Source organism: Achromobacter sp. (genome assembly GCF_050285565.1).
Lineage (GTDB): Bacteria > Pseudomonadota > Gammaproteobacteria > Burkholderiales > Burkholderiaceae_B > Achromobacter.
The window spans coordinates 134,537-563,676 of record NZ_JBLZXG010000004.1 but is presented as its reverse complement, the minus strand read 5'-3'; the positions used below and the strand labels follow the sequence as shown (position 1 = coordinate 563,676).

Below are 429,140 nucleotides of genomic sequence, written 5' to 3'. Positions count from 1 at the left end.
GTTGTCGGCGTTCTGCTTGACGGTCGAAGCCAGTTCTTCCATCGACGCTGCGGTCTCTTCCAGCGACGCGGCCTGCTGTTCGGTGCGGCTGGACAGGTCGGTGTTGCCGGCCGCGATCTCGCGCGAACCGACGTTGATTTCGTCCACGCCGCGACGCACCGTGGCTACCGTGCGCGTCAGGCTTTCCTGCATGCGCTTGACGGCGGCGAACAACTGTCCGATTTCGTTGGTGCTGCGCACCTCGATCCGGCCCGTGAAGTCGCCAGCGGCGATCTTTTCGAAGTGATCACCCGCCTCATGCAAGGGACGCAGCACCGTGCGGTTGATGAAGATCCAACAGCCGATCGCCAGCAGCGCCGCAATCACCAGCAACGCGATCGTCACGCTGCGCGAGATGTTGTGGTCCACCTGTGCCTGAGCCGCGAACTCGTCGGTGCGCTTGTCGACGAAGTCCAGGTAATTGTCGACCGCTTCGCGGAACTTGGTGTTGACGTTGCTGGCGGCATCGTTCAGGTTCAGGTAATCCTGGATCGCCATGTTCGACAGGGCCTTGGCCTGGCCCTTGAGCACCGTGTCGTACTCCTTGAGCGCGGCCTCGACGGCCTGACCCAGCGCTTCCGCGCCCGCCAGTGGCGGCGCCTTGCGGAAAGCGTCCATCATCTTGAAGGCATCCTGCACCAGACCTTCGGAACGCTTGGCCTGCGCTGCCGCCTGCTCGGTCTTGCCTTGCTGCAAGTCCATCAGCGAAGTCGACAGCAGCAGCCGCGCGCGCAGGAACACGGTGTAGGCACGGTTCAGCGGCACCGCCTGGTCGGTGTAGGCGGCGTTGATCTGATCCAGCTTCTCATTGCTGGAATTCAGTCCTATCCACGCCACGCCGTTGGATACGAACATGGCGCCCGTGAAGAGCAAAAGCACCAGAATGATGCAGGTGCGAACTTTCAAATTGACAAGCATGAAATATCCGAGCGTTATTGAAACGACAAAATTCCTACCCTGTACGCACACACGGACGCTCCGGCATAGCACCGGAAACGTCCGTAAGAGCGCGACATGCCGTGCCCGTCCCGGACACGGTTTTTGAACTCACCGCATTACTTGCGGCTGAAAAGACTGGATCCCTGGATGGTCATGAACGCCGCCGACGCCGCCTGCAGGGCCACCTGGCGCAACGCCAACTGGCTGGCGCCCGAGTAGTAGTCGAGGTCTTCGAGATCCGACAAGGACTTGGCATAGCCCAGGCCCTTCTGGGTACCGGTGGCGTCCAGCGCCTCCAGTTCGTTCATGCGGGCACCCACCGAGGCCGCGACCGTCTGCACGTTGTCGTAGTTGGTCGCCAGCTTCTTGTTGGCGGTCGCCAACTCGTTGTTGAGCTTGGCCAGCGCCACCGGATCGCCGGCGATCGGCGAATCGAGCGTCTTGATGAGGCTGTCCAGCGTATTGAAAATGTCGACGTTGGCGGACTGCACGCTTTCCACGTCGATCACGTCACCGTTCTGGGGCGTGCCCTTGACGACCACCGACACGCCGCCGAAATCAATCGCGGCATCGGGCGTATAGACCGAGGGCGCCGCGGGCGGCGCCGGATTGATGACAGGCGGTACCGGCGGGTTGGCGTTGGGGTCGGTCGTGATGACGCGATAACCCATATTGCCGGTGGCGGGGTCGGATTCGAATTGCAGCTTGAAGTTCTTGCCGATGTTGGGGCTGCCCGGCGTCACCGAGACCGTGCTGAACTCGGCCGTGCCGGTGTTGGCCTGGGCGGCGGTGCTGACATAAGCCTGGGAACCCGGGTTGGCACGGTTGAAGATGTCGCTGCCGATGTCGCTGGTGGACATCTGGCGCGACTGGTCGACCTGCACCGTGCGATCGCCGGTGGCGCCGCTGTAGACGATCTTGCCGTTGGCGTCCTGCGCGTAAGGCACCACGCCGCCCTGATAGCCCGAGAACAGGTACTGACCATTGCCGTCGGTGCTGTTGGCCAGGCCGAGCAACGCGTCGCGGGCGTTCTTGAGCGCCGTCGACAGGGCCTGGCGGTCGCTGTCGGCGAACGTGCCGTTACCGGCCTGCACCACGCGGGTACGCACGTCGGCCAGCGCCGTGGTGATGGAGTCGAGAACGTTGCTTTCCTGGCCCAGGTTGGTCCTGGCGGTATTGCGGTTGAGCAGGTACGTGGCGTTCATGCTCTGGGTCTGCGCCACGTTGATCGCCAGCGACGCCGACAGCGGATCATCGGCCGGCGTCAGGAACTTCTTGCCGCTGCCCACCTGTTCCACCAGGCGGTTCATGTCGGATTCCTGAGAGAGAACGCCCTTCAGGCCGTTCGAATACATCATCGAGGTGCTCAGGCGCATGGGGAAGCTCCAAATAGATCTTGATAGGTCACGATTTCAGCGGTCCGGATCAGCCGCGCAGGCCCAGCAGGGTATCGAACAGCGTGCTGGCGACGTCGATGATGCGGGCGCTGGCCTGGTATTGCTCTTGATAGAGCGACAGGCTCACGTATTCTTCGTTCAGGTTCACGCCCGACACCGATTGCTGGGCAGCGGTCTTCTGGGCGACGAGATTCTTCTGGGCGGTGTTGGCCGAACTGATCTGCGCGGTCTGCACGCCGACGGTGTTGACCACCTGGCCGAACATCTCGGTGATGCTCATCGTGCCATGGCCCAGCACCTTGCGGGTCTGCAGTTGCGCCAGCAGCAGCGCGTTCTTGCCGTTGGCGTCGCCGCCATCGGCGTCGGCCGCGGCGACCTTTTCCGGATCGGAGATCAGCACGTTGATGTCGCGGGCCGCGTCGCGCGTGGGCGACAGCGACCACTTATCGCCGGCCTGCGGCGGCGCATCGATCGTCAGCGACACGCCCATCTCGTCGGTCAGGTCCAGCGTGGCGGTGGGCGGCGTGCCGGTGGCCGGGCCGTTGTACACCTGGGTGCCTTCCGGCAGGCGCGTCACGCGGTAATTGGCGCCATCGAAACTGATTTCGTAGTCCTTGGCGTTGATGTTGTTCACGTCGGTGAACGTACCGCTGAGCTGGGCGCCGCTCTTGTTGTTGGCGTTCGGCACGCCCTGCGGGCTGCCGATGCTGAAGAAGTCGGTGCCGGGGTTGCCGGCGGTGTCCAGGCCCTGGCGGTGCTGTTCGTTGAACGTCATGGCCAGGCCGACGGCCATCTGGCCCAACTGGGCCTGCATGAAGTCCAGCGAGCTGGCGCGGAACTGCAACAGGCCACCCAGCTTGCCGCCGCTGACTTCGGCGTCGTTCAGCTCGACCGCCACGGTCTTGCCGCCGGAACCGGCCGGCAAGGTGTAGGCGATGACGGTGCGGCTGACGTCCTTGGCGGACGCCACGGCCTGCAACGGGTAGACGGTTTCGCCGGACAGCAGCGCCTGGCCGCCCGAGGCCAGCGAGATGTTGAGCTTGTCGCCCTGCTCGTAGGTGGTGATGCCGATCAGCTGGTTCAGTTCGGAGACGGCCTGGTCACGCTGATCCAGCAGATCGTTGGGCGGATTGCCGCCGCCCTTGCCGCGGGCGATGGAAATCTGGCTGTTCAGGTCGTTGATGCGGGACAGATAGCTATTGACCTGTTCCACCGTGGTGGTGACCTGCGTGTTCAGGCCCAGGCGCTGGTTCTGCATTTCCTGGTAGGCCGAGCGGATCTGGGTGGTCAGGCTGTTGGCCTTGCCCAGCAGGTCCTGGCGCGCGGCGGGATCCGCCGGCTTGCTGGCCACGGTGTTCATGCTGGTGAAGAAATTGGTCAGGCCCGGGGCGATGCCCACGGTGCGGTCAGCGAACAGGTTGTTGATCTGCGAGACCTGATCCAACTGGGTTTGCAGCTGGGCGCTGCTGCCCTGCGCGCCAACCAACTGCTTGTACAGGAAGCTGTCGTAGCTGCGCACGACGGTATCGACCTGCACCCCGCGACCGATGAAACCGTTACTGGTGGCCTGGGCGCCGGCGGTCGAGATCATGACGCGCTGGCGGTTGTAACCGACCGTGGTGGCATTGTTGATGTTGTGGCCGGTGGTGGCCAGGCCCGCCTGCGATGAGTTCAGCCCACCCAATGCCAATTTGTACAGATTCATGCTGACAATGCCCCGTATGTAACCGCGACTGATATTTCTGGATACCCTTTTAACGGCAGCAGGTAATCCAAATTTAGAGCCCTTCCAACATCTGGCGCGAAATATCCACCTTGGCGGCGGCCCCGCGCAGCTGGCTCATGACGCCGATGAGTTTTTGCGCATACTGCGGATCGGTGGCGTAACCGGCGCTCTGGATGCGACGGGCCGCCTCGATCTCGTTGCGCGCCTGGGTGACGGCCTCGTAGCGCGGACTGTTGCCGATCAGGCGGGCGTAATCGGCGAACGATTCCTCGTACGACGAATAGGCCCGGAAGGGTTGCGTCACCTTTTTCGCCACGCCGTCTTCGTATTCGGTGGTCAGCACATTGACGACCTTGCCCTTCCAGCTGGCGCCAGCCTTGATGCCGAACAGGTTGTAGCTGGTGCGGCCGTCCTCGTGCTTGATCTCGCGCTGGCCCCAGCCGGATTCCAGGGCCGCCTGGCCCATGATCAGGCGCGCCGGCACGCCGCTTTGCTGCGAGGCCAGCATGGCCGCGCGCGACATCTTGGACACGAAGTTGATGACGTGCTCGGGCGCCCCTTCGGCCGCCGCCAGGGCGCGGTCGCTGGCGCGGTTGTTGCGCATCACGTCCATCAGCGCCGACACCTGGCGCGAGCCACCGGTCTGGAAATCCAGGTCGGTGCCCTGCCCCAGGCGCTGCACGGCCTCGGCCGGCAGGTCGCCCGGCTTGCCCTGCTGCATCTGCGCCAGGATCGACTGCGACAGGCCGATGCCGGGCGTGGCCAGGTGCAGCGCGAGTTGTTCGTCGGCCATGGATTGCAGCATCTGGGTCTGCTGCGAGTCGAACAGGCCCTCTTTGGGCGTGGCCTCGCGCATGCGCTTGAGCATCATCTGCAGGAACAGCGCCTCGAACTGCTTGGCCACCTGCTTTTGCTGCTCGGTGCCCGGATTGGCCGGATCCTTGGTGACATCGCGCTTCAGGTCGGACAGCCGCCCCATGTCGAACACGGAGTCCTGGCGGCTGCCCAGGCGCGCGGCGGGATTGGTGTAGGCCATGGCGGTCAGATGATTTCCAGCTCGGCGCGCAACGCGCCGGCGCTCTTCATGGCCTGCAGGATCGCCAGCAGGTCCTGCGGCGTGGCGCCCAGGGCGTTCAGGCCCTTGACCACGTCGGCCAGGTTGGCGCTGGTGGTCACGCGCTGCAGCGAGCCGTTGTCCTGGCGCACTTCGATCTGGGTATTCGGCACCACCACGGTCTGCCCTTCGGTGAACGGCGTATCCGGCTGCGACACCTGGTTCTGGCGGTTGATGATGACCGACAGGTTGCCGTGCGCCACGGCGGCCTCTTCGATCATGACCGTGCGGTTCATGACCACCGAGCCGGTGCGGGCGTTGATGATGACCTTGGCCACGGTGGGCGCGCGCGTGACCTGCAGGTCCTCGACCTGCGACAGGAAGCGCGCCTGCGCCGACTGTTCCATCGGACTGCGCACCTGCACCACCCGGCCGTCCAGCGCGGTGGCGGTGCCCTGCCCGAACTTGCGGTTCAGCGCCGCCACCACATTCTGGGCGGTGCCGAAGTCGGTGTTGTTCATTTCCAGGTAGATGTAGCCGTCGCGCGCGAAGGTGGTCGGCACGCCGCGCTCGACGATCGCGCCGCCGCTGATGCGGCCGCCGTTGAGCTGGTTGATCTGCACGCTGGAACCGCCGGCCGAGGCGCCCGCGCCGCCGACCAGGATGTTGCCCTGCGCGATCGCGTACACCTGGCTGTCGGCGCCCTTGAGCGGGGTCATCAGCAGCGTGCCGCCGCGCAGGCTCTTGGCGTTGCCCATCGAGGACACCACCACATCCAGCGTCTGGCCGGGACGGGCGAAGGCCGGCAGGGTCGTCGTCACCATGACCGCCGCCACGTTCTTGAGCTGCATGTTGCTGCCAGCGGGCACGGTGATGCCCAGCTGCGACAGCATGTTGGTCAGGCTCTGCTGCGTGAACGGCGTCTGGCGCACCTGGTCGCCGCTGCCATCCAGGCCCACCACCAGACCGTAACCGATCAGCTGGTTGCCGCGCACGCCCTGGATGGACGCCAGATCCTTGAGCCGTTCGGCCTGCGCCGCCGAGGCGCCGGCCAGCAACCCGGCCGCGATGCAGACGCGCGCCAGCAGGGACAGCAAGGCGGAAATCGGAGTGGGTTGTTTCATGGTCAGAACGGCGAAGCGATCAGGAAGAAGCGTTGCAGCCAGCCCATGGTCTGGACTTCGTCCATGACGCCCTTGCTGCGATACTCGATGCGGGCGTCGGCCACCTGGGTCGACGACACGGTGTTCGTCCCGGTAATGGAACGTGGGTCGACCACGCCGGAGAAGCGCACGTATTCGCTGCCGCGGTTGATGGCGATCTGCTTCTCGCCGGCCACCTGCAAATTGCCGTTGGACATCACCCCCACCACCGTGGTGGTGATGGTGCCGGTGAAAGCGTTGTTGGCGGTGCTGTCACCCTTGCCCTGCGACACGTTGCCGCCCTTGGCATCGGTGTTCAGGTTGGCGTTGGCCCAGCTGTCCATGAAGGACGGGGCCGCGGCGATGCCCAGGCTGGCATTGCCACTGCGATTGGTGTTGGTGGCGACGTTCTTCGAGGCGTTCGTCTTTTCGTTGAGCACGATGGTGACGATATCGCCGACGTTGCGCGGCCGGCGATCCTCGAACAACGGATAGTTGCCGTAAGTCGTGGGCTGGTAGATCGAGCCCGTGGGCTGCGCCGCCGGCATCGGCGGCGGCGGCGGGATCGCCGTCGTCGGCCCGGTCACGATGGGCTCGGGCGGAATCATGGCGCAACCGGCCACCAGCAACGCCAGGGCCGCACTCGAAACCAGACGCAAGACAGGCATGGGCATCACAGTTGGGTCAGGCGGGCCAGCATTTCGTCCGAGGTCTTGACGGCTTTGCTGTTCATTTCGTAGGCGCGCTGGGTCGTGATCATGTTGACCAGTTCCTCGGCGACGTTCACGTTGGAAGTCTCGACGTAGTTCTGCATGAACGTGCCGGCGCCATCCACGCCCGGCTGCAACAGATTGGCCGGACCCGAGGCATCGGTTTCCAGATAGAGGTTCTCACCCACGCTCTGCAGACCAGTGGGGTTGATGAAGGTGGCGATCTGCAACTGGCCGATCTGCACGTTGACACCGGCGGCGCCAGGCTGGGTGACCGAGACGATGCCGTCCTTGCCGATGGAGATCGACAGCGCGTTGTCGGGCACGTTCATGGGCGGCTGGATCACATAGCCGCTGACCGTGGTCAACTGGCCGTTCTGGTCGCGTTGCAGCGCGCCGTCGCGGGTGTAGGCCTGGGTGCCGTCGGGCAGTTCGACCTGCAGGAAGCCGCGGCCATTGATCGCCACGTCCAGTTCGCCGCCAGTGTTGTTCAGGCCGCCCGTGGTGTGGATGCGCTCGGTGGCGGCAACGCGGGCGCCGGTGCCCAGCTGCAGGCCCGAAGGCAACTGCGTCGCGTCGCCCACCTGGGCGCCAGGCTGGCGCAGGGTCTGGTACATCAGATCCTGGAACACGGCGCGGCCGCGTTTGAAGCCGTTGGTCGAAACGTTGGCCAAGTTGTTGGAAATCACGTCCATCGAGGTCTGTTGACCTTCCAGGCCCGTCTTGGCAATCCACAGCGAACGCATCATGATGAAGTACTCCTGGTGCGGCGGCCCGGCCGCGCGCGAAAATTATTGTCCGGATCGACTGAACCGATCAGCCGACCGACAGAATGCCGTTGGCGCGCTCGGCGTTGCGGTCCGCCTGCTGCACCACCTGCATCTGCTGCTCGAAGCGGCGGGCGTTTTCGATCATGCCCACCATCGCCGCCATCGGGTTGGTATTGCTGCCTTCCAGCACGCCCGACAGCACCCGCAGGCTGGGGTCGGCCGGCACCGGCGGCGCCGGCTGGCCGTTGACCGGCGCCAGGCGGAAGACGCCGTCGTCGCCGTGCACCAGTTGCGCCTCTGGCGGGTTGACCAGCTTGATGCGGCCCAGGTTGAGGATGTTGTTGGGCGCGTCGCCGGCGCCGATGGCGGTGATGGTGCCGTCCGACGTGATGGTCAGCGCGGCCTGGTCGGGCACGTCGATGATGCCGTTCTGGTCGGACATCACCGGCTGGCCCAGGGAGGTCTGCAGCAGGCCGTTCACGCCCACCTGCAGGCTGCCGGCCCGGGTGTAGGCCTCGCCTTGCGGCGTCTGCACCGCGATCCAGCCGTTGGAGCTGGCCAGGGCCACGTCCAGGTCGCGGCCCGTGGTCTGCATGTTGCCCATTTCGAAGTTGTTGCGCGGCGTCGACGCCACCGTCGAGACACGCGTCGGCAGGCTCACGCCGTCGTTCACCGGAACCGACCGGTACAACGCGATCTGCTCGCGAAAGCCCGGGGTGTTCACGTTGGCCATGTTGTTCGAGAGCGCGGCCTGATGCTCCGTGATCCGCGCCGCGCCATTCATGGCGGTGTAGATGATTCGATCCATTGCCTATTCCGTCGGTGTCGTCGCGTGCGCGTCCGCCATTACTTCAGGTTCATCAGGACTTGCATGATCTCGTCCTGGGTCTTGATGGTCTGCGAGTTGGCCTGGTAGGTGCGCTGGGCGATGATCATGTTGACCAGCTCCTTGCTCATGTCGACGTTGGACGACTCGGTCGCCTGGCCCACTACCTTGGACAGGCCGTTGTTGCCCGGCTGGCCGAGGATCGGCTGGCCCGACGAGGCGGTTTCCTTCCAGGCGTTGTTGCCCACCGGCTGCAGGCCTTGCAGGTTGGCGAAGTCGGCCAGCACGATGGTGCCGACGATCGAGGTTTGGCCGTTGGTGTACTGGGCCACCAGGCTGCCGTCGGCGCCGACGTTGATGCCGCTGAATTCGCCCGAGGTATAGCCGTCCGGCTGGTTCTTGAGCGCATAGGCGCTGCCGTACTGCGTGGTGCCGGTGTAGTTGATGGCAATGGCCAGGGGATCGGCCGGGGTGGTGTTGCCGCCGGGCGTGGCGAACGTCAGGTTGACCGTGTTGGCGCTGGTCATCGCGCCGGCCTTGTTGAACGTGAACTGCGTCGGGTTGCCCCACACGCCGGCCGCTTCGGTGGTCGGCGCCATGGCCTGGCCGTCGATCGTGTAGTAGACGTCGTAGACGCTGTTGCCGGCCGCGTCGGCGGCGCGCTTGACGAAGTACTGCATCACCTGGTGCGAGTTGCCCAGCGAGTCGTACACCGTCATGGGCGAAGCGTTGGTGTAGCTGGTGGTGACCTTGGGATCGAACGGCTTGCCGACTTCGGTCACGGCGGCGGTGAAGTCGACGAAACCGGGAATCACGTTGAGGTTGCCAGCAGTGACCTGGCCCGTGGCGTCGATGGTCACGGTGTCGGGCGCGGTGCCGTAGACACCGGCCGGCGGGTTGCCCGGGGCCCAGGTCAGCGCGCCACCGGCGGCCTTGGTGAAGGTGTAGGCGACGCCGCCGAGGGTCACCGAGCCAGGCACCGCCGGCGAGGTCACCGTATCGACCTGATAGATGACCTTGGCGTTGGCGTCCAGGTTGGCGACCGTCGTGGCCGAGGTGGTGGCCTTGGGCGCGACGTTGGCGGTGGGCAGTTGCAGCTCGACCGGATTGGCGCCAATGCCGCCGGCGGGGTAGCCCGTCAGGCGATAGCCCTGCGCGTTGACGATGAAGTTGTTCTTATCGACCAGGAATTCGCCGTTGCGCGTGTACATGACCGCGCCGCTCTGGTCGGTGACGCGGAACATGCCCTTGGCGCCGTCGATGGCGATGTCGTACTCACCGCCGCCGCCGTTGACCGTGCCCACGGTGAAACGCTGGGTGATGGCCGACACCTTGGTGCCCAGGCCGACGCGCGAACTGGCGTAGACGTCGGCGAACGAGGCGGTCGACGACTTGAAGCCGACGGTGCCCGAGTTGGCGATGTTGTTGCCGATGACGTCCAGGTTCTGCGCCGCGGCGTTCAAGCCGCTCAATCCTTGTCCGAAGCCCATGTTTTCTCTCGCTAATCTCTAAATTTGGAAACCGCCGCCGTGGCGCCGGATGATCATCAAACCGGCTGGCCTCAGCCGATCACCTTGCGCACGTCCAGCATGCTGGTCTGGCCGTCCAGGCCCATGTCCAGACGCAGGCCGTTGGTGGAGTAAGCCACGCTCTTGACCTTGCCATACTTCAGCGCTTCGGCGGCCACCTTCTTGCCGTCGCCGTCGGTGGCCAGCACGGACACCGTGTACGCGCCCGCATCCAGCGCCACGCCGGCGTCGTTCTTGCCGTCCCAATCCAGCGTGTACACGCCGGCCTTCTGCTGACCCAGCTCGATGGTGCGAACCACCGCGCCGTTGCTATCGGAAATGCGCACCTGAACCTTGGCCGCGTCCTGCTGCAGATCCAGACCGTAGGGCGTGACCACGCGCTCGGCGGGATTCTCGGCATCCACGCCGACCTTGACGCCGGTGCCCGGCACCAGCACGCCCTTGCCGATCATCGCCACCGCGTTCATCGACTGCGACACGTCGATCTGGCCGCTGATGGCCAGCATGGTGTTCTTCAGGTTGGTGATGCCTTCCACCGTGGAAATCTGCGCCAGTTGCGAGGTCAGCTCGGCGTTCTGCATCGGGTTCAGCGGATCCTGGTTCTTGAGCTGCGTCACCAGCAGCTTCAGGAACTGATCCTGCAGGCCCTGCGCGGTGCTCGAGCCGTTGGCGCCGACTTGCGCCAGGCCCAGGCCGGTCTTGCTTGTGGTTTGATCGACGGTGGTCATGGGTTCACTTCTTCAAAAACTTCCGCGCGGGCGGCGCGGCGCGCGGAATCAGGAGGATCAGGATTGGCCGATGGTGAGGGTCTTCTGCATCAGGCTCTTGGCGGTGTTCAGCACCTCGACGTTGGCCTGGTACGAACGCGACGCCGCGATCATGTTGACGGTCTCGGCGATCGGATCGACGTTGGGCATGCTGACGTAGCCCTGGGCGTCGGCCAGCGGATGCTTGGGGTCGTAGACCTGCTTGAGGGGCGACTGGTCCACCACCACGCCCGCCACCCGCACGCCGCCGATCTCGCGGCCCTGGGCCTGGCCGGCCGGCGGGTTGACCTGGAACACTACCTGGCGGGCCCGGTACGGCTGGCCATCGGGGCCGACCACGCTGTCGGCGTTGGCCATGTTGCTGGCCGCCACGTTCATGCGCTGCGACTGCGCGCTCAGCGCCGAACCGGCGATATCGAAAATGCTCAACAAGGACATTGCCTGCGGTTCCCTTTGAAAATCAATCCTGGATGGCGGCCATCATGGTGCGGATCCGGCCCGTCAGCAGTTGCATCGTGCTCTGGTAATGCAGCGTGTTGTCGGCGAACTGCACGCGCTCGATGTCCATGTCGACCGTGTTGCCGTCCAGGCTGGGCTGGTATGGCAGGCGGTACAGCATCTGGATCGGCCCTTCGGACACGGCCTTGGCCGGGATGTGGCGCGCCGAGGTCAGGCTCAGCGAGGTGTCGGGCAAGCGCATGGAGCCTTCCATCGCGTTCTGCATCGCCGCCTTGAAGTCGAAGTCGCGCGCCTTGTAATTGGGCGTATCGGCGTTGGCGATGTTGGAGGACAGCACTTCCTGGCGCTGCGCGCGCAGCGACAGGGACTGCTGGAAGAAGCGGAAATCTTCATTAAGCCGGTCTAACATCGGATCGCCTTCAATACGGATGAAACCCGGGACGGCGGACACACCGCTATCCCATTGGATGACGGCATCATAGGGTTCGGCGGCACAACACAATCAACCAAATAACCCATCATTTCTCATCCAATTCACGTATTGCCTGAAGGCACGGGCTTCTACAATTCAGACATCATGAAATTCCCCGCAACCCTCCGCGCGCGCACGGCCTGGCTGGCCGCCCTGCTGCTGGCCCCCGCCATCGCGGCCCGGGCGCAGGACGCCCCGGCCCAGGCGCCCGAGGCGATCGTCATCGCCGCGCAGGCGTATTTGCTGGAACAATTGGCCGCCCTGCCCGGCCAGCCCTCGGTGGCGATCGACCCGCCCCGGGTCGAACGGCTGGCGCCCTGCGACGCAATGTCCCCATTTATGCCGTCGGGCATGAAGCTGCGTTCGCGGATGACGGTCGGCGTGCGTTGCAACGCGCCCAAGGCCTGGACCACCTACGTGCAGGCCACTGTCAGCGTGCCGGGCCACTATTACGTCGCGTCCCGCATGATCGCGGCCGGCCAGGCCCTCACGCCGGCCGACCTGGCGCCGCGCGACGGCGACCTGGTCGCCCTGCCGCCCGGCGTCATCACGCGCCCCGAGACCGTGATCGGCATGACGGCGGCCTACCGTATCAACGCCGGCCAGCCGGTCAAGGGCGCGGCGCTGCGCAACGCCCAGTCGGTGGTGCGCGGCTCGAACGTGCGCATCAACGCCCGCGGCAACGGCTTCGTGGTCAGCAGCGAGGGCCAGGCCCTGGACAACGCGGCGCCCGGCGCCACCGTGCAGGTCCGCACCGCCAGCGGCCAGGTGGTCAGCGGCGTGGTGCGCAACGCCGGGCTGGTCGAAATACAACTTTAGGCAATGTTACATATCGCGTTGCGGCAATGGCCCGTATACCCTAAAGTTCCTTCCGGCCCTGTCGTTACAGAGGCATAAGTAGGCGGACCCGTCGCAAACCGACCCAGGACGCCCCGCGGAGAAAACCTTGAAAGTCAATTCGACCACCAACCGGCCCATCTCGCCCGACGCCGTCAGCCCTCGCGCCGAATCCGCGGTCGCCCAGGCCTACGGCGCCGGCGGCAGCAGCGGCGCCAGCAGCTCGCAAGTCGCGCTGAGCTCGGCCTCGCGCAAAATGCTCGCCCTGCAGGACGGCTCGAACGACATCAACGTCGAACGTGTCGCCGCCATCCGGGCCGCCATCGCCTCGGGCCAGCTCAAGATCGACACCAGCCGTATCGCCGATGGCCTGATCGCCAGCGCCCGCGACCTGCTGAAGTAAAGCCTCGTTGTAAGGCGCCGTTGTAAAGCGCCGTTTTTGCACCCTTCCGACCCGTCCGCCAGCCCGAGCATGACCATGAGCCCTGTCGAGTCCCTGCAAGCCTGCCTGAAGCAGGAAGATGCCCTGATCGCCGAATTCTCTTCGATCCTCGAAGAAGAAACCAAGGTGTTGGTCGGGCCGGGCAACGTCGACGCGCTGCACGACATCACCGAGCGCAAGGGCAACGTCGCCCAGCAGTTGGTCGAGCTGAGCAACACCCGCGACGCCCTGCTGGCCGAGATCGGCCTGCCGGCCGGCCACGCCGGCACCGAGCAGGCGGCCGTGCTGCATCCGCAACTGTCCGGCGTCTGGCAGACGCTGCTGGCCAAATCGGCCTCGGCCAACGAAATCAACGTGCGCAACGGCGCCCTGATCGACGTGCACCTGCGCTATACCCAGCAGTCGCTGGACGCCCTGCGCCAGATCGGCGGCCTGGGTGGCACCTCCACCTACGACGCCCAGGGTCGCGGCGCCCGCAGCGCGCCGGGCCGCAAACCCATCGTCGCCGGCTAGCCGGCGGCCCGCGCCCTGCTCCACCAAAACAAACAGCCCGCACGCAGCGGGCTGTTTGTTTTGGCAGGCATGCACCAGGTATGGCGCGGGTTAGACCCCGCCGGCCATCTCCAGCATGGCGAACATCTTGAGCAGCGCCACCGGCAGCAGGCGCCCCGACAGCTTCCGTTCCGGACTGACCACGCCGGCCAGCGTCGCCCGCACGCCATCGGCCGCGGACGCGTGGGCCAGTTGCCAGCAAGCCGCGCCCAGTTGGCCGGCCATGAGCGATTGGCGCGCCAGCGTGTGCGCGCCATCGACCGCGGGCAGCGCCTGCCAGGCATTCGCCATATAGCGAAAACCGGCGCGCGCCTCGTCCTGCAGCACCAGCCAGCGCGCCACCGTGGCGGCATCGGCTTGCGTCGCGCTCAGGTTGGTCAGCCCGAACAACTGGCCCGCGACCTGGCCGCTGGCCGTGTCGATCAGGCGCGCGCACACCAGCCGCAAGCGCGCGGCGTCGCCACGGCCGGGCAGGCCGACTTCGGTACCGGAGGCCCACAGCGCCAGCGGCGCCGGCCGGGTACCCGGCACCGCGCGCAAGCCGGGCATGTCACCGGGTTGGCCGACCGGCAGATAGCCCACGCTCTTGCCGACCGCGTTCAGGTTGGTCGGGCATTCGTCCTGGATCACGCGCATGCCGCCCGGGCTGCGCGCCACCCACGATATGTCCTGCTCGCTCAGGCTCTGCCACAACGCCGACGTGCCGGCTTCCAGCATGTGCACCAGCGGCAAGCGAGCCAGTTGCTCGCCGAGCCAACGCACCCGGGCTTCGAGCGCCAGGGCCGTATCCGGCTGCGCCGCGGCGGCTGGCGCGAACGACGACAGCATGCCATGCGGCAACACCAGTTGCTGCGCCGGCGCCGCCAGCGCCGCGCCGCGGTCGCTCATCAGCACCGCGCTGAGCAGCGTGCCGCCGGGCAGGCCGTCGCCCTTCATGCTGGTCTTGCCGTGCATGGCCAGCAAATGACGACTGCAGGCGGTGGAAAATTCGCGCCGCACCATCGCCAGCGGCGTCTCGCCCAGGGCCGCCAGGCTCGACCCGGCGCCGTCGCTGACGTATTCGCGCCACGCGTCGCGGGCCTGCACGCAGGCAGGATCGGTGTCGAGCCAGCCCAGGGTGTCATCCAGATTCTGCGCCGCCTCGATCGAGCCCGCGCCGCCTTGCGGACGCAGAATCGCCGAGGCCAGCAATTGGCGGCGACGGACGGGATCGACGGTTTCGGTTTCGCGCGGCGTCGACCACAGCGACGCCATATCGGCCTCGCTGGGGGCATACAGGGCGCGGGCACGCTCCACCATGTCGAAGGCGCGATCGATCAAGGCATCGGCGCGCGCCAGTTCCAGATGCTCCGGCACCTTCTGACCGACCGACGAATAATGGATCGGCAGGCGGTGGCGGATGGCCGTATCCAGCGCCGCGCCCAGGCGCGAGGCCTCGTCGAGCTTGGTGATGATGCAGCCGGCCACGTCCTCGCCGACGCCGTTGCGGTAGGCGTGCGCCACTTCATCGAGCGTGTCGCCCTGGCTGGCGGCATTGAGCACCAGCAGCCGGCGCACGGGCTTGCCGGCGTTGCAGAGCATCGCGGCCTGTTCGGCCACCTGACGGTCGCGCTGGCTGATGCCGGTGGTGTCGATCAGCACGATCTTGCGGTTGCCCAGCTCGGCCAGAATGCGGCGCAACTCGCCGGCATCGCGCACCGAGTGCGCCGGCACGCCCATGAGGCGGCCGTAGATCTGCAGCTGTTCGAGCGCGCCGATCCGGAAATTGTCGGTGGTCAGCATGGCCACCTGCTCGCGGCCCTCGCGCGCGACGCAGCGCGCCGCCAGCTTGGCCAGGGTGGTGGTCTTGCCGACGCCGGTCGGGCCCACCAGCGCATACACACCGCCGCCCAGGAATTCATCTTCCGAACCCAGCACCGGCAGGTGCGTGACGAGTTCATTGCGCGCCCAGGCCAGGGCCGCCTCGGCGTTCATGCCCTGCGGCATGCGCTCGACCAACGTGCGCACCAGCTTGGTGCTGAAGCCCGCATCCAGCAGGCTGCGGAACAAGGCGGCGCCCGTCGGTTCGCGGCCCGGCCCCTGGCGGCCGCCCCACAGCAGGCCGTCCATGCGGCTTTCGAGCGCGCCGCGCAAGGCGCTGATGGCATCCTGCAACCCCGCCGCGGCGTCGCCAGGCAACGCGGCCGGCGGCATCGCCGGGCCATTACGCAGCGGCGCATCGGGCGTGCGCGCCATCGCCGGCGCGGCCGGCGGCAGTTCACGCGCCGGCGGCAAAGCCGGCATTTCCATGCGCACGGGCGCGGCGGCCACGGCGGGCGCGGGCATCGCCGCCGGCGCGGGCGGCGTCACCGGCGGCGCCTGGCGCGCGACGGGCTCGGCCAGCACCTCGTGCTCCGGCACGGCCGGCGTCGCATAAGCGGATTGATAGGCGGCGATGGAACGCGACGGCACCGCGTAGGCAGGCGGCGGCACCTGGGCCGGAGGCACTGCGGCGGGCGCGCCGTAGCCCGGCGGCTGGCTCATACCGGCGGGCGCGGCGTGAGCGTACGGCGCGGGCGGCATCTGCGGCGCGCGGGCCGCCGGCGCGTGGCCGTCGGCGTAGGCGCGCGGCGCGTGGTCCTGCGCCTGCCCGGGGGCGTCGTCAAACGCGCCATCGACCGTGGCCAGCACCTCGATGCCGCCATCCACGCTGCGATTCGACACGATCAACGCGTCGGGACCGAGCACCTGGCGCACCTGGCGCATGACCTCGCGGCTGTTGGCGCCAAAGAAACGGCTTATTTTCATTGACCATTACCTCCGCCGATGAGCGCGGTCACGCGAACCATGCGCTCATCCGGAATTTCCGTATTCGACAACACGCCCAGCTGCGGCAGATGGTGGCGCAGGAAGCGCGACAGCGGCGCGCGCAGCACCGGCGACACCAGCAACACCGGCGCGTTGCCTTGCGACTCCTGGCGCTCGACCGCCGCCTGGGTTTCGCGCAGCAAGGTGTCGGCCAGCCCCGGCTCCAGGCCGCCACTGGTGGTCAGCGCCTGCGACAGCACGCGCTCAAGCTTGACGTCCAGCCCGATCACGCGCAACTCGCCCTCGCCCGGGAACCACTGCTGGGTGATGGCGCGGCCGAGCGAACGGCGCGTCAGCGCGATCAGCTCGTTGATATCGGGTTGGCCGCCGGTGCCGGCCGCCAGCGCCGCCAGGCGCGGACCGTGCTCGGACAACGTATCGATGATGGTGCGCATGTCGCGGATCGGCACTTCCTCGGCCAGCAGGCCTTGCAGCACCTTCTGCAGCGCCGTGAGCGATAGCGTCTTGGGCACCAGATCCTCGACCAGCTTGGGTGCGTCGCGGCCGATGCGGTCCAGCAGTTGCTGCACTTCCTGGCGGCCCAGCAGGTTGGATCCGTGCCGGTGCATCAGGTGATTCAGGTGCGTCGCCACCACCGTGCCGGCGTCCACCACCGTGTAACCGACCACCTGGGCCTGGTCGCGCAGGCTGCCGTCGATCCACAGCGCCGGCAGGCCGAAGGCCGGGTCGGTGGTGGGCGTGCCCTTGATCTGCATGGTCACGCCGCCCGGATCGATCGCCAGCCACTGGCCCGGCATGGCCACGCCGTGGCCGATCTCGACGCCCGACAACAGGATGCGGTAGTCGTTGGGCTTGAGTTCCAGGTTGTCGCGGATGTGCACCACCGGCGGCAGAAAGCCGACGTCCTGGGCGAATTTCTTGCGCAGGCTGCGGATGCGGTGCAGCAGTTCGCCGTTCTGGGCGTGGTCGACCAGCGGAATCAGGCGGTAGCCGACCTCCAGCCCGAGCTGATCCACCATCGAGACGTCGTCCCAACTGGCCTCGGCCGCGGCGGCCTGAGCCTGCGTCACCGCCTGCTGCGGCGCCTCGGCCGCCGCGACGGCGGCCGCCTTGTGACGCTTGTGCATGGCCCAGCCGCCCCAGGCCAACGCGCCGGCCAGGGTCAGGAAGGCGATGTGCGGCATGTTGGGGATCAGGCCCATGATGCCGATGATGCCGGCCGTCAGGAACATCACGCTGGGGTTGGAGAACAACTGGCTGATGATCTGCTGGCCGATGTCCTGGTCGGTCGACACGCGCGACACCACCACGCCGGCGGCGGTCGAGATCACCAGCGCCGGGATCTGCGCCACCAGGCCGTCGCCGATGGTCAGCAGCGTGTAGACGCGGGCCGAGTCGCTCATCGACATGTCGTGCTGGGCCACGCCCACGATCAGGCCGCCGATGATGTTGATGGCCATGATCAGCAGCCCGGCGATGGCGTCGCCGCGCACGAACTTGCTGGCACCGTCCATCGAGCCGAAGAAGTCGGATTCCTGCGAGACCTCGGCGCGGCGCTTGCGGGCCTCGTCCTCGCCGATCAGGCCGGCGTTCAGGTCGGCGTCGATGGCCATCTGCTTGCCGGGCATCGCGTCCAGGGTGAAGCGCGCGCCGACTTCGGCGATGCGGCCCGCACCCTTGGTGATGACGATGAAGTTGATGATGGTCAGGATGATGAAGACGATGATGCCGACGGCGAAGTTGCCGCCCACCAGGAAGTGGCCGAAGGCCTCGATCACCTTGCCCGCCGCGTCCGGACCGGTGTGGCCGTGCAGCAGCACCACCCGGGTCGAGGCAACGTTCAACGACAGGCGCAGCAGCGTGGCGAACAGCAGCACGGCCGGGAACGCGGCGAAATCCAGCGGCTTGCGCGTGAACATGGCCACCAGCAGGATCATCACCGACAGCGCGATGTTGAAGGTGAACAGCAGATCCAGCAGGAACGTGGGCAGCGGCAGCACCATCATGCCCAGCACCATCACGATCAGGATGGGGCCGGCCAGAAGCCGCGCGTGCGTGGCTCCGTTGCTTTTCAACATGGTGAGCAGAGCGCTCATTCCTTAAGCTCCTTGTGCTGCGGTTTTGGCCTGCGGGTCCAGCGCGGCCGGCACGGCCAGGGACGTCGGCGCCGTCGGTTCGGCCCCCCATCCCGAGCGCCACGAGCGCAACTGGAATACCCACGCCAGCACTTCCGCGACAGCGGTATATAGCTCGGCCGGGATTTCATGCCCCAGCTCGACGTGTTGATACAAAGCGCGCGCCAGCGGCGGCGCTTCCAATGTGGGGATGCGATGCTCGGCGGCCAGTTCGCGGATCTTGGCGGCCACCAGCCCGGTGCCCTTGGCCAGCACGCGCGGCGCGCCGTTCTTGTCTTCCTCGTACTTCAGCGCCACGGCATAGTGGGTCGGGTTGGTCACGACCACGTCCGCCTTGGGCACCTCGGACATCATGCGGCGGCGCGCCGCCTGGCGCTGCTGCTGGCGGATGCGGGCCTTGGTGTGCGGGTCGCCTTCGCTTTCCTTGTGTTCCTGGCGCACGTCTTCCTTGGACATGCGCAGCTTCTTCAGGTGGCTCCAGATCTGCCAGGGCACGTCCAACATCACGATCACCAGCAGCGACGCGACGATGAAGGCGCAGCACATCGCCACCAGGCTCAGCGCCTTGGTCAGGGCGGCGGCCGGCGCCACGTGCATCAGGCCGAGCATGTCGTCGTGGTAGCGCCAGATGATCCACACCGCCACGCCGCCCACCAGCATGGCCTTGGCCAGCGCCTTGATCAGTTCCACCACCGTCTGCGCGGAGAACATCCGCTTGAGTCCGGCGAACAGGCTCAGCTTGGAGAAATTCGGCGACAGCGGCTTGCCCGAGATGACGATGCCTCCCAGCAGCACGCTGGACAGCACCGCGATCACCGCCAGCAGGCCGAAGATCGGCAGGATCACCATCAGGGCCTGGCCGAAGCCGTTGACGGCCTGCTCGACCATCACCCCGGGGTCGGCCACCACGCGCTGGTCGAACGCCAGCCCGTTGCGCAGCACACCGTTCAGTCCCTTATAAATTACGCCGCCGCCCGCCCAGATCGCCGCGACGCCGGTGGCCAGCATCATGAACGTCCCCAGCTCTCGGGAACGCGCGATCTGCCCCTCCTCGCGCGCCTTTTCCAGGCGCCTGGGAGAGGCGGCTTCGGATTTCTCGAGGTCGCTTTCTTCGGCCATGCTCTGCGGTGTCGTTGCGGCTCGCGGATTTTCGGATTACGAGCTGCCCGCCGAGATTCTAGGAGGCCTGACTCCCGGGCGATAAGCCAAGAAACGGGGGGAAAGCGGCGCTATTCCCGGATGCGCGCGGATGCGGCGCGGCGCCGGCGGCCGCGAACCGGCTCCCCTGCCCGCCGACACAGGCCGGCGGCCGGGCTCAACCGGCCGCGGCGACCGGTTGGCGGCCCGGGCCGGCGCCGTCGAGGACGGCCTGAAAGCGGACGTAATCCAGCCCGATGCGCACCGCGCCCCAGTGCTCACCCTCCAGAAACAGCGGCAGCGAGATGTCGTTGACGATCTCGCCCGTGTCGCGGGAATAGGTTTGAAACAGCAAGGTTTCCGTGTTCGCGGCCAGGCGCGCTCCGACCGGGTCATCGAAAATCCGCTTGTGCCGCACGCGCGCAATGTCCTGGGCCGGATCGCCGCTGGGCGGATGCGAGTAGCGGCTGTTGTGCGCCGGCGCATAGCCGCGCGCGTCCACCAACAGCGCGTAGCTGCCGCCGGGCACCGCCTCCAGCACGCTGTCCAGCAGGCGCGTCAGGGCCTCGTCGATGGCGCGGTCATAGACGGTGTGGTAGCGCGGCGGCGCGCTGCCCGCGATGCGCTGGTAATGGCGATCGAACACGTCCAGCCCCCGCTCGCGGGCATGCCCGAGCAATCGCGCCGCAGCCCCCCGGAAGGCTTCCAGCGTTTCGGAGAGGCGGTCGAACGCGGTATTGCCGGTGCGCATGTCCGACAACACTTCCTGCACGCTCTCGGTCTGGCGCCGGATGCGGTCGATCTCGCCCGACATGCTGGCCACCCGCTCGCGCACGTCCGCGCTGAGCGCCGCGATGCGGCTGACGTCCTCGCTCATGCCATGGTTGGTGGCATCGACCTCGCCGATGGCCTGCACCACTTCGCCCACCTGGCGGTTCATGCTGTCGAAATCGCGCACGAAATGCTGGAAGTCCTGGCGGGTCTTGTCCAGCACCGCGCCGCAGGCATCGACGTCTTCGCGCAGCGTGCCGGTCTGGCGCTGGGTCGAATCAACCAGCGCCAGCATCTCGCCGGTGTGGCGGCCGATGTCGCTGGTGGCGGCATTGACGCGCTCGGCCAGACGGCCGACCTCGCTGGCGACCACCGCGAAGCCGCGTCCGGCCTCGCCGGCGCGGGCCGCCTCGACCCCCGCGTTCAACGCCAGCAGCTGGGTCTGCAGGGCGATGTCCTTGATCAACTTGCTGATATCGCCGACCGAACGCGCGCGATCGGTCAGCTGCTCCACCACGTCGGTGAAGGCCGCCATCTCGCGGGTCATGCGGTCAACCCGCTCCTTGACCTCGGACAGCTCGGCCAGGGCCTGGTCGGCCGCCCGCAGGTTCTGGCCCGAGACGGCGGCGATCTCGCGCGCATGGGTCGACGTGGATGCCGACAGCGCCGCGATCTGCGCGCCGCTGGCCGCCAGCGCCTCGGCCGCGCGCGCCTGCTCCTGCGCCAATTGCGCGCAGCGGCCGGCCTGGAACTGGGTGCGGGCGGTGTTCAGCGCAATCTCGATGCTGGACTGCCGCACCGTGGCGATGCGGCTGCGGATGCCAGCCAGGAAACGGTATAGCGGCCAGGCGGCCGGGCTGAGGGAAAGCGGGCGTTCGGACAGCGTGGCGCGGCCACGATTGAGCCGGCGCAACAAACCCCAGATGCCCCCGAATCGGAATACGGATCTGGCCAAGATGGCACCTCCTTTTGCGGCCCGGATCGCCTTCTATGGGCATCCGTTGCCTGGGCGCGTGGCGCGCCCTGTCCGCTGCTGGCCCCGATTCTTATTGTTGTGCAGTCTACCCAAGGGTGCGGCTTCGCACCCTTAGGGAATACGACCATGCCGGGTCAAAAGCCCAGGCTGGCGAGCAGGTCGTCGACCTGATCCTGGCTGGTGACCACATCGGCTTTGCCCTGCGGGCTCACCTGCGGGCCGTTGAGCAGGCTGTTGGCTTCGTCGCGGCGCTCCTGCGGCACGTTGTCCAGCAGCACCTGCAGCAGCTCGCGCTCGATCGCGCCGACCACGTCCATCATGCGCATGATGACCTGGCCGGTCAGATCCTGGAAGTCCTGCGCCATGATGATTTCCATCAGCTTGGACTGGGTCTGCTGCGTCTGCTTGGGCACGTCTTGCAGGAACGCGCGGGTGTCCTTGACCAGTTCACGCGCCTCGGGCAATTCCAGCGGCTGGTCGTACCATTGCTGCCAGCGGCCATCCAGGGCCTGAGCCGAACGCGACAGGCTATCCTGGATCGGGCCGGCGGCCTCGGTGGCGTTCAGCACGCGGTTGGCGGCCTGCTCGGTCATCTGCGCCACGTAGCGCAGGCGGTCACGGGCATCGGGGATGGCATTGGCCGCGTCCTTGATCGCCTGGTCCAGGCCCAGCTCGCGCATGCTGTCGCGCAGCATGCGGGTCAGCGAGGCGATGCGGTGAATCAGATCCGGGGATTCCGTCGAGTCAACATTCTGCGTCGTGCTCATTGCACACCTCAGCCGCCAATTTTCTCGAAGATCTTGACCAGCTTCTCTTCCAGCGTCGCCGCGGTGAAAGGCTTGACCACGTAACCGTTGGCGCCGGCCTGGGCCGCCGCGACGATGTTTTCCTTCTTGGCCTCGGCCGTCACCATCAGCACCGGCAGCGAAGCCAGGCTGGCATCGGCGCGGATCTGCTTGAGCATTTCCAGGCCGTCCAGGTTGGGCATGTTCCAGTCGGAGACGACGAACTGGAAGCCGCCGTTGCGCAGCTTCTCCAGCCCGATCGCGCCGTCTTCGGCCTCATCCACGTTCTCGAAACCCAGCTCTTTGAGCAAGTTGCGGATAATCCGCCGCATGGTGGGGAAGTCATCCACCACCAGAATCTTGATGCCCTTGTCTACCATCTTTTACTCCAGAAGAAATTTGCTTGAGATCGATCGGGACGACATCCGCGTCAAACGCGGTGTCCCCGGTCGCCCAGGCGAGTCAGAATGCGCTCACTCATTGCCGACAGCGGCACCACTTCGTCAGCCGCACCGATTGCAATGGCCTCCCGGGGCATGCCGAAGACCACGCAACTGGCTTCATCCTGCGCGATGGTATGGGCGCCGGCGCGGTGCATCGCCAGCATGCCGGCCGCCCCATCCTTGCCCATCCCGGTCAGGATGACGCCGATCGCGTTCTTGCCCGCCGCCACCGCGGCGGAATTGAACAGCACGTCCACCGACGGGCGGTGGCGATTGACCGGCTCGCTGGCCTCCAGCTCGATCACGTAGTTGGCGCCGCTGCGCCCCAGGCGCATGTGCATTTCGCCGCCCGGCGCCAGGTACACGTGACCCGGCAGCACGCGCTCGCCATGCACGGCCTCGCGCACCGTCACCGCGCACAGCGCGTCCAGGCGCTGCGCGAACGAGCGCGTGAAGCCGGCCGGCATGTGCTGGGTGATCAGGATCGCCGGACTGTCCGGCGGCAGGGGCTGCAGCACCTCGCGGATGGCCTCCGTGCCGCCGGTGGACGCGCCCACGATCACCAGCTTCTCCGAGCTCGACAAGGGCCGACGCAGCATCGGCGCCGCCGCCGCCGCCGGTGCGTGCGGGCTGGGCGCGCGCAGCTTGGCGCGCGCGGCGGCGCGGATCTTGTCGGCGATGATTTCGGTGTATTCCAGCAAGCCGTCGCGGATGCCCAGCTTGGGCTTGGTGACGAAGTCGATGGCGCCCAGTTCCAGGGCGCGCAGCGTGATTTCGCCGCCGCGCTCGGTCAGCGACGACACCATCACCACCGGCATCGGCCGCAGGCGCATCAGCTTTTCGAGGAAATCCAGCCCGTCCATGCGGGGCATTTCCACGTCCAGCGTCAACACATCGGGATTGTGTTTCTTGATCAGCTCGCGCGCCACCAGTGGATCGGGCGCGGTCGCAACCACTTCCATATCCGGCTGGCTGTTGATGATCTCGGTCATCAGTCCGCGCACGAGCGCGGAATCATCCACACATAAGACTCTGATTTTCTGCATTGTTTACCGCCTCAGTCTGACCCGGGACGCGCCGCGAGGACGCGCCTAGGCCTTACCTGCGCATTCGTAGACTGTCTGCCCGCGCAGACGGAAATCCCGACTGATGTAGGTGAAGTTCTCGGAATGGCCCGCAAACAGCAGGCCACCCGGTTTGAGCAGCGGCACGAACCGCTCGAGGATCTTCGCCTGGGTCGGCTTGTCGAAATAAATCATGACGTTGCGGCAGAAGATCACGTCGAACTTTTCGCTGATCGGCCATGACGGCGCCAGCAGGTTCAACGTTTCATACCGCACCATGTCGGCGATCTCGGGGCGCACCCTGACCTGCCCGGCATTGGCGCCGCGTCCTTTAAGGAAGAAGCGCTTGAGCCGGCTTTCCTCCATCTTGGCCACGCGCTCGGCCGGATAGACCGCCGTGCGCGCCCGGTTCAGCACATTGGTGTCGATGTCGGTCGCCAGCACGGTGCAGGCGCTGGCGCGCGGCCCCAGGGCCTCGGCCAGGGTGATGGCGATGGAGTAAGGCTCTTCGCCGGTGGACGCCGCACAGCACCATACCGACACCGGACCGCCCCGCTTCTGGGCGAAGTCCGCCAGGATCGGAAAATGGTGCGACTCGCGGAAGAACGCCGTCAGGTTGGTCGTCAGGGCGTTGACGAAATCCTCCCATTCGGCCGAGTCCGGCTCGTTCTCGAGCTGGTCCAGGTAACTGCCGAAATCCTGCCGGCCCAGTGCCCGCAGGCGCCGCGCCAAGCGGCTGTAGACCATTTCACGCTTGTGCGCGCCGAGCGAAATGCCGGCGCGCGCATGGATCATCTTGCGGACGCGAGTGAAGTCCGCGTCCCTGAAATCGAATTGGCGGTCCACCGGAATGGACGGCGCCATGTTTGCCGCTGTTGCCACTCGCGCCCTCAATGTCCAAGTGCAAGCGCATCAGGCGCTTGCAGTCGTGTGTCGTCGGCCGCCGAAGGTCGGCCCGAGGACAGGCGTTGCGCCGGCACCTCGATCACTTCGCCGGCATTGATCTTGAACACCGCCACCGCTTCGGCCAGGCGCTGCGCCTGTTCCTGCAGCGAACCGGCCGCGGCCGCCGCTTCCTCGACCAGCGCCGCGTTCTGCTGCGTCACCTCGTCCATCTGCGACACCGCGCGGTTGACCTGGTCGATGCCGCTGGACTGCTCTTCCGAGGCCGCCGAGATCTCGCCCATGATGTCCGTCACCCGCTTGACCGACGCCACGATCTCCTGCATCGTCGCGCCCGCCCGCTCCACCTGCTGCGAACCCGCGCCAACCTTGCTCACCGAGTCCTCGATCAGGCCCTTGATCTCCTTGGCCGCCTGCGCGCTGCGCTGCGCCAGCGAGCGCACCTCGCCAGCCACCACCGCGAAACCCTTGCCCTGCTCGCCCGCGCGCGCCGCTTCCACCGCCGCGTTCAGCGCCAGGATGTTGGTCTGGAACGCGATGCCGTCGATCACCGACACGATTTCCGAGATCTTGCGCGAGCTGGCCGAAATGCCATGCATCGTGTTGACCACCTCGGCCACCGCCGAACCGCCACGCTCGGCCACGTCCGAGGCGCTGGCCGCCAGCTGGTTGGCCTGGCGCGCGTTGTCGGCGTTCTGCTTGACGGTCGAAGCCAGTTCTTCCATCGAGGCGGCGGTCTCTTCCAGCGACGCGGCCTGCTGTTCGGTGCGGCTGGACAGGTCGGTGTTGCCGGCCGCGATCTCATGCGACCCGGTATTGATCTCGTCGACGCCGCGACGCACCGTGGCCACCGTGCGCGTCAGGCTTTCCTGCATGCGCTTGAGGGCGGCGAACAGTTGGCCGATCTCATTGGTGTTGCGGACCTCGACCCGGGCGGTCAGGTCGCCACCGGCGATGCGGTCGAAGTGGTGGCCCGCGTCCTTGAGCGGCTGCAGCACGCGACGGCGCAGGAACACATAAGTGGCGAACACCAGCAACGCGGCCATCACGCCACCGGCCGACACCGCCATCAGCACGAACTGATAGCGCACCTGGGCCACGTCGAAGGCGTCCAGCATCTTGCTGGCGCGCCAGAAATCGAACCCTTCGACGGCGCGGGCGAAGCGCCCTTCCAGCGCGTCCTGCACCTTCTGCACCTGCGTCTGGTAGGCCGGCATGTCGGCCTTCTCGAGCGCGGCGGTCAGCGGCAACACCCCCTGCTGGATCAGCGCGCCGTAGGATGCCTCGACTTCCTTGAGCGATTCGGCCGCTTCGGCCGGCCGCGGCAGCGTCTTGAAATACTCGTACTCGGCCTGCCCCTTGTTCTGCGCCGCCTTGGCGCGTTCGAGCAGGCCGGTGGCCTCGCCCGACAGTCCCTGCGTCAGCAACGTCGGCTGGCCGACATTGCGCACGATTTCGGCATAATTGGCCGAAGCGGCGCGCCCCAGCCCGTTCAGGGTGTCTTTATAGCTGGAGACGACGCGGCCAAGCGCATCGTTCAGTTCTTGCGATTGCTTGATTTCCGCCAGGGTCGCGTTGCTGATACGCAACGACAGCACGCCCAGCGCCGCTCCAATCACCAACATGAATGAAAAGAACGCCAGCACCCACAACAGGCTGCTGCGTATCGTCATGTTCGCGAAAAAATTGCGCATCACAAGCACCACTCCTGACTGCAATCGTTAAGGAAAAGCGCCATATCGATTCCACAATATGGCGCGCCCATCTCCCTGGGAGGTCGCCACCGCCGGGGCCCTGCCCCGCCGGTCGCGCATCCGGGTCCAGCCCTTCCGATCAGGAAGCGACCTTCTCCACCAGGGCCATTTCATCACTGGTCATCATCTTTTCGATGTCGACCAGGATCAGCATGCGTTCGTCGACCGTGCCCAGGCCCGTCAGGTACTCCGTCGACAGGGTGGCGCCGAATTCCGGCGCCGGGCGGATCTGGCCGGCGTTGAGCATCAGCACGTCCGAGACGCCATCGACCACGATGCCGACCACGCGGCGGTCGAGGTTCAGGATAATGACGACGGTCTGCTCGTTGTATTCGACGCTGCCCAGGTTGAACTTGATGCGCAGGTCGACGATCGGCACGATGATGCCGCGCAGGTTGGTCACGCCCTTGATGAACGGCGGGACATTGGCGATGCGGGTCACCGTATCGGCGTCGTAGCCGCGGATTTCCTGCACCTTCAGGATGTCGATGCCGTATTCTTCATCGCCCAGCGTGAAGACCAGGAACTCGTTGCCGACATCTTCATTGCGCGCGGCTTGCGCTTGCGGTTTGGCTGCCATGGGGCTATTTCTCCATCAATTCAGAATGGCTTCGGGCTGCGACCAACGCTCACGGTTGGCGCGCGCAAGCGCAAATACGTCGACGATCAACGCCACGCTGCCATCGCCCAGGATGGTGGCGGCGGAGATGCCGGGGACCTTGCGGTAATTCGACTCGAGATTCTTGACCACCACCTGGTGTTGACCGATCAGGTGATCCACCAACAGTGCGAAGCGGCGATCCTCGGCCTGCATGATGACCGCGATGGCCTGCGTCGGATCGGTCTGCGCGTCGCTGACCGAGAACACCCGATGCATCTCCACCAGCGGCAGGTACTCGCCGCGCACGTGCATGACACGCTCGTTGCCCGCCACCGAGTAGATCTGGTCGTTGGTTGGCTGCAGCGACTCGGTCACGTGGTTCAGCGGCAGAATGAAGGTTTCTTCGCCCACCCGCACCGACATGCCGTCCAGGATTGCCAGCGTCAGCGGCAGCACGATGCGCGTGGTGGTGCCATTGCCCGGCTCGCACGACAGTTGCACGTGGCCGCCCATGTCCTGGATGTTCCGGCGCACCACGTCCATGCCGACGCCGCGGCCGGAAATGTCGGTGACTTTCTCGGCCGTGGAGAACCCCGGCGCGAAGATCAGTTGCCAGATTTCGTCGTCGGGCGAATTCTCGTTGACCGGCAGACCCTGGGCCATGGCCTTCTTGAGGATCTTCTCGCGGTTCAGGCCGGCGCCGTCGTCGCTGACCTCGATCACGATGTTGCCGCCGTTGTGCTGGGCCGACAGCACCAGTTGGCCGACCGGATCCTTGCCCGCGGCGATGCGCTTTTCGGGGGTCTCGATGCCGTGGTCCAGGCTGTTGCGCACCAAGTGCGTCAGCGGGTCGATGATGCGTTCGATCAGGCTCTTGTCGAGCTCGGTGGCGCGGCCGTAGGTTTGCAGTTCGATCTGCTTGCCCATCTTGCCGGCGATGTCGCGCACCAGACGCGGGAAGCGGCTGAAGACGTAGTCCATCGGCATCATGCGGATCGACATGACGGCTTCCTGCAGATCGCGCGCGTTGCGCTCGAGCTGTTCCATGCCGTTGAGCAGGCGGTCGTGCAGCACCGGATCCAGTGTCGACGCGGTCTGCGCCAGCATGGCCTGGGTGATGACCAGTTCGCCCACCAGATTGATGACCTGGTCGACCTTCTCCACCCCCACGCGGATCGAGGTGGATTCCTTGTCAACATGGGCCGGCGCGGCGGCGCGGCTGGTGCGCGACGCTTGCGAGATGGCCTCGGCGGCGGCGGCGGACTCGGCCACCGCGGGCGCGGCGGCGGGAGCCGGCGCGGCGGCAGGGGCCGCGGCGACCGGCGCGGGTGCTTCGACAGGGGCCGGCGCGGCGGCGGCGGCCGTGGCCGGCGCCGCCTCGCGGGCGATGTTCAGTTGGTCGGCATCGACGATGAAGCAGCAGACGGCTTCGATGTCGTCCGGCGTGCAGGTGCTGTCGACCCAGACGGTCAGGACGCCATTGGCGCGCTCACTGGCCTTGACCTGGCCGAGGTTGCCCATTTCCTCGAGCAGCGATTCGGCGTCCTTGTCCGACACCTTGGTGATGCGCACGCGCAGCGGCAGGCCGGCGGCAGGCTCGGCCGCCGGCGCCGCCTCGACCACGGGCGCGGGAGCGGGAGCCGGTGCAGGAGCGGCCTGTGCCACCGGAGCGGGCGCGGGCGCGGCGGTGGTGGCGCCGGGATCCTTGTGCTCCAGGGCGAGCTGCCGCAACACCGCGCAGATACGCTCAAACACGGCTTCATCGGGCTCTTCGGAGGCCCGGTAGGCATCCAGTTGGCTTTTGAGCACGTCTTTCGTTTCCAAGAAAATATCAATCATGTCCGTGCGCAGCGCCATTTCGCCGCGACGGATCGCGTCCAGAAGGTTTTCGAGCAAGTGGGTGGTGCCCGCCAGCTGATTGAAACAGCCGAACGTCGCCGCGCCCCCCTTGATGGAATGCGCCGCGCGAAAGATGGCATTGAGCTGCTCGATGTCGGGCGCGCCCACGTCGAGCTCGAGCAGCAACTGCTCCATTTGCGCGAGCAGTTCGTCCGCCTCGTCGAAAAAGGTCTCGTAAAACTGACTGAGATCCAAACCAGAACTCATGACCCGTACGCCTTCATAAATGAACCTGCCTACGCGCCGGACTGCTCGTTGAGCAGTTCGGACGCCAATTCCACCAGCACGTCGGGATCGACCGGCTTGGACAGCCAGCCGCACACACCCAGATCGCGCGCGGCCATCTTGCTGTCCACGTCATCCTCGGTGGTCAGCACCAGCACCGGCACGTCCAGGTACTGCTCCTGTTCGCGCAGGCCCTGGATCAACTGCAGGCCACCCATCACGGGCATGTTCCAGTCGCTCACCACCAGGTCCACCGGATGGCTTTTGGCCACCTCCAGCGCTTCCTGGCCGTTGCCGGCCGTCAATACCTTCCATCCCGCGCCCGTCAGCGTCGCCTGGACGATCATTCTCATCGTCGCCGAATCGTCCGCCACCAGAATCGTTGCCGCCATTGCTATCGAGCCCCTTCGGCGGGCGGCGTTGCGGCCGCGTCGCCTTGCTTAGTTGCCTTCGTGGCCTGGACGGCGGCATTCACCGCCTCCACGGCCGTCCCAACCTCGCGGGCATCCTTGGCGCTGACGTCCGCAGCCGCGGCGTTCTCGTTTTCGATGCGCCGCTGGGTGCTCTGGTTGAGCACCACGAGGCTGATACGTCTATTAACGGCCGCATACGGATCATCTTTAACCAGGCTCATGCTCGATGACAGACCCTGGATGCGCATGACCTTGCTTTCGTTCATGCCGCCGGCCACCAGTTCCTGGCGCGAGGCGTTGGCACGATCGGCCGATAGTTCCCAGTTGCTGTAGGCCCGCTCGCCGCGCGCATACTGCGATGCGTCGGTGTGGCCCGAGATGCTGACCTTGTTGGGCAGCTCGTTCAGAACCGGCCCCAATTCCCGCAGGATGTCGCGCATGTACGGCTGCACCTCGGCGCGGCCGGTGGCGAACATGGGGCGGTTCTGGTTGTCGATGATCTGGATCCGCAGGCCCTCGGTGGTCATGTCGATCAGCAATTGGGGCCGGAAGCTCTTGAGCACCGGGCTGTTCTCGATGACGTTCTCGAGCCGCTTCTTGAGGTTTTCCAGACGATGCTGATCGCGCCGCTCGGCGTCGGCCATGGGCTGGGCCTCGACCCGGTTGCCCTGGGCGCGGCGTTCGTCGCCATCGCTGCGCAGCGGATCACGCCCGCCACCCGGCACCGCGCTGGTCTCGGCCGAACTGCTGGGACCGCCGGTGAGCGCCACGCGCAGAGGCATGCGGAAGTACTCGGCGATGCCCTTCAATTCCTCGCGTGGCACGATGCTGATCAGCCACATGACCAGGAAGAACGCCATCATCGCCGTGATGAAGTCGGCGTAGGCGATCTTCCAGCTGCCGCCGTGGTGCCCGCCGCCGTGGACCTTCTTGCGGCGGATCACCACACGGTGGTTGTTTACCGTGCTCATGGCCCGCTCCGTCAGGCCTTGGCGGTGGACTTGGCCTGCCGGACGTGCTCTTCCAGCTCACCGAAGGTCGGACGCACCGACGAATACAGCACCTTGCGGCCGAATTCCACCGCCAACTGCGGCGGATAGCCGTTCATGCTGGCCAGCAGCGTGGTTTTGATGCATTCCAGCACCTTCATCGCCTCGTCGGTGCGGCGCTCGATGCGCGAGGCCAGCGGGCCGACGAAACCGTACGCCAGCAAGATACCCAGAAAGGTGCCGACCATGGCCTTGGAGATCAGGTCGCCGAGGATGGCGGGCGGCTGGTCCACGGCGGCCAGCGCCTTGATCACGCCCAGCACCGCGGCCACGATACCGAACGCGGGCAGGCCGTCGGCCATTTGCCGGATCATGCTGGCGGGGACTTCGCGCTCGTGACGGTAGGTTTCGATTTCTTCGTCCATGAGCGTCTCGATCTCGAACGAGCTCATGTTGCCGCTGATCATGATGCGCAGGTAGTCCGTGATGAACTCCATGAGCTTTTCGTCTTTGGCGATGCGCGGGTACTCGCTGAAGATCGGACTGGAGGCCGGATCCTCGATGTGCGATTCGATGGCCATCAGACCTTCGCGGCGCGCCTTGTTCAGCAGCACGTACAGGAGCGCCATGAGCTCCATGTAGACGTCTTTGCCATAGCGCGAGCTTTTCAGCGTGTCGGGCAGTGCCTTCTTGACGAGCATCAGCGACTTCTTGCTGTTGCCGGCCAGGAACGCGCCGAAGGCCGCGCCGAAGATCAGCGTCAGCTCGAACGGCTGGTAAAGCGCGCCCAGATGGCCGCCCAGCGCTACGAAGCTGCCGACGACCGACACGATCACCACTAGAAAACCGATAACAATCAACACATCAGGCCCCTGCCAACGAAGTCTAAAACCGGCGTCAATGATCCCCTGTTCCCCCCGTCCCAAAAAGGCGGGTTACGGGGAGTTTTCCAGGGCTTTTGATGTATTTGGACGCGCCGCTCAGGAACGGGCGGCGTCCACGGCAGGCGCGCAGCGGCTGCCCGCGCGCGCCTTGGCGGCGGCGCGGGTCTTGCCGGCGCGGGGTGGCGGGCGGCAGATCGCACACACAAAATCCGACTGCGGATCATGCGCATGGGCGATGAAATGCCCGCCGCACTGGCGGCAGGCGGAAAGCTGCAGCATGCCGCTGTCGAAAAACCGCACCAGCATCCAGGCGCGGGTGAAGCTCAGCACGGGTTCGGTGGATTCGGCGTTGTCGACGCCGGCGTTTTCGAGATACAGGCGGTACGCGTCGATGATGGCGCGAATACCCTTGCTGCTGGTACGCGCATTCAGGAACGAATACACGTTGTAGAAAAGCGAGGAATGGATGTTCGGCAGCCAGGTCATGAACCAGTCGACCGAAAACGGCAGCATGCCCTTCGGTGGCGAGCAGCCGCGGATTTCGCGGTACAGGCGTGCCAGGCGGTCGTGGCTGAGGCTGGTTTCAGCCTCCAACACCTGCAGCCGCGCGCCCAGTGTGATCATGGAGCTGGCAAGCAGGATGTCATCCGCTTCCTGCGAAACGCTCTTGGTGGCCATTACACGTGTCCGAGTGGGAGTCGACAGGCCCTCAGGCCAGTTCTTCAACAGGTTGCTTGGCCAGCAGGATCGTCGCGTGCGCTTGCTGCAGCGCGCCACCCAGCACGTCGTGCGTCAGGGCGGACAACAGACTGTAGTCGTCGAAACGGAAACGGCACAGGAGCGAACTGGAACTGGCCAGTTTCACCAGCTGAGCCGGAGAAAGACGCATCAGGATGTCGGCAACCTCGTTGCTGAAACCCAGGCGGAACATCGATGCGGCATAGTCATCGCGCAGCATGCGCTGGGCGAGAAGTAGATATGACAGATTCACCTCGCGAATATCTGCCAGCAAAGAATTTTCGACTTGTTGCACGCCCGACTCCCTATTCCCTATCCCACCGAGGGGCTTGATAACCAAGAGCATTTAGCAACATTTGTTGCACCCTGCCCGCTGCATCCTGTTTTAATGCGAAATGTATCATTTGTTCGCAATTTAAGTAAAATTTACCACAGGTCATGTCATTTTCTATGACTTATATGACAAATCTTTGTTGATATTGCGCAACTTGAGACTTTGGATACACCTTGACATAGAAGGCCGCGACAAATGTACGTCAATTTGGCAAATAAGCATTCAAAACATTGCGTGCTTTAGCGAATGAAATGCCGTCTTTTGCCGACAATGGCACCTTGCCGATCTCAGAATCTTGCTAGCTTTAGCGTAGCCGCGCGTTTGTCGACAATGTCGCAAATTGACAACAACCGACAATGCGTCACGATGGACACCGCCCGACATTTCCGCAATGCCCCACGCAGATGACAGCTTGGTCGAATATGCCCCGCTAGTGCGGAAGCTGGCCCTGCAATTGCTCGCCCGGCTGCCGGCCAGCGTCGAGCTCGACGACCTGATCCAGGCCGGCATGATCGGGTTGCTCGACGCCGTGCGGCGCTACCAGGAAACCGCCGACGCGCAGTTCGAGACTTACGCCACCACCCGCATCCGCGGCGCCATGCTGGACGAGCTGCGGGGCCAGGACTGGCTGCCGCGCAGCGTGCGTGCCAAGGCGCGCAAGATCGAACAGGCCATCCAGCAGTTGGAGCAGCGCCTGATGCGCGCGCCCTCCGAGGCCGAGATCGCCCAGCAGATGGAAATGCCGCTGGCCGAGTATCAGACGCTGTTACATGACGCCCAAGGCGTGCAGATCGTCCATTACGAAGATTTCGCCACCGAACCCGATGCCGGGTCGGGCCAGTCCGACTGGACCGCGACGCTCAATCACGGCACCGCCGGCGGCAATCCGCTGGATTCGCTGCTGGCCGGCGATTTCCGCCAGGCGCTAATCCACGCCATCGACACCCTGCCCGACCGCGAAAAGCTGCTGCTGTCGCTGTGCTACGAACAGGGCCTGAACCTGAAGGAAATCGGCGCGATCATGAACGTGACCGAGGCCCGCGTCTGCCAACTGCGCTCGCAGGCCACCGCCCGCATCCGCGCCAAGCTGCGCGAGCAGGCCTGGCAGCACCTGCCCCAGGAGGGGCAGATCGCGCAGATCATCTGAGGCCTGGCGCGCCGCGCCGGCCCGCCAGGTCCGCGGCGGCGCAAGTGCGCGCGACGGCACGCGCCATCGCGCGGGGAATTCCAGGAAAACCCAACGTTATTCGCGCCATTGCCCAGGAGCCATCCTTGCTAGCCTAGCAAGCTGACTCAATGAGGCGCGCGGGGCAAGCCGCGCGCCGCGACCCCTGGAATTTCGCCATGAGCGCACCCGACCTCCTGACGCAGGCCATATCCGACGCCTACGACGAAACCCCGTACATTTCCCTGCCGTTTTCCTACACGTCACCCAGCCACCTGCGCGCGGTGGCCCATCTCTACCGGCTGGAAGCGCCCGCGCTGGAGCAGGCCCGGGTATTGGAACTGGGTTGCGCCGCGGGGGGCAATCTGCTGCCCTTTGCGCTGGCCCATCCGGCGGCCCAGGTCGTCGGCATCGATCTGTCGCCCGAGCAGATCCAGGCGGGCCGGCAGGTCGCCGAAGCGGTCGGCGCGCGCAACCTGGATCTGCGCGCCATGAGCCTGACGGATATCACGGCCGCGTTCGGCACCTTCGACTACATCATTTGCCATGGCGTGTTCAGCTGGGTGCCGCCCGAGGTGCGCGACGCCATCCTGCGCATCTGCCGCGAGAACCTGGCGCCGCAAGGCATCGCTTACGTCAGCTACAACACCTATCCGGGCTGGAAGGCGTCGGACGTGATCCGCGACGCCATGATACTCAACAGCTTCGGCGCCGAGACCCCGCAGGAGAAGATCGCTCGCGCCAAGGACATGCTGACCTTGATCGAAGGCGGCCTGTGGCAGAACAATCCGCTGCGCACGGCGCTGCAGCCGGCGGCGCAGAAACTGCGCGGCCAGACTGACCACTACCTGCTGCACGAGTACCTGGAAGCCATCAACACGCCCTGCTATTTCCTGGAGTTCGCGGCGGCCGCGCAGCAGGCCGGACTGGCCTACGTCACGGACGCCGAACCCCAGCACACGTTTCCATCGACTTACGGCAGCGCCGTGGCGCTGGGCCTGAACGGCCTGTCGGTCAATGCCAACCGCGAAATGCGCGAGCAGTATCTGGACTTCGCGGTCGGCCGCCAGTTCCGCAAGAGCCTGCTGGTGCATGCCGAGCGGGCCGGCGAGATTCTCGAGCAGCCCGAAGGCGAGGCCCTGACCGCCATGCACTTTGCCGCCGACCTCGCGCCCCTCGCGCCGGCGCCGGGTGCACCCGCGGGCCAGCGCCAGTTCCGCACCCCCGCCAATACCGCCATCACCACCCAGGATCCGGCGATGGCCGCCCTGATGGAAGCGCTGTTGCAGGCCTGGCCGCAATCACTTGCCTTCGACGCCCTGCTCGACAGCGTGCGCCAGCACGCACCCGACACCCCCGCGGAGAACCTGTCCCAAACCCTGATCGGGCATCTGGTCACGCTGCTACAGGCGGGCGCCCTGCACTACCGGCGCGAGCCCGCGCTGTATGAAGCGCCGCAGTCGCGGCCGCAATTGCTGCCTGGCACAACCCAATTGCTACAAGAAGTAACCAAAGCGGATTGCCAGGTCGGGATGCACAATGCCTGGCATCACCCCGTCACGCCGCCGACTGCCCCGCTACACCGCTACCTCATGAGCCAGATCGACGGCCAGCGCAGCCTCAGCGACCTGCGCATCCTGGTGCGCGACGCACTGACTGCCGGACGCTTCCCGCACCCTGACGGCACTTCTTACAAGGGCGCCCGCAATCTCGATCCGGTGGCGCAGGAAATCGTCAACGGTCTGCTGGCCGGCCTGCGCCGCGCCGGGCTGCTGCTACGCTGACCGGCCCGGCGGCCTGGCGCAGCCACCAGCGCCGCCGGACGTTCGTAAAAAAAACAAATACTCAAAAAAACTCCTAAAGATTGTTTTTGGCCTGCCGTAATCCTGGCAACGGAGAAATTCGACGACGCAAGAAATCGAATTCTTCCCGTTACAAAGATGGGCGGCCCAGCTGCCCGGTTTGAAGAAGCCTTTCTCTCTTGGGAGCCTAAACATGGCTGCAGTTATCAACACCAACTACTTGTCGCTGGTTGCTCAGAACAACCTGAACAAGTCGCAATCCGCCCTGGGTACCGCCATCGAGCGTCTGTCGTCCGGCCTGCGCATCAACAGCGCCAAGGATGACGCCGCCGGTATGGCCATTGCCAACCGCTTCACCGCGAACGTCAAGGGTCTGACCCAAGCCGCCCGCAACGCCAACGACGGCATCTCGCTGGCCCAGACGACGGAAGGCGCCGCCTCCGAAATCAATACCCACCTGCAGCGCGTTCGCGAACTGTCGGTGCAAGCCGGTAACGGCAGCTACTCGCAAGAGCAGCTGAACTCGATGCAAGACGAAATCAACCAGCGTCTGTCCGACATCGACCGCATCTCGCAACAAACCGACTTCAACGGCGTGAAGGTTCTGTCCTCCAACGCCAAGCCCCTGACGCTGCAAGTCGGCGCCAACGACGGCGAAACCATCACCCTGAACCTGTCGGAAATCAGCGTCAAGACGCTGGGTCTGGATGGCTTCAACGTCAACGGCTCGGGCGTGACCCAGAACCGTTCGGCCACCGTGTCCGACCTGCAAGCCGCTGGTGGCGTCAACACCGCCGGCACGAACGACTGGGTCGTCACCACGAACCACGCTTCGGCCACCGCCGAACAAACGTTCGCCAAGCTGCAGAACGGCAACACGGTGACGGTCGGTACCACTGCCTACACCTACGACGCCACCAACAAGAACTTCACGTTCAACGACACGTCGGCCAGCGATGCCGCCAGCATCACCGCCCTGGCCAACAAGCTGCGTCCTGCCACCGGCACCGTGACCGGCACGTTCGCCAACTCCGGTTCGGCCACGACGTCGTTTGAAGTCGACGCGACGGGCAAGGTCACCGTCGGCGGCCAGGCTGCCTACCTGGATGCCAACGGCAACCTGACCACCAACAACGCCAGCGCCACCGCCGCCACCCTGAACACGGTGCTGTCCGCTGCCGCCGCCGGCACCGGCGCTGGTGGTACGTCCTCCGTCTCGATCCAAGGCAAGACGTACTCGAACACCGCCGCGGGTTCGGGTGCTCTGCAGTTCACCAACACCATCGCTTCCGATGCGCTGCTGGCAAACGTCAAGGGTGCCGCCACCTCGTCGATCCAACTGGGTTCGGGCATCACCAGCGCCACGGTCACCTTGGCCAACGGCGTCTCGGGCAACACCTACGTCGATGACAAGGGCGAGTTCACGACCACCAAGAACTTCACGACGACGTACTCGGTCGACCCCAACACGGGCAAGACCACCGTCAAGAGCGGCACCGGCACGGGCGACTACGCCCCCAAGATTGACGCCGAAGCCAAGGTCAGCAGCTCGGGCAAGCTGACCACGGACACCACCAGCAAGGGCACGCTGACGACCGATCCGCTGAAGACGCTGGACGCCGCCTTCACCAAGCTGGACAAGCTGACCGGTGAACTGGGCGCTGTGCAGAACCGTCTGGAATCGACCATCGCCAACCTGAACAACGTGGTCAACAACCTGTCCAACGCCCGTTCGCGTATCCAGGACGCCGACTACGCCACGGAAGTGTCGAACATGTCGAAGGCCCAGATCCTGCAACAGGCTGGCACCTCGGTTCTGGCGCAAGCCAACCAAGTGCCGCAAACCGTGCTGTCGCTGCTGCGTTAATTCACAGCCAGCCACGGACGGTCGGGGAAACTCTGGTTTCCCCACCCGGCCAGCCGGCCACGGCCCTTCGCGCCGCGGCCGGCACCCCATAACCCGCCTTCTGGCGGGTTTTTTCATGGGCGAAGCTTGTTTCAAGGTTTCATCCAAACTGGCGGCGAATTGGCACGCTGATTCGACGAATGAGCGCGCCCGGGCGTTCATAGAATTAGCGCACTGCATCCCTGGGTTCGTCCCACTCTTTCTCGCCCCATGTCTTATCCGGCCCATACCCAACGACAAGCCGCCGCCGACCCCGGACGCCTGGCCTCCAGCCATTCTCCGGCGCGGCTTCGCGCCACCGCCCATCTCTACGGCGTCGAAACCGTCCCCCTGGAAAAAGCGCGCGTGCTGGCCATCGGCTGCGGCGACGGCGCCGGGCTGCTGCCGTTCGCGCTGGCCTATCCGCAAGCACAGGCCGTGGGCATCGACAACGCCGAGACACAGGTGGCGCAAGGCATCGCGGCCGCCCAGCGCCTGGGCGCGGCCAACCTGACGTTGTACGTGGGCGAGGCCGCCGACATCGGCACCCAGCTCGGCCAGTTCGACTACGTGATCGTGACCGGCCTTTATAGTTACCTGCCGGGGCCGGCCCAACAGGCGCTGTTGCAGACCTGTGGCCAACTGCTGTCGCCGTGCGGCCTGCTATACCTGGACAGCCATGTATATCCCGGCGCCAAGTCGCTGGAAGTCGTCCGCGACGCGATCCTGCTGCACGGCCACGCCGCGCAGGACGAGGCCGAATTGCGCCAGAGCGCGACGGCGGCCCTGTCGCTGTTCAAGGACGGCATGGCGGCGACCAATCCGCACGCCGCCACGCTGGCGGCCGCGGCGGCCCTGTTCGAACGCGCGTTGGGCGATACCACCGCGACGCCGGCGCCGCTGGCATGCAACCCCAGCTATTTCGTCGAGTTGGCCGGCCAGGCGGCGGCCGCCGGCCTGGCCTACCTGGGAGACGCGCAACCCCTGAGCGAACTGCCGCTGTCATTCGGCCAGGGCGTTTCGCTCAAGCACAGCCTGCTGACCATGGGCCAACCGGCCACGGTGCGCCAGCAGTACCTGGACTTCGCCACGGGCCGCGCCTTCCGCCAATGTCTGTGGGTGGGCCAGCAACGCGCCGACGCCGTCCAGCGTCTCGACCTGGCCCGCCTGAAAGACCTGCGCTTTGCCTGCGGACCGGTCCGGCTCGCGGCCAATGGCCAGGAGCAAGGCGCCACTTATGTGGACCATCTGGGCCGCGCGTTGGTCGCGCAGGACGCCGATGCGGTGACCGTGGTGGAGACCTTGACGCACGCCTGGCCCGCCTCGCTGCCCTACGGCACGCTGCAAGCCGTGCTGATCTACCGCAACAACATCGACAACGACGCGGCGGTGCGGATCCTGAACCGCGTGTTGCAGACACTGCTGGAAAGCGACCTGGCGCAGTACTGCCTGGATCGGGGGCCCTACGACGTCGAGGGCGACGCGACGTTCGGCCTGATGCCGTTCCTGCTGGAGCCGGCGCCCGCCGAGGGGGAAGCGCCGCTGCCGCGCTTTAACCTGTGGCACGAAACCGTCAACTACATGCCACCGCCCGCCCAGGCCGCCGTGCTGGCCAACCTGGCCGCCGGCCGGTTGCCAAGCCAGCCGGCCGAGGGCCAGCCCGCGCCCGAACCGGCGGACGTGGCGGAAACCTTGACCGTCCTGAAACGCTACGGACTGGTGCTCGGCGGCCCCAAGCCCTGGAGCGACCTGCTGCGGCGCACGCTCAAGGCCGCGGACAGCAAATACATGCCGCTGGTGGGCATGTACGCCAGCGCCCAGGCCTGCCTGAGCCTGAACGCACGTGTGCTGCACGAGAACGGCTACCAGTCCAACCCGCCGGCCGCCATCGCAGCGCAGGTCAAGCGCATGCGCGACGCGATGCTGCAAAAAGCCTATGCGGAAGGCGAGCTGATCGCACGGCGCCTGACCAAATTGGCACCCCGCCTCTGGGAGGCATGGGAATCGCTGACGGTCGCCCTGTTCAGCAACTTCCGCGGCAGCGAGGCCCTGGAGCCCGGATTGACCATGGTGGATCTGTTGCCCGCCGAGCCGCAGAACTACATCGTGCTGGCCGCGGTGTTGACGCAGCTCGGCCGCACGTCCGAAGCGATCGGCGTGGGCCGCCGCGCGGTCGAACTGGCGCCGCGCAGTGCGGAAGCGCACTCGGCGCTTGCCGACGCCCTGGCCGCCGAAAGGCGCTACAAGGAAGCCGAGGCCTGCAACCAGGCGGCGCTTGCCCTGGAACCGACCCATCGCAAGGCGCTCATCAACCTCAGCAAGATCTATATCGATGCGGGTGACGTCACGCTGGCCGAGCAGATGACGCGCCGGGTCTTGGCCCACCACCCCACCGCGACGGTAGCGCGCAACAACCTGCTGTTCGCGATGAACTACTCCGACGACCGCACGCCCGAAGAGGTGTTCCAGGTTTACCGCGACTACGACACCGACCTCTGCGTGCCGCTGCGCTCGACCTGGAAGCCCCATGCCAACGGTCGCCAGCCCGGGCGCAAGCTCAAGATCGGCTATGTCTCGCCGGATTTCCGCCAGCACTCCGGCAATTACTTCATCGAACCGCTGTTCGCGCACCATGACCGCGAGCAGTTCGAGCTGACCGCCTATGCCGAGCTGGTCACCGAAGACGCCACCACGCCACGTCTGAAGGCCTATTTCGACCATTGGGTCCCCACGGCGACGCTGTCCGACAACCAACTGGCCGAACGCATCCGCGCCGACGGCATCGACATCCTGATCGACGTGGCCGGCCACACCGCCGGCAACCGCCTCGGCACGTTCGCGCGCAAGCCCGCGCCGGTGTCGCTGACCTGGCTGGGCTTTGGCTACACCACCGGACTGTCGGCCATCGACTACATCATGACGGACGCCGTCATGCTGCCCGAGGGCTACGAACACCTGTTCTCCGAAAAGCCCTGGCGCCTGGAGCAGAGCAACTTCATCTATCGCCCCGGTGGCGGCATGGGCGACCCCGGCCCGCTTCCCGCCCTGACCAACGGCTACGTGACGCTCGGCACGCTGACCCGCGCCATCCGCATGAACGACCGCACCGTGCGGGTCTGGTCAGAAATCCTGCGCCGCCTGCCGCAGGCCCATCTGGTGGTCAACAGCACCAGCTACCGCGACGGCCCCATGCGCGAGCAGTTGATCCGCCGTTTCGAGGCGCATGGCATCGAGCGGCAACGGCTGGAGATCGGCTGCACCAGCCCCGCCTGGGACGTGCTGCGCGGCATGGACATCGGGCTGGACTGCTTCCCGCACAATTCCGGCGTGACGCTGGTCGAGACACTCTACATGGGCGTGCCCTACGTGACGCTGGCCGACCGTCCCAGCATGGGCCGCATCGGCGCCTCGGTGCTGCATGGCATTGGCCGCGCCGAATGGATCGCGCAGGACGAAGAGGCCTATATCAACAAGGTCGTGGCGCTGGCCAGCGACCTGCCGGCGCTGCAAACCATACGCAATACGCTGCGCGACGAAATGCGCGCCAGCCCCCTGATGGACGAGCCGGCGTTTGCCCGCAAGTTCGAAGCCGCCCTGCGCGGCATGTTCACCAAGTGGTGCGAGAACCAAGCATGAAAGCAATCATCCTGGCCGGTGGGCTGGGCACCCGCATATCCGAAGAGACCCACACCCGGCCCAAGCCGATGATCGAAATCGGCGGGCGGCCCATCCTGTGGCACATCATGAAAACCTATTCCGCCCACGGCGTGAACGACTTCGTGATCTGCTGCGGCTACAAGGGCTACATGATCAAGGAGTACTTCGCCAACTACTTCCTGCACATGTCCGATGTCACTTTCGACATGGCCGACAATCGCATGGAAGTGCACCAGCGCAAGGCCGAACCGTGGCGCGTGACACTGGTTGACACCGGCGAGAACACCATGACGGGCGGCCGTCTCAAGCGCGTGGCCGACTACGTCAAGGAAGAAGAGGCGTTCTGCTTTACCTACGGCGACGGGGTGGCGGATGTCGACATCAGCGCACTCCTCGCCTTCCATCGCCGCCATGGCGGCAAGGCGACGGTCACCGCGGTGCAGCCGCCGGGACGCTATGGCGCCTTGCGCCGGGAAGGCGAACGCGTCACCGGCTTCACCGAGAAGCCGCGCGGCGACGGCGGGCTGATCAACGGCGGCTTTTTCGTGCTGTCACCCAGCGTGCTGCCCCTGATCGACGGAGACGACACCAGTTGGGAAGCCGAACCGCTGGAAACCCTCAGCCGCGACGGGCAGTTGCATGCCTACGAGCATCTGGGCTTCTGGCAACCCATGGACACACTGCGCGAAAAGAACCTGCTCGAATCGCTGTGGAACACGGGCAAGGCGCCCTGGAAGGTCTGGTGACGCCAACCCGGCGCCCGTATCGTCGCGCGCCGTTCCTGACGGCGCGCCCCGGGGCGCGCGGGCGTCTCATTTGATCAACAGGCCCTGCCCGGTGGGCAGTTCCAGTACCCGATAACCGCGCTGCGCGAACCAGGGGTCCTCGGCGTCTTTCTGGGCGCGATACCCTAGCCAGCCATAATCATCCAGGATCAGCACCGCGCCCGGCACCATGCGGTCGAACAGTGTTTCCAGTGCGCCGACTTCCGCATCCGCGTTGTTCAGGTCGAGATGCATGAAGGCAATCTTGCCGGGCGCGGCCTCCCGCAGCACTTCCGGAACCCGGCCTTGGGTGACGGTGACATTGGGCAGATCGGAAAACCGCTGTTTCACCTGGGCGAACAGATGCTTGCCGTGCTCCGGCATGGCGTGATGCGGCTGGGAGGCATCGTGCTCGAAAAGGTCGTAAAGATAGTAGTGGCGATCGGGATGGGCGCCGAAGTCGACCGCATCGCAAACGATCCGCGCCGTCGTCCCCTTGTAACACGCGCACTCGACGAAATCGCCTTGCAGGCGCAAGCCATGGCGCACGCCCCACAGAATGACCGACACCCGCCACAGCAAGGCCTGTTCGATCTCGGTGCTCGCGTGTTTGCCGAACGCCTGCATCAGGGCCGGATCATCGAGGAAGCCCAGATTGCGGCCATAAGTGAACAGATTGTCGCCCGCGTAGGCGCCCATGGCTCCCCCGATTCCATCCAACGCGGTCTGCAGCCCCTCGTAGAACATCGTGGGGTTGCGCAGTCCGAAAAACACGGTTTTCAGATGATTTTTGCTCATTTTCGATAGGCTCCAGACGAACATGAAAGGCGATAGCGCGATCATCCGTGAGTCCAAGCGGCCGGACGCCGCTCCCTCTGCCAACAGATATTGCAAAAATGGCTTCGATCTTGGACGAAAACTAGGGGTCGATGTCTGGACTGATCCCGCTATTGCGACGCGCGCATATCTTTAGAATTCCCCGTGTCACGGACATTCGCCCGCCCCCCGAAACGCAGCCTGCGCCGCCCACACTCGATCCCCATTTGGCATTCATGACCGGGTCCTCCCTGCCCTCTCCCGCCTTCTGGCGCCACAAACGTGTCTTGTTGACCGGTCATACCGGTTTCAAAGGCGGCTGGTTGGCACTGTGGCTGCACCGCATGGGCGCGCACGTCACCGGCATCTCCCTGCCGGCAGGCACCACGCCCGCCCTGCACCAGGCGGCCCGCATCGATGACCTGGTCGAGGGACGCCACTGCGATATCCGAGATGCCGCCGCGTTGCGGCAGCACGTCGTCGCGGCGCGGCCCGAGATTGTCCTGCACCTGGCGGCCCAGGCCCTGGTTCGTCCCAGCTACGCCGAGCCGGTCGGCACCTTTGCCACCAACATCATGGGCACCGCGCATCTGCTGGACGCCCTGCGGTCGGCGCCGGACGCCCGGGTGGCGGTGATGGTCACGACCGACAAGGTCTATCGCAATAATGAATGGCCTTATCCGTACCGCGAGAACGACGCGCTCGGCGGCCATGACCCCTACAGCGCCAGCAAGGCGGCCAGTGAACTGGTCATCGCCTCGTATCGGGACGCCTTCCTGAAGGCACAGGGCCTGGCGGTCGCCAGCGCGCGCGCCGGCAACGTGATCGGTGGCGGCGACTGGTCGGTCGATCGCCTGCTGCCCGACGCCGTGCGCGCCTGGCGGGCTGGCCGCGAGCTGCAGGTACGGCGGCCGCAATCGGTGCGCCCCTGGCAGCACGTGCTGGAACCGCTGGCCGGTTATCTGGCGCTGGCGCAGGCGCTGTGGCACAACCCCGCTCTGGCGGATGCCTACAACTTCGGACCGGACGCCGCCGAGGCCGCCCCGGTGCGCAGCGTAATCGACCTGGCGCAAACGGCCTACGGCCGCGGCCGGGTCGCCTACGCCGGGCAACCCGAGGGCCCGCACGAAGCGGGCCTGCTGATGCTGGACACGGCCAAGACACGCGCGGTGCTCGGCACCACGCCGCGCTGGCCGTTGGCCACCGCGGTCACCCGCAGCATGGACTGGTACCGCCGCTTCGACGCGGGCGAAGACGCGCGGGCGCTATGCGATGCCGATATCGACCACTATACGGGGCCGCAATGAGCCTGGAGATCCACGACACGCCACTGACCGGCCTGAAGCGGATACGCCGGCACCCGCGCGGCGACGCGCGCGGCTTCCTGGCGCGCCTGTTCGACGCCGACGCCCTGCGGGCCGCGGGCTGGGAAGGCGCCGTCGCACAGGTCAACCACACCCATACGGCCACGGGCGGCACGGTGCGCGGCATGCACTACCAGTTACCGCCTCACGCCGAGATGAAACTGGTCAGTTGCATCCGCGGCGAAGTCTGGGATGTCGCGGTGGACCTGCGTCGCGGTTCGCCCACTTTCCTGCAATGGCACGCCGAGCGGCTGTCCGCCGACAACGGCTGCGCCCTGTTGATCCCGCAAGGCTTCGCGCATGGCTTCCAGACCCTGTGCGACGAGGTCCAGATGCTCTATTGCCATTCCGCGGCCTACGCCCCGCAGGCCGAGGCCGGCCTGCATTTCCAGGATGCCCGACTGGGCATTTCCTGGCCCCTGCCCCCCACCCTGGTATCCGAGCGCGACCTGAACCATCCGCGCCTGGACGCCGCTTTCCCCGGAGTCGCGCTGTGAAGTGCCGTCATTGCCAGGCCGACCTGCGCCTGCCGTTCCTCGACCTGGGCCACGCCCCGCCCTCGAATGCCTACCTCAGCGCCGACGCGCTGCGCGGACCCGAGACCTGGTTCCCGCTGCGCCTGCTGGTCTGCGAGTCGTGCTGGCTGGTCCAGACCGAGGACCACGCCGGCCGCGAAGCGCTGTTCACCGACGATTACGCCTACTTCAGCTCGTTCTCTTCGTCGTGGTTGGCGCATTCGCGCCGCTACGTCGATGCCATGGCCGCCCGCTTCGGACTCGGCCCCCATAGCATGGTGTGCGAAATCGCCGCCAACGACGGCTATCTGCTGCAGTACGTCAAAGCCGCGGGCATCCCGTGCTATGGCGTGGAGCCCACCGCCAGCACCGCCCAGGCCGCGCGCGAGCGCGGCATCGAGATCGTGCAGCGCTTTTTCGGCGTGGCATTGGGCGACGAACTGGCCAGCACCGGCCGCGCCGCCGACCTGGTCGCCGCCAACAACGTGCTGGCGCACGTGCCGGACATCAACGATTTCGTCTCGGGCTTTGCCGCCCTGCTCAAGCCGCAGGGCGTGGCGACCTTCGAATTCCCGCACCTGCTGCGCATGGTGCGCGAAAACCAGTTCGACACTGCGTATCACGAACACTATTCCTACCTGTCGCTGACCGCCGTGTCGCGCATCTTCGAGGCCAACGGCCTGAAGGTGTTCGACGTCGAGCACCTGCCCACCCATGGCGGCAGCCTGCGCGTGTATGCCCAGCGGCTCGATACCGGCCTGCGCGACCTGACGGCGGAAGTCGCGCGCACCCTGGACGAGGAACGTCAGGCAGGCATGTCCGGCGCGGCGTTCTACGCCCGCTTCCAGGAACAGGCCGAGCGCATCAAGAACGACCTGCTGGCGCTGTTGGTGGAGCTGCGCCGCAACGGCAAGCGCGTGGCGGCGTATGGCGCCGCCGCCAAGGGCAATACGCTGTTGAACTTCGCCGGCGTGCGGCCCGATCTGCTGCCCTACGTGGTGGACCTGAACCCCGCCAAGCAGGGCAAGTACCTGCCCGGCAGCCATATTCCCATCGTCGCCGAGGACGTGCTGCGCCAGGACCAGCCCGAGTACATCGTGGTGCTGCCCTGGAATCTCAAGGCCGAAGTGGCGCAGCAGCTGGCCTACGCGCGCGACGGCTGGCACGCCAAGCTGGTCACTGCCGTGCCCCGTCTGGCGGTCGACGGCGGCCACGACGCATGACGCCCACGCCGGTCACCGTTCTCGGCGCCACGGGCTTCGTCGGCCGCCACCTGCTGGCGCGCCTGCGCGCCGACGGTGCGGCCTGCGCCGCACCGGCACGCGATGACCCCACCCTGCTGCGGCGTCCCCTGGGCCACGTGATCTATGCGATCGGCCTGACCTCGGACTTTCGCAGCCGGCCGCTCGACACGGTGCAGGCGCACGTCTGCCTGTTGCGCGACCTGATCGCGGCCGGCAATTTCGACAGCCTGACCTATCTGTCCAGCACCCGCGTCTACGCCGGCTCGGACGATACCCGCGAGCAGGCGACGCTGGCGGTCAACCCGAACGCACCCGGCGATCTCTACAACCTGTCCAAGCTGATGGGCGAATCGCTATGCCTGCATGGCGGCCATCCGCTGGCGCGGGTGGCTCGCCTGTCCAACGTGGTGGGCCTGCGCGATTCGCCCGACAGCTTCATCGACCAGTTGCTGGAAGAAGGCGCCCGCACCGGCCGCATCGTCTTGCAGACCACGCTGTGCTCGCGCAAGGATTATCTGTATATCGACGACGCGGTGGCGCAGATCCTGGCGATCGCCCGTTCCGACGCCACCGGCATCTTCAATGTGGCACACGGCCAGGGCGTGGCCAACCGCGAGATCGCCGAGTGCCTGCGAAGCGCGCTGGGCTATGCCGTCACCGAAGCGCCCACGGCGCAAGCCTGGGCCTTCGCCGATATCGATACGCAACGCATGCGCGAGCGCTTCGGCCTCGTGCCGCGCCCGTTCGACGATTATTTTCCGCATTTTCTGGCGCAGTTCCGCCAACGCAAAGGAATCTGAATGTCCTACCTCGAAACCACTCCCGACGCTCATCCCGAGTACCGCCAGGAAAAGGCCGCGCGCATCGCCTCGTTCGCCACCGACCAGGAATTCCGCGAACTGTCGATCGCCTGGCGCCAGATGGCGCTGGAGCGCAAATACATGAACAACTTCTCGTGGGCGGGCCGGCCGTTGATCCAGCTGCCCATGGACGCCATGGCGATGCAGGAGCTGATCTGGGCGGTCAAGCCCGACCTGATCATCGAGACCGGCATCGCCCACGGCGGTTCGCTGATGCTGTCGGCCTCCATGCTGCAATTGCTGGGCGCGGGCGAAGTGGTCGGCGTGGACATCGAGATCCGCGAGCACAACCGCCGCGCCATCGAAGCCCATCCGCTGGCCGACCGCATCCACCTGATCGAGGGGTCGAGCATCGACCCGGCCACCATCGCCCGGGTCCGCGCCCATGCCGAAGGCAAGAAGAACATCCTGGTGTGCCTGGATTCGAATCACACGCACGACCACGTGCTGGCCGAACTGAACGCCTACGCCGACCTGGTCAGCGTGGGCAGTTACTGCGTGGTGTTCGACACCTTCGTTGAAGACATGCCGGCCGACTACGAATGGCCGGGCCGCCACTGGGGCAAGGGCAACAATCCCAAGACCGCCGTCTGGGAATGGATCAAGAGCCACCCCGAATTCGAGATCGACCGCTCCGTCGAAGACCGCCTGCTGGTGACGTCGGCCCCCGACGGCTTCCTGCGCCGCAAGGCCTGACACCGCAGCGGACCGCGCCATGATCCAGATCGACCCGACCGCCCGCGTCTCGCCCCTTGCCGACATCGAGGATTCCACCCGCGGCACGCGGATCCTGGTCGGCCCGCGCGCCGTGGTCGATTCCTTCGTCAAGATCAAACCGGCCGGCGGCAATGGCGACGTAGTCATCGGCCCGGACTGCGTCATCAATTCCGGCTGCGTGCTCTATACCGGCCACGGCATCCGCATGGGCGCGCGGGTGGCGGTCGCGGCCAATTGCACCTTCGCCCCCGCCAACCATGAATTCCGGCGGCGCGACCTGCCGATCCGGCAGCAGGGTTTCCGCCCCAGCAAGGGCGGCATCGTCATCGAGGACGACGTCTGGATCGGCGCCAACTGCGTGCTGCTGGACGGCGCCATCCTGCGCGAGGGCAGCGTCATCGCGGCGGGCACCATCGTGCGCGGCGAAGTCGCCGCCTTTTCGATCCAGGGCGGCAACCCCATGAAAGTGCTGGGCTGGCGCGAAGAAACCGGCGACTGACCCCGCCGTCGCAGGCTCCCCCACCGAACAAACTGCAATAAAAAAAGCAACGGACTCATATGCGCGAAAGATTCGAAGCCGAGGGCTATCTGGTCTTGAAGGACTTCTGGAAGCACGGCGAACTCGATGAGCTCGAAGATCAATTGACGGAATTGGGACGGCGTATCGTCGGGCCACAGTTCGACGTGCACGATTTCAGCCGCTACGAACTCGAACCCGCCACGCAGTCGCTGCTGTATGACCGGCTGAAGTACCTGCCGGCCCTGTCCCGCATGTCGGGCAGCGCGGCGGTCGACCAGCTTTGCCGCGAACTCGGCCTGGCGCACCCGGGGCTGATGGGGTGCTGCAACATGCGCCTGGACAAGCCGGCCGATTCCCGCCACCTGTTCGCCTGGCACCAGGACACGCTGTATCTGCTCGGCTCCGAGAACGCGGTGACCCTGTGGATACCATTCCAGGACGTCAACCTCGAGGCTGGCACCATCCAGGTGATTCCGGGCAGCCATAAGCGCGGCCTGTATCCTTTCAAGCGCATCAGCGACAAGGTGATCGCGCCCTACGTCCCGTTCCTGCAACGGGATTTGAGCCTGGACTACGAGGTGACCGAGACCCCCGTCACCGTGACGGCGCAACGTGGGGACGTGGTCATATTCAAGCAACTGCTGCTGCATCGCAGTACCCCCAACCTCGGCAAGCAGATCCGCTGGACCACGCAACTGCGCATCACGGATCTGGCCGATCCCGAATACCGGCGCCAACGCTACCCCACCGGCGACCGCAGCAATATCTTCTATGTCGATTATCCTGGGCACGACGCTCAGCGCCGTCGCCTCCAGGAATGCCACAGGACCGCAACATGAACGACACCCTCGACCCCTCGCGCTTTCGCCAGGACGGACGCAGCACGACGCGCGAGGTTGGCTATCGCGCCGAACTCGGTGAGCTCTTTGCCAACGCCGCCGGCAGTACGGTCGAAAAGCTCGAGAACTTCGCCAATTTCGTGCCGCGCCAAAGCCTGGCGCGCTTCCTGTGCCTGACCGAGCTGTTCAAGATGGCCTTGCACGTGCAAGGCGACATCATGGAATGCGGCGTCAACTGGGGCGGCGGTCTCATGACCTTCGCCCAGCTCAGCGCCACACTGGAGCCGGTCAACCTGCAGCGCCGCATCGTTGGCTTCGATACATTTTCCGGCTTCACCGGCATCGCCGACCAGGATCGCCACGCCGTGATCCAGACCACCGAACGCCGCGAGCACGGCTACCAGGCCGACAGCTACGCCGATCTGCAACGGGCCATCGCGCTGTTCGACGCCAATCGCTTCATCGGCCACATCCAGAAGGTGGAACTGGTCAAGGGCGACGTGGCGCAGAGCGTGCCCGCATATCTGGCGCGCGAGCCGCAAACCGTGGTGTCGTTGCTGCACCTGGACCTCGATCTGTACGAGCCGACCAGGATCTGCCTGGAACACTTCGTGCCGCGCATGCCCAAGGGCGGCGTCATCGTATTCGACGAACTGAACAATCGCACCTGGCCGGGCGAGACCCTCGCCGTGATGGAACAGTTGGGACTGAACCGGTTGCGGATCCAGCGCTTCACTTACGAACCGCACATCAGCTACGCCATTCTCGATTAGCGCCGGCACGCCGCGTGCCGTAGAGACTGCCTGGAAGCCGGCACTTTTGCCGGCTTATTCCTTTTTTGCCCGCCCCGCCGCCCGGTCATAATTGCGTTCGTACGATTTTGTATCTATATTTTTCGCAACATGACCACCACGCCTCCCGATCCACTCGCTAAGCGGCATGACGGCACCCCGGATCCGGACGACCAGGCGCCGGTGGATCCGCACACTCAGCGCCTGCGCGAAGAAAACCGCGCCTTGCGCGAGCTGCTGGCCGCGCACGTGCAGGCGTCGATCCCGCGCCCCGGGCCGCTCAAGCGGTTGGGCTGGTGGCTGATCAGCGCGCCAGGCGCCGCGCTGGTGGGCTGGCGCAGCCTGGTGGGACGCGAAGGCGCCGCCCCGATCACGGGCAAACGGGTCGGTTACGCCACCTTGACCGTGCTCTACACCCTGGCGATCTATGGCGCCCTGGTGTTGTTGGTGGTGTCCTGGAGCACGCCCGACGCCGCGCGCTCGGGCGCCTCCGCCGCCGGACCGGTGCGCGTGCCGCTGGCCGCCCCGCCCGGCGCTGGCGCGGCAACCGCCGCTGGCCCGGCCACGGCCCCCACCGCGACACCGGCTCGGGAGGGGGCCGCCCCGCCCCCGGCCGCCCCCGCCCTGCCCAAGCCCACGCTACGCATCACCGAAATCCCCGCCGAGCATCCCCACGCCTGGGTGGATGCCCTGAAAACCGAGCTGGCGCGCTGCGCGACGTTGGGTTTTTTCGAGCGTCCCGACTGTGCCTGGGCCGCGCGCAAGCAGTACTGCGATCCGAACCAGGGTTGGGGCGCCGTCAAGGAATGCCCCGCCCAGCCCTGAAAGGGGGGCCAGCGTTCGTCCGGCAATTGCACCGCGACCCGATGAAGTGCGCGATAATCCGCGATAATCCTTTTGTTTCGGACACCCGTCCGGCAAGCCTCACAGGACTCTCCCCGCCATGGATCTTTCCGTCAGCAACACCGTGAACACCGGCCTGGCCATGCGCGACGCGCAACTGATGCAGGAAGTTCAGGCGCGCGTCACCAAGAAAGCCATCAACGCCCAGGCCGACACGGTCGCCACCTTGATGCAATCGTTGCCGGTGGTTGCCATTGACGGCAAGATCGGCACGCGCATCAACACCCAGGCGTGATTTCCAGGCGTCGCACCGCGACGCCATCGCGTTTCATGCGCGCGATGCCCGCGCATCCATTCCTCGACCCACTCCAGCAACACCGCCAGCCGGCGTGAGCGCTGCCGCCCGTGCGGGCACGTCGATGTTGAGCCGCCCCGACACCTGGTGCTGGCCTTGCGAGCCGCAATGAAAACAGCCCGAAGGCCGGGAGGCGCTTCGGGCTGCGATGCCTGCGTCCGGATGCGTACATCCGGGCAGCCAGGGCGATTTACTTCTTCTTCATCGGCGGCAGGTCGGTGCAGACGCCCTCGGCCACTTCGGCCGCCATGCCCACCGATTCACCCAGGGTCGGGTGCGGGTGGATGGTCTTGGCGATGTCAATGACGTCCGCGCCCATTTCCACGGCCAGCGCCACTTCGCTGATCAGGTCGCCGGCATGGGTGCCGACGATGCCGCCGCCCAGGATGCGGTGCGACTCGGCATCGAACAGCAGCTTGGTGAAGCCTTCGTCGCGGCCGTTGGCGATGGCGCGGCCAGAGGCCGCCCACGGGAACACGCCTTTCTCGACCTTGATGCCCTGCTTCTTGGCTTCGTCCTCGGTCAGGCCGACCCACGCCACTTCCGGATCCGTGTAGGCCACCGACGGGATCACGCGGGCGTCGAAGAACGACTTCTGGCCGGCGGCGGCTTCGGCCGCCACGTGGCCTTCATGCACCGCCTTGTGCGCCAGCATCGGCTGGCCGACGATGTCGCCGATGGCGAAGATGTGCGGCACGTTGGTGCGCATCTGGCGATCGACCTCGATGAAACCGCGGTCGGTCACCGCGACGCCCGCCTTGTCGGCGCCGATCTTCTTGCCGTTGGGGCTGCGGCCCACGGCCTGCAGCACCAGGTCGTAGCGTTGCGGCTCCTTCGGCGCGCCCTCGCCCTCGAAGGTGACGTAGATGCCGTCCTTCCTGGCCTCGGCGCCGACCGTCTTGGTCTTGAGCATGATGTTATCGAAGCGGCCGGCGTTCTTCTTCTGCCAGACCTTGACCAGGTCGCGGTCGGCGCCCTGCATCAGGCCGTCCAGCATTTCCACCACGTCCAGGCGCGCGCCCAGCGTGGAGTACACCGTGCCCATTTCCAGGCCGATGATGCCGCCGCCGATGATCAGCATCTTCTTGGGGATTTCACGCAGCAGCAAGGCGCCGGTGGAATCGACGATGCGCTCGTCCTGCGGCAGGAACGGCAGCTTCACCGACTGGCTGCCGGCGGCGATGATGGCCTGCTTGAAGCGCAGCGTCTGGGTCTTGCCGTCGGCGCCCTTGACCGTCAGGTGGTTGGCGTCGGCGAACTCGCCCACGCCCGTCACCACGGTGACCTTGCGGGCCTTGGCCATGCCGGCCAGGCCGCCGGTCAGCTTGGCGACCACGCTGTCCTTGTAGCCGCGCAGCTTGTCCAGGTCGATCTTGGGCTCGCCGAAGCTGATGCCGTGGGCAGCCAGTTCGCGCGCTTCGTCGATGATGGCGGCGTTGTGCAGCAGCGCCTTGGACGGGATGCAGCCCACGTTCAGGCAGACGCCGCCCAGCGTGGCGTAGCGTTCGACCAGCACCACGGACAGGCCGAGGTCGGCGGCGCGGAAGGCGGCCGAATAGCCGCCGGGGCCCGCACCCAGCACCAGCATGTCGTATTCGGCGTCGGCCGAACCCTTGAAGGTCGCGGCGGCGGGCGCCGCGGCGGCCGGCTTGGCCTCGGCTTTGGGGGCTTCGGCCTTGGGCGCTTCCTTGGCGGCCGGGGCAGCGGCCGCCTCGACTTCCAGCACCACCGAGCCTTCGGCGACCTTGTCGCCGACCTTGACGCTGATGGATTTGACCACGCCGCCCGTGGAGGCGGGGATTTCCATCGAAGCCTTGTCGGACTCGACCGTGATCAGGCTCTGTTCGGCCTTGATGGTATCGCCCACGGCGACCAGCACCTCGATGACTTCGACTTCCTTGAAGTCACCGATGTCCGGCACTTTGATTTGAACGGTATTGCTCATAGGGCTCCCCGTTTACAGCGCGATGCGGCGGAAGTCGGCCAGCAAGGCGCCCAGATAGGCGTTGAAGCGGGCAGCGGCGGCGCCGTCGATGACGCGGTGGTCATAGGACAGCGACAGCGGCACGATCAGGCGCGGCACGAACTGCTTGCCATCCCAGACCGGCTTGTGCGAGGAACGCGACACGCCCAGGATGGCCACTTCGGGGGCGTTGATGATGGGCGTGAACGAGGTGCCGCCGATGCCGCCCAGCGACGAGATCGAGAAGCAGCCGCCCTGCATGTCGGCGGGCGAGATCTTGCCTTCGCGCGCCTTCTTGGACAGGTCGGTCATTTCCTGGGCGATCTGCAGGATGCCCTTCTTGTCGGCATCGCGGATCACCGGCACCACCAGCCCGTTGGGCGTGTCGGCCGCAAAACCGATGTGGTAGTACTGCTTGAGCACCAGGTTGTCGCCGTCCAGCGAGGCGTTGAACTCGGGGAACTTCTTCAGGGCCGCGACCACGGCCTTGATCAGGAAGGCCAGCATCGTGACCTTGATGCCCGACTTCTCGTTTTCCTTGTTCAGCGTGACGCGCAGCGCTTCCAGGTCGGTGATGTCCGCTTCGTCGTTGTTGGTGACGTGCGGGATCATGACCCAGTTGCGGTGCAGGTTCGCGCCGGAGATCTTCTTGATGCGCGACAGCGGCTTGGCTTCGACCGGGCCGAACTTGGTGAAGTCGACCTTGGGCCACGGCAGCAGGCCGAGCGCGGCGCCATCGGCCGAACCGCCGGCGACGGCGGCCACGGGGCCGGCGGCCAGCGCCTGCTTGACGAAGGCGCGCACGTCATCGGCGGTGATGCGATCCTTGGGGCCGGTGCCCTTGACCTTGCTCAGGTTCACGCCCAGTTCGCGGGCGAACTTGCGCACCGACGGCGAGGCGTGCGGCAGTTGGCCGGGCTTGAGGTTGGCGTCTTCCAGCGCGGCGGTCGGGGCCGGGCGCGAGCCGACGGCGGGCGCGGCCGGCGCCGCGGGCGCTTGCGCCTTGGCGGCCGGCGCTTCCGACCTGGCCGGCGCGGCTTCGGCCTTGGCGGGCGCGGCGGCCGGCGCGCTGCCTTCCACCACGACCACGACCGAGCCCTTGGCGACCTTGTCGCCGACCTTGACCTTCACTTCCTTGACCACGCCGCCCTGCGAGGCCGGGATCTCCATCGAGGCCTTGTCGGACTCGACGGTGATCAGGCTCTGCTCGGCCTTGATGGTGTCGCCCACGGCGACCATGACTTCGATGACTTCCACTTCCTTGAAGTCGCCGATGTCGGGCACTTCGATCTCGACCGGACCGCTGGCGGCGGCCGGCGCGGCGGCTTCGGCCTTGGCGGCGGGCGCGGCGGCGGCGGCCTGCTTGGGCGCTTCGGCCTTGGGTTCTTCCTTGGCGGCGGCCGGGGTGGCGGCGGCGTCGGCCGCTTCGACTTCCAGCACCACCGAGCCTTCGGCGACCTTGTCGCCGACCTTGACGCTGATGGACTTGACCACCCCGCCGGTGGAAGCGGGAATTTCCATCGAGGCCTTGTCGGATTCGACGGTAATCAGGCTCTGCTCGGCCTTGATCGTGTCGCCCACCGCCACCAGCACTTCAATGACTTCCACTTCCTTGAAGTCGCCGATGTCGGGAACCTTGATTTGCACGACGTTGCTCATGTCTCTTTACCCTCAGGCGTATTGCGGGTTGGCTTTGTTCGGGTTGATGCCGTACTTCTTGATGGCCTCGGCCACCTTGGCCACCGGCACCTTGCCTTCATCGGCCAGCGCGCGCAGCGCGGCGAGCACGACGAAGTGGCGGTCCACTTCGAAATGCTCGCGCAGCTTGGCGCGGAAATCCGAACGGCCGAAACCGTCGGTGCCCAGCACCTTGTATTCGCGGCCCTTGGGCACGAACGGACGGATCTGGTCCGCAAACAACTTCATGTAGTCGGTCGAGGCGATGATCGGGCCTTCCGTCTTGGCCAGTTGTTCCGTGACGTAAGCGACCTGCGGCGTCTTTTCTTCGGGATGCAGCATGTTGTGGCGCTCGACGTCCAGGCCGTTGCGGCGCAGTTCGGTGAAGCTGGTGACGCTCCACAGATCCGAGGCCACGCCCCAGTCGGCTTCCAGCAGTTCCTGGGCCGCCATGACTTCGCGCAGAATCGTGCCCGAGCCCATCAACTGCACGCGGTTCTTGCCCTTGCCGTGCGACTTGAGCTTGTACATGCCCTTGATGATGCCTTCCTCGTCGCCGGCGGTCAGGCCAGGCTGCGGGTAGTTTTCGTTCATCACCGTCAGGTAGTAGTAGACGTTTTCCTGGTCTTCCACCATGCGCTTGAGGCCATGCTGGATGATCACGGCCAGTTCGTGGCCGAAGGTGGGGTCGTACGAGACGCAGTTGGGGATGGTCGAGGCCAGGATGTGGCTGTGGCCGTCCTCGTGCTGCAGGCCTTCGCCGTTGAGCGTGGTGCGCCCGGCGGTGCCGCCCAGCAGGAAGCCGCGCGCCTGCATGTCGCCGGCCGCCCAGGCCAGGTCGCCGATGCGCTGGAACCCGAACATCGAGTAGTAGATGAAGAACGGGATCATGATGCGGTTGTTCGAGGAGTACGACGTGGCCGCCGCAATCCACGAGCTCATCGCGCCCGCTTCGTTGATGCCTTCCTGCAGGAGCTGGCCGTCGGCCGATTCCTTGTAGTACATGACCTGGTCCTTGTCGACCGGGGTGTACTTCTGGCCTTCCGGCGCGTAGATGCCGATCTGGCGGAACAGGCCTTCCATGCCGAAGGTGCGCGATTCGTCGGCCAGGATCGGCACGACGCGCGGGCCCAGTTCCTTGTCGCGCAGCACCTGGTTCAGGATGCGCACGAAGGCCTGGGTGGTGGAGATTTCACGGCCCTCGGCGGTGGGTTCGAGCACGGCCTTGAAGGCGTCCAGCGCCGGGGCCTTGAGCTGCTCGTCGGCCTTGGCGCGGCGGCGCGGCAGGTAGCCGCCCAGCGCGGCGCGGCGCTCGTGCAGGTACTTCATTTCGGGCGAATCTTCCGCCGGCTTGAAGTACGGCAGGTCGGCTAGCTTGTCGTCCGGGATGGGGATGCCGAAGCGGTCGCGGAATTCGCGGATCGAGTCCAGCTCCAGCTTTTTCTGCTGGTGGGTCGGGTTCTTGGCCTGGCCCACGTGGCCCATGCCGTAGCCCTTGATGGTCTTGGCCAGGATCACGGTCGGCTGGCCTTCATGCTTGGAGGCGGCGTCGAACGCGGCATAGACCTTGTGCGGATCATGGCCGCCACGGTTCAGGCGCCAGATGTCCTCGTCGCTCATGCGCGACACGGCTTCCAGCAGCTTGGGGTGCTTGCCGAAGAAGTGCTCGCGCACGAACTTGCCGTCGTTGGCCTTGTACGCCTGGTACTCGCCGTCGACGGTTTCTTCCATGATCTTGCGCAGGATGCCTTCCTTGTCGTGCGCCAGCAGCGGATCCCAGTAGCCGCCCCAGATCAGCTTGATCACGTTCCAGCCCGAACCGCGGAAGTCGCCTTCCAGTTCCTGGATGATCTTGCCGTTGCCGCGCACCGGGCCGTCCAGGCGCTGCAGGTTGCAGTTGATGACGAAGATCAGGTTGTCGAGCTTTTCGCGGGCCGCCAGGGCGATGGCGCCCAGCGACTCGGGTTCGTCCATTTCGCCGTCGCCGCAGAACACCCAGACCTTGCGGTTGCTGGTGTCGGCGATGCCGCGGGCGTGCAGGTACTTCAGGAAACGGGCCTGGTAGATGGCCATCAGCGGGCCCAGGCCCATCGACACCGTCGGGAACTGCCAGAAGTCCGGCATCAGCTTCGGATGCGGGTACGAGGACAGGCCCTTGCCGTCCACTTCCTGGCGGAAATGGTTCAGCTGGTCTTCGGTCAGGCGGCCTTCAAGGTAGGCGCGGCCATACATGCCGGGCGAGGTGTGGCCCTGGAAGTAGACCAGGTCGCCGCCGTGGCCTTCGTCTTCAGCGTGCCAGAAGTGGTTCTGGCCGCAGCCGATCATGGTGGCCAGCGAGGCGAACGACGCGATGTGGCCGCCCAGGTCGCCGCCATCGGGCGGGTTGTGCTTGTTGGCCTTGACCACCATGGCCATGGCGTTCCAGCGCACGTACGAGCGGATGCGCGATTCCAGTTCCAGGTTGCCCGGGTGCGCCGGCTCCAGGCCGGGCGGAATCGTGTTGACGTAAGCGGTGTTGGGCGAGAACGGGATGTGGGCGCCGGAACGACGGGCTTCGTCGATCAGGCGTTCCAGCAGGTAGTGCGCGCGCTGCGGTCCTTCGCGATCAAGGACGGCCGCCAGGGCTTCGAGCCACTCCTGGGTCTCTAGGGTGTCTTCGTCGTTGGCAGCCTGCGCGGCGCCAGCCTGGGCGAAAGAGGACATCGTGTGTCTCCTGTTGGGGTTCGTTCGTGACCACACCCGCTTATTCGTATGCTCGCGGACACGCCATGGTAGTCGGGATCATCCGGGCTACCATGCCATGCATGGGTCGGGGTGTTGTGCTGGATGGCGGGGGGGGGCCCCCTGTCAGCCGGCATTCTAAAAAGGAAGATTAACCGCTCGCAAGGAAAATTTCATGTTGCGGTACGGCATTTCATAATGCGAAAATATGAATGGAAGCTGAAAAGAATATCGACCACTTTTTTAGCCGATCTCCCTGCCCGCGGGCTCGATTGCCGGCAATTCCGTTCCGACACGCACTAAAATGCCCCCCACGCCGCGCCTTCGGCTTGCTACCCCCGAGGGGGCGTTTTCATCTTGAGGCGGCTCGGCGATGAAAAATGCCCGGCCTATCCCGCCCGAATTCCATGTCCAGCGCGCCCAAGTCAAATATACCCACGCCGTTCCATGACCACGCCCGCACGCGCCGACGCGGGGTGTACTGGGTCACGCCCGCGATGGTGCTGATCCTCTATATCTGTGTGATGGCGGTGTTCTTCTGGTTGCAGCGCATCCATGACGACAGCGTCATGTTCGTGACCATCGACCAGGAAATGCGGCAACAGCGCCTGATCTGGGTGGTGCTGGCGCTGTCGTGCGTGATCGTCATCAGCCTGCTGATGCTGTGGCGCTATACCCGTTTCCGCTCGGCCGCCGAGGCCGCCCTGATCGCCGAGACGGGTTTTCGCCGCGCCATGGAGAACTCCATGTCCACCGGCATGCGCGTGCTGGATATGGAAGGCCGCATCGCCTACGTCAACCCGGCCTTCTGCCGCATGATTGGCTGGAACGAGGCCGACCTGATCGGCCGCAGCCCGCCCTTCCCCTACTGGGTGCCGGGGCGCCATGAGCAGCACCAGCACACCCTGGACGTGCTGATGTCCGGCAAGACGCCCAGCAGCGGCCTGGAAGTCGAGGCCCAGCGCCGCGACGGCTCGCGCTTCACGGCGCGCATGTATGTGTCGCCGCTGCTGGACCCGAACGGCAACCAGATCGGCTGGATGACGTCGATGACCGACATCACCGAGCCCAAGCGCATCCGCGAGGCCCTGACCGCCGCGCACGAGCGCTTCATGACGGTGCTGGAAGGCCTGGACGACGCCATTTCGGTCACCGCCGACACCCACGACGGCCTGGAACTGCTGTTCGCCAACCGCACCTACCGGCGCGTGTTCGGCGCCCAGACCGGCGGCCACGACGAACTGCTGGCCGGCCGCCGCGGCCGCTTCACCGACGAATCGGTGGAAGTGTTCGCGCCCTCGGTGCAGCGCTGGTTCGAAGTGCACCACCGCATGCTGGCCTGGACCGACGGCCGCCGCGTGCGCATGCAGGTGGCGCGCGACATCACCGAGCGCCGCACCCATGAAGAAGCCTCGCGCGTGCAGCAGGAAAAGATCCAGCTCACCAGCCGCCTGACCACCATGGGCGAGATGGCCTCGTCGCTGGCGCACGAACTGAACCAGCCGCTGACCGCCATCGCCAACTACAGCATGGGCGCGGTGGCCCTGGTCAAGGCCGGCCACACCAGCCCCAACATGCTGCTGCCGGCCCTGGAAAAGGCCGCCTCGCAGGCCGAGCGCGCCGGCAAGATCATCAGCCGCATCCGCGAATTCGTGAAGCGCAGCGAGCCGCGCCGCCAGCGCGTGGCCATCGGCCGCATCGTCGACAACGCCATCGGCTTCGCCGAGATCGACGCGCGCAAGCGCCGCATCCGCATCGACAGCTTCGTGCCGTCGAACGCGCCGGACGTGCTGGCCGACCCGATCCTGATCGAACAGGTGCTGCTGAACCTGCTCAAGAACGGCCTGGAGGCCATGGAAAACAGCGAGTCCGACGAACTCAAGGTGGCGGTGATCCTGCATGAGCAGCACATCGAGGTGGCGGTGGTCGACCGCGGCCATGGCCTGGCCGAACCGGAACGGCTGTTCGAACCCTTCTTCAGCACCAAGACCCAGGGCCTGGGCATGGGGCTGAATATCTGCCGTACCATTATCGAATCGCACCACGGCCGCCTCTGGGCGGACCCCAATCCCGCCGGCGGTACTATTTTCCGCTTTACCCTGCCTTGCGCTGCGTCTCAGACGCAGGCTCAGAATGATCAGTCCGAGGAGTTGCACGCATGAACACGCCCCACCTGTCGAGCACGGTATTCATTGTTGACGACGACGAAGCGGTCCGCGATTCGCTGCGCTGGCTGCTTGAGGCCAACGGCTACCGCGTTCGCGCCTACGCCAGCGGCGAGTCCTTCCTGGAAGATTACGACCCCAGCCAGATCGGCGTGCTGATCGCCGACGTGCGCATGCCCGGCATGAGCGGCCTGGAACTGCAGGAACAACTGATCGCCCGCAACGCCCCCCTGCCCATCGTCTTCATCACCGGCCACGGCGACGTGCCGATGGCCGTGTCGACCATGAAGAAGGGCGCGGTCGACTTCCTGGAAAAACCGTTCAACGAATCCGATCTGCGCGAAATCGTGGCGCGCATGCTGGAGCAGGCCACGCAACGCGTGAGCAAGCACCAGGCCCAGAAAGACCACGAAGCCATGCTGGCGCGCCTGACCGCGCGCGAGCAGCAGGTGCTCGAGCGCATCGTTGCCGGCCGCTTGAACAAGCAGATCGCCGACGACCTCGGCATCAGCATCAAGACCGTCGAGGCGCACCGCGCCAACATCATGGAAAAACTTGAAGTGACCACCGTTGCCGATCTGATGAAAGTGGCCTTGGCCAAACCCGAGGCGCATGCATGACAGCAAGAATTATTGACGGCGCCGCCCTGTCGCAGCGCATCCGCGAAGAAGTCGCCCAACGCGTCGCCGCTCTGGCGGCCAAGGGTACCCGCCCCGGCCTGGCCGTGGTGCTGGTGGGGGAAGACCCCGCCTCCCAGGTGTACGTGCGCAACAAGGTCGCGGCCTGCGAAAAGGCCGGCCTGCATTCCGTCAAGGAGCAGTATCCCGCCGACATGACCGAGGCCGAACTGCTGGCCCGCATCGACAAGCTGAACCGCGATCCGTCCATCCACGGCATCCTGGTGCAGTTGCCGCTGCCCAAGCACATGGACGCGCACAAGGTCATCGAGGCCATCGCCGCCGAGAAGGACGTGGACGGCTTCCATGTCAGCAACGCCGGCCTCTTGATGACCGGCCAGCCGCTGTTCCGCCCCTGCACGCCCTATGGCGTCATGAAGATGCTGGAAGCGGAAGGCGTGGCCCTGCGCGGCGCCGAGGCCGTGATCGTCGGCGCCAGCAACATCGTCGGCAAGCCCATGGCCATGCTGCTGCTGGCCGCCGGCGCCACCATCACCATCTGCAACTCCAAGACGCGCGATCTGGCGGCCCAGACCCGCCGCGCCGACGTGCTGGTGGTGGCCACCGGCAAGCCCGGCATGATCGACGGCTCGATGATCAAGCCCGGCGCCGTCGTCATCGACGTGGGCATCAACCGCGGCGCCGACGGCAAGCTGTGCGGCGACGTCGACTTCGCCTCCGCCAGCCAGGTGGCCGGCGCCATCACGCCCGTGCCGGGCGGGGTCGGCCCCATGACCATCGCCATGCTGCTGGTCAACACCGTCGAAGCGGCGGAACGGGCCGCGGCCTGAAGCCGGCCGTCCGACCCGCCGCGGCGCCCCTGTGGGTTTGCTCCGCGCCCCTTCCAGGGACGCAGGGCAAACCCACAGTCGTCTGCGGACGCGCCCCACGGCCCCTGGCCGGCGCCGCCGCCCTTGCATTTGCGCGCGCCGCCCCAACCTGATCCTTATGCCTGGTGGCGCGCTCGCGTGCCGCCCGCCCCTTTCACGCACTTGGTAACACCATGACCCAGAATCCCCTGCTCGCCCCCGTCTCAGAACTGGTCGATTACCAGGCGGTCAAACCCGCCCACGTGGTGCCCGCCATCGAGGAGCTGCTGGGCATCGCCCGCCAGGCCGTCGACCGCGCCGCCGATCCGGCGCTGGCGCCCACCTGGGAAGCCGTGGTCGAGCCGCTGGATACCGCGTCCGAACGGCTGTGGCGCGCCTGGTCGGTGGCCGGCCACCTGAACGCCGTGGTCAACACGCCCGAATTGCGCGAGGCCTACAACGCCGCCCTGCCGCGGGTGACCGAGTTCTCGACCTGGGTCGGCCTGCACGAAGGCCTGTACCAGCAGTACCAGCGCCTGGCCGCCGCGCCCGATTTCGCGTCGTGGTCGCCGGTGCGCCGCCGCATCGTCGAGATGGCCCTGCGCGACTTCCGCCTGAGCGGCGTCGAGCTGCGCGGCGCCGACCGCGAACGCTACGCCGCGATTTCCGACCGCGAGGCGCAGGCCTCGCAGAAGTTCTCCGAAAACGTACTGGACGCCATCGACGCCTGGTCGCTGCGGATCGAGGACGAGGCCCGCCTGGCCGGCATTCCCGCCGACGTGCGGGCCGCCGCCCGCGCCGCCGCCGAGGAGGACGGCCAACCGGGCTGGAAGCTGACGCTGAAGATGCCGTGCTACCTGCCCGTCATGCAGTACGCGCAGGATCGCGCGCTGCGCGAGGCGCTGTACCGCGGCTATGGCACGGTGGCGTCGGAACAGGGCGACGCCCAGTTCGACAATTCGCCCCTGATCGAGGAACTGCTGGCGCTGCGCGCCGAGGAATCGACCCTGCTGGGCCTGGGCACCTTCGCCGCGCTGCGCCTGCAGACGCGCATGGCGCGCGATGCCAAGGAGGTCACCACCTTCCTGCGCGACCTGGCCGCGCGCGCCAAGCCCTACGCCGAGCGCGACCTGGCCGAACTGCGCGCCTACGCCGCCGCCGAACTCGGCCTGGCCGAGCTGCAGCCCTGGGACGTGGCCTATGCCTCCGAGCGCCTGCGCGAGTCGCGCTACGCCTACTCGGAAGACGAGGTCAAGCAGTACTTCACCGAGCCGCGCGTGCTGTCGGGCCTGTTCGAGGTCATCGAGACCCTGTTCGACGTGCGCCTGGCGGAAACGCCGGTGTCGTCGTGGCACGCCGACGTGCGCGGCGTGCGGGTCGAGAGCCCCCAGGGCGAGCTGATCGGCTACCTCTACCTGGACCTGTACGCCCGCGCCGGCAAGCAGAGCGGCGCCTGGGTCGACAGCGAGCGCACCCGCCGCGTCGTCGGCGGCCGGGTGCAGACGCCGATCGCCTACCTGACCTGCAATTTCTCGCGTCCCAACGGCGACCGCCCCGCCGTGCTGACGCATGACGACGTCATCACGCTGTTCCACGAAACCGGCCACGCCCTGCACGCGCTGCTGTCGGAAGTGGACGAACCCGGCGCCGCCGCCTTCGCCAGCGTTGAATGGGACGCCATCGAACTGCCCTCGCAGTTCATGGAGAACTTCTGCTGGGAATGGGCCGTGGTGCAGAAGCTGTCGGCTCACGTCGACAGCGGCGAACCGCTGCCGCGCGCGCTCTACGACCGCTTGGTGGCGGCCCGCAACTACCAGAGCGGCATGCAGACCGTGCGCCAGATCGAGTTCGCGCTGTTCGACATGCTGATGCACGACCGCGCCCAGGGCGCCAGCATCACGGAAGTGCTGGCGCTGCTGCAGGAAGTGCGGGCCGAGGTCGCGGTGCTGTTCCCGCCGGCCTGGCACCGCCTGCCGCACGCCTTCTCGCACCTGTTCGCCGGCGGCTACGGCGCCGGCTACTACAGCTACAAGTGGGCCGAAGTGCTGTCGGCCGACGCCTACGAGGCGTTCGAAGAAGCGGCGGCCCGGCAGGCCGGCAATGCCCTGGGCACGCTCGACCCGGCCACCGGCGCGCGTTTCCGGCGCGAGGTGCTGGCCGTCGGCGGCGCGCGTCCCGCCGCCGAGTCCTTCGCCGCGTTCCGGGGCCGCGCCCCGCGCATCGACGCGCTGCTGCGCCACAGCGGCATGAGCGCGACCTGAGCGCCGCGCCCGGCGCGGCAGGCCCGCGCCAGCCACCGAGACGGCCCGCCTCGCGCGGGCCTTTTTCCGCCCCGGGACGCGGCCGGCATCCGCGCCGGCCTTGCGCCAGGACAAACCGGCCGGCGCGAAGCATCGCGGCGCCCTCCCCGCCAGCAGGTAGAATCGTTGGGTTTACCCTCCAACCGGCGATGGAACCATGCGACACCTGCTTACCGGACGCGCCTGGCGCGGTCTCTTCCTGGCCCTGTGCATGCTGCTGGCCGCCTGCGGCGAACGCAATGTCGATTGGACGCTGTACAACGTCAAGGGCCACCTGCCCGACCTGAAATTCGCGCTGCCGGGCGCCGGCGGCAAGACCATCAGCAGCGACGACCTCAAGGGCAAGACCGTGCTGCTGTTCTTCGGCTACGCCAGTTGCCCCGACATCTGCCCCACCACCATGGCGCAGTTGACCGCCGTGCTGCAGAACCTGGGCGAGAAGGCGCGCGACGTGCGCATCGTGTTCGTCAGCGTCGACCCGCACCGCGATACGCCGGATATCCTGCAAGCCTACGTCAACGCCTTCAACAACCAGGCCATCGGCGTCACCGGCAACGAAAAGCAGGTGGCCGACCTGGCGCGCCGCTACCGCGTGGCCTACCAGATCGAAAAGCCCCGGCCCGGCGACGCCGCCGACCAGTACGAAGTGACGCACAGCCGCGGCGTGTACATTTTCGACAATCAGGGCCGCGCGCGCCTGCTGGCCTCGGACACCGACAGCATCGAAGCGATGACCAAGGACCTGCGCCAACTGATCGACCTGACTTCCTGAGGCGCCGGCGCAACATTGCTGCGCCGGCGGCACGAGGCGGCCTGTTGCGTCCGCGCCCTACACACCAGTTGTTACAGCCCGGGGGCCGCGCGCGTGGGTAATATCAGGGCACATCGCCCTTCACCCTCGCAAGGAGTATGCGCATGAGCATCATCATCATGATCATCGTCGGCTTCATCGTTGGGCTGATCGCCCGCGCGATCATGCCGGGAGACCAGAACATGGGGATCATCATGACCACCATCCTGGGCATCATCGGCTCGGTCGTGGCCGGGTTCCTGGGCCAGAACCTGGGCTGGTACGCGCCGGGCGAACCGGCCGGCTGGATCGGCTCGGTGGTCGGCGCGATCATCGTGCTGTTCGTGGTCGGGCTGATCGCCAAGAAGCGTGGCTGACGCAGGGCGTGCATCACGCAAAATGGGCCGATCTTTCGATCGGCCCATTTTTTTTACCTGCTCAAGGACACGGTTCAGCCCGGCTGGCCGTCCGTGGCCGGTGGCGCATCCGGCGCCGGCTGCGCCGCCGTGACGGTACGCTCGGTCCAGCCGCCGCCCAGCACCTTGTACAAGGTGACCAGGTTGGACAGGCGCGACAGACGGGTATCGACCAGCGCCTGCTGCGCGCTGTAGAGCGAGCGCTGCGAATCGAGCACCGTCAGGTAGTCGTCGATGCCCTGGCGGAAACGCTGTTCGGACAGGTCATAGGCGCGCTGGTTGGCGGCCACCAGCAGTTGCTGCGCCTGGATCTGTTCATCCAGCGTGCCGCGGCCGGCGAGCGCGTCGGCGACTTCGCGGAAACCGGTCTGGATGGTTTTCTCGTACTGCGCGACCTGGATGTTCTTCTGCACCTTGGCCAGATCCAGGCCCGCCAGCAGCGAGCCGCCAGCGAAGATCGGCACCGTGATCTGCGGCACGAAGCTCCAGGCGCCCGAGCCGGCGTTGAACAGCCCCCCCAGGCTGGCGCTGGCGGTGCCGGCGCTGCCCGTCAGGCTGATGGTCGGGAAGAACGCGGCGCGCGCCGCGCCGATGTTGGCATTGGCGCCCTTGAGCTGATGCTCAGCCGCGCGGATGTCGGGGCGGCGCGCCAGCAGTTCGGACGGCAGACCGGCCGGCAGCGCGGTCGGCAGCATGCCATCGTCCAGCTTGACGGCGTTGTCCAGCGCCGCCGAGAGCGCCGGCGACAGCGGTTGCCCCACCAGCAGCACCAGGGCATTGCGATCCTGCGCGGCCTGGCGCGTGTATTGCGACAGATTGCGCTGCGCGGTGCGCAGCGACACTTCGGCCTGGCTCAGGTCGAGCGCGGTCGCCAGGCCCTGGTCGAAGCTCTGCTTGGTGAGCTGGTATGAGTCTTCCTGACTTTTGAGCGTATCGCGCGTCAGGTTCAGCAGCTCCTGGTCGGCGCGCAGCGTCAGGTAGGCATTGGCCACCTCGGCGATCAGGGTGAGCTGGGTCGCGGTGCGGGTTTCGTCCAGCGCCAGGTAGGATTCCAGCGCCTTGTCGCTCAGGCTGCGGATGCGGCCGAACAGATCCAGTTCCCACGAGGACAGCGCGGCGCCGACCTGGTAGTTGTGGCTGGTGGTGGCCTGGCCGCTGGGCGACAGGTCGGCCGGCGTGCGTTGCGCGGTTTCCTTGCCGGCGATACCGATGCTGGGCATCAGGTCGGCGCGCTGGATGCGGTACTGGGCGCGCGCGGCCTCGACGTTCAGCGCCGCCACGCGCAGGTCGCGGTTGTTGGCCAGCGACAGTTCGATCAGCTGTTGCAGCAGCGGGTCGGTGAAGAAGTCGCGCCAGCCGATGTCGGCCGTGGCCACGGCGCCGGCGGTGTCGGCCTTGTAGGCTGGGCCGGTCGGATAGGCCGACGCGACCGGCGCGTCGGGCCGTTGGTAGGTCGGGGCCAGCGAGCAGCCCGCCAGGGCCGCCACCAGGGAAAGGGAAACCAGGGTTCTCATCTGCAGTTTCATTGCGGTTTTCCTTCGGCGGACACGTCCTGCGCGTCATTGGCGCTGGGGTCGTGCTTGTCGCGTCGCGCGCTCATGCGTTCCACCTTGAACAGGCGCAGCATGATCACGAAGAACGCGGGGACGAAGAAGATGGCCAGGAAGGTCGCGGTCAGCATGCCGCCGATCACGCCCGTGCCGATGGCGTTCTGGCTGCCCGAACCGGCGCCCGACGAGATGGCGAGCGGCACCACGCCCAGGATGAACGCCAGCGACGTCATCAGGATCGGGCGCAGGCGCTGGCGGGCGGCGTGGATCGCCGATTCCGTCAGGCTGGCGCCGGCCTCGTAGTGCTCCTTGGCGAACTCCACGATCAGAATGGCGTTCTTGGCCGCCAGGCCGATGGTGGTGAGCAGGCCCACCTGGAAGTACACGTCGTTGGACAGGCCGCGCAGCATGGTCGCGCCCAGCGCGCCGATGATACCCAACGGCACCACCAGCATGACCGCGGACGGGATCGTCCAGCTTTCATACAGCGCCGCCAGGCACAGGAACACCACGATCAGCGAAATCGCGTACAGCGCCGGCGCCTGGGCGCCCGACAGGCGTTCTTCGTACGACATGCCAGTCCATTCGAAGCCCACGCCCACCGGCAGCTTGCTGGCGATGCGCTCCATCTCTTGCATGGCCGCGCCCGAGCTGTAGCCCGGCGCCGCCTGGCCCTGGATGTTGTACGACGGCACGCCGTTGTAGCGGTTCAGCTTCTGCGGACCGAAGCTCCAGGTGGCCTTGGCGAACGCCGAGAACGGCACCATCTCGCCATCCTTGTTGCGCACGTACCATTTGTCCAGGTCTTCGGGCAGCATGCGCGCCGAGGCCTCGCCCTGCGCGAACACCTTCTTGACGCGGCCGCGGTCGATGAAGTCGTTGACGTACGACGAGCCCCAGGCGGTCGACAGCGTGCTGTTGATGTCCGACACCGCCACGCCGAGCGCGCGCGCCTTTTCGCGGTCGATGTCGAGCTGGTACTGCGGCGCGTCCTCGATGCCGTTGGGGCGCACGCCCTGCAGGATCTTGCTTTGCGCCGCCTCGCCCAACAACTGGTTGCGCGCCGCCAGCAGCTTTTCGTGGCCCACGCCGGCGCGATCCATCAGCTGGAAGTCGAAACCGTCGACGTTGCCCAGTTCCATCACCGAGGGCGGCGGCACCACGAACAGCATGGCGTCGCGCTCGGTCTTCCTGAAATGGGCGTTGGCGCGCGCCGCCACGGCCGCCGCCTTGAGCCGGGCGTCGCCGCGGTCTTCCCAGTCGCGCAGCTTGATGAACAGGATCGAGGCGTTCTGGCCGCGGCCGCCGAAGTTAAAGCCGTTGACCGCGAACACCGAGGTGACCGCGTCCTTCTCTTCGGTCAGCAGGTAGTGGGTGGCCTCGTCGATGACGGCCTTGGTGCGCTCGGCGGTGGCGCCGGCGGGCGTCTGAATCTGGGCGAACAGGATGCCCTGGTCCTCGGCCGGCAGGAACGCGGTCGGGATGCGGGTGAACATCCAGCCCATGGCGATGACGATGGCCAGGTACACCAGCATCAGGCGCTTGGTGCGGCCCAGACCGCGCGCCACGGTATTGGCGTAGCCGTGGCTGCTGCGGTCGAAGGCGCGGTTGAACCAGCCGAAGAAGCCGCGCTTGGTGCCGTGGTGGCCCTTGGGGATCGGCTTGAGCAGCGTGGCGCACAGCGCCGGCGTGAAGACGATGGCGACGATCACCGACAACACCATCGAGGACACGATGGTGATGGAGAACTGGCGATAGATCACGCCGGTCGAGCCGCCGAAGAAGGCCATCGGGATGAACACCGCCGCCAGCACCATGGCGATGCCGATCAGCGCGCCGGTGATCTGGCTCATGGACTTGCGCGTGGCCTGTTTGGGCGTCAGGCCCTCCTCGGCCATCACCCGCTCGACGTTTTCCACCACCACGATGGCGTCGTCCACCAGCAGGCCGATGGCCAGCACCATGCCGAACATGGTCAAGGTGTTGATGGAGTAGCCGAACGCCGCCAGCACGCCGAAGGTGCCCAGCAGCACCACCGGCACCGCCAGCGTCGGGATCAGCGTGGCGCGGAAGTTCTGCAGGAACAGATACATCACCAGGAACACCAGGATGATGGCTTCCACCAGCGTCTTGAACACTTCCTCGATCGACAGGCTGACGAACGGCGTGGTGTCGTACGGATAGACCACGTCCATGCCCGGCGGGAAATACGGCTTGAGGTTGTTGATGGTGTCGCGCACCGCCTGCGCCGTGTCGAGCGCGTTGGCGCCCGGGGCCAGCTTGATCGCCAGGCCCGAGGCGGGCTTGCCGTTGAAGTAGCTGTCGATGGCGTAGGTCTGCCCGCCCAGCTCGATGCGGGCGACGTTGGCCAGGCGCACCTGCGACCCGTCGGCATTGACCTTGAGCAGGATGCGGCCGAAATCTTCCGGCTTTTCCAGCCGCGACGGGCCGATGATGGTGGCGTTGAGCTGCTGGCCGCGCACGGCGGGCAGCCCGCCCAGTTGGCCGGACGAAACCTGGACGTTCTGTTCCTTGATGGCGTTGACCACGTCGACCGTGGTCAGGCCGTAGTTCACCAGCTTGGCCGGATCCAGCCAGATGCGCATGGCGTACTGCGAGCCGAACAACTGGAAGTCGCCCACGCCCTGCGTGCGGCTGATGGGATCCTGCACGTACGAGGCGACGTAGTCGGCCAGGTCGTCCTTGGTCATCGTGCCATCGGTGGACACGAAGCCGGCCACGATCAGGAAGTTCTTGGTGGCCTTGGTGACGCGGATGCCCTGCTGCTGCACTTCCTGCGGCAAGAGCGGCTGCGCCAGCGACAGCTTGTTCTGCACCTGCACCTGGGCGGTGTCGGGGTTGGTGCCCTGGCGGAACGTCAGCGTGATGGACATGCTGCCGTCGGAGTTGCTTTCCGAGGAAATGTACTCCAGGCCGTCAAGGCCGTTCATCTGCTGTTCGATCACCTGCACCACGGTGTCCTGCACCGTCTGCGCCGAAGCGCCCGGGTAGGTCACCGCGATGCCGATGGCCGGCGGCGCGATGTTCGGATACTGCGACACCGGCAGCTTCAGGATGGACAGCGCGCCGGCCATCATCAGCACGATCGCGATCACCCACGCGAAAACCGGTCTATCGATAAAAAACTTTGCCATGCAAGGCTCCCTGACTACTGCTTGGCCGCCGCGGCGCCCGCTTGCGGTTGCTGCGCCGGCTTGGCGCTGGCTTCGGTGGCCACCACCTCGACGCCCGGGCGCACCATCTGCACGCCTTCGACGATGACCTTGTCACCGGCCTTCAGGCCGTCGGTGACCAGCCACTGGTCGCCAATGGCGCGGTCGGTCTTGAGTTCGCGCAGTTCGACTTTGTTCTCGGCGTTGACCACCAGCGCCGTCGGCAGGCCGCGCTGGTTGCGCGTGACGCCGCGCTGCGGCACCAGCAGGCCGTCGGTGGCCACGCCGTCGACCAGGCGGGCGCGCACGAACATGCCCGGCAACAGGCGCCGGTCGGGGTTGGGGAACACCGCCCGCAGCGTGACCGAGCCCGTGCCGGGATCGACCGTGACTTCGGAGAACTGCAGCTTGCCCTGCTGGGCGTATTGCGAACCGTCTTCCAGCGTCAGCGATACCAACGCGGCCTGCTCGCCCTCGGCCTTCTGCAACTGGCCGCTGGCCAGCGCGTTCTGCAGGCGCAGCAACTGCACGCTGGATTGCGTCACGTCGACGTAGATCGGGTCGATCTGCTGCACGGCGGCCAGGGCCGAGGTCTGGTTGGCCGTGACCAGGGCGCCCTCGGTGACCGAGGAACGGCCGATGATGCCGCTGATCGGCGACAGCACCTTGGTGTAGACCAGGTTGATGCGCGCGGTGTCGAGCGCGGCCTTGGCCGACAACACGTCGGCGGCGGCCTGGTCGCGCGCGGCCACGGCGTTGTCGTAGGTCTGCTGGCTGACGGCGCGCGTGGCCACCAGCGGCTTGTAGCGTTCGGCCAGCAGCGCGGCGGTCTTCTGCTGCGCCTGGGCGCGGGCCAGCGCGGCTTTCTGGCTGTCGAAGCTGGCCTGGTAGAGCGCGGGGTCGATCTGATAGAGCTGCTCGCCGGCCTTGACCTCGCCGCCTTCGGTGAACAGGCGCTTCTGCACGATGCCGTTGACCTGCGGCCGCACTTCGGCGACGCGGAACGGCGAGGTGCGGCCCGGCAATTCAGTGGTCAGGGAAACCGGCTTGGTGGTCAGGGTGACGACCGTCACCTGCGGCTTGCCCGCCTGGGGAGCTTCCTGTTTCTTGCCGCAAGCGGCCAACGTCAGGGCCGATGCCGTCAGCGTGAGTACCGCCGCACCGCGCCACATCGCGCTTTTCTTGTTCATAGATTGCATTCCCGATTTCCAACTAAAAAGGTAGCCCTCACGCCCACCGCGGCCCCCGCCCGCCGGGATTCCGGCGGCAACGACGGCGCGAACCCAACCATGCATCGGTTCGGCTCGTGAGGATTGACTGGGGTGGTTTCGCCTCAGACATTCAGGCAGGGCTTCGACGCTTTGCTGCATTGCAGAATCGGCATTTTGCGTTATCCCGCCCGAGAAACAAAGAGGCATATTGAGAAAACATCATTCCAGATATGGGACAATAAAATACCCCATCGTGTGACAGAATCGCTTCCATGAAACGCTTACAAGGCATGGAACTCTTCGTGGAGGTGGCCAAGACGCACAGTTTCAGCCGTGCGGCGGCCGCCCTGGGAGTGCCCAAATCGACATTGTCCCGCCAGGTGGCCGAACTGGAGCGATCCGTCGGCCTGCGCCTGCTCAGCCGCACCACCCGCAAGGTCGAGCTGACCGACGCCGGCCGGCTGTACTTCGAACGCTGCCAGCGCATCGTCGCCGAGGCCCAGATCGCCCACGAGGAACTGCAGAAGCTGGTGGAAACGCCGTCGGGGCCGCTGCGGGTGAACATGCCGGCGGACTTCGGCACGGACTTCCTGGCTGAATCGTTCATGGAATTCTCGCGCCGCTATCCCGACGTCACCTTTTTCCTCGATCTTGCCAATCCTGACCACGCGCAACGCGTGTTCCAGACCTGCGATATTTCCATCGAGATCGGCGAACTGCCCGACTCGACGCAGATTGCGAGGCTGCTGGGCATGCTGCCGGCCCACCTGTACGCCTCGCGCGAATACTTGGAAAAACACGGGGAACCCAGGCACCCCAGCGACCTGACCCGCCACGAGTGCATCGAGTTCCGCGCCGAAGGCGCCGGGCGCGTGACCCGCTGGCCACTCAACAGCGGCGACCAGCACATCGAGTTCACGCCCGGCAACCGCTTTTCCGTCAATGGCGTGGCGATGGCCCGGCGCCTGGCGATGCTGGGCGCGGGAATCACCGTGCTGGTCGGCGGCCAGACCGCCGAGCAGAAATCGGGCCAGTTGCGCCGCGTCCTGCCGGACTGGCAACTGGGCCCGTTCCCGGTCTACGCCGTCACGGAAACCCGGCTGCTGCCCGCCAAGACCCGGATCTTCATCGAGTTCCTGATGGAGCGTCTGGGCGGCGACGGGCAGGCGAAGGATACCGCGCCCTTCATGAAATGAAGGGCCGCCGGAAACAGACTGAAAAATTTGTGTAGGGCCGGCGGCCGCCGCCCCCCAGGAAAGGCGGCGCATCGCGCCCGCCCCGGTCAGAAGCGTTCGTCGTCGCGCAGGTAGCGCCACTGGCCCAGCGGCAGATCGCCCAGGGCCACGCGGCCGATGCGCACGCGCTTGAGGCCCACCACTTTCAGGCCCACCAGTTCGCACATGCGGCGGATCTGGCGTTTCTTGCCCTCGCGCAGCACGAAGCGCAACTGGTCGTGGTTCTGCCAGCGCACCTGGGCCGGCTTGAGCGCCTTGCCGTCCAGCGACAGGCCGTGGTTGAGCAGCGCCAGGCCGTTCTCGGACAGCTCGCCCTGCACCCGCACCAGGTATTCCTTGTCGATGCTGGAGTCTTCGCCGATCAGCTGCTTGGCCACGCGCCCGTCCTGCGTCAGCACCAGCAGACCCTGCGAATCGATGTCGAGCCGCCCGGCCACGGCCAGGCCGTCCAGGTGACCGCGCTCGAAGCGCTGCGGGCTGCGGTCGCCGGCAAAGCGCGAACGCGCGTCGATCAACGCGACCGCCGGAGTGTAGCCCTTTTCGGCCTGGCCCGAGACATAGCCCACCGGTTTGTTGATGAGGATGGTGACACGCGAGGTCTGGCGCGCCTGCGCGGCGCGTTCCAGCGTGATGACCTGGTTCGGGAAGGCGCGCGCGCCCAGTTCGGACACCACTTCGCCGTCGACCCGCACCCAGCCGCGCTCGATATAGCTGTCGGCCTCGCGGCGCGAACAGAGTCCACGCTCGGACATGAGCTTGGAGATTCGTACTTTTTCCATGGCCGGTATTGTATGCGCAGGCTCCGCCCGCGCCGCCGCCCCGCAGCGACAGACGCGCCTGCGGCAATTGGCCACAGGGCGCGAAGGCCAGGCCGCGCGCCGGCCTTGGCATAATACGCAGCCATGATGACCTCAGCAGCAGCACATCGCCCTCCCCTGGCCGCCGGCTGGCTGGCCAGCGCCCCGCCCGTCCTGACGCTTGCCCAGCGCCATTGGCTGTTTCGCCCCGGCGCCCTGACCGCCGGCTTGCGCCAGGTCGGCCAGGTGCGCCTGCGGGTGCTGGCCGAATACGCCGCCGGCGTCCCCGCCGACGAGGCGCGGGCCATGCGCATCGCGCCCGGCGCGCCCGTCTGGGTGCGCGAGGTGCTGATGTCGGTGAACGGCATCGACAGCGTGCCGGCGCGCAGCCTGACGCCGCTGCGCGCCTCGCACGGCGCCTGGCAGGGCATGCGGCGACTGCGGACGCGGCCGCTGGCGGACATGCTGTATCACGACAGCACCGTGCTGCGCTCGCCGTTCGCCTGCCGCCGGCTGGCCTGGCCCGTCCCCTTTCACGCCACCGCGCGCGGCGCGCTGGCCGCCCACGGCCGGCCGGCCGACGCCGACCGCGTCTGGGCGCGGCGTTCCGTTTTCTGGCGGCAGGGCCAGCCGCTGCTGGTGGCGGAGTGCTTCCTGCCGGATTTCTGGCGTCTGGTGGCCGGGCGCGCGGCGCCGCCACTGGTGCCGCACCAGCGCACGCCACGCTGACGGCGCCGCGCCGCCGGCATAGCGGGGGGCCGCGCCTGCCGCATTGCCGCGATCAGCCGCCGGCACGCGGCGGCCCTCAGGCATGGGCGGGGCGCGGCCGGGTATCGACCGCCAGGCACAGCAGGCCGGTCAGCAGCGCCAGGCCGACATGGGCGGTGTACACCGGATCAAAGTCCGCGTGGGTCAGCGTCCCCTTGCCCAGCAGCAACACCGTTAACGCCACGCCCAGCACCGCGCCGATCTGGCGCGTGGCCTGGTTGACCGCGCTGCCCACCGCGTAGTGTTGCGGCGGCAGGCGGTTGACCGCGGCGCCGGCCAGCGATGGCAGCACCATGCCCACGCCCAGCCCGCTCAGCAGCAGGCCCGGCAGCCAATGCGCCAGATAGGCGGGCTCGGCGCCCGGCACCAGCAGGAACCACAGACCGCTGGCGGCGTAGACCAGCGCGCCGCCCACCAGAAACGGCCGGTGCCCGCGGCGCGCGGCCAGCTTGCCGGTGATGATCGCGGTCGGCATCACCAGCAGCGGTCCGGGGGTGACGGCCAGGCCGGCGCGCGGCAGGCTGTAGTGCCAGACGCCGGTCATGTAGAAGAAAAAGGCGAAGAACATCATCGCGAAGGCAATGCCGAAGCTGAGCGTGGCCAGGTTCACGTAGCGATAGGTGCGGTGTTTGAACAACGCCAGGTCCACCAGCGCATGCGGCGTGCTGCGGGCCCAGCCGACGAAGGCCGCCAGCGACACCAGTCCCAAGGCCGCCACCATCCATAGCTCGCCACGGCTCCAGTGCGGCGATTCCGATTGCACGATGGCCAGCGCCACCGCGCCCACGCCCGCCATCAGCAGCGCCATGCCGACGCCATCGACGCGCCGCCGCGCTTCGGGGCGCACCGATTCCTTGAGGCGGCCGGCGCCGGACCACAGCGACAGCGCGCCCAGCGGCAGGTTGATGTAGAACGCCCACGGCCAGCCGGCCGCATCGACCACGAACGCGCCCAGACTGGGGCCGACCGCCGCCGCCAGCGCGGCCACCGCGCCCCACAGGCTGACCGCCACCGAGCGCTGCGAAGCCGGGAACGCCGCCAGCACGATCGACAGCGAGGCCGGCGTCAGCAGCGCCGCGCCGACCGCCTGCGCCACGCGCGCCGCGATCAGCCAGCCGACGCTGTCCGCCAGGCCGCAGGCGGCCGAGGCCGCCAGGAACAGCAGCACGCCGATCATGAACATGCGCTTGCGCCCATGCGTGTCGGCCAGCCCGCCGGACGGGATCAGCATGGCGGCGTAGACCACCGTGTAGGCGTTCAGCACCCACGACATATCGGCGGCCGAGGCCTCGGGAAAACCGGCGCGCATGGCGCCGAACGCGGCGTACAGCATGGTCGCGTCCAGCGAGACCAGGAACACGGCGATGCTGGCGATCCAGAAAATCGGCCAGGGAGATGCGGCCGCGGCAGGCGCGGCGGCGGCCGGGGCCGCGGGGGTGGCATTGGAATGCATGTCGATCAGACTCGAAGATGGCGTCGGGAAGCGGACAAGGAGGCGGCGGTCAAGCCCGCAGGTAGACGGCCGGCTCGGCCGCCAGGCCCTGTTTGACCTGGCGCGTGGCGTCGTCGGCCAGCACTTCTTCGGCGCCGGCCTCAAGGGCATCGAAGGCCTGGCGCACCACCGATTCGGGAGTGCTCTTGGGCGCGTCCAGGCCGCGCGTCAGGTCGGTATCGACAAAGCCCATGTGCAGGCCCAGCACCAGCGTGCCCTGCTCGCGCAGTTCGTGGCGCAGGCCGTTGGTCAGGGCCCAGGCGGCCGACTTGCTCATGCCGTACACGCCCAGCAGCGGCCGGTTGATCCAACTGGCGATCGACAGCACATTCAGCAGCGCGCCGCCGCCGTTGGCCGCCAGCACCGGCGCGAACCCCTGCGCCACGCGCAGCGGGCCCAGCAAGTTGGTTTCCAGGTGACGGCGGGCCGACTCGATGCTGCCGCCGGCCAGGAAGCCGCCGGTCGCGGCGATGCCGGCGTTGTTGATGACCAGCGTCACGTCCTTGGCCAGCGCGGCCGCGGCGGCCACGTCCTGATCCCGAGTGACGTCGAGCTTGATGGCCTGCACGCCGGGCAGCGTGACACTGGCCGGATCGCGCGCGCCGGCATAGACCTTGCGGGCGCCGCGGGCCAGTGCCTCGCGGGCGAAGGCCAGGCCGATGCCGCGGTTGGCGCCGGTGATGAGGACGGTGGCGTTGTTCAGTTGCATGATGTCTTTCCTTGGGATGCTGCGTTATGACGGTGGCCGGCAATGCCTGCCGGCGTTACTAAAATATGATGATCATCATATTTTTGGGGTGAAAAAAGGCCGCGCACAGCGGCCCGAAAAGCGTTGCTCAGTGGGCGGCGCGGCCCTGGCTGTCGTATTGCTCCAGGATGGATTGGCGCGCGGCCGCCAGCATGGCCCGGCCCTGCGCGTTGTCGCCGAGCGCGCGGGCCAGTTGCATGGCGCCCACCAGGTTGCTGGTGATCGCCATCGCGGCGTGCGGATCGGCGCCGGCCGGCAGCGCTTGCTGCACCATGCCCACCAGACCCGTTACCCGCCTGGCCGCCATGTCCCGGACTTCGGGCGACTGGCGCGGCATCTCCGAGGCCAGCGCCGAGATCGGGCAGCCGCCTTCGCAATTGAGCAGGTGGGGCTCGGACAGATAGCTTTCGATCAGGGCACGCAAGGCACTGGCGCCCTCGGCTTGGCGACGCGCCACGGCCTGCGCCAAGCGCGCCGCGCCATCCCGGCCGGCGCGTTCCATCGCCGCCACCAGCATGGCGTCGCGCGACGGGAAATGCGCGTAGAAGCCGCCGTGCGTGAGCCCGGCTTCCTTCATGACATCGGCCACGCCGACGCCCGCATAACCGACCCGCCGGATCGCGCGCGCGGCCGCTTCCACGATACGGTCGTGGGAGATTTCTTTACGCGAAGCGGGGCCGGCCATGGTCGGGACTCCTGAATATGATAACCATAATATAAATGCGGCGGACCGGCTTTGCACGCTTTTTTTGTTGCGGCGCACGATTCGTCCCTGAGGTGCCCGCCGGCGAACGCATGCATGCGGTTCGTGGCGGGCGCCTCGGCCCGCACCACGGCCCCGCGCAGTGAAGACATCATCAGCGGCAATGCCGCCCACGCCACTGCTCGCATCTTTCTCATGCCTACGCCTGCGGGCAGTGGCCTGGCGGCATCAGCGCCAGACTTCGGGTTCGATGCTGACCTCGCCCTTGTCGGCCGAGAAATACACCACCCCGTCCGAAATATTGGCGTTCAGCTGCATGCTGCGTTCGGCCAGGCCGGCCAACGCGCGGGTCTGCTCGGACGGCAAGTTGATGACCTTGAGGTTGCGGGTGCGCTCGAGCTTGTTGCGCACGCCGTCCCACCAGATCTTGCTGGCCGAACCGCCGTAGCAGTAGACGATGACCTGCTCGGCGCGGCCGCAGGCGCGCAGGATGCGGCGCTCTTCAGGCTGGCCGACCTCGATCCACAGGGTGATGGCGCCGGTCAGATCCTTGACCCACAGGTCCGGTTCGTCGGTGTCGCTCAGGCCCTTGGTGAAGGCCAGTTCTTCCTGCGCCTGCAGCGCGTAGGCGACCAGGCGCACCATCAGGCGCTCGTCGGTCTCGGAAGGATGGCGGGCGACGGTCAGCGAGTGGCTGCCGTAGTAGTGGCGGTCGGTGTCGGCAACGTTGAGCTCGGCCTTGTAGATAGTGGCGCGCAGGGCCATGGCGAAAAATCCGTTGAATGGGGCAAATGACTGAAGCCCGCCATGATACCGCCTGCGGCATGGCGCCGGCGCGGCGCGGGAATGCCGCCCACGGCGCGCCCCGGCCGTTCGCGCGACGCGGCACGCGGGCGCCAGGCGCGCGCGGCGGCGCTCAGTACACGCCGATGGAATGGCGCGCCACGTAGTGCCCGTCCCCGACCCGCACCAACGGCTCGACCAGCGGCTCGTCGCCCAGTTTGCGCATCGGGCTGGGGATTTCGTCGACCAGCAGCGAGCGCTCGCGGTGGCGGCGCCGCGGATCGGCGATCGGCACCGCCGCCATCAGCTTCTTGGTATAGGGATGCTGCGGGTTCTCGAAGATGGCGCGGCGCGGGCCGATCTCGACGATCTGCCCGAGGTACATCACCGCCACGCGGTGGCTGACGCGCTCGACCACCGCCATGTCGTGCGAGATGAACAGGAACGCCACGCCCAGCTCGCGTTGCAGGTCCAGCAGCAGGTTGACGATCTGCGCCTGGATCGACACGTCCAGGGCCGACACCGATTCGTCGGCGATCACCACCTTGGGGTTCAGCGCCAGGGCCCGCGCGATGCAGATGCGCTGGCGCTGGCCGCCCGAGAATTCGTGCGGATAGCGGTCGATCATCTCGGGCGCCAGGCCGCACTTGTCCATCAGCCAGCGCACCCGTTCCTGCGCCTGGGCGCCGCTGGCCACGCGGTGGATCAGCAGCGGCTCCATGATGGAATAGCCCACCGTCATGCGCGGGTCGAGCGAGGCGAACGGATCCTGGAAGATGAACTGAATGTGCCGGCGCAGCGTCTGCATGGCGCTGCCGCGCAGCGCGCCGATGTTCTGGCCGTCGAACTCGATGGTGCCGCTCTTGCTCTTGACCAGTTGCAGCAGCGAGCGGCCGGTGGTGGTCTTGCCGCAGCCGGATTCGCCCACCAGCGACAGCGTTTCGCCGGGGTAAAGGTCGAAGCTGACCTTCTCGACGGCGTGCACGCGCTTTTGCACCCGGCCGAAGATGCCGCCGGTGATGTCGAAGCTGGTGGTCAGGTCACGCACCTTCAGCACCGGGCCATTGTCGCGGCGCACGGTGGACGCCAGCGCCAGCGGCGCGGGCACCGCGTCCGGCTGGCGCGCGGCCTCCTCGACCTTGAGCAGCGGGAACGGCGCCGGCTCGTCGGTGCCGTGCATCGCGCCCAGGCGCGGCACGGCCGACAGCAATGCGCGAGTGTAGGCATGTTGCGGACGGGCGAAGACCTCGTCGGAACCGCCCTCCTCGACCTTGTCGCCGCGGTACATCACCAGCACGCGGTCGGCCACTTCGGCCACCACGCCCATGTCGTGGGTGATGAAGATCACGCCCATGTCCATTTCTTCCTGCAGTTGGCGGATCAGTTGCAGGATCTGGGCCTGGATGGTGACGTCCAGGGCCGTGGTGGGCTCGTCGGCGATCAGCAGTTGCGGCTTGCAGGACAGCGCCATCGCGATCATGACGCGCTGGCGCATGCCGCCGGACAACTGGTGCGGATAGCGATCCAGGATGGCGCGGGCCTCGGGGATGCGCACGCGTTCGAGCATGCGCAGCGTCTCGGCGCGCGCCGCGGCCGCATCCAGCCCCTGATGCAGTTGCAGCGCCTCGGCGATCTGGTTGCCGGCGGTGAAGCTGGGGTTGAGCGAGGTCATCGGCTCCTGGAAGATCATGGCCACGTCGGCGCCGCGCACGCGTTGCAGCGTGCTGTCGGGCGCGTTGACCAGGTCCAGCACCTCGCCGTTGCGCCGGCGCAGCAGCATGCCACCGTTGACGATGCGGCCGCCGCCATACTCCACCAGCCGCATCAGCGCCAGCGAGGTGACGGATTTGCCAGAGCCGGACTCGCCCACGATCGCCAGGGTTTCGCCGCGGTCGACGTGGAACGACACATTGCGCACCGCTTCGACGACGCGCTCGGGGGTTTTGAAGCGCACGGTCAGGTCGTTGACCTGGACGACGCGTTTGGAATCCATGGTTGCCATGATGATTACTTGTCCTGACGGGGATCCAGCGCGTCGCGCAGCCCGTCGCCCAGCAGATTGAAGCCCAGCACCACCAGGAAAATGGCCGATCCGGGGAAGATCGACATCCAGGGCGCCTGGGTCATGAAGTTCTTGGCGGTGTTCAGCATCGAGCCCCACGACGGGTTCGGCGGCTGCAGCCCCAGGCCCAGGAACGACAGGCTGGCCTCGGCGATGATGGCCGTGGCGATGGTGATAGTGGCCTGCACGATCAAGGGCGGCATCACGTTCGGAAACACGTGGCGGCAGATGATGCGCAGGTCGGAGGCGCCGAGCGCGCGGGCGCTCTGCACGTAGTCCTCGTTCTTGACCGCCAGCACCTGTCCGCGCGTGAGCCGGATGAACTTGGGCGCGGCCGACACGCCGATGGCGATCATGGCGTTGGTCAGGCTCGGCCCGAGGAAGGCCGCCAGCGCGATCGCCAGGATCAGGAACGGGATCGCCAGCAGCGCCTCGGTGGCGCGCGAGATGCAACTGTCGGTCCAGCCGCCGAAATAGCCGGCGGCCAGGCCGAACGGCACGCCCACCACCAGTGCGATCAGCACCGACACCAGGCCGGCCATGAGCGAGGCGCGCGCGCCGTAGACCATGCGGCTGAAGATATCGCGGCCGAGTTCATCGGTGCCCAGCCAGTAGGATGCCGACGGTGCCTTGCGGATGGTGGTGAAGCTGGTCTGGAACGGGTCGTGGTTGGCGATCAGCGGCGCCACCAGTGCCACCAGCACGAAGAACAGCACGATGCCCAGGCCCAGCATGGCGACGTGGTTGCGTTTGAATTTGGCCCAGGCGCGGTTGCGGACGCGGGGCGGCGTGACGGCGGCGGCCGTTGCGGGAAGTGCGCTCATGCGTGCCTCAGACGGGGATTGACCAGGATGTAGAGGATGTCGGCCAGCAGGTTCATCAGGATGAAGCCCACCGCGACGCAGAGCACCACGCCCTGCACCACCGCATAGTCGCGCGTGAAGACGGCGTCAACCACCAGCTTGCCGAAGCCCGGGATGGTGAAGACTTGCTCGGTCAGCACGGCGCCGGCCATCAGCTCGCCGAACAGCAGCGTCACCAGCGTGACGATCGGCATCAGGGCATTGCGCAGCGCATGCCGCAGCACCACGCGGCGCGGCGACACGCCCTTGGCGCGCGCGGTGCGCACGTAGTCGGCCGACAGGGCTTCGAGCATGGCCGAACGGGTGTGGCGCATCAGGTAGGCGGCGATCGCCGTGGACAGCACCAGCGCCGGCATCAGCATGGTCTTGATCGACAGCCAGAAATCCTCGCTCGGCGAGACGTAGCCGGAGGCCGGCAAGAGCTTCCACTGCACCGACACCACCATGATCAGGATGATGCCGAGCCAGAAATTGGGAATCGACATGCCGGACAGCGCCGCGATGTTGGCGCCCATCTCGACCGGCTTGCCCTTGCGCACCGCCGCGAGGATACCCATGGGAATGCCGATCAGCAGCGCGAAGAACATCGCCATGGCGGCCAATTGCAAGGTCACGGGCAGCTTCTGGCCGATCAGCGTGGTCACCGGCACGTCGGTGCGCAGCGACTTGCCCAGGTCGCCCTGCACCACCTGGGTGGCCCAGGCGACGTACTGCACCGGCAGCGGGTCGTTGAGGCGGTATTTTTCGCGCAGGTAGTCCAGCACGGCTGGATCGCGTTCTTCGCCGGCCATGGTCAGCACCGCGTCGCCGGGCAGGATTTTCTGCAGCATGAAGACGATCATCGACACCAGTATCAGGGTCGGTATCGCGACGATCACGCGGCGCAAGATGAGTTTAAGCATGAGGGAAAACCGTAGAACGAAAGCGGCGGACGGAGCCGGCCCGTCAGGGCACGGCGCGCGACCGCCTCGGGAAACGACCGGCCGCGTTCAAGCGGCCGGCGGACGCGGCGGCGGACCGCCGCGCCCGGATCACTTCTGCGCGAACGTCACGCCCTTCAGGCGGATCATGCCGTCCGGGTACGGCACGAAGCCCTTGACCTTCTTGGCCAGCGCGAACGGCCACGGCTGGTAGTAGTTGTACACGCCCGGCAGCTCGTCCTGGATGATCGCCTGCGCCTGGTCGTAGATGGCGCGGCGCTTGGTCTCGTCAGGCACCGTGCGGGCCTCGTTGAGCAGCTTGTCGACTTCCGGGTTGCAATAGTGGCCGTCGTTCAGCGCCCCCTTGCAGGTCACGAAGCTGTGGATGTTGCCATCCGGATCGACCCGGCCGGACCAGCCCAGCATCACCACCTGGAAGTTGCCGCCGGCCGATTCCTTCTGCAGCGCGGCGTATTCGGTGGGCCGCAGCGACAGGTCGAAGCCGGCCTCGGAGGCCATGGCCTGCACCATCTCGGCCACCGACGAGGTGGTGGTGTTGTTGCCGAACATGACCTCGGCCTTGACGCGGTCAAAGCCCGCCTGCTTGAGCAACGCGCGGGCCTTGGCCACGTCGCGCTTGGTCACCGGGAACTTGTCGCTGTGGTAGGGGCTGGCGGGCGGGAACGGCTGCTGCGCCGGCTCGAAGATGCCGCCGCCGGCCACTTCGTTGATGGCGTCGCGGTCGATGGCAAGCTGGAAGGCCTGGCGCACCAGCTTGTTCTTGAACGGGTTGTCCTCGGCGCGCTTGCCGTTGGCGACGTTGAACATGAACTGCTGAAAGCCCAGGCCGGCCACCGGCGCGAAAGTCAGGCTGGCGTCGCCCTTGACCTGGGCGGCGTCCGACGGATTCAGGCGCTCGAGCAGATCCAGGTCGCCGGCGCGCAGGTTCGACAGGCGCACGGTGGTGTCCGGGATCGGCAGGAAGGTGATGCGCTTGAAGGCGTAGTCCTTGGCGTCGTAGTACTGGTCGAATTTTTCCAGCACGACGCGGTCGTTCTGGATGCGCTCGACGAACTTGTACGGGCCCGAGCAGATCGGCTTGCGCCCGACCGAGGCCACGTCGGCGTCGGCGAACGACTTGGGCGACAGCATCATGCCGGCGCGGTCGGACAGTTGCGCCAGCAGCGTGGCGTCGGGCTGCTTGAGCGTCAGCACCAGCGTGCCGGCGTCGGGCGCCTCGACCTTTTCGACCGAGGCCAGTTCGCCCTTGCGCAGGCTGTCGGGCAGCGTCATGGCGCGTTCCAGGTTGGCCTTGGCGGCGGCGGCGTCGAACTTGCTGCCGTCATGGAACAGCGCGTCTTGGCGCAGTTTGAAGGTCAGCACCTTGTTGTCCGGGCTGAACGACCACGCGGTGGCCAGTTGCGGCACGAAGTGCAGCTTGGGATCGATGTCCACCAGCTTGTCGCACAGCGAGGTGAAGACGATGCGGCCGACGTAGGTGCGGGCGCGGTGCGGGTCCAGCACGTCCGGATCTTCCTGCAGGCCGATGCGCAGGTTCTGGGCGCAGGCGGCGCCGGCGGCCAGCGCCAGCACGCTGGCGCCGAAGGTCATGGTCAAGCGTTTCATTGTGTTTGTTCCCCTTGTGGCTGCGAATGCGCAGGTCAGAAACCCACGGCCTGGCCGTCGCGCCGGCTGTCGCTGGCGGCGACGTAGCCCAGCTCGTTGTCGCTTTCCGACATGCGCCAGATGAACTGGCCGGCGCCGAAATCCATGTACGGGTCGTCCACGGATTTCAAAGCATGCCCGAGGTCTTTCAGGCCCGCAATAGTGGAAGCCTTCATATTGGTCTCGATGTCCAGCGAGAAATCGCGGTTGACCTTCCAGCGCGGCGCGCAGCAAGCGGCCTGCGGATTCTGGTGGTAGTCGATCATGCGGATCACGGTCTGCAGGTGGCCCTGCGGCTGCATATCACCGCCCATCACGCCGAAACTCATGACCGGCTTGCCGCCGCGCGTCAGGAAGCCCGGGATGATGGTGTGGAACGGCCGCTTGCCGCCCTCGACCACGTTGGCCGACTTGGGATCCATCGAGAAGCCGACGCCACGGTTCTGCAGGCTGATGCCGGTGCCCGGCACCACCACGCCCGAGCCGAAGCCCATGTAGTTGGACTGGATGAACGAGATCATCATGCCGTTCTCGTCGGCGGCGGTCAGGTAGATGGTGCCGCCGGCGGCCGGACGGCCGGCGCTGAAGTGGGTGGCGCCGTCCAGGCGGATCAGCTTGGCGCGGCTGTCCAGGTAGTCGTCCGACAGCATCTGCTCGGGCGTGACTGCCATCGAGCGCGGGTCGGCCACGTACTTGTAGAGGTCGGCGAAGGCCAGCTTCATGGCCTCGATCTGCACATGCTGTGACTGCACCGAATCGACCGGCATGTCGGCGAGGTTGAAGCGTTCGACGATGCCCAGCGCGATCAGCGCGGCGATGCCCTGCCCGTTCGGCGGGATCTCGTGCAGCTCGTAGCCGCGATAGGACTTGGAGATCGGCTTGACCCATTGCGGACGGTAGCCGCGCAGGTCTTCCAGCGTCATGGCGCCGCCGCATTCCTGGCTGAAAGCGGCGATGCGCTCGGCCAGTTCGCCTTCGTAGAAGTCGCGGCCCTTGGAGGCGGCGATGCGGCGCAGGGTGTGGGCGGCGTCGGGGAAGCGGAAGTGCTCGCCGACCTTGGGCGCGCGGCCCTCGGGCATGAAGGCCTGGGCGTAGCCCGGCTGGCTGCTCAGCTCGTTGGCGGCGGCGGCCCACTTGTGCGCCACCACCGGCGGCACCGCGTAGCCGCGTTCGGCGATCTCGATGGCCGGCTCGAACAGTTGCTCGAACGGCAGCTTGCCGAGCTTTTCGTGCAGCGCGGCCCAGCCGGCCACCACGCCCGGCACCGTGACCGCGTCCCAGCCGCGCTTGGGCTGGATCGCCAGGCCGTCGGCGCCGACGCCGTACTTGCGCTTGAAGTATTCGACATTCCAGGCGGCTGGCGCCACGCCGGAGGAATTCAGGCCATGCAGTTCCTTGCCATCCCAGACGATGGCGAAGCAGTCGCCGCCCAGGCCGCAGGAGACCGGCTCGACCAGCACGATGGTGGCGGCCGCGGCGATGGCGGCATCGACCGCGTTGCCGCCCTTGAGCAGCATGCGCAGGCCGGCCTGGGCCGCCAGCGGATGCGACGTGGACACCACGTTGCGCGCGAACAGCGGGATACGGATGGAGGGATACGGGTTGACCCAGTCGAAGGATTTCATGGCGCCAGTCTCACTATAGGTAAGCAGGCGAAGGTACTCCCGTGATCTAATTAAATCAATTTGATTTTTTGTTCAGTCATAAAAGAAATTTTTGTGAATTGACCCATGAGCACGCTCCGTTTTCTGCGCACCTTTCTGGCCGTCGCCCACCATGGTTCGTTTTCCGAGGCCGCCGAGCAAGTGGCCCTGACGCAGGCCGCCGTCAGCTTTCAGATGCGCGCGCTGGAGGCGGAACTGGGGCGCGAACTGTTCGACCGCAGCGGGCGCCTGGCCATCCTGAATGCGGCTGGGAGGGAATTGCTTCCGGAAATCAAGCACTTGCTGGATACCTACGACCGCATGCGGCTGCCGCGCACGGTGCCGGGAGAGCTGGCGGGATCGGTCTCGGTGGGCAGCATCGTGTCCTGCATGGGCACCCTGTCCAAGGTGGTGTCGGGCATGAAGAAGGCGCATCCCCGGCTGGACGTGCGCATCCTGTCGGGCAAAGCCAGCGAGCTGGCCGGCAAGGTCGAGGAAGGCGAGCTGGACGCGGCCTTCCTGGTGGAGGCCGGCCGCAAGATGGCCAGCACGCGCTGGACCCCGCTGTATGAGGAACCGCTGGTGGTGATCGCCCCGCCCTCGGCGGCCGGCCGCGATGCCCGCCAGGTGCTGGCGAGCAATCCCTTCCTGCGTTTTGACCGCACCCAGCGCACCGGACTGCAGATCGACCGGCTGCTGCGGCGCCTGGCGGTGCCGCTGGACGAATTCCTGGAACTGAACGCCATTGAGACGTTGATCGAACTGGTGCGCCAGGAGGTGGGCGTGACGCTGCTGCCGCTGATCAACGGCTCGAACTGGCGCACCAGCACGCGGCTGCGCATCCTGCCGCTGCCGGGCGACCTGGGCCCGGCAGCGCGCGCGATCGGCATGCTGGAACGGCGCGAACACGCGCGCCAGGGCATCACCACCGCCATCTGCGAGGCCTGCGCGGCGGTGTTCCGCTCGCGCGATGCGCTGGCGGTGTCTTGAGCATGCATGCGCGGGCGGCAACGCCCCGCCTTGCCTGCCGCGCGGGAGCGGCGCGGGCCGTTATGCCGGGCGCGGCGGTGGCCGACCGCGCCCGGGGCGAGGCACCTTACTGGCCCATCGCCGGATCGGTGACCGAGGCCTTGCCCGTCTCCACCCGGCCGGCAAAGCGGCGGATGTAGGCCGGGTCCTCGTTCAGGCGCGCGGTGAAGTCGTACCAGGCGCCGCTGGCCTTGAGCGACCACGACTGCTCGACCTGGCTGCCCGCCGGCACCGTGATCGTCCACTTCTCATTATTGGTGTAGTAGGCGTTCGGGGTGATGACGAAGGTGCAGGGCTTGGCGCCGCTGTTGATGAAGCTGGTGTAGACGTCGCCGTTGGCAATGTCGTAGCAGACACGGATTTCCGCGCCCAGGTTCTCGGTGCGGGCCAGCGCCAGATCGCCGGCGAAATGGCGCAGGTAGCCGTTCGGGCCCATCACCCACAGGTCGTACTTGCCGCCGTCGGCGGCCACGTCCCAACTGCCTTCCAGTTGCTTGTCGGGCTCGACCGCGTAGCGGCGCGGCAAGCGGTCCAGGTGCAGGCGGTCGTACACATGGAACACGCCGGCGGCGCTGCCGGTGTTGGCGAACACCAGCCACATGGCGCTGCTGCCGGGCTGGGCGCGGCCGCTGGTGTGCAGCTCGTACGGCAGCGCGCGCGAGGCGCGCACACCGGTTTCCTGTTTCGGTACGGCCTGGACGGTGGTGTCGGGCAGCGGCACCTGGGCCAGGGCCTGCTGGTCGGCGCGGGTCTGATCGGCGGCGGACTTGGTCCACATGGTCAGGTCCGGCAACTGCTCGTTGTTGGGCGTGGCGAAGTTGAAGGCCGAGGTCAGGTCGCCCAGCACCGCGCGGCGGTAGGCGCTGATGTTGGGTTCCTTGACGCCGAAGCGCGCTTCCAGGAAGCGCAGCACCGAGGTGTGGTCGAAGGCCTGCGAGTTGACCCAGCCGCCCCGGCTCCAGGGCGAGACGATGTACATCGGCACGCGCGGGCCGGGGCCATAGACGCGGTTGTCGGCGGCGTCCTGCAGCGACGGCTTGATGTGGCGTTCGAGGTCGGTGTTGATGGTGGACGCGCCGGCCATCGAACCGTCCGGGTTGATCGAGGGTGCGGCCGGCGACGGCACGTGGTCGAAAAAGCCGTCGTTCTCGTCGAAGTTGATCAGCAGCACGGTCTTGCTCCAGACGTCCGGATTGGCCGTCAGGGCGTTGAGCGTTTCCTGGATGTACCAGGCGCCCTGCACCGGGCTCGACGGGCCGGGGTGCTCAGAGTAGTTGGCGGGCGCCACGATCCACGACACCTGCGGCAGCGCGCCGTTGAGCACGTCGTCGCGGAACGATTGCAGCAGGCCGCCGTCACCGGCCATGGTGTTGGCCACGCCCTTGTACAGCGGGTTGCCGCTGTCGGCCGCGGGCGTCCAGGCCGGCGGATTGGGGCTGCCGGCGGTGGGGTCGTTGCCGGACTGCTCGTAGGCCTTGCGGAACTGGCGGAAACCGGCCAGCGGATTATCGGTGAAGTTGTCGGGCAGGTTCTGATAGACCTTCCAGCTCACGCCGTTTTCCTGCAGGCGCTCGGGATAGGTCTTCCAGGTCCAGCCGGTGGTGGAGGCGCCCAGGCCGTCCCACTGGTTGCGGGTCGACGGGCCATTGCCCTGCGCCAGCGGATCGTTGGTGCCCGTCCAGTGGAACAGGCGGTTGGTGTTGGTGCCGCCGTGCGTCGAACAGTGGTAGGCGTCGCACAGCGTGAAGGCCTCGGCCAACGCGAACTGGAACGGCAGTTCCTGACGGGTGTAGTAGCCCATCGACTGGTTCTGCTTGTAGCGCGGCCACTGATACAGGCGGCCGCCGTCCCAGGCGTTCTGCGCGTCGGGATAATCGTGCGGCGTGCCGGACACGCGCTGGGCGTTGCCCTTGGTGCTGTCCAGGTGGTACGGCAGCACCACGCGGGTGCCGTTGGACTGTTCCCACACCGAGCGGTTCTGCGGCAGCGGCACGGTGATGCGGTCGCCGAAGCCGCGCACGCCCTTGAACGTGCCGAAGTACATGTCGAACGAGCGGTTTTCCTGCATCAGGATGACCACGTGCTCGACGTCGTTGATGGTGCCGGTGCGGTTGTTGGCGGGGATGGCCAGCGCGCGGCGGATGGCCGGCGGGAACATCGACAAGGCGGTCAGGCCGGCGGTCGAGGCGGCGGCGTTGCGCAGGAAGCGGCGCTTGCCGGCGTGGATCGGGTCTTTAGCGGACGTCACGGATGCGATTCCTTGGATTCTGAAAAAGGCGCGGCGTCAGGGCGCGCAACGCAATTGGGGCTTGGCCGGCTGGGTCGGCGTCTCGGGTTGGGTGCCGGGGGTGCCGGCCTGGTCGTCACCGTTGTCGCCGCCGCAGGCGGTCAGGACGGCGGCCACCATCAGCGCGGCGCCCAGGCGCAGGAAGGCGCGCAGGATCGGGGAAGCAGTGTTCATGTCGTATCTATCCTCGGGACATCAGGGAAGCAATTCGGAAACGGACTTGCCGGACATGGCCAGCGACTTGACCTCGGCTTCGGTCAGGGCGCGCGACCAGAAGGCCAGGTCGTCGAAGTACATGGTGTAGGGGCCACGGGTGCCGGCGCAGCACACGCCGTAGGTGCCCTTGCCGTCCTCATTCAGGCCCAGGTGCGGGCCGAACAGGCCGGCGATCTGGGCGAAGTTGACGCTGCCGGTGGCAATGCTGCGGCTGAACCAGCCCATTTCGGTGTCGTAGACGTAGGCGGCCATGGTCTTGGCGGTCTTGTCGATGACCATCGCCACATAGACCGGCTTGTTGGGCGTGAACCTGACGCCATTGATGTCGACGCGGCTGCCGCCGGCCAGGTTGAAGCGCAGCTCGGGGCCGGCCCACTGGGCGATGGTGATGCCGGGGTTGCCGCCGGAGTTGTAGTCCTTGTTGCCCAGAATCGAACGGTCGTTGGCGGTGCCGTCGGACTGGTACCAGAAGCCGATGGTGAAGGCCTGGACGCCATCGAGCAGACCCGCGGGATAATCCAGCTTGAAGGCCCCGGTGGGATCGCCGCTGCGCTCGTTCTGGAACATCTTGCCGAACACGCCGTTGTCGGCGAACACCGGCGCCTGCACGCCGTCATAGGGCGTAATGACGCCGCCGCCGGCGGCCTTGTCGGTCAGGTTGCCTTCGAACGGGAACAACATCGTCAGGCCGGTACTCAGCGACGGCAGCAGCGGCACCGGCGCGGTGTAGACCACGGTGGCGCGCACCGCCGTCACCGCGTTGCCGACCGCGATGGCGTAGTTCAGCTCATGCACGCCTTCGGTGGTGAAGGTGAAGCCGGTGTCGACATAGTCGGTGGCGGTGCCCGGCAGGCGCGCGATTTCCTTGCCGTCGCGGCTGATCACGATGTCGCCGGTGGGCGTGCCCACGCGGCTCCAGCTCAGCGACACACTCTTGTTGTCCATGGACGTGCGGCTGGCGCCACGGCGCAGCGCCACCGCTTCGGACAAGGCGGTGCCGGCCATGTCGTACTGCCCGGGGGCCGGCAGCGCGCCCAGATGCGCCAACAGCGTCGGCGCAACGTCGGCCGCGCTGGGCAGGCCGTACCAGGCGTTGTTCCAGGCGCCGTCGACGGCGGCATCGTCGGCGCTGCCGCCGAGCAGCGGTGAACGGTTCATCGCCAGCAGCGTGGTCTTGTTCAGCGACAACGGCAGGCCGTCGCTGCCGCCGGTGCGGTCCAGGCCGTGGCTGGAGGCCACCACCACCAGCCAGTTCTCGTCCGGATGGGCGGCGCGGCGCTCCGCGATCTGCTTGAGCAGCGCGCCGATGGCGTTGTCGGTCTGGCGCAAGGTGGCGCGGTAGCCATCGCCGAAGCCGGCGGCGGCGGCGGCGCGCTCGGCCGCGCCGAACTGCGCCACCACCACGTCATAGCCCTCGGTGATGCGGTCGCGCGCCTGGCTGGCGACGCAATCGTCGCCCCCGGCGCAGTCCGTCAGGCTTTGCAGATAGCCGGCGTCGCGGTCGCCGCCGACCAGGCTGGCCAGCAGCGACGAGTTGAAGGCCGCCGCGGCGCGCGCTGCCGGCCGGACGCCCTTGACGCGCTGGAACAGCGTCGCCGTCTTGGGCGCCTGGCCCTGCGCGTTGCTGCGCACGCCATGCTGGTCGGCCCACTGGCCGGTCAACAAGGTGGCCCAGCCCGGCACCAGCAGCGTCGGCTGCTGCGTCACGGCGCCGGTGACGCCGCCGGTCCAGGAGCGGGACGCCGTCAACTGCGCCAGGTTGGGCAGCGACTTGTCCGCCACGCTCTGGCGGTAGGCGTCGTAGGTCAGGCCGTCCATGCCGATGAACAGAACCTTGGCGGTCGCGCCCTGCCCCGGCTGCACGGCCGGCGGCGGCGCCGTGCCACTCTCATTGCTGTCGTCGCCGCCGCAGCCGGCCAGCGCGCCCAGGGCCGCCAACGCCGCGCCCCAGCGCTTCCATTTCAATACCTGCATGTTCTTTCCCTTTCGAAACCCGCTTTGTGGGTGGCCCACATAGTGGCGTCGCAAGGTGAAAGACCCATGAAGCAAAGAAGGAAATCGTTGATCGATGGATCAGCTTTTTTTCTGCAGCGACACAGACCGCAACAAAAACGCGGTCTTGTTCTTGACATTGACGGTGGCGTCTTCCCGCTTGGCGAAGCCCGGCGAGCCGCCGACCCGCGCGGCGTAGCGGTGCGTCTGCGGCAACGCGGCGGATTGGCAGGGCTCGCCCGGCGGCGGTTGCGTGTGTCGTGTCTTGCATCGTGGTGCCCCGTGGAAAGGGATCAGTGCCGCGGCGCCCGGCCGCGCGCGATCGCGCGATTGTCATGATCGGCTGCTAGAGTCGGGCGCATCCGCCGTTCCGCTGTCCGCATCGCCGCCATGTCTCTGTCCCTGCGCCTGTCCCCGCCTACGGTTCCCGCCGCGTTCCGTACCCTTGCCATCCTGGCGCTGGCCGCCGGCCTGGGGGTGTGGGGCGCGGTGCTGCTGGCGCCCGCGCCGCCCGCCCTGCCCGCCGCCATCGCCGCGCCCGCGCCGCGCGCCGCCGACAACACGCCGGTGGCGTTGTGGTTCGGCCGCGACGAGGTATTGCGCACGCAGATCAGCGTGCTCGGCGTGATCGCGGCCGGTGCCGACGGCGCCGCCGTCGTCAGCGTCGATGGCGGCCCGCCGCTGGCCTGGCGCGCCGGCGACGAGGTCGCCCCCGGCATCGTGCTCAAGGACATCGGCGCCGATGCCGTCACGGTCGAGCAAGGCGGCCGCGCCAGCCGCATCGCCGCGCCGGCTGCGCCCGCCCCCGAGGGCGGCATCGCGCGCGCCGCGCCCTGAGCCGCGCGACGCATATTGCTGTCATATTTCATGTCCACAATCGCACGCTTCTCACTGAAACACCGGAGTCGTGAAGTGCGCCAGTCATCGCGCGGGCTCGCCCGCCAGCAAGGTTTCACCCTGATCGAGATCATGGTGGTCATCGTGATCATGGGGATTCTTGCCGCCCTGATCGTGCCGCGCGTGCTGGACCGTCCCGACCAGGCGCGCCAGGTCGCGGCGCGCCAGGACATCGGCGGCATCATGCAGGCGCTCAAGCTCTACCGCCTGGACAACGGCCGCTATCCGACCACCGCGCAGGGCCTGCGCGCGCTGGTGGAAAAGCCCGAAGGCGCATCCAACTGGCGCGGCTACCTGGACAAGCTGCCCAACGATCCCTGGGGCCATCCCTACCAATACCTGAGCCCTGGCGTCAAAGGCGACATCGACGTGTTCTCGTTCGGCGCCGACAACAAGCCCGGGGGAGAAGGCGGCGATGCCGACATCGGTTCGTGGGAACGCTGAGCGCGGCTTCACGCTAGTCGAAGTCCTGGTGGTGCTAGTGATCGTCGCCATCGCCGCCAGCATGGTCAGCCTGTCCATCGGCAAGGGCGCCGATCCGCTGCGCGAGGACGCGCGGCGCCTGCTCGACGCCTTCACCGTGGCCGAGGGCGAGGCGCGCAGCGACGGCCGTCCGCTGCGCTGGCTGCCCGCCAGCGGCGGCTGGTCGTTCGAACGCCAGGGCCGCTCGGCCGCGCCCACCGCGCAGAACGACGCGACCCTGCCCGTGGACACCCTGGAACGCGACGAGATGCTGCGGCCGCAAGCCTGGCGCGCCGGACCGGTGCAATGGCGCCTGGCGCCCGAGCGCCCGCTGGTGTTCAACACCGAATGGGTGGCCGCCCCTTTCAGCGTGCAGTTGCGCTCGGGCGACTCGCGGGTGACCTTGACGCGCGACGCCGCCGGACACTATGACATCCACTGATTGCACGCCCGCCTGCCGGCCCCAGCGCCAGCACGGCTTCACCTTGATCGAGGTGCTGGTGGCCCTGGCGATCATCGCCGTGGCGATGGCTGCCGCGCTGCGCGCCACCGGCGTCATGGCGGCCAACAACCGCGCCCTGCAGGACAAGACCCTGGCGCTGCTGGCGGCGCAGAACGCACTGACGCAGTTGCGCCTGGAACAGACCCTGCCGCGCGCCGGCTCGCAGACCGTGCCCTGTCCGCAGGGCGGGCTGGCGCTGCAATGCGAACTGGTGTTCACCCCGTCGCTGAACCGCAGCTTCCGCCAGGTCTCGGTCAAGGTGCGCGACAGCGCCAACGGCGCGTCCCTGCTGCAGTTGGACGGCCTGCTGTCGAGCCTGCGATGACATCGCGCCGCGCCCTCGCCCGTGCCCAGGCGGGCTTCACCCTGATCGAAGTGCTGGTGGCGCTGGCCCTGATGGCGCTCGTCAGCCTGATGGCCTGGCGCGGCCTGGACAGCGTCTCCAGCGCGCGCGAGTGGATCGCGCGGCAGGCCGACGACACCGACGCCATCGTCCGTGCCCTAGGGCAGATGGGCCGCGACGTGGAAATGGCGTACAACGGCCCGTCGTTCGCCGCCCCCGGCATCGACGCCCAGGTCTTCACCTCGGGCGTGCGGCTGCTGCGCGGCGCGGCCGGCGCGCAAACCCTGGAGATCCTGCGCCCCGACCCGGACGGCGACGGCCGCTGGCAGCGGGTGCAATGGTCGGTGCGCAAGGACGGCCTGTGGCGCGCCAGCGGCCTGTCGGCCGACCAGGGGCCGCTGCCGCCGGTCGACGGCGGCGTGCTGCTGCTGCCCGGCGTGCGCGCGCTGGCGCTGCGCGGCTGGGTGACGGGCGTGGGCTGGATGGACACGCGCGCGCCCTTCTCCGCCACGCCCGCCGGCATCGAAATCACACTCGAACGCGGCGCCGCCGGCGACGCGCGGCGCTACAGCCGCGTGCTGGAGCTGCCATGACGCCGCCCCTGCCGCGCCAACGCGGCGCCGCCGTCGTCAGCGCGCTGATCGTCGTCGCCATCGTCGCCGCCTTGACCACCAGCCTGTTCCAGCGCCAGACCGCCAGCACCCGCCGCATCGAGAACGAGATGGCGCGGGTGCAGGCGCGCATGCTGCTGGCCGGCGGCATCGACTGGGCGCGCCTGGTGATACGCGATCACGGCCGGCGCGAGGCCACCACCCGCGGCGACCAGATCTGGGCCACGCCAGTGCTCGACACCCGCATCGAACGGCCCGGCGACGAGCGCGTGGCGGTGTTCTCCGGCCAGGTGCAGGACGAACAGGGCAAGTACAACCTCGGCAACCTGGCCAACCATGGCGTGCCGCAGCCCGAACAGGAACGGGTGCTGCGGCGCCTGCTGGGCATCCAGCGCCTGCCGGACACGCTGGCGGCGCGCCTCATCGAAATCATCGCCGCCAGCCAGCCCCCGGCCCCGGCCGCTGGCGCCCCGACGCCGGCACAAGGCGGCCAGACGCCGGACGCGCGCGCGCCGCTGCCGCGCGGCATCGACGACGTCAGCGCGCTGCTGGGCTTGGAGCCGGCCGTGCGCAACGAACTGCGGCGCACCATGACGGTGCTGCCGGTTGCCACCAGCGTCAACGTCAATACGGCGCCGCCGGAAGTCATCGCGGCGCTGGTGCCCGGCCTGTCGCTCGGCCAGGCGCGCGCGCTGACCGGCGAACGCGACCGCGGCAACTGGTTCAACAACAGCGGCGACTTCGCCAACCGCCTGGCCGCCACCGGCGTCAAGACACCGGCGCCGGCCGTGACCACCGCCAGCGGCTGGTTCATGGCCAGCGGCGCGGTCGTGTACGAACGGGCCCGCGTCGCGATGCAGGCGCTGATACGCAGCGCCCCGCCGGCCGCCCCCGACACCATCTGGACGAGAGAGAACCCTTGAAGAACGCCTTGCGCATCGCGCTGCCCCCCCTGGCCGAACTCGGCCCAGGATCAGTGCTGCCCTACGCCTGGTTCGACCGCCGCGGCCGCTGCGCGCGCCAGGGCGAACTGACGCTGCCTGCCCTGGGCCAGGCCTATCCGCAAGCGGCCTGCGAGGCCGTGCTGCATCCCGCCGACGTGATCGCCGCCACCGTGCAGGTGCCCGCCGTGGCCAAGGCCCGCTTCGCCGCCGCCGTGCGCGGCGCGCTCGAGCCGCTGGTGCTGAGCGACCTGGACGACCTGGCCATCGGCCACGGCCCACGCGCCGCGGACGGCCAGGTGCCCCTGGCGTGGGCGCCGCGCGAGCCGGTCCGCCGCGCCTGGAGCCTGCTCCATGCGCAAGGCTTGCGCGCCCACGCCCTGATCGCGCCGCAGACGCTGGCGCCCGGCGCCGCCGCGCCGCTGCGCGATCCGGCCGACCCGCGCTGGCTCGCGCCGTCGCCGCCGTGGTCGCTGGCCATGCCGCAACTGGCGCCGGCAAGCGTCTCGCGCTGGCGGCCGGTGTGGCGCTGGAGCGCCGTCGCGGCGCTGGTCTGGATCGGCGGCTTGAACCTGCATGCCGCGCAATTGCGCGGCGAGGCCCAGGCCTTGCGCGAAGACATGCGGCGCCAGGTGTTGGCGGCCTTTCCCGACGTCCCCGTGGTGCTGGACCCGGCGCGCCAGGCGCAGCAGGGACTGGACGCGTTACGGAACCGGCGCGGCGCCGCCAATGCCGGCGACTTCCTGCCGCTGGCGCGCGCCGCCGCCCGGACCCTGCCGTTCGCCGCCGACAACGTCGCGCGCCTGGCATACGGCGACCAGACCCTGACCTTGCAACTGGCCGATGCCGGCGCCCAGGCCCAGCGCGTGGCCGAAACCCCGGCGCTGATCCAACAGGCCGCCGCCCAGGGCCTGAAACTGGAACGCGGCGACACCGACAACACCTGGCGCATCACGCGCAGCCAACCATGACAGCCATCGAACGCCTGCGCGCCGCCTGGCGCGCCGCCCTCCAACCGTTGGCGCCGGCTGCCGGCCGCGCGCGCCAGCGCTATCAAACGCTGGCGCCGCGCGAACGGCGGCTGGTCAATGGCGCCGGTGCCGTGCTGGCCCTGGCGCTGGTCTTCACCCTGCTGGTCGAGCCGGCGCTCGACACGGTGCGCACACTGCGCGAGCAACTGCCGCGACTGCGCGGCCAGGCCGCCGCCGTGGCCGACCTGACGCGGCAGGCCGCCACGCTGCGCGGCCAGGCCGCCGCGCCCGCCGCCACGCTGCCGGCCACGGCCGAGATCGGCGCCAGCCTGGCGCGCGCCGGGCTGCCCGCCGATCACTGGCAACTGGCCGCCCCTGGCCAGGGCGACAGCGTCACGCTGGCGCTGACCGAGGTCCCCGCGTCGGCGCTGCTGCGATGGCTGGAGAACGTCGGCGCCGACTGGGGCCTGGCGGTCACCAAGGTCGAACTGACGCGCGCCGCCAATCCCAATGGCCGGCCGCTGCCCGGTCTGGTCAATGGCAGCGTGACGCTGGCCTTGCCGGACCCGCGGGCGCGCTCCTGATGCGCCTGCCCCAGGGTGCCGGCCTGGCGCTGGCCGCCGCCGCCAGCGCCGCCATCGCCGCGGCCGCCGTGCTGCCGGCGCGCTGGCTGCTGGCCGGCCTGCCGCACGACACCCCGGTGACGCTGGCCGACGCCAGCGGCACGATCTGGAACGGCCGCGCCTGGATCGCGCTCGGCCCCCCCGGCGCGCGCCGTGTGCTGGCGCAGCCCCTGCGCTGGCAATGGCACTGGTCTTCGCTGACCCTGGAGCTGTCGCATCCCTGGTTGCAGGGCCCCCTGCGCGCCGCCCCGGGCTGGAACGGTGTCAGCCTGTCGGCGCAGTCGCTACGCCTGCCGGCCGCGGTGCTGTCGGCGCTGGGCGCGCCCTGGAACACGCTGGCGCCCGAGGGCCAGCTCGATATCTCCTGGCAGGCGCTGCGGCTGGGCGGCGCCCTGCCCGATGCGCCGCTGGCCGAACTGCGCTGGCGCGATGCCGCCACCGCCTTGTCGCCGCTGACGCCGATCGGCGCCTACGTGCTGCGGGTGCGCGGCAACGGCCGCGCGGGCGCCACGCTCACGCTCGGCACCGAAAGCGGCCCGCTGGCGGTCAGCGGCCAGGGCAGCATCACGGCCCGCGGCGTGCGCTTCCAGGGCCAGGCCAGCTTCGCCGCCAACGCCAGCGAGGCCGACCGCGGCGCGCTCGACGGCCTCATGGCGGCGCTGGGCCGGCGCAACGACGATACGGTGATCTTCGGCACCGGCAAGTAGACACGCCCCGGCGCCGCGTTGCAGGCGCGCCACGTCCCCGCCATTGCCAGACCTATTCACGTGCCACGCGGCGCCGCCCCCAGCCCCGCCCGCCTGGCGCGCGCGCGGTCTTCCCTTCCGCTACGGCCAAACCGACGACGGCGCGGCGCGCTTCGCGCACACGTCGCCGGCAATCTCGGACTGCCTCACGATTGACGCAAAAATTCATAAAACCGAACATTTTGAATTGATTTTTGCCGCTCTCGTTTCGCGCCTTTTCTCCATGCCGTCCCCCGCCACGCGCCCCGCGCGCGCCCCTGCCGCCACGGCCCCCCGCCCCCATGCGCCCTGCCCGCCGCGCCGCGGCCGGGCGCGCGGCCTCGCGCCGGCCGGCGCCTGTACCCCCTGAACCCGCCATGGCCGGGGCCCGGCGCCCTGGCCATGGCGGTGCCCTTCTCGAACCCTTCCACCCGGTGCCCTTCGCCATGACCTCCGTCTTTCCTCCCTGCACGCCCCTACGACGCGCCGCGCTGGCCGCGGCCCTGACCGCCGCCTGGGCCGCCCCGGCGCAGAGCTGGGCGGCCGCCGACGCCGCGGCCCCCACCCTGGCACCGATCACCGTCATCGACCGCTCCAACCAGGGTTCGATGCGGCCCGGCGCCCTGCGCGACGAACTCGTCAAGACCGAATCCATCAGCGAAAGCGCCATCGCCAAGGCCGGCGCCACCAACGTCAACGAGGCGCTGGACAAGAATCCCGGCATCGCGGTTCAGGTCGAATGCTCGATCTGCAACGTGCGCAACATCCTGCTCAACAACCTGCCCGGCCGCTACACCACGCTGATGATTGATGGCGTGCCGATCTTCTCGTCGGTGTCGTCGGCCTACGGGCTGGACAGCGTCAGCGTCTACGGCGTCGAGCGCATCGACGTGGCGCGCGGCGCCGGCGCCAGCCTGATCGCGCCCGAGGCCCTGTCCGGTTCGGTCAACATCGTCACCAAACGCCCCACCGAGGCCGAGAACCGCGCCCGCGCCCAGATCGGCAACTACGGCTCGCGCCAGGGCGACGCCTACCTGGCGCGGCCGTTCGACGGCGGCGCCATCACCGCGACGCTGAACTACAACACGCACGATTCCGTCGACGCCGACCACAACGGCGTCTCCGAATACACCGGCTACGACCGCCGCCTGGGCGGCATCGGCTTCTTCCTGGACGACGCCGGCGGCTTCAAGCTGCGCGGGCGGCTCGACGTGGTCAACGAAAAGCGCGGCGGCGGCGCATTGGGCACCGACTACTCCGCCATCAAGCACAGCACCACCGGCAACCCCTTCGACTGGCGCGGCGGCGTGCATGGCTCGCCCGACCGCGACGGCTGGGTCAATCCCGCGGACGGCGGCATCGTGGCCTACGACAAGGGCCCCGGCGGCGATCGCGGCGGCCGGGGCGGCATGTCCGAGATCATCTTCACCGACCGCGTGCAGTTCATCTCCACGGGCGAAAAGCGCATTGGCGACAGCCTGCTGCGACTGGCCGTGGGCGCGGCCGAGCACAAGCAGGACAGCTTCTACGAGCTGGCCACCTACGTCGCCCGCCAGAAGCAGTACTACGCCGAGGCCAGTTGGCAGACGCCCATCGCGGGCTGGCTGACCACCCTGGGCACCAACTTCCGCTACGAAGACCTGCGAAGCCACGGCAGCATGGAAGACGGCACCCCGGTAAGCGGCGTCGACGACTACACCTACCGCACCCCGGCCCTGTTCGTGCAGGCCTACCGCTCCCTGCTCGACGACGCGCTCGAAATCAACGGCTCGGTGCGCTATGACCGCCACAACGTCTTCGGCGGCATCACCTCGCCGCGCCTGAATGCGCTCTATCACCACAACGACCGGGTGTCGAGCCGTTTCAGCGTCGGCAAGGGGTTCCGCGCGCCCACCAGCTTCTTCGAGCAGGAACACGGCATCCTCAACACCATCCGCATCGACCGCCAGATCAGCAAGCCCGAGGAATCGCTCAACGCCAGCTATGCGCTCAACTACGCCGACGACCGCCTCGCCGTGACCGGCTCGTACAACTACAACCGCATCAAGAATTTCGCCATGCTCGATCCCGACCAGCACGACGCGGCCGGCAACGACATCACGCTGTTCTCCAGCGCGCGTGAACCGGTCATCGTGCAGGGCGTGGACGTGACGATGTCCTACCTGCTGACGCCGGCCCTGAGCGTGATGGCGGCGGCCGAGGCGTTCAACTACCGCTTCCCCGCCAAGACGCTGATCTTCGCCCGCCCCAACGCCAAGGCCTACCTGGGCCTGGACTACGACCGCGGCGATTTCGACTTCAACGCCAAGCTGGTCTGGACCGGCCCCATGAACCTGCGCAAGTTCCACGACGACGGCTCGGGCCAGCAGAACCGCTACAACCTGGATGGCACGCCCAAGCGGGAAAAGAGCCCGGGCTTCTTCACCCTCGACCTGCGCGGCGAATACGCGGTCAACAAGCACTTCACGCTCTACGCCGGGGTCGACAACCTGTTCGATTACAAGCAGTCGGACAAGGAAAGCCCGCTGTTCGTCGACGGCAACGGCGAGCTCGACGTCACCCAATTGTGGGGGCCGAGCCGCGGGCGCTACCTGTACGCCGGCACCAAGCTGAGCTTCTGATGCGCCGCGTTCTGTCGCGGGCCTGCCTGGCGCTGTGCGCGGCGCCCGTGATCGGCGGCGCCCAGCCCTGGCCGGCGGCGCGGCCGCCGGTGGGGCAGGCGTGGGACTTTTCGCTACCCGCGCTGGACGGCGGCCGCTTCGTGCGGCTGGCGGCCCTGCACGGGCCGGTGCTGGTGAATTTCTGGAGCCGCGATTGCCCGCCGTGCGTCACCGAGTTGCCGCGGCTGCAGCGATTCGCCGACGCCCATCCGGGGTGGACGGTGCTGCTCGTCAGCACCGACAGCCCCGCCGCCGCCACCGAGTTCGTGCAACGCCATGGCCTGCGCCTGCCGGTGCTGCGCCCGGGCGCCAACGTCCTGGCCCTGATGCGCGCCGCCGGCAACCGCGGCGGCGCCCTGCCCTTCACCGTGGCGACCCGGATCGGCCGCATCTGCGCGGGGCAGCTCGGCGCCCTGTCCGGCGCGGACCTCAAACGCATCGCCAGCGGCTGCGCGGCGGCGCCGGCCACGCCGGGCGCCGCGACGCCCTGAACCGGCCCTCACCGGCCCCCGCGCCTACGCGTCGCGTGTCACGCGCAGGATTTCCTCGGGCGAGGTCTCGCCGCTTTCCACCCAGCGCGCGCCATCCTCGCGCATGCTGTGCATGCCGGCGGCACTGGCGGCGCGGCGCAGCGCGCGTTCGTCGCTGCCCTCATGGATCAAGCGGCGGGCCTCGTCATCGACCGTGAACAGTTCATGGATGCCGGAACGGCCGGCGTAGCCGGTGTGGTTACAGGCCGCGCAGCCCACCGGCTGGTACACCCGCACGCCCCCCTGCGTCACCGGCCTCTTGCAGGCCGGGCACAGCTTGCGCACCAACCGCTGGGCCAGCACGCCCAGCAGCGACGAGGACAGCAGGAAGGGCTCCACGCCCATGTCGGTCAGGCGCGTCACCGCCGACACCGCATCGTTGGTGTGCAGCGTGGCCAGCACCAGGTGGCCGGTCAGCGAGGCCTGCACCGCGATCTGGGCGGTCTCCAGGTCGCGGATCTCGCCAATCATGATGACGTCCGGATCCTGGCGCAGGATGGCCCGCAGCGCCAGCGCGAAACTCATGTCGATCTTGGCGTTGACCTGGGTCTGGCTGATGCCCGGCAGGTCGTACTCGATCGGGTCCTCCACGGTCAGGATGTTGCTGGTGGCGGCGTCGAGCCGGCTCAGCGCCGCGTACAGCGTGGTGGTCTTGCCGCTGCCGGTGGGGCCGGTCACCAGCACGATGCCGTGCGGCTGGCGGATCAGGCGGTCGAGCTGGCGCAGGACGCCGGGCGCCATGCCCAGCTTCTCCAGTTGCAGCCGGCCGGCCTCCTTGTCCAGCAGGCGCAGCACGGCGCGCTCGCCATGGCCGGTGGGCAGCGTCGATACCCGCACGTCGATCGGCCGGCCGCCCACGCGCAGCGTGATGCGGCCGTCCTGCGGCAGGCGCTTTTCGGCGATGTCCAGATGCGCCATGATCTTGATGCGCGAGATCAGCGCCGCGTGCAGCGCCTTGCGCGGCGAGACCACGTCGCGCAGCGTGCCGTCGACGCGGTAGCGCACCACCGAATGGGTCTCGAACGGCTCGATATGGATATCGCTGGCGCCATCGCGCGCCGCCTGCGCGAACAGCGCGTTGATCATGCGGATCACCGGCGCGTCGTCCTGCGCGTCCAGCAGGTCGGCCACCTCCGGCATGTCCTGCAACAGCCGGTCCAGGTCGATCTCGTTTTCGGCCACGCCCATCACCGAAGCGGCGTCCTCGGCGTGGCTGTAGGCCGCCGCCAGCAGGGTTTCCAAGGCCTCGTCGTCGACCTGCGCCACGGCGATGTCGCCGTGGCAGCGGCGGATCTCGCGCACCGCCCACTCGGGTGTGCGCGGGCTCACGGTCAGTTGCGCATGGCCGGCGCGCAGCGACAGCACCGCGCGCTGCGCCCGCGCCCACGCGTACGGCAAGGGATGCGCGCTCATAGATGCGAAACCAGTTCGCCCTTGAAGCCCAGTTCGCGCAAGAGCGCCGTGGCCGTGGAGATGGTGCCGGGGTCCTTGGAAACCTGGCTGCGCACCACATAGCCCATGCCGCCCGGGCCGGTCTGCACATAGGCCTGCAGGCCGCTGGCCTGGACCCGCTGGGCGATGCGGTCGGCCTCGCCGCGCGTCTTGACCGAGGCGAACTGCAGCGTCGCGCTGGTCTTGTCGACCTCGCCGTAGAGCGAGGCCGGATCGCGCGCCACGCTCACGCCCAGCGGCAGGTTGGCGCGGATCGGCAGCGACGGATCGCTGGTCTGGCGCGCCGCCGGATACTGGCGCACCGCGAACGATTCCACCGTGGTCGGCGGCGGACGCCGCATGGTTTCAGCCAACTGGTCGGGCCGCATGTCGTAGACGTTGTTGGACACCGACGGCGCCGCGCCCGGCGGCGGCAGCATCGGCGCCTGCATGTTGGGCAGCAGCCAGTGGTCGCCCGGCTGCGCGGCGCCCTGGGCGCGGCGCATGTAGTCGTAGCGGTCCATCGTCACGCCGGCGCTCTGGCGCGCATCGCGCACCACGTAGGGCCGCAGGAACACCATCAGGTTGGTCTTGGTGCGCTTGCGGCTGTCGTACTTGAACAGCGAGCCCAGCACCGGGATCGCGCTCAGGCCCGGCACGTTGTTGGAGGTCAACGTCACGTTGTCTTCCAGCAGGCCGCCCAGCACGATGATCTGGCCATCGTCGATCAGCACGCTGGTGTCGATGGCGCGCTTGTTGGTGACGATGCCAGTGGTGGCCGTCGAACGGCTTTCGTCGATGCTGCTGACTTCCTGGTAGATGTCGAGCTTGACCGCGCCGCCTTCGGATATCTGCGGCCGGATGTTCAGCTTCAGGCCGACGTCCTCGCGCTGGATGGTCTGGAACGGGTTGGAGCTGCCGTTGCTGCCGGACGTGACATATTGGCCGGTCACGAACGGCACCGTCTTGCCCACCAGGATGCTGGCCGATTGATTGTCCAGCGTCAGCAGGTTCGGCGTGGACAGGATGTTGGCCTCGCCACTGTTCTGCATCGCGCGCGCCAGCACCCCCAGGTTGATGACCTTGTTGCCCAGCACGTCGACCGTGCCCTTGACCACGCCCAGGCTCAGGCCGCTGCCAAGCGCGTCGATCGAGGTCGGGCCATTGCCGGACAGGCCGCTGCCGCCCAGGTTGGTGCCGCCGATGAAGCTGGTGCCGCCGCTGTTGATGTTGCCGGCGCCCGTCATCCACTGGATGCCGAACTCGGCCGCCGCCTGTTCGCTGACTTCGACGATCAGACTTTCCACCAGCACCTGCGCGCGGCGCTGGTCGAGCTGGTCGATCACCTCGCGCAGGCTGCGGTACAGCGGCTCGGGCGCGGCGATGATCAGCGAATTGGTGGCCGGGTCCGCCTGGATGGTGGCACCGCCGGCGGAGTAAGACACGGCCTGGTTGCCGGAATCGTCGCGCGCGATACGGTCCTGGTCGCCCGACAGACCACCCTTGCCGTTGCCGGAGCCATTCGTCGAGCTGGACATGCCCAGACCGGCATTGGTCGCGCCCGGGGAGGACTGCGGCGACCGGCTGCCGCCATTCTGGCCGCCGGCGCCAGCCGCGCCGCCTGCGGAGCCGGCTCCCGGCGCCGCGTTGGCCTGGCCGGCCAACAGACCGCCCAGCACTTCGGCAATGCGGGTGGCCTGCGCATTGCGCATGTAGACCACGTGCAGATTCCCGGCGCGGTTCTGCTGCGCGTCCAGCTTTACGATCAGGTCGCGCGCCAGCCGCGTGCGCGCCGGGCTGCCCGCGCGGATCAGCACGCTATTGCTGCGCGGATCCGCCACCACGGCGATGCGCTGGGTCGGATCACTGCTCTGCGTGTCCAGCAATTGCGAAGCCAGGATGGCGATGTCCGAGGCGATGCCCGACCGCACCGGCACCACATCGGTGTCGATCGCGCTGGGCACGTCGATGCGGGCGATCACCGCCGCGATGCGGTCAAGATTGTCGGCGTAGTCGGTCACCACCAGCGTGTTGTTGCCGGGATACGCATTGATGGGATTGTTGGGCGGCACCATCGGCCGCAGCACCGGCACCAGGTTGGCCGCGTTCTCGTACTTGAGCGGGAACACCCGCGTCAGCATCTCGCCGCTGTTGCCCGAGCCGCCGCGCGCGAAGGCCGCCACCGACACCGGCGCCTTGGCCGCTCCGCCCGCGGCCGGCGCCGGCCGCGGATCGCCCACCACCGCGCTGCCCTGCAGCTTGGCGTCGGCCTCCGGCACCACCCGCGTCACGCCGTCCACCTCGACGATCGCGAAGCCCTGCAGCCGCAGCGCGCCAGTCAGCATCGACAGCGCCTGGCCGCTGTCGACCGGCCGGTCCGACACCAGCGTGAGCTTGCCCTTCACGCGGGGATCCACCAGGAAATTGCGCTTGGTGAACAGCGACAGCGCACGCAGCACGGCGGGGATGTCCGTGTCGACGAAGTTCAGGCTGACGCGATTGTCCGCCTGTTGAGCATGGGCCTGGCCGGCCGCGGGTCCGAGTTGGCTTGCCGCGAGCAAGACCGCAAGGCTGAGTTGCGCGATATGACGCATGACGAGATGTGCCTGAGACGTGAAGTCGTGTGAAAAAACGTGAAAGCGCGTCGGAGTATACGGGGTGACACTGCAACACTACGGTCATAATCCAGAGGCAAGGTGACGGCCTGCAAAGCCTTGATTTACGGGCCTTTCCGCCCATCGGCGGCGGGACCCGAGACCCCCAATCCACCATGCCATCCTTTCGTTACGAAGCGACTGACGCGCTTGGCAAGATCGTGCACGGCACGATCGATGCCGACAGCGAACGCGGCGCGCGCAATCAGTTGCGCGGGCGCGGCCTGCTGCCGCTTTCCACCTCGCCGGCGGCACGCGCCGAAGGCCTGGGCGCCGCGTTGCGCACGCGCCTGTCCGATGCCGACCTGGCCTGGCTCACGCGCCAGCTCGCCAGCCTGCTGGCCGCCCGCCTGCCGCTGGACGCCGCGCTCGGCGCCACGCTCGAACAGGCCGAGAAAAAACACATCGCCGCCACGCTCGAAGGCGTGCGCGATGACGTGCGCGCCGGCCATCGCCTGTCCACCGCGCTGGCCTCGCGTCCGCGCGACTTCCCCGAGATCTATCGCGCCTTGATCGGCGCCGGCGAAGAATCCGGCGACCTGGCGCAGGTCATGGAAAAACTGGCGGACTACATCGAAGAGCGCAACACCCTGCGCAGCAAGGTCATGACGGCGTTCATCTACCCCGCCGTGGTGGCCTGCGTCTCCGTCATCATCGTGATCTTCCTGCTGGGCTACGTCGTGCCGCAGGTGGTGTCCGCCTTCAACCACGCCAAGCAGCAATTGCCGCTGCTGACCCGCATCATGCTGGCGCTGTCCGACTACGTGCGCGACTGGGGCCTGGCCACCGGCGCCGCCCTCGCGCTGGCCCTCGTGCTGTGGCGCTATAGCCTGCGCGTGCCTGCCGCCCGCCATGCCTGGCACGCCCGCATGCTGCGCCTGCCGCTGGCCGGCCGCTTCGTGCTTGGCGTCAACGCCGCGCGCTTCGCCTCGACTCTGGCGATACTCTGCGGCAGCGGCGTGGCGCTGCTCACCGCCCTGGACGCCGCGCGCCGCACCCTCGGCAACGACGTGCTGCGCGGCGCCGTCGACGAAGCCGCCGCCCGCGTGCGCGAAGGCGCCTCGCTTTCGGCCTCGCTGGCCGCGCAGAAAGCCTTCCCCTCGCTGCTCATCCACCTCATCGCCAGCGGCGAAAAGACCGGCCAATTGCCCGAACTGCTGGACCGCGGCGCCCAGAACCTGTCGCGCGACCTGGAACGCCGCGCCATGGCCATGACCGCCCTGCTCGAACCCGCGCTGATCCTGCTGATGGGCGGCTTCGTGCTGTTGATCGTGCTGGCCGTGATGATGCCAATCCTGGAGATGAACCAGTTGATCCGCTAAACCCGCAGAAAGAACAAGGCCCGCGTCCACCCCGCGGGCCTCAAAGAGTCGATGGCAAACGCCAAAAAGCGACGCCCCAAGAACACAATCACCCGCCCAAAAAACATCGGGGAGACCCTTACGGTCCCCCCGACAGTCAACCCAAGCGATTCCAGCGCGATTTCAAAGCGCCTCTTCGTCGCTCTCCCCCGTCCGGATGCGGATGGCCTGCTCCACAGGCGTGACGAAGATCTTGCCGTCGCCGATCTTGCCGGTGCGGGCCGCCTTCACCACCGCCTCGATCGCCGCCTCGACCTGATCGTCCGGCAGCACCACTTCGACGCGGATCTTCGGCAGGAAATCCACCACGTATTCCGCCCCGCGGTAGAGTTCGGTATGCCCTTTCTGGCGCCCGAAGCCCTTCACTTCGGTCACGGTCAGCCCGCTGACGCCGACCTCGGCCAGCGCTTCGCGGACTTCGTCGAGCTTGAAGGGTTTGATGATGGCGGTGACTTGTTTCACGTTGGTCGTCCTGATTGTTCGATCTGTTGCGGCGCCCGGGACGCTTGTCGGACCAGGGCGCGATGAATGAGAGAATACCACCGGCGCCCGGCCCGCCAAGCCCGGCCCCGCGCGTGCCGGGAAAACCCGCAGGCGCGGTCAGGCCGGCGGCGCCTGGTCCGGAATGCGGTCGGCATCGCGCAGCCACACCACCGATTCGGAATCGCTGGGCGCGCGCCAGTCGCCGCGCGGCGACAGCGAGCCGCCCGAGCCCACCTTGGGCGCGTTCGGCACGCAGGTGCGCTTGAACTGGCTGAGGCGGAAAAAGCGATCCAGGAAGATCTTCAGGTTGCGCTTGATGGCCGCCAGGTCGTACTGATTGCGCGCCACGTGGCCGCCCTCCGGCCAGGCGCCGGCGTCGCGGTCGCGCCAGGCCGCCAGCGCCAGGAACGCCACCTTGGTCGGCGCGAAGCCGTAGCGCAGCGTGTAGTACAGGTTGAAGTCCTGCAGTTCGTAGGGGCCGATGGTGTCTTCGCTTTTCTGCGTCGGCTTGCCATCGTCGCCCCCCGGCACCAGTTCCGGGCTGACGTCCGTGCCCAGCACGTCCAGCAACACCGCCGCGCCGGCTTCGCCCAGGCGGCCGGACTCGGCCACCCAGCGCACCAGGTGCGTGATCAACGTCTTGGGCACGCTGGCGTTGACGCTGTAGTGCGACATGTGATCGCCCACGCCATAGGTGCACCAGCCCAGCGCCAGCTCGCTCAGGTCGCCCGTGCCGATGACGATGGCGTTGTTGAAATTGGCGATGCGGAACAGATGGTTGGTGCGCTCGCCGGCCTGCACGTTCTCGAAGGTGATGTCGTACACCGGCTGGCCGGCGGCATAAGGATGGCCGAGATCCTTGAGCATCTGCAGGCAACTGGGCCGGATGTCGACCTCGGACGCCGTGCAGCCCACCACCGCCATCAACTGGCGCGCCTGCTGCAGCGTGCGCGTGCTGGTGGCAAAGCCCGGCATCGTCACGGCCAGGATGTTGGCGCGCGGCAGCCCCAGCGTATCCATGGCCTGCGCGCAGACCAGCAACGCGTGGGTCGAATCCAGCCCGCCCGAAATGCCAATGACCACCTTGGACATGCCGCTGGCCGACAGCCGCTGCGCCAGCGCCTGCACCTGGATGTTGTAGACCTCCTGGCAGCGCGCGTCGCGGCGCCGGGCGTCGGCCGGCACGTAGGGGAAGCGCGGCACGCGCCGCTCCAGCGGCAACTCGGCGTCTTCCAGCGGCGCCGCGACCGGCACCGGCACCAGGCGGAACTTGCGCACTTCGTCGCGATGGCGCCGCGCCGACTGGCCAAAGGTGGTCTGGTGCATGCGCTCGCGCGACAGGCGCTCCAGGTCGACGTCGGCAAACAGCAGGTGCGATGCGTTCAGGAAACGCTCGGACTCGCCCAGCAGCTCGCCGTTTTCGTAGATCAGCGCCTGGCCGTCCCAGGCCAGGTCGGTGGACGATTCGCCGCGGCCGGCCGAGGTATACATGTAGGCCGCCAGGCAGCGCGCCGACTGCTGCGCCACCAACTGATGGCGGTAGGCCGACTTGCCGACCACGATGTTCGAGGCCGACAGGTTCACCAGCACCGTGGCGCCGGCCAGCGCCGCGAACGAGGACGGCGGGATCGGCACCCAGACGTCTTCGCAGATCTCGACGTGGAACTGGAACAGCGGCAGCTTTTCCATCTGGAACAGCAGCTCGGCGCCAAACGGCACGGTCTGGTCCAACAGGCGGATCTCGGTGGCCAGCGCGCAATCGGCGGCGCTGAACTGGCGCGCTTCGTAGAACTCGCCGTAGTTGGGCAGGTAGCTCTTGGGCACCACGCCCAGGATGCGGCCGCCGGCGATGACCACGGCGCAGTTGTACAGTTGGTGCGCCACCCGCAGCGGCGCGCCGACGATGACGGCGATGTCCAGCTCGGCCGTGGCCCGCGCCACCTCGCCCAGCGCCGCCTCGCAGGCGTCCAGCAGGGCCTGCTGGTGGAACAGGTCGTCGCAGGTGTAGGCCGACAGGCCCAGCTCGGGGAACGCCACCAGCACGGCGCCGCCCTGGGCCGCCTGCTGCGCCAGCGCGATGGTCTGGGCGGCGTTGAAGGCCGGATCGGCGACCCGGCATTCGGGCACGCCCACGGCGACCCGGGCGAAGCCGTGGGAATACAGGTTGAAGAACGGGTTCGACATCGGATCCATCGCCTGGGGCGCCTTGATACGGAACTGCACGGAACGGGCCTGTTTCAGGCCGGGACATCCAACCCGGCCATTATCTCACGGCGTCATGGGCCGGACGGCGGCGCCAGGCGCTCTGGATCGGGCCGCTGATGGCCGCCTTGCGCGGCCAGCGCGGCCTGGATGGCGCCCTCGCGCAGGTAGCTGCCCATGGCGCCGATATCCGCGCCGGACGGCTGCTGGTACAGCCGCAGGCCCAGTTCCGGCAGGATCGCCAGCAGATGGTCGAAGATGTCGCCCTGGATGCGCTCGTACTCGACCCAGGCGGTGACGGCGGTGAAGCAATAGACCTCGACCGGGATGCCGTCGGCGGTGGGCTCCATCATGCGCACCATCATCGCCATGTCCTGGCGCACCTCGGGGTTCTGCTTCAGGTAGGCCAGGCCGTAAGCGCGGAAGGTGCCGATGTTGGTCAGGCGGCGGCGGTTGGCCGGCACGCTGGCCAGTTCGCCCATGGTCTGGTTGGCCTGGGCGATGTCCTGGGTCTTGACCCGCAGGTAGTCGTGCAGCAGCCGGAAGCGCATCAACTGCTGGGCCTCGTCATCGGTCAAAAAGCGCACGCTGCTGGCGTCGATGCGCAGGGTGCGCTTGATGCGCCGGCCGCCCGACTCGAACATGTGGCGGTAGTTGCGGTAGCTTTCCGAGAACAGCTTGTAGGTCGGCACCGTGGTGACGGTGTTGTCCCAGTTCTGCACCTTGACCGTGTGCAGGGCGATGTCCTTGACGAAACCGTCGGCGTTGGACTGCGGCATCTCGATCCAGTCGCCGATGCGCAGCATGTCGTTGCTGGTGAGCTGGGTGCTGGCCACCAGCGACAGCAGCGTGTCCTTGAACACCAGCAGCAACACCGCCGACAGCGCGCCCAGGCCGGAGATCATCCACAGCGGCGAGCGGTCGATCAGAATGGAAAGCACCAGCACGGTGCACACCGCCATCAGGATCAGTTTGCTGATCTGGATATAGCCCTTGATCGAGCGCGTCTGCGCCCGGGTGGTGGCCGAATAGGTGTCCTGCCAGGCGCTCAGCACCCCGGAAAACGCCACGAACACGCAGATCCAGGCGCCGGCGTGGGCCAGCCGCCCGACCAGCGTGGCGGCCTTCTCGACGTGCGGCACCAGCTCGATGCCCACCGACACCACCGCGAACGGCACTGCGTACCACAGGTTCTGGTAGGCGCGGCGGCGTTGCAGCGCCTTGTCCCAGTCCTCGTGGCCGCTGACCACCAGCAGCCGGTGCGCCAGCAGCAACACCACCCGCGCGACCACCCACTGGACGAACAGGGCGGTCAGGATCAGCACGCCGATGCCGACCAGCGTCTGCGCCCAAGGCTGGTGCGGCATATAGGTATCGAGTTCGGTGGCCAGTTCTTCCCATTCCATGGGCATAGGTCGTGTGCTCTCTTCTGATGTGCGGCGGGCGGCGGGGTTGCCCGGCTTGCCGGGGCCGCGGGATATGACCCTGAATTATCCGACAACTCGCGCCCGCGCAGGTTTCCAGCGGCAACAGCGCGGCCCCCGGGCTCGCCGCGATTCGTCAGCCGCCCGGGGCAGGCCCTATAATCCCCGCCATCATGGCAAACACTCCCTCTCCCGATCAAAACCAGTTCGCCAACAAGGCGCAGGCCTGGTCCGCCCGGTTCTCGGAACCGGTTTCCGAACTCGTCAAACGCTACACGGCGTCCGTGGATTTCGACAAGCGCCTGGCGCGCTACGACATCCAGGGTTCGCTCGCGCACGCGGACATGCTGGCCGCCCAGGGCATCATCGGCGCCCAGGACCTGGCCGACATCCAGCGCGGCATGACGCAGATCCTGTCCGAAATCGACGCCGGCAGCTTCCAGTGGCTGCTCGACCTCGAAGACGTGCACCTGAACATCGAAAAGCGCCTGGTCGAGCTGGTCGGCGATGCCGGCAAGCGCCTGCACACCGGCCGTTCGCGCAACGACCAGGTGGCCACCGACATCCGCCTGTGGCTGCGCGGTGAAATCGACACCCTGATCGACCTGCTGCGCCAGTTGCGCCACGGCCTGGCCACGGTGGCGCTGGACAACGCCGCCACCATCATGCCGGGCTTCACCCACCTGCAGGTGGCCCAGCCCGTCACCTTCGGCCACCACCTGCTGGCCTACGCCGAGATGTTCGGCCGCGACGCCGAGCGCCTGGCCGACTGCCGCCGCCGCGTCAACCGCCTGCCGCTGGGCGCCGCCGCCCTGGCCGGCACCTCGTTCCCGATCGACCGCGAACGCGTCGCCAAGACCCTGGGCTTTGACGGCGTCTGCCGCAACTCGCTCGACGCCGTCTCCGACCGCGACTTCGCCATCGAGTTCTGCGCCGCCGGCGCGCTGATCATGACGCACGTCTCGCGCCTGTCCGAAGAACTGGTGCTGTGGATGAGCCCGCGCGTCGGCTTCATCGACCTGGCCGACCGCTTCTGCACCGGCAGCTCGATCATGCCGCAGAAGAAGAACCCCGACGTGCCCGAGCTGGCGCGTGGCAAGACCGGCCGCGTCAACGGCAACCTGGTCGCCCTGCTGACCCTGATGAAGGGCCAGCCCCTGGCCTACAACAAGGACAACCAGGAAGACAAGGAAGGCCTGTTCGACACGGCGGACACGCTGCGCGACACGCTCACCATCTTCGCGGACATGGCCGGCGGCATCAAGGTCAAGGCCGACAACATGCGCGCCGCCGCCCTGCAGGGCTTCGCCACCGCCACCGACCTGGCCGACTACCTGGTCAAGCGGGGCGTGCCGTTCCGCGACGCCCACGAAGTGGTGGCCCACGCCGTGCGCGACTGCGAACAGCGCGGCTGCGACCTGGCAGACCTGTCGCTCGATGAGCTCAAGGCCTACCACCCGACCATCGGCGACGACGTGCACCAGGTGCTGACGCTGGAGGGCTCGGTTGCCGCGCGCAAGCACGTGGGCGGCACCGCCCCCGAGCGCGTGGCCGAGGAAGCCCGCCGCGTGCTGCAGGAAACGGCGGCGTAACACGCCGGCGATTCCCTGGCAGCAAAACAGGCGGCCCCGGATTTTTCCGGGGCCTTTTTTCATGGCTATGATGGGCGCTTTCCACTCGCCCCCTCCCCCATGCCAGCCCTGCGCGCGTCCTGGTTCCCTTCCCCCCTGTCCTGTCCGGCCATCCTGACGGCCGCCTGCCTGCTGGCGCTTGCCGCCCATCCCGCCGCCCTGGCGCAGACGGCGCGCAAGCCGTCGCCGTACGAAAACAACGTCATCGAGCCCTTCAAGGCCCCCCGGCCGCTGAGCCCGGAGGAAATCGCGGCGCGCCAGGCCGAAGATGCGCGCCGTGGTGGCCCCGCCTTCATGGCCCGAGTGGAAAGCGACGCCGCCTTCGGCCAGTTGGCGCGGGTCTACAACGCCGGCACGCCGCTGGAAATCCCGCACGTGCTGTTCGTGATCGACCGCCAGCGCGGCAACCGCATCTATTACCTGGACACGCCGCGCTACGGGCTGCACGAGACCTTCGCGCGCGAGCGGCGCCTGCTGCCCGGCAAGGACAAGGCGGCGCTGACCGCGCAGTACAAGGATCCCAACCGCCGCCTGCTGTTCGGCACCCTGAGCTGGCAGCGCGACCTGCCGGGCTACACCTACGAATTCTGGGAGGGCGACCGCCTCACGCCCGAGCTGCTGAAGCTGGCCGACGAGGTGGTCGCCAAGAGCTTCCATGCCCCGATCCGCTTCAAGACCAACTCGACCCTGCACGAACAGGCCGCCACCACGGCCGGCCTGCGCTTCGTGACGCAGGAGGCGCTGCTGCGCGAACAGGCCTTCCTGCCGCTGAACCCCGGCAGCGCGCGGGGCCGGCTGCGCATCGTCGCCTCGGTCGAAGCCACGCCCGACCTCAAGCGCGACGACATCGTGGTGCTGGACGAAGTGCCGATCGCCATCCCGCCCGTGGCCGGCCTGATCACGCAGCGCCCGTCCACGCTGCTGTCGCACGTCAACCTGCTGGCCAAGGGCTGGGGCATCCCCAACGCCTACGTGCGCGACGCCACCACGGCGCTGCGCCAGTACGACGGCCAATGGGTCACCTTGACCGTCAGCGGCAACGACTACCAGGTGCGGCCCGGCGACAAGCCCGCCGCCCAACCGCCGGCGACACCACCCAAGCCGCGCGCGCAACTGCCCAAGCCCGACCTGAGCGTGCAGGCGCTCAAGCCGCTGGATGCCCTGGCCGTGCGCGACAGCCGCCATTGCGGCGTCAAGGCCGCCAACCTGGGCGCGCTGCGCTCCGCCCTGCCGCCGGCCGCCAGCGTGCCCGACGGCTTCTGCATCCCGTTCGCGCAGTACGCCGCCTTCATGCGGCGGTTGAATGTGGCCCAGCGCCTGGCCGCGCTGGAGCAGCGCCCCGACTTCATCGCCGATGCCGAGGTGCGCCGCAAGGAACTGGCCGCCCTGCGCCAGGACATCATGCAGGCCGCCGTCGACCCGGCACAGGCCGAATCCTGGCGCGCGCTGTGGCAATCGCGCCTGAAGGGCGCGGGCGTGTTCGTGCGCAGTTCTTCCAATTCCGAGGACCTGCCCGGCTTCAGCGGCGCCGGGCTGTACACCACGGTACCCAACGTCACGCAGCCCGAAGCGCTGGCCAAGGCGGTGCAGACGGTGTGGGCCTCGGTCTACAACTTCGACGCCTACGAGGCGCGGCGCGCGGCCGGCATCCCCCAAGACGCGGTGGTGATGGCCGTGCTGGTGCAGCTGGCGGCGCCATCCGACAGTTCCGGCGTCATGATCACGCGCGACCCGTTCGACGCCAGCCGCCGTTACGTGACCTACATCTCGGCCAAGCGCGGCCTGGGCATCAAGGTGGTGGAAGGCAAGCGCCAGGCCGAGCAGGTGATGTATTCGAGCTGGTCCAAGGCGGTGCAGGTGCTGAGCCGCTCGGCCGAGGACACGCAATTGGTGGTGGACGCCAGCGGCGGCTTGCGCGAAGTGCCGATCGCGCCGGATGCGCGCCAGGTGCTGAACGACGCGCTGGTCGCGCGCCTGGCCGCCGTGGGCCGGCAGGTCAAGCAGCGCCTGGGCAAGGTCGACCAGGACATCGAATGGGCGGTGGTCGGCGACCAGATCATCATCCTGCAGGCGCGGCCCTACATCGACGCGCGCCGCTAGCGGGCGCACAGGAAAAAACCGCGGCGGCGGGCAAGACGCCCGCCCACCGCGGCCTTGGATTCGCCGTCCCGGCTCAGACGTGCAGCGCGTGCCCCAGCGCCTTGAGCGCGGCTTCCTGCACCGCCTCGCCCAGGGTCGGGTGGGCATGAATCGTGCCCGCCACGTCCTCCAGCGTCGCGCCCATTTCGAGCGACTGGCCGAAGGCCGTCGACAGTTCCGACACGCCCCGGCCCACCGCCTGCCAGCCCACGATCAGGTGGTTGTCGCGGCGCGCCACCACCCGCACGAAACCGTCGGTGGATTCCAGCGTCATGGCGCGGCCGTTGGCGGCGAACGGGAACGACGCCGCCAGGCAGTCCAGCCCGGCCGCCTCGGCCTCGGCCGGCGACAGCCCGGCCACCACCACTTCGGGGTCGGTGAAGCACACCGCCGGAATCGCGGCCGGCTGGAAGTGGCGGCGCTTGCCGGCCACCAGCTCGGCCACCATCTCGCCCTGCGCCATGGCGCGGTGCGCCAGCATCGGCTCGCCGGCGATGTCGCCAATGGCCCAGACGTCGCGCATGGAGGTGCGGCATTGGTCGTCGATGCGCAGCGCGTTGCCCTTGCGGTCCAGTTGCAGGTTTTCCAGGCCCCAGCCTTGCGTGCGCGGACGCCGGCCGACGGCGATCAGCACCCGGTCGGCGGGCAGCGCGGTCTCGGCGCCGCTGGCGTCCTGGATCCGCACCGCCGTGCCGGCGCCATTGAGCCCCAGCACCTTGCGGCCCAGGTGCAGCGCGACGCCCAGCCGGGCCAGCGCGGCCGCCACCGGCTTGGTCAGTTCGGCGTCGTAGGTCGGCAGGATGCGATCCTGCGCCTCGACCAGGGCCACCTCGGCGCCCAGCTTGCGGTACACCGTGCCCAGTTCCAGGCCGATGTAGCCGCCACCCACCACCACCAGCTTCTTCGGAATGTCGATGGGCGACAGCGCCTCGGTCGAGGACACCACCATGCCGCCGAACGGCACCGACGGCAACGGCGTCGGCTCGGAGCCGGCCGCCAGCAGCAGGTGCTCGCACTGGATGCGCAGGCGGGCGCCGTCGGCGCTCTCGACCTCGACGGTCTTGCCGTCCAGCAGTCTGGCCCAGCCCTGCACCACCTGCACGCCGTTCTTCTTGAGCAGCGCGCCCACACCGCCGGTCAGCTTGCCGACGATGCCGTCCTTCCAGGCCACCGTGCGGCCGATGTCGATGGCGGGCGCCGACACCGAGATGCCCAGCGCCGACTGGCCGGCGTAATGGCGCGCCTTGTCGAATTCCTCGGCCGCGTGGATCAGCGCCTTGGACGGAATGCAGCCGATGTTCAGGCAGGTGCCGCCCAGCCGGTCGCCTTCGACCAGGAGGGTGGGCACGCCCAGTTGCCCGGCGCGGATCGCGGCCACATAGCCGCCAGGCCCGCCGCCGATCACCAGCAGGGTTGTCGTCTTGGTAGTCTGGCTCATGCTTACTCCACGAAAAGCAGCGCGGGTTGTTCCAGCAGCGCGCGCACGGCCTGGATGAAGCGGGCCGCGTCCATGCCGTCGACCACGCGGTGGTCGAACGAGGACGACAGGTTCATCAGTTTGCGCGCCACCACGGCGCCATTGCGGAAGGCGGGCCGCTCGACGATGCGGTTCACGCCGACGATGCCGACCTCGGGATGGTTGATGACCGGCGTCGTGACGATGCCGCCCAGCGGCCCCAGGCTGGTGATGGTGATGGTCGAGCCGGACAATTCATCGCGCCCGGCGCTGCCGGACCGCACCGCCTGCGCCAGCCGGCCGATCTCGGCCGCCATCGACCACAGGTCGCGGGTCTCGGCGTGGCGCATCACCGGCACCATCAGGCCGGCGTCGCTCTGCGTGGCGATGCCGATGTGCACCGCGCCATAGCGCGTCACCTGGCCGGCCTCGTCGTCATAGCGGGCGTTGATCTGCGGGAAGTCACGCAACGCGATCACCATGGCGCGCGCCAAGAGCGGCAGCAGCGTCAGCTTGCCGCGCGATTCGCCGAACTTCGCGTTCAGGCTGACGCGCAGGTCTTCGAGGTCGGTGACATCGATTTCCTCCACGTAGCTGAAATGCGGAATGCGGCGCTTGGACTCGGCCATCTTCTGCGCGATCTTGCGGCGCAGGCCGATTACCGGCACCTGCTCTTCGTCGTTGCGCTCGGCGTAGGCCGGGCCGCGCGCGGGGGTGGCCGCGCCCTGCCCTTGCAGGTAGGCGTCCAGGTCCTCGTGCAGGACGCGGCCGGCCGGGCCGCTGCCGTGCACGAAGCGCAGTTCGATCCCAAGATCCCAGGCGCGCTTGCGCACGGCCGGCGAAGCCAGCGGCTTCTCGCCCGGCTGGCGCGTGGCGGCGGCGGCCTGGCGCGTGGCGGCGGGACGGCCCGGCTGCGCGGATGGCGCTTGCGGCGCGGCGGCGGACGATTGCAGCGATGCGGCGATCTGGCCCGCAACGCCGCCAGCCGGAGCCTTGCCGGCCTGGGCTGGCGCCGATGCGGCGGCCGGCGCGCTTGCCGCGGGCGCGGCAGCGGCCTGCGGCGGCTGCGCCGCCGCGTCGCCCTTCACATTGCCCTCGCCCTCGACTTCCAGGCGGATCAGTTCGCCGCCCACCGCCATGACCTGGCCGACTTCGCCGCCCAGCGCGACCACGCGGCCGACCACGGGCGACGGGATCTCGACCGTGGCCTTGTCGGTCATGACGTCGGCCAGCGGCTGGTCCTCGGCGACGGTGTCGCCCACCTTGACGTGCCAGCCCACCAGTTCGACCTCGGCGATGCCTTCGCCGATGTCGGGCATCTTGATGACATGAATCCCCATCTCACACCTCCATCGCGCGTTTGAACGCTTCGCCGACCCGGCGCGGGCCGGGGAAGTAGGCCCATTCCTGCGCGTGCGGATAGGGAGTGTCCCAGCCGGTCACGCGCTCGACGGGCGCTTCGAGGTGATGAAAACAGTGTTCCTGCACCAGCGCGATCAGCTCCGCGCCAAAGCCGCAGGTGCGCGTGGCTTCGTGCACCACCACGCAGCGGCCGGTCTTCTTGACCGAGTTGACAATGGCTTCCAGGTCCAGCGGCCACAGGCTGCGCAGGTCGATGACCTCGGCGTCGATGCCGGTTTCCTCGGCCGCGGTCAGCGACACGTGCACCGTGGTGCCGTAGGTCAGCACCGTCAGCGCGTTGCCGGGCCGCACGATGGCGGCGGTGTCCAGCGGCACGGTGTAGTAGCCGGTCGGCACCACGCTGCCCGGGCGGCCGGTCCACGGCGTCACGGGACGGTCGTGGTGGCCGTCGAACGGCCCGTTGTACAGCCGCTTGGGCTCCAGGAAGATGACCGGATCGTCGTTCTCGATGGACGCGATCAGCAGCCCCTTGGCGTCGTACGGGTTGGACGGCATCACCGTGCGCAGCCCGCAGACCTGGGTGAACATCGCCTCGGGGCTCTGGCTGTGCGTCTGGCCGCCGTAGATGCCGCCGCCGCAGGGCATGCGGATGGTCATGGGGGCGATGAACTCGCCCACCGAGCGATAGCGCAGGCGCGCCGCCTCCGACACGATCTGGTCGGAGGCCGGATAGAAATAATCGGCGAACTGGATCTCGCACACCGGCCGCAGGCCGTAGGCGCCCATGCCCACCGCCACGCCGACGATGCCGCCCTCGGAGATCGGCGTGTCGAACACGCGCGAGCTGCCGTACTTGGCCTGCAGGCCCTCGGTGCAGCGGAACACGCCGCCGAAATAGCCCACGTCCTGGCCGAACACCACCACGTTGCCGTCACGCTCCAGCATCACATCCATGGCCGAGCGCAAAGCCTGGATCATGGTCATCGGCGCGGACGCCGGACCCCCATTGTTATCGATAGCCATGACTCACACTCCGAGCTGCTGACGTTGCCGGCGCAGATGCTCCGGCATGTCCTTGTAGACGTCTTCAAAGATGCTGGCGGCGCTGGGGACGTGGCCGTCCACCAGGGTGCCGTAGCTTTCCGCTTCCTTCTGCGCCGCCTGGATCTCGGCGTCGAGCTCGGCGCGCGCCGCGTCGTGCTCGGCCTCGGACCAGAGGCCGCGCTGGATCAGGTGCTTCTTGAAGCGCTCGATCGGGTCGCCCAGCGGGAAGTGGCTCCAGTCGTCGCCGGGGCGGTACTTGGAGGGGTCGTCGGAGGTGGAGTGCGGGCCCGCGCGGTAGGTCACCCATTCGATCAGGGTGGGGCCGAGGTTGCGGCGGGCGCGCTCGGCGGCCCAGCGCGAGGCGGAATACACCGCCAGGAAATCATTGCCGTCCACCCGCAGCGAGGCGATGCCGCAGCCCACGCCGCGGCCGGCGAAGGTGGCGCCCTCGCCCCCGGCGATGGCCTGGAAGGTCGAGATGGCCCACTGGTTGTTGACCACGTTCAGGATCACCGGCGCGCGGTACACGTGGGCGAAGGTCAGCGCAGTGTGAAAGTCCGCTTCGGCGGTGGCGCCGTCGCCGATCCAGCCCGACGCGATGCGCGTGTCGCCCTTGATGGCCGAGGCCATGCCCCAGCCCACGGCCTGGATGAACTGCGTGGCCAGGTTGCCCGAGATGCTGAAAAAGCCGTTCTCGCGGTCGGAATACATCACCGGCAACTGGCGGCCCTTGAGCGGGTCGCGCTCGTTGGACATGAGCTGGCACATCATGGTCACCAGCGACACGTCGCGCGCCAGCAGGATGCTCTGCTGGCGGTACGTCGGAAAGCACATGTCGCCCTGCTCCAGCGCCAGCGCGTGGGCCGAGCCGATGGCCTCTTCGCCCAGGCTCTGCATGTAGAAGGAGATCTTCTTCTTGCGCTGGGCGGTCAGCATGCGGCCATCGAAGATGCGCGTCTTGAGCATGGTGCGCATGCCCCGGCGCAGCAGCTCGTCGCTGATCTGCGGCGCCCACGGGCCGACCGCGCGGCCGTCGTCGTCGATGACCCGCACCAGGCTGTAGGCCAGGCTGCCGGTATCGATCGCGGCGACATCAATGGGGGGTTTGGGCACCTCGCCGGGCGGCGACAGGCGCAGGTAGGAAAAGTCGGTCTTGCAACCCGGACGCCCGGTAGGCTCGGGGACGTGCAACTTCAGCGGCCCGTATTGGCTCATGAATTGTCTCCACGCTTGATCGTGTCATGCGCATTCTTCTTTCCAAGACACTGCCCAAGGGGGTGACCTCGGACATTGCCATCGCCGGCCGCTGCAAAGGGGTAAACATGCACGGCCGGCAGCCAGAGTAGCACAGGGCGCGGCCTCGAGACAGGGGCCGCGCCGGGCCAGGCTGGCGGCGGTGGCGCAGGGCCGCGCGGCGTGTGCGCGGGGCGTTGCGCGCCCCGCCGGACCGGCGTTACCAGCGGTAGGTCGCCGTGCCGATCACCCGGCGCGGCTCGCCGTAGAAGCACCCGTAGGTGCAACTGCCGATATAGGTCTTGTCGGCCAGATTGGTGGCGTTGAGCGCGAACCGCCATGGCCCGGTGGTGTAGCTGACCATGGCGTCGAACAGCGTGAAGGCCGGCACCTCGACCGCCGTGCCATGCGCCATGCCGCGCGTGCTGCCGACGTAGCGCACGCCCGCGCCGACCCGCAGCCCCGGCAGGCCGAAAGCGCCGAAGCCGTAGTCGCCCCAGACCGAGAACTGGTTGAACGGCACCGAATTCAGGCGCTTGCCGACCTCGTCCGGCTGCAGCGGGCTGGCCTTGAGCGTGCGCGCATCGGTGTAGGCGTAGGCGGCGATCAGGTTGGCGTGGCGGCCGATGCGGGTACGCGCCTCCAGTTCCAGCCCGCGGGTGCGCGCCTGGCCGGCCTGGATTTCGTAGTTGGTATCGAACGGATCGGCCACGTTCACGTTCTTGCGCGTCAGTTGATACACCGCCGCCGACAGCATGGTGTCCGACCCGGCCGGCTGATAGCGCAGGCCCGCTTCGTATTGCTGGCCGATGGTGGGCTTGAAGCGGCTGCCCTGGCGGTCCTGGCCGCTGGTCGGCTCGAACGATTCGCTGTAGCTCAGGAACGGCGCCAGGCCGTTGTCGGCCAGGTAGACCAGGCCGGCGCGACCGGTGAAGGCCTGGCTTTTCTCGTTGTCCGCGATCTTTTCGCCGGTGAAGAAATTGCGCTCGTTGACCGTGACCCAGTCGTGCCGTCCGCCCAGCAGCACGACCCATCTGTCGGCGATCTTCATCTGGTCCTGCAGGTACACCCCCAGGCGCGTCATGTCGGTTTTCGAGGACGACCACGGGAACGGCGTGGCCGGTCCCAGGGGGACGCCGTAGACCGGGTCATAGAGATCGATGTTGGTGTTGCCGCGCAGGTAGCGCTCGGTCTCGTGCTTGGGCAGCGAGTAGTCCAGGCCCGCCAGCAGCGTGTGGCGCAACGGGCCGGTGGCGACGTCGTACTGCAACGACGTGTCGGCCACCACCGCCGACGACCGGTCCCAGCGCGGCATCGCGCCGCGATCGGCGGTGTGGCGCTGGTCGGCCTGCAACTGCCAGATGTCGGTGGAGAAATAGGTGCTGTCCGCGTGGAAGTAGCGCACGCTGTTGCGCAGCTTGAGCTGTTCCGTGAACGCGTGTTCGAACAGGTAACCGATCGAATAGCGCTTCATGATGAACTTGTCGAAGCCCGGTTCGCCCGTGAAGCGATTGCGGGCAATCCTGCCATTGGGGTTGGGCAGCACCGTGCCCTGGGCCGGCAGGCCGTAGACGTAGACCGTGCGATCCTCCTGGTATTCCGCCAGCAGGGTCAACGAGGTGGCGTCGCTGGGTTGCCACTTGAGGGCCGGGGCCACGTAGGTGCGGTCGTCCGGCACGTGATCGATGAAGGTATCGCTGTCGCGCTTGAGGGCGGTCAGGCGGTACGACCATTGGCCCTCGTCATCGAGCGCGCCGCCGAAGTCGCCGGAGATCTGCTTGCGGCGGAAGTTGCCCGCCTCGACGTTCAGTTCGTGCAATGGCTCGGTCGTGGGCCGCTTGCTGACCGTGTTGATGACACCGCCCGGCGGCGCCGCGCCGTAGAGCACCGAGGCGGCGCCCTTGAGGAACTCGACCCGTTCCAGCCCGTACAGTTCCTGCCGTCCGTCGTAGATGTTCACGGTGTACAGCGTGCCATCGCGATAGTAGCTGCCCTGGGTGCCTCGAAAGCCGCGCAGGAACAGGCTGTCGGAGGTGCGATCCTGGCCTTCCGCGCGGCTCACGCCCGCCACGTAGCCCAGCGCGTCCTGCAGGCTCTGCGCCTTGAGCGTCTCGATTTCCTCGGCGCCGACCACCGTGATCGACTGCGGCGTCTCGATGATGGGCGTGTCGGTCTTGGTGCCGGTGGCGCTGACACGGGCGGCGTAGCCATGCAGCGGGCCGGAGGACGATTCCGCCGCGCCGGTCACGCGCACCGGCTCCAGCAGGGTCGCCCCGCCCGCCTGCGGCAGGGGTCGCGCGCTGAAGGTGCCATTGGCGGTGATGCGCAATTCCAGGCCGCTGCCCGCCAGCGCCCGCCGCAGGGCCTGCTCGGGCGTGTAGGTGCCGGCCACCGCCGGCGCCTGGCGGCCGGCCACCAGCGCCGGATCGACCGACACCGCGTGGCCGCTCTGGCGCGCGATACGGGTCAGGGTCTCGGCCAGCGGCGCGGCGGGCAGATCGTAGCGCTGCGCCATGGCCGCCCCCGATGGGGCGCCGGCCTGGGCCTGGGCGCTACCGGCTGGCGCGGCCAGGGCAATGAGGAACGCGGCCGCCAACTGCGGCGCGGGACGAACGGGGAACATGGAATCTCCTGCGACAAGGGGGTGCTTCAGGAGGTATGTCCAGCGAGCCCGCCGCAAGCGATCATTTTTTTCCGGCGGCATCGGCGCGCAGGTCAATGCTGACGAGCCAGCCGCCCAGCCCGCCGACCTCGATCGGCAGGGTCTGGCGCAGGGATTCCAGCACGCGATCGGTATCGTCCAGCGGGAAGGCGCCCAGCACCCGCAACCGCGCGGCCTCGGGGGAAATGCGCAGGAAGCCGCGCCGGTACGGCCGCAACGCCGCCACCACCGCGCCCAGCGGCTGGTCGCGCACCACCAGCATGCCGTCGTGCCAGGCGGCGGCCTCGGCCAGCGCGGCATCCGGCGCGCCGATGCCGGCCGCGCCGAAGCGCGCGCCCTCGCCCGCCAGCAGGACGCGCCGCTGCCCCCCCGCCCGGACTTCGACGCTGTGCTCGATCACACAGGCGACACTGCCCTGCTCGTCGCGCGCCACGCCGAACACCGTGCCCAGCGCCTGCACCGCGCCATCGGGGCTGGCCACGACGAACGGGCGCGTGGCGTCCGCCGCCACCCGCACGTGGACCGCGCCTGCGCGCAATCGCAGCACGCGGGCGCGGCCATCGAACTGCAGGTCGACGGCGGAGCGCGCGTTCAGCGTGACCACGCTGCCGTCCGGCAGCGGATAGGCGTGGCGTTCGCCCGTCCCCGTGCGCAGGTCGGCGGCCAGGGTCCGCAACGGCGTCTGGCGGTCGGCCAGCGCGGCCAGCCCGCCGGCCGCCAACGCCAGCATCAGGGCATTGCGCAGCGCCCGGCGGCGCGAGACCGGCGCCAGCAGGGCCGCGCCGGCGGCCTGGGGCGAAGCGCCATCGTCCAGCGGGGCAAAGATGCTTTTCAAGGCGCCGCCGACCATCTCCCAGGCGGCGGCGTGGCGGGGATCCGTCTGGCGCCAGGCCTCGAACCGGGCGCGGTCGGCGGCGCTCACGTCCCCCGACGACAGCAGCACCATCCAGTCGACCGCCGCCTCGACGGCGGCCGGCAGCGCGGGCGCGCTCATGCCGCCAGGCGCGCCGCCACGCACAGCGTGATGGCCTGCTTCATGCTGCGCCGGACGGTGATGGCCGACACGCCGAGCCGTTCGGCGATCTGCGGGTAGGTCAGTTCGTGCAACTGGCTCAGGAGGAATACCTGGCGGGTGCGCGCCGGCAGGCGTTGCAGGGCGCGGTCGATCTGCATCAGGGCCTCGACCACCAGCGCGCGCTGTTCCTCGCTGGGCGCGCAGGCTTGCGGCAGGGATTCGAGGCTGTCGAGATAGGCGCGCTCGAGTTCGCGGCGGCGCCAGAAGGTGTACAGCGCGCGCTGCGCCAGCGTGGTCAGGAACGCGCGGGGTTCGAGGATCGGCTCGGTCTGGCGGCCAGCCAGCACCCGCACGAAAGTGTCGTGCGCCAGGTCGGCGGCGTCGTGGCGGCAGCCCAGCCGGCGCCGCAACCATTGCAGCAGCCACGGATGATGGGCCTCGTACAGCTGGGCGGCGGTCCGCGGCATCGGCGGCGCAGGATGGGGCATGGAGGAACCGGGCATCTGTCGAATCAACAATAAGAATTATTGTCATTTATATCCTGGCGCGCAAGCGGCGCGAAGGGCGCGAACAACGGCTCCGCCGCGCCAGGGATCGCGCCCTCTATACTTGCGATCCCTGCTTGCCTGGAAACCGATGTGGCCCGACCGACGACTTCGAAGTGGTTCAGCTGGACTGGCGTGGTCTTTGCCGCGCTGTATCTCGCCATCGTCATCCTCTGCATCGGCGGCGCGCTGTCGGCCGGCGGCGACGACAAGGGCCGCTTCGTGCTGCTGCAATTGCCATTGGCCCTGCAGCTTGCCCTGCTGCACGAGCTGAACCTGGACCGGCTGCTCGGCGAGCTGTCCTGGGTCGGCGGCTACCTGCTGATCGGGCTGCCGACGCTGGCCCTCTTCTATATCGCGGGCTGGGGCCTGGAAAAACTCGTGCGCATGGCCTTCCGGCCCATTGCGTCGCAACGGTAGGCGAGGCGCGTCACAAAAAAACCGGCCAGCGGCCGGTCTTTTCGTCGAACCATGACGTGCCTCAGACCGGACCGGTCCACTCGGTGACGAACTCGCGGTAGTCCGGGCGCTTGGCCGGCGGCACCGCGCACGCCGGGGTGCCGATGGCCAGGAAGCCGAGGAAGCGGTAGTCCAGCGAATCCAGGCCCAGCGTCGCCTGCACGTCCTCGACGTAGGTGCCGATGCCGGTGCTCCAGAAGGCGCCGTAGCCCAGCATGTGGGCGGCGTTCAGGATGTTCATGGTGGCGCAGCCGGTGGCCAGCAATTGCTCGGTCTCGGGGATCTTGGTGTTGTCGTGGGCGATCTTCTGCGCCACGGCGATGAACAGCGGCACGCCCGCCATCCATTCGCGCACCGACTTTTCCTTTTCCGGCGTCATGCGCGGGTCGCCGCTGCGCTTGACGGCTTCCAGCGCCACGTCGGCCAGCTTGCCGATGGCCTCGCCTTTGATCACCACGAAACGCCACGGACGCAGCGCGCCGTGGTCGGGGGCCGACATGGCGGCCTGCAGGATCTGTTCGAGTTCATCGGGCTTGGGCGCCGGGGCCCGCAGGAACTTGACGGAACGGCGCGAGGTGATGGCGTGCAGGGGCGTGGCGGTGGCGGTCTGGGTCATGGAGTGAGGCACAGGTAACAGGATTCTGGCGGCTTTCCAAATGGGAAAGAGAAGGGTTCTCATATTACGCCATCGCCGCGCCGGGGACGGCTATCCCCCTGCCCGGCGCATGGCGACTAGGGCGTTCAACCCAGGTGGGTATGGCGCTCCTGGCGTTCCTCGACCTGCATTTCCGACAGGCCGTGCAGGATGCCGCAGTCTTCCGTGTCGGGCCGCGCCGACAGGCAGCGCTGGCGCAGATCGGTCAATTGCGTCTTCAACTGGGTCAGCTCGGCGATGCGCTCGTCCACGTGCGAGATGTGCTCGTCGAACAGTTCATTGATGGGGCCGCATCCGGCCTGGTGATTGTCGGCCAGCGACAGGATGGCGCGGATCTCATCCTGCGTCATATCCAGCGCGCGGCAGTTGCGGATCAGCCGCAGGCGCTCCAGGTGGGGCTGGCCGTAGCTGCGGTAGTTGTTCAGTCCCCGTTCCGGGGCGGGCAGCAGCCCTTCCTTCTCGTAATACCTGACGGTTTCGACCGTGGTGCCGGCCGCCGTGGCCAATTCGCCGATACGCATCGCGCCTCCCGGACGCATCCGATGGATTAAGGGGGTTGACCCTATAGTAACTCCAAGGTGTGCAATGCGGTCAATGGCTTACGAAAAGGCAATCAGCATGTCTTCAACATCGACCCGACACCCCGAACACACCGCCGCGACACAGGCCGGCGGCGGCTGCGCGCACAGGCCCGCCGCTGGGCGCGATCACGCGCCTGGCCACACGCCGGGCCAGGGACACGATCACGGACATGACCACAACCATGGCCACGATCACGATCACGACCATGCCGCCGCCAGCTGCTGCGGCCATGGCGCCGCCGCCATCCGCGTATCGGCCGCCGGCACGGCCGCGTTGCAGGCCGGGCCCGGCCAGTTGCTGGCCCGCCTGCGCATTGGCCAGATGGACTGCCCCACCGAGGAAACGCTGATCCGCAAGAAGCTCGACAACGTCGACGGCGTGCACGCGCTGGACTTCAACCTGATGCAGCGCATCCTGACGGTGGTCCATGCAGAGGGCGCGCTGGACCGCATCACCGCGGCCATCCAGTCGCTGGGCATGACGCCCGAACCCCTGGCCGAGGACACGCCGCGCGCCCCGGCCCCGGCCACCGCGCCCGTGAACTGGTGGGCCATCGGCGGCGCCGGCGTGCTCGCCGCCCTGTCCGAGGCCTCGCATTTCGCCGGCATGCACTGGGCCGTCACCGCCGCGCTGGCGCTGGCGGCCATCCTGGCCTGCGGCATCAACACCTACCGCAAGGGCTGGATCGCCGTGCGCAACGGCAACCTGAACATCAACGCCCTGATGAGCATCGCCGTCACCGGCGCGGTGCTGATCGGCCAGTGGCCGGAAGCGGCCATGGTGATGTTCCTGTTCAACGTGGCCGAACTGATCGAGGCGCGTTCGCTGGACCGCGCCCGCAACGCCATCCGCGGCTTGCTCGACCTGGCGCCCGAGACCGCCACCGTGCGCCAGGCCGATGGCGCCTGGAAACAGGTGCCGGCGGCGCAATTGCAGGTCGACGACGTGGTTCGCGTACGCCCGGGCGAACGCATCGCCGCCGACGGCATCCTCGTCGGCGGGCGCTCGGCGGTGGACCAGTCCCCCATCACCGGCGAAAGCCTGCCGGTCGAAAAAACCGAAGGCGACCCGGTGTACGCGGCCACCGTCAACGCGTCCGGCTCGTTCGACTACCGCGTAACGGCGGCGGCGGGCAACACCACGCTGGCGCGCATCATCCACGCCGTCGAACAGGCCCAGGGCGCGCGCGCCCCGACCCAGCGCTTCATCGACCGCTTCTCCCGTATCTACACGCCGGCGGTGGTCGGCGTGGCCGTGCTGGTGGCGCTGCTGCCGCCGCTGCTGTGGGGCCACCCCTGGTTCGACGCAATCTACCGCGCGCTGGCGCTGCTGATCATCGCCTGCCCCTGCGCCCTGGTGATCTCCACGCCGGTCAGCATCGTCAGCGGCCTGACGGCGGCCTCGCGCCGCGGCATCCTGGTCAAGGGCGGCGTGTACCTGGAAGAAGGCCGCAACCTGAAGTGGCTGGCGCTGGACAAGACCGGCACGCTGACGCACGGCAAGCCGGTGCAGACCGACCTGCAGGACTGGGATGTCTGCGACCTGACGCGCGAGCCCGCGGCGCGCATCGCCGCCAGCCTGGCGGCGCGCTCCGACCACCCGGTCTCGCTGGCCGTGGCCAATGCCGCGCGCGAGGCCGGCCAGGCCCTGCTGGACGTGGACGACTTCACCGCCCTGCCCGGCCGCGGCGTCAGCGGCAAGATCGACGGCGTGGCGTTCCAGCTTGGCAACCGCCGCCTGATGCGCGAACTGGGCGTGTCCGACGCCCGGCTGGAAGCCCGCGTCGACGAACTGGAACAACAGGGCAAGAGCGTCATCGCGCTCAGCGACGGCCAGCGCGTGCTGGCGCTGGCGGCGGTGGCCGACACGGTCAAGCCCACCAGCGCGGCCGCCATCGCCGACCTGCATGCGCTGGGCGTGCGCACCCTGATGCTGACGGGCGACAACAGCCCCACCGCGCAGGCCATCGCGCGCCAGGTCGGCATCGACGAAGCGCGCGGCGACCAACTGCCGGAAGACAAGCTGGCCGCCATCGAAAGCAAGCTGGCGCCGGCGGGCAAGGTCGGCATGGTGGGCGACGGCATCAACGACGCCCCGGCCCTGGCCCGCGCGGACATTGGCTTTGCCATGGGCGCGGCCGGCACCGGCACCGCCATCGAGACGGCCGATGTGGCGCTGATGGACGACGACCTGCGCAAGATCGGCACCTTCCTGCGCCTGTCGCGCGCCACCCATCGCGTGCTGGTGCAGAACATCGCGCTGGCGCTCGGCATCAAGGTGGTGTTCCTGGCGCTGGCGATGACCGGCAACGCCACGCTGTGGATGGCGGTGTTCGCCGATGTCGGCGCCAGCCTGCTGGTGGTGGCCAATGGCCTGCGCCTGCTGCGGGCCGCGCCGGCCGTGATCGCGTAGGCGTCAGCCGGTCTGCTCTTCCTGCGGCCAGTCGCGCAGCACCGGCGCGTCCGGCGCGCCCGGGCCGACCTCGCGCAGGTGGTCGTGCTGCAGCAGCGCCATGCGGTAGGCGTCGCGATAGGCGCCGTTGGAAAAGAACTCTTCCTTGAGCAGCCCTTCGATCTGGAAGCCGCAGCGCTCGTAGATGTGGACGGCGGCGCGGTTGTCCTTGTCCACCACCAGGTAGACCTTGTGCAGGTTCAGCACGCGGAAGGCGTAGCCCACCGCGATGCGGGTGGCGGCCTTGGCGTAGCCGCGCCCCTGGTAGCTGGGCGCGATGATGATCTGGAATTCGGCGCGGCGGTGGATGTAGTCGATTTCCACCAGCTCCACCAGGCCAGCCGGCTGGCCGGTGTCGTGCTCGATGATGAAGCGCCGCTCGTTCTGGTCGTGCAGGTGGCGGTCATAGAGAGCGACCAGTTCGTCGTAGGCCTCATAGGGCTCTTCGAACCAGTAACGCATGATGACGTCGTTGTTGTTGAGCTTGTGCACGAAGTGCAGGTCGCCGCGCTCCAGGGGGCGTATTTTGATATCGGATATTACCGACATAGAAACCTCCGAAAGTGCGGCCATTGTAGCTTACATAACGCTGAAAAGCCCGTTGCATGGTGATTTCGAAAAGAAAATGGCTTGTTTACTGGCCTGCGAAACAAAAATGCCTGGAATAGCGCATGAATGCTCGATTCCATTTATCTCCGCTTCCCGTATCGGTAACGAAATGCGCCCCGGCGTCAGGCGGCCGCGAACGCCGGCAGCCGCTGTTCGATGCGCCGCACCACCTCGTTGGCGGCCGATGAAAGCGGCCTCCCGAGCCGCAGCAGCATCTGGCATTCGGGCGCGCTGAGGATCGGATGCGCGATCGGCAGCGCCACCAGTTCGCCGCTGGCCAATTCGTGGTGCACCCCCAGGTTCGGCATCAGCGTCACGCCGGCGCCGCTGATCGCGTACTGCTTGAGTACGCGCAGCGAATTGGTGGTCAGGCTGGGCGTCAGGTGGATGCGTTCGGTGAACTCCAGCAGATCGACCGCCTGGCGCAAGCCATATGGCGCCGACATCAGCGCGAACGGATACGGCAGGATGTCGGCGATGGTGAGCGGCGCGCGGCGCCGGGCCAGCGCATGGTCGCGCGCCGCCAGCAGGCAGACCGGGTGCTTGCGGCTGGCGCGACAGCGCAACCGCGGGTCCACCGGCGGGTTGTAGGCCAGGCCGATATGCGCGGCATCGCTGGCCACGGCCTCGACCACCTCGTTGACCGAGCCGACATTGACGCTGATGTTGATGCGCGGGTGCTCGATGCAGAACGGCCCCACCACGTGCTCCATCAGACTGTCGATGAAGCCTTCGCTGATCATCAGATGGACGTGGCCGCGCCGCATGCCGCGCAATTCCTGCAGCCGCGCGTTCAGGTGTTCCTGCTGGGCGCGGCAGGCGCGATGGTATTCCAGCAGCATGTCGGCGGCCTCGGTCGGGGTCAGGCCGCGCGCGCGGCGCTCGAACAACGCCACGCCCAGCTCCTTCTCCAATAGCTGGATCTGGCGGCTGATGACCGACGGCGCGGTGCCGAGCTTGTCGGCCGCGCCCCGGATCGAGCCGCAGGCCACGACCTCATTGAAGTACTTCAGCCGCACCTGGCTGATCTCAAGCATGCTTTCCCCCGTGTCCGTTCGCCATGGACGTCCGCGCGATCGGCTCGCGGTGCGTTCCATGGTTGTCGCGCGGGCCCCGCTCGCACGCCGGGGCGCCGCTTTTTCTGTTGCCTTGAAGGCAACGATAATTTATCACTCAGGTCATTGTTTCGAACACTGTGCACTCGCAATATGGACGCCGCGCGGACCCGCCCCGGGAACCGCCGCCATCCCAACCACCGCGGCGGGCGCAGACCCGCCCGCCAGGAGACACGCAATGCCCCATCAGGCCACGCCAGGCGCCGATCCGCGCCTGGCTCCGCTCTACCGCAAGATCACCTGGCGGCTGCTGCCGTTCCTGCTGCTCTGTTATGTGTTCGCCTACCTGGACCGCATCAACATCGGCTTCGCCAAGCTGCAGATGCAGCAGGACATCGGCATTTCCGACGCCGTCTACGGCCTGGGCGCCGGCATCTTCTTTCTCGGCTACGTGATGTTCGAGGTGCCCAGCAACCTGCTGCTCACGCGCATCGGCGCGCGCCGCACCCTCAGCCGCATCATGGTGCTGTGGGGCCTGACCTCGGCCTCGATGCTGTTCGTGCAGGGCGAATGGAGCTTCTACATCCTGCGCTTCATGCTGGGCGTGTTCGAGGCCGGCTTCGCCCCCGGCATGATCTTCTACCTGACCTACTGGTACTCGCAGTCGCGCATGGCGGGCGTGATGGCGGTGGTGATGCTGGCCGGCCCCATCGGCGGCATTGTCGGCGGCCCGGTCTCGGCCTGGATCATGACGGCCTTCTCCGGCGCGCATGGCCTGGACGGCTGGCAATGGATGTTCCTGCTCGAAGGCCTGCCCTGTGTGCTGCTGGGCGTCATCGCCTTCCGCTACCTGGACGACAAGCCGGCCCAGGCGCGCTGGCTGACCGCCGAGGAAAAGGCATTGCTGGCCGCCGACCTGGACAGCCGCGGCGCGCACAAGAAGCACGCCTTCGCCCAGGTGCTGCGCGACCCCGCCATCTACGGCATGGCGCTGACCTACTTCTGCCTGATCTGCGGCATCTACGCCGTCAGCTTCTGGCTACCGACGCTGCTGAAGCTGGCGGGGGTGCAGGACACCATGCAGATCGGCCTGTACTCGGCGATCCCCTACCTGGCCGCAGCGGTCTTCATGCTGTGGTTCGCGCGCAGTTCCGACCGCATGCGCGAACGCCGCTGGCACACGCTGGTGCCCGCGCTGCTGGCCGGCGTGGCGCTGTGCATCGCCACCGCGGCGCCGACGCAATTCGCGCTATCCCTGACGGCGATCACGCTGGCCACCGGCTTCATGTGGGCCGCCTACACGGTATTCTGGGCGATTCCGTCGCAGTACCTGCAAGGGCAAGCCGCGGCGGGCGGCATCGCACTGATCAACAGCATCGGCTTGCTGGGCGGCTTTCTCAGCCCGTCCATCATCGGCTGGGTCAAGCAATCCACCGGCAGCCTGGCCGGCGGCCTGTACGCGATCTCCGCCCTGCTGGTGGCCGGCGCCCTGCTGCTGCTGGTGAACCGTCCCGCCCAATCCGCGCCCGCGCGCGCCTGATGCTCCAAGGAATCGATCATGCATATTCTGGTGGCTGGCTTCCAGCACGAGACCAATACCTTCGCGCCGTCCAAGGCGTCCTACGAGAACTTCGTGCGCGGCGAAGGCTTTCCCGCCATGGTGCGCGGCGAGGACATGCTAGCGCTGCGCGAGGTCAACATCCCCGCCGGCGGCTTCATCAACGCCGCGCTGGCGCAGGGCCACACCGTGCGCACGGTGATCTGGGCCGGCGCCAGCCCGTCGGCCCACGTCACCCGCGACGCCTATGAACGCATCGCCGGCGAGATCGTCGACGCGGCGCGCGCCGGCGGCTTTGATGCCATCTACCTGGACCTGCACGGCGCCATGGTGGCCGAGCACCTGGACGACGGCGAAGGCGAACTGCTGGCGCGGGTGCGCGCGCTGGTCGGCCCAGGCGTACCGGTGGTCGGCAGCCTCGACCTGCACGCCAACGTCACCGCGCAAATGCTGCGCGAGGCCGATGGCCTGGCCGCCTTCCGCACCTATCCGCACGTGGACATGGCGGTGACCGGCGAGCACGCCGCGCGCCTGCTGGCCGCGCGCATCGCCGCCGGCGACAAGTGGGTGCGCGCCGAGCGCCGCCTGCCCTTCCTGATCCCGATCAACGGCATGTGCACGATGCTGCAGCCGTCGCAGGGCGTGTATGAAGAACTGGCGCGCCTGGAGCAGACGCCGGGCGTGGCCTCGATCTCGTTCGCGCCGGGCTTTCCGGCGGCCGACTTCCCCGAATGCGGGCCGGTGGTGTGGGCCTACGGCACCGACGCCGACGCGGTCGAGCGCGTGACCGAGGCGCTGTACCAGCGCGTGCTGGAACTCGAACCGCAATGGTCGCCCGACTTCCTGGCGCCGGCCGACGCCGTCAAGCGCGCCCAGGCGCTGGCGGCCGGCGCCGCGCGCCCCGTGGTCATCGCCGACACCCAGGACAATCCCGGCGCGGGCGGCGACGCCAACACCACCGGCATGCTGCGCGCGCTGGTCGAGGCCGACGCGCAGAACGCCGCGCTGGGCCTGTTCTACGACCCCGATGCGGTGCGCCAGGCCACCGCCGCCGGCGTGGGCAACAAGGTCAGGTTACGCCTGGGCGGCCAGTCCGGCGTGGCCGGCGACGCGCCGTTCGAGGGCGAGTTCCTGGTGGAGACGCTGTCGCCCGGCAAGTTGCGTTTCGACGGCCCGATGATGCACGGCATGGAGGTGGATCTGGAGGCCGTGGCCGGCCTGCGGCTGGGCGGCGTGCGGGTGGTGGTCAGCGCCACCAAATCGCAGATGCTGGACCGCAACCTGTTCCGCGTCGGCGGCGTGCAGCCCGAGGAGATGGCGATCCTGGTGGTGAAAAGCTCGGTGCATTTCCGCGCCGACTTCCAGCCGATCGCGCATGAGGTGCTGGTGGCCAAGGCTCCCGGCCCGATGCAGGCCGATCCCGCCGACCTGCCCTGGACCCGGCTGCAAGCGGGCATGCGCATCAAGCCGCTAGGCCCGGCGTTCGCCGGCTGACCGGCAGGCGGCGGCCGTGCGCGCGGGCAGCGGCGCCGCCGGCCTCAAGGCCTGGGCGCCAACCGCCCGCAACCTTATTTGAGCTTGCCCTGCGGGCTGACGAAATCCTCCAGCGTCAGCCCTTTTTCCTTGAGGATGGCTTCCAGCAGCGGTTGCAGCTTGCCCAGGCTTTCCTGGACGGTTTCGCGCACCGTGTCCACCACCACCTGGGTGCCGCGCTCGATCTCGATATTGACGTGGTCGCCCACCTGCTTGTCCTCGAACACCGTCATGCGGCGGGTCTCGGGAATCAGCCAGACCTCGAACCAGCCTTCGGCGCGGTTCACTTCGGACACGGTCAGGCTGGCGCCGTTGATGGCGATATAGCCCTTGGCGAACACATACTTGCGGAACGCCTCGGGGATGCTGAAGCGCATCAGGCGATTGGTATCCGAGGACTTCACCATGATCACTTCCGAGGTGAAATCGACGTGGCCGGACAGCGGATGGCCGCCGATCTCGGCGCCATCCTTGGCGGCGCGCTCGACGTTGGCGCGGTCGCCTTCCTGATAGCTGCCCAGCGTGGTAATGGCCAGGCTTTGCAGCATGACGTCGAAGGTGGCGTGGTTGGGGTCGAGGATTTCCGTGACCGTCAGGCAGACGCCGTCGGTCGAGACGCTGGCGCCGATCGCCAGGTCCTGGCAGAAGCCCTCGGGAAACGCCAGCGTAAACGTGCGCAGGCCTTCGCGATCCGCGATTTTCGCGATCTTCGCGGTGCCTTGAACAATACCGGTGAACATGCTGATCCTGGATACGGGGCGTGGCGCCCCTGGCAAAACATCAAAGGTAACCGATATTTTGCCACCGGGCGCCCGCCCCCATCGGGGCCTGGCGCCCGGCCGCCGCCGGATCAGTGGCGGATGGCGATGGTCTTCAGGGTGGTGAAGCCGTACAGCGCCTCGAAGCCCTTTTCGCGGCCGTAGCCCGACTGGCGCGAACCGCCGAACGGCAGCTCCACGCCGCCGCCGGCGCCGTAGTTGTTGACGAACACCTGGCCGGCGCGCAGCTTGCGCGCCAGGCGCAACTGGCGGCCGCCGTCGCGGGTCCAGACGCCGGCCACCAGGCCGTAGAGCGTGCCGTTGGCGATTTCCAGCGCTTGCTCCTCGGTGTCGAACACCATGGCGGCCAGCACCGGGCCGAACACTTCTTCCTGCGCCAGGCGGCTCTTGGGCGGCACATCGCGGAACAGCACCGGCGGCTGATAGAAGCCGGCCTCGGGCGCGCCGTCCTTGAGCTTGCCGCGCGCCGCGACCGTCAGGCCCTCGGCTTCGGCCTCGGCCAGGAAGCCGCGCACGCGGTCGTGCTGGCGGGCGCTGATCAGCGGGCCGACGTCCAGATCCTGCGCGGCCGGGCCGGTGACGGTGGCCGAGAATGCCTCGCCCAGGCGCGCCAGCACTTGCTCGTAGACGCCGCGCTGGATCAGCACGCGGCTGCCGGCCGAGCAGGTCTGGCCGGCGTTCTGGATGATGGCGGCCAGCAGCACCGGCATGGCCGCGTCCAGGTCGGCGTCGTCGAACACGATCTGCGGCGACTTGCCGCCCAGTTCCAGCGTCACCGGCACGTGGTTCTCGGCGGCGGCGTGCGCCACCATCTTGCCGGTCTGCGGCGACCCAGTGAACGAGATGTGGTCGATGCCGGGGTGCGCCGACAGCGCCGCGCCGGCCTCGTGGCCGTAGCCGGTGCAGATGTTCAGCGCGCCGGCGGGCAGGCCGACTTCGGCGGCGATCTCGGCCACCTTGAGCAGCGACAGGCAGGCATCCTCGGCCGGCTTGACCACGCAGGCGTTGCCCGTGGCCAGCGCCGCGCCGACGCTGCGGCCGAAGATCTGCAGCGGATAGTTCCACGGCACGATGTGGCCGGTCACGCCATGGGCCTCGCGCACGGTCAGCACGGTGAAGCCGGGGGTATAGGGGATGGTCTCGCCGTGCAGCTTGTCGACCGCGCCGGCGTAGAACTCGAAGTAGCGCGCCACGGCGGCGGCGTCGGCGCGGGCCTGCTTGATCGGCTTGCCGGTGTCGGCCGATTCCAGTTGCGCCAGTTCTTCCTGGCGCTCGAGCAGCGCGAAGGCGATGCGCATCAACAGGCGGCTGCGGGCGGCCGGGGCCATCTGGCCCCACTCGCCCTCGAAGGCCGCGCGCGCGGCGGCCACGGCACGATCCACGTCCTGCTCGCCCGAGCGCGCGATGGCGTCGAACGCCTTGCCATCGGACGGGTTCAGCACGGGGATGGTTTCGCCGCTGACGGCGGGCACCCATTGATTGGCGATAAAGTTCTTCTGAGTCACGGTGTGCGGAGTAAAGTAGCGGCCGGTTGGCCGGTTGCGGAACGCGCGCGGATGCTGGGTCTCCTGGCGCGGCCGGAGGAATCGGCGCGCCGCCCGGCGTCGAAGGCGCACGGTGTGGTTATGGGGTGTCGCGGATTCGGCCAAGTTAAGGGAGCGCTCCATAACTTGTCAATTGAATTGACAGCTTTCGTCCCAAGCTTCAGGAAATTTTTCGCCGGATTCGGGTTATCCCTAGGATTTCACGCCAACACGGCGCGTTTGCTCGCGCGGGATTCCCGGTTCAATTTGTCATGACAGAGAACAAACCCGGCGTGCGCGCCACAGGAGCAAGGCCATGAGCAAACTGCGCGACCCGCAACTGGACAAGCTGCTGAGCGCGGCCAGCCGGCCACGGCCCGAACTGGACGTGCTGGCCGAGGTGGCCTCGGGCCTGGGCTACGTGCGCGCCGAACGCTTCGCCGAACGCGTCTACGAAAGCCTGTTTTACGCCATCGCCACCGGCAAGATCGCGCCGGGCGCCAAGCTGCCCACCGAGCTGGAGCTGGCCGCGCTGTTCGAGGTGTCGCGGCCAGTGGTGCGCCAGGCGCTGGATCGGCTGCGCGAAGACCAGTTGGTCGAATCGAAACGCGGTTCGGGCAGCTATGTGCGCGCCAAGCCCGACCTGATGGGCGGCATGCCCGCGGTTGACCCGGCACGCCGGGTCGGCCACATCCTGGAGGGCCTGGAACTGCGCAGGGTGATCGAGCCGGAATGCGCCTACCTGGCCGCCCTGCGCCGCACCGATGACGACCTGCGCGAAATGGACCGCATGCTGGCCGGCTACGAGGCCGCGGACGCGGCCGGCGCCATCGCCCACCATCACGACTACGGATTCCACCGCGCCATCGCGGCGGCCACCGGCAACCAGCGCTTCGTGCAAGTGCTCAAATCGCTGGAGTACGACGTCAGCCACGCCGTCAATGTGATGCGCCACCTGGTCCACAGCGAACCCTGGAAGCGCACCCGCGCCGCCATCGACGAACACCGCCAGATCTACCGCCTGATCCGCGAACAGGACGCCGAAGGCGCGCGCCACATCATGCGCGCCCATATCGAAAAAGCCCGCAGCCGCATGCTCAACAGCGGGTCGGAACACTGAGCCGGGGCTGCGCCGCGCGCCGGCTGGCGGGCCAGGCCCGACCTCATCATTTCCCGTTTACTCTTGCACCATGCCTAGCGCTTGCCTCCCCCTGAACCAGCAACTCGTCATCGTCACCGGCGCCAGCCGCGGCCTGGGCGCGGCCATCGCCCGCGCCTTCCTGCGCGAAGGCGCGCGGGTGATCGTCAACTACCTGAACAGCGAGGCCGTGGCGCATGAACTGGCCGCCAGCGCGCCGGACCGCGCGCTGGCGGTGCAGGCCGACGTGCGCGACGCCAACGCGGTCGCCGCCATGGTGGCGCGCGCCAGCGAACACTTCGGCCGGCCGGTCAGCACCGTGGTCAACAACGCCCTGCCCGCCTTCCAGTTCGACGGCGACGCCCGCCCCCGTGCCGACACGCTCGACTGGGCACGCATGCACGCGCAACTGGAAGGCAGCGTGCGCGCCGCCCTCAACACCACCCAGGCCGTGCTGCCGTCGATGCGCACGGCCGGCGGCGGCCGCATCATCAATGTCGGCACCAACCTGGTTCAGAACCCGGTGGTGCCGTACCACGACTACACCGCCGCCAAGGCCGCCTTGCTGGCCTTCACGCGCACGCTGTCGCATGAATTGGGCGCCGACGGCATCACCGTCAACATGGTGTCCGGCGGCCTGCTGCGCACCACCGATGCCTCGGCCGCCACGCCGGCGGCGGTGTTCGACCTGATCGCCGCCGGCACGCCGCTGCGCGAAGTGACCACGCCCGAACAGTTCGCCGACGCGGTGCTGTTCTTCGCCAGCCCGTGGTCGCGCGCGGTGACGGGGCAGAACCTGATCGTGGACGGCGGGTTGGTGAAGGGGTGAGGCGGCGCCTTCGCGCCGGCCGATGCGGTCAACGCGAGCACGCCTCGCCGTCAACACCAAGGCGCTGGTCGAGAACGCGGAAATAAGGGCGTTGGCCCCAAGCTGCACGATCGCCGATTACATACAGCCGCGCCTTGGCCCGGCTGACCGCCACATTGAGCAGGTTGGGACTTTGCGCGGCCCAATCCTTGGCCCCCGGGCGCTGTGGATTGCCACCCAGCACCAGGATAACGACTTCGGCCTCCTTGCCCTGGGTCGTGTGCACCGTCCCGGTCTTGGCGGGATCGAGCCCAAGCGTCCTCGCCATCGCGCGCAGTTGCGTCGCCGCATCCTTGAACGGCGAGATCAGGAAAATGTCGTTGGGTGCGACCTGGTACTCGGCCTGTAACGACCGCAGCAACTTCCTGGCGGCCTCGCCTTCCTCGGGCACCCAATTGCCCACACTGGTTTGCGCGCGTACGTCGATCCAATGGCAATGCGGCCACGAATGGGCGGACGGTGATTTCCCTTGCACCATCAGCCCGTCATAAGCAATCTCGTTGCTGATGGAGAACATCGGATCATCGCAGCGGCGGTGTACACGCAGGGGCGAACCGACCCAGACTTTCCCGTTTTCCTTGCCCGGAAGCCAAGTACCCATCGACATGCTCTGATCCGACAGGCGTTGCGTGGACGTGAAGCTGGGCCACCAATCCCGAGGCACGCCATAGTGCCGAGCCAGAGCCCCCTCGACCGCTGCGGGCATGCCCAATACAGGTTCAAGCTGGTTGGGATCGCCCACCACGACGGTGCGCGCCGCGCGCCAAATGGCGCCGGCAGCCTGTTGAGGCAATGCCTGGCCGGCTTCGTCGATCAAAAGCCAGCCGATCGACTCCCGCCCGAGCGAATGGAACATGCGAGGAATCGAGGCGAAGGTCGTGGAAATCACCGGGACCACCAGTGCGAGGCTGCCAAGCGCCATGCGCGCCATGTCTTCGGGCATGCCCTTACCTTGGAGCCAGTTCGAGGCCAAGCCAAGGTTGTCGATGATTTCCTGGGGATGGGACTCGATGAAAGCACGGTGCACGTCCAGCCCGGCCAGAAACAGTGCTTGCCGCGCGCGGCGCCAAGCCGGCGTCGACCAGGGCGCGGACAGTTCGCGGGCGGCGTCATCGGCGCTGGATTGCGGCCAGGACGCCCCCAGCTGCTGCATCGCCTGCCGGCACGCGTGACGGGCCGCTTCAAGCCGGTCCAATGCCTGCTGATGGGCGGCCTGCTTTTTCCTCAGGGCTTCTTTCAGTTTCTCGTCCCCACGGGCCGCTTCCTTCTGGTCGGCCTTGGCCTGCGTGCACTCGGTGGCCAGGGAATCAAGCTCGATCCTGGATTGCCTGGCTTGAGCGTCGAGCTGGGTGCGCCTATTCCACCATTCGCGGTGCGAACGCCCCCAGGTCGAAAGCCAGGTCAGCAAGCCAGGCCTGGCCCGGTCGTGGCCGGCCAGTTCGGCTTGTGCCGCGGCGCATCGTTTCTGCGCGTCGTCCATCCGCGCTTGCAGGTTGTCGACACGCTCCAGCAGCGTCGGCAGCGCGGCTTGTCGCGTCGTGAGTTCGACCTGGATATCTTGCGCGACGCGCGCCAGCTCCTCGGCCTGGGCGCGCGCCTTGTCGACGGCCTGCGGGAGTTTCGCGCTCGCCTCCAAGACGCTTCGGCAGCGACGCTCGGCCTCCTGCGCCTCTTGGAACCGGGTCACCGCCTGTGTCCAACCGATCGCTGGCTTGCGCTTGCCCTCGATGATCCGGGCCAAATGATAGCGGAGCCCCTCCTCGCCCTCGATAAAAGGATTGGCGTCCAGCCTGGCCAGGAAAGCGGCTTGCGTGGCATCGTCTTGCGCATCTGCCTGATTTTTCCGGGAATGGACGCCAGGTGGATTTTTCCACCAGAAGCTGTTCATGAACGCGCCACGATTGGCCTTCGATCCCATGCGCGCGGCCAGGAGCCCCCAGGCGGCATTGCCCAGAACGTTGCCGGCCAAGCGCCTGTAATAACCATCCGGATGCGCGCTGCGCCCGGTGGCATCGGCAGGTACGGCCTTGATGCCAGGCAGTTCCAGCGAAATGTTCTCCACCGCGCCATTGTTGGCAGAGGCCACGACAATGGCGAACTCGCTCAGGTCAGCGTGCAACGGCCGATAGTGGCACCAGAACTCACCCAGCTTCTTTTTCGTCCGCCCGGCAAAGGCCTGTCCTCCCAGCCGCGCGAGGAGTGCCGCGCGCGCGGTGACGACCGCCGCCACCACATCGCGCAACAAGGTGGTCTTGCCCGTGCCCGGCGGTCCGTTGATCGCAAAAATTCCGGGTTTGGCTTCGAGCTGGCGCCACAGTTCATTGACGGCCAGTTGCTGGCTGAATGCGAGCGGATGATCCGAAGGCCAACTACCCGCGGGGAAAGCCGCCGGATCCAGCGCCGCGAAGGCAGTCGCCACCCCCGTTGCCTCGCGCAGATCCAAGCGCGCGGGATCCACCCTTGCCACCGCCTGGATATACTCGGCCAGCCCTTTTCCGACATCGCCATTGACCCAGGCACGGCTCAGCGCGTTGAGATCGCCCACAAAGAAGCTGTTCAGCAGATCATCGCCCGGCAGGGGATCGGGCGCGCCCTGAGCGCCCGCAGCTTCGACTCTCTTGACCTGGAAACACTTGGCGGCATGGGTGGCGGAGATCACCCCCTCGGGCAGTAGGCACAGGGCGGCGATGCGCCCGGTCAACGTATCGAGCCAGGCCCGGGTGGGTGGCGTTTTTCTCTCGCGCGCCGCGGCCGTGGCATCGACGAGCCACTGGATCAGCCGGCGGACCAGCGTGTCGAAGCCCGTATAGCCGCTGTTCGGACTCGGGATCTCCGGGTTGGCCTCTGGCAAGCCGGTCGTGACGATCCTGCCGCCGTCCTCCAGCGCCGCGATACCGTCCGGGTAGTGCAAGATCTGCCCCGCGGCCCAACACGCCAAGGACAGCACGAAATTCTGCGGCAGAGGATAGCCGTCTTCGTCGAAAGCCAGATCAAAGAGGCGGGCTTGGCCGCTGGGGCGGCGCTCGTCGAACACATCCTCGTGCGAACCGAGCTTGACTTCCAGCAATGCCGCAAATCGCTCGATATCGTAGAGCCCCGCCTGCAACGTGTAGCGCCAGGCAAGGCGCGGCGCGATGCGCCTGGCCAGGTGGTCCGGATCGAACCAGGGCATGGACTCGCCCGCGCGTAACCGGTAGACGGGCTCGGTGACATGGGTGGGGTTGGCTTTCTCGGCCTTTTGCGGGACGCACGCCTCGACGGCGCGCCAGAACCGCAGTATTCGCGGTGCGTGGGATAGCGCAGGCTGCCGGCCCTGCTGTTGTTCTGCCATTAATTTGTTCTCGTTCAGGACTGCCGAACTGCCGATCAGAGTCGAATATTGACACGCTGGAAAATTATACGAATTGATAATGATTGGTACGGATGCGGTCGCTTTCCGGATCGGACTGAACACGCTTTTGGTTCACGCAGATTGCAGAAAGGAGTGAACCATGCGTGAAGCGCCGCCCCATCGACCTGCCCTGCGGTTTCGGACGCAAGGAAGGTTCGACCCGGCGGGCCGGCCTCCCTCGCTAGACTGCTGGCGCGACACGAATCGCCTGAAGGTTCAATGCCGCGGGCGGCTCGCGCATCCGCCGCGCCATCTTGCGCGCGGCCGCCGCAATCGGGAAGGCGTTTGGCACACGCAGCCCAACACCAAGCACCGGTCGCGGCGACCTGGAGCAAGTCCGGATCGGCGATGCCACGCGCATCACGGTCGAGCGCGTGCGGGCGCTGATCGAGCGCAGCCAGCAGAAGAAGGCAGCATGAACGGGTATCATCTGGCCTTGTCCCTGGCGCCAGGCCAACCACGCCCCGGATGAGTAGCCAGAGCGGGATTTTGGCAGGCAGAACCGCCGAAAGCCGCATGAATAAACGGTCTATGAAAATCATGAAATTAGCCACCTGGAACGTCAACTCCCTCAACGTGCGCCTGCCCCAGGTGCTGGACTGGCTGGCCGCCAATCCCGTCGACACGCTGTGCATCCAGGAACTGAAGCTGACCGACGACAAGTTCCCCGAGGCCGCCTTCAAAGAGGCCGGCTATCACGCGGCCTGGGCCGGCCAGAAGACCTACAACGGCGTGGCCATCCTGTCGCGCGTGCCGGGTACGTCGATGGTGCGCAACCTCCCCAACTACGAGGATCCGCAGCAGCGCGTGCTGGCCCTGACCTTGCCGAGCGCGGATGGCGACGTGCGCGTGGTCTGCGCCTATTGCCCCAACGGCCAGGCGGTCGGCTCCGACAAGTACGCCTACAAGCTCGAATGGTTCGCCGCCATGCGCGCCTGGCTGGCCGACGAGATCAAGCAGTATCCGCGCCTGGCGGTGCTGGGCGACTACAACGTCGCGCCGGCCGATGAAGACGTGCACAACCCCGAGAAATGGGAAGGCCAGGTGCTGGTGTCCGAACCCGAGCGCCAGGCGCTGCGCGACCTGATGGAATTGGGGCTGACCGATTCCTTCCGCCTGTTCGAGCAGCCCGAAAAGTCGTTTTCGTGGTGGGACTACCGCCAGTTCGCGTTCCGCCGCAACGCCGGCCTGCGCATCGACCACATCCTGCTGTCGGCGCCGCTGGCCAAGCGCTGCACCGCTTGCGTCATCGACAAGGAACCGCGCCGCAACGAGCAACCGTCCGACCATGCGCCGGTGGTGGCCACGCTGACGTTCGACTGAGCAAAAAATCTTGCGCGCGCAGCTTGCGCGACGCGCAAGAATTCCTGTATAGTTGCGCTCTTGCTTGATTTGGGGCGGTAGCTCAGCTGGGAGAGCGTCGCGTTCGCAATGCGAAGGTCGGGAGTTCGATCCTCCTCCGCTCCACCAAATTCCAGACGGAAAAGCCTTGGAACCACCATGTGGTCCAAGGCTTTTTTGTTGGCCGGGCGGACGCGGGCCCGTTCTTACCCCGGCTGACGCGCCTGGCCGGCGCGGCGCGCCACGGCTTTGCCTGCCTGGCGCGGGCCGGCCGGCGGCGGGGTGGCGCGCCGGCCGCGCAGACGATGGGCGATGGCGTCATAGAGCCACACGCCCGGCGCGCGCATCACCAGGAACAGCAACACGCCCAACAGCAGGGCCAGCCATACGGCGCGCGGCCCGATCACGGCGTGGCTCCCGCCGGTTCGGCGCGCAGGTGGCGCCGGATCGTGCGCGAAAAGCCGATCGAATCCTCGCCCAGGATCGGCGGAATCCCGACGAAGCCGCGTTCGCGCAACGTCTGCAGCGGCACCTGGGTGTCGAGTCCGCCCTGCTCGTAGAGATACTCCGGCAGGTAGCCCGACAGCAGGATGCGGTAATCCAGCGGCAGGCCGGGCACGATGGCGCGCACCATGCGGTACACCAGCGTGGTGCAGTTGGCGGTGACGGTGTGATAGAAGCGCGGCGTGTCGGCCAGTTCGTTGGCGGTGCGCACGTACGACAGGAACAGCGCGCGCATGGCGTCCACCGGCATCCGCACCGGATAAAGATAGACGTTTTCGGCGCGCGGACCGGCGCGCACGTACAACACGTCGCGCTCGTCGGCGGCCACCACGCTCAATTCGAACTTCTTGAAAAAGCCGCCCAGCTCGGAGAACTGCTCGCCGCGTTCCTTGCGGATCTCGACCGAGAACACCACATGGCGGCCGTCGGCGAAACCGAACGAGACTAGCGTGTGGGCAATGGCGGGGCCGTCCCAGTACGACAGCGCCATGTCCACCGAGCGCAGGTCGTTCAGGTCGTAGACCCGGGTTTCCCAGCGCGGCGTGTAGTCGCTGTCCGAGCGCCATTTGAAGTCGCGCACATTGTCCAGCGTGACGACACTGCCTGCCACGCTGCCCCGCAGGGTGCGGGCGACGTCGTCGGCCCAGACCCGATTGTTGGAGGGGGCGATGCCTTGCCACCACGCCGCCAGCGCGATCACGGCCAGCAGGTAGGCCCACAAGGCGGGGCGGCGCCGCAAGCGGCCGGTGCCATGCCACAGGCGCAGCAGCGCATACAACCCCAGCGCGACCCAGGCCAGCATCAGCACACCCTTGCCCCAGGCGGCCTCCGGTCCCTGGTACCAGAACGCCAGGCAGGCCCAGGCGCTTGAGAACAGCATCAGCAGGCTGAGCACAAGCCGGCCCAACACCCGCAGGCAGCGTCCGACCCGCGAAACGTCAGACCGCGGCGCCATGTTGGCTCACGATTTCCAGCACGCCGTTGATGACGAACTGCACGCCCATGCACACCAACAGGAAACCCATGATGCGCGAAATGGCCTCGACTCCGCTGTTGCCGATGAGGGCGACGATACGGCCGGCCGAGCGCAGGCAGATCCAGAACAACAGGCCCAGCAGCGAGAAGACGATGAGCGGCGTGACGGCGATGGCCCAGGCCGGATACTCGCTGGCCGCCTGGCCGCCGACGGTGGAGGCCGCGCTGATGATCATGGCGATGGTGCCGGGCCCCGCCGTGCCCGGCAACGCCAGCGGCACGAAGGCGATGTTGGGCACCTGGCGATGAACCGCCACATTGGCGGCCACGTCGGCTTCGCGGTCATCGCTGGCAGCGCTGGTGACCGAAGGGAACAGCATGCTGAAGCCGATGCTGACGACGATCATGCCGCCGGCGATGCGCAGCCCCGGGATCGAGATGCCGAACGTGGCCATGATCCAGGCGCCGGCGTAGTACGTGACCAGCATGATGCCCACGACGTAGCAGGCGGCCTGCCGGATCTGACGTTCGCGCTCTTTGTAGGGAATGTGCTGCCCCAGCGACAGCAGCATGGTCATGGAGGTCAGGGGATTGGCCAACGGCAGCATCAGCGCCAGGCCCAGGCTGACCAGCTTGCCCAGTTGAACCAGATCATCAATCATCACGGTGGAGGAAAAAACGGCGGATCGGGATGGCTGCGCGGCGCGCTCGCTCGACCGGATCGCCTGCGCTACACCGCACAGTGTAATGTAAGCAAAGGCAAAGCTCCGTGCTTACCCGGGGCCGCGGGCCGGGCGGCTTCGGGCCGGGCCGCTACCGCTACCGCCACCAGAGGGTCGCCGATGTCACGGCGCGGCAAGACCCGCGCCGTGGGGGCGGCCCCGGCGTCGGCCAGGCGCCACGACCACGGCGCCTCGCCGGCCGTCAGGCCCCGGGCCGGCGCCAATGGCGCGCCGCCAGCGCCAGCAGGCGCGCGTCGGCGCCGTCTGCCGCCACCAGTTGCAGCGCCACCGGCATGCCGTCGACGAAGCCGGCCGGCAGGGCGATGGCCGGCAGCCCCAGCAGATTCCACGGATTGGTCAGGCCCAGCAGCGTGTCGCGCACGGCGGCGCTGCCGGGGCCGGCCACGCTGCGCTGTTGCAGCGCCGGCGCGGTGATCGCCACCGCCGGCAAGGCCAGTACATCGACCCGCTCGAAAATCCCGGCGAACACACCGCGCAACCGTTCACGGGCGTTGCGCGCACGAACGTATTCCCAGCCCTGCACCGGGCGCGAGGCGCGCAGGCGCTCCAGCACTTCGGGATCGAACTTGCCGGGTTCGTCCTCGACCCGCTCGGCATGCACTTCATAGGCCTCCGAGCGCTGGATGGCGCCCAGGGCCGCCTGCAGCGCGCGGGCGTGGCGCGTGACCTCGGCGCCGTCCACCAGCGCGCCGCCGAAGCCCTCGGCGGCAGCGCGCACGCAAGCCGTGACGGCGGCATCGTCGATGGCGAAGGGCGCGTTCGGCACCCACATCATGCGCGGCGCGGCCAGGCCGGGATCGGCCGCGTCGGCATACGCGCCGATCGCGCCGCCGGACAGCGCCCGCATGAAGACCTGCGCATCCTCGACGCTGTTGGCCAGCACGCCGGCATCCTCGATGCTGGGCGCCAGCGGGAACACGCCGCGGGCCGACACGCGGCCGTGGGTCGGCTTGAAACCGACCACGCCGCACAACGCGGCGGGCACGCGCACCGAGCCGCCGGTGTCGGTGCCCAGCGCCAGCGGCACCATGCCGGCGGCCACCGCGGCGCCGCTGCCGGCGCTGGAGCCGCCCGTGATCTGGCTGGTGCGCCAGGGATTGCGCGCCGCGCCCTGCGCGCTGCGGTCGCCGGTGGGCCCGTAGGCGAATTCATGCGTGAGGGTCTTGCCGATGACGATGGCGCCGGCCGCGCGCAGCAGCGCCACGCAGTCGGCGTCCGCCGCGGGCCGGTGGCCCAGGAAATGCGCCGCGCCCATGGTGGTGGGCATGTCGCCGGTATCGACGTTGTCCTTGATCGCGACCGGAATGCCATGCAGCGGCCCGCGCACCTGGCCGCGGGCGCGCTCGGCGTCCAGCGCGCGGGCGGCGGCCAGGGCGGCGTCGACATCCACGTGCACGAAGGCGTTGAGCTGCGGGTTCAGGCGCTCGATGGCGGCCGCCGCGTGGCGCACCAGCGTCTCGGCGTCGAGCGCGCCCTGGCGCATGGCGTCCTGCAACTGGGCGACGCTGCGGCCGGCGAAGAAGCCGGGTTCGACGGCCAGCGCCGGGACGGGGTTCGATTGCGGATTCATCGCGTGGCTCCTTGGGGGTGGGCGGGCAGGCGCGGGCCGACGCCCGGACGCACCTGCAACATGGCGATCATGCCGACCGCGGTGGCGACCGAAGCGGCCACGAACATGACCGAATAGCCGTGGCGCGCCGCCAGGTAGCCGGTCAGGGTCGGTGCCAGGATCGAGGCGATGTTGGCGAAAAAGTGCATCAGGCCGCTGAAGGTGCCCACGCGGCTGGCGGGCGCGGTGTCGATCACCACCGCCCAGTAGACCGAATTCGGCATGGCGTTCAGGGCGTTGGCCAGCGTCATCAGCGCGATCACGGCGAACACCGACTGCGCCTGCGACACCAGCAGGAAGCACAGCGTGGTGGCCAGCAGGCAGCCGGCCGCGAACCAGCTGCGGGCGATCTTCAGGTTACCGGTGCGACGCGCCAGCATGTCGGAAATGCGGCCGCCCAGCAGCACGGTGACGCAGGCGCCGGCCCAGGGAATCATGCCCATGTACCAGAGCGAGGACAGGCTGTAGCCGAAGGTATCCTGCAGGTACTTGGGGGTCCAGGTCAGCAGCAGGAAGTTGACGTAGTTGAACGAGAAATAGCCCAGGGTGTTCAGCACCAGGGTCTTGCTGCGAAAAAAGCTCCACCACGGCAGCGCCGGTGCCTCGCCGCCCTGCCCGGCGGCCTGCTCGGCGCGGGCGGCCTGGATCTCGCGCAGTTCGGCCGGCGAGACGCGCGGGTTGGTGTCGGGCCGGTCGGTGAAGATGCGCATGAACAGCACCAGCACGATCAGGCCGGCCACGCCCAGGATGTAGAACATGGCGCGCCAGCTACCGGTCAGGCTCAGCAGGCCCACCGCCACCGGCGCCGTCAGCAGCGCGCCCAGCGGCGTGCTGAGCAGGCCGAAGCCGACCACGAAGCCGCGCTCGCGCGGCGTGGCCCAGTTGGCGATGGTCTTGTTGATGATGGAGTACGCCGGCCCCTCGGCCGCGCCGAACAGGATGCGGATGGTGGCAAAGCCCGCCAGCGCCGAACCGCCCAGGAAGGCCAGGCCGAAGTCGCCGGCCCAGGCGGTGGCGATCTCGAAGATCGACCAGGTCACGCCGGCCACGATCCAGACCTTGCGCGGGCCGAAACGGTCGGCCAGCATGCCGCCGAACAGCGCCCCGACCATGTAGCCATAGCCGAAGTAGCCCAGCACGGCGCCCCAGTCGCCACGATCCAGGCCGTATTCGCCGGTGATGTGGGCGGCGGCATAGGACATGGCGCCACGGTCGATGTAGTTGATCAGTGCCAGCAGCACGACCATGGTGAAAATTCGGTAGCGGAACCGCGAGGCCCGGGATTCAAGTGTCATTGCAGTCAATCCAGTCGTGTTACCCAAACGTTTGGGTTGCGCAATACTAAGGGGTCGGAAAACAAAAATCGACACCGTGTAAACCCTAGGTTGCCGCCAAAGACCCTGAGGCGGTGTTCCGGCGTGTATCCTCCAGCCCCATGAACAAATCCCGCCCTGTCACGCTGCAAAGCCTGGCGCGGCAACTCGGTCTGAACGTCTCGACCGTGTCCCGCGTCCTCAACGGTACCGAGGACGACGCGCGCGCCGCCGCCGCGCCCGACACGGTCAAACGGATCCGGGCGCTGGCCGCCGAGTTGCAGTATCAGACCAATCCGCACGCGGCCAGCCTCAAGACGCGCCGCAGCCGCACCATCGGCGTGCTGGTGCCGCGGCTGTCGGACATGGTGTTGGCCACCATCTACGAAGGCATCGACGAGGCCGCGGCCGAACACGGCTACCTGACCTTCGTCTCCAATACGCAGGACGTGCCCGACAAGCAGCGCAAGCTGATCGACATGGCGCTGGCGCGGCGCGTGGATGGCCTGATCCTGGGCGACGCGCACAGCCACGAAGGCGCGGCGCCCAATCCGCTGCTGGCCGAGCTGGCGCGACGCGATGTGCCCTTCGTGCTGGTCAGCCGCCACGCCGACGACCACTGCGCGGTGACCTGCGACGATATCGAAGGCGGCCGCCTGGCCGCCGAGCACCTGCTGGCGATGGGCCATCGGCGCATCGCGGTGATGGTGGGCGAGCCCTACACCAGCACCGGCCGCGACCGCTCGGCGGGCTTCTTCGCGGCCTGTGCGCGGCATGGCGTCGACGTGCCGCAGGCGTGGCGCATCGAGAGCCCGTTCGACACCGACGCCGGTCGCCACGTGGGCGCGCGCCTGCTGGCCGGCCCGGACCGCCCCACCGCCATCTTCGCGGTCAACGACTTCCTGGCGGTGGGCGTGATGGGCGCGGCGCGCGAGCAGGGCCTGGAGGCCGGCCGCGACGTGGCCGTGGTGGGCTACAACGACACGCCGCTGGCGGGCGCCCTGCCCATCGGCCTGACCACCATCCATTCGCCCATGCACCAGATGGGGCGGCTGGGGCTGGAACTGCTATTGCGGAAGATCGCCGGCGGCCAGCCGGGCAGCGTGCGGCTGACGCCGTCGCTGGTGGTGCGCGGCAGCAGCGACCGGCCGATCCCGGGCTGAACCTGCGCCGCGGCAAGCCCGGTGCCAGGCCACCCGGCCCGGGCGCGCATCGCCCTGGCCACGCTTGCGCCGAGCGCCGGCGCGCGGCGCGGCCGGGCGCAACTTGAATCAGCTATCATGATGATCAGCATCGTTTATCACGATGCAAACGTCTGCGTCCGGCAGCCTGCCTAGCATAGCGCGGCGCTGAGCCGGCCTTCTCGCCGCGCCTGCCTGACCCGCCTTACCCCCGGAGTTTTTCTTGAGCGACATCTATCACTTCAGCCGCGGCACCGCGCCGCTGCTGATTTCCATTCCGCACCTGGGCAGCCAGTTGCCCGACGCGCAACGCGCCCGCATGACCGCCGCCGGCCTGCAGTCCGGGGACACCGACTGGCACCTGGACACGCTTTACCGGTTCGCCGACGCGCTCGGCGCGTCCGTGCTGGGCGCGCGCTATTCGCGCTACGTGGTCGACCTGAACCGCCCGCCCAACGACGCAAGCCTGTACCCCGGCCAGACCAAGACCGGCCTGTGCCCGACCCATACCTTCCGCGGCGAGGCGCTGTACCTCAACCACGCGGCGCTGACCGACGACGAGCGCGAGCATCGCCTGCAGACCTATTGGCAGCCGTACCACGCCAAGCTGCGCGAGGAACTCGACCGCATCCGCGCCGAGCATGGCACGGTGCTGCTGTGGGAAGCCCACTCCATCGCCAGCGTTCTGCCACGCCTGTTCGACGGCAAGCTGCCGGACCTGAACCTGGGCACCGCCGACGGCGCCAGCTGTGCGCCCGACATCCTGGACGCGATCACCGAACGCCTGCCGGGCTGCGGCTTCACCAGCGCCGTGAATGGCCGCTTCAAGGGCGGCTACATCACGCGCCACTACGGTTCGCCGGCCGAGGACATCCATGCGGTGCAACTGGAGATGTGCCAGTCCACGTACATGGACGAGTCATACCCCTACGGCTACCGTCCGGAGACGGCCGCCAAGGTGATTCCGGTGGTCGAAGGCATGGTGCGCGCCGCGCTGGCGCGGACGCTGGCCCGCAAGCGCTGACCCGGCCGCCGGCCCGCACCGCCCATGAATCCCCTGCCCGGCCGCGACGCGGATGCCTACCCCGAGTGGAGCCTGCTGCTGACCTGGGTGGCGGTGGTGCAGGCCGCGTCGGTGTCCGGCGCGGCCCGCCTGCTGGGGCTGTCGCAGGCGGCGGTGTCGCAGCGGATCAAGCAGCTGGAAGCGGCGCTGTCGACCGAGCTGCTCGATCGCAGCACCCGCCCGGCACGCCCCACGCCAGCGGGCGACCTGCTGTTCGACCATGCGTCGCGCCTCTTGGCGCAGGCCGGCGACATGACCGAAAGCGTGCGCAACCTGAGCCGCGCGCGGCGCAACATCGTGCGTTTCGGCTGCGTCGACTCGTTCGCCGGCACGCTCGGGCCGACGCTGATCCGCGGCCTGTCGGGCGCCTCGCGCCAGATCCGGCTGTGGTCCGGCATCACGCCTGTGCTGGACAAGCAGTTGGAAGAACGGCAACTGGATCTGGTGATCAGCACCAGCGCCGCCGCCGACTCCGCCGCCATCCGCAAGCTTGGCCTGTTCAGCGAGCCCTACCTGCTGGTGCTGCCGCGCGCGACGGCGCCGCGGGATGCCGGCTCGCTGGCGGAACTGGCGCGCCGCAGCCCGTTCATCCGCTACAGCGCCCGCTCGCACATCGGCGCGGCGATCGACCGGTTGCTGGAGTCGCGCGGCATCGTCATCGAACGCACCTTCGAATTCGACAACACCGATCCGCTGCTCAGCCTGGTCACCGCCGGCCTGGGATTCGCGATCAGTACGCCGCTGTGCATCTGGCAATCACGCCATTTCGTCGACCAGTTGCGGGTGCTGCCCCTGGCGCCATGCCTGGACAAGACGCGCGCCGACGCGCCCGATCTGGCGCGCAGCTTCTACCTGGCGGCGCGCCCGCACGAAGCCGGCAGGCTGCCGGCCGAGGCCCGCAACGTGATCCTGGTGGCAGTCGAGCGGCTGATGCAGCACGATGTCGCGCCCGCGCTCGGCCTGCCGCCGGCCATGCTGTGGCGCAGCCTGCGGCGCTAGGCCAGGCGGGCCGGCGCGCGGACCGCGGCACGGGCGCCCCGCTTCACGACACCGCGCCGCGGCCGTATCGGCCCGTCAGCAACGTCCCGCGCGCAAAGCGCTCCAGCGCGTAAGGCGCCAGCGCCACGTCGGTCGCCAGCCCCAGCGCTTCCTGCGCCAGCACCCGTCCCACCGCTGGCGACAGCTTGAAGCCGTGTCCGGAAAAGCCGAATCCCGCCACCAGCCCCTCCACCCCCGCGATGCGCCCCAGCACCGGATTCCAGTCGGGTGTGACGTCGTACACGCCCGTCCACGACGCGGCCAGGCCGGCCTCGGCGTAGGCCGGGAACCGCGCGGCCACCTGGCCGCCGACGCCGGCCACGTAGTCCAGCGGCACGTCGCCCTGCTCCACCTCGCCGGGGGCCAGCCTTTCGCCCTGAATGCCTTCGCTGACCAGCATCTGGTTGCCGCCATAGCTGCGGCAATAGAGCATGCCGGGCGAGGACAGATCCTTGTACACCGGCATCGTGTAGGCGTAAGGCGCGGCGGCGCATTCCAGCGCCAGCACGGCGTGGCGCTCCGGCGCCAGCGGCATCGCCACGCCGGTCCAGGCCGCCAGTTCAGCGGTCCAGATGTTCTGGGTGCTGATGACCATCGCGCTGGCGTAGTCGCCTTCCGAGGTGGCCACGCCGGTCACGCGTCCGTCCCGCAGCAGCAGGCCGCGCACGGCGACATTCTCGCGGATCGTCACGCCGCGCCGGCGCGCGGCGCGCGCAAAACTGGTGGCGACCAGGTAGGCGTCGGCGAAACCGGCCTCGGGCTCGAAGCCGATCAGCGCGGCGTCGCCGAAGTCGGCGATCGGCAGCAGTGCGCGCGCCTGCGCCGCGTCCAGCTCATGCACCGGAATGCCCAGCGCGCGCTGCTGCGCCAGCGCATCGGCCAGCGGCGCGCGCTTGTCGTCGTCGGCCGCCGCTATCAGGTAGCCGCAACGCACCAGGCCGCTGGCGGCGTCGTCATCGCCGACATAGGCGGCGAAATCGGTGAACGCGCCCCACGAGCGCCGCGCCAGTTCGACGTTCTCGCGCACCGAGTAGTGGGTGCGCAGGATGCCCGACGATTGCGCCGTGGTGCCGGCGCCGATGCTGGCGCGGTCCAGCACCAGCACGTCGCGGGCGCCCAGGGCGGCCAGGTGGAAGGCGACCGAGGCGCCGACCACGCCGGCGCCGATCACGATTACGTCATAACTTTTCACGGCCATGCTCCAGGAGGCAATGGCGGCAGTGTGGCGTGGACCGGCCGCGGCGCGCGCTATATCAGCGCGGCGAATACTGAATAAAAGCGATTCGGCGCAAGCGAGTACATGGCGGCGGCGCGGGCATGGCCGCCGCCAGGCGGGCGGCGATCCCGGATGAGCTGGCGGAGCGCGGATCGCGCTAGGGTTGCGCCGCGCCCGGCGGGCGCCACGACAGCGTCGCGCCGCGCCCCTCTTCCGCCAGGAACTCCACCAGCGCCGGCAGCGACGCGTCCATCGGCCGGTTGGCGTGGACGCGCATCACGTAGCCCCAGGAGCCCGGCATGCGCAGGCCCGGCGTCAGCGTCACCAGCCGGCCGCTGGCCAGTTCTTCGTCGATCAGCGGCGCGCGCCCCAGCGCGATGCCGACGCCGGCCGCGGCCGCCGCCACCACCGTGCTCAGGCCGCTCAGCACCAGCGGATCCTGGCCGGCGCTTTCCGGCAAACCAAGACGCGGGCGCCAGGTGCGCCAGTCGGTCTCGGGGCTGTCGATGTGCTTTTCCTCCAGCCAGCGATGGCGCGCGAAGACGGCCGGGTCGTCGCGTTCATCGGGCGCGACCAGCGCCGGGCTGCACACCGGCACCACCGTTTCCGTCATCAGCGGGATATCGCCCGGCGCGGCCAGATGCGGCCCCAGGGCGCGCACGTGCAGAAAGGCCAGGTCGATGTCCTGCGCCTTCCAGGCCGGATCCTGGCTGGCATGCAGGAACACCTGGATGTCGATGTCCGGGTGCAATTCGATGAAGCGGCCAATGCGCGGCGCCAGCCACAGCGCCGCCAGCGAGGGATTGGCCGAGACGTTCAGGTTGTAGCGCCGCTTGCCGCGCGCGCTGGCCCGGGCGTTGCGGCAGGCGGTTTCCAACAGGGTCAAGGCCTGTTGTACCGAAGCCAGCAACGCGGCGCCGGCCTCGGTGGTTTCCGCGCGGCGCACCGTGCCGCCCCGGCGCAGCAGGCTCACCCCCAGATCGGCCTCCAGCGCGCGCAATTGATGGCTGACGGCGCTCTTGGTGACATTGAGCTCGGCCGCGGCGCGGCTGAGGCTGCCCAGGCGGGCGACGGCCTCGAAGGCGCGCAGCGCCGCCAGCGGCGGCATATGGGTGGGCAGGGTCGGCATGGGTTGAGTTTATCTCAACCCATGATTGAATAACTATCGCTATCGCCCGCGCGCCGGATGCGTGACCATGCAGGCTCTGGAGGGAGCATTGATATGTATTTCGATTCGAGGCTTTGGCAACTGACCGCGGGGCTGCGCGCCGGCATGGCGGGCGGCATTTTCCTTGGCCTGCTGGCGCTGGCGGCGGGTATCGCCCGCTATGTCTTCCTGGGCCAGTTGCTGGCGCGGGTGTTCGAGGGCGCGCCCTGGCGGGACTGGCTCGTGCCGGCGCTGTGCGCCGGCGCCATGGTGCTGCTGCGCGCCCTGCTCGACCACCTGCGCACGGTGCAGGCCAACCGCTGCTCGGCGCAGGTGCAGCAGACGCTGCGGGCGCGGCTGTACGACCGTATCGTGGCGCTGGGCCCGGCCTGGTTCGCCAACCAGCGCACCGGCGGCGTGATGTTGACGGTGGTCGACGGCGTCGAGCAGTTGCAGACCTTTTTCGGCCAGTACCTGCCGCAGGTCGCCATCGCCGCGGCCGCGCCGTTCGCCATCTTCGCCGTCATCGCCTTCTGGGACGTGCCGACCGCGCTGGTGTTCCTGGCGGCCGCGCTGTTCGCGTTGTTCGGGCCGATGGCCGTGCACATGCTGGACCGCCGCGCCAGTCTGGCGCGCACCCGCGCGCTGAACGAATTCGGCGAGGAATTCCTCGACGCCGTCCAAGGCCTGCCGACGCTCAAGTCGTACGGCCAGGGCAGGACGTTTGGGCAGCGCCTGGCCGCGCGCGCCCGGGCGCTATCCGACAACACCTTCTGGGTGCTGTCGGTGAGCCTGCTGACGCGCGGCATCAGCGACCTGGGCGTGGCGCTGGGCGCCGCGCTGGCGCTGACGGTGGGCGCCTGGCGCGTGGCCGCCGGCGACATGAGCGTGGAAGCGCTGCTGATCGTGCTGATGGCCGGCACCGAAATCTTCCGCCCGCTGCGCGACCTGCGCGCGGTGCTGCACCGGGGCATGCTGGGCCAGTCGGCCGCCGCGAGCATACACGCGCTGATGGACGCGCGGCCGCTGACGGCCGCGCCCGCTGCGCAAGCCGCGGCCACGCCGGCGCGGCTCGATCCGACCATTGAATTCGACGCGGTGGCGTTCTCGTATTCGCCGCAGCGGCCCGCGCACCAGGGCCTGTCGTTCCGCATCGCCGCCGGCGAGCGGGTCGGCATCGTCGGCCCCAGCGGCGCCGGCAAGTCCACCATCGTGCGCCTGCTGCTGCGCGAATGCGTGCCGCAGGCCGGCGCCATCCGTGTCGGCGGCCACGACGTCAACCAGCTCGATACGCAGACGCTGCTGGGCCAGATGGCGCTGGTCAGCCAGGACATCACGCTGTTTCACGGCACCCTCGACGACAACCTGCGGCTGGGCCGGCCCGACGCCAGCCACGAACAGGTGCGCGCCGCCGCCCGCGCCGCCAACATCGACGACTTCATCATGGCGCTGCCGCAGGGCTACGCCACCCGCATCGGCGAGCGCGGCCTGCAACTGTCCGGCGGCCAGCGCCAGCGCGTGGCGATCGCCCGCGCGCTGCTGCGCGATGCGCCCATCCTGATCCTGGACGAAGCGCTGTCGTCGGTCGACACCGAGAACGAGGCCCTGATCCAGCAGGCGCTGGACCGCCTCATGGCTGGCCGCACCACGCTGATCCTGGCGCACCGCCTGGCCAGCGTGATCGGCGCCGACCGCTGCCTGGTGCTGGACCAGGGCCGCGTGGTCGAGCAAGGACCGCATGACGCGCTGATGCGCCAGCGCGGCCTGTACTACCGCCTGATGCACGAACAGGCCGTGGCGCTGGCCGCCGCCCCCGTGGCGGACGCCGCGCCGGACGCCGCATCGCGCGCCACGGCCCGCGACGGCGAGGATCGCGCCGGCCAAGGCCCGGCGCTGCGCCCGCTGGACGCCGACGCCGAACAGGTCGGCTGGCGCGCCACGCTGGCCACGCTGCTGTCGGTGGTGCAACCCTGGCGCGGCACCCTGATCGCCACCATCCTGCTGGGCGTGGCGCGCGTGGCCGCCTTCATCGGCGTCGGCGTGCTGAGCGCGCTGGTGGTGGCCGCCATCCGCGACGGCCGCGACACCTCCGCGCTGATCATCGGCCTGTTGATCGCCGCGCCGCTGGCCGCGCTGTTCCACTGGCTCGAATCGTGGCTGGCGCACGCCATGGCCTACCAGTTGCTGGCCGACATGCGCGTCAAGCTCTACGACAAGCTGGAACGGCTGGCCCCCGCCTACCTGCTGCAACGCCGCTCGGGCGATCTGGTGGCGCTGGCGACGCAGGACGTGGAGATGGTCGAATACTTCTACGCCCACACCATCGCCCCGGCCATCGTCTCGGTGCTGGTGCCGCTGTCGGTGCTGGGCTTCCTGGCCTTCTACAGTTGGCCGGTGGCGCTGGCGCTGCTGCCGTTCCTGGCCTATGCGCTGGTGTCGCCGGTGCGCGGCCGCCGCAAGGTCGACGCGCTGGGCGACCGCGCCCGCCACGCCCTGGGCGAGATGAGCGCGCACACCACCGACACCATCCAGGGCCTGGCCGACCTGACCGCGTTCCAGGCCACCGGCCGCCGCCGCGAGCAATTCCTCAAGGTGGCCGACCAGTACCGCGCGCGCCGCCTGGACATCCTGCGCGACCTGTCGCGCCAGACCGCCTGGTTCGAGACCGCCATGGGCCTGGGCGGGCTGGCCGTGGCCGTGGTCGGCGCGCTGCAAGTCTCGGCCGGCGCCCTGTCGGCCGGCATGCTGCCGCTCTTGGTGCTGATCGCGCTGGCGACCTTCCTGCCGGTGTCGGAGATTTCGCAGGTCAGCCGCCAGTTGGCCGACACCATCGCCGCCACCCGCCGCCTGCACGTGGTCAACAACGAGCCCGAGCCGGTCACCGACGGCCCGCTGCCGCCGCCGGTGGCGCCGCACGGCCTGTCGCTGGCGTTCGATCATGTGTATTTCGCCTATCCCGGCAAGCGCCAGGACACGCTGCGCGACCTGAGCTTCACCGTGCCGGCCGGCGCCACCGTGGCGGTGGTCGGCGCCTCGGGCGCGGGCAAGAGCACCGTGGCCAGCCTGCTGCTGCGCTTCTGGGACCCGCGCCAGGGCGCGGTCCGGCTCGACGGCGTGGACGTGCGCCAGTTGCAACTGGACGGCCTGCGCGAACGCGTCGCCCTGGTGACGCAGGACACCTACCTGTTCAACGACACGCTGGAAGGCAACATCCGACTGGCCCGCCCCGACGCCAGCCGCGAGGATCTGGAACAGGCGCTGGAGCAGGCCGCGCTCGGCGACTTCGTGCGCAGCCTGCCCGACGGCCTGGCCACGCGCGTCGGCGAACGCGGCATGCAGTTGTCCGGCGGCCAGCGCCAGCGCATCTCGATCGCGCGCGCCTTCCTGAAGAACGCGCCGGTGCTGATCCTGGACGAGGCCACCTCGCACCTGGACACCCTGTCGGAGATGCAGGTGCGCGGCGCGCTGGACGTGCTGATGCGGCACCGGACCACGCTGGTGATCGCGCACCGCCTGGCCACTATCCGCGACGCCGACCTGATCCTGGTGCTGGACCACGGCACCCTGGCCGAGGCCGGCACCCACGAGCAACTGCTGCGCAAGCAAGGCGTATACGCCAAGCTTGCCAGCCACCAGGGCGCGCGCGAGCCTACCGCCGGTAGCGCAACGTCTCTTCGGACGTAGCGTTGCGCCGCACCTCGTCGGCCGTGAACCACACCCGCTTGCTGCCGAAGGTGTTGTACAGGTCGAACTGGTCGCGGGTGTGCGGCGACGGCGTGCCGTCCGGGGCGACAAAGCCGCTCTGCCCCGGCGCCACCACGTCCACCGCGCGCACCGCCTTGCCGTCGAACACCGTCATGTTGTTCTCGGTGCCGCGGTTCTGCGTGGCCGGGTAGCTCAAGACCGCCTTGGCGTCGGCCTGCGGCACGCCCAGGAAGTTCTTGGGCGCGAACACCATCGGCGGCGCCGGAATCTTCCAGGCGGCCGGGTCCTGGCCATAGGCCTGGCGCAGCGCCGCCAGCGCGTCGTCCAGCGCCGCCAGGATGACATCATCGGCGCGCGCGCCATTGAAGAAGTCATAGCGCTGCGGCACGCCGGCCGCGGGGCCGGCCAGGGCGTTGAACAGCACCTTGACGCCGGTGGTCAGGTTGAGCGAGCCGGTGGCCGGCGCCTGCGGCGTCGGATAGCCGGTGGCGCTGTACCACTTGAAGAAGTCGGCCGGCATCTCGTCGGCCAGGGTGCGCCGCAGCATGGCGCGCAGCCACGCGTCCATCACCGCCGGGCCGGCGTTGTCGAAGTAACCCGGTTCGCGCTCGCTGGTCATCATGCCATCCCAGGCCGTCAGCCCCGCCACCAGCCGCGCGCGCGGATCATCGGCCGGCAGCCCTTGCACCGCGCGTTGCAGGAACGGCAGGAAGTGGCGGCGGTTGACGTCGGCATAGCTGGTGGTGCGGATCAGGTCCCACATCTGCTGCGCGCTGACCTTGCCGCCGTTGGCCGTCATGGCCTTCAGGCGCGTCTCGATCTCGGCGTAGCGGTCGGCCTGGCCCCAGACGATGGCGAACAGGTCGGTGGACGGGTAGCCGCGCATCGGCTGGTTGTTCCAGTTGGCGATGAAGCCCTGGCGCGGGTTGTAGACCTGCGGATTGGTGGAGAACGGCAGCAGGCCCTGCCAGTCCATCTCGCCCGTGCCGGGCACCGGCAGGCGCGGATCGTGGCCCGGACGGCGCCTGGGATAGAAGCCCGTGTGCGCGTAGCCGATGTTGCCGCGGTCGTCGGCGTAGTACCAGTTGATGGTCAGCGCGTGGCGCGCCGCCTGCGCCTTCCACTGCGCCCAGTTGGCCGACTGCGTCTTGCGGGTCCAGGCCATCAGCGATTGCAGCTCGTAGCCCTCCCAGGCGCGCGCCTTGGCGTAGGCCACGTGCTGCGCGTCGTCGAACTTGACGATCAGGCCATGCACGCTGCGGTACACGTCCAGCGTCACCGGCGCCGCGTCTTTCACCAGGATCAGGTCGGTGCGCTTTTCCAGCGTCTTCCATTGGCCGTCGTGGAAATAGCGCGTGCGGTCGGCCGGATCGAGCTTTTCGGCGAAGATGTCGACGTCGTCGCCGAAGCCCGCGGTCGAGCCCCACGTCACGTGTGCATTGTGGCCGAACAGAATGCTGGGATAGGCGAACGGCGTATTGCCCACCACGTCAAAACCCGCGCCGTGCAAGCCGATGCCGTAGGTGTAGGCGGGGTTCCACCAGCCGAACTGCGGGCCGTTCAGCAGGATCGAGCGGGCATCCTTGGCGTGGTCGCGGCCCACGATCCACATGTTGCTGGTGGTGGGAAAACCGGCGATGCCCGGCTGACCCGATTGCGCATATTGTTCGGCCAATTGCGCCCGCAGCGTCGCCGGCGCGCCGTCAACCACGCCGCGCGTGGCCGGGTCGCGCACCACCCGCTCCAGCATCGGCGGCGTGCCGTCGTAACGCGGCAGCGCGTAGGCCAGCTTGTCGGCGCCGTCCGGCTGGAACACGGCCGGCTGGTAGCTGCCCGCTTCGGCCGGCACCGTGGTCGGCGCGCGGCTGTCGGTCAGCCAGCGCAACTGGTTGAAGATGCGCATGGCGTCGGCCTGGCCATGCCTGTCCTTCAACGCCGTCAGCAGCGCCAGGTTGTCGATCTCGCTGTTGGCGTCCGAGAAGCGGTTGGCCATGGTGCCGATGAAGACCATCGCCACGTCGTAGGCGGTCCAGTCGGCCGGCGCGAAGCCCAGGTCATTGAATTCCTTGGGCATCAACTGCCCCGGCTGCGCCCGCACCCGCGTCAGCCAGGCGTTCATGCCGGCCGCGTAGCCGTCCAGCACCTGCCGGTCCGCGGCCGGCAGCGCCGCCAACTGGCGCTGGATGCGCTCGGGCGAGAAGTTGCCGCGGATCGACTTGTCGAACGCCACCATTGACGCGCCCAGCACCTCGGCCACCCGGCCCTGGGTGCTGCGGCGCGCCATCTCCATCTGGAACAGCCGGTCCTGCGCCACCGCATAACCGTAGCCGTAGAAAATGCCGTACACCGTGTCCGCGTAGACATGCGGCATGCCATAGGCGTCGCGCCGGATCGTGACCTGGCCGTCGGCGCCTTGCGGCCGTGCCGCGACGGCCTCGGACGTTTGCCCGGCGGCGGACGCCACCGGCTGGGCCGCCATCGCGGGCAGGCACGAACTGGCCGCCAACAGGGCGGCCGACAACCATTGCTGCTTCATTGAATCTGTCTCCGTATCGAATGGGACCGCGCCGCACGCCTGCCGCGGGCACTGGCGGCGCCTCTGCCGGGCGCCGTCCGCAAGCCATGATACGAAGCCGTCAACTATAATTCCAATGCATTTGATTCATATGATTCATGCATTTGGAACATGGACTTCCAGAAACTCAAGCACCTGCTCGCCGTGGTCGAACACGGCACCTTTTCGCGCGCGGCCGACAAGGTCAACCTGTCCCAGCCCGCGCTCAGCCGCAGCATCCAGGCGCTGGAGGCCGAATTGGGCCTGCCGCTGCTGGACCGCGGCACCCGCCAGGTGCGCCTGACGCCCTACGGCGCCTGCGTGGCCGAGCGCGCCCGCCGCATGCGCTACGAGGAAGCCGAACTGCGCCGCGAGCTCAAGACCCTGGCCGGCGGCGAATCCGGCACCCTGTCCATCGGCCTGAGCCCCACCCCCGCTTCGCTGTTGCTCGCGCCCTTCCTGGCCCACATGGCCAGTCACCATCCGCAGGTGCGCGTGGCCGCCGAACTCGGCGCCACCGCCGCCCTGGTCGACCTGCTGCGCGCCGAACGCATCGATGCCATGGTCTGCGACGCTCGCATGCTCTATGGCGCCGCCGACATCGAAACCCGCCCCCTGGCCGCCCTGCGCGCCGGCATGGTCTGCCGCAAGCGCCATCCCATCCTGGCCCACCGCCGCCCCACCATCGACCACATCCGCCAGTACCCCGTGGCCTCCAGCACCCTCAGCCCCGAAGTGGCGCTGCGCCTGGCCGAAACCCTCGGCCCCGCCGGCGCTCCCGAGCAGATGGTGACGGTGCGCTGCGAAAACCTCGAGCCGCTGGTGCGCCTGGCCCTGACCACCGACACCCTGCTGCTGGGCGTCATCTGCGTCACCCGCGCTGAACAGCGCGCCGGCCACCTCGTCGAAGTCCCGCTGCCTCCCGATCCGCAGCGCCAGGGCCATTACGTCCTCGCCCGCCTGGCCGGCCGCAGCCCATTGAAGGCGCAGGACGCGCTCTACACCTTCACCCAACAATGCTGGAACGATTTCGCCGCCTTTCGCCCCCGGCAGCCGCGCCCCGCCCCGGCCACGCGCCGCCCGCCCGGATCGCCCGCGCGGCGCGCGTGATGCCGCCTGGCGCCCCGGGGCGTGGAAAAAAACCCACACGCGGGCAAGGCCGCGCCGCGCGCGGTTGATAGGCCTACACCACTTCGATAGAATCTTCAACTCGGGCCTGTGCCCATTCTTTTTCCCTTCACCTACACCTGGGAGGCGCAAGATGATGAATCCGCATACCGCCATCCCGCGCGTATCTCCGCGACGCCGTTAAGTCGTCGCCCGCGCGGCCCCAGCGCCAGGCTCTCTGGCGACTGGCCCGCCGTGCCCGCTCCCAACCCCTGAACGCAATGCCGGCGCCGTGAGGCGCGGGTCGTATCACCTTCTTCCCACAAGGAATCCGGCGCCTTAGCGTTGCCGGGCGATCGCAATGAATCGAACAAAAATCGATCTGCGAGGACAAGCCTTCAAGGATGTCCTCGGCTTTACCTTCCGTTATTGGCGCGCCCAGCCCTGGCGCACCACTTTCATCATCGCGCTGGCCTTGCTGTCGGCCGTGGCCGACGTGCTGACCCCGCTGTACGCGGGCCGGCTGGTCGACGCCGTGGCCTCCGGCGCCTCGTCCGACGCGCAGGTCTGGGGCGCGGCCGTCACCGCGTTCTGGCTGCTGATCGCGTTGGGCATCGGCAGCACGTTGCTGCGCCAGGGCGTGTTCCAGAACATCATCGTCTTCACCCTGAAGATGATGAACGGCATGGTGTCCAACGCCTTCTACCGGGTGCAGCGCTTTTCCACCGACTGGCACGCCAATAGCTTCGCCGGTTCGACGGTGCGCAAGATCACGCGCGGCATGTGGGCGGTGGACGTGCTCAACGACACGCTGCTGGTGGCGCTGCTGCCGTCGGTGGTGATGCTGGTCGGCGCCACCGTGCTGCTGGGCGTGTACTGGCCGGTGATGGGCCTGGTGGTGGGCCTGGGGTCGGTGCTGTACATCGCGGTGACGGCGGCGTTGTCGCTGGGCTATGTGGCGCCGGCCGCGCGCCTGAGCAACGCCTGGGACACCCGCATGGGCGGCGCGCTGGCCGACGCCATCAGTTGCAACCCCGTGGTCAAGGCATTCGGCGCGGAAATGCGCGAGGAAGCACGCCTGGAACGCGTGGTCGACAAGTGGCGCCGCCGCACCCGCCGCACCTGGATCCGCGCGACCTTGAACGGCGGCATCCAGGGCGCGATGCTGGTGGCGATGCAGGCCGGCATCCTGGGCGCGTCGCTGCTGCTGTGGGCGCGCAACCAGGCCAGTGTCGGCGACATCACCTTCGCGCTGACGATGTTCTTCATGCTGCAGGGCCACCTGCGCGACGTGGGCATGCACATCCGCAACCTGCAGCGCTCGGTCAACGACATGGAAGAACTGGTGGCGCTGGAAAAGCAGCCGCTGGGGGTGGACGACCGCGCCGGCGCGGGCCCGATCCGCGTCACGGCCGGCGAGATCCGCTTCGAGGACGTGACCTTCCGCTATGGCCGGCACGACACGCCGTTGTACGACCGCTTCTCGGCACGCATCGCGCCGGGCGAGCGCGTCGGCCTGGTCGGGCATTCGGGCTCGGGCAAGACCACGTTCATCAAACTGATCCAGCGCCTGTATGACGTCAACGGCGGCCGCATTACCATCGACGGGCAGGACATCGCCCAGGTGAAGCAGGCGTCGCTGCGCGGCCAGATCGCGATCGTGCAGCAGGAACCGGTGCTGTTCCACCGCACGCTGGCCGAGAACATCGCCTACGCCCGCCCCGGCGCCTCGCAGGCCGAGATCGAGCAGGCGGCGCGGCTGGCCAGCGCGCATGACTTCATCATGGCCCTGCCCAAGGGCTACGAGACGCTGGTGGGCGAGCGTGGCGTGAAGCTGTCGGGCGGTGAACGCCAGCGCGTGGCCATCGCCCGGGCCTTCCTGGCGGACGCGCCGATCCTGATCCTGGACGAGGCCACCTCGAGCCTGGACAGCGAAAGCGAGGTGCTGATCCAGCAGGCCATGGAGCGCCTGATGGTGGGCCGCAGCACGCTGGTGGTGGCGCACCGCCTGTCGACGGTGCGCGCCCTGGACCGCCTGCTGGTGATGGATCGCGGCCGCATCATCGAGGAAGGCAGCCACGACCAGTTGATCCGCCTGAAGGGCGGCCTGTACCGGCGCCTGTTCGAGCGTCAGGCCCTGGAATTGACCCAGGGCCTGACGCAGTCGGAGATGCTGGCCGATGGCGCCCGTGCGCGGCCGGCGCGGGCCGATGAGGAGGACGAGACCTCTCTCGCCTTCGGCAAGTAAGACCGGGGCCTGACGCGAGTCAGGCCCTTTTCACATGACGCCGAGCCCTTCGGCGGCCTGGCGCGCGGCGGCGCTGCGCCGCTCGCAACGCGCCTGCGACTGCGACTGCGCCGGGTAGCGTTGCACGATAGCCGGCGCGTGAAGGCTACCCAGTCCGCGGCGAGAATGGCATCATCCGTGCCCGGCCCGCCCGGCGCCACCAGCAGATCGCGGGACGGCGCCGTCGCCAGGGTCTGGGCCGGCACGAAACGCAGGCCGCGATCGCCGCGTACCGGATCCGGTGATTTTGCGACAAAATCGACGCTGAACCCGGGCGCGGCGGCGAGCACCTCGTACGGCCCGGTCATATCGAGCTGGGTCAGCCCTTCGAACAAGAGAATATTGACATGCACGACGATGCTCCTTCGCTGAACGGAAGCGCCAGCGTAGACCGCCGCGTGGGCGCGCAGGCGCCACATGCCGGCACGATCGCGCCAAAACGCATTGTCTTCCTGCTGTATGACGGTTTTCAGCCGCTCGACCTGGCCGGCCCGTGGCAGGCCTTCAGCGGTGCCAACGACGAAGGCGGCGCCGGCTACCAGTTGAGCACCGTGGCCGCCACGCCGGTGGTCGGCACCTGGGATCAGGGCCTGCGCATGCAGGTCAACGCCACCTTCGCCAACGACGACGACGCGCCGATCGACATGCTGTTCGTGCCGGGCGGCCCCGGCATCGACCAGGCGAGCGCGCACGGCGAGACCCTGGCCTGGCTGCGCCGCCGCGGTCCGCAGGCGCGCCGCACCTGCAGCGTCTGCACCGGCGCCTTCCTGCTGGCCGCGGCCGGCCTGCTCGACGGGCGCCGCGTCACCACCCACTGGCGTTCGGCCGACCGCCTGCGCCACCTGCACCCCGGGCTCAAGGTGGAAGACGACCGCATCTACATCGAAAGCGGCGCCATCTGGACCTCGGCGGGCGTGAACGCTGGCATCGACCTGGCGCTGGCGCTGATCGAGCGCGACGTGGGCGCGCGCGTGTCGCACGACGTGGCGCGGCGCCTGATGGTCTTCATGCGCCGCAACGGCGACCAGCGCCAGTACAGCCAATCCTTGCGCCTGCAGAACCGGCTGGCCGCGCCGTTGCGCGACCTGGTCGAGAAGATCGAAGCGAGCCTGTCGGCGCGCTGGTCGGTCGACGACATGGCCGATGCCTGCCATATGTCGCGGCGCACCTTCCAGCGCAAGTTCGCGGCGCATTTCGGCGTGACGCCGAGCGAAGTGCTGCGCCGCTTGCGGTTCGAGCGCGCCGCCGCCTCGCGCGCCTCGGGCAAGCTGTCCGAAAAAGCCGTGCGGCACGTCATGGAGGCCGGCGGCCGGCCGCTGTAGGCAGCGGCCGGGGCCGCAAGCCGCCCGCATCGGGGCACCGCGGCGCCTGCGCCGCGGCAAGCCTCCTTGGCCGCGGCGTTAGCGCTTGATCCAGTTGCGCCCGTCGCTGGAACGATAGCGCCCGCCACTGCTGCAACAGCCGCCCGCGCCCATGGCCTGCCGGCCGACGAATGCCTCGACGGCATCGCCCTCGCGGCTCAGGCTCTGGCGCACGCAGGACATGAACGAGGGGTAGAACTCCGGCTCCAGCACCTTGACCCAGCGGCGCGCGCCGGAGGCCGGATCGGCCTCGTTCAGATAGACCACGCAGTCGCTCGCGACCAGGTGCACCGGTTGGCCGTTCAACGTCCCCTTGAATTCCCGTTCGGGCGTCAGGTCGCGCAGCAATTGCCGTTCGAAGTCCGGCTGCGTCGACGGATCGCCACAGCCGGCCAACAGCGGCAACGCCACCAGCGCGGCCAGCGCCCAGCGGTTGGGAGCGGCCAGGGGCCGCGCGCAACGGGATCGGAGTGAGTCTCGCGGGCTCGAAGGCAACATCGCATCCTGGATACGGGAAGATGCCAAGCTTACCCGCAACCCGGGGGAGTGTGTCGATCCGCGCCGCGGCGCCCAGGCAGGCGCCCGGCGCGGCGCTCCTATGCCGCCAGCCCCACCGACATGCCGCCGCACACATACAGCAACTGGCCGGTCATGAAGCCGGCGCGCCGGTCCAGGAACAGGGACACCGCGTGCGCCACGTCTTCGGGCCGGCCGACGCGCCCGACCGGGATGGACGCCTCCAGCGCCACCGTCCGGGGATCGCCCGGCGGGTTCGATTGCTCGAACAGTTCGGTGGCGATGGGCCCGGGCGCCACGGTGTTGACCGTGATGCCGTCCTTGCCCAGCTCCAGCGCCCAGGTGCGCGTCATGCCGGCCAGGCCGGACTTGGTGGCGCCATAGACCGACCGCCCCGGCTTGCCCAACCCTGCGCGGCTGCCGATGTTGACCACGCGCCCGTAACCGGCCTGGCGCATGCCGGGCAGCAACGCCTGCATCAGCAGCAAGGGCGCGGTCAGGTTCAGCGCCACGGTGCGCGCCAGGTCTTCCTGGGTGACGGCGGCGATGTCGGCGACCTGGATCATGCCGGCGTTATTGACCAGGTGCAGCACCGGCCGCGCCGCCGCCAGGGCCGCCGCGGCCGCCATGGTGGCCGCCGCGTCACCCAGGTCCACGGACTGGAAGGTCTCGCCAGGCAACGCCGTGTCCGGCGGCCGGCGGCTGAAGTTGACGACCTCGAAGCCGTCCTGCAACAGCCGCGCGACGATGGCGCGGCCGATGCCCCGGCTGCCGCCGGTGACCAATGCGATGGGACTTGTCATTGCGCGGTGATTCCCTTGTCCTTGATCAAGCCGCCCCACTTGGCGCGCTCCTGGCGCTCGAAGGCGGCCAAGTCCGCGCCGAACAGCGCGCCCGGCCGGGCGCCCATGGTGGCGAAATTGGCGGCAATGGCGGGCGTGCCCAAGCCGCTGCGCGCGGCCTCGATCAATTGCCGCAGCACCGGCTCCGGGGTGCCACGCGGCGCGTACAGCGCGAACCAGGCCGTCACGTCAAAACCCGGCAGGCCGGACTCGGCCACGGTGGGCAGGTCGGGCAGCGCGGGATCGCGCGCCGCCGAGGTCACCGCCACGCCACGCACCAGGTTGCCGTCCTTGATCTGCGCCAGCGCGCCCGGCAGGTTGTCGAACAGCAGGTCGACCTGGCCGCCGGCCACCGCCGGCAGCGACGCCGAGGTGCCCTTGAACGGCACATGCAGCATCGTCACCCCGGCCATGGCCTCGAAATAGGCGCCCGTCAGGTGCACCGACGAGCCCACGCCGGGCGAGGCGTAGGTCAGCTTCTTGTCCTTGGATTGCCTGGCGGCCCGGATCACGTCGGCCACGGTCTTGTAGGGCGACTTGGCGCTGACGGCGATGACGTTGGGCGTGGTCGACACCAGCGCGATCGGCACCAGGTCGCGCTCGGGGTCGAACGTCATGTTGCCGTAGAGGAACGGGTTGATGGTCTGGGTGCCGATGGTGCCCAGGCCCAGCGTGTAGCCATCGGCCTTGGCGCGCGCCACGTAGGCCATGCCGATGTTGCCGCCCGCGCCCGGCTTGTTCTCGACCAGCACGGTCTGCTTCAGGCCCGGCTGCAGGGCGTTGGCGATGGCGCGGCCGAAGATGTCGGCGCCGCCTCCGGGCGGATACGGCACGACCACGGTGATGGGATGCTCCGGGTAGCCCGCCGCCTGGGCCGCGGACACCGCCAGCATGGCCACGGCGGCCACGGCCAGTGCGTGCCGCCCGGCGCGCCCGTACAGGAAATGTGTCATGGATCTGTCTCCTCGCGAATCCGCTTGTGCGGATTTCTTCTGGCTCCGCCTCGGGGCGGATGCTGTCGTTGGGCGTCCGCGGGATGCGGACGCTTCCTATAGTACGTAAATACGTACTATATTCACAAGAACGCGAAACACATACGGAGACAGACCATGAAACGCTGGACGCGCCGCCCCGAGGGATCGACCTGGGGCGACTTCGGGCCGGACGACGAACTCGGCCGCCTGAACCTGCTGACCGAAGAGAAAGTGCTGCAAGCGGTGCGCGAGGTGCGGGCCGGCAAGGTCTTCTGCCTGTCGCTGCCGCTGGACCTGCCCGGCGGCAATGTGCTCAATCCGCGCCGGCATCCGCCCCAACTCAAGCCCACCTTCCGCGACGGCACGCCCTACCTGAATTTCGCCATGGCGCGCCTGCAACCCGAGGCCGTCGATGTGCTGTCGGACGACCAGGTCACGCTCAGCCTGCAGTACTCGACCCAATGGGACGGCCTGTGCCACGTCGGCGCCCAGTTCGACATCCAGGGCGACGGCCAGGCCCGCCGCGTCTATTACAACGGCTATGCCGCCGGCGTCGACGTGTTCGGTGGCGATGACGCCGGCCCCGACGCCTGCTGCCCGCCGGGCGGCTCGTACGCGCGCAAGCTCGGCATCAACCGCTATGCCGAGAAGGGCATGCAGGGCCGCGGGGTGCTGGTCGACCTGGCGCGCGCCTTCGGCCCCGGCCGCACGCTGGTGGGCCATACCCAGTTGCAGGCGGCGATGCGCGAACAGCGCGTGGTGGTGGAGCCGGGCGACATGCTGGTGCTGCGCACCGGTTTCGCCGAAGCGCTGGTGGAGATGGATGGCCAGCCCGACCCGCACCGGCTGGAACAGACCGGCGCGGTGCTGGACGGCGCCGACCCGGCGCTGCTGGGCTGGATCACCGACAGCGGCATCGCGGCCCTGTGCGCCGACAACTATGCGGTCGAAGCCTATCCGGGGCGCGCCCGCGGCCCCGGCCATTCGATCCTGCCGCTGCATCACCACTGCCTGTTCAAGCTGGGCGTGCCACTGGCCGAGCTGTGGTACCTGAAGGCGCTGGCCGACTGGTTGCACACGCAGGGCCGCAACCGCTTCCTGCTGACCGCGCCGCCGCTGCGCCTGCCGGGCGCGGTGGGTTCGCCGGTGACGCCGATCGCGACGGTGTAGGCCATGACCCAGCTCTTTGCGCACCACCTCGACGCGCTCGCCGCGCGCCACCCCGGCCGCGCGGCCCTGATCGACCGCGACCACGCCCTCAGCCACGCCGACTTGCGCGCGCGCAGCCGCGCCCTGGCCGCCGGCCTGGCGCGCCTGGGCGTGCAGCCCGGCCAGCGCGTGGCCGTGTGGCTGCCCAATTGCGCCGCCTGGGTCGAGACCTTCCTGGCCTGCGCCCACCTGGGCGCGCTGGTGCTGGCCGTCAACACGCGCTTTCGCGCGCTGGAACTGGCCGACATCCTGGGCCGCGGCCGCGCCGATTGGCTGGTGTACTGGCCCGGCTTCAAGGGCATCGACTTCGCCGCCATCCTGGACGACGTCGCGCCCGCGGCGCTGGCTCGGCTGCAAGGCATCGTGGCCCTGTCGGAGACGGACGAACCGCTGGCGCCATCGCTGCGCGGCAAGCCGGTGCACCGCTACACCGATCTGCGCGCCTGCGGCGACGCGCCCCCGCCGCCTCAGGCCGACGCCGGCGTGTTGTGCTTCACCACGTCCGGCACCACCTCGCAACCCAAGTTCGTGCTGCATGACCAGCGCACCCTGCTGCGCCACGGCGCCGCCGTGGCGCGGGCCTTCGACTACGACGAGCACAGCCGGGTGCTGGCCAGCGCGCCGTTCTGCGGCGCCTTCGGCTTCGCCACGCTGGTGGGCGGGCTGGCGCAGGGCGTGCCGGTGGTGTGCGCACCGGTATTCGACGCGGCCGCCTCGGCAGCCGCCGTTCAACGCCACCGTATCACCCACACCTATGCCAACAACGAGGCGCTGGTCGCCATGATGCGCGCCGCCGCGCCGGGCGCCTTCGCCTCGGTCCGCCTGTTCGGCTTCGCCAGCTTCACGCCGGCGCTGGATCACATGCTGGATCTGGCGCGCGCGGCCGGGGTGGCGCTGACCGGGCTGTATGGCTCCAGCGAACTGATCGCGCTGGTGGCCGGCCAGCCGCGCGACCCGGCCGAGGGCGAGGTGGCCGCGCGCCACCAGCCCGGCGGCACCCTGATCTATCCCGAGGCGCGGGTGCGGGCGCGCGACCCGGCCAGCGGCCGGATCCTGCCGCACGGCGAATCGGGCGAGCTGGAAATCCTGTCGCCCAGCCTGATGCGCGGCTACCTGGACAACCCCGAGGCCACCGACCGCGCCTGTACCGACGATGGCTACTTCCGCACCGGCGACCTCGGCTATACCCTGACCCCGCGCCAGTTCGTGTTCCAGACCCGCATGGGCGATTCGTTGCGCCTGTCCGGCTTCCTGGTCAACCCGGTGGAAATCGAGCAGTTGGTCGAAACCTTGCCGGGCGTGCGCGCCTGCCAGGTGGTTGGCGCCAGCCGCGACGGCAAGACCGTGCCCTATGCCTTCGTGCTGCTGCATGACGGCGCCCGCGCCGACGTTGCCGGCTGGACGGCCGCCTGCAAGCAGGCCATGGCCGGCTTCAAGGTGCCGGCCGGCTTCACGGTCTTGACGGCGTTCCCCTCGGTGGAAAGCGCCAATTCGGTCAAAATCCAGAAACACCGGCTGCGCGAGATGGCCGACGCCCTGCTCGCCGCCCCCGCCACCTCCTGACCGATCCGACCATGCCCGCGCGCCCGCTTTTCTCGCACAGCCCCCAACCGCTCTATCTGCAAGCGGCGGCGCTGTTTCGCAGCCACATCCAGAACCGCACCTGGCGGCCGGGGCAGCAAATTCCGCCGCTGGAAGCGCTGGCGCAGACCTATGGCATTTCGCGCGCCACCATCCGCCAGGCCCTGGGCCAGTTGGAGCAGGACGGCCTGATCCGGCGCTCGCGCGGCTCGGGCACCTTCGTTAACGCCGACCTGCCCGAGACACCAACGCTGCTGATTCCCAAGACCTGGGCCGAGACCGTCGAACTGAGCAACCAGCTCGGCACCGTGTCGCTGGTGGAATCGAGCGCCGATTCGCCGCTGCCCGACACGCTTGGCATGCCGTGCGCGGCGGACCGCGGCGGCCGTTTCCAGTACCTGCGGCGCGTGCACACCACCGAGGCCGGGCCGTTCTGCTACAGCGAGGTGTTCCTGGAAAGCAGCCTGTTCCGCAAGCACCGCGCCCGCATCCAGAAGAGCACCGTGGCGCCGGTGCTGGATCAGTTCTATGGCGCCCGCATCAGCGAGGCGCGCCAGGTGCTCAACGTGATCGAAGCCGGCCAGGAGTCGGCCGAATCGCTGCGCATCCCGGTGTCCTCGCCGGTGGCGGAGCTGCGCCGCTTTGCCTGCATCGACGGCCGCGTGGTGTATTTCGCGCGGCTGGAATTTCCCTTCCGCAAGGTGCGCATGGAGTTCGACCTGTTGAGTCAGCGCTAGCGCATGCACGGCGGGCCGCCGGCCGGCGGTTCGCCCCTTGCCCCGATTTCCCATCATAAAAGCGCGGCCATCCGGCCAAAGCGCCGCAGTGCCCGAAGCGTCCGGCATAACCAAAAATGGAGACAACCATGACCCCCATGCCCCGGATTCCGCAGCAACGCAGTACCTTCACACGGCGCTTGCCGCGCGCCGTCGCCACGGCCGCCTGCGGCGCCAGCCTGTTCCTCGGCGCCGTCAGCCTGGCGCAGACCGCCCCCGCCATTTCCGACGACATCGTCCGCCTCGGCCTGATCCTGGACATGAGCGGCGTCTACGCCGACGTGACCGGCAAGGGCAGCGCCACCGCCGCGCAGATGGCCATCGACGACTTCGGCGGCACGGTGCTGGGCAAGAAGATCGACCTGATGGTGGTTGACCACCAGAACAAGGCCGATATCGCCGCCGCCCGCGCCCGCGAGTGGTACGACACGCAGAAGGTCGACGCCATCCTGGACGTGGCCGGCTCGGCGCCCGCCCTGGCGGTGCTGGAGGTGGCGCGCGAGAAAAAGAAGATCGTGGTGTTCAGCGGCCCCGGCACCGAGCGCATCACCAACGACCTGTGCTCGCCCTATTCGGTGCACTACACCTACGATACCTGGTCGCTGGCCAACACCACGGCCCGCGCCACGGTCGACCGCGGCGGCAAGAGCTGGTACTTCCTGACCGCCGACTACGCCTTCGGCCACACCCTGCAAGCCTCGGCCACCGAGGTGGTGAAGGCGCGTGGCGGCACGGTGCTGGGCGCGGCGCGCCATCCGCTCGGCTCCAGCGACTTCGCCTCGTACCTGTTGCAGGCGCAGGCCAGCCGCGCCCAGATCGTCGGGCTGGCCAACGCTGGCGGCGATACCGTCAACGCCATCAAGGCGGCGCGCGAATTCGGCCTGACGCAGAGCGGCCAGAAGATGGCCGGGCTGCTGCTGTACATCAACGACATCCACGCCATCGGCCTGGACGCGGCCGCCGGCCTGATGCTGACCGAGGCCTTCTACTGGGACATGAACGACCAGACCCGCGCATGGTCGCGGCGCTACTTCGACAAGCTCAAGAAAATGCCCAACATGAGCCAGGCCGGCACCTATTCGTCGGTGATGCACTATCTGAAGGCGGTGCAGGCGGCCGGCACCGACGCGCCCGAGGCGGTGATGCGGCAGATGAAGGCCATGCCGATCAATGACTTCTTCGCCACCAATGGCCGCATCCGCGAGGACGGCCGCATGGTGCACGACATGTACCTGTTCGAGGTCAAGACGCCGGCCGAATCCAAGGGGCCGTGGGACTACTACAAGCTGGTGGCGACGCTGCCGGGCGACGAGGCCTTCATGCCGCTGTCCAAGTCGACCTGCCCGCTGGTGAAGACGGCGGCGAAGTAAGCAGGAGGCCGCCGCCGTCGCGGCGGCGGCCACGGCGCATATCGACCCGGCGACCGCCTCCCATTGCGTTATTCTCGCGGCTGGCCCAGCGCCCGCATTGCTGCCCGCCCGTCCAAGGAAACCCGATGTCCAGCCCCGCCTCGCGCCCCATTGCCGCCACCATCGCCGCCGTGGTGCGCGACAGCCATGTGCTGCTGGTGCGGCGCGCCAACCCGCCCGACCAGGGCCGCTGGGCCTTTCCGGGCGGCAAGATCGAGGCCGGCGAACGGATCGAGGACGCCGCCGCGCGTGAACTGTTCGAGGAATGCGGGGTGCGCGCGCAGCCGTTGCGGGTGTTCGACGCCGTCGACGTGTTCGACCATGACGACGGCGGCGCACTGCGGCGCCACTACATCCTGATCGCGGTGCTATGCCGCTGGCAGGCCGGCGAGCCGGTGGCCGGCGACGACGCGCTGGAGGCGCGCTGGGTGGCCCTGGCCGAACTGGACGGCCAGGCGCTGGCCACGAGCTTCGGGGTGGCGGCGCTGGCACGCCGGGCCGCCGCCGTCTCCCCGTCCGACAACGCGCCGGAAGACGCCCGGATGGTGAACGGCCGGCGGGATTGATCGGTTAAGGTGTAGCCCCACACCCCTTAACCCTTCATTCCTGGAGTAATGAATGACCGGATTGATTATCGTGGTGGCGGCGCTGGCGTTCCTGATGCTGGCGGCGTATCGAGGCTACAGCGTCATCCTGTGCGCGCCCCTCGCGGCCATGGGCGCGGTGCTGCTGACCGACCCGTCGGCGCTGGCGCCGGTGTTCTCGGGCATCTTCATGGAGCGCATGGCGGGCTTCGCCAAGCTCTACTTTCCCGTGTTCCTGCTGGGCGCGGTGTTCGGCAAGCTGATCGAACTGTCGGGTTTCTCGCGCGCCATCGTGCAGGCGGTGCTGCGGTTGATCGGCGCCGAGCGCGCCATCGTCGCCATCGTGCTGGTGTGCGCGGTGCTGACCTACGGCGGCGTGTCGCTGTTCGTGGTGGTGTTCGCGGTCTATCCGTTCGCGGCCGAGATGTTCCGCCAGGGCGGCATCCCCAAGCGGCTGATGCCGGGCGCGATCGCGCTGGGCGCGTTCACCTTCACCATGACGGCGCTGCCGGGCACGCCGCAGATCCAGAACATCATCCCCACCACCTTCTTCGAAACCACCACCTGGGCCGCGCCCTGGCTGGGGCTGATCGGCGCGGCCTTCACGCTGACGGTCGGGGTGGCCTACCTGGAATGGCGCCGCAAGCGCGCCGCGCTGGCCGGAGAAGGCTACGGCACCGACCTGCGCAACGAGCCGCAAACGCCAGCCGGCGGGCGCGAACACCACCCGCTGGTCGCGCTGCTGCCGCTGGTGGTGGTGGGCGTGGCCAACTACCTGCTGACGCGCTGGATTCCGGGCTGGTACCCGGCCGGTTCGCAGGTGGACCTGCCCGGCCTGGCCCGGCCCATGCCGGTCAACGCCCAGGACCAGGTGGCGCTGTGGGCGGTGATGGGCGCGCTGATCGCGGGCATCGCCACCATCCTGCTGTTCTCGTTCTCGCACATCAAGGCCCACTTCGCCGAGGGCAGCAAGAGCGCGGTCTCGGGCGCGTTGCTGGCATCCATGAACACCGCGGCCGAGTACGGCTTCGGCGGCGTGATCGCGGCGCTGCCCGGGTTCCTGATGGTGGCCAGCGCGCTCAAGGCGATTCCCGACCCGTTGGTGGGCGAGGCAGTGGCGGTGACGTCGCTGGCCGGCATCACCGGCTCGGCCTCGGGCGGCATGAGCATCGCGCTGGCGGCCATGGCGCAGACCTTCATCGACAGCGCCCAGGCGGCCGGCATTCCCATGGAAGTGCTGCACCGGATCGCCGCCATGGCCAGCGGCGGCATGGATACGCTGCCGCACAATGGCGCCGTCATCACGCTGCTGGCCGTCACCGGCCTGACCCACCGCCAGTCGTACGGCGACATCTTCGCCATCACCCTGATCTCGACGCTGTCGGTGTTCCTGGCGATCGCGGTGTACTACCTGACCGGCATCGTCTGACCGTCCTGGCCGAAGGCGCGGGCGCCGCGCTGGTGTGGCGCTCGGCGCCATTGACGCCGATGGCCAAAGCTGGCCGCGCCGGCACATTGCGCCCGTTCACCATGAAATTATGTTTGCAAAACAAAGATAATTATCTTTTCTTTGGAATCGTTCATGATGCGTCTGCGCGCATGAACCGCCCCCCATCCCTCCAGGAGTCAGGATGAATTCCCAAGCTTGCCAACGCATCGCCCTGGTCACCGGCGCCTCGCGCGGCATCGGCGCCGCGATCGCCCGCCGCCTGGCCGCCGACGGTTGCGCCGTCGCCATCAACTACGCCGCCAGCGCCGCCGAGGCCGAGGCCCTGGCCGGCGCGATCCGCGATGCGGGCGGCCGGGCGCTGGCGGTGCGCGCCGACGTCTCCAAGGCCGCCGAGGTGCGCGCCATGTTCGACCAGGTCGAAGCCGGCCTGGGCCGCCTCGACGTGCTGGTCAACAGCGCCGGCGTGCTCAAGCTGCAGGCGCTGGCCGAGGCCACCGACGCGCTCTACGACCAGACCTTCGACATCAACACCCGCGGCACTTTCAATACCCTGCGCGAGGCCGGCACGCGGCTGGCCGACGGCGGCCGCATCATCAACATCTCCAGCACCACGCTGGCGCTGAACCTGCCCACCTACGGCCTCTATATCGCCAGCAAAGCGGCGGTCGAGGGCTTCACCCGCGTGTTCGCCAAGGAACTGCGCGGCCGCCACATCACGGTCAACGCCGTGGCGCCCGGCCCGGTCGCCACCGACCTGTTCAAGCAGGGCAAGAGCCCCGAACTGATCGAGCACTACGCCAAGATGCCGCCGCTGGAACGCCTGGGCGAACCCGAGGACATTGCCGGCATCGTGTCGTTCCTGGCCGGCGCCGACGGCGGCTGGATCAACGGCCAGGTACTGCGCGCCAACGGCGGCATCGCCTGAAGCGCGATGGCGGCGCGGATGCTACTGTTGCGCCCATGCAAGCAGACAACGCCATGAACCCGCCCGCCCCGCGCCGGACCCGCCCCGCGCCCCTGCCGGATCAGGCCGCGCGCCACGGGCCGGGCCGCGCCTGGGCGTGTGCCCTGGCGCTGGCCGCGCTGTGTCTGGCCGCGCGGGCCGCCGGGGCCGAGCCGCGGGTGCAGACCGGCGACCTGGTGTTCCAGCAATCCCGCTCCGCCCAGAGCCTGGCCATTCAGCAGGCCACCCATTCGCCCTACAGCCACATGGGCATGATCGTGCTGCGCCAGGGCACGCCCTACGTGCTGGAGGCCGCCGCCACGGTCAGCTACACGCCGCTGGCCCAATGGGCGGCGCAGGGCGAAGACGGAAAATACGTCGTCAAGCGCCTGCGCGACGCCTCGCGGCTCACGCCCGAGACGCGCGAACAGCTAGCCAGCACCGGCGCGCGCTATCTCGGCAAGCCCTACGACGCGGCCTTCGGCTGGTCGGACGAGCGGATCTACTGCTCCGAGCTGGTGTGGAAAATCTACCAGCGCGCGCTGGGCGTGCAGATCGGCGCGCTGCAACCGCTCAAGCAGTTCGACCTGAGTTCGCCCGCCGTGCGCGCCAAGATGCGGGAGCGCTACGGCAAGGACATTCCGTGGGAAGAACCCATCATCTCGCCCGCCGCGATGTTCGCCTCGCCGCTGCTGACCACGGTTCCGAACCGGTAACGCGACCGCCAGCGCCACGGTGGATCCGCCGCCCACCGACCGCCCCAAGCCCCCCCTGCCCGGATCGATACGCCGACCTGGCCCGCCGCGCCATCGTCGTGGCCCCGCCCCGCGCGATTTATTCCACCTTGGACTCATTCCATGAAAATTACTTGTTTGTCGAGATCAACCGGCGGGCCTAGCATGACCGGCATCGCCCACGATTCCAATGGAGACAGCAAGCCCATGAGCGCCCCGATTCCCGCCTTCCCCCACAGCCACATCGAGCGCGACGCGCGCGGCCTCTACACGCTGCGGATCGACGACGCCAAAAGCATGAACATCCTGGCCTCGCCGGTCACGCTGGGCCTGACCGAAGCGGTGCGCTGGATCGCGGCGCAACCGGACGCCCGCGCGCTGGTGCTGCGCGGCAGCGGCGACAAGGCTTTTGTCGGCGGCGCCAACATCTATGAAATGGCGGAACTCGATCCGGACGGCGGCCGCGCCTTCATCACCCGCCTGCGCGACCTGTGCGAAGCGGTGCGCGCGGTGCCGGTGCCGACCATCGCCCGCCTGCCCGGCTTCTGCCTGGGCGCCGGCATGGAACTGGCCGCGGCCTGCGACATCCGCCTGGGCTCGCGCGACGGCGTCTTCGGCATGCCCGAGGTGCAGGTCGGCATTCCGTCGGTGATCCACGCCGTGCTGCTGCCGGCGCTGATCGGCCCGGGCGCCACCCGCTGGCTGCTGCTGACGGGCGCCACGGTCGACGCCGAGCAGGCGCTGCGCTGGGGCTTTCTGCAATTCCTGTGCGAGGCCGGCGAACTGGACGCGCTGGTCGAACGCACCGTCGCCCCCATCGCCCGTAGCGGGCCGCGGGCCGTGCGCTCGCAGAAGGCGCTGCTGCGCTATTGGGAAACATCGACCATCGCGGCCGGCCTGGATCGCAGCGTCGACGCCTTCGGCGCGGCCTTCGCCAGCGACGAACCGCGCCAGTACATGGCGCCGTTCCTGGCCCGCAAGCGCGCGCGGGAGGCGCAATGACGGCGGCGGCCAGCGGCCCGCTGGCCGGCGTGCGGGTGGTCGACATGACCGCGGTCGGCATGGGCCCCTACGCCACCCAGATCCTGGGCGACATGGGCGCCGAAATCATCAAGGTCGAAGCCCCCGAGGGCGACGTGTTCCGCGCCTCGGCGCCGGCCGCCTCGCCCGGCATGGGCGCGGTCTACCTGAACCTGAACCGCAACAAGCACAGCGTCACCCTGAACGCCAAGGAGCCGGACGACCGCCAACGCCTGCTGCGGCTGGTCGACGGCGCCGACGTCTTCATCTCCAACGTGCGGCCGCGCGCGCTGGCGCGGATCGGCCTGGACGCCGCCAGCCTGCGGGCGCGCAATCCGCGCCTGATCTATTGCTCGGCGGTGGGCTTCGGTCAGGACGGCCCCTACGCCGCCCAGCCGGCGTTCGACGACATCATCCAGGCCATGAGCGGCCTGGCCGACCTGCAGGGCCGCAACAGCGGCGCGCCGGCCTACATCAACACCATCATGGCCGACAAGGTGGCCGGGCTGACGCTGGCCTACGCCATCCCGATGGCGCTGTACGAACGCGAAAAATCCGGCCAGGGCCAGGCGATCGAGGTGCCCATGTTCGAGACGCTGGTGTCCTTCACCCTGATCGAGCACTTGGGCGGGCGCACCTTCGAGCCGCCGCGCGGCGCCATGGGCTACCGCCGGGTGCTGTCGCCCGAGCGCCGGCCCTACCGCACCCGCGACGGCTTCCTGGCGCTGCTGCCGTATACCGACGCCCAATGGCAGCGCTTCTTCGCCCTGGCCGAATGCGCCGACCTGGCCGCCGACCCGCGCTATACCAGCCCCCAGGCCCGCGCCCGCAACTTCGACGCGCTCTACGCCGACCTGGCGGCCATCGTCGCGCTGCGCGGCACCGAAGACTGGCTGGCGCTGCTGGCCGACGCCGACATCCCGCACGCGCGCGTCAACCCGCCCGAGGCCCTGTTCGACGACCCGCACCTGGCCGCCACCGGGTTTTTCCAGCGGGTCGAGCACCCCACTGAAGGCACGTTGACGACCACCGCGATCCCGGTGCGTTTCTCGCGCACGCCCGGATCGATCCGCTGCCTGGCCCCGCGCCAGGATGCGGATCGCGATATGCTCGATCCGGATTGATTCTCCGGGACGCGCGGGACGCGTGCTTGCGCGGCCCGGGGCGCCCGCCCCCTTTCCGCCCCGACCATGAACATCACCCTCAAGCAGTTGCGCGTGTTCTGCGCGCTCTACGAGTTGCGCAGCTTCACCGCCGCCGCCCGCGCCGCCTTCGTCACGCAATCGGCCGTCAGCAAACTGTGCGCCGAACTCGAAGCAGAGGTCGGCCAGCCGCTGTTCGAACGCTCGACCCGCAGCGTCACGCCATGCGAGGGCGCGGCGGACTTCTATGCCTACGCCCAGGAGATCCTGGGCACGGTGCGCGCGGCCGAACGCAGCATGTCCAGCCTGCGCTCGCTGGAACGCGGCGTGGTCGGCGTGGCCTGCTCGCCGATGATGATGGTCGGCCTGCTGGGCGGCATGATCGCGCGCTACCACCGCCGCCATCCGGGCGTGAAGCTGGAGCTGTTCGAGCTGAACACCGACGAGACCATCGAGCACGTGCGCCACGGCCGCGCCGACTTCGGCATCGTCTCCACCGCCATTGACGGCGACGAACTGGCCGCGCGCGTGATCTACCGCGACACCATGCATGTGGTCCACGCGCCCGGCCACCCCTTGGCACGCCGCCAGCAGGTGCGCTGGGCCGACCTGGCCGCGCACGAGCACATCACGCTGCGCAACGTCTACAGCGTGCGCCGCGCCGTCGACCGCATCAGCGGCGAACTCGACCTGCAATTCCAGTCCGGCATCGAGGCCGGCATGCTGACTTCGGTGCTGAACCTGGTGCGCGCCGGGCTCGGCATCACGGTGGTGCCGGGCTACGTCTGCGCCTTCGCGCGCCAGCTTGGCCTGGTCACCGCGCCCATCGGCGGCGGCGGCCAGCGCGGCCATGCGCTGTGGCTGATCCAGCGCCACAGCGCGCGCCTGTCACTGGCGGCGGACGCGTTCCTGACCGGCCTGGAGCAGACCTTGCGGGCGCGCGAGGCCGCGCCCGACCCGACCCGCTACGACGAAGACGACGCCGACGCCCGCCAGACTTATCCAGATACGGAATAGGTCTATGAAAATTAGTCCCTTGTTGGGATAAGCCAAGCGGCCGCATCATGGCATCGGCCCTGACGCCCGCATGCCGCCGCGGGGCCGCAGAACAACACAGGAGACTTTCATGACCCGATTCCCGCAACGCAGCGGCGCGCGCCGGTTCGCGGCGGCCTGCGCCCTGGCCCTGGCCGCCGCCAGCGGCGCCGCGCAGGCCGACGACGCCTACCCCAGCAAGCCCATCACCATCGTGGTGCCGTTCTCGCCCGGCAGCGCCACCGACACCAGCGCCCGCATCCTGACGGAAAAGCTGGGCCCGCGCCTGGGCGTGCCGATCGTGATCGAGAACAAGCCCGGCGCGTCGGGCACCATTGGTTCGTCCACCGCCGCGCGCGCCGCGCCCGATGGCTACACCCTGATCCTGACCAGCAGCTCGACGCACTCGGCCACGCCGGCCCTGTTCCGCAAGCCGCCCTTCGACCCCACCGGCGATTTCACCCACGTCATCCGCATCGCCACCATTCCCATGATGCTGGTGGTGCGCGCCGACTCGCCCTACGACGCGGTGCCCAAGCTGGTGCAGGCCACCCGCGCCAAGCCGCTGAACTACGCCTACGGCTCGCCCACCAGCCAGATCGCCGGCGCCACCTTCAACCGCGTCGCCGGCGCCGCCGCCAACGCCGTGCCCTACAAGAGCCAGCCGCCCGCCGTCACCGACCTGCTGGGCGGCCACGTCGACTACCTGTTCGCCGACCTGTCGGTGGTGACGGCGTTCATGCACAGCGGCAAGCTCCAGGGCATCGCCTTCACCGGCCAGGCGCGTTCCAAGGACTTCCCCGACGTGCCGACGCTGGCCGAGCTGGGCTACGGGAATTTCGACCTGGTGGTCTGGGTGGGCGTGGCCGCGCCCAAGGACACGCCGGCGCCGGTGGTCGAACGCCTGAACCGCGAGATCGCCCGCATCCTGCGCGAGCCCGACAGCATCGCGAAATTCGAGGCGCTGGGCATGCAGGTCGCCCCCAACACGCTGGCCGAGCACCGGGCCTTCGCCCAGTCGCAGCGCCAGATCTGGACCCAGCGCGCGATCGACGCGAAGATCGAGCCGCAATAAGCGCGGGACGCGGCCTCAGCCCATCCGGACCGGGGCCGCCGCATCGGCCCGCGGCATCACGGCCAGCCGCAGGCCCATCGCCTTGAGAATGGCCAGCAGGCTGGCCAGCGATGGGTTGCCCTTGGGCGACAGCGTGCGGTAGAGCTGCTTAAGTGGCCTTTTGATCTCTCTATCCAGACGTTTTTGCGCCTGCAAAACAAAACGGGCGCCAAAGCGCCCGTCTCTCGTACCGCGATCCCGCCTACCCGTCAGAACCGGTACTGCGCCGTGGCGATCACCGTGCGCGGCTCGCCCACGCGGATCTGGCCGGCGCTGGTGGCCGAGGCGTAGTAGGTCTTGTCGGCGAGGTTGCGCACCGCCAGGCGCCAGTCCCACTGGCCGGTGCGATAGCCGACCAGCGCGTCCCAGGTGGCGTAGCCGGGCAGCACCGCCGTGTTGGCGTTGTCGGCGTAGCGCTGGCCGACGAAGGTCAGGCCGGTCTCGCCGTACAGCCCCTCGGCCGGTTTGTAGGTCAGGAACACGCTGCCGTTGCGCCGCGCCACATTGCTGACGCGGTTGCCGGCCAGGCCGTTGTTGTCTTGGACGATGGAGGCGTTCTGCAGGCCGATGCCGCCGCGCAGGTACCAGTTGCCCGTCAGGCGCCCGGCGGCCGTCAGCTCGATGCCGCGCGAGCGCTGCTTGCCAGTCAGCAACACAAGGGTCGGATCGACCGGATCGGTGGTGCGGCGGTTGTAGAGTTCGAGCTGGTACAGCGCCAGGGTGGTGCTCAGTTGCCCGTCGAGCCAGTCGCTCTTGACGCCCACTTCGTATTGGCGCGTCTGTTCCGGATCGACGTCGTTGGTGTTGCCGCGCGCGTTCGGGGTGATGCCGATGAGGCTGCCGCCCACCGGCGAGAAGGTCTTGCTGTACGAGGCGTAGAAGGAATGGTCGCGCAGCGGCGTCCACACCACGCCGGCGCGCGGGCTCAGGCCGCGGTTGTCGCGGCGGGCCGAGAGATCCAGGATGCGGTTGGTAGAATCGACGTGGAAGCGATCCATGCGCAGCCCCAGCAGCACCTGCCAGGCATCGTCCAGCTTGATCTGGTCCTGCACGTAGTAGCCCTGGCTGCGGGTCTTGTGGCGGGCCGAACTGCTGAGCGTCATGGCGCCGTTGTGCTGTTGGGACAGGTCCGGGTCGTACAAGTCCAGCGTCGGCACCGGCTGCGCGCCCGGCCCGCGCGCCAGCGTGGTGTAGAGGTCGGGCGTGCGTTCCTGGTTCGCCACTTCCACGCCGAACAGCATGCGGTGTTCGATGGCGCCGGTATGGAACAGGCCTTCGGCTTCCAGATTGTTGTTGATGCTGCGGGTGGTCAGATCCTGCTGCCAGCGGCTGCGGGCGACCCTGCCGGTGGCGGCGTTGTAGCCGGTCAGGTAGGTGTTGTCGAACTTGCTGTTCAACGCAAACACGCCCAGCGTGTAGCGCAGCTGCCAGCCCGGCGCCAGCGCATAGGCCAGGCGCGAGCGGAACGATTGCGCGCGGTCGTCGATGTAGTCGCGGTCGGGATCGCCATAGACGGTGGCGCGTCCGACGTCGGCGGGGCGGCCGTTGACGCTGGGCATGCCGCGGTCCGGGGTGCGGTCGTAGCGGCTGTACTCGTACTGCAGCAGCCAGTCCAGGTCGGGCGTGATGCGCCAGTTCAGCGACGGCGCCACCAACTGGCGGGTGCCGCCGATCTTGTGGCGGAAGGTGTTGCTGTCTTCCTGGCCGACGTTCAGGCGCACGCTGACATGCTCGCCGGGGTCGGCGCTCAGGTCGCCATAGAAACTGCGCAGGTCCCAACTGCCGGCCTGGGCTTCGAGCGTGGATTCGCGGCCCGGTTGCGGCGCCTTGCTGACGCGGTTGACGATGCCGCCCTGGCTGCCGCGGCCATACAGCACCGCGGCCGGGCCCTTGAGCACCTCGATGCGCTCGATGTTGTGCAGGTCGCGCACGTACTGGCTGTCGTCGCGGATGCCGTCCAGGTAGAAGTCGTTGCTGGCGTCAAAGCCACGGATGCGCAGCGAATCGAAGCGGGTGTCGGAGGCGTTGCTGACGTTGGGGATGCCGGACAGCGCCTCGCCCAGCGTGCTGATGCCGTAGTTCTGCAGGCTCTCGACCTTGACGCTGTCGATGGCCTGCGGCACGTAGCGCGCGGGGGTCTGGGTGCGGGTGGCGGTGGTGACCTCGGGCACGCGCGGATCGTCGGCATTGGCGCCTTCGACACTGATGGCGGGCAAGTGCGCGGGTTCGGCAAGGACGGACAGGTGGGGAGCCATCGCGGCCAGCGCGACGGCCAGGGTCAGGGCGCGCGGAACAGGAAAAACGGGCATCGCAAGCATTCTGTAAGTTCTATCGAGCCGCGATGATATCGACAATGAATCTCATTTGTATATGAGATTCTTCTCATTTGAAGCGCGCGTGCGCGCGTGTGTTGCGGCGTCACAACGAGCGCACCACGCCGGCCCGTGGCCAGCGCTCCCGCCCTTTCCGCCCTCCCCCCCCCCGCCATTTGCATGACACCGCCGCCCCGCGCGGGCCGCTTGCGTTCGCCGCGAATGGGCGCGGTGCCTCGTTCATGTCGGCGAGGCCGGCCTCATCCAACGGCACGACGGCGCGGCGGCCGATGCCCTGTTTTTGCCGTCGAACACTCCGATGTTTGCACTACGGACAAGTCTGGCCGGACGGACGAGGTTCGCATGAGGCAGACAGGCGGCCCGCTGTATTAGGCTGGCCCGGCAGTACTCCGACTCACCTTGATCGATTGGACGAAAGCAAATGAATCAACTCATTCATCCGGACTGCCATCCCTTTACCGCCGCAGGCAACCTGAAGCAAGTCTCCGCGTTCTATGAGGAAGGAAGACGTGTCATGTGGATGATGCTACGCGCGCAGCCGCGCCCCTGCTTTAACCATGAACTGATCGACGAAATCATGACCCTGGCGCGCGCCGCCAAGGATTCCGGCCTGCCCATCGACTTCTGGGTCACGGGCTCGCTGGTGCCGCAGATCTATAACGTCGGCGGCGACCTCAACTTCTTCGCCGAGGCCATCCGCACCGGCCGGCGCGAGGCGCTGCGCGCCTACGCCCGCGCCTGCGTCGATTGCGTGCACGCCGCCACCCGCGGCTTCGATACCGGCGCGGTGTCGCTGGCCATGATCGAAGGCACCGCGCTGGGCGGGGGCTTCGAGGCGGCGCTGGCGCACCACTTCGTGCTGGCGCAGAACAACGCCCGCATGGGCTTTCCCGAGATGGCCTTCAACCTGTTCCCGGGCATGGGCGGCTATTCGCTGGTGGCGCGGCGCGCGGGCATGAAGCTGGCCGAGGAACTGATCGGCACCGGCGAATCGCACACCGCCGAATGGTTCCAGGCGCGCGGCCTGGTGGACGTGCTGTTCGAGCCGGGCGAGGCCTACAAGGCCACCCGCACCTTCATTGACGTGATGCGGCCCAAGCTCAACGGCATGCGGGCCATGCTGCGGGCGCGCCAGCGCGTGCTGCAACTGACCCGCTCCGAGTTGATGGACATCACCGAGGATTGGGTCGAGGCCGCCTTCAGCATCGACCCGAAGGACCGCGCCTACATGGAACGGCTGGTGATGGCGCAGAACCGCCGTTCGCCCGCCGGCTCCGAGGGGCTGATGGACGCCACCATGCATTGAAGCCGGCGCGCGCCGGCCGCGTCAGGCGATCAGATGCAGCCGGCGCCGTTGCGCCAGCCAGGTGCTCAACTCGGCGGCGGGCATGGGCTTGGCGTACAGGTAGCCCTGCTTGGCGTCCACTCCCAGCGTATCCAGGAAGGCGGTTTCTTCCTGGGTCTCGACGCCTTCGGCGATCACCTTCAGTTCGAGCGTGCGGGCCACCGCCACGATGGCCCGCGCCAGCGCCTGCGACACCGGATTCTCGTTGACGCCGCGCACGAAGCTGGCGTCCAGCTTGATCGCGTCCAGCGGGATGCGGGCCAGTTGCGACAGCGACGAATAGCCGGTGCCGAAGTCGTCCAGGTGAACCCGCGCGCCCAACTGGCGGAATTGCTTCATCAACTCGATCGCGGCGACCTCGTCCTCGATCAGGCAGCTCTCGGTCAGTTCGATATCGAGCAGGCAGGGATCCAGGCCGGCATCGTTGACCGCCCGCATGAATTCGCTGACCACGCCCTTGTCATCCAGTTGACGCGCCGACATGTTCACCGCCACGCGCAGGTTCAGCCCGTCGCGCTTCCAGGCCGCGGCCTGGCGCGCGGCCTCGCGCATCACCCACACCCCCAGTTGCGAGATCAGGCCGGATTCTTCGGCATAGGGAATGAAGACACTGGGACAGATCATGCCGCGCTCGGGCGAGCGCCAGCGCAGCAGGGCCTCGACGCCATCGACCTCGCCCCCGCGCCCGGCCAGCTTGGGCTGGTAGTACAGCATCAGGTGGCCCTCGGCCAGCGCCTTGCGCAGGTTGGTGTCGAGCCAGACATAGTCGGCATTGCGGCGGTCCATCTCGGGCTGGAACACGCGGTAGGTATGGCGCCCGGCTTCCTTGGCCACGTACATGGCGATGTCGGCGCTGCGCACCACGCTGTCCAGGTCGTCGCCGTGCTCGGGATACATGGCGATGCCGATGGAGCAACTGGTGTAGACCTCGATCAGCTCCTGGCGGAACGGTTCGCGCAGGCGTTCGATGATGCGGCCGGCGGTGGCTTCCAGTTGCCAGGCCTCGGCGTTTTCCTGCAACACCAGGAATTCGTCGCCGCCCAGCCGCGCCAGCGTCTGGCCGGGCGCCAGGCAGCTGGAAATGGCCACCGCCACCGACTTGAGCAGGCGATCGCCGAAGCCATGGCCGTAGTGGTCGTTGATGCGCTTGAAGTTGTCCAGATCCAGGAACAGCACCCCGCCCCGGGCGCCCTCGCCTTCGGCCAGCGCGGCCTTCAGGCGCGTGGTGATGGCGTGGCGGTTGGGCAGATTGGTCAACATGTCCGTATTGGCCAGCACCCGCAGACGTTCCTGCGCCTGGCGTTCCTCGGTGATGTCGGTGCCCGAGCAGATCAGGTAGACACGCTTTTCGCCGCTGCCGCTGGTGACGAACTTGTTGCGGAACAGAAACAGCCGCGGGCCCTTGACCGTGTTGATCAGGCGCTCGACCTCGTACGACTGCCCGCGCTTGTAGAACTCGGCGATGTTGCGGCGCGAGGCGGCGGCCTCTTCGCGCGTCATGAACATGTCGAACACGCTGCGCCCGACGATGTCCTGCTCGCGCTTGCCGGTGTATTCCTCGCTGACCTTGTTAAAGCGCTGCACCCGGCCGTGCTGGTCGACGATGACGATGACCGAATTGGCTTCGGACACCACGGTTTCGGCGAACGACAGGCCTTCGACCAGGTCGCGCGCCACCGAATCGGTGTCGGTGTGGGCCGAGGCCGTGCCGGCCCATTCATTGGGATTGATCTTGCGTCCGACCAGCCGCAGTTGTATCGGATCGCCGTACAGCACGATGTCGATGCGCAGGCTGGCCGTGATGCCGGTCAGGGCGCGGATGGCCTGCGCCTGCTCGGGCTTGAGCGCCAGCGCGATATTGGTGGCGCCCTTGACCGCGGATAGTTCGATCGCGTCGCTGTCCGCCGCCAGCCTCCAATAGGGGCTCGGTGTACCGAAATGCAGGTACAGGATCGATTTTTCGTCCTGAGTCTCAGTCATTGGTGTCCCCCGCCGTCCGTGGAAGGCCTGCGAGAAACATACGGCCTAGGCAGTTCGGGGTCAACCACCCGCATGAACAGCGTTCGGCCCGTATTGCAGATTATTTCATCAACACGGACAACCATGGCGCGACACCCCAGGTGCGCGCCATGAATAATTCGCGGAAGTCGGCAAGACTTCACACGCATTGCGCGGCCAGGCGCTTGCCATGCAAACAATAACGTCGGAAATTTTTGACTATTTGCCGCGCGTGACGCAAATGAAACACCGGGCGGGCGCGCCGGCGGCGGCGCCCCCGCCCGAAAGGCTTACTCGGGCTTGACCCCGGCCTCGTCGATGACCTTGGTCCAGCGCGCCAGTTCGGCCGAAACGCGGGCGCCGGCGTCGGCCGGGGTAGTCCACTCGGCGATGGCGCCCTGATTCAGCAGCGAGGCTTTCACCGCCGGCTTGGCCAGGATCTTCTTGAGCTCGCCGTTCAGACGCTCGATGACCGGCGCCGGCGTGCCGGCCGGCGCGACGATGCCGAACATGGAGCTGACCTCGAAGCCCGGCAGGCCGGCCTCGGCCGCTGTCGGCACGTCCGGCAGCGCCTCGACCCGCTGCGCCGAGGTCACCGCCAGCGCGCGCAGCTTGCCGGCCTTGATGCTGGCCTGCGAAGCCGGCACGGTTTCGATCATGCTGAGCACCTGGCCGCCCATCAGGTCGGTCATGGCCGGGCCGCTGCCCTTGTACGGCACGTGCAGGATATCCACGCCCGCGGTGCGCTTGAACATCTCGCCGGCCAGGTGCTGCGGCGAACCGTTGCCGGCGGAAGCCATGGTGACGTAGCCCGGGCGCGACTTGGCCAGCGCGATCAGCTGCTTCAGGTCGTTGGCCTGCACCGACGGGTTGACCACGAACACCAGCGGCACGGTGCCGACGATGGCCACCGGCGCGAAGCTCTTTTCCACGTCATACGTGACCCGGCCGCGGTACAGCGCGGCGTTGATCGAGTGGCTGGTGAGCGCGCCCATCAGCAGCGTGTAGCCGTCGGGCTGCGCCTTGGCGACCTGGTCGGCGCCGATATTGCCGGCGGCGCCGGCGCGGTTCTCGACGATCACCGACTGGCCCAGCGCGCCCGTCAGCTCCTGCGCCAGCACGCGGCCGATCACGTCGGTGGCGCCCCCGGGCGGGTACGGCACGATCAGGCGGATCGGTTTGTCGGGATAGGCGTCGGCGGCCAGGGCCGGCGTCGCCACGCCGGTACACAAGGCCAACAAGGAAAGCAGCAGGGCGCGGCGGGGCCGCAGACGCAGGTCTGACATGTAGGTCTCCTGCCGGGATGAGTATAGGAATGGAACGGACGCCCGGCTCGTCAACGGCGCCAGTGTAGGAGCCGAATCTTGATTGATGAATCAGAATTTTTCTATCGACTGATCTTTTTTCAAGATCAATAAAATTTCCCGTACAAAAGGCTTGCGGGCTTTTCCCAAGGGTGGATATGATCCCCGCCTTGGATTATCAATAATATTATCGGGAACAAAAATGACGAACGAGACCAAGGGCGGCGAGCCCGGCAAGGGCCCCTTCGACAGCGACGGCGCCCGCAGCACCGGCGTGGCGCGCGGCCTCACCAACTACGGCGACACCGGCTTTTCGCTGTTCCTGCGCAAGGCCTTCATCAAGGGCGCCGGCCTGTCCGACGACGCGCTGGCCCGTCCCATCATCGGCATCGTCAATACCGGCAGCAGCTACAACCCGTGCCACGGCAACGCGCCGCAACTGATCGAGGCGGTCAAGCGCGGCGTGATGCTGGCCGGCGGCCTGCCGATGGACTTTCCCACCATCTCGGTGCACGAGAGCTTCTCGCAGCCCACCAGCATGTACCTGCGCAACCTCATGTCGATGGACACCGAGGAAATGATCCGCGCCCAACCGATGGACGCGGTGGTACTGATCGGCGGCTGCGACAAGACCGTGCCGGCGCAGTTGATGGGCGCCTCCTCGGCCGGCGTGCCCGCGATCCAACTGGTGACCGGCTCGATGCTGACCGGCTCGCACCGCGGCGAACGGGTCGGCGCCTGCACCGACTGCCGCCGCTATTGGGGCCGCTACCGCGCCGAGGAAATCGACGCGGCCGAAATCGCCGCCGTCAACAACCAGTTGGTGGCCAGCGTCGGCACCTGTTCGGTGATGGGCACCGCCAGCACCATGGCCTGCCTGACCGAGGCGATGGGCATGATGGTGGCCGGCGGCGCCTCCGCCCCGGCCGTCACCGCCGACCGCGTGCGGGTGGCCGAGCGCACTGGCGCCACCGCCGTCGCCATGGCGGCCGCGCGCCTGACGCCCGACCGCATCATCACCGGCAAGTCCATCGAAAACGCGCTGCGCGTGCTGCTGGCCATCGGCGGCTCGACCAACGGCATCGTGCACCTGACCGCCATCGCCGGCCGCCTGGGCATCGACATCGACCTGGCCGGGCTCGACCGCATGAGCCGCGAGACCCCGGTGCTGGTGGATCTGAAGCCCTCGGGCCAGCACTACATGGAAGACTTCCACCACGCCGGCGGCATGCCGGCGCTGCTGCGCGAGCTGCGCCCGCTGCTGCACCTGGACGCGCTGACGGTGTCGGGCCGCACCCTGGGCGAGGAACTGGACGACGCCCCCGCGCCGTTCACCCAGGACGTGATCCGCAGCGTCGCCGCGCCCATCTACCCGGTGGGCGGCCTGGCCGTGCTGCGCGGCAACCTGGCGCCCGGCGGCGCCATCATCAAGCAGTCGGCCGCCAACCCCAGGCTGATGGAGCACGAAGGCCGCGCGGTGGTGTTCGAGGACGCCGAGGACATGGCCCGCCGCATCGACGACGAGGCGCTGGACGTGACCGCCGACGACGTGCTGGTGCTCAAGCGCATCGGCCCGACCGGCGCGCCCGGCATGCCCGAGGCCGGCTACATGCCGATCCCCAGGAAGCTGGCGCGCGCCGGCGTCAAGGACATGGTGCGCATCTCCGACGGCCGCATGAGCGGCACGGCGGCCGGCACCATCGTGCTGCACGTCACGCCCGAGGCCGCGATTGGCGGGCCGCTCGCCTACGTGCAAAATGGCGACCGCATCCGCCTGTCGGTGGCGCGGCGCGAGATCGCCCTGCTGGTCGACGACGCCGAGCTGGCGCGCCGCATAGCGGCCGGCCCGGTCGAACGCCCGGCGGCCGAGCGCGGCTACCGCAAGCTGTTCCTGCAGACGGTGACGCAGGCCGACCAGGGGGTGGACTTCGACTTCCTGCGCGCCAGCGCCACCCGCGACACCGTGCCCAAGCAATAACGCCCTTGCCTTCGCCCATGAACGCCATCCCCCCCGCCGCCCTCGAACCGCAAGCGCCCGACGCCCTGGCGGCGGCGGTGGCCGCGCTGGAAGAAGACATCGTTTTCGGCCGGCTGCATCCGCGCGAGCGGCTGACCGAAGACGAGCTGATGGCGCGCTTCGACATGAAGCGCCATGCGGTGCGCCAGGTGCTGGTGGAGCTGGAGCTGCTGGGGGTGGTCGAGCGCAAGCGCAACGTCGGCGCGGTGGTGCGGGCTTTTACGGCGCGCGAGGTGATGGAACTGTACGCGCTGCGCGAAGTGCTGGAGGTGCACGCCGCCAGTCTGATGCCGCTGCCGGTGCCGCCGGCGCGGCTGGCGGCCTTGACCGCGGTGCAACGCGAGCATGACGCCGCGGTGGCCGACGGCGATGCGCGCCGCGTGTTCCGCAGCAACCAGCGCTTTCACCGCGAATTGTTCGGACTGCTCGACAACGCGGTGCTGGGCCAGGCCATCGAGGAATATGCGCGCCGCACCCACCCGATCCGCTTCGGCTCGCTGGCCGCCGCCCATTACCGCGAGCGCGCCCGCCAGGAGCACTGGGCCATGATCCACGCCCTACGCGACGGCGACCGCGCCGCGCTGATGACGCTCTGCCGCGAGCACCTGCTGCCCTCGCGCGACGCCTATCTGGCGTCGGAACAGGCGCGCCGCGGCGGCTGAGCGCCGCCCCCGCGCCCGCCGGAAAATTCAACGCGCCTGCTCGGCAAGGTATTGCCGCAGCGTCGCCACCAGCGCCGCGGCCGCCGGCGGCAGGCTGCGGTTGCGCGCCGTCACCAGGCCGATCGAGCGTTCGGCCACCGGGCCGCTCAGCGGCCGCTGCACGATGCCGTTCTGCGCCACCGCGCCGGCCGCGATCTCGGGCAGCGCCGCCACGCCGAATCCGCACTCCACCATGGCCACGATGGTGGTCAGATGCTCGGCCTCGAAGGCCGGCGTGAAGCGGATGCGGTTCTGCAGGAAGGCCCATTCGGTGTATTGGCGCACGCTGCTGGGATGCACCATCGACACATGCGCCGCGCCGGCCGTATCGGCCCAGCGCAACGGCCCCTTGGCGCGCGCCAGCGGGTGACCTTCGGGGATCAGCAGCAGGAAGCTGTCGGACATCAGCGGCTGGTAATGCAGATCGGCGTGCTGCGGGTCGGCGGCGGTCAGGGCAAAGTCCACGTCGCCCGCGCGCACCAGGTCGAAGGCCGGCCCCGACAGCGTATCGCGCACTTTGAGCGCGACCTGCGGATGCGCCTGGCGATAGGCCATCAGCACGCGCGGCAGGAGCCGCGCGGCCAGCGACGGCAGCGCCGCCACCGACACCTGGCCGTGCTCGGCGCTGGCGATGCCGCTGACGGCGGCGATGGCTTCGCGGAACGCCACCTGCAGGGCCGCCGCCTGCTGCATGAAGACCTCGCCCGCCGCCGTCAAGCGCACCGTGCGGGTGGTGCGGTCGAACAACCGCACGCCGAGCGCGTCCTCGATGCGCTGCATCTGCGTCGACAAGGCCGACTGCGACAGGTGCAACTGCGCCGCCGCCTGGCGGAAGTTGAGGGTGCGCCCCAGCACCAGCGTGGTGTCGATATCGCGCATCGAGAGATTGATCTGCATGCCGCCGGACGCCTGTTTCATTGATCCGAATTGTCGATCATTCTATCCAAAAAATCTGATTCATCAATCAAACAAGCTTCTCTACACTCGGCGCCCAATACAGACACAGCCGCAGACGCAACCGCGGTTTCAGAACAAGGAGCAAACCATGCAGACGGACGCAAAGGCCCTGCCCAACCCGGGCGCGGCGCATGCGGTGGTGGTGGGCGGCGGCACCATGGGCGCCGACGTGGCGGTGGTGCTGACACGCGCCGCCTGCCGCACGACGGTGATCGAGCCGGACGCGGCGCGCGCGGCCGCGCTGCCGGCGCGGGTGGCCGACAACCTCAAGACCATCGGCCGCGAGGCGCTGGTGTCGCAACTGGCCACGGCCGCCAGCCTGGACCAGGTGGACTGGGCCAGCGTCGACCTGGTGATCGAGTGCGTGCCGGAGCGGCTGGACATCAAGCAGGCGCTGTTCGCCGAGCTGGTGCGGCGCGCCCGGCCCGACGCGATCCTGGCGAGCAACAGTTCCAGCTTCCCGATCAGCGCCATCGGCCAGGGGCTAGCCACGCGCGAGCGCATGCTGGGCCTGCACTTCTTCATGCCGGCGCACCTGGTGCCGCTGGTCGAGGTGGTGATGGCCGAGCGCAGCGACGAGGCCCGCGCCGATGCGCTGATCGCCTTCATGCGCCGCTGCGGCAGCGTGCCGGTCAAGGTGCGCCAGGACCTGCCGGGCTTTCTCGCCAACCGCCTGCAGCATGCGCTGTCGCGCGAGGCGTTCAACCTGATCGACCGCGGCATCGCCTCGCCGGAGGACGTGGACGCGGCGGTGCGCTTCGGCTTCGGCTTCCGCTTCCTGGCGGCCGGCCCGGTGATGCAGCGCGACCACGCCGGCATCGACGTGCACGCGGCGGCCGGCGCGACCATGTACCCGACCTTCTGCAATGACGACCATCCGGCGCGCTGCCTGACCGAGCGCGCCGCCGACGGCCGCCACGGCATGAAGGCCGGCGAAGGCTTCTACGCCTGGACGCCCGAGACCATCGCCGCCGAGCGCGCCCGCTATGACCGTCTGCTGCGCGCGGGCCTGGACCTGATCGCGCCCGAACTGCCGGAGATCCAGCCATGAACGCCGCGCAATATCCCCGCCCGGCCCTGGCCGAATCGCCCGTCATCGTGACGGTGGCGCCCAACGGCGCCTACAAGAAGGCCGCCGACCATCCGGCCGTGCCGCTCACGCCCGAGGCGCTGGCGCGGGAGGCCCGCGCCTGCCTGGACGCGGGCGCGGCGATGATGCACATGCATGTGCGCAAGCCGGACGGCGGCCACCTGCTGGACGCGCAGGCCTACCGCGAGGCGCTGGCGGCGGTGCAACGGGCGGTGGGCGACGAGCTGCTGGTGCAGGTGACCAGCGAGGCGGCCGGCGTGTACAAGGCGGCCGAACAGATGGCGCTGGTGCGCGAATTGCAGCCCGAGGCGGTGTCGATCGGGCTACGCGAGATCGCGGTGCCGGAGATTTCCGAGGGCGAGCTGGCGGCCTTCCTGGCCTGGCTGGCCGAGCGCCGCATCATGACGCAGATCATTCTGTACGACGCGGACGATGTGCGGCGCTGGCTGTCGTTGCGGGCGCGCGGGCTGGTGCCGCCGGGCGCGTGGTCGGTGCTGTTCGTGCTGGGACGCTACAGCGTGGGGCAGACGTCTTCGGCCTATGATTTGCTGCCGTTTTTGGCGGCGTATGACCACTCGCTGCCGTGGGCGGTGTGCGCGTTCGGGGCGCAGGAAAATGCCTGCGTGACGACGGCGGCGGCGTTCGGCGGGCATATGCGGGTGGGATTCGAGAACAATCTGAAGCTGCGCGATGGGCGGGTGGCGGCGGGCAATGCCGAACTGGTGCGCCAGGCGGTGGAAGGGGCGCGCGCGTTGGGGCGCCCGCTCGCGGATGCCGCCCAGGCGCGGCGGATTTACGGAGCGATCGCCTAAAGCGCGGCGAGGCCGGCGCCGCAGCACCCGCCTCGCGCCATTTGCCGGCGCCGCCTCAAGCGCGCTCGATGCGCGCCGGCAGCCCCTGCCGCACCGCCGCGCCCGAGACCCAGTCGATCCAGACGTTGGCATGCGCGCCGCGCGTCGCATCGCCGAATCCCAGATCGTTCAGGTTCACGCCCGCGGCCAGCGCCGGATCGTGCGGCATCGGTTTGCCGTCGATCACGTGGGCGCGCGCGCCCAGCTCGGTATGGCCATAGCCGTGCTCGATGCCGACCGCGCCCGGCTGGATGCCGTCGCGCAGCAAGGCCAGGCCGGTCACCGCGCCGCCCGGGGTGACGATGCGCACCGGATCGCCGTTGCGCAACCCCAGCCGCTCGCCGTCCTGCCGGTTGATTGCCACCGGATTGTGCGGATGCACCTGGCGCAGCCGGTCCACGCCGATCGACATCGAGCTCATCAGGTTGGACTTGAACGAAGTCAGCAGGAACGGCCAGTCCGCGCGCGGATATTGCTCGCGCACGTCGCGCCCGTCGGCCAGCCGCGCCGGATACCAGGTGGGGCAGCCGCTGTAGCGTTCGCCCGTCATGGCATGGCGGAAACCCGCCAGCTCCTCGCTCCACACCTGCAAGGGCTTGGCCCAGGCCTGGCGGGTCTGGCCGGCCTCGGTCCAGGCGTCGCGCATGCGGTCAAAGCGCCCGCCGCGGCTCATCACCATGGCCACGCGGCGCCATTCATCGGGCTTGAGCTTGCCTTGCAGCACGTCGCGGTAGCGCGCCACGCCGGTCAGCGCCAGGTCGTCATCGCTGGCCTCGGGCACCGGCCGCCCGGCGCCGAAGGCGATGTTGGCGATGCCGCGCAGGAAGAAGTCCTCGGCCGTGTCCAGCGGGTAGCGGTTGCCGTCCGCGTCGGCGATGGCGTTGGCGCCGAAGCCCGGCATGCCGATGCGCTTGGCGCACGCGATCAGGAACGACTCCAGGCACACCGGCGCGCCGTCGGCACTGCGCGCCACGCGCGGCTCGACCGCCGGCCAGCGCACCGTGGACGCCTTGGCCACCACGTCGGCCCACGGCGCCGACACGCCCCAGCTTTCGTAGGTCACGGTGTCGGGCACGATGTAATCGGCCAGCGCATTGGTCTCGTTGATGAACGGATTGATCGATACCGACAGCGGCAGGATCTTCGGGTCCTTCAGCTTGTCCAACAGCACGTTCTTGAATCCGGCAATGCCGTAGACCGGGTTGCTCATGTGGTTGAACCAGACCTTGGCGCGGTACGGATAGCCCGCCAGCGCCGAGGCCAGCATTTCGGAGCTCAGCCCGCCGGTGGCCGGATACCAGGGCGCGGCGGCCGGATAGACCGGTTGGCCGGCCGCCTGCTTGCGCTTGAACTCGTTCGATTTCTCGTACGGGAAGCGGTTGCGCGACAGGGCCACGCCCTTGGGCGTGGCGCGGTTGGCGAAGCCCGCGATGTTGTAGCGCGGCCCGGCGCCATAGGGCGGGAACGGCCCGGCGTCCAGCACCAGGCCGCCTTCGACGTTCAGGTTGCCCACCAGCGTGTTGAGCATGGCGATGGCATAAGCGGTGTAGAAACCCGCGCCGCTCATGGTGCCGCCATGCGCATCGGCCACCGCGCGCTTGCCGTGGCTGGTGAAACGCCCGGCCAGCTCGGCGATCTTGGCCGCCGGCACGCCGCACAGCGCGGCATATTCGTCCAGCGACTTGCGCCGCGCCTGGTCGCGCAGCAGCGCCAGCGCGCTGCGCACCCGCAGCGCGGCAGGCGCGCCCGCCAGGCCCGGCGCGGCCACCGTCTCGTCGACGAACAGCGTGGCGGGCGCGGCGACCGTATGCGGCGCCAGCGTGCCGTCCGCCAGCCGCACCACATACACGTCTTCCCATTTTTCGCCGGCATCGGCGGGCCTGGCCCAGCCCAGGTCGGCGCCGCGCAGGAAGCTGCCCTGGCGCGGGTGCCCGGGTTCGGCGATCACCAGATGCGTGGCATTGGTCCACGCCGCCTCGCCCGCCGCCTGCATGGCCGCCGGGCCGGGCTGCGCCAGCGCGCGCGCATCGAAACGCTCATGATCGAGAATCCAGCGGATCAAGCCCATTGTCAGCGCCAGGTCGCTGGCGGGGTTGACCGGCACCCACTCGTTGCCCGAGCCGGCCGACAGGCTGGACGACGCCGGCAGCACGGGTGACACCACCACATAGGTGAAGCCCTTGTCTTCGGGCCGGGTGCGGGCCTCGGCCAGTTGGCGCGCCTGGCGCTGGAACGGGTTGCCCGCCTGCGCCGGCGCCGCGCCGATGAACAGGCCGAAGCGGGCGTTATCCCAATCGGGCTTGCCATGCGGCATGCCCTTCAGATCGCCCAGCGCCGCGCCCGCGCCGACGCGGAAGCTCTGCCCGCAGTACGAGCCGTGGTTGCTAACGTTGACGGTGCCGAACGACTGGCCGGCAAAGCGCTGGATCAACGGCGTGCGGCCTTCGTTGGAGGCATCGGTGAACAGGAACTGGTTGACCTTGGCGCCGTACTCCGGGTTGGCCGGATCCAGCGGCGTGTCGCGGTCGAAAATCGCCCGCAGGCCGTCCACGTGGCCTTCGCCGAACAGGTCGCCGCCCTCGCACACCTCCTGCACCAGTTGCTCGAAGGAAATCGTCTGCCACTTGCCCTCGCCACGGCCGCCGACACGCTTGAGCGGTTGCAGCACACGGTACGGGCTGTGCATCTGCTCCAGCATGGCCGAACCGCGCGCACAGGAGGTGGCGCGGCCTTCCAGGCCGTTGTCGCCGCCCAGTTGCGCGTAGGTCTCGCGCACCGGCGTGTCCATCGCCGCCGGCCGCGTGGTCGCCAGCGGGTGGTAGGGATTGCCGGCCACCCGCAGGATGCGGTTGGCCTTGGTATCGACGCGCAGCCGCACGCCGCATTGGGTCCAGCAGCCCAGGCAACTGGAGGGGCTGACGGTCTGGCCCGGCTGGGTCGACAACAGGCCGCTGACCGGATCGATGCGGAATTCCGGCGTCAGCGAATTGCCGCGCACGGCGTGTGCGGTGGGCACGCCGGCCGTGCCTTGCGCCAGGCCCTTGACGGCCTTGCCGACGGTCTCGCCGTAGCCGGCCGCGAACGCGGCCAGGCCGCCGGCAACCACGCCACCGCGCGCGATCAGCCTGCGGCGCGCGGCGTTGTCGGGTTGGTCGGGCCCGTCGGCGTTGGCGTCGGGCGTGTCGTCTTGATGTAGCTTGTCCATGGTCTTCTCGATGCGGATTCGTGTCGGGCCGGCGGCATCAGGCCGCCTGGCCGCGGGTGCGGGCCGGGAACAGTTCCAGCGCGCCGGTCACGGCGGCGACCAGCGCGGCGCACAGGCCCAATACGCCGATCATGCCAAGCAGGCCGTCGCTGCCCCAGGGCATGTCGTACAGGTACAGGCCGGCGCCATACTTGGGCACGCCCTGCACGCTCATGAACACCACCCAGCGGAAGATCCAGGCGGCCGCCAGCATGGTCAGCGCCAGCGCGGCCGAGGGCAGCGGCGCGGCCAGGGTGCGCGGCGCGCGCTGCAACAGCGCGATCATGCAGAACGCGGTGGCCACGGCGCCGGCCAGGCTGACGCGCCACACCGGGAACTCGCCGAACAGACGCAACGCCGCGCTAAAGGAAGCATCCTCGCCCAGCAATCCCAACAGAACCCAGGCGCCCGCGCCGATCGCCATCATCACCACCGCCGTCACGCTCAGGCGGCGCAGCAGCTCGACCGGCAAGGCCTTCAGCCCGCCGGGCAGCCAGCGGCCCACCAGGAACATGGCCCCCAGCGCGCCCAGCCAGGCCGTCAACGCGAAATTCAGCGGCAGGAACGGCGTATGCCACAACGGGCGGGCGCGCAGCACCATCACTTCGGCGCCGGTATAGACCAGGATCGACACGGCCGACAGCGCCAACGCCAGCGCCAGCAGGCGCACCCACAGCATGCGCCCCCACCACCAGGCGGCGCAGAACAGGACCGCCAGCCCGGTGAAGACCGGCAACAGCAGCGCCCCCAGCCACATCCACGACCACGGCGTCAGCCGGGTATAGAAGTGCCAGAAGCGGCCGGGCTGGTGCAGGTCGGCCAGCAGCGACACGGGCGCGGCGATGGCGCACACCAGCAGCACGGTCACGGCCGCCGGCAACAGCCGGCGCGCCGGCGAGCCGGCCTCGCCAAAGGCGACGCCGGCGGCCGTCAGCGCCGCGGTGGCGGCGATGCCGATAAGAAAGAAGTACTGCACCGCCCAGGGCAGCCAGGCGGCGTCGTAGACCGGGGTCAGCAATTCGGTGATCTGCATGAAAGTCCCCTGCTCAGTGGCTGCCGGCCAGGCGCACGCCGGCCTGGCCGTCGATGTGGTGCACGAAGGCGTCAGGCAGGCCGATGTAATAGACGTGGGGATCGGTCTTCATCTCGGGCTTGAGCACCTTGATGTCGGCGCGATGCTCGGCCATCAGCCGCGAAATGGCGCTGTCGGGATCGTTCAGGTCGCCGATGATGCGGGCGCCGCCCACGCAGCTTTCGACACAGGCCGGCAGCAGGCCGGCTTCGAGCCGGTGCTCGCAGAAGGTGCACTTGTCGGCGGTCTGGGTGTCGTGGTTGATGAAACGGGCGTCGTAAGGACAGGCCTGCACGCAATAGCCGCAGCCGACGCAACGTTCGTTATCGACCAGCACGATGCCGTCCTCGCGCTGGAACGTGGCCTGCACCGGGCAGACCGGCACACAGGGCGGGTTGTCGCAGTGGTTGCACAGGCGCGGCAGCATCACCATGGCACAGGGGCCGCCACGGTCGGGCTGGACCTCGTATTGCAGCACGGTGGTGCGGAACTGGCCGACGGGCGGCAGATTTTCGAGCGAACAACTGACCGTACAGGACTGGCAGCCGATGCATTTGCGCAGGTCGACCAGCATGCCGTAGCGCTTGCCGGGGATGCCGGGACGGCGGGGAGGTTGCTGGTTGATGCCGGTGCCGGCTTCGGCACGGATGGGGATGATGGTGGCCGCGGCGCTCAGGCCGAGCAGGTTCTTCAGGAAACCGCGTTTGCCCGGGAGAGGGACTTCGGGTGGGGGGTGAGGCACAGACTTCTCCGCGAATTATGTCGTTGTGCCATTAACTTATCGCTTTTAGTTATATAGAGAGTTGATGCCGATCAATGGGGGACGGGGTTATTTCAGACTTTTCTTATTCCCCTTCCGCGCAGGCTTGCAGATATTCCCGATCCACATGCAGAAACGCGACCAGCAGCGCCGCGACCGCCGGGTAGTAGCGGAAGGCCAGGGTGTCCACGGCGTCCATCCGCGCCTGCCATTGCTCGACCCAGGGCATCAGCGCGGCATCCAGATAGGCCTCCTGCTGCGCCGCGCAGGCCGCGACATCGCCCACCCGGCCGCAGTCCCGGCTCCATTGCGCCAGCACCCCGAGGATGACGGCAAGGTGGTCTTCCGGCTCCTTGAAGCGTTCATCGAGCCGCCACGGGCTGGACGCGAGGAACGCGCGCATCGCCCGCGCCGGCGCGCCGTACAACGGCCCGCCCCCATCCAGGTAGTGCGAGGCATAGGGAAGCGGGGCCGCCCGCCCTTCCAGCAGGAACAGCGCGGCGAAGTCGGCCGCGTTCTCCAGCGGCGCCTCGGGATGCGCGGCCCACGCCTTGAACACCGCCGCCACGGCCTCGGCCTGCCGGCCCAGGCCCAGCGCCGTGAACACCGCCCACAGGTGATCGGCGCCGCCCTCCTGGCACGATGCCATGGCGGCGGGCGCCATTTCGCCGGCAAAGACGGTGGAGAACCACCCATAAATCTGCGACCGCATCTGGCAGGCCGCGCCCCATTCCGGGTCGAACCGCGCGCTGTTCATCATTGGCTCCATGAAACCTAAAAGGCCCGCACCGGCGTCAATGCCGCGCCAGCACCTTGCCATCGATGTCCACCTCCGTCGGGCCGCCGAACGCGGTCACGGCCGGCGCCGCGCCCTGGTAGGGTTCGATTTCCACCAGGCAGGTATTGGCGCTCGGCCCCTGCGCCAGGTCGGAGGTGCCGATGTCCAGCGTCAGCGTGTTGGGATCGCCGTAGGTATCCAGCGCGCCGATCTCCGGCCCGGTGGGCCCGTACCACGCCCCTTCCTGGATGCGCGCCACCCCGGGCGGGAAATTGGCCGAAAGGAACGCGCCGGCCAGCAACTGGCCACGGTCGTTGAACACCCGCACCAGGTCGCCATGCCTGATACCGCGCCGGCGGGCGTCATCCGGGTTGAGGAAGACCGGCTCGCGCCCCTGGATGGTGTAGGTGGCGCGCCGCGTGGGCGATTCGCACGTTTGCGAGTGCAGGCGGGTATCCGGATGCGCCGACTGCAACCAGAGCGGATACTTGTCCGAGCGCGGGCCGTTGTGGGAACGTTCGGCCTTTTCCATCCAGACCGGGTGCCCCTTGCAATCGCGGTAGCCGAAGCCGGCGATCTTGCGGCTGTAGATCTCGATGAACCCCGACGGCGTGCCCAGCGCGTTGACTTCGGGATCCTCGCGGAAGTCCGCATGGCGCACCCAGGGCTTGCCCTCGGGAAACAGCACGTAGCCCTGCTCCCAGAATTGCGCGAACGGCGGCATGGCGAAGCCCTTGGCGGCATTCTCCTTGCGGCATTCCTCGTACAGTGATTCGACCCACTGCATCTCGTCCATGTTGCGGGTGTATTCCACGGCGCGATCCATGCGCTTGCAGAAGTCCGTCCAGATATCGAAATCCGAGCGCGAGTGATAGAGCGGGTCGACCAGCTTGTGCATGGCGATCACGCCCCGGTTCGAATACGAACCATAGGCATCGATGTCGTTGCGCTCGTAGGGTGTGCAGGCCGGCAGCACGATGTCGGCGAAACGGCAGGTCGCGGTCCAGTTGTAGTCGATGGCCACCACCGTTTCCAGCGCCTGGTAGGCCCGCTTCATGCGATTGCGGTCCTGCTGCCGGTGCCACTGGTTGCAGCCCGAGAAGATTGCCACCTTGTAGGGCGGCAGCTTGACCTTGTGGCCGTTGAAGTTGATTTCCTTGCCCGGCTCCAGCAGCGCGTCGATGACGCGCGAGACCGGCACGACGGCGCTGTATCCCTGGTAGTCGTCGTTCTGGTGGCGCGGCTTGCGGCCGGTGTCCAGGTTCAGCGGAAACGCCCCCGGCATCGAGGCGCCCGAGGCCGACACCCCCACCGAGCTGTAGTGGTGCGAATAACTGATGCCGCCGCCGGGCAGACCGATCTGCCCCAGCATCGCGGCCAGGATCGCCCCCATCCAGTAAGGCTGCTCGCCGTGCTGCTGGCGCTGGATCGACCAGCCGAACATCAGTTGCGTGCGATTGGCCGCCATCAGGCGCGCCAGCTCGCGGATGCGCGGCGCCGGCACGCCGCAGATCGACGCGGCCCATTCCGGCGTGCGTTCGATCTTGTCCTCGGTTTTGCCTTCGACGTAGGCGATGAATTCATCGAAGCCGACCGCGTAGGTCTCGAGGAAGTGGGCGTCGTACAGTTTCTCTTTCCACAAGACGTGGGCGATCCCCAGCATGAAGGCCACGTCCGTCATCGGATTGACGTACTGGTGTTCGCAGTCCAGGTAATTGCGCGTCTTGCTCTTGACCGGATCGACGCAGATCACCGTGATTTCCCGGTTCGCCACCTTCTGCCTGAGCTGCTCGAAGTACGCGTAGGCCTCGTGCGTTTCGGTGTTCCAGCCGACCTGCAGGTTCTTGATGGGATCGCTGGCCCAGAACACCAGCACCCGCGTTTCCTTGAGGATGATGTCCCAGGACGTGCCTTGCGAATACACCTCGGTCGAACCCAGCACATAGGGCAGGATGGTCTGGCCGGCGCCGGTCGAATAGTCGCCCGCCGTGCCGACGCTGTAGCCGTGCATGCCCATGGCGCGCAACATGTGGTTGCCGCAGCTGTGCATCAATCCCACCGAGCGCCAGCCGACGTTGCCCACGTGCAGCGCCCAGGGGCCGTAGTCGCGTTGCACCCGCTCGAACTCGCCGTAGACCAGATCCAGCGCCTCATCCCAGCCGACCCGGATGAAACGGTTGTCGCCGCGCAGCGCATTGCCGGCCGCGCCGCGCTTGCGGTACCAGTCCAACCGCACCATCGGATAGCGCACCCGCGAAGCGCTGTACAGCACGTCCAGCGTGCCGTCGAGAATCGGCGTCGGATGCTTGTCGAACTCGAAGGGCTTGATTTCCACGACGTGGCCGCCCACGACGCGGGCGCGGAATGCGCCCCAGTGCGCGCCGGAGAACCGCCAGCGGCCCGGCCCGGCGGGCGCCTCGGCAAGCGTGGCGGCCCGCAGCACTTGGCCATTGCGCAGCAGCGGCGGCACCACCACGCTACCGAGCGAGGCGGCGACACCGCCCAGGAAACGACGACGCGAGAGCTTCATATCTTTCTCAGTGGGCCAAGGCCACACCGTCCTTTGCAGCGAAATCGGAGGAATGCAGTTGCAGGTATTTCAGGACCAGCTTGGCGGTCTGGTCGTCCATGTTGGTGAAGCCGACCATGCCGCCGAACAGCCCGGGCCATTGGTTGGCGTCGTGCGCGGCCTCGTTCGGCTGGCGGTGGCAGACGCTGCAACTTTGCGAATAGCTTTTCCTGGCCACCACCCAGATCGGCTCGACGTCGTCCACCAGCCCGCCGCCGCGCAGCCAGACCGTCGCGGCGATCTTCTGCCATTGCAGGCCGGTGACGTCGTCGATGCGGCTTTCGATCACGTGAACCACGCCCTCGTCGCGCGACACGTCCTTGCTCAGCACGGCGCTGGTGATGTTCAAGCCGAAGCGGCCGTACAGCACACGGGCATAGCCCTTGTTCTTTCTCCAGAGCTGCAATTCGACCTGCACCGCGTCGTTTTTCTTCTGCAGCACCTTCACGCCGGTGGCGATCTCGATGGCGCCGATTTCCCGGCTCAAGGCTTCGTCCGCGTAGATCGGCTGGGGCATCACGCTGTAGTAGTCGCGGCCCGCGTCGATGGCCGCGCCGCGGGCCTCAGCCGTGAGCGCCGCCAGCGCCGGATTGCCTTGCGACTTGACCTCGGGCAGCCGGTGCGCGATGCCCTTGTGGCAATCGACGCAACTGGCATTGCGATCGGCCGCGCCATGCATGGTGGTTTGCGAGGTCACGCGCATCTTGTCGAAGTCCATGCTGGCGTAATCATGGCAATTGCGGCATTCCTTGGAGTTGTTGGCCTTGAACCGGGCCCACTCGCGCGTGGCCAGCACGATGCGGTGTTCCTGGAACTTCTCGGGCGTGCCGATCGTGCCCAGCAGGTGCCCCAGCACTTCGCGCGAGGCCTGCATCTTGCGCGCGACCTTGGACGTGAAGTCATGCGGCACGTGACAATCCGGACAGTGGGCGCGCACCCCGGAGCGGTTTTTCCAGTGCACGGTCTGCTGCAACTCCGGCAGCACGGTATCGCGCATCGAGTGGCAGGAAATACAGAAGGCCTCGCTGTTGGTGGCGTTCATGCCGGTGTTGAACAGCGCCAGGAACGTGACGCCGCCCAGGAACCCGCCGATGACCAGCACGCCCAGGCCGATGCGGGTGGCGGGGCGCAGCAACAGCGCGCCTGCCCATCGGATTGCGCAGGCGACGATCTTGAAGGGATTTTTCATGCCGGCGGCCCCCAGAACAGGATCTGCCCGAACCAGACGATGAATCCGTACACGCAGATCATCAGGAACGCCACGGCGGGACACGCCACAAAGGCCAGCGACAGGAACTTCGCCCACTCGGCCCCACCACCACTACTGCTGCTGTGCTTGGGTTTGCTTTTCACGGAAATACAACGAATTGGATAAGGATGACGCTTCGAACCGCGCCGCGGCAAGCCGCGAAACCGTGGTCCCCGAGAGGGCCCCAGGCGGTTCGATGCCTTTTCATGATCGGCGCGCGAACCCGGCTCGCAGGTTGATATCTATCAAACGCCGACCGCGGCGCGCGCCTTGGCGTCGATTACTCAGACCGATCCGAAGACATGGGCACGCCGCGCGCGCAAACCGCGGCGGGGAGGCGGCCATCGGCGCGGTAAAGACGCGGCGACGCGCGCGCAAAGGTGAATCAGTCCGACATAAATCAAAATGCGCCGCCGCCGCGCAACAGCCCGCCCCGGATTCATTACTATCCCACTCCGTTATCGGCTTCGCGCCGCCCTTGATGCAGCGGGGATTGTTGTCATGAGTATCCGGAAGGGCACCGACCATGCTTGAGGCGGAAGGGCTCACCTGCTCGAAAGGCACCCGCCTGCTGTTCGAAGCGGTATCGTTCCAACTGCACGCGGGGCAACTGCTGCGCGTGGCCGCGCCGAACGGCCAGGGCAAGACCAGCCTGCTGCGCATCCTGTGCGGCCTGGCGCGCGCCGACAGCGGCACGGTACGCTGGCGCGGCGTCGACATCCACCGCCTGGGGCCGGCCTTCCGCCAGCACCTGCTTTACCTGGGCCATGCCGATGCGCTCGCCGATTCCCTCACCCCGCTCGAAAACCTGCGCTTCCTGTGCCAGGCCCAGGCCGACGCCGTGACCCTGGCCACCTGTCGCGAGGCACTCGGCCGGATGAACCTGGCGGCCATGCGCGATCTGCCCGTGCGCGTGCTGTCGCGCGGCCAGCGGCGCCGTGTGATGCTGGCGCGGCTGTCGCTGCGGCCGGCGCGGCCGCTCTGGATCCTGGATGAACCCTTCAACCTGCTCGACGCGGCCACGGTGGCGGCGCTGACGCGGACGCTGGCCAGCCATTGCGACCACGGCGGGCTGGTCATCCTCACCACGCACCAGGAGGTTGCCTTCGACCGCCCGGTGCGCACCCTCGATCTCGGCCCGGACTCGCCATGACACGCCAGGCCAGCCCCTTCTTCGCCGTCCTGCGGCGCGACCTGCTGTTGCTGGGCCGCGGCCGCGCCGACGTCATCGTCTCGCTGCTTTTCTTCGTGCTGGTCGCCTGCCTGTTTCCGCTGGGCGTGGGTACCGATGCGCCGCTCTTGCGCACGCTGGCTCCGGGCGTCCTGTGGGTCGCGGCGCTGCTCGCCGCCCTGCTGTCGCAGCACCGGCTGTTCGCCCAGGACCACGCCGACGGCACGCTCGAACAGTTGCTGCTGTCGCCCGGCGCCGCGTCGCTCTGGGTGCTGGCCAAGATCACCGCCCACTGGATCGGAACCGGTCTGCCTTTGGTGGCCGTGGCGCCCCTGATGGGCCTGCTGTTTGACCTGGGTCAGTGTTCGCGCCTGACCCTGTCGCTATCTTTCGCGCTCGGAACGCCGGTACTGGCCCTGGTGGGCGCGATCGGCGCCGCGCTGGCCCTCGGGGTGCGCGGCGGCGGCGTGCTGCAGGCCCTGTTGCTGCTGCCCTGGTTCGTGCCGGTGCTGGTCTTCGGCGCGGGCTCCGTGGCCTCCTGCGACAGCGGCCAGCCGCCGACGACCCCGTTTCTGCTGCTTGGCGGCGCGCTGCTGGCGGCGCTGGCGTTGGCCCCGCCCGCCTGTGTCCTGGCGCTGCGCTTCGCCGTCGACGAATGAGGATGCCTGCCATGCCGCCTGCCCCGCCCCCCGCGCGCCGCGCCGCCCGCCTGCTGCGCTTCGCCGCGCCGCAAGTCTTCTATCCCTTGGCCGGCCGGCTGATTCCCTGGTGCGCGGCGTTCGCCATCGTGCTGGGCGCCTGCGGCCTGGCGATCGGCTTTTTCGTGGCGCCCACCGACGCCACCCAGGGCGAGGTCTACCGCATCATTTTCATCCACGTCGCCGCCGCCTGGATGTCGCTGTTCATCTATCTGCTGATGGCGTTCTGGTCCGCGCTCGGCCTGATCCTGCGCACGCGCCTGTCATTCATCATGGCGCGCGCGCTGGCGCCCACCGGCGCGCTGTTCTGCTTCGTCGCGCTCTGGAGCGGCGCGTTGTGGGGCCGGCCCACCTGGGGCGCCTATTGGGTCTGGGACGCGCGGCTGACCTCGCAACTGCTGCTGGGGTTCCTGTATCTGGGCTACCTGGCGTTGACCGCCCTGACCGTCGATCCCCAGCGCGGCGACCGCGCCGGAGCGCTGGTGGCGCTGGTGGGCGCCGTCAACGTGCCCATCATCTATTTCTCGGTGACGTGGTGGAGCACGCTGCACCAGGGCGCGTCGGTCAGCCTGACCCGCGCGCCGTCGATGGCGGCGACCATGCTGGCCGCCATGTTGCTGATGGCGCTGGCGGCCTGGGCCTATACCGCCGCCGTCGCGCTGGCGCGCGCGCGCGTGCTGGTGCTGGAGCGGGAATGGCCGGCCGGCTGGGTGCGCGACCTGGCCCGCGGCGCGGCGGCGTCCCGCAAGGAGCAGGCATGATGCATTGGGAATCCTGGGCGGCGTTCTGGCACATGGGCGGCCGCGCCGGCTTCGTCTGGGGCAGCTATGGCGCGCTGGCCCTGCTGGTGCTGGCCGAATGCCGGGCGCTGGCGCGACGGCGGCGCCGCACGCTGCGACGCCTGGGCGCGCTCGATCGGGCCGCCCCGGCGGCCACGGCGCGGGGAGGCTCGGCATGAAGAGCGCGCGCCGCCGGCGCCTGCTGCTGCTGCTCTGTGCCTTCGCGTTGCTGTGCGCGGCGGCGGCCCTGATCCTGACGGCCATGCGCCAGAACCTGGTGTTCTTCCACACGCCCAGCGAGATCGCGGCGGGCCAGGCGCCGCGCCACCGGCTGCTGCGCATCGGCGGAATGGTGCGGACCGGATCGCTGCAACGCCAGGCGGACGGGCTGGGCGTGCGCTTCATCGTCACCGACACCGTCCATGACGTGGCGGTGGTGTACCACGGCGCCCTGCCCGACCTGTTCCGCGAAGGCACGGGCGTGGTGGCGCAGGGCACGCTGGATGCCGGCGGCGTGTTCACCGCGACCAGCGTGCTCGCCAAGCACGACGAGAACTACACCCCGATCGAGGCCCGCGAGGCCATCGACCGCGCCCACGAAGCCGGCAGGACGGTACAACCATGATTGCCGAGGTGGGCCACTTTTCCCTGATGCTCGGTTTCGCCCTGGCGCTGGTGCAGGCGGTGGTGCCGCTGTATGGCGCCTGGCGCGGCCGCGCGGCGCTGATGGCGGTCGGCCGCAGCGCCGCGCGCGGGCAACTGCTGTTCGTGCTGCTGTCCTATGCCTGCCTGCACTTGCTGTTCATCGCCAATGACTTCTCCGTGCGGTTGGTGGCGGACAACAGCCACAGCCGCACGCCGCTGATCTACCGGATCACCGCGGTCTGGGGCAACCACGAAGGCTCCATGCTGCTGTGGATCGTCTCGCTGTCGCTGTGGACGGCGGCGGTGACGCGCTGGCGCGGCGGGCTGCCCGCAGCCTTCATGGCGCGGGTCCTGGGCGTGCTGGGCGCGGTCAGCGCGGGGTTCACGGCCTTCACGCTGCTGACCTCCAACCCCTTCACCCGCTTGCTGCCCGCGGCGCGCGAGGGCCGCGACCTCAACCCGCTGTTGCAGGACCCCGGCATGATCATCCACCCGCCCTTGTTGTACCTGGGCTACGTGGGTTTCAGCATCGCCTTCGCCTTCGCCATCGCGGCCCTGCTCACCGGCCGTTTCGATGCCGCCTGGGCACGCTGGTCCCGGCCCTGGACCGTGGCCGCCTGGGTGCTGCTCACCGCCGGGATCGCGGTGGGCTCGAGCTGGGCCTATTACGAGCTGGGCTGGGGCGGCTGGTGGTTCTGGGATCCGGTCGAGAACGCCTCGTTCATGCCGTGGCTGCTGGGCACGGCGCTGATCCATTCGCTGGCCGTGACGGAAAAGCGCGGCGCGTTCCGCGGCTGGACCGTGCTGCTGGCGATCGGCACCTTCTCGCTGTCGCTGCTGGGTACGTTCCTGGTGCGCTCCGGCGTGGTGACCTCGGTGCATGCCTTTGCCACCGACCCGGCGCGCGGCCTGTTCATCCTGTGCCTGCTGGTGGCGGTGGTGGGCATCTCGCTGCTGCTATATGCCTGGCGCGCCCCGCGCTTGCAAGGCGGCGGCAGCTTCCAACTGGTGTCGCGCGATGCCGCCTTGCTGGCCAACAACGCGCTGCTGTCCGTGGCCTGCGCGGCGGTGCTGCTGGGCACCCTGTACCCGCTGTTGCTCGACGCCCTGGGCCTGGGCAAGATTTCGGTGGGTCCCCCCTACTTCGACACCACTTTCGTGCCGTTGATGACGCCGGTGCTCGTGCTGCTGGTGCCCGGCGCCGTGGCGCGCTGGAAAGGCGACACCTGGCAACGGCTGGCGCGGCGCCTGGGGCCTGCCGTTCTGGCCAGCGCGGTGTCGGGCCCGGCGCTGGGCTACGGGCTCGGGCACTTCACCTGGCGCACCTGCCTGGGCCTGTCGCTGGCGGCCTGGATCGCGCTGGGCAGCGTACAACTGCTGGGCGAGCGCGTGCGCGGCGGCGGCCTCGCCGTCCGGCTGCGCGGCATTCCCGCCGGCTGGTGGGGCATGTGGCTGGCTCATCTGGGCCTGGGTGTGTTCATCGTCGGCGTCACCATGGTCAACAGCTTCGAGTCCAATCTGGACGTGCGCATGCTGCCCGGCCAGACAGCCCATCTGGCCGGCTACACCTTCACCTTCGGCGGCGTGCAACAGGTCGCCGGCCCCAACTGGGTCGCCGCGCGCGCCACCCTCGATGTCGCCCGCGACGGCCGGCATGTCGCCACCCTGCGCCCCGAGACCCGTCGCTACGTGGCGCAAGCGATGCCGATGACGCAGTCCGCCATCGACGTCGGGCCCTTTCGCGACCTCTACACCGCGCTGGGCGAAGCCCTGCCCGACGGCAGCTGGATCGTGAACGTGTTCCACAAGCCGTTCATCAGTTGGATCTGGGCCGGCTGCGGGCTGATGATCCTGGGCGGCCTGGCCGCCGCCGGCGACCGCCGCTATCGCAAACCGGCCGGCGGGCGCGACGCGGTGCCCCAGGCGCGCGCCGCGCAGGGCGGACGGCCATGAAGCTGCGCGCCCTGGTGCCCTTGCTGCTGTTCCTCGGCCTGGCGGCCATGCTCGCCGTCGGCCTGGGACGGGATCCGCGCGAGTTGCCCTCCCCCCTGGTGCGCCAGCCCGCGCCGCCGTTCACGCTGGCAAGGCTGGACGCGCCCGGCCGCCAATTCGGGCTGGACGACATGCGCGGCCAGGTCTGGCTGTTCAATGTCTGGGCAAGCTGGTGCGTCGCCTGCCGCGCCGAACACCCCGTGCTGCTGCGCGCCGCCCGCGAGGGCCGGATCGCCATCGTCGGAATGGACTACAAGGACGACGCCGGCGCCGCCCAGGCATGGCTGGCGCGCCTGGGCGATCCCTACACGGTCACGGTGGTCGACCCGGGCGGCCGGCTCGGCATCGATTACGGCGTCTACGGCGTGCCCGAGACCTTCCTCATCGATGCCCGTGGCGTCATCCGCTACAAACACATCGGCCCAGTGACGCAGGACGTGCTCGACAACATCCTGATGCCGCGCGCGCGGGAGGCGCTGAATGAACCTTGAGATCCCCTGCAAGCCCCGCCCCACGGCGGGCCGCAACGCCTTGGCCGGCGGCTTGCGCCACGCCTGCCGCGGCGTCGCGCTGGCGCTGGCCATCGCGGCCCGGGCCGGGGCCGGCGAGGCTCCCGCCGCCGCGCCCGACCCCGCCCTGCAAGCGCAGGTCCAGGCCTTCACGCGCGACCTGCGCTGCCTGGTGTGTCAGAACGAGTCCCTGGCGGACTCGCGCGCGCCGTTGGCGCAGGACCTGCGCGACGAAGTGCGCCGCCTGTTCGCCTCGGGCCGGAACGAGGCCCAGGTGCGCCAGTTCCTGGTGTCGCGTTACGGCGACTATGTACTCTACCGGCCCCCGCTACAGGCCCGCACCGCGCTGCTGTGGCTCGGGCCCGGGTTGCTGCTCGCCGGCGCCATGGGCGGGCTGCTGTGGCGTCTGCGGCGCCATGCGCGCGCGCCGGAGCCGCCCTTGCCGGCCTCGGCCGCGGCCGCCGCTCGCGCCTTGCTGGCCACGCCCCCGCCGCACGCCGGCCCGTTGCCGCCTGGCGAGGAGCGCGCCCCATGACCCTGTTCTGGCTTCTCGCGGCCGGCATGGTCGCCGTGGCCCTGCTGTTCGTGCTGCCGCCGCTGCTGGCGCCGGACGCCCAAGACCGTCACGATGGCCCGCCCCAGGCCCAGGCGGCGCTGACGGTGCTGCGCGAGCAATGGGCCCAATTGCAGGCCGACCGCGACCACGGGCGCCTGGCCCCGGCGCAGTATGCCGCGGCCTGCGCCGAGATCGAACGGCGCGCGCTGCGCGAAGCGCGCTGCGCGCCCGACACCCTCGATACCCGCGCCGCGCCGCGCTGGGCACTGGCCGTGGCGCTGGGCCTGAGCGGGGTCAGCCTTGGCCTGTATGCCGCGCTTGGCACGCCAGCGGCCCTTGGCCCCGGCGCCACCGTCCCGGACGCGGCGATCGCCGCCAGCGCCGGCCACGACGCCGGCGAGCCCATGGCCGAACGGCTGGCCGGCCTGATCCAGCGCCTGCAAACCGAGCCGCCAGACCCGGCCGGCTGGACGACACTGGCCCACACATACACGACGCTGGGCGATTTTGCCGGCGGCGCGGCGGCCTGGGCCCGCATCGGCGCCCGTGCGCCCCAAGACCCCGAGGTGCTGGGAGAGTGGGCCGACCTGTTGGCGACCGCGGCCGACGGTGATTTTTCCGGCGAACCCGACCGCTTGATCGGCCGGCTGCTGGCGCTCGCGCCCGATGACGTGAAAGGCCTGGCCCTGGCTGGCACCAGCGCCTTTTCCCGGGGTGACTACCGCGTGGCCGTGGATTACTGGGAGCGCCTGCTGCCCCTGGTCGACCCCGATGGCCCCGTCCATGAGCAGATCGAGGCCGGCCTGGCGCAGGCCCGGCAGGCGCTGGATTCCGCCGGGCCTGCGGCCGCCGGCCCGGCGCCGGCGGCGGGCTCCCTCCCCCCCGGGCCCGGCGCGGCCGACGGGCGCCCACCGCCTTGATGCCGCGGCTCGCGGCCCGCGTGCGCCAGCGCGCGGACCCTCCGGCCGCGCCCGCCCGGCCTGATTTTCGCGGCCGCCGCCCGGCCGCCGCCGGCCGGTCGCGCGCCCGATCAGGCCGGTGCGGTCAAGGCCTCGCGCCAGACGGCCAGCTTTTTCTCGAATGACGCGGCCGCGTGGGCCGGACTGGTCGAAGGCAGATCGACATACTGCAAGGACCGCTGCGGCAGGCGCGGCAGGACGTGGCGGCGGTAGAGGCTGGCCGCCTTGGCGCCGTTGAAGCAGACGCGCACCAGGCGCGGATGGGCCGCGAAAAAGGCAATGAAATCATTGGGCACCAGAGCGTCGACGCGGATGTCCGCATCGAGGCTGCCCGGGCGTTCGCAGGCCCACAACACGTCCCACAGCGCCACGCCCCCATCTTGCAGGGCTTGCAGGCGCCGCGCGTAATCGGCGGCGGGGTCGAAGCCGAGCACCTGGGCGGCGATGGGCCAGAAGGCGTTGCGGGGATGGGCGTAATAGCGCGCCTGCCGCAGCGAGGCAACGCCGGGCATGGAGCCCAGCACCAGGATGCGGGCGTCGCGGGCTGCGACCGGGGCAAAACCCTGAACCCGGGTCGATGGCCCGGCCCCGGTGGAATCGGCTTGGGGTTGCATGGCGCAAGGTTGCATGGCGCAAGCATACCCCGGCTGCACCAAGCGCACGCGCCGCGGGCAATGTCCTATTCCTGGAACAGTGCTTATCAATGGCGGGGACTACCGCGCGCGCCGTCCCGCCCTTATCTTGACAGGTATGTCGAACGGCCCCGCAGGGGCCGCGCAACAGGAATGACGATCATGAAGAAGATTCTGGGTGTGCATGCCAGTCCCCGTCCCCACTGGGTAGGCGACGGCTTTCCGGTGCGCTCGATGTTCTCGTACAACGACAAGGGCAAGGACGTCAGCCCGTTCCTGCTGCTGGACTACGCCGGCCCGGCGCAATTCGCGCCGGCCACGCAACCGCGCGGCGTCGGCCAGCATCCGCACCGCGGCTTCGAGACCGTGACCATCGTCTACCGCGGCGAGGTCGAGCACCGCGACTCCACCGGCAACGGCGGCATCATCGGGCCCGGCGACGTCCAGTGGATGACGGCCGCCTCGGGCATCCTGCATGAAGAGTTCCACTCCCCCGCGTTCACCCGCCAGGGCGGCGAGCTGGAGATGGTGCAGTTGTGGGTCAACCTGCCGGCCAAGGACAAGAAGGCGCCGGCCGGCTACCAGAGTCTGCTGAATGCGGATATCCCGGTCGTGTCGCTGCCGGACGCTGCCGGCTCGCTGCGCGTCATCGCCGGCAGCTACGGCGGGCAGACCGGCCCGGCGCGCACCTTCACGCCGATCGACGTGTGGGACGTGCGGCTGACGGCCGGCAAGAGCGCGACCTTCGCGATCCCGGCGGGCCGCAACAGCATGCTGGTGATGCTGCGCGGCACGGTGCTGGTCAATGGCGAAACCGTGGCGCGCGACGCGCAATTGGCGCTGTTCTCGCGGGACGGCGAGGCGATCACGGTCGAAGCCAACAACGACGCCGTGTTCCTGGTGCTGAGCGGCGAGCCGATCGATGAGCCGGTGGTTGGGTATGGGCCGTTTGTGATGAACTCGCAGGCGGAGATCGTTGCAGCGATCCAGGACTTCAATGCCGGCAAGTATGGGCAGATGCACTGAGGGGCGGGATCGGCGTTGACACGCCGGTCCTGGTGAAATGAAGCCGCGTTTCCCGTTGGGGCAGACGCGGTTTTTTCACGATGACTCCAGCACCGCAATTCGCTGGACTGCGCCAAGGCTCGATACAGCAGGTTGATCGATCACTCAGGCCAGTTCAGCATAGGCCGGGGCTTGCCGCAACCTGACCCGGCTTTCCCTCGCGAGGCGCCCGCCGAGAAATCCCAGACAATGTCTGGGAAATTGCGCCGCGATCGGGACGTCCCCTTTAGCAACGCGGTGCGCTACGTCGCTTTCATCTCCTTCTCCTTCTTTTCCTTCTCCTTATCCTTTTTTTCTCCATCGTAATGGGACTTGATGGCGAGAAACATGCCCGTGCCCAATACGAGGATCTTGAACGTGCCGAAGATTACAGGGACCCAAAAATTCATCATTTCCTCAAAATCTAGGGGTTGCTTAAAAAAGCAACGCTGAAAGCGGTCGGGAGGGAGAGAGGGCGCGCCAGACTCCCTGTAGGCCGTCAAATTCTACCGCCAACATCCCTACTAATTGTTGAATTGTACGGTTTTTATCGCATGCAATAGCTAAATAAAATCCATACATAAAGGCAGGACATGCCCCACATGCCGTCTTAAAAAAGCATACAAACCTCGGGGTTAAATGCCCTGGCACGCAGCGGCCCGGCCGGGCGTATAACCAAGGCTATGCCATCCGCGACGCCAAGACAGGGGGGCTCGAAACCGCGCGCTACGCCAGTCCGGATACCAGTGGCTTTCGCCCGAAGGCCGCAATCTCGGGCAACGCCGCCACGCTCAGGTTGCGCGGCGCTGGCACCTGCCGCGCCGATCTCGGCGTCGGGCAGGAAATGGCCCGGCGGACCGCGTCGGCGTCGCGCTGCCTCAGGCGCTGGGCAACGGCACGGCGCGCCGGATCCCGCCGAACCACGCGCGCGTCAGCGCGCGCCCTTGTGATCCTTCTGACCGACATTCTTGTGCCGGCCCATCACCTCGGCCTGCTCGGCCTTCTCCTTTTTGCGCGTCTCGTCGACTTTTTGATCGGGAACAGTCTTGTTCCGCCTGGGCACGGGGCCCTTGGTTGAAGGTTCCATCTGACTCTCCGCAAAGGGGCAATTGGCGCGGTGGCTCGGTGACCCTGCACGCCGTGGGCCACCGACGCCACGCCCTGCCATCTTGCATCGGCACGGCGGCCGGGGCTTGACCAAGGTCAAGCTCCGCTGCGGTCGCCCGCCGGGAACCTGCCCCCTTCCCGCCCCCCCTTCCCGCCCCCGGCAATCCGCCGGCCGCCTCGCTGACGCGTGCCCGTGCCGGGTTGCCATTCCTTGACTACGATCAAGGGGCCGCCCGCCAGACGCGTTAAACAGGACATTTGGCACTTAATGGAGAACGTCATGACCACCACGATGAAAGCCACCGTTTTTGTCGCGCCGGGTCGTCTCGAAATTCGGGAAAAGCCCATTCCCCAGGTGGGCCCGAATGACGCCTTGCTGCGGATCACCACCACCACCATCTGCGGCACCGACGTCCACATCCTCAAGGGCGAGTATCCGGTGGCCTCTGGCCTGACGATCGGCCACGAACCCGTCGGGATCATCGAAAAGCTCGGCAGCGCCGTCAGGGGTTATGCCGAAGGCCAGCGTGTCATCGCCGGGGCCATCTGCCCCAACTTCAATTCCTACGCCGCCCAGGACGGAGCACCGTCGCAGGACGGCAGCTATCTCGCCGCGTCCGGGCGCTGCGGCTGCTACGACCACCAGGCCACCGCGGGCTGGCGCTTTGGCAACAAGATCGATGGCGCGCAGGCGGAGTATCTGCTGGTGCCCGACGCGCAAGCCAATCTGGCCCCCATCCCGGATGGGCTGTCCGACGAGCAGGTTCTGATGTGCCCCGATATCATGTCCACGGGCTTCAAAGGCGCCGAGAACGCCAACATTCGCATTGGCGATACCGTGGCGGTCTTCGCGCAAGGCCCGATCGGGCTGTGCGCAACGGCGGGGGCCCGCCTGATGGGCGCCACCACCGTCATCGGCGTGGACGCGAATCCGCACCGGCTGGAAATGGCGCGCCAATGGGGCGCCGACATCGTGCTCGATGCCAACAACAGCGACGTCGTGGCGGAGATCATGCGCCTGACCAAGGGCCGGGGCGTGGATGCCGCCATCGAAGCCCTGGGCCGGCAGAGCACCTTCGAATCGGCGCTGCGCGTGCTCAAGCCGGGCGGCACGTTGTCGAGCCTGGGAGTCTACTCGACCGACCTGAAGATCCCGCTGGCGGCGTTCGCGGCCGGGCTGGGCGACCACCGGATCAACACCGCGCTCTGCCCCGGCGGCAAGGAACGCATGCGCCGGCTCATGAACGTGCTGGAATCGGGACGGCTGGATCTGACCCGGATGGTCACGCACCGCTTCAACCTCGATCAAATCATCCAGGCCTATGACCTGTTCGCCAACCAGCGCGACAACGTGCTCAAGGTCGCCATCCGCCCCGCCTGAGCGCCCCCCCATGAAAACGGCACTCGGAGCCTGACTCATGCCGACCTTCGCACACGAAACACGCCCCATCGCCGTCATCGCCGTGGCGCCGGACGGCAAGACCTACCGGATCGAGCGGCGCAGGCAGCTCAGGGCCGACGAGGCCGCGCCCGGCACGGTGCTTTACTGCTGCCTGCCGGACGGCCAGGTCGTGGACCACATCGGTTACGGGACATACCAACTGCCGGACGGCACGATCGTGCGCACCCGCACATCCCACCGGCTTTGACCGGCGGCGCCCCCGTCGGCGCGCTTTTGCGCATTTTCCGGACAGGCGCCGCGCAAAACGGCTAGTCCCCCGGGGCGCGGGACGGGTTTTCCAGCAGTCCTGCCCGGGGCGTGGCGCTTTATGATGAAAATCATCATAAAGACTGGCCGCAGACGCGACAGCCAGGGGAACCGGCGGCCGCTGCCCGCCGGACATCAGGACCAGAGCAAGGAATCCCGGCCATGCTGAACACAACGCAGTCCGATGCCGAGACACCATGGCAGCCCGCCGGGCCCGGCCCGGCCGCGCCGGCACAGGCCGGCGCGGGATGGCGCGCCGACACCATCCTGGCCACGCCCGCGCGGCAACTATTCGCCTCGGGCGACCTGGACGAAGCGCGCGCGATGGTGGGCCGGGTGATGCGGCCGCACCACCTGGGCGTGGTGGGATCGACGCAGCGCCTGAACGCGCGCATGCACCATCTGCCGCTGGGCGAGGTGTCGCTGAACCGGCTGCGCTACGGGGCCCACGTCGAGATCCGTCCGGGGCCGCTGGAGGACTTCTTCCTAGTGCAGATGCCGCTGGCGGGCACCGCCTTGATCGAGAGCGGGCCGCAGCGGGTCGATTCGACGCCGGACGTGGCCTCGGTGGTCAGTCCGGACGACAATCTGGCGATGCATTGGGCCGACGACAACGACCAGTTCATGCTGCGCGTGGGCCGCTCGCTGCTGGAACGCACGCTGGTGGGCCACCTGGGCTGTACGCTGGCGCGGCCGCTGCGCTTCCAGCTGGGGTTCCGCTGGCGCGAGTGTCCAGCCTGGCGCTGCCTGATGGCGTATCTGCTGGACTGCTCATCGCAACACGCCGACCTGGCCGGGCACAAGCTGATCGTGCACCAGATGGAGCAACTGGTGGCCGCGACGCTGCTGTCCACCCTGCCCCACAACTACAGCGCCACGCCGGCGGGCCGCCGTGGCGCCGTGCTGCCGCGCCATGTGCGCTGCGTGCAGGATTATCTGCAGGCGCATGCGCACGAGCCGGCCAGCGCCGAGCAACTGGCGCGCATCGCCGGGGTCAGCGTGCGCAGCCTGTATGCCGGCTTCAAGGAATTCCTGGGGATCAGCCCGATGCACTATCTGCGCGACCTGCGCATGGAGCGGGCGCGCGCCGAGCTGGTGTCGGGCGAGTGCCAGAACATCGCCGGGGTGGCGTTGCGCTGGGGCTTTGCCCACCTGGGGCGCTTTAGCGCCAGCTACAAGGCGCGCTACGGCGAAAGCCCGAGCCAGAGTCTGCGGCGGCACGGCTGACGCGCGCCAGGCCGCCGCGCTCAGGGCGCGTCGGTGATGCCCGCCTGCTGGATGATGCGGATCCAGCGCGCTTCCTCCTGTGTCACGTATTCGCCTAGCGCCTGCGGCGTGCCGACGCTGGCGACCAGCCCTTCCAGCGCCAGCGCGGCCTGGAAGTCCCGCTTGCCGGACACTTTGCGGATCGCCGCGTTCAATTGGTCAATGACGGGCTGAGGCGTGCCTTGTGGCACGAAAATGCCATACCAACTGTCGACGAAGTAGTCCGGCTCGCCGGACTCCGCCACCGTCGGCACCCCCGGATAGGCTGGCGAGCGCGCCTGCGTGGTCACCGCCAGGGCGCGCAGTTGCCCGTTCTTGATCTGGCCGCTGACGCTGGCCGAGGTCGAGAAGATCATGTCGATCTGCCCGCCCATCAGGTCGTTGATGGCAGGCCCCGCGCCCTTGTAGGGCACATGCAGGATGTCAACCTTGCCCAGGCTCTTGAACAACTCGCCGGCCAGGTGTGCCGAGGTGCCGTTGCCGTAAGAGCCGAACGTCAGCTTGCCCGGGTGGGCGCGGGCATAGGCCAGCAGGTCCTGCACGCTGTGAAAGCGCGACTGGGCCGGCACCACCAGCACGTTGGGCGACTTGCCGATCATCGCCACCGGGGCGAAGGCCTTTGCGGTGTCATAGGGCAGCTTCTTGTGGATGGCCGGGTTGACGGCATGGGCGAAGGTCGCCATCAGCATCGAATAGCCGTCTGGCGCGCTTTTGGCGACGTTCTCGGTGCCGATGATGGTGCTGCCGCCGGGCCGGTTCTCGACGATGACGGTCTGGCCCAGTTCCTCGGTCAGGCCCTTGGCCAACTGACGCGCGACGATGTCGGTGCCGCCGCCCGGCGTGAACGGCACCACGATACGCGGCGCCCGCTCGGGAAAACCGGCCTGCGCCACAGGTGCGCCGAGCATGCCCAGCGCCAGCATGGCGGCGGCGAAGCGGGCGGCGCAACGGGAGGGGATAGCAAAGGTCTTCATGGATTGTCTCCGGATGTTCTGAGCGCCTGTCTGATCGCGGCGCATGGGAAAAAATGGTCAGGGGCGCACGCCTCAGCAGGGCCGATCGCCGCCCCCTGGGCAGCGCTAGCCGGGCGGCCCGCCCAGCACCGCGACGCCATCGGCCGCGCACACGCCCTGGCCGAGCGGCCTGACGAACAGCGGATTGATCTCCGCTTCGACAAGCTGGTCGCCCAGGGCCTGGGCCATGCGCGCGAAGGCCAGCACCGCCTCGATCAATGCCGGCACATCGGCGCGGTCACGGCCGCGGTAGCCGTCCAACAGCGGCCAGGTCTTCAGGCGCCGCAAGGCCGCCTCGACCTGCTCCGGCGTCAGCGCCGCGCCGTCCTGCGGCAACAGCAGCAAGGTGGTGTCGCGCACCAGTTCGGCCACGACCCCGCCCATGCCCAGCAGGATGGCGGTGCCCAGTGGATCCTTGTGCACGCCCAGGATTACCTCGGCCGCGCCGCTGACCATTTCCTGTACCAGAAAGGAGGCCGGCGCCACGCCGGTGTGTCGCTGTACATCGCGCGCCATCTGCCGCATTCGCGGGCCGACCTCCTCGCAGGCGATGTTGACCGCGACACCGCCGACATCGCTCTTGTGCGTGATCGCGCCCGACAGCAGCTTCAGGACCACGCGCGGCCCCAGCCGGCGCGCGGCCTCGCCGGCCTCGGCATCCGACCGCACAACGATCTCCCGCACCGCCGCAATGCCGAAACGGGCGAACAACGCCTTGGCGCGGGCCTCGTCGAGCGAGCCCGTTTCATCGCTCCGTGCCATCACGCGCGCCACCACGGGCGCCGCTTCGGCTACGCCCAGGGCGTCGCGCTGGCGCACCCGCCACATAGCCGCCAGGGCGGCGCCGACGCTTTCGGGCGCAAGGAAGGCGGGCACGCCATGACGGCTGAGCACTTCCGCGGCGCGCGGCGCATGCGGGCTGATGTAGGCCAGCAACGGTTTGCCGCCGGGCCCGAGCGAGTCCTTGAGCGCACCGGCCATCAGCTCAGGCTGCGCCACGCCGGAGGAGCCGACCACGACGACCAGGGCGTCATAGCTCTCGCTTTCGAGCACGATGCGGATCGCGCTGCGCAGCAGGTCCGGCCGCAGCCCGGCCAGGGTCACGTCGATCGGGTTGCGGTCGAGCGCGGCCAAGTCGCCGCTTTGCAGCGCGCGCAGGGCCTGGCCGGTGCGCGCGTCGGGCGCGGCCAGTTCGAAGCCCGCCAGGCCAAGGGCATCCGCCACCAGCGTCCCGGCGCCACCAGTCGAGGTCAGCACCGCCACGCGGCGGCCCGCGAGTTGGCGCGCGCTGGCCAGCGCCGCCGGAATGTCGAGCAGATCCGAGAAGGTCTGCGCGCGGACAATGCCGCTCTCGTCGAACAGGGCGTCGTACATGCGGTCGGTGCCCGCCAGCGCGCCGGTATGCGAGGCCGCCGCGCGCGCGCCGGACTCGGATCGCCCGACCTTGAACGCCACGATCGGCTTGCCCATGCGGGCCGCCTTGCGCGCCGCCGCGCGGAACGCGCGCGGGTTGCGGATGCTCTCGACATAGAGCGCGATCACGCGGGTCGCCGGATCATCGGCCAAGGCGTCGATGAAATCCGCCAGATCCAGGTCGACTTCGTTGCTGGTGGAGATCAACTTCGAAAAGCCAATGCCGCGCGCCGCGCCGCGCGACAGCAAGGCGCCCAGGATGCCGCCGCTTTGCGACACCAGCCCGACCGGGCCGCTCACCAGGTGGTCCGCTTCCAGGGCGCCGCTGGCCGACAGCGTGATGCCGTCCGTCAGGTTGACCAGACCGATGGTGTTCGGGCCCAGGATGCGCATGCCGGCCGCGGCTTCGCGTAGCTCACGCTGGCGGCGCGCGCCCGCTTCGCCCGTTTCGGAATAGCCGCTGGCCAACACGATCGCCGCGCCCGTGCCGATGGCGGCCAGCTCGCGCACGGCCTGCTGCGTGCGCTGCGCGCCCAGCAGCACGATGGCCACGTCTGGCGCTTCCGGCAGCGACGACACATCCGGATAGCAGGCCAGCCCGTCGATCTCGCGCGCGTTCGGATTGACCGGATAGATGCGTCCGCTGAACCCGTGCTTGCGCAGGTAGGCGATGGGCCGTCCCGATGTCTTGGCGGGGTCGGCCGAGGCGCCCACCACCGCCACGCTGGCGGGCCGCAACAGTTTGCGCAGGCCGCTCATCGGGCTTGCTCCCTGCCCCGCGCCGCCTGCGCCAGGAACGCCGCCACCGAGTCACGGTGTTCGGTGCTGGTGTAGCAGATGCCCTGGGCCTGGCTGCCCATGGCGAAGACCTGCCCCGCGGACAGTTCGCTGCTCTGATCCAGGATGGATTTGCTCAGGGCCAGCGCCGTGGCCGAGCCCCGCGCCAGTTCGGCTGCCCAGCGCTGCGCCGCGTCCAGCTCCTGGCCGGCGGGCGCCAGCCGGTCGGCGATGCCGAGCGCGAACGCTTCCTCGGCCGCCACCTTGCGGCCGGAGTAGATCAGTTCCTTGGCCCGCGCCAGGCTGACGCGGCGCGGCAGGAAATACATGCCGCCGCCATCCGGAATCAGCCCGCGGGCGATATAGCTCCAGGTGAACGTGGCCTGCTCGGACGCCACGATGAAATCGCAGCTCAGCGCCGTGTCGGCGCCCAGGCCCGCCGCCGCGCCATTGACCGCGGCGATGGTCGGCTTCGGCATGTGGTACAGCAGGCTGACCGCATGGTGCACCCGCTGCTGGCGCGCCCAACCGTTGAAGGCCACGTCGCCCGCCGGCGCCTGCATGCGCCGCTGCATGCCGGCGATGTCGCCGCCGGCGCAGAAGCCCTTGCCGGCCCCGGTCAGCACCAGCGCCCGGATGGCGCGGTCCTGCGCGACCGCCTCCAGCGCGTGGATCAGTTCGGTGCGCATCGCGTCGCTGATCGCGTTGCGCTTGTCCGGCCGGTTCAGTGTCAATGTGGCCACGCCGCCGTGCGTTTGCAGCGCGATGAATTGGTAGTCCGCCATCCTCTTGCTCCGTCAGGGTTGGACGACCCGCCGCGCCCGCGACGGATCATTATCTGGCTCTGACGACACAGTAGGGGTTACAGTGCGCGAACACATGCCCCTATTTCCAAGGAGTGGAATTGCATGCGTCCGCAACCGCAGGCCGCCCCGGCCCGCCAACGCTTTGATGGCATCAGCCAGAACCGCTCGCTGGAGCGCGGACTGGAAATCCTGCGCGCCTTCCGGCCGGGCACCGACCTGCTGGGCAACGGCGAATTGGCCGAGCGCACCGGTCTGTCGGCAGCCACCGTCAGCCGTCTCACCCAGACCCTGGTGACCAGCGGCTTTCTCGAACATGACCAGCGCGCGCGCGCCTATCGCCTGGCGGCGCCGGTGCTGAGCCTGGGACATGCGATGCGCGCGGCGTCGCCGATCCTGCGGGCCGCCACGCCCCTGATGCGCGAAGTCTCGGCCAAACGCCACGTTAATGTGGGCCTGGCCGGCGCCGATCGCGCCGAGATGGTCTACCTGGAGTCGATCCGCTACAACCGCAAGGCGTCCCTGCGCACCATCGTCGCCGGCCAGCGCGTGCCGATCGAACTGACCTCGCTGGGGCGGGCCTATCTGGCCACGCGCGACGCCGCGGCGCGCGCCGCCTTGCTGGCGGCCATCCGGTCTCACTACCGCAGCGCCTCCTGGAAACCGATCGGCGCGGAGATCGAGCGGGCGCTCGCCAAGGTGGCCAGGGACGGCTATTGCCTGGCGGCGTGGCAGCCGGGCGTCATCGCCCTGTCCACGCCGCTGGCCTTGCCGGCAAGCCAGCCGCTGGTGTTGAACTTCAGCCTGAGCACCGACGACAGCGCCGCGGCGGTCGAGCGGCAGCATGCCCCCGCGCTGCTCGCCCTGCGCGACCGGATCGCCCACGAGCGCGAAAGCCGGTACGGCGCGGGCTGACCCGCGCCCCGCCGCCGCCCGCTAGAACGGAATCGACGCCTTGACGTACAACTGCGCGCCTTGCGGCCGGTTCTTGACCTGGAATTCCTGCTGCCACTTGGCGGTGAGCAGCCAGCCGCGGTCGTTCATGTAGCGCACCGAGGGGCCGATGCCGAAGGCGCGGGCGCGGCCGGCCGCGCTGTTGGGGCCGTGGTCGTCGGTGACCTGCTGGAAGACGTGGCCGCCCACCCCCAGCACCCAGCCCTTGCCCACGCCCCAGCCGACCGCGTAGTCGGCATGGATCGCCTGCCCCGAACGGGTGTCGGTGGCGCTGTTGCGCAAGTTGAAGTCGTACATCAGCTTCAAGTCGGCATTGAATCCGTCCGGGCTGATGCGGCTGAGCGCGAACACCGGTTGCGCGGTCCAGTAGTTCTTGCCCAGGCTGGACGGGTCCTTGCGGTCGTATTCGCCGGTGGGCGCGTACATGTCCAGGCCGACCACATAGTGCAGCGATTCGGACAGGTGATAGCCCAGCGCCACGCCCAGCGTCATATCGCCCAGGCCGGTGCTGCGGTAGCGCTGGCCGCCGGCCTTGAAGGTGACGTCCAGCAGCGGCGCGATGGCATGAAAGGCCAACTGGCCACCGAACACCTGCTGCGGCGTGACCCAGATCAGGCGCGGGGCCAGCACGTTGACGTCGACCTTGAAGTCCGGCACCGGCAGGCGTTCGCCGTCATTGCCGCGCAGCGTGTCGTAGCGGGCGCCGCCGGCATAGACCAGCATATGCACACCGGGCGGCGGCAGCGCGCCCGACATGAAGTTCTCCAGGCCGTCCGGATAGATGCCCAGGCCGCCGCCTTCGGTAGCGTGCGCCAGCGTGCCGGCCAGGGCCAAGGCCGTGGCGCCGGCCAGCCGGCGTGTCAGGTGTCTCTTCATGTTCCGCTCCTGCCCCCGCGGGGCGCGAGATGTTGCGCGACGAGATAGCCGGAGCCGCCGCCCAGTCCGGGCCCCGGATGGGTGGCGGCGCCGATGTGGAAAAGATTGCGCAGTGGCGTGCGGTGGCCGCGCGCGCCGTGACTGCCGGCGAAGGGCCGCAGCCAGAAGAACTGGTCGGGCGAACAGACGCCGGCGTAAGGATCGCCGCCCACCAGGTTGCAGTTGAGCGCCTCCAGGTCGGCCGGCGAATAGCTGCGGCGGCCGACCACGCGGTGCGCCAGGCCGGGCATGACCCGCTCCAGGCGCGCCTGCACCCGGTCGGCGACGGCTTCGCGCAGGGCCTCGCTCCAGCGGCCGTCGGCGGGCGCGTCGAGCTGTCCGGCGGCATCGCCCTTGATGCGCACCGGCAGCTCCTGCATCTGCACCCACAGGATCCAGGCGCCGGCCGGAGCGCGCGAGGGATCGACCGCCACCGGCTGGCCGATGGCCAGCGTCGGCCGCGCCGGGATCAACCCATTGTTGGCCTCGGTGACCGAGGCGCAGACCTGCTCCATGCTTTCCGTCAGGTGCACCAGTGGCACATGGCGCAGCTCCGGCGTGCGCCAGTCTGGCGGCGCATTGAGCGCGAAATGGATCTGCATGCCGCCGCGGCCGTGACGATAGCCGGCGGCGCGGCGCCGCACCGGCTCGGGCGCGTCGGGCAGCAGCGCGCCGTACAACTGGCCGGGCGTGACGTTGCAGACCACCGCCTGCGACGCGCGGTATTCGCGGCCGGCGGCCACCACGCCAACGGCGCGGCGGCGGCGGCCGGCGCCGCGCGTCAGGATGCGTTCGACGGCGCTGCCGGTCAGCAGCCGGCCGCCGTGGTGTTCGATCACCCGGGCCAGCGCGTCCACCACGCCCTGGCCGCCGCCCTTGACCACCGGCATGCCGCCGGCCACCACCGCGGCGAAGGTCAGTTTGCCGATCAACGCCGAACAGGCGTCGTCGGGGCCCAGGCCCGAGTGCAGCACCCAGGGCGCGATCAGCGCGCGCGCGGCGTCCGATTGCAATTCGCAGTCCGCCCAGCGGCGCAGGCTCTGGAGCGAATCGGCGGCGAACGCCATCAGGCCGTCCAGGCCGCGCCGGCGCCATTGGCCGAACAGCAGCCTGAGCAGGCCGGCGCCGTAGGGGTTCTGACCCAGCAGGCCGAAGGTGAGCGCGGCGTCCTCGCCGAACAGGCGCTGCGCCATGGCGCCGAAGGCGGCGCCATCGCCGGGCGCCCAGGCGTCCAGGCGCCGCGCGCTGTCGGCAATGTTCTGCGTGAGCGCGATGCCGCTGCCATCGGGCAGCACCAGGCCGGTGCTGTAGCCGCCCTGCGCGAATTCCAGACCGGCCGCGTGCAGCGCGGGCTTGAGGGCGGCGTAGGCCGGACTGCCGACGAACAGCGGGTACCAACTGGACAGCACATCGTGGCGGTAGCCGGGAAACAGTTCCTCGGTGCGGATGCAGCCGCCCAGGCGGTCGTTGCGTTCCAGCACCAGCACCGCCTTGCCGCGCTGCGCCAGCAACGCCGCGCACACCAGCGAATTGATGCCGCTGCCCACCACGATGATCTGGGCGTCGGACGTCGATAAAACAGGCATCACAGGCTCCGGCCGGCCGCCGGGACCGGGAGAGGTTGATGAAGCAAGGCGCGCGGCGCTATGTCAGCGCGGTGAAGCGCCCCGCATGAAACACCAGCGGCGTGGCCGCCACGCTGGCCACCCGCAGCACCCGGCCGAACAGCAGCAGGTGGTCGCCGGCCGGGCGCTGCTGGTCGTTGGCGCAGACCAGCGTGGCCACGGCGCCAGCAATGGCGGGCACGCCCTCGGGTACCTCATGCAGCTCGGCGCCCGCGAACTTGTCGGGCACGGCCGGGTCGGCGAAGCGCCGCGCCAGCGCCTCCTGCCCGCAGGCCAGCACGCTGATGGTGAAGTGGCGGCAATCGCGGAACACCGCCAGGTTGGGCGAGCGGTTCACCAGGCTCCACAGCACCAGCGGCGGATCGAGCGACAGCGAGGCGAAGGAGTTGATGGTCAGGCCGACCTTGCGGCCGTCCGGGCAGCGCGTGGCCACGATGGCCACGCCCGTCGGGTAGCTGCCCAGCACGCCACGCAGGATCTTGGGGTGCAGGTCGGTGCTGCCCCACTCCAAGGCCGCCATCACGCCGCCACCCGGGTGGATTTTTCGGCGATGAAGGCCTCGCACGCGGCCGCGTCGGTCCACCACGGGAAGAAGCTGGGTGGGTGGTTGAAGCCGTTGGCGATGGCGCTAGCCAGCGCCGGCGCGTCGCCGGCGGCCTGCAACAGGTGCAGCAGGTGTGGCGGCGGCGGCAGCAGCATCGAGTTGGTCCAGTCGACCACGGCGCTGGCGTACGTCCAGAAGCGTTCGAAGGTCTGCTGCATCCAGTCGGCCGTAAAGGGCTGGTCGCCGCGCGCCAGGATCGCGTCCAGGTAGACGGCGCAGGCCTTGGCGGCGTTGTTGGAACCCTGGCCGGTGATGGGGTCGTTGGTGACCACGGCATCGCCCAGGCCCAGCACCCGACGGCCCGAGGGCAGCGTCATGACCGGCTTGCGCACCGTGGGCGCGAAGCTGCCGGCCAGGATGCCGTTGGCGTCGGTCAGCTCGACCGCCGCGCAGCGCTCGGCCTCCCAGGGCAGGAAGGCGCGCAGGAGGTCCAGGCTCTTGGCCAGGTGATCCCGCGGCGTCTTGATGTCGCGCCAGCCGTCCATCGGCCCGCCCGGCACGCCTTCGAACACCATGATTTCGCAGGGGCCGCTGGCGGTGAGCGCGGGGAACACGAAGTACTCGCCGACGCCGGGAATCAGGTTGAAGGCGACCCGCGAGAACACCGGCGCCGGCCGCATGCCGTGCACGTAAGTCAGCGCCAGCGCGCGCTGCGGCCGGTCAAAGCGCGAGCGCGCCGCGTCGCGTTCGAACAGCTTGACCACGTCGCCCTTGCCGGCGGCCAGCAGCACCAGGTCATGCGAGGCCGCCAGCAACTCCAGTTCGGCCACGCCGCCGTCCTGGATCAGCAGCCGGCCGCCGCGGGCCGCGAACAATTCCATCCAGGCCGGCATCTTGATGCGCTGGTCCACCGCCTGCGCCGGCTGGTCCAGGCGCGCGGCCCAGTCGATCAGCTTGTGGCCGGGGCGTTCGGGATGCGGCACGGCCAGGCCGATGCCTTCGACCGACGGACAGTCGGCCTGCCATTGATTCAGGCCCAGGTCGCGCTCGACCTGCAGCGAGGCATCGAACATGCACTGGCTGGACATGACCTTGCCACGGCGGATGTCGTCCGGCTCGCGGTTGGTAACCACGGTCACTTCATAGCCCTTGTCCAGCAGGCCCAGGGCCAACGGCAGGCCGGCCTGCCCGCCTCCGACGATCGCGATTCGACGCATGAGGGATCTCCTGTTTGGTGTGCGGGCCCGCCGGATGGGCGGCGGACCGGTGCGGGGTAAAGCCTTATTCGGCCAGGCGCGGGATGGCGGGGCGGGCCTGTTCGGGGCCCATGGCGGAATAACCGCCGTCCACGGCATAGTCGGCGCCGGTGACAAAGCTGGCGTGGTCCGACAGCAGGAACGCGACCACCTCGGCCACTTCGGCCGGATCGCCGGCGCGGCCCAACAGATGGAAATCGGCGGCGACGCGGTCGGTCTTGGCGCGATCGCCGTGGCTCAGTTCGTCCATGACGCGCGACCAGGTCCAGCCGGGCGACACGGAATTGACGCGGATGCGGTCGCCGGCGTAGTCCAGCGCCAGGCTGCGGGTGACTTGCAGCAAGGCGGCTTTGGAAACCGGATAGAGCCAGCGGCCGGTCTGCGCCACGCGCGACGAGATGCTGGTGAAGTTGACAATGGCGCCGCCGCCGACGGCGACCAGGTGCGGGTGCACGGCGCGGGCGGCCATGACGGCGCTGACCACGTTGACATCCAAGGCGCGCAGCCAGTCGGCGCGGCCGGATGCGGCACCGTCGTCCAGGTAGGTGGCGGCCAGGTTGACAAGGTAGTCGATGCGGCCGAAGTGGGCGGCGACGCCGGCCACGGCGCGGGCCAATTGGGCATCGTCGGTGATATCGAGCGGCCAGGCGCGGATGCCGCCGGGATCGGAGGCGGCGACGCGGGCGGCGCCGTCCGCGTCGATGTCGAAGATGGCGACGCGCACGCCGTGGGCGCGCAATGCGGCTACGACGCCGGCGCCGATCAGCGTGGCGCCGCCGGTGACGATGGCTGTTTTATCGGAGAGTCCCTTCATGCGGTGCCTCGTTCAGTTGCGGGGAACATGAGGCCGATGTTGGGCCAGCGCGGCCGGCGGGCGGTAGCCGGATCTGGCGGCGGCTATCCGCGAAGTGCCGGTATTGCGCGGGATGTTGAGACAGATCTACGGCGCCTGGCCACCGGGCGCGTCAACTAGCCGTTTTTCGCATTGGCTTTGCCTGGCCAGGGTTGGCCGCCAGAGCGATGCGCGGCGCGCGCCGCCGCCCGGGCGTTGCGCCGCGCTCAATTGGCCAGCTTGACCGCGCCGCTGTCGATCAGCTTGCGCCATTTGGCGCTGTCGGCCTTGATGAAAGCGCTCAGCTCCTCGCGCGTGCCGCCGCCCCCGATCATGCCGGCGCTGTCCAGGGTGGCCTTGAATTCCGGCGTGGCGATCACCTCGCGCAGCAGCGCGTTGACCTGGTCGAGTTGCGCGGCCGGGATCTCCTTGCTGGCCGCAACCGAAAACCACTGGGTGGCGGCGTAGCCCGGGACGCCCGCTTGCGCCACCGTGGGCACGTCCGGCAGGCTGTCCAGCCGGTATGGCGTGGTGACGGCGTAGGCCTTGAGCGTGCCGGCCTTGATCTGCGGCATGACGGGCGCCGAGCCCAGGATGGCCAGGGGAATCTGGCCGCCGGCCACATCGGCCACGGCCTGCCCGCCGCCCTTGTACGGCACGTGCACGATATGGGTGCCAGCGTACTGGTTGAGCAGCTCGCCCGCCAGGTTCTGCGAGGTGCCGTTGCCCGAACTGCCGTAGCTCCACGCCTCGGGCCGCTTGCGGGCGTCTGCCAGCACCTCCTGCAACGACGCCTTGGCGTCGCGGGCCGGGCCGACGATCACCATGGGGCCTTCGGCCATCAGGATCACGGGCGCCAATTCGCGGCCGACTTCGGGCTGGGGCGTGGGATAGATCAACGGGCCTGGCACCGTCAGCAGATAGCCGTCGCTGGCCTTGCTGCGCGCCACCAGTTGCAATGCGATGGCGCCGGCCGCGCCGGGACGGTTTTCGACGATGACGTTCAGGCCGGCGCGGCGGGCCAGCTCCTGCGCGGCGATGCGGGTCAGCACGTCGGCGGTTCCGCCCGGCACGAAGCCGACCACCCAGGTGATCTGCTTGCCGGGCCACTCCAGTTTGGGATCCGCCGCGTCGGCGGCGGGGGTCAGCGCGATGGCCAGCGCCAGGGCGCAACAACGGATGGCGAGTTTCATGTTCTTTTTCCCCTTGATTGTTTTTATCGGGCCTGGCGCCGTTTCAGTCGGCGTCCTGCTTGCCCGGTGGCGTATTCGGATGCGCGGCGCAGGATTGGTTGAACGCCTGCACCATCTTCAGAATGGGGCCGAGCACCCAGGTATTGAAGATCAGGATGTCGCTTTCCTCCTTGGGGTCCTGCTTCAGGTTGAACAGGTAGGGCGACTCCAGCTTGCCCTTGCCTTCGTTGACCTCGGGTTCCCAATAGAAGTGCAGCTTCCAGTCGCGCCATTTGACGGCGCGCAGCTCCTGCTTGATGTAGAACAGGAAGCCCTCGCGCAACGAGGCGGGGCTTGCGCCTGTGAAAAAGGCGGTCTGGTCGATGCCGTCGATGGGCCGGTCCCGCGGAATCGACGCGCCGCCGATGCGCGACAAGGTGGTGAACAGGTCGGTGACATGCACGATCTCGTTGGACACCCGGCCGGGCTCGACCTTGCCGGGCCAGCGGATGATGAAGGGCACGCGCAGGCTGCCCTCCATGGCCGTGTGGTAGGTGCCGGTCCAGGGGCCGGCAGTGCCTCGGTAGGGTTTGCGGAATTCCGGGCCATTGTCGCTGCAGAAGATGAACACGGTGTCGTCGCGCAGTTTCAGCTCGTCCACGGCCTGCATGATCTGGCCGACACGGTGATCCATCTCGACCATGGCGTCAGCGAAATCGCCGGCGCCAGTGCGCCCGGCGAAATCCGGATGCGGCAAGGTGGGAAAATGCAGATGCACCAGCGGCAGATACAGGAAGAAGGGGCGCCCGGCGCCGGCATGGCGGCGCATGAAGCCGATCGACCGGTCGACCAGTTCCGCGTCGATGCCGCGTCGCGTATCCAGGTCGTAGACCTTGACGTTTTCCGACGGCGAGCCGGCCTGTCCCTGCATGATGTGCGGGATGTCGGCAACCGCGGGATCGAAGCCGATGGACGAGGTGAACTGGCTTTCGTCGGTGGTGCGCGGAATGCCATACCACTCATCGAAGCCCCGGTCGGACGGATAGCGGCCGGGGATATCGCCCAAGTGCCATTTGCCGAAGTGAGCGGTGGCGTAGCCCTGTCCCGACAACTGCTGGGCCAGGGTGATTTCGTCGCGCGACAGGCCCTGTGGCAGGCCCGGCGGCACGGATTGCAGACAGCCGGTACGGATGGGATGGCGACCGCTCATCAGCGCCGAGCGCGTCGGCACGCAATCGCTTTCCACATTGAAATTCTGCAGCAGCAGCCCTTGCGCGGCCAGCGTGTCGATGTGCGGCGTAGGCGCGCCGCGCAGGGCGCCGCCGCCGTAGCAGCCCAACTCGCCCCATCCCAGGTTGTCGGCCACGATCAATACGATATTGGGCTTGTTTCCCATGCGCTTCGCCTCTGTTGGTTCTCGGTATCTGCCAGGCATTCTAGGAGCCGGGGCGGCGCGGTAATATTCCCATCAGTACTTTTTCATATAAGAAATATTCATGAATTTATCGTTGCGCGACATCGAATATTTTCTGGCCGCCATCGAGTACGGCAATCTGGAACGGGCCGCGGCCGCCTGCGACATCAGCCAGCCGGCGCTATCGAAGTCCCTGCAGCGGCTCGAGGCGGACACGGGCCTGGCGCTGCTGGACCGCAGCGGGCGCGGCTTGCGCCTGACCTCGGCCGGGTTGGTCTTTCTGGAACACGCCAGGCAACTCTGGGCGGAATACCGCGACGCGGTCCGGCACGCCATGGAACTGCGCCTGGGGCAAGCCGGCCTGTTGCGGATCGGCGTCACCGGCGCCACCGTCGACAGCATCGTGATGCCCGTGCTGAAGCGACTGCTGCCACGCCGGCCGGCGTTGCGGATTCAACTGACGCAGGGGCTGTCGGACGACCTGAACGAGCAGGTGGCCGGCGGCAGGCTGGACCTGGCCGTGGCGCCGCTGTACGACACCGTGCCCGCGGTGCTGCGGCAGGAGCCGATACAGGAAGATCTGCTGTGCGTGGCCGCGAGCCGCAACCATCCGCTGGCCGCGCGCCGCAAGCTGGCCCTGGCCGATCTGCGGGATCTGCGCTGGATACTGCCCAAGCCGGGTGCGATTGCCCGCAAGGCGCTGGACGCGCGCTATGCCGAGGCCGGCCTGGGCTTGCTGCGCGCCGCGCTGGAGATCGAACACTTTTCCAAGGAAACACTGGCTCTGCTGGCCCACTCCGACCTGCTGGCCCTCATGCCCCAAAGCGCACTGGACACGGAACCGGGCCTGGTCGCGCTGCCGGTGGCGTTCGGCAAGCCGCTGCAACGCCGCATCGCGCTCATTTCCCGCAATGCGACCACGTGGTCGCCCTTGATGTCGGAGTTTCGCGCCGCCATCCTGGCGCGGGCGAACCCGGGCTAGCGGCCCCCGCCACTGCACCGCGCGCTCTTGGCGGCCGCGCCCTCAGTCCAGCCGCCGCCACACGCTGGCCAGCCACGGCTGTTGCTCGCGCGGCAGGCCGTCGGGGCGGTAGTAGTGCTCCCGTTCCTCGAAGCCGGCCGCTTGCAGCAGGGCGCGCCAGCCGTCCAGGTCGTGGTAGGCGCCGTAGCGGCCGCGGTTCCAGCCTTCCTGGTTGCCGCCGCGCGGGTTGGAGCTGAAGAGAATGCCGCGCGGCCTGAGCGTGCCGCGCAGGTCGCGCAGCACGCGGGGCAGTTCCTGGGTCGGAACGTGGAACAGGACGGCGTTGGCGAAGATGCCGTCGAAGCGGGCGGCGGGCAATTGCAGGCGCAGGAAGTCCTGGTGCCAGACCTCGCAGCCGCTGGCGGCGCGGGCCATGGCGACGAAGCTGGGGGTGCCGTCCAGGCCGACCGCGCGGTGGCCGAGGGCGGTAAACGTCTTGAGGTCGCGGCCGGGGCCGCAGCCGAGGTCGAGGATGTCGCAGGGCGGCTCGCCCTCGATGTGGCGCAGCAGCGCGGCGATGTTCTGGCTGACGTCGTGATCGCGGGTGCCGGCCTCGAAGGACTGGGCGCTTTCTTCGTAGTGGGCCAGCGTCAGCGCGGTGATCTTGGCGAGGTCTTCGGCGTCGAGTTTCATGAAGGGATTGTGCCGTAAAAAAACCCGCGCACGTCGCCATGCGCGGGTCGGGAAGCGAACGCGGCGGGCCTCAGGCGGCCAGGCGGCCTTCGATCCTGGTCTTGGTGGCCGGCAGGTCTTCGGGCAGGCCCTGGGCCAACTGGCCGAACAGTTCGTCGTGCAGCGCCAGTTCGTCGCGCCAAGCGCCGTCGTCCACCGACATGACCTGTTCGAACTTGTCGGGGCTGAACTCCAGGCCGGTCCAGTCGATGTCCTGGTAGCTGGGCGAGATGCCGAACACCTGGTCGACGCCGCCGGCCTGGCCGTCGATGCGGCCCAGCATCCAGCGCAGCACGCGCATGTTCTCGCCGAAACCGGGCCAGACGAACTTGCCGTCCGGGCCCTTGCGGAACCAGTTGACGCAGTAGATGCGCGGCAGCGTGGCGCCGGCGGCCTCGAGCTGCTTGCCCAGCTTGAGCCAGTGGGTGAAGTAGTCGCTCATGTTGTAGCCGCAGAACGGCAGCATGGCGAACGGATCGCGCCGCACCACGCCCTGCTGGCCAACGGCCGCGGCCGTGGTTTCCGAGCCCATGGTAGCCGCCATGTAGACGCCCTCGACCCAGTTGCGCGCCTCGGTCACCAGCGGCACGGTGGTGGAACGGCGGCCGCCGAAGATGAAGGCATCGATCACCACGCCCTGCGGGTTTTCCCATTCGGGGTCGATCGACGGGCACTGCGCCGCCGGCGCGGTGAAGCGCGCGTTGGGATGGGCGGCCTTGCGGCCGGTTTCGCGGGCGATGGCCGGGGTCCAGTCCTGGCCCTGCCAGTCGATCAGGTGCGCGGGCGGCGTGTCGGTCATGCCTTCCCACCAGACGTCGCCGTCGTCGGTCAGGGCGACGTTGGTGAAGATGACGTTGGCCTTGAGCGTGGCCATGGCGTTGAAGTTGGTCTGCTCGCTGGTGCCCGGGGCCACGCCGAAATAGCCGGCCTCGGGGTTGATGGCGTGCAGGCGGCCATCGGCGCCCGGCTTGATCCAGGCGATGTCGTCGCCGATGGTGGTGACCTTCCAGCCGTCCATGCCCTGCGGCGGGATCAGCATGGCGAAGTTGGTCTTGCCGCAGGCCGACGGGAAGGCGGCGGCAACGTGGTACTTGCGGCCCCTGGGCGAGGTCACGCCCAGGATCAGCATGTGTTCGGCCAGCCAGCCCTGGTCGCGGCCCATGGTGGAGGCGATGCGCAGCGCGAAGCACTTCTTGCCCAGCAGCGCGTTGCCACCGTAGCCCGAGCCGAAGCTCCAGATCTCGCGGCTCTTGGGGAAGTGAACGATGTATTTGGTGGCGTTGCAGGGCCAGGCCACGTCGGCCTGGCCGGCGGCCAGCGGCTTGCCGACCGAATGCACGCAGGGCACGAAGTCGCCGTCGGCGCCGAGCACGTCGTAGACCTGCTTGCCCATGCGCGTCATGATGCGCATGTTGACCACGACGTAGGGACTGTCGGTCAGCTCGACGCCGATGTGGGCGATGTCCGAGCCCAGCGGGCCCATCGAGAACGGCACCACGTACAGCGTGCGGCCGCGCATGGCGCCGTCGAACAGGCCGTTGAGCGTGGCGCGCATCCCGGCCGGGTCGGCCCAGTTGTTGGTGGGGCCGGCGTCCTCGGGACGGTCGGAGCAGATGAAGGTGCGGTCTTCGACGCGCGCCACGTCCGACGGATCGGAACAGGCCAGGAACGAATTGGGCCGCTTGGCCGGGTTGAGCCGGCGCAGGGTGCCGGCCTGCACCATCTGTTCGCACAGGCGGTCGTATTCCTGCTGCGAACCATCGCACCACTCGACGCGGTCCGGCTTGGCCAGCGCCACCACGCTGGCGACCCAGTCGATCAGGCCGCGGTGCTTGACGTACGCCGGTACGTTCAAGGCCGCCAGGCCCCCGTCCAAGGGCTTATTCATCAGGGTTATCTCCATACTAAGGCTGATGGCGATACGGCCCCGTTTGACTGGGGCCGTATACATGTTTGCGCCATCATACTTGCAGCGCCGGGCAGGCCGTCAACCCGACCAAACGGACGAGTTTGTCACTGGGTTTGTCACCGGGTTTCGCGGCCCGGCGGGCAGTCCTCGATCGGCCCCGGCCCGATGCGGCGGCCGGCGCTGCACTGCCCGGTGCGGGCGCGCCGGCGCCACCTGCTGGCCGCGGGCGCGCGTGCCCCCATGCCATAATCGCCGATGCATTTCCAGGAACCGCCATGTCCCCCGCCCCGCCCGCATTCCCCCCCTTGAACGCCGAGCGCCTCTGGGCGCGCATCGAAACCCTGTCGCGCTACACCCTGCCCGACCAGCCCTGGACCCGGCGCGCGTTTTCGCCGCTGTTCCTGGAAGCACGCGCGTGGCTGCGCGGCCAGTTCGAGGCCGCCGGCCTGGCCACCCGCCTGGACGCCGGCGGCAACCTCATCGGCACGCGCGCCGGCCGTAACGCCGCGCACAAACCCATCGCCACCGGCTCGCACTGCGACACCGTCATGAGCGGCGGGCGCTTCGACGGCATCATCGGCGTGCTGGCCGGCATCGAGGTCGCGCACGCGATGCAAGAGCACGGCATCGAACTGGAGCACCCGTTCGAGGTGATCGACTTCCTATCGGAAGAACCCAGCGACTACGGCATCTCCTGCGTCGGCAGCCGCGCCCTGAGCGGCCAATTGACAGCCGACATGCTGGCCGCGCGCAACGCCGACGGCGAAACGCTGGCGCAAGGCATCGCCCGCATCGGCGGCGATCCCAACGCCCTGGCCGCGCCGCTGCGCGGACCGGACGGCACCGCCGCCTTCGTCGAACTGCACATCGAACAAGGCCCCGTGCTGGAAAGCCGCCAGTTGCCCATCGGCGTGGTCACCAACATCGTCGGCATCCGCCGCGTGCTGATCACGGTCGAGGGCCAGCCCGACCACGCCGGCACCACGCCCATGGACATCCGCCGCGACGCCCTGGTGGGCGCGGCTCGCCTCATCGACGCCGCCAGCCGCCAGGCCAGCGCCGCCAGCGGCCATCCGCATTACGTGGTGGCCACCGTCGGCAAGCTCGCCATGACGCCCAACGCCGCCAACGCCGTGCCCGGCCGCGTCGAGCTGACGCTGGAGATACGCAGCGACAGCGACGCGGTACTGGACGCCTTCCCCGAAACGCTGATGGCCGGCGTGGCCGCCGACCTGAAGGCGCTGCGCCTGACCGCCGGCTTCGTGCAACTGAGCCGGGCCCGGCCCACCGACTGCACGCCGCGGGTGATGGACGCGGTGCAGGCCGCCGCCGACCAGCTCGGCTACCCCACCCTGCGCCTGCCCAGCGGCGCTGGCCACGACGCCGTCTACATGGCGCCCACCGGCCCCATCGGCATGATCTTCATCCCCTGCCTGAACGGGCGCAGCCACTGCCCCGAGGAATGGATCGAGCCGGCGCAACTGCTGGACGGCACCCGCGTGCTGTACCAGACGGTGCTGGAGCTCGATCGCGTGCTGTCCCGATAACCCACCCGCCACCGCCATGGAACAGATAGAACTGAACGACAGCACCGCCGACCGCTACCTGCTGGACGCCCCCGGGCTGACGCTGCTGGTCTTTCACAGCCGCACCTGCGGCACCTGCCGCATCGCGCGCGAACAGTTGCCCAAGCTGGAGCTGCCGGTGGAACGGGTGTGCTGGGTCGACGCCGGCGAGAACGGCGGCCTGGTCGAACGCTACGAAGTCTTCCACCTGCCGGCCATGTTCGTGACCCGCGACGGCGCCTTCTTCGGCCCGGTGCAAGCCAGCCTGGCCGAATGGGACCTGCGCCAGCAGATCGGGCTGGCGCTGGACAGCTATCCGGCCGAACTGCCGTGAGCGCCGTCGCGGCCCCGGCCCCCAGCCGCCGCCCGCTGGACGCGCTGGCCACCGGCGTGATGCTGCTGCTGTGCGTGTGCTGGGGCTTCCAGCAGATCGCCATCAAGCTGGTGGCCGCCGACATCTCGCCCATCATGCAGGTCGGCCTGCGCTCGGCCTTCGCCGCGCTGGTGCTGGGCGCGGTGGTGTGGCGCGGCGAAGGGGCGCGCGCGCTGCGCGACGGCACGCTCGGCGCCGGCGTGCTGGTGGGCCTGCTGTTCGGCGTCGAGTTCCTGGCGATCGCGCAGGGGCTGGTCTACACCACCGCCTCGCACATGTCGGTGTTCCTGTACACGGCGCCGATCTTCACCGCGCTGGGGCTGCACTGGCGCGTGCCCGAGGAACGCATGGCGCCGCTGCAATGGCTGGGCGTGGCGGTGGCGTTCGGCGGCATCGCGCTGGCCTTCCTGGGCAATGGCCAGCAGCCGGCGGCCAGCGCCGCCGGCAACATGCTGCTGGGCGATGCGCTCGGCCTGCTGGGCGGGCTGCTGTGGGGCGCCACCACTGTGGCCATCCGCCGCACGTCGCTGTCGGAAGCGGCCCCGTCCAAGACCCTGTTCTATCAAATGGCGATCGCCGCGCTGGTGCTGCTGCTCTATGCGGCCGCCACCGGCAACGCCGGCATCCGCTACACCCCGTCGGCCCTGCTGAGCGTCGGGTTTCAGGCGGTGGTGGTGGCGCTGTCGAGCTACCTGGCCTGGTTCTGGCTGCTGCGGCGCTACCTGGCCTCGCGCCTGTCGATCCTGTCGTTCATGACGCCGCTGTTCGGCGTGTCGTTCGGCGTGCTGATCCTGGACGAGCCGCTGGACGGCGCTTTCGTGGCGGGCGCGCTGATGGTGCTGGCCGGCATTTCGCTGGTCAGCGGCGCCGGCCTGCTGCGCGAGAAGCTGCGGCGCGGGCCGCGCGCCTGACCCTGCCCGGCGCCGCCCCCCCGGCGCGCGCCACCCAGGTTCAAGACGATCAGCGCCGCGCCCGCCAGCACCAGGCCAAACCCCCACCAGTCGGCCGCGCCGGGGCGATCGCCCACCAGCGCCATCGCGCCCAGCACGCCCACCACCGGCACCATCAGCGTGGTCAAGGCCGCCACCGTGGCGCTGACCCGTTCGCTCAGCACAAACCACAGCCAGTACGCCACCGCCGTGCCCAGCACGATGTGGAACGCCAGCGCCGCCGCCACTCGCGGGCTCCAGCCCCGCACCGGAAAGGTCTCGCCCGTCAGCAGCACGCCCGCCAGCGCGCAGGCCGCGCCCACCGCCAGTTGCCAGGCCGTCACGACGATGCGGTGGCCCGCCACCGGCCAGCGCTTCAGGTAGACCGTGCCGGCGGCCCAGCCGAAGGCGGCGGTGAGCGGAAACACCAGGCCGCGCGCGGCGGCCAGATCATGGTCGGCGAAGATGGCGCGCAGCACCGGCCAGGCCAGCACCGCCACGCCCAGCCCGCCCAACAGCAGCGCCAGGCCGCGGCGGCGGTCCAGCCGCTCGCCCAGCACGGCCCAGGCCAGCAGCGCCGACATCATCGGCATGGTGAAGGTCAGCACCGCGGCGCGCGAGGTGCTGGTGCTGAGCTGGGCCCAGGCCACCGCCAGGTTGAACACCGCCACCGCCAGGATGCCGCCCACGACAATGCCCGGCCACGAGGCGCGCGGCGGCAGCGGCGCCAGCCCCTTGAGGCGCGCCAACGCCAGCAGCAGCACGGCGCCGCTGCCCAGCCCCAGCAGGCGCAGCGTGAACGGCGGGCAGATCGACAGCACGATCTTGACCGCCGGCCAGTTCAGGCCCCAGAACAGCGCCAGGGCCACCGGGATCAGGCGCACGCGGCTTTTGCCTGGGCGATCAGCGCCGCCAGGCCCTGGCGCTGGTTGCCTTCGGCGTCGAAATTGGCGGGGTCGAGCCAGCGTTCGTAGGCGGCGCGCAGCGCCGGCCATTCGCGGTCGATGATCGAGAACCAGGCGGTGTCGCGGCTGCGGCCCTTGTAGACCGTGGCCTGGCGGAAGATGCCCTCGAACGCGAAACCGAGGCGCGCGGCGGCGGCGCGCGACGGCGCGTTCAGGCTGTCGCACTTCCATTCGTAGCGGCGGTAGCCCAGCTCGTCGAAGGCGCGGCGCATCAGCAGGAACTGTGCCTCGGTGGCGACGCGGGTGCGCTTGAGCAGCGGCGAGAACGCGACGAAGCCGACCTCGATGACGCCATTGGCCGGGTCGATGCGCATCAGCGACAACGAGCCGATCGCGCGGCCGCTGGCCAGGTCGATGACGGCGTGGTGCATGGGGTCGCTGGCGGCGTGGGCCTGCGCCTGCTCGGCAAACTGGCGGTAGGCGGCGGCGTCGGCGAACGGGCCGACGCTCATGTAAGTCCAGTCGCGGCCGTCCGGCGCCTGACTGAAGGCGGCATACAGGTCTGCCGCGTGGCGCTCGGCCGACAGCGGCTCCAGGCGGCAATAGCGGCCCGGCGCGGGCGTCAGCGGCGGGCGCGGGCGCGGCGTCCAGCCGGGCAGATCGGGGCCGATAGGTTGGTCGAATGCGTTGACGCGGGGTTGCATGCTGCAAGGCCTCATCCAGGTTGGGAAGCAAGGGGGAAAGCGCCGCCGCCAGCGGCGCGCGCGCCAGGGTTTCTGGTTGCGACCGTCCCTGGCATGGTGCCACGATAGCCAAACCGTGGCATGATAAAAAGCACCACGACCCCTGAATTTAATAGAGCCATGACCGATCCCGTCGCCCTGCTCTCCAGCCCCCTGGCGCGCGGGCCGGGCGCCCTGCCGCGCCAGCGCCAACTGATCCAGCGGCTCAAACAGGCGATCCTGGCGGGCCAGTTGCCAGCCGGCGGCAAACTGCCGGCCTCGCGCGTGTTGGCCGACGAACTGGCGATCTCGCGCAACACGGTGCTGATCGCCTACGAACAACTGACCGCCGAAGGCTATGTCATCGCCGACCGCCAGGGCACCCGCGTGGCGCCGCTGTCGGCCGCCGCCGCCAGCGCCGCGAAACAGGCCGCGCGGCAAGCCGCCGATCTGGCCGGCGCCGCGGCTGCGCCGGCCTTGCGCACCGCCGCGCGGCTGGCGCGCATCGTGGCGACGCGCGCGCCCAACGACGGCTCGCTGCCGCTCACGCCCGGCACGCCCGCGCTGACCCAGTTCCCCATCAATGCCTGGCGCCGCGCCCAGGACCGGGCGTTGCAGGCCGCCCCCGCCGCCACCCTGGGCTACGGCCCGCCCGTGGGCGAGCCGGCCCTGCGCGAAGCCATCGCCCAATACCTGCGGGTGTCGCGCGGGGTCAACTGCGACGCCTCGCGCATCGTCATCACCGAAGGCGCGCAGGGCGCCTTGGCGCTGTGCGTGCAACTGCTGACCAACCCGGGCGACACCGCCTGGCTGGAGGAGCCCGGCTACCGGGGCGCCAAGTCGGCCTTCCACGCGGGCGACCTGAACGTGGTGGCGATGCGGGTCGACGCCGACGGCCTCGTCATCCGCGAGGACGACTGGCGCGCCCGACCGCCGCGCCTGATCCAGACCACGCCGACGCACCAATACCCGACCGGCGCGGTGCTGTCGCTGGCGCGCCGGCTCGATCTGCTGGAACGGGCCCGCCGCGCCGGCGCCTGGATCATCGAGGACGACTACGACAGCGAATTCCGCCACCAGGGCGAACCGATAGCCGCCATGCAGGGCCTGCTGCCGGATGCCCCGGTGCTGTACGTGGGCACCTTCAGCAAGACCATGTTCCCCGCGCTGCGGCTGGGCTTCCTGGTGCTGCCAGAGGCAATCGCCGCATCGGCCATGCCGTCGATCACGGAAATGCTGCGCGGCGGGCACCGGCTGGAACAACTGACCATGGCCGCCTTCATCGACAACGGCCAGTTCTCGCGCCACCTGGGCCGCATGCGGCGGCTGTACCGCGACCGCCAGGCGGCGCTGCGCGAGGCGCTGGCGCGGCACCTGGGCATCGACCATGACGTGCTGGGCGGCCACAGTGGCCTGCACCTGACGGTGCGCCTGCCGCCCGACGTGCCCGACCGCGCCATCGTCGAGCAGGCGCGCAGGCTGGGGATGAACCCCAACGCGCTGTCAACCTTCGCCATCGCGCCGCAACCGCAGGACAACGGCCTGGTGATCGGCTACGGCAACACCAGCGCCGACCGCTTTCCGGCGCTGGTGCGGCAATTGGGCAAGCTGGCGGCGGCGGCGCGGCCCTGAGCCGCGGCGCGCGCGGCCCGGCCTCAGCGGCGCGACTCCAGCACCATGCGCAGCGCCAGGCCGGCCAGCACCGTGCCCATCAGCCAGCGCTGCAGCGCGATCCACAGCGGCCGGCTGGCCAGCAAGCCAGCGATCGACCCCGCCATGATGGCGATGACGGCATTGACCGACAGGCTGATGGTGACCTGCGTCAGCCCCAGCGCGATCGACTGCGTGAACACGCTGCCATGCTCGGGCTGGATGAACTGCGGCAGCAGCGACACGTACAGCACGGCGATCTTGGGATTGAGCAGGTTGGTCAGTAGACCCATCGTGAACAGCGTGCGCGGGCTGCTGGCCGGCAGTTCCCGCACCTGGAACGGCGAACGGCCGCCGGGACGCACCGCCTGCCAGGCCAGGTACAGCAGGTAGAGCGCGCCGCCAAAGCGCAGCGCATCGTAGGCATAGGGCACCGACATCAGCAACACCGTCAGGCCGAAGGCCGCGCACAGCACGTACAAGATGAACCCCACCGCCACGCCGGCCAGCGAAATCAGGCCGGCCTTCGGGCCTTGCGAGATCGAGCGGGACACCAGATAGATCATGTTGGGCCCCGGCGTGAGCACCATGCCCAGCGCGACCAGGGCGAACGTCAGGAGATGGGTGAGATCAGGCATGATGCGTCGGCACGCGCCGGTCGATCGTTGAGGGATGACGGGGCACGTTACCCGAAATCTGTATCGGTACAGCGGAGTTTTTCGCCGCGGCGGCGCAATGTCCGCGCGCTTTCCATCGACGGCGCCAAGGAACGCGCGCCGGCAGCCGCGCGCGCCGTGATCGAACGGCTGCCGGCGCCCTGATCGCCTCGGCTCACGGCGCGTCGGCCCCGGCTTCAGCCCGCGACCGGCGTGCGCAGCGTCACGAACTCTTCGGCCGCGGTCGGATGGATGCCGATGGTGTCGTCGAACACGCGCTTGGTGGCCCCGGCCTTGAGCGCGATGGCGATGCCCTGCAAGATCTCGCCGGCCTCGGGGCCGACCATGTGCACGCCCAGCACCTTGTCGGTGTCGGCGTCGACGATCAGCTTCATCAAGGTCTTTTCCTGCGACTCGGTCAGCGTCAGCTTCATGGGGCGGAAGCGGCTTTCGAACAGCTTGACCGTGTGACCGGCGGCGCGCGCCTCGTCGGTGGTCATGCCGACGGTGCCGATGTTGGGCAGGCTGAACACGGCGGTCGGGATCAGCTTGTAATCGACCTTGCGGTATTCCTCGGGACGGAACAGGCGCCGCGCCACCGCCATGCCCTCGGCCAGCGCCACCGGCGTCAGCGGCACACGGCCGATGACATCGCCGATCGCCAGGATCGACGGCTCGCTGGTGCGGTACTCGTCGTCGACCGCGATGAAGCCCTTGGCGTCGAGCTTGACGCCGGTGTTCTCCAGGCCCAGGTTGTCCAGCATCGGGCGGCGGCCGGTGGCGTAGAACACGCAATCCGTCTCGATCACGCTGCCGTCCTTGAGCGTGGCGGCCAGGGTACCGTCGGCGCGCTTGTCGATGCGCGCCACGTCGGCGTCGAACTTCAGGTCGATGCCCTTCTTGACCAGCTCGTCGCGCAGGTGCTCGCGCACCGCCTGATCGAAGCCGCGCAGGAACAGCGGGCCGCGGTAGACCTGGGTGGTCTGGGCGCCCATGCCGTTGAAGATGGAGGCAAACTCGACCGCGATGTAGCCGCCGCCCACCACCAGCACGCGGCGCGGCAGCGCCTTCAGGAAGAAGGCCTCGTTCGAGGTGATGGCGTGTTCCTTGCCCGGGATCTCCGGCACCTGCGGCCAGCCGCCCGTGGCCACCAGGATATGGGCGGCGCTGTAGGTCTTGCCGTCGACCTCGACGGTGTGCGGGTCCTTGATGCGGGCATGGGCTTGCAGCAGCGTCACGCCGCTATTGACCAGCAAATTGCGGTAAATGCCGTTGAGGCGCTCGATCTCGCGGTTCTTGTTGGCGATCAGCGTGGGCCAGTCGAAGCTGGGCTGGCCCATGCTCCAGCCAAAACCGTGGGCCTGCTCGAAGTCTTCACTGTAGTGGGCGCCGTAGACCAGCAGCTTCTTGGGCACGCAGCCCACGTTGACGCAGGTGCCGCCGAGGTAGCGGCTTTCGGCCACCGCCACACGGGCGCCGAAGCCGGCCGCGAAACGGGCCGCGCGCACGCCGCCGGAGCCCGCGCCGATCACAAACAGGTCGAAATCGAATGCCATGGTGTTTCCTTCGCCGTCCCGCTGCCGGGACGCGTTCACTGTCGGGAGAAGCGCTATTTTGCACCAGCGCGCCCGCGGCCGCCTGCTTGCCCCTCACGCGCCAGGGCGCGCCGCCCCCCGGGCCGCCGGCACACACCCTGGACGCGCCGCCTTGGGCTACAGTGATGGCCTGGGGCGCACTGGCCGCCCGCCTTTCACGGAGTCCGATCCATGTCGCTCGAAACCTGGCTGGCTTTCGTCGGCGCGTCCGCCCTGCTGCTGATGCTGCCCGGCCCCACCATTCTGACCGTCATCAGTTATTCCCTCACCCACGGCAAGCGCGCGCGCCTGCCGCTGGTGCTGGCGGTGGCGCTGGGCGATTCCACCGCCCTGGCGCTGTCGCTGCTGGGCCTGGGCGCGCTGCTGGCGGCCTCGGCGTTCTGGTTCACGGTGGTCAAGACCATCGGCGGCCTGTACCTGCTGTACCTGGGCTTCAAGCTGCTGCGCGCCGGCGTGTCGCCCGCCGCCCTGCCCCAGGCCGGCGCGGCCGGATCGCGCTGGAAGCTGTTCGCCAACACCTATCTGGTGACGGCGCTCAACCCCAAGGGCATCATCTTCTTCGTCGCCTTCCTGCCGCAGTTCATCGACCCGGCCGGCGACGTGACACGCCAGTTGTGGACGCTGTCGGCCACCTTCGTGACCTGCGCGGGCATCAACGCCGCCGCCTATGCGCTGTTCGCCGGCTCGGCGCGCCGCCTGCTGGCCTCGCCGCGCGCCCAGCGCGGCTTCAACCTGGGCGGCGGCACGCTGCTGTCGGCCGCCGGCATCTGGGCGCTGCTGGCGCGCCGCGCCTGACCCCCGGCGCGGCGCCGGCCCGGGGCCTGGCGCCGACACGGGAGCGCCGCCTGCCGGCCCCCTTACGGCAGGGCCGCCGACAAGGCATCCGGGTCCAGCCCGTAGCGCCGGATCGCCTCGGCCGCCCGCGCCGCCGGCAGTGCCCCGTCGTCCGCCAGCGCCTTAAGCGTGGCCAGCACGATGTGGTGCCGGTCCACCTCGAAAAACGCCCGCAGCGCCTGGCGCGTGTCCGAACGGCCGAAGCCGTCGGTGCCCAGCGTCACGTAGCGGCGGCCCACGAACGGGCGGATCTGCTCGGCCACCGTCTTCATGTAATCGGTGGCCGCCACCACCGGGCCGGCGGTGCCGGCCAGGCTGTCTTCGACGAACCCGCGCCGCGCCGCATCCAGCGGATGCAGGCGGTTCCAGCGCTCGGTCTCCTGCCCGTCGCGCCGCAGTTCCGAATAGCTGGTGACGCTCCAGACGTCGGCCGTCACGCCGAAGTCCTGTTGCAGCAGGTCGGCGGCGGCCAGCGTTTCGCCCAGGATGGCGCCGCTGCCCAGTAGCTGCGCGCGCACGGCCCCCGCGCCGCCCGCGCGCAGGCGGTACATGCCTTTCAGGATGCCGGCCGCGGCGCCTTCCGGCATCGGCGGATGCGCGGTTTTCTCGTTGATCAGCGTCAGGTAGTAGAAGATGTCTTCCTCGTCCTGGTACATGCGGCGCAGGCCATCCTGCACGATCACGGCGATCTCATAGGCGTAGGCCGGGTCGTAGGCGATGCAGGACGGGATCACCGAGGCCAGCACGTGGCTGTGGCCGTCGTCGTGCTGCAGGCCCTCGCCCTCCAGCGTGGTGCGGCCCGAGGTCGCGCCCAGCAGGAAGCCGCGCGCGCGGATGTCGCCCGCCGCCCAGGCCAGGTCGCCGACGCGCTGGAAGCCGAACATCGAATAGAAGATGTAGAACGGGATCGTGGCCACCCCATGGGTGCTGTAGGCAGTGGCGGCGGCGATCCATGAGGCCATCGCGCCCGATTCGTTGATGCCTTCCTGCAGGATCTGCCCGCGCCGGTCCTCGCGGTAGACGCTGAGCTGGTCGGCGTCCTGCGGCGTATATAGCTGCCCCACGTGCGAATAGATGCCGACCTGGCGGAACATGCCGTCCATGCCGAAGGTGCGCGATTCATCCGGCACGATGGGCACCACGCGCGCGCCGATTTGCGGGTCCTTGAGCAGTTGCGCCAGGATGCGCACGAACGCCATGGTGGTGGAGAACTCGCGGCCAGCGCTGCCCTTCAGGTGCGCGGCGAAGGCGGCCAGGTCCGGCGTGGCCTGCGGGCCGGGGCCCGCCGGGCGCAGCGGCAGGTGGCCGCCGGCCCGGCGGGTGGCCGCTGCCAGGTAAGCCTGTTCGGGCGTGCCAGGTTCCGGCTTGATGTACGGGATCTCCTCCAGGCGCTCGTCCGGCACCGGGATGCCGAAGCGGTCGCGGAACGCGCGCACCGCCGGATCGGCCATCTTCTTCTGCTGGTGGTTGGTGTTGGCGGCCTCGCCGGCCGCGCCCATGCCGTAGCCCTTGACCGTCTTGGCCAGAATCACCGTGGGCTGGCCGCGATGCGCCAGCGCCGCGGCGTAGGCCGCGTGCATCTTGACCGGATCGTGGCCGCCGCGGTTGAGTGCGCCGATCTCGTCGTCGCTCAGGTGCGCCACGCGCTCCCGCAGCACCGGGTCGGCGCCGAAGAAATGTTCGCGCACATAGGCGCCGCCGCGCGCCTTGAACACCTGGTATTCCCCATCCACGCATTGCATCATGCGGCGCCGTAGGCGGCCGTCGTGATCCTGCGCCAGCAGCGCGTCCCAGCCGCCGCCCCAGATCACCTTGATGACGTTCCAGCCGGCGCCTCGATAGACGCTTTCCAGTTCCTGGATGATCTTGGCGTTGCCGCGCACCGGGCCGTCCAGGCGCTGCAGGTTGCAATTGACCACGAAGATCAGGTTGTCGAGCTTTTCGCGGCCGGCCATGGCGACCGCCGCCAGCGTCTCGGGCTGGTCCTGCTCGCCGTCGCCCAGAAAGCCCCAGACGCGCCGATCCTGCGCCGCGATCAGGCCGCGGTCTTCCAGGTAGCGCATGTAGCGCGCCTGGTACGCCGCCATCAGCGGCCCCAGGCCCATCGACACGGTCGGGAACTGCCAGAACCCGGGCATGGTGCGCGGATGCGGATACGACGCCAGCCCGCCGCCGCCGATCTCGCGGCGGAAGCGGTCCAGCTCCGCTTCGGACAGCCGCCCTTCCAGATAGGCGCGGGCGTAGATGCCGGGCGCCGAATGGCCCTGGATGTAGAGCATGTCGCCCAGGAAGTCCGGCGTGGCGGCGCGGAAGAAATGGCGGTAGCCGGTTTCGTACAGGGTCGTGGCCGAGGCGTAGGTGGCGATGTGGCCGCCCACGCCCGACTGCTTGCCGGCGCGCAGCACCATGGCCATGGCGTTCCAGCGCAGATAGGCGTCCAGCCGCGCTTCGAGCGCGAGGTCGCCGGGAAACGGCGGCTGTGACGCCAGACCGATGGTGTTGACGTAGGGCGTCACGCCCGTGACGGCATAGCCGCCATCGCGGGCGCGATCCTGGGCGATCAGTTGATCCAGCAGATAGTGCGTGCGCGGCAGGCCTTCGTGCGCCAGCACCGCCTGCATCGCGTCCAGCCACTCGCGGGTTTCTTCGGGGTCGATGTCGACACCGTCGATCTCGGGTTCCATGGGCATCCTCCTCGTGGTGCGCAAGCGGCGTCCGCGCGGGCAAGCGCGGCGCCGTTTCACATAGTGAATTGCATTTGCATAATGTGCAATTGCAATCGTATGGTGGCTTTTTAATAATTGCAAGTGCAACCATACGGGCGATGACGAGGCATGCCGGGGCGAACCGGGAGGGGCGGGCCGGGGAAAGATTGACGACAACAGGAAAGCCGGAACACGGCCCGATCGCCGGGCCTGCCCCGGGGTGGCGCCTCAGCGCGCGGCGGCCATCATGTAGGCCACGGCGGCGCGCAGCGTGGCCTCGTCGGCGGCGGTACCGCCGCGCGGCGGCATCGCGCCCTTGCCCTTGAGCACGGTGGCCAGCAGCGCATCGGCGCCCTGCGCCAAGAAGGGCGTCCAGGCCTGCTTGTCGCCGAGCTTGGGCGCGTTGGCCACGCCGCTGGCGTGGCACACCACACAGGCCGAGCGATACAGCTTTTCGCCGGCCGGGTCGAGCTGCGCCGGCGAGTCCGCCGCGGCGCTGCCGAGCCCGCCCAGGGCCAGGCCCGCCGCCAGCGCGATTCTGATTGCGAGAGACATGGTGGGCTCCCGCTCAGCGCGCAATCGGCGCGGGCGCCTTGATCTGCTTCATCAGGTCATCGTTCCACTTGCCCTCGACCTTGATGTGGCCCGCCGCGCCCAGCTCGAACGCCTCGATCAGATTGTGGTTCAGGTACGCATACACGCCGGGTTGCTTGAAGGTGTAGAGCGCGGCGCCGGCCGACCCGCCACGAATGAACCAGGTCTCCAGGTCGCGCTGCGGCGGGTTGGCGAACTTGCCGGTCTCCCAGACCCAGTCGCCGTGGCCGCCGATCAGGTGCGGACGGGTGTCGCGATTGGCCTGCGAGTGAATCAGCAGCACGGTCTCGCCGACCTTGGCGGTAAGCGCGTTGGCGCCGGTCAGCGCGCCGACCTTGCCGTTAAAGACGATGTGCGACGGCGTCAGCGTGCGCATCACCTGCACCGTGTCGCCATAGCTTTCGGCCAGCGTGGCGTAGTCCTTGTACTTGCCGTCCGGGCCCTTGGGGATGTACAGGTCGAACTCGCCAATGGTGTAGGCGCGGTCATAGCGCAGCGGCTTGCCCTGCGGGTCCTTCAGGCCATCGCGCGGCAGCACCATGAGCACGCCGCTCATGCCCGACACCACGTGCCACGGCACCATGCCTTCCGGCGCGCAGTGGTAGACGAAGGTGCCGCTGCGGTCGGCCTTGAAACGCAGCGTGGCCTGCTCGCCCGGATTGACGTTGGTGAGCTTGGCGCCGCCCAGCGCGCCGGTGGCCGCGTGGAAATCGACGTTGTGCGGCATGGCGTTGGTGGCCGGGTTGACCAGCGTCAGTTGGACATAGTCGCCCTCGTGCACCACCAGCGTCGGGCCGGGCATGGAGCCATCGAACGTCATGGCCTGCAGCGTCGTGCCCTTGTCGTCGATCACCATCTTCTTTTCCTCGATGGTCATGGTGAACTCGATGACCTTGGGGCCCGACTTGGTCGCCTGCTCGTGCGGATGCACCTGCGGCGGGGCGACCAGCGTGACCTTGGCGTGGGGCAGCGTGTCGGCGTCCTGCGCCCAGGCGGTTCCCGCGGCCAGCGTGAAAGCCAGCGCCGCCGCCAGCAAAGTGGGCCGTAATGCGTTCATGTCCAGCTCCTTATCGGGTTTTCAACTGCCGTGTAGATCGGCAGCCCTATTGAAGGACGCGCGTCCGCCCCGTTCTTTGCTGTAGCGCAAACTCGGCGCCAGCCCGGCGCGGCGCGCGCATTGCCAGCGCCGGGTGGCGATGCCACCATGCAATCGGGTATTCCCCCGCCTGGAGCCGTCATGCCCTCGCCCCTTTGTCATACCCTGCTGCGCAACCTGGACCTCTTCAAGCCGCTGTCGGACGCGCAACTGGAATCCGCGCTGCGCGGCGCGCAACCCTGCCGGCTCGCGGCCGGCGCGGTGGTCTACCGCCAGGGCGCCAGCGCCGCGCATTTCTTCGTGCTGCTCAGCGGCTGCCTGAAGGTGGCGCAGGTCACGCCCGAGGGCGGCCAGGTGGTGGTGCGCTACGTCAATCCGGGCGACCTGTTCGGCCTGGCCTGCGCCATGCGCCAGCCGCGCTATCCGGCCACGGTGCTGGCGGTGCAGGAAAGCGTCTGCCTGGCCTGGCCCGACGCGCTCTGGGAGGCATTCACGGGCCATCATCCGCAACTGGCGGCGCGGGCCCTGCAGACCATGGGACAACGGCTGCAGGACGCGCACCTGCGCATCCAGGAGCTGTCCAACGACGAGGTCGAGCAGCGCGTGGCCCGCGCCCTCCTGCGGCTGGTGGACAGCGCCGGCGAACCCACCGCCGACGGCATCGGCATCGCCTTCCCGATCACGCGCCAGGACATCGCCGAGATGACCGGCACCACGCTGCACACCGTCAGCCGCCTGCTCAGCGGCTGGAAACAGCGCGGCATCGTCGACAGCGGCCGCAAGCGCATCGTGCTGCGCTCGCCGGCGGCGCTGGCGCGGGTGGGCGCGCATGCGGTGGCGGCGGGCTGCGCCGGCTGCGCGTCCTGTATCGACGGGCCGCCAGGCATCGCCACGAATTCGAGCGCTGAAATGCAGTAGCTGCTGCCACTGCTCGCCCCCCTTCTCAGCCCGCTGATATCGACTTTTGCGACGAAAACTGGGGCCTCCAGAAGCCGCGCAAACCTCGACCCAGTGTCAAAATTGGCACCATCATGTCCGGCATGCCCGGTGCTAAACTGGATTTCACCTTTTCAGCACTTTCACCATGTACAACGGCACTGGAATCATTGGCTTCCAAGACCTTCTGGAAGTCCGGTTCGTCCGAGCCTTTATCCGGCATGGAATTCCGCTCATCGTCATACGGAAATGCCTGGAAAGCGCGCGTTCCATCTACGGTGTCGCATATCCTTTCACGAACCTGCAATTCAAAACCGATGGCAAAACGACCTTTGGCGAAGCGCTGAAAGAGGCTGAAAGCGAAGGAGCATCGCTCGTCGATTTGAAGAATCGTCAAAACGTCTTCCGCGACATCATCACGCCATCGCTATACACGGGTATCGAATACAACGGCACCCAGGCGACAAAGTGGTATCCAACCCCAAAACGCGAACGGATTGTCCTTGATCCATCCAGACAATTCGGCAGCCCCATCATCGAAGATACAGGGACGCCGACGGACGTTCTTTACGCCTCATACCTTGCGGAAGGTGAAAACGAAGACGCCATCGTGACTACGTCGGCGATCTATGATGTTCCACACAGATTTGTGCGCTCCGCTGTCCAGTTCGAAGCCGGCCTGCAGCAAAGGGCTCATTGAACTTTCTCTTTGATAACAATCTACCGCCTGCCTGGGCGGCCACCGTGGCCGCGGCAAGCCTACGTAGATTTACAAGCGCGGCACTGGGAAAGGTTGTTCAACTGCGCGACCGATCCCCCGCCAACGCCAAAGACCTGGAATGGCTCGAACGGCTGGGTCGAGAAAAGAATTGGTGCATCGTTTCGTGCGATGCGCTTCGCAAGCAGAATGGTGCGGAACGCCGGGCAATTCGCCAGTTTGGGCTTTCCGTCTTCGTGCTTCAGCCATCCTGGGCTTCCAAGCCATATTGGGAAAAGACGGCTCAATTCATTCTGTGGTGGCCAAGAATCGTCGACCAGGCGAATGCCGTGGAAGCCTCCGCACTCGAAGTACCGTGGCGTATTTCGAGTCGATTTCGGCAGTTGTAGGCCTATCTCAGCCCCGTCTATTGTTGGCTTCGACATGTCCGACGGCTTCCCCTCTCCTGCGCATCAGGCCGGGCCAGGCCGGCCCCTCCTCCCGCACCAACCGCAGCCCCAGGTTGGCCGGCGGCACGCCGACCGAGCAGGCGCCGCCCTTGGGATCGCGGATGAAGTCCGGCAGGTAGGCGATGTGCCGCCCCGCCGCCACGCGGATGCCGCAGTTGCGGTCCGCACCGTCATCGGCGCCCGCCACCCCCGCCGCGCCGCCCGGCGTGAGCGCCAGGATGCGCCGCGTGTAGCAGTCAGCGGTCCATTCCCACACGCTGCCCGCCACGTCCATCAGGCCCGTGGCATTGACGCCATACGCGCCGAAGGCCCGCACCTCGGTGGCCTGCTGGCCGCGCCGGGCCTGCGCGTCGTACTCGGCCAGCCAGCGCTGCGCCGGATCGCCGTCCGAGGCGGGTAGCGGGGTTTCCTCGCGGTAGGCGTCGCCCGCCGCGTAGACCCATTCGGCATAGGTGGGCAGCCGCCAGCGCTGCCCGGTGCGGGCCGACAGCCAGGCCGCGTAGGCCGACGCGTCGGTCCAGCTCAGGCCCACCGCCGGCAGATCCGGCGCGCGCAGTTCGCGGAAGGCCGGATCCAGCGGCTTGCAGCCGCCGGCGCGGACACAGGCCGCGTACTCGGCCTGGCTGACCTGGCGCTTCATGATGAGCAGGCCGCGCGCCACGTCCGCGGTCAGCGGCGCCGGCGAGACCGGATAACCGTTGCGCAGCGTTTCGCCCGGCGGCAGGTAGGCCACCTGGCCTGGCGGCAGCCGCGACACTTCAGGAGAAACGGCAAGGGCCCGCTCGGCGGGCCCGCAGGCGGACAACGGCGGGAGGAGAAAAGCGGCGGCCAGCAGGCGGCGCATGACGGCGCTCCGGTTGTGCCCGAGGCCACGATGCCCCGGGGTTCGCTGTCATTGAAGCCCCGCCCGGCCGCGACCTCTTTGCGCTGGCGCAATGAGCGGGATGGACGGGGCGCAAACAAGCGGGCCGGCGCGCCACCCCGTGGATGCGCCTGATGCGCGCATCCACGGGGCAAGCCGCTAGCGGCGCGCGGGCGCGGCCCGCAACACCGGTTCGGCCGCGGCCGGCTTGCCGCTCAACAGGCCCAGGATGACTTGCACCACCATCGCCAGCGCCCCCAGCAGGAACACCACGTCGCCAAAGGTGCGGCCCCAGCGCAGGGTCTTGAGGATGTCCTGCTGCATGAAGGCCTCGCTGCGCGCGTACCACATGCCTTCGCTGACGCTGGCGTGGAACTGGATCAGGCCGATCGGCAGCAGGCTGGTGAAGATCATCAGCGCCAGGCCCAGGTTCAGGCCCCAGAACGCCAGCTTCATCAGGCCGGGGCTGAGCGCGTATTGCGGCCGGATATAGCGCAGCACCAGCAGCGTGAAGCCCAGCGCCAGGAAGCCGTAGACCCCGAACAGCGCGGCATGCGCGTGCACCGGCGTGGTGTTCAGGCCCTGGATGTAGTACAGCGACACCGGCGGATTGATCATGAAGCCGAACACGCCCGCGCCCAGCATGTTCCAGAAGGCCACCGCCACGAAGCACATCAGCGGCCACTTCAGGTTTTCCATCCACGGCGCGCGCGTCTTCAGGCGCCAGTTCTCCCAGGCCTCGTGGCCCAGCACGATCAGCGGCACCACTTCCAGCGCCGAGAAGCTGGCGCCCACCGCCATCACCGGCGTGGTGGTGCCGGCGAAGTACAGATGGTGGAAGGTGCCGGGAATGCCGCCCAGCATGAACAGCGAGGCCGAGGCCAGGCTGGCGGTGGTGGCCATGCGGCGCGACACCAGGCCCAGGGTCGAAAAGATGAAGGCCAGCGCGGTGGTGGCGAACACTTCGAAGAAGCCTTCGACCCACAGGTGCACGATCCACCAGCGCCAGTACTCCATCACGGTCAGGTGAGTGCGCTCGCCGTAGAAGAAACCGGCGCCGTAAAACAGGCCGATGGCGCCAACGGAGGCAGTCAGCAGCGCCAGCAGGTTCTTGTCGCCGCCCGGCGTGCGCAGCGCCGGCACGATGCCGCGCAGCATCAGCACCAGCCAGAAGCAGATGCCGGCGAACTTGCCGATCTGCCACAGGCGGCCCAGGTCGACGTATTCATAGCCCTGGTGGCCAAGCCAGAAGTTCAGATCCGGCGGCATGATCTGCGCGATCGCCAGGTAGTTGCCGGCGAACGAACCGACCACCACCAACACCAGCGCCCAGAACAGGATGTCGACCCCGGCCTTCTGGTACTTCGGATCGCGTCCGCCGTTGATCAGCGGCGCCAGGAACAGGCCGGCGGCCAGAAAGCCGGTGGCGATCCAGAACAGCGCGCTCTGCAAATGCCAGGTGCGCACCAGCGAATACGGGAACCACTGCGACAGGTCGATGCCATAAAACTTCTGCCCCTCGACCGTGTAGTGTGCGGTGAAGCCGCCCAACAGCACCTGGAAGCCGAACAGCGCCACCACCAGGAACAGGTACTTGCCCAGCGCGCGCTGCGACGGCGTCAGGGCGAAGGTGGTCAGCGGGTCCCGCGCCGGCGCGTCCGGTTCGGCCTCTTCCTTGCCGCGCAGGAAGGCCCAGGCCCACACCAGCAGGCCGATGCCGGCCAGCAGCACCACCACGCTGATGATCGACCACATCACGTTTTCGCTGCTGGGGTGGTTGCCGATCAGCGGCTCATGCGGCCAGTTGTTGGTGTAGGTGACCGAGGTGCCCGCGCGCTCGGTGGCGGCGGCCCAGGCGGTCCAGAAGAAAAAGCGCGTCAGTTGCTGGCGCCGGTTGGCGTCGGGCAGCGTGTTCTCCTTCATGGCGTAGTGTTCGCGGCTGGCGTGCAGGGCCGGCGCGTCCGAGAACAACTGGCCGTAATAGGCCGCGGTCTGCGCCACCGCCTGCGCCCGCCGCGGGCTCAGCACCAGCTTGCCGCCGGCCGCGTCGGCGCGATTGGCGCGGTACTCGGCCTTGAGCTGCTCGCGCAGCGCGGCCTGGGCGGGCGCGTCCAACTGGCCGTAATCGCGGCCATGCGCATCGCGCGCCGCCAGGTCGAGCCAGGCCATCAGCTCGCGGTGCAGCCAGTCGGCGGTCCAGTCGGGCGCCTGGTAGGCGCCGTGGCCCCAGATCGAGCCTAGCTGCATGCCGCCGATCGACTGCCAGGCGGTCTGGCCGTCCAGGATGTCGTCGCGGCCGAACAAGCGCGTGCCGTCGGCGCGGGCGACCTCCTGCGGAATCGGCGGCGCCTGGCGGTAGACTTCGCCGCCATAGAAGCCGAGCAATGCGAACGTGACCGCCAGCACGGCGATCAGCGTGAACCATAACTTCTTGTACGGGCCCATGATGGGGACACCCTCCTGTGTTGCGTTGTGGGGTATGCCCTCCCATGCGAATTCCGTGCCAGGTAAAACTCCCGCAAAATCAGCGGGTTGAAAGCGGGCTGGTGCTTTCTACCCGGCACCGGCGCGGTATAAAGCACCTGCGCGCGGTGTTTTACACCCCGCGCGCCAGGGCGCCGGGCCTCTACAATCGGGGACAACGACATCTTTGAAAAAGGAAGCGACCGCATGGCCACGGGCAAGCCCGACGCGTGGAGCCTCTTCCTGACCGCGCACGCGCTGGTGGTGGAAGAGATCGAAAAAAGACTGTCCGCCGCCGGCCTGCCGCCGCTGGCGTGGTACGACGCCCTGTGGGCGCTGGAACGCGCGCCGCAAGGCACGGCGCGCATGTTCGAGGTGGCCGAGCGCATGGTCATCGCGCGCTACAACCTGACACGCCTGATGGACCGCATCGAAGCGGCCGGGCTGGTCGAGCGTTTCCGCTGCGACGAGGACCGCCGCGCCACCTACGCCCGCATCACGCCGGACGGCCTGGCGCTGCGCCGCAAGATGTGGAAGGTGTACGGGCCGGCCATCGACGAACTGTTCCTGTCGCAATTGCCGCCGGCGCAGCAGGACGCGATGGCCGAGCAGTTCCGCCAGATCGCCCGCCATGTGCGGGCCTTGTCCAGACCCGCCGCCTGACCCGGCCGCCACGGAGCCCCGCATGCCCAACCGTCCCCCGCGGCACATCGGCATCGTCGCCTGCTCAGCCGAGGGCGCCGCGCTCTGCTACCGCACGATCTGCGCCGAGGGCGCGCTGCGCCTGGGGCCGCATGCGCACCCGGAGGTGTCGCTGCACAGCCTGTCGCTGGCGGACTACGTGGCGTGCCTGGAACGCGATGACCTGGCCGGCGTGGGCGCGCTGATGCTGGCATCCGCCGACAGGCTGGCGCGCGCAGGCGCCGATTTCCTGATCTGCCCCGACAACACCATCCACCAGGCGCTGGGCCATGTGCTGCCCCATTCACCGCTGCCCTGGCTGCACATCGCCGAAGAAGTCGCCGCCCAGGCCGCCGCCCGCGGCCTGCGCCGCATCGGCCTGCTCGGCACGCGCTGGCTGGTCGACAGTCCGGTCTACCCCGACAAGCTGCAAGCGCGCGGCCTGGACTTCGTGCGCCCCGACCCGGCCGACCGCGACCTGCTGGCGCGCATCATCATGGACGAACTGGTCTGCGGCGTGTTCAAGCCCGAATCGGTGGCCCTGCTGCAAGGCGTGGTGGCGCGGCTGCGCCAGGCCGGCTGCGACGCCGTGGTGCTGGGCTGCACCGAATTGCCGCTGGTGCTGAACGACGCCAATTGCGCGCTGCCGGCGCTGGATTCCACCCGCATCCTGGCGCGCGCCGCCTTGGACCGCGCGCTGGCCTGAGCGCGCGCTTTCAGAGCTGATCCAGGCCGTACTGGCGCAGGCGCTCCAGGTCCTGCACCTTGATCTGGTTGTACGACAGCGCCAGCACGCCCTGATCCGCCAGCGCCTGCAATGCCTGATTGACGCGCTGACGCGACAGGCCGGTCAGGTAGCCCAGCTCTTCCTGGGAAATGGCCAGCGTCAGGTCGGTGGACGGATACAGCTGCGGATTGAACAGCTGCGCCAGCGACTGCGCCACGCGCGCATCGGCGTCCAGCAGCCGATGGTTCTGGATCGAGGCGATGAACTCGCCCATGCGGTCGTTCAACTGGCCGATGACGAAGTGCGAAAACGGCAGGCTGGCCGCCAGCAGCGCGTGGAAGGTAGCGGCCGGCACCCGCAACACCAGCGACGGCTGGATCGCCACCACGTCGTACTTGCGCAATTCGCGCTTGATGACGCTGCCCTCGCCGAACCAGCCGCCCGGCGGCACCCCGGAAAAGGTGCAACTGCGTCCCGATTCGTTGTAGATCGCCAGCTTCAGCAGGCCGCTGTGCACGCCCAGCCAGTAATCCGACGGCGCGTTGCGGCGCGCGACCCAGGCGCCGCTGGCGACGTGCTCGCCACGCGCCGTGGCCAGCACCAGCTCCTGGTGCGGCGCCTCCAGCGTGGTGAACCAGGCGCAGCCGCGCAACAGCGCGGCCAGCTCGGCCCGGGAAACATCGTTTGAAACATCGGACATGGAAAGAACCGTGTAAAACTGCGGGTGGGCCGCCCGAAAAAAGGTCTGTCATGCAGGCGACAGACACCATTTTCCGGCGGCCGATAAGCTCTAGCAAGCAGCGGGATGCAGGCGACCGATCAATACCGGCGATCCAGATCAAGTTTCCCGCATAAAAGCATATCCGGGCGTCCCCGCGCCCCACAGGAGACAAGCATGAGCAGCATGTTCGAACATGGCCTGGCGCGCCGTGACGCCAACTACGAGCCCCTCACCCCGGTCGACTTCATCGCCCGCGCCGCGCAGGTCTATGGCAACCGCCTGGCCGTGGTGCACGGCGCCGTGCGCCGCACCTGGGCCCAGACCTACGAACGCGCGCAGCGCCTGGCCGGCGCACTGGCCGCCGCCGGCATCCAACGCGGCGACACGGTGGCGGTGATGCTGCCGAACATCCCCGCCATGGTCGAGGCGCACTTCGGCGTGCCGATGCTGGGCGCCGTGCTCAACACCCTCAACACCCGCCTGGACACGCCCAGCGTGCTGTTCATGCTGGGCCACGGCGAGGCCCGCGCGCTGATCGTCGACACCGAATACGCCGAGCTCGCGCAGCGCGCCCGCGCCGAATTCCCGCACCTGAAGGTGATCTCGGTGCACGACCTGGACAGCGCCCCGGCCACCCTGCCCGGCGCCACCGATTACGAGGCCTTCCTGGCCGCCGCCCCCGCCACATTCGACTGGCGCCCGCCGGTCGACGAATGGGACGCGATCGCGCTGAACTACACCTCGGGCACCACCGGCGATCCCAAGGGCGTGGTCTACCACTACCGCGGCGCCTATCTGAACGCCGTCAGCAACATCCTCGAATGGGACATGCCCAAGCATCCGGTCTACCTGTGGACCCTGCCGCTGTTCCACTGCAACGGCTGGTGCTTCGCCTGGACCGTGGCGGCACGCGCCGGCGTCAACGTCTGCCTGCGCAAGTTCGACCCCAAGACCGTGTTCGACCTGATCCGCGCCGAGGGCGTCACCCACTACTGCGGCGCGCCCATCGTGCAGAGCGCGCTGGCCAACGCCCCGGCCGAGCTGCGCGCCGGCATCACCCATACCGTGCGCACCATGGTGGCCGGCGCCGCGCCCGCGCCGGCGGTGATCGCCAAAATGAAGGAAATCGGCTTCGAACTGACCCATGTCTACGGCCTGACCGAGGTCTACGGCCCGGCCGCCGTGTGCGCCCCGCAGGAAGCCTGGAACGACCTGGAAGACGAACAGCGCGCCCTGCTGACCGCGCGCCAGGGCGTGCGCTACCACCTGCAGGCCGGCGTCTCGGTGCGCAACCCCGACACCATGCAGGAAGTGCCGGCCGACGAGCAGACCGTGGGCGAGATCATGTTCCGCGGCAACATCTGCATGAAGGGCTACCTGAAGAACGAGCGCGCCACCGAGGAAGCCTTCGGCGGCGGCTGGTTCCACACCGGCGACCTGGGCGTGATGACGCCCGACGGCTACATCCGCATCAAGGATCGCAGCAAGGACATCATCATCTCGGGCGGCGAGAACATCTCCAGCATCGAGGTCGAGGACGCCCTCTACCGCCATCCGGCCGTGGCCGCGGTGGCGGTGGTGGCCATGCCCGACCCGAAATGGGGCGAAACGCCCTGCGCCTTCGTCGAACTCAAGCCCGGCCACAGCGCCACCGCCGAAGAGATCATCGCCCACTGCAAGCTGCTGCTGCCCGGCTTCAAGGTGCCGCGCGCGGTGCGCTTCGGCGAACTGCCCAAGACCTCGACCGGCAAGATCCAGAAATTCGAACTGCGCGCCGCGGTGGGTTCCACCCGCGCCATTGACGCCACCTGACCCCCTTCCTACCCGGAGCTCCGACGCCATGACGTACCAAGCCCCCGTGAAAGACATGCTGTTCGTGCTGAACCACCTCGCCGGCCTGCCGCGGGTGGCGGCGCTGCCGCAATACGCCGAAGCCACGCCCGACACCGCCCAGGCCGTGCTGGAGGAAGCCGCCACCTTCGCCGCCGACGTGCTGGCGCCGTTGAACCATCCCGCCGACCGCGATCCCAGCGCCTGGCGCGATGGCGCCGTGACCACCTCGCCCGGCTTCAAGCAGGCCTTCCGCCAATACGCCGAGGCCGGCTGGCAGGGCATGACGCATCCGGTCGAATACGGCGGCCAGGGCCTGCCCGGCCTGTTGGGCGCGCCCTGCTCCGAGATGCTCAACGCCGCCAATCTGTCGTTCGCCCTGTGTCCGCTGCTGACCAACGGCGCCGTCGAGGCGCTGCTGACGGCCGGCTCGCCGGCGCTGCGCGAGCGCTTCATCGGCCCGATGCTGGCGGGCCGCTGGACCGGCACCATGAACCTGACCGAACCGCAGGCCGGCTCCGACCTGGCGCTGCTGCGCACCCGCGCGCAGCCGGCCGGCGACGACACCTACCGCATCTCGGGCACCAAGATCTTCATCACCTACGGCGAACACGACCTGGCCGAGAACATCATCCACCTGGTGCTGGCGCGCCTGCCCGATGCGCCCGAAGGCGTCAAAGGCATCTCGCTGTTCCTGGTGCCCAAGTTCCTGGTCAACGACGACGGCTCGCTGGGCGCGCGCAACGACGTCACCTGCGTCTCGATCGAGCACAAGCTGGGCATCAAGGCCAGCCCCACCGCGACGCTGCAATTCGGCGACGCGGGCGGCGCCATCGGCTACCTGGTGGGGCAGGAAAACCGCGGCCTGGACGCCATGTTCATCATGATGAACGCGGCCCGCTTCGCCGTCGGCGTGCAGGGCATCGCGGTGGCCGACCGCGCCTATCAGCACGCGCTGGCCTACGCCGCCGAGCGCGTGCAGAGTCGCCCGGTGGACGGCTCCTCGCGCAACGCCGTGGCCATCATCCAGCACCCGGACGTGCGCCGCATGCTGGGCACCATGCGCGCCCTGACCGAAGCCGGCCGCGCGCTGGCCTACTACACCGCCGGGCACGCCGACCTGGCCCACGCCAGCGCCGACCCGGCCGAGCGCGCCCGCCACCTGGCGGTGCAGGAATTCCTGGTGCCGATCGTCAAGGGCTGGTGCACCGAAGCCTCCATCGACGTCGCCAGCCTGGGCGTGCAGGTGCACGGCGGCATGGGCTTCATCGAAGAGACCGGCGCCGCCCAGTACTACCGCGATGCCCGCATCCTCACCATCTACGAAGGCACCACAGCGATCCAGGCCAATGACCTGGTCGGCCGCAAGACGCTGCGCGACGGCGGCGCGGTGGCGCAGGCGCTGATCGAGGAAATCCGCCAGACCGAGGAAGCGCTGCAGGCGCGCGGCGAACCGGCCGCCCGCCTGGTGCTGACGCCGCTGCGCCAGGGCCGCCTGGCGCTGGCCAACACGGTCGACTTCGTGGTCGCCAACGCCGCCGCCCATCCCAACGCGGTGTTCGGCTCGGCGGTGCCCTACCTGCTGCTGGCGGGCACCGTGCTGGCCGGCTGGCAGATGGCGCGCGCGCTGCTGGCGTCGCTGGACCACCTGGACGAGGATCCTGCCTTCCACCAGGCCAAGATCGCCACGGCCCAGACCTACGCCCTGCACAAGCTGACCCAGGCGCCCGGCCTGGCGGCGGTGGTGGCCGGCTCGCTCGAGTACGCCGTGCAGCCCTGAGGCCGGCGCGCTTTTCCCCCAGCCAAAAGACCGCCCCGGCGGTCTTTTGCATTGGAGCGCAGCCCTATTAAACATATAACCAGAAAGAATAAGGAAAATAATTAAACATATCTAAAATTAATAAGCAGGCAACGGAAACCCTTGCCCGCGGGCAAGCCGCCAGCCGCATCAAGGCGCCGTCGTTCAGGACCCCTCTTCCATGTTCCGCAAGCTGTTCACCGCCGCCGTCATCGCCGCCGCCACGTCCCTGGTTCCGGTTCACGCCGCGCCGCCCGCTCTGGAAATCGGTTACCTGCCGATCCTGCCGGACGCGCAGTTGTTCGTGGCGCTGGAAGAAGGCACGCTGCAGGCCAAGGACGCGCCCGCGCCCAAGCTGGTGCAGTTCCAGAGCGGCCCGGCGTTGACCCAGGCCCTGTTGGCCGGGCAGTTGGACGTCGCCTACGTCGGCATCGGCCCGGCGCTGGTGGCCAGCGCCAAGGGCGCCGGCATCAAGGTGGTGGCCTCCAACATCGTCGAGCAGGTCAACGTGGTCGCGCTGGGCACGCTGGCGCCTTATTTCGCCTCGGGCGATCCGGCCACGGCGTTCGCCCGCTTCGCCAAGGACAAGGGCAGAAAGCCCGTCATCGCCAGCTACCCCAAGGGCGCCGTGCCCGAGGCCGCGCTGCAATACTGGCTGCGCAACCGCCTCAAGGCCGACCCGGCCAGCCTGGAACTGATCTACCAGGGCGAAGCGCAGATCCAGCAATCGCTGCTGACCGGCGCCATCGACGGCGCCGCCATCCTCGAACCCACCGTCTCCACCGTGCTGACCCGCGTGCCGCAAGCGCGCGTGGTGGCGCGCGGCTCGCAACTGTTCCCGAACCAGCCCGGCGCCGTGCTGCTGGTGCGCGACAAGCTGATCGCCGACCACCCCGAGGCGGTGCGGCAACTAGTCGACGCCCAGCTCGCCGCCACCGCCCTGCTCAAGAACGATCCGGCCCGCGCCGCGGCCCACGTGCAGAAGTACGTCGGCGGCGGCCGCCTGGACCGCGCGCTGGTCGAAAAGGCCATCCGCAATTCGCATGACCAGTTCGTGGCCGATCCGCACGCCATCGTCGAGGCCACCGCCGAGCTGCAGACCTTCCAGGCCAGCCTGGGCACGGTCGACGCCGCCAAGGTCGACGTCAAGCAGCTGTTCGACACCCGCTTCTACGACAAGGCCAGAAAGCAATGAGCCAGACCGCCCCGGCCCTGGCCGCTCCCGCGCCGCAGGCCCGCAAGGGCGCGCCGCCCTGGTTCGCCGCCGCGCGCCGGGCGGCTTACGGCATCGGCGGACTGGCCGTCTTCATCGCCATCTGGAAAGCCGCGCTGATCTGGCAATGGGCGCCCCCGGGCACCCTGCCCGACCCCTTCGCGCTGCCCGCCACGCTGATCCAGGAATGGCAGTCGGGCCGGCTGCTGCCAGCCATCGGCTCCAGCCTGGTGCATTACTTCTGGGGCCTGGCCGCCGGCACCGCGCTGGGCTTCGCGGCCGGCCTGGCGGCCGCCACGCTGCCGCGCTTCGACCTGGCGCAAGCCTACCTGGCGCGCATCCTGCGGCCGATCCCGCCGCTGGCCTGGGTGGTGTTCGCCATCGCCTGGTTCAAGGTCAGCCATGCCGGCGCCGCCTTCGTCATCGCCATCGGCGTGTTCTGGGTCAACTACTTCGCCACCTATAGCGCGGTGCGCAACGTCGACCCGCGCTATTACGAACTGGCCCGCGCCTTCGGCCATGGCGGCTACCTGGCGCGCGCGCTGGGCGTGACGCTGCCGGCCATCGCCCCCGGCGCGCTGTCGGGCGTGCGCACCGGCATCGGCCAGGCGTGGATGACGCTGATCGCCGCCGAACTGCTGGGCGTGCCCGGCATGGGCCAGGAAATGAACGCCGCCGCCGGCGTCGGCGCCTATGATGCGGTGGTGGTCTACATGCTGATCATCTCGCTGGTCTACACGCTCTGCGACCTGGCGTTCTCGGCGGTCGAAAGCAAGGTGCTGCAATGGCGTCCGTGATCGAATTCTCGAAACTCTCGTACCGGCATCCGGGCGCCGACGCGCCCGTGATCCAGGGCCTGTCGCTGGCGATCGAAGCGGGCAGCTTCGTGGCGGTGGTGGGCGGCTCGGGCGTGGGCAAGTCCACGCTGCTGCGCGCGGCGGCCGGCCTGGCCGATCCCGCCAGCGGCGAGGTGCGCTTCCAGGCGCCCGCGCGCGCCGGCCGCCGCAGCCGCGCGGTGGTGTTCCAGGACAGCCGCCTGCTGCCCTGGCGCACGGTCGGCGGCAACGTCGGCTACGGCCTGGAAGGCCTCGGGCTGGACCGCGACGAGCGGCAACAGCGCATCGACGCCGCGCTGCGACTGACCGGCATGGGCGACTACGGCCGCCGCTGGCCGCACCAGTTGTCCGGCGGCCAGGCGCAACGCGTCGGCATCGCCCGGGCGCTGGCGGTCAAGCCGGACCTGCTGCTGATGGACGAACCCTTCAGCGCGGTCGACGCCATCACCCGCCGCCACCTGCAGCAGGAGCTGATCCGCGTCTGGCAGGCCTCGGGCGCGGCGGTGCTGTTCGTCACCCACGACATCGAGGAAGCGGTGTTCCTGGCCGACAAGGTGGTGGTGCTGGGCGGCCGCCCGGCCAATATCGCCGGCGACTTCGACATCGCGCTGCCGCGCCCGCGCGACCGCGCCGATCCGGCCTTCGCGCGGCAGGTGGCGGCGATCGCCCACGCGCTGGAACACCACTGAGGCCGGCGCCGGCTCAGGCCCGGCGCGGCGCCACGCAGCCAGGCGCCGTCCCGCGCGGCAACGTCAACGCCCAGAACAGCGCGGCCACCAGGCTCAGGCCGGCGCCCAGCGCGCACACGCCCAGCCAGCCGGCGCGCGCATATACAAAGGTCGAGGCAATCGACCCGAGGCCGCTGCCGGCCGCGTAGAACATCATGTAGCCGCCCACCAGCCGGCTGTGCGCCTGCGTGCCGAGGGCGAAGATCATGGTCTGATTGGTCACGTGCAGCGCCTGCGCGGCGATGTCCAACAGCAGCACGCCCAGCGCCAGCGCCCACAGGCTCTGGTCGAGGAAGGCAATCGGCACCCAGGCCAGGCACAGCAGCGCCAGCCCCGCGCCCGTGGTGCGTTGGCCATGGCCGCAATCGGCCAGCCGCCCGGCCCGCGCCGCCACCAGCACCCCCGCCACCCCGACCAGCCCGAAGGCCCCCACCGCCGTATGCGTGAGCGCATGCGGCGGCGCGCTCAACGGCAACACCAGCGCGGTCCAAAACGCGCTGAAGACGGCAAACATCAGCAGCGCGATCATGCCGCGCACCTGCAGCACGCGCTCGGTGGCCAGCAAGGTGAACAGCGAGCGCAGCAGCGCGCCGTAGCGCAGGTTCGCCGTCGGCAGCGCGCGCCGTGGCAGCCAGCGGTGCAGCGCCAGGGCCAGCCCCGCCGCCAAGCCGGCCGACACCAGGTAGACCGCGCGCCAGCCCCACAGATCGGCCACCGCGCCGGCCAGCGTACGCGCCAGCAGCAGGCCGATCACCACCCCGCCCTGCGCCGCGCCGACCACGCGCCCACGCTCGGCCGGCGCCGCCAGCGCGGCCGACAGGGCCAGCAGCCCCTGCGTCATGGCGGTGCCCAACAGCCCCAGCGCCAACATGCCGGCCAGCAGCCACGGCGTCCGCGGGGCCGCCGCCACCGCCACCAGGGCCAGCCCCAGCAGCCCCAGTTGGGCCAGCATCAGGCGGCGCCGATCCAGCAGGTCGCCCAGCGGCACCACCAGCACCAGCGCCAGGGCGCAGCCCAACTGCGTAGCGGTGACGATGACGCCCACCGCGCCCTCGTGCATGCCGAACTCGCGCCCCATGGCGTCGAGCAAGGGTTGCGCGTAGTAGACGTTGGCCACGCTCAGCGCGCAGGCCACCGCCAGCAACAACACCACCGCGCCGGGCAACAGCGCGGCGGATTGGGCGGCGGGCGCCCCGGCCGGGAGTGATCGTTCAGCCATGGCGGCCTCTTTGGTTGCATAACAAAACCAGAATGCTAGGCCAGGAGGTTTTATAATGCAACCACAAATTCCAACCTCGCACCGCCGCGCCCGCCGGCAAAGGTCAGGACGACATGGTCAAACGCACCCGTCTCGAAGGCGCCGCCTGCCCGGTGGCGCGCGCGCTCGACGTGATCGGCGATTGGTGGTCGCTATTGATCGTGCGCGACGCGTTCGATGGCGTGCGCCGCTTCGGTGAATTCCAGAAAAGCCTGGGCGTGGCCAAGAACATCCTCAGCGACCGCCTGCGCACGCTGGTGGCGCACGACATCCTGACGGCCGTGCCGGCTGCCGACGGCAGCGCCTACCAGGAATACGTGCTGACGCCAAAAGGCCAGGCGCTGTTTCCGGTCATCGTCGGCCTGCGCCAGTGGGGCGAAGACCACTACTACGGCCCGGCCGAGCCGCACTCCACGCTGATCGACCGCAAGCGCGGCCAGCCGGTGCAACGGCTGCAAGTGCGAGCCCAGGACGGCCGTGCGCTGGCGCCGGAAGATACCGTGGTGCACCGGGTCGACACCGGGCGCGCCTAACCGGCACGCCCCGCCGCCGGCCACTGCCCGGTGGCCAGCGCGGTCGGCGCATAGCCGCCAAAGCGCCAGCGCAAGGCCAACGCGCCCGGCCGCGACCGGGACCGCCGCACGTGCACCCGCCACAAGCGCTCGGCCCCCGCGAAGCTCCCGATCTCCGGGCTATCCAGCACCACCTCGGCGCGGCCCGACACCTGCAGCACGTCACCGCGCTCGAAATCGATGAAGAGCAGGCCCGCGCGCGGGTTGAGCACCATATTGCCCAGCGTATTGAAGAAACGGTTGCCGGAGAAATCCGGGATCGTCAGCGTATCGCCGTCGATGCGCACGAACCCCGGCATGCCGCCCCGGTGCGAGACATCGACGCGGCGCCCGGCGGCGTCGGTGTCCGCATAGGTCGCCACGAACAGCGTATCGGCGCGCGCGATCAGCGCCCGGCCGGCCTGGTCCAGCCCGCCGCGCTCGCGCGGCGGCCCGGCAAAGCGCAACGCCGGCGAGCGCGCGAAATGAAAGTCGCGCGCCTGGATGTACTGCGGACAATTGCCGAACGACTCCGCCACCGCCACCTCGAAGCGTCCGTCCGCCCACGCCGCGATGCGCCCGTTCATGCGATTGCGCCGGCGCGTGTGCAGTTCGATCCCCAGCAGGCCCAGCGGCCGGCCGGGCCCCAGACCATCGCTGAGCGGATCGTCGGCGTCCGGCATGACGGCCACACGCAACGTCCGCGGATCCGGCGACATGGCGAAACCGGGCTCGCCTTCCAACACACCGGCCCAGGGATCGCCCTGCCCGTCGACGGCGCCCGCCACCAGAAATGGCAACTGCGCGAAAAAGGCGCGGTGCTGGTCGGGCATGTCGTCGCGGATCAACTTGGCCCCGACCTGCGCCATGCGCTCGGCCACGCCGGCGTGCGCCTGCAACTGGCGTTCGCCGGCGTGCCAGGGCGCGGCTGGGGTGTCGAGGGAATGGGGGTTCATGGCAGGCTCCTTGGACGCGGCGGCGCCGGCATTCAGGCGGCGCACAGGCCGACCGCGGACGGCGCCATCGGCATGAAGCGCGGCCAGGCCTGGATGCGCGCCAGCCAGGCGCGCACCCGCGGATACGCCTGCAGCGATACATTGCCCTCGGGCGCGTGCGCCACATAGGTATAGCAGGCCACGTCGGCAATGGTCGGCGCCGCGCCCGCCAGATAGCCGGTGGTGGCCAGTTCCCGCTCCATCACCGCCAGCAGCGCGTGCGCGCGCGCCAGCGTGGCGGGCACATCGTGCGCGGCGCCGAACAGCGTCACCAGCCGCGCCGCCGCGGGTCCGCCGACCAGCGGACCGGAAGCGGCCGACAGCCAGCGCTGCACCGCCGCCGCGCCCACCGGATCCTCGGGCAGCCAGGCCTGGCCGTTGTAGCGCTTGCACAGGTAAACCAGGATGGCGGTCGAATCGGCCACCACCACGCCGTTGTCATCGATGACAGGCACCTGGCCGAAGGCGTTCAACGCCAGGAACTCGGGGCGCTTGTGCGCGCCGCCGCGCAGGTCGACCTCGACGAAGCGGTGCGGCACGTCCAGCAGGGACAGCATCAGGGCCACGCGGTGCGAATGGCCCGACAGGGGAAAACCGTAGAACGTCAGGGGAGCGGCGGACATGGGGGCTTCTCATGAAAGGGAACAGGCCGCCATGTTGAACCGGCGCCGCCCGCCTGGGAACGGCCATGGCGCGCAAGACACCATTGCCGCCGCTGAAAGAATTCACGCCGGCAGGGCCGCCAGGTCGCGGCGCAGCGCATCGACGCAGAAGTCGACGAAGCTGCGCACCTTGGCGGAACTCTTGCGCCCTTCGGGGTAGACCACGTGCACCGGCAACGGCGGTGTTTCGTAGTCGCGCAGCACCACCTGCAGGGCGCCGCTGTCCAGGTCGCGCGCCACTTGGTATGACACCACCTGGGTCAGCCCCCAGCCTTCGCGGGCCGCCGCCACGGCGGCGCGGAACGACGTCACCGTCAACTGCGATGCCAGCGCCAGGCGCAGCGGCTGGCCGTCCTGCAGGAAGCGCCATTGCGAACCGCGCCCTTCCATTGCCGCCGTAATGGTGCAAAAGCGCGCCAGCGCGTCGGGGTTTTCCGGCGTGCCGTGGCGGCGCAGAAACGCGGGCGAGGCGCACACCACCCGCCGCACCTGCCCCACTGGAATCGCGGTCAGCGAGGAATCGGGCAAGGCGCCGATGCGCACCGCCACGTCCACGCCTTCGTCCAGCAGGTTCACCACGCGGTCCACCAGCAAGGCGCGCACCGATACCTCGCGGTGCTGGCGCAGGTAGCCCATCACCGCCGGCATCACATGCCGTTCGCCGAACAGCGCCGGCGCCGTGACGTGCAGCGACCCGCGCGGCGCCGCCATCGCGCCGGCGGCGGCATCATCGGCCTGCTCCACCGCATCGAGGATGACACGGCAATCGGCCGCGTAGCGCTGGCCGGCCTCGGTCAGGCGCAGACTGCGGGTGGTGCGCACCAGCAGCAACGTGCCCAGGCGGCGCTCCAGCGCCGCGACGCTGCGCGTCACGCTCGGCGCCGACATCGCCAGCCGGCGGGCGGCGGCGGCGAAGCTGCGGGCCTCGGCCACCGCCAGGAATACGCTCATTTCATGAAATCGGTTCAAGGCGCTCGGCCTCCTCGGCAGGAATGCGCACCGGCAGGCCCGGCACCTCGGGCAGCGCGGCGACGCTGTCGCGCACGCCTTGCCGCACAATGTCCGCCAAGGCCGCCACCGCCGGCCCCGGCCGGCCGCGCGCGTGATACAGCGACAACGACAGCCCCGGCAAGGGCGGCAAGCCGCCCTCGCCCGGCGCCATGACCCGCAGCCCGGCCGGCAGCCCCAGCGGCGTGCGCACCATCAGCCCCAACCCCGCGCTGACCGCCGCCCACAGGCCCGCCAGGCTGGGACTGATGAAGGCCGACGTCCAGGCGATGCCGGCCTGATCCAGCGCCGCGGTGGCGCGAACCCGGAACAGGCACGGCGCCTCGAACGCCACCAGCGGCAAGGCGCCGTCGGCATCGCGCGGCCGCGCATTCTGCGCCGGATCGGGCCCGGCCGGGCCGATCCAGCACAGCGGCAGCTCCGCCAGCCGCACGCCATGCGGCCGCGCCGGGTCATGATCCCAGGCCAGCGCCAGATCCAGTTCGCCGGCCGCCATGCGCGCGAGCAGGTCGGCATTGCGCGCCACCCGTGCCTCGATCCGCACCTGCGGATGGGCGCGGGCGAACCGGCCCAATACCCGCGGCAGCAGGATCTCGCCGAAATCCTCCTGCAAGCCCAGTCGCACCCGGCCCTGCAACTGCGCGCCACGCACCGCGACCGAGGCCTGATCGTTCAGCTCCAGCAGCCGGCGCGCGTACGCCAGCATGGTCTCGCCCGCGTCGGTCAGCGCCAGGCCGCGCCCCGCCTTGCGCAACAGCGGCACCCCGGCCTGTTCCTCGAGCTTTTTCAGTTGCGCGCTGACCGCCGAGGTGGAGCGCCCGAGCCGGTCGGCCGCGCGGCCGAAGCTGCCCAGATCCACGCCGGCGACGAAGCTGCGCAACACGTCGAGGTCGAAAGTGACAGGCCGCATGAATATCCCGTTTTTTTGAACCTTTTATTGAAAATTTCCTGATTTTCAGAATGATGTTACGGGCGCAGACTACGACGCGTCAATCCTGCCTGGAACCGCCATGTCCCTGCCCGCTCCCGCCCTTTCCCCCCCTGCGCCGGCCGCGCGCCCCGCCCACCGCTGGAAGGTGCTGGCGGTGGGGGTGGCCGCCAACGTCGCGTTCTCCGCGGCCGCCGCCGGGCTGCCCGCCACCGCCGTCTTCATGCGCGCCGCTTACGGCCTGGACAACGACACGCTGGGCCTGGCGCTGGGCGTGCTCGGCCTGGGAGTGGCGCTGTTCGAACTGCCCTGGGGCCTGTTGGCCGACCGCTGGGGCGACCGGCCGGTGCTGCTGGCCGGTCTGGGCGCGACCGCGGCGACGCTGGCCTGGATGAGCCTGTGCGCCGTCCCGGTTCACGGCGTGGCGCCCGCCTTGGCATGGCTGGCGCTGGGCCTGTTGGGGGTGGGAGTGATGGGCGGCAGCGTCAATGGCGCCAGCGGCCGCGCGGTGATGGCCTGGTTCGACGAGGGCGAACGCGGCCTGGCGATGAGCATCCGCCAAACCGCCGTGCCGCTGGGCGGCGGCCTGGGCGCGCTGGTGCTGCCCTGGCTGGCCTCGCGCGCCGGCTTTGGGGCGGTGTTCGGCCTGCTGGCCGCGTTGTGCGCGGGCGCCGCGTTGTTGACACTGGGTTGGCTGCGCGAGCCCGAGCGCGCCCGCGCGGCGCGGGCGCCGGCCGGCGCCGCGGCGGATCGGGCCGGCGTCCGCCACCTTGAGCCTGCCGGCCCCTTGCGCGACGCCCGGGTCTGGCGCGCCGCGCTGGCGATCGGCCTGCTGTGCTGTCCGCAATTCGCGGTGCTGACCTTCGCCACGGTGTTCCTGCACGACTTCAGCGGCGCCGGCATTGGCACCCTGACCGCGGTGATGGTGGCGGTGCAACTGGGCGCCATGGTGGCGCGCATCGCCAGCGGCCGCTGGACCGACCGGCACGGCAATCGCCGCGCCTACCTGCGCGGCTGTGTCTGGCTGGGATGCCTGCTGTTCGTGGCGCTGGCCGTTGCCGCCGCGCTGGCCGGCGGCGTGCCCGGCCAGCGCGCGGCGGCGCTGGCGGTGCCGCTGCTGCTGGCCGCCGCCGGCATCTGCGCCTCGGCCTGGCACGGCGTGGCGTACACCGAGTTGGCGACACTGGCCGGCGCGGCGCGGGCCGGCACCGCGCTCGGGTTGGCCAATACCTGCGTCTACCTGGGACTATTCCTGACGCCGCTGGCGCTGCCGCGCCTGGTGGCGCTCACGTCCTGGCCGCTGGCCTGGTTGGCCGCCGGCGGCTGCATGCTGGCGGTCTTGCCGCTGCTGCCCAGGCCCGCGCGGCGCTGAGCGCGCGCGCCGCGCCGAGCGCTTCACGCGGAAATACTCGGACTACCGGCTAGAGACGCCACGCAGTCGCAACGTATGGGCGTCGCCCCCGCCAGCCGCCGCTCGCCGCGACTGAGCCAGCCCAACGCGAGCGGCCACAGCGTGTCGCGAAAGCGCTCGTGGAAAAAGGCAAAGTGACCGATCGCGTCCAACCCCAGCGAGGCGGGCGCCAGGCGCAGGTGGGTGCGGGCGCTGCCGGTGAAATACGCCAGCAGCCGGCCAACCGCGGCTTCGGTGCCGAATTCGTCATCGGTGACGCTGAGCGCCAGGATCGGCGCGGTCACCGCCGCCATCGCGGCCACGCGGTGCTCCGCGCCGCCTCGGCGTTCGAAGCGCGCGCCCATGAAGCTCCAGTCGCGCACCACGCCGCGCGGCGTGTCTTCCAGCCATCCCAGCCGTCGCCCCGGAAAATAGCCCAGGCAGGCGGTCAGCAACGGCATCACGACATGCCATTTGGCCAGCATGCGCAGGCGCCGGCCGGCGGCGTAGTCGCGCCAGTAGGCGTACTGCGCGCCCATGGTGAAGATGCGCCGCAGGCCGCTGGCCGAGGGCGCCAGACCGGTGACGAAGCCGCCGATGCTGTGCGCCACCACGTCCACCGGCTGGCCGGGAAAATGGCTGCGCACATAGCCCAGCACCGCCTCGAAGTCCTTCTCGCCCCAATCCATCCACGACGCCTGGAAACCGCGCAGTGACGCCGGGCGCGATTCGCCGATGCCGCGATAGTCGTAGGTCAGCACGTCGAAACCGTGCTGGTGCAGGTAGGCCGCGAAGCGCGCGTAATAACGGCAGCGTACCGAGGTGGCGGCGTTGATGACCACCACGGCACGCGGCCCGGCCGGATCGGGGCCGGCATGGCGCCACACATAGCCCCCCAGCGGCACGCCGTCGGCGGCGCGCAGCATGATGCGTTGTGAGTCCATTTTCACATTCCCTTGAATCAATCAATGCGGCGTTTTCGGTTGGCCGCATGAGGCGATTAAACCCGGCAAAAACCCCTGTTTCAACCGATCATTCATCGCTCATTGCATGACTATAAGGAATGTCATTGCACCCGTTTGCGGGCCGCCGACCGGCGCAGCACCCCGGGCGGGCTGCCGTAGACCTGCTTGAACACCCGCGTCAGGTGCGCCTGGTCGGCAAAACCCACCGCCAGCGCCGCCTCGGCTAGCGGCAAGCCGCCGCGCAGCAGCGCGCGGGCGCGCGCCACCCGCCAGTTGCGCAGCCAGGCCTGCGGCGGCAGGCCATAACGGCGCGCGAACTGCTTGACCAGCGTGCTGCGGTGGCGGCCGTCGGCCCGCGCCAGCGCCTCCAGGTCGGGCGCGCAGGCCGGATCGGCACGCATCCGTTGCCACAACAACTCACATACGTCGGCGCCGTCCGGCGCGGGCGGCGCGCCCGTATCGGCGCTGCGCCACTTCGCCGGGGTCACCCGCGTGCCATCGGCCGCGTCGAGCGCCACGGCCCGCTGCGTCCCGCGCGCCGGCCGCCCGTGCGCCGCCAGCAGCCGGAACAGCGCCGCCGATAGCTCGGCGCGGCGCACCGCATCGTCGGCAGGATCCGGCGCCAGCGCGGCCAGCCATTGCGCGCACAGCGCCGCGTCGCGGATCACCGGCCCGGGCAGGTCCAAGCCTCCCGCGCGCAACGCCAACGCATGCTGCTGGAACCAGGCCGGCTCGATATACGCCATGCGATAGGCGAGCAGGCTGGCCGAGGTACCGCCGGTATGCACCTGCCCCGGCGCGATCACCACCAGGTCGCCTTCGCCGGCCTCGAACGCACGGCCATGCACCGTGAAGGCGCAGCGTCCGCGCGCGATGGCGCCGATCGACCAGGCATCGTGGAAATGCGCCTCGTACCGATAGGCGCGCAGGTCGGCGATCAGCACGTCGCCCGGCAGACCAGCGCCGCAATGCCAGATATGTTGGGAAACCGCCATCGGAACACCGTCAGGAAAGAACGCTCGGGGCGCGGCCGACGCGCCCACGCGCCACCGGCCAGCGCCGACAGGCTACCCGAAATCGTCGCCATGCGCGGCCGGCGAGCGCGCCAGCATGCCCTACCCCTTGGCGGCGGCCAGCGCGGCGCGCCGGCCGCGTCCGAACAGCGGCCGCCGCACCGTCTGCGCCAACAGCACGCCGGCCAGCGTCACGGCGCCGCCCAGCAGGTGGTACGCGCGCAGTTGCTCGCGCAACAGCACGAACGCGGCCAGCGCGGTGAACAGCGGCAGCAGGTTGATGAAGATGCTGCAGCGGTTCGGGCCCAGGCGCTGCACGCCCTCGATCCACAGGAACGACAGCAGCACCGACGAAAAGATGCCGGCGTACAGAATCAATGGCATCGTCTGGATGTCCAGCGCGGCCTGGGCGGCCGGCACCCGCAGGTACAGCGGCAACATGTACAGCAGCGCGAAAATCGATTGCACGAAGGTCGACTGCCACGCCGGCACCGGCACCTGCCAATGGCGCAACAGCACCCCATACAACGCATACGAGAATGCCGCCAGCAGCATCAGGCCGTCGCCAGCGTGGATGCCGTGCTGGAACACGCTCAGCATGTCGCCCTGACCCACCAGGTACAGCAGCCCCAGGAACGACAGCGCGCCGCCGGCCGCCATGCCCAGGGTCAGCGGATCGCGCAGGATGACCACGCTGAGCAGCATGCTGAGCAGCGGAATCAGCGCGGTCAGGATCGCCATGTTGGTGGCGGTCGTGGTTGCGGCGGCGCGGTACGACAGCGCCTGGAACAGCGCCGACGACAGGGCGCCGTACAACGCCAGCTTGGGCCAGTGACGCAGCAGGGTCTTGCGGTTGCGCCAGGCCGGCGCGGCCGTGAACAGGCCCATGATCGCCAGCGCCAGGATCAGGCGGTAGAAGGTGATGGCGGTGGGCGAGATGGCGCTGGCCGCCATCTTCGAGACAATGACATTGCCCGCCCAGAACAGGATGGCGAACAAGGGGAACAGGTAGGACATGATGGGGGCACTCGCGGAAGGGGAATCGGCCATCCGCCCCCGCGCACCAGGCACGGGCAGCGGCTGAGCGCCATCCTAGGGCGCCCCCGCGCGCCCGTCTCCCGATGAACTGGCAAGGACTATCGCAAAATGGACAGCCCACCGCTCCCGTCCTGACTCACGGCCGGAACGGCAACGCGTCCAGCGGCGCCTCCAGGCCATCCATCTGCGCCGTCAGCAGCGCGGCGCTGCCGCAGGCCAGCGTGAACCCCAACGCGCCCTGGCCGATGTTGAGCCACAGGTTGTCGGCCGCCGGGCTGCGCCCGATCAGCGGCTTGCCGGTGGGCGTGGCCGGGCGCAGCCCGGCCCACGGAATGGCTTGCTCCAGGTCGAGCGCGGGAAAGGCCTCGCGCACCTGGCGCTTGAGCAACGCGATGCGGGCCGGATCGATCCCGGCGTCGGCGCTGCCGATGTCGACCATGGCCGCGATCCGCAGCACCCCGCCAACCCGCGCGTAGACGATGCGGCGTTCGTAGTCGGTGACACTGATGCGCGGCGCCACGGTGTCGTCCGGCGCCAGCGGCACCGTCAGGCTGTAGCCCTTGAGCGGATACAGCGGCACATCGTGCCCCAGCGGCCGCAGCAGGGCGCGCGTGCCGATGCCGGTGGCCAGCACCACGGCGTCGGCGCCGATATCGCCCTCGCGCGTATGCACCGCGACGATGCGGCGGCCTTCGCGTTGCAAGCCCGCGACGGGGTTGGCCATGGCGCACTGCACGTTGGCCATGGCCCGCAGCCGCTCGAACAGCGCGAGCGTGAACTGACGGCAATCGCCGGCCTCTTCGCTCGGGGTATAGATGGCCCCGGCCAGGCTGGCGCCCATGCCGGCCAGCGCCGGTTCGCGCGCCAGCGTCTGCGCAGCGTCCAGGACCTGCTGCTCGGCGCCATGGGCCGCCTGATAGGCCACCAGCGCGCGCGCCTTGTCCAACAAGGCCGCGCTGCGATAGGCGATCAGCTTGCCATTCCTGAGATGGCCGAACTCCAGATTTTCCTGTTCCAGCAGCGTGTGCATGGCGTCGCGGCTGAGAAACGACAGCGCCTGCAATTGCGCGGTGGACTCGCGCGCCACCGAGGCGCGGCAGGCCAGCGCGAACCGCAGGCACCAGCGCCACTGGTGCGGATCGAGCCGCGGCCGGAATCGCAACGGCGAATCCTCGCGCAACAGCCAGCCCGGCACGCTCGGCAATACGCCTGGGCCGGCCAGCGGCGCGACGTAGCTGTAGCTGAGCTGGCCGCCGTTGGCGTAGCTGGACACTTCGGCCGGATGCGCATGGCTGTCGACCAGCACGACGTCATGGCCCTGGCGCGCCAGGAAGTAAGCGGAGGTCACCCCCACCACGCCGGCACCGATTACGCAAATGCGCATATCCTGCTTCCAGATAAGAAAATGGCAACGGTCTTATTCTGAAGCGGGGGACGGATGACCGCAAATCACCAAAACCCCAGCACCCATAACCCCACCTCATGGCCCGGCACGGCGGCGGGGGCCGGGCGCGGCCGTCAGGCGGCGCGGTGCAGCCTGATGATGGCCGCGGCGGTCGGGTCGCGCACCAGATCCGCCAGGGTGTAAGCATTGAGCGCGTCGTAGAACGCCTGCAGCGTCTGCGCCAGCACCCCCGACAGGCGGCAGGCGCCGTCCAGCGCACAGGGCGGTTCGCGGCAGTCGATCAGCGGCCCCTGCTGCTCCAGTTCACGCACCAGGTCGCCCAGCCGGTACTCGGCGGCCGGGCGCGCCAGCGCCAGGCCACCCCCCTTGCCGCGCGCCGTGCTGACCCAGCCGCGCTGCGACATGAAATGCGCCACCTTGACCAGGTGATTGCGCGACAGGTCGAAGCGCGTGGCGATCTCCGGGATGGTGACCGCCGCGGGCCGGTCGCGGCACTGCGTCAGGTACATCAGGACGCGCAGGCCAAAATCGGTGAATCGGGTCAGTTGCATGGCCGCCAGGATACACCGGTCAGGCCGGCGCGCCGCCGCTGCCGAAGGCCTCGGCATGGATCCGGTCGGCCGTCACGCCCAGCGCCAGCAGCGCCTCGCGCTGGGCCCGCATGAAACCCGCCGGGCCGCACAGGTAGTAGTCGGCGTCCGGCACGATGGCCTCGTCGCGGATGGCGTTCAGGTCGACGCGGCCGGCGAGGTCGTAATCCTGGCCGCGACGGTCATTGCCGCCCACCTCCTCGTAGAACACCGCCTTGCGTACGTTGTCGCGGCCGGCAACGATGGCGTTGACGTGGTCTTTCATGGCGTGCACCGCGCTGTTGCGACAGCCATGCACGAAGCGGATCTGGCGCGGGTCGTCGGTCGCCACCAGGTGATTCAGGATGGACATCATGGGGGTCAGCCCCACTCCGCCGCTGAGCAGCACCACCGGCGCGGCGCGGTCTTCGCGCAGATGGAAATCGCCTTGCGGCGGGGCCACGTCCAGCACCCCGCCTTCCTGCAGATGGTCGTGCAGCGCATTGGACACACGGCCGGCGGGACTGTGCGCGCCGGCCGCCTCGCGCTTGACGGAAATGCGCAGCCGGTCCTGGCCGGGCGCGTCTGACAGACTGTACTGACGCGGCTGCATCAGTCCCAGTTCGGGTACGTAGACCCGCACCGACACGTACTGGCCGGGCCGGTAGGCCGGCACCGCGCCGCCATCGGCCGGCGCCAGGTAGAACGAGGTGATCTCGGCGCTTTCGCGCTGCTTGCCGACCACGCGGAAGGCGCGCCAGCCGGTCCAACCGCCCGGCCGGGTGGCCGCGGCGACATACAGCCGCGCCTCTTCGGCGATCAGCATGTCGGCCAATTGGCCATAGGCGGCGGCCCAGGCGTCCACCAGTTCATCGGTGGCGGCCGCGCCCAACACTTCGCGGATCGAGGCCAGCAGGTGCTTGCCCACGATCGGGTAATGCTCGGGACGGATTCCCAGACTGACGTGCTTGTGCACGATGCGCGTCACCACCGGCGCCAGCACCGAGGGATCGTCGATGTGCTCGGCATAGGCCGCGACCGCGCCGGCCAGCGCCTGCTGCTGTTCGCCACCGGCCTGGTGGCCCTGGTTGAAGACATGCTTGAGTTCCGGATTGTGCTGGAACATGCGGGCATAGAAATGGCGGGTCAGGGCCACGCCATGGGTTTTCAGGACCGGGGCCGTGGCCTTGACCAGGGCGCGGACTTGCGGGCTCAACATCGACTGCTCCTTGTGCTGCGGATGGCGCCGACGCCATCCTTTTTTAAACATGCATTAATAATACATGTTTAAGTGCGGCGCACAAAACTCGAACCGAAGGACCGCGTCAGCGGCCACGGCACCGGGCGGGACGGCATTGCCGAGCCCCCGGCCGCCCACAGCCTGTTCGGCGGCCGCATGCCGGTCAGCTCGCAAAGGAGCCACCTGGGCCGCCCCCTGGGCGCCTGCGGCGCTATTGGCGCCGCGCGCCCCCCATGAACGTCACCCCCAAGTTGGCCGGCCCACGGTTACACTGCCCGTTTGACGCAACACCATAAAGGTTCCCCCATGAGCACCGCTACGCTCAAGACCCGCCTCTCCGACGCCGTCAAGGACGCCATGCGCGCCAAGGCCAGCGAGCGTCTGGCCACCCTGCGCTTCCTGCTGGCCGCGGTCAAGCAGAAGGAAGTGGACGAACGCCGCGACCTGACCGACGCCGAAATCACCGCCATCATCGAAAAGCAGGTCAAGCAACGCCGCGAGTCCATCGCCGCGTTCGAGCAGGCCGGCCGCACCGAGACGGCCGAGCAGGAAAAGGCCGAACTGGTCGTGCTGCAGGAATTCCTGCCGCAGGCCGCCACGCCCGAGGAAGTGACCGCCGCCATCGACGCCGCGCTGGCCGCCGTGGCCGCCCAGGGCGTCACCGGCGCCCCCGCCATGGGCAAGGTCATGGCCCTGCTCAAGCAATCGCTGGCCGGCCGCGCCGACATGACCGCGCTGTCGCAGCAGGTCAAGGCAAAACTCGCCTGAGGCCGTCCGTGCCCGGCGCGCCACGCGCCGGGCAGCGCCAACCCGCCAAAGGGGCCGCCCCTCAGCGGCGCGCGGCCCGCGGGAACATCAAAATGCCCCGCCAAACAGATCCGCCTGGCGCGACTGCTCCTGGGGATCGGTGAAGTTGCTCATGCCCACGCCCGCCAGCCGGTACAGCGTCTGCGCCGGCAGGTCGACCCGCTCGCACAACAGCCTGGCCACGGCCGCCAGCTCGGCGGCCGTGGCCGGCGGCTTGGGGCTGGTCTGGCTGCGCGTCAGGATGCGGAAGCGGTCGGTCTTGAGCTTGAGCACCACCGTGCGGCCCAGCGCGCCCTTTTTCAGCGCCTGGCTCCAGACCTTGTCGGCCATGCGGTCGAGGGCCTCGCCGATGGCCTCCAGCCGCACGTCTTCCGAAAACGTGGTTTCCGCCGACACCTGCTGCAAGGGCTGGTCGGTCTGCACCTCGCGCTCGTCGATGCCGCGCGCCAGCTCGTACAAGCGCCGGCCATAGCGGCCGAAGTAATGTTCCAGTTCCTGCGCGCTGTGGCTGGCCAGGTCGCCCACGGTCTGGACACCCAACTGCGCCAGGCGCGCCTGCGTCACCTTGCCCACGCCCGGCACCTTGCGCACCGGCAGCGGCTGCAGGAATTCCAGCACCCGCGAGGGGCGGATCACATACTGCCCGTCAGGCTTGTTCCAGTCGGACGCGATCTTGGCCAGGAACTTGTTGGGCGCCACGCCGGCCGAGGCGGTCAGCCCGGTCTCGACGCGAATCTGCTGGCGGATCACCTGCGCCACCTCGGTGGCCGACGGCAAGCCGAGCTTGTTGACGGTGACGTCCAGGTAGGCCTCGTCCAGCGACAGCGGCTCGATCAGGTCGGTATGGCGGGCGAAGATCTGGCGGATCTGGCGCGAGACCTCGCGGTAGCGGTTGAAGTCGGGCGGCACGTAGACCGCCTGCGGACAGAGCCGCTGCGCGCGCACCGCCGACATGGCCGAATGCACGCCGAAACGGCGCGCCTCGTAAGACGCCGCGCACACCACCGAGCGCGGCCCGGTCCACGCCACCACCACCGGCTTGCCACGCAGCTCGGGGTTGTCGCGCTGTTCCACGGACGCGTAGAAGGCGTCCATGTCGATGTGTACGATCTTGCGGCTGGCGTCGCTCATGGCGGTGAAAAAACGGGCATCCGGAGGGCGCGACGGGGCGCGCGCGCGGACGGGAAAAGTACGGTCACCGGAAAAATGACCGCGCCAGGGGCATCCGGGCGGGCGCACGGCGTAAAAGTGGATATTATGACCGGCAAATCCACGCTTTCCCTCCGCCCTCTTTTCCCCGCACGACCGCTTCCATGACTGCAACCGCAACCCCCGCCCCGGGCCAGTATTTCGGCCTGGCGATTCCCTTCATGAGTTTTCTGGGCCTGGTGCCCGAACAGATCGGGCCGGCCTATGCCCGCACCTCGTTGCCCTGGCGCCAGGACCTCACCAACAGCCGTGGCGATGTGCACGGCGGCACCCTGATGAGCGTGCTGGACTTCACCCTGAGCGCCGCGGCGCGCGGCTCGGCCGAGGCCACCGAGGGCATGGCCACCATCGACATGAACACCACCTTCCTGTCGCCCGGCACCGGCGACCTGGTGATCGAGGCGCGCTGCCTGCGCCGCGGCGCCTCCATCGCCTTCTGTGAAGGCGACATCCGCCGCGCCGACGGCGAACTGGTGGCCCGCGCCACCGCCACCTTCAAGATCATCCGCCGCCGTCCGGGCGGTGATTGACGCGTTCCGGTGGCGCGCGCGGGGGCTTGAGTCGGCGCGCCGAGCGCTCGGCCCGCGGCCGCTACAACATCGCCGAAGCGATCGATGCGAACTTGCGCCACACGTGCCGACGCAATGCCCGCCCTGGCGGGCGTTCGCCGCGCTACTTCTGCGGATCGCGCGTCGGCTTGACCGGCGGGCGCGTCTCCTGCGGCATATAGCTGGCGCACGAGCTCATGCCGTAGACGATCGCATCCTGCATGGCGCGCAGCGCCGCCGCGTCCCAGGTGCCCTTGCCCCACATCACGATGCGGGTGTCGGTGGTCTTGGGGCCGGCCGCCTTCAGATCGACGCGAGTCATTTCGTTGTCGCTGTACGGCGCCAGCACCCGCACCACGGCGGTCTGGGCGCCTTCGTCCAGGTTCGACACCACGCGGTAGGCGTTGTCGGTGCTGCGCAGGCAGGCGTTGGCCTGACGCACCGTGGTGGCGTAGGCGTCCTTGAAAGCGACGGGCGCCTTGAATTCGCTGTGCGGCGACGTGCCATCCTGCGAGATGCCTATCGAGCAGCCTGCCAGCCCCAAGGCCAGTGCCGACGCCGCGACCAGATTCCGAACCATGTGTTTCTCCAGATTGATAGGCGCGATTATCCCGCAAACCGGCTGGCGGCATAAGTGGCCGGGCCGGTTCGACACCCCGGCGGCGGCTATGGCATTATCGACGCGTCTTCCGGCGGCGCCCGCGGCCGGGAAGGAATCGTCGGAGGTATGCCTTGCTCTCATTCATGAAACACACCCTCATGGCCGCCGGTATCGTCGGCGCCTCGCTGGGCGCCAGCGCCGCCGCGCAGCCCCCCCGGGCCTACCCCCTGAAAGACTTTTTCCGCAATCCGGAACGCGGCTTCTTCCGCCTGGCCGACGACGGCAAGACCCTGGGCTTCATGCAGCCCACCAGCGTCGACGGCAAGCCGCCGCGCATGAACATCTACGTGCAGGCCCTGGAGGGCAGCAAGCCGGTGGGCGAACCGCGCAAGCTGACCAGCGAATCGGCCCGCGACATCAGCAATTTCTTCTGGAAAGGCCCCAACGTGGTGCTCTACCAGAAAGACTTCGGCGGCGACGAAAACTTCCACGTCCTGGCGGTGGACGCCAAGACCGGCAAGGTCACCGACCTGACTCCCTATAATGGCGTGCGCGCCAGCATCGAGGACGACCTCGAAGACGATCCCGACCACATCCTGATCAGCCACAACCAGCGCGACCCGCAGGTGTTCGACGTCTACCGCGTCAACGTGCATACCGGCGCCGGCGTGCTGGTGGCGCAGAACCCCGGCAACATCGTCGGCTGGCAGACCGACCACGCCGGCAAGGTGCGCGCCGCCGTCACCAGCGATGGCCTGAACACCACCCTGCTCTACCGCGACAGCGAAGCCTCGGAATTCCGTCCGCTGTTCACCACCGACTACCGCACCAGCGTCAGCCCGGCCTTCTTCACCTTCGACGACAAGAAGTTCTACGCCCTGTCCAACCGCGGCCGCGACAAGCTCGCGCTGGTGGTGATCGACCCGGCCAGCCCCGACAAGGAAGACGAGATCTTCACCCCGGACACGGTCGACCTGGACGCCGCCGGCTTCTCGCGCAAGCGCCGCGTGCTGACGGTGGCCTCATATCAGACCGACAAGCCGCAATACAAGTTCTTCGACGCCGAGACCGAGACGCTGTTCAAGAAGCTGTCAGCCCAGCTCCAGGGCTACCAGTTCGCCATCCAGGGCGCCAACCGCGACGAAGACAAGTTCATCGTCGCCGCCTACAACGACCGCACGCCCGGCTCGCGCTATATCTACGACGCGCGCGCCGACACGCTCTCCAAGCTGGCAGACATCAACCCGGCCATTCCCGAGGCCGACATGTCGCGGGTGCGGCCCATCACCTACCAGAGCCGCGATGGCCTGACCATCCACGGCTACCTGACGCTGCCGGCCGGGCGCGAGCCCAAGAACCTGGCGTGCATCGTCAACCCGCACGGCGGCCCGTGGGCGCGCGACGGCTGGGGCTACAACCCCGAGGTGCAGTTCCTGGCCAACCGCGGCTTCTGCGTGCTGCAAATGAACTTCCGCGGCTCCACCGGCTATGGCCGCGCCTTCTGGGAAGCCAGCTTCGGCCAGTGGGGCCTGAAGATGCAGGACGACATCACCGACGGCGTCCAATGGCTGGTCAAGCAGGGCATCGCCGACCCCAAGCGCATCGGCATCTACGGCGCCAGCTACGGCGGCTACGCCACGTTGGCGGGCGTGACTTTCACCCCCGACCTGTACGCGGCCGCGGTCGACTACGTCGGCGTGTCCAACCTGTTCACCTTCATGAAGTCGATTCCGCCCTACTGGAAGCCGATGCTGGACAAGATGCAGGACATGGTCGGCGACCCGGTGCGCGACAAGGACCGCCTGGCCGCCACCTCGCCGGCGCTGCACGCCGACCGCATCAAGACGCCGCTGTTCATCGCCCAGGGCGCCAAGGATCCGCGCGTCAACAAGGACGAGAGCGACCAGATGGTCAAGGCGCTCAAGGCGCGCGGCGTCGAAGTCGAATACATGGTCAAGGACAACGAAGGCCACGGGTTCCACAACGACGAGAACAAGTTCGAGTTCTACGCGGCCATGGAAAAGTTCTTCGTCGAGCATCTCAAGCCCTAGGCTCGGGTCTCGGCCGCCAGGTCCGTGACGTCCTCCCGGGCCGCCTGCGGGCGGCCCGGCGCGCGTCCGCTCCAAGCCATCTCGACGCGGTCGCGGCCCAGTTCCTTGGCCTTGTACAAGGCCAGGTCGGCGCGGGCCAGGATGCCGTCGGCGCTATCGCCCGGCTGGTAGGTGGCCACGCCGCCGCTGGCGGTCATGCGCAGTTCCTGCCCCTGCAGGTACAGCGGCGAATCGCGCAGGGCGTCGCACACCCGCTGCGCCTGCACCAGCGCGTTGGCGGCATCACAGTCGTACATCAGCAGCACGAACTCCTCGCCGCCGAGGCGTCCAAAGCGGTCGCTGGCGCGCACGGCCTTGGGCACCACCCGCGCGAAGTGGCGCAGCGCCGTGTCGCCGGTGGCGTGACCGTGGCGATCGTTGATCGACTTGAAATGATCGATGTCCAATACCAGCACCGCCAGCCGCGCCTGGCTGCGCGCGCAACGCTGCAATTCGCGCTCCAGTTCGTCGAGAATGCTGCGGCGCGAATAGGCTCCGGTGAGACTGTCGAAGGTCAGCGCGGCCTGCATCTGTTCGGACAGCCAGGTCTGGATCAGCAACAGCAGCGCCAGAAACAGCGCCGGCACCGTCACCGAACCACAGACAATGAAGAACAGGCTCCAGGGCGCCGGATCCAGCAGCGAGGACACCTGCACCCAGCCACCGCCGTAGACGACCGCGCGCAAGGCATGCATCGCCGCCAGCGCCGACAGCGACAGCAGCACATACAGCATCACGCCCGGCGTCCGGATGCGCTGGCGCTGGCGGTAGACCACGATGCCCGTGGCCAGCATCAGCACGCAGGTGTAGGCCGAGAACAGCGTCAGGCGCCCCACCAGATCATTCTCGTAATACAGCATCAACGCCATCGCGCCGACCGCACAGCCGGCGGCCAGCGCCGCGCGCAAGGCTTGCGGGCGCAGGCCGAAGAACTGCCGCACGCCCACATAGACCAGGCTCACCGCGGCCAGCCAGGCGGCATTGGACACCATCACATAGGCGCCCGGCGGCATGATCTCGGACGAGGCATAGGCCAGCAACGACAGCACCGCCAGCGCGTTGGCCGCCGTGAACGCCTCGATGCCGGGCACGCCGCCGCGCGCGTAAAACGGCAGCAACAGCGGCAGCGCCAGGGCCGTCGCCAGGCCCCACACCAGGAAAAATAGAGAAGTCGTCATGTTGTTGCCGGCTTGCGCCCTCGTGGGCGGTCGCCGTCGCGTGGAACATCTGTTGCACCGGATGCAGAGTCGGAACCAGGTTACAGACCTGCACTTTTGACGTTTTTTGTTACCTATATGGCAAACCATCGCCCTTGTCCGTCGCGCGCATAACGTTCCGTGTGGGAAATTCCCACAACCGGCCATACCGCCACGACGGCTGCGCGGTATGCAAAGAAGAATACGCCAAGCCCCGGGCGCATAGCGCTTCCTTTGCACTAATTGACAGTTGAATCCGGCGAAAAGTCATAAAGTTCGGTCTATCGCCGGCGCCACCAGAAGCGCCGCGATCACGCCCCACGGGCGTGGCGCGTACTAGCCATGCACTCCCTTGCGCGAGTGCGAAGGTCCCCGTAGCGGGCGCCGCGCAGTCACTACCCAACGCTCTCCCTTCGCCGCCGGCGCCTTGCGCCCGCGCGCCTCGCCTTCGGCAACGCGACATCCGCGCGCCCGGCCGGCGGAGCCATGAGCGCCCCTATCGCAACTGCGGAAGTGCTTACAGATGCTGAAAACAACGACGCCCGCCAAGGGCCAGGCGCAGCGCCCCGCGGCGCATGCCTTGATGGGAGCCCCGCGAAGGCGGGCCGCTGGAACGAGACTGCGGGCGCTGACGGCCAGCGCGCTGCTGGCCCCGGCGCTGGCCGCCCCCGGCGCCGACTACGACGCGCTGATCGCGCGCGCCCGCGCTGGCGACTACGAGCCGGCCCTGGCCCTGCTGCGGCAGCAAGGGCCGGGCGCCGGCCGCCAGGCGGTGTATGACCACATCGTCATCGCCGGCTGGGCCGGCCGGCCCGCCGAAGCCGTGGCCGCCTACGAGACCCTGCCGCCGGCCGGCGCCCTGCCCGCCGACATCCAGTTGGCCGTGGCGCGCGCCTACCGCGACCTGCGGCGCTGGCCCGAGGCGCTGGCGGCGTATCGCGCCGGCCTGCGCCGGCATCCCGGCCAATCCGGGTTCGCGGCCGGCGAAATCATGACGCTGGCCGACGCCGGCCAGACCGACGCCGCGCGCCGCGCCGGCCAGGACTGGGTGGCGCGCGCGCCGCGCAACGCCGACGCGCGCCTGGCCCTGGGCTATGTCCACGCCCGCCAGGGCCAGCCCTACGAGGCGCTGCACCAGGCCGACCAGGCGCTCGCCATTGCGCCGGGCACGCCCTACGTGCTGCGCGAATACATCGACGCGCTCGGCCGCGCGCGGCTGGCGCAGCCCGCGCTGGAACTGGCGCGGCGGCATCCCGACCTGTTCGACGCCGCGCAACTGCGCCGCCTCGAAGGCGACGCGCTGGCACAGCAGGTGCGCCTGGCAGCCATGCCCAGCCGTAGCGAGGCCGAGCGCTTTGTCATCGCGGACCGGGCGCTGGCGCGCTACGACGAACTGATTCCCGCCTGGCAGGCCCTGGGCGACGCGGCCCGCGCCGATGTGCGGCGCGCCCGCATCGACCGCCTGCACGCGCTGCACGCGCGGGCGCGCATGGCCGAGGTGGCGCGGGAATACGAGGCGCTGCGGGCCGAGGGCGTGGCCGTGCCGCGCTACGCGCTCAATGACGTCGCCTCGGCCTACCTGTACCTGCGCCAGCCGGAAAAGGCGCGCGACCTCTATCGCCAGGTCGGCGCGGATGATGCTTTCCGCAACGATGACGCGCAGGACCGCCTCAGCACCGAAACCGGCCTGTACTACGCGCTGGCCGAGGCCGAACAATTCGACCAGACCGGCGCCGTCACCGACGCCATCGGCGCGGGCTACGCGCCCTGGCTCTATTACAAGGGCCAGGCCACCCGCAACCCCAACGACCTCAAGCTGGAAAGCGAGCAGACCGTGGCGGCGGCGCGCCTGCAGGCCGACGACACCGTGGCCGCCGAACAGCGCCTGGCCGGCATGGTCGCCAACGCGCCCAACAACTCCACGCTGCGCGCCGACCTGGCCTCGGTCTACCGGCGACGCGACCAGCCGCGCGCCTCCGAGCGTGAACTGAAGCTGGCCGAGACGCTGGCGCCGCGCGCGCTGTCGGTCGAAAACGGCCAGGGCTTCACCGCCCTGGACCTGCAGGAATGGCGCCAGGCCGAGGCACTGTCGGCCGACACCCTGGCGCGCGCGCCGGAAAACCTGACCAGCCGCCGCCTGGCGCGCGAATGGGAAGTGCACAACAAGGCCGAACTGCGCCTCAGCGGCTACCGCGGCCTGGCCTCGGACAGCCCGGTCAACGGCAATGGCGACTTCGGCATCGACGCGGTGCTGTATTCGCCGCCCATCGACTACCACTGGCGCGCCTTCGGCGGCGGCGGCTATGCCACCGGCGACTTCGAGGAAGGCCGCGGCAACTACCGCTGGCTGCGCACCGGCGTCGAATGGCGCGGCCGCGACCTCACGGTCGAGGGCGAAGTCTCGACCCACAGCTACGGCCATGGCGTCAAACCCGGCCTGCGCCTGTCGGCCGCCTACGACATCGACGACCACTGGCAGGTGGGCGGCGCGGGCGAGCTGCTGTCGCGCGAGACCCCGCTGCGAGCGTTGACCAACGACATCACGTCCAACCGCCTGACCGGCTTCGTGCGCTGGCGCGCCAATGAACGGCGCGAATGGACGCTGTCGCTGGCGCCGTCGCGCTTTTCCGACGGCAACCAGCGCTGGGAACTGGGCCTGGCCGGGCGCGAACGCGTCTACACCGCGCCGCACCTGAAGGCCGACCTGACGCTGGACCTGTCGAGCCAGCGCAACAGCCGCGACGACGCGCCCTACTACAACCCGCGCTCGGACCTGATGGTGCTGCCCGGCGCGCGCCTGACCCACACGCTGTACCGCCGCTACGAAACCGCCTGGGAGCAGATCGGCACCCTCGGCGCCGGCACGTACACCCAGCAGGGCTACGGCACCGGCGGCGTCATCGCCCTGGGCTACGGCCAGCGCTACCGCGCCAACGACGTGCTGGACATGGGCGCGATGATCACCGGCATCAGCCGCCCGTACGACGGCCAGCGCGAGCGCGAACTGCGCATCGTGTTCGACCTTGCCTACCGCTTCTGAGACCGCCATGTTGCTCAAGCTACCCACCCGACTCCTGCTGACGGCCCTGTTGCTGCTGGCCATCCTGGCGCTGACCGCCTGCGCCAAGGACATCCCGGTCTACACGCCGCCGTCCGAACGGCCCGTGGCGGCCGCCGAAAAGCCCTGGGTGCCCGGGAATTTCCTGGCCCTGGCCTACCACGACGTCGAAGACGACGACCCCGATCAGGCCTTTCTGAGCGTGCGCACCGACCGCCTGGTGGACCAGTTGGCCTGGCTGCGCGAGAACGGCTACCAAGCCGTCTCGGTCGACCAGATCCTGGCCGCGCGCCAGGGCGGCAAGCCGCTGCCCGAGCGCGCCGTGCTGCTGTCGTTCGACGACGGCTACCGCAGCTTCTACACCCGCGTCCTGCCGATCCTTAAGGCCTACCGCTGGCCCGCGCTGCTGGCGCCGGTGGGCGCCTGGATGGACACCCCGGCCGACCAGCGGGTCGATTTCGGCGGCAGCCTCGAACCGCGCCAGCGCTTTCTGAACTGGGACGAAGTGCGCGCCATCTCGCAGTCCGGGCTGGTCGAGATCGCCGCCCACACCGACGCCTCGCACTACGGCGCGCTGGCCAACCCGCAAGGCAACACCGAACCGGCCGCGGCCATCCGCGCCTACGACGCCAAGACCGGCCGCTACGAAACCGAGGCCGAATTCCAGGCCCGCATGGGCGGCGACGTGCGCGCCATCAGCCGCAAGATCGAACAGGCCACCGGCAAAAAGCCGCGCGTCTGGGTCTGGCCCTACGGCGCCGAAGGCGGCAGCACGCTGCGCATCGCCGCGGAAAACGGCTACCAACTGGCGCTGACGCTGGAGGACGGCCCCGGCCGGCTGGCGCGCCTGATGTCCACGCCGCGCATGCTGCTGGCCAGCGATCCCGCGCTCAAGCCCTTCGCCAACAGCATCGTCGGCATGGAAGCCACGCCGCTGATGCGGGTGGCCCACGTCGACCTGGACTATGTCTACGACCCCGACCCGGCGCAGACCGACCGCAACCTGGGCGAACTGGTGCAGCGCATCCTGGACATGCAGATCAACACCGTGTTCCTGCAGGCCTATTCCGACCCCGGCGGCGACGGCCTGGTGCGCTCGGTGTACTTCCCCAACCGCTGGCTGCCGGTGCGCGCCGACCTGTTCAACCGCGCCGCCTGGCAGTTGCACAACCGCGCCAACGTCATGGTGTATGCCTGGATGCCGGTGCTGGCCTATGACCTGGACGCCTCGATCCCGCGCGTCACGCGCTGGCGGCCAGACGGCGCCCAGGCGCGCCCGGACCCCGACCAGTACCGCCGCCTGTCGCCGTTCGACGCCACCGCGCGGGCGCGCATCGGCGACCTGTACGAAGACCTGGCGCGCCACGCCATCTTCGACGGCATCCTGTTCCACGATGACGCCGTGCTGTCCGACTTCGAGGACGCCAGCGCCCCCGCGCTGGCGGCCTACCGCGCCGCCGGCCTGCCCGGCGACATCGGCCGGTTGCGCGCCGACCCGGACACGCTGCAACGCTGGACGCGCTTCAAGAGCCGCGCCCTGATCGACTTCACGGCCGAACTGACCGAACGCGTGCGCGCGGTGCGCGGGCCGCAGATCAAGACCGCCCGCAACCTCTTCGCCATGCCGATCCTGGAGCCGCAGTCGGAGACCTGGTTCGCGCAGAACCTGGACGACTTCCTGGGCGCCTACGACTGGACCGCGCCCATGGCCATGCCACTGATGGAGAACGTGCCCAAGGGCCAGGAAAACGCCTGGCTCGACCGGCTGGTCGACGCCGTGGCGCGGCGCCCCGGCGGGCTCGACAAAACCGTGTTCGAACTGCAGGCGCGCGACTGGCGCACCGGCCCCGGCCGCCCCGAGGCCACGCCCGTCGACACCGCCGTGCTGGCCGGCTGGATGCAGCGCCTGCAACTGCGCGGCGCCCGCAGCTTCGGCTACTACCCCGACGACTTCTCGCAAGACCAGCCCCGGTTGCAAGGCATCCGGCCCGCCATCTCCGAAGCCTGGTATCCCCTCCGATGATCGACCGACTGATTGCCCTGATTATTCTGCTGGCGGTGCTGGGCGCGCCGTTCGGCTTCACCCTGATGCTGACCGGCCAGGCGCTGCTGGGCTTCGTCTTCTTCTATCCCCTCTTCATGTCCGGCATGTGGATGGCCGGCGGCCTGTACTTCTGGTGGCACTGGGAACGGCGCTGGCAGTGGGGCCCGGCGTCGCCGCCGCCGGCGCTGGCCGGCAATCCGCTGGTGTCGATCCTGGTGCCCTGCTACAACGAGGCCGACAACGGCGAGGAAACCCTGCTGGCCGCGCTCAACCAGCGTTATCCGAACCTCGAAGTCATCGCCATCAACGACGGTTCCCGCGACGGCACCGGGCCGATGCTGGACCGCCTGGCCGAACAGCATCCGCGCCTGCGGGTGGTGCACCTGGCGCAGAACCAGGGCAAGGCCATGGCGCTGCGCATGGGCGCGCTGGCCGCGCGCAGCGAATACCTGGTCTGCATCGACGGCGACGCGGTGCTCGACCCGGACGCCGCCGCCTACCTGGTGGCGCCGCTGATCGACAACCCGCGCGTGGGCGCGGTCACCGGCAACCCGCGCATCCGCACCCGCTCGACCCTGATCGGCCGCATCCAGGTGGGTGAATTCTCGTCCATCATCGGCCTGATCAAGCGCACCCAGCGCATCTACGGCCAGGTCTTCACGGTGTCGGGCGTGGTGGCCGCCTTCCGGCGCGCGGCGCTGGATCGGGTCGGCTACTGGAGCCTGGACATGATCACCGAGGACATCGACATCAGTTGGAAGCTGCAGCGCGATCACTGGTCGATCTTCTACGAGCCGCGCGGCCTGTGCTGGATCCTGATGCCCGAGACGCTGCGCGGCCTCTGGAAGCAGCGCCTGCGCTGGGCCCAGGGCGGCGCCGAGGTGTTCCTGAAGAACCTGCGTTCGATCTGGAACTGGCGCCACCGCCGCCTGTGGCCGCTGATGCTGGAATTCTGCCTGTCGACCGCCTGGGCCTTTGCCTTCGGCGTGTCGGTGCTGCTGTGGCTGATCAGCCAGGTCGTGACCCTGCCCAACAACATGCACATCGCCAGCCTGATGCCGCCGGCCTTCACCGGCATGATGCTGGCGATGGTGTGCCTGCTGCAGTTCGCCATCAGCATCCTGATCGACCGCCGCTACGAGCCGGGCCTGTGGCGCGCGCTCTACTGGGTCATCTGGTATCCGCTGGCCTACTGGATGGTGAGTCTGCTCACCACCCTGGTCAGTTTCCCCAAAGTCATGCTGCGCAAGCAGGCCGAGCGCGCGCGCTGGACCAGCCCCGACCGCGGCATCAAATCACCGGACGCATCATGATCATCACCACGCAACGCTCGCGCGCGGGCTACCTGTTCGACCTGCTGCTGACCGCCATCGGCTGGTTCGCCTTCGTCTACCTGTTCGGCGCCGGCATCGCCGCCATCCTGCGCGGCGCGGCCGGCGGGCCGCAGGCGCCGCTGTGGCCGACCTTCCTGCCGACACTGCACACGCTGGGCGGCTACGCCGTGCTGGCACTGCTGAACGCCGCGCTGCTGGTGCTGTGGGCGGCCTACAACCACCTGCGCTTTGCCGGCAACGACCGGCGCCAGCCCATCGAGCCGCTGGACGACCAGCGGCTGGCCCGGAGCTTCGCCGTCACGCCGCGGCAGCTCGCGCAGTTGCGGGCCACGCGCGTCGCCGTCATCCATCACGGCGACGACGGTGAGATCCAGGCCATCACGGCGGTCCGCCCGCGCCTGGCCGCCGTGCCGGCGGCCTGAGGGCGGCGCGGAGCCGCGCTGAAGCGACCGCCGGCCCGCGCGCCGCGCTCAGGCGCGCTTGCGCTCCACATCGGGCAGCAGCACCGCCACAATGCCCAGCAACGGCAGGTAAGCGCACACCTGGTACACGTAGCCGATGCTGGTGGCATCGGCCAGCTTGCCCAGCGCGGCCGCGCCCAGCCCCCCCATGCCGAAAGCGAAGCCGAAGAACAGGCCGGCGATCATGCCGACCTTGCCCGGCACCAGCTCCTGCGCATACACCACGATGGCCGAGAAGGCCGACGCCAGCACCACGCCAATGATGACCACCAGCACGCCGGTCCAGAACAGGTTGGCGTACGGCAGCATCAGCGTGAACGGCGCCACGCCCAGGATCGATACCCAGATCACGATCTTGCGGCCGATGCGGTCGCCCACCGGCCCGCCCACCACCGTGCCCACCGCCACCGCCGCCAGGAACAGGAACAGGTAAAGCTGCGCCTCGCGCACCGACAGCGCGAACTTGTCGATCAGGTAGAAGGTGAAATAGCTGTTCAGGCTGGCCAGGTAGAAGTACTTGGAGAACACCAGCAACCCCAACACGCCCAACGCGCCCAGCACCTGGTTGCGCGTCAGGCCATTGCCGGCGCTGGCACGCCGGGCGCGCGGCTGCAGGCGCGCGCGGTTGGCGCCGTACCAGCGGCCGATGCCGGTCAGCACCACGATGCCGAACAGCGCCGCCAGCGAGAACCAGGCCACGCTGCGCTGGCCGTGCGGAATGATGAACAGCGCCGCCAGCAGCGGCCCCAGCGCCGAGCCGACGTTGCCGCCCACCTGGAACAGCGACTGCGCCAGCCCATGGCGCCCGCCCGAGGCCATGCGCGCCACGCGCGACGACTCAGGGTGGAACACCGACGAACCCGTGCCCACCAGCACCGCCGCCACCAGCAGCCAGCCGAACGACGGCGCCACCGACAGCAGCAGCAACCCCGCCAGCGTGAAGCCCATGCCCACCGGCAGCGAATACGGCTTGGGATTGCGGTCGGTGTAGAAACCGATGAACGGCTGCAACAGCGACGCCGCCAACTGGTACACCAGCGTGATCAGGCCGATCTGCGCGAACGACAGACTGAACGAATCCTTCAGCATTGGATAAATGGCCAGCAGGATTGACTGGATCATGTCGTTCATCAGGTGCGCCACGCTGATCGCGCCCAATACCGCGAAGGCGGTGGACGGATCGGCGACGGCTGGCTGCGGCGCGGCCGTGGCGGCTGGCGGCGCATCGTTGGGTAACGCGGTGGCCGAAGTCTGAGATGGATTCATGGCGGCAGGCGATGTCGGATAACAAGGAGCGACCGGCGCGGCGCCGGACCTTGCCAGTGTAGGAAGGACACCTCGCCCCCGGCTGACAATTTTCGTCGGAAAAGTGACAAAATGACGCTATTCCTACCATGCATCCGGCCTCATCCCGCTTTCGGAAGTGACACCATGCCGACCCGGCCCGCGCCCCTCGACCCCACCCGCAGCATCGACGCCCAGGACTACCAGCACCGCCCGCGCAGGGTGACGGCGATGGCCAAGGAATTTCCCGCCGGCGCCCGTACCGGCGCCCATTCGCACCCGCGCGCCCAGCTCATCTACGCCGTCGAGGGGGTGATGCGCGTCACCACCCCCAGCGGCTTCTGGGCGCTGCCGCCGCTGCGCGCGCTATGGGTGCCGGCCGGCGTGCCGCACGGCGTCGACATGGTCGGCGCGGTCTCCATGCGCTCGCTCTACATCCAGGCCGACGCCGCCCAGGCGTACTGGCCGCAGTGCCAGGTGATCGAGGTCAGCGGCCTGTTGCGCGAGCTGATCCTGGCCCTGACCGCCGAGCCCATCGACTATCCGCTGGGCGGCCGCGCCGAACAGATCGCCGCGCTGATCCTGTCCGAACTGACCGCCGCGCGCGTGGTGCCCATCCAGATTCCCTGGCCGCGCGACCGCCGCCTGCAGATCGTCTGCGAGGCGATCCTGGACCGGCCAGGCCTGCAGCGCGGCATCGAGGACTGGGGCAGCGAGGTCGGCGCCAGCGCGCGCACGCTGATCCGGCTGTTCCAGGCTGAACTGGGGCTGAATTATCGGCAATGGGTGCAGCAGGTGCGGCTAGCCGACGCCGTCTGCCGCCTGTCGCTGGGCGAGCCGGTGGCGCGCATCGCCGCCGACCTGGGCTATCGCAGCGCCAGCGCCTTCAGCGCCATGTTCCATCGCGCCCTGGGCGCGCCGCCGCAACGCTATCTGCGGGCGCAGGCCGCATGACATCTGCAACCGGCCTTGCCGTTTGTCACGGCGCGCAATACATTTCAGCGCGCGCTTGCAGTGTGGCGCCACGCGAAACCCGCGCGGCGCGTATGCTCAAACCCGTCCCTATATCCTTTGTCCGTGGTCCGAACCGTCCCTGCGGGCAAGTTTGGTTACTGAAACCTTCCGGCGCGGTCGCCGGTCTATAGCGTTCTGCCCTAGAATCGCCTGCAATGAGCACCCCCCAGCAATCCTCCGCCAACCCGGGCGGCAAATCGGGCTTTCCCTGGAAACGACTCCTGATCAAGGCCGGCGTCGCCGTCGCCGGCCTCGGCGTCTGCGGGGCGCTGCTGGTCGGCCTGGCGCTGGCGATCGCCTGGCCCAGCCTGCCGGACCTGCACGCCATGACCGACTACCGGCCGCGGGTGCCGCTGCGCATCTACACCGCCGACAAGGTCCTGATCGGCGAATACGGCGAAGAACACCGCAACGTGCTGCGCTTCGACGAAATCCCGGCGGTGATGCGCCAGGCCGTGCTGGCGGCCGAGGACGACCGCTTCTACCAGCACGGCGGCGTCGACTGGATGGGCATGGTGCGCGCCGTGCTCGTGAACCTCGTCAAGCAATCCAAGACCCAGGGCGGCAGCACGATCACCATGCAGGTGGCGCGCAACTTCTACCTGTCGTCCGAAAAGACCTATTCGCGCAAGTTCTACGAACTGCTGCTGACCTACAAGATTGAATCCGAGCTCACCAAGGACCAGATCCTCGAGCTCTACATGAACCAGATCTACCTGGGCCACCGCGCCTACGGCTTCGCCGCCGCCTCGCGCACCTACCTCGGCAAGCCGCTGTCCGAGGTCACGCCGGCCGAGGCCGCGATGCTGGCCGGCATTCCCAAGGCGCCTTCGCGCTTCAACCCCATCACCAACTTCCCGCGTGCCGAGATCCGCCAGCACTACGTGCTGGGCCGCATGAAGACGCTGGGCTACCTGACGCCGGAACAGACCGAAGAGGCCCTCAAGCAGCACGTGGTGATCCGCGGCGCCGACGGCGCCAGCCTGCGCGGCTTCGCCATCCACGGCGAATACCCGGCCGAACTGGCGCGCCAGCTGATGTACGGCGTGTTCCAGGAGCAGACCTACTCCAAGGGCATCGACGTCTACACCACGATCGACTCCAAGGACCAGGAAGCCGCCTACCGCGCCGTGCGCGACGGCGTGCTGGACTACACCCGCCGCGCGCCCTACCCCGGGCCGGAAGACCAGATCGAGCTGCCCGACGGCGTCGAAAAGGATGCCGCGGCATTCGACGACATCCTCGACGGCGTGCAGGACAAGACGCCCGACAGCGAAGACCTGCTCACCGCCGTGGTGCTGGCCGCCAGCCCGCAGGAAGTGACCGTGGCGCGCAGCGCGCGCGACATCATCACCATCTCCGACAAGAAGGCGCTGGCCGTGGTGGCGCGCGCCCTCAACCCCAAGGCCAGCGACAGCCAGCGCATCCAGCGCGGCTCGGTGGTCTACATCCACAAGAACGGCGACGGCTGGGAAATCATCAACATGCCGGCGCTGCAGGCGGCGCTGGTGTCGATGGTGCCGCAGGACGGCGCCATCCGCGCCATGATCGGCGGCTTCGACTACAACCGCGGCACCTTCAACCGCGTCACGCAGGCCTGGCGCCAGCCGGGCTCGAACATCAAACCGTTCGTCTACGCCGCCGCCCTGGAGCGCGGCCTGACGCCCGCCACGCAGATCTCCGACCAGCCCTTCATGCTGACCGCCGCGCAGACCGGCTCCAAGGACTGGCAGCCCAAGAACGACGGCAACCGCTACGAGCCGATGCTGACGCTGCGCCAGGGCCTGTACAAGTCCAAGAACATGGTCACCATCCGCATCCTGCAGGCCATCGGCCCGCAGTACGCGCAGGACTACCTGACCCGCTTCGGCTTCGACAAGGCGCGCTGGCCGGCGGTGTTGCCGCTGGGCCTGGGCGCCGGCGGCGCCACGCCGCTGCAGGTGGTCAACGGCTACAGCGTGTTCGCCAACGGCGGCTACCGCGTCACGCCCTATCTGGTGGACAAGGTCACCGACCGCTCCGGCAACGTGCTGATGCAGGCCCAGCCGGTGGTGGCCGGCGACGCCGCCGCGCGCGCCATCGACCCGCGCACCGCCTGGGTCATGGACGACATCCTGCGCGGCGTCACCACCAGCGGCACCGCGGCGCGCGCGCACCAGGTGCTCAAGCGCAACGACATCGGCGGCAAGACCGGCACCACCAACGAGGCGGTGGACGTCTGGTTCTCCGGCTTCACGCCCACCCTGGCCACCACGGTCTGGATGGGCTTTGACCAGCCCCGGTCGCTGGGCACCAACGAATTCGGCAGCGGCCTGGCGCTGAGCACCTGGCTCGACTACATGCAGCCGGTGCTCAAGGGCGTGCCCGAAGCCAAGCCGGCGCCGCGCCCCGACGGCCTGCTGGTGGACAACGGCGAATACTATTTCACCGAGTTCCCGCCGGGCCAGGCGGTGGCCTCGCTCGACCTGTCCAGTGGCGACCCGCTGACGGACTTCCTGAACAACAACCGCTCCACCGACGGCACCGACAACTCGGTACGGCCGCTGCCCGCGCCCGGCGCGGCGCTGCCGCCGGCCACCGCGCCGCAGGCGGGCACGCCGCCACCGGCGCCGGCCCAACCGGTACCGGCCCCGCAGGCCCCGGTGGCGCAGCCGATTCCGGTGCCGGCCGCCGGCGGCGGTACGCTGCGAGGCACCGAGGGCGCCAGCCCCCCGATCCCGCCGATCCCGGTGCCGCGCGTCGAGGCCGATCCGGCGGGCGGCGCCCGCGCCAGCGCCGTCAACGGCATCGGCGCGCTGGCGGCGCGGCCGCTCTAGCGGCCTTTGAGCACGGATGCAAACGGGGCGCCCATCGGGCGCCCCGTTTGCATTCCCGGCGGGAAGCCGCGGCCTAAGCGGACGTGACCACCGCCGGCTCGGTCACCACCGCGCGCGGCCAGGCCCGCAGCGTTTCCAGGTCCAGGAAGGTGAAGTAGCCATCCTTCCAGCCTTCGGTATCGATGTGATAGACATTGCCCAGCGCCAACGGCGCGGCCACCGGCGTGTGGCCCGCCACCACCGCGCGCACGCCGAGCACGCCGGTGCGGTCCAGTTGCCGCAGCCGCTCGCGCGACCACTGGCAGGTGGCGCTGGTGCGCTTGTAGCGATCCCGCAGCGCCGACTCCAGGCGCGGCCAGAACAGCACCGGGCAATCGGCGTGCAGCAGCCCGACCGCGCCCGCTGAGGTCTCCACCTCGATGGCGATCGGCAACTGGTCGAAGGCCTCGGCGTACACCTGCTGGCGCTCGGCCGGCAGATCCAGGAACCAGCCGCCGCCGTAGCCGCGCCAGTTCATCACATCCACCTGACCGGTGCGCACGTGGCGCACGGCATAGTCCTCGTGGTTGCCCTGCACCGCGTAGAACCAGGGCTGCGCCAGCCATTGCAGCGCCTCCTCGCTTTCGGGCCCACGGTCGACCAGATCGCCGACGGAAAACAGGCGGTCACGACCGGCGTCGAAACCCATCCGCGCCAGGCTCTCGCGCAGGCGCGTAAAACAGCCGTGCACGTCGCCCACCGCGAAATCGCGGCCCAGCTCGTTGCGCGGCACTTTCAGAAAACGTTGCTGCATGATGATCCAGCCCGCCCAATCGGGCCCAGCTCTCTTTTTAACCCGCTTTTTATCCATCCCCGTTTACCCCGGCGGGCGCGCGGATGCATTCAAGCGTTACGAGAATCGCTATTATTCGTGATAAGGTTCCGTCTTTCCCAACCTCCCTTCCCGAGGGGGCAGCGCCAGCCGCCCCGCCGTCGCCATGACCGCCGCCGCCACCATCAAAACCTGGTACCTGATCCACAAATGGACCAGCCTGGTCTGTACGATCTTCCTGCTCGTCATCTGCCTGACCGGCCTGCCGCTGGTGTTCCACCACGAGATCGAGCACTGGCTGGACGACGCCAAGCCGCTGTCGGACGTGCCCGCCTCGACGCCACCCGCCAACCTCGACACGCTGGTCGAGCGCGCCAAATCGATGTATCCCGGTGAAGTGGTCGACTACCTGTTCTTCGACCCCGACGAACCCCAGGTCTATGTCGGCATGGCCAAGAAGCCCGGCGACGACCAGGTTTCCGGCCACGCCGTGCGCATGGACGGCCGCACCGGCGACGTGCTGCTCGACGGCCCGCTCTACACCGAGGACAAGTTCTCGTTCATGGGCATCATGCTGGCCCTGCACGTCGACCTGTTCGCCGGCCTGCCGGGCGAACTGTTCCTGGGCTTCATGGGCCTGCTGTTCTGCGTCGCCATCGTCTCCGGCGTGGTGCTGTACGGCCCCTTCATGAAGAAGCTCGAATTCGGCACCGTGCGCGCCGGCCGCTCGACCCGCCTCAAATGGCTCGACCTGCACAATCTGCTTGGCATCGTCACGCTGGTGTGGGCCTTCGTGGTCGGCCTGACCGGCGTCATCAACGAACTGTCCACGCCGCTGTTCCGCCTGTGGCAATCCACCGAACTGGTGCGCATCCTCGAGCCCTACAAGGGCCAGGACGTGCCCGCCCGGCTGGCCTCGGCGCAGTCCGCGGCCGACACCGCGCGCAAGGCCCTGCCGGGCAACGAAGTCTCGTTCATCGCCTTCCCCGGCAACGCTTTCGGCAGCCCCCACCACTACATCACCTGGATGCGCGGCGCCACGCCGCTCACCTCCAAGATGAACACGCCCGTCCTGATCGACGGCCGCAGCGGCGAACTGACCACCGTGGCCAACATGCCCTGGTACCTGACCGCCCTGGAACTGTCGCGCCCGCTGCACTTCGGCGACTACGCCGGCCTGCCCCTGAAAATCATCTGGGCCCTGCTCGACCTGATCACCATCGTGGTGCTGATCAGCGGCCTCTACCTGTGGCTGGCGCGCCGCCGCGCGACCGAAGCCCGCATCGCCGAGCTGGTGCGCAAGCACCAGGCCGCCGCCCCGCAACGGAGCCCCGCATGAGCCAGAAATCCTCGCGCGGCTTCCTGTTCGTCTGGGGCGTGCCGATTCTGCTGGGCGTGCTCAGCGTCTTCGGCCTGCTGGCGGCGCTGCTGGGCACCGGCGCCTGGCACTGGGCCTCGTGGACGGCGCTGACCCTCCTGCTGGTGGTCATCGCGCGCCACTGGTTCTTCCCGCCGCGCCAGCCCGAGGCATAGCGCCGCGCCCTACTTGCCGAACTTCTCCGGATCGGGCCCCAGGCGGGGCCCTTCCGGGATGGCGTCGATCGCCGCCATCTCCGCGCCCGACAGCTCGAAATCGAACACATCGATGTTCTCGCGGATGCGCGCCGGCGTCACCGACTTCGGGATCACGATCAGGCCCTGCTGCAAGTGCCAGCGCAGCGTCACTTGCGCCGCCGATTTACCGTGCTTGCGCGCCAGCTCCAGGATCGTCTTGTCCTGCGTGATCCGGCCCTGCGCCAACGGACTCCAGGACTCGGTGGCGATGCAATGCTTTTCATGGAACGCGCGCAATTCGCGCTGCGCGAAGCCCGGATGCAGTTCGATCTGATTGACCGCCGGCACGACCCCGGTGGCATCGATCAGGCGCTCCAGGTTGGCGCGGGTGAAATTGGACACCCCGATCGAACGGGCGCGGCCGTCTGCCTTCATCTCGATCATGGCGCGCCAGGCGTCGAGGAATTTCTCGCTGCCGGCCACCGGCCAATGGATCAGGTACAGATCCACGTAGGCCAGGCCGAGCTTTTCCAGGCTTTCGTCCATGGCCTGCTGGGCCGCATCGAAACCATGCTTGTCATTCCACAGTTTGGTGGTGATGAACAGGTCCTTGCGCGCCACGCCCGCGGCGCGCAGCCCGGCGCCCACGCCGGATTCGTTGCCGTAGATCGCGGCGGTGTCCACCGAACGATAGCCGGCCGCCAGCGCTTCCTTGACGCTGGCGGCGGCCTGATCGTCCGGCACCTGCCACACGCCCAGGCCCAATTGCGGAATCTTGCCGCCGTCGTTCAGTTTCACTGTGGGTACTTTCGCCATAACACCCTCCGAAGCTTGCGACGCTCGCACGGCGAAATCGCGCCAGGTCGCGCAACCAGGGATGCTGCCGGGCGTACCCCCTGGCCTACCGTTGATAACGGGCCCGCCCCGCTGCCCCTGCATGGAAAAACGATGAGAAAACCGGATGTAAAACCCCCGGGCGTGGTCCTTCCATCCCAGGGGTTTTCAACTAGATCATAGCGCCGGTGCCGGATAATGGGCCTTTACGGGGCCCGACGCCCCTCTTCGGATTCCACCGCCTGCCCGCCTTCGCCTTGCTCGCCGCCCCATGACCGCACCCGTCTCCCGCACGCCCGGACGCGGTGGCTTCGCCACCCTGCGCACCCTGTTTCCCTACCTCTGGCCGCCCGGCCAGGCGGGGCTGAAGGCGCGGGTGGTGGCCGCCCTGCTATGCCTGTTCGCCGCCAAGGCGGCCACCGTCTACGTGCCAGTGATCTACAAGCACGCCATCGACGCCCTCGGCCAGGGCGCGCCGGGCCACGTGACCGTGCCGCTGGGCCTGATCCTGGCCTACGGCGGCGCGCGGGTCCTGTCGCTGCTGTTCTCGGAACTGCGCGACGCTCTGTTCGCCCGCGTCGGCCAGCACGCCATCCGCTCGGTCGGCCTGCGCATCTTCCGCCACCTGCACGGCCTGGCGCTGCGCTTTCACCTGACGCGCCAGACCGGCGGCCTGACCCGCGCCATCGAGCGCGGCACCAAGGGCATCCAGACGCTGCTGTCGTTCCTGCTGTTCAACATCCTGCCCACCTTCTTCGAGATCGGCCTGGTCTGCATCGTGCTGTGGCGCATGTTCGACGCCTGGCTGGCGCTGGCCACGGGCGCCACGGTGGTCCTGTACATGGCCTATACGCTCGCCGTCACCGAATGGCGCGCCAAGTTCCGCCGGCAGATGAACGAAACCGACTCCGAGGCCAACACCAAGGCCATCGAAAGCCTGCTGAACTACGAGACGGTCAAGTACTTCGGCAACGAGGAGCACGAAGCGCGCCGCTACGACGCCTCGCTCACCCGCTACGAACGCGCCGCGGTGCGCAGCCAGGTCAGCCTGTCGATCCTCAACGTCGGCCAGGCCGTCATCATATCCGCCGGCCTCACGCTGGTGATGTGGATGGCCGCCAACGGCATCGCCCAGGGCCGCTACACGCTGGGCGACTTCGTGCTGGTCAACACCTACCTGCTGCAGCTTTACTCGCCGCTGAGCTTCTTCGGCTTCATCTACCGCGAGATCAAGCAGGCCATGATCGACATGGAACGCATGTTCGAACTGCTGGGCCAGGACCGCGAAGTGGCCGACCGCCCCGGCGCGCAGCCGCTGCGCGTGGCCGGCGGCGCGGTCGAATTCCGCGATGTGCGCTTCGGCTACGACGAACGCCGGCCCATCCTCAAGGGCGTGAGCTTCACCCTGCCGGCCGGCAAGACCGTGGCCGTGGTTGGCACCTCGGGCGCGGGCAAGTCCACCATCGGGCGCTTGCTGTTCCGCTTCTACGACGCCGACGCCGGCGTCATCCTGGTCGACGGCCAGGACGTGCGCGAGGTCACCCAGGCCAGCCTGCGCGCCGCCATCGGCGTGGTGCCGCAGGACACGGTGCTGTTCAACGACACCATCCGCTACAACATCGGCTACGGCCGGCCCGGCGCCTCGGACGCCGAGATCGAGCACGCGGCCCGGCTGGCGCACATCCACGACCTGATCATGGCCATGCCCGACGGCTACCAGACCATGGTGGGCGAGCGCGGCCTCAAGCTGTCCGGCGGCGAAAAACAGCGCGTCGCCATCGCCCGCACCCTGCTCAAGAACCCGGCCATCTTCCTGTTCGACGAAGCCACCAGCGCGCTCGACACCCGCACCGAGCGCGACATCCAGGCCAACCTGCGCGAAGTCAGCCGCGGCCGCAGCACGCTCATCATCGCCCACCGCCTGTCCACCGTGGCCGACGCCGACGAGATCCTGGTGCTCGAGGACGGCCGCGTGGCCGAGCGCGGCCGCCACGCGCAACTGCTGGCGGCGGGCGGCCGGTACGCCGCCATGTGGGCGCGGCAGCAGGAAAACGGCGCCCCGCAGGCGGATTGACAAGCCCCGCCCCCCTGTCCGAACATCGCACCCTTTGCTTCCAAGGCCTTCCATGCAGGATTCCCGCACCGCCCCCGAAGTCCGCGTCTGCGCCGCCACCGACCTGGTCAATGGCGGGCTCGGCGTCAAAGTGCCGGTCACCGACAGCGCGGGCCGCACCACGGCATTCTTCGTGCGCTACCAGGACCGCGTGCACGGCTACCTGAACCGCTGCGCCCACGTCGGCGTCGAACTCGACTGGGAAGGCAGCTTCTTCACCCGCGCCGGCGACCTGATCATGTGCGCCCGCCACGGCGCCACCTACCAGCCTGACACCGGCCTGTGCGTCGGCGGCCCCTGTAAGAACGGCCGCCTCGCCGGGCTGACGGTCGAAGAACGCGACGGCGCCGTCTACTGGCGGCCCAGCGGCAAGATCCAGCCGCTCGCCGCCGAAGGCTAGCCTTCAGGCGCGGGCCGGTTCGGCCGCCTGCGCCGGCTCGGCGCGGTCGGCGTAGCGCCGCGCCAGCACCGCGCACACCATCAGCTGCATCTGATGGAAGATCATCAGCGGCAACACCACAATGCCCATCTGCGACGTGCCGAACAGCACCGTGGCCAGCGGAATGCCGGACGCCAGCGACTTCTTCGAGCCGCAGAACACCAGCGTGATCTCGTTCTCCTTGGACAGCCCGAGCCTGCGGCTGCCCCAGGTCGTGATCAGCAGCACCGCCCCCAGCAACAGCGCATTGACCAGCACCATGGTCGCCAGGTCGATCGCGGGGAACGCGCGCCAGATGCCCTGCGCCACCGCCTCGCTGAACGCGGTATAGACCGCCAGCAGGATCGAACTGCGATCCACCTTCGACAGGATGCGGCTGTTGCGCTGCGCCCAGGCGCCGATCCAAGGCCGCAGCAGGCTGCCCAGCGCGAACGGCAGCAGCAGTTGCACAAGGATGCGGCCGGCATCGGCCAGGCCATGGCCGCCACCCTGGCGATGCAGCAGCACCGCCACCAGCAGCGGCGTCAGCACCGTGCCGAGCAGATTGGAGGCGGTGGCCGCGCAGATCGCGCCCGGCACGTTACCGCGCGCCATCGAGGTGAACGCGATCGACGACTGCACCGTGGACGACAGCGTACACACGAAGATCACGCCCAGCCACAGCGACGGCGTCAGCAAACCGGGAAACAGCGCGCGCAGCGTCAGTCCCAACAGCGGAAACAGGATGAAGGTGCAGCTCAGGATCAGCGCATGCAAGCGCACGTCCTTGACCCCGGCCACGATCGCAGCGGTCGACAAGCGCGCGCCGTGCAGAAAGAACAGCAGCGCAATCGCCACATTGCTGGCCACCAGCATGAACGAGGCGCCCTTGCCCACGGCCGGGAAAAAGCTGGCGAACGCCACGGTGGCGATCAGGATGAGCGTGAACGAGTCGGGCAGGAAGCGGCGCATGGCGGGAAGTTTCCAGAGAGGTTGCGGAAACTATAGGCGCGCCGCTTGCTATCGTGAAGGCCACTGGTTACTGTAGCTGCCATCGGACTTTCCTATAAGCAGGCAGCCATGCTCAATCCGCTCTGGCTCAAGACATTCGCCACCGCCGCAGGCGCGCCCAGCTTCAGCGAAGCGGCGCGCCGCCTCGGCCTGACCCAGCCCACCGTCAGCGAACACATCCGTCAGCTGGAGCAGTCGTTGAACCGGCGCCTGTTCCTGCGCGATACCCACTCCCTCGCCCTGACCAGTGATGGCCGCAGCCTGCTGGTGCACGCCGAGATCATCCTCGACGCGCACGAGCGCGCCGAGCGTCTGTTCGACGCCCCGCGGCTGCGCGGCCGGGTGCGGCTCGGCACCTCCGACGACCTGGCCATGGGGCCGCTGCCCGACGTGCTGGCCGCATTCCGCCAGGCGCATCCCGAAGTGGAGCTGGACATCACCATCGGCGTCACCAGCGATCTCTACCGCCTGCTGGACGACAACGGCCTGGACGTCATGATCGGCAAGCGCCGCCGTGGCGACCGCCGGGGCCAGACGCTGCATAAGGAAGCATTGCTGTGGCGCGCCCGCGAAGGCCTGCGCCTGGCGCCCGACGCGCCGCTGCCGCTGATCCTGCTGCGCGAACCCAGCGTCACCCGCAGCCTGGCGCTGGATGCGCTGGCGCGCGCCGGCCGCAGCTGGCAGATCGTCTGTACCAGCACCAGCTACGCCGGCTGCCAGGCGGCGGCCCGCGCCGGCCTGGGCATCACGGTGCAACCCTCGCACCTGTCCACCGCCGGCCTGGCGCCGCCGACCGGCGCGCTGGCCCTGCCGGCGCTGCCGCAGGTGGAATTCATCGTCATCTCGGCACCCGCGCCCAACAAGCCGACCCGCGCGCTGACCGAGATCCTGATGCGCAGCGCGCTGACCTGAACCGTTGCGCGTCGCGCTAGTCCGGCAGGTGGTCCGGCACGCCGTGCTCGTCCACGGACTTCACGCGATCGAGCGCATTGCGCGCGGCCGACATCGCTTCGACCGCGCCGCGAAATCGACGCGTCACAAAGATCTCGAACGCCAGGCTTTCGGGTTCGTCCTCGGCCTCGTCCTGGTCACAGGCCGGCGGCGCCTCCTGCGCGCCAGCCTCCTTGGCGGCCGCGTCCGCCTTCACCGGCAGGCGCCGCGTTTCCAGAAAAGCGCGCGCCGGAATGCGCCCCTCGGGTTGTGTCGCATACGCCACGACGGAAAAACCATTGATGATCTTCTCGGCCATACCGGTTCCTTATCGGCCGCACCCATGATCGACGCAGCTCGTTGTTAGCGACAACGGCCGGCCTAGGCGAAACTTAAGCGCAGGCGAAATGGCCCCGATTGATTCGCATCAAACCGGGGCCCCCTGATTGGCGACGACGCACGCGCGTCTATATTGTCGACGATATCGCCGGCAGCCGCGCCCGCACGTATTGCGCCACCTGCGCCAGCACTTGCGACAGATCGGCGCGCAGCGACTCGAAGCCCGCGTTGCGCTCGCGCGTCGCCTCGTCCATGTACAACGGACGGCGGATCTCGACCTGCAGGCTGTGCCGGTTCAACGCCGGCTGGCCGATCTGCGCGATCAGTTGCACGCCCTTGTAGGGATCGTTGCGCGCCACGGTGTAGCCGCGGTCGCGCAGCGCCGTCTCGATCAGCGCGATGAATTCCGGCTCACAGGTGGTGCCATCGCGATCGCCCAGCACGAAATCGGCCAGCGGATGCGTGCTCTGGCGGCCCAGCCGCTCATAAGCGTCATTCGGCATCGAATGCAGATTCAGATGCCAGACCGCGCCGAAATCGCGTTGCGCGCCTTCGATAGCCCGCGCCAGCGCCGCGTGGTAAGGCTCGTAATAGGCCTGGATGCGATGGCGCACTTCGGCCAGCGTCAGCTTACGGTCGTAGATCGGCGTGGCCTTATCCATGCGGCGCCAGATCAGGCCCTTGCCCAGGCGCGTCTTTTCTCCCGGATCGAGCGGTTCCGGCCAGGGCTCGGCCAGCAACTCCGGATCCAGGTCGCGCAGCGTACGGTTGGGATCGATGTAGACGCGCGGAAAATGCGCCGCCACCAGCGTGGCGCCCAACACCGGCGCCGCCGACCACAAGGCGTCCACATGCGTGTCCTCGCCCTGGCGCAATTGCGCCAGGCTGGCCGCCGCGCCGAAGTCGGCGGGATATTGCTCGCCGCTGTGCGGCGAATCACACACCAGCGGCAGGGCCGGCGCGGTCGGGGCATGCACGGAAACGGCTTGAAAGTCGGCGTTCGTCATTGTCAGTCAGCCTGGATGTTGGCGGCCTTGGCGACCTTGGCGTAGCGCGCCAGGGCCTGTTCGATCTGGACCTTGAATTCCTGCGGCGTGGTCGGCATCAGCGTACCACCGACGTCCTCGGCCTTCTTGCGGAATTCGGGATCCTGCATCGCCGCGCGCACCGCCTGGTTCAAACGTTCGATCACGGCGGGCGGCGTGCCGGCCGGCGCCACCAGGCCGAACCAGCCGCCCGTGCCCATGTCGGGATAGCCCAGCTCGATATAGGTCGGCACGTCCGGCAGCAGCGGCGAGCGTTCGGCGCCCAGCACCGCCAGCGGCCGCAGCTTGCCGCCCAGCACCTGCGGCAGGGTCGAGGACAGGTTGTCGGTGATGGCGTCAACCTGCCCGCCCATCACGTCATTGAGCGCCGGACCCGCGCCGCGGTACGGCACGTGCAGCAGCTTGATGCCGGCCAGCATCATGAAGTTTTCGATGTTCACGTGCCCCAGCGATCCCACGCCCGGCGAGGCAAAGCTGTACTTGTCCGCCTGGCCCTTGGCCAGGGCGACGAACTCGGCCATGTTCCTGGCCGGGACCTGCGGATTGATCGCGAAGATACTGGGCACGGCCAGCACGTTGGCCACCGGCTCGAAATCCTTGAGCGGGTCGTAGTTCATCTTGCGATAGACCGCCGGGTTGGACCCGTGCGTGCTCATCGTCGCCATGCCGATGGTGTAGCCATCAGCGGTCGAGCGCGCCACCTGCTCCATGCCCAGCGAACCGCCCGCGCCGGCCTTGTTCTCGACCACGATGGTCTGCTTCAGGTCGCGGCCGGCGTACTCGGCCACCAGGCGCGCCACGATATCGGTCGAGCCGCCCGCGGCGAACGGCACTACCAGCTTGATGGGACGGGAAGGATAGTCGGCGGCGTGCGCCGGAACGGCAAAAGACAGCGCGGCGCAGACGCCGGCAAGCGCGATGCGCGCGGAACGGCCGAATAGGCGGCGGGACATGAAGCGACTCCGGAAAAGGTGCAGGTCTTGCTGCGAGGCCGCCAGTGTCCGAACTTTACGATCCGCTTTCAAACGACTATATTGCACGCCTTCATTACCAACGCTCATGCTAGGGCCGCGCAGGCGGCTTCCGGGAACCCGCCGCGCCATGCGCCTGCATTCGCCGTCCATGTCCGAGCTGCACGCCTTCATGACGGCGGCGCGGCTGGGCAGCTTCACCCTCGCGGCCGAAACCCTGTGCGTGACCCAGGGCGCGGTCAGCCGCGCCATTGCGCGCCTCGAAGCGCATTTCGGTCAGCCGCTGATGCGCCGCAACGCCCATGGGCTGACCCTGACCGAAACCGGCCGCAAGCTCTACGAAGGCGGCCAAGCCCCGCTGCAGGCCATCGAGCAACTCAGCGCCGAGCTGCGCGCCGACGACCGCCGCCTGCGCCTGACGCTGTCCAGCGTGCCGACCCTGGCCAGCGCCTGGCTGGTGCCGCGCCTGCCCGACTTCCACCGCCGGCATCCCGATATCCAGCTGAGTTTCGCGGCCTATCGCCGCAACGAGGATTTCTCCGGCGCCACGCCCGACGCCAGCATCCTCTCGGGCGTGGCCGGCCAATGGCCCGGCTGGCAGGCGGACTACATCATCGGTCGCGAAATGATCGCCATCTGCAGTCCCGCCAGGCTGGCCGCGCGTCGCGCCGCGGGCCGGTGGGACAGCCCCGCCGGCCTGCTCGGCGAGCCGCTGCTGTACCACGCCAACGGCATGGACAACTGGGACCGCTGGTTCGAGGCCGCCGGCGTGCGGCGCGGTCCCCTCAAGCTCGCCAACGGCTTCGACCAGGTCAGCATCCTGGTGCGCGCCGTCATGGCCGACATGGGCATCGCGGTACTGCAACGCTGCCTGGTGCAGGACGACCTGCAAGCCGGCCGCGTGGCCGCCCCCTTTCCCGACCTGCGCATCGCCATCGCGCGCGGATACCACCTGTGCGCCCCACCCCAGCGCCGCGACCACTATGCCCTGGCGTGTTTCCGCCAGTGGCTTCTCGATACGGCGCGACAGGATCCCGAGGCCGCGGCCCCGCTTGCCGCCTGAAATTGCGACGGCGCGCTACAAAACAAAACGGGCCCCGAAACGGGGCCCGATCATGACAGGCGGCGGCAGCCGCGCGACCGCATCGTCCAGCGCCTCAGGGCGCCAGCTTGAATCCCAGATCCACGCCCCATTTGTCGGTCTCGCGCAGCCACTTGGCGCCGCAATTCAGACAGCGGAAATGATCCTCGCGGCTTTCCTCGCGGCCCTTCTGCGTCGGGTTGGTGAATCCCTGGTGCCCCAGGTGAGCATGCGGTGCCACGCCGGCAAGCCCGGGATTGATGCGTTGGCAAGCCAAGCACATAACGCTCATTGATGCTTCCCCACAAACATAGTTACTAAATTGTAAGGGATTTCACCAATGTTTTTCTATGAAAGCCTATTCCAGGCTAAACAAAAATTGTTAACGGCGCAATTAAACAACGGCTGGCAATGCCGCCAGGCAGGTCGCCAGGTGGTACGGCGAGGTCGAGGGCATATCGGCGCGCACCAGCGCCCCGCCGCCGTCCAGGCATTCGTACCAGCCGCCAGCGTGCAGGAAGCGGCTACGGAAAGCCGCCAGCGCCTGGGTCAGTGCCGCGCGGTCGCCCAGCAGCGCCAGCACCCGCAGGTATTCGGTCTGCGCCCAGACCCGGCGGGTATCGTCCAGCACCGCGCCATGCTCGTCCAGCGCGGCCAGGACCCCGCCCGCGTCGACCCCGTGACGGCGCGCCCACTGGACGCCGCGCGGCAGCGACTCCACCAGATCCAGCCCGTCGAACACCTCGGCCGACTCGCGCACCAGCGACAGCCATTCGAACTGGTGGCCCGGCTCGAGGCGATTGCCGGGCGTGCCTTGCGGCAACTCCGCGATGCACTGCGTCGGCGCGCTCAGGAACGACTGGCTCATGGCTTGCGCCAGCCCGCGCAGGCGCGTGGCGAACAAAGCCGGCTCGGCCACCTGGGCCGCGGCCAGATAGGCCTCGGTCAAATGCATCATGGGATTCTGCGCCGGCCTGCGCAGCGGCTGGCGCCAATCCGGACTCATGGCGGCGTGGTACAGCCCATCGGCGCGCCGGAACCGCGATTCGATGGTCTCTGCCGTGGCCAGCAGCAGCTTGCGCGCGTCGGCGCTGCGCGATCGCCTGAAATAGGCGGCGCAGGCGAACACGATAAAGGCGTGGGTGTACAGATCCTGGTTCGCATCGAGCGGCCGCCCCTGGGCGTCGACACTGTAACGCCAACCACCGTGCGCCTCGTCGCGGAACACGCGGCGCAGCGACGCGAACAGGCGCTCGGCATGCGCGCCGGCACTCGCGCCCGGCGCCTCGGCGTAGACATACAACTGGCGGGCGCAAGCCATGGCGCGATAGCGCTCGACAGGCAGCGGCTGGCCAGTGGCGGCATCCAGGGATTCGAAAGGCAGACCCAGTGCGTCATTGAAGCCCCGCCCCATCCACAGGGGCAGGATGACCGAGTCGAAATGCGCGCGAAAAGCGTTGATGTGCTCCGCCAAGGCGGAGTTGGTCTGTGCGGCAGTCATCTTGGAACGACGCAGGTCCGATGAGGACCGCTTGTTATGGAGCAGCGACGATAACCGAAATTTCCGCCGCCATCTCTGGAATGCCATTCTGAGCGTCATGCGCACACAGACCGGTACAGCCGTTCAACTTCGTTCAAGCGCGGATGCGCCTAGCGGAAGATGTTTTCCTCGACCCAGTTCTGCGCGAAGATTTCCGCGCGATCGCGTGCCTCATCCAACGAGGCGCAGTTGCCCAAGTGGGAAAACGCGGCATCCACTTCGGTGCCGCCCTCGGCCGTTACCGTCAGCAATACGCCATATCCGCCGGTATCCATGGCCGCTGTGGAAACGTCGATCAGTACTTCCTGGTCACGATGCTGCATGTGCTACCTCCCAGTCGGTTACCTAAACGCGTGAACCACGCGTGACGCGGCGGGTTCAGAAGGCCCGCGCAATGAATAGACCTGAATCCGTCACGCAAGTTCATCTTACCGGCGGCGCAAGGCGCGCGATACGTCCGGACGCTGCCAAATCCAACAAACCGTCTCAGGAGATTCCCGTAGCCCCGCCATGGCGCAACCACGCGCCAACGCCACATGGCGAGAACATTCACAAGAAATGTGCGAAATCCCGCGGCAGTGCGAGCCACGCGCCACAGGCCTGTCTTGAAAAGAAGGCGCAGAAACGGCCTAGCGCAAATGGATGGCGCCGGGTTCTTCCATGCGCAGCGCCAGCTTGCCCTTGTCGGTGATACGCCAGCCGCCGTCGGGGCCGGGATCGATGCATCGCAGGGTCTGCAGCGCCTCGGCCACGTGCGTCGGCAGGCGGGTCTCGAGGGCTACCGGTTCCGAATTATCGGCAACGATGCGCAGCCAGTGACCCAGTTCACCCTTTTCGAAACGATGCAATGCCATGCGTGACTCTCTGTTGAATGCCTCAACGATAGCACGCGGACGAGCACGCCCCCCTACGACGCGCGCAGCGCCAGCGGGCGCTTCAGACGCGCCGCCGCCGCCGACGCCGCCACGCTCAAGGCGATCAGCCCCAGGCCCAGCGCCAGATCGGGCGACAGGCGTTCGTGAAACACCACCGACGACACGATCAGGCCGATCAACGGCACGCACAACATGGCGATCGAGGTCGCCACTGGCGGCAGTTTCTGCGTCATGCCAAGCACCACGATGAAGGTCAGCGCGGTGGCCAGCGGCCCGGTATACAGGATCACCGGCCAGGCCTCGGGCACGGCCAGGAAAGCCGGCGCGCCGTCGCGCAGCCAGGCCAGCGCCGCCAGCGGCACCGTGGCGATCGCGGTCTGCCAGGGAATCATGTCGGCGCCCAGGCGCACGTGGCGACTGCCCCGCAACTGGATGATGTTGCAAGCCCAGGCAAACGAAGCCCCCAGCAGCATCACCAGGCCGACCGCCGTATGCGCCTGCCACGGACTGAAGGCGGGCGCCACGATCACGCCGATGCCTGCATAACTGAGCCCGGTAGCGAACCACTGCGCCGCCGACAGCCGTTCCTTGAGCACCAGCGACGACAGCGGAATCACCCAGATCGAGGTCGCGTAGGCGATCACCGACGCCCGCCCCGGCGCCACATATTGCAACGCCCACAGCGCCAGCGCGGTGAATGCGCCCATCTGCAGCAGGGCCACGCCCGCCACCAGCGGCCATTCCTGGCGCGTCGGCAGCCGCAGGCGGCCCAGCAGGGCCAGCACCGCCACGCTGATCAACGCCGCCGACCCAAAGCGGCTGGCCGCCAGCCAGAGCGGACTCATGTGCGCCAGCCCCAGTTTCATGACGGGCCAATTGCCGCCCCAGATCATCACCGCCCCGGCCAGGGGCAGGAACTTGCGCAAGGTGCTCTGCCGACTCATTACTGCCACTTCTACCGCTTGAATATTCCGTGTCTTGACCGATTCGCCAAAGAAGGGAATAGTCTATAGGGCAAACCCCAGCATATTTCACCTCAATTTGCCGTTTAAACGGGCATACTCGGCACAAATGAATTGCCCAACCATGAACGACAGGTCTGTTATGCCGGATATAAACCTGGATGCCACCGACATCCGCATTCTCAACGAACTTCAGCGCGATGCGCGTCTGACCAATGTCGAGCTGGCCGCGCGCGTCAACCTGTCGGCCTCGCCCTGCCTGGCGCGCGTGCGCCGGCTCGAGAGCGAAGGCTTGATCGATCGCCGCGTCACACTGCTCAACGCGCGCAAGCTCGGCCTGAAGGTCAATGTGTTCATCCAGATCTCGCTGGACAAGCAGCGCAAGGCCGCGCTCGACGTGTTCGAACGCGAGATCGCCGTATTGCCCGAAATCATGGAGTGCTATCTGATGTCCGGCGACGCCGACTACCTGATCCGCGCCCTGGTGCCCGATGTCGACGCACTCGAACGCCTGATCGTCGAGCACATCACGCGCATTCCCGGCGTCGCCAGCATCCGCTCGAGCTTCGCCCTCAAGCAGGTGCTCTACACCACCGCGGTGCCGCTGGGCTAAGCGACCGGCGGCGCAGGCGCTTGCGGGATCGGGCCGCCAAGCCCACAATGAAAAACGTCCGGCCTGTGACCGAGGCCGGCGCCCCTTCATCGCTTAGCAAGGAGTCCACTATGCCTGAAACCGACTGGTACCCCGGCAGCACGCTACCCGATCGTCAGGGCTACTTCGAAGTGGCATTCGACACCGGAGAGACCGAAATCACCCGATACGGCATCCTGGGCTGGGAGCCGGCCGAGGAACGCGGCCGCATCCTGCGCTGGCGCGGCCTGGATCCGAAAATCGAAGCGGCCGAAATCGAACGCGAGAACGCGGTGCGCAGCCACGGCGACGACATCCTGCGCTGACACGCCTTCCTTGAACGCAAAACGCCGCGGCGCGCGCGCCGCGGCGTTATTGTCTGCCTCGAAGCGGCCGCAACGACCGCCCCGATACCCTTTACATATTGATCTTCGCGATCTTGGTGCCTTCCAGCGACACGCCCGCCATCAGGCCGCCGTTGTTGAGCACGAAGCCCACCACGGGCTGTTGCGCCGTGTTGGTGTCGATACGGCCGTTGGCGCCGATATTGACCACCGCCACGGTGGCATCCGCGCCCACCGTCCAGCCATTGCTGTTGCGGAACTTGTTCAGGGCGTCATCCGTCATGAACAGCACGAACATGGCCTTGGACTGCGCGCCTGCCTGAAAGCCAATGGAACCGGCCGTGGTGCTGTAATAGCCGGCGTTGGCGCCGTTCACCCGCAACACCCCCTTGCCGTGCTCCGCGCCGATGAAGAAGCTGCCGCTCAGCACGTCAGGGAAGATCAGCACGCCCTTGGCGCGGGCGACCAGCTCCTTGGACTGCGGCGCCGCTTCATACAGCTTGCCCAACGAGGCATTGGCCGCGCTGTTGATCGATTGCCGCTGCTCCTGGGCGGACGCGTTCGACTGCGGGGTGGTGGTGGTGCAACCGGCGAACAGCAGACCGGCTACGCTGAGGGTCGCAGCGGCCATGCCGACGCGGCGCAGGACAGGAAAAGTGTCAAACATGGAACTCTCCTTTTTGTTGTCATCCATTGTCCACTCTACCGGCCCCACGCGCCGGCGCAAGGCACATGATGTGATAAACGAAACAAAACCTAGCGGGCCGCCTTGCGCCGCCCTGCCGCGGGTCGGGGATGACGCGAGGCGGCGCGTCCCTGCTCGCGGTCGTCCGAAGCAACATTTGGTAGGGCAATCGGCGTCTCGATACCAGGCAGCAAGCCGCTCGGCACCCGGCACCGGCATTTTTCAGAGAATGCCATAGCGCGGTTCCCCCGTCGCCCGATCCACCGAGACGATGCCGGACAGCACCAACTCGGCGTGCCTGCGCGCCACGCCGGCATCGGCGAAGGTCACGAAACGCGGCAGCGGCCAACGCTGGCGGAACGCCGCGTCACCAGGCCGTGACACACTGATTTCTATCGCCAGCACATCGGCATCGAGACTGACGACTTCGCACTGCACTTCGAAGCCGTCGATGTGACGCTGTGGCCACACATCCATTCCCCCACTCCTGAAATTCGTTTTTCCCGACCGCAATATGCCAATAAAAAACCGGCTTGGAAAGTTATGTTTTCAGGGGGTTATGACGTACTAGAACGCCTGGTGCCGACGCATCTGGACAAGGGCGAAAACACCTCGGAATCGAGCCTTTTTCACCGCGCCGGCGCGATCTGGGCCAGTGCGGCTCAAACGCGGCTCAACGCGCCGGAGGATGAATCCACTGCGCATCCCACAAGGCCTCGCCACGTTCGAGCGTCGCGGCCAGTTCCTTCTTGCGGCGCAGCGCCACCGCCGCCAGCAACGCATTGCAGATCGACAGGGCCGACACATACGAATCGAACGGCGAGGCGCTGGAGGTACGCGCCAGCAGCACGTGGTGCGCCTGCGCGGCGGCCGGCGCCGCCGCCGAATCGGTCACCAGCACCACCTGGCCGCCGCGCTCGCGGAAGACCTTGACCGCATTGGCCGCTGCCACCGAATAGCGCCGGAAGGTGAACGCCAACAATACATCCTGCTCGTCCAGCCACAATAACTGGTCTTCCAGGAACAGCGGCCCCGTCCCGGTCATGGCGCGCACGCCGGGCAGGCACAGGTTCAGATACAGCGCCACGTGGCTGGCCAGCGGCGCCGCCTGGCGCAACCCCAACACATGCACGCGCGCGCGCCGCTGCGTCAGCAGGCGCACCGCCGCTTCGAAGGCCGCCACGTCGAGCGCGGCGAAGGTGGTCTCCAGGTTGTGCTGATCGTGCAGCAAGGCATTGCGCAGGCAGGCCTGCGCCGACGGATTATCGACACTGACCGCATCGGCCCGCTCGCCCGGCGAGGCCAGCCGCGCGGTGAGCTCGGCGCGCGCCTGCATCTGCGCCTGGGCGTAGCTGTCGTAGCCCAGCTTGGCGAGCAGGCGCACCACGGTGGAGGCGCTGGTGCCGACGTTGCGCGCCAGCGCCGTGGCGGATTCGAGCAGGCCCTGGGGATAGCGCGCCTGCATGTCCTCGACCAGGCGCCGTTCGGTCTTGGTCAGTTTCTTGTCGTAGGCGGCGATGCGCTGGTGCAGATTCACGATGCGGGCGGACTCCAAGATGCCGGGCGCAGACCGGGGCGCGGCCTGGCTAGGTGATAACCCCAAATTCAACAATATTCATTGCAGACTATATTTCATTCTGCAATGTTCGTTGCAGAATAGACTGAACCGTTCGCCCCCACAAGAGAGCTTCATGAAGCACCCGTCCGAGGCCTTGTCGCCCGCCCGCCGCCAACTGCTGATGGCGGGCCTGGCCGCCGCCTTGCTGCCCTTGTCCGCCCGCGCGGACACCCCCTATCCCTCACGTCCCATCACCTTGGTGGTGCCCTTTCCCGCTGGCGGCTCCGTCGACCTGGCCGGCCGGCTCTACGCCGAAGTGCTGGGCAAGATCCTGGGCGTCACGCTCGTGGTCGAAAACCGCGATGGCGCCGGCGGCGCCATCGGCAGCCAGCGCGTGGCACGCGCCAAACCCGATGGCTACACGCTGGTGGCCTCGTCGCAAAGCTCGCACCTGGCCAACCCGCTGATGCACCCCAATCTGGGCTACGATCCGATCAAGGACTTCACCTCGATCTCGCAGTTGGCGCGTTCGCCCAACGTGCTGGTGACCAGCGCCGCCTTGCCCGTCAAGAACTTCGCCGAGTTCATCGCCTACCTGAAGGCGCACCCGGACGACGTCCACTTCGCCACCGCCGGCGTCGGCAGCATGGGCCAGCTCAACGCCGAGCTGCTCAAGCACACGCTGCAGGTCGGCGCGGTGCACGTGCCCTACCGTGGCGGCGCGCCGCTGCTGAACGCGCTGCTGGCCAACGAGGCCCAGTTCGCGCTGGACAACCTGGCGCCCTTCCTGCCCCACATCCAGACCGGCAAAATGCGCGCGCTGGCGGTGGCCGCGCCCAACCGCCTGCCGTCGCTGCCCGATATCCCCACCTTTGCCGAGCTGGGCCACCCCACGCTCAACGCGATGTCGTGGATCGGTCTGGCCGCGCCGGCCGGCACGCCGCCCGCCATCGTGCAGAAACTGCTGGAGGCGGTGCAGACCGCCGCCCGCCAGGAAAGCACCGTGCAATCGCTGGAAAAAAGCGGCGCCCTGCCGCCCGAACTGCAGACCCCGCAACAATTCACCGACATGATGTCGCAGCGCCTGGCCTTGTACAAAGACCTGATCGACCGCGCCGGCATCCGCCCGGAATAGGTTCCCGCCCATGCCCAATCCCGCTTTCGCCCCCGACACCGCGCCGCTCGAAGTCCTGCCGCGCGATCTTTCCGCCTACCGCCAGGGCAACACTGGCATCGACTACGTGCATCGCTTCGAGTCGGGCAAGCCCGGCCCGCACGTGCTGATCAACGCCCTGACCCACGGCAACGAAATCTGTGGCATGGTGGCGGCCACCCACCTGCTCGATAGCGGCGTGCGCCCCAAGATCGGCACGCTCACCGTCAGCTTCGCCAACATGGAGGCATACAACGCCTTCGACATCGACAACCCGTACGAGAACCGCCAACTGGTGCACAACCTGAACCGCATCTGGTCGCCCCAATGGCTGGACGGCGACGAGCAAAGTCCGGAACTGCGGCGCGCGCGCGAACTGCGCCCGGTGCTGGACGCCGCCGACTACGTGCTGGACATCCACTCGACGCGGGCGCCGGTGCAGCCGTTCTGGGTCTACCCCGAGATGGACCGCAACACCGCGCTGGCCGCCGCGGTCGGCGCCCCGGCGGTGCAGTTGGTGATGCCGGCCGGCCGCTTCCCTGGCACCGGCGTGCTCAACTACGGCCGCCATGGCGATCCCGCCTCGGACAGCGGCGGCGCGCTGGTGGTCGAATGCGGCCAGCATTTCGCGCAATCGGCCGCCACGCTCGCCACCGACGTCACGCTGCGGTTCCTGGCGCACCTGGGCTTGATCGACGCCCCGGCCACCCGCGCGCCCGCGACGCCCGCCCAGCCGTTCCGGCTGCTGCAAGTGCATATGGTCAAGTCCGAGGACTTCACCTTCACGCGGCCGCTGCTGGGCTTCGAGGTCTTCGACAAGGGCGAGCTCATCGCCCTCAATGCCGGCGAGGAAATCCGCTCGCCGTGCGACAACTGCACGATCTTCATGCCCACCCGCATGCCGATCGTCGGCCGCGAAGCGGTGTACCTGACCGAGCCCATGTAGATGTGGGAGCCCCATCCCTGGGACCTGGACGCCCCCGCCGCGGATATCCAGCGGCAGGGTTTCCAAGTCCGGGCGATGGCGCCAGTGCACTGGCAACGCATCCCCTACGACGCGTTGCCGGCCGCCGGCCTGTTCGGAATGGGCCGTGATCAGTTGATCTCGGCCGACGCCGTCTGCCATGCCACGGCAGAGCTCGCCGCAAAGCGCGCTCGCCCCCCAATCGCGGGCGCCCGTCGAACGCCGTTCGCCACGGTCACGCCTTACAGATCCGGGATCAGGCGCTTGCCCAGGCTGATCACTTCATCCTGCTGAAAGCCCAGGCTCGCATAGAAATCCCTCACCGCCAGGTTGCCCGAGCGGATCAACAGATTGATCTTGGGACAACCCATCTCCAGGAACTTGCGTTCCAGCACCCGCATCAGCGCCGACGCATAGCCGCGGCGCTGGTGCGCCGGCGACACCGCCAGATAGTTGACCCAGCCTCGATGGCCGTCATAGCCCCCCATCAATGTGCCGACGATCTCGCCGTCCGCCTCGCCGACCAGGAACAGGTCGGCCTGCACGGTCAGCTTGCGCGCCACGTCCTTGCGCGGATCGTTCCAGGGCCGCGTCAATCCGCAATCGGTCCACAGCCGGATGATGGCGGTCTCGTCCGCCGGATGGAAAGGCCGGATGGCCAGTTCGGGATGCTTCATGCTTCGTTCCTCTCGAAGGAAAAACGAAGGCCGGGCGCTACGCCTCGATGGCTGGCAAACAAAGCGCGCGGGCCGCGCAAACAAAAAGGCCACGAGGGTATCGTGGCCTTCGGGATGGAACACCGGGGATCCGGCGTTCGAACACGGCTTGCCACTCAACGCAGGCGTCGAGTGATTCGTCGGTTGTCCGCCCGGGCCGACAGGGCCGGCGGGGCAAGGTGAATGCGGTTCATGGCGACCAGCTTACACGAGGCGCGCGTGTCGCGACAAGGTCGCGCAGCGGCGTTCAGGCCGCAGCCGGCGCCGGCAGCGTGCCCTCCATCACCACCACCGCCTGGCCCGCCACGCCTGCCCACACGCCGTCCGGACGCACCTCGGCGTGGGCCAGCAACAGGCTGGCCCGCCCCATGTCCACCCCCTGGCCCACCCGCAGGCGCAATTCCCCCTGGCCCCGCAGCGCCGCCCGCAACGCCGTCGCCGCGCCCGTCGCGCTGCCGGTGGCGGGGTCCTCGGTCATGCGGCCGGTGAACATGCGCGCCTGGATGTCCGTCGGACCCAGCGCGGTCTCAGGGCCGCAGTCCGTGGTGTAGGCGTAGATGGAACGCGCGCCATCCAGCGGCAACAGCGCCGCGTAGCCCGCCGGATCCGGCCTCGCGCGGCGCAGCGCATCGCGGCTGGCCAGTTGCACCACCAGGAAGATCAACCCCACCGACACCACCTGCGGCGCGTGTTCGGCCGTCAGCACATCGCCTGGGGCCAGGCTCAGGGCGCGCGCCGCGGCTTCGGCCGTCACCTGACTGGCGCGCGTCAGCGGCTGCGGCGCGGCCAGCGCGGCGCCGAGCAGGCCACCGTCCTCGCCATAGCGCAGGTCGATGCGCACCAGGCCCGCTTCCTCTTCGAACACGAAGCGCGCTGGCGCCGGCTGACCGGCCGCGATCATCTCGCGCGCCAACACCACCGCCGTGCCCACGTTCGGGTGGCCGGCAAAGGGAACCTCGCGGTCAGGCGTGAAGATGCGTACCCAGGCCGTATGCGCGGCATCTCGCGGCGGCAATACGAAACTGGTCTCCGAATAGTTGAACTCGCGCGCGATGCGCTGCATCTGCCCGGTATCGAGCCCCTCGGCCGCCAGCACCACCGCCAGCGGGTTGCCTTGGTAAGCATGTTCGGTGAAAACATCGGCGGTGACGTAGCGGTAACGCATGCGGGCTCCTGGAAACGAATGGCGAATGCGAAAAATTATGCGCGCCACCCTCGTCCTGCGACAGGCACAGAGCCGCTCAAATCAAGGCATAACAGGCCGCCGGCGGCGGCCGGGGATGGACAGCTTGCCCAGCCTGAGCCCCCGGCCGGGATGGGCCGCCAGCGGCGCGGCGCGACCGGATTCAATCGAACACTGGTCGGAAGAAGCTGCGTTCGTAGCTGAGGATGCAGCGCGTGTCCTCGGCGTACTTGAAGGCCGCCTGGCACTGCGCATCGGCCATCGACTGCTGACGATAACGCTCGTACTCGGCCAGGCTGGGAAACGTGAACAACGCCAGCGCGATATTGTTGGCCCCTTCGGACGGCAGGAAATAGCCATGGTGGGTGCCGCCGAACTTCTCGACCAGCGCAATCCACATCTTGCCGTAGGCCTCGAATTCCTTGAGGCGGCTGGGGTCGATGACGTAGCGCAGATAGCAGGTGACCATGAAGACTCCGTAGCGGATGGATGAGGCGCGAACGCGCCGCGGCATCCTAGCTTGCAGGGCAAATCCCGGTCAATCGGCCGAGCGCGGCGGCGGCAGGCCAAGCGCCCGCATGCGGTCGGCGAAATGCCGCGCAACGTCATCGGGCATGCCGGTGACCATCGCGACCAACGCGTGGTGCCACGGATTGGCATGCGCGGTATCGAACCCGAAAGCCAGCGGATACTGGTTCTCCCAAGCCAACACTTCACCCAAGGCCTCGACGACGTGGCCGCCGCCATCGTCGAAATTGCCGCGGCCATATCGCGCCTCGATGTCCTGGCGGGCAAAGCGGTAGCGGCGCACGGGCGCCAGCGCAGATTCGTGCAAATCTCGACGCTCTTCGGAAAGGACAGCCTGGCGCGGTTCGCACAGGCATGCGCAAATCTCAGCCGAAGGGCGAAGTAGTCTTCGTACGCGAGGGATCACGTTCGTCCGCCATCCCCTGTGCCGTGGGACGAGCAGGCCGTGCGGGTCACCAAGCACGCTGCCCCGCTTCCGGCCATGCGCCAGATCGGCGCGCCGATCTGGCGCATCGGATGGCCGAAATAATGGCGCGAAAATGAGAAAGGGGGTTAGTGATTTTCATCACTAACCCCCTAGGGTATTGCTGGTCGGGACGGCGGGATTCGAACTCGCGACCCCTTGCACCCCATGCAAGAAAAACCATCAGTTTCCTTTGTTTTTCAATAACTTAGAGTAGCGTCCGCTGTTGCCACTGCTAAACGCTGCCTGACACGACTCAACGCTGCCACGCAAAACTCACGCAAGCGTCTGCCCCCGAAAGTTCGCGTCTATCCCCGAGCTGAATTGACGCCCGGCAACCTCATTTCTTTCCCCTGTACTTAAACCACAGCCCCACTGCGGGCAACAAGCCCTCATGACCGACGATGCTGGAACTGATGCGCAACGTCGAACATGGCGAAAACTCGTGACCCAGGTATGTAACATGCTCATTGAGTATCCCTCGACGGAACGCGCCGCCCGCCTTGCCGCACGCGAATGGTTCCAATCCACCACCCGCCTGACCGTCGCACAGTTTCGAGATATGAAACTGAGCGAGCACAGCTCGCAGCACGATGACGCCGCGGTGGAGTATCTGGTCCGCCAGGACACGTTCCGCCGCGCCTTTGCGGCCGAAGTCGGCAAGATCCTGGTGGACGAAGGACGCCTCAATGCGAACACGCCTTGACAGGCTCGCCTCCTTCCGTCTTGAACCCGAGGTTTATGAACGGTACGAGTCGGCAGCCGCAAAGGCAGGCACCACCCTCTCGAAGTACCTGCGTAACCGCCTCTCGGCGGACGACTACCTAACAGACCAGATTTCACAGCTGCAGTTGGTGTTGCTGGACAACGCCGATGGCCTGGCCGGCGACCACCCACTGCTACCCATCCTCCTGGAATTGCTCCTCTTGATCCGCCGCCAAACGCCGCCCGGCGACCAGCGAGCCGTTCGAATGGAGCTAGAACGCCAGGGGATCCTCCCCTGGTCGCCCTCCAGCCCGACGCAAAGCTAGCTTCGGGCGCTGCTGCCAGATATCTCTTCGGAGCCACCATGCACGTGCACCATGTGGCCGCCCTGACCTTGGCGGCCTGCCTTCTTTCGGCCTGCGGATTTGCTCCGCCCAAGCCGCCTGCGCCTCCCGACACTCCGCGTGTCCGCATCAACCGGGAAGACCCTCGGATCACCCTGCGCGGTCAAGCTGCGGCGCGTCCCGTGGAAGTCGCACGTATAGAGTCCCCATCCACAGCACCTGCCGGGCCGGCCGAAAACCATGAAATTGCCCGCTCCATCCCCATTCCAAAAGCCCCGCCTGCCCAAGAGCCAACGCCGCCGGCGCAGCCCGCCGAGCAGGCTGTCCACGCGCCGGCGCCGGCTGCTACAGGCCCTTCGGATCAACCGCCGGCGGATATACCGCTAGCCTCCACCGCCGAATCGGCCCCGCCAGTCTCGGAGCCGGTCCCGATTCCGGTCGCGGTCAAGGAGATCTGGCGCATCGACCCGGCCGATCGTACGGTGCGCCAGGCTCTGACCCGATGGGCGGCCCAGGCGAACTGGACGTTCGGTCCGGACCAATGGGAACTGAATTTCGACTTGCCGATTCAAGCGCCCGCGGAATTCCAAGCCGAGTCGTTTCAAGAGGCAACCCAAGCCCTCTCGCAGGCCATCGCCATGACCGAGTCACCCGTGCGGCCATGCTTCTACGCCAATCGCGTACTGCGAATGGTGCCTTTCGCTCGTAGTTGCGGCAGCGCCGCACTCTCCACACTGTCGCCCTGAACGCGGCGCCACCAGGATTCCCTTCATGTCCCGTCTCCGCATTCTGCCGGCCTTCCTTGCGCTTGTTGCGCTGGGCGGCTGCTCGGCTCTCAAGGCCACCGACCAAATCAACGAACGCGCGGGCGCTGAGCGTCTCCACGGCGATCGCGCCCTGGATGCCTTCAAAGATCAAGTCCGCGACCCCGGCCGGGCGCGCGGCCAGGTTGTGGATCTGCCCTGGGTCGCGGGCCGGCCTCAGCCGCTGGCCCGCGACGTATCGCTGCCGGCAGCGCTGCGCGCCAACGTCAACACCACCATGCTGTTCGAGGACGGCGCGCCCGACCTGGTCACCTTTGCCGCGCGCATCCAGCTTGCCACCGGCATTCTTACGCAGGTATCCCCCGACGCGCTGCTGCCGCGCGAGTATTTCTTGCCGCGCCTGGGCGGCGATCAAGTGCCGGTGGACATGGCTGCCGTGGCCGATGGCGGATCCGAGGTGCTTGTGCCGGCGCTCGTACCTGAGGCAGCTGTGGACCGCGTGCAAGGCCCGGCACTGCCCCGCAACGTCGGGCGCACCAAGATGCGCCCCTTCCCGGCTGGCGAGGTGCCGCTTTCGACGGTGCTGGATGCTGAAGCCTTGCGCCGCGGCGTCTATTGGCGCTATGACCCGGAAGTCGGCGCGATCCGCATCTACCGCACCGAGACACGCACCTTCTATGTCAAAGCGCTGGAATTGACGCCCGAGACCAGCCTGGAGCTTGGACTGTCCGGCCAAGGCGGATCGCAGAACGCCGACGGACAGTTCGCCTCGCAGAACCGCTCCAAGTATTCGACCGTCGGCCAGGGCGTGCCCGCCGACGCCGTCATCGCCAAGGTCAGCCAGTTCCTGACCCGCGCTGGCGTGGTCAAGGCAGCGAACGGCGCTGCCAACAGCATCGTCGTCACCGACACCAAGGACGCGCTCGATGCGGTAGGCCGTTTTCTGGAAGCTGAGAACCGCATCATGTCGCGCAGCGTGCGCATGCTGTTCGAAGAAATCACGGTCCAGCTCAATCACACGAGCCAGGCCGCCCTCGACTGGCGCCTGATCTACGACAGCCTGGGCCGCGCCAATGCCGCGGCGGGCCAGGCGCCGGGCGCGTTGCTGGACTCCACCAAGGCGGCGGGCGCGCTGGGTGCAACCGTGGGGAGCGGCCCCTTTGCGGGGTCGAAGCTTCTGCTCAATGCCCTGAATGAAATGGGCACGGTGGTGCGTCACACCACCATTCCGCTCCTGGCCTCGAATCTTCGCCCGGCCACGCTGGCCGCGCACCAGAACGTCCCATACATCAAGGATCTGCAGCAGACGCAAAGCACCTCCAACGTCACCGCGCCTACCGTGACCGTCACACAGGATGAGAAAACCGTCGGTACGTTCCTAACCGTCGTGCCCAACGCCCAGGACGATGGCCGGGTGCAATTGACGGTCTCCTACGACGACACGCGGCTGCTGGGCGCACTGAAAAAGGTCGAATTCGGATCGCCTGACTATCCGTCCTATGTGCAGCAGGCCAACATCGGCGGCCAGGGCGCCATCCTGCAGGTCGAACTCCGCCCGGGCCAGGTGGCGCTCATCGGCGGCCTGGAACAGTCCTCCGGCAACAGCACGCGCCGGCGCCTGGACGAGAACGCGCCGATTGCGCTGGGCGGCTCGGACTCGGCGCTGGATAGCAAGCAGATCACGCTGCTGCTGATGACCGCCATTCCCGAAGAAGGATTCTGAAGTGGCACCACAACCGCAACGCCCAAGGAACCTCCGGCCGCCTGATCGGAAGCCCGCCAGGCAGAACTACCGCCTCGTACCCATCGCCGGCACGGATAACCAGCTCGTACTGGGGCTCACTTGGCAAACCCTCCTGGGCGAGGATCTCGCCCAGGAGGCGCTGCGCACCGCTCGCCGTAATCAGGCGACCCACTATACGCAAAGCGGCGCGCGCAGCCCGGCCGTCGGCTTGCTCAAGGCCAGCGGCAAAGAAATCCGAACCAAAACCCGCCACCGGCTGTTCTCCGCTGCAGCCGCCTTCGCCCAGGCGCACGCGCACGGCCCCCACGTCGTGTCGTGCGCGCTGGCCGATGGGGCGATCTGGCTGGCGGTGGCGGTCGACGGCGTGGTTCAGGCGGGTGGTGATCGGATCCTGCGTAGCGCGGCCGACGCGCACGCGGCCATCGACGAAGCAAGGACACGCTACGGCGACATTCAGCTATACAGCAACGAGGTCGCCGGCGCGTTGGCATTCTCTCTGCCGCAGTTGGCGGCCCTGGCCAACGAACAATGTGCGCTACGCCGGGCCTCATTCAAGCTCTCGATGATTTCCCCGGCCTGGTGGGGGGGCCTGGGACTGCTGTTGGCGTATCTGGCCTGGGACACGGGTGCGTCCTGGTGGCAAGAGCGCCAGATCCGTGAACAGCAGCGTCAACAAGCGCTTCACCCCGAGGTGGATGCGGCCGGCCTTTGGAAACAGGCGCTGACCAACTGGGCGGACTCCGTTCGCGTCGACGGCAACGCCGGCTTGGCGAGCACTCTCGCCGCCATCGCCCAGGTTCCCGCCAGGCCAGGTCGGTGGCAACTGGTGGAGGTTGACTGCCGTCCTGCTGAATCGCGTTGCGCAGCCTGGTACCGCCGCACCCGCTTAGCGGACAACGGCAGCCTGCGCGCGGCCTTGCCCCAGAACTGGGGCATCCAATGGCTCAGCCTGGACAGCGCCAGCGTGCACTTGCCGATCGCTCCCATCGACGATCAAGACGCCGGCCGCGCAGCAGCGGGGAGCGGCGCCACTCGCAGGCTGGCACTTGCCGACCTGCCGACAGCCAGTGCGCTGAACGAGTCCTGGCTGCCCCAGTGGCAGGCCTTGCGGCCGGCGCTAGCCGATTTCACGCTCTCACCGGCTGCCGCAGTGCCCATCCCAGCCCCCAACATCAAGCTGCCTGATGGCTTGGAGCAGCCCGTGGCGCTGCCCGCAGGAATGACCTTGCCCCAGGCGCGCGACCTCGTCATCAACGCGCCCTTGCGCTCGCTCTATGCCCTGCCGCTGCCGCCGGCCAGCGCCATCACGCAACTGCAGGTCAGATACGCGCCACAGGTACAGCCCGCGCTGCTGACCAGCCAATTCATGGCCACGCTCAAAGGAACGATCTATGTTCAATCCCCTTAATGCCGAGGCCCGTTGGCGCGCCAGCTCTGTTCTGCTGGCCCTGCTGGCGGCCGCGGCCTGCAAAGCCGAGCCGGCCATTCAAGCCGTTGCGCCCACGCCTCCCCCCGCGCCAGTCAGCCGATTGGTCGGGGATATCCTGGAGCTCGACGCCCGGCGGGCGCTTCTTATCGAGCAGCGCGAAAACACGCCCGCCGCGCCGCTGGGCGCCATCCCTTTCGCGGCTGGCCAACCCACTGCAGCGACCAGCGATCCGCCAGCGGCACAGGCCGCCGGTCAACCCGTAATGCAGCTCCAGGTCATCGTGGGGGTCGGCCGCAACCTATCTGCCGTCGTTGTGCGCGCCAATCAACGCTGGGTATTCCAATCGGGCCGCCCGTCTCCGGTGGCCGGCCCTGACACGTACCTGCGGTTGATTCGAATCGAGACACCTTGCGCTGTCTTTCGAAAGATGCCCCAAGCATCCGCTCGCCAGCCGCTCGCAGCCGAGCCAGGCACAGCCGTTGAACCGGCCGAGCAACTAACCCTTTGTCTGCAGCACGTCCCCCCATGAGCCTTCGCCTTCTCGACAAATTTCGCCGCGCGCGCGACGCCATCCGTGACTCCTTCGACGACGACACGGACGCCGACGCCCAGTCCGTCACGCTCCCGGCCGTTGATGCCCCGCCCTATGACGCGGCCACCTCGGATTCCCCGCGCAGATCCAGCCCGCAGCATGACCTGGAGGACCTAGCCGACGTCGAGAAGATCTCGCCCGCGTTCCGCGCCCTGAGAGTCGATTGGTGCGGCTCGGCGGCCGCCGTTACCGCCTGCGTGGCCGAACTCGAGGGCAATACCTACGCTGTGTTCGCCAAACGCGGCCAGCTCGACTCAGACATCTTTCGCGCCGTCATGGCGCGCGCCGCCGAAGCGGCGCGTGGCAAGGCTGTCCCCGTCTATACCGTCAGCCCCGTCGTCCTGCTCACCCTCGTACGCGAACGCATGCAGGCCGATGACCTTCGCCACCGCAACCTGCGCGAGCGCAGCGCATCCGGCGGCCGATCGGCCGTACGCACGGGTTTTCATGACCTGGTCTCTTGGGCGGCCCGCAAGGAAGCCAGCGACCTGCACCTGCATCTGGACGCCACTCGGCCAGTTTCCCGTGTCAGCGCCACCATAGACGGCCAGTACATCACGCCGGCCAACCTCGCCATGCCGACGGAACGGATGGTGGAAATGGCGCGAGTCGCCTGGCTAGACGTCGTCGGCGGCAACGGCTCGTTCCTCGACATGGCGAGAGAACAGCAGGGCCGTCTCTACGAAGTGGTCGACGATCGCAACTACATGCTGCGTTGGGGATCATTTGTAGCAGACCAGGGGCCTTCGATCACCCTGCGTCTGCTCGACATCGACGCCAAGGTCGAAGTGATCGATCTGGCGACGCTGGGCTTCCTCCCATCCCAGGTCGAACAGTTCGAACGCGTCTTGCTAAGTCACGGCGGCGGCATCGTTCTGGGTGGCGTGCCAGGCGCAGGCAAGACCGTTTCCATGGGGCAATTTCTCGTGCGGCTTCCGCCGACGCGCAAGCTGATGATGATGGGCGACCCCATCGAGCTGTTCATTGACGGCGCGCTGCAGGCGAGCTTCGCCCGCGCCCTCGATGGTTCAGACGCAGAGGTGATGCAGGCCAAGCTGATGGCAATTAAGCGAGCCGCCGCCAGCGATGTCGATCTGGGTGAAATCCGGGACAAACTCACCGGCGCCGCCTTCCAGGACATTCTGCAATCAGGCAGCAACGGCTACGCCACGCTGCATGTCTGCGGCATGCTAGACATCCCGCAGCGGCTGGCTTCACCACAGATCGGCATACCCTACAGCGTTCTCGGTTCCCCCCGAATGCTCAAGCTGCTGGGCTACCAGGCCCTGTTGCCCGTCATGTGCGACTGCGCCTTGCCGGCGCAAGCCCTCTTCGACGGCGCGACCGACCGTATGGGAATCCACCGCCCCGGCGCCTGGTGGAAAAAGTACCTGGGCCACATCGAATCTCTCTATGACTTCGGCCACCAAACCATGCGCGTGCGCAACCCTGAAGGCTGCCCACGCTGCCGCAACAAAGGCATCCCAGAGCTGTTCGGTTACCGCGGCCGCACGGCCGTGGCCGAGTTTTTCGAGCCCGGCCAGGATCCGGACGCATTGCGCGCCATCACCGCTGGCGACACGCTGCGCCTGCACGAGATCTACGCCGGCCGGCGCACCGCCGCATTCGACCATCCCGACATGGATGGCAAGACAGCGATGGAGTGCGGCGTCTACAAGATGAGCCAGGGCATCCTGGATCCCCGCGACATCGAGCCGTTCTTCGTGTCTTTCATGACCCTGAAGCCTGGAGGCAAGCGATGAGGCCGCCTTTCTCCGTTCCTTTCGCCCTCAGCAAGGCCGGGCGCGCCGCATCCAAGTTCTCCGAGTACCGCGCCGACTGGTACGAGTACTTGGCCGACATGATCCAGGACACACAGGGCCAGCGCACGATCCTGCACATCCTGGAAACCGACGCGCAGCGCTACGGCCCGCGCAGCCCCAGGGGCATTCTGTCCGCCCGCTGGGCGTTGCGGGTGGCTGAAACCGGCGACATGGGCCGTACCCTGCTCGGCACCTTGCCCCGCGCCGAAGTGGCCGAGTTCGCGTCGCTCGAGCGTCAGGGCCAGGCGGTATTCGCCAGCGGACTGCGGGAGATGGCCGGGCTGGTGCGGCTCAATGCCCAGCTCAAGTCGATCCTGAAATCAACACTCGTTGCGGCCGTGTTCGCCCTGTTGGTGCTATGGCTGTCTCTCATGGTCGGGCTGCCCTTTTTCTCTGGCCCGACATTGCTGGAAACGATGCCGGATATTCCGTCGCATTACCTGGCCTCATACAGCCAGAGCTTTTTTGGGCTGGCCAAGTGGATCCGGGACAACACCATCGCGCTATGGGGAACGGCGGTTGCGGCGCTCACGTTGTTCGTCGTTTCGTTTCCGCGCCTGGACGGCCGCCTCAGGCGATGGCTGGACAACTGGGGGCCTTACCGGCTTTACCGGGATGTTCAGGCCATCCGTGTCATCAGCACCGCAGCCACGGCCTTGAAGCCCCGCGCTGGCAAGACGGTATCGATCCGCGAGGCAATCGACCTACAACTGACGGGCGCCCCGCCGTGGCTGAGCCACCGGCTGCTCGCCATGCATCACCGCCTCGACGATGCCAAAGCCGGCGCCGCGGTCTTTGACGTGGGTCTGCTGGACCGCGAAACCTATTGGTACCTGGAGGACCTGGCCAACACCCGAGGCCTGGACAACGCGCTGCAGAAGACGCGCGCCCGAATGGAAACCACCCTTCTTAAACGCGTCCAAGCGCGCGCCCAATGGTTGCGCTGGACCGTCCTGATCATTTCCATTGCAGCGATGCTGGGACTGCTCATCTGGCACTACGCCGTCATCTGGGATCTGCGCAATGCGCTCATGCTCGACGCCGGCGCATAGACCATCACCCAGCTCTTACATTCACTGGAGTACCTCATGCCCCTGAATCCCAAATTTCCTGCCGCAGGGTCTTCATCTGCCGCAGCGCAGCGCAGCGGCCCACGCGGGCTGCGCCGACAGCTCGGCCTGAGTCTGGCGGAAACCCTGGTCGTCATCGTGATCTCCATGGTTGCAGCCATCCTCGGGTATCCCACTGTCAAAGGTCTCTGGATCGAACTGCGAGTACCGTCCACGGCAAGCGAACTGCAGCGATACATGTCGCGCACGAAGCTGCTAGGCGAGAGCGACAACCCCACCCCGTATGCCGCCATCGACACAGCCAAGAACCTCATTCCCGCCATGCAGGACTCCTCTGTGTTCCGAGTAAACGGGAAGGTTGTCGCCCACCGGCTGGGCGGCACGGGAACCGGCACCAACGGCACAATCACCGTGGCGCCGACCGCCTTGGGCGGCGGCCCCATGGGCAGCGCGTTCGCCGTCACGCTCACCAACGTGAATGCCACGGCGTGCCCCACCCTCGCTTCGACCCTGAACGGCGTCTCGGAAACGATCAGCGTCAACGGGACCGCGGCCAAGACCCTTGGCGCCAACAGCGAAACCGGCTCGTTCAACCCCGTCACCGCGCAGGATCTGTGCGTCAAGGGCGACAGCAACACCTTTGTCTTTGCGACACGGTGAGCGCATCAACCCCGATTTCGGCGGAACTGCCGCACCCTCTACGGAGCAATCGCTATGCGGCCGGCTCGGCCCCTCTCTCTCACCATCCGCCGCCAGCAACGGGGCTTCAGCCTGGTCGAAACGATCATCGCCATCGTGGTGGCCACCATCGTCGTGACGCTTGCCGCCCACTTGGTGAAACGGGAAATCGACGACGCCGCCGCGCGCGGCACGGCCAAATACTTGCTGCAACTGCGCACAGCCGTCGTCGACCTGCAGCTCAAGCACGAAGCCTGGCTACGCGGCGAAAGCCTACCCGATGTGTCCGCACCCGCCGTCCCCAAATTGGTATGGATTGCCACAGGTGGCGTCCAGGCCGCTTACGGCGGCGTGGAGGAACTCAGGAACCTGGGGCTTTTGCCGGCCGGTACGCCACGCTATCCAGCACTTGGAGATCTGGCCAGGTTCGTTCTGGTACGCCAGGGGGCCTGCCCCTCACCGGACTGCCACACCAGCGCCTTTGTCTACACCTGCCATCCGATCAGCGCCCAGCGCAGCATGCGCAAAAGCGCTGTCTGCACCACGCCTGACGGCGCACGTGCGCGGTATTCGCAAGCGCTGCTGGGCCAGGTCCTGCAAGCAGCCGGCGGCTACGGCGGACACGACGCATTGAACAGCGCCAATGTGCAGGGCGCACTCATGGACGTACCCCGCGCCTGGTTCGACTTTGGTGACGCACCGGGGCACGTGGTGCTCGCCGCCGGTCTGGACGCGACGCCGTTCGGCCAATTCGTGCGGCACGGCGACACCCGTCCCGTCACCCTGCACAACACGCTGACGGTCGATCTGGCCATTCAAACCAATACCGGCTTGCTGCTCAACACAGCCGCCGTCGCTGGCGAGCATTGCGTCCCAGAAGGCCTGTATGCCTCGACCAAGGAAAGCATGCTGGCGCAATGTTTGGACGGTGTCTGGCTCCTGCGCACAGGCCACGTGATCACCGCGGCCTATCAAGACTTGCCCAACGGCGCGGCAGTGCCCGCATTGATATGCCCTACTGGCCAGCAGCCGTGGCGCCACGTGGCCCTTCAGACCATGGACGTGACCGTGGGCGGCCCAGACGTGAACATCGCCGGCTCGGTCGGCGGGGTCATCCAGGGAAGCGGCCAGGTCAACGCCGCTGGCGCCGTCACCGTTGGCGGCGCGTTCTCCGGCACGTTCCAGAACGCCGGCGCCAGCTCCGTCCACGTCGCCCAGGCGGTGAGTGTTGCAAACGACCGCATCGTGATTTCGCCATCGGACATGAGCGCTCGAGCTGCCCTGATCCAGGGCTGCAGGAACTGAGCCGCGGCCGGCTATAAGCATCGGGCGCGACGGCGTCACACCCATCTACTACCGTGGTGCTTCCAATGAGCTACCTTTCGCGGCAGCGGCAAGGCCGGCGCGCGCTGCTCCTGGCCGGCCTGATCCTGTTTCCCCTCGCGGCAGCGCAAGCCGCCGCGCCTACCGCCAACCAGGCCAATGTCAATCTCGAGACCGACATCAACACCATGGCCGTCCATGTCGGCCAAAGCGCCCCGCTTCCCCCAGGAGGCTGCAACCCGGGCTACGCCTGGCACACCACCTATGGCGGATGCCGTATTGCCCAAGAGCAGTCCGAATCGACACAATGCCCGGTAGGCCAGACCGGGACGCGCGCACGAACGCGCGTCGCATACGCCCTACAAGCCGACCCGCAAAATGTGGTCTACGAAGACTGGGGTACCTGGGCGGGGGATTGCCGAGCGTCGTCAGCGCCGGCCTCTGGCGATTGCCGATACGAACCGGGAAAGACGGAGATCGTGTTCTTCCGGCTACCTGGCGGCGATCCCGTTACCGTCATGCAATGGCAGGGCGCCATCATCGTCAATAGCGCGGTACACACCTACGGACAGATTCCTGGTTACGAGGCGGTCAAAGGGCTGGCAAAAGACGGCTGGCTTTACCGCACAGGCACACTCGCACCCAATCAAGGCGACTCGTTTGACACAACAAGCTATGAACTCTGTCGTGAGCCTGTGGACCCACCCTTGCCTTCCCAGGTGAACTTTACAAGAGTGCAGGCCCCAGACGCCTTGCATTGCACATTTCCTTGGTTCACTGTCCGCGCAACGTTTCCCGATGGCACCCCGGCCAAGGGGATTAAGCTGACGTGGACTCCGCTCCACAGCGTGCAAAATCGCCGAAAAGAGACTGTGACGGACGCAAAGGGGGAAGCAACATACAGTGTCGCCCGGACAACAGCAGGAGACACAATCAGGGTGCACTGGGGAAAGTCATCAATGGATTTGAAGTACTTCTGCATCGGTGGCACGTAGCCTGCCTGGCGAACCCACACCGCTGGTGACTAAGACGATGGGAAGAGCATCACGCCAAAACAAGTGAGCCTCTGTCTGGACCCACCAGGCAGAGGCTCGTATCGCGATCGAACTGAACTTTTAGGAGAAGCCAAAACGAGTCGTGATGGCGGAACACTATCGGCCTTTCTTCCCGATAACAATGCCTTCCCCTAAAACCTCGCAGTTATGGGACGAAATTACCAATCCAGGTATCGCCCGCAATTTCAGGCTTCCCGGCGTCCAGACCTTGGAGCCGAACTCGATCGCAAGCCAGCCGTATACCTTCTGCACGCATCGCCATCGCCCTTCATCTCGGGAAAACCTCATGCCACAACCAGACACGCGCCTCTGGGCGCCGATTCTCTTCGTCTTGCTTTTCTCTTCGTCATCCGTCTTCGCCCAGCCCCCCTCACCTGACCTACTCACCGGCGACAAACGCCTGGCGTGTGAAGCCATCATGTGCCTGTCTAGCGGCACCCGCCCAAGCGAATGCGCCTCGTCCCTCTCGCGCTACTTCGGTATCCATAAAAGGAAGCTCTCCAAGACCATTTCCGCCAGGCATGACTTTCTCAAGCTATGTCCCGCGGCATCAACAACGCCTGAAATGTCTGACCTGGTGCATGCGATGTCCCATGGCGCTGGCCGATGCGACGTGTCTTCGCTGAACCGAGACCTGGCGCGGCGGGCCGGCGGGGTTCTGCGCTACTACCTCATCATCGACAACCGGCTGCCGAGCTATTGCTCCTCCTATCTGTCGCACCAATACGCAGACCTTGACGGCGCCAAGCCGCGCTATGTCGGCACGCCTGGTCAGGGCGGCTATTGGGTCGAGGCGAAGGACTATGAGCGTGAGCAGGCGAACTACCAGCAGGCCCAAGCTCGCCGCCATCCTCGCGACCGCAACCAATACCTCGGCTTTCATGGAGGCGACTGATGGACTTCTCCACCCTGGCGCACGAATGCGCGCCGGCCGTGCACGTCACCACTCTGGCCGCCGTGGTGCGCCACGAGTCCGGCTTCGATCCGCTGGCAATCGGCATCAACAGCAACCCGCCGCGCACGCTTCGACCCAAGACCCGTCAAGACGCCACCGCCCAGGCCCGCCAGCTCATTGCCCGCGGCGTGGACTTTGATGCCGGCTACGGCCAGATCAACGTGCGCAACTGGGAACGGCTCGGCCTCACCGCGGAAACCATCTTCGATCCCTGCGCCAACCTCAATGCCGCGCAGCGGCTGCTCGTCGATTGCTATCAGCATGCCGTCAAGGTTCACCCTCCTGGCCAACCTGCGCTGTATGCCACGTTCAGTTGCTACAACACCGGCACTCTGAGTAAAGGCTTCAAGAACGGCTACGTCGCCCACGTCCTGGCCGCCGGCGGCGTACGCATCCCCGCCCTGCAACAGGTTTGCGCCCCGGGCGACCGGGCCGGACCCACGCCGCCGCCATATTCGAACAAGCGAGCGGCCAGCTCCGCAGAAGCAAGATCGCCGCCACACACGGACGCGTTTGAGCGCGCAGGCGGGGATGATCACCTGCTACGCCACCCACGACGTGCGCTCGGCCAGCGGCCGCGTTTCCCTCGTGGATCGAGGCAGCAAGTTCGTGGGTTACCAGCAGAGCGTCCTGGCGCAGGGCCAGCCCCGTATTGGAGTGGTCTGGTCGCGGATGGAGACCCCGGAAGGCGTGGTCATCAACCTCGACTCGCCGGGTACGGGGCCGCTCGGTGAATCTGGCCTGGACGGCTACATCGACACGCACTTCTCGGAACGCTTTGGCGCGGCCATTCTGGTCAGCCTGATTGGTGACGTGGGGACCTGGGCGGGCAACCGCGGGGGTAGCCAAAACAACAACACCTTCCGACTCGATGGCACCAGCAGCGCCGCGCAGGACGCCGTGGCCACCGTGCTCGATCACACCATAAATATCCCGCCGACGCTGTATCGCAACCAGGGGGGCCGGGTTGGCATCTACGTGGCGCGGGATCTGGATTTCAGCGGCGTTTACGCACTGCGGCCCAAGCACGGTTCAAGCCGTTGAGCCTACGCCTATGACTGGTGCTCATCACAAGTTCTGTTTACCCCGCAATCCCACGCCTTACTTGGAGCAGCAAATGCCTCGCCACAAGAATCCGATTTCTACCTCATCGGCGAATGGATTTCGCCAGATTGTCCCAGTCATTGGGGAGACCGAGGCCACCCTCAGCAATGGTGCGAGAAACACCCCGGATCTACCCGCTGGGCAAGCCCAGGCGCTGCAAGATGGATCTCGAAGCCCCGCCGGCCATCGCTGCGCCACCCGCGCTCCTCACCGGCCGGCGACGCACCGACCACTGTGCTACAGCCTGGCCATGAAACTCGCCGCGGCACGCGCGGCGGCGGCCCAGCCTCGGCTACTTGCCGTAACGAGCAACGTAACCACGTGGCGTGAAGCGCTCGCTTGAGCTCGCAGCCTTAACCCGACCATGTCGACCTGCTCAGCCAACTAACATTCGAATCCCCCCAATTTCTCAAATCTAGGACTAAATAACACCCCTCAAAGCAGCCGCCCAGCCGGTAGCTCGGGTAAAAAAGTCTTACGAATGGGCTTTCGTTTTGCTCGGATCGCGCAGCATCCCATGGAGGGGCTCTCACATGGATAAGAGCATCAAGACCGTAGATTCCCATGCCGCATTTGGGCTTATGGTGAACCTAATCCAAGCAATCCCGTGGATCGTTCACAACCCCTCGCTAGGGCTGCCGTCTGTCTCTATGAGGAATGAGCGTCGCAGCGAAGCCATCACGGTGATCTTCGTCATATGTCGATCCCGATGCCTGAATGGCTGGCCGCCACGCACACACGCCGATACGCGCGCCACCGTTTCCTATCTGCTGATGGACTTCATGGTCAAGCTCAAAGATCCACATGCGGATCTCTCGCGGCGCTCCTGGCATGTTCCAGCTGACCAGCCAGCGTACATTCAGGCACTTGAGATCCTGGAGAGCGAGGTCCTGCGGAGCCATCCCTTCACCTGACCTATCCTGCCGCCCACGGTGCATTTCAACGCAGGCTTAGCCCAGCCGATTTGCGCCGTGCCAGGCCGATCAATACGCAACACCTTTGATCCAACGCTAGCGTGGGCATAGGCGTACCTCTACAGCGCCTTGGCCGCACAACGCCCAGGAATCCCCCCATGCAAAACCATTCTCACGCCCCGCGAGCGGGCGAGGTCGACCGCGCGCTCGCGCTCGACCAGCTCATGAGGCCGCTCGCCGGGTTCATGCAGGATGACAACGTGCGCGAACTCACCATCACCCGCCCCTTCGATCTGTTTGTGCTGGAGCGTGGCCGCTGGCGAGTCCACGACACCCCTGAACTGAGCTTCAGCTACCTGCAAGCCTTGATCGCCGCAGCCGCCAGCTACAACCGGGTGGACTTCCTGCCCATCATGTCGCTGATTCTGCCGGGCGGCGAGCGCTTCAATTGCGCTCAGCCCCCGGCGGTGGTCGACGGCACGATATCGCTCAACATCCGCAAGCACAGCGTCCTGGTCAAGACACTCGAAGAACTGGAGGCCGAGGGTGCGTTCTCCAATTGGCAGAACGTCAGCCCCCCCGTCCATGACCATGCCGCGCTGAATGATCGGGACCGCGAGCTGCTCGAACTGCTTCGGGCGGGCCGGATGCGGGAATTCCTGCACCTGGCCATACAGGGGCGATACAACCTCATCATCAGCGGCAAGACCGGCTCCGGCAAGACCACCTTCGCGCGCAGCCTCATCGAACGCGTGCCCGGTTGGGAGCGGCTGATCACTATCGAAGACGTCCACGAGCTGCTGTTGCCCAACCATCGCAACCGGGTCCACATGATCTATGGCGCCGGCGCGGGCCAGGTCTCCGCCTTCGAGTGCATCGCGGCCTGCATGCGCATGTCGCCCGACCGGATATTCCTGTCCGAACTGCGTGGTCCCGAGGCGTGGGAGTACCTCACGGCCCTGAACACCGGCCACCCCGGATCGGTCACCACCACCCACGCCAATAGCGCCCGCGACGTCTTCAACCGGGTGGCGCTGCTGGTCAAGCAGTCGCCCACCGCCCAGCAGATCGACGTGCAAACCCTGCGGCAATTTCTGTACGGGACGCTGGATATCTCGCTGTACTTCGCCGACTACCAACTGCGCGAAGTGTTTTTCAATCCTGCGCGCATCCCGCCCGCCTGATTTCTTCATTTCCCCGGAGTACCGCCATGACTCTTGGCTCCGATCATTCCCGATCGCGCAGCCCGCGCGTTCTTGCGGCCTACAAGATCATGCAGGAGGTCTACGACCGCTGCGTGGCCATGGGCGCATCCACCAATCGAACCCACGTGGCCATCCGCGACGCCTACCCCTGGGGCGAGCGCAAGAACTGGCCGTACAAGGCCTGGCTGCTCGCACGCCGCGAGTTCTACGAGGCCCATGGCCTGCCGCTCAAAGCACGACGTTCCATTCGGGAAACTTTCGAGGAAACCCAGCCATGACAGTCACACATCTTGATCAGCCACACGGAGGTCGACCCGTTCGAGCCTTGCCCCTGTCGAATTCGACGTTGTCCGAAATGCAGACCTCTGATTTCCTTTTTCCGGGCAAATCAAATCGATACGCAAGGGGCTGGTGATGAGTATTGAAGCCTCCAAGTGGGCCAGGATGGCCGACGTCCAAAAATCATCTAACAAGCTGGTGCTGCTGGAGTTGGCGCACCTGGTGCGCTTTGATGCAACCGATTGGACAGTATTCGCGTCGGTCGAGCACTTGGCCAGGGTGACGCACCTGAACCGCAAGACCGTCATCGACGCCTTGGGCCGATTGCGCGATCTGGGCGTCATCGCCGATACCGGCGCTAGAGCCGGGTTCAGCCGCAATTGCCCGGTTTATCGCCTGCGGCCGACCGCAGTGCCGCGCGTCGGCTTGCCCTTGCTCGACTCCGCCGCCGGCGCCGCATCGCAAGAAGCCTGCCACCAGCGTGTGGACGAAAAGGAGGCTCCGGCACACGAAGACGCGACGTCCGACTTGGAGGAGATTCAGTCCCTCCAGAGTACCCAAAATGTCCCTGAACTGTCCTACGACGGTCACATGGACGACATCGAGCGGCTCGTCCCAGCCATGATCGAGAACTCGATGATGTCGCTCGACGCATCCCGCGGCACTGCCAGCCCTGGCCAGGAGGTGGGTGCCGAACTGGCGCCGGCTTTCGCCAACTCGGCTCCGGCGGCGGCTACCCCCCCGGCTCGAACTCGTCGCCAAGAGAAGTCCAAGATCAGACGTGTTACGGCTACCGCCGCGGGCGCGGCCTCCCGCTTGCCTGCCGACTGGACGCTACCTGCGCGCTGGCGTGACTGGACGCTACGTGTGCGACCGCACTGGGACGTCGACAGGGTGGAGGCGATGGCCCTCACATTCAGCGCCTACTGGCGTTCCAAACCTGGCCAGGCAGGTTATGCAGAGGACTGGTTCGCCGCATGGCGCCTCTGGGTCTTCCGAGAGCGGGGTGGACTATCCATTGAGAAACCGTGGCACAGCAGCTGGAGCGGCATTGTCGCCAAAGGCCAGGAGCTTGGTGTTCGGCAAGCGGCCAACGAGCCGAATCACGCCTTCCGAATACGGGTACATGAGGCCGCAGGCATACCGGTACCCTCATGAAAGTTATCCACAAACAAGCCCGAAATTGGTAGGGTGTCCCGAAAACGGGACAGGCCCGATTTAGGCACCAGACAGGCCCGAATTCCGCCTGAGGCTGGCCCGAAAACGGTACCGGAGACAGGCCCGAAAACGGGACACAAAAGGTATTTAGGTTTTATAGGTTTATAGAGGGAGACGCGCGCGCAAGGCGCCGTCATCAATCGGCGGCCGATCCGCCTACCCTCCGGTCGCTACGCTCCCTTCGCCCCGCCGCCTGCGGCGCCGGCCTGAAACCCAAGGATCAGTCCCCCTTCCCGATGGCGCTGTGCGCCACCGGGCGGGGGAATGGTGTCCCCCCGGGCTTGCGGCTGGGCTTAACAGCCCGCCGCGCCCTGCCTACGCCGACCTCACCCCATAGCCGCTGCGGCAGCACACCCAGGCCCACCCTTCCCCAAGCTGCGCCAACTGCCTGCCCGGGCCACAAGCATCAGCCCCCCCCTCCCGGCGGATACCCCGCCCGCCGGGTGGGGAAACGCAGCCCCCAAAGCGCGGGGGCATGCTGCCCCCCTGGCCGGCCGCCTGCGGCGTCCGCGCTTCCGACCCCCTGGGGGAACCGCAACGGTTCCCCCGCGCCCACTCGGGCGCGGCTCCCCCTCCCTCGAACCCCGGGCATCCAGCCCCGGAGGGCATTTTCACGATGAGAAATGATGACCCCCACTACCACGCCTTCCCTTGAAGCGCTCGTCTCGGACATGCGGAATCTCACAGCGCAAGTTCGCCGCGCGCAATTACGCACATTGTTGCCAGTCGTCGACGAACTGTCTCGACAAGGCGTTCCTCATGAAAGCCTAGCAGCGACGATGACTGCAGCCGGTATTCCTGTTAACGCCGCTGCACTACGCAAGGCGCTTTCGCGGTGGCGACACCACACAAGGAACTTGGCCGCGAAGGCGCCCGCTGGCCAAGTCGCCGCCACACCCAGCCTGCAGACGGCCCTGCCAACAACACAACAGTCTCCCCGCGCAACTGGAGCTATCACCAGCAAGGCTGACCTCGTGCAGTTGCGCAAGTCTCAAGCCCCGATCGATCTCAACCAACTGGCCGAAATGGGCCGCCGCAAATAGGAACCTTTCCCCATGAACACCACTATGAAAATCGCCACTTGCAACTACTCCGGTTCGGTCGGCAAGACAGTCGCCACCAGCCACCTTTTGGCTCCGCGGATGCCCGCCGCCGAAATCATCGCCGTGGAATCCACCAACGAAAGCGCCGCCGATCTTGGCCTGGACGTCGAACAAATGCGCGGCGAACACGGCGGCCGGCTACTGCGACGCCTGGTCGTAGCCGAGTCCGCCATCGTCGACGTCGGCGCGTCCAACATCGAGGATTTCCTGGCCGAGCTGGTCAAGTACGACCAGGCTCACCTGGAAATCGACTACTACGTCTTGCCAGTGGTGGCGTCAGGCAAGGCCCAGCGCGAGACCATCAAAACCATCCAGACCCTGGCCGAAATCGGCGTGCCGGCGGACCGGGTGCGCGTGCTCTTCAATCGCGTCGACGCAGACGTGCAGGAAGAATTCGCGGCCATCTTCGGCTACGCCCGCCAAGCGGGCGGCTTCGTGGCCAACCCTGAAGCGGTGATCTATGAAAATGAAGTCTTCGATCTGCTGGCCAATCAGCGCACCACGATCCAGGAAATCCTGGCAGACCAGACGGACTACCGGCAGCTCCTGCGCGAAGCAGACAGAAGCGACGCCAAGGCCGTTGCCCACCTTAGCGACCGCTACGCGCTGCAATCGCTGGCCCGGCCGGTCGACCGCCAGCTCGACCGGGCGTTCGCCGCGCTTTTCGCGTAGGAGGCCGCATGTCGCTCGAATCGCCCTCGTTGCCGCCTGCCGACGCGCCCGCCGTGTCCGCCTCACCGCCTCGCTCCAAGCTCGACTTCCTGTTTCAGGAAATGCTGATCGAAAGCGGCCGCACCGCCGACCGCAACGCCCAAATCGCAGCCCAGCTGGACCAGGTGGCGCTGATTGCGCGCGGCCTGCCGGCGCAGCTGCGCCAAGCCAGCGCGGAGGCGGCCGCTGAAGTCGCCACCAGCGCCAGCCGCAGTCTTAGCGAAGCAGCCAGGTCGCTCAGCAAGGCGGACTGGGATCTGCGCGTCACCGTTGGAGCCTTGGCCGGCGTCAATCTGCGCAACGCCTGGCGCATAGGCATTCTGTGCGCCGGCAGCAGCTTCATGGGAGCCGTGCTGGGTGCGCTCATCACCCAGCTCGTCCTGGCTTGACTGGTTCCTCCTTCGCAACCGGCCGCCGCGGGCAGTAGCCCCGGGGCCGGCCACACCTTCCGGCTCCGGCCTTTCCCCGCCGATGGGCGGCAACACATTCAATGTCGAAAGCACCATGGCACCAGACCTACGGCGCCGCCTTATCAAAGCGGCCCTCATCTTCCTCCCCCTGCTGGGCTGGCTGGGCACAGCCATGTTCATTTCCGAAATCACTCCACGCCAGATCACCTGGCGCGTCCTCTACGTCTGGATCCGCGCCACCCCACACCACACCGCGCTATTCATCATGCCCAGCATCGGCTTCGCGCTGGCCCTGGTTCTGGCCGGCACGCTGAGCCAGCATGCAAAGAAGGCCGGCTACGACGGCGCAGGCTACAAGAAGCACATCCGCGGCACCGAGGTGGTACCTCTGAAGCGCCTCAAAGCCAAGTGCTCAGAACGCGGCAAGATCCAGGTCGACATCGCCGGCGTGCCCATGCCGACCAAGATAGAGACTTTGCACCTGCTGCTCAACGGCGCCACCGGCAGCGGCAAGTCCGTCCTGCTGCGCGCCCTCATCTTCTCGCTGCTAAAACGCGGCGACCGGGCCGTCATCGTGGATCCCAACGGCGACCTCTACAGCAAGTTCGGACGGCCGAACGACGTGATCCTCAACCCATATGACCAGCGCACCCAAGGCTGGTCGTTCTTCAACGAAGTGCGCGCGGACTACGATTGGCAACGGTTGGCGATGTCGGTGGTGCCGCTGGGCAAGGATGCCAACGCCGAGGAATGGAACAGCTTTGGCCGTCTGCTGCTGCGGGAAGCGGCACGCAAGCTGCACGAGCTTGGCACGCCCGATATCGAAGAACTGTTCCGCTGGTGCACGATCGCTTCGGACAAGGACCTGCGCACGTTCCTGTCCGGCACGCTGGCCGAATCCCTCTTCGCTGGATCCGCCGAGGCCAGCAAGGCGCTCACCAGCGCGCGCTTCGTGCTGTCGAACAAGCTGTCCGAGCACATGAGCATGCCGCGCGGCAATTTCAGCATCCGCGACTGGATGGACAACGACACAGGCAGCCTTTTCATCACCTGGCGCGAAGACATGAAGCACGCCATGAAGCCGGTGCTGTCAGCCTGGGTGGACGTGTTCTGCACCTCGCTGCTGTCGTTGCCCGAGGATCAGCAGCGCCGCTGGTGGGGCGTCATCGACGAACTCGCCTCCCTCGAAAAGCTGGCCTCGCTCGAGGATCTGCTCACCAAGGGGCGCAAAAACGGCGCCCGCGTCGTGGCAGGCCTGCAGTCGGTATCCCAGCTGGACGACATCTACGGCAAGCAAATGTCGCAGACGCTGCGCGCCAGCTTCCGCTCGCTGGTGGTGCTGGGTGGCTCCAAGACCGATCCCGAAACCGCGGAGGAAATGTCCAAGGCGCTGGGCGAGCACGAAGTGGCGCGGCCCGAGTACACCGACAGCCGCAATCCGGGCAGCTCGCGCAGCACCAGCGAGCGCATGGTGCGCTCAACCGAGCGAGTAGTCACCGCGGCCCAGATCCAGGCCCTGCCCGATCTGACCGGATACCTCGCCTTCGCCGGCAACCGGCCGATCTCCAAATTCGTCCTGGAACCGATGAACTTCGTCAACCGCCAGCCGGCGTTTGTCGAGGCCAAGCGCGTCGGCGCCTATGCCGCGATGAATAACACCAACGATGGAGCGCCTTTCCCGCACGAGCTGCCCGTCGACCCCGTGATCGGCTCCTAGCCGTCGCTGCACCACGTCAACCCTCACCTGACGGCACGCCGGCTGCCAGTCCTCATCTCACGCACCGCAGAGAAATTCTCATGATCTCGCTCAAGACAATTCACCGCAGCTCCGCCGCCAAGGCGACCCACTACTATGCCGACCAGAAAGACGACTACTACAGCCGCGACGGCACCGCTGCGCAGTGGCAGGGTAAAACTGGGGAAGCACTCGGCCTGACCGGCGAGATCCGGCAGGAAGATTTCCTTCGTGCCATGCGCGGTGACTTTGGCCAGGACGTCGAACTCTCGCGATCGATCCGCCTGGACGCCAAGGCGCGCGCCGCCCTGGATATGACGTTCTCGCCGCCCAAGAGCGTCAGCATCCAGGCTCTGGTCGGCAAAGACGCCTCCGTCATCGAAGCCCACGACCGCGCCGTCACCCACGCTTTGACATTCGTTGAAGCGGAACTGGTTCGCGCACGCCAAACTGTAAATGGCGTGACCACCAAGGAGCGCACCGGCAACGCCCTGATTGCCAAGTTCCGGCATGAAACGGCCCGACCGACCGCTGGAGCCTATTCCGATCCGCAGCTGCACACCCATTCGCTGCTCATGAACATCACGCAGCGTGCTGACGGCACGTGGACGGCCGTCTCCAACGATGAGATCTTTCGTCTGAAATCCGTCGCCGAAGCTGTTTACTTGGCTGAACTGGCCAAGGAACTGGAGAAAGCCGGCTATGGCATCCGCTACGAGGGAAAGCGCTTCGAACTGGCCCACATTAGCCGCCCACACATCGAGGCGTACTCCAAGCGATCCAACGACATTACCGACGAGTTGGACGCCCTGGGCTTGGATCGTCAAACCGCCAGCCGATCACAGAAGCAAACCGTTGCTCTAAAAACCCGCAAAGGCAAAGCGCCGGAAATCACCCGGGAGGAACTGCAAAAGGACTGGAGCAGGCAAGAGAAAGAACTTGGCGTGGACTTCAGTGCGGGCAAGCGCCCCGTCGACAAGACCGTCGAGCGCTCGCCGGAGGCGGTAGCCCTGATCGCCGACGAGTGCCTGAAATGGGCTATCAAGCACCACACCGAGCGCGAATCGGTCATGGATGGCGGCGAGATGCTCAGGACGGCCCTGCGCCGGTCGATCGGCACCGGCATCGAACTCAAAGACGTGAAGGCGGCCGTCAAGCGGTTGCTGCAAAAGGGTCACCTCATCCTCGGCACGCTGCAATATCGCTCGGCACATGAGCGCAAGGGGCCGGGGCAGACCCGCGCCGAATGGATTGAGCAACTGATTCAGGAGGGCATGAGCAAGAAGCGCGCACAAGAACACGTGCGCCAGGCCATTGCGTGCGGCCAATTCGTGCCCACCGGCGCCCGCTACACCACCCAGATCGCCCGCGAGCGGGAAAAGCGGATTCTGCAGATCGAACGGGATGGCCGCAACCAGGTTCAGCCCATATTGCAGCGCGAACAGGCGCAGGCCGCGCTCCAGGGACGTGGACTCAAGCCAGGTCAGCTAGCCGCGGCCGAACTGATCCTCAGCTCGCCACATCGCTTCGTCGGGGTCCAGGGCTTGGCCGGCACAGGGAAGTCTCACATGCTGGCCAAGGTCAAAGAGGCCGCAGACACGGCTGGCTACACCATCAAGGCTGTCGCGTCCTACGGCAAGCAGATCCAAGCGCTGCGTGAACTCGGCATGGAGGCGCGTACGGTGGCGTCGCTGTTGGAAGCGCGCCAGCAAGACCGATTCAAGCTCGACCCCAATACTGTCCTGATCATTGACGAAGCCGCGGTAGTGCCCTCGCGGATCATGGAACGGCTCATGAAAATGGCCGAAACCGACGGCGCCCGCGTTGTCATGCTCGGCGATACCGGCCAGACCAAGGCCATCGAGGCCGGCCGCCCCTTCCATCAGTTGCAGGTCGAAGGCATGGATACCGCGCTCATGGGCGATATCGTCCGACAGAAGTCCCCTGAACTGAAAGCGGCCGTGGAATTGGCCGCCAGCGGCCAGGCCTCCGCGTCACTGGGCATCCTGTCTCAGAAGCTGCGCGCCGTACACACCGTCAGCGACGACGACCTGCGGTACGATGCCATCGCGACCCGCTACGCCGGCCTGAGCGCCAAGGATCGCCGTGAAACCCTCATCGTGACCGGCACCAATCGCTCGCGCAACGCGCTCAATGAAGCCACGCATCAAGCGCTGGGGTTGGGCGGACGCGGCTTCGACTTCGACCTACTCACTCGGCGCGATACCACGCAGGCCGAGCGGCGCGTGGCCCATTACTACATCGCCGGCGACATCATCCAGCCAGAGCGGGACTACAAGGCGGGAGATCTGCGGCAAGGCGAAATGTACCGCGTGATCGGCGTGGCGGAGGACAAGCCTAATCAACTGGAAGTCGAACACTTGGCCACACGGGTTAGAACCACGTTCAATCCAGCACGGACCGCCAAGATCTCGGTGTATCAACCTGTCGTAGCCGAATTATCCGCGGGCGATTGGGTTCGTGTCACGCGCAACAACGCCAAGCTCGACCTGGTCAACGGCGCACGCTGTGAAGTGCTGGCCGTTACGCCTACTTCCGTCACGATCGGCGCTGGCGGCCGGAAGTTGGTGTTGGACGCATCGACGGCGCCGCTTCATCTTGATAGGGCCTACGCCACCACAAGTCACAGCGCCCAGGGGTTGACGTGCGATCGCGTATTGATCAACGCTGAGAGCTTCAGCCGCACCACGCAGCGCGACGTTTATTACGTCGCGATTTCCCGTGCGCGCTACGAAACAGAAATCTATACCAACAACGCCGGCAAACTCGCTAAGGCCGTGGATCGACTGGAAGCAAAGTCCGCTGCGCTCGAAATTGGCCTGGAAACTACGCGGCCATGGCATCCGAAAGAGAAACCCCAACACATGCAAATTGAACCTTGAGCACACCCACCATGCAAACTAGTGGCACGCCTTTCTTCATCTTCACTGCGCACGGCAGGCTCATCGCCATCGAGAGTACTAGCCAGGCACACGCGCGGCGAATTTTGATTAAATCAACGCAACGTCGCCAGGATATTCCATCAACTCCGCAGCGATCTGCCGCACTTTCGCATGCTGATACACAATATGCCACCGCCCTCTATTGAGATGGAGTAGCGGCGAACCAACTGCGGGCTGACGAATGCAGTCAGGATAGTTGAGGCCGAATCTTGATCAAAGTGCAATAACACACTCTTCCAGCTCGCTTTCCTTGGAGATTCCAATCAGGAGACGGGCCGATTGCGCGCGTTGCCGAACCTTGAGTAGCAGGTAGCTGTTACCAATGCATCGCCAAATTGCCCTTAGTCAGCACCGCCCCCCTAGCCCTCTTTGTCAGAGCGGTAACCGGTGCAAGAACCGGCACCACATCCGGTCAATTTCGGCACAAAACAACGGTAAATAGCTGATATATATAGTGAAAATTAAATTTTTATCCGGCACAGAATGCGGTAGACTGTGAACATGGATACGACGAGCATGGGACCAATGGTACCCGAGGAGACATCCCGCGTTCTCGAGGATGAAATTTTGCCGCTCCTGGCAGAAGCGAATCAACTCGCGGGCCGAATTCATCCAATCTTGCGAGACTCGATTGGTGATCTCGTTCGCTCTATGAACTGTTATTACTCTAACTTGATTGAGGGTCATGATACTCACCCGCGCGACATCGACCGGGCGCTTGCCAACGAGTTTTCCACCGAACCTCAAAAGCGTGACCTACAAAAAGAGGCGGTCGCGCATATTCATGTACAGCAACTGATCGATACTGGGCGCGACCCAGACGCTTGGCCGGCGTCAGCAGCTTATGCATCTTGGCTGCATGAAGAATTTTGCTCGCGTCTACCGCCGGAGATGCTGTTCGTTACCGACGAGGCGACTGGTGCGCGCTTGGAAATCGTTCCTGGCGAGTGGCGCAAGCGAGACGTGCGGGTCGGCCATCATATCCCGCCGCCGCATGAAGACCTACCACGCTTTATGGCACATTTCGATAGGGCCTATGGATCACCGCCGCTGACCAAGTCTCGGCAAATTCAGACTGTCGGTGCCGTTCATCATCGGCTGCTTTGGATTCATCCATTTCTCGACGGAAACGGCCGCGTCGCGCGACTAATGTCACATGCCTTATTCAAACGCCTCGGGGTGGGCACAAGCCTTTGGTCAGTGGCGCGCGGGCTTGCGCGCGATGAGAGCCGCTACAAGGCGTTGCTTGCGCAGGCCGATAAACCGCGTGAAGGCGACCTAGACGGGCGTGGCAACTTAACTCAACGCGGGCTCATCGAGTTCTGCAAATTCTTCCTCGATCGCTCAGTCGACCAAGTTCGTTTCATGAGTGGGCTGCTCGAACCGTCGACGCTACTGACGCGCATCGAGATCCACATCGAAGAAGAAGTGCGGTCAAAGCGGTTGCTTCGTGGCAGCTTCGCAGTTTTGCGCGAGGCCGTAATGAGTGGAGAGGTGGAGCGCTCGAAGATTCCAGCCCTCACTGGTTACGAGGAGCGCGGCGCCCGTAATGTCACAGCAGGGCTGGTGGAAAGGGGGATCTTGACCGCAACGAGCCACCGAGCGCCGCTACGCCTGGCCTTCCCAGCCGACGTGGCCGAGCGCTGGTTTCCAAATCTCTACCCTGCCAATGTTGGATCGCGGACATGACCGGGAAAATCGTCGAACTAATCCGGCGATTTTCGCCGATATCGCCTTACTCAAAAGAGTGGGATGTTTTCTTGCCAGGCCCTGGCCGGCCTCAACGGTGGCATGAAATCGGAGACCAGTTCCGCGTCCTGATAATCGCCGATCCAGGGGCTGGCAAGACATTCGAAGCCCAAACGCGAGCGCGTCGGATGAAGGAACGTGGCCATCACGCCTTCTTTATCCGAATCGAGAAGATCGACGCGACTTTCGACCAATCGTTCGAGGTTGGAACTGCGATCGAGTTCGCCGCCTGGCTCGCCTCAACGGACGAGGCTTGGTTCTTCCTCGACTCGGTCGACGAAGCCCAGTTGGAGACGCCACGGGCGCTGGAGGACGCGATTCGCATCTTCGGCGCTAAGATCTACGCCGCATTGGATCGAGCGCGCATTTTCATCACCAGCCGCGAGGATGCTTGGCGCGCGTTATCCGATCAGACGCTGATCGAACAGCACCTGCCCTATGGCGAACCGACTCCCGATGGGGAAGATGCCCAGACAGACAGCGTGAGCGACGCTACGCTTCAGATGTACCGGCTTGAAGGCCTTTCAGAGGATGAAATCGCGCTGTTTGCCGGCTATTACGGAGTGAACGACGTCACCGAATTCGTCGACGCCGTGAAGCGGGCTAACCTTCTAACCCTCGCCGAGCGCCCCTTCGACCTAAAGGCCCTGATTGAGGTCTGGATCGCCGATCGTCGCCTCGGGAGCCGCTTTGAGATGCTGCAAAGGATGATCTCCCTGCAAGTGGCCCCACGACCAGCCGGGATTGTCCCGCCCCGCCATGACAGCACCAAGGTTAGAAATGGCGCCCGTATACTGGCAGGCGCGGTGACAATGACCGGCAAAACCGTCATTGGCCTACCTGGAGGCTTTCATACCGCTGATCGCATCAATCCGCGTACCTTGCTGCCAGGATGGACCGACGCAGAAATCAATACGCTGCTTCGCACAGGCCTATTCGATGACATCGTTTATGACAGCGTACGGTTTCGCCACCGCGAGATCCGGGAGTTGCTGACAGCGGAATGGTTACACGACCTGCTGAATCGGCCGGGCGGCCGTAGTCGAGTTGAGAATCTCTTTTTTCGTGAGAGCTATGGCGAACAAATCATCGTACCGCGAACGCGGGCGATCTTGCCTTGGTTGATTTTGCTCGATGAGGGAGTGCGAGACAAAGCCCTCACCCTGGCCCCAGAGATTGCGAGCGAAGGCGGCGATCCATCACGCCTGCCGCTTACGATCCGTCAACACATGCTTCGCGATATCGTCGACCGCATTTCCACCGGACGAGGAGGATAATCTCCATGGACAACAGTGCGATCGAACGCATCGCCGCTCCCGACCTAGCAACCGACGCATTGGCACTGCTCGACAGGTATCGAGACAATGACGACGTCATTTTTTTTCTAGGTCGGCTTGTCTGGCAGGGTGAGATGGAGAGTTGTGCTCCGGCACTCTTTCACGTCGCGACCGATCCTACGCGCGACAAGTATGCGCGGATCGCCGCTATCCGGGGCGTTATGTCGGTAGGCGACGAAGCGCTGAAGGACGAGCTTTGGAAGACGATTGCCGAGGATCCCGGGCCGTTGGATCACGCCGTATTTTCGGAACTGGTCGATTGGGCAGCGCCGACTACGGCCGGGGTGGCGTTAGTGCTGCGAACGCTAGCCCACGCGGCGCCTTACGAGCACTACAAAGTGACCGGTCTGACCCAATCGCTTCACGAATTCATCGACAAGTTGCCGGTCATGGTGGACGCGTCCGAAGATCCTCCGCTCGGACGAATGGTTGAAGGTTTGAATGGCTTCCTGGATCGCGAACCCTTCGTGCAGCGTGGCGACTGCCAAGTCTCGAAAGAATTTGCGTGGCTAATGCCGGTCGCCATTCACGTCGTCGATCGCTTAGTCGCGGCACGCTCTGCGCTAGCACTGACGCCTGCGGCGATTTCGGTACTGCGCAATTTCCCGGCCGTGGCATTTTGGCATAGTTATGGTTTCGATAATTATAAGAACGAACTGGCCACTAACGTCCCGCGCTGGCCGGACCTTAACGATCTCCTCTATTGGAGTTCGATCGCCGTATGCCGCGCCCAAAGGGCCGTCGAGAATGGACCGCTGACGAGTGACTGGCCGATAGCCTATCTAGGAAATTTTTGGCGTTTTGGCCCCGTGGATTTCGAGCGCTGTCTCAAATGGGTTGCCACCAAGGAAAAAGATGACCGAATGGTTGCATTGTCACGTTGCATTCAAATCTATTTGGATGCCGATCGGCCAAAGGCCTGGCTCGCGCAGTTGCACGCTGCTGTCGCTGACGACGCGGCGCTAACCGCGACGTTGGAAGCGCGTCTTGCTCCAGAACCATCGGCCGACATGGGCAAAGTGAGCGAGCAAGTTCGGCGGCGGATGCACGAAAGCGACGTGCGCGAGCGTAGGCAAAAGAAGGATCGCAACAAGTGGGTGCGAGCTCTCATCGCTAACCCGGAGCGGGTGATGTATCCCGCAGATCTTCCGCCAGGTGAGCTCAGCGGCGATCAATATCATCTGCTTCTCAGTGTCATGAATGACGGCGAGGCTACCATCCGCGAGAATGGGGCGAACTGGCAAGCATTGATCTCGGAGTTTGGTGAGAACGTAGCCCGCGCCTACCGCGAGGCCGCAGTCGCTCATTGGCGCGCGTACCATCCTGCAGTACGGTCAGAGGGCGGAGACACCAGCTCGGTTCCTTATTCACTGATTTTTGCAATGACCGGCCTTGCAATCGAAGCGGCGGAAGACAGCGCCTTTGCGCAGCGGCTAACCGAAGACGAAGCGCGCCGCGCTTTTCGTTACGTCACTTGGGAATTGAACGGCTTTCCGGTATGGTTCGAGACGCTATATCGCGCCTTCCCGACCATAGGGTTCAAAGCCGTCGCAAGCGAGCTTGTTTGGGAGCTTGACCATGCCGCCGGCGAGCCCCAGCCTCACCATATCCTGCACGATATTCTTTATCATGCACCATGGTTGCACGACCACGTCGCACCGTTGATCTTGGATTGGCTGGACACGCATGATGTGCTAGGTGTCGATGCGTTGCGCTGTTGCCTGAACATCTTGGCGGGAAGCTGCACGCCCCCAGGCATTCTCGAAGCGCTCGCGGCCAGAAAAGCTGCCCATACTACAGTGGAGGATCAGCGGCCGCGCTGGTTCGCACTCTGGACCGATACCAACCCGGCGGCGGCGGTTCCTGCTCTAGAACGTCATTTGGAATCGTTACAGCTGGCGGAGGCCTCAAACTTTGCTCAGCTATTCATCGTCGCCCTGCTTGGAGATCGGCACGGCATGGGCACGCGCGTTGGCGCATATCGCAACGCAGGTGACTTAAAACGGCTCTATATCCTGATGCATCGCTACATCCGGACGGATGACGATATCGATCGTGTTGGGAAAGGTGTTTATTCACCGACGCTCCGAGATAACGCGCAGGACGGTCGCAGCACCTTGTTTAAGATGCTAGTCGAGGTGCCAGGCCCTGAAGCCTACGCGGCAATAAAGGCGCTCGAAGAGGAACATCCCGAGCCTGATCATCGGCGATGGATGGCCGCACGAGCACGTGAGCATGCAACGCGGGATGCCGACGAGCCGCTTTGGACGGTCGAGCATGTCCGCGACTTCTCGATAAGTGACGACGGCTGATAGGTCGTACAAGACACTTAGACCGTCATCACGGCTGTGAGTGGATTAGGAAAAATTCATCTTGCACAAGCCGTCTAAGTGGACGGTTTGTCGAGCCGCTATAGCGGTTTTCTTGGTACCCACACTCCGGGTAGGGCGGCATCTGCCAAGCGCGACCCTTCGTCCAAAGCCTGGCACAACGCACAGACAGGCCGTCACAAGTGGCAGGCAGGGCGTCACAAGCGGCAGATGGTCAGTCACAACACGTCGACAAGAAGTCACAGCGCGTCGACAACTCGTCACAAGCGGTGCCGTTTCAACGCTGAAGCCGGCAAATCGAACGGTTTGCATACATTGACAACAACTCTACGAGCTCGGTTTGGCGCGGGTTTCCGTATTTTGAACGGTTTTCTTTGTCTGACAAAAGAAACCGGCTCGGCGCAAAAAAAATCAAATAAAACAAAGAGATAGACGCACCCGCAGGGTGCGTCCTGTGTGGTGGCCTTAAGGGGGCCCTTAAGGGGCACGACGCGCATCTGCGGCGGGCGCATTAAGGGACACATTGAGGCCACCGGTGAGCGTCCGGGGGACGCTCACAACGTCCTGCGGACGGCCCCGCCGGCGCAGCCGGTGGGACTGGCCCCCCCCCTACACCAACACCCTCCCCAAAAGCCAATAGGCCGCCCGGAGGCGGCCTATTGGGTTGCAGAGATGGGTTACATCACCAGATGGTCTGAACGTGCGGGTAATCGCGAATCTTCAGGTCAGCAGATACCAGAGGTACCGAATGATGCCGTGCCGTAGCCACAATGATGCGGTCGGCAGGATCCTTGTGGAACTCGCCGGGCAGATCAACAGATTGAACTGAAATCCGTACATCCACCGGAACGAAACGAATCGCGGGCACCTCGGCAACCGTATCCAGCCAAGCCGCGGCATCTATGGTCAATGCAAGACGCCCAGCCTTGGCCAGCATGGCCACTTCCCAAGCACTGATGGCCGAAACCAGGATTTCACCGTCCTGCGCCTCGGCCTCGATAGCTTCGCGTGCGGCACGGCTCAGTTGCGAATCCCCTGCCGCCCACCACACCAGTGCATGGGTATCCAGCACGATCATTGCGCCGCCTCCCACGTATCCTCGCCGACCGGCGACAAGGGATCGTCAAACCGCAGGACGGAGCCACGCAGCACATCCAACGGATTGCGCTTGGCCACCGCCCGGTAGGGGCGGATTTCAAGCGCAGGCTTACCATGATCGGTCACAACAATGGACTCCCCGGTCGCTTCAACCTGCCGGAAAAGCTCGAGCGCACGCGCTTTGAACTCGGTTTTGGAAACTTGCTGGTTGTGCATGACGCCTCCGAAAATAGTCATTTCGCGTAGTCATTTTATCAGAAAATGACTACGCGAAATAGTCATTTTTACCGCCCCGACCTTCCCCCCCGAAATCGCGTCACCAGCCGAGTTTCCCCGGCTGGCATGACGATCATTCGCCCGCTTCGCATCCTATGTTGGGCAGAAGGGCAGGCAGCGCCGGCTGGCAGCGCATCAGTTCCGGCACCCAGCCCTTGCCTTCCAGCAACCGCTCGGCAGCGGCCGCCGCGTCGCCCTTCTTCATCGCCAACAACGGCTTGGCCTGTGCTTCACCCACTGCTTCGGCTACCACTGCGGCGATCCGGTCCTTACTGACATGGCCCAAGTAGGTCTGTACTGTCGGCGACCACCACTTGCCCATGTCCAGCCCCACCAGCGTAGCCAGCCTGTCCAAGTGCGCGGGGTGCGCATCACCGTTGTGACGCACCCGGTAGACCGTCGCGCTCACCAGCGCGGCCAGCAATTTGATGTTCTCGTCTTGCGGCTGCGCCAGCAGCCAAGGCAATACCGCTTCGCGCTCGGCAGGTATGCCGCCCATCAGTTGTGCGGCCTCCTTTTGCTGACTGGCCCAGGCGGGCGAGCCTTCCAGGTTCGGATCAACGCGCCCCAAGTCGTGAGTCGCCCTGGTAGCCGACAGATCGTAGCTGCGCACCAGATACGCCCGCTCCATGGCATCGCCCACTTCCGCCAGCAGTTGCTCAATCAGCAGGCACAGGGCCAGGTTGGGCCGTTGGATAAGTTCAGCCTGCAAGGCCATCACGCGCTGGGCCTGAAGCCGGTTGGTCAGCGCCTCCGAATGAACGGGCCGGGTCTTGACCGCTGGCAGGTCCACGGCGGCGCGCTCGCCGCTCTCTTTGGCCGCACTGCGCACCTTCTCGGCCATCGCTTCACGGTCCTCCTGGCGGATCAAGCCACGAGTCACGGCCAGATCGCCCGAATGGTCCAGGTGCAACACGGCGCCCGCCAAGGGCTTGAGGTCGGCGGGGTAGTCGTAAAGATCGCTGCGCAAAATCGCTTGCGCTCGCTGTAATCCAGGGAGAGGGAGTAGTCCACCCATCCCCAACCTTCGGCGACGACGGATTTGGCGAGCTTGGAGCGCTGCATTTTCGCCAGCGCCATCGACCGGACCTTCTCGGGATCATCCATGTACGCGTTGTCCTCGAACAGGTCACGGCGCACACTACCGCCAGCCTTCTCGTAGGCAGCGACCGTCACGTAGCGGGCCGCCTTGTTGTCGCCCCGCATTTCGGTTTCCGACAACAGTTCGCGAATGCGACTCGGACGGTGAAAGTAACCTTGCTTGGCCGCTTTCCATGCTGCCTCCTGGCGGGCGTGGTCGCTGACCGCAGCGAGCGCCTGCATTTCTTCCAGGCTGATCTTGTCTTGGCGGAAAAGCGCCATGAGCGCGGGCGACACGCCGCCCAGTGCCAGCAACTTCTTGACCGCCTTCTCAGCGGCCCCGTGCGCTGCCGCAATGGCCTCCACGGTCCAGCCATCTGCGCGCAGCCGGGCGTAGGATTCGAAGGCGTCGGCCGGATGCATCGCACGGCGGGCGATGTTCTCGATCAAGCTTGCATGGTGGGCGTATTCAGCAGCGATGACGAGGCATGGCACCATGTAACCTGCATCGAAAGCGCCATCGTCGATCAGCATCCCGATAGCGATGAACCTGCGCCCGCCTGCGCAAACCTCGTAGGTTCCCTCGGACGTGGCAACCACGACAAGGTTTTGCAGCAAACCGCCGATGGCCCGGATCATCGCCTTGAGTTCGGCCAATTCGGGATCGGAGGCGGCATCGCCTGCGCGACGAGCCTGATAAGCCTGGCTCAAGCGCAGTTGCGCGTACGGGATATCGGTGCGCAAGCATGCGGCGTGAATGGCGGCAAGTTCTTTGGTGTCCAGTTTCATGAGAATTGCTCCTTGTCGGATTGGCGGGATCAGTGCAGCCACGGCGAGGCATGAGCCTCGACCAAAAGTGCGATGAGCGCGGCAAGATCGCGCACGGTCATCGCGGGAAGCCGGAACGGCACACCCAGGGCGTGAGCCCGTCGCATCTCGTTGGCCAATCTGATAAAGTCGTGGTGCATCACGGTTCTCCTTGCTACGGAATTGCGGTGTCAGGCCCCTGCCGGTTGCAGCCGGACAGGGGCTATCTATTCATGGGTCAGAACGGCAGATCGTCGTCGGAATCACCGCCGCCGATGCGGCCGTCGCTTGCCGCCTGCTCGCTCTTGCGAGCGCCCAGCATCAGCAATTGCGTGCCAACGATTTCCAGGGCGTAGCGGTTCTCGCCGCTGTTCTTGTCCTGCCAAGGGCGGGTCCGCAAGCGGCCTTCGACGTAGACCTGCGCGCCTTTCTTCAAGTACTCACCTGCGACTTCGGCGGTGCGCTTGAAGAAGGCGACCTGATGCCATTCGGTTTTTTCGCGGCGCTCGCCGCTGGCCTTGTCGGTCCAGTTGTGCGAGGTCGCAATGGACACATTGCAGATTGCCGTGCCGTCCTCGGCATGGTGCACTTCGGGATCGCGGCCCAGATAGCCGATGAGGGTGACTTTGTTCAGTGATGCCATGACAGTTCTCCTAGGTAGAGGGAGGGGAAAAGAGGGGGATGCAGGCCCCTGCCGGTCGCTGCCGGACAGGGGCTTTTCATTAGCCGTGCAAGTGGCAAACGTCGATATCGCGGTCTTGGCACGATTGGCAGGAGGCCATTTCCACGGCCTCACTGGCATCCGCCCAGCCTGCTTTCCAGGCGCTGGCGAGCGCTGCGACGTCGGCCACCAGAGGCGGAATCTCATTGGTAGCGCGGCCGCTTTCAAAGTCGAATCGGCCTTGGCAATAGGCCTCGGCTTGCGCATCGCCGTAGCCGAATTCCTCCGCGTTGAGTAGCGCAGTGGTCCAAAGGCAGCGCGCTTTCAGCCCGCGCAGGAAAACGATGGGTACTTCCTGGTTCTCTTGAACTTCATACATTTGGATGCTCCTGGGTTGGTTTGTTGTGCTGACCTGGACTGAAGATTCCGAGCCCCTGCGTAGGTTTTCGGATCGGGTTTCGCAGTTCGGCGGCTGCGCGTTGTATGCCGCCCGTCCTGGTAGTTCGTCGCCCTTGCCGTGCTGGATCACGGAGAGACGACTGGAAAGGGCGGGCGCGGATGCCGCATGCGGAGCGCAGGCCGAAGGCCGAGCACCGAACGGGAGAGCACCCGGCGAAGCGAACCCTTGGAACGAGGAACGCAGTGATACAGTCGGCGGTTTAGGGCGCCGAACTGCCAGGACAGGCATTGCGCCGGCTCGATAGCGATCCCGGGCCGGCCGCGCGGCAAGCGCCTCTAGCCCGCGCCCGATGGCGCGGGCTCTATCTTTGGCGGCCGCTGGCCGCCGGCAAGCGATAGCGCGCAGCGCCGGCAGGCGCGAAGGCGTGAGCCGACCGTAGGGAGGGAAGGATGGAAGCCCGAAGGGGCGAGACTGGCCGGGGTTTGGCCAGGCTCGATGCGAAGCACGAGAGCCCGGCCCGGAGCCATCTGGCGTAGGGACACGCCCGAATGTTGGTCGCTTTAATGCGACACGTCAGATACGATCTGCAATCCGATAATCACCCACAAAGATCGGAGAATTCAATGCCCGAGACTCCGCAATCATCTACCCATCCCAAACATGTCCAGATTGGGCTCTATATCTTCGCCTTCGCCTTTTTTGCCGCAGGTTTCTATAAGGCCCTTCATGACAAGGCCGGCACGGCCTCGGTGTTATTGGTCGCAGCATTCTTTGTAATTTTTCTCGTCAACCCCGACAAGATCGAGCACATCAAAGGATTGGGCTTCGAAGCCAAGATGCGGACTCTGAATGCAAAAATGGATGAAGCCCAGGAGATTGTTCGCCAACTTCGAGCCTTAGCCGTATCAACGGCCCGCCACATCATCACGCTGGTAAGCTGCGGCGATGGCTACACTGAGACATATTCGAAGCAAACAGCTTGGGAGATGGTCGAGGCAGTGAGGCGAAGCTTAGTGGACCTAGGGATTGCGCAAACCGAAATTGACGAAGTCCTAACCCCTTACCATCAGCAGGTGCTGGCTCACTTCAAGGCTTCTTTTAGGCATCTTGTTTCTGACGGCGCCGTTCGTGTCGTCGTAATGCATCCCGCAAGCAGTGAAGCGGCATCCCTATCAGCCGAGCTGAAAAAATCATCGGACGTTGCCGCGGACCCGACTGAATGGCGGCGCATCGCTGCCATGGTAGCCAGTTTCAAACGTTCGACCCCTAACGACGTTTCAGTGAACCAGCAGGAGATGGTTGATCTTGCGGACGACCTGGCGCATTGGCAGGCGACACATCAACTACGACGTCCCGAGACGTATTTCAGTTGAGTCGCCGTCGACTCACTTCCGGATTGAACAGGAATCTCAAGGGCGACCGATCGGTCGCCCTTGTTTTTTTCATCTGCCCATTTTCCGAACCTGACGCCAGATGCGGAGCCGGCCCCTGAAAGCCGAACTGGGCCGGGCCGGACAGACAACTGCGCCGCTGCTACGATTGCAACCTGTATCTCGACTCCCACAGCTAGATCTCAAGGGCTTGCGCACGATGGCAATTGGAGACAGTAAGCGAGTCAGTCCAACGGACGACGAAATAGGCAATTTGAAGACGGCGGAGCAATGGATTGTGCGCTCTGCCGAGATTCTTCACGGCATATCTGCAGCAAAGTCGCCACGAACGGCCCTCCCTGGCGCAATGTTCATGCTCGCGGTTCAGTATCAGCACGGCATTTCGCTGCTTTGTCGAAATGGTCTGTACGCAGGTGCGTTCGCGTTGCTTCGCCCACTGACAGAGGCTATGTTTCGAGGGGCCTGGTTGCGATATGCGGCCTCCGACCAGGAACTTCGTGACATCGCGAACGGTAAGAAATTTCCTGATCGCGGGAGGATCGATCGCGACCTGCTAAAAGCAAAACCGAGATACGCGCTGTTGCGAGAGTACCTTGATCGCATTTACGACGATGTTCTGCATGACTTTTCCCATGGCGGGCACCAACAGATGTGGAGCCGAATACAAGACGGGATTATTGGAGAGGCCCACCAGGTTGGGAACGTGAAGAACCTGATCCACGCATCATGCACCCTCGGGTACATCTGCTCTGTCGAAATAGCAACTTCGTGCGATAGCCCTGCTCATGCGCAACGTCTGCAGGACCTCTTCCGCTCACTTTTCCCCAAACCGGAAGACCTCGATCGATTGGCCGAAAAGACCGTGGAGAACCCATGAAAGACTTTCTCAACATTACGTTCGCGGCGGTCGCCATGGCTTATCCCGCCGCGGCGGGTGCGCTGGCCGTCAGTAATGCCGCCGTCAACGCAATCCTGGAACGCACGATTTCGAACCGAAAGAGAGCAGCGGACGAGATTGCGATGCGCGAACTGACCGACGCCGGCACCTACGACGAGCTGATGAAGGACGTAGACAGTTTCGTCAGTCGGGCGGCCAGGTATTACCAGGCAGCAATCATTGGAAGCGCCCATGCGAACTTGCGCATCCTCGCCCGCATGGTCGTATGTGGCGGAGAACGCGCTATGCCCGCTGACGAGTTTCTATATCTTGCTCAAGTCATAGAGTCGCTGCGGCACGACGAGTTACTGGTGCTATCTTCATTCAGCCGGGCGCGGCGCCGTCGTGACCAGGACAACGCATTGGATTCCAAGCAGGATCTGTATGGCGCTGTCGAGGCCGACCTGCGCGGAATCTTCGAGAAATCTGAGCTGGATGGCTTGCTCCATGCACTTTTGCGCACAGGCTTTTTGACCACTAGGTCTGGTTATGGCGGGGCCCAGTGGAATGTGACGTCTTTGCTATTGCGCTTGGAGGCGACAACGCAGTTTTCACTGGTCGTCCGAGATGAACTCTCGCGTTCACATTAGTAAGCGGACGGATCTCGCGCCCGCCAGAACTGCTAGGGCATGATGCCCTTCTCTGCGAATGAGACGATCCTGCTGCCGGCCACGACGAAGTGATCGAGTACGCTGGTGCCCACCAGCGCGAGCGAATCTTTGAGTTGGCGCGTTATGTTGATGTCGGCCGCGCTCGGCTCGGCATGGCCGCTCGGATGGTTGTGCGCCAGGATCACGCTCGCCGCGTTGTGCGCCAGCGCAGCTTTGACGATCTCGCGCGGGTATACAGGCGCGCTGCTCAACGTGCCACGGAATGGCTCTTCATATGCGATCAGTTCGGCGCGTGGGTTCAGGTACATGACGCCGAACACTTCGTGCTCCAGACTGCGGTTCAACCGCAGCTGCAGGAACTCGCGCACGAGCTTTGGCGAATCCATCGGCTGGCCACGCTGGATCTCCTGCAGGACAACCTCGCGTGCCGCGGCGAGGATTTCTTTTGGCGCGGCCGGCCGCATCGCGCCAGCTGAATCTTGCACGAAGAGCGCGCCCGCGGCATGGTCGATGGTGTTGAAGGCGATGGAATACTGCATTGCTGGATCTCCAGTGCCGGGCGGGATTGCCCGGCGACCCTGGGATACGCTGCAGCGGAGCAGTCAAGTGACCTGCCGGCCCTGGCCGCAAGCAGCGCCGGCGCCGCCGGCGTTGCGCAGCACTTGACGGCGAGAGCAGCGTGTCACAATCGCCAAAGACGCAAGACCGCCCTTTCCCTCACTCGCGGCTGTCGATGCTGGCGAGGGGGTGTGCCAGGCAGGCCACAGTCCTGCCCGCGGCTGTAGGCGACTCCAGAAGCCGCGGTACGTGGGGGCTCAGCCCGCGCGGTAGCGCGGGCTCTCGATCAAGATTGGCGTTTAGTCGCGGATGGCACCCGCAGGTCGAGCTAGGATTGACTCTCTATCCAATGCCTGCGGGAGACTCGTCGACATGCGACTAGAGGACGGTCCAGGCGGCTCCTGGACAGTGGCCAATCAACAACACGTCTAGCTGGGCCGATAGACGTGCTCAACTAGGCCTACCCCTGGGAGGCCTTATGTGCAGCCGCTACCAGACGCAGAAGGACGCCGAGCTGCTGCTCAAGAAGTTCGGCGCGCCCTACAAGCCGGCCGGCGGCAAGTACGACATGTGGCCGCGCTACGCAGGCGTCTTCATCCGGCGGCCGGTCGAGCATGACGTCGGTGACGAGGCAGTGCCGGAGCGCGAAACGGTCGTGGGCCGGTCGGGCCTGATCAGCGCCATGACCAAGGCGGACGGTCTGGACAAGGCCGGCAAGCTGTCGACAGTCAATGCACGCAGCGAGACAGCGGCCAAGTCCCACACCTTCGGCAACGCCTGGCGCCGCGCGCAGCACTGCATCATTCCGGCCGATGCGATCTATGAACCCGATTGGCGGCCCGTCTATGAAGGCCGGAGCAAGACTTCGGTCGCTACCCGGTTCACCCGGGCCGACGGCGCGCCGCTGGGCATCGCCGGCCTTTGGGATCGCTGGCGCGACGCCGCCGGCCAGCTGCGGGAGAGCTACACCATGCTGACGATCAACGCGGATGAGGACCCGCTGTTCCAGGACTACCACCAAGCCGGCAAGGAAAAGCGGGGCGTCATCCTGCCCGAGGGCGCCTACGGCGACTGGCTCGCCGCGCCGGCCGATGCGACACGAGATTTCCTGGTGCCCTTCCCTGCCGACCGGCTGGTGGCCACGCCCATGGAGACATAGCCGTCAGCCTTTAACCTTGTCGCAAAGCATGATCGCGGCGGCCAGGGTCGGCTCCATGCCGTGGCGCGTCCCGTTCGCCGCCCATTCAGGCCCCGCCCAGTAGTATTCGTCCCTCTGCTGCCAGTCTGCCGCGTCGACCATGTTCCGTCCCCTATCGGCCTAAATCGGGGCCGAATTGCGCGAATCCTAAGACTGATTACACTGTATGTTCATACAGTATTTTTGAGCAAGACCGTGCAATTCCAGTGCAGCGTCCTACGCACACATTACCTCGGCGAGCGCCGCCGCGATAACGACCCTGGTCAGCCCGTGGTGGGGACTGTTCGCATGTACTCGATGCCTCACCAGGGCCTCAATCGTTACGTACCACGCTTGACCTTGGAGAGCCTGGCCAAGTTCGGCGCCACGATTCCCGGCGCAATCCCTGACCTGCTTGACCCACAGCTACTCACCTTCGGATCTGATCGGGGCATGATGGTCTGCGGCTTCGAGGAAATCGCCGGCGTGCGCTACTACCAGGGGTGGTGGATGCAGTGGATCAACGAGTAATTACCGAGTCGAGCCAGCGCCTCACACTCGCGCCGGCATCTGGGTTCATTTGCGGTCTGTCTAGCGGCTAGACCTCAGCCATCGCAGCAAAAGGACGTCTGTTTTGAAGTCCTTATTACAAATTGGGATTTGGTGAGTACCGGTGGGTATGTGGGTGAAACCCGGGTAGCCTGTGGGCATACCCTGTGGTCAAGCGCGTGGGCAGGCTAAGCCTGTCCACCGTTTGTCCAGCAGGGTTGTCCACGGGTCGAGCGTAGCGAGCCGGGTGGTCGCGCAGCGATCATCCACATATCCACGGGTTCCCTATGTTTACCTCAAGTCTTGCAGTTGACCGAAGATAATCACCAGACAATTGACGTATTTCGGCCAAGAGCGGTCGGTCACGACCGACAGGTTTCTAGTAGCCTAGCCAGGCCGTACTCTTTGAGTCGAGCATGGAACAGGTACTCTTCCGGCAACCATATGAAAACACCTAGGCTTCTCACAATTACTCCCTTGGCGCCGCATGGGTTAAAGAAATTCGCCCAGGCCGATTGCTGTACACCGAATTAGTGTTTTGGCAACGCTGCACTTGCAGTGACAAACTTCGATCTAGCTGAGCTCCATGTCCTTTGCTTTGTTGCGCAAGGCGACGACAAAGAGTATGGCCACGCCATCCGTGAAGAGCGAGGGAAAACTACTATGCCTGAGGTCTAACAGCAATATCGTCTTCGAATTGATCTCCGCTCCAGACTTTCTAGTCCGGGGATGCCTAACGCCTAGATACCCCCCGCCGTTTGCGCAGCCTGGTCAGCGATTTGCCATGCACGATTGTTTCTTTCGTAAAATGCATTGCCGGGGAACTAGAAAGGGGGAGCCGTGTCAGGATTCGAAGATGTGCGTCTGCCTAAAGGCATGGGGGCACCGCTGATGGTGCGCTTCGAATTTCGGCAGATGTTCGATCGCTGGTTGCCGGGATTGCGTCAACCGCGTTTCGTCTCCGAATCTGACGCAATGGTCGACGAACTGAGTCTACTCGACCTGTGCGAGCACTATCGATTGGAGTATCCAGGCGGCGCTGCGGACGTAGCCAAGACTTGGGACGAATCGAAGGAGCGCATTTCTGACGGGGGTCCAACGTTCTCTGACCTCGTGCATTCGGGCTGGGTGTCCTTCGACGGCGGCCGTTGGGTGATGCAGCGCCCACCTGTAGGCACGTTCTCGTATATTACCTACCCGAGCCCAAGCACAAAGACCTTTCTGATGGGGCTTCGCAAGCCCCGGCTTGTTGCGAGGACGGATACGCCGCCTCCGGCTGCTCAAGAACTCGCCGCCAAGATAATGGCTGAAGGCTGGCTCGACTCGCACATTCCTACTAAAGACCCTGACTGGCTTGCAGGCCGGCTGTGGGAACGACTGTGTCCGAAGTCGCAGCCTCACGCCGAGGACAATGGCGACAACACAGTTCGGGCAGCGGCTCCTGCTGAGGATGAGGCTCGTGGCTCGCCGACATTGCTGGGCGCTGATGTCGAAACTGTTGACCGAGCCTTCTTGGAATGGTCTGCATGGTGTGATGTCCTTGGCAATATCTGCAGATGGGGCATTGGCTGGGGGCGCACTGAAAGGCAGTATTGCCGTGAGGCTGCACACCGAGTCCTTGAGCGCCAAACCCTTTGGGGCACTTGGGACAACGACGCCGAGCGTTATGCCGACGTTCTCGAAAAGACATTTGCGATTCCACGGGATCAACTGCGGTATGGCGGAGCGCCGAGAACGGCAACGCCGCGGACATTGGTATTTCGGGCCGACTGGCTGAATTGGCCGGAGATTGAACATCTGATGATGACACGGCTCGGCGTGAGCACGGTCAGCTTTGCATTTGGCGTGCTTTGTTCCAAACTTGAGAAAACCGATACTGGGCCGAGCATCACGGCCGTGGCTGCGACTGTTATATCGTTCGCAGCCGATCACCCAATGGCATTTCAGCAACTCTTGTTGCGAGTCGATACCGTGCCCACACTCTTGGTAGACATGCTGATGCACTCGCGCGCTGCCAGTCTAGCTGCCAAATTGATCATCGAGTGGAAGTCGAAGTCCGGGCGGGATACTGACCGTAATGTGAGCCGTGACGCACAGACTAAAGCATTTGCAGTCCAAGACGCACTATCGTTCCTAGCTTACCACTTGGATAATGACGTACTTGACTCCGAAGAATGTGCGTCTTTGATTACGTGGTGCTATGACGGAGGCGCCGGAGGTCAGGGGGGCGTTGCAGATTCTAGGAGGACCGTTGGTCAGCAGCTTCTCAGGATGGTCGCAAAAGAAAAGGATGAGCTTCAGTCCGTCGTGCTGCAGTATCTGGTAGGCCAGATGGCTTACCAGGATAACGTGCCCCGGGCGCGCTTTGCGGGAGTGCTTCACGGACTGTGCTTCCTTTCTGGTGCGACCGAGGTCGACGTTCTGCCAATCGTCGCACTGTATTCAAAATTTGCACGCGACCTAAACCTGGATTGGACCGACGCATCCAGCTTGTCCGCAGAGTTGGCTGCGCGACTCGTCGCGACCGCATTCACACAAACGGTATCCGACCGCGATGCGCTGCTAGTGCCATTCGATAGTGCAAAGCTTTTGAGAGAGGCGCCAGAAAAGGAAAAACCTTCCCTGCACTCCTCTATTGCTAGAACATTGAGAGGACACGTACGGTTGCTTGCACGCGCCGTGGCCGGTTGGCCTGACGCCGACATACCGACGGAACTTTTCCGTGCTCTGCATACGCTCATTTCGCGTAGTGTCATTGAGCATGACGAAAAAGGGCGTGTCGGGGCCCTCACGGACAGGTACCGCCCAAGCCGCTATTACCTTTCACATGAAGAAGGATCGCCAGCTCAAGACCTCGCGGCTGCATGGCGGCGGCTGGACAGCAACTGTAAGGAAGCGATACTGCAGGCGCTTGCTCAGTCCGATGACCCGGTGCTTCTTGCCGAGCTTTGCCAGAACCTACCCGCCGAGGCGAAGCCTGATATCCAAAAAAGGCTGCGGCAACTGAAACCGGGAGAGGCTTCGACGCCTTGGACCTGGCCGGAGCTACAGCACCGTATCGAGTCCTTGCTGGTCGCCGGCGAATACGGACTTGCCCGGGAGCATCTGGATGAAACCCAGCAGAAATTAGACCGCGCGCCTTCGCAGTTTCGGCTTGGCTTTTTTGGCCTTGAGCTCCGACTGCTTCTGAAGGAGGAGAACTGGACTGCACTCGATGCCGCGATCATCCCATCGGAGCTGGATGCCCCTACGGCGCGACAGGCGCGAGACCAATTGGACTTCTACAGGGCGACCTCCCAACTGTTGCGTCCAGGCGGTAATCTAGCAGAGGCTCGACTCGTACTGCAGCGCCTTGCAGCGAGCCCCGGTGCAGCGGCTGCATATAAGGAGAACGCCTTCGCGGTTGCCATTCAGCAGCTTTTGAGGCCGTCTCTTCATCCATTGACAGGCGCAGACAAGGTGACTGGCGAGGGACTGCTTGCAGAAATCAATGCCGCAGTCACTGTGGACAAGAGTCTAGCTAGCGACGCCTTGCTCGCAAACCGTGCGCTGCTCATGCTGGCCTTGCAAAGGCCTGAGGATGCATTGGAAAGTGTGGCTGTACGCCGTCAGGAGAGGCGCAGCTCAAACCTCGAACTCATAACCGTACTTGCAAAGTCCGCGATGGGGTTACGGGGTGAGGCGATGGCGATATTGGATGCAGCCATCACCGAGTTTGGTACTGACGAACAGCTTATTGCGCTCAAGAACAAGCTCCAAGCTGGTGACGGCACATCTAGTGTTGCTTCAGCATCGGTCGTTGTCGATTCGGTTCAGTCCATTCGGGCCTCCTTGCAACAGTTGACCGAGCTTCCGCCGTCCCAGGTCGGTGACATACTCGGCCCACCTGGCCGCGGAGTTCGAGGCTATCTCATACGGCAAGTCTCACGTGCTGTTGCTGCTCTTCAACATATGGCAGCTATGCTGCGAGATCGAAAAAATCCGGAAGACGAGGCTAGGTTTGAGGACGATCTCAACACTGCTGTCCGAGAGGTGCTGGGGGCTTCGCTCGCAGTGGCGAAATGGGACGTGGCCGATCAGGCGCTCGGCGGAGCAACTGCAAACGGCAATCCTGGCGAACGAGACGCCGTTATCCGGGTGTCTGGTCAGGAAATCGCCATCTATGAGGCACTCGTCTGTTCCGGAGTTGAGCGGACTAATATCAAAGCGCATTTCGACAAACTGTTGTCATATGGTGTCTGCGACATCTATTTCCTCGTCATTTACTCGTACGCGAAGGAGATCAAACCGCTTCTCGATTATGTCGAAGAAATGCTCGAAAACGAGGTTCCTCGCGATCTCGCATACCTTCGCTGTGAATCTCTAGCCCCCCCCGATTACGAGACAAGCGGGTATATCGCCACCTATCGTGTCGACCACCTTGAAATCGCGGTGGCGTTCTTGATTGTTGACCTTAGTGCATCGCGGCCTCCCGAGACTTAGACGGCTGCTTCAACGGGCCAGAATGCGACTCTTCAGAATTAACGACTGCTTCGTAACGATCGGCCTGAGTACGCCGGCCCGCGAAGATGAATAGTAATCACTGCGAAGTGGACACTTATAGTCTTGGTCAAATTTTGGCTTTGGGTTAAAGCATCCTTTGATTGAAAACCGTAAGCGTGCGGCCGCCATTATGAGTTCGATCCAGTCGGCCCGGCTGAATGGGCACGATCCGTATGCCTATCTGAATGAAGGGAGTGCCTATGCGTCTGCAAACGCAGAAAACAGCCAGATCGCCGACCTGCTGCCGCATCGGTGGCAGCCTGCTGCGTAGGCTGAACCGTCAAGGGTGTGTTCGGCAGGCGCTCACGCCGCAAGAGTTTTTTGCACGCCTAAACTACCCGCTGAGATAGGATATCTACGCACCGGGAGATAAGAATGGAGAAGGAGTCTCTGTTGAATTGGTCATGGAATAGTCGTCCAACCACCGTCGAAGAATTCGACAGCATGATGACCTCGCTGGATGGACACCTCACGAGCCTGGGGCTACTGCCAGCGCAGCGGCCGCTAAATGCCTCGCTTGTGGTCTCATCCACATTGAGACTATCCGGAACGTTCATTCTTGGCGGCTCGAGTAACCGTGGGGAACCGTTCTCGCCCAAGGACCTACTCGCCCGCATCCACGACTGGTATGAAGAGATCTACGGAGAGAGGACCAAAATTGATTTTTCTCCAGGAAGCATTGTCGTATCGACACATGGAAACTTCTGGGAAATGAAAATACCCAGGACAGTGGGGCAAGTCCAGGCATTCATCAGTGCGGACCTTAGCCACGAAGGCAACCGTATCGCCACAAAAGACTCGCCTTTGGCTAAATTCAATATCCTCTGCTCGCTTCAAGGTATGACGCAAGCGTACGCAAATCGCCTGTCAAGTGATGATCTGCGCTTACTGAATGAGAAATTTCACACAGGCTCCGAAGCGGTCGCGTTCCTGGACGGCCTGGGAGGCCACGACCTTTTCAACGAAGCGCGTGGGGACTACAGACACAGTGTGGATGCATTGCTCACGGGCCGTGAATTGAGCAAGGCCCGATGGGACACTGCACAGTGCGCCGAGAAAGTACTGAAGGGTCTGTTAGCGCGGGACGGGCACACGTATCCGACTTCCGGCGCACAAGGTCACGATATCAACCACCTTGGTGGTTTAATCAAGCAGAAACTTGGCATCGAGCTACCAGCCACTGAATTGACGGTGGTCCACTGCTCCACCGCTGTCCGCTATGCTAAGGAAAGGAGCACTACCGAACAGGCTCTCGCGGCACATAACGCGCTGGTGAAATTGCTTAGCCTTCTAGCCCAAGTCTCAGTAAGAGCACCAACAAACTAATGACATCCCTGCGTTCTTGCGGCTATCAACCTGCTGAACCATCCGGGGGGCGTGTAAGCGCTCGCGTGATGTCATTATCAAACTAGGTTTTGAACGGCTTTCCCAACTAGCGATGCGATGAAAAATTTGGTGGATTGAATGGATGTCAAGAGCCGAAAACGAGTTTCAAGTCCGGTATCCACCGGCGGCGAGGGTGTGTTCTTCGAGCAACACGTCGCGGCGTACTGGCTCGCCCAGCTCCTTGTCCGAAGCATCCCGCCCATCCTGACTGACAGAGGAGTCACTGAAGTCCATTTCCAGACCGAGCATCTTGGCTTCAACACCGACGATTTCCTCATTATCTGCGCACGTGCGGGCGCACCGCCCGCACGGCTCGTGGGGCAAGTGAAGCGTAGCTTCACAATCAGTGCGGCCGACGAGGAATGCAAGAAGGCGATTGGCGATTTCTGGAAAGACTTCAAGAAGGCCAAACCGTTCAATCCCGAGCATGATCGCTTCGTCCTGGTCACTCTGCGCGGCACGAATACGTTTCTCGAGCATTTCGTTGGCCTACTGGACTGCGCGCGGGGCGCGGTCGACGCCAAAGAGTTCCAACGACGGCTATCACTCGACGGATTCATTTCGAAGAAGTCCGTCCACCAGTGCAACGAGCTCTGCCGGATTGTCAGCGTACTGGATGAAACACCCATCACCGCTGAAGACCTGTGGCCTTTCTTGTGCGTGCTGCACGCCCTGAGTCTCGACCTGCATACATCCACCCGCCAGACCGAAGCGCACACGAAGACGCTCCTCGCCCTCAAGACTACCGAACCAGACCCCGTCGCCAGCGCAAAGTCTGCGTGGGACGCCCTCCTGGCCTTCGCCAGCGAGGCCGGACCGTCCGCGCGGAGCTTGAAACGCGACGATCTTCCGTCCACCCTCGTCCAGGCGTACGGAGAGGTAGGCGCGAACGAGCAGCGCGTACTGACGACACTGAAAAGCCACACAGAATTCGTCTTGCGGAAAATCCGCACCACAATTGGGCCTGCCTTCCATCTGCAACGCGCTGGCATCGTCCAGAAGGTACTTGCGGCCATAGACGCGAAGCCGGTTGTCTTGATCACAGGTCCGGCTGGTAGCGGTAAATCAGTCATCGGCAAGGAAGCGGTTTCTTTTCTCTCACGCGAGTGCTTCGCCTTCGGATTCCGGGTCGAGGAATTCGCCGTCGCTCACATCGACGAGACACTCCACAACAGTCAAGTTCCGGCGCGCATCACTGAGCTTCAGGCCATCATGGGCGCACAAGGCCGCAAGGTGCTCATCATCGAAAGCGTCGAGCGCCTGCTCGAAAAGCCGACGCGCGACGCCTTCAGCGACCTCATGACGTTCGCACGAGGCGACGACGGCCTCGGTGTCATCATGACCTGCCGTGACTATTCCGTGGAGCAGGTGCAGGCCAGCTTTCTTCAACCTGCAGGCATTGACCACACCGTCATCGAGATTCCACCACTCGACGATACCGAGTTGCAGGAACTCCAAGCCGCCTTTCCGTCGTTGGCAGTGCCGCTTGCCAACCCCGCACTCCGCGAGATCCTGCGCAATCCCTATTTCATCGACAAGGCATTGCAGATTCCGTGGGACGGGGGATGCCCGCTACCCAAGAACGAGCGTGATTTCCGGGCCGTCTTCTGGAGGCAGATCGTGCGTGCCGACCAGAATCCGGCCAGCGGCATGCCGCGCCTGCGCGAAGAGGCCTTGCAGGAGCTCTCCGTGCGCAGGGCGCGCTCGCTTTCAGATTATGTATCTGCGAAAGGAGTCAACGCCGCGGCCATTGCCCTCTTGAAGCAGGATTCACTTGTCGTTTCGCCGGACAGCAACGCGCTGCTCGTCGCAACTGCACACGATGTTCTTGAGGATTGGGCCATCTTGCAATGGATTGAGGAACAACACCTCACGCATGAGACATCGTTAGATTCTCTGTCCTCAGCGATTGGGCCACACCCTGCGATGCGCCGCTCTTATCGGAAGTGGATTGCCGAACTGGTGGATCGTGACGCACCCACAGCAGACCGGCTGTTCAGCGCGACCATCACGCAAACCAACGTGCCCGGCCAGTTCCGCGACGACACGCTGGTGTCGCTGCTGAAGGCTCCGTCCGCCACCGAATTCCTGACACGGCACGAGGCCGAGCTGCTCGCCAATAACCGTGCCATCCTCAAGCGGATCATTCACCTCCTGCGCGTCGCTTGCGCAACATCGCCTGCCTGGCTTGCCGGCATGGGCGGCTACAGCTCGACTCTGAGTGTGCCTGAAGGCACGGTTTGGCCAACCGTCGTGGAGCTGGTTCATCGCAACATCGGCAGCTTTGGATCGGAAGACGCGGCCGTGCTTCTCGCATTGATCGAGGATGCCGTGCGCGGCATCAGTTGGTGGGCGCCGGACATCGACGGCGCCGAGCATGTCGCCGGCATTGCCCATTGGCTCCTGCCACGATTTAACCGTTACACAGGCAGAGACACGCGCAAACGCATTCTGAAGGTGATTGCGAAGATTCCGAAGGCCGACCCCGCACGCTTCGAAGCGGTCATGCGTGGGCAAGTCATGGAGAACCACCACCGCGATCCAGTCGCCGAAGAATTCCGCCACATCCTCCTTTCGGGCCTCGATGGCGCGCCCTCCGCGCGCGACCTGCCGGACCTTCTGATCTCCGTCGCGCTGGATACCTTTCTCGCCACGGAAGAGTATCTACGTGCGAAACCCTATGGCCAATCATCTGTCGACATTGACCTTTACTTCGGAATCAAGGAACGCCTGCACCATGATTTCTTCCCTGCCAGTGCCTTACGAGGGCCGTGGGTCAACCTGCTGACGTACCATCCGAGAAAGGGCCTCGACTTCCTGATCCAGGTCTTCAACCACAGTGCTGAGTGGTACGCGCGTCCGCGTCTCCCTACCCTTCTCGAACCTGCCTGGGAAGTCGAACTCACATTTTCCAACGGCACCTCCCGGAAACAATGGGTTAACCCCCGGCTCTGGAGCCTCTATCGCGGGATGAGCGTCGGTCCTTACTTGCTCCAGTCGCTGCTGATGGCCTTCGAGAATTGGTTGCTCGACTACGCCAAATTTCACCCCGAGGAACTCGACGCGCTACTGCTCGAAATTCTTCAGCGCAGCGACTCCTCCGCACTCGCAGCCGTCGTCGCAAGCGTGTCGACCGCCCATCCTCACCAGGCGGGCGAGGCGCTTTTGGCGTTGCTATCGGTGCAGGACTACATCGAGATTGACCTGAGCCGAATGGCTAGCGAGAGCCGGACTTCGAACCTAACAGGATTTCTCCCGACTCTCCGCGCCGAAAACAAGATCTACGAAGATGAGCGAAAAAGGTCGAACGCGCTGCCGCACCGCAAGCATGACCTTGAAGCTGCGATCGCAAACCTGCAATTTGGCCCTCTGGCCCCAAAGGTTCACGCTATCATCGACCGTTACATCGCTGCGCTACCTGCGCAGGAGAAACGCAGCAGGCATGACCTCACTTGGCAGCTCGCTCTCCACCGGATGGACATCCGCCAGTACGACGTGGCCCTCGAGCAGTCCGCAGGGAATGAAACATCGGCAGCGAACGGCGAGGGATCTCCGAAGAATTTCATCCGCCTCGAACCCAAGCCTCCCGCTCCGGAGGTTCAGCAACTCATTGACGAGAGCACGAAGAAGATGGGCGAGATGAACGCCCGCCTGGGTGTTTACATGTGGGGCATCCAGATCTTCCAGCGCGAGGCTGGCTCTGCGGACCCTGCTCAGTGGCGGGGAAAGCTGGCAAGTGCAAAGGATATAGACCGCAGTGCGGAACATTCCGACAACAGCCACAACGCTCCGGGATTTTTGGCTGCCGTCTGCATCCGCGATCATTGGGACGAGATGTCGCCGGAAGAGACTGCATGGTGCATCGACGTCACCTGCTCAGAAATCTTCAGACACGCGGACAGGTGGGAAGCCATCGACCGCCTGCAGCAGTTTTCGATGTTGGCTGATCGTCCCTGCGCCTTCGTCGTGCCGCTGCTGCTCATAAAGCCCTTGACGGAAGCCCAGAGGCTGCGTGTGCGCCAAGCCTTTATCACCGCGCTGACCCATCCGATCGAAGAGGTTCGCTCGTACGCCATTTGGGGAATGAACGACAAGGTACGGGCTGCGAACCCAGATCTTTTCCTTCGCGTCGCTAATGCCATCGCCGCCGAGGCCGCTCTTGCCGACCTCGATTGGAGCGCAGAGGAACTGAAGCATTACAACGAGCGGCGCAAGCCGGGCACGATCGCTGCCCACGCGGCCGCGGACGTCCGCCGGCGATTCTGGGCTGAAGGGGACTTTGCCGAAGATGCGCACGTCAGGTTCGACACTACCGGGATGTTCGGATCCGACGCATACGGGAAGGTTCTCGCGATCCTAGGCCAGGTTCCTGACGAGCCCCTGGCCGTGGCCGCCCATCGTCGTGCCAGTGAAGACCTGCTGGAGTGCTGGCGCCGCGAGAACGATCACTCTCCCGACCGGCACGACCGGAGCTTTCACAGAGAGCGGACCATGTCCGACCACGTTCAACAATTTGTGATGCGCGCTTCGGATGCTGATGCCGAGCAAGTCCTTCAGCCGATGCTCGAGGCCATTGAGTGGTATCCGCGCGAGGTATACAACGTCATCCAGGGATTCACAAACAGCGAGGACAGTAATCCTAATACGCCGCATTACTGGTTCCTATGGAACCTGTTTGCCGCGCGGGTCAAGCGCGCCAATTGGCTCGCGCATCTGGACGAGGACCATCCACAGGGCAGCGAGGTACTCTCCGCAATCTTTTTGACCTCTTGGTGGAAAGACAATGTCCGTCACTGGCGAAGCCTTGAAGGCTACGCCCATAACGTCGACGCCCTCTTTGATGCACTGCCGCCTGCCTGGATCGTGCTAGATAGCTACGCCCGCTTCCTTTACCACATCGGCGAGCGCTCCATGCCCGCAGCGTTCTTGCGCATCGCGAACGCGCTTAGGCGCGGAGATCCCGCCGACATGCTGCGCGAGTCCAATACAGTATTCATACTCGAAGTTCTTCTCCAGCGGCATGTGTACGCACGACCGCTGGAACTCAAACGCGATCCTGCCCTGCGCGAGGCGATCCTGTATGTGCTCGATGTTCTTGTCGAGACCTGTTCTTCCGCTGCGTTCAGGATGCGGGACGATTTTGTGACGCCGGCGGTCTGATGCTACACAGTCTTTTGCCAAAAAAGAGTGAAAGACTCGCCGTAGGCTGCCTAAACCAATTCCAGTGAGCATACAAGGGTCAGCGCCACTTCCGCACGCACCAACTCGACTTCGTCAGCAATGCCAGGTCGATTGCAAAGCACACCCGTTGCCTTATCGATATACGGATCGTGGGCATGGATGGGATATTTCGCCATAGCCCGCCCCTTGAGGATTAGAAAAGGCCGGCCTATTCGTTTGTCGACTTTTGGCGGAACTCGCCCGCAGCGATCCTCGCCAGGACGCCTTCAATGACGTCGGCGATCGTCAATTCGCCCGTCACGACGCGTTCCAGTTCTGCGATGGCCGTGGCGTCGGGCTCCAAACCTTCGAGCCGTTGATTAGCCACCGCATTGTCCAGGCCGCGCTGGAGCTCTCGCAAGGTAGCTTGGTTTTGCATGGATCGCCTCCGCAATCTGATTCACTCATTGTAGGCCAGACGCACGAGATACTTCCATCGCTTCCAACGGCCTTTTGCCTGACGATACCCAGTGCTTACATCAGGTTCCCGACATTTCATTCGCAAGGTAGCGACGGCGCCTTCTGGATCCCGACGAATGTCTTTTAGGGTAAGTTCGTCTCAAATTGAGCGATCTCCCGATCCCTCTCTCGCAGTTTTAGGCTAAACATCGCAGCATCCCGTGTCAGACGCTCCGCGCTGGACACGCCCCCCCTTCAAGCATCCACAGAGACCTGAATTTGTGTCGCAGGAGGACTATCTATTAACGATGTGGCTCCTCAGCTTCCAAGATCACCGCACCACTCTAATAGGCGATAGGCATGGCCCCAAAGTTGATCGGCAAACGAGTTAAGCAACGCCGGACGGAACTAGGACTCTCTCAGAAAATGCTGGGGCGCCAGATCAACACCACCCAGGGCGCAATCTTCAAGATCGAGCGTGGGGCTGCAACGCGCCACCTACCCGCGCTTGCGAAGGCCCTTGGCGTCAGCATCGATTGGTTAGTGTATGGCGAAGGCGAGGAATCCTCGCGCTGTTGGCCCTTCGAGGTGTCTCGCCTGAAGGACTTTGAGTCGCTGCCCCCGAACAAGAGGCAGGAACTGGACATTCGCCTGGCCGGCTTAATCACCCGTGCCTTGGCATCAGAAACCTCAAGTACGAGTACCTAATCCCCTACATACAGGTCATGCGCGCCGGTTGGAGCTCGGCCGCATAAGCATCATCTTTCGATTGCCAGCCCACAAGAGAATCAGTCTGAATTCACGCCGACTGATATTCCTTGCCTGGCCGCCTTTTGTCAGAATGACCAAGGTAATTAGATTTTCAGCGCTCTGACTGCGCCTAGACGAAGTAGTCAGGCATTGTTCATTAACAACTCGCTATCAGAAATCGCGATCGCCAAACGAGATCGCGATGGATGTCCTGCGTCCGCTGAGAAGCGCCGCGAAGGGGAGTTTGCCGCGAGGAATGAAAGGCCCTGGGGACGAAAACAAGCGGAGAAAAGTCGACCTGCGACCGCCGGCCGACCTCGCACAAAGCGATTGGCTCATTCGAGCCGCGTCTTCGCGAGCGCCCAGAATCGATCGATGGCGGCGAAAATCGATTGATGACCACGAGGAGAAGTCTCGAACCCATCGCCATTGCAAGCCGTGAAAGACCGGGAGTTGTGCAACAGGCGATGTAGGGCCAGGACAGAGCAGCAGCTAACGCTCTCACCTGGCCCCGGAGCCATCCGCCAGATCGCTTGCGATGACAAGCGGGCTGACGCATGGCACTGGAGGAACGCATGCTGCAAGCCACTCATAGCCCGTGCACTAAGCACCTCACTCGATTGGGTAGCCCCTTCAGGTCCCATCTATTCCAGGTCTTGATTCTGGGCGGCGATCCCATTGAAGTCTGCGCAGATCACGCCGATCAAGCCCTCGCGTTAGCCCGCCTCTGGGGATACGCCACGCGAAGCACTGCGATCAAGATCCATTGACTGAGCGTATATGACAAGAAAAGTCCGATAAGCCGCATGTCATTTGGCCGCTGAGCAAAGCGATCCAATACCATCATCAACTCGATGATGACCATTGAATTCTAGGGCCCGAGCGATGAGAAATCCCAGCCACCAATACATTCAGGGCTTTGTCGAGCACAGCAAGTCAGCTCTTTCCAAGCCTTCGGCTACCGTGTCGCTACTCACGCCGTTTCCTGAGATTTCAATACAACGCCTTCCATTGCCCGAAATCGGTCGCATCATTCGAGGCGTCGAAGACGTCAGCTGTATTGTGACGCCGGCAATAACGCAGCCGCACCAGACAGTTACGCCGAGCCTGGACTATACCTACGTGCGGGACCGCCTCACCGGTCTGATATGTTCGACCATGCAGGTCCACTACGAAGTCGGCTACAGCGCAATCTTCATACGCTTGGCTGCGGAATTGACGGAGGGTGGCGTTGGCTACAACGCCGTTCTGCAACATGAAACCGAGCGCGTGGGAATTTACCGCCAAGACATGGCGGCCATGCGGGATCGAGTGGCAACTGCCCTCGAACACGTGATAGCGGGACAGTACTTAGTATCGACAACGTTGGATGAAGCTGTAGCCAAACACACAGCCATCGCAAATAGTCTTGCGCAGACAACCATCGCTCCAGCGATGAACGAGATCGAAGTAGCGCTGCGCAATCATGACAATAGCCAAGCAGTGGCAACGATCAACGCCAAGCTCGTAGAAAGTGGCGAACTGCGCCAGCCTCTACTGCACATGCTCTCGGAAATGGGGCGCGTCAAGGTTGACGACAAGTAGTCCAACAATCCAGTCGTAGATCTAAGCGAACGTTTCATCCGCGACCAGCAGGACATGCGAGCGGCATAGCGAAACTTCGCTCACAACCATGCTCTCGCGGTAAGGCCCGTCATCACGGGCACGATCCGTATGCCTACCGCGGGACGCGCCCACGCGCCTGTCCACGCAGAAAGACCATCAGCCCCCCCATGAGAATCCTACTTTTGATGATTGCCGTAGCCGCTGCAATCGGCGTTGCCCTGACTCTCAAAGGCTGCCAAGAGGATTGCGCTAAGCAGGAATTCGCTACCGCAAATTGTGCCGTTTGGCAGCGCCCTGGAAATCACTAACATGCAAAACAGCAACCTAAATCGCCCTGCAGGACTTGCCCGGGCAGCAGGGAACGGCGCCATTGCGGTGGCGACCTTCGTATCTGCAATCATAGTCATGGTGGCGTTACTGGCGTTTGTCGTGGCGAATTGGCAGCGCATCATTTGGGCAGTCACGTTAGGCAAAAATTTCTGGGGCGGATTCACGATCTCGGCGCTTGGGCTAATTTCCGCTGCATGGGCCCTCTGCACGTGGACGCAACTTGACGAAGAAAAGCACTTCCGCGCGATCGGGTGGCTGAAAGTTGTCGCCGTGGTCGGGTTCGGCCTTTCGCTGCTGGTGCACTCCAGCCTGTTCTGGCTTGGGATTAGAGGTGGCTTTGGAACCCTTTCCCTTGCTCGTCAGGTCGCCCTTATGGGCCCGCCTGGCTGCTTGGCTATGTGGCTGGTTTACCAAACATATGCCGTTATTGCTGAGCATTCTTGAATGCCCAAAGAGTGCTGGGACAGCTTCCGTCAACAAAGCTGACCGTTCGCATACAGGCTCGGCTCTGGAACGATAGGCTCCCGGGCCCGGCCATCCCGCGAACGGAGGAACCGAACATGGATCGAAGGCTCTACCCGGTGGAGTTTACGGTGGGCGGACAAGTTCGCCCCTACTCCCCGCAATTCCAAACCGAAGAGCAGTACGCCGAAGCATGGAAACGGGTGCTGCTTCTTTCCCATGGCAAGGCCGAGGTACGCTGCCTCTGCCCTGGCGTGGGCGATAAGCGTCTTTCGATCCACAGCCGGTCCCGCTCCGATCGCTTCCACCTGGCGCGGTTCCCGGAAACGGGCGCCGAACATAGCGAAGACTGCGTTTACTACGGTGTGGACGCAGCCATGTCAGGTCTGGGCTCATACCGGCGCGGCGTGGTGCAAGAACTGGACGACGGCGCCACGAAGATCAAACTGAAGGTCGGCCTACAACAACGGGCGGCAACGGCTCCCGAGGCCCCTGACACGACACTCCCCAGCAATGCTAAATCGCCGGCCTCGCGCTCGCGATCGAGCCAGGCCAGCATGAGCCTCAAAGGCCTGCTCCACTTCCTTTGGACGCAAGCTGGGCTAAACGCCTGGTCACCCGGCATGGAAGGCAAGCGCAATATGGGTGTTGTGCACCATCATGTCATGCGTGTCGCCATGACCACATATGCTGGCCGAGTGCGGTTGGCACAGAACTTGATTGCGGCTACGCCCACCAGCTCTGGCCAGCAGGCCAGCTACAACAGGGCGAAAAGCCTGGATGCCGTGAGCCACCGCCGGCGGCTGGTCGTTATCGCTCCCTTGGCACAACATCAGGAAGGCATGGAGGGAGCGAGCACTGTGCCGATATCGGGATTCCATGGAATCCCGTACTTGGCGCTCGAAGAAGGCATCTGGCATGCGCTTGAGCGCAGTTTCAGTCGCGAGTTGGATGCCTGGCGTGCTGGCAATCCGGTCGTCGCCATTGCACAGACCGACCCGCCGAGGTCTTCGGGCGGTACTGTACGCGCGCAAGTTGTCGACGCGGCGTTGATGCATGTGACTCGCGAGTGGATCCCAGTCGATTCCGGCTACGAAGCGTTGATCGCGGACCAACTCGTTGCGTCAAAGCGCCGATTCGAAAAGCCGCTTCGCTTTGACTCTGGTGAAGACGCAACCTTTCCGGACTTCTGGCTCAAGGACATGGAGAGCCCCGTGCCGCTGGAGGTCTGGGGTATGGCCACCGCTGAATACCAAGCGCGAAAGGCCGAAAAGGCCGCGTACTACGACAACACCTATGGGAACGAGGGATGGTGGTCTTGGAACGCCGCTATCGGCGACCCGGTACCCGAATTTCCTTCCAGGCCATCGAGCCGTCCATTGGTCCTGCCCGGCAAGGCATCCCATCAATCAGAAGGTGGTCAACAATGAGCTTCGCCCCACGTTTGATTCGAATCGGCAAAGCACCGGCGTACCTATCCATGAGCCGGGCCGTATTTGACGCTGAGGTCCGCCCTCTTCTCCAAATCATCCCCATCGGCCGCCAGGGAAAGGCGATCGACGTGCGCGAACTCGACGCCTGGGTAGATGCCAAACGTGCTGGCAAGAATTATCACCAATTTGACAAGCCCGCAGCTCCAGGCAACGATATCGCCGGCAACAGTGGCCGCGCTCATAGCAATAGAGGTAACAACCTATGGCGCGAAAAACCATCACGGGTCTCCAGCTCCGTGGCAGCCTATGGCACATCGATAAGCAGATCAAGGGCTACGGACGCCTTTGCGAGAGCACTGGAACTAGCGACCGCAAGGAAGCCGAAAAACTCTTGATTTTTCGCTTAGAGGGTATCCGCCAGAGCACCGTCTACGGAGTGCGTCAGGACCGCATCTGGCGAGAGGCCGCAACCCGATTCTTGGAGGAATATTCTCACCAGCCGTCTATCTGGCATTCGGCTATCTACCTGAAGCAGCTAGATCCCTACATCGGGGACTTGCCCATTCGGGAGGTGGACAACGAAAACCTGGAAGCCTACGTCGAGGCGCGCCTGAACGCCGGCCGGGCGCCGCGAACCATCAACATCGCACTGCAGCGCGTAGTACGGATTCTGAACCTGTGCGCCCGCAAGTGGCGAGATGAACGCAAGCGGCCGTGGCTCGACAGTGTGCCGTTGATCGAGATGGTGGAAGACCGAAACCCGCGACAGCCCTACCCCATGGGGTGGGACGAGCAGGATGTGTTCTTCACGGAATTGCCCAGTCACCTGCGCCGCATGGCACTGTACAAGGTGAACACCGGGTGCCGCGAGCAGGAGGTCTGCAAGCTGCGCTGGGAATGGGAAATTCCGGTGCCCAGCCTGCGCACTTCGGTGTTTCTGCTACCTGCTGATTTCGGCGGCCGTTTCGAGGACAGTGGGGTCAAAAACCGCCAGGACCGTTTGGTGGTCCTGAATCGCGTAGCTCGAGCGGTCATCGAGGGCCAACGAGGCCTGCACCCGGAATGGGTGTTCCCGTACCACGGCACGGCGCTGCACCGAATGAACGACAGCGCGTGGCGCAAGGCGCGTGAGCGCGCCGCGGCAAAATGGGCACAGACCCACGGCCGGCCCGCCCATGAGGGTTTCGGGCAGCTGCGCGTGCATGACCTGAAGCACACCTTCGGCCGCCGCTTGCGGGCCGCGGACGTGCCTCATGAAGACAGGCAGGTGCTGCTGGGTCACACCAACGGCAGCGTGACATCGCATTACTCTGCGGCCGAACTCGGCAAGTTGATCGAGCACGCCGACAAGGTAGCGGCCACGGCAGAGCACACCCCCGCTCTGACGGTGCTGAAACGGCGATACGCGTGATGGAGAAGTCACGCAAAAGTCACGCAAAAAGGAAAGGGGGTTAGTGATTACTATTACTAACCCCCTAGGGTATTGCTGGTCGGGACGGCGGGATTCGAACTCGCGACCCCTTGCACCCCATGCAAGTGCGCTACCAGGCTGCGCTACGCCCCGAAAGAAAAAGAGTATAGCAGACCTAAAAAATGTTTGCACGCATTGGTGCAAAAAAAGTGCCGAATACTCAAAAAATTTTGCGTGCCCCACGCGATGCCTGCAACGCTCACAGGCACGGCTCGCGCATGGCACGCAAGGTACTGAATTTGAAGCGCGCCCGGCTCAGGCCGGGGCGTTGGCGCTCACCGCATTGCTGGCGCTCGAAACCGGCGCGGCCGTGCCAAGCGCTTCGCCCAGCATCGCCGACACATTGCCCAGCTCGTTACGCAGGGCCTGCATCTCGGCGCCGCTCAAGCGCACCGCCGCGTCCTGGTCATGCGGCGTATCGCGCGCATCGCCCAGGCGGTTGCGCGCGCCGCTGATGGTGAAGCCTTGCTCGTAAAGCAAGGAGCGGATGCGACGGATCAGCAGCACTTCGTGATGCTGGTAATAGCGACGGTTGCCGCGCCGCTTCACCGGCTTGAGCTGCGTGAATTCCTGTTCCCAGTACCGCAAGACATGGGGCTTGACGCCACACAGGTCGCTGACTTCACCGATGGTGAAGTAACGCTTGGCGGGAATGGGCGGTAAGGTAACGGTGGATTCGGTACGTGTCATAAGAGAATTCTATGCCGCGATGCGTCGAGTGCCGATAACAATTACCGACAAAGCGTATCACTCCTCGGCGTCGGGCGCTGCGGGAGTGGCCTGCTCCACCACGCTCTTGAGTTTCTGACTGGCGTGGAACGTGACCACGCGGCGTGCGGCGATGGGGATGGTCTCGCCGGTCTTGGGGTTGCGCCCCGGACGCGGCGGCTTGTCGCGCACCTGGAAATTGCCGAAGCCCGAAAGCTTGACGGAATCGCCACGCGCCAGGGCGTCGCGGATTTCCTCGAAGAACGTGTCGACGATGTCCTTGGCTTCGCGTTTGTTCAGGCCGACCCGCTCAAAGAGCAGTTCGGCCAGCTCGGCCTTGGTCAGGGTGCGCGGCTCGGCAAGCATACGGTTCCCCATGGTTCAAGCGCGCTGGCGCGCGCCGTGGGCACTGACCAAAGCGTCCTTGATGCGCGCCAGGCAATCGGCCACCCGGGCTTCGTCCAGTGTGACCTCAGTGTCCTGTAGCCAGAAACGGAACGCAAGGCTTTTCTCGGCCACGGGCTGATCGCCCTGGGCCTTTTCCCGCCAGACGTCGAACAGGCGTACATCCTGCACCACGGCCAGTTGCGGATCGGCCTTGATCGTCGTCGCCACCGTGTCCAGCATGGACTGCACGGTCACGGGCGCATCGACCCACAGGGCCAGATCGCGCACCACCACCGGCTGGCGCGACAGCTCGCGCACGCGCGGCAGTTCGCCCGCGGACAGGGCGTCCACATCCAGCTCGAACACCACCGGCGCATGCGCCAGGTCGGCCTGCTGCGCCCAGCGCGGGTGCAGTTCACCGATCCAGCCGACCTGCCTGCCGTCCAGCGCGATGCGCGCGCTGCGGCCCGGATGCAGCGCCGGATGGGCCGCGGCCTCGAAACGCAGGCGGTCGCCACGAGCGCCAAACAGCGCCTCGACGTCCATCTTCACGTCGTAGAAATCGACCTGGCGCGCGGGCACGCCCCACTGTTCTTCCACCGACGGCCCCCAGGCGGCGCCGGCCAGCTTGAGCGGCTGGCGCACACCGGCCACTTCCAACGGGCCGTCCTGCGCGGCGGCGTCGCGCACAAACACGCGGCCCAGCTCGAACAGGCGCACGCGCGTCTGCTTGCGGTTGGCGTTGTGGCGGATATTGGCCACCAGGCCGGCGATCAGGCTCGAACGCATCACCGACAGATGGCTGGCGATCGGGTTGACCAACTTGACCGGCGTATCGTTGCCGGCGTAGTCGCGTTCCCACTCGGCTTCGACGAAGCTGTAGTTGACGACTTCCTGGTAGTCCTGCGCGGCGGCCAGGCGACGCAGCGCGTGCGGGCCGCGGCGCACCTCGGGTTGCGAGAACATCTTGGCGCGCGCCAGCGGCGGCACCGCGGGGATGTTCTCGAAACCGTAGATGCGAGCCACTTCCTCGATCAGGTCTTCCTCGATTTCGAGGTCGAAGCGGTACGACGGCGGGGTGACAATGAAGTCGTCGCCGTCAAGCGTGAATTCCAGACCCAGGCTGCCGAAGATCCGGGCAACTTCGGCCTGCGTGACAGGCACGCCCAGCACGCGGTGGCAACGCGCCAAGCGCATGCGCACCGGCTCGCGCTTGGGCAGGTTGACGATCTGGTCATCCAGCGGACCGGCCTGGCCGCCGCAGATGTCGACGATCAGGCGCGTGATGAATTCGATGTGCTGCGGGATCGTGGCGAAGTCCACGCCGCGCTCGCCGCGGTGGCTGGCCTCGGAGCTGAACTTGTAGCGGCGCGCGCGGCCGGCCAGCGATTGCGGCCACCAGAACGCGGCTTCCAGGTAGATGTTCTGCGTATCGAGCGTGACCGAGGTGGCTTCGCCGCCCATGATGCCGGCCAGGCTTTCGACCTGGTCGCCCGCCACCACCACACCCACCTTGGAATCGAGCGTGACCGTCTGGCCGTTCAGCAGTTCGAGCGTTTCGCCTTCGCGCGCCCAGCGCACCGACAGGTCGCCATGGATCTTGTCCAGGTCGAACACGTGCGAGGGACGGCCCAGCTCCAGCATGACGTAGTTGGAGATGTCCACCAGCGCCGACACCGAACGCTGACCGGCGCGCTCCAGGCGCGTCTTCATCCATCCGGGGGTCTGGGCGCGGGCATTCACGCCGCGGATCACGCGGCCACCGAAGCGGCCGCACAGATCGGGCGCCTCGACCTTGACGGGCAGGCGCTCGTCCAGCGTCACCGGCACGGCCTTGGCGGTGGGCACGGACAGCGGCGCGCCGGTCAGCGCGGCGACTTCGCGCGCCACCCCCAGGATCGACAGGCAGTCGGCGCGATTGGGCGTCATCTTCAGCGTGAAGAGCGTGTCGTCCAGGTTCAGCGCCTCGCGGATCGACTGGCCCGGCACCATGTCGGCCGGCAGTTCCAGCAGGCCGGCATGGTCTTGCGACAGGCCCAGTTCGCGCGCCGAGCACAGCATGCCCGACGACTGCACGCCGCGCATCTTGGCCACGCCGATCTTCATGCCGCCGGGCAGTTCCGCGCCGACGCGGGCCAGCGGCACCTTCAGGCCGGCGGCCGCGTTGGGCGCGCCGCAGACGATCTGCAGCAGCGTGCCCGAGCCGTCATCGACCTGGCAGACGCGCAGCTTGTCGGCGTCGGGATGCGGGGCGATTTCGACGATGTGCGCGACCACCACGCCCGTGAACGGGGGCGCGGCCGGCACGGTGTCTTCGACTTCCAGGCCGGCCATGGTGAGCCGGTGCGCGAGTTCATCGGTTGCGATCGGAGGATTGACCAGCGTACGCAGCCAGGATTCGGGAAATTGCATGATCTAGCCGTCTGTTATTCGTTGAACTGGCGCAGGAAGCGCAAATCGCCTTCGTAGAACTGGCGCAGGTCGTTCACGCCGTAGCGCAACATGGTCAGGCGCTCCAGGCCGGAACCGAAGGCAAAGCCGATGTAGCGTTCCGGGTCCAGGCCGAAGTTGCGCACCACCTGCGGGTGCACCTGGCCCGAGCCGGAGATCTCCAGCCAGCGGCCACGGTTCGGGCCCGACGTGAACATCATGTCGATTTCAGCCGACGGTTCGGTGAACGGGAAGAACGACGGGCGGAATCGCACGACGAGATCGTCGCTTTCGAAGAAGCAACGCAGGAAATCGGTGTACACGCCCTTCAGATCGGCGAAGGAAATATCTTCGGCGATCCAGAGCCCTTCCACCTGGTGGAACATGGGCGAGTGCGTGGCGTCGCTATCGACGCGGTAGGTGCGCCCCGGCGCGATGACCTTGATGGGCGGCTTGTGCATGCGGGCGTAACGCACCTGCATGGGGCTGGTGTGCGTGCGCAGCAGCAGCGGCAGGCCGTCGGCGTCTTTCATGTCGACGTAGAACGTGTCCTGCATGGAACGCGCCGGATGGTCCAGCGGGTTGTTGAGCGCGGTGAAGTTGGTCCAGTCGTTCTCGACTTCGGGGCCGTCTGCGACGTCAAAGCCAATAGAGCGGAAGATCTCTTCGACCCGCTCCCAGGTCCGGATCACCGGATGGATGCCGCCCGGCACACGGCCGCGGCCCGGCAACGATACGTCAATGGTTTCGGAGGCCAGGCGGGCGTCCAGCTCTGCTTGCACCAAGGCGGCGCGGCGCAGGTTCAGGAGCTCTTCGACCTTCTGCTTGGCCTGATTGATCCGGGCGCCCATGTCGCGCTTCTGCTCGGGATCGAGCTTGCCCAGGCCTTTGAGCAGGACCGTCAGCGCGCCGTCCTTGCCCAGGAAGCGGGCCTTTGCATTTTCGAGCGCGGCGGCATTGTTGGCCGCGGCGAACAGTTCCTGTGCCTGGGAGACCAGGTCGTCAACCGATTGAGTCATGAAATCCAGCCTTCAAAACGCAAACGGGGCCATTACAGCCCCGTTTGCAGCGATGCGCGATGAGTTAAAGCGCGCGATCAGGCAGCCAAGGCAGCCTTGGCTTGCTGCACGATGGCGGCAAAGCCGGCCTTGTCGCGCACGGCCAGATCGGCCAGAACCTTGCGGTCGAGTTCGATCGCAGCCTTCTTCAGGCCGGCGATGAACACGCTGTAGCTGACGCCATGTTCGCGAACGGCGGCGTTGATACGCGTGATCCACAGCGCGCGGAACGTGCGCTTCTTGTTGCGGCGGTCGCGGTAGGCGTATTGGCCAGCGCGCATGACCGCTTGCTTGGCGATACGGAACACATTACCGCGGCGGCCACGGTAACCCTTGGCGGCGGAAATGACTTTTTTGTGACGTGCGCGGGCGGTGACGCCGCGTTTGACGCGAGGCATAGTAGATCTCCCTTATATCAAGCGAAAGGCATCATGGCTTTCACGGAAGCCACGTTGGTTTCATGAACCGCCGCCGAACCGCGCAGCTGGCGCTTGTTCTTGGTGGTCTTCTTGGTCAGGATGTGACGCTTGAACGCCTGACCACGCTTGATGGATCCGCTGCCGCGAACCTGAAAGCGCTTTGCGGCGCTTTTCTTGGTTTTCATCTTGGGCATGATGATTCCCTAAACTGAACGCATTGTTGATTTACATGACGCGAGGTGCTTGTCACAAGGCGGTTGGCGCCGCCCCAAACCACGAAGGCAGGAGCGTTCGACCTACACCATTGCAGCAAAACTTGAGAACCTCTTGCCACTTCTGGGGGTACTGCTTGGGGTACTGCTTTGGAGTACTGCTTTGGGGTAATACTCTCGGACTACCCCCGAAAGCGCCGCCAGGGCACTTCCGGGCTTTCCCCGCACCGGCGGCAAAAAAGTTAGCCTGGATCCGGGAAAGCCTTTGATTATATGGTGATTTCCCTGGTTTTGTCGAGCCAACCCGCACATCGGGACGAGGGATCGCCACGCAACCCGGAACGGGGCCGGGCGCGATGACGGGCGGCGCCGGGGCAGACCGGCCATCATACCCCTGGCTGGCGATACTGCACCGCCTGGGCCACGTGACTGGCCGCCAGGGTATCCGCGCCGTCCAGATCGGCGATGGTCCGCGCCACCCGCAAGGCGCGATGCAGGGCCCGGCCGGAGCCGGCCAGCCGCCGCATCGCCTGCAACAACAACGTCCGCGCCGCCGGCTCCAGGGCGCAGTGGCGTTCCAGCTCGGCCCCCGCCAGACCGGCGTTGGGCTTGCCCTGGCGCGCCAACTGGCGTTCGCGGCACCGTGCCACCCGCGCCCGCACCGGCGCCGAGGCCTCGCCGGGCGGCCCCTGCAGACTGTCCAGATCGGGCGGGGGCAGGGCCACGTGCAGGTCGATCCGGTCCAGCAACGGGCCGGAGACCTTGCCGACATAACGCGCCACCTGGTCGGGTGTGCACTGGCAGGCGCGGCGGGGGTGGCCGCGCCAACCGCAGGGGCAGGGATTCATCGCGGCCACCAGTTGGAACCGGGCGGGAAATTGCGCGGTACGCAGGGCGCGGGCAATGACCACCCTGCCCGTCTCCAACGGTTCGCGCAACGCCTCGAGCGTGCCGCGACTGAACTCGGGCAGTTCGTCCAGGAACAGCACGCCATGATGCGCCAGGCTGATCTCGCCGGGGCGCGGGCGGCCACCACCGCCCACCAGGGCGAAGGCCGACGCCGAATGATGCGGCGCGCGAAACGGCGGCGTCCCCATGGGCGTGTCCGCCACGCCCGCCAGCGCGGCGATGGCCGCGACCTCGAGCGCCTGGGTCCGCGCCAGCGGCGGCAATAACCCGGGCAGGCGCGCGGCCAGCATGCTCTTGCCGGCCCCCGGCGGCCCCACCATCAGCAGGCTATGGCCGCCGGCCGCCGCGACCTCCAGGGCGCGCCGCGCCCCGGCCTGACCTCGCACATCCGCCAGGCAAGGCGCTGGCGGGGTCTCGGGCCAGGCGGCCGGGATCGCGTCGGGCAGACGGCAGAGACCGGCCACATGGGCCGCCACGTCCGCCAGGCTGCGGGCCGACAGTACCCGCAGGCCCTCGACCCAGGCCGCCTGCTCGGCGCTGCCCGCCGGCAGGATCAGGGTGGCGCCGGGCGATTCGCGCGCCACGCTCAGCGCGATCACCAGGGCGGCGGAGACGGGTACCAGCGCGCCCGTCAGCGACAGCTCGCCCGCCAGCACCAGGCCGGCCAGCAGCGGATCCGGCGCGGCCTCGGCAGCGCCGGCTTCGCCCTGCGGTGCCAGTTGTCCCGCGGCCAACAGCAGGCCCAGCGCGATGGGCAGATCGAAACGGCCGGATTCCTTGGGAATATCGGCCGGCGACAGATTGACCGTGATGCGGCCGGCGGGAAAATTGAAGCCGCTGTTGAGGATGGCCGCGCGTACGCGTTCACGGCTTTCGCGCACCTCGGTATCGGGCAACCCGACCACATTGAAGCTGGGCAGGCCCGGCCCCAGGTGCGTTTCGACCCGCACCGCATGGGCGTGCAGGCCGCTGAGGGCGCGGCTGGCGATTACGGCAAGCGTCAAGACGGTCTCCGGTGGCGATCGAAGACCAGTATGCCGAAAACGAAAACGGCCGCGGAAGCGGCCGTGGCAAAAACGTCCCGCGCGGATCACTTGTCCAGGGCGGACAGGCGCGACTCCAACTGCTCGACCGTGGCGGCCAGTTGATCGACGCGGGCACGCGTGCGCGCCAGCAGGTCGGCCTGCACATCGAACTCTTCGCGCGTGACCAGATCAAGCTTCGAAAACGCCTGCGTCATCATGGCGCGCACGTTGCGCTCGACGTCCGCCGCCGGACTGCGGGCGATCAGGTCGGAAATGTTCTTCTGGATGTCTTCCATCCACTGGGTACGATTGTTCATAGCGGCCTCACATGTACTTGACCCCTCAAGTGTAGTGCTTTCCCGGCGCGCGCCACGGGCAAAAAAAGAGGGCGGGCCGCATGCGGTGACCGCCCATCAAAGCACAGGAGAAAACCGGGCCGCCTTGGGGGCGGCCCCCTACCAACATCGTTACTTGCAGCCCATCTGCGAAGCGGACTGCGCAAACAGATCGGCAGACTGTTTGCATTGGGCAGCCAACTGCGTCTTGTCGCTGATCGAGGCCCATTGAGTCTTGGCGGCGTCCAGTTGCTGCTTGAAACTGGCCGCGGCGGGGTTGGAAGCGCCGAGCTTGTCCATGCAAGCGCTGACCTGGGTCAGGTAGGCGTCGCATTCGGCGGGCAGACCAGCGGTGGCGCCAGCCGGGGCGGCCGAGCCGGACGGCGCGGTGGTGGCCTGCGGCGTGGTAGCGGCGGGCGGCGTACCCGGCGTCGTGGTGGACGGCGCCGGCGTGGTCGACGCCGCGGGCGGCGCGGCCTTTTCGTCGCTCTTGTTGCAACCGGCCAGGGCAGTCAGCGCGGCGGTCAGGGCCAGCACCGCAAGCGTATTGCGTTGGATCGTCATCATTCCTCTTTCCTTTCTTGCTTTTTGATATTGAGAGAGCCGCGACGCCGGAACCCTGTTGCCGCGGCCCGATCGGCCCAGATACCGCCATGAGCTGGCCTTGATTCTTCTTCAGCCTACCTTGGGCAACAAGCTTATGCGTGTAAACCCTCGTATCACGTCCCGCCCCTCTTTCTGCCGCGCCCGCCTCCCGCTTTCACGCGCCTGAAGATACGCCGCCGGCCGCGCGAAGCCCGGCCCGCAACGCTGCGCGGCCCGCTCGCCCGATCCGCCCGGCCGCGACGCGCTGACGGCAAAACACGACAAGTCGCAACAGGCCCGGCATCAACTGGCAACAAATGATGGCGGCGGAACATATTCCGTTGCATTCCTCACCGGCGAGGGATCATGCACCGGATTGAGGCTGACGCGTGGTGCATGACGCACTATATTGGTGCAGTCAGGCACAAGAAACGCGCCTGTCCTGCCGCTCTGCGGGCGCCATCCCGGATGGCATGGAATTTGCTTGATGGACGATGCCAACGTGCAACCATGAGAGGAAATGCCATGAAACTCATCATCGCCATCATCAAGCCCTTCAAGCTCGACGAAGTGCGGGTGGCTCTATCCGGAATCGGCGTCCAGGGCCTCACCGTTACCGAAGTGAAAGGGTTCGGGCGCCAGAAAGGCCACACCGAGCTGTATCGCGGCGCGGAATACGCCGTCGACTTCCTGCCCAAGCTGCGTGTCGAAGCGGCCGTGCCCGACCACTTGGTCGACCAGGTCATCGAAGCCATCGAGCAAGCCGCCCGCACCGGCAAGATCGGTGACGGCAAGATCTTCGCCGCCCCCCTCGAACAAGTGATCCGTATCCGGACGGGCGAAGCCGGCGAAGCTGCGCTGTAGACAAATAAGAAAGACTCATTGGAGCCTGAAAATGGATAAAGCAGATATCTCCTGGTTGCTCGTCTCTACCCTCCTCGTATTGATGATGGCCGTACCCGGTCTGGCGATGTTCTATGGCGGCCTGGTACGCAGCAAGAATGTGCTGTCGGTGCTGCTGCAAGTGTTGTGCACGTTCGTGCTGGGCCTGGTCCTCTGGTTCATCTACGGTTATTCGCTCGCCTTCACTGAAGGCAACGCCTTCTTCGGCGGCCTCTCGCGCGCCTTCTTCTCGGGCATGTTCAACCCGGCCGACGGCAAGTACGCCATGTCGAACTCGCTGACCGAGCTGCTGTTCGCCTCGTTCCAGGCCACGTTCGCCGGCATCACCTGCGCGCTGATCGTCGGCAGCTTCGCCGAACGCGCCCGCTTCTCGGCGGTGCTGGTGTTCACGGTGATCTGGTTCACCTTCGCCTATATCCCCATCGCGCACATGGTCTGGTTCGCCTCGGAAACGGCGCCCGGCCTGCTCAACGCCAAGGGCGCGCTGGACTTCGCTGGCGGCACGGTGGTGCACATCAACGCCGGCGTGGCCGGCCTGGTGGGCGCCTACGTGGTCGGCAAGCGCGTCGGTTACGGCCGCGAAGCCATGCAGCCGCACAACCTGCCGATGACGTTCGTCGGCGCCGCCCTGCTGTGGGTGGGCTGGTTCGGTTTCAACGCCGGTTCGGCGCTGGCCGCCAACGAGAACGCCACGCTGGCCTTCTTCAACACCATGATCGCCACCGCCGGCGCCGTCCTGGCCTGGCTGTTCACGGAATGGGCCATCAAGGGCAAGCCCTCGATGCTGGGCGCGGCCTCCGGCGCCATCGCCGGCCTGGTGGGCATCACCCCGGCGGCCGGCCTGGTTGGCCCGGTCGGCGCGCTGATCATCGGCGTGATCGCCGGCATCGTCTGCGTCTGGGGCGTCAATGGCCTGAAGCGCCTGCTGCGTGCCGATGACGCGCTGGACGTGTTCGGCGTGCATGGCGTGGGTGGCATCGTCGGCGCCCTGCTCACCGGCGTCTTCAACGCCCAGATCCTGGGTGGCCCGGGCCTGGCCGAGCCTGGCATGATCCTGGGCCAACTGTGGGTGCAGCTCGAAGGCGTGCTGTTGACCATCGTCTGGTCGGGCGTGGTCGCCTGGATCGCCTACAAGATCGCCAACGCCCTGTGCGGCCTGCGCGTGCCGGAAGACCAGGAACGCGAAGGGCTGGACGTCACCAGCCACGGCGAATCGGCCTACCACAGCTGATCGCGGCCCGCGCCACGGCGCGAAGGGCAACGGCAAACCCCCTGCCCCAGCAGGGGGTTTTTTCGCCCGTCCGGCGGGCAACCGTCGGCCTCGCCATGCTCCTCCCAGAAAAAAACCCGGCGCATGCGCCGGGCTCTTGATGCGCGGGAACGGCCTCGCGGGCCGCCACCGCCCAGGTCACAGGTCCAGGGTATCCAGATCCACCGGCAAGGCCCGGTTCAGAGCGCTGGCGACCTTCACGCGCAGCGCATTGGAGTGGGCGCGGCGCACCTCCCGCTTGACGTCCAGCAACTGCTGCGGGTGCATCGAGAATTCGGTCAACCCCAGGCCCAGCAGCAATCGCGTCATGCGCGAATCGCCAGCCATTTCGCCGCACACGGCGACCGGCTTGCCCGCCCTTTCGCCCGCGTTGATGGTATGGGCGATCAGCCGCAGCACCGCCGGATGCAAGGGGTCATAGAGCGCCGCCACGTCATGGTCGCCGCGGTCGATGGCCAGCGTGTACTGGATCAGGTCGTTGGTGCCGATCGAGAGGAAATCCAGCGCCTGCGCGAAGGGTTCGATGGCGATGGCGATGGCCGGCACCTCGACCATGGCGCCCACTTCCATGTGCGCCGCGTAGGCCTGGCCGCGCGCATCCAGTTCGCGCCGCGCCGACTCGATGGCCGCCCGCGTCGCCACCACCTCGTGCATGTGAGCGATCATTGGGATCAGCAGCCGCACCGGCCCGTGGGCCGAGGCCCGCAGAATGGCGCGCAACTGCGTGGCGAACATCTCCGGACGCGCCAGGCAATAGCGGATGGCGCGCTGCCCCAGCGCCGGGTTGGTGGCCACCGTGGCTTCGCCGTCCAGCGTCTTGTCCGAGCCGATATCGAGCGTGCGGATGGTGACCGGGCGGCCCGCCATCACCTTGACGACGGACGAATAGGCCTCGTACTGCTCTTGCTCGCCCGGCAGGTCCGGACGTCCCATGAACAGGAATTCGCTGCGAAACAGGCCGATGCCGTGCGCCCCGGAGGCCAGCGCCAGCGCCGCTTCTTCCGGCAGTTCGATATTGGCGTGCAGGACGATGTCGATACCGTCCAACGTGATGGATGGTTCGTCGCGCAGCAGGCTCAGTTCGGCGCGCTCATCGGCGTAGGCGGCCTGGCGGCGGCGGTATTCCTGCAGGATGCGTTGCGACGGGTTGACCACCACCGCGCCAGCGGCGCCGTCGATGATCAGCATGTCACCGTCGCGCACCAGCTCGCGCACGTTGCCCATGGCCACCACGGCCGGCACGCCCATGCTGCGCGCCACGATGGCGGTATGCGAGGTCGGCCCGCCCAGGTCGGTGACGAAGGCAGCGAAGCGCCCGCCGCGCAGGCGCAACATGTCGGCCGGCGAGATATCGTGCGCCACCACCACCAGCGCCTCGTCCCCCCCCATGTGCGACATGTCGGGCAGGATGGCCGAGGTGCCGGACAGCACGTGCAGCACCCGCTCGATCACCTGGCGCACGTCCGCGCCGCGTTCGCGCAGGTATTCGTCCTCCATGGCGTCGAACTGCTGGCCCAGGATCTGGCCCTGCGTGGTCAGCGCCCATTCGGCGTTGTAGTGCCGCTCGGCAATCAGCGCCAGCGTCTGCTCGGCCAGCAACGGGTCGCCCAGCAACAGGCTGTGCACATTGAGCATCGCGCCCAACTCGCGCGGCGCGTCGGCCGGCAGGGTATCGGCCAATTGCAGCAGTTCCTGCTGGGCCGAGGCCAGTGCCTCGGTCAGGCGACGGCTTTCAGCGGGCACGTCCTCGGGCGAGATGCGGTAGTGGGCGACTTCCAGCGCCGCCGCCCCCATGACCACCGCGCGGCCGATGGCGTAGCCGCGCGCCACGCCCTTGCCGTACAAACAAATAACGGGGCTGGCAGAGCCAGCCCCGTCATGCGCGGGAACCGCGGCGCCCGCCGCGGACATGCCGGCCCGGACCTTGTCCGGGCCGGCGGATTCGGAAGCGCTGCTATTCCTGTTCACCGAATTTGCTGTCGAACAGAGTTTCAATTTCGGAGAGCGCCTGCTCGGCATCGCTGCCGGAAGCCTCCAGTTTGACCGTCACGCCCAGGCCGGCGGCCAGCATCATGACCCCCATGATGCTCTTGGCATTCACGCGTTGTGCCCCCCGCGAGATGAAGATCTCGCTGGAGAACTTGCTGGCCAGTTGCGTCAGTTTGGCGGCCGCCCGCGCATGCAAACCCAGTTTATTGCTGATGACAATGTCTGTATTAGGCATAGGAATTATGGTGACCGCGGCGTCACACCGCAGTTGGTGATTGCAGCAAATTGTCCAAGCGCTCGTCGGCTTGAAATATTAGCCGAAATAATAGGACAAGTTCCTGCCCGTCAGTCTACCCGCAATACCCCTTGCACTCCGCCTGCCAACGCCTTCTCGCGGGTCTCGGCAAGCGAGAGATTGCGGTAGGTCAGCGCCCGCAGCAGCATGGGCGTGTTCAGGCCCGCCAGCACACAACACTGAATACCCTGGGCCTGCGCGTCGGCCACGGCCCGCTTCGAGATATTGGCGGGCGTGGCGCCGATCAGGTCGGTCAGCACCAGCACCCCGCCGCCATGATCCTGCTCGAGAATGTCCTTGAGCACGGCGGGCGCCAGGTCATCGGGCCGGTCCTCGGGCTGGATGTCGTGGATCGCCAGCAGGCCGTCGAGGTTGCCCATGACGTGGCTGGCGCATTCGCGCATGGCCGCGCCCAGCGGCGCGTGCACAACGATGACAATACCCGTGGTCATGACCGTTCCAGGGGCTCAGGCCGCGGCCGCAACCGAAGCGCCGGCCGCCACCGCTTTCTCGAGCGCCTGCACGAACATGCCGGCGACGTCGAAGCCGGTCTGCTCGGCGATTTCCACGAAACAGGTGGGGCTGGTGACGTTGACTTCGGTGACGTAGTCGCCGATGACATCCAGGCCGACCAGCAGCAGGCCGCGCGCGGCCAGCTTGGGGGCCACGGCCTCGGCGATCTCGCGGTCGCGCGGCGACAGCGGCTGCGCCACGCCCCGGCCGCCGGCGGCCAGGTTGCCGCGCGTTTCGCCGGCCAGCGGAATGCGCGCCAGCGAATACGGCACCGGCTCGCCGCCGATCAAGAGGATGCGCTTGTCGCCCTTGACGATCTCGGGAATGTAGCGCTGCGCCATGATGGTGCGCGCACCGTTGTCGGTGAGCGTTTCCAGGATCGCGTTGAGGTTCGGGTCCTTGGGCTGCAGGCGGAACACACCGGTGCCGCCCATGCCGTCCAGCGGCTTGACGATGACGTCGTGATGGGTCTCATGGAACGCCTTCAGGCGCGCCATGTTGCGCGTCACCAGCGTTGGCGCCGTGAACTCGCTGATCTCGGTGATGGCCAGCTTTTCAGGGTGGTTGCGAATCGCCGCGCCGCTGTTGAACACCTTGGCGCCCTGCGCCTGGGCGTATTCGAGCAGATGGGTGGAATACACGTATTCCATGTCGAAGGGCGGGTCTTTGCGCATCACCACCGCGCCGAAATCGGCCAGCGGCAGATCCTGGGGCGCCGCTTCGCGCCACCAGTCGTGGCCGTGCAGGTCGGCGTCGGCGACCAGCTCGATCGGCGTGGAGACGGCCTTGACCATGCCGGTCTCGATGTACAGGTCGCCCTGCATGGCCACGCTGAGCGTATGGCCGCGCGCCACCAGGGCACGCATCATGGCGACAGAACTGTCCTTGTACGCCTTCAAGAGCGGCAAGGGATCCAAAACGAACAAAACATGCATCGCGACACCCCGAACGTACACCGCCTTCCCTTTCGGGAAGGCGGCTATCTATGACATCGTAGCGCAGAGCCGCCCAATAAGCGAACCCGCCGAACATGGGCTGGACGGCGGGTCGCGGACTGGAGCGGCCAAGCCTTCCCGGCAAGGAAGGCCGGCAGGAGCTTTATGCCGCCGATTCCGGCTTGCCCGCGGGGGCCGCCTTCTTCTTGGGCGCCAGCACCATGACCATCTGACGGCCTTCGAGCTTCGGCATGGCTTCGACCTGGGCCAGTTCCAGCAGATCGTCGCGCACACGCTCAAGTACCCGCATGCCCAGTTCCTGGTGAGCCATTTCACGGCCACGGAACCGCAGCGTCACCTTGGCCTTGTCGCCTTCCTCGAGGAAGCGGCGCAGATTGCGCAGCTTGACCTGGTAGTCGCCCTCGTCGGTGGCAGGACGGAATTTGACTTCCTTGACCTGGATGACCTTCTGCTTCGAACGAGCTTCGGCCTGGCGCTTCTGCTCTTGGTACTTGAACTTACCGTAGTCCATCAAACGGCAGACCGGCGGCTCGGCGTTCGGCGCGATTTCCACCAGATCCACGTCGCTTTGCTCGGAAAGACGGAACGCGTCGGCGATCTTGACGATGCCCAGCTGTTCTCCGTCCAGACCTATCAGGCGCACCTCGGGGACGCGGATTTCACCGTTGATGCGATTGGCTTTTTCAGTGGCGATGTTGAAAGCTCCTAGAAATGTTAAGCAGCGCTGCTATCGGGATGATTGACGTCGCGACGGGTGGAAACATCCTCGGCCAATCGCGCGACGAATTCGTCGATGGCGATGGCGCCGAGGTCCAGACCACCCAGTCCGCGTACGGCGACGGTGCCGTTTTGCTTTTCCTTGTCGCCGACGACAAGGATGTACGGAACCTTTTGCAGGCTGTGCTCCCGAATTTTACGAGTGATTTTTTCACCGCGCAAATCGGACTCTACTCTAAAGCCTTGTTTTTTCAGGCTTTGCGTGATTTCAGCCGCATAATCGGCCGAAGGTTCGGAAATGCAGCACACCACGGCCTGCACCGGAGCCAGCCAGGGCGGCATCGCGCCGGCGTGGTTTTCGATCAGCATGCCGATGAAACGCTCGAGCGAACCCAGGATGGCGCGGTGCAGCAACACGGGCGGACGGCGCTGGTCGTTCTGGTCCACGTACTCGGCGCCCAGGCGCACGGGCATGGAGAAGTCGACCTGGATCGTGCCGCACTGCCAGTGGCGGCCGATGGCGTCCTTCAGCGTGTATTCGACCTTCGGGCCGTAGAACGCGCCCTCGCCCGGGGAGATCTCGAATTCGCAACCGGTGCGGCGCAGGCTTTCCATCAGGGCCTGTTCGGCCGTGTCCCAGACCTCGTCCGAGCCGATGCGCTTTTCGGGACGCGTGGCGACCTTGTACAGCACCTCGGTGAAGCCGAAGTCGCGGTAGACCTTCTGCAGCAGGGCCGTGAAGTCGGCGCATTCGTCCTGGAGCTGTTCCTCGGTACAGAAGATATGACCGTCGTCCTGCGTGAAGCCGCGCACGCGCATCATGCCGTGCAGCGAGCCGGACGGTTCGTTGCGGTGGCACTGGCCGAATTCGCCGTAGCGCAGCGGCAGCTCGCGGTACGAGTGCAGGCCGGCGTTGAAGATCTGCACGTGGCCCGGGCAGTTCATGGGCTTGAGGCCATAGACGCGGTTCTCGGACTCGGTCGTGAACATGTTTTCACGGTAGTTGTCCCAGTGGCCCGTCTTCTTCCAGAGCGAGAGATCGAGAATCTGCGGCGCCTTCACTTCCTGGTAGCCGTTGTCGCGGTAGACCGAGCGCATGTATTGCTCGACCTGCTGCCACAGGGCCCAGCCCTTGGGATGCCAGAAGATCAGGCCGGGCGCCTCGTCCTGGAAGTGGAACAGGTCGAGTTCGCGGCCGATCTTGCGGTGGTCGCGGCGCTCGGCTTCTTCCAGCATGTGCAGGTAGGCTTCCTGCTCTTCCTTGGTGGCCCAGGCGGTGCCGTAGATGCGCTGGAGCATCTCGTTCTTGCTGTCGCCGCGCCAGTAGGCGCCGGCCACCTTCATCAGCTTGAAGACCTTCAGCTTGCCCGTGGACGGCACGTGCGGGCCGCGGCACAAGTCGATGAAATCGCCTTCGCGGTACAAGCTGAGCGGCTCGTTCGACGGAATCGAGGCGATGATCTCGGCCTTGTATTTTTCACCGATGCCCTTGAAGAACTCGACGGCGTCGTCGCGCGACCAGACTTCGCGCGTGACGATTTCGTCCTTCTTGGCCAGTTCGGCCATCTTCTTCTCGATGGCCGTCAGGTCTTCGGGCGTGAACGGGCGCTTGTACGAGAAGTCGTAGTAGAAGCCGTTGTCGATCACCGGGCCGATGGTGACCTGGGCGTCCGGGAACAGCTCCTTGACGGCGTAGGCCAGCAAGTGCGCCGTGGAATGGCGGATCATGTCCAGGCCGTCGGCATCCTTGGCGGTCACGATGGCCAGGCGCGCGTCGCCCTCGATGCGGTAGCTGGTGTCGACCAGCTTGGAATCGGCGCCGTCAAAGGTCACGCGGCCGCCCAAGGCGGCTTTGGCCAATCCCGCGCCGATCGATTGCGCCACTTCGGCAACCGTGACCGGCCCCGGGTATTGGCGCTGCGAACCATCGGGCAATGTGATCTGTACCATCGGGAATGCTTCCTGGGTTCTGGAGAGAAAAAACGAAATTCAGAAACGACAAACGCGGCTGGTAGCCGCGTTTATCTGGTTGTCTTGCTGAGTCCTACCGCTGACCTGACACGGTGAAACCCGACGCACGAAAAACTAACGCGACATAGGGCGAAAGTTCCGGGTCGTAGTTCGTGCCAGCGGGAAAAACATGGTGCCTGAGCCTTCAGGGTGGACGGGCGCATTGCCATCCACACGGCTGGCAGTGCTTATCGTTGCCGATTGTAGCACCCTTTGGCCCCGATTCGTGACATTCGCGCGACAGAAGCGGCCTTCCTCCCGGCCTTAAGCCAGATTGCGGCTGTCTGCGATCGCGGCCAGCGCGTGGATCACGCCGGTTTCCCAATGCGGCGCGCGGATCCCGAAAGTACGCTCCAGCAACCGGCTGTCGAGCCGCGAGTTGGCGGGCCGGCGCGCCGTGGTGGGATACTGGGCGGACGGCACCGCCCGGATGTCGCCCGGCGTCAGGGTCACCGCCAGGCCGGCGCGACGCGCCTGCTGCGCGATGAAACAGGCGTACTCGTACCAGCTGGCGTCGCCGGTCGCCGCCAGGTGGTACAGACCGAAGGGAAATGCCGCACCGGCCGGCAGCGCGAGGTAGCGCGCCAGCACCAGCGCGGTGGCGTCGGCGATGTAGGCGGCGCCGGTCGGCGCGCCGCGCTGGTCGCTCACCACCCGCAGCGCCTCCGGCTGGCGCAACGCCATTAGCATGGTCTTGAGAAAGCTGTTGCCAAAGACGCCGTAGACCCACGACGTGCGGAACACCAGGTGCGCCGGGTTGATGGCGCGCACCGCCTGCTCGCCGGCCAGCTTGCTGCGGCCATAGGCGTTCAGCGGCGCTGGCGCATCGTTCTCGTCGTAGGCGCCGACCTTGGCGCCGTCGAACACATAGTCGGACGAATAGTGGACGATGAGCGCCCCGCGATCGGCCGCCAGCGCCGCCAGCTCGCCCACCGCCTGCGCGTTGACGCGCATGGCCCGCGCCGCGTTTTCTTCCGCGCGCTCGACAGCGGTGTAGGCGGCCGCGTTGACGATGATGTCCGGCTTCTCCCGCCGCACCAACCGCGCGATCTGCAGGGGATAGGTCAGGTCGCAGTCAGCACGACCGACCGCGGCCACCTCGCCCTGCGGTGCCAGGCTGCGCCGCAGCTCGAAGCCCAATTGGCCGTCCCTGCCTATCACCAGAATTTTCTTGGACATGCGCCGTCCACCGCCTTGCCTGTTTCTTGCCCCACGGCGCGGCGAAATGCCGGCCCGCGGAACCGCACCGATTTTATTCCCTGCCGCCCTTCCGGATGGCCCGGGGCTAACGTCGCATCACGGTATCACAAACGTAGTTTTGTCTGATTCGTGTTTAGTTTTGACCAGGATGAAGCCGTAAGACCATAAGCTTCACACTCGAATTTCGGACTGGTTACGGCGAGTGTGCAGTCTCAGCCGCCTTCGGGCACGCACCTTATTTACCGACGTTTTCCCGTCCATTCTGTGGAGTCCTGATGAATACTGCCTCTGCGCCGGATGCCGCTTCTGCCGAGCCGCGATCCCCCGATGCAGGTGACCGCCCCAATTCCCGCAAGCACCTGCTGCTGTCGCGGCCGCCTCCCGTCATCCGGGTGGCGATCCTCGACGACCACCCTGTCGTGGCGCTCGGCCTGGGCGCCTACCTCGACGCCCGCCCCGGCTTCCGCGTCATCCACCAGGAAACCTCGGCCAGCCGGTTGCTCGACAAGCTCGCCAGCATGCCCTGCGACGTCGCCCTGATCGACTTCTATCTGCCCCAGGAACCCTGGGACGGCGTCAACTACCTGCGCCGCTTGCGGCGCTACCATCCGAATCTGGCGATCATCACCTTTTCGGCCGGCAACCGCCAGGAAACCCAGTACGCGGCCTATCGCGCCGGGGCCAACGGCTACCTGGCCAAACAATGGGGCATGTTGCTGCTGCCCGAAATGATCCACGGCGTCCTCAGCAAGAAAGATCCCTTCCTGTCGGTGCAGGACGGCAAGATCCGTCCGCTGTCGCCGCGCCCGCCCCACGCGATGCTGACCACCTCCGAAGTCGAGGTCCTGCGCCACATCAGCCAAGGGCTGTCGGTCACCCAGATCGCCACGCGCCTGAAGCGCAGCAAGAAAACCGTCAGCACCCACAAGCGGCGCGCCATGCGCAAGTTGCAGTTGTCCGACGACCTGGCGCTGGCCCTGTTCCTGCGCGAGAAATTCGCCGAATAGCCCCACACGGGGCCGGCCCTCATCGGCGGCCTGGCGGGGCGGCCCGGCGGCCCCGTCAGATGATGCGCGAGTAGCTGGCGCTGGTGGCCGCCGTGCGCAGATAGCCGTCGAACGTCATGGCGACGGCCCTGACGAAATACCAGCCCAGCCCGGTCACCCGTAATTCGCCGGCACGCAGATTGACCAGGCCGAGTTCGGCCAGGTTCGCCACCTGCGACAGCTCGGGCCCGAAATAGTCACCGAAGCGCAGGCCATGGCGTGCCTCGACGCGGGCGAAATCCACCTTGCCCTGGCACATGATGTCCATGATGACTTCACGCCGCGCCAGGTCGTCTGCGCTGAGCGCCAGCCCTCTTTCAACGGCGAACCGGTCGGATTCGATGGCGGCGTAATAGCCGTCCAGATCCTTGGCATTCTGGCTGTAGGTATCGCCGATGCGGCCAATGGCTGACACGCCCAAGGCCACCAGATCGCGGTCGGGCTGGGTGCTGTAGCCCTGGAAATTGCGGTGCAGTTCGCCGCGCTGCTTGGCGATGGCCAGGGCGTCCGTGTTCAGCGCGAAATGATCCATGCCGATGTAGGTGTAGCCCTGCTTCAGAAAACCTTCGATGGCGGCGCTGAGCAGGCCGACGCGGGTGGCGCGGTCTGGCAGGTCCGCCGCGTTGATGCGGCGTTGCGGCTTGAAGCGCTCAGGCAGATGGGCGTAGGCATAGAGCGCGATTCGGTCGGGCCGCAGCGCGCTGACCTGGGCAATGGTGCGCGCGAACGATTCGGTGGTCTGCAACGGCAGGCCGTAGATCAGGTCGACGTTGACCGAGGCGTAGCCCAGCGCGCGAGCGCTTTGCATCAGGTCGCGCACGTCTTCGAAGGACTGCACGCGGTGAACCGCCACCTGCACCCGCGCGTCGAAATCCTGCACCCCGAAGCTGAGGCGATTGAAGCCCAGCTTGCGCAGCTTTTCCAGGCGTTGCGGCGTGGCGGTGCGGGGATCGACCTCGATGGAGAGTTCGGCGTCGGGCAGGAAATGGAAGGCGCCGCGCAGATCCGCCATGAGGCGGTCGAGTTCTTCGTCGGACAGAAAGGTCGGGGTGCCGCCGCCGAAATGCAGTTGCGATACCGGCACGCCCGGGCCCAGTTCGGCCACATGCAGCGCGACTTCCCGCGCCAGCGCGTCGAGGTAGCGGGCGGCGCGGTCGTGATGGCGGGTCACGACCTTGTTACAGGCACAGTAATAACAGACTGACTCGCAGAACGGGATGTGCACGTATAGCGACAGCGGCTCGCGGGTACAGGACTCGCGCCGCCGCCGCAGGGCCTGCCGGTATTGGTCGACGCCGAAATCGCCGCGGTAGCGGTCGGCCGTGGGATAAGAGGTGTAACGCGGCCCGTTCTTGTCCAGGCGCGCCAGCAACTGCGGCGGAAAGAAGGGCTCGGCGGGGGCGGCCAGAGGTTCGGCGAAGGCTGGGCGTAGGGCGGCTTGCATACCTCGAATTATTCGCCCGCGCCGCCCCGCCCGCCTTGATCTTGCGCAAACGCGCCAGCGCCCGCCGCCAGGCGCTGGCGCCCGTAAAATGCGGGGCCTCCCTCCATTACAAGGACATTCCCCGTGGACACCGAACTCGACGGCCGCCTGCTCGCGCTGCGCCAGGCGCTGGCGATCGCCATCGCCCTTTCCACCCGAGGCAACCCGCAAGCCACGGACATGGCGCTGGAATTGCTGGGCGACCTGAAGGCCAATCTGGATGACACCCCGGCGGACAGCCCCTTCGACCAGCCCGAATGGGCGCGCGGCGCGCACGACGAACTGGACGGCATCGCGCGCCTGGTGCGGGCTTTCACCCAGACGCCGGAACCGGATGGCGGGCCGGATAACGAAGCATAAAGACCCGCTGGCGCGGCCGCCGTCCTGCCCCCCTTCACCGCGCGGCGACGCCGGCACGGATCGTGATCGGCGGCCGCGCACGCCAATACAGCAGGGGAAAATCCGGCCCGACGGGCTGAAAACCCTCCGGTGGCGCTTTGGCCTTGCGCAATTCCAGGGCCCCGCTGTCGGCCACCAGTGCGGGGCCGACCCAGGGGCTGAAACGGCTCTGGCCGTCGATCAGCACCACGGGCCTTTCCGGCAGCCACAATGCCAATGCGCCCGCCTCCGCCCACGGGCCGGAGATGACCCGCACCGGCCCGCCCAGCGCCGCGACGGCGGGCTGGTGCAACACCGAGGCCAGTGCCTGCGCATCGAAGTAGCGCCAATCGGTCGCGCGCCGCAACAGGCCGGCGCCATTCGGCGCGGTCAGCCCCACCCGCAACATCAACAACAGCTGAATGACCAGGAACACCGACAGGGCGCGGCGCGCCGGGAACGGTGCGCGCCACCCCTCGCGCGCCAGTTCCATCGCCGCCGGCACGATGAACAGCAGGAACGGCGTGCCCCAATGCAGCTGGATGTGCGCGCCGGAAATGAGCGCCATCACGCTGACGAACAGCAGCGGCACCAACCCGAAGGACAACAGCAGCGCGCGCGCCGCCTCGCCCCCAGCCGGCGCAGGGGTGGCCTGGCAGGCGGCATGCGCGCGCCGCTGGCGGCGGGTGACCACCCACAGCGCGGCCAGGAAAGCCCAGGCGGGCAAGGCACGGTTCAGCAATTGATCACCCCACCAGCGCGCGACCTCATGGCCGCGCGCGCTCCACGATAAGCCGGCGGCCAGCGACGACGACATCGCATAACGCAGCGGCTCGAAATCGTGATTGATCAGCCACACCAGGTGCGGCGCGAACACCGCCAACGCGGTCAGGCCGGCCACCTGCAGGCCGAACAGATGCATGGGATCGCGCCAGGCCTTGCGGGCCCACCAGAACACCAGCACCGCCAGGCCGGCCACCGCCATCTGGTACTTGGCCAGCGCCCCCAGCCCCAGGCAGGCGCCCAGCACGATCCACCAACCGATCCTGCGGGTGGTGTAGGCCTTCCAGCAGGCCGCCGCGCACCCTGCCACCAGCGGGATCAGGACGATCTCGTGGTTGTAGAAGTACAGCCGGCCGTTATAGAACGTGACGCACAGACCGGCCAGCGCGGCGGTCGCGGCATACGCCTGGCCACGCATGCCGCGCAGCATGTTCCACATCAAGACAAAGGCGCCGAGCGTGCAGAGCGCGCCCAGGAGGTACGTGGTCCAGGCGCTCCACCCCAGCAGTTGCACGGCGGGCCAGAGCAGCCAGGTCGGCAGCGGCGGATGTTTGTAGTAGCCCCATTCCAGACTGCGCACCCAGATCAGTTGCTCGATGTTGTCGGTGGGCGGCGCCAGCACGGCCCGATCCGACAACCACAACCACGCCAAGGCGTACAGCGCCATGCCGACGCCGATCCGCCCGGGCCGCGGCGTCCACGCCTTGTTGCTCCCCACTTGCACGCCCTTCTCCCATTGCCGGCGTACGCGATGCCCCGCCCTGTCGACCTCGCTTCGAGGCGCAGCGATTATCGGCGCCGACCGGCGTCACGAGGGCGCGGGATTTGTTCGGCAATTGTTCGAAAACTGTAAAGCGCGAGGGTATTCCGACTGGCGAAAATTGGCCTGACCACCAGATAGGAAGACGGGAAATCCCTGTGATCGTTTTCCCTTTATCCGGCCTTTTTTCACTGTTATTTCAAGAGGAACCCTCCTATATTTGTGGCCTGACCACCTGACCATGATGGCGCAGTATCACGATGAGTACCTTCCAAGCCGTAGCCGTCACCCGCCTCTATCGCATGATTGCCGACCAGATCGCCGGACGCATCCGCGCCGGCGACTTCCCGCGCGGCGGCCGGCTGCCATCCGAACGGGAGCTGGCCGAGCAATTGCAGGTGAGCCGGGCCTCGATCCGGGAAGCCCTGATCGCCCTGGAAATCGAAGGCTATGTGGAAGTGCGCGTGGGCAGCGGGGTGTTTGTCACCGCCTCGCGCGAGGCCGCCCCCGCCGCGGCGGCCAACGCCCAGGCGGTCACCCAGGACGACATCGGCCCCTTCGACCTGCTCGAAGCCCGCATGCTGATCGAACCCGAGTGCGCGGCGCTGGCCGCGCAGCAAGGCACGCCGGCGCAGATCGCGGCGATCCGCGCGGCCCAGGATGCCATGTCGCTGACCGACTCGCCGGGCTGGCACGACCGTGAATTCCACAGCGCCATCGCCGCGGCCTGCGGCAATGCGGCGCTGGCGGCCTCGGTGGCCCATCTGTGGAGCCTGAGCCTGGCCAGTCCGGTGTTCAGCCGCATGCAGGATTACTTCGTCAACACCAAGGTCTGGGCGGTGGCCCATGCCGAGCACCAGCGCATCCTGACCGCGATCCTGGCACGCGATCCGATCCGCGCGCGCCACGCCATGCATGCGCACCTGATCGGCATCCTGGCCCGCCTGCGGGAAGACTTCGGCGACGACGACGGGAGCATCCGCCCCGACATCTAGGCCCGCCCGCCCCTCCAAGCGCCGGCGGCAGCGCCCGCCCCTTGCCACGAACCCCAACGCCCGCGCCCGGCGCGGACGGCCCCATCCCGGGAGTGTTTGCATGACGGTTGTATCCCCCCTGCCGCGCAACGGCGGCCAGATCCTGATGCAGCAACTGCGCATCCACGGCACGCGCCGGATCTTCATGATCCCGGGCGAGAGCTACCTGCCCTGCATCGACGCGCTCAATGAACACCGCGGCGCCATCGAACCGGTGGTCTGCCGCCAGGAAAGCGGCGCCGCGTACATGGCCGAGGCCTACGGCAAGCTGACCGGCGAGCCCGGTGTCTGCTTCGTCACGCGCGGCCCGGGCGCCACCAACGCCAGCATTGGCGTGCATACCGCATTTCAGGATTCGACGCCGATGATCCTGTTCGTCGGCCAGGTCGGCAATGACTTCTACGAACGCGAGGCCTTCCAGGAAATCGACTATCGCCGCATGTTCGGCCAGATGGCCAAGTGGGTGGCGCAGATCGACCGTACCGACCGCATTCCGGAATTCGTGGCGCGCGCTTACGCCACCGCCACCAGCGGCCGGCCCGGCCCGGTGGTGCTGGCGCTGCCGGAGGACACCCTGTGGGGCACGGCCACGGTGGCCGACATGCCGCGCTACCAGCGCGTGGTCGCCCACCCCGGCGAGCCCGACCTGGCGCGCATGCGCCAGTTGCTCGACCAGGCCGAGCGGCCCGTCATGGTGCTGGGCGGCAGTGGCTGGACCGCCGAGGCGATGCGGCAGATCGCCGCCTTCGCCGAACGCTTCGAACTGCCGGTGGCGACCGCCTGGCGCCGGCTCGAATGCTTCGACCAGCGCCATCCCAACGCCGCCGGCCAGATGGGCTGGGGCATGACCGAGGCGCTGCGCGCGCGGATCAAGGCGGCCGACCTGATCCTGGCGGTCGGCACGCGCCTGGGCGAAGCCACCACCGAAGGCTATCAACTGATCGAGAGCCCGCTGCCGCGCCAGGCGCTGATCCATGTCTACCCGGATCCGCAGGAACCGGGCCGCGTCTTCGCCCCGACCCAGGCGATCGCCGCCAGCGTTGCCGGTTTCGCGCAGGCGGCGGCCCAACTGCGGCCGGCCCACGCCACGCCGCGCGGCGCCGCGGTGCGCGCGGCCCATGCCGAGTACCTCGATGCGCTCAAGCCATTGCCCTCGCCCGGCCCGCTGGGCCTGGATGTGATCGCCGCGCAGGTCAACCAGCGCCTGGCGCCGGACGCCTGCATCACGGTGGGCGCGGGCAACTACGCGCTGTATCCGCACCGCTACCGCCAGTTCACCGGGCCGGGCACCAGCCTGGCGCCGACCGTGGGATCGATGGGCTACGGCCTGCCGGCGGCCGTGTCCGCCAAGCTCGAACATCCCGGCAAGACCGTGGTCTGCTATGCGGGCGACGGCTGCTTCCAGATGAACCTGCAGGAACTGGGCGTGGCCCAGCAGTACCGGCTGGGCATCGTGGTGCTGGTGTTCAACAACGGCATGTGGGGCACGATCCGCGCGCACCAGGAGCGCGAGTTTCCCGGCCGCCCGATCGCGCTGGACTTCGAGAACCCGGATTTCACCCAGATCGTGCGCGGCTACGGCGGCTACGGCGAGGCCGTTGAACGCACCGAGGATTTCGCCGCCGCGTTTGACCGGGCCCTGGCCTACGCCGAGCGCGAAAGCCGGCCCGCGCTGCTGGAAATCCGCTACGACGCCGACGGCATCGCCCCCGGCCAGACACTCTCCGCCATCCGCGAGGCCGCCCTGGCGCGCCAGGCCGCCGCATCCACCCACTGACCCGAACGAGGCTCACCATGACATCATCCCTGTCCGTCAACGGCAACCGGCTCTGGCAATCCCTGATGGATCTGGCCGAGATCGGCGCCACGCCCAAGGGCGGCAACTGCCGCCTGGCCCTGACCGCGCTCGACGGCCAGGGCCGCGACCTGGTCACCGGCTGGATGCGCGACGCCGGCCTGACGGTGCGCGTGGATCAAGTCGGCAACATCTTCGCGCGCCGTGCCGGCCGCAACGACGCGCTGGCGCCGGTGATGACGGGCAGCCACATCGACACGCAGCCCACCGGCGGCAAGTTCGACGGCTGCTACGGCGTGCTGGCCGGGCTGGAGGTGATGCGCACGCTGAACGACGCCGGCGTGCAGACCGAGGCGCCGCTGGAACTGGCGATCTGGACCAACGAGGAAGGCTCGCGCTTCGTGCCGGTGATGATGGGCTCGGGCGTGTTCGCCGGCAAGTTCCCGCTGGAAACCGCGCTGAGCGCGCGCGACGCCAAGGGTCTGGCGGTGCGCGACGAGCTGCGGGCCATCGGCTACGCTGGCACCGAGCCGGTGGGCGGCCGTCCGGTGGATGCCTATTTCGAGGCCCACATCGAGCAGGGCCCGATCCTCGAACATGAAGAAAAAGTGATCGGCGCGGTGACCGGCTCGCTCGGCCTGCGCTGGTACGACGTCACCGTGACCGGCATGGAGATGCACGCCGGCCCCACGCCCATGGGCATCCGCCGCGACGCGCTGTTCGCCGCCACCTATCTGGTGCAGGCGGTCATCGACATTGCCAACGCGCATCAGCCGCATGGCCGCGGCACGGTGGGCGAGATCCACGCCCATCCCGGTTCGCGCAACGTGATTCCGGGCCAGGTGCGTTTCACCACCGACCTGCGCCACGAGGACGAAGCCACGCTCACGCTCATGGACCAGGCCTGGCGCGACGCCTGCCGCGAGGTCGCCGAGAAGCACGGCGTGCAGGTGGACGTGAAGGATGTGCAGTACTTCCGCCCCACCCCGTTCGATCCCGATCTGGTGGAAAAGGTGCGCCAGGGCGCCGCGCGCCGCGGCCTGCCGGCGATGGACATCGTCACCGGCGCCGGCCACGACGCCGTCTACATGGCCGCGGTGGCGCCCACCGCCATGATCTTCGTGCCGTGCAAGGACGGCATCAGTCACAACGAAATCGAAGACGCGCAGCCCGCGCACCTGGAGGCCGGCTGCAACGTGCTGCTGGACGCCATGGTGGCCCGCGCCAACGCCGCGCGCTGAACCGACAAGGACCTGCCATGACCCTGCACACCCTCGACTACTGGCAAGCCCGCGCCGACGCCTTGACGCTGCGCGGCCAGGCCTATATCGACGGCGCCTACGTCGATGCCGCCGATGGCGCCACCTTCGCGGCCACCAGCCCGATCGACGGCCGCAAGCTGGCCGACGTGGCGGCCTGTGGCGCGGCCGACGTCGATCGCGCCGTGGCCGCCGCCCGCCGCGCCTTCGAGTCCGGCGTCTGGTCCGGCCTGGCGCCGCGCGAGCGCAAGACCCGCCTGCTGCGGCTGGCGCAACTGATCACCGAACACACGGAAGAACTGGCGCTGATCGAAACCCTGGACATGGGCAAACCGATCCGCGACGCGCTGGCTTTCGACCTGCCCGAGACCGCGCATTGCTACGCGTGGTACGGCGAGGCCATCGACAAGCGCTACGACGAGATCGCGCCGACGGGCGGCAACGCCCTGGCCACCGTCACGCGCGAGCCGCTGGGCGTGGTGGCGGCGGTGGTGCCGTGGAACTACCCGCTGCTGATGGCGGCGTGGAAAATCGCGCCGGCGCTGGCCGCCGGCAACAGCGTGATCCTCAAGCCGGCGGAACAGTCATCGTTGAGCGCGCTGCGGCTGGCCGCGCTGGCCGAGCAGGCCGGCATTCCCGCGGGCGTCTTCAACGTGGTGCCCGGCGCCGGCCCGGTCGCCGGCAGCGCGCTGGGCCTGCATCCGGACGTCGACTGCGTGGCCTTCACGGGTTCCACCGCCACCGGCAAGCGTTTCATGAGCTACTCGGGCGAATCCAACCTGAAACGCGTGTGGCTCGAATGCGGCGGCAAGTCGCCGCACATCGTCTTCGAGGACTGCCCCGACCTGGACCGCGCCGCGCTGATCGCCGCGCTGGCGATCTTCTCGAACCAGGGCGAAGTCTGTATCGCCGGCTCGCGCCTGTACGTGCATGACGCGATTTATGACCGCTTCATGGAGAAGGTCGCGCGCCACGCCGCCGAAATGCGGCCGGGCAACCCGCTGGACCCGGCCACGGCGCTGGGCGCCATGGTTGACGAGCGCCAGACGCGTTCGGTGATGGCGCGCATCGCGGCCGGCCAGGCCGAGGGCGCCACGCTGCGCATCGGCGGGCGCCAACTGCACGCGGACAGCGGCGGCTACTACATCGAACCCACCATCTTCGATTGCGCCGACGCCTCCAGCGCGCTGATGCGCGAGGAGATCTTCGGCCCGGTGCTGGCGGCGCAGCGCTTTCACACCGAGGATGAAGCGATCGCGCTGGCCAACGATTCTTCGTACGGCCTGGGCGCGGGACTATGGACCGCCAACCTGGGGCGCGCGCACCGCCTGTCGCGCCGCTTGCGCGCCGGCCTGGTCTGGGTCAATTGCTACGCCGATGGCGACATCACGGTGCCGTTCGGCGGCGTCAAGCAATCGGGCTTCGGGCGCGACAAGTCACTGCACGCGCTCGACAAGTACAGCGACCTGAAAACCACCTGGATCGACATCACCCAATAGCGCGCCACGCATGCACCTCGTCTATCGCCGCATTGGTGCGCGGCGCCATCTCTGCACCCATACGTAGCATTGTTGTAGCAGCTCCACCCCGCAGTTCCCCGAGAAACAGGTGGCATGAGGTTTGCTTGTCATAGCCGGCACACGCCGCGCGACAAGCGGCCACCTGACAACCCTCTTCCAGCCCGGAGGCTCGCAGTGAAATCGAAGACTTGGTTCTCCCTCAGCATCGGCGCCCTGATCCTGGCGGCCGCCTTGCCCGCCACGCAGGCCTTGGCCCAGACCAAGGGCGGCACGCTCAACATGATCGTCCAGCCCGAGCCGCCCGTGATCGTCACGGCCATCAACCAGCAGGGCCCGACCCAGTTCGTCGCCGGCAAGATCTACGAAAGCCTGCTGACCTACACCACCGACCTCAAGCCGCAGCCCGGCCTGGCCAAGTCGTGGGAAGCGTCGGCCGACGGCCTGACCTATACCTTCCACCTGCAGGACAACGTCAAGTGGCACGACGGCAAGCCGTTCACCGCCGATGACGTAGTGTTCACGCTGTCGGACATGCTGCCCAAGACCCATGCGCGGGCCCGCGTGATCCTGAACAAGTTCGTCGATTCGGTGCAGGCCATCGACCCGAAGACCGTGGTCATCAAGCTCAAATCGCCGTTCCCCGCCTTCATGCTGATGTTCGAACCGGGCTTCGCGCCGATGATGCCCAAGCACATCTATGCCGGCACCGACTACATGACCAACCCGGCCAACCAGAAGCCGGTCGGCACCGGCCCGTTCGTGTTCAAGGAATGGAAGCGCGGCGAATACATCAAGCTGGCGCGCAACCCCGACTACTGGAAGCCCGGCAAGCCCTACCTGGATGAGCTGGTGTTCAACGTAATCCCGGACGCGGCCTCGCGCGCCGTGGCGTTCGAGCGCGGCAGCGTCGACGTGCTGCGCGGCGGCGACGTCGACAACGTCGACATCAAGCGCCTGCGCGCCCTGCCCAAGGTCGACTACACCACCGCCGGCTGGGAGATGTTCTCGCCCCAGGCCTACCTGATCTTCAACATGCGCAAGCCGCCGTTTGACAACGTCAAGGTGCGCCAGGCGGTGATGGCGGCGATCAACCGCAACATGGTGGTCAACAATATCTTCTTCGGCCTGGGCAAGGTCTCGACCAGCCCGTTCGTGACCACCGAAATGTTCTACGACAAGAACATGCCGCCGATGCCTTTCGACATGAAGAAGGCGCGCGCGCTGATCAAGGAATCGGGCATCAAGCCCGGCGACTACACCATCCGCCAGTTGAGCTTCCCGTACGGCTCGACCTGGGACCGCCTGGGCGAATACACCAAGCAGGCGCTGGAACAACTGGGCTTCAAGGTCAACCTGGAATCGACCGATGCCGGCGGCTGGGCCAGCCGCACCGGCAACTGGGACTTTGACCTGACCACCAACTTCACCTACCAGTACGGCGATCCGGCGCTGGGCGTGCAGCGTCTGTATGTCTCGTCGAACATCGTCAAGGGGTCGCCGTTCGCCAACGTGCAGGGCTACAGCAATCCCGAGACCGACAAGCAATGGGAAGCGGCGGCCTCCGAGGTCGATCCGGCCAAGCGCCAGGCGCTGTACACGCAGCTGCAGACCACGCTGGTCAATGAAGTCGCCAACGGCTTCCTGGTGGACATGGAGTTCCCCACGCTGTATCGCGCCAACGTCAAGAACCTGGTCAAGACGGCCATCGGCCTGAACGAATCGTTCGACGACGTTTACATCGAGAAGTGAGCGCCGCAAGCCGCGGCCGGGGCGATCCGCCCTGGCCACGGCGCCCGGCCGCGCGACGGACGCCCGCGTCCGTCCACGGAGGACCCAGAGCATGAAATTCCTGTCTTTCCTGGTTTCGCGCATCGGCAAGGCCCTGGTGGTCGTGCTGGGCGTGGTCATCATCAATTTCTTCCTGATCCGCCTGGCGCCCGGCGACCCCGCCGCCGTGCTGGCGGGACAGGCCGGCGCGGGCGATGCCGCCTACGTCGAGCAACTGCGCGTTGCGTTCGGACTGGACAAGCCGGTGCTGACGCAACTGTTCCTGTACCTGAAGGGCGTGGTCCAACTGGACCTGGGCTTTTCCTACCGCAATCACGTGCCGGTGCTGGATCTGATCGTCGAGCGTTTGCCCGCCACCTTCCTCCTGATGTCCTGCGCCTTCGTCTTCTCGATCGTGCTCGGCGTGCTACTGGGCGTGGTCGCGGCCAAGGCGCGCTACCGCAACAAGCGCCGCTGGATCGACAGCTCGGTCATGACCGGCGCCCTGCTGCTGTACGCCACGCCGCTGTTCTGGCTGTCGCTGATGGGAATCCTGCTGTTCTCGGTGGTGCTGGGCTGGCTGCCGGCCTTCGGCATGGAAACCGTGGGCGCCGGCCTGACCGGGTGGGCCCGCGCGGCCGATATCGCCCAGCACCTGATCCTGCCGACCGTGACGCTGGGCTGCTTCTTCATGGCGGTGTACGTGCGCCTGACGCGCGCCTCGATGCTGGAGGTGATCGGCATGGACTTCGTCAAGACGGCGCGCGCCAAGGGCGTCAGCCCGGGCCGCGTGATCCGCGCCCACGTGCTGCGCAACGCACTGCTGCCGGTGATCACCTTCGCCGGCATCCAGTTGGGCCAGATGGCCGGCGGCGCGGTGCTGACCGAAACCGTGTTCGCCTGGCCGGGCATCGGCCGGCTGATGTTCGATGCGCTGCTGCAGCGCGACTACCAGCTGCTGCTGGGCATTTTCCTGGTGACCTCGATCATGGTGGTGGTGTTCAACCTGTTGACCGACGTGCTGTACCGCCTGATCGATCCGCGCATCAGCGCCGGCGCGCAGCAAGGAGCCGCGGCATGAAGCAATTCGCCCGACGCTATATGCGCAACTACGGCGCGGTGGCCGGCCTGGCCATCGTGCTGGCCGTGGTCATCGTGGCGCTGGCCGCGCCGCTACTGTACGAGGATTCGCCCTGGATGATGGTGGCCGATCCGCTGATTCCGCCCTTCACCGACGCCGCCTACCCGTTCGGCACCGACATGTTGGGCCGCGACATCACCGCCGGCCTGGTGTGGGGCGCGCGCGTCTCGCTGATGGTGGGCCTGCTGTCGACCGCGGTGGCGCTGGTGTTCGGCATCGTCGTCGGCGCCGTCGCCGGTTACTGCGGCGGCCGTGTCGATGATGCGCTGATGCGCTTCACCGAGTTCTTCCAGACCATCCCGCAACTGGCCATGGCGGTGGTGCTGGTGGCGATCCTGGGGCCTTCGATGTATTCCATCATGGGCGCGATCGCGGTCGTATCCTGGCCGCCGGCGGCGCGGCTGGTGCGCTCCGAGTTCATGACCCTCAAGCAGCGCGAGTTCGTGCAGGCCGCCATCGTCATCGGCCAGACCCCGGCGCGCATCGTCGGCACGCAGATCCTGCCGAACGCCATGTCGCCCATCATCGTGTCGGCCTCGTTCATGGTGGCCACCGCCATCCTGACCGAATCGTCGCTGTCCTTTCTGGGGCTGGGCGACCGCAACGAGATGAGCTGGGGCTTCATGATCGGCGCGGCCCGCACCATGATCCGCGAAGCCTGGTGGATGAGCGTATGGCCGGGCGTGGCCATCCTGCTGACCGTGCTGGCCATCAACCTGATCGGCGAAGGCCTGAACGACGCCCTCAACCCGCAACTGCGCAAGCGCGGCGAATAGGAGACCGGCATGAACGCTTCCCCGCCCCTGCTGTCCATCCAGAACCTGAGCATCGCCCTGCCTCGCGGCGGCGACCGCCCGTTCGCGGTGCAGGACGTCTCGTACGACATCCACGCCGGCGAGATCCTCTGCATCGTCGGCGAATCCGGCTCCGGCAAGTCCATGAGCGCCAACGCCATCATGGGCCTGCTGCCCGACTACCTGACGCCGCAACAGGGCCGCATCCTGTTGCGCGGCACCGACCTGCTGCAACAGGACGAGGCCACCTTGCAAGGCATGCGCGGCAAGGACATGGCCATGATCTTCCAGGAGCCGCTGTCGGCCCTGAACCCGCTGATGACGGTGGGCGAGCAGATCAACGAGGTCATGCGCGTCCACAACGCCTATCCCGGCCCGGAACGCATGCGGCGCACGCTGGAACTGCTGGCCTTCGTCGGCCTGCCGGACCCGGCCACGCTTTACCACGTCTACCCCTTCCGCCTGTCGGGCGGCCAGCGCCAGCGCGTCATGATCGCGATGGCGCTGGCGCTGGAGCCGGCGCTGCTGATCGCCGACGAGCCGACCACCGCGCTGGACGTCACCACCCAGGCCCAGATCCTGGCGCTGATCGCCCGCATCCAGAAGGAAAAGGGCATGGGCGTGATGTTCGTCACCCATGACTTCGGCGTGGTCGCCGAGATCGCGCACCGGGTGGCGGTGATGGAAAAAGGCGTGCTGGTCGAACAGGGCCCGGCCGAGGAGGTGCTGAACCGCCCGCGCCATCCCTACACCCAGCGCCTGATCGCGGCGGTGCCGCACCGCCGTGGCGAGGAACGCGCCGCCGCCGCGCCGGAACAACCCGTGCTGGAAGTGAAGAACCTGAGAAAGACCTATGTCGTCGGCCACGGCTGGCTGGGCGGCAAGCGCGAAGTGCATGCGGTCGACGGCGTCAGCTTCAGCGTGCGCCGCGGCGAGACGCTGGGCATCGTCGGCGAATCCGGCTCGGGCAAATCGACCATCGGCAAGTGCCTGCTCAAGCTGGTCGGCATCAACGGCGGCCAACTGATCTTCAACGGCCAGGACATCGCCGCCATGCCCGAATCGCGCTTCCGGCCGCTGCGCAAGGACATCCAGATGATCTTCCAGGATCCCTTCTCCTCGCTCAACCCGCGCCATACCGTGGGCCGCATCATCAGCGACGGCCCGGTCGCCAACGGCGTGCCGCGCGCCCAGGCCGAGGCGCGCGTGCGCGAGTTGCTGTCATTGGTGGGGCTGGACCCGTCGGCGTTCGACCGCTACCCCAACCAGTTCTCCGGCGGCCAGCGCCAGCGCATCGGCATCGCCCGCGCCCTGGCGCTGGAACCCAAGGTGCTGGTGGCCGACGAATCGGTGTCGGCGCTGGACGTGTCGGTGCAGGCACAAGTACTGCAACTGCTGCACGACCTGCAGCAGCGCCTGAAGATCGCGCTGGTGTTCATCACCCACGACCTGCGCGTGGCCGCGCAGATCTGCAATTCGGTGCTGGTCATGCACCGGGGCAAGGTGGTGGAATACGGATCGCCCAGCCAGATTTTCGACAATCCGCAACACGCTTACACGCAACAACTCATCGCCGCCGTACCCGGCCAGCACTGGGACCCGACCCAGGCGCAGGCCGCGGCCTGAAGCGGCCATCACCCCCAGGAGACTTGCATGCAACGCCCGCCCGCCGTGCCCACCGTCCAGATCGACAACGACCAGGTCACCGTCACCGAATGGCGCTTTCCGCCCGGCGGGGAAACCGGCTGGCACCGCCACGGCATGAACTACGTGGTGGTGCCGCAGACCACCGGCCCGCTGCTGCTGGACACCCCCAACGGCCAGGTCACCAGCCAGCTCACCACCGGCGTGTCCTACTACCGGCCGGTGGGCGTGGAGCACAACGTCATCAACCCGGGCGACACCGAGTTCGTGTTCGTCGAGATCGAGATCAAGCAGCCGGGGCAGGCCCCGGACTCCGGCTGTTCACACTGATCGGCTGCGCCGGATGAACGGCCGCGCATCGACCGTCACGCCGCCGAGCCCCGCATCAACCCGCCGCTCGGCGGCCCCGGTTGCGCCGACGCGCAAAGGAATACCATGAAGGCGTTTTTCTCGGAAGAACAACTGCTGCACGCGCCCCGGCAGTTCATGCGGCTGGGACGCATCAGCGCCCCGACCGACCTGCCCTCGCGCGCGCAGAGCCTGCAAGGCGCGCTGGCCGCCCGCGGCATCGCGGTCGAGGCGCCGCCCGACTACGGCCGCCAGCCGCTGGAGGCCATCCACAGCGCGGACTACCTGGACTACCTGGAAACCGCGTTCGCGCGCTGGCAGGCGCTCAAGGCCCCGGGCGTCGATCCCGGCCCCGAGGTGCTGCCGAACCTGTCGCCCTACTACAACGGCCGCGTCGAGGCGGCCGGACGCGGCCCTTGCCCGTCGCCGTCGATCGTGGCGCAGAGCGGCTACTACCTGAGCGACCTGTCCTGCCCCATCGGCCCGCATACCTGGCGCTCGGCGCTGCGCTCCACCCATAGCGCGGTGGCCGCGGCCGAACACGTGGCCGCCACCGGCGGGGCGGCCTACGCGCTGTGCCGCCCCTCGGGCCACCACGCCCACCGCGACCGCGCCGGCGGCTTCTGCTACCTGAACAGCAGCGCGGCCGCCGCCGCCCGGCTGTTGCAGACCTGGTCCAAGGTGGCGGTGCTGGACGTCGACGCGCACCATGGCGACGGCACGCAGAACATCTTCTACCCGCGCGCCGACGTCATGACGGTGTCGCTGCATGCCGATCCCGCCGACTACTACCCGTTCTACACCGGCTATGCGCACGAGCGCGGCCACGGCGCGGGCGAAGGCTGCAACCTCAACCTGCCGCTGCCGCACGGCGCCGGCAACGACCCGTTCCTGCGGGCGCTGGACACCGCGCTGACGGCGCTGGCCGGCTACGGGCCGCAGGCGCTGGTGCTGGCACTGGGCTTTGACACCTACAAGGACGACCCGATCAGCGTGCTGAAGCTGGACATCGACGCCTACCGCGAGATCGGCGCGCGCGTGGCCAGCCTGGGCGTGCCGACGGTGGTGGTACAGGAAGGCGGCTACATGGTGCAGGCCATCGGCCCGGCGCTCGACGCCTTCCTGCAGGGCCTGACCCGCGCCTGAACCCGCCATGGCCAGTTCCTCAGCCACGGCGCCCGGCGCCCCCGCGGCCGGCGGCGCGCGCCAGGCCGGCATCCTGCTGTTCTTCGGCGCGCTGGTGGCCTTCGCCACCTTCGACGCGGGTTCCAAGCAGATGCTGGCGCATTACCCCGCGCCGTTCCTGAACATCATGCGCTACAGCGCGGTGGCGACCCTGGCGCTGGCGCTGCTGTGGCGCCAGCGCTGGCCGGACCTGCGCGCCGCGCCGCACAAACCCTTGCTGGTGCTGCGCGGCGTGATGCTGGCCACGGTAGGCACCTGCTTCATGACCGCGCTGATCTGGATGCCGCTGTCCGAAGCCACGGCCATCTATTTCACCTCGCCGCTGATCATGGTGGCGCTGTCGCCCTGGCTGCTGGGTGAACGGGTGCGGCCGCTGCAATGGGCGGCGGTGGCGGCCGGCTTTGCCGGCATGCTGCTGATCGTGCGCCCCGGCGCCGACCTGCCCTGGCTGGGCACCCTGCTAATGGCGGTGTCGGCGGTCAGCTACGCCATTTTTCAGGTGCTGACCCGCAAGCTGTCAGGCACGGTGGCCGGTCCGGTGCAATACGCCTACACCGCTTTCATCTGCCTGCTCGTCACCGCCGTGCCGGCGCCCTTCTTCCTGCCCGACCCTTGGCCGGATCCGACCGACATGGCCCTGATCGTCGGCCTGGGCGCCTGCAACGGACTGGCGCAGATCCTGCTGATCGCGGCGTTCCAGCGTGTCCCGGCGGCCACCCTGGCGCCGCTGAACTACTTCCAGCTGCTGCTGGCAGTGGCCTTCAGCACGTTCTGGTTCCAGCGCCCGCCCGACGGGTTGGCGCTGACCGGCATCGCCATGATCATGGCGTCGGGTGTGTTCCTGGCGTTGCGCCGCGCCGGCTAACGCCGCAACGCAATCAGGTGGTTTCGCGCCGCACCAGCGTGAAGCCAAGATCCACGTGGCGCTGCGCGATGGGCTGCCCGGCCAGATGGCGCATCAGCAATTGCGCCGCCTCCCGACCAATCTCGTAGCGGGGCGTGGCGATGGTCGACAACGGCGGCGTGGTCCAGGCCGTGCCGGCCAGGTCGTGAAAGCCCACCAGCGCCATCTGCCCGGGCACGCGCACGCCCAGCCGGCCGCATTGGAACACCGCGCCCTGCGCCAGATCGTCGTTGCAGAAGAACACCGCGTCGCAATCGGGATGCTGCGACAGCAGGGTTTCCAGCAGCACCGCGCCCAGCGCGATCGAGGATTTCTCGGGCGTCATGATTTCCAGCGCGGGATCGTGCAGCCCCGCATCGCGCAGCGCCTGCCGGCAGCCCTCGCAGCGCCGCAACGACCGCGGATCGAGCTGGGCGCCGACGATGCCGATGCGCCGGTAGCCGCGCTCGACCAAGTGGCGGCCGGCGGCGTAGCCCGAGTCGAACTGCGAGAAGCCAACGCTCATGCCATCGCTGCCTTCCAGCGTCTCAATGGTGTGGACCGTGGGCATGCCCTGCGCCCGCAGCAGTTCCCACACGCCCGGATTGTGGTCGATGCCGGTCAGGATCAGGCCGTCGGGCAGGTGCTGCAGGTACTTGCGCAGCAAGGCTTCCTCGGCGTCGGGCGAATACCCGGTGACGCCGATCAACAAGTGGTAGCCATGCTCGTCCAGCACTTCCTTGATGCCGTTGATGATGTCGATGAACACCACATTGCTCAGCGACGGCACCAGCACCACGATGGTCTGCGAACGCGCCGATGCCAGCGCGCTGGCGGCGTGATTGGGCACGTACCCCAGTTCCTGGCAGACCTCGGCGATGCGCAGCCGCACCGGCTCGGCCACCTTGTCGGGGGTGCGCAAGGCGCGCGACACCGTAATGGCGCTGACCCCGGCACGACGCGCGACCTCTTGCATGGTCACGCGACCGGCGCGGGTGCTGCGGGGCTTGCGGATGGACATCTGACGGTCTGTGCGGTTGGCGAGCCCGTAGTCTGACCGAAAGATCGGGGCTTGCCAAACCAAAAATGTTAGCGCTAACATCGGCGCACGATATCCATAAAAATTCCGGAAAACGGAAGAGGAGACAAGCATGCATGGTTCCCCCGAGGGGCGGCCCGGCGCCACCGCGCTGGCGCGCGCGGCCGATTGGTGCGCGCGGCTGCAGACCTGGCTGATGGCCGCCTGCCTGATGGTCATGGTGGTGTTGCTGTTCGGCAATGTCGCCCTGCGCTACCTGTTCAACTCCGGCATCAACGTCTCCGACGAGATCTCCCGCCTGGCCTTCGTCTGGCTGATCTTCCTGGGCGCGGTGCTGGCGTTGCGCGACCACCAGCACATCGGCGTCACGATGCTGGTGGAGCGCTTCGGCCCGGCCGCCCGCCGCGTCGCGCACATCCTCTGTCAGCTGCTGGTGCTGTGGATCCTGTGGCTGCTGGCCGACGGCAGTTGGACCCAGACCCTGATCGGGCTCGATACGCGTCTGCCGGTCACGGCAATGCCGCTGGCGGTATTTAACGCCGCCGCGCTCTACGCCGCCGTCGCGATGGGCCTGCTGACCCTGTTCGACCTGATCCGCGTGCTGGCCGGCGGCCCGTTGCCCGCCGAATCCAGCCCAGAAGACCCGCTGGTCTGACCCCGGCCCCCTCGCCCCCTCGCTCGGACCCGCCCCATGATCCTGACCGTCTTCCTGCTGGTGCTGCTGGGCTTCATCGCCCTGGGCATGCCGATCGCGTTCGCGCTGCTGTTGAGCGCGATCGCCATGATGTTCCAACTCGATTTCTTCGATACCCAGATCCTGGCGCAGAACATGCTGTCTGGCGCCAACAGTTTCACGCTGATGGCGGTGCCGCTGTTCATGCTGGCCGGCGAACTGATGAACGCGGGCGGCATTTCACGCCGCATCGTCAACCTGGCCAGCATGTTCGTCGGCCATATCCAGGGCGGACTCGGCTACGTCGCCATCTTCGCCAGCGTGCTGCTGGCGGCCCTGTCCGGCTCGGCCGTGGCGGACGCCGCCGCGCTCGGCTCGCTGCTGATCCCGATGCTGCGCGAAAAAGGCTACGACGCCGGCCAGGCGTCCGGCCTGATCGCCGCCGGCGGCATCATCGCTCCGATCATTCCGCCGTCGATCTCGTTCATCATCTTCGGCGTCGCCACCAACGTCTCCATCACCAAACTGTTCTTCGCCGGCATCGCTCCCGGGCTGCTGATGGGCCTGACGCTGGTGGCGGTGTGGACCTGGGTCGCGCGCAAACACGGCGCCATCAAGCCGATGCCGCGTCAGCCGTGGGGCGCCCGGCTGCGGGCGCTGCGCGAATCGGCCTGGGCGCTGCTGCTGCCCGTCATCATCATCGGCGGCCTGCGCGGCGGCATCTTCACGCCCACCGAAGCGGCGGTGGTGGCCGCCGTCTACGCGCTGCTGATCAGCCTGTTCGTCTACCGCGAGATCGGCCTGCGCCACCTGCTGCCGCTGTTCATCAACGCCGCCCGCACCACCGCCGTGGTCATGTTCCTGGTGGCGGCCGCCATGGTGTCGTCCTACATGATCACGTTGGCCGACATGCCGCAGGACCTGATCGCGCTGCTGGAGCCGGTGCTCGACCACCCCAAGTTGCTGATGTTCGCGCTGCTGTTGCTGCTGACGCTGATCGGCACGGTCATGGATCTGACGCCCACCATCCTGATCCTGGCGCCGGTGCTGATGCCGGTCGTCACCCAGGCCGGCATCGATCCGGTCTATTTCGGCGTCATGTTCGTCATGGTCGGCTGCGTCGGCCTGCTCACGCCGCCGGTTGGCACCGTGCTCAACGTGGTCTGCGGCGTCGCCCGCATCAACATGGAAACCATCTGCAGGGGCGTTTGGCGCTATGTCGTGGCCTACACGCTGCTGCTGGTACTGCTGGTGATCTTCCCAGAGCTGATCACCGTCCCCGCGAGCTGGATGCACTGAGGCCCGTAAACAGACGCGCCGCCCCGGCGCCACTTAGAAGAAGCCAAGGAGGAACACCATGAACATCCGTTTCAAGACCCGCCTCGCCGTGCTGGCCACGGCGCTGTCCTGCGCCTTCGCCGGCGCCGCCACGGCGGCCGACGTCAAGCCGCGCCTGATCCGCTTCGGTTATGGCCTGAACGAAGACAGCGTGCAGGGCCGCGCCGCGCGCCACCTGGCACAGGAGCTGGAGAAGATCAGCGGCGGCAAGCTCAAGATGAAAACCTTCGGCTCGGCCAACCTGGGCTCGGACGAACAGATGCAGGGCGCGCTCGTTGGCGGCGCACAGGAAATGATGGTCGGCTCCACCGCGCCGCTGGCCGGCATGGTCAAGGAATTCGGCGTTTTCGACCTGCCGTTTCTGTTCAACAGCGAAAAGGAAGCCGATGCGGTGCTCGACGGCCAACTCGGCCAGGACCTGCTCAAGAAGCTGGAAGCCAAGGGGCTGGTGGGCCTGGTGTACTGGGAGAACGGCTTTCGCAACATGACCAACTCCAAGCACCCCATCGTGCGCGCCGAGGACATGCAAGGCATCAAACTGCGCGTGATGCAGAACCAGATCGCGCTGGGCGTGTTCAACACCCTGGGCGCGAATGCCGTGCCGATGCCGTTCTCGGAATTGTTCACGGCATTGGAAACGCGCACGGTCGATGGCCAGGAAAATCCCATCACCACCATTCAGAGCAGCAAGTTCTACGAGGTGCAGCCCTACCTGACCATCACCCGCCACGTCTATACGCCCTGGGTGGTGATGGCCTCGAAAAAATGGTGGGACAAGCTGTCGCCCGACGAACAAAAGCTGGTGCGCCAGGCCGCCGAGGCATCGCGCGATTTCGAGCGCAAGGACAGCCGCGCCGATTCGCTCAAGGCGATGGGGACGCTGGAACAGGCCGGCATGAAGATCAACACCGTCTCGCCCGAGGAGGTGGCGCGGATGCGCGAGAAAGTGCAGCCCGTGGTCGACAAGTACACCCAGGAACTGGGTCCTGACCTGATCCGGCAACTGAACGCCGAGATCGGCAAGGCGCGCAATTAGGTTCACGGCGCGCCGGGCCGGCGCGCCACGCATCACCGAAGCACACGAGGCACCCCATGACCGACACTCCCCGCAAGCTGCGCAGCCAGAAATGGTTCGACGATCCCGCCCATGCCGACATGACGGCGATCTACGTCGAGCGCTACCTGAACTACGGCCTGACGCGCCAGGAACTGCAATCGGGCCGCCCGATCATCGGCATCGCCCAGACCGGCAGCGACCTGGCGCCCTGCAACCGCCACCATCTGGCGCTGGCCGAGCGCATCAAGGCCGGCATCCGCGACGCGGGCGGCATCCCGATGGAGTTTCCGGTACACCCGCTGGCCGAGCAGGGCCGGCGTCCGACCGCCGCGCTGGACCGCAACCTGGCCTACCTGGGCCTGGTCGAGATCCTGCACGGCTACCCGTTGGACGGCGTGGTGCTGACCACCGGCTGTGACAAGACCACGCCCGCCTGCCTGATGGCGGCGGCCACCGTAGACATCCCCGCGATCGTGTTGTCGGGCGGGCCCATGCTGGACGGCTGGCACGACGGCCAGCGCGTGGGCTCCGGCACGGTCATCTGGCATGCCCGCAACCTGATGGCGGCGGGCAAGCTGGACTACGAGGGCTTCATGACACTGGCCACCGCGTCCTCGCCCTCGATAGGCCACTGCAACACCATGGGCACCGCGCTGTCGATGAATTCCCTGGCCGAAGCCCTGGGCATGTCGCTGCCGACCTGCGCCAGCATTCCCGCGCCCTACCGCGAGCGCGGCCAGATGGCGTACGCCACCGGCCTGCGCATCTGCGACATGGTGCGCGAGGACCTGCGCCCATCCCACATCCTGACGCGCGCGGCGTTCGAGAACGCCATCGTCGTCGCCTCGGCGCTGGGCGCATCCAGCAACTGCCCGCCGCACCTGATCGCCATGGCGCGCCACGCCGGCATCGACCTGAGCCTGGACGACTGGCAGCGCCTGGGCGAAGACGTGCCGTTGCTGGTGAACTGCGTGCCCGCCGGCGAACACCTGGGCGAGGGCTTCCACCGCGCTGGCGGCGTTCCGGCCGTGATGCACGAACTGCTGGCCGCCGGCCGCCTGCATGCCGATTGCGCCACCGTGTCCGGCAAGACCATCGGCCAGATCGCCACCGGCGCCAAGACGCACGACGCGGACGTCATCCGCAGTTGCCAGGCGCCGCTCAAGCACCGCGCCGGCTTCATCGTGCTGTCGGGCAATTTCTTCGACAGCGCGGTCATCAAGATGTCGGTGGTGGGCGAGGCCTTCCGCCGCGCCTACCTGTCCGCGCCGGGCGACGAGAACGCCTTCGAGGCGCGCGCCATCGTGTTCGAGGGCCCCGAGGACTACCACGCGCGCATCGAGGACCCCGCGCTGAACATCGACGAGCACTGCATCCTGGTCATCCGTGGCGCCGGCACGGTCGGCTATCCAGGCAGCGCCGAAGTCGTCAACATGGCCCCCCCCTCGCATCTGCTCAAGCGCGGCATCGACTCGCTGCCCTGCATGGGTGACGGCCGCCAGAGCGGCACCTCGGCCAGCCCGTCGATCCTGAACATGTCGCCCGAGGCCGCCATCGGCGGCGGGCTGGCGCTGCTGCGCACCGGCGACCGCATCCGCGTCGACCTGAACCAGCGCAGCGTCATCGCGCTAGTGGACGAGGCCGAACTGGCGCGGCGTCGGCAGGAGCCGCCGTACCAGCCGCCGCCGGCACAGACGCCGTGGCAGGAGCTGTATCGGCAACTGGTGGGCCAACTATCCACCGGCGGCTGCCTGGAGCCCGCGACGCTGTATCTGAAAGTGGTCGAGACCCGCGGCGATCCGCGCCACTCGCACTGACGGCGCGCCCCGCGGACCGCGGCGGTTTCGGCGCGTCACGACGCGCCTGGCCTTTCCCTCCGGGCGTCAGGCGCCTGCCGCCGGATCGTCTTTCCCGCCAGGCGTTTTCCGTTGCGGCGCAAGCGCTTGCGGACTGGGACGGGTCAGCACATAGGCGGCGCTTGCGAGAAAAAACAGCCCCACGCCGCTGGCCAGCAACGGCGACGGATGCGCCCCCCACCAGAACAGGCCGTACCCCACCGCCATGCCCAACGACGCACACAGCTTGCCCTTGCGCGACACCGCGCCCTGTTCGCGCCAGGCACGCAGTGCCGGGCCGTAGGTCGGACTGTCGAGCAGCCAGCGCTCCAGGCGCGGGGACGAACGCGAAAAGCAAGCCACCGCCAGGATCAGGAAAATCGTCGTCGGCATCACCGGCAGAAAGGCGCCGATCACGCCCAGCGCCAGCATCAGGCAACCCAGGATCAGCCACAAAGCTCTCATCATGATGGGGTGCAGGATAACGCAGTTGCCTGTCCGGAACATCGGCATGCCGCTGCGGTCAGACGCGCCCTCCCGGCCCGATTGCGGACCCGCGGCCAGGGCCGCGCCGGTCTCAGGGCTGGGGCGGCTCCGGCATCTTCGCACGCAACATGTCCAGGAACTTCGCATTGCCGCGCCCGCCCGCCTGCCGCGCCTTGGAGACCATGGCCCAGGCATCGGCGTACTGGCCGTTCCAGTAATAGGCCGAGGCCCACGCGTTGTACAGATAGGCCTTGTCGGGCTCCACCCGCTCGCCATTGCGAAACAGCGCATCCGAGCGCGCGATCATGGCGGCCCGCTCGGGGCCGCTCAAACCCCGGCCCTGTGCCGCGCAGCGCGCGGCGATGCGTCCGGCATCGGCATAGACGCCCTGGAACGAGGGCGGCTTCAGGCTTAGCGCTGTCTCCATCATCTTCATCGCGTCACAGAACCGGTTCTGATCGTGCAGCACCGCCGCGAAGCCGGTGTAGACCTCGGCATTGTCCGGGTTCATCAGCCAGGCCTGATTGAAGCGTCGCGTCGCCATGCCCAGTTGATTCGCCTGGTAGAACCGATACCCTTGCTCGACCCACGCCCGCGCCGCATTGGCACGCGACCCGAAGGCATGCGTCGCGTCCGCGATGAGCTTGTCATCGGCCGCCTTCACGGCCGGCGCGGAACGATCCAGGCCACCATACATCGGCATCTCGTCCACCCGTGGCGGCGGCGCCGGCGCGGTGGCCTGGCATCCCGCCAACGCCAGGCAGGCGATTGGAACGGCGGCTTTGAGGGGTACAACGCGCATGGAGACTCCCGGGTAAGTCCCCAAGACTATCACCGAAGCACGCGCCATCGTCGCCACGGCGGCAGGCCGGCCACGGCGGGAGCCCGCATCAGACGCGCAGCCAGCCCGCCGGATCGGCGCGCTTGCCGTGGACATAATTCCATTCGGCGCCGCAGGCCGAACAAACGAATGCCTCGTGCCGCGCGCCGCCCCGCGCCGCGTCAAGGCTGCGCACATACCCCAGGCTGATCAAGCGCTCATGACCCGCCTCGCCCGATTTGGCCTGCTCTATTGCCTCGCAATCGCCACAATCCGCCACCGACCTCACCTTTCATTTGTCTTTCAATCGCTCTTGCGAGCGATCCTACAAAATGAAACGGGGCACAGTTTCATGAATTCTCACCGCAGGCCGGCCACCTCGGGAGCGAACTGGCCTGCGCATGACCGGCGCGCGGCCAGCGCGGGCGGCTCATCCGGCACTGTCAGGATAAAAACGTGACGTAAAGCGCGGCCGGTATGTTTCCCTGACATAACGCGCCAATTCCATCTCGACCGGCGACATGGAGGGAACCGCGCTGCCGGGATGCAGCAGCCGCTGCGCCGCCGCGAGCGTGCGCAACGCGCATCGTTCCGCTTCGGTAACCGTAGGCGCCACGGGGGCAAGCTATCGAGCGCGGTGGTCATGGCATCTTCTCCTGAAAAGGCAATCACGCTTAGGGTGCGCAGCCCCAGCAAGTGGCGTGCCCACAACTGCCGCATGCCGACATGGTGTGCGAAGCGGCGGGCGTCTCGGTCGCCTGGCGCGCGCTCCCGTGTCATGTATTGACCCACCAGCGCCCGGCGCTATTCACGGGCCGAAGGCGGCTTTGACACCGCGCTGCGCGTGACGGGCCCATGACCTCTCGCGCGGTATCCGGCAATATGCCGCGAGATAATCCAAGGCTGACCCAAGCGGGTGATTCGCAGCGACGATACGATTATCTCGGCACAATCGCCCTGACCCGGCATACTTCAGCGAAACCGCCGGACGCGGCGCAACGCGCCGCGTCCGGCAACCGGGCATAAGGATACCGGCGGAAAACAAAAAAGCCGCTAAGTAATTGACTTAGCGGCTTTTTCTTTGCCGTGCTTGACAGCACTTTGCAGGAATTTGGTAGGCGGTATTGGAATCGAACCAACGACCTCCACGATGTCAACGTGGCGCTCTAACCAGCTGAGCTAACCGCCTGCAAAGAAGAAGAATTATATAGTGCTTTTTTAAACTGTGCAAATCGTCTTTTCAGATTTTTTGCTGTTTTCATTGCGCTTCGGACGTGTCGCGAATGGCTTGGCATATACCTGCCATACCCTTCACTTGAATCATTCCTCAACACAACGGCCGGTTTGGTTTTTAACTTCAACCTTACCCGCCGGCACCACACTACTTTCCTTCCATTTCTTCGCGTCTGCGGCATGCACCGCAGCAACGAAGAACGAGATTCTATCAGAACTTTTTATTCCTTGCTCGACCTCAACGCCACTGCTCACATCGACCGCCCAAGGACGCACGGATTGCACCGCGGCGGCGACGTTGTCGGGGTTCAGTCCGCCCGAGAGGATCAGCGGCCGCGACACTGGATCGGCCTTCACGTCCGCCAGCAAGGCATGATCGAAACCGTGGCCGCTACCGCCGAAACCGGCGCTGTAGCTGTCGAACAACCACCCGGCGGCTTCGCCGAAGGCGCGACAATAGGTAGCCAGGTCTTGCGCCGTTTCCAGGCCGGGCGCGCCGGCGCGGAAGGCGCGCAGATAGCGATGGCCATAGCGCGCGCAGTCCTGCGGGGTTTCGTCGCCGTGGAACTGCAGCAGCTCGGGGCCGACCTCGTCCAGCACGGCCTGCACCTGATCCGGCTGCGGATTCACGAATAACGCCACCACGTCGACGAACGCCGGCACCACGCGGCGCAGTTGCGCGGCGCGGGTCGGCGTGACGCAGCGCTTGCTCTTGGGGTAGAAGACAAAACCGATCGCATCGACGCCGGCCGCAACGGCGGCGTCGATGTCTTCTTCGCGGGTCAGGCCACAGATCTTGATGCGTGTGCGCATGGAACTCATTGCTTGCGTCGCGAGGCGCGACGGATGCGACCAGTATAAGGGGCGCCCCGCCGGCGCGCGCAAGCGGGGGCCGCGGATTCAGGCGCCCGGTTGGCCGAGTGTCGCCATGAGTGAATCGAAACCACCCTCGGCCACGCGGAACCAGGGGATTTCCTTGTCACGGAAAGCCGTCATGCTCTCGTACAGCTTCTTGAACATCGGATCCTGGGCGCCGAGTTCCTGGTACAGCTTGAGCGCCGCCTCATGGGCGGCCTGCAGCATCGGCCGCGCAAACGCCTTGAGCTGCGCGCCACGCTGCACCAGCCGGCGCAGGGCATCGGGATTGCCGGCATCGTACTTGGCGATCATGTTGGCGGTGGCCATCCGGCTCGCGAGCTCCAGCGCCGCCTGGTAGGACTTGGGCAGTTCGTCGTGCGCCTGCTGGTTCACGTACAACGACAGCTGCAGCGTGCCGGCCCACCAGCCCGGAAAGTAGTAATTGCGCGCGACCTTGTACAAGGCCAGGTTCTCGTCGTCGTGCGGGCCGATCCAGGCCACCGCGTCGACGCCGCCCTGCTCCAGCGCCGCATAAGCGTCAGCGATGGGCAGGTCGACGGGCGCGGCCCCCATGCGGGCCAGCACCTGGCGGGCGAAGCCGCCAGCCTTGACCTTCAGGCCGCGCAGGTCGTCCACCGTCTTGACCTCGCCGCGGAACCAGCCGCCCATCTGCGCGCCTGTAAGACCACAAGGGAAGTTCAGGATGTTGTACTTGCCGAACAGCACGCGCGTCAGCGCCAGGCCGTCACCCTGCAGCATCCAGGCATTCATCTGCCGCGTATTCAGGCCGAACGGCACGCCGGCATCGAAGCACAGCGCGGGGTCGGTGTCGAAAAAGCGGGTCGAGGCCGTGTGGCCGCAGTCGACGATGCGCTGCTGCACGGCGTCCAGCACCTGGCCGGCGTCGACCAGATCGCCGGCCGAGAAGATCTCGATGCGGAACTTGCCGTCGGTGACGTCGCTGACATAGCGCGCCACATCCTCGGCGCCAGCGAACAGGGTCGGCGACTCATTCGGAAAACTGGAGGCCAGCCGCCAGGACACGGTGGGCGCTTGCTGGGCATGAACGGGCGCGGCGATCGCGGCACCGCCAGCAGCGGCGCCCAGGGCGGTTCGTTTCAAAAACGCGCGGCGTTGCATGAGACAGGCCTCCATTGGACGCCGGCAGGCGTCCGGCTAGGACGGGCTGCCCGGCCCCTGGGTGAACGGCGACAACAACAGCGCCCCGCCGTCCAACTGGTCCAGGCCGAACGCGTCCGGATACTCGATGGCCGACAGGTACAGGCCGTCGGGAGAAAACGTGGGCGCGCCGCGCTTGCGATCGCGCCAGGACAGCAGTTGCGCCATCCAGTCCACCGATTCGCGGCCCTGCCCGATCTGCAGCAGCGCTCCCATGATATTGCGCACCATGTGATGCAGGAAAGCATTGGCCCGCAGCGTGAACACCAGGAACGGCCCGCGCTCCTCGATATCGAGCCGGTGCATGACGCGCACCGGATGCCGGGCCTGGCACTGCGAGGAGCGGAAGCTGGAGAAATCGTGTTCGCCCAGCAAGGCGGCAGCCGCCGCGCGCATGGCCGCGACATCCAGCGGCTGGTGGCACCAGCCGGCCCGGCCGGCCCACAGCGCGGGGCGCACGCGGCCGCGCCACAGCAGGTAAACGTAAGTGCGGGCGCGGGCGGAAAAACGGGCGTGAAAGTCGTCCGGCACCGCCTGAGCCCAATGCACCGAAATACTGGGCGGCAGGAACGCGTTGACGCCGCGCACCCATGATTCCATGCGCCGCTCCAATGCCGTGTCCAGATGAACCACCTGCATCGCGCCGTGCACGCCGGTATCGGTACGGCCGGCGCAGATGGTGGGGACCGGATCGGCCACACCGCAGAACCGCGCCAGGGCGGTCTCCAGGGTGTCCTGCACCGTCTGCCGGTGCGGCTGGGTCTGCCAGCCCTGCCACGCGGAGCCGTCGTACGCCAGCCCTAATGCAACTCTGGACATTGTTCAGACCCGCGAGGAACCGCCCGCCGGACGCGGTTCGTCCGTGGGCGGTTCGTCCAGGTCGAGATTGATGGCATCGAGCTTGCGATTGAGCGCCGCGGTATCCAGCGCCGGCTCGTTGTAGGCATAGGTTTCCTCGTCGTCGTCGCCACGGCGGGCGCCGGCGCGCCGCAGCACCCAGGCGATGGCGAAGGCGATCAACGCCAGCACGGCGGTGACGATCACGAGGAGGTTGTCGGCCAACCAGGCCGGCATCGAAGCAGTCAAATCCTTATCCTTGCCTTTGCTCGCCGCCGCATCGGCGGCGGCCTTGTCTTGTTGCGCGGCGGCCGTGGACACGCCCAGCGGGCCACTCGCGCCCGGGGTACCTGCCGCGCCCGTGGCGCCTGCCGCGCCCGGGGCACCTGCCGCACCCGTAGCACCTGCCGCACCCGGGGCGCCTGCCGCACCCGTGGCACCCGCCGCGCCCGTGGCACCTGCCGCGCCCGGGGCACCTGCCGCGCCCGGGGCACCTGCCGAACCCGTAGCACCTGCCGCGCCCGGGGCACCTGCCGCACCCGTAGCGCCTGCCGCGCCCGTGGCACCTGCCGCACCCGTGGCACCTGCCGCGCCCGTAGCACCTGCCGCGCCCGTGGCGCCTGCCGTGGCTCCCGCCGCGCCCGGATCAGAAGACGCGCCCTGTCCCGTCACGGCCTTGTTCAATTCACTGACGTTACTCTCCAACTGGTTCACACGACCTTGCGCGTCCGCCATCGCGCGTTGGTTGGAGACTCGCTGGTCGGCCTGGGCCTCGGCCTGCGCCGCGGCACCGCCCTGCGCCTGGCCGGAGGACAGGCGCACGCGATCCTGGGGCGGCGATGCGGTGGCCACGCCGGTATCGCCCGGCCGGGCCACGGTGCCGGAGGCGGCGTCCTGGCCCTTGACTACCGCGGGATTGGCGCCGGCCGCCGCGCCCAGGCGGGCGCGGTAGCGGCCGAATGCCTCGGCGTGTTCGTTGAAAATACGGCGCGCTTCGGCCGGATCGACCGCGCGCACCGCGGCGGCGTCGGGAATCGCCAGCTTGCGCCCCGCGCGCACCAGATTCATGTTGTTCTGGATGAAGGCGTCAGGATTGGCGCGCCACAGCGCCACCAGCATCTGATAGACCGAGGCGTTGGGCACCGCATTGCGTTGGGCGATGGCGAACAGCGTGTCGCCCGATTTGACGTCGACCGAGCCGGAGGTGCCGCCCGCGCGGCCCGGCGCGTCCAGGGCCGCCGGTGTAACGTCGGCACCCGCGCCGCGCAGCGGCACCAGGATGCTGACCTGCACCTGCCGCTGGCCGGAGCTGGAACTGATATCCAGCAGCAGATCGACCGCACCGCCGGCCGGCGCCTGGGTCGAGCGCACCCGCAGGTTCTTGCGGGTTGGATCCATGCCATCTTCGATTCGCACCACCAGGCTGGCCAGCGGCGCGGGCGGCTTCAGGCCGGCGCGCTGCCACGCGGCCTCGTCCGCGACGGACACGCGCAGCGAGGACACTTCGTCAGGCGTCAATTCCTGCAATCCGACCAAGGCTTGCAACGGCGCGCCCGGCGCCGACACCACCCGCGAATGCCCCACCCGCATCGCCAAGGCCGGACTGCAAGCGCCCGCGCCTATCGCCAGCGCGATCGCCCACTGCAGGGCCTTCAAACGGCGGGCATGCTTCACGTGGCGCGAACGCTGGGTCATAAGCTGGAATTCCGTTCTTGTCGTCGAATAATCGGGCGCGGGCTGTTCGTGGCGATCGCGGGGGAACGAGCCTCAATTCACCCGAAAAGTGTAATGGATGGAACGCGTTTCACAAACCTGAAAGGCACATCGGCATTGACGGGCGGGCGCATTAGCGGCCGTGTCCGACGCCGGGCGCGAGTCCGCGCAAACGACAAAGGCACCCGCGGGTGCCTTTGTCGTTGACGCCTTCACCAGCGGGCGGCCCAGGCCGCCCTCCGGACTCAGGCTTCGGCCAGCGCGATGCGCAGCATGCGGCGCAGCGGTTCGGCGGCGCCCCACAGCAACTGGTCGCCGACGGTGAAAGCGCTGAGGTACTGCGGCCCCATCGACATCTTGCGCAGGCGGCCCACCGGAATGTCCAGCGTGCCGGTGACCGCCACCGGGGTCAGTTCACGGATGGTTTCTTCCTTGGTGTTGGGAATCACCTTGGCCCATTGCGTGCCCTGCGCGATCAGCGCTTCGATCTCGTCCAGCGGCAGATCGCGCTTGAGCTTGATGGTCAGCGCCTGGCTGTGGCAGCGCATTGCGCCGATGCGCACGCACAGGCCGTCGATCGGGGTGGCGGCGGTGCCGAAGGCGGCGCCGCGGCCGAGGATCTTGTTGGTCTCGACCTCGCCCTTCCACTCTTCCTTGGACATGCCGTTGCCCAGATCCTTGTCGATCCAGGGAATCAGGCTGCCGCCCAGCGGCACGCCGAAGTGCTCGTGCGGCAAGGCCTCATCCTTTTGCTTGGCCAGGATGCCGCGGTCGATTTCCAGGATGGCCGAGGCCGGGTCGTCCAGCAGCGGCTTGACGGCGTGGTTCAGTTCGCCGAACTGGGTCAGCAACTCGCGCATGTGCTGCGCGCCGCCGCCCGAAGCGGCCTGGTAGGTCATGGTGGTCATCCACTCGACCAGGTCGTTGTTGAACAGGCCGGCCAGGCCCATCAGCATGCAGCTGACCGTGCAATTGCCGCCGATGAAGTTGCGCACGCCGCGCTTGAGCGCCGCGTCGATCACGGGACGGTTGACCGGGTCCAGCACGATGATGGCGTCATCGGCCATGCGCAGCGTGCTGGCGGCGTCGATCCAGATGCCGTTCCAGCCCGCGCCGCGCAGCTTGGGGTAGACCTCGGAGGTGTAGTCGCCCCCTTGCGCCGTCACGATGATCGGCAGTTTTTTCAGAGCGTCGATGTTGTAGGCGTCTTGCAGCGGGCCCGCGCCAGTCGCCCAAGTGGGGGCGGCGCCGCCAGCGTTGCTGGTGGAGAAAAACACCGGTTCGATCAGTGCGAAGTCGTTCTCGTCGCGCATGCGTTGCATGAGCACCGAGCCGACCATACCGCGCCAGCCGACAAGGCCTACTGCTTGATTCATTTCAATCGCTCTTTAAAGGTGGGGACAAGGTGTGGTGAAAAAACGTGCAATAACCCAACAATTTATCAGAATGCACGCGCAGATGTTGCGGCGCAGCTTGAAAAAACGGGGCCGCAATCAAAGCCAAGCCGCTTTCGCGGCGCGCCGGCAACAACGGCACGAAAAAGGGCCGCCCGGCGGGCAGCCCCTTGGAATCGGGACCGCGCCGCAAGGGCGCGCCCCTTGCAAGCGTCAGGCCAGGGCTTTGAGGACGGCGTCGCCCATGCCCGAGGTGGTGACCTTGGTGGTGCCCGGTTCGAAGATGTCGGCGGTGCGCAGGCCAGCGGCCAGCACGCGGCGCACGGCGGCTTCGATGCGGTCGGCCTGCGGCGCCAGGTTCAGCGAGTAGCGCAGCAGCATGGCGGCCGACAGGATGGTCGCCAGCGGGTTGGCGATGCCCTGGCCGGCGATGTCGGGGGCCGAGCCGTGGCTGGGCTCGTACAGACCCTGGCCGCCGGCGTTCAGCGAGGCCGACGGCAGCATGCCGATCGAGCCCGTCAGCATGGCGGCCTCGTCCGACAGGATGTCACCAAACAGGTTGCCGGTGACGATCACGTCGAACTGGCGCGGGTTGCGCACCAACTGCATGGCGGCGTTGTCGACGTACATGTGCGACAGCTCGACGTCCGGGTAGTCGCGCGCCACTTCGATGACGATATCGCGCCAGAACTGCGAGGTCTCGAGCACGTTGGCCTTGTCGACGCTGCACAGCTTCTTGTTGCGCTTGCGGGCCGATTCAAAGCCGATGCGGGCGATGCGGCGCACTTCGGACTCGGCGTAGCGCATCGTGTCGTAGCCTTCGCGTTCGCCGCTGAAGGCGCCGTCCGGCGACGCGCGCACGCCGCGCGGCGTGCCGAAATAGATGTCGCCGGTCAGTTCGCGGATGATCAGGATGTCCAGGCCCGAGACGATCTCGGGCTTGAGCGACGAGGCGCTGGCGAGCTCGGGATACAGAATGGCCGGGCGCAGGTTGGCGAAAAGGCCGAGCGCCTTGCGCAGGCCCAGGATGGCCTGTTCGGGACGGAATTCGCGCGGCAGGCTGTCGTACTTCCAGTCGCCGACGGCGCCGAACAGCACGGCGTGCGATTCCTTGGCCAGATTCAGCGTCGCCGGGGGCAGCGGGTGTTCGAACGCGTCGAACGCGGCGCCGCCGACGGCGGCCTGCTTGATGTCGAACGGCACGTCCAGTGCCGTCAGGACGCGCACGGCCTGTTCGACGATTTCGGGGCCGATGCCGTCACCCGGCAAGACTGCGATGTTGTGAGTCATGGAAAAAACGGTCCTGTGGTCGGTATGAAGGGGCGGGTCAGGCGATCGGCCGGCTTTCCAGCCAGGGATGGCGGGCCAGGCGCTCGGCCTCGAAGGCGCGGATCTTGTCCGCATGGCGCAGGGTCAGGCCGATGTCGTCGAAACCGTTGAGCAGGCAATACTTGCGGAACGGCTCGATGTCGAACTTCATGGCGCGGCCGTCGGCCGCCACCACCACCTGGCGGTCCAGGTCGATGTTGAGCTTGTAGGCCGGGAACGCCTTCACTTCGTCGAACAGGCGCGCCACTTCGAGCTCGGACAGCACGATCGGCAGCAGGCCGTTCTTGAAGCTGTTGTTGAAGAAGATGTCGGCGTACGACGGCGCGATGATGGCGCGAAAGCCGAACTGCGTCAGCGCCCAGGGCGCGTGCTCGCGGCTCGAACCGCAGCCGAAGTTCTTGCGCGCCAGCAGCACCGAGGCGCCCTGGTAACGCGGCTGGTTCAGCACGAAATCGGGGTTGAGCGGACGCTTGCTGTTGTCCATGCCCGGTTCGCCGTGGTCCAGGTAACGCAGCTCGTCGAACAGGTTCGGGCCGAAGCCGGTGCGCTTGATGGACTTGAGGAACTGCTTGGGGATGATGAGGTCCGTATCGACGTTTTCGCGGTCGAGCGGAGCCACCAGGCCTTCGTGAGTGGTGAATGCTTGCATGATGTCGGTACTCGGTGGGCGCTTAACGGAACGTGCGGACGTCGACGAAATGGCCGGCCACGGCGGCGGCCGCGGCCATTGCCGGGCTGACCAGGTGGGTGCGGCCACCCTGGCCCTGGCGGCCTTCGAAGTTGCGGTTCGAGGTCGAGGCGCAGCGCTCGCCCGGCTCGAGCCGGTCGGCGTTCATGGCCAGGCACATCGAGCAGCCCGGCTCGCGCCATTCGAAGCCCGCCTCGATGAAGATCTTGTCCAGCCCTTCGCGTTCGGCCTGCTGCTTGACCAGCCCGGAACCCGGCACCACCATGGCCTGGCGCACGTTGGACGCCACGTGCTTGCCGCGCGCCACGGCGGCGGCGGCGCGCAGGTCTTCGATGCGCGAGTTGGTGCAGGAACCGATGAAGACACGGTCGACACGGATGTCGGTCAGGGGCGTATTGGGCTTGAGGCCCATGTATTCGAGCGCGCGTTCCATGCCGCTGCGGCGCACGTCGTCTTTTTCGCGGTCGGGGTCCGGCACGCGCGAATCGACCGGCAGCACCATTTCGGGCGAGGTGCCCCAGGTGACCTGCGGCTTGATGTCGCGGGCGTTGACCTCGACCACGGTGTCGAACTTGGCGCCTTCGTCGGTGTGCAGCGTGCGCCAGTAGGCCACGGCGCGGTCCCACAGCACGCCGGAGGGCGCGAAGGGGCGGCCACGGAAATACTCGATGGTCTTGTCGTCGACGGCGACCATGCCCGACCGGGCGCCAGCCTCGATGGCCATGTTGCAGACCGTCATGCGGCCTTCCACGGACAGCGCGCGGATGGTGCTTCCGGCGAATTCGATGGCGTGACCGGTGCCGCCGGCCGTGCCGATGATGCCGATGATGTGCAGGACCACGTCCTTGGCCGTACAGCCGAACGGCAGGTCGCCCTCGACCTTGATCAGCATGCTCTTGGCTTTCTTCATCAGCAGCGTCTGCGTGGCCAGCACGTGCTCGACCTCGGAGGTGCCGATGCCGAACGCCAGCGCGCCCAGCGCGCCGTGGGTGCTGGTGTGCGAGTCGCCACAGACCACGGTCATGCCCGGCAGGGTGGCGCCCTGCTCCGGCCCGATCACGTGGACGATGCCCTGGCGCAGGTCGTTCATGCGGAATTCGGTGATGCCGTATTTGTCGCAGTTGGCGTCGAGCGTGTCGACCTGCAGGCGCGAGATGGGATCGTCGATGCCCTGGGCGCGGTTCATGGTCGGCACGTTATGGTCGGCGACCGCCAGGTTGGCGCCGTTGCGCCACGGCTTGCGGCCAGCCAGGGCCAGGCCTTCGAACGCCTGCGGGCTGGTGACCTCGTGCAGCAGGTGGCGGTCGATATAGAGCAGACAGGTACCGTCTGATTCCTGGTGGACGATGTGGGCGTCCCAGAGTTTGTCGTAAAGGGTTTGGGCCATGGATGCGCTCTGCAAATGGACAAATCCGGCTGGTGCCTGGCGCGGGGCGCGCAATACGCCCCGCCGCCGGCCGCTGCGGCATGAAGGCGATTATGCCCACGCTCCCAACCTAGTACAACCACACCAAACATACTAGTACCAACAATACCATGGTGCCGCGCGCCGGGCCCGAATGGCATGGCACTGTGACGCTGGCAATAGCCGCAAACTCCCGATAATCAAAAAACCACAACATAAAAAACAATTTCTATACAAAAGACGCAACCGGATATAATCGCGTTTCAATGTGGCAAAGCAGAAACCGCAATAATGCGAAATAAAACGCATCAATGGTTTTTGATTAATCCGTCCATATTGAATTTCGTGTAAATCACGTCATTTTCCGTGATCTATTACGAAATAAATTCCGACGGGCCGGCAAATTCCGTCAAGACTTTACAAACCTTGACTCGCCAATTCTGACATTTGCAAACAATATGCCGGCTATCAATCTCCCACTTGACTCGCGAATAATCCCTATGGCTTCGTTTCTGCTCAAAACCACGGTTTCCGCCCTGGCCTTTGCGTTCGTTCCCGCCACGTTTGCCCAGCAGCCGGCAGCGGTGGATTCCAGCTCTCCCGCTCCGGGTACCACGACCCTGAACCAGATTGTCGAGCAGACCCTGCTCAGCAATCCGGAAATCCAGGCCAAGTACCACGACTTCCAGGCCTCGCTGGAAGGTCAGGCGGTGGCCCGCGGTGCGTTCTTCCCGCAGGTCAACGCGCTCGGCTACGCCGGCCGTGAGTACCGCAACAACGTGCCGGGTGCGGGATCGCAGAACTGGAACCGTCCGGGTTACAACTTCGAGCTGCGCCAGCTGATTTTCGACGGTTTCCGCACCAGCAACGACGTCAAGCAGGCCGGCTTCGACAAACTGGCGCGTTTCTATGACGTGCTGGCCACCAGCGACAGCACCGCCCTGGCCGCCGTGCAGGCCTATATCGACCTGCAGCGCTACCGCGACATGGAGCTGCTGGCCCGCCAGAATTATTCGCTGCACGAGGAAACCCTCAAGCAGATCGGCCAGCGCGCCGAGTCCGGCGTCGGCCGGCGCGTCGACCTGGAACAGGCCGGCGGCCGCCTGGCGCTGGCCCAGACCAACCTGATGACCGAAACCACCAACCTGCTGGACGTGCAGCAGCGCTTCCAGCGCGTGACCGGCGCCCTGCCGCCCGAGTCGATGCAGCCGGTGCCCGACGTGTCCGACAAGCTGCCGACCAAACCCGGCAACTTCAATGAGTCGCTGCGCCGCAACCCCAGCTTCCTGTCCAAACAGGCCGCCCTGCAGGCGGCGGAAGCCGGCGTGGCCTCGTCCAAGGGCGCGTTCTCGCCCAAGTTCGAGTTCGTCGCCGCCACCGGCCGCGACCAGAACGACCCCACGCCGGAGAACCGCAACATCCGCAGCTCCAGCGTCCAAGTGGTCATGAACTACAACCTGTACCGCGGCGGCGCCGATTCGGCGCGGGTGCGCCAGACGGCCGCCCAGTCCTACGCCGCCCGCGACGTGCGCGACTACACCTGCCGCAACGTGCAGCAGGATCTGGCCGTGGCCTGGAACAACATCACCAGCCTGCAGGAAAAGCTGCCCTTCCTGCGCGACCACGAAATGGCCACGGCCAAGGTGCGCGACGCCTACCGCCAACAGTTCCAGATCGGCCAGCGCACCCTGCTCGACCTGCTCAACACCGAGAACGAGCTGTTCGAATCGCGCCGCGCGCTGACCAATGCCATCTATGACCTCAAACTGGCTCAGTACCGCTGGCTGGCGCTTTCGCATAAGCTGTTGCCGGCGCTGACGCTGCAACCCGCGCGCAACGAAATGCCCGAGGAAAACGGCAAGCTGGTGGTGTCCGACGACGTCATCCGCCTGTGCAATTCCACGGTGCCCGATTCGGCGCGGCTGACGCCGGTGCGTGTGCAATACAACGAAGGCACCCTGCCGCCCACGCTGGTGCCGCTGAACGCGCCCGCCGCCCAGACCCGTCCCTGACGAGGCGCGCGCAAGGAGGCCATATGGCTACTGAGGACAACGACTTTTCACGGTTGGATGCGGACTTTGTCCGTGTGTTGGAAGACTTGATCGATGCCTTGATCGCCAATGGCACCTTGCGCATGACGGACCTGCCGATACAGGCCCAGCAAAAACTCACCCAGCGCAAGCAACAGCGCGCGCGCCTCTCGGAGCATCTGGACCTGCTGGATGACGAAGATGGACAAGTTATCTGACGCCGCTGCCCGGCAATGGCGCGCCGACGCGCGCGCCGCGCACGACGACCCCTTGCTGGATTGCCTGGTCGAGATCACCCGGCTGCATGGCGTGGCGGCCACCGCGCAGGCGCTGTCCGCCGGCCTGCCGCTGGAAGCGCACCGGCTGACGCCGGCGCTGCTGCCGCGGGCGGCGGCGCGCGCGCAGCTGTCCGCGCGCGTGGTCAAGCGTCCGCTGGAAGGCCTGCCGTCCGACCTGCTGCCGGCCATCCTGCTGCTCAACGGCGAACGGGCCTGCCTGCTGCTCAAGAAAGACGGCGACACCTGTGTGATCAGCCACCCGGAACTGGGCGGCAGCGCCATTGAGATCAGCGCGGCCGAACTGGACGCGCAATACACCGGCCTGGTGTGTTTCGTGCGCCCGCAATTCCGCTTCGACGCGCGCGCGCCGGAAGTGGCCAAGGTGCGCGAACGCCATTGGTTCTGGGCCGCCATCATGGAAAACCGGCGCCTGTACCGTGATGCGCTCATCGCCGCCCTGCTGATCAACATCTTCGCCATGGCGATGCCGCTGTTCACCATGAACGTCTACGACCGCGTGGTGCCCAACAACGCCGTCGAAACGCTGTGGGTGCTGGCGCTGGGCATCGCGCTGGTGGTGATCTTCAACATGATCCTCAGCACGGCCCGTTCGCACGTGGTCGACAGCGCCAGCAAACGCGTCGACGTGCGGCTGTCGGCACAAATCATGGAACGGGTGCTGGATCTGCGCATGGAAGGCCGCCCGGTCTCGGTCGGCTCGTTCGCCGCCAACCTGCGCTCGTTCGAGTCGATCCGCGATTTCATCGCCTCGGCCACCATCACCACCCTGGTGGACCTGCCCTTCATCCTGCTGTTCCTGGCGGCGCTGGCGTGGGTGTCGCCGTGGCTGGTGCTGCCGCCGGTGGTGGCGATCGTGCTGATCCTGGTGGTGTCGCTGGCGGCCCAGGCACGCATGGAGGCTCTGACGATGGCGTCGTTCCAGGCCTCGTCGCAGCGCAACGCCACTCTGGTCGAAGCCCTGACCGGGCTGGAAGCGGTCAAGACCCTCAATGCCCAGGGCGCGATCCAGCGCAACTGGGAACGCTCCACCGAGTTCATCGCCCAGACCGGCGGCAAGCTCAAGCTGATCTCGTCGTCCACCGTGGGCTTCGTGCAGGCGGTGCAGCAGCTTGTGTCGATCTCGGTGGTGATCATCGGCGTGTACCTGGCGCAGGACTCGGCCTTGTCGATGGGCGGCATCATCGCCGCCTCGATGATCGCCGGGCGCTGCCTGGCGCCGCTGGGCCAGGTGGCCGGCCTGCTGATGCAGTACCAGAACGCCCGCACCTCGCTCGGCTCGATCGACAACTACATGAAGCTGCCGATCGAGCGCCCGCCCGAGGCCGAGTTCCTGCACCGCCCCGTGTTCCACGGCGCGCTGGAGTTCCGCGACGTCAGCTTCACCTACCCGGGCAGCACCCAGCCGGTGCTCAAGAAAGTTTCCTTCAAGCTCAAGCCGGGCGAGAAGGTTGGCATCATCGGCCGCATCGGCTCGGGCAAGACCACCCTGGAAAAGCTGGCGCTGGCGCTATACCAGCCGACCGAGGGCGCGGTTCTGCTGGACGGCGTGGACGTGCGCCAGATCGACCCGGCCGACGTGCGCCGCGCCATCGGCCACGTGCCGCAGGATCCGCTGCTGTTCTACGGCAGCCTCAAGCACAACCTGGCCATGGGCGCGCCCTACGCCGACGACGCCAGCATCCTGGCGGCCGCCAACATGGCCGGCGTGACCGAGTTCGCCAACCTGCATCCCAACGGCTTCGACATGCTCATCGGCGAGCGTGGCGAGTCGCTGTCCGGTGGCCAGCGCCAGTCGGTGGCGGTGGCGCGCGCGCTGATCAACGATCCGCCCATCCTGCTGCTGGACGAACCCAGCAGCAACATGGACCACCAGAGCGAAGCGCAGTTGCGTCGCCGCCTGGGCGAAGCCAGCGCCAACAAGACCATCCTGCTGGTCACCCACCGCACCGCCCTGCTGGAACTGGTCGATCGCCTGATCGTCATCGATAACGGCCATATCGTGGCCGATGGCCCCAAGGAACAGGTCGTCGAAGCCCTGCGCCAGGGGCGCGTCGGACGCGGAAGCTGAGAGCCGCATGGACAACACCACCGCCATCCAGAAAACCGCCGCTTCCCGGCCCGGCCTGCTCACGCGGCTGTGGCTCAAGCTGCGCGGCGTCTTCATCTATTTCTTCGACCGGCTGCTCGACGGCGCGGAAAAGGGCAAGCCGAAGGCGCGCACCGATTACGTCGGCAACGCCGAATGGGTCATCCACGAATCCCAGGCGCGCGGCGCCCGCGTGCTGCTGTGGACCAGCCTGCTGGCCGTGCTGCTGTTGCTGCTGTGGGCGGGCTTCGGCTACATCGACGAAGTCGTGCGCGGCGAAGGCAAGGTCGTGCCATCGCGCCAGGTCCAGGTCATCCAAAGCCTGGACGGCGGCATCGTCGAGGAAATCCTGGTCAAGCCGGGCCAGGAGGTCGAGGCCGGCCAGATCCTGCTGAAGATCGATTCCACCCGCTTCGCCTCGTCGCTGGGGGAAAACAACGCCGAATACCTGTCGTTGCTGGCCAAGTCCGCGCGCCTGAAGGCGCTGGCCACCGGCGAGCCTTTCGTCGCGCCCGAGGAAGTGCTGGCGCAGGCGCCGGGACTGGCCGAGATGGAACGCAACGCCTGGCAGGCCCGCACCACCGAACTGAACGCCACCGTCAACGTCGCCCGCGAACAGCTCAAGCAGCGCCAGGAAGAACTGCGCGAGACCATCGCCAAGCGCGACCAGGCCTCGGCCAGTTGCGGCCTGACCTCGCGCGAGCTGCAGGTGACCCGGCCTCTGCTCAAGAGCGGCGCGGTGTCCGAAGTCGACCTGCTGCGCCTGCAGCGCGACGTGGCGCGCTACTGCGGCGAACAGAAAGGCGCCGAGGCCCAGATCGACCGCATCCAGGCCTCGATCAAGGAAGCCCAGAGCAAGCTTGAGGAATCCGAGCTGAACATCCGCAACCAGGCCCGTAACGAGCTGTCCGAGACCAACACCAAGCTGTCGACGCTGCGCGAGGGCAAGCTGGCCCTGGCCGACCGCGTCAAGCTGGCGGAAGTGCGGGCGCCGGTGCGCGGCACCGTCAAGACGCTGTTCAACAACACCGTCGGCGGCGTGGTGCAGCCGGGCAAGGACATCATCGAGATCGTGCCCAAGGACGACACCCTGCTGCTGGAAGTGCGCATCCTGCCGCGCGACATCGGCTTCCTGCACCCCAACCAGAAGGCCGAGGTCAAGTTCACCGCCTACGACTTCGCCATCTATGGCGGGCTGGAAGGCAAGGTCGAACAGATCGGCGCCGACACGGTGACCGACGAGAAAGGCAATTCCTATTACGTGGTGCGGGTCCGCACGGATCGCAGCACAGTGGGCGACAACAACCTGCCCATCATTCCCGGGATGGTGGCCGAAGTCCACGTCCTGACCGGCAAGCGCACCGTGCTGCAGTACCTGCTCAAGCCGGTGCTGCGCGCGAAGGCCAATGCCTTCACCGAGCGTTAGAGGAGAGCGAGAAGGCGTTATGAAATCCGTTCCCGTCCTGTTTATTACGCACGACGACCTGCTGTGGCAGCATTGGCACACGCTGGATCCGGCGCGCTGGCTCGCGGCCCGCGGACGCGGCCTGGCGGATCTGCAACGCTGGCGCGAACAGGGCCGCGCCCTGGCGGTGCTGGACAGCGACCTGCCGCGGCTGCCGTCCTGGCACGACCCCGCCTGGCAGGCCCAGCTCGCCGGGCTGCAAGTGGTGGTGGCCAGCCCCAGCCCCAACGACGAGCAAGGCACCCAGGCACTGGGCGCCGGCGCGTTGGGTTATTGCCACAGCTATGCCCCGGCGCCGGCCTTGGCGCAGGCGCTGGAGGTGGTCGCCTCCGGCGGCATCTGGATGGGCCGTTCGCTGGTGACCCGCCTGCTGCGGCTGGTCAGCGAGCGGGCGCAGGACAGCCAATCGTGGGACAACGGCGTGCTGACCGAACGCGAAATCACCGTGGCGCGCTATGCCGCCAGCGGCCAGTCCAACGCCCAGATCGCCGACGCCCTGGGCATCACCGAGCGCACCGTCAAGGCGCATCTGTCGGCGGTGTTCGACAAGCTTGAGGTCACCGACCGCCTGCAATTGGCGCTGCGGGTTCACGGCATTTCGGCGCCGGCCGACGCGCGCAGCCAAATTCCCTCCTGAACCTGTCCTTGAGGACAATACCGCCGCGCGCCGGCTCCCTCTAGTATCTGGCCATCTTGGACTACTCCCTGAAACGGAACCAACATGGCCAACTCCTCCCCCGCAGTCGTCACTGAAATCACCGGTCGCGCGTGGATACGCAATAGCGACGGCTCCCTGACCGAGTTGCACCAGGGCAGCAACGTGCCCGCCGGCAGCGACATCGTCACGGCCTCGGGCGCCAGCGTCGCGCTGCAGGTGGAGAACGGCATGCCGATCGTGATCGGCGAAGGCCGCGAAGTGGCCGTTACCGGTGATATGGCCGGCCCGCTGGCCGACCCGACCGAAGCGGCGGTGACCCCGCCCAAAGGCACCGACTCCGACCGCCTGCTGGCGGCTCTGCAGGCCGGCCAGGACCCGTTCGAAGTGCTGGATCCGACCGCCGCGACCCTGACCGGCGGCAGCGGCGATGACGGCGGCGGCAGCTTCGTGCGCCTGGCCCGTATCCTGGAAACCACCAGCCCGCTGGATCTGGCCTACCCCAACCCGGGCCGGGGCGCCGACACGATCGATCGCGCCGCCAGCGGCACGGGCGCCGGCGCCGCCGCGGGCGACACCAACAACGCGCCGCTGGCCGTCAATGACGCCGCCCGCACCGACGAGAAGAGCGTCGTGCGCGGCAACCTGCTGACCAACGACAGCGATCCGGACGGCGATCCCCTGACCCTGGTGTCGGTCAGCGGCCGTCCCATGACCTCGGGCGGCGTCAGCGTCACCGGCTCCAATGGCGGCACCTTCACCGTGCTGCCGGACGGCAGCTACACCTTCGTGCCCGGCAACAGCTTCCAGAACCTGCCCGAAGGCCAGACCGCCACCACCACGGTGACCTACGTCGTCACCGACCCGAGCGGCGCGACCTCGACCGCCACGGTGGAAGTGACCGTGGTCGGCGTCAACGACCCGGCCCTGATCACCCCTGCCCAACCGGGCGACGATGCCGGCACCGTGGTCGAGGACGAGAAGTCCACCGCCAACGGCAAGCTCAACGTGGTCGACGCCGACGATGGCCAGTCCTTCTTCGTGGCCGTGGCCGACCGCCCCGGCGTCTACGGCACGTTCTCGATCGACGCCAACGGCAACTGGGTCTACAACCTGAATCAGACCGACGCGCGCGTGCAGTCGCTGGCCGTGGGCGAGAAGCTCACCGAGACCTTCACCGTCACCACCGCCGACGGCACTACCGGCACGGTCACCATCACCATCAATGGCACCAACGACGCGCCGACCATCAGCGGCGAAGCGGCCGGCGACGTCAAGGAAGACGGCGCCCAGGAAGTGTCGGGGCAGTTGGCCAAGCAAGACGTCGACACCAGCGACACCCATACCTGGTCCGTCAACGATGGCGGCAAGGGCCAGTACGGCACCCTGACCGTCGACCAGAACGGCAAGTGGACGTACGTGCTGGACAACGGCAGCGACACGGTCCAGGCGCTGGCCGAGGGCCAGAAAGTCACCGACACCATCACCGTGACCGTCGATGATGGCCACGGCGGCAAGGCCACCCAGGTCATCACGATCACGGTCACGGGCACCAACGACGCCCCGACCATCAGCGGCACCACCATCGGCGAGATCCGCGAGGACGACACCCGCGACACCGTGTCCGGCCAGCTGACCCAGCATGACGTCGATACCAGCGACACCCACACCTGGACCGTCAACGATGGCGGCAAGGGCCAGTACGGCTCGTTCACGGTCGACGGCAGCGGTAAGTGGACTTACACCCTGGACAACAGCAGCGACAAGGTTCAGGCCCTCAAGGACGGCGAGACGGTCACCGACACCATCACCGTCACCGTCGATGATGGCCATGGCGGCACTGCCACCGAAACCATCACCGTCACCATCACCGGCACCAACGACACCGCCATCGTCACCCCGAGCAAGCCGGGCGATGACGCCGGCACGGTCAAGGAAGACGACGTGCTGACCACCGGCGGCAAGCTGGACGTGACCGACAAGGACGCGGGCGAAGCCAGCTTCAAGCCCCAGACCGATGCCAAGGGCGACCATGGCACGTTCTCGATCGACGCCGACGGCAACTGGACCTACAAGCTCGACAACAACGATCCCAAGGTCCAGGCCCTGGCCGTGGGCGAGAAGCTCACCGAGACCTTCACCGTCACCACCCTCGACGGCACCAAGAGCACCGTCACCGTCACCATCGACGGCACCAACGACGATCCGAAGCTCAGCGGCAAGACCGACGGCGCCGTGACCGAAGACGGCACGGCCACCGCCACCGGCAAGCTCGACGTCACCGACGTCGACACCAGCGACAAGCACACCTGGACTGTCGGCAACGATGGCAAGGGCCAGTACGGCACCTTCACCGTCGACCAGAACGGCAACTGGAAGTTCGAGCTGGACAACAGCAGCGACAAGGTCCAGGCCCTGACCGATGGGCAGAAGGTCACCGACACCATCACCGTCACCGTCGATGATGGCCATGGCGGCACTGCCACCGAAACCATCACGGTCACCATCACCGGCACCAACGACACCGCCATCGTCACCCCCAGCAAGCCGGGCGATGACGCCGGCACGGT

At 67.3% G+C, this 429,140-nt stretch carries 371 protein-coding genes, 3 tRNA genes and 6 pseudogenes; 191 read left to right on the top strand and 189 right to left on the bottom strand.

Going from position 1 to position 429,140, the window contains the following annotated elements; translation table 11 throughout:
- The 12 genes from ACN6O8_RS11300 to flgB form a co-directional block, all read right to left on the bottom strand.
- The coding region (locus ACN6O8_RS11300) for a Tar ligand binding domain-containing protein (RefSeq protein ID WP_427991137.1) at positions 1-957 on the bottom strand (957 nt) is incomplete at its 3' end.
- A gap of 137 nt (positions 958-1,094) precedes the next feature.
- Positions 1,095-2,354 carry a flagellar hook-associated protein FlgL gene (gene flgL / locus ACN6O8_RS11295; RefSeq protein WP_427991136.1) on the bottom strand — a complete coding sequence of 420 codons (1,260 nt, stop codon included), beginning with the start codon at positions 2,352-2,354 and terminating at the stop codon, positions 1,095-1,097.
- A 49-nt stretch (positions 2,355-2,403) separates the two neighbouring features.
- A complete protein-coding gene (gene flgK / locus ACN6O8_RS11290; protein WP_427991135.1) occupies positions 2,404-4,080 on the bottom strand; it encodes a flagellar hook-associated protein FlgK in 1,677 nt (558 codons plus the stop codon).
- A gap of 73 nt (positions 4,081-4,153) precedes the next feature.
- On the bottom strand, positions 4,154-5,137 hold the full coding sequence (gene flgJ, locus ACN6O8_RS11285; protein ID WP_427991134.1) for a flagellar assembly peptidoglycan hydrolase FlgJ: 984 nt from the start codon (positions 5,135-5,137) through the stop codon (positions 4,154-4,156).
- A 5-nt stretch (positions 5,138-5,142) separates the two neighbouring features.
- Positions 5,143-6,279: a flagellar basal body P-ring protein FlgI gene (locus tag ACN6O8_RS11280; protein WP_427991133.1), complete on the bottom strand. Its 1,137-nt coding sequence runs from the start codon at positions 6,277-6,279 to the stop codon at positions 5,143-5,145.
- 2 nt (positions 6,280-6,281) lie between these two features.
- Positions 6,282-6,971, bottom strand: coding sequence for a flagellar basal body L-ring protein FlgH (locus ACN6O8_RS11275; protein WP_427991132.1), 690 nt, complete (start codon positions 6,969-6,971; stop codon positions 6,282-6,284).
- A complete protein-coding gene (gene flgG / locus ACN6O8_RS11270; protein WP_020927340.1) occupies positions 6,971-7,756 on the bottom strand; it encodes a flagellar basal-body rod protein FlgG in 786 nt (261 codons plus the stop codon). The genes ACN6O8_RS11275 and flgG overlap by 1 nt, the downstream gene beginning before the upstream one ends.
- A 67-nt stretch (positions 7,757-7,823) precedes the next feature.
- Positions 7,824-8,585 (bottom strand): flagellar basal body rod protein FlgF, encoded by a 762-nt coding sequence (locus tag ACN6O8_RS11265; protein WP_427991131.1) that lies wholly within the window; start codon positions 8,583-8,585, stop codon positions 7,824-7,826.
- A 38-nt stretch (positions 8,586-8,623) separates the two neighbouring features.
- Positions 8,624-10,093: a flagellar hook-basal body complex protein gene (locus ACN6O8_RS11260; protein ID WP_427991130.1), complete on the bottom strand. Its 1,470-nt coding sequence runs from the start codon at positions 10,091-10,093 to the stop codon at positions 8,624-8,626.
- Positions 10,094-10,164: 71 nt separating this feature from the next.
- Positions 10,165-10,860 (bottom strand): flagellar hook capping FlgD N-terminal domain-containing protein, encoded by a 696-nt coding sequence (locus ACN6O8_RS11255; RefSeq protein WP_427991129.1) that lies wholly within the window; start codon positions 10,858-10,860, stop codon positions 10,165-10,167.
- A 57-nt stretch (positions 10,861-10,917) separates the two neighbouring features.
- Positions 10,918-11,337 carry a flagellar basal body rod protein FlgC gene (gene flgC / locus ACN6O8_RS11250; RefSeq protein WP_427991128.1) on the bottom strand — a complete coding sequence of 140 codons (420 nt, stop codon included), beginning with the start codon at positions 11,335-11,337 and terminating at the stop codon, positions 10,918-10,920.
- 22 nt (positions 11,338-11,359) lie between these two features.
- Positions 11,360-11,767 carry a flagellar basal body rod protein FlgB gene (gene flgB, locus ACN6O8_RS11245; RefSeq protein WP_427991127.1) on the bottom strand — a complete coding sequence of 136 codons (408 nt, stop codon included), beginning with the start codon at positions 11,765-11,767 and terminating at the stop codon, positions 11,360-11,362.
- A gap of 168 nt (positions 11,768-11,935) precedes the next feature.
- Between flgB and flgA the strand changes: the two genes are divergently transcribed.
- From flgA to ACN6O8_RS11230, 3 genes are all read left to right on the top strand, one after another.
- On the top strand, positions 11,936-12,649 hold the full coding sequence (gene flgA, locus ACN6O8_RS11240; RefSeq protein WP_427991126.1) for a flagellar basal body P-ring formation chaperone FlgA: 714 nt from the start codon (positions 11,936-11,938) through the stop codon (positions 12,647-12,649).
- A gap of 127 nt (positions 12,650-12,776) precedes the next feature.
- A complete protein-coding gene (flgM, locus tag ACN6O8_RS11235; RefSeq protein WP_427991125.1) occupies positions 12,777-13,070 on the top strand; it encodes a flagellar biosynthesis anti-sigma factor FlgM in 294 nt (97 codons plus the stop codon).
- Positions 13,071-13,145: 75 nt separating this feature from the next.
- Complete coding sequence (locus ACN6O8_RS11230) at positions 13,146-13,622, top strand: flagella synthesis protein FlgN (protein WP_427991124.1); 477 nt, start codon at positions 13,146-13,148, stop codon at positions 13,620-13,622.
- A gap of 90 nt (positions 13,623-13,712) precedes the next feature.
- On the opposite strand, the gene flhF is transcribed toward ACN6O8_RS11230, so the two are convergent.
- The 16 genes from flhF to flhD all read right to left on the bottom strand — a co-directional run bounded on the left by flhF (position 13,713) and on the right by flhD (position 32,481).
- The gene (flhF, locus tag ACN6O8_RS11225) at positions 13,713-16,448 is read right to left on the bottom strand and encodes a flagellar biosynthesis protein FlhF (RefSeq protein WP_427991123.1); all 2,736 of its coding nucleotides are present in this window, start codon (positions 16,446-16,448) and stop codon (positions 13,713-13,715) included.
- Positions 16,445-18,565, bottom strand: a complete 2,121-nt coding sequence (gene flhA, locus ACN6O8_RS11220) for a flagellar biosynthesis protein FlhA (RefSeq protein WP_427991122.1) — start codon at positions 18,563-18,565, stop codon at positions 16,445-16,447. Before flhA ends, flhF begins: the two co-directional genes overlap by 4 nt.
- A 3-nt stretch (positions 18,566-18,568) precedes the next feature.
- Positions 18,569-19,723, bottom strand: coding sequence for a flagellar biosynthesis protein FlhB (flhB, locus tag ACN6O8_RS11215; protein ID WP_427991121.1), 1,155 nt, complete (start codon positions 19,721-19,723; stop codon positions 18,569-18,571).
- Between the two features lie 196 nt (positions 19,724-19,919).
- The gene (locus ACN6O8_RS11210) at positions 19,920-21,467 is read right to left on the bottom strand and encodes a methyl-accepting chemotaxis protein (protein ID WP_427991120.1); all 1,548 of its coding nucleotides are present in this window, start codon (positions 21,465-21,467) and stop codon (positions 19,920-19,922) included.
- A 155-nt stretch (positions 21,468-21,622) separates the two neighbouring features.
- Positions 21,623-22,255: a protein phosphatase CheZ gene (gene cheZ / locus ACN6O8_RS11205; protein ID WP_427991119.1), complete on the bottom strand. Its 633-nt coding sequence runs from the start codon at positions 22,253-22,255 to the stop codon at positions 21,623-21,625.
- Positions 22,256-22,263: 8 nt separating this feature from the next.
- Positions 22,264-22,653 (bottom strand): chemotaxis response regulator CheY, encoded by a 390-nt coding sequence (cheY, locus tag ACN6O8_RS11200; protein WP_006387517.1) that lies wholly within the window; start codon positions 22,651-22,653, stop codon positions 22,264-22,266.
- Between the two features lie 50 nt (positions 22,654-22,703).
- Complete coding sequence (locus ACN6O8_RS11195; RefSeq protein WP_427991118.1) at positions 22,704-23,762, bottom strand: protein-glutamate methylesterase/protein-glutamine glutaminase; 1,059 nt, start codon at positions 23,760-23,762, stop codon at positions 22,704-22,706.
- Positions 23,763-23,807: 45 nt separating this feature from the next.
- Complete coding sequence (locus ACN6O8_RS11190) at positions 23,808-24,644, bottom strand: CheR family methyltransferase (protein ID WP_427991117.1); 837 nt, start codon at positions 24,642-24,644, stop codon at positions 23,808-23,810.
- A gap of 26 nt (positions 24,645-24,670) precedes the next feature.
- Positions 24,671-26,377, bottom strand: a complete 1,707-nt coding sequence (locus ACN6O8_RS11185) for a methyl-accepting chemotaxis protein (RefSeq protein WP_427991116.1) — start codon at positions 26,375-26,377, stop codon at positions 24,671-24,673.
- Between the two features lie 139 nt (positions 26,378-26,516).
- On the bottom strand, positions 26,517-27,017 hold the full coding sequence (gene cheW, locus ACN6O8_RS11180; protein ID WP_006387513.1) for a chemotaxis protein CheW: 501 nt from the start codon (positions 27,015-27,017) through the stop codon (positions 26,517-26,519).
- 15 nt (positions 27,018-27,032) lie between these two features.
- Complete coding sequence (cheA, locus tag ACN6O8_RS11175) at positions 27,033-29,144, bottom strand: chemotaxis protein CheA (RefSeq protein WP_427991115.1); 2,112 nt, start codon at positions 29,142-29,144, stop codon at positions 27,033-27,035.
- A 29-nt stretch (positions 29,145-29,173) separates the two neighbouring features.
- Positions 29,174-29,554, bottom strand: a complete 381-nt coding sequence (locus tag ACN6O8_RS11170) for a response regulator (RefSeq protein ID WP_427991114.1) — start codon at positions 29,552-29,554, stop codon at positions 29,174-29,176.
- Between the two features lie 2 nt (positions 29,555-29,556).
- Positions 29,557-30,546 carry a flagellar motor protein MotB gene (gene motB / locus ACN6O8_RS11165; RefSeq protein ID WP_427991113.1) on the bottom strand — a complete coding sequence of 330 codons (990 nt, stop codon included), beginning with the start codon at positions 30,544-30,546 and terminating at the stop codon, positions 29,557-29,559.
- An 11-nt stretch (positions 30,547-30,557) separates the two neighbouring features.
- On the bottom strand, positions 30,558-31,427 hold the full coding sequence (gene motA / locus ACN6O8_RS11160) for a flagellar motor stator protein MotA (RefSeq protein ID WP_427991112.1): 870 nt from the start codon (positions 31,425-31,427) through the stop codon (positions 30,558-30,560).
- A 117-nt stretch (positions 31,428-31,544) separates the two neighbouring features.
- Complete coding sequence (gene flhC / locus ACN6O8_RS11155) at positions 31,545-32,126, bottom strand: flagellar transcriptional regulator FlhC (RefSeq protein WP_427991111.1); 582 nt, start codon at positions 32,124-32,126, stop codon at positions 31,545-31,547.
- A gap of 31 nt (positions 32,127-32,157) precedes the next feature.
- Positions 32,158-32,481, bottom strand: coding sequence for a flagellar transcriptional regulator FlhD (gene flhD, locus ACN6O8_RS11150; protein WP_006219025.1), 324 nt, complete (start codon positions 32,479-32,481; stop codon positions 32,158-32,160).
- A 430-nt stretch (positions 32,482-32,911) separates the two neighbouring features.
- Here flhD and ACN6O8_RS11145 point away from each other — a divergent pair, with 430 nt between their 5' ends.
- The 5 genes from ACN6O8_RS11145 to rfbF all read left to right on the top strand — a co-directional run bounded on the left by ACN6O8_RS11145 (position 32,912) and on the right by rfbF (position 41,775).
- Complete coding sequence (locus ACN6O8_RS11145) at positions 32,912-33,667, top strand: RNA polymerase sigma factor FliA (RefSeq protein WP_427991110.1); 756 nt, start codon at positions 32,912-32,914, stop codon at positions 33,665-33,667.
- Between the two features lie 197 nt (positions 33,668-33,864).
- Positions 33,865-35,469: a methyltransferase regulatory domain-containing protein gene (locus ACN6O8_RS11140; RefSeq protein ID WP_427991109.1), complete on the top strand. Its 1,605-nt coding sequence runs from the start codon at positions 33,865-33,867 to the stop codon at positions 35,467-35,469.
- Between the two features lie 211 nt (positions 35,470-35,680).
- Positions 35,681-37,354, top strand: a complete 1,674-nt coding sequence (locus ACN6O8_RS11135; RefSeq protein ID WP_427991108.1) for a flagellin — start codon at positions 35,681-35,683, stop codon at positions 37,352-37,354.
- Between the two features lie 249 nt (positions 37,355-37,603).
- Positions 37,604-41,008, top strand: coding sequence for a methyltransferase domain-containing protein (locus tag ACN6O8_RS11130; protein WP_427991107.1), 3,405 nt, complete (start codon positions 37,604-37,606; stop codon positions 41,006-41,008).
- The gene (gene rfbF / locus ACN6O8_RS11125; protein WP_427991106.1) at positions 41,005-41,775 is read left to right on the top strand and encodes a glucose-1-phosphate cytidylyltransferase; all 771 of its coding nucleotides are present in this window, start codon (positions 41,005-41,007) and stop codon (positions 41,773-41,775) included. Before ACN6O8_RS11130 ends, rfbF begins: the two co-directional genes overlap by 4 nt.
- Before the next feature lie 66 nt (positions 41,776-41,841).
- Here the strand turns inward: rfbF and ACN6O8_RS11120 are convergent, their stop codons facing one another.
- The gene (locus tag ACN6O8_RS11120) at positions 41,842-42,591 is read right to left on the bottom strand and encodes a TylF/MycF/NovP-related O-methyltransferase (RefSeq protein WP_427991105.1); all 750 of its coding nucleotides are present in this window, start codon (positions 42,589-42,591) and stop codon (positions 41,842-41,844) included.
- A gap of 254 nt (positions 42,592-42,845) precedes the next feature.
- On the opposite strand from ACN6O8_RS11120, the gene rfbG reads away from it, so the two are divergent.
- The 10 genes from rfbG to ACN6O8_RS11070 all read left to right on the top strand — a co-directional run bounded on the left by rfbG (position 42,846) and on the right by ACN6O8_RS11070 (position 50,597).
- Entirely contained in the window at positions 42,846-43,916 is a 1,071-nt protein-coding gene (gene rfbG, locus ACN6O8_RS11115) for a CDP-glucose 4,6-dehydratase (protein WP_427991104.1), read from the top strand.
- On the top strand, positions 43,913-44,470 hold the full coding sequence (locus ACN6O8_RS11110) for a dTDP-4-dehydrorhamnose 3,5-epimerase family protein (protein ID WP_427991103.1): 558 nt from the start codon (positions 43,913-43,915) through the stop codon (positions 44,468-44,470). The genes rfbG and ACN6O8_RS11110 overlap by 4 nt, the downstream gene beginning before the upstream one ends.
- Positions 44,467-45,711 (top strand): methyltransferase domain-containing protein, encoded by a 1,245-nt coding sequence (locus ACN6O8_RS11105; RefSeq protein WP_427991102.1) that lies wholly within the window; start codon positions 44,467-44,469, stop codon positions 45,709-45,711. Before ACN6O8_RS11110 ends, ACN6O8_RS11105 begins: the two co-directional genes overlap by 4 nt.
- Positions 45,708-46,532 carry an NAD-dependent epimerase/dehydratase family protein gene (locus ACN6O8_RS11100; protein ID WP_427991101.1) on the top strand — a complete coding sequence of 275 codons (825 nt, stop codon included), beginning with the start codon at positions 45,708-45,710 and terminating at the stop codon, positions 46,530-46,532. Before ACN6O8_RS11105 ends, ACN6O8_RS11100 begins: the two co-directional genes overlap by 4 nt.
- Positions 46,533-47,288: a cephalosporin hydroxylase family protein gene (locus tag ACN6O8_RS11095; protein WP_427991100.1), complete on the top strand. Its 756-nt coding sequence runs from the start codon at positions 46,533-46,535 to the stop codon at positions 47,286-47,288.
- A gap of 19 nt (positions 47,289-47,307) precedes the next feature.
- Positions 47,308-47,808 carry an acyltransferase gene (locus ACN6O8_RS11090; RefSeq protein ID WP_427991099.1) on the top strand — a complete coding sequence of 167 codons (501 nt, stop codon included), beginning with the start codon at positions 47,308-47,310 and terminating at the stop codon, positions 47,806-47,808.
- A gap of 59 nt (positions 47,809-47,867) precedes the next feature.
- Positions 47,868-48,668: a phytanoyl-CoA dioxygenase family protein gene (locus ACN6O8_RS11085; RefSeq protein WP_427991098.1), complete on the top strand. Its 801-nt coding sequence runs from the start codon at positions 47,868-47,870 to the stop codon at positions 48,666-48,668.
- Positions 48,665-49,441 (top strand): TylF/MycF/NovP-related O-methyltransferase, encoded by a 777-nt coding sequence (locus ACN6O8_RS11080; protein ID WP_427991097.1) that lies wholly within the window; start codon positions 48,665-48,667, stop codon positions 49,439-49,441. The genes ACN6O8_RS11085 and ACN6O8_RS11080 overlap by 4 nt, the downstream gene beginning before the upstream one ends.
- A gap of 129 nt (positions 49,442-49,570) precedes the next feature.
- The gene (locus ACN6O8_RS11075) at positions 49,571-50,284 is read left to right on the top strand and encodes a hypothetical protein (RefSeq protein ID WP_427991096.1); all 714 of its coding nucleotides are present in this window, start codon (positions 49,571-49,573) and stop codon (positions 50,282-50,284) included.
- A 118-nt stretch (positions 50,285-50,402) separates the two neighbouring features.
- Positions 50,403-50,597: a putative motility protein gene (locus ACN6O8_RS11070; protein WP_006387491.1), complete on the top strand. Its 195-nt coding sequence runs from the start codon at positions 50,403-50,405 to the stop codon at positions 50,595-50,597.
- Between the two features lie 250 nt (positions 50,598-50,847).
- Here ACN6O8_RS11070 and lpdA (ACN6O8_RS11065) read toward each other — a convergent pair whose 3' ends face one another.
- From lpdA (ACN6O8_RS11065) to aceE (ACN6O8_RS11055), 3 genes are read right to left on the bottom strand one after another with little or no spacing between them, the layout of a single operon-like run.
- On the bottom strand, positions 50,848-52,602 hold the full coding sequence (gene lpdA, locus ACN6O8_RS11065) for a dihydrolipoyl dehydrogenase (RefSeq protein ID WP_427991095.1): 1,755 nt from the start codon (positions 52,600-52,602) through the stop codon (positions 50,848-50,850).
- A 12-nt stretch (positions 52,603-52,614) separates the two neighbouring features.
- The gene (aceF, locus tag ACN6O8_RS11060; protein ID WP_427991094.1) at positions 52,615-54,279 is read right to left on the bottom strand and encodes a dihydrolipoyllysine-residue acetyltransferase; all 1,665 of its coding nucleotides are present in this window, start codon (positions 54,277-54,279) and stop codon (positions 52,615-52,617) included.
- 12 nt (positions 54,280-54,291) lie between these two features.
- Positions 54,292-57,000 carry a pyruvate dehydrogenase (acetyl-transferring), homodimeric type gene (gene aceE, locus ACN6O8_RS11055; protein WP_427991093.1) on the bottom strand — a complete coding sequence of 903 codons (2,709 nt, stop codon included), beginning with the start codon at positions 56,998-57,000 and terminating at the stop codon, positions 54,292-54,294.
- Between the two features lie 425 nt (positions 57,001-57,425).
- Here aceE (ACN6O8_RS11055) and ACN6O8_RS11050 point away from each other — a divergent pair, with 425 nt between their 5' ends.
- The 6 genes from ACN6O8_RS11050 to ACN6O8_RS11025 all read left to right on the top strand — a co-directional run bounded on the left by ACN6O8_RS11050 (position 57,426) and on the right by ACN6O8_RS11025 (position 64,136).
- Positions 57,426-59,180: a PAS domain-containing sensor histidine kinase gene (locus ACN6O8_RS11050; RefSeq protein ID WP_175134593.1), complete on the top strand. Its 1,755-nt coding sequence runs from the start codon at positions 57,426-57,428 to the stop codon at positions 59,178-59,180.
- Positions 59,177-59,803 (top strand): response regulator transcription factor, encoded by a 627-nt coding sequence (locus tag ACN6O8_RS11045; RefSeq protein ID WP_020927318.1) that lies wholly within the window; start codon positions 59,177-59,179, stop codon positions 59,801-59,803. Before ACN6O8_RS11050 ends, ACN6O8_RS11045 begins: the two co-directional genes overlap by 4 nt.
- Entirely contained in the window at positions 59,800-60,651 is an 852-nt protein-coding gene (gene folD, locus ACN6O8_RS11040) for a bifunctional methylenetetrahydrofolate dehydrogenase/methenyltetrahydrofolate cyclohydrolase FolD (protein ID WP_427991092.1), read from the top strand. Before ACN6O8_RS11045 ends, folD begins: the two co-directional genes overlap by 4 nt.
- Before the next feature lie 212 nt (positions 60,652-60,863).
- Complete coding sequence (locus ACN6O8_RS11035; RefSeq protein WP_427991091.1) at positions 60,864-62,930, top strand: M3 family metallopeptidase; 2,067 nt, start codon at positions 60,864-60,866, stop codon at positions 62,928-62,930.
- A 196-nt stretch (positions 62,931-63,126) separates the two neighbouring features.
- Complete coding sequence (locus tag ACN6O8_RS11030; protein ID WP_427991090.1) at positions 63,127-63,741, top strand: SCO family protein; 615 nt, start codon at positions 63,127-63,129, stop codon at positions 63,739-63,741.
- Positions 63,742-63,884: 143 nt separating this feature from the next.
- Positions 63,885-64,136, top strand: coding sequence for a GlsB/YeaQ/YmgE family stress response membrane protein (locus ACN6O8_RS11025; RefSeq protein WP_427991089.1), 252 nt, complete (start codon positions 63,885-63,887; stop codon positions 64,134-64,136).
- A 74-nt stretch (positions 64,137-64,210) separates the two neighbouring features.
- On the opposite strand, the gene adeC is transcribed toward ACN6O8_RS11025, so the two are convergent.
- Genes adeC through ACN6O8_RS11010 form a run of 3 tightly spaced genes read right to left on the bottom strand, consistent with a single transcriptional unit; the run spans position 64,211 to position 70,088 of the window.
- Complete coding sequence (adeC, locus tag ACN6O8_RS11020; protein WP_427991088.1) at positions 64,211-65,701, bottom strand: AdeC/AdeK/OprM family multidrug efflux complex outer membrane factor; 1,491 nt, start codon at positions 65,699-65,701, stop codon at positions 64,211-64,213.
- On the bottom strand, positions 65,698-68,880 hold the full coding sequence (locus ACN6O8_RS11015) for an efflux RND transporter permease subunit (RefSeq protein ID WP_427991087.1): 3,183 nt from the start codon (positions 68,878-68,880) through the stop codon (positions 65,698-65,700). Before ACN6O8_RS11015 ends, adeC begins: the two co-directional genes overlap by 4 nt.
- Positions 68,881-68,894: 14 nt before the next feature.
- Positions 68,895-70,088, bottom strand: coding sequence for an efflux RND transporter periplasmic adaptor subunit (locus ACN6O8_RS11010; protein WP_427991086.1), 1,194 nt, complete (start codon positions 70,086-70,088; stop codon positions 68,895-68,897).
- 311 nt (positions 70,089-70,399) lie between these two features.
- On the opposite strand from ACN6O8_RS11010, the gene ACN6O8_RS11005 reads away from it, so the two are divergent.
- Positions 70,400-71,305, top strand: a complete 906-nt coding sequence (locus ACN6O8_RS11005; RefSeq protein ID WP_427991147.1) for a LysR family transcriptional regulator — start codon at positions 70,400-70,402, stop codon at positions 71,303-71,305.
- A gap of 86 nt (positions 71,306-71,391) precedes the next feature.
- Here ACN6O8_RS11005 and ACN6O8_RS11000 read toward each other — a convergent pair whose 3' ends face one another.
- Entirely contained in the window at positions 71,392-72,123 is a 732-nt protein-coding gene (locus ACN6O8_RS11000) for a pseudouridine synthase (RefSeq protein WP_427991085.1), read from the bottom strand.
- Between the two features lie 126 nt (positions 72,124-72,249).
- On the opposite strand from ACN6O8_RS11000, the gene ACN6O8_RS10995 reads away from it, so the two are divergent.
- Positions 72,250-72,870, top strand: coding sequence for a chorismate--pyruvate lyase family protein (locus tag ACN6O8_RS10995; RefSeq protein WP_427991146.1), 621 nt, complete (start codon positions 72,250-72,252; stop codon positions 72,868-72,870).
- 76 nt (positions 72,871-72,946) lie between these two features.
- On the opposite strand, the gene ACN6O8_RS10990 is transcribed toward ACN6O8_RS10995, so the two are convergent.
- The 9 genes from ACN6O8_RS10990 to ggt form a co-directional block, all read right to left on the bottom strand.
- Positions 72,947-74,362 carry a DHA2 family efflux MFS transporter permease subunit gene (locus tag ACN6O8_RS10990; RefSeq protein WP_427991084.1) on the bottom strand — a complete coding sequence of 472 codons (1,416 nt, stop codon included), beginning with the start codon at positions 74,360-74,362 and terminating at the stop codon, positions 72,947-72,949.
- A 49-nt stretch (positions 74,363-74,411) separates the two neighbouring features.
- A complete protein-coding gene (locus ACN6O8_RS10985) occupies positions 74,412-75,110 on the bottom strand; it encodes an SDR family oxidoreductase (RefSeq protein ID WP_427991083.1) in 699 nt (232 codons plus the stop codon).
- A 127-nt stretch (positions 75,111-75,237) separates the two neighbouring features.
- Positions 75,238-75,834 carry a TetR/AcrR family transcriptional regulator gene (locus ACN6O8_RS10980; protein ID WP_427991082.1) on the bottom strand — a complete coding sequence of 199 codons (597 nt, stop codon included), beginning with the start codon at positions 75,832-75,834 and terminating at the stop codon, positions 75,238-75,240.
- A 246-nt stretch (positions 75,835-76,080) separates the two neighbouring features.
- On the bottom strand, positions 76,081-76,617 hold the full coding sequence (locus ACN6O8_RS10975) for a YaeQ family protein (protein WP_427991081.1): 537 nt from the start codon (positions 76,615-76,617) through the stop codon (positions 76,081-76,083).
- Between the two features lie 151 nt (positions 76,618-76,768).
- Positions 76,769-78,628 carry a dipeptide ABC transporter ATP-binding protein gene (locus tag ACN6O8_RS10970; RefSeq protein ID WP_427991080.1) on the bottom strand — a complete coding sequence of 620 codons (1,860 nt, stop codon included), beginning with the start codon at positions 78,626-78,628 and terminating at the stop codon, positions 76,769-76,771.
- 14 nt (positions 78,629-78,642) lie between these two features.
- Entirely contained in the window at positions 78,643-79,521 is an 879-nt protein-coding gene (gene nikC / locus ACN6O8_RS10965; protein ID WP_427991079.1) for a nickel transporter permease, read from the bottom strand.
- Positions 79,518-80,462, bottom strand: a complete 945-nt coding sequence (locus ACN6O8_RS10960; RefSeq protein ID WP_427991078.1) for an ABC transporter permease — start codon at positions 80,460-80,462, stop codon at positions 79,518-79,520. The genes nikC and ACN6O8_RS10960 overlap by 4 nt, the downstream gene beginning before the upstream one ends.
- A gap of 129 nt (positions 80,463-80,591) precedes the next feature.
- Positions 80,592-82,106: an ABC transporter substrate-binding protein gene (locus ACN6O8_RS10955; RefSeq protein ID WP_427991077.1), complete on the bottom strand. Its 1,515-nt coding sequence runs from the start codon at positions 82,104-82,106 to the stop codon at positions 80,592-80,594.
- Positions 82,107-82,141: 35 nt separating this feature from the next.
- Positions 82,142-83,770 (bottom strand): gamma-glutamyltransferase, encoded by a 1,629-nt coding sequence (ggt, locus tag ACN6O8_RS10950; RefSeq protein ID WP_427991076.1) that lies wholly within the window; start codon positions 83,768-83,770, stop codon positions 82,142-82,144.
- Positions 83,771-83,875: 105 nt separating this feature from the next.
- On the opposite strand from ggt, the gene ACN6O8_RS10945 reads away from it, so the two are divergent.
- Positions 83,876-84,778 carry a LysR family transcriptional regulator gene (locus ACN6O8_RS10945; RefSeq protein ID WP_427991075.1) on the top strand — a complete coding sequence of 301 codons (903 nt, stop codon included), beginning with the start codon at positions 83,876-83,878 and terminating at the stop codon, positions 84,776-84,778.
- A 106-nt stretch (positions 84,779-84,884) separates the two neighbouring features.
- Here the strand turns inward: ACN6O8_RS10945 and ACN6O8_RS10940 are convergent, their stop codons facing one another.
- Genes ACN6O8_RS10940 through ACN6O8_RS10930 form a run of 3 tightly spaced genes read right to left on the bottom strand, consistent with a single transcriptional unit; the run spans position 84,885 to position 89,294 of the window.
- Positions 84,885-87,065 (bottom strand): phosphocholine-specific phospholipase C, encoded by a 2,181-nt coding sequence (locus ACN6O8_RS10940; RefSeq protein WP_427991074.1) that lies wholly within the window; start codon positions 87,063-87,065, stop codon positions 84,885-84,887.
- A gap of 36 nt (positions 87,066-87,101) precedes the next feature.
- Positions 87,102-87,278, bottom strand: coding sequence for a hypothetical protein (locus ACN6O8_RS10935; RefSeq protein WP_427991073.1), 177 nt, complete (start codon positions 87,276-87,278; stop codon positions 87,102-87,104).
- A gap of 21 nt (positions 87,279-87,299) precedes the next feature.
- A complete protein-coding gene (locus ACN6O8_RS10930) occupies positions 87,300-89,294 on the bottom strand; it encodes an alkaline phosphatase family protein (protein ID WP_427991072.1) in 1,995 nt (664 codons plus the stop codon).
- 408 nt (positions 89,295-89,702) lie between these two features.
- On the opposite strand from ACN6O8_RS10930, the gene ACN6O8_RS10925 reads away from it, so the two are divergent.
- The 11 genes from ACN6O8_RS10925 to ACN6O8_RS10875 all read left to right on the top strand — a co-directional run bounded on the left by ACN6O8_RS10925 (position 89,703) and on the right by ACN6O8_RS10875 (position 98,538).
- A complete protein-coding gene (locus ACN6O8_RS10925; RefSeq protein ID WP_427991071.1) occupies positions 89,703-90,149 on the top strand; it encodes a hypothetical protein in 447 nt (148 codons plus the stop codon).
- A 75-nt stretch (positions 90,150-90,224) separates the two neighbouring features.
- Positions 90,225-90,653 (top strand): type II secretion system major pseudopilin GspG, encoded by a 429-nt coding sequence (gene gspG / locus ACN6O8_RS10920; RefSeq protein ID WP_427991070.1) that lies wholly within the window; start codon positions 90,225-90,227, stop codon positions 90,651-90,653.
- On the top strand, positions 90,625-91,113 hold the full coding sequence (gene gspH, locus ACN6O8_RS10915) for a type II secretion system minor pseudopilin GspH (protein ID WP_427991069.1): 489 nt from the start codon (positions 90,625-90,627) through the stop codon (positions 91,111-91,113). Before gspG ends, gspH begins: the two co-directional genes overlap by 29 nt.
- Entirely contained in the window at positions 91,100-91,498 is a 399-nt protein-coding gene (gene gspI / locus ACN6O8_RS10910) for a type II secretion system minor pseudopilin GspI (protein WP_427991068.1), read from the top strand. The genes gspH and gspI overlap by 14 nt, the downstream gene beginning before the upstream one ends.
- Entirely contained in the window at positions 91,495-92,109 is a 615-nt protein-coding gene (locus ACN6O8_RS10905) for a type II secretion system protein GspJ (protein ID WP_427991067.1), read from the top strand. Before gspI ends, ACN6O8_RS10905 begins: the two co-directional genes overlap by 4 nt.
- A complete protein-coding gene (gene gspK, locus ACN6O8_RS10900; RefSeq protein WP_427991066.1) occupies positions 92,106-93,050 on the top strand; it encodes a type II secretion system minor pseudopilin GspK in 945 nt (314 codons plus the stop codon). Before ACN6O8_RS10905 ends, gspK begins: the two co-directional genes overlap by 4 nt.
- Complete coding sequence (gene gspL / locus ACN6O8_RS10895; protein WP_427991065.1) at positions 93,047-94,039, top strand: type II secretion system protein GspL; 993 nt, start codon at positions 93,047-93,049, stop codon at positions 94,037-94,039. Before gspK ends, gspL begins: the two co-directional genes overlap by 4 nt.
- Positions 94,036-94,623, top strand: coding sequence for a type II secretion system protein GspM (gspM, locus tag ACN6O8_RS10890; protein WP_427991064.1), 588 nt, complete (start codon positions 94,036-94,038; stop codon positions 94,621-94,623). The genes gspL and gspM overlap by 4 nt, the downstream gene beginning before the upstream one ends.
- Positions 94,623-95,369, top strand: a complete 747-nt coding sequence (gene gspN, locus ACN6O8_RS10885; protein ID WP_427991063.1) for a type II secretion system protein N — start codon at positions 94,623-94,625, stop codon at positions 95,367-95,369. Before gspM ends, gspN begins: the two co-directional genes overlap by 1 nt.
- Before the next feature lie 464 nt (positions 95,370-95,833).
- A complete protein-coding gene (locus ACN6O8_RS10880; RefSeq protein ID WP_427991062.1) occupies positions 95,834-98,008 on the top strand; it encodes a TonB-dependent receptor plug domain-containing protein in 2,175 nt (724 codons plus the stop codon).
- Entirely contained in the window at positions 98,008-98,538 is a 531-nt protein-coding gene (locus ACN6O8_RS10875; protein WP_427991061.1) for a TlpA family protein disulfide reductase, read from the top strand. Before ACN6O8_RS10880 ends, ACN6O8_RS10875 begins: the two co-directional genes overlap by 1 nt.
- A 24-nt stretch (positions 98,539-98,562) precedes the next feature.
- Here the strand turns inward: ACN6O8_RS10875 and gspE are convergent, their stop codons facing one another.
- Together gspE and gspD are read right to left on the bottom strand one after the other, a co-directional pair.
- Entirely contained in the window at positions 98,563-99,990 is a 1,428-nt protein-coding gene (gene gspE / locus ACN6O8_RS10870; protein WP_427991060.1) for a type II secretion system ATPase GspE, read from the bottom strand.
- Complete coding sequence (gene gspD, locus ACN6O8_RS10865; protein WP_427991059.1) at positions 99,987-102,602, bottom strand: type II secretion system secretin GspD; 2,616 nt, start codon at positions 102,600-102,602, stop codon at positions 99,987-99,989. The genes gspE and gspD overlap by 4 nt, the downstream gene beginning before the upstream one ends.
- 176 nt (positions 102,603-102,778) lie before the next feature.
- Here gspD and gspF point away from each other — a divergent pair, with 176 nt between their 5' ends.
- The gene (gspF, locus tag ACN6O8_RS10860) at positions 102,779-103,984 is read left to right on the top strand and encodes a type II secretion system inner membrane protein GspF (protein WP_427991058.1); all 1,206 of its coding nucleotides are present in this window, start codon (positions 102,779-102,781) and stop codon (positions 103,982-103,984) included.
- 162 nt (positions 103,985-104,146) lie between these two features.
- Here gspF and ACN6O8_RS10855 read toward each other — a convergent pair whose 3' ends face one another.
- The 3 genes from ACN6O8_RS10855 to ACN6O8_RS10845 form a co-directional block, all read right to left on the bottom strand.
- The gene (locus tag ACN6O8_RS10855) at positions 104,147-104,485 is read right to left on the bottom strand and encodes a P-II family nitrogen regulator (RefSeq protein ID WP_006386376.1); all 339 of its coding nucleotides are present in this window, start codon (positions 104,483-104,485) and stop codon (positions 104,147-104,149) included.
- Positions 104,486-104,623: 138 nt separating this feature from the next.
- Positions 104,624-106,690, bottom strand: a complete 2,067-nt coding sequence (locus tag ACN6O8_RS10850) for an NAD(+) synthase (RefSeq protein WP_427991145.1) — start codon at positions 106,688-106,690, stop codon at positions 104,624-104,626.
- A 92-nt stretch (positions 106,691-106,782) separates the two neighbouring features.
- On the bottom strand, positions 106,783-108,114 hold the full coding sequence (locus ACN6O8_RS10845; protein WP_427991057.1) for a mechanosensitive ion channel family protein: 1,332 nt from the start codon (positions 108,112-108,114) through the stop codon (positions 106,783-106,785).
- Positions 108,115-108,305: 191 nt separating this feature from the next.
- Between ACN6O8_RS10845 and argH the strand changes: the two genes are divergently transcribed.
- On the top strand, positions 108,306-109,724 hold the full coding sequence (argH, locus tag ACN6O8_RS10840) for an argininosuccinate lyase (RefSeq protein WP_427991056.1): 1,419 nt from the start codon (positions 108,306-108,308) through the stop codon (positions 109,722-109,724).
- 99 nt (positions 109,725-109,823) lie between these two features.
- A complete protein-coding gene (locus tag ACN6O8_RS10835) occupies positions 109,824-111,863 on the top strand; it encodes a PEP/pyruvate-binding domain-containing protein (protein WP_427991055.1) in 2,040 nt (679 codons plus the stop codon).
- A gap of 73 nt (positions 111,864-111,936) precedes the next feature.
- Here the strand turns inward: ACN6O8_RS10835 and lpdA (ACN6O8_RS10830) are convergent, their stop codons facing one another.
- The 7 genes from lpdA (ACN6O8_RS10830) to ACN6O8_RS10800 form a co-directional block, all read right to left on the bottom strand.
- Positions 111,937-113,340, bottom strand: a complete 1,404-nt coding sequence (gene lpdA / locus ACN6O8_RS10830) for a dihydrolipoyl dehydrogenase (RefSeq protein WP_427991054.1) — start codon at positions 113,338-113,340, stop codon at positions 111,937-111,939.
- Between the two features lie 2 nt (positions 113,341-113,342).
- Positions 113,343-114,698: a dihydrolipoamide acetyltransferase family protein gene (locus ACN6O8_RS10825; RefSeq protein ID WP_427991053.1), complete on the bottom strand. Its 1,356-nt coding sequence runs from the start codon at positions 114,696-114,698 to the stop codon at positions 113,343-113,345.
- A 1-nt stretch (position 114,699) separates the two neighbouring features.
- Positions 114,700-115,743, bottom strand: a complete 1,044-nt coding sequence (locus ACN6O8_RS10820; protein ID WP_427991052.1) for an alpha-ketoacid dehydrogenase subunit beta — start codon at positions 115,741-115,743, stop codon at positions 114,700-114,702.
- Positions 115,744-115,746: 3 nt separating this feature from the next.
- Complete coding sequence (locus ACN6O8_RS10815; protein WP_427991051.1) at positions 115,747-116,979, bottom strand: 3-methyl-2-oxobutanoate dehydrogenase (2-methylpropanoyl-transferring) subunit alpha; 1,233 nt, start codon at positions 116,977-116,979, stop codon at positions 115,747-115,749.
- A gap of 238 nt (positions 116,980-117,217) precedes the next feature.
- Complete coding sequence (locus tag ACN6O8_RS10810; protein ID WP_427991050.1) at positions 117,218-119,620, bottom strand: TonB-dependent siderophore receptor; 2,403 nt, start codon at positions 119,618-119,620, stop codon at positions 117,218-117,220.
- A 61-nt stretch (positions 119,621-119,681) separates the two neighbouring features.
- Positions 119,682-120,653 carry a FecR domain-containing protein gene (locus ACN6O8_RS10805; protein ID WP_427991049.1) on the bottom strand — a complete coding sequence of 324 codons (972 nt, stop codon included), beginning with the start codon at positions 120,651-120,653 and terminating at the stop codon, positions 119,682-119,684.
- Positions 120,650-121,162 (bottom strand): sigma-70 family RNA polymerase sigma factor, encoded by a 513-nt coding sequence (locus ACN6O8_RS10800; protein ID WP_427991048.1) that lies wholly within the window; start codon positions 121,160-121,162, stop codon positions 120,650-120,652. Before ACN6O8_RS10800 ends, ACN6O8_RS10805 begins: the two co-directional genes overlap by 4 nt.
- A gap of 150 nt (positions 121,163-121,312) precedes the next feature.
- Here ACN6O8_RS10800 and ACN6O8_RS10795 point away from each other — a divergent pair, with 150 nt between their 5' ends.
- Positions 121,313-121,639, top strand: coding sequence for a hypothetical protein (locus tag ACN6O8_RS10795; protein WP_427991047.1), 327 nt, complete (start codon positions 121,313-121,315; stop codon positions 121,637-121,639).
- Between the two features lie 61 nt (positions 121,640-121,700).
- Here ACN6O8_RS10795 and ACN6O8_RS10790 read toward each other — a convergent pair whose 3' ends face one another.
- Positions 121,701-122,294: a nitroreductase family protein gene (locus tag ACN6O8_RS10790; protein ID WP_427991046.1), complete on the bottom strand. Its 594-nt coding sequence runs from the start codon at positions 122,292-122,294 to the stop codon at positions 121,701-121,703.
- A 125-nt stretch (positions 122,295-122,419) separates the two neighbouring features.
- On the bottom strand, positions 122,420-122,854 hold the full coding sequence (gene cadR, locus ACN6O8_RS10785; protein ID WP_024068584.1) for a Cd(II)/Pb(II)-responsive transcriptional regulator: 435 nt from the start codon (positions 122,852-122,854) through the stop codon (positions 122,420-122,422).
- A gap of 97 nt (positions 122,855-122,951) precedes the next feature.
- Between cadR and ACN6O8_RS10780 the strand changes: the two genes are divergently transcribed.
- Positions 122,952-125,327, top strand: a complete 2,376-nt coding sequence (locus ACN6O8_RS10780) for a heavy metal translocating P-type ATPase (RefSeq protein ID WP_427991045.1) — start codon at positions 122,952-122,954, stop codon at positions 125,325-125,327.
- A 3-nt stretch (positions 125,328-125,330) separates the two neighbouring features.
- Here the strand turns inward: ACN6O8_RS10780 and speG are convergent, their stop codons facing one another.
- Together speG and ACN6O8_RS10770 are read right to left on the bottom strand one after the other, a co-directional pair.
- The gene (speG, locus tag ACN6O8_RS10775) at positions 125,331-125,915 is read right to left on the bottom strand and encodes a spermidine N1-acetyltransferase (RefSeq protein WP_427991044.1); all 585 of its coding nucleotides are present in this window, start codon (positions 125,913-125,915) and stop codon (positions 125,331-125,333) included.
- A 182-nt stretch (positions 125,916-126,097) separates the two neighbouring features.
- A complete protein-coding gene (locus tag ACN6O8_RS10770; RefSeq protein WP_427991043.1) occupies positions 126,098-127,012 on the bottom strand; it encodes a LysR family transcriptional regulator in 915 nt (304 codons plus the stop codon).
- Positions 127,013-127,268: 256 nt separating this feature from the next.
- Between ACN6O8_RS10770 and ACN6O8_RS10765 the strand changes: the two genes are divergently transcribed.
- Together ACN6O8_RS10765 and ACN6O8_RS10760 are read left to right on the top strand one after the other, a co-directional pair.
- The gene (locus tag ACN6O8_RS10765; RefSeq protein WP_427991042.1) at positions 127,269-128,570 is read left to right on the top strand and encodes an MFS transporter; all 1,302 of its coding nucleotides are present in this window, start codon (positions 127,269-127,271) and stop codon (positions 128,568-128,570) included.
- Between the two features lie 18 nt (positions 128,571-128,588).
- Positions 128,589-130,082 carry a M81 family metallopeptidase gene (locus tag ACN6O8_RS10760; protein WP_427991041.1) on the top strand — a complete coding sequence of 498 codons (1,494 nt, stop codon included), beginning with the start codon at positions 128,589-128,591 and terminating at the stop codon, positions 130,080-130,082.
- A 74-nt stretch (positions 130,083-130,156) separates the two neighbouring features.
- On the opposite strand, the gene ACN6O8_RS10755 is transcribed toward ACN6O8_RS10760, so the two are convergent.
- Positions 130,157-130,861, bottom strand: coding sequence for a riboflavin synthase subunit alpha (locus tag ACN6O8_RS10755; protein ID WP_427991040.1), 705 nt, complete (start codon positions 130,859-130,861; stop codon positions 130,157-130,159).
- Between the two features lie 110 nt (positions 130,862-130,971).
- The gene (locus ACN6O8_RS10750) at positions 130,972-132,405 is read right to left on the bottom strand and encodes an aldehyde dehydrogenase family protein (RefSeq protein ID WP_427991039.1); all 1,434 of its coding nucleotides are present in this window, start codon (positions 132,403-132,405) and stop codon (positions 130,972-130,974) included.
- A 334-nt stretch (positions 132,406-132,739) separates the two neighbouring features.
- Here ACN6O8_RS10750 and ACN6O8_RS10745 point away from each other — a divergent pair, with 334 nt between their 5' ends.
- Both ACN6O8_RS10745 and ACN6O8_RS10740 read left to right on the top strand, forming a co-directional pair.
- Entirely contained in the window at positions 132,740-133,543 is an 804-nt protein-coding gene (locus ACN6O8_RS10745; RefSeq protein WP_427991038.1) for a FadR/GntR family transcriptional regulator, read from the top strand.
- Positions 133,544-133,613: 70 nt separating this feature from the next.
- Positions 133,614-134,390, top strand: coding sequence for a 3-oxoacyl-ACP reductase (locus tag ACN6O8_RS10740; protein WP_427991037.1), 777 nt, complete (start codon positions 133,614-133,616; stop codon positions 134,388-134,390).
- A gap of 28 nt (positions 134,391-134,418) precedes the next feature.
- On the opposite strand, the gene ACN6O8_RS10735 is transcribed toward ACN6O8_RS10740, so the two are convergent.
- A complete protein-coding gene (locus tag ACN6O8_RS10735; RefSeq protein ID WP_427991036.1) occupies positions 134,419-137,883 on the bottom strand; it encodes a DEAD/DEAH box helicase in 3,465 nt (1,154 codons plus the stop codon).
- A gap of 191 nt (positions 137,884-138,074) precedes the next feature.
- Between ACN6O8_RS10735 and ACN6O8_RS10730 the strand changes: the two genes are divergently transcribed.
- The 3 genes from ACN6O8_RS10730 to ACN6O8_RS10720 all read left to right on the top strand — a co-directional run bounded on the left by ACN6O8_RS10730 (position 138,075) and on the right by ACN6O8_RS10720 (position 139,290).
- The gene (locus ACN6O8_RS10730; protein WP_427991035.1) at positions 138,075-138,239 is read left to right on the top strand and encodes a hypothetical protein; all 165 of its coding nucleotides are present in this window, start codon (positions 138,075-138,077) and stop codon (positions 138,237-138,239) included.
- A gap of 121 nt (positions 138,240-138,360) precedes the next feature.
- Positions 138,361-139,143 carry an exodeoxyribonuclease III gene (gene xth / locus ACN6O8_RS10725; RefSeq protein WP_427991034.1) on the top strand — a complete coding sequence of 261 codons (783 nt, stop codon included), beginning with the start codon at positions 138,361-138,363 and terminating at the stop codon, positions 139,141-139,143.
- A 71-nt stretch (positions 139,144-139,214) separates the two neighbouring features.
- Positions 139,215-139,290, top strand: a tRNA-Ala gene (locus ACN6O8_RS10720).
- A gap of 77 nt (positions 139,291-139,367) precedes the next feature.
- Here the strand turns inward: ACN6O8_RS10720 and ACN6O8_RS10715 are convergent.
- From ACN6O8_RS10715 to ACN6O8_RS10695, 5 genes are all read right to left on the bottom strand, one after another.
- A complete protein-coding gene (locus ACN6O8_RS10715; RefSeq protein WP_427991033.1) occupies positions 139,368-139,568 on the bottom strand; it encodes a hypothetical protein in 201 nt (66 codons plus the stop codon).
- The gene (locus ACN6O8_RS10710; RefSeq protein WP_427991032.1) at positions 139,565-140,620 is read right to left on the bottom strand and encodes a DUF4105 domain-containing protein; all 1,056 of its coding nucleotides are present in this window, start codon (positions 140,618-140,620) and stop codon (positions 139,565-139,567) included. The genes ACN6O8_RS10715 and ACN6O8_RS10710 overlap by 4 nt, the downstream gene beginning before the upstream one ends.
- Complete coding sequence (locus ACN6O8_RS10705) at positions 140,604-141,302, bottom strand: MarC family NAAT transporter (RefSeq protein WP_427991031.1); 699 nt, start codon at positions 141,300-141,302, stop codon at positions 140,604-140,606. Before ACN6O8_RS10705 ends, ACN6O8_RS10710 begins: the two co-directional genes overlap by 17 nt.
- Positions 141,303-141,564: 262 nt before the next feature.
- The gene (locus ACN6O8_RS10700) at positions 141,565-142,953 is read right to left on the bottom strand and encodes an amidase (RefSeq protein WP_427991030.1); all 1,389 of its coding nucleotides are present in this window, start codon (positions 142,951-142,953) and stop codon (positions 141,565-141,567) included.
- Complete coding sequence (locus ACN6O8_RS10695; protein WP_427991029.1) at positions 142,950-144,287, bottom strand: MFS transporter; 1,338 nt, start codon at positions 144,285-144,287, stop codon at positions 142,950-142,952. Before ACN6O8_RS10695 ends, ACN6O8_RS10700 begins: the two co-directional genes overlap by 4 nt.
- Positions 144,288-144,427: 140 nt before the next feature.
- On the opposite strand from ACN6O8_RS10695, the gene ACN6O8_RS10690 reads away from it, so the two are divergent.
- From ACN6O8_RS10690 to ACN6O8_RS10680, 3 genes are all read left to right on the top strand, one after another.
- Positions 144,428-145,468 (top strand): LacI family DNA-binding transcriptional regulator, encoded by a 1,041-nt coding sequence (locus tag ACN6O8_RS10690; protein WP_427991028.1) that lies wholly within the window; start codon positions 144,428-144,430, stop codon positions 145,466-145,468.
- A gap of 241 nt (positions 145,469-145,709) precedes the next feature.
- Positions 145,710-146,510 (top strand): N-formylglutamate deformylase, encoded by an 801-nt coding sequence (hutG, locus tag ACN6O8_RS10685; RefSeq protein WP_427991027.1) that lies wholly within the window; start codon positions 145,710-145,712, stop codon positions 146,508-146,510.
- Positions 146,511-146,534: 24 nt separating this feature from the next.
- Positions 146,535-147,548, top strand: a complete 1,014-nt coding sequence (locus ACN6O8_RS10680) for a LysR family transcriptional regulator (protein ID WP_427991026.1) — start codon at positions 146,535-146,537, stop codon at positions 147,546-147,548.
- Positions 147,549-147,591: 43 nt separating this feature from the next.
- Here ACN6O8_RS10680 and ACN6O8_RS10675 read toward each other — a convergent pair whose 3' ends face one another.
- Both ACN6O8_RS10675 and ACN6O8_RS10670 read right to left on the bottom strand, forming a co-directional pair.
- Entirely contained in the window at positions 147,592-148,779 is a 1,188-nt protein-coding gene (locus tag ACN6O8_RS10675; RefSeq protein WP_427991025.1) for an NAD(P)/FAD-dependent oxidoreductase, read from the bottom strand.
- 181 nt (positions 148,780-148,960) lie between these two features.
- Entirely contained in the window at positions 148,961-149,932 is a 972-nt protein-coding gene (locus ACN6O8_RS10670) for a LysR substrate-binding domain-containing protein (RefSeq protein ID WP_427991024.1), read from the bottom strand.
- Positions 149,933-150,025: 93 nt separating this feature from the next.
- Here ACN6O8_RS10670 and cydC point away from each other — a divergent pair, with 93 nt between their 5' ends.
- Positions 150,026-153,634: a thiol reductant ABC exporter subunit CydC gene (cydC, locus tag ACN6O8_RS10665; RefSeq protein WP_427991023.1), complete on the top strand. Its 3,609-nt coding sequence runs from the start codon at positions 150,026-150,028 to the stop codon at positions 153,632-153,634.
- Here the strand turns inward: cydC and ACN6O8_RS10660 are convergent.
- Entirely contained in the window at positions 153,600-156,191 is a 2,592-nt protein-coding gene (locus ACN6O8_RS10660; RefSeq protein ID WP_427991022.1) for a penicillin G acylase, read from the bottom strand. The genes cydC and ACN6O8_RS10660 overlap by 35 nt on opposite strands.
- Positions 156,192-156,341: 150 nt before the next feature.
- Between ACN6O8_RS10660 and ACN6O8_RS10655 the strand changes: the two genes are divergently transcribed.
- Together ACN6O8_RS10655 and ACN6O8_RS10650 are read left to right on the top strand one after the other, a co-directional pair.
- Positions 156,342-157,319 (top strand): LysR family transcriptional regulator, encoded by a 978-nt coding sequence (locus ACN6O8_RS10655; protein WP_427991021.1) that lies wholly within the window; start codon positions 156,342-156,344, stop codon positions 157,317-157,319.
- Between the two features lie 358 nt (positions 157,320-157,677).
- Complete coding sequence (locus ACN6O8_RS10650; protein WP_427991020.1) at positions 157,678-159,564, top strand: ABC transporter ATP-binding protein; 1,887 nt, start codon at positions 157,678-157,680, stop codon at positions 159,562-159,564.
- A 176-nt stretch (positions 159,565-159,740) separates the two neighbouring features.
- On the opposite strand, the pseudogene ACN6O8_RS10645 reads toward ACN6O8_RS10650, so the two are convergent.
- A pseudogene (locus ACN6O8_RS10645) lies at positions 159,741-160,022 on the bottom strand (DJ-1/PfpI family protein); the annotation flags it as partial.
- Here ACN6O8_RS10645 and ACN6O8_RS10640 point away from each other — a divergent pair.
- Positions 159,951-160,925, top strand: a complete 975-nt coding sequence (locus ACN6O8_RS10640) for a GlxA family transcriptional regulator (protein ID WP_427991019.1) — start codon at positions 159,951-159,953, stop codon at positions 160,923-160,925. The pseudogene ACN6O8_RS10645 and the gene ACN6O8_RS10640 sit on opposite strands and share 72 nt — an antisense overlap.
- Positions 160,926-161,003: 78 nt before the next feature.
- Here ACN6O8_RS10640 and ACN6O8_RS10635 read toward each other — a convergent pair whose 3' ends face one another.
- From ACN6O8_RS10635 to ACN6O8_RS10625, 3 genes are all read right to left on the bottom strand, one after another.
- Positions 161,004-161,462 (bottom strand): hypothetical protein, encoded by a 459-nt coding sequence (locus ACN6O8_RS10635; protein WP_427991018.1) that lies wholly within the window; start codon positions 161,460-161,462, stop codon positions 161,004-161,006.
- Between the two features lie 98 nt (positions 161,463-161,560).
- Positions 161,561-162,283: an SDR family NAD(P)-dependent oxidoreductase gene (locus tag ACN6O8_RS10630; RefSeq protein ID WP_427991017.1), complete on the bottom strand. Its 723-nt coding sequence runs from the start codon at positions 162,281-162,283 to the stop codon at positions 161,561-161,563.
- Positions 162,280-163,275: a Bug family tripartite tricarboxylate transporter substrate binding protein gene (locus tag ACN6O8_RS10625; protein WP_427991016.1), complete on the bottom strand. Its 996-nt coding sequence runs from the start codon at positions 163,273-163,275 to the stop codon at positions 162,280-162,282. Before ACN6O8_RS10625 ends, ACN6O8_RS10630 begins: the two co-directional genes overlap by 4 nt.
- 156 nt (positions 163,276-163,431) lie before the next feature.
- Between ACN6O8_RS10625 and ACN6O8_RS10620 the strand changes: the two genes are divergently transcribed.
- The 12 genes from ACN6O8_RS10620 to ACN6O8_RS10565 all read left to right on the top strand — a co-directional run bounded on the left by ACN6O8_RS10620 (position 163,432) and on the right by ACN6O8_RS10565 (position 176,254).
- Positions 163,432-164,466: a cyclase family protein gene (locus tag ACN6O8_RS10620; RefSeq protein WP_427991015.1), complete on the top strand. Its 1,035-nt coding sequence runs from the start codon at positions 163,432-163,434 to the stop codon at positions 164,464-164,466.
- A 3-nt stretch (positions 164,467-164,469) separates the two neighbouring features.
- Positions 164,470-166,068 (top strand): AMP-binding protein, encoded by a 1,599-nt coding sequence (locus ACN6O8_RS10615; RefSeq protein ID WP_427991014.1) that lies wholly within the window; start codon positions 164,470-164,472, stop codon positions 166,066-166,068.
- An 11-nt stretch (positions 166,069-166,079) separates the two neighbouring features.
- Positions 166,080-166,823 carry a GntR family transcriptional regulator gene (locus ACN6O8_RS10610; protein WP_427991013.1) on the top strand — a complete coding sequence of 248 codons (744 nt, stop codon included), beginning with the start codon at positions 166,080-166,082 and terminating at the stop codon, positions 166,821-166,823.
- 128 nt (positions 166,824-166,951) lie between these two features.
- The gene (locus tag ACN6O8_RS10605; RefSeq protein WP_427991012.1) at positions 166,952-168,232 is read left to right on the top strand and encodes an ABC transporter substrate-binding protein; all 1,281 of its coding nucleotides are present in this window, start codon (positions 166,952-166,954) and stop codon (positions 168,230-168,232) included.
- Positions 168,233-168,357: 125 nt separating this feature from the next.
- On the top strand, positions 168,358-168,837 hold the full coding sequence (locus ACN6O8_RS10600; RefSeq protein ID WP_427991011.1) for an NUDIX hydrolase: 480 nt from the start codon (positions 168,358-168,360) through the stop codon (positions 168,835-168,837).
- 52 nt (positions 168,838-168,889) lie between these two features.
- Positions 168,890-170,284 carry a GntP family permease gene (locus ACN6O8_RS10595; RefSeq protein ID WP_427991010.1) on the top strand — a complete coding sequence of 465 codons (1,395 nt, stop codon included), beginning with the start codon at positions 168,890-168,892 and terminating at the stop codon, positions 170,282-170,284.
- Positions 170,285-170,486: 202 nt separating this feature from the next.
- Positions 170,487-171,230 carry an SDR family oxidoreductase gene (locus tag ACN6O8_RS10590; RefSeq protein ID WP_427991009.1) on the top strand — a complete coding sequence of 248 codons (744 nt, stop codon included), beginning with the start codon at positions 170,487-170,489 and terminating at the stop codon, positions 171,228-171,230.
- Between the two features lie 53 nt (positions 171,231-171,283).
- The gene (locus tag ACN6O8_RS10585; RefSeq protein ID WP_427991008.1) at positions 171,284-171,964 is read left to right on the top strand and encodes a YiiX family permuted papain-like enzyme; all 681 of its coding nucleotides are present in this window, start codon (positions 171,284-171,286) and stop codon (positions 171,962-171,964) included.
- Between the two features lie 225 nt (positions 171,965-172,189).
- Positions 172,190-172,984: an enoyl-CoA hydratase gene (locus ACN6O8_RS10580; RefSeq protein ID WP_427991007.1), complete on the top strand. Its 795-nt coding sequence runs from the start codon at positions 172,190-172,192 to the stop codon at positions 172,982-172,984.
- Positions 172,981-174,126 carry a CaiB/BaiF CoA transferase family protein gene (locus ACN6O8_RS10575; protein ID WP_427991006.1) on the top strand — a complete coding sequence of 382 codons (1,146 nt, stop codon included), beginning with the start codon at positions 172,981-172,983 and terminating at the stop codon, positions 174,124-174,126. The genes ACN6O8_RS10580 and ACN6O8_RS10575 overlap by 4 nt, the downstream gene beginning before the upstream one ends.
- A 66-nt stretch (positions 174,127-174,192) precedes the next feature.
- Positions 174,193-175,161 carry a LysR family transcriptional regulator gene (locus ACN6O8_RS10570; protein ID WP_427991005.1) on the top strand — a complete coding sequence of 323 codons (969 nt, stop codon included), beginning with the start codon at positions 174,193-174,195 and terminating at the stop codon, positions 175,159-175,161.
- Between the two features lie 109 nt (positions 175,162-175,270).
- A complete protein-coding gene (locus tag ACN6O8_RS10565; RefSeq protein ID WP_427991004.1) occupies positions 175,271-176,254 on the top strand; it encodes a Bug family tripartite tricarboxylate transporter substrate binding protein in 984 nt (327 codons plus the stop codon).
- Between the two features lie 15 nt (positions 176,255-176,269).
- Here ACN6O8_RS10565 and ACN6O8_RS10560 read toward each other — a convergent pair.
- A pseudogene (locus ACN6O8_RS10560) lies at positions 176,270-176,401 on the bottom strand (DNA-binding protein); the annotation flags it as partial.
- A 101-nt stretch (positions 176,402-176,502) separates the two neighbouring features.
- Positions 176,503-178,602, bottom strand: a complete 2,100-nt coding sequence (locus tag ACN6O8_RS10555; protein ID WP_427991003.1) for a TonB-dependent receptor — start codon at positions 178,600-178,602, stop codon at positions 176,503-176,505.
- 445 nt (positions 178,603-179,047) lie between these two features.
- Between ACN6O8_RS10555 and ACN6O8_RS10550 the strand changes: the two genes are divergently transcribed.
- Positions 179,048-179,932, top strand: coding sequence for a crotonase/enoyl-CoA hydratase family protein (locus tag ACN6O8_RS10550; RefSeq protein WP_427991002.1), 885 nt, complete (start codon positions 179,048-179,050; stop codon positions 179,930-179,932).
- Between the two features lie 21 nt (positions 179,933-179,953).
- Here the strand turns inward: ACN6O8_RS10550 and pdeR are convergent, their stop codons facing one another.
- Both pdeR and ACN6O8_RS10540 read right to left on the bottom strand, forming a co-directional pair.
- Entirely contained in the window at positions 179,954-181,951 is a 1,998-nt protein-coding gene (pdeR, locus tag ACN6O8_RS10545) for a cyclic di-GMP phosphodiesterase (RefSeq protein ID WP_427991001.1), read from the bottom strand.
- Between the two features lie 308 nt (positions 181,952-182,259).
- Positions 182,260-183,255 (bottom strand): Bug family tripartite tricarboxylate transporter substrate binding protein, encoded by a 996-nt coding sequence (locus tag ACN6O8_RS10540; protein WP_427991000.1) that lies wholly within the window; start codon positions 183,253-183,255, stop codon positions 182,260-182,262.
- A gap of 220 nt (positions 183,256-183,475) precedes the next feature.
- On the opposite strand from ACN6O8_RS10540, the gene ACN6O8_RS10535 reads away from it, so the two are divergent.
- A complete protein-coding gene (locus tag ACN6O8_RS10535; RefSeq protein ID WP_427990999.1) occupies positions 183,476-185,251 on the top strand; it encodes an IlvD/Edd family dehydratase in 1,776 nt (591 codons plus the stop codon).
- Between the two features lie 17 nt (positions 185,252-185,268).
- Complete coding sequence (locus ACN6O8_RS10530) at positions 185,269-185,952, top strand: GntR family transcriptional regulator (protein ID WP_427990998.1); 684 nt, start codon at positions 185,269-185,271, stop codon at positions 185,950-185,952.
- Between the two features lie 27 nt (positions 185,953-185,979).
- Here the strand turns inward: ACN6O8_RS10530 and ACN6O8_RS10525 are convergent, their stop codons facing one another.
- On the bottom strand, positions 185,980-186,888 hold the full coding sequence (locus ACN6O8_RS10525) for a LysR substrate-binding domain-containing protein (protein WP_427990997.1): 909 nt from the start codon (positions 186,886-186,888) through the stop codon (positions 185,980-185,982).
- A gap of 148 nt (positions 186,889-187,036) precedes the next feature.
- Here ACN6O8_RS10525 and ACN6O8_RS10520 point away from each other — a divergent pair, with 148 nt between their 5' ends.
- Positions 187,037-187,999, top strand: a complete 963-nt coding sequence (locus ACN6O8_RS10520) for a 3-hydroxyacyl-CoA dehydrogenase family protein (RefSeq protein WP_427990996.1) — start codon at positions 187,037-187,039, stop codon at positions 187,997-187,999.
- The gene (locus ACN6O8_RS10515) at positions 187,996-188,850 is read left to right on the top strand and encodes a 3-keto-5-aminohexanoate cleavage protein (protein ID WP_427990995.1); all 855 of its coding nucleotides are present in this window, start codon (positions 187,996-187,998) and stop codon (positions 188,848-188,850) included. The genes ACN6O8_RS10520 and ACN6O8_RS10515 overlap by 4 nt, the downstream gene beginning before the upstream one ends.
- Before the next feature lie 55 nt (positions 188,851-188,905).
- Here ACN6O8_RS10515 and ACN6O8_RS10510 read toward each other — a convergent pair whose 3' ends face one another.
- From ACN6O8_RS10510 to ACN6O8_RS10480, 7 genes are all read right to left on the bottom strand, one after another.
- Positions 188,906-192,094 (bottom strand): tetrathionate reductase subunit A, encoded by a 3,189-nt coding sequence (locus ACN6O8_RS10510; protein ID WP_427990994.1) that lies wholly within the window; start codon positions 192,092-192,094, stop codon positions 188,906-188,908.
- Between the two features lie 37 nt (positions 192,095-192,131).
- Positions 192,132-193,166 (bottom strand): NrfD/PsrC family molybdoenzyme membrane anchor subunit, encoded by a 1,035-nt coding sequence (gene nrfD, locus ACN6O8_RS10505; protein WP_427990993.1) that lies wholly within the window; start codon positions 193,164-193,166, stop codon positions 192,132-192,134.
- Between the two features lie 13 nt (positions 193,167-193,179).
- The gene (gene dsrO, locus ACN6O8_RS10500; RefSeq protein WP_427990992.1) at positions 193,180-193,947 is read right to left on the bottom strand and encodes a sulfate reduction electron transfer complex DsrMKJOP subunit DsrO; all 768 of its coding nucleotides are present in this window, start codon (positions 193,945-193,947) and stop codon (positions 193,180-193,182) included.
- Positions 193,948-194,050: 103 nt separating this feature from the next.
- Positions 194,051-194,725, bottom strand: a complete 675-nt coding sequence (gene torD, locus ACN6O8_RS10495) for a molecular chaperone TorD (protein ID WP_427990991.1) — start codon at positions 194,723-194,725, stop codon at positions 194,051-194,053.
- Positions 194,726-194,759: 34 nt separating this feature from the next.
- Positions 194,760-197,273, bottom strand: coding sequence for a trimethylamine-N-oxide reductase TorA (gene torA, locus ACN6O8_RS10490; protein WP_427990990.1), 2,514 nt, complete (start codon positions 197,271-197,273; stop codon positions 194,760-194,762).
- 7 nt (positions 197,274-197,280) lie between these two features.
- Positions 197,281-198,501 (bottom strand): pentaheme c-type cytochrome TorC, encoded by a 1,221-nt coding sequence (gene torC / locus ACN6O8_RS10485; RefSeq protein ID WP_427990989.1) that lies wholly within the window; start codon positions 198,499-198,501, stop codon positions 197,281-197,283.
- Positions 198,498-198,665 (bottom strand): periplasmic nitrate reductase, NapE protein, encoded by a 168-nt coding sequence (locus tag ACN6O8_RS10480; RefSeq protein ID WP_427990988.1) that lies wholly within the window; start codon positions 198,663-198,665, stop codon positions 198,498-198,500. The genes torC and ACN6O8_RS10480 overlap by 4 nt, the downstream gene beginning before the upstream one ends.
- Positions 198,666-199,087: 422 nt before the next feature.
- Between ACN6O8_RS10480 and ccmA the strand changes: the two genes are divergently transcribed.
- The 9 genes from ccmA to ccmI are packed head-to-tail and all read left to right on the top strand — an operon-like array spanning position 199,088 to position 205,831.
- Positions 199,088-199,714 (top strand): cytochrome c biogenesis heme-transporting ATPase CcmA, encoded by a 627-nt coding sequence (ccmA, locus tag ACN6O8_RS10475; RefSeq protein WP_427990987.1) that lies wholly within the window; start codon positions 199,088-199,090, stop codon positions 199,712-199,714.
- Positions 199,711-200,391 (top strand): heme exporter protein CcmB, encoded by a 681-nt coding sequence (gene ccmB / locus ACN6O8_RS10470; protein WP_427990986.1) that lies wholly within the window; start codon positions 199,711-199,713, stop codon positions 200,389-200,391. The genes ccmA and ccmB overlap by 4 nt, the downstream gene beginning before the upstream one ends.
- An 11-nt stretch (positions 200,392-200,402) precedes the next feature.
- Entirely contained in the window at positions 200,403-201,191 is a 789-nt protein-coding gene (gene ccmC / locus ACN6O8_RS10465) for a heme ABC transporter permease CcmC (protein WP_427990985.1), read from the top strand.
- A complete protein-coding gene (gene ccmD, locus ACN6O8_RS10460; RefSeq protein ID WP_427990984.1) occupies positions 201,188-201,388 on the top strand; it encodes a heme exporter protein CcmD in 201 nt (66 codons plus the stop codon). Before ccmC ends, ccmD begins: the two co-directional genes overlap by 4 nt.
- The gene (ccmE, locus tag ACN6O8_RS10455) at positions 201,385-201,834 is read left to right on the top strand and encodes a cytochrome c maturation protein CcmE (protein WP_427990983.1); all 450 of its coding nucleotides are present in this window, start codon (positions 201,385-201,387) and stop codon (positions 201,832-201,834) included. Before ccmD ends, ccmE begins: the two co-directional genes overlap by 4 nt.
- On the top strand, positions 201,831-203,807 hold the full coding sequence (locus tag ACN6O8_RS10450) for a heme lyase CcmF/NrfE family subunit (RefSeq protein ID WP_427990982.1): 1,977 nt from the start codon (positions 201,831-201,833) through the stop codon (positions 203,805-203,807). The genes ccmE and ACN6O8_RS10450 overlap by 4 nt, the downstream gene beginning before the upstream one ends.
- The gene (locus ACN6O8_RS10445) at positions 203,804-204,337 is read left to right on the top strand and encodes a DsbE family thiol:disulfide interchange protein (protein ID WP_427990981.1); all 534 of its coding nucleotides are present in this window, start codon (positions 203,804-203,806) and stop codon (positions 204,335-204,337) included. Before ACN6O8_RS10450 ends, ACN6O8_RS10445 begins: the two co-directional genes overlap by 4 nt.
- Positions 204,327-204,890 (top strand): cytochrome c-type biogenesis protein, encoded by a 564-nt coding sequence (locus ACN6O8_RS10440; RefSeq protein WP_427990980.1) that lies wholly within the window; start codon positions 204,327-204,329, stop codon positions 204,888-204,890. The genes ACN6O8_RS10445 and ACN6O8_RS10440 overlap by 11 nt, the downstream gene beginning before the upstream one ends.
- The gene (ccmI, locus tag ACN6O8_RS10435) at positions 204,887-205,831 is read left to right on the top strand and encodes a c-type cytochrome biogenesis protein CcmI (protein ID WP_427990979.1); all 945 of its coding nucleotides are present in this window, start codon (positions 204,887-204,889) and stop codon (positions 205,829-205,831) included. Before ACN6O8_RS10440 ends, ccmI begins: the two co-directional genes overlap by 4 nt.
- Positions 205,832-205,941: 110 nt before the next feature.
- Here the strand turns inward: ccmI and ACN6O8_RS10430 are convergent, their stop codons facing one another.
- Complete coding sequence (locus tag ACN6O8_RS10430; RefSeq protein WP_427990978.1) at positions 205,942-206,484, bottom strand: DNA-deoxyinosine glycosylase; 543 nt, start codon at positions 206,482-206,484, stop codon at positions 205,942-205,944.
- A gap of 180 nt (positions 206,485-206,664) precedes the next feature.
- Between ACN6O8_RS10430 and ACN6O8_RS10425 the strand changes: the two genes are divergently transcribed.
- Positions 206,665-207,528 carry a pirin family protein gene (locus ACN6O8_RS10425; RefSeq protein ID WP_427990977.1) on the top strand — a complete coding sequence of 288 codons (864 nt, stop codon included), beginning with the start codon at positions 206,665-206,667 and terminating at the stop codon, positions 207,526-207,528.
- A 949-nt stretch (positions 207,529-208,477) separates the two neighbouring features.
- Here ACN6O8_RS10425 and ACN6O8_RS10420 read toward each other — a convergent pair.
- The gene (locus ACN6O8_RS10420) at positions 208,478-208,633 is read right to left on the bottom strand and encodes a hypothetical protein (protein ID WP_427990976.1); all 156 of its coding nucleotides are present in this window, start codon (positions 208,631-208,633) and stop codon (positions 208,478-208,480) included.
- Positions 208,634-208,933: 300 nt separating this feature from the next.
- On the opposite strand from ACN6O8_RS10420, the gene ACN6O8_RS10415 reads away from it, so the two are divergent.
- From ACN6O8_RS10415 to ACN6O8_RS10405, 3 genes are all read left to right on the top strand, one after another.
- Entirely contained in the window at positions 208,934-210,034 is a 1,101-nt protein-coding gene (locus ACN6O8_RS10415) for an NAD(P)-dependent alcohol dehydrogenase (RefSeq protein WP_427990975.1), read from the top strand.
- Between the two features lie 37 nt (positions 210,035-210,071).
- Positions 210,072-210,302, top strand: a complete 231-nt coding sequence (locus ACN6O8_RS10410) for a hypothetical protein (RefSeq protein ID WP_427990974.1) — start codon at positions 210,072-210,074, stop codon at positions 210,300-210,302.
- 221 nt (positions 210,303-210,523) lie between these two features.
- Positions 210,524-211,588 (top strand): AraC family transcriptional regulator, encoded by a 1,065-nt coding sequence (locus ACN6O8_RS10405; RefSeq protein WP_427990973.1) that lies wholly within the window; start codon positions 210,524-210,526, stop codon positions 211,586-211,588.
- A gap of 20 nt (positions 211,589-211,608) precedes the next feature.
- On the opposite strand, the gene ACN6O8_RS10400 is transcribed toward ACN6O8_RS10405, so the two are convergent.
- The 3 genes from ACN6O8_RS10400 to ACN6O8_RS10390 all read right to left on the bottom strand — a co-directional run bounded on the left by ACN6O8_RS10400 (position 211,609) and on the right by ACN6O8_RS10390 (position 215,615).
- Positions 211,609-212,601 (bottom strand): tripartite tricarboxylate transporter substrate binding protein, encoded by a 993-nt coding sequence (locus ACN6O8_RS10400; protein ID WP_427990972.1) that lies wholly within the window; start codon positions 212,599-212,601, stop codon positions 211,609-211,611.
- A gap of 105 nt (positions 212,602-212,706) precedes the next feature.
- Positions 212,707-214,812 (bottom strand): acetate--CoA ligase family protein, encoded by a 2,106-nt coding sequence (locus ACN6O8_RS10395; RefSeq protein WP_427990971.1) that lies wholly within the window; start codon positions 214,810-214,812, stop codon positions 212,707-212,709.
- Complete coding sequence (locus ACN6O8_RS10390) at positions 214,809-215,615, bottom strand: enoyl-CoA hydratase/isomerase family protein (RefSeq protein WP_427990970.1); 807 nt, start codon at positions 215,613-215,615, stop codon at positions 214,809-214,811. Before ACN6O8_RS10390 ends, ACN6O8_RS10395 begins: the two co-directional genes overlap by 4 nt.
- 123 nt (positions 215,616-215,738) lie before the next feature.
- Between ACN6O8_RS10390 and ACN6O8_RS10385 the strand changes: the two genes are divergently transcribed.
- The gene (locus ACN6O8_RS10385; protein ID WP_427990969.1) at positions 215,739-216,548 is read left to right on the top strand and encodes an IclR family transcriptional regulator; all 810 of its coding nucleotides are present in this window, start codon (positions 215,739-215,741) and stop codon (positions 216,546-216,548) included.
- A gap of 21 nt (positions 216,549-216,569) precedes the next feature.
- Here ACN6O8_RS10385 and ACN6O8_RS10380 read toward each other — a convergent pair whose 3' ends face one another.
- The 7 genes from ACN6O8_RS10380 to ACN6O8_RS10350 form a co-directional block, all read right to left on the bottom strand.
- Positions 216,570-217,463, bottom strand: a complete 894-nt coding sequence (locus ACN6O8_RS10380; RefSeq protein WP_427990968.1) for a SphA family protein — start codon at positions 217,461-217,463, stop codon at positions 216,570-216,572.
- Positions 217,460-219,088 (bottom strand): phytoene desaturase family protein, encoded by a 1,629-nt coding sequence (locus tag ACN6O8_RS10375; protein ID WP_427990967.1) that lies wholly within the window; start codon positions 219,086-219,088, stop codon positions 217,460-217,462. Before ACN6O8_RS10375 ends, ACN6O8_RS10380 begins: the two co-directional genes overlap by 4 nt.
- A gap of 58 nt (positions 219,089-219,146) precedes the next feature.
- Complete coding sequence (locus tag ACN6O8_RS10370; RefSeq protein WP_427990966.1) at positions 219,147-219,647, bottom strand: flavin reductase family protein; 501 nt, start codon at positions 219,645-219,647, stop codon at positions 219,147-219,149.
- On the bottom strand, positions 219,647-220,888 hold the full coding sequence (locus ACN6O8_RS10365) for a styrene monooxygenase/indole monooxygenase family protein (RefSeq protein WP_427990965.1): 1,242 nt from the start codon (positions 220,886-220,888) through the stop codon (positions 219,647-219,649). Before ACN6O8_RS10365 ends, ACN6O8_RS10370 begins: the two co-directional genes overlap by 1 nt.
- A gap of 64 nt (positions 220,889-220,952) precedes the next feature.
- A complete protein-coding gene (locus ACN6O8_RS10360; protein WP_427990964.1) occupies positions 220,953-221,741 on the bottom strand; it encodes an SDR family oxidoreductase in 789 nt (262 codons plus the stop codon).
- A gap of 245 nt (positions 221,742-221,986) precedes the next feature.
- Positions 221,987-222,952 carry a Bug family tripartite tricarboxylate transporter substrate binding protein gene (locus tag ACN6O8_RS10355; RefSeq protein ID WP_427990963.1) on the bottom strand — a complete coding sequence of 322 codons (966 nt, stop codon included), beginning with the start codon at positions 222,950-222,952 and terminating at the stop codon, positions 221,987-221,989.
- A gap of 43 nt (positions 222,953-222,995) precedes the next feature.
- A complete protein-coding gene (locus ACN6O8_RS10350; protein WP_427990962.1) occupies positions 222,996-224,327 on the bottom strand; it encodes an arylsulfatase in 1,332 nt (443 codons plus the stop codon).
- Positions 224,328-224,427: 100 nt separating this feature from the next.
- Here ACN6O8_RS10350 and ACN6O8_RS10345 point away from each other — a divergent pair, with 100 nt between their 5' ends.
- Complete coding sequence (locus ACN6O8_RS10345; RefSeq protein WP_427990961.1) at positions 224,428-225,327, top strand: LysR family transcriptional regulator; 900 nt, start codon at positions 224,428-224,430, stop codon at positions 225,325-225,327.
- A 42-nt stretch (positions 225,328-225,369) separates the two neighbouring features.
- Here ACN6O8_RS10345 and ACN6O8_RS10340 read toward each other — a convergent pair whose 3' ends face one another.
- On the bottom strand, positions 225,370-225,999 hold the full coding sequence (locus tag ACN6O8_RS10340) for a class I SAM-dependent DNA methyltransferase (protein WP_427990960.1): 630 nt from the start codon (positions 225,997-225,999) through the stop codon (positions 225,370-225,372).
- A gap of 70 nt (positions 226,000-226,069) precedes the next feature.
- Positions 226,070-227,926: a phosphoenolpyruvate carboxykinase (GTP) gene (locus tag ACN6O8_RS10335; RefSeq protein WP_427990959.1), complete on the bottom strand. Its 1,857-nt coding sequence runs from the start codon at positions 227,924-227,926 to the stop codon at positions 226,070-226,072.
- Between the two features lie 296 nt (positions 227,927-228,222).
- Between ACN6O8_RS10335 and ACN6O8_RS10330 the strand changes: the two genes are divergently transcribed.
- From ACN6O8_RS10330 to ACN6O8_RS10320, 3 genes are read left to right on the top strand one after another with little or no spacing between them, the layout of a single operon-like run.
- Complete coding sequence (locus ACN6O8_RS10330; RefSeq protein WP_427990958.1) at positions 228,223-229,494, top strand: Zn-dependent hydrolase; 1,272 nt, start codon at positions 228,223-228,225, stop codon at positions 229,492-229,494.
- 16 nt (positions 229,495-229,510) lie between these two features.
- Complete coding sequence (locus ACN6O8_RS10325; protein WP_427990957.1) at positions 229,511-229,846, top strand: thioredoxin family protein; 336 nt, start codon at positions 229,511-229,513, stop codon at positions 229,844-229,846.
- 59 nt (positions 229,847-229,905) lie between these two features.
- Positions 229,906-230,796, top strand: a complete 891-nt coding sequence (locus ACN6O8_RS10320; protein WP_427991144.1) for a DMT family transporter — start codon at positions 229,906-229,908, stop codon at positions 230,794-230,796.
- 56 nt (positions 230,797-230,852) lie between these two features.
- Here ACN6O8_RS10320 and ACN6O8_RS10315 read toward each other — a convergent pair.
- Both ACN6O8_RS10315 and ACN6O8_RS10310 read right to left on the bottom strand, forming a co-directional pair.
- Positions 230,853-231,683 (bottom strand): annotated as a pseudogene (locus tag ACN6O8_RS10315) (DMT family transporter); the annotation flags it as partial.
- A 5-nt stretch (positions 231,684-231,688) separates the two neighbouring features.
- Positions 231,689-232,423 carry a GNAT family N-acetyltransferase gene (locus ACN6O8_RS10310; protein WP_427990956.1) on the bottom strand — a complete coding sequence of 245 codons (735 nt, stop codon included), beginning with the start codon at positions 232,421-232,423 and terminating at the stop codon, positions 231,689-231,691.
- A gap of 120 nt (positions 232,424-232,543) precedes the next feature.
- Here ACN6O8_RS10310 and ACN6O8_RS10305 point away from each other — a divergent pair, with 120 nt between their 5' ends.
- Positions 232,544-234,073, top strand: a complete 1,530-nt coding sequence (locus tag ACN6O8_RS10305; protein WP_427990955.1) for a PLP-dependent aminotransferase family protein — start codon at positions 232,544-232,546, stop codon at positions 234,071-234,073.
- A 23-nt stretch (positions 234,074-234,096) separates the two neighbouring features.
- Here the strand turns inward: ACN6O8_RS10305 and ACN6O8_RS10300 are convergent, their stop codons facing one another.
- Together ACN6O8_RS10300 and gorA are read right to left on the bottom strand one after the other, a co-directional pair.
- Complete coding sequence (locus ACN6O8_RS10300) at positions 234,097-234,729, bottom strand: LysE family translocator (protein WP_427990954.1); 633 nt, start codon at positions 234,727-234,729, stop codon at positions 234,097-234,099.
- Positions 234,730-234,944: 215 nt separating this feature from the next.
- Complete coding sequence (gene gorA, locus ACN6O8_RS10295) at positions 234,945-236,303, bottom strand: glutathione-disulfide reductase (RefSeq protein ID WP_427990953.1); 1,359 nt, start codon at positions 236,301-236,303, stop codon at positions 234,945-234,947.
- A 210-nt stretch (positions 236,304-236,513) separates the two neighbouring features.
- Between gorA and ACN6O8_RS10290 the strand changes: the two genes are divergently transcribed.
- Positions 236,514-237,137 (top strand): LysE family translocator, encoded by a 624-nt coding sequence (locus ACN6O8_RS10290; protein WP_427990952.1) that lies wholly within the window; start codon positions 236,514-236,516, stop codon positions 237,135-237,137.
- 62 nt (positions 237,138-237,199) lie between these two features.
- Here ACN6O8_RS10290 and aceE (ACN6O8_RS10285) read toward each other — a convergent pair whose 3' ends face one another.
- The 3 genes from aceE (ACN6O8_RS10285) to nirK form a co-directional block, all read right to left on the bottom strand.
- Positions 237,200-239,860, bottom strand: coding sequence for a pyruvate dehydrogenase (acetyl-transferring), homodimeric type (aceE, locus tag ACN6O8_RS10285; RefSeq protein WP_427990951.1), 2,661 nt, complete (start codon positions 239,858-239,860; stop codon positions 237,200-237,202).
- Positions 239,861-240,109: 249 nt separating this feature from the next.
- Entirely contained in the window at positions 240,110-240,436 is a 327-nt protein-coding gene (locus tag ACN6O8_RS10280) for a c-type cytochrome (RefSeq protein ID WP_427990950.1), read from the bottom strand.
- Between the two features lie 13 nt (positions 240,437-240,449).
- The gene (nirK, locus tag ACN6O8_RS10275; protein ID WP_427990949.1) at positions 240,450-241,532 is read right to left on the bottom strand and encodes a copper-containing nitrite reductase; all 1,083 of its coding nucleotides are present in this window, start codon (positions 241,530-241,532) and stop codon (positions 240,450-240,452) included.
- Between the two features lie 180 nt (positions 241,533-241,712).
- On the opposite strand from nirK, the gene ACN6O8_RS10270 reads away from it, so the two are divergent.
- The 3 genes from ACN6O8_RS10270 to ACN6O8_RS10260 all read left to right on the top strand — a co-directional run bounded on the left by ACN6O8_RS10270 (position 241,713) and on the right by ACN6O8_RS10260 (position 243,614).
- Entirely contained in the window at positions 241,713-242,489 is a 777-nt protein-coding gene (locus tag ACN6O8_RS10270; RefSeq protein ID WP_427990948.1) for a Crp/Fnr family transcriptional regulator, read from the top strand.
- A 166-nt stretch (positions 242,490-242,655) separates the two neighbouring features.
- Positions 242,656-243,207: a DUF433 domain-containing protein gene (locus ACN6O8_RS10265; RefSeq protein WP_427990947.1), complete on the top strand. Its 552-nt coding sequence runs from the start codon at positions 242,656-242,658 to the stop codon at positions 243,205-243,207.
- A complete protein-coding gene (locus tag ACN6O8_RS10260) occupies positions 243,204-243,614 on the top strand; it encodes a hypothetical protein (RefSeq protein ID WP_427990946.1) in 411 nt (136 codons plus the stop codon). The genes ACN6O8_RS10265 and ACN6O8_RS10260 overlap by 4 nt, the downstream gene beginning before the upstream one ends.
- 7 nt (positions 243,615-243,621) lie before the next feature.
- Here ACN6O8_RS10260 and ACN6O8_RS10255 read toward each other — a convergent pair whose 3' ends face one another.
- Together ACN6O8_RS10255 and ACN6O8_RS10250 are read right to left on the bottom strand one after the other, a co-directional pair.
- A complete protein-coding gene (locus ACN6O8_RS10255) occupies positions 243,622-244,518 on the bottom strand; it encodes a formylglycine-generating enzyme family protein (protein ID WP_427990945.1) in 897 nt (298 codons plus the stop codon).
- A gap of 177 nt (positions 244,519-244,695) precedes the next feature.
- The gene (locus ACN6O8_RS10250; RefSeq protein ID WP_427990944.1) at positions 244,696-246,981 is read right to left on the bottom strand and encodes a nitric-oxide reductase large subunit; all 2,286 of its coding nucleotides are present in this window, start codon (positions 246,979-246,981) and stop codon (positions 244,696-244,698) included.
- A 225-nt stretch (positions 246,982-247,206) separates the two neighbouring features.
- On the opposite strand from ACN6O8_RS10250, the gene ACN6O8_RS10245 reads away from it, so the two are divergent.
- Entirely contained in the window at positions 247,207-247,662 is a 456-nt protein-coding gene (locus ACN6O8_RS10245) for a MarR family winged helix-turn-helix transcriptional regulator (protein ID WP_427990943.1), read from the top strand.
- Between the two features lie 22 nt (positions 247,663-247,684).
- On the top strand, positions 247,685-248,386 hold the full coding sequence (locus ACN6O8_RS10240) for an aspartate/glutamate racemase family protein (RefSeq protein WP_427990942.1): 702 nt from the start codon (positions 247,685-247,687) through the stop codon (positions 248,384-248,386).
- Between the two features lie 10 nt (positions 248,387-248,396).
- Here ACN6O8_RS10240 and ACN6O8_RS10235 read toward each other — a convergent pair whose 3' ends face one another.
- Positions 248,397-249,107 carry a Crp/Fnr family transcriptional regulator gene (locus tag ACN6O8_RS10235; RefSeq protein ID WP_427990941.1) on the bottom strand — a complete coding sequence of 237 codons (711 nt, stop codon included), beginning with the start codon at positions 249,105-249,107 and terminating at the stop codon, positions 248,397-248,399.
- 195 nt (positions 249,108-249,302) lie between these two features.
- Between ACN6O8_RS10235 and ACN6O8_RS10230 the strand changes: the two genes are divergently transcribed.
- The 5 genes from ACN6O8_RS10230 (at position 249,303) to ACN6O8_RS10210 (ending at position 255,494) form a co-directional block, all read left to right on the top strand.
- Positions 249,303-250,940, top strand: a complete 1,638-nt coding sequence (locus ACN6O8_RS10230) for an acyl-CoA synthetase (RefSeq protein ID WP_427990940.1) — start codon at positions 249,303-249,305, stop codon at positions 250,938-250,940.
- Between the two features lie 28 nt (positions 250,941-250,968).
- Positions 250,969-252,738 carry an acyl-CoA dehydrogenase gene (locus ACN6O8_RS10225; protein ID WP_427990939.1) on the top strand — a complete coding sequence of 590 codons (1,770 nt, stop codon included), beginning with the start codon at positions 250,969-250,971 and terminating at the stop codon, positions 252,736-252,738.
- Between the two features lie 199 nt (positions 252,739-252,937).
- The gene (locus ACN6O8_RS10220; RefSeq protein ID WP_427990938.1) at positions 252,938-253,951 is read left to right on the top strand and encodes an ABC transporter substrate-binding protein; all 1,014 of its coding nucleotides are present in this window, start codon (positions 252,938-252,940) and stop codon (positions 253,949-253,951) included.
- Entirely contained in the window at positions 253,948-254,766 is an 819-nt protein-coding gene (locus ACN6O8_RS10215; RefSeq protein WP_427990937.1) for an ABC transporter permease, read from the top strand. The genes ACN6O8_RS10220 and ACN6O8_RS10215 overlap by 4 nt, the downstream gene beginning before the upstream one ends.
- Entirely contained in the window at positions 254,754-255,494 is a 741-nt protein-coding gene (locus ACN6O8_RS10210; RefSeq protein WP_427990936.1) for an ABC transporter ATP-binding protein, read from the top strand. The genes ACN6O8_RS10215 and ACN6O8_RS10210 overlap by 13 nt, the downstream gene beginning before the upstream one ends.
- 13 nt (positions 255,495-255,507) lie before the next feature.
- Here the strand turns inward: ACN6O8_RS10210 and ACN6O8_RS10205 are convergent, their stop codons facing one another.
- The gene (locus ACN6O8_RS10205) at positions 255,508-256,752 is read right to left on the bottom strand and encodes an MFS transporter (RefSeq protein WP_427990935.1); all 1,245 of its coding nucleotides are present in this window, start codon (positions 256,750-256,752) and stop codon (positions 255,508-255,510) included.
- Between the two features lie 113 nt (positions 256,753-256,865).
- Between ACN6O8_RS10205 and ACN6O8_RS10200 the strand changes: the two genes are divergently transcribed.
- Entirely contained in the window at positions 256,866-257,324 is a 459-nt protein-coding gene (locus ACN6O8_RS10200; protein ID WP_427990934.1) for a winged helix-turn-helix transcriptional regulator, read from the top strand.
- Here ACN6O8_RS10200 and ACN6O8_RS10195 read toward each other — a convergent pair.
- From ACN6O8_RS10195 to ACN6O8_RS10180, 4 genes are all read right to left on the bottom strand, one after another.
- Positions 257,321-258,298, bottom strand: a complete 978-nt coding sequence (locus tag ACN6O8_RS10195) for a pyridoxamine 5'-phosphate oxidase family protein (RefSeq protein ID WP_427990933.1) — start codon at positions 258,296-258,298, stop codon at positions 257,321-257,323. The genes ACN6O8_RS10200 and ACN6O8_RS10195 overlap by 4 nt on opposite strands.
- A gap of 32 nt (positions 258,299-258,330) precedes the next feature.
- Positions 258,331-258,960: a glutathione S-transferase family protein gene (locus ACN6O8_RS10190; protein WP_427990932.1), complete on the bottom strand. Its 630-nt coding sequence runs from the start codon at positions 258,958-258,960 to the stop codon at positions 258,331-258,333.
- A 102-nt stretch (positions 258,961-259,062) separates the two neighbouring features.
- Positions 259,063-259,950, bottom strand: a complete 888-nt coding sequence (locus ACN6O8_RS10185) for a LysR family transcriptional regulator (RefSeq protein WP_427990931.1) — start codon at positions 259,948-259,950, stop codon at positions 259,063-259,065.
- A 1-nt stretch (position 259,951) separates the two neighbouring features.
- Positions 259,952-260,917, bottom strand: a complete 966-nt coding sequence (locus tag ACN6O8_RS10180; RefSeq protein ID WP_427990930.1) for a LysR substrate-binding domain-containing protein — start codon at positions 260,915-260,917, stop codon at positions 259,952-259,954.
- Positions 260,918-261,017: 100 nt separating this feature from the next.
- Between ACN6O8_RS10180 and ACN6O8_RS10175 the strand changes: the two genes are divergently transcribed.
- Positions 261,018-262,307 (top strand): MFS transporter, encoded by a 1,290-nt coding sequence (locus tag ACN6O8_RS10175; RefSeq protein WP_427990929.1) that lies wholly within the window; start codon positions 261,018-261,020, stop codon positions 262,305-262,307.
- Between the two features lie 23 nt (positions 262,308-262,330).
- On the opposite strand, the gene ACN6O8_RS10170 is transcribed toward ACN6O8_RS10175, so the two are convergent.
- The 6 genes from ACN6O8_RS10170 to hmpA all read right to left on the bottom strand — a co-directional run bounded on the left by ACN6O8_RS10170 (position 262,331) and on the right by hmpA (position 268,534).
- Positions 262,331-263,269 (bottom strand): alpha/beta hydrolase family protein, encoded by a 939-nt coding sequence (locus ACN6O8_RS10170; RefSeq protein WP_427990928.1) that lies wholly within the window; start codon positions 263,267-263,269, stop codon positions 262,331-262,333.
- Between the two features lie 122 nt (positions 263,270-263,391).
- On the bottom strand, positions 263,392-264,285 hold the full coding sequence (locus tag ACN6O8_RS10165) for an AraC family transcriptional regulator (RefSeq protein ID WP_427990927.1): 894 nt from the start codon (positions 264,283-264,285) through the stop codon (positions 263,392-263,394).
- Positions 264,286-264,405: 120 nt separating this feature from the next.
- On the bottom strand, positions 264,406-265,320 hold the full coding sequence (locus ACN6O8_RS10160; RefSeq protein WP_427990926.1) for a DMT family transporter: 915 nt from the start codon (positions 265,318-265,320) through the stop codon (positions 264,406-264,408).
- Between the two features lie 157 nt (positions 265,321-265,477).
- A complete protein-coding gene (locus ACN6O8_RS10155) occupies positions 265,478-266,725 on the bottom strand; it encodes a D-amino acid dehydrogenase (protein WP_427990925.1) in 1,248 nt (415 codons plus the stop codon).
- A 134-nt stretch (positions 266,726-266,859) separates the two neighbouring features.
- A complete protein-coding gene (locus ACN6O8_RS10150; RefSeq protein WP_427990924.1) occupies positions 266,860-267,297 on the bottom strand; it encodes an Rrf2 family transcriptional regulator in 438 nt (145 codons plus the stop codon).
- Between the two features lie 19 nt (positions 267,298-267,316).
- Positions 267,317-268,534, bottom strand: a complete 1,218-nt coding sequence (gene hmpA / locus ACN6O8_RS10145; RefSeq protein WP_427990923.1) for an NO-inducible flavohemoprotein — start codon at positions 268,532-268,534, stop codon at positions 267,317-267,319.
- Positions 268,535-268,861: 327 nt separating this feature from the next.
- Between hmpA and ACN6O8_RS10140 the strand changes: the two genes are divergently transcribed.
- Positions 268,862-269,323 carry a GatB/YqeY domain-containing protein gene (locus tag ACN6O8_RS10140; RefSeq protein WP_427990922.1) on the top strand — a complete coding sequence of 154 codons (462 nt, stop codon included), beginning with the start codon at positions 268,862-268,864 and terminating at the stop codon, positions 269,321-269,323.
- A gap of 87 nt (positions 269,324-269,410) precedes the next feature.
- Here ACN6O8_RS10140 and dinB read toward each other — a convergent pair whose 3' ends face one another.
- Positions 269,411-270,493 (bottom strand): DNA polymerase IV, encoded by a 1,083-nt coding sequence (gene dinB / locus ACN6O8_RS10135; RefSeq protein ID WP_427990921.1) that lies wholly within the window; start codon positions 270,491-270,493, stop codon positions 269,411-269,413.
- Positions 270,494-270,675: 182 nt separating this feature from the next.
- On the opposite strand from dinB, the gene ACN6O8_RS10130 reads away from it, so the two are divergent.
- Positions 270,676-271,101, top strand: a complete 426-nt coding sequence (locus ACN6O8_RS10130) for a PaaI family thioesterase (RefSeq protein ID WP_427990920.1) — start codon at positions 270,676-270,678, stop codon at positions 271,099-271,101.
- Positions 271,102-271,243: 142 nt separating this feature from the next.
- Here the strand turns inward: ACN6O8_RS10130 and ACN6O8_RS10125 are convergent, their stop codons facing one another.
- A complete protein-coding gene (locus tag ACN6O8_RS10125) occupies positions 271,244-271,699 on the bottom strand; it encodes a BPTD_2524 family lipoprotein (RefSeq protein ID WP_427990919.1) in 456 nt (151 codons plus the stop codon).
- 164 nt (positions 271,700-271,863) lie between these two features.
- Between ACN6O8_RS10125 and ACN6O8_RS10120 the strand changes: the two genes are divergently transcribed.
- The gene (locus ACN6O8_RS10120; protein WP_427990918.1) at positions 271,864-273,771 is read left to right on the top strand and encodes an alpha/beta hydrolase family protein; all 1,908 of its coding nucleotides are present in this window, start codon (positions 271,864-271,866) and stop codon (positions 273,769-273,771) included.
- Here ACN6O8_RS10120 and ACN6O8_RS10115 read toward each other — a convergent pair.
- Positions 273,768-274,988 carry a GGDEF domain-containing protein gene (locus ACN6O8_RS10115; RefSeq protein WP_427990917.1) on the bottom strand — a complete coding sequence of 407 codons (1,221 nt, stop codon included), beginning with the start codon at positions 274,986-274,988 and terminating at the stop codon, positions 273,768-273,770. The two genes, ACN6O8_RS10120 and ACN6O8_RS10115, sit on opposite strands and share 4 nt — an antisense overlap.
- Positions 274,989-275,529: 541 nt before the next feature.
- Between ACN6O8_RS10115 and pgaA the strand changes: the two genes are divergently transcribed.
- The 4 genes from pgaA to pgaD are packed head-to-tail and all read left to right on the top strand — an operon-like array spanning position 275,530 to position 281,864.
- The gene (gene pgaA / locus ACN6O8_RS10110; RefSeq protein ID WP_427990916.1) at positions 275,530-278,046 is read left to right on the top strand and encodes a poly-beta-1,6 N-acetyl-D-glucosamine export porin PgaA; all 2,517 of its coding nucleotides are present in this window, start codon (positions 275,530-275,532) and stop codon (positions 278,044-278,046) included.
- Positions 278,047-278,053: 7 nt separating this feature from the next.
- A complete protein-coding gene (pgaB, locus tag ACN6O8_RS10105; RefSeq protein ID WP_427990915.1) occupies positions 278,054-280,087 on the top strand; it encodes a poly-beta-1,6-N-acetyl-D-glucosamine N-deacetylase PgaB in 2,034 nt (677 codons plus the stop codon).
- Positions 280,084-281,421: a poly-beta-1,6-N-acetyl-D-glucosamine synthase gene (gene pgaC / locus ACN6O8_RS10100; protein WP_427990914.1), complete on the top strand. Its 1,338-nt coding sequence runs from the start codon at positions 280,084-280,086 to the stop codon at positions 281,419-281,421. Before pgaB ends, pgaC begins: the two co-directional genes overlap by 4 nt.
- Positions 281,418-281,864, top strand: a complete 447-nt coding sequence (gene pgaD / locus ACN6O8_RS10095; protein WP_427990913.1) for a poly-beta-1,6-N-acetyl-D-glucosamine biosynthesis protein PgaD — start codon at positions 281,418-281,420, stop codon at positions 281,862-281,864. Before pgaC ends, pgaD begins: the two co-directional genes overlap by 4 nt.
- A gap of 48 nt (positions 281,865-281,912) precedes the next feature.
- On the opposite strand, the gene ACN6O8_RS10090 is transcribed toward pgaD, so the two are convergent.
- A complete protein-coding gene (locus ACN6O8_RS10090) occupies positions 281,913-283,169 on the bottom strand; it encodes an MFS transporter (RefSeq protein WP_427990912.1) in 1,257 nt (418 codons plus the stop codon).
- Positions 283,170-283,334: 165 nt separating this feature from the next.
- Between ACN6O8_RS10090 and ACN6O8_RS10085 the strand changes: the two genes are divergently transcribed.
- On the top strand, positions 283,335-284,141 hold the full coding sequence (locus ACN6O8_RS10085; protein WP_427990911.1) for an AraC family transcriptional regulator: 807 nt from the start codon (positions 283,335-283,337) through the stop codon (positions 284,139-284,141).
- A 215-nt stretch (positions 284,142-284,356) separates the two neighbouring features.
- The gene (locus tag ACN6O8_RS10080; RefSeq protein WP_427990910.1) at positions 284,357-287,017 is read left to right on the top strand and encodes a penicillin-binding protein 1A; all 2,661 of its coding nucleotides are present in this window, start codon (positions 284,357-284,359) and stop codon (positions 287,015-287,017) included.
- 73 nt (positions 287,018-287,090) lie between these two features.
- Here ACN6O8_RS10080 and ACN6O8_RS10075 read toward each other — a convergent pair whose 3' ends face one another.
- Positions 287,091-287,810 (bottom strand): metallophosphoesterase, encoded by a 720-nt coding sequence (locus ACN6O8_RS10075; protein ID WP_427990909.1) that lies wholly within the window; start codon positions 287,808-287,810, stop codon positions 287,091-287,093.
- A gap of 184 nt (positions 287,811-287,994) precedes the next feature.
- Here ACN6O8_RS10075 and ACN6O8_RS10070 point away from each other — a divergent pair, with 184 nt between their 5' ends.
- Both ACN6O8_RS10070 and ACN6O8_RS10065 read left to right on the top strand, forming a co-directional pair.
- Complete coding sequence (locus ACN6O8_RS10070; protein ID WP_427990908.1) at positions 287,995-289,167, top strand: PepSY-associated TM helix domain-containing protein; 1,173 nt, start codon at positions 287,995-287,997, stop codon at positions 289,165-289,167.
- A complete protein-coding gene (locus tag ACN6O8_RS10065; protein WP_427990907.1) occupies positions 289,164-289,361 on the top strand; it encodes a hypothetical protein in 198 nt (65 codons plus the stop codon). Before ACN6O8_RS10070 ends, ACN6O8_RS10065 begins: the two co-directional genes overlap by 4 nt.
- Before the next feature lie 9 nt (positions 289,362-289,370).
- Here the strand turns inward: ACN6O8_RS10065 and ACN6O8_RS10060 are convergent, their stop codons facing one another.
- On the bottom strand, positions 289,371-290,198 hold the full coding sequence (locus tag ACN6O8_RS10060) for an aldo/keto reductase (RefSeq protein ID WP_427990906.1): 828 nt from the start codon (positions 290,196-290,198) through the stop codon (positions 289,371-289,373).
- Between the two features lie 289 nt (positions 290,199-290,487).
- Between ACN6O8_RS10060 and ACN6O8_RS10055 the strand changes: the two genes are divergently transcribed.
- Positions 290,488-292,290 carry an ABCB family ABC transporter ATP-binding protein/permease gene (locus tag ACN6O8_RS10055; protein WP_427990905.1) on the top strand — a complete coding sequence of 601 codons (1,803 nt, stop codon included), beginning with the start codon at positions 290,488-290,490 and terminating at the stop codon, positions 292,288-292,290.
- Positions 292,291-292,342: 52 nt separating this feature from the next.
- Positions 292,343-292,729, top strand: coding sequence for a Rieske (2Fe-2S) protein (locus tag ACN6O8_RS10050; protein WP_427990904.1), 387 nt, complete (start codon positions 292,343-292,345; stop codon positions 292,727-292,729).
- Positions 292,730-292,732: 3 nt separating this feature from the next.
- On the opposite strand, the gene ACN6O8_RS10045 is transcribed toward ACN6O8_RS10050, so the two are convergent.
- Positions 292,733-293,719, bottom strand: a complete 987-nt coding sequence (locus ACN6O8_RS10045) for a bile acid:sodium symporter family protein (protein ID WP_427990903.1) — start codon at positions 293,717-293,719, stop codon at positions 292,733-292,735.
- 108 nt (positions 293,720-293,827) lie between these two features.
- Between ACN6O8_RS10045 and ACN6O8_RS10040 the strand changes: the two genes are divergently transcribed.
- Entirely contained in the window at positions 293,828-294,670 is an 843-nt protein-coding gene (locus ACN6O8_RS10040; RefSeq protein ID WP_427990902.1) for a LysR family transcriptional regulator, read from the top strand.
- Positions 294,671-294,686: 16 nt separating this feature from the next.
- Here ACN6O8_RS10040 and ACN6O8_RS10035 read toward each other — a convergent pair whose 3' ends face one another.
- The 3 genes from ACN6O8_RS10035 to ACN6O8_RS10025 form a co-directional block, all read right to left on the bottom strand.
- Positions 294,687-295,007 (bottom strand): hypothetical protein, encoded by a 321-nt coding sequence (locus ACN6O8_RS10035; protein WP_427990901.1) that lies wholly within the window; start codon positions 295,005-295,007, stop codon positions 294,687-294,689.
- Positions 295,008-295,155: 148 nt separating this feature from the next.
- Entirely contained in the window at positions 295,156-296,034 is an 879-nt protein-coding gene (locus ACN6O8_RS10030; RefSeq protein WP_427990900.1) for an N-formylglutamate amidohydrolase, read from the bottom strand.
- 2 nt (positions 296,035-296,036) lie between these two features.
- Positions 296,037-297,026 carry a Bug family tripartite tricarboxylate transporter substrate binding protein gene (locus ACN6O8_RS10025; protein WP_427990899.1) on the bottom strand — a complete coding sequence of 330 codons (990 nt, stop codon included), beginning with the start codon at positions 297,024-297,026 and terminating at the stop codon, positions 296,037-296,039.
- Between the two features lie 148 nt (positions 297,027-297,174).
- Between ACN6O8_RS10025 and ACN6O8_RS10020 the strand changes: the two genes are divergently transcribed.
- Positions 297,175-298,107, top strand: coding sequence for a LysR substrate-binding domain-containing protein (locus ACN6O8_RS10020; protein ID WP_427990898.1), 933 nt, complete (start codon positions 297,175-297,177; stop codon positions 298,105-298,107).
- 94 nt (positions 298,108-298,201) lie between these two features.
- Here the strand turns inward: ACN6O8_RS10020 and ACN6O8_RS10015 are convergent, their stop codons facing one another.
- From ACN6O8_RS10015 to ACN6O8_RS09995, 5 genes are all read right to left on the bottom strand, one after another.
- Positions 298,202-298,417, bottom strand: coding sequence for a hypothetical protein (locus ACN6O8_RS10015; RefSeq protein ID WP_042792993.1), 216 nt, complete (start codon positions 298,415-298,417; stop codon positions 298,202-298,204).
- A 102-nt stretch (positions 298,418-298,519) separates the two neighbouring features.
- The gene (locus ACN6O8_RS10010) at positions 298,520-299,626 is read right to left on the bottom strand and encodes an AGE family epimerase/isomerase (RefSeq protein ID WP_427990897.1); all 1,107 of its coding nucleotides are present in this window, start codon (positions 299,624-299,626) and stop codon (positions 298,520-298,522) included.
- A 149-nt stretch (positions 299,627-299,775) separates the two neighbouring features.
- Complete coding sequence (locus ACN6O8_RS10005; RefSeq protein ID WP_006218759.1) at positions 299,776-299,988, bottom strand: hypothetical protein; 213 nt, start codon at positions 299,986-299,988, stop codon at positions 299,776-299,778.
- Positions 299,989-300,294: 306 nt separating this feature from the next.
- A complete protein-coding gene (locus tag ACN6O8_RS10000) occupies positions 300,295-300,519 on the bottom strand; it encodes a hypothetical protein (RefSeq protein ID WP_427990896.1) in 225 nt (74 codons plus the stop codon).
- A gap of 53 nt (positions 300,520-300,572) precedes the next feature.
- The gene (locus ACN6O8_RS09995) at positions 300,573-301,484 is read right to left on the bottom strand and encodes a DMT family transporter (protein WP_427990895.1); all 912 of its coding nucleotides are present in this window, start codon (positions 301,482-301,484) and stop codon (positions 300,573-300,575) included.
- Positions 301,485-301,644: 160 nt separating this feature from the next.
- Between ACN6O8_RS09995 and ACN6O8_RS09990 the strand changes: the two genes are divergently transcribed.
- The gene (locus tag ACN6O8_RS09990; RefSeq protein WP_241048879.1) at positions 301,645-302,115 is read left to right on the top strand and encodes an Lrp/AsnC family transcriptional regulator; all 471 of its coding nucleotides are present in this window, start codon (positions 301,645-301,647) and stop codon (positions 302,113-302,115) included.
- Positions 302,116-302,225: 110 nt separating this feature from the next.
- Entirely contained in the window at positions 302,226-302,459 is a 234-nt protein-coding gene (locus ACN6O8_RS09985) for a hypothetical protein (RefSeq protein WP_427990894.1), read from the top strand.
- A gap of 91 nt (positions 302,460-302,550) precedes the next feature.
- On the opposite strand, the gene ACN6O8_RS09980 is transcribed toward ACN6O8_RS09985, so the two are convergent.
- The 3 genes from ACN6O8_RS09980 to ACN6O8_RS09970 all read right to left on the bottom strand — a co-directional run bounded on the left by ACN6O8_RS09980 (position 302,551) and on the right by ACN6O8_RS09970 (position 304,699).
- On the bottom strand, positions 302,551-303,144 hold the full coding sequence (locus ACN6O8_RS09980) for a BPSL1445 family SYLF domain-containing lipoprotein (RefSeq protein WP_427990893.1): 594 nt from the start codon (positions 303,142-303,144) through the stop codon (positions 302,551-302,553).
- A gap of 240 nt (positions 303,145-303,384) precedes the next feature.
- Positions 303,385-303,639 (bottom strand): hypothetical protein, encoded by a 255-nt coding sequence (locus ACN6O8_RS09975; RefSeq protein WP_427990892.1) that lies wholly within the window; start codon positions 303,637-303,639, stop codon positions 303,385-303,387.
- 196 nt (positions 303,640-303,835) lie between these two features.
- Complete coding sequence (locus ACN6O8_RS09970) at positions 303,836-304,699, bottom strand: MurR/RpiR family transcriptional regulator (RefSeq protein ID WP_427990891.1); 864 nt, start codon at positions 304,697-304,699, stop codon at positions 303,836-303,838.
- A gap of 154 nt (positions 304,700-304,853) precedes the next feature.
- Between ACN6O8_RS09970 and ACN6O8_RS09965 the strand changes: the two genes are divergently transcribed.
- Together ACN6O8_RS09965 and ACN6O8_RS09960 are read left to right on the top strand one after the other, a co-directional pair.
- Entirely contained in the window at positions 304,854-305,855 is a 1,002-nt protein-coding gene (locus ACN6O8_RS09965) for a Bug family tripartite tricarboxylate transporter substrate binding protein (protein ID WP_427990890.1), read from the top strand.
- A gap of 10 nt (positions 305,856-305,865) precedes the next feature.
- Entirely contained in the window at positions 305,866-306,819 is a 954-nt protein-coding gene (locus tag ACN6O8_RS09960; RefSeq protein ID WP_427990889.1) for a succinylglutamate desuccinylase, read from the top strand.
- A gap of 260 nt (positions 306,820-307,079) precedes the next feature.
- On the opposite strand, the gene ACN6O8_RS09955 is transcribed toward ACN6O8_RS09960, so the two are convergent.
- From ACN6O8_RS09955 to ACN6O8_RS09940, 4 genes are all read right to left on the bottom strand, one after another.
- Positions 307,080-307,514, bottom strand: coding sequence for a GNAT family acetyltransferase (locus ACN6O8_RS09955; protein WP_427990888.1), 435 nt, complete (start codon positions 307,512-307,514; stop codon positions 307,080-307,082).
- 286 nt (positions 307,515-307,800) lie between these two features.
- The gene (locus ACN6O8_RS09950; RefSeq protein ID WP_427990887.1) at positions 307,801-308,718 is read right to left on the bottom strand and encodes a PhzF family phenazine biosynthesis protein; all 918 of its coding nucleotides are present in this window, start codon (positions 308,716-308,718) and stop codon (positions 307,801-307,803) included.
- A 181-nt stretch (positions 308,719-308,899) separates the two neighbouring features.
- Positions 308,900-309,205, bottom strand: a complete 306-nt coding sequence (locus tag ACN6O8_RS09945; protein ID WP_427990886.1) for an NIPSNAP family protein — start codon at positions 309,203-309,205, stop codon at positions 308,900-308,902.
- Between the two features lie 69 nt (positions 309,206-309,274).
- Positions 309,275-309,547 (bottom strand): hypothetical protein, encoded by a 273-nt coding sequence (locus ACN6O8_RS09940; protein ID WP_427990885.1) that lies wholly within the window; start codon positions 309,545-309,547, stop codon positions 309,275-309,277.
- A 574-nt stretch (positions 309,548-310,121) separates the two neighbouring features.
- On the opposite strand from ACN6O8_RS09940, the gene ACN6O8_RS09935 reads away from it, so the two are divergent.
- From ACN6O8_RS09935 to ACN6O8_RS09805, 27 genes and pseudogenes are all read left to right on the top strand, one after another.
- On the top strand, positions 310,122-310,433 hold the full coding sequence (locus ACN6O8_RS09935; protein WP_427990884.1) for a hypothetical protein: 312 nt from the start codon (positions 310,122-310,124) through the stop codon (positions 310,431-310,433).
- The gene (locus ACN6O8_RS09930) at positions 310,417-310,758 is read left to right on the top strand and encodes a hypothetical protein (RefSeq protein WP_427990883.1); all 342 of its coding nucleotides are present in this window, start codon (positions 310,417-310,419) and stop codon (positions 310,756-310,758) included. Before ACN6O8_RS09935 ends, ACN6O8_RS09930 begins: the two co-directional genes overlap by 17 nt.
- 38 nt (positions 310,759-310,796) lie before the next feature.
- The gene (locus ACN6O8_RS09925) at positions 310,797-311,522 is read left to right on the top strand and encodes a TcpQ domain-containing protein (protein ID WP_427990882.1); all 726 of its coding nucleotides are present in this window, start codon (positions 310,797-310,799) and stop codon (positions 311,520-311,522) included.
- Between the two features lie 25 nt (positions 311,523-311,547).
- Positions 311,548-313,263, top strand: a complete 1,716-nt coding sequence (locus ACN6O8_RS09920; protein ID WP_427990881.1) for a type II secretion system protein GspD — start codon at positions 311,548-311,550, stop codon at positions 313,261-313,263.
- Position 313,264: 1 nt separating this feature from the next.
- A complete protein-coding gene (locus tag ACN6O8_RS09915) occupies positions 313,265-314,692 on the top strand; it encodes a hypothetical protein (RefSeq protein WP_427990880.1) in 1,428 nt (475 codons plus the stop codon).
- Positions 314,676-315,242 carry a hypothetical protein gene (locus ACN6O8_RS09910; protein WP_427990879.1) on the top strand — a complete coding sequence of 189 codons (567 nt, stop codon included), beginning with the start codon at positions 314,676-314,678 and terminating at the stop codon, positions 315,240-315,242. The genes ACN6O8_RS09915 and ACN6O8_RS09910 overlap by 17 nt, the downstream gene beginning before the upstream one ends.
- The gene (locus ACN6O8_RS09905) at positions 315,239-317,068 is read left to right on the top strand and encodes an ATPase, T2SS/T4P/T4SS family (RefSeq protein ID WP_427990878.1); all 1,830 of its coding nucleotides are present in this window, start codon (positions 315,239-315,241) and stop codon (positions 317,066-317,068) included. The genes ACN6O8_RS09910 and ACN6O8_RS09905 overlap by 4 nt, the downstream gene beginning before the upstream one ends.
- Complete coding sequence (locus ACN6O8_RS09900) at positions 317,065-318,180, top strand: hypothetical protein (protein WP_427990877.1); 1,116 nt, start codon at positions 317,065-317,067, stop codon at positions 318,178-318,180. Before ACN6O8_RS09905 ends, ACN6O8_RS09900 begins: the two co-directional genes overlap by 4 nt.
- A gap of 36 nt (positions 318,181-318,216) precedes the next feature.
- Positions 318,217-318,858, top strand: a complete 642-nt coding sequence (locus ACN6O8_RS09895) for a type 4 pilus major pilin (protein WP_427990876.1) — start codon at positions 318,217-318,219, stop codon at positions 318,856-318,858.
- Between the two features lie 54 nt (positions 318,859-318,912).
- The gene (locus tag ACN6O8_RS09890; protein ID WP_427990875.1) at positions 318,913-320,181 is read left to right on the top strand and encodes a type II secretion system protein; all 1,269 of its coding nucleotides are present in this window, start codon (positions 318,913-318,915) and stop codon (positions 320,179-320,181) included.
- 65 nt (positions 320,182-320,246) lie between these two features.
- The gene (locus tag ACN6O8_RS09885; protein ID WP_427990874.1) at positions 320,247-321,194 is read left to right on the top strand and encodes a hypothetical protein; all 948 of its coding nucleotides are present in this window, start codon (positions 320,247-320,249) and stop codon (positions 321,192-321,194) included.
- 145 nt (positions 321,195-321,339) lie between these two features.
- Complete coding sequence (locus ACN6O8_RS09880; protein WP_427990873.1) at positions 321,340-322,149, top strand: TrbM/KikA/MpfK family conjugal transfer protein; 810 nt, start codon at positions 321,340-321,342, stop codon at positions 322,147-322,149.
- Positions 322,149-322,556 (top strand): annotated as a pseudogene (locus tag ACN6O8_RS09875) (lytic transglycosylase domain-containing protein); the annotation flags it as partial. The gene ACN6O8_RS09880 and the pseudogene ACN6O8_RS09875, both read left to right, overlap by 1 nt.
- Positions 322,557-322,740: 184 nt before the next feature.
- Complete coding sequence (locus tag ACN6O8_RS09870; protein WP_427990872.1) at positions 322,741-323,253, top strand: TrbI/VirB10 family protein; 513 nt, start codon at positions 322,741-322,743, stop codon at positions 323,251-323,253.
- 593 nt (positions 323,254-323,846) lie between these two features.
- On the top strand, positions 323,847-324,227 hold the full coding sequence (locus ACN6O8_RS09865; RefSeq protein ID WP_427990871.1) for a hypothetical protein: 381 nt from the start codon (positions 323,847-323,849) through the stop codon (positions 324,225-324,227).
- 158 nt (positions 324,228-324,385) lie between these two features.
- Positions 324,386-325,411: a P-type DNA transfer ATPase VirB11 gene (gene virB11 / locus ACN6O8_RS09860; protein WP_427990870.1), complete on the top strand. Its 1,026-nt coding sequence runs from the start codon at positions 324,386-324,388 to the stop codon at positions 325,409-325,411.
- A 26-nt stretch (positions 325,412-325,437) separates the two neighbouring features.
- Entirely contained in the window at positions 325,438-325,710 is a 273-nt protein-coding gene (locus ACN6O8_RS09855; RefSeq protein ID WP_427990869.1) for a hypothetical protein, read from the top strand.
- 136 nt (positions 325,711-325,846) lie between these two features.
- Positions 325,847-326,869: a hypothetical protein gene (locus ACN6O8_RS09850; RefSeq protein WP_427990868.1), complete on the top strand. Its 1,023-nt coding sequence runs from the start codon at positions 325,847-325,849 to the stop codon at positions 326,867-326,869.
- A 683-nt stretch (positions 326,870-327,552) separates the two neighbouring features.
- Positions 327,553-327,972, top strand: coding sequence for a hypothetical protein (locus ACN6O8_RS09845; protein ID WP_427990867.1), 420 nt, complete (start codon positions 327,553-327,555; stop codon positions 327,970-327,972).
- A 24-nt stretch (positions 327,973-327,996) separates the two neighbouring features.
- On the top strand, positions 327,997-328,704 hold the full coding sequence (gene stbB / locus ACN6O8_RS09840; protein ID WP_427991143.1) for a StbB family protein: 708 nt from the start codon (positions 327,997-327,999) through the stop codon (positions 328,702-328,704).
- A gap of 8 nt (positions 328,705-328,712) precedes the next feature.
- The gene (locus tag ACN6O8_RS09835; RefSeq protein ID WP_427990866.1) at positions 328,713-329,132 is read left to right on the top strand and encodes a hypothetical protein; all 420 of its coding nucleotides are present in this window, start codon (positions 328,713-328,715) and stop codon (positions 329,130-329,132) included.
- A gap of 115 nt (positions 329,133-329,247) precedes the next feature.
- Positions 329,248-330,870, top strand: a complete 1,623-nt coding sequence (locus ACN6O8_RS09830; RefSeq protein ID WP_427990865.1) for a type IV secretion system DNA-binding domain-containing protein — start codon at positions 329,248-329,250, stop codon at positions 330,868-330,870.
- A gap of 80 nt (positions 330,871-330,950) precedes the next feature.
- Positions 330,951-333,791 (top strand): MobF family relaxase, encoded by a 2,841-nt coding sequence (gene mobF / locus ACN6O8_RS09825; RefSeq protein ID WP_427990864.1) that lies wholly within the window; start codon positions 330,951-330,953, stop codon positions 333,789-333,791.
- Positions 333,788-333,997, top strand: coding sequence for a hypothetical protein (locus tag ACN6O8_RS09820; RefSeq protein WP_427990863.1), 210 nt, complete (start codon positions 333,788-333,790; stop codon positions 333,995-333,997). The genes mobF and ACN6O8_RS09820 overlap by 4 nt, the downstream gene beginning before the upstream one ends.
- A 355-nt stretch (positions 333,998-334,352) precedes the next feature.
- Positions 334,353-335,540, top strand: coding sequence for a Fic family protein (locus ACN6O8_RS09815; RefSeq protein WP_427990862.1), 1,188 nt, complete (start codon positions 334,353-334,355; stop codon positions 335,538-335,540).
- On the top strand, positions 335,537-336,877 hold the full coding sequence (locus ACN6O8_RS09810) for a hypothetical protein (protein ID WP_427990861.1): 1,341 nt from the start codon (positions 335,537-335,539) through the stop codon (positions 336,875-336,877). Before ACN6O8_RS09815 ends, ACN6O8_RS09810 begins: the two co-directional genes overlap by 4 nt.
- A 5-nt stretch (positions 336,878-336,882) precedes the next feature.
- The gene (locus ACN6O8_RS09805) at positions 336,883-339,249 is read left to right on the top strand and encodes a hypothetical protein (RefSeq protein ID WP_427990860.1); all 2,367 of its coding nucleotides are present in this window, start codon (positions 336,883-336,885) and stop codon (positions 339,247-339,249) included.
- A 700-nt stretch (positions 339,250-339,949) separates the two neighbouring features.
- Here the strand turns inward: ACN6O8_RS09805 and ACN6O8_RS09800 are convergent.
- The 7 genes and pseudogenes from ACN6O8_RS09800 to ACN6O8_RS09770 form a co-directional block, all read right to left on the bottom strand.
- Entirely contained in the window at positions 339,950-340,345 is a 396-nt protein-coding gene (locus tag ACN6O8_RS09800) for a type II toxin-antitoxin system VapC family toxin (RefSeq protein ID WP_427989721.1), read from the bottom strand.
- The gene (locus ACN6O8_RS09795) at positions 340,342-340,581 is read right to left on the bottom strand and encodes a type II toxin-antitoxin system Phd/YefM family antitoxin (RefSeq protein ID WP_427989720.1); all 240 of its coding nucleotides are present in this window, start codon (positions 340,579-340,581) and stop codon (positions 340,342-340,344) included. The genes ACN6O8_RS09800 and ACN6O8_RS09795 overlap by 4 nt, the downstream gene beginning before the upstream one ends.
- Before the next feature lie 133 nt (positions 340,582-340,714).
- Positions 340,715-341,557: a hypothetical protein gene (locus tag ACN6O8_RS09790; RefSeq protein ID WP_427990859.1), complete on the bottom strand. Its 843-nt coding sequence runs from the start codon at positions 341,555-341,557 to the stop codon at positions 340,715-340,717.
- Positions 341,521-342,510: a ParB/RepB/Spo0J family partition protein gene (locus ACN6O8_RS09785; protein WP_427990858.1), complete on the bottom strand. Its 990-nt coding sequence runs from the start codon at positions 342,508-342,510 to the stop codon at positions 341,521-341,523. The genes ACN6O8_RS09790 and ACN6O8_RS09785 overlap by 37 nt, the downstream gene beginning before the upstream one ends.
- A 29-nt stretch (positions 342,511-342,539) precedes the next feature.
- Positions 342,540-342,689: a hypothetical protein gene (locus ACN6O8_RS09780; RefSeq protein ID WP_427990857.1), complete on the bottom strand. Its 150-nt coding sequence runs from the start codon at positions 342,687-342,689 to the stop codon at positions 342,540-342,542.
- 95 nt (positions 342,690-342,784) lie between these two features.
- A pseudogene (gene ssb, locus ACN6O8_RS09775) lies at positions 342,785-343,171 on the bottom strand (single-stranded DNA-binding protein); the annotation flags it as partial.
- Between the two features lie 79 nt (positions 343,172-343,250).
- Complete coding sequence (locus tag ACN6O8_RS09770; RefSeq protein ID WP_427990856.1) at positions 343,251-343,568, bottom strand: hypothetical protein; 318 nt, start codon at positions 343,566-343,568, stop codon at positions 343,251-343,253.
- A gap of 644 nt (positions 343,569-344,212) precedes the next feature.
- On the opposite strand from ACN6O8_RS09770, the gene ACN6O8_RS09765 reads away from it, so the two are divergent.
- From ACN6O8_RS09765 to ACN6O8_RS09755, 3 genes are all read left to right on the top strand, one after another.
- The gene (locus ACN6O8_RS09765) at positions 344,213-344,962 is read left to right on the top strand and encodes a hypothetical protein (protein WP_427990855.1); all 750 of its coding nucleotides are present in this window, start codon (positions 344,213-344,215) and stop codon (positions 344,960-344,962) included.
- 370 nt (positions 344,963-345,332) lie between these two features.
- On the top strand, positions 345,333-345,857 hold the full coding sequence (locus ACN6O8_RS09760) for a DUF6988 family protein (protein WP_427990854.1): 525 nt from the start codon (positions 345,333-345,335) through the stop codon (positions 345,855-345,857).
- Positions 345,854-346,507: a hypothetical protein gene (locus tag ACN6O8_RS09755; RefSeq protein ID WP_427990853.1), complete on the top strand. Its 654-nt coding sequence runs from the start codon at positions 345,854-345,856 to the stop codon at positions 346,505-346,507. The genes ACN6O8_RS09760 and ACN6O8_RS09755 overlap by 4 nt, the downstream gene beginning before the upstream one ends.
- Positions 346,508-346,539: 32 nt before the next feature.
- Here the strand turns inward: ACN6O8_RS09755 and ACN6O8_RS09750 are convergent, their stop codons facing one another.
- On the bottom strand, positions 346,540-347,067 hold the full coding sequence (locus tag ACN6O8_RS09750; RefSeq protein ID WP_427990852.1) for a JAB domain-containing protein: 528 nt from the start codon (positions 347,065-347,067) through the stop codon (positions 346,540-346,542).
- Between the two features lie 497 nt (positions 347,068-347,564).
- On the opposite strand from ACN6O8_RS09750, the gene ACN6O8_RS09745 reads away from it, so the two are divergent.
- Positions 347,565-348,245, top strand: a complete 681-nt coding sequence (locus tag ACN6O8_RS09745; protein ID WP_427990851.1) for an SOS response-associated peptidase — start codon at positions 347,565-347,567, stop codon at positions 348,243-348,245.
- A gap of 3 nt (positions 348,246-348,248) precedes the next feature.
- Here ACN6O8_RS09745 and ACN6O8_RS09740 read toward each other — a convergent pair whose 3' ends face one another.
- Positions 348,249-348,386, bottom strand: coding sequence for a hypothetical protein (locus ACN6O8_RS09740; RefSeq protein ID WP_427990850.1), 138 nt, complete (start codon positions 348,384-348,386; stop codon positions 348,249-348,251).
- 231 nt (positions 348,387-348,617) lie between these two features.
- Here ACN6O8_RS09740 and ACN6O8_RS09735 point away from each other — a divergent pair, with 231 nt between their 5' ends.
- From ACN6O8_RS09735 to ACN6O8_RS09715, 5 genes and pseudogenes are all read left to right on the top strand, one after another.
- Entirely contained in the window at positions 348,618-348,794 is a 177-nt protein-coding gene (locus ACN6O8_RS09735) for a hypothetical protein (protein ID WP_427990849.1), read from the top strand.
- A gap of 876 nt (positions 348,795-349,670) precedes the next feature.
- Positions 349,671-353,294 (top strand): hypothetical protein, encoded by a 3,624-nt coding sequence (locus tag ACN6O8_RS09730; RefSeq protein WP_427990848.1) that lies wholly within the window; start codon positions 349,671-349,673, stop codon positions 353,292-353,294.
- A gap of 160 nt (positions 353,295-353,454) precedes the next feature.
- Positions 353,455-353,625, top strand: a pseudogene (locus ACN6O8_RS09725) (transposase domain-containing protein); the annotation flags it as partial.
- 173 nt (positions 353,626-353,798) lie between these two features.
- A complete protein-coding gene (locus tag ACN6O8_RS09720; protein WP_427990847.1) occupies positions 353,799-354,680 on the top strand; it encodes a hypothetical protein in 882 nt (293 codons plus the stop codon).
- A 138-nt stretch (positions 354,681-354,818) separates the two neighbouring features.
- Positions 354,819-359,900 carry a hypothetical protein gene (locus tag ACN6O8_RS09715; protein ID WP_427990846.1) on the top strand — a complete coding sequence of 1,694 codons (5,082 nt, stop codon included), beginning with the start codon at positions 354,819-354,821 and terminating at the stop codon, positions 359,898-359,900.
- 229 nt (positions 359,901-360,129) lie between these two features.
- On the opposite strand, the gene ACN6O8_RS09710 is transcribed toward ACN6O8_RS09715, so the two are convergent.
- The gene (locus tag ACN6O8_RS09710; protein WP_427990845.1) at positions 360,130-360,339 is read right to left on the bottom strand and encodes a hypothetical protein; all 210 of its coding nucleotides are present in this window, start codon (positions 360,337-360,339) and stop codon (positions 360,130-360,132) included.
- Between the two features lie 380 nt (positions 360,340-360,719).
- Here ACN6O8_RS09710 and ACN6O8_RS09705 point away from each other — a divergent pair, with 380 nt between their 5' ends.
- The 5 genes from ACN6O8_RS09705 to ACN6O8_RS09685 all read left to right on the top strand — a co-directional run bounded on the left by ACN6O8_RS09705 (position 360,720) and on the right by ACN6O8_RS09685 (position 366,350).
- Positions 360,720-361,067: a helix-turn-helix domain-containing protein gene (locus ACN6O8_RS09705; RefSeq protein ID WP_427990844.1), complete on the top strand. Its 348-nt coding sequence runs from the start codon at positions 360,720-360,722 to the stop codon at positions 361,065-361,067.
- Between the two features lie 927 nt (positions 361,068-361,994).
- On the top strand, positions 361,995-362,693 hold the full coding sequence (locus ACN6O8_RS09700; protein ID WP_427990843.1) for a hypothetical protein: 699 nt from the start codon (positions 361,995-361,997) through the stop codon (positions 362,691-362,693).
- A 330-nt stretch (positions 362,694-363,023) separates the two neighbouring features.
- On the top strand, positions 363,024-363,488 hold the full coding sequence (locus ACN6O8_RS09695; protein ID WP_427990842.1) for a hypothetical protein: 465 nt from the start codon (positions 363,024-363,026) through the stop codon (positions 363,486-363,488).
- A gap of 116 nt (positions 363,489-363,604) precedes the next feature.
- A complete protein-coding gene (locus ACN6O8_RS09690; protein WP_427990841.1) occupies positions 363,605-364,936 on the top strand; it encodes a DUF1173 family protein in 1,332 nt (443 codons plus the stop codon).
- 265 nt (positions 364,937-365,201) lie between these two features.
- Positions 365,202-366,350 (top strand): tyrosine-type recombinase/integrase, encoded by a 1,149-nt coding sequence (locus ACN6O8_RS09685; protein WP_427990840.1) that lies wholly within the window; start codon positions 365,202-365,204, stop codon positions 366,348-366,350.
- A gap of 76 nt (positions 366,351-366,426) precedes the next feature.
- Here the strand turns inward: ACN6O8_RS09685 and ACN6O8_RS09680 are convergent.
- The 10 genes from ACN6O8_RS09680 to ACN6O8_RS09635 all read right to left on the bottom strand — a co-directional run bounded on the left by ACN6O8_RS09680 (position 366,427) and on the right by ACN6O8_RS09635 (position 374,460).
- Positions 366,427-366,503: transfer RNA gene (locus ACN6O8_RS09680), tRNA-Pro, on the bottom strand.
- Positions 366,504-366,665: 162 nt separating this feature from the next.
- The gene (locus ACN6O8_RS09675; RefSeq protein WP_427990839.1) at positions 366,666-367,100 is read right to left on the bottom strand and encodes a MerR family transcriptional regulator; all 435 of its coding nucleotides are present in this window, start codon (positions 367,098-367,100) and stop codon (positions 366,666-366,668) included.
- A gap of 57 nt (positions 367,101-367,157) precedes the next feature.
- Complete coding sequence (locus ACN6O8_RS09670) at positions 367,158-367,496, bottom strand: integration host factor subunit alpha (protein ID WP_427990838.1); 339 nt, start codon at positions 367,494-367,496, stop codon at positions 367,158-367,160.
- A 3-nt stretch (positions 367,497-367,499) separates the two neighbouring features.
- Positions 367,500-369,917 (bottom strand): phenylalanine--tRNA ligase subunit beta, encoded by a 2,418-nt coding sequence (gene pheT / locus ACN6O8_RS09665; RefSeq protein WP_427990837.1) that lies wholly within the window; start codon positions 369,915-369,917, stop codon positions 367,500-367,502.
- A gap of 14 nt (positions 369,918-369,931) precedes the next feature.
- Positions 369,932-370,954, bottom strand: coding sequence for a phenylalanine--tRNA ligase subunit alpha (gene pheS, locus ACN6O8_RS09660; protein WP_054503853.1), 1,023 nt, complete (start codon positions 370,952-370,954; stop codon positions 369,932-369,934).
- A gap of 77 nt (positions 370,955-371,031) precedes the next feature.
- Positions 371,032-371,391 (bottom strand): 50S ribosomal protein L20, encoded by a 360-nt coding sequence (rplT, locus tag ACN6O8_RS09655; RefSeq protein ID WP_006387998.1) that lies wholly within the window; start codon positions 371,389-371,391, stop codon positions 371,032-371,034.
- 17 nt (positions 371,392-371,408) lie between these two features.
- Entirely contained in the window at positions 371,409-371,606 is a 198-nt protein-coding gene (gene rpmI / locus ACN6O8_RS09650; RefSeq protein ID WP_006387997.1) for a 50S ribosomal protein L35, read from the bottom strand.
- Positions 371,607-372,010: 404 nt separating this feature from the next.
- Positions 372,011-373,537, bottom strand: coding sequence for a YifB family Mg chelatase-like AAA ATPase (locus ACN6O8_RS09645; RefSeq protein WP_427990836.1), 1,527 nt, complete (start codon positions 373,535-373,537; stop codon positions 372,011-372,013).
- Positions 373,538-373,623: 86 nt separating this feature from the next.
- Positions 373,624-373,875 (bottom strand): accessory factor UbiK family protein, encoded by a 252-nt coding sequence (locus tag ACN6O8_RS09640; RefSeq protein WP_006394062.1) that lies wholly within the window; start codon positions 373,873-373,875, stop codon positions 373,624-373,626.
- A 150-nt stretch (positions 373,876-374,025) separates the two neighbouring features.
- Positions 374,026-374,460, bottom strand: a complete 435-nt coding sequence (locus tag ACN6O8_RS09635; protein ID WP_427990835.1) for a DUF5339 family protein — start codon at positions 374,458-374,460, stop codon at positions 374,026-374,028.
- Positions 374,461-375,003: 543 nt separating this feature from the next.
- Between ACN6O8_RS09635 and ACN6O8_RS09630 the strand changes: the two genes are divergently transcribed.
- Together ACN6O8_RS09630 and amt are read left to right on the top strand one after the other, a co-directional pair.
- Positions 375,004-375,342, top strand: a complete 339-nt coding sequence (locus tag ACN6O8_RS09630; RefSeq protein ID WP_006218735.1) for a P-II family nitrogen regulator — start codon at positions 375,004-375,006, stop codon at positions 375,340-375,342.
- Positions 375,343-375,373: 31 nt separating this feature from the next.
- Positions 375,374-376,612: an ammonium transporter gene (amt, locus tag ACN6O8_RS09625; protein WP_427990834.1), complete on the top strand. Its 1,239-nt coding sequence runs from the start codon at positions 375,374-375,376 to the stop codon at positions 376,610-376,612.
- A 177-nt stretch (positions 376,613-376,789) separates the two neighbouring features.
- On the opposite strand, the gene ptsP is transcribed toward amt, so the two are convergent.
- The 7 genes from ptsP to rfbD form a co-directional block, all read right to left on the bottom strand.
- Positions 376,790-378,562 (bottom strand): phosphoenolpyruvate--protein phosphotransferase, encoded by a 1,773-nt coding sequence (gene ptsP, locus ACN6O8_RS09620; protein ID WP_427990833.1) that lies wholly within the window; start codon positions 378,560-378,562, stop codon positions 376,790-376,792.
- Positions 378,563-378,605: 43 nt separating this feature from the next.
- Positions 378,606-378,875: an HPr family phosphocarrier protein gene (locus ACN6O8_RS09615; RefSeq protein WP_006387993.1), complete on the bottom strand. Its 270-nt coding sequence runs from the start codon at positions 378,873-378,875 to the stop codon at positions 378,606-378,608.
- Between the two features lie 110 nt (positions 378,876-378,985).
- The gene (locus ACN6O8_RS09610; protein WP_427990832.1) at positions 378,986-379,387 is read right to left on the bottom strand and encodes a PTS sugar transporter subunit IIA; all 402 of its coding nucleotides are present in this window, start codon (positions 379,385-379,387) and stop codon (positions 378,986-378,988) included.
- A 15-nt stretch (positions 379,388-379,402) separates the two neighbouring features.
- Positions 379,403-380,383, bottom strand: a complete 981-nt coding sequence (gshB, locus tag ACN6O8_RS09605; protein WP_427990831.1) for a glutathione synthase — start codon at positions 380,381-380,383, stop codon at positions 379,403-379,405.
- 163 nt (positions 380,384-380,546) lie between these two features.
- Positions 380,547-381,098 carry a translation initiation factor IF-3 gene (gene infC, locus ACN6O8_RS09600; RefSeq protein ID WP_427991142.1) on the bottom strand — a complete coding sequence of 184 codons (552 nt, stop codon included), beginning with the start codon at positions 381,096-381,098 and terminating at the stop codon, positions 380,547-380,549.
- A gap of 20 nt (positions 381,099-381,118) precedes the next feature.
- Positions 381,119-383,071 (bottom strand): threonine--tRNA ligase, encoded by a 1,953-nt coding sequence (gene thrS, locus ACN6O8_RS09595; protein WP_427990830.1) that lies wholly within the window; start codon positions 383,069-383,071, stop codon positions 381,119-381,121.
- Positions 383,072-383,395: 324 nt separating this feature from the next.
- Entirely contained in the window at positions 383,396-384,310 is a 915-nt protein-coding gene (gene rfbD / locus ACN6O8_RS09590; RefSeq protein WP_427990829.1) for a dTDP-4-dehydrorhamnose reductase, read from the bottom strand.
- A 296-nt stretch (positions 384,311-384,606) separates the two neighbouring features.
- On the opposite strand from rfbD, the gene ACN6O8_RS09585 reads away from it, so the two are divergent.
- Entirely contained in the window at positions 384,607-385,338 is a 732-nt protein-coding gene (locus ACN6O8_RS09585; RefSeq protein WP_427990828.1) for a response regulator, read from the top strand.
- Positions 385,339-385,393: 55 nt separating this feature from the next.
- On the opposite strand, the gene hemN is transcribed toward ACN6O8_RS09585, so the two are convergent.
- Complete coding sequence (hemN, locus tag ACN6O8_RS09580) at positions 385,394-386,821, bottom strand: oxygen-independent coproporphyrinogen III oxidase (protein WP_427990827.1); 1,428 nt, start codon at positions 386,819-386,821, stop codon at positions 385,394-385,396.
- A gap of 123 nt (positions 386,822-386,944) precedes the next feature.
- On the opposite strand from hemN, the gene ACN6O8_RS09575 reads away from it, so the two are divergent.
- On the top strand, positions 386,945-387,220 hold the full coding sequence (locus ACN6O8_RS09575; RefSeq protein WP_427990826.1) for a hypothetical protein: 276 nt from the start codon (positions 386,945-386,947) through the stop codon (positions 387,218-387,220).
- Between the two features lie 34 nt (positions 387,221-387,254).
- On the opposite strand, the gene ACN6O8_RS09570 is transcribed toward ACN6O8_RS09575, so the two are convergent.
- Entirely contained in the window at positions 387,255-388,745 is a 1,491-nt protein-coding gene (locus ACN6O8_RS09570) for a glycosyltransferase family 39 protein (protein ID WP_427990825.1), read from the bottom strand.
- Positions 388,746-389,041: 296 nt separating this feature from the next.
- Between ACN6O8_RS09570 and ACN6O8_RS09565 the strand changes: the two genes are divergently transcribed.
- From ACN6O8_RS09565 to ACN6O8_RS09515, 11 genes are all read left to right on the top strand, one after another.
- Positions 389,042-389,776: a FadR/GntR family transcriptional regulator gene (locus ACN6O8_RS09565; RefSeq protein WP_427990824.1), complete on the top strand. Its 735-nt coding sequence runs from the start codon at positions 389,042-389,044 to the stop codon at positions 389,774-389,776.
- 100 nt (positions 389,777-389,876) lie between these two features.
- Positions 389,877-391,592 (top strand): thiamine pyrophosphate-binding protein, encoded by a 1,716-nt coding sequence (locus tag ACN6O8_RS09560; protein ID WP_427990823.1) that lies wholly within the window; start codon positions 389,877-389,879, stop codon positions 391,590-391,592.
- Positions 391,593-391,609: 17 nt separating this feature from the next.
- Complete coding sequence (locus ACN6O8_RS09555; protein WP_427990822.1) at positions 391,610-392,851, top strand: Zn-dependent hydrolase; 1,242 nt, start codon at positions 391,610-391,612, stop codon at positions 392,849-392,851.
- Between the two features lie 17 nt (positions 392,852-392,868).
- Entirely contained in the window at positions 392,869-394,368 is a 1,500-nt protein-coding gene (locus ACN6O8_RS09550) for an aldehyde dehydrogenase (RefSeq protein WP_427990821.1), read from the top strand.
- A gap of 195 nt (positions 394,369-394,563) precedes the next feature.
- Positions 394,564-396,138 (top strand): ABC transporter substrate-binding protein, encoded by a 1,575-nt coding sequence (locus ACN6O8_RS09545; protein WP_427990820.1) that lies wholly within the window; start codon positions 394,564-394,566, stop codon positions 396,136-396,138.
- Between the two features lie 91 nt (positions 396,139-396,229).
- A complete protein-coding gene (locus tag ACN6O8_RS09540) occupies positions 396,230-397,237 on the top strand; it encodes an ABC transporter permease (RefSeq protein WP_006387978.1) in 1,008 nt (335 codons plus the stop codon).
- A complete protein-coding gene (locus tag ACN6O8_RS09535) occupies positions 397,234-398,073 on the top strand; it encodes an ABC transporter permease (RefSeq protein ID WP_427990819.1) in 840 nt (279 codons plus the stop codon). The genes ACN6O8_RS09540 and ACN6O8_RS09535 overlap by 4 nt, the downstream gene beginning before the upstream one ends.
- Before the next feature lie 9 nt (positions 398,074-398,082).
- Positions 398,083-399,717, top strand: a complete 1,635-nt coding sequence (locus ACN6O8_RS09530) for an ABC transporter ATP-binding protein (protein ID WP_427990818.1) — start codon at positions 398,083-398,085, stop codon at positions 399,715-399,717.
- A 27-nt stretch (positions 399,718-399,744) separates the two neighbouring features.
- Positions 399,745-400,065, top strand: a complete 321-nt coding sequence (locus ACN6O8_RS09525; RefSeq protein ID WP_006387975.1) for a cupin domain-containing protein — start codon at positions 399,745-399,747, stop codon at positions 400,063-400,065.
- A gap of 105 nt (positions 400,066-400,170) precedes the next feature.
- Positions 400,171-401,229, top strand: a complete 1,059-nt coding sequence (locus ACN6O8_RS09520; RefSeq protein ID WP_427990817.1) for a histone deacetylase family protein — start codon at positions 400,171-400,173, stop codon at positions 401,227-401,229.
- 7 nt (positions 401,230-401,236) lie between these two features.
- The gene (locus ACN6O8_RS09515; protein ID WP_427990816.1) at positions 401,237-402,133 is read left to right on the top strand and encodes a DMT family transporter; all 897 of its coding nucleotides are present in this window, start codon (positions 401,237-401,239) and stop codon (positions 402,131-402,133) included.
- Between the two features lie 13 nt (positions 402,134-402,146).
- Here ACN6O8_RS09515 and ACN6O8_RS09510 read toward each other — a convergent pair whose 3' ends face one another.
- On the bottom strand, positions 402,147-403,172 hold the full coding sequence (locus ACN6O8_RS09510) for a LacI family DNA-binding transcriptional regulator (protein WP_427990815.1): 1,026 nt from the start codon (positions 403,170-403,172) through the stop codon (positions 402,147-402,149).
- Between the two features lie 130 nt (positions 403,173-403,302).
- Between ACN6O8_RS09510 and ACN6O8_RS09505 the strand changes: the two genes are divergently transcribed.
- From ACN6O8_RS09505 to ACN6O8_RS09490, 4 genes are read left to right on the top strand one after another with little or no spacing between them, the layout of a single operon-like run.
- Entirely contained in the window at positions 403,303-403,845 is a 543-nt protein-coding gene (locus ACN6O8_RS09505; protein WP_427990814.1) for a TRAP transporter small permease, read from the top strand.
- Positions 403,846-403,881: 36 nt separating this feature from the next.
- Positions 403,882-405,162: a TRAP transporter large permease gene (locus ACN6O8_RS09500; RefSeq protein WP_427990813.1), complete on the top strand. Its 1,281-nt coding sequence runs from the start codon at positions 403,882-403,884 to the stop codon at positions 405,160-405,162.
- 58 nt (positions 405,163-405,220) lie between these two features.
- Positions 405,221-406,237 (top strand): TRAP transporter substrate-binding protein, encoded by a 1,017-nt coding sequence (locus ACN6O8_RS09495; protein WP_427990812.1) that lies wholly within the window; start codon positions 405,221-405,223, stop codon positions 406,235-406,237.
- Between the two features lie 56 nt (positions 406,238-406,293).
- Positions 406,294-408,075 carry an IlvD/Edd family dehydratase gene (locus ACN6O8_RS09490; RefSeq protein WP_427990811.1) on the top strand — a complete coding sequence of 594 codons (1,782 nt, stop codon included), beginning with the start codon at positions 406,294-406,296 and terminating at the stop codon, positions 408,073-408,075.
- Between the two features lie 66 nt (positions 408,076-408,141).
- Here ACN6O8_RS09490 and ACN6O8_RS09485 read toward each other — a convergent pair whose 3' ends face one another.
- The 11 genes from ACN6O8_RS09485 to leuC form a co-directional block, all read right to left on the bottom strand.
- On the bottom strand, positions 408,142-408,561 hold the full coding sequence (locus tag ACN6O8_RS09485) for a YbaN family protein (RefSeq protein ID WP_427990810.1): 420 nt from the start codon (positions 408,559-408,561) through the stop codon (positions 408,142-408,144).
- A 109-nt stretch (positions 408,562-408,670) separates the two neighbouring features.
- Positions 408,671-409,276, bottom strand: a complete 606-nt coding sequence (locus tag ACN6O8_RS09480; RefSeq protein ID WP_427990809.1) for a hypothetical protein — start codon at positions 409,274-409,276, stop codon at positions 408,671-408,673.
- A 1,235-nt stretch (positions 409,277-410,511) separates the two neighbouring features.
- Positions 410,512-410,588: transfer RNA gene (locus ACN6O8_RS09475), tRNA-Val, on the bottom strand.
- 131 nt (positions 410,589-410,719) lie between these two features.
- A complete protein-coding gene (locus ACN6O8_RS09470) occupies positions 410,720-411,454 on the bottom strand; it encodes a phosphoribosylanthranilate isomerase (RefSeq protein ID WP_427991141.1) in 735 nt (244 codons plus the stop codon).
- 78 nt (positions 411,455-411,532) lie between these two features.
- On the bottom strand, positions 411,533-412,630 hold the full coding sequence (locus ACN6O8_RS09465; RefSeq protein ID WP_427990808.1) for a TRAP transporter substrate-binding protein: 1,098 nt from the start codon (positions 412,628-412,630) through the stop codon (positions 411,533-411,535).
- A 36-nt stretch (positions 412,631-412,666) separates the two neighbouring features.
- Positions 412,667-413,488: a tRNA pseudouridine(38-40) synthase TruA gene (gene truA, locus ACN6O8_RS09460; RefSeq protein WP_427990807.1), complete on the bottom strand. Its 822-nt coding sequence runs from the start codon at positions 413,486-413,488 to the stop codon at positions 412,667-412,669.
- A 3-nt stretch (positions 413,489-413,491) separates the two neighbouring features.
- Positions 413,492-415,201, bottom strand: coding sequence for a type IV pilus assembly protein FimV (locus ACN6O8_RS09455; RefSeq protein WP_427990806.1), 1,710 nt, complete (start codon positions 415,199-415,201; stop codon positions 413,492-413,494).
- 263 nt (positions 415,202-415,464) lie between these two features.
- Complete coding sequence (gene asd / locus ACN6O8_RS09450; protein ID WP_427990805.1) at positions 415,465-416,595, bottom strand: aspartate-semialdehyde dehydrogenase; 1,131 nt, start codon at positions 416,593-416,595, stop codon at positions 415,465-415,467.
- Positions 416,596-416,826: 231 nt separating this feature from the next.
- Positions 416,827-417,903, bottom strand: a complete 1,077-nt coding sequence (gene leuB, locus ACN6O8_RS09445) for a 3-isopropylmalate dehydrogenase (protein WP_427990804.1) — start codon at positions 417,901-417,903, stop codon at positions 416,827-416,829.
- 37 nt (positions 417,904-417,940) lie between these two features.
- Positions 417,941-418,591 carry a 3-isopropylmalate dehydratase small subunit gene (leuD, locus tag ACN6O8_RS09440; RefSeq protein WP_006394018.1) on the bottom strand — a complete coding sequence of 217 codons (651 nt, stop codon included), beginning with the start codon at positions 418,589-418,591 and terminating at the stop codon, positions 417,941-417,943.
- Positions 418,592-418,613: 22 nt separating this feature from the next.
- On the bottom strand, positions 418,614-420,017 hold the full coding sequence (gene leuC / locus ACN6O8_RS09435) for a 3-isopropylmalate dehydratase large subunit (RefSeq protein WP_427990803.1): 1,404 nt from the start codon (positions 420,015-420,017) through the stop codon (positions 418,614-418,616).
- Between the two features lie 518 nt (positions 420,018-420,535).
- On the opposite strand from leuC, the gene ACN6O8_RS09430 reads away from it, so the two are divergent.
- The 6 genes from ACN6O8_RS09430 to ACN6O8_RS09405 form a co-directional block, all read left to right on the top strand.
- Positions 420,536-422,047, top strand: coding sequence for a TolC family outer membrane protein (locus tag ACN6O8_RS09430; RefSeq protein ID WP_427990802.1), 1,512 nt, complete (start codon positions 420,536-420,538; stop codon positions 422,045-422,047).
- Positions 422,048-422,070: 23 nt separating this feature from the next.
- Entirely contained in the window at positions 422,071-422,283 is a 213-nt protein-coding gene (locus ACN6O8_RS09425; RefSeq protein WP_427990801.1) for a hypothetical protein, read from the top strand.
- Entirely contained in the window at positions 422,267-424,432 is a 2,166-nt protein-coding gene (locus ACN6O8_RS09420) for a type I secretion system permease/ATPase (RefSeq protein WP_427990800.1), read from the top strand. Before ACN6O8_RS09425 ends, ACN6O8_RS09420 begins: the two co-directional genes overlap by 17 nt.
- A 7-nt stretch (positions 424,433-424,439) precedes the next feature.
- The gene (locus tag ACN6O8_RS09415; protein WP_427990799.1) at positions 424,440-425,876 is read left to right on the top strand and encodes an HlyD family type I secretion periplasmic adaptor subunit; all 1,437 of its coding nucleotides are present in this window, start codon (positions 424,440-424,442) and stop codon (positions 425,874-425,876) included.
- A 19-nt stretch (positions 425,877-425,895) separates the two neighbouring features.
- Entirely contained in the window at positions 425,896-426,552 is a 657-nt protein-coding gene (locus ACN6O8_RS09410) for a helix-turn-helix transcriptional regulator (protein WP_427990798.1), read from the top strand.
- 84 nt (positions 426,553-426,636) lie between these two features.
- The coding region (locus tag ACN6O8_RS09405; RefSeq protein ID WP_427990797.1) for a retention module-containing protein at positions 426,637-429,140 on the top strand (2,504 nt) is incomplete at its 3' end.

Bases quoted from the DNA above. Each gene is read 5' to 3' on its own strand.
- flgL (WP_427991136.1), bottom strand. From the start codon at position 2,354: ATGCGCCTGAGCACCTCGATGATGTATTCGAACGGCCTGAAGGGCGTT.
- flgK (WP_427991135.1), bottom strand. From the start codon at position 4,080: ATGAATCTGTACAAATTGGCATTGGGTGGGCTGAACTCATCGCAGGCG.
- flgJ (WP_427991134.1), bottom strand. From the start codon at position 5,137: ATGGCCTACACCAATCCCGCCGCGCGCCTGGGCAGCCGCCAGGACTCC.
- ACN6O8_RS11280 (WP_427991133.1), bottom strand. From the start codon at position 6,279: ATGAAACAACCCACTCCGATTTCCGCCTTGCTGTCCCTGCTGGCGCGC.
- ACN6O8_RS11275 (WP_427991132.1), bottom strand. From the start codon at position 6,971: ATGCCCATGCCTGTCTTGCGTCTGGTTTCGAGTGCGGCCCTGGCGTTG.
- flgG (WP_020927340.1), bottom strand. From the start codon at position 7,756: ATGATGCGTTCGCTGTGGATTGCCAAGACGGGCCTGGAAGGTCAACAG.
- ACN6O8_RS11265 (WP_427991131.1), bottom strand. From the start codon at position 8,585: ATGGATCGAATCATCTACACCGCCATGAATGGCGCGGCGCGGATCACG.
- ACN6O8_RS11260 (WP_427991130.1), bottom strand. From the start codon at position 10,093: ATGGGCTTCGGACAAGGATTGAGCGGCTTGAACGCCGCGGCGCAGAAC.
- ACN6O8_RS11255 (WP_427991129.1), bottom strand. From the start codon at position 10,860: ATGACCACCGTCGATCAAACCACAAGCAAGACCGGCCTGGGCCTGGCG.
- flgC (WP_427991128.1), bottom strand. From the start codon at position 11,337: ATGTCCTTGTTGAGCATTTTCGATATCGCCGGTTCGGCGCTGAGCGCG.
- flgB (WP_427991127.1), bottom strand. From the start codon at position 11,767: ATGTTAGACCGGCTTAATGAAGATTTCCGCTTCTTCCAGCAGTCCCTG.
- flgA (WP_427991126.1), top strand. From the start codon at position 11,936: ATGAAATTCCCCGCAACCCTCCGCGCGCGCACGGCCTGGCTGGCCGCC.
- ACN6O8_RS11230 (WP_427991124.1), top strand. From the start codon at position 13,146: ATGAGCCCTGTCGAGTCCCTGCAAGCCTGCCTGAAGCAGGAAGATGCC.
- flhF (WP_427991123.1), bottom strand. From the start codon at position 16,448: ATGAAAATAAGCCGTTTCTTTGGCGCCAACAGCCGCGAGGTCATGCGC.
- flhA (WP_427991122.1), bottom strand. From the start codon at position 18,565: ATGAGCGCTCTGCTCACCATGTTGAAAAGCAACGGAGCCACGCACGCG.
- flhB (WP_427991121.1), bottom strand. From the start codon at position 19,723: ATGGCCGAAGAAAGCGACCTCGAGAAATCCGAAGCCGCCTCTCCCAGG.
- cheZ (WP_427991119.1), bottom strand. From the start codon at position 22,255: ATGAGCACGACGCAGAATGTTGACTCGACGGAATCCCCGGATCTGATT.
- cheY (WP_006387517.1), bottom strand. From the start codon at position 22,653: ATGGTAGACAAGGGCATCAAGATTCTGGTGGTGGATGACTTCCCCACC.
- ACN6O8_RS11195 (WP_427991118.1), bottom strand. From the start codon at position 23,762: ATGCAGAAAATCAGAGTCTTATGTGTGGATGATTCCGCGCTCGTGCGC.
- ACN6O8_RS11190 (WP_427991117.1), bottom strand. From the start codon at position 24,644: ATGGCGCCGTCCATTCCGGTGGACCGCCAATTCGATTTCAGGGACGCG.
- ACN6O8_RS11185 (WP_427991116.1), bottom strand. From the start codon at position 26,377: ATGCGCAATTTTTTCGCGAACATGACGATACGCAGCAGCCTGTTGTGG.
- cheW (WP_006387513.1), bottom strand. From the start codon at position 27,017: ATGGCAGCCAAACCGCAAGCGCAAGCCGCGCGCAATGAAGATGTCGGC.
- cheA (WP_427991115.1), bottom strand. From the start codon at position 29,144: ATGAGTTCTGGTTTGGATCTCAGTCAGTTTTACGAGACCTTTTTCGAC.
- ACN6O8_RS11170 (WP_427991114.1), bottom strand. From the start codon at position 29,554: ATGGCGGCAACGATTCTGGTGGCGGACGATTCGGCGACGATGAGAATG.
- motB (WP_427991113.1), bottom strand. From the start codon at position 30,546: ATGAGCACGGTAAACAACCACCGTGTGGTGATCCGCCGCAAGAAGGTC.
- flhC (WP_427991111.1), bottom strand. From the start codon at position 32,126: ATGGCCACCAAGAGCGTTTCGCAGGAAGCGGATGACATCCTGCTTGCC.
- ACN6O8_RS11145 (WP_427991110.1), top strand. From the start codon at position 32,912: ATGCCCCACGCAGATGACAGCTTGGTCGAATATGCCCCGCTAGTGCGG.
- ACN6O8_RS11140 (WP_427991109.1), top strand. From the start codon at position 33,865: ATGAGCGCACCCGACCTCCTGACGCAGGCCATATCCGACGCCTACGAC.
- ACN6O8_RS11135 (WP_427991108.1), top strand. From the start codon at position 35,681: ATGGCTGCAGTTATCAACACCAACTACTTGTCGCTGGTTGCTCAGAAC.
- ACN6O8_RS11130 (WP_427991107.1), top strand. From the start codon at position 37,604: ATGTCTTATCCGGCCCATACCCAACGACAAGCCGCCGCCGACCCCGGA.
- rfbF (WP_427991106.1), top strand. From the start codon at position 41,005: ATGAAAGCAATCATCCTGGCCGGTGGGCTGGGCACCCGCATATCCGAA.
- ACN6O8_RS11120 (WP_427991105.1), bottom strand. From the start codon at position 42,591: ATGAGCAAAAATCATCTGAAAACCGTGTTTTTCGGACTGCGCAACCCC.
- rfbG (WP_427991104.1), top strand. From the start codon at position 42,846: ATGACCGGGTCCTCCCTGCCCTCTCCCGCCTTCTGGCGCCACAAACGT.
- ACN6O8_RS11110 (WP_427991103.1), top strand. From the start codon at position 43,913: ATGAGCCTGGAGATCCACGACACGCCACTGACCGGCCTGAAGCGGATA.
- ACN6O8_RS11100 (WP_427991101.1), top strand. From the start codon at position 45,708: ATGACGCCCACGCCGGTCACCGTTCTCGGCGCCACGGGCTTCGTCGGC.
- ACN6O8_RS11095 (WP_427991100.1), top strand. From the start codon at position 46,533: ATGTCCTACCTCGAAACCACTCCCGACGCTCATCCCGAGTACCGCCAG.
- ACN6O8_RS11090 (WP_427991099.1), top strand. From the start codon at position 47,308: ATGATCCAGATCGACCCGACCGCCCGCGTCTCGCCCCTTGCCGACATC.
- ACN6O8_RS11085 (WP_427991098.1), top strand. From the start codon at position 47,868: ATGCGCGAAAGATTCGAAGCCGAGGGCTATCTGGTCTTGAAGGACTTC.
- ACN6O8_RS11080 (WP_427991097.1), top strand. From the start codon at position 48,665: ATGAACGACACCCTCGACCCCTCGCGCTTTCGCCAGGACGGACGCAGC.
- ACN6O8_RS11075 (WP_427991096.1), top strand. From the start codon at position 49,571: ATGACCACCACGCCTCCCGATCCACTCGCTAAGCGGCATGACGGCACC.
- ACN6O8_RS11070 (WP_006387491.1), top strand. From the start codon at position 50,403: ATGGATCTTTCCGTCAGCAACACCGTGAACACCGGCCTGGCCATGCGC.
- lpdA (WP_427991095.1), bottom strand. From the start codon at position 52,602: ATGAGCAATACCGTTCAAATCAAAGTGCCGGACATCGGTGACTTCAAG.
- aceF (WP_427991094.1), bottom strand. From the start codon at position 54,279: ATGAGCAACGTCGTGCAAATCAAGGTTCCCGACATCGGCGACTTCAAG.
- aceE (WP_427991093.1), bottom strand. From the start codon at position 57,000: ATGTCCTCTTTCGCCCAGGCTGGCGCCGCGCAGGCTGCCAACGACGAA.
- ACN6O8_RS11050 (WP_175134593.1), top strand. From the start codon at position 57,426: ATGTCCAGCGCGCCCAAGTCAAATATACCCACGCCGTTCCATGACCAC.
- ACN6O8_RS11045 (WP_020927318.1), top strand. From the start codon at position 59,177: ATGAACACGCCCCACCTGTCGAGCACGGTATTCATTGTTGACGACGAC.
- folD (WP_427991092.1), top strand. From the start codon at position 59,800: ATGACAGCAAGAATTATTGACGGCGCCGCCCTGTCGCAGCGCATCCGC.
- ACN6O8_RS11035 (WP_427991091.1), top strand. From the start codon at position 60,864: ATGACCCAGAATCCCCTGCTCGCCCCCGTCTCAGAACTGGTCGATTAC.
- ACN6O8_RS11030 (WP_427991090.1), top strand. From the start codon at position 63,127: ATGCGACACCTGCTTACCGGACGCGCCTGGCGCGGTCTCTTCCTGGCC.
- ACN6O8_RS11025 (WP_427991089.1), top strand. From the start codon at position 63,885: ATGAGCATCATCATCATGATCATCGTCGGCTTCATCGTTGGGCTGATC.
- adeC (WP_427991088.1), bottom strand. From the start codon at position 65,701: ATGAAACTGCAGATGAGAACCCTGGTTTCCCTTTCCCTGGTGGCGGCC.
- ACN6O8_RS11015 (WP_427991087.1), bottom strand. From the start codon at position 68,880: ATGGCAAAGTTTTTTATCGATAGACCGGTTTTCGCGTGGGTGATCGCG.
- ACN6O8_RS11010 (WP_427991086.1), bottom strand. From the start codon at position 70,088: ATGAACAAGAAAAGCGCGATGTGGCGCGGTGCGGCGGTACTCACGCTG.
- ACN6O8_RS11005 (WP_427991147.1), top strand. From the start codon at position 70,400: ATGGAACTCTTCGTGGAGGTGGCCAAGACGCACAGTTTCAGCCGTGCG.
- ACN6O8_RS11000 (WP_427991085.1), bottom strand. From the start codon at position 72,123: ATGGAAAAAGTACGAATCTCCAAGCTCATGTCCGAGCGTGGACTCTGT.
- ACN6O8_RS10995 (WP_427991146.1), top strand. From the start codon at position 72,250: ATGACCTCAGCAGCAGCACATCGCCCTCCCCTGGCCGCCGGCTGGCTG.
- ACN6O8_RS10990 (WP_427991084.1), bottom strand. From the start codon at position 74,362: ATGCATTCCAATGCCACCCCCGCGGCCCCGGCCGCCGCCGCGCCTGCC.
- ACN6O8_RS10985 (WP_427991083.1), bottom strand. From the start codon at position 75,110: ATGCAACTGAACAACGCCACCGTCCTCATCACCGGCGCCAACCGCGGC.
- ACN6O8_RS10980 (WP_427991082.1), bottom strand. From the start codon at position 75,834: ATGGCCGGCCCCGCTTCGCGTAAAGAAATCTCCCACGACCGTATCGTG.
- ACN6O8_RS10975 (WP_427991081.1), bottom strand. From the start codon at position 76,617: ATGGCCCTGCGCGCCACTATCTACAAGGCCGAGCTCAACGTTGCCGAC.
- ACN6O8_RS10970 (WP_427991080.1), bottom strand. From the start codon at position 78,628: ATGGATTCCAAACGCGTCGTCCAGGTCAACGACCTGACCGTGCGCTTC.
- nikC (WP_427991079.1), bottom strand. From the start codon at position 79,521: ATGAGCGCACTTCCCGCAACGGCCGCCGCCGTCACGCCGCCCCGCGTC.
- ACN6O8_RS10960 (WP_427991078.1), bottom strand. From the start codon at position 80,462: ATGCTTAAACTCATCTTGCGCCGCGTGATCGTCGCGATACCGACCCTG.
- ACN6O8_RS10955 (WP_427991077.1), bottom strand. From the start codon at position 82,106: ATGAAACGCTTGACCATGACCTTCGGCGCCAGCGTGCTGGCGCTGGCC.
- ggt (WP_427991076.1), bottom strand. From the start codon at position 83,770: ATGAAATCCTTCGACTGGGTCAACCCGTATCCCTCCATCCGTATCCCG.
- ACN6O8_RS10945 (WP_427991075.1), top strand. From the start codon at position 83,876: ATGAGCACGCTCCGTTTTCTGCGCACCTTTCTGGCCGTCGCCCACCAT.
- ACN6O8_RS10935 (WP_427991073.1), bottom strand. From the start codon at position 87,278: ATGAACACTGCTTCCCCGATCCTGCGCGCCTTCCTGCGCCTGGGCGCC.
- ACN6O8_RS10930 (WP_427991072.1), bottom strand. From the start codon at position 89,294: ATGCAGGTATTGAAATGGAAGCGCTGGGGCGCGGCGTTGGCGGCCCTG.
- ACN6O8_RS10925 (WP_427991071.1), top strand. From the start codon at position 89,703: ATGTCTCTGTCCCTGCGCCTGTCCCCGCCTACGGTTCCCGCCGCGTTC.
- gspH (WP_427991069.1), top strand. From the start codon at position 90,625: ATGCCGACATCGGTTCGTGGGAACGCTGAGCGCGGCTTCACGCTAGTC.
- gspI (WP_427991068.1), top strand. From the start codon at position 91,100: ATGACATCCACTGATTGCACGCCCGCCTGCCGGCCCCAGCGCCAGCAC.
- ACN6O8_RS10905 (WP_427991067.1), top strand. From the start codon at position 91,495: ATGACATCGCGCCGCGCCCTCGCCCGTGCCCAGGCGGGCTTCACCCTG.
- gspK (WP_427991066.1), top strand. From the start codon at position 92,106: ATGACGCCGCCCCTGCCGCGCCAACGCGGCGCCGCCGTCGTCAGCGCG.
- gspM (WP_427991064.1), top strand. From the start codon at position 94,036: ATGACAGCCATCGAACGCCTGCGCGCCGCCTGGCGCGCCGCCCTCCAA.
- gspN (WP_427991063.1), top strand. From the start codon at position 94,623: ATGCGCCTGCCCCAGGGTGCCGGCCTGGCGCTGGCCGCCGCCGCCAGC.
- ACN6O8_RS10880 (WP_427991062.1), top strand. From the start codon at position 95,834: ATGACCTCCGTCTTTCCTCCCTGCACGCCCCTACGACGCGCCGCGCTG.
- ACN6O8_RS10875 (WP_427991061.1), top strand. From the start codon at position 98,008: ATGCGCCGCGTTCTGTCGCGGGCCTGCCTGGCGCTGTGCGCGGCGCCC.
- gspE (WP_427991060.1), bottom strand. From the start codon at position 99,990: ATGAGCGCGCATCCCTTGCCGTACGCGTGGGCGCGGGCGCAGCGCGCG.
- gspD (WP_427991059.1), bottom strand. From the start codon at position 102,602: ATGCGTCATATCGCGCAACTCAGCCTTGCGGTCTTGCTCGCGGCAAGC.
- gspF (WP_427991058.1), top strand. From the start codon at position 102,779: ATGCCATCCTTTCGTTACGAAGCGACTGACGCGCTTGGCAAGATCGTG.
- ACN6O8_RS10850 (WP_427991145.1), bottom strand. From the start codon at position 106,690: ATGTCGAACCCGTTCTTCAACCTGTATTCCCACGGCTTCGCCCGGGTC.
- ACN6O8_RS10845 (WP_427991057.1), bottom strand. From the start codon at position 108,114: ATGGAATGGGAAGAACTGGCCACCGAACTCGATACCTATATGCCGCAC.
- argH (WP_427991056.1), top strand. From the start codon at position 108,306: ATGGCAAACACTCCCTCTCCCGATCAAAACCAGTTCGCCAACAAGGCG.
- ACN6O8_RS10835 (WP_427991055.1), top strand. From the start codon at position 109,824: ATGCCAGCCCTGCGCGCGTCCTGGTTCCCTTCCCCCCTGTCCTGTCCG.
- lpdA (WP_427991054.1), bottom strand. From the start codon at position 113,340: ATGAGCCAGACTACCAAGACGACAACCCTGCTGGTGATCGGCGGCGGG.
- ACN6O8_RS10825 (WP_427991053.1), bottom strand. From the start codon at position 114,698: ATGGGGATTCATGTCATCAAGATGCCCGACATCGGCGAAGGCATCGCC.
- ACN6O8_RS10820 (WP_427991052.1), bottom strand. From the start codon at position 115,743: ATGGCTATCGATAACAATGGGGGTCCGGCGTCCGCGCCGATGACCATG.
- ACN6O8_RS10815 (WP_427991051.1), bottom strand. From the start codon at position 116,979: ATGAGCCAATACGGGCCGCTGAAGTTGCACGTCCCCGAGCCTACCGGG.
- ACN6O8_RS10810 (WP_427991050.1), bottom strand. From the start codon at position 119,620: ATGTTCCCCGTTCGTCCCGCGCCGCAGTTGGCGGCCGCGTTCCTCATT.
- ACN6O8_RS10805 (WP_427991049.1), bottom strand. From the start codon at position 120,653: ATGAGCGCGCCCGCGCTGCCGGCCGCCGTCGAGGCGGCGGTCGACTGG.
- ACN6O8_RS10800 (WP_427991048.1), bottom strand. From the start codon at position 121,162: ATGCCCCATCCTGCGCCGCCGATGCCGCGGACCGCCGCCCAGCTGTAC.
- ACN6O8_RS10790 (WP_427991046.1), bottom strand. From the start codon at position 122,294: ATGACCCAGACCGCCACCGCCACGCCCCTGCACGCCATCACCTCGCGC.
- cadR (WP_024068584.1), bottom strand. From the start codon at position 122,854: ATGCGTATCGGCGAATTGGCCACGGCGGCCGGCACCACGGTCGAAACC.
- ACN6O8_RS10780 (WP_427991045.1), top strand. From the start codon at position 122,952: ATGTCTTCAACATCGACCCGACACCCCGAACACACCGCCGCGACACAG.
- speG (WP_427991044.1), bottom strand. From the start codon at position 125,915: ATGTCGGTAATATCCGATATCAAAATACGCCCCCTGGAGCGCGGCGAC.
- ACN6O8_RS10770 (WP_427991043.1), bottom strand. From the start codon at position 127,012: ATGCTTGAGATCAGCCAGGTGCGGCTGAAGTACTTCAATGAGGTCGTG.
- ACN6O8_RS10765 (WP_427991042.1), top strand. From the start codon at position 127,269: ATGCCCCATCAGGCCACGCCAGGCGCCGATCCGCGCCTGGCTCCGCTC.
- ACN6O8_RS10760 (WP_427991041.1), top strand. From the start codon at position 128,589: ATGCATATTCTGGTGGCTGGCTTCCAGCACGAGACCAATACCTTCGCG.
- ACN6O8_RS10755 (WP_427991040.1), bottom strand. From the start codon at position 130,861: ATGTTCACCGGTATTGTTCAAGGCACCGCGAAGATCGCGAAAATCGCG.
- ACN6O8_RS10745 (WP_427991038.1), top strand. From the start codon at position 132,740: ATGAGCAAACTGCGCGACCCGCAACTGGACAAGCTGCTGAGCGCGGCC.
- ACN6O8_RS10740 (WP_427991037.1), top strand. From the start codon at position 133,614: ATGCCTAGCGCTTGCCTCCCCCTGAACCAGCAACTCGTCATCGTCACC.
- xth (WP_427991034.1), top strand. From the start codon at position 138,361: ATGAAATTAGCCACCTGGAACGTCAACTCCCTCAACGTGCGCCTGCCC.
- ACN6O8_RS10710 (WP_427991032.1), bottom strand. From the start codon at position 140,620: ATGGCGCCGCGGTCTGACGTTTCGCGGGTCGGACGCTGCCTGCGGGTG.
- ACN6O8_RS10705 (WP_427991031.1), bottom strand. From the start codon at position 141,302: ATGATTGATGATCTGGTTCAACTGGGCAAGCTGGTCAGCCTGGGCCTG.
- ACN6O8_RS10700 (WP_427991030.1), bottom strand. From the start codon at position 142,953: ATGAATCCGCAATCGAACCCCGTCCCGGCGCTGGCCGTCGAACCCGGC.
- ACN6O8_RS10695 (WP_427991029.1), bottom strand. From the start codon at position 144,287: ATGACACTTGAATCCCGGGCCTCGCGGTTCCGCTACCGAATTTTCACC.
- ACN6O8_RS10690 (WP_427991028.1), top strand. From the start codon at position 144,428: ATGAACAAATCCCGCCCTGTCACGCTGCAAAGCCTGGCGCGGCAACTC.
- ACN6O8_RS10680 (WP_427991026.1), top strand. From the start codon at position 146,535: ATGAATCCCCTGCCCGGCCGCGACGCGGATGCCTACCCCGAGTGGAGC.
- ACN6O8_RS10670 (WP_427991024.1), bottom strand. From the start codon at position 149,932: ATGCCGACCCTGCCCACCCATATGCCGCCGCTGGCGGCGCTGCGCGCC.
- cydC (WP_427991023.1), top strand. From the start codon at position 150,026: ATGTATTTCGATTCGAGGCTTTGGCAACTGACCGCGGGGCTGCGCGCC.
- ACN6O8_RS10660 (WP_427991022.1), bottom strand. From the start codon at position 156,191: ATGAAGCAGCAATGGTTGTCGGCCGCCCTGTTGGCGGCCAGTTCGTGC.
- ACN6O8_RS10655 (WP_427991021.1), top strand. From the start codon at position 156,342: ATGGACTTCCAGAAACTCAAGCACCTGCTCGCCGTGGTCGAACACGGC.
- ACN6O8_RS10650 (WP_427991020.1), top strand. From the start codon at position 157,678: ATGAATCGAACAAAAATCGATCTGCGAGGACAAGCCTTCAAGGATGTC.
- ACN6O8_RS10640 (WP_427991019.1), top strand. From the start codon at position 159,951: ATGCACGACGATGCTCCTTCGCTGAACGGAAGCGCCAGCGTAGACCGC.
- ACN6O8_RS10635 (WP_427991018.1), bottom strand. From the start codon at position 161,462: ATGTTGCCTTCGAGCCCGCGAGACTCACTCCGATCCCGTTGCGCGCGG.
- ACN6O8_RS10630 (WP_427991017.1), bottom strand. From the start codon at position 162,283: ATGACAAGTCCCATCGCATTGGTCACCGGCGGCAGCCGGGGCATCGGC.
- ACN6O8_RS10625 (WP_427991016.1), bottom strand. From the start codon at position 163,275: ATGACACATTTCCTGTACGGGCGCGCCGGGCGGCACGCACTGGCCGTG.
- ACN6O8_RS10620 (WP_427991015.1), top strand. From the start codon at position 163,432: ATGAAACGCTGGACGCGCCGCCCCGAGGGATCGACCTGGGGCGACTTC.
- ACN6O8_RS10615 (WP_427991014.1), top strand. From the start codon at position 164,470: ATGACCCAGCTCTTTGCGCACCACCTCGACGCGCTCGCCGCGCGCCAC.
- ACN6O8_RS10610 (WP_427991013.1), top strand. From the start codon at position 166,080: ATGCCCGCGCGCCCGCTTTTCTCGCACAGCCCCCAACCGCTCTATCTG.
- ACN6O8_RS10605 (WP_427991012.1), top strand. From the start codon at position 166,952: ATGACCCCCATGCCCCGGATTCCGCAGCAACGCAGTACCTTCACACGG.
- ACN6O8_RS10600 (WP_427991011.1), top strand. From the start codon at position 168,358: ATGTCCAGCCCCGCCTCGCGCCCCATTGCCGCCACCATCGCCGCCGTG.
- ACN6O8_RS10595 (WP_427991010.1), top strand. From the start codon at position 168,890: ATGACCGGATTGATTATCGTGGTGGCGGCGCTGGCGTTCCTGATGCTG.
- ACN6O8_RS10590 (WP_427991009.1), top strand. From the start codon at position 170,487: ATGAATTCCCAAGCTTGCCAACGCATCGCCCTGGTCACCGGCGCCTCG.
- ACN6O8_RS10585 (WP_427991008.1), top strand. From the start codon at position 171,284: ATGAACCCGCCCGCCCCGCGCCGGACCCGCCCCGCGCCCCTGCCGGAT.
- ACN6O8_RS10580 (WP_427991007.1), top strand. From the start codon at position 172,190: ATGAGCGCCCCGATTCCCGCCTTCCCCCACAGCCACATCGAGCGCGAC.
- ACN6O8_RS10575 (WP_427991006.1), top strand. From the start codon at position 172,981: ATGACGGCGGCGGCCAGCGGCCCGCTGGCCGGCGTGCGGGTGGTCGAC.
- ACN6O8_RS10570 (WP_427991005.1), top strand. From the start codon at position 174,193: ATGAACATCACCCTCAAGCAGTTGCGCGTGTTCTGCGCGCTCTACGAG.
- ACN6O8_RS10565 (WP_427991004.1), top strand. From the start codon at position 175,271: ATGACCCGATTCCCGCAACGCAGCGGCGCGCGCCGGTTCGCGGCGGCC.
- ACN6O8_RS10555 (WP_427991003.1), bottom strand. From the start codon at position 178,602: ATGCCCGTTTTTCCTGTTCCGCGCGCCCTGACCCTGGCCGTCGCGCTG.
- ACN6O8_RS10550 (WP_427991002.1), top strand. From the start codon at position 179,048: ATGAATCAACTCATTCATCCGGACTGCCATCCCTTTACCGCCGCAGGC.
- pdeR (WP_427991001.1), bottom strand. From the start codon at position 181,951: ATGACTGAGACTCAGGACGAAAAATCGATCCTGTACCTGCATTTCGGT.
- ACN6O8_RS10540 (WP_427991000.1), bottom strand. From the start codon at position 183,255: ATGTCAGACCTGCGTCTGCGGCCCCGCCGCGCCCTGCTGCTTTCCTTG.
- ACN6O8_RS10535 (WP_427990999.1), top strand. From the start codon at position 183,476: ATGACGAACGAGACCAAGGGCGGCGAGCCCGGCAAGGGCCCCTTCGAC.
- ACN6O8_RS10530 (WP_427990998.1), top strand. From the start codon at position 185,269: ATGAACGCCATCCCCCCCGCCGCCCTCGAACCGCAAGCGCCCGACGCC.
- ACN6O8_RS10525 (WP_427990997.1), bottom strand. From the start codon at position 186,888: ATGCAGATCAATCTCTCGATGCGCGATATCGACACCACGCTGGTGCTG.
- ACN6O8_RS10520 (WP_427990996.1), top strand. From the start codon at position 187,037: ATGCAGACGGACGCAAAGGCCCTGCCCAACCCGGGCGCGGCGCATGCG.
- ACN6O8_RS10515 (WP_427990995.1), top strand. From the start codon at position 187,996: ATGAACGCCGCGCAATATCCCCGCCCGGCCCTGGCCGAATCGCCCGTC.
- ACN6O8_RS10510 (WP_427990994.1), bottom strand. From the start codon at position 192,094: ATGGACAAGCTACATCAAGACGACACGCCCGACGCCAACGCCGACGGG.
- nrfD (WP_427990993.1), bottom strand. From the start codon at position 193,166: ATGCAGATCACCGAATTGCTGACCCCGGTCTACGACGCCGCCTGGCTG.
- torD (WP_427990991.1), bottom strand. From the start codon at position 194,725: ATGATGAACAGCGCGCGGTTCGACCCGGAATGGGGCGCGGCCTGCCAG.
- torA (WP_427990990.1), bottom strand. From the start codon at position 197,273: ATGAAGCTCTCGCGTCGTCGTTTCCTGGGCGGTGTCGCCGCCTCGCTC.
- torC (WP_427990989.1), bottom strand. From the start codon at position 198,501: ATGAAAAATCCCTTCAAGATCGTCGCCTGCGCAATCCGATGGGCAGGC.
- ccmA (WP_427990987.1), top strand. From the start codon at position 199,088: ATGCTTGAGGCGGAAGGGCTCACCTGCTCGAAAGGCACCCGCCTGCTG.
- ccmB (WP_427990986.1), top strand. From the start codon at position 199,711: ATGACACGCCAGGCCAGCCCCTTCTTCGCCGTCCTGCGGCGCGACCTG.
- ccmC (WP_427990985.1), top strand. From the start codon at position 200,403: ATGCCGCCTGCCCCGCCCCCCGCGCGCCGCGCCGCCCGCCTGCTGCGC.
- ccmD (WP_427990984.1), top strand. From the start codon at position 201,188: ATGATGCATTGGGAATCCTGGGCGGCGTTCTGGCACATGGGCGGCCGC.
- ccmE (WP_427990983.1), top strand. From the start codon at position 201,385: ATGAAGAGCGCGCGCCGCCGGCGCCTGCTGCTGCTGCTCTGTGCCTTC.
- ACN6O8_RS10450 (WP_427990982.1), top strand. From the start codon at position 201,831: ATGATTGCCGAGGTGGGCCACTTTTCCCTGATGCTCGGTTTCGCCCTG.
- ACN6O8_RS10445 (WP_427990981.1), top strand. From the start codon at position 203,804: ATGAAGCTGCGCGCCCTGGTGCCCTTGCTGCTGTTCCTCGGCCTGGCG.
- ACN6O8_RS10440 (WP_427990980.1), top strand. From the start codon at position 204,327: ATGAACCTTGAGATCCCCTGCAAGCCCCGCCCCACGGCGGGCCGCAAC.
- ccmI (WP_427990979.1), top strand. From the start codon at position 204,887: ATGACCCTGTTCTGGCTTCTCGCGGCCGGCATGGTCGCCGTGGCCCTG.
- ACN6O8_RS10430 (WP_427990978.1), bottom strand. From the start codon at position 206,484: ATGCAACCCCAAGCCGATTCCACCGGGGCCGGGCCATCGACCCGGGTT.
- ACN6O8_RS10425 (WP_427990977.1), top strand. From the start codon at position 206,665: ATGAAGAAGATTCTGGGTGTGCATGCCAGTCCCCGTCCCCACTGGGTA.
- ACN6O8_RS10420 (WP_427990976.1), bottom strand. From the start codon at position 208,633: ATGGAACCTTCAACCAAGGGCCCCGTGCCCAGGCGGAACAAGACTGTT.
- ACN6O8_RS10415 (WP_427990975.1), top strand. From the start codon at position 208,934: ATGACCACCACGATGAAAGCCACCGTTTTTGTCGCGCCGGGTCGTCTC.
- ACN6O8_RS10410 (WP_427990974.1), top strand. From the start codon at position 210,072: ATGCCGACCTTCGCACACGAAACACGCCCCATCGCCGTCATCGCCGTG.
- ACN6O8_RS10405 (WP_427990973.1), top strand. From the start codon at position 210,524: ATGCTGAACACAACGCAGTCCGATGCCGAGACACCATGGCAGCCCGCC.
- ACN6O8_RS10400 (WP_427990972.1), bottom strand. From the start codon at position 212,601: ATGAAGACCTTTGCTATCCCCTCCCGTTGCGCCGCCCGCTTCGCCGCC.
- ACN6O8_RS10395 (WP_427990971.1), bottom strand. From the start codon at position 214,812: ATGAGCGGCCTGCGCAAACTGTTGCGGCCCGCCAGCGTGGCGGTGGTG.
- ACN6O8_RS10390 (WP_427990970.1), bottom strand. From the start codon at position 215,615: ATGGCGGACTACCAATTCATCGCGCTGCAAACGCACGGCGGCGTGGCC.
- ACN6O8_RS10385 (WP_427990969.1), top strand. From the start codon at position 215,739: ATGCGTCCGCAACCGCAGGCCGCCCCGGCCCGCCAACGCTTTGATGGC.
- ACN6O8_RS10380 (WP_427990968.1), bottom strand. From the start codon at position 217,463: ATGAAGAGACACCTGACACGCCGGCTGGCCGGCGCCACGGCCTTGGCC.
- ACN6O8_RS10375 (WP_427990967.1), bottom strand. From the start codon at position 219,088: ATGCCTGTTTTATCGACGTCCGACGCCCAGATCATCGTGGTGGGCAGC.
- ACN6O8_RS10370 (WP_427990966.1), bottom strand. From the start codon at position 219,647: ATGGCGGCCTTGGAGTGGGGCAGCACCGACCTGCACCCCAAGATCCTG.
- ACN6O8_RS10365 (WP_427990965.1), bottom strand. From the start codon at position 220,888: ATGCGTCGAATCGCGATCGTCGGAGGCGGGCAGGCCGGCCTGCCGTTG.
- ACN6O8_RS10360 (WP_427990964.1), bottom strand. From the start codon at position 221,741: ATGAAGGGACTCTCCGATAAAACAGCCATCGTCACCGGCGGCGCCACG.
- ACN6O8_RS10355 (WP_427990963.1), bottom strand. From the start codon at position 222,952: ATGAAACTCGCCATCCGTTGTTGCGCCCTGGCGCTGGCCATCGCGCTG.
- ACN6O8_RS10350 (WP_427990962.1), bottom strand. From the start codon at position 224,327: ATGGGAAACAAGCCCAATATCGTATTGATCGTGGCCGACAACCTGGGA.
- ACN6O8_RS10345 (WP_427990961.1), top strand. From the start codon at position 224,428: ATGAATTTATCGTTGCGCGACATCGAATATTTTCTGGCCGCCATCGAG.
- ACN6O8_RS10340 (WP_427990960.1), bottom strand. From the start codon at position 225,999: ATGAAACTCGACGCCGAAGACCTCGCCAAGATCACCGCGCTGACGCTG.
- ACN6O8_RS10335 (WP_427990959.1), bottom strand. From the start codon at position 227,926: ATGAATAAGCCCTTGGACGGGGGCCTGGCGGCCTTGAACGTACCGGCG.
- ACN6O8_RS10330 (WP_427990958.1), top strand. From the start codon at position 228,223: ATGTCCCCCGCCCCGCCCGCATTCCCCCCCTTGAACGCCGAGCGCCTC.
- ACN6O8_RS10325 (WP_427990957.1), top strand. From the start codon at position 229,511: ATGGAACAGATAGAACTGAACGACAGCACCGCCGACCGCTACCTGCTG.
- ACN6O8_RS10320 (WP_427991144.1), top strand. From the start codon at position 229,906: ATGCTGCTGCTGTGCGTGTGCTGGGGCTTCCAGCAGATCGCCATCAAG.
- ACN6O8_RS10310 (WP_427990956.1), bottom strand. From the start codon at position 232,423: ATGCAACCCCGCGTCAACGCATTCGACCAACCTATCGGCCCCGATCTG.
- ACN6O8_RS10305 (WP_427990955.1), top strand. From the start codon at position 232,544: ATGATAAAAAGCACCACGACCCCTGAATTTAATAGAGCCATGACCGAT.
- ACN6O8_RS10300 (WP_427990954.1), bottom strand. From the start codon at position 234,729: ATGCCTGATCTCACCCATCTCCTGACGTTCGCCCTGGTCGCGCTGGGC.
- gorA (WP_427990953.1), bottom strand. From the start codon at position 236,303: ATGGCATTCGATTTCGACCTGTTTGTGATCGGCGCGGGCTCCGGCGGC.
- ACN6O8_RS10290 (WP_427990952.1), top strand. From the start codon at position 236,514: ATGTCGCTCGAAACCTGGCTGGCTTTCGTCGGCGCGTCCGCCCTGCTG.
- aceE (WP_427990951.1), bottom strand. From the start codon at position 239,860: ATGGAACCCGAGATCGACGGTGTCGACATCGACCCCGAAGAAACCCGC.
- ACN6O8_RS10280 (WP_427990950.1), bottom strand. From the start codon at position 240,436: ATGTCTCTCGCAATCAGAATCGCGCTGGCGGCGGGCCTGGCCCTGGGC.
- nirK (WP_427990949.1), bottom strand. From the start codon at position 241,532: ATGAACGCATTACGGCCCACTTTGCTGGCGGCGGCGCTGGCTTTCACG.
- ACN6O8_RS10270 (WP_427990948.1), top strand. From the start codon at position 241,713: ATGCCCTCGCCCCTTTGTCATACCCTGCTGCGCAACCTGGACCTCTTC.
- ACN6O8_RS10265 (WP_427990947.1), top strand. From the start codon at position 242,656: ATGTACAACGGCACTGGAATCATTGGCTTCCAAGACCTTCTGGAAGTC.
- ACN6O8_RS10255 (WP_427990945.1), bottom strand. From the start codon at position 244,518: ATGCGCCGCCTGCTGGCCGCCGCTTTTCTCCTCCCGCCGTTGTCCGCC.
- ACN6O8_RS10250 (WP_427990944.1), bottom strand. From the start codon at position 246,981: ATGGGCCCGTACAAGAAGTTATGGTTCACGCTGATCGCCGTGCTGGCG.
- ACN6O8_RS10245 (WP_427990943.1), top strand. From the start codon at position 247,207: ATGGCCACGGGCAAGCCCGACGCGTGGAGCCTCTTCCTGACCGCGCAC.
- ACN6O8_RS10240 (WP_427990942.1), top strand. From the start codon at position 247,685: ATGCCCAACCGTCCCCCGCGGCACATCGGCATCGTCGCCTGCTCAGCC.
- ACN6O8_RS10235 (WP_427990941.1), bottom strand. From the start codon at position 249,107: ATGTCCGATGTTTCAAACGATGTTTCCCGGGCCGAGCTGGCCGCGCTG.
- ACN6O8_RS10230 (WP_427990940.1), top strand. From the start codon at position 249,303: ATGAGCAGCATGTTCGAACATGGCCTGGCGCGCCGTGACGCCAACTAC.
- ACN6O8_RS10225 (WP_427990939.1), top strand. From the start codon at position 250,969: ATGACGTACCAAGCCCCCGTGAAAGACATGCTGTTCGTGCTGAACCAC.
- ACN6O8_RS10220 (WP_427990938.1), top strand. From the start codon at position 252,938: ATGTTCCGCAAGCTGTTCACCGCCGCCGTCATCGCCGCCGCCACGTCC.
- ACN6O8_RS10215 (WP_427990937.1), top strand. From the start codon at position 253,948: ATGAGCCAGACCGCCCCGGCCCTGGCCGCTCCCGCGCCGCAGGCCCGC.
- ACN6O8_RS10210 (WP_427990936.1), top strand. From the start codon at position 254,754: ATGGCGTCCGTGATCGAATTCTCGAAACTCTCGTACCGGCATCCGGGC.
- ACN6O8_RS10205 (WP_427990935.1), bottom strand. From the start codon at position 256,752: ATGGCTGAACGATCACTCCCGGCCGGGGCGCCCGCCGCCCAATCCGCC.
- ACN6O8_RS10200 (WP_427990934.1), top strand. From the start codon at position 256,866: ATGGTCAAACGCACCCGTCTCGAAGGCGCCGCCTGCCCGGTGGCGCGC.
- ACN6O8_RS10195 (WP_427990933.1), bottom strand. From the start codon at position 258,298: ATGAACCCCCATTCCCTCGACACCCCAGCCGCGCCCTGGCACGCCGGC.
- ACN6O8_RS10190 (WP_427990932.1), bottom strand. From the start codon at position 258,960: ATGTCCGCCGCTCCCCTGACGTTCTACGGTTTTCCCCTGTCGGGCCAT.
- ACN6O8_RS10185 (WP_427990931.1), bottom strand. From the start codon at position 259,950: ATGAGCGTATTCCTGGCGGTGGCCGAGGCCCGCAGCTTCGCCGCCGCC.
- ACN6O8_RS10180 (WP_427990930.1), bottom strand. From the start codon at position 260,917: ATGCGGCCTGTCACTTTCGACCTCGACGTGTTGCGCAGCTTCGTCGCC.
- ACN6O8_RS10175 (WP_427990929.1), top strand. From the start codon at position 261,018: ATGTCCCTGCCCGCTCCCGCCCTTTCCCCCCCTGCGCCGGCCGCGCGC.
- ACN6O8_RS10170 (WP_427990928.1), bottom strand. From the start codon at position 263,269: ATGGACTCACAACGCATCATGCTGCGCGCCGCCGACGGCGTGCCGCTG.
- ACN6O8_RS10165 (WP_427990927.1), bottom strand. From the start codon at position 264,285: ATGGCGGTTTCCCAACATATCTGGCATTGCGGCGCTGGTCTGCCGGGC.
- ACN6O8_RS10160 (WP_427990926.1), bottom strand. From the start codon at position 265,320: ATGTCCTACCTGTTCCCCTTGTTCGCCATCCTGTTCTGGGCGGGCAAT.
- ACN6O8_RS10155 (WP_427990925.1), bottom strand. From the start codon at position 266,725: ATGCGCATTTGCGTAATCGGTGCCGGCGTGGTGGGGGTGACCTCCGCT.
- ACN6O8_RS10150 (WP_427990924.1), bottom strand. From the start codon at position 267,297: ATGCAACTGACCCGATTCACCGATTTTGGCCTGCGCGTCCTGATGTAC.
- hmpA (WP_427990923.1), bottom strand. From the start codon at position 268,534: ATGTTGAGCCCGCAAGTCCGCGCCCTGGTCAAGGCCACGGCCCCGGTC.
- ACN6O8_RS10140 (WP_427990922.1), top strand. From the start codon at position 268,862: ATGAGCACCGCTACGCTCAAGACCCGCCTCTCCGACGCCGTCAAGGAC.
- dinB (WP_427990921.1), bottom strand. From the start codon at position 270,493: ATGAGCGACGCCAGCCGCAAGATCGTACACATCGACATGGACGCCTTC.
- ACN6O8_RS10130 (WP_427990920.1), top strand. From the start codon at position 270,676: ATGACTGCAACCGCAACCCCCGCCCCGGGCCAGTATTTCGGCCTGGCG.
- ACN6O8_RS10125 (WP_427990919.1), bottom strand. From the start codon at position 271,699: ATGGTTCGGAATCTGGTCGCGGCGTCGGCACTGGCCTTGGGGCTGGCA.
- ACN6O8_RS10120 (WP_427990918.1), top strand. From the start codon at position 271,864: ATGAAACACACCCTCATGGCCGCCGGTATCGTCGGCGCCTCGCTGGGC.
- ACN6O8_RS10115 (WP_427990917.1), bottom strand. From the start codon at position 274,988: ATGACGACTTCTCTATTTTTCCTGGTGTGGGGCCTGGCGACGGCCCTG.
- pgaA (WP_427990916.1), top strand. From the start codon at position 275,530: ATGCTGAAAACAACGACGCCCGCCAAGGGCCAGGCGCAGCGCCCCGCG.
- pgaB (WP_427990915.1), top strand. From the start codon at position 278,054: ATGTTGCTCAAGCTACCCACCCGACTCCTGCTGACGGCCCTGTTGCTG.
- pgaC (WP_427990914.1), top strand. From the start codon at position 280,084: ATGATCGACCGACTGATTGCCCTGATTATTCTGCTGGCGGTGCTGGGC.
- pgaD (WP_427990913.1), top strand. From the start codon at position 281,418: ATGATCATCACCACGCAACGCTCGCGCGCGGGCTACCTGTTCGACCTG.
- ACN6O8_RS10090 (WP_427990912.1), bottom strand. From the start codon at position 283,169: ATGAATCCATCTCAGACTTCGGCCACCGCGTTACCCAACGATGCGCCG.
- ACN6O8_RS10085 (WP_427990911.1), top strand. From the start codon at position 283,335: ATGCCGACCCGGCCCGCGCCCCTCGACCCCACCCGCAGCATCGACGCC.
- ACN6O8_RS10080 (WP_427990910.1), top strand. From the start codon at position 284,357: ATGAGCACCCCCCAGCAATCCTCCGCCAACCCGGGCGGCAAATCGGGC.
- ACN6O8_RS10075 (WP_427990909.1), bottom strand. From the start codon at position 287,810: ATGCAGCAACGTTTTCTGAAAGTGCCGCGCAACGAGCTGGGCCGCGAT.
- ACN6O8_RS10070 (WP_427990908.1), top strand. From the start codon at position 287,995: ATGACCGCCGCCGCCACCATCAAAACCTGGTACCTGATCCACAAATGG.
- ACN6O8_RS10065 (WP_427990907.1), top strand. From the start codon at position 289,164: ATGAGCCAGAAATCCTCGCGCGGCTTCCTGTTCGTCTGGGGCGTGCCG.
- ACN6O8_RS10060 (WP_427990906.1), bottom strand. From the start codon at position 290,198: ATGGCGAAAGTACCCACAGTGAAACTGAACGACGGCGGCAAGATTCCG.
- ACN6O8_RS10055 (WP_427990905.1), top strand. From the start codon at position 290,488: ATGACCGCACCCGTCTCCCGCACGCCCGGACGCGGTGGCTTCGCCACC.
- ACN6O8_RS10050 (WP_427990904.1), top strand. From the start codon at position 292,343: ATGCAGGATTCCCGCACCGCCCCCGAAGTCCGCGTCTGCGCCGCCACC.
- ACN6O8_RS10045 (WP_427990903.1), bottom strand. From the start codon at position 293,719: ATGCGCCGCTTCCTGCCCGACTCGTTCACGCTCATCCTGATCGCCACC.
- ACN6O8_RS10040 (WP_427990902.1), top strand. From the start codon at position 293,828: ATGCTCAATCCGCTCTGGCTCAAGACATTCGCCACCGCCGCAGGCGCG.
- ACN6O8_RS10035 (WP_427990901.1), bottom strand. From the start codon at position 295,007: ATGGCCGAGAAGATCATCAATGGTTTTTCCGTCGTGGCGTATGCGACA.
- ACN6O8_RS10030 (WP_427990900.1), bottom strand. From the start codon at position 296,034: ATGACGAACGCCGACTTTCAAGCCGTTTCCGTGCATGCCCCGACCGCG.
- ACN6O8_RS10025 (WP_427990899.1), bottom strand. From the start codon at position 297,026: ATGTCCCGCCGCCTATTCGGCCGTTCCGCGCGCATCGCGCTTGCCGGC.
- ACN6O8_RS10020 (WP_427990898.1), top strand. From the start codon at position 297,175: ATGCGCCTGCATTCGCCGTCCATGTCCGAGCTGCACGCCTTCATGACG.
- ACN6O8_RS10015 (WP_042792993.1), bottom strand. From the start codon at position 298,417: ATGAGCGTTATGTGCTTGGCTTGCCAACGCATCAATCCCGGGCTTGCC.
- ACN6O8_RS10010 (WP_427990897.1), bottom strand. From the start codon at position 299,626: ATGACTGCCGCACAGACCAACTCCGCCTTGGCGGAGCACATCAACGCT.
- ACN6O8_RS10005 (WP_006218759.1), bottom strand. From the start codon at position 299,988: ATGCAGCATCGTGACCAGGAAGTACTGATCGACGTTTCCACAGCGGCC.
- ACN6O8_RS10000 (WP_427990896.1), bottom strand. From the start codon at position 300,519: ATGGCATTGCATCGTTTCGAAAAGGGTGAACTGGGTCACTGGCTGCGC.
- ACN6O8_RS09995 (WP_427990895.1), bottom strand. From the start codon at position 301,484: ATGAGTCGGCAGAGCACCTTGCGCAAGTTCCTGCCCCTGGCCGGGGCG.
- ACN6O8_RS09990 (WP_241048879.1), top strand. From the start codon at position 301,645: ATGCCGGATATAAACCTGGATGCCACCGACATCCGCATTCTCAACGAA.
- ACN6O8_RS09985 (WP_427990894.1), top strand. From the start codon at position 302,226: ATGCCTGAAACCGACTGGTACCCCGGCAGCACGCTACCCGATCGTCAG.
- ACN6O8_RS09980 (WP_427990893.1), bottom strand. From the start codon at position 303,144: ATGTTTGACACTTTTCCTGTCCTGCGCCGCGTCGGCATGGCCGCTGCG.
- ACN6O8_RS09975 (WP_427990892.1), bottom strand. From the start codon at position 303,639: ATGGATGTGTGGCCACAGCGTCACATCGACGGCTTCGAAGTGCAGTGC.
- ACN6O8_RS09965 (WP_427990890.1), top strand. From the start codon at position 304,854: ATGAAGCACCCGTCCGAGGCCTTGTCGCCCGCCCGCCGCCAACTGCTG.
- ACN6O8_RS09960 (WP_427990889.1), top strand. From the start codon at position 305,866: ATGCCCAATCCCGCTTTCGCCCCCGACACCGCGCCGCTCGAAGTCCTG.
- ACN6O8_RS09955 (WP_427990888.1), bottom strand. From the start codon at position 307,514: ATGAAGCATCCCGAACTGGCCATCCGGCCTTTCCATCCGGCGGACGAG.
- ACN6O8_RS09950 (WP_427990887.1), bottom strand. From the start codon at position 308,718: ATGCGTTACCGCTACGTCACCGCCGATGTTTTCACCGAACATGCTTAC.
- ACN6O8_RS09945 (WP_427990886.1), bottom strand. From the start codon at position 309,205: ATGGTCACCTGCTATCTGCGCTACGTCATCGACCCCAGCCGCCTCAAG.
- ACN6O8_RS09935 (WP_427990884.1), top strand. From the start codon at position 310,122: ATGACCGACGATGCTGGAACTGATGCGCAACGTCGAACATGGCGAAAA.
- ACN6O8_RS09930 (WP_427990883.1), top strand. From the start codon at position 310,417: ATGCGAACACGCCTTGACAGGCTCGCCTCCTTCCGTCTTGAACCCGAG.
- ACN6O8_RS09925 (WP_427990882.1), top strand. From the start codon at position 310,797: ATGCACGTGCACCATGTGGCCGCCCTGACCTTGGCGGCCTGCCTTCTT.
- ACN6O8_RS09920 (WP_427990881.1), top strand. From the start codon at position 311,548: ATGTCCCGTCTCCGCATTCTGCCGGCCTTCCTTGCGCTTGTTGCGCTG.
- ACN6O8_RS09910 (WP_427990879.1), top strand. From the start codon at position 314,676: ATGTTCAATCCCCTTAATGCCGAGGCCCGTTGGCGCGCCAGCTCTGTT.
- ACN6O8_RS09905 (WP_427990878.1), top strand. From the start codon at position 315,239: ATGAGCCTTCGCCTTCTCGACAAATTTCGCCGCGCGCGCGACGCCATC.
- ACN6O8_RS09900 (WP_427990877.1), top strand. From the start codon at position 317,065: ATGAGGCCGCCTTTCTCCGTTCCTTTCGCCCTCAGCAAGGCCGGGCGC.
- ACN6O8_RS09895 (WP_427990876.1), top strand. From the start codon at position 318,217: ATGCCCCTGAATCCCAAATTTCCTGCCGCAGGGTCTTCATCTGCCGCA.
- ACN6O8_RS09890 (WP_427990875.1), top strand. From the start codon at position 318,913: ATGCGGCCGGCTCGGCCCCTCTCTCTCACCATCCGCCGCCAGCAACGG.
- ACN6O8_RS09885 (WP_427990874.1), top strand. From the start codon at position 320,247: ATGAGCTACCTTTCGCGGCAGCGGCAAGGCCGGCGCGCGCTGCTCCTG.
- ACN6O8_RS09880 (WP_427990873.1), top strand. From the start codon at position 321,340: ATGGCGGAACACTATCGGCCTTTCTTCCCGATAACAATGCCTTCCCCT.
- ACN6O8_RS09870 (WP_427990872.1), top strand. From the start codon at position 322,741: ATGATCACCTGCTACGCCACCCACGACGTGCGCTCGGCCAGCGGCCGC.
- ACN6O8_RS09865 (WP_427990871.1), top strand. From the start codon at position 323,847: ATGGATAAGAGCATCAAGACCGTAGATTCCCATGCCGCATTTGGGCTT.
- virB11 (WP_427990870.1), top strand. From the start codon at position 324,386: ATGCAAAACCATTCTCACGCCCCGCGAGCGGGCGAGGTCGACCGCGCG.
- ACN6O8_RS09855 (WP_427990869.1), top strand. From the start codon at position 325,438: ATGACTCTTGGCTCCGATCATTCCCGATCGCGCAGCCCGCGCGTTCTT.
- ACN6O8_RS09850 (WP_427990868.1), top strand. From the start codon at position 325,847: ATGAGTATTGAAGCCTCCAAGTGGGCCAGGATGGCCGACGTCCAAAAA.
- ACN6O8_RS09845 (WP_427990867.1), top strand. From the start codon at position 327,553: ATGATGACCCCCACTACCACGCCTTCCCTTGAAGCGCTCGTCTCGGAC.
- stbB (WP_427991143.1), top strand. From the start codon at position 327,997: ATGAAAATCGCCACTTGCAACTACTCCGGTTCGGTCGGCAAGACAGTC.
- ACN6O8_RS09835 (WP_427990866.1), top strand. From the start codon at position 328,713: ATGTCGCTCGAATCGCCCTCGTTGCCGCCTGCCGACGCGCCCGCCGTG.
- ACN6O8_RS09830 (WP_427990865.1), top strand. From the start codon at position 329,248: ATGGCACCAGACCTACGGCGCCGCCTTATCAAAGCGGCCCTCATCTTC.
- mobF (WP_427990864.1), top strand. From the start codon at position 330,951: ATGATCTCGCTCAAGACAATTCACCGCAGCTCCGCCGCCAAGGCGACC.
- ACN6O8_RS09815 (WP_427990862.1), top strand. From the start codon at position 334,353: ATGGATACGACGAGCATGGGACCAATGGTACCCGAGGAGACATCCCGC.
- ACN6O8_RS09810 (WP_427990861.1), top strand. From the start codon at position 335,537: ATGACCGGGAAAATCGTCGAACTAATCCGGCGATTTTCGCCGATATCG.
- ACN6O8_RS09805 (WP_427990860.1), top strand. From the start codon at position 336,883: ATGGACAACAGTGCGATCGAACGCATCGCCGCTCCCGACCTAGCAACC.
- ACN6O8_RS09800 (WP_427989721.1), bottom strand. From the start codon at position 340,345: ATGATCGTGCTGGATACCCATGCACTGGTGTGGTGGGCGGCAGGGGAT.
- ACN6O8_RS09795 (WP_427989720.1), bottom strand. From the start codon at position 340,581: ATGCACAACCAGCAAGTTTCCAAAACCGAGTTCAAAGCGCGTGCGCTC.
- ACN6O8_RS09785 (WP_427990858.1), bottom strand. From the start codon at position 342,510: ATGAAACTGGACACCAAAGAACTTGCCGCCATTCACGCCGCATGCTTG.
- ACN6O8_RS09780 (WP_427990857.1), bottom strand. From the start codon at position 342,689: ATGCACCACGACTTTATCAGATTGGCCAACGAGATGCGACGGGCTCAC.
- ACN6O8_RS09770 (WP_427990856.1), bottom strand. From the start codon at position 343,568: ATGTATGAAGTTCAAGAGAACCAGGAAGTACCCATCGTTTTCCTGCGC.
- ACN6O8_RS09765 (WP_427990855.1), top strand. From the start codon at position 344,213: ATGCCCGAGACTCCGCAATCATCTACCCATCCCAAACATGTCCAGATT.
- ACN6O8_RS09760 (WP_427990854.1), top strand. From the start codon at position 345,333: ATGCTCGCGGTTCAGTATCAGCACGGCATTTCGCTGCTTTGTCGAAAT.
- ACN6O8_RS09755 (WP_427990853.1), top strand. From the start codon at position 345,854: ATGAAAGACTTTCTCAACATTACGTTCGCGGCGGTCGCCATGGCTTAT.
- ACN6O8_RS09750 (WP_427990852.1), bottom strand. From the start codon at position 347,067: ATGCAGTATTCCATCGCCTTCAACACCATCGACCATGCCGCGGGCGCG.
- ACN6O8_RS09745 (WP_427990851.1), top strand. From the start codon at position 347,565: ATGTGCAGCCGCTACCAGACGCAGAAGGACGCCGAGCTGCTGCTCAAG.
- ACN6O8_RS09740 (WP_427990850.1), bottom strand. From the start codon at position 348,386: ATGGTCGACGCGGCAGACTGGCAGCAGAGGGACGAATACTACTGGGCG.
- ACN6O8_RS09720 (WP_427990847.1), top strand. From the start codon at position 353,799: ATGATGACCTCGCTGGATGGACACCTCACGAGCCTGGGGCTACTGCCA.
- ACN6O8_RS09715 (WP_427990846.1), top strand. From the start codon at position 354,819: ATGGATGTCAAGAGCCGAAAACGAGTTTCAAGTCCGGTATCCACCGGC.
- ACN6O8_RS09710 (WP_427990845.1), bottom strand. From the start codon at position 360,339: ATGCAAAACCAAGCTACCTTGCGAGAGCTCCAGCGCGGCCTGGACAAT.
- ACN6O8_RS09705 (WP_427990844.1), top strand. From the start codon at position 360,720: ATGGCCCCAAAGTTGATCGGCAAACGAGTTAAGCAACGCCGGACGGAA.
- ACN6O8_RS09700 (WP_427990843.1), top strand. From the start codon at position 361,995: ATGAGAAATCCCAGCCACCAATACATTCAGGGCTTTGTCGAGCACAGC.
- ACN6O8_RS09695 (WP_427990842.1), top strand. From the start codon at position 363,024: ATGCAAAACAGCAACCTAAATCGCCCTGCAGGACTTGCCCGGGCAGCA.
- ACN6O8_RS09690 (WP_427990841.1), top strand. From the start codon at position 363,605: ATGGATCGAAGGCTCTACCCGGTGGAGTTTACGGTGGGCGGACAAGTT.
- ACN6O8_RS09685 (WP_427990840.1), top strand. From the start codon at position 365,202: ATGGCGCGAAAAACCATCACGGGTCTCCAGCTCCGTGGCAGCCTATGG.
- ACN6O8_RS09675 (WP_427990839.1), bottom strand. From the start codon at position 367,100: ATGACACGTACCGAATCCACCGTTACCTTACCGCCCATTCCCGCCAAG.
- ACN6O8_RS09670 (WP_427990838.1), bottom strand. From the start codon at position 367,496: ATGGGGAACCGTATGCTTGCCGAGCCGCGCACCCTGACCAAGGCCGAG.
- pheT (WP_427990837.1), bottom strand. From the start codon at position 369,917: ATGCAATTTCCCGAATCCTGGCTGCGTACGCTGGTCAATCCTCCGATC.
- pheS (WP_054503853.1), bottom strand. From the start codon at position 370,954: ATGACTCAATCGGTTGACGACCTGGTCTCCCAGGCACAGGAACTGTTC.
- rplT (WP_006387998.1), bottom strand. From the start codon at position 371,391: ATGCCTCGCGTCAAACGCGGCGTCACCGCCCGCGCACGTCACAAAAAA.
- rpmI (WP_006387997.1), bottom strand. From the start codon at position 371,606: ATGCCCAAGATGAAAACCAAGAAAAGCGCCGCAAAGCGCTTTCAGGTT.
- ACN6O8_RS09640 (WP_006394062.1), bottom strand. From the start codon at position 373,875: ATGAACAATCGTACCCAGTGGATGGAAGACATCCAGAAGAACATTTCC.
- ACN6O8_RS09635 (WP_427990835.1), bottom strand. From the start codon at position 374,460: ATGATGACGATCCAACGCAATACGCTTGCGGTGCTGGCCCTGACCGCC.
- ACN6O8_RS09630 (WP_006218735.1), top strand. From the start codon at position 375,004: ATGAAACTCATCATCGCCATCATCAAGCCCTTCAAGCTCGACGAAGTG.
- amt (WP_427990834.1), top strand. From the start codon at position 375,374: ATGGATAAAGCAGATATCTCCTGGTTGCTCGTCTCTACCCTCCTCGTA.
- ptsP (WP_427990833.1), bottom strand. From the start codon at position 378,562: ATGTCCGCGGCGGGCGCCGCGGTTCCCGCGCATGACGGGGCTGGCTCT.
- ACN6O8_RS09615 (WP_006387993.1), bottom strand. From the start codon at position 378,875: ATGCCTAATACAGACATTGTCATCAGCAATAAACTGGGTTTGCATGCG.
- ACN6O8_RS09610 (WP_427990832.1), bottom strand. From the start codon at position 379,387: ATGACCACGGGTATTGTCATCGTTGTGCACGCGCCGCTGGGCGCGGCC.
- gshB (WP_427990831.1), bottom strand. From the start codon at position 380,383: ATGCATGTTTTGTTCGTTTTGGATCCCTTGCCGCTCTTGAAGGCGTAC.
- thrS (WP_427990830.1), bottom strand. From the start codon at position 383,071: ATGGTACAGATCACATTGCCCGATGGTTCGCAGCGCCAATACCCGGGG.
- rfbD (WP_427990829.1), bottom strand. From the start codon at position 384,310: ATGTCCAAGAAAATTCTGGTGATAGGCAGGGACGGCCAATTGGGCTTC.
- ACN6O8_RS09585 (WP_427990828.1), top strand. From the start codon at position 384,607: ATGAATACTGCCTCTGCGCCGGATGCCGCTTCTGCCGAGCCGCGATCC.
- hemN (WP_427990827.1), bottom strand. From the start codon at position 386,821: ATGCAAGCCGCCCTACGCCCAGCCTTCGCCGAACCTCTGGCCGCCCCC.
- ACN6O8_RS09565 (WP_427990824.1), top strand. From the start codon at position 389,042: ATGAGTACCTTCCAAGCCGTAGCCGTCACCCGCCTCTATCGCATGATT.
- ACN6O8_RS09560 (WP_427990823.1), top strand. From the start codon at position 389,877: ATGACGGTTGTATCCCCCCTGCCGCGCAACGGCGGCCAGATCCTGATG.
- ACN6O8_RS09555 (WP_427990822.1), top strand. From the start codon at position 391,610: ATGACATCATCCCTGTCCGTCAACGGCAACCGGCTCTGGCAATCCCTG.
- ACN6O8_RS09550 (WP_427990821.1), top strand. From the start codon at position 392,869: ATGACCCTGCACACCCTCGACTACTGGCAAGCCCGCGCCGACGCCTTG.
- ACN6O8_RS09540 (WP_006387978.1), top strand. From the start codon at position 396,230: ATGAAATTCCTGTCTTTCCTGGTTTCGCGCATCGGCAAGGCCCTGGTG.
- ACN6O8_RS09535 (WP_427990819.1), top strand. From the start codon at position 397,234: ATGAAGCAATTCGCCCGACGCTATATGCGCAACTACGGCGCGGTGGCC.
- ACN6O8_RS09530 (WP_427990818.1), top strand. From the start codon at position 398,083: ATGAACGCTTCCCCGCCCCTGCTGTCCATCCAGAACCTGAGCATCGCC.
- ACN6O8_RS09525 (WP_006387975.1), top strand. From the start codon at position 399,745: ATGCAACGCCCGCCCGCCGTGCCCACCGTCCAGATCGACAACGACCAG.
- ACN6O8_RS09520 (WP_427990817.1), top strand. From the start codon at position 400,171: ATGAAGGCGTTTTTCTCGGAAGAACAACTGCTGCACGCGCCCCGGCAG.
- ACN6O8_RS09515 (WP_427990816.1), top strand. From the start codon at position 401,237: ATGGCCAGTTCCTCAGCCACGGCGCCCGGCGCCCCCGCGGCCGGCGGC.
- ACN6O8_RS09510 (WP_427990815.1), bottom strand. From the start codon at position 403,172: ATGTCCATCCGCAAGCCCCGCAGCACCCGCGCCGGTCGCGTGACCATG.
- ACN6O8_RS09505 (WP_427990814.1), top strand. From the start codon at position 403,303: ATGCATGGTTCCCCCGAGGGGCGGCCCGGCGCCACCGCGCTGGCGCGC.
- ACN6O8_RS09500 (WP_427990813.1), top strand. From the start codon at position 403,882: ATGATCCTGACCGTCTTCCTGCTGGTGCTGCTGGGCTTCATCGCCCTG.
- ACN6O8_RS09495 (WP_427990812.1), top strand. From the start codon at position 405,221: ATGAACATCCGTTTCAAGACCCGCCTCGCCGTGCTGGCCACGGCGCTG.
- ACN6O8_RS09490 (WP_427990811.1), top strand. From the start codon at position 406,294: ATGACCGACACTCCCCGCAAGCTGCGCAGCCAGAAATGGTTCGACGAT.
- ACN6O8_RS09485 (WP_427990810.1), bottom strand. From the start codon at position 408,561: ATGATGAGAGCTTTGTGGCTGATCCTGGGTTGCCTGATGCTGGCGCTG.
- ACN6O8_RS09480 (WP_427990809.1), bottom strand. From the start codon at position 409,276: ATGTATGGTGGCCTGGATCGTTCCGCGCCGGCCGTGAAGGCGGCCGAT.
- ACN6O8_RS09470 (WP_427991141.1), bottom strand. From the start codon at position 411,454: ATGAGTTCCATGCGCACACGCATCAAGATCTGTGGCCTGACCCGCGAA.
- ACN6O8_RS09465 (WP_427990808.1), bottom strand. From the start codon at position 412,630: ATGCAACGCCGCGCGTTTTTGAAACGAACCGCCCTGGGCGCCGCTGCT.
- truA (WP_427990807.1), bottom strand. From the start codon at position 413,488: ATGTCCAGAGTTGCATTAGGGCTGGCGTACGACGGCTCCGCGTGGCAG.
- ACN6O8_RS09455 (WP_427990806.1), bottom strand. From the start codon at position 415,201: ATGACCCAGCGTTCGCGCCACGTGAAGCATGCCCGCCGTTTGAAGGCC.
- asd (WP_427990805.1), bottom strand. From the start codon at position 416,595: ATGAATCAAGCAGTAGGCCTTGTCGGCTGGCGCGGTATGGTCGGCTCG.
- leuB (WP_427990804.1), bottom strand. From the start codon at position 417,903: ATGACTCACAACATCGCAGTCTTGCCGGGTGACGGCATCGGCCCCGAA.
- leuD (WP_006394018.1), bottom strand. From the start codon at position 418,591: ATGCAAGCATTCACCACTCACGAAGGCCTGGTGGCTCCGCTCGACCGC.
- leuC (WP_427990803.1), bottom strand. From the start codon at position 420,017: ATGGCCCAAACCCTTTACGACAAACTCTGGGACGCCCACATCGTCCAC.
- ACN6O8_RS09430 (WP_427990802.1), top strand. From the start codon at position 420,536: ATGGCTTCGTTTCTGCTCAAAACCACGGTTTCCGCCCTGGCCTTTGCG.
- ACN6O8_RS09425 (WP_427990801.1), top strand. From the start codon at position 422,071: ATGGCTACTGAGGACAACGACTTTTCACGGTTGGATGCGGACTTTGTC.
- ACN6O8_RS09420 (WP_427990800.1), top strand. From the start codon at position 422,267: ATGGACAAGTTATCTGACGCCGCTGCCCGGCAATGGCGCGCCGACGCG.
- ACN6O8_RS09415 (WP_427990799.1), top strand. From the start codon at position 424,440: ATGGACAACACCACCGCCATCCAGAAAACCGCCGCTTCCCGGCCCGGC.
- ACN6O8_RS09410 (WP_427990798.1), top strand. From the start codon at position 425,896: ATGAAATCCGTTCCCGTCCTGTTTATTACGCACGACGACCTGCTGTGG.